General features: G+C 72.6%; 392 protein-coding genes, 1 tRNA gene, 9 pseudogenes and 3 riboswitches (2 of these 405 running past the window's edge). Of the genes and pseudogenes, 224 read left to right on the top strand and 178 right to left on the bottom strand.

Features of this window, described 5'->3' with window-relative positions; genetic code table 11:
* A protein-coding gene (locus ACN27A_RS10330) for a recombinase family protein (protein ID WP_421451906.1) crosses the window boundary here: on the top strand, window positions 1–997 show its 3' portion. It extends 422 nt beyond the left edge of the window; only the last 997 of its 1419 coding nucleotides appear in the window; the start codon falls outside the window, past its left edge; the stop codon is at window positions 995–997.
* A 211-nt stretch (window positions 998–1208) separates the two neighbouring features.
* Here ACN27A_RS10330 and ACN27A_RS10325 read toward each other — a convergent pair whose 3' ends face one another.
* From ACN27A_RS10325 to ACN27A_RS10315, 3 genes are all read right to left on the bottom strand, one after another.
* Window positions 1209–2624 (bottom strand): replication initiator, encoded by a 1416-nt coding sequence (locus ACN27A_RS10325; protein ID WP_421451904.1) that lies wholly within the window; start codon window positions 2622–2624, stop codon window positions 1209–1211.
* 147 nt (window positions 2625–2771) lie between these two features.
* Entirely contained in the window at window positions 2772–4220 is a 1449-nt protein-coding gene (locus ACN27A_RS10320) for an FtsK/SpoIIIE domain-containing protein (RefSeq protein WP_421451901.1), read from the bottom strand.
* 62 nt (window positions 4221–4282) lie between these two features.
* Window positions 4283–4678, bottom strand: a complete 396-nt coding sequence (locus tag ACN27A_RS10315) for a hypothetical protein (protein WP_421451899.1) — start codon at window positions 4676–4678, stop codon at window positions 4283–4285.
* Window positions 4679–5913: 1235 nt separating this feature from the next.
* Between ACN27A_RS10315 and ACN27A_RS10310 the strand changes: the two genes are divergently transcribed.
* The gene (locus tag ACN27A_RS10310) at window positions 5914–6933 is read left to right on the top strand and encodes a hypothetical protein (RefSeq protein ID WP_421451896.1); all 1020 of its coding nucleotides are present in this window, start codon (window positions 5914–5916) and stop codon (window positions 6931–6933) included.
* Between the two features lie 56 nt (window positions 6934–6989).
* Here ACN27A_RS10310 and ACN27A_RS10305 read toward each other — a convergent pair whose 3' ends face one another.
* The 6 genes from ACN27A_RS10305 to ACN27A_RS10280 all read right to left on the bottom strand — a co-directional run bounded on the left by ACN27A_RS10305 (window position 6990) and on the right by ACN27A_RS10280 (window position 10858).
* On the bottom strand, window positions 6990–7721 hold the full coding sequence (locus ACN27A_RS10305) for a hypothetical protein (protein WP_421451895.1): 732 nt from the start codon (window positions 7719–7721) through the stop codon (window positions 6990–6992).
* A 111-nt stretch (window positions 7722–7832) separates the two neighbouring features.
* Window positions 7833–8492, bottom strand: coding sequence for a pentapeptide repeat-containing protein (locus ACN27A_RS10300; protein ID WP_421451892.1), 660 nt, complete (start codon window positions 8490–8492; stop codon window positions 7833–7835).
* Between the two features lie 77 nt (window positions 8493–8569).
* Window positions 8570–8671 carry a multiple cyclophane-containing RiPP AmcA gene (gene amcA, locus ACN27A_RS10295; protein ID WP_421458426.1) on the bottom strand — a complete coding sequence of 34 codons (102 nt, stop codon included), beginning with the start codon at window positions 8669–8671 and terminating at the stop codon, window positions 8570–8572.
* A gap of 73 nt (window positions 8672–8744) precedes the next feature.
* Window positions 8745–9884 carry a cyclophane-forming radical SAM peptide maturase AmcB gene (gene amcB, locus ACN27A_RS10290; protein WP_421451890.1) on the bottom strand — a complete coding sequence of 380 codons (1140 nt, stop codon included), beginning with the start codon at window positions 9882–9884 and terminating at the stop codon, window positions 8745–8747.
* A 15-nt stretch (window positions 9885–9899) separates the two neighbouring features.
* Window positions 9900–10121: a hypothetical protein gene (locus ACN27A_RS10285; RefSeq protein ID WP_421451888.1), complete on the bottom strand. Its 222-nt coding sequence runs from the start codon at window positions 10119–10121 to the stop codon at window positions 9900–9902.
* 92 nt (window positions 10122–10213) lie between these two features.
* The gene (locus ACN27A_RS10280; protein WP_421458425.1) at window positions 10214–10858 is read right to left on the bottom strand and encodes a helix-turn-helix domain-containing protein; all 645 of its coding nucleotides are present in this window, start codon (window positions 10856–10858) and stop codon (window positions 10214–10216) included.
* 1114 nt (window positions 10859–11972) lie between these two features.
* On the opposite strand from ACN27A_RS10280, the gene ACN27A_RS10275 reads away from it, so the two are divergent.
* The 3 genes from ACN27A_RS10275 to ACN27A_RS10265 all read left to right on the top strand — a co-directional run bounded on the left by ACN27A_RS10275 (window position 11973) and on the right by ACN27A_RS10265 (window position 14769).
* Window positions 11973–13178 (top strand): Tat pathway signal protein, encoded by a 1206-nt coding sequence (locus ACN27A_RS10275; RefSeq protein WP_421451885.1) that lies wholly within the window; start codon window positions 11973–11975, stop codon window positions 13176–13178.
* A gap of 28 nt (window positions 13179–13206) precedes the next feature.
* Window positions 13207–13716, top strand: coding sequence for an SAM-dependent methyltransferase (locus ACN27A_RS10270; RefSeq protein ID WP_421451882.1), 510 nt, complete (start codon window positions 13207–13209; stop codon window positions 13714–13716).
* A 228-nt stretch (window positions 13717–13944) separates the two neighbouring features.
* Window positions 13945–14769: a class I SAM-dependent methyltransferase gene (locus ACN27A_RS10265; RefSeq protein WP_421451880.1), complete on the top strand. Its 825-nt coding sequence runs from the start codon at window positions 13945–13947 to the stop codon at window positions 14767–14769.
* Between the two features lie 70 nt (window positions 14770–14839).
* Here the strand turns inward: ACN27A_RS10265 and ACN27A_RS10260 are convergent.
* A pseudogene (locus ACN27A_RS10260) lies at window positions 14840–15358 on the bottom strand (class I SAM-dependent methyltransferase); the annotation flags it as partial.
* A 297-nt stretch (window positions 15359–15655) separates the two neighbouring features.
* Here ACN27A_RS10260 and rpsA point away from each other — a divergent pair.
* Window positions 15656–17251, top strand: coding sequence for a 30S ribosomal protein S1 (gene rpsA / locus ACN27A_RS10255; RefSeq protein ID WP_421451877.1), 1596 nt, complete (start codon window positions 15656–15658; stop codon window positions 17249–17251).
* A 104-nt stretch (window positions 17252–17355) separates the two neighbouring features.
* Here rpsA and ACN27A_RS10250 read toward each other — a convergent pair whose 3' ends face one another.
* Window positions 17356–17985, bottom strand: coding sequence for a GyrI-like domain-containing protein (locus ACN27A_RS10250; RefSeq protein ID WP_421451874.1), 630 nt, complete (start codon window positions 17983–17985; stop codon window positions 17356–17358).
* Complete coding sequence (locus tag ACN27A_RS10245) at window positions 17978–18502, bottom strand: PadR family transcriptional regulator (protein ID WP_421451871.1); 525 nt, start codon at window positions 18500–18502, stop codon at window positions 17978–17980. Before ACN27A_RS10245 ends, ACN27A_RS10250 begins: the two co-directional genes overlap by 8 nt.
* A 94-nt stretch (window positions 18503–18596) precedes the next feature.
* On the opposite strand from ACN27A_RS10245, the gene coaE reads away from it, so the two are divergent.
* From coaE to ACN27A_RS10230, 3 genes are all read left to right on the top strand, one after another.
* Window positions 18597–19778, top strand: coding sequence for a dephospho-CoA kinase (gene coaE, locus ACN27A_RS10240; RefSeq protein WP_421451868.1), 1182 nt, complete (start codon window positions 18597–18599; stop codon window positions 19776–19778).
* Window positions 19779–21533: 1755 nt separating this feature from the next.
* A complete protein-coding gene (uvrB, locus tag ACN27A_RS10235; RefSeq protein ID WP_421451865.1) occupies window positions 21534–23642 on the top strand; it encodes an excinuclease ABC subunit UvrB in 2109 nt (702 codons plus the stop codon).
* Window positions 23643–23782: 140 nt separating this feature from the next.
* Window positions 23783–24694, top strand: a complete 912-nt coding sequence (locus tag ACN27A_RS10230; protein WP_421451864.1) for a helix-turn-helix domain-containing protein — start codon at window positions 23783–23785, stop codon at window positions 24692–24694.
* Between the two features lie 7 nt (window positions 24695–24701).
* Here the strand turns inward: ACN27A_RS10230 and ACN27A_RS10225 are convergent, their stop codons facing one another.
* Together ACN27A_RS10225 and ACN27A_RS10220 are read right to left on the bottom strand one after the other, a co-directional pair.
* The gene (locus tag ACN27A_RS10225; protein WP_421451861.1) at window positions 24702–25460 is read right to left on the bottom strand and encodes an SDR family oxidoreductase; all 759 of its coding nucleotides are present in this window, start codon (window positions 25458–25460) and stop codon (window positions 24702–24704) included.
* A 136-nt stretch (window positions 25461–25596) separates the two neighbouring features.
* A complete protein-coding gene (locus ACN27A_RS10220) occupies window positions 25597–25890 on the bottom strand; it encodes an antibiotic biosynthesis monooxygenase family protein (RefSeq protein ID WP_132240368.1) in 294 nt (97 codons plus the stop codon).
* A gap of 100 nt (window positions 25891–25990) precedes the next feature.
* Here ACN27A_RS10220 and pnuC point away from each other — a divergent pair, with 100 nt between their 5' ends.
* The 3 genes from pnuC (at window position 25991) to ACN27A_RS10205 (ending at window position 29113) form a co-directional block, all read left to right on the top strand.
* On the top strand, window positions 25991–26644 hold the full coding sequence (pnuC, locus tag ACN27A_RS10215; RefSeq protein WP_421451858.1) for a nicotinamide riboside transporter PnuC: 654 nt from the start codon (window positions 25991–25993) through the stop codon (window positions 26642–26644).
* Entirely contained in the window at window positions 26641–27768 is a 1128-nt protein-coding gene (locus tag ACN27A_RS10210) for an AAA family ATPase (protein ID WP_421451855.1), read from the top strand. Before pnuC ends, ACN27A_RS10210 begins: the two co-directional genes overlap by 4 nt.
* Window positions 27769–28111: 343 nt before the next feature.
* Window positions 28112–29113 (top strand): TerC family protein, encoded by a 1002-nt coding sequence (locus ACN27A_RS10205; protein WP_132240366.1) that lies wholly within the window; start codon window positions 28112–28114, stop codon window positions 29111–29113.
* Between the two features lie 69 nt (window positions 29114–29182).
* Here ACN27A_RS10205 and ACN27A_RS10200 read toward each other — a convergent pair whose 3' ends face one another.
* Complete coding sequence (locus tag ACN27A_RS10200; RefSeq protein WP_421451852.1) at window positions 29183–30100, bottom strand: NlpC/P60 family protein; 918 nt, start codon at window positions 30098–30100, stop codon at window positions 29183–29185.
* A 58-nt stretch (window positions 30101–30158) separates the two neighbouring features.
* Entirely contained in the window at window positions 30159–31256 is a 1098-nt protein-coding gene (locus ACN27A_RS10195) for a mandelate racemase/muconate lactonizing enzyme family protein (RefSeq protein ID WP_421451850.1), read from the bottom strand.
* A 205-nt stretch (window positions 31257–31461) separates the two neighbouring features.
* On the opposite strand from ACN27A_RS10195, the gene ACN27A_RS10190 reads away from it, so the two are divergent.
* Window positions 31462–32259, top strand: a complete 798-nt coding sequence (locus ACN27A_RS10190; RefSeq protein WP_421451847.1) for a tyrosine-protein phosphatase — start codon at window positions 31462–31464, stop codon at window positions 32257–32259.
* Between the two features lie 4 nt (window positions 32260–32263).
* Here ACN27A_RS10190 and ACN27A_RS10185 read toward each other — a convergent pair whose 3' ends face one another.
* Window positions 32264–33124, bottom strand: a complete 861-nt coding sequence (locus ACN27A_RS10185) for a serine hydrolase (protein WP_421451844.1) — start codon at window positions 33122–33124, stop codon at window positions 32264–32266.
* 65 nt (window positions 33125–33189) lie between these two features.
* Between ACN27A_RS10185 and ACN27A_RS10180 the strand changes: the two genes are divergently transcribed.
* Entirely contained in the window at window positions 33190–33855 is a 666-nt protein-coding gene (locus tag ACN27A_RS10180) for a class I SAM-dependent methyltransferase (protein ID WP_421451842.1), read from the top strand.
* Window positions 33856–34096: 241 nt separating this feature from the next.
* Here the strand turns inward: ACN27A_RS10180 and typA are convergent, their stop codons facing one another.
* Complete coding sequence (gene typA / locus ACN27A_RS10175; protein WP_421451839.1) at window positions 34097–35965, bottom strand: translational GTPase TypA; 1869 nt, start codon at window positions 35963–35965, stop codon at window positions 34097–34099.
* Between the two features lie 137 nt (window positions 35966–36102).
* Between typA and ACN27A_RS10170 the strand changes: the two genes are divergently transcribed.
* Complete coding sequence (locus tag ACN27A_RS10170) at window positions 36103–37500, top strand: DedA family protein (RefSeq protein WP_421451837.1); 1398 nt, start codon at window positions 36103–36105, stop codon at window positions 37498–37500.
* 129 nt (window positions 37501–37629) lie between these two features.
* On the opposite strand, the gene ACN27A_RS10165 is transcribed toward ACN27A_RS10170, so the two are convergent.
* A complete protein-coding gene (locus ACN27A_RS10165) occupies window positions 37630–39762 on the bottom strand; it encodes an MMPL family transporter (protein ID WP_421451834.1) in 2133 nt (710 codons plus the stop codon).
* Between the two features lie 169 nt (window positions 39763–39931).
* Here ACN27A_RS10165 and ACN27A_RS10160 point away from each other — a divergent pair, with 169 nt between their 5' ends.
* The 5 genes from ACN27A_RS10160 (at window position 39932) to ACN27A_RS10140 (ending at window position 45285) form a co-directional block, all read left to right on the top strand.
* Complete coding sequence (locus ACN27A_RS10160) at window positions 39932–40447, top strand: MarR family winged helix-turn-helix transcriptional regulator (protein ID WP_421451831.1); 516 nt, start codon at window positions 39932–39934, stop codon at window positions 40445–40447.
* 4 nt (window positions 40448–40451) lie between these two features.
* Entirely contained in the window at window positions 40452–42119 is a 1668-nt protein-coding gene (locus ACN27A_RS10155; RefSeq protein WP_421451829.1) for a CocE/NonD family hydrolase, read from the top strand.
* 163 nt (window positions 42120–42282) lie between these two features.
* Entirely contained in the window at window positions 42283–43191 is a 909-nt protein-coding gene (locus ACN27A_RS10150) for a hypothetical protein (RefSeq protein ID WP_421451828.1), read from the top strand.
* A 148-nt stretch (window positions 43192–43339) separates the two neighbouring features.
* Window positions 43340–43912 (top strand): ArsR/SmtB family transcription factor, encoded by a 573-nt coding sequence (locus tag ACN27A_RS10145; RefSeq protein ID WP_421451825.1) that lies wholly within the window; start codon window positions 43340–43342, stop codon window positions 43910–43912.
* A complete protein-coding gene (locus ACN27A_RS10140; protein WP_421451822.1) occupies window positions 43909–45285 on the top strand; it encodes an MFS transporter in 1377 nt (458 codons plus the stop codon). The genes ACN27A_RS10145 and ACN27A_RS10140 overlap by 4 nt, the downstream gene beginning before the upstream one ends.
* Before the next feature lie 51 nt (window positions 45286–45336).
* Here the strand turns inward: ACN27A_RS10140 and ACN27A_RS10135 are convergent, their stop codons facing one another.
* Entirely contained in the window at window positions 45337–45540 is a 204-nt protein-coding gene (locus ACN27A_RS10135; RefSeq protein WP_088961229.1) for a cold-shock protein, read from the bottom strand.
* Between the two features lie 163 nt (window positions 45541–45703).
* On the opposite strand from ACN27A_RS10135, the gene ACN27A_RS10130 reads away from it, so the two are divergent.
* Together ACN27A_RS10130 and ACN27A_RS10125 are read left to right on the top strand one after the other, a co-directional pair.
* The gene (locus ACN27A_RS10130; RefSeq protein WP_357579226.1) at window positions 45704–46387 is read left to right on the top strand and encodes a class I SAM-dependent methyltransferase; all 684 of its coding nucleotides are present in this window, start codon (window positions 45704–45706) and stop codon (window positions 46385–46387) included.
* 97 nt (window positions 46388–46484) lie between these two features.
* Window positions 46485–47096: a DedA family protein gene (locus ACN27A_RS10125; RefSeq protein ID WP_421451819.1), complete on the top strand. Its 612-nt coding sequence runs from the start codon at window positions 46485–46487 to the stop codon at window positions 47094–47096.
* A 125-nt stretch (window positions 47097–47221) separates the two neighbouring features.
* On the opposite strand, the gene ACN27A_RS10120 is transcribed toward ACN27A_RS10125, so the two are convergent.
* Window positions 47222–47875, bottom strand: coding sequence for an MBL fold metallo-hydrolase (locus ACN27A_RS10120; RefSeq protein WP_421451816.1), 654 nt, complete (start codon window positions 47873–47875; stop codon window positions 47222–47224).
* 8 nt (window positions 47876–47883) lie between these two features.
* Entirely contained in the window at window positions 47884–48600 is a 717-nt protein-coding gene (locus ACN27A_RS10115; RefSeq protein ID WP_421451813.1) for a maleylpyruvate isomerase family mycothiol-dependent enzyme, read from the bottom strand.
* A gap of 170 nt (window positions 48601–48770) precedes the next feature.
* Between ACN27A_RS10115 and rsgA the strand changes: the two genes are divergently transcribed.
* From rsgA to ACN27A_RS10100, 3 genes are all read left to right on the top strand, one after another.
* Window positions 48771–49823 carry a ribosome small subunit-dependent GTPase A gene (rsgA, locus tag ACN27A_RS10110; protein ID WP_421451811.1) on the top strand — a complete coding sequence of 351 codons (1053 nt, stop codon included), beginning with the start codon at window positions 48771–48773 and terminating at the stop codon, window positions 49821–49823.
* A 312-nt stretch (window positions 49824–50135) separates the two neighbouring features.
* A complete protein-coding gene (gene uvrA, locus ACN27A_RS10105; protein WP_421451809.1) occupies window positions 50136–53078 on the top strand; it encodes an excinuclease ABC subunit UvrA in 2943 nt (980 codons plus the stop codon).
* A 214-nt stretch (window positions 53079–53292) separates the two neighbouring features.
* A complete protein-coding gene (locus ACN27A_RS10100; protein WP_151456977.1) occupies window positions 53293–53775 on the top strand; it encodes a Rieske (2Fe-2S) protein in 483 nt (160 codons plus the stop codon).
* Between the two features lie 44 nt (window positions 53776–53819).
* Here ACN27A_RS10100 and ACN27A_RS10095 read toward each other — a convergent pair whose 3' ends face one another.
* Window positions 53820–55172: an MFS transporter gene (locus tag ACN27A_RS10095; protein ID WP_421451806.1), complete on the bottom strand. Its 1353-nt coding sequence runs from the start codon at window positions 55170–55172 to the stop codon at window positions 53820–53822.
* A gap of 150 nt (window positions 55173–55322) precedes the next feature.
* Here ACN27A_RS10095 and uvrC point away from each other — a divergent pair, with 150 nt between their 5' ends.
* On the top strand, window positions 55323–57401 hold the full coding sequence (uvrC, locus tag ACN27A_RS10090; protein WP_421451803.1) for an excinuclease ABC subunit UvrC: 2079 nt from the start codon (window positions 55323–55325) through the stop codon (window positions 57399–57401).
* Between the two features lie 127 nt (window positions 57402–57528).
* Here the strand turns inward: uvrC and recQ are convergent, their stop codons facing one another.
* Together recQ and ACN27A_RS10080 are read right to left on the bottom strand one after the other, a co-directional pair.
* Window positions 57529–59367, bottom strand: coding sequence for a DNA helicase RecQ (gene recQ / locus ACN27A_RS10085; protein WP_421451800.1), 1839 nt, complete (start codon window positions 59365–59367; stop codon window positions 57529–57531).
* Window positions 59368–59476: 109 nt separating this feature from the next.
* Window positions 59477–59821 carry a hypothetical protein gene (locus ACN27A_RS10080; protein ID WP_151453341.1) on the bottom strand — a complete coding sequence of 115 codons (345 nt, stop codon included), beginning with the start codon at window positions 59819–59821 and terminating at the stop codon, window positions 59477–59479.
* 291 nt (window positions 59822–60112) lie between these two features.
* On the opposite strand from ACN27A_RS10080, the gene rapZ reads away from it, so the two are divergent.
* The 8 genes from rapZ (at window position 60113) to ACN27A_RS10040 (ending at window position 67292) form a co-directional block, all read left to right on the top strand.
* Window positions 60113–61000 (top strand): RNase adapter RapZ, encoded by an 888-nt coding sequence (gene rapZ, locus ACN27A_RS10075; RefSeq protein WP_132240378.1) that lies wholly within the window; start codon window positions 60113–60115, stop codon window positions 60998–61000.
* A complete protein-coding gene (locus ACN27A_RS10070) occupies window positions 60997–62133 on the top strand; it encodes a gluconeogenesis factor YvcK family protein (RefSeq protein WP_421451797.1) in 1137 nt (378 codons plus the stop codon). Before rapZ ends, ACN27A_RS10070 begins: the two co-directional genes overlap by 4 nt.
* A 54-nt stretch (window positions 62134–62187) precedes the next feature.
* Window positions 62188–63168, top strand: a complete 981-nt coding sequence (whiA, locus tag ACN27A_RS10065; protein WP_088999356.1) for a DNA-binding protein WhiA — start codon at window positions 62188–62190, stop codon at window positions 63166–63168.
* A 264-nt stretch (window positions 63169–63432) separates the two neighbouring features.
* Window positions 63433–64437 carry a type I glyceraldehyde-3-phosphate dehydrogenase gene (gene gap, locus ACN27A_RS10060; RefSeq protein WP_132240340.1) on the top strand — a complete coding sequence of 335 codons (1005 nt, stop codon included), beginning with the start codon at window positions 63433–63435 and terminating at the stop codon, window positions 64435–64437.
* A 35-nt stretch (window positions 64438–64472) separates the two neighbouring features.
* A complete protein-coding gene (locus ACN27A_RS10055; protein ID WP_421451793.1) occupies window positions 64473–65672 on the top strand; it encodes a phosphoglycerate kinase in 1200 nt (399 codons plus the stop codon).
* On the top strand, window positions 65672–66463 hold the full coding sequence (tpiA, locus tag ACN27A_RS10050) for a triose-phosphate isomerase (RefSeq protein ID WP_421451790.1): 792 nt from the start codon (window positions 65672–65674) through the stop codon (window positions 66461–66463). Before ACN27A_RS10055 ends, tpiA begins: the two co-directional genes overlap by 1 nt.
* Before the next feature lie 95 nt (window positions 66464–66558).
* A complete protein-coding gene (gene secG, locus ACN27A_RS10045; RefSeq protein WP_088999360.1) occupies window positions 66559–66822 on the top strand; it encodes a preprotein translocase subunit SecG in 264 nt (87 codons plus the stop codon).
* A gap of 131 nt (window positions 66823–66953) precedes the next feature.
* The gene (locus ACN27A_RS10040) at window positions 66954–67292 is read left to right on the top strand and encodes an RNA polymerase-binding protein RbpA (RefSeq protein ID WP_421451786.1); all 339 of its coding nucleotides are present in this window, start codon (window positions 66954–66956) and stop codon (window positions 67290–67292) included.
* 53 nt (window positions 67293–67345) lie between these two features.
* Here ACN27A_RS10040 and pgl read toward each other — a convergent pair whose 3' ends face one another.
* The 6 genes from pgl to tkt form a co-directional block, all read right to left on the bottom strand.
* Window positions 67346–68116, bottom strand: a complete 771-nt coding sequence (gene pgl, locus ACN27A_RS10035) for a 6-phosphogluconolactonase (protein ID WP_421451783.1) — start codon at window positions 68114–68116, stop codon at window positions 67346–67348.
* A gap of 67 nt (window positions 68117–68183) precedes the next feature.
* A complete protein-coding gene (locus tag ACN27A_RS10030; protein WP_421451781.1) occupies window positions 68184–69200 on the bottom strand; it encodes a glucose-6-phosphate dehydrogenase assembly protein OpcA in 1017 nt (338 codons plus the stop codon).
* A gap of 85 nt (window positions 69201–69285) precedes the next feature.
* Complete coding sequence (zwf, locus tag ACN27A_RS10025) at window positions 69286–70836, bottom strand: glucose-6-phosphate dehydrogenase (RefSeq protein ID WP_421451779.1); 1551 nt, start codon at window positions 70834–70836, stop codon at window positions 69286–69288.
* Window positions 70837–70838: 2 nt separating this feature from the next.
* A complete protein-coding gene (locus tag ACN27A_RS10020) occupies window positions 70839–72488 on the bottom strand; it encodes a glucose-6-phosphate isomerase (RefSeq protein WP_421451776.1) in 1650 nt (549 codons plus the stop codon).
* Between the two features lie 67 nt (window positions 72489–72555).
* The gene (gene tal, locus ACN27A_RS10015; protein ID WP_421451774.1) at window positions 72556–73734 is read right to left on the bottom strand and encodes a transaldolase; all 1179 of its coding nucleotides are present in this window, start codon (window positions 73732–73734) and stop codon (window positions 72556–72558) included.
* Window positions 73735–73750: 16 nt separating this feature from the next.
* Entirely contained in the window at window positions 73751–75889 is a 2139-nt protein-coding gene (gene tkt / locus ACN27A_RS10010) for a transketolase (RefSeq protein WP_421451772.1), read from the bottom strand.
* A 265-nt stretch (window positions 75890–76154) separates the two neighbouring features.
* Between tkt and ACN27A_RS10005 the strand changes: the two genes are divergently transcribed.
* The 3 genes from ACN27A_RS10005 to ACN27A_RS09995 all read left to right on the top strand — a co-directional run bounded on the left by ACN27A_RS10005 (window position 76155) and on the right by ACN27A_RS09995 (window position 78734).
* Window positions 76155–77114 carry a heme o synthase gene (locus tag ACN27A_RS10005; RefSeq protein WP_421451769.1) on the top strand — a complete coding sequence of 320 codons (960 nt, stop codon included), beginning with the start codon at window positions 76155–76157 and terminating at the stop codon, window positions 77112–77114.
* Between the two features lie 360 nt (window positions 77115–77474).
* Window positions 77475–77804 carry a hypothetical protein gene (locus ACN27A_RS10000; RefSeq protein ID WP_421451766.1) on the top strand — a complete coding sequence of 110 codons (330 nt, stop codon included), beginning with the start codon at window positions 77475–77477 and terminating at the stop codon, window positions 77802–77804.
* Window positions 77805–77810: 6 nt separating this feature from the next.
* On the top strand, window positions 77811–78734 hold the full coding sequence (locus ACN27A_RS09995; protein WP_421451765.1) for an ATP-grasp domain-containing protein: 924 nt from the start codon (window positions 77811–77813) through the stop codon (window positions 78732–78734).
* A gap of 57 nt (window positions 78735–78791) precedes the next feature.
* Here ACN27A_RS09995 and ACN27A_RS09990 read toward each other — a convergent pair whose 3' ends face one another.
* Complete coding sequence (locus tag ACN27A_RS09990; RefSeq protein ID WP_421451762.1) at window positions 78792–79754, bottom strand: COX15/CtaA family protein; 963 nt, start codon at window positions 79752–79754, stop codon at window positions 78792–78794.
* A gap of 98 nt (window positions 79755–79852) precedes the next feature.
* Here ACN27A_RS09990 and ACN27A_RS09985 point away from each other — a divergent pair, with 98 nt between their 5' ends.
* The 13 genes from ACN27A_RS09985 to ACN27A_RS09925 all read left to right on the top strand — a co-directional run bounded on the left by ACN27A_RS09985 (window position 79853) and on the right by ACN27A_RS09925 (window position 92369).
* Complete coding sequence (locus ACN27A_RS09985; RefSeq protein ID WP_421451760.1) at window positions 79853–80611, top strand: helix-turn-helix transcriptional regulator; 759 nt, start codon at window positions 79853–79855, stop codon at window positions 80609–80611.
* Complete coding sequence (gene sufB / locus ACN27A_RS09980) at window positions 80608–82038, top strand: Fe-S cluster assembly protein SufB (protein ID WP_421451759.1); 1431 nt, start codon at window positions 80608–80610, stop codon at window positions 82036–82038. The genes ACN27A_RS09985 and sufB overlap by 4 nt, the downstream gene beginning before the upstream one ends.
* Before the next feature lie 126 nt (window positions 82039–82164).
* On the top strand, window positions 82165–83307 hold the full coding sequence (gene sufD / locus ACN27A_RS09975) for a Fe-S cluster assembly protein SufD (protein ID WP_393171864.1): 1143 nt from the start codon (window positions 82165–82167) through the stop codon (window positions 83305–83307).
* A complete protein-coding gene (locus ACN27A_RS09970; RefSeq protein ID WP_151453359.1) occupies window positions 83307–83633 on the top strand; it encodes a non-heme iron oxygenase ferredoxin subunit in 327 nt (108 codons plus the stop codon). Before sufD ends, ACN27A_RS09970 begins: the two co-directional genes overlap by 1 nt.
* Complete coding sequence (gene sufC / locus ACN27A_RS09965; RefSeq protein WP_393002497.1) at window positions 83633–84406, top strand: Fe-S cluster assembly ATPase SufC; 774 nt, start codon at window positions 83633–83635, stop codon at window positions 84404–84406. Before ACN27A_RS09970 ends, sufC begins: the two co-directional genes overlap by 1 nt.
* 32 nt (window positions 84407–84438) lie before the next feature.
* Complete coding sequence (locus ACN27A_RS09960; RefSeq protein WP_421451755.1) at window positions 84439–85743, top strand: cysteine desulfurase; 1305 nt, start codon at window positions 84439–84441, stop codon at window positions 85741–85743.
* A gap of 42 nt (window positions 85744–85785) precedes the next feature.
* Window positions 85786–86262 carry a Fe-S cluster assembly sulfur transfer protein SufU gene (gene sufU, locus ACN27A_RS09955; RefSeq protein WP_421451752.1) on the top strand — a complete coding sequence of 159 codons (477 nt, stop codon included), beginning with the start codon at window positions 85786–85788 and terminating at the stop codon, window positions 86260–86262.
* On the top strand, window positions 86259–86684 hold the full coding sequence (locus ACN27A_RS09950) for a metal-sulfur cluster assembly factor (protein ID WP_421451749.1): 426 nt from the start codon (window positions 86259–86261) through the stop codon (window positions 86682–86684). The genes sufU and ACN27A_RS09950 overlap by 4 nt, the downstream gene beginning before the upstream one ends.
* 437 nt (window positions 86685–87121) lie before the next feature.
* On the top strand, window positions 87122–88084 hold the full coding sequence (locus tag ACN27A_RS09945) for a phosphotransferase family protein (RefSeq protein ID WP_421451746.1): 963 nt from the start codon (window positions 87122–87124) through the stop codon (window positions 88082–88084).
* A 196-nt stretch (window positions 88085–88280) separates the two neighbouring features.
* Window positions 88281–88907: a LysE family transporter gene (locus tag ACN27A_RS09940; protein ID WP_421458424.1), complete on the top strand. Its 627-nt coding sequence runs from the start codon at window positions 88281–88283 to the stop codon at window positions 88905–88907.
* 56 nt (window positions 88908–88963) lie between these two features.
* The gene (locus ACN27A_RS09935) at window positions 88964–89617 is read left to right on the top strand and encodes an acVLRF1 family peptidyl-tRNA hydrolase (RefSeq protein ID WP_421451743.1); all 654 of its coding nucleotides are present in this window, start codon (window positions 88964–88966) and stop codon (window positions 89615–89617) included.
* Window positions 89618–89661: 44 nt separating this feature from the next.
* The gene (locus tag ACN27A_RS09930) at window positions 89662–91041 is read left to right on the top strand and encodes a helix-turn-helix domain-containing protein (RefSeq protein ID WP_421451740.1); all 1380 of its coding nucleotides are present in this window, start codon (window positions 89662–89664) and stop codon (window positions 91039–91041) included.
* Complete coding sequence (locus tag ACN27A_RS09925; RefSeq protein WP_421451737.1) at window positions 91038–92369, top strand: helix-turn-helix domain-containing protein; 1332 nt, start codon at window positions 91038–91040, stop codon at window positions 92367–92369. Before ACN27A_RS09930 ends, ACN27A_RS09925 begins: the two co-directional genes overlap by 4 nt.
* A gap of 116 nt (window positions 92370–92485) precedes the next feature.
* Here the strand turns inward: ACN27A_RS09925 and ACN27A_RS09920 are convergent, their stop codons facing one another.
* Together ACN27A_RS09920 and ACN27A_RS09915 are read right to left on the bottom strand one after the other, a co-directional pair.
* The gene (locus ACN27A_RS09920; RefSeq protein WP_421451734.1) at window positions 92486–93271 is read right to left on the bottom strand and encodes a carbohydrate-binding protein; all 786 of its coding nucleotides are present in this window, start codon (window positions 93269–93271) and stop codon (window positions 92486–92488) included.
* A 172-nt stretch (window positions 93272–93443) separates the two neighbouring features.
* Window positions 93444–94421 carry a helix-turn-helix domain-containing protein gene (locus tag ACN27A_RS09915; RefSeq protein WP_421451732.1) on the bottom strand — a complete coding sequence of 326 codons (978 nt, stop codon included), beginning with the start codon at window positions 94419–94421 and terminating at the stop codon, window positions 93444–93446.
* 216 nt (window positions 94422–94637) lie between these two features.
* On the opposite strand from ACN27A_RS09915, the gene ACN27A_RS09910 reads away from it, so the two are divergent.
* On the top strand, window positions 94638–95978 hold the full coding sequence (locus ACN27A_RS09910; RefSeq protein ID WP_421451730.1) for a carbohydrate-binding protein: 1341 nt from the start codon (window positions 94638–94640) through the stop codon (window positions 95976–95978).
* Window positions 95979–96063: 85 nt separating this feature from the next.
* Here the strand turns inward: ACN27A_RS09910 and ACN27A_RS09905 are convergent, their stop codons facing one another.
* The gene (locus tag ACN27A_RS09905; RefSeq protein ID WP_421458423.1) at window positions 96064–96981 is read right to left on the bottom strand and encodes a neutral zinc metallopeptidase; all 918 of its coding nucleotides are present in this window, start codon (window positions 96979–96981) and stop codon (window positions 96064–96066) included.
* A 245-nt stretch (window positions 96982–97226) separates the two neighbouring features.
* On the opposite strand from ACN27A_RS09905, the gene ACN27A_RS09900 reads away from it, so the two are divergent.
* From ACN27A_RS09900 to ACN27A_RS09885, 4 genes are all read left to right on the top strand, one after another.
* Window positions 97227–98831, top strand: a complete 1605-nt coding sequence (locus tag ACN27A_RS09900; protein ID WP_421451727.1) for an ABC-F family ATP-binding cassette domain-containing protein — start codon at window positions 97227–97229, stop codon at window positions 98829–98831.
* Window positions 98832–99255: 424 nt separating this feature from the next.
* Window positions 99256–99483, top strand: coding sequence for a helix-turn-helix domain-containing protein (locus ACN27A_RS09895; RefSeq protein WP_007462679.1), 228 nt, complete (start codon window positions 99256–99258; stop codon window positions 99481–99483).
* A 46-nt stretch (window positions 99484–99529) separates the two neighbouring features.
* Entirely contained in the window at window positions 99530–100297 is a 768-nt protein-coding gene (locus tag ACN27A_RS09890; RefSeq protein ID WP_393168201.1) for an enoyl-CoA hydratase/isomerase family protein, read from the top strand.
* A gap of 116 nt (window positions 100298–100413) precedes the next feature.
* A complete protein-coding gene (locus tag ACN27A_RS09885) occupies window positions 100414–102393 on the top strand; it encodes an ABC transporter ATP-binding protein (protein WP_421458422.1) in 1980 nt (659 codons plus the stop codon).
* 125 nt (window positions 102394–102518) lie between these two features.
* Here the strand turns inward: ACN27A_RS09885 and mug are convergent, their stop codons facing one another.
* The 6 genes from mug to ACN27A_RS09855 form a co-directional block, all read right to left on the bottom strand.
* Window positions 102519–103214: a G/U mismatch-specific DNA glycosylase gene (gene mug / locus ACN27A_RS09880; RefSeq protein ID WP_421451724.1), complete on the bottom strand. Its 696-nt coding sequence runs from the start codon at window positions 103212–103214 to the stop codon at window positions 102519–102521.
* On the bottom strand, window positions 103214–103981 hold the full coding sequence (locus tag ACN27A_RS09875; protein ID WP_421451721.1) for an SDR family oxidoreductase: 768 nt from the start codon (window positions 103979–103981) through the stop codon (window positions 103214–103216). The genes mug and ACN27A_RS09875 overlap by 1 nt, the downstream gene beginning before the upstream one ends.
* Window positions 103982–104101: 120 nt before the next feature.
* Window positions 104102–104548, bottom strand: a complete 447-nt coding sequence (locus ACN27A_RS09870) for a hypothetical protein (protein WP_421451718.1) — start codon at window positions 104546–104548, stop codon at window positions 104102–104104.
* Window positions 104545–105363, bottom strand: coding sequence for a DUF692 domain-containing protein (locus ACN27A_RS09865; protein WP_421451716.1), 819 nt, complete (start codon window positions 105361–105363; stop codon window positions 104545–104547). Before ACN27A_RS09865 ends, ACN27A_RS09870 begins: the two co-directional genes overlap by 4 nt.
* Window positions 105360–106271 carry a TIGR04222 domain-containing membrane protein gene (locus ACN27A_RS09860; protein ID WP_421451714.1) on the bottom strand — a complete coding sequence of 304 codons (912 nt, stop codon included), beginning with the start codon at window positions 106269–106271 and terminating at the stop codon, window positions 105360–105362. Before ACN27A_RS09860 ends, ACN27A_RS09865 begins: the two co-directional genes overlap by 4 nt.
* Before the next feature lie 118 nt (window positions 106272–106389).
* On the bottom strand, window positions 106390–106962 hold the full coding sequence (locus ACN27A_RS09855) for a TetR/AcrR family transcriptional regulator (protein ID WP_132240304.1): 573 nt from the start codon (window positions 106960–106962) through the stop codon (window positions 106390–106392).
* Between the two features lie 109 nt (window positions 106963–107071).
* On the opposite strand from ACN27A_RS09855, the gene ACN27A_RS09850 reads away from it, so the two are divergent.
* The 3 genes from ACN27A_RS09850 to ACN27A_RS09840 all read left to right on the top strand — a co-directional run bounded on the left by ACN27A_RS09850 (window position 107072) and on the right by ACN27A_RS09840 (window position 109842).
* Entirely contained in the window at window positions 107072–107938 is an 867-nt protein-coding gene (locus ACN27A_RS09850; RefSeq protein WP_421458421.1) for a carbon-nitrogen hydrolase family protein, read from the top strand.
* 58 nt (window positions 107939–107996) lie between these two features.
* Window positions 107997–108641 carry an HAD family hydrolase gene (locus ACN27A_RS09845; protein ID WP_421451710.1) on the top strand — a complete coding sequence of 215 codons (645 nt, stop codon included), beginning with the start codon at window positions 107997–107999 and terminating at the stop codon, window positions 108639–108641.
* A gap of 265 nt (window positions 108642–108906) precedes the next feature.
* On the top strand, window positions 108907–109842 hold the full coding sequence (locus tag ACN27A_RS09840; protein WP_421451708.1) for an RIO1 family regulatory kinase/ATPase: 936 nt from the start codon (window positions 108907–108909) through the stop codon (window positions 109840–109842).
* Between the two features lie 45 nt (window positions 109843–109887).
* Here the strand turns inward: ACN27A_RS09840 and ACN27A_RS09835 are convergent, their stop codons facing one another.
* Window positions 109888–110136 carry a DUF2630 family protein gene (locus tag ACN27A_RS09835; protein ID WP_132240301.1) on the bottom strand — a complete coding sequence of 83 codons (249 nt, stop codon included), beginning with the start codon at window positions 110134–110136 and terminating at the stop codon, window positions 109888–109890.
* An 82-nt stretch (window positions 110137–110218) separates the two neighbouring features.
* Here ACN27A_RS09835 and ACN27A_RS09830 point away from each other — a divergent pair, with 82 nt between their 5' ends.
* The 9 genes from ACN27A_RS09830 to ACN27A_RS09790 all read left to right on the top strand — a co-directional run bounded on the left by ACN27A_RS09830 (window position 110219) and on the right by ACN27A_RS09790 (window position 119840).
* On the top strand, window positions 110219–111133 hold the full coding sequence (locus ACN27A_RS09830) for a GNAT family N-acetyltransferase (RefSeq protein ID WP_421451705.1): 915 nt from the start codon (window positions 110219–110221) through the stop codon (window positions 111131–111133).
* 243 nt (window positions 111134–111376) lie between these two features.
* Window positions 111377–112702, top strand: coding sequence for a cytochrome P450 (locus ACN27A_RS09825; RefSeq protein WP_421458420.1), 1326 nt, complete (start codon window positions 111377–111379; stop codon window positions 112700–112702).
* A 53-nt stretch (window positions 112703–112755) separates the two neighbouring features.
* Window positions 112756–113631, top strand: coding sequence for a terpene synthase family protein (locus ACN27A_RS09820; RefSeq protein ID WP_421458419.1), 876 nt, complete (start codon window positions 112756–112758; stop codon window positions 113629–113631).
* Window positions 113628–115205 (top strand): prenyltransferase, encoded by a 1578-nt coding sequence (locus ACN27A_RS09815; RefSeq protein WP_421451702.1) that lies wholly within the window; start codon window positions 113628–113630, stop codon window positions 115203–115205. Before ACN27A_RS09820 ends, ACN27A_RS09815 begins: the two co-directional genes overlap by 4 nt.
* Before the next feature lie 153 nt (window positions 115206–115358).
* Entirely contained in the window at window positions 115359–117944 is a 2586-nt protein-coding gene (locus ACN27A_RS09810; RefSeq protein ID WP_421451699.1) for a nitrate- and nitrite sensing domain-containing protein, read from the top strand.
* Window positions 117945–118035: 91 nt separating this feature from the next.
* Entirely contained in the window at window positions 118036–118458 is a 423-nt protein-coding gene (locus ACN27A_RS09805) for a roadblock/LC7 domain-containing protein (RefSeq protein WP_091629996.1), read from the top strand.
* 5 nt (window positions 118459–118463) lie between these two features.
* Window positions 118464–118850, top strand: coding sequence for a DUF742 domain-containing protein (locus ACN27A_RS09800; RefSeq protein WP_132240297.1), 387 nt, complete (start codon window positions 118464–118466; stop codon window positions 118848–118850).
* The gene (locus tag ACN27A_RS09795; RefSeq protein WP_132240296.1) at window positions 118831–119442 is read left to right on the top strand and encodes a GTP-binding protein; all 612 of its coding nucleotides are present in this window, start codon (window positions 118831–118833) and stop codon (window positions 119440–119442) included. Before ACN27A_RS09800 ends, ACN27A_RS09795 begins: the two co-directional genes overlap by 20 nt.
* A 263-nt stretch (window positions 119443–119705) precedes the next feature.
* Window positions 119706–119840, top strand: a complete 135-nt coding sequence (locus ACN27A_RS09790; RefSeq protein ID WP_421451697.1) for a hypothetical protein — start codon at window positions 119706–119708, stop codon at window positions 119838–119840.
* 78 nt (window positions 119841–119918) lie between these two features.
* Here ACN27A_RS09790 and ACN27A_RS09785 read toward each other — a convergent pair whose 3' ends face one another.
* Complete coding sequence (locus tag ACN27A_RS09785) at window positions 119919–122774, bottom strand: aconitate hydratase (protein ID WP_421451695.1); 2856 nt, start codon at window positions 122772–122774, stop codon at window positions 119919–119921.
* Window positions 122775–122933: 159 nt separating this feature from the next.
* On the opposite strand from ACN27A_RS09785, the gene ACN27A_RS09780 reads away from it, so the two are divergent.
* On the top strand, window positions 122934–123290 hold the full coding sequence (locus tag ACN27A_RS09780; protein ID WP_393168227.1) for a VOC family protein: 357 nt from the start codon (window positions 122934–122936) through the stop codon (window positions 123288–123290).
* Window positions 123291–123448: 158 nt separating this feature from the next.
* Here the strand turns inward: ACN27A_RS09780 and ACN27A_RS09775 are convergent, their stop codons facing one another.
* Complete coding sequence (locus ACN27A_RS09775) at window positions 123449–124099, bottom strand: C39 family peptidase (protein ID WP_421451692.1); 651 nt, start codon at window positions 124097–124099, stop codon at window positions 123449–123451.
* Window positions 124100–124708: 609 nt separating this feature from the next.
* Here ACN27A_RS09775 and ACN27A_RS09770 point away from each other — a divergent pair.
* Both ACN27A_RS09770 and ACN27A_RS09765 read left to right on the top strand, forming a co-directional pair.
* On the top strand, window positions 124709–125254 hold the full coding sequence (locus tag ACN27A_RS09770) for an ArsC/Spx/MgsR family protein (protein ID WP_421451689.1): 546 nt from the start codon (window positions 124709–124711) through the stop codon (window positions 125252–125254).
* Between the two features lie 74 nt (window positions 125255–125328).
* Window positions 125329–126999: a right-handed parallel beta-helix repeat-containing protein gene (locus ACN27A_RS09765; protein ID WP_421451687.1), complete on the top strand. Its 1671-nt coding sequence runs from the start codon at window positions 125329–125331 to the stop codon at window positions 126997–126999.
* Between the two features lie 10 nt (window positions 127000–127009).
* Here ACN27A_RS09765 and ACN27A_RS09760 read toward each other — a convergent pair whose 3' ends face one another.
* The gene (locus ACN27A_RS09760) at window positions 127010–127192 is read right to left on the bottom strand and encodes a hypothetical protein (RefSeq protein ID WP_091630004.1); all 183 of its coding nucleotides are present in this window, start codon (window positions 127190–127192) and stop codon (window positions 127010–127012) included.
* A gap of 19 nt (window positions 127193–127211) precedes the next feature.
* Here ACN27A_RS09760 and ACN27A_RS09755 point away from each other — a divergent pair, with 19 nt between their 5' ends.
* The 4 genes from ACN27A_RS09755 to pulA all read left to right on the top strand — a co-directional run bounded on the left by ACN27A_RS09755 (window position 127212) and on the right by pulA (window position 134899).
* Entirely contained in the window at window positions 127212–127928 is a 717-nt protein-coding gene (locus tag ACN27A_RS09755) for a hypothetical protein (RefSeq protein WP_421451684.1), read from the top strand.
* Between the two features lie 37 nt (window positions 127929–127965).
* Entirely contained in the window at window positions 127966–128355 is a 390-nt protein-coding gene (locus tag ACN27A_RS09750) for a hypothetical protein (RefSeq protein ID WP_327029026.1), read from the top strand.
* A 133-nt stretch (window positions 128356–128488) separates the two neighbouring features.
* Entirely contained in the window at window positions 128489–129181 is a 693-nt protein-coding gene (locus ACN27A_RS09745) for a cellulose binding domain-containing protein (RefSeq protein ID WP_421451681.1), read from the top strand.
* A 225-nt stretch (window positions 129182–129406) separates the two neighbouring features.
* Entirely contained in the window at window positions 129407–134899 is a 5493-nt protein-coding gene (gene pulA, locus ACN27A_RS09740; RefSeq protein ID WP_421451678.1) for a pullulanase-type alpha-1,6-glucosidase, read from the top strand.
* A gap of 97 nt (window positions 134900–134996) precedes the next feature.
* Here pulA and ACN27A_RS09735 read toward each other — a convergent pair whose 3' ends face one another.
* From ACN27A_RS09735 to ACN27A_RS09725, 3 genes are all read right to left on the bottom strand, one after another.
* Complete coding sequence (locus ACN27A_RS09735; RefSeq protein WP_421451676.1) at window positions 134997–136658, bottom strand: right-handed parallel beta-helix repeat-containing protein; 1662 nt, start codon at window positions 136656–136658, stop codon at window positions 134997–134999.
* Between the two features lie 389 nt (window positions 136659–137047).
* Window positions 137048–138655 (bottom strand): right-handed parallel beta-helix repeat-containing protein, encoded by a 1608-nt coding sequence (locus ACN27A_RS09730; RefSeq protein ID WP_421451674.1) that lies wholly within the window; start codon window positions 138653–138655, stop codon window positions 137048–137050.
* Window positions 138656–139014: 359 nt separating this feature from the next.
* The gene (locus ACN27A_RS09725; protein WP_421451671.1) at window positions 139015–140496 is read right to left on the bottom strand and encodes an aminopeptidase P family protein; all 1482 of its coding nucleotides are present in this window, start codon (window positions 140494–140496) and stop codon (window positions 139015–139017) included.
* Between the two features lie 274 nt (window positions 140497–140770).
* On the opposite strand from ACN27A_RS09725, the gene asnB reads away from it, so the two are divergent.
* The gene (gene asnB / locus ACN27A_RS09720; protein WP_421451669.1) at window positions 140771–142732 is read left to right on the top strand and encodes an asparagine synthase (glutamine-hydrolyzing); all 1962 of its coding nucleotides are present in this window, start codon (window positions 140771–140773) and stop codon (window positions 142730–142732) included.
* 159 nt (window positions 142733–142891) lie between these two features.
* Here the strand turns inward: asnB and ACN27A_RS09715 are convergent, their stop codons facing one another.
* The gene (locus ACN27A_RS09715; protein ID WP_421451666.1) at window positions 142892–144010 is read right to left on the bottom strand and encodes a lytic polysaccharide monooxygenase; all 1119 of its coding nucleotides are present in this window, start codon (window positions 144008–144010) and stop codon (window positions 142892–142894) included.
* Between the two features lie 276 nt (window positions 144011–144286).
* Window positions 144287–144661, bottom strand: a complete 375-nt coding sequence (locus ACN27A_RS09710) for a nuclear transport factor 2 family protein (protein ID WP_421451664.1) — start codon at window positions 144659–144661, stop codon at window positions 144287–144289.
* A 65-nt stretch (window positions 144662–144726) separates the two neighbouring features.
* Between ACN27A_RS09710 and ACN27A_RS09705 the strand changes: the two genes are divergently transcribed.
* Window positions 144727–145662: a PfkB family carbohydrate kinase gene (locus ACN27A_RS09705; RefSeq protein ID WP_421451662.1), complete on the top strand. Its 936-nt coding sequence runs from the start codon at window positions 144727–144729 to the stop codon at window positions 145660–145662.
* Window positions 145663–145779: 117 nt separating this feature from the next.
* Here the strand turns inward: ACN27A_RS09705 and ACN27A_RS09700 are convergent, their stop codons facing one another.
* Window positions 145780–146607: an MBL fold metallo-hydrolase gene (locus tag ACN27A_RS09700; RefSeq protein ID WP_421451659.1), complete on the bottom strand. Its 828-nt coding sequence runs from the start codon at window positions 146605–146607 to the stop codon at window positions 145780–145782.
* On the bottom strand, window positions 146604–147008 hold the full coding sequence (locus tag ACN27A_RS09695) for a thioesterase family protein (RefSeq protein ID WP_151457646.1): 405 nt from the start codon (window positions 147006–147008) through the stop codon (window positions 146604–146606). The genes ACN27A_RS09700 and ACN27A_RS09695 overlap by 4 nt, the downstream gene beginning before the upstream one ends.
* Window positions 147009–147195: 187 nt before the next feature.
* On the opposite strand from ACN27A_RS09695, the gene ACN27A_RS09690 reads away from it, so the two are divergent.
* Complete coding sequence (locus ACN27A_RS09690; protein ID WP_421451656.1) at window positions 147196–148230, top strand: phosphatase PAP2 family protein; 1035 nt, start codon at window positions 147196–147198, stop codon at window positions 148228–148230.
* 15 nt (window positions 148231–148245) lie between these two features.
* Here the strand turns inward: ACN27A_RS09690 and ACN27A_RS09685 are convergent, their stop codons facing one another.
* From ACN27A_RS09685 to ACN27A_RS09675, 3 genes are read right to left on the bottom strand one after another with little or no spacing between them, the layout of a single operon-like run.
* Entirely contained in the window at window positions 148246–149721 is a 1476-nt protein-coding gene (locus tag ACN27A_RS09685) for a PH domain-containing protein (RefSeq protein ID WP_421451655.1), read from the bottom strand.
* Window positions 149718–150266: a PH domain-containing protein gene (locus tag ACN27A_RS09680; protein ID WP_421451653.1), complete on the bottom strand. Its 549-nt coding sequence runs from the start codon at window positions 150264–150266 to the stop codon at window positions 149718–149720. Before ACN27A_RS09680 ends, ACN27A_RS09685 begins: the two co-directional genes overlap by 4 nt.
* Before the next feature lie 13 nt (window positions 150267–150279).
* A complete protein-coding gene (locus ACN27A_RS09675) occupies window positions 150280–150510 on the bottom strand; it encodes a hypothetical protein (protein ID WP_421451650.1) in 231 nt (76 codons plus the stop codon).
* A 278-nt stretch (window positions 150511–150788) separates the two neighbouring features.
* On the opposite strand from ACN27A_RS09675, the gene ACN27A_RS09670 reads away from it, so the two are divergent.
* From ACN27A_RS09670 to ACN27A_RS09640, 7 genes are all read left to right on the top strand, one after another.
* Entirely contained in the window at window positions 150789–151901 is a 1113-nt protein-coding gene (locus tag ACN27A_RS09670) for an AAA family ATPase (protein WP_421451648.1), read from the top strand.
* The gene (locus ACN27A_RS09665; RefSeq protein ID WP_357579734.1) at window positions 151880–152884 is read left to right on the top strand and encodes a DUF58 domain-containing protein; all 1005 of its coding nucleotides are present in this window, start codon (window positions 151880–151882) and stop codon (window positions 152882–152884) included. The genes ACN27A_RS09670 and ACN27A_RS09665 overlap by 22 nt, the downstream gene beginning before the upstream one ends.
* Complete coding sequence (locus tag ACN27A_RS09660) at window positions 152881–153831, top strand: VWA domain-containing protein (protein ID WP_421451644.1); 951 nt, start codon at window positions 152881–152883, stop codon at window positions 153829–153831. Before ACN27A_RS09665 ends, ACN27A_RS09660 begins: the two co-directional genes overlap by 4 nt.
* 691 nt (window positions 153832–154522) lie before the next feature.
* A complete protein-coding gene (gene fabG, locus ACN27A_RS09655; RefSeq protein ID WP_421451641.1) occupies window positions 154523–155227 on the top strand; it encodes a 3-oxoacyl-ACP reductase FabG in 705 nt (234 codons plus the stop codon).
* A gap of 35 nt (window positions 155228–155262) precedes the next feature.
* Window positions 155263–156030: an enoyl-ACP reductase FabI gene (gene fabI / locus ACN27A_RS09650; protein WP_121400750.1), complete on the top strand. Its 768-nt coding sequence runs from the start codon at window positions 155263–155265 to the stop codon at window positions 156028–156030.
* Window positions 156031–156129: 99 nt separating this feature from the next.
* Complete coding sequence (locus ACN27A_RS09645) at window positions 156130–157179, top strand: ferrochelatase (protein WP_421451638.1); 1050 nt, start codon at window positions 156130–156132, stop codon at window positions 157177–157179.
* A gap of 24 nt (window positions 157180–157203) precedes the next feature.
* Window positions 157204–158817: a serine/threonine-protein kinase gene (locus tag ACN27A_RS09640; RefSeq protein ID WP_421451636.1), complete on the top strand. Its 1614-nt coding sequence runs from the start codon at window positions 157204–157206 to the stop codon at window positions 158815–158817.
* A 12-nt stretch (window positions 158818–158829) separates the two neighbouring features.
* Here ACN27A_RS09640 and ACN27A_RS09635 read toward each other — a convergent pair whose 3' ends face one another.
* Window positions 158830–159624 (bottom strand): hypothetical protein, encoded by a 795-nt coding sequence (locus ACN27A_RS09635; protein WP_132238744.1) that lies wholly within the window; start codon window positions 159622–159624, stop codon window positions 158830–158832.
* 237 nt (window positions 159625–159861) lie between these two features.
* On the opposite strand from ACN27A_RS09635, the gene ACN27A_RS09630 reads away from it, so the two are divergent.
* Complete coding sequence (locus tag ACN27A_RS09630) at window positions 159862–160671, top strand: DUF3097 domain-containing protein (RefSeq protein ID WP_132238746.1); 810 nt, start codon at window positions 159862–159864, stop codon at window positions 160669–160671.
* A 54-nt stretch (window positions 160672–160725) separates the two neighbouring features.
* Here the strand turns inward: ACN27A_RS09630 and ACN27A_RS09625 are convergent, their stop codons facing one another.
* Window positions 160726–162042: a serine hydrolase domain-containing protein gene (locus ACN27A_RS09625; protein WP_421451633.1), complete on the bottom strand. Its 1317-nt coding sequence runs from the start codon at window positions 162040–162042 to the stop codon at window positions 160726–160728.
* 110 nt (window positions 162043–162152) lie between these two features.
* On the opposite strand from ACN27A_RS09625, the gene ACN27A_RS09620 reads away from it, so the two are divergent.
* The 4 genes from ACN27A_RS09620 (at window position 162153) to ACN27A_RS09605 (ending at window position 167106) form a co-directional block, all read left to right on the top strand.
* Complete coding sequence (locus ACN27A_RS09620; RefSeq protein ID WP_132238750.1) at window positions 162153–162626, top strand: NfeD family protein; 474 nt, start codon at window positions 162153–162155, stop codon at window positions 162624–162626.
* Window positions 162627–162630: 4 nt separating this feature from the next.
* Window positions 162631–163737, top strand: coding sequence for an SPFH domain-containing protein (locus ACN27A_RS09615; RefSeq protein ID WP_421451631.1), 1107 nt, complete (start codon window positions 162631–162633; stop codon window positions 163735–163737).
* Window positions 163738–163885: 148 nt separating this feature from the next.
* On the top strand, window positions 163886–164686 hold the full coding sequence (locus tag ACN27A_RS09610; RefSeq protein WP_421451629.1) for a hypothetical protein: 801 nt from the start codon (window positions 163886–163888) through the stop codon (window positions 164684–164686).
* Between the two features lie 203 nt (window positions 164687–164889).
* A complete protein-coding gene (locus ACN27A_RS09605) occupies window positions 164890–167106 on the top strand; it encodes a transglycosylase domain-containing protein (RefSeq protein ID WP_421451627.1) in 2217 nt (738 codons plus the stop codon).
* A gap of 417 nt (window positions 167107–167523) precedes the next feature.
* Here ACN27A_RS09605 and ACN27A_RS09600 read toward each other — a convergent pair whose 3' ends face one another.
* Window positions 167524–168132: a thymidylate kinase gene (locus ACN27A_RS09600; RefSeq protein ID WP_421451624.1), complete on the bottom strand. Its 609-nt coding sequence runs from the start codon at window positions 168130–168132 to the stop codon at window positions 167524–167526.
* A gap of 142 nt (window positions 168133–168274) precedes the next feature.
* Here ACN27A_RS09600 and ACN27A_RS09595 point away from each other — a divergent pair, with 142 nt between their 5' ends.
* A complete protein-coding gene (locus tag ACN27A_RS09595) occupies window positions 168275–168838 on the top strand; it encodes a dihydrofolate reductase family protein (protein ID WP_421451621.1) in 564 nt (187 codons plus the stop codon).
* Between the two features lie 75 nt (window positions 168839–168913).
* On the opposite strand, the gene ACN27A_RS09590 is transcribed toward ACN27A_RS09595, so the two are convergent.
* Window positions 168914–170785 (bottom strand): thiamine pyrophosphate-requiring protein, encoded by a 1872-nt coding sequence (locus ACN27A_RS09590; RefSeq protein ID WP_421458418.1) that lies wholly within the window; start codon window positions 170783–170785, stop codon window positions 168914–168916.
* A 115-nt stretch (window positions 170786–170900) separates the two neighbouring features.
* Here ACN27A_RS09590 and ACN27A_RS09585 point away from each other — a divergent pair, with 115 nt between their 5' ends.
* The 3 genes from ACN27A_RS09585 (at window position 170901) to argG (ending at window position 173934) form a co-directional block, all read left to right on the top strand.
* Window positions 170901–171737 carry a TrmH family RNA methyltransferase gene (locus tag ACN27A_RS09585; protein ID WP_421458417.1) on the top strand — a complete coding sequence of 279 codons (837 nt, stop codon included), beginning with the start codon at window positions 170901–170903 and terminating at the stop codon, window positions 171735–171737.
* 213 nt (window positions 171738–171950) lie between these two features.
* Window positions 171951–172376 carry a nucleoside deaminase gene (locus ACN27A_RS09580; protein ID WP_151455753.1) on the top strand — a complete coding sequence of 142 codons (426 nt, stop codon included), beginning with the start codon at window positions 171951–171953 and terminating at the stop codon, window positions 172374–172376.
* Between the two features lie 106 nt (window positions 172377–172482).
* A complete protein-coding gene (gene argG, locus ACN27A_RS09575; protein WP_421451618.1) occupies window positions 172483–173934 on the top strand; it encodes an argininosuccinate synthase in 1452 nt (483 codons plus the stop codon).
* Between the two features lie 100 nt (window positions 173935–174034).
* On the opposite strand, the gene ACN27A_RS09570 is transcribed toward argG, so the two are convergent.
* On the bottom strand, window positions 174035–175033 hold the full coding sequence (locus ACN27A_RS09570; protein ID WP_421451615.1) for a quinone oxidoreductase family protein: 999 nt from the start codon (window positions 175031–175033) through the stop codon (window positions 174035–174037).
* 87 nt (window positions 175034–175120) lie between these two features.
* Between ACN27A_RS09570 and ACN27A_RS09565 the strand changes: the two genes are divergently transcribed.
* Complete coding sequence (locus ACN27A_RS09565; protein WP_421451612.1) at window positions 175121–175543, top strand: MarR family winged helix-turn-helix transcriptional regulator; 423 nt, start codon at window positions 175121–175123, stop codon at window positions 175541–175543.
* Between the two features lie 173 nt (window positions 175544–175716).
* Here ACN27A_RS09565 and ACN27A_RS09560 read toward each other — a convergent pair whose 3' ends face one another.
* Window positions 175717–176289 (bottom strand): DUF6892 domain-containing protein, encoded by a 573-nt coding sequence (locus ACN27A_RS09560; RefSeq protein WP_421451610.1) that lies wholly within the window; start codon window positions 176287–176289, stop codon window positions 175717–175719.
* A 107-nt stretch (window positions 176290–176396) separates the two neighbouring features.
* Here ACN27A_RS09560 and ACN27A_RS09555 point away from each other — a divergent pair, with 107 nt between their 5' ends.
* Window positions 176397–178337: a PucR family transcriptional regulator gene (locus tag ACN27A_RS09555; RefSeq protein ID WP_421458416.1), complete on the top strand. Its 1941-nt coding sequence runs from the start codon at window positions 176397–176399 to the stop codon at window positions 178335–178337.
* 188 nt (window positions 178338–178525) lie between these two features.
* Here the strand turns inward: ACN27A_RS09555 and ACN27A_RS09550 are convergent, their stop codons facing one another.
* The gene (locus tag ACN27A_RS09550) at window positions 178526–179875 is read right to left on the bottom strand and encodes a hypothetical protein (RefSeq protein ID WP_421451607.1); all 1350 of its coding nucleotides are present in this window, start codon (window positions 179873–179875) and stop codon (window positions 178526–178528) included.
* Window positions 179876–179966: 91 nt separating this feature from the next.
* On the opposite strand from ACN27A_RS09550, the gene murD reads away from it, so the two are divergent.
* Window positions 179967–181313, top strand: a complete 1347-nt coding sequence (murD, locus tag ACN27A_RS09545) for a UDP-N-acetylmuramoyl-L-alanine--D-glutamate ligase (RefSeq protein ID WP_421451605.1) — start codon at window positions 179967–179969, stop codon at window positions 181311–181313.
* Between the two features lies 1 nt (window position 181314).
* On the opposite strand, the gene ACN27A_RS09540 is transcribed toward murD, so the two are convergent.
* From ACN27A_RS09540 to ACN27A_RS09530, 3 genes are all read right to left on the bottom strand, one after another.
* Window positions 181315–181866, bottom strand: coding sequence for a DUF6114 domain-containing protein (locus ACN27A_RS09540; RefSeq protein ID WP_421451603.1), 552 nt, complete (start codon window positions 181864–181866; stop codon window positions 181315–181317).
* Window position 181867: 1 nt separating this feature from the next.
* Complete coding sequence (locus ACN27A_RS09535) at window positions 181868–182497, bottom strand: DUF6230 family protein (protein WP_421451601.1); 630 nt, start codon at window positions 182495–182497, stop codon at window positions 181868–181870.
* A gap of 210 nt (window positions 182498–182707) precedes the next feature.
* A complete protein-coding gene (locus tag ACN27A_RS09530; RefSeq protein ID WP_421451599.1) occupies window positions 182708–183475 on the bottom strand; it encodes a TetR/AcrR family transcriptional regulator in 768 nt (255 codons plus the stop codon).
* A 376-nt stretch (window positions 183476–183851) separates the two neighbouring features.
* Between ACN27A_RS09530 and ACN27A_RS09525 the strand changes: the two genes are divergently transcribed.
* Window positions 183852–184547, top strand: a complete 696-nt coding sequence (locus ACN27A_RS09525; RefSeq protein ID WP_421451598.1) for a Tat pathway signal sequence domain protein — start codon at window positions 183852–183854, stop codon at window positions 184545–184547.
* 62 nt (window positions 184548–184609) lie between these two features.
* On the opposite strand, the gene ACN27A_RS09520 is transcribed toward ACN27A_RS09525, so the two are convergent.
* Window positions 184610–185605: a hypothetical protein gene (locus ACN27A_RS09520; protein ID WP_421451595.1), complete on the bottom strand. Its 996-nt coding sequence runs from the start codon at window positions 185603–185605 to the stop codon at window positions 184610–184612.
* Window positions 185606–185790: 185 nt separating this feature from the next.
* Here ACN27A_RS09520 and ACN27A_RS09515 point away from each other — a divergent pair, with 185 nt between their 5' ends.
* Together ACN27A_RS09515 and ACN27A_RS09510 are read left to right on the top strand one after the other, a co-directional pair.
* Window positions 185791–187098, top strand: coding sequence for an aspartate aminotransferase family protein (locus ACN27A_RS09515; protein WP_421451592.1), 1308 nt, complete (start codon window positions 185791–185793; stop codon window positions 187096–187098).
* 17 nt (window positions 187099–187115) lie between these two features.
* Window positions 187116–188606, top strand: coding sequence for a CoA-acylating methylmalonate-semialdehyde dehydrogenase (locus ACN27A_RS09510; protein ID WP_421458415.1), 1491 nt, complete (start codon window positions 187116–187118; stop codon window positions 188604–188606).
* Here the strand turns inward: ACN27A_RS09510 and ACN27A_RS09505 are convergent.
* Window positions 188578–190038: an acyltransferase family protein gene (locus ACN27A_RS09505; protein WP_421451589.1), complete on the bottom strand. Its 1461-nt coding sequence runs from the start codon at window positions 190036–190038 to the stop codon at window positions 188578–188580. The two genes, ACN27A_RS09510 and ACN27A_RS09505, sit on opposite strands and share 29 nt — an antisense overlap.
* Window positions 190039–190233: 195 nt before the next feature.
* Here ACN27A_RS09505 and ngcE (ACN27A_RS09500) point away from each other — a divergent pair, with 195 nt between their 5' ends.
* From ngcE (ACN27A_RS09500) to ACN27A_RS09490, 3 genes are all read left to right on the top strand, one after another.
* A complete protein-coding gene (gene ngcE, locus ACN27A_RS09500; protein WP_421451586.1) occupies window positions 190234–191652 on the top strand; it encodes an N-acetylglucosamine/diacetylchitobiose ABC transporter substrate-binding protein in 1419 nt (472 codons plus the stop codon).
* Between the two features lie 68 nt (window positions 191653–191720).
* On the top strand, window positions 191721–192629 hold the full coding sequence (locus ACN27A_RS09495; RefSeq protein ID WP_421451583.1) for a carbohydrate ABC transporter permease: 909 nt from the start codon (window positions 191721–191723) through the stop codon (window positions 192627–192629).
* Window positions 192626–193534 (top strand): carbohydrate ABC transporter permease, encoded by a 909-nt coding sequence (locus ACN27A_RS09490; protein WP_421451581.1) that lies wholly within the window; start codon window positions 192626–192628, stop codon window positions 193532–193534. The genes ACN27A_RS09495 and ACN27A_RS09490 overlap by 4 nt, the downstream gene beginning before the upstream one ends.
* Before the next feature lie 521 nt (window positions 193535–194055).
* Here the strand turns inward: ACN27A_RS09490 and ACN27A_RS09485 are convergent.
* Window positions 194056–195045, bottom strand: coding sequence for an N-acetylglucosamine kinase (locus ACN27A_RS09485; RefSeq protein WP_421451578.1), 990 nt, complete (start codon window positions 195043–195045; stop codon window positions 194056–194058).
* Between the two features lie 190 nt (window positions 195046–195235).
* Here ACN27A_RS09485 and ACN27A_RS09480 point away from each other — a divergent pair, with 190 nt between their 5' ends.
* The 5 genes from ACN27A_RS09480 to ACN27A_RS09460 are packed head-to-tail and all read left to right on the top strand — an operon-like array spanning window position 195236 to window position 200260.
* Window positions 195236–196198, top strand: a complete 963-nt coding sequence (locus ACN27A_RS09480) for a MurR/RpiR family transcriptional regulator (protein ID WP_421451577.1) — start codon at window positions 195236–195238, stop codon at window positions 196196–196198.
* On the top strand, window positions 196195–196944 hold the full coding sequence (locus tag ACN27A_RS09475) for an SIS domain-containing protein (RefSeq protein WP_421451574.1): 750 nt from the start codon (window positions 196195–196197) through the stop codon (window positions 196942–196944). The genes ACN27A_RS09480 and ACN27A_RS09475 overlap by 4 nt, the downstream gene beginning before the upstream one ends.
* Before the next feature lie 25 nt (window positions 196945–196969).
* The gene (gene ngcE, locus ACN27A_RS09470) at window positions 196970–198406 is read left to right on the top strand and encodes an N-acetylglucosamine/diacetylchitobiose ABC transporter substrate-binding protein (RefSeq protein ID WP_132238812.1); all 1437 of its coding nucleotides are present in this window, start codon (window positions 196970–196972) and stop codon (window positions 198404–198406) included.
* Window positions 198407–198422: 16 nt separating this feature from the next.
* Complete coding sequence (locus ACN27A_RS09465) at window positions 198423–199331, top strand: carbohydrate ABC transporter permease (protein ID WP_334563809.1); 909 nt, start codon at window positions 198423–198425, stop codon at window positions 199329–199331.
* Window positions 199331–200260 carry a carbohydrate ABC transporter permease gene (locus ACN27A_RS09460; RefSeq protein WP_421451571.1) on the top strand — a complete coding sequence of 310 codons (930 nt, stop codon included), beginning with the start codon at window positions 199331–199333 and terminating at the stop codon, window positions 200258–200260. Before ACN27A_RS09465 ends, ACN27A_RS09460 begins: the two co-directional genes overlap by 1 nt.
* Window positions 200261–200271: 11 nt before the next feature.
* Here ACN27A_RS09460 and ACN27A_RS09455 read toward each other — a convergent pair whose 3' ends face one another.
* Entirely contained in the window at window positions 200272–202002 is a 1731-nt protein-coding gene (locus ACN27A_RS09455; RefSeq protein WP_421451568.1) for an ABC transporter ATP-binding protein, read from the bottom strand.
* On the bottom strand, window positions 201999–203819 hold the full coding sequence (locus ACN27A_RS09450; RefSeq protein WP_421458413.1) for an ABC transporter transmembrane domain-containing protein: 1821 nt from the start codon (window positions 203817–203819) through the stop codon (window positions 201999–202001). Before ACN27A_RS09450 ends, ACN27A_RS09455 begins: the two co-directional genes overlap by 4 nt.
* A 218-nt stretch (window positions 203820–204037) precedes the next feature.
* On the opposite strand from ACN27A_RS09450, the gene ACN27A_RS09445 reads away from it, so the two are divergent.
* A complete protein-coding gene (locus tag ACN27A_RS09445) occupies window positions 204038–205741 on the top strand; it encodes a bifunctional 3'-5' exonuclease/DNA polymerase (protein ID WP_421451566.1) in 1704 nt (567 codons plus the stop codon).
* Between the two features lie 15 nt (window positions 205742–205756).
* Here the strand turns inward: ACN27A_RS09445 and ACN27A_RS09440 are convergent, their stop codons facing one another.
* The gene (locus ACN27A_RS09440; RefSeq protein WP_421451563.1) at window positions 205757–206170 is read right to left on the bottom strand and encodes a winged helix-turn-helix transcriptional regulator; all 414 of its coding nucleotides are present in this window, start codon (window positions 206168–206170) and stop codon (window positions 205757–205759) included.
* Between the two features lie 81 nt (window positions 206171–206251).
* Between ACN27A_RS09440 and ACN27A_RS09435 the strand changes: the two genes are divergently transcribed.
* Together ACN27A_RS09435 and ACN27A_RS09430 are read left to right on the top strand one after the other, a co-directional pair.
* The gene (locus ACN27A_RS09435) at window positions 206252–207064 is read left to right on the top strand and encodes an NAD(P)H-binding protein (protein WP_421451560.1); all 813 of its coding nucleotides are present in this window, start codon (window positions 206252–206254) and stop codon (window positions 207062–207064) included.
* A gap of 230 nt (window positions 207065–207294) precedes the next feature.
* Window positions 207295–207888 (top strand): nucleotidyltransferase family protein, encoded by a 594-nt coding sequence (locus ACN27A_RS09430; protein WP_357578672.1) that lies wholly within the window; start codon window positions 207295–207297, stop codon window positions 207886–207888.
* Between the two features lie 8 nt (window positions 207889–207896).
* On the opposite strand, the gene ACN27A_RS09425 is transcribed toward ACN27A_RS09430, so the two are convergent.
* Window positions 207897–208469 (bottom strand): GNAT family N-acetyltransferase, encoded by a 573-nt coding sequence (locus ACN27A_RS09425; RefSeq protein ID WP_421451556.1) that lies wholly within the window; start codon window positions 208467–208469, stop codon window positions 207897–207899.
* Window positions 208470–208936: 467 nt separating this feature from the next.
* Here ACN27A_RS09425 and ACN27A_RS09420 point away from each other — a divergent pair, with 467 nt between their 5' ends.
* Window positions 208937–210001, top strand: a complete 1065-nt coding sequence (locus ACN27A_RS09420) for a phosphotransferase (protein WP_421451553.1) — start codon at window positions 208937–208939, stop codon at window positions 209999–210001.
* An 18-nt stretch (window positions 210002–210019) separates the two neighbouring features.
* Here the strand turns inward: ACN27A_RS09420 and ACN27A_RS09415 are convergent, their stop codons facing one another.
* From ACN27A_RS09415 to ACN27A_RS09405, 3 genes are all read right to left on the bottom strand, one after another.
* Window positions 210020–210829 (bottom strand): metal-dependent hydrolase, encoded by an 810-nt coding sequence (locus ACN27A_RS09415; RefSeq protein WP_358082182.1) that lies wholly within the window; start codon window positions 210827–210829, stop codon window positions 210020–210022.
* A gap of 213 nt (window positions 210830–211042) precedes the next feature.
* Window positions 211043–212374 (bottom strand): glycosyltransferase family 4 protein, encoded by a 1332-nt coding sequence (locus ACN27A_RS09410; protein ID WP_421451549.1) that lies wholly within the window; start codon window positions 212372–212374, stop codon window positions 211043–211045.
* Window positions 212375–212514: 140 nt separating this feature from the next.
* Complete coding sequence (locus tag ACN27A_RS09405) at window positions 212515–214458, bottom strand: amylo-alpha-1,6-glucosidase (RefSeq protein ID WP_421451547.1); 1944 nt, start codon at window positions 214456–214458, stop codon at window positions 212515–212517.
* Window positions 214459–214500: 42 nt separating this feature from the next.
* Here ACN27A_RS09405 and ACN27A_RS09400 point away from each other — a divergent pair, with 42 nt between their 5' ends.
* From ACN27A_RS09400 to ACN27A_RS09390, 3 genes are all read left to right on the top strand, one after another.
* Window positions 214501–217209 carry an MGH1-like glycoside hydrolase domain-containing protein gene (locus tag ACN27A_RS09400; protein ID WP_421451544.1) on the top strand — a complete coding sequence of 903 codons (2709 nt, stop codon included), beginning with the start codon at window positions 214501–214503 and terminating at the stop codon, window positions 217207–217209.
* Between the two features lie 218 nt (window positions 217210–217427).
* Window positions 217428–218006 carry a TetR/AcrR family transcriptional regulator gene (locus tag ACN27A_RS09395; protein WP_421451541.1) on the top strand — a complete coding sequence of 193 codons (579 nt, stop codon included), beginning with the start codon at window positions 217428–217430 and terminating at the stop codon, window positions 218004–218006.
* 166 nt (window positions 218007–218172) lie between these two features.
* The gene (locus ACN27A_RS09390; RefSeq protein ID WP_421451538.1) at window positions 218173–218880 is read left to right on the top strand and encodes an HAD family hydrolase; all 708 of its coding nucleotides are present in this window, start codon (window positions 218173–218175) and stop codon (window positions 218878–218880) included.
* Between the two features lie 790 nt (window positions 218881–219670).
* On the opposite strand, the gene ACN27A_RS09385 is transcribed toward ACN27A_RS09390, so the two are convergent.
* From ACN27A_RS09385 to ACN27A_RS09375, 3 genes are all read right to left on the bottom strand, one after another.
* A complete protein-coding gene (locus tag ACN27A_RS09385; protein ID WP_421451535.1) occupies window positions 219671–220051 on the bottom strand; it encodes a YccF domain-containing protein in 381 nt (126 codons plus the stop codon).
* A 120-nt stretch (window positions 220052–220171) separates the two neighbouring features.
* On the bottom strand, window positions 220172–220447 hold the full coding sequence (locus tag ACN27A_RS09380) for a hypothetical protein (protein WP_421451532.1): 276 nt from the start codon (window positions 220445–220447) through the stop codon (window positions 220172–220174).
* Between the two features lie 47 nt (window positions 220448–220494).
* A complete protein-coding gene (locus tag ACN27A_RS09375) occupies window positions 220495–220926 on the bottom strand; it encodes a hypothetical protein (RefSeq protein ID WP_421451531.1) in 432 nt (143 codons plus the stop codon).
* A gap of 214 nt (window positions 220927–221140) precedes the next feature.
* On the opposite strand from ACN27A_RS09375, the gene ACN27A_RS09370 reads away from it, so the two are divergent.
* Entirely contained in the window at window positions 221141–221581 is a 441-nt protein-coding gene (locus ACN27A_RS09370) for a hypothetical protein (RefSeq protein ID WP_421451529.1), read from the top strand.
* A gap of 230 nt (window positions 221582–221811) precedes the next feature.
* Here the strand turns inward: ACN27A_RS09370 and ACN27A_RS09365 are convergent, their stop codons facing one another.
* The gene (locus ACN27A_RS09365) at window positions 221812–222390 is read right to left on the bottom strand and encodes a DsbA family protein (RefSeq protein ID WP_421451527.1); all 579 of its coding nucleotides are present in this window, start codon (window positions 222388–222390) and stop codon (window positions 221812–221814) included.
* A gap of 231 nt (window positions 222391–222621) precedes the next feature.
* On the opposite strand from ACN27A_RS09365, the gene ACN27A_RS09360 reads away from it, so the two are divergent.
* Genes ACN27A_RS09360 through ACN27A_RS09345 form a run of 4 tightly spaced genes read left to right on the top strand, consistent with a single transcriptional unit; the run spans window position 222622 to window position 227006 of the window.
* Complete coding sequence (locus tag ACN27A_RS09360; protein WP_421451524.1) at window positions 222622–223911, top strand: ABC transporter substrate-binding protein; 1290 nt, start codon at window positions 222622–222624, stop codon at window positions 223909–223911.
* A 46-nt stretch (window positions 223912–223957) separates the two neighbouring features.
* Window positions 223958–224956 carry a carbohydrate ABC transporter permease gene (locus ACN27A_RS09355; protein WP_421451523.1) on the top strand — a complete coding sequence of 333 codons (999 nt, stop codon included), beginning with the start codon at window positions 223958–223960 and terminating at the stop codon, window positions 224954–224956.
* Between the two features lies 1 nt (window position 224957).
* On the top strand, window positions 224958–225791 hold the full coding sequence (locus tag ACN27A_RS09350) for a carbohydrate ABC transporter permease (protein ID WP_121400801.1): 834 nt from the start codon (window positions 224958–224960) through the stop codon (window positions 225789–225791).
* Between the two features lie 9 nt (window positions 225792–225800).
* The gene (locus ACN27A_RS09345) at window positions 225801–227006 is read left to right on the top strand and encodes an ABC transporter ATP-binding protein (protein WP_421451519.1); all 1206 of its coding nucleotides are present in this window, start codon (window positions 225801–225803) and stop codon (window positions 227004–227006) included.
* 60 nt (window positions 227007–227066) lie between these two features.
* Here ACN27A_RS09345 and ACN27A_RS09340 read toward each other — a convergent pair whose 3' ends face one another.
* On the bottom strand, window positions 227067–227801 hold the full coding sequence (locus tag ACN27A_RS09340) for a YsnF/AvaK domain-containing protein (protein ID WP_421451516.1): 735 nt from the start codon (window positions 227799–227801) through the stop codon (window positions 227067–227069).
* 188 nt (window positions 227802–227989) lie between these two features.
* The gene (locus ACN27A_RS09335) at window positions 227990–229099 is read right to left on the bottom strand and encodes a winged helix DNA-binding domain-containing protein (RefSeq protein ID WP_421451513.1); all 1110 of its coding nucleotides are present in this window, start codon (window positions 229097–229099) and stop codon (window positions 227990–227992) included.
* Window positions 229100–229226: 127 nt separating this feature from the next.
* Between ACN27A_RS09335 and ACN27A_RS09330 the strand changes: the two genes are divergently transcribed.
* Together ACN27A_RS09330 and wrbA are read left to right on the top strand one after the other, a co-directional pair.
* The gene (locus tag ACN27A_RS09330; protein ID WP_421451511.1) at window positions 229227–229616 is read left to right on the top strand and encodes a DUF4190 domain-containing protein; all 390 of its coding nucleotides are present in this window, start codon (window positions 229227–229229) and stop codon (window positions 229614–229616) included.
* Between the two features lie 324 nt (window positions 229617–229940).
* Window positions 229941–230558 (top strand): NAD(P)H:quinone oxidoreductase, encoded by a 618-nt coding sequence (wrbA, locus tag ACN27A_RS09325; protein ID WP_421451509.1) that lies wholly within the window; start codon window positions 229941–229943, stop codon window positions 230556–230558.
* Between the two features lie 135 nt (window positions 230559–230693).
* Here the strand turns inward: wrbA and ACN27A_RS09320 are convergent, their stop codons facing one another.
* Window positions 230694–232634, bottom strand: a complete 1941-nt coding sequence (locus ACN27A_RS09320; RefSeq protein WP_421451506.1) for a chorismate-binding protein — start codon at window positions 232632–232634, stop codon at window positions 230694–230696.
* A gap of 254 nt (window positions 232635–232888) precedes the next feature.
* Between ACN27A_RS09320 and ACN27A_RS09315 the strand changes: the two genes are divergently transcribed.
* From ACN27A_RS09315 to ACN27A_RS09305, 3 genes are all read left to right on the top strand, one after another.
* Window positions 232889–234268 carry an FGGY family carbohydrate kinase gene (locus tag ACN27A_RS09315; RefSeq protein WP_421451505.1) on the top strand — a complete coding sequence of 460 codons (1380 nt, stop codon included), beginning with the start codon at window positions 232889–232891 and terminating at the stop codon, window positions 234266–234268.
* A 99-nt stretch (window positions 234269–234367) separates the two neighbouring features.
* Window positions 234368–236917: a nitrate- and nitrite sensing domain-containing protein gene (locus ACN27A_RS09310; protein ID WP_421451502.1), complete on the top strand. Its 2550-nt coding sequence runs from the start codon at window positions 234368–234370 to the stop codon at window positions 236915–236917.
* 5 nt (window positions 236918–236922) lie between these two features.
* Window positions 236923–237336: a roadblock/LC7 domain-containing protein gene (locus tag ACN27A_RS09305; protein ID WP_197697869.1), complete on the top strand. Its 414-nt coding sequence runs from the start codon at window positions 236923–236925 to the stop codon at window positions 237334–237336.
* Window positions 237337–237435: 99 nt separating this feature from the next.
* Here ACN27A_RS09305 and ACN27A_RS09300 read toward each other — a convergent pair whose 3' ends face one another.
* Window positions 237436–238854, bottom strand: coding sequence for a GH1 family beta-glucosidase (locus ACN27A_RS09300; RefSeq protein WP_421451500.1), 1419 nt, complete (start codon window positions 238852–238854; stop codon window positions 237436–237438).
* A 959-nt stretch (window positions 238855–239813) separates the two neighbouring features.
* Between ACN27A_RS09300 and ACN27A_RS09295 the strand changes: the two genes are divergently transcribed.
* Window positions 239814–242705, top strand: a complete 2892-nt coding sequence (locus ACN27A_RS09295; protein WP_421458412.1) for a glycoside hydrolase family 48 protein — start codon at window positions 239814–239816, stop codon at window positions 242703–242705.
* A 286-nt stretch (window positions 242706–242991) separates the two neighbouring features.
* Here ACN27A_RS09295 and ACN27A_RS09290 read toward each other — a convergent pair whose 3' ends face one another.
* Window positions 242992–243684 (bottom strand): DUF3159 domain-containing protein, encoded by a 693-nt coding sequence (locus ACN27A_RS09290; protein WP_357579418.1) that lies wholly within the window; start codon window positions 243682–243684, stop codon window positions 242992–242994.
* An 84-nt stretch (window positions 243685–243768) separates the two neighbouring features.
* Between ACN27A_RS09290 and ACN27A_RS09285 the strand changes: the two genes are divergently transcribed.
* On the top strand, window positions 243769–244656 hold the full coding sequence (locus ACN27A_RS09285; RefSeq protein WP_421451497.1) for a phosphatase PAP2 family protein: 888 nt from the start codon (window positions 243769–243771) through the stop codon (window positions 244654–244656).
* Between the two features lie 4 nt (window positions 244657–244660).
* Here ACN27A_RS09285 and ACN27A_RS09280 read toward each other — a convergent pair whose 3' ends face one another.
* Window positions 244661–245068, bottom strand: a complete 408-nt coding sequence (locus ACN27A_RS09280; protein WP_421458411.1) for a YbhB/YbcL family Raf kinase inhibitor-like protein — start codon at window positions 245066–245068, stop codon at window positions 244661–244663.
* 114 nt (window positions 245069–245182) lie between these two features.
* Between ACN27A_RS09280 and ACN27A_RS09275 the strand changes: the two are divergent.
* Window positions 245183–245872 (top strand): annotated as a pseudogene (locus ACN27A_RS09275) (maleylpyruvate isomerase N-terminal domain-containing protein); the annotation flags it as partial.
* A gap of 57 nt (window positions 245873–245929) precedes the next feature.
* On the opposite strand, the gene ACN27A_RS09270 reads toward ACN27A_RS09275, so the two are convergent.
* Window positions 245930–246814 carry a DUF1028 domain-containing protein gene (locus tag ACN27A_RS09270; protein ID WP_421451494.1) on the bottom strand — a complete coding sequence of 295 codons (885 nt, stop codon included), beginning with the start codon at window positions 246812–246814 and terminating at the stop codon, window positions 245930–245932.
* 50 nt (window positions 246815–246864) lie between these two features.
* Window positions 246865–248079, bottom strand: coding sequence for a low temperature requirement protein A (locus ACN27A_RS09265; RefSeq protein ID WP_421451491.1), 1215 nt, complete (start codon window positions 248077–248079; stop codon window positions 246865–246867).
* A 146-nt stretch (window positions 248080–248225) separates the two neighbouring features.
* Here ACN27A_RS09265 and ACN27A_RS09260 point away from each other — a divergent pair, with 146 nt between their 5' ends.
* From ACN27A_RS09260 to ACN27A_RS09235, 6 genes are all read left to right on the top strand, one after another.
* Window positions 248226–249200 carry an LLM class F420-dependent oxidoreductase gene (locus ACN27A_RS09260; RefSeq protein WP_421458410.1) on the top strand — a complete coding sequence of 325 codons (975 nt, stop codon included), beginning with the start codon at window positions 248226–248228 and terminating at the stop codon, window positions 249198–249200.
* Window positions 249197–250003: an SDR family oxidoreductase gene (locus tag ACN27A_RS09255; protein ID WP_421451488.1), complete on the top strand. Its 807-nt coding sequence runs from the start codon at window positions 249197–249199 to the stop codon at window positions 250001–250003. The genes ACN27A_RS09260 and ACN27A_RS09255 overlap by 4 nt, the downstream gene beginning before the upstream one ends.
* Before the next feature lie 161 nt (window positions 250004–250164).
* Window positions 250165–250977: a DedA family protein gene (locus tag ACN27A_RS09250; RefSeq protein ID WP_421451485.1), complete on the top strand. Its 813-nt coding sequence runs from the start codon at window positions 250165–250167 to the stop codon at window positions 250975–250977.
* Window positions 250974–253235 (top strand): MMPL family transporter, encoded by a 2262-nt coding sequence (locus ACN27A_RS09245; RefSeq protein WP_421451482.1) that lies wholly within the window; start codon window positions 250974–250976, stop codon window positions 253233–253235. Before ACN27A_RS09250 ends, ACN27A_RS09245 begins: the two co-directional genes overlap by 4 nt.
* 86 nt (window positions 253236–253321) lie before the next feature.
* Window positions 253322–254497 carry a sensor histidine kinase gene (locus ACN27A_RS09240; protein WP_421451479.1) on the top strand — a complete coding sequence of 392 codons (1176 nt, stop codon included), beginning with the start codon at window positions 253322–253324 and terminating at the stop codon, window positions 254495–254497.
* Window positions 254488–255132, top strand: coding sequence for a response regulator (locus tag ACN27A_RS09235; protein ID WP_421451476.1), 645 nt, complete (start codon window positions 254488–254490; stop codon window positions 255130–255132). The genes ACN27A_RS09240 and ACN27A_RS09235 overlap by 10 nt, the downstream gene beginning before the upstream one ends.
* Window positions 255133–255181: 49 nt before the next feature.
* On the opposite strand, the gene ACN27A_RS09230 is transcribed toward ACN27A_RS09235, so the two are convergent.
* The 6 genes from ACN27A_RS09230 to ACN27A_RS09205 form a co-directional block, all read right to left on the bottom strand.
* The gene (locus ACN27A_RS09230) at window positions 255182–256249 is read right to left on the bottom strand and encodes a DUF2855 family protein (RefSeq protein ID WP_421451473.1); all 1068 of its coding nucleotides are present in this window, start codon (window positions 256247–256249) and stop codon (window positions 255182–255184) included.
* A gap of 197 nt (window positions 256250–256446) precedes the next feature.
* Window positions 256447–258849, bottom strand: coding sequence for a DUF3488 and transglutaminase-like domain-containing protein (locus ACN27A_RS09225; RefSeq protein WP_421451471.1), 2403 nt, complete (start codon window positions 258847–258849; stop codon window positions 256447–256449).
* Entirely contained in the window at window positions 258825–259979 is a 1155-nt protein-coding gene (locus ACN27A_RS09220; protein ID WP_421451468.1) for a DUF58 domain-containing protein, read from the bottom strand. Before ACN27A_RS09220 ends, ACN27A_RS09225 begins: the two co-directional genes overlap by 25 nt.
* Before the next feature lie 12 nt (window positions 259980–259991).
* On the bottom strand, window positions 259992–260987 hold the full coding sequence (locus ACN27A_RS09215; RefSeq protein WP_357579430.1) for an AAA family ATPase: 996 nt from the start codon (window positions 260985–260987) through the stop codon (window positions 259992–259994).
* Between the two features lie 28 nt (window positions 260988–261015).
* A complete protein-coding gene (locus tag ACN27A_RS09210) occupies window positions 261016–263649 on the bottom strand; it encodes a fibronectin type III domain-containing protein (protein ID WP_421451465.1) in 2634 nt (877 codons plus the stop codon).
* A 155-nt stretch (window positions 263650–263804) separates the two neighbouring features.
* Window positions 263805–267239, bottom strand: a complete 3435-nt coding sequence (locus ACN27A_RS09205) for a tetratricopeptide repeat protein (RefSeq protein ID WP_421451463.1) — start codon at window positions 267237–267239, stop codon at window positions 263805–263807.
* Between the two features lie 222 nt (window positions 267240–267461).
* On the opposite strand from ACN27A_RS09205, the gene ACN27A_RS09200 reads away from it, so the two are divergent.
* Window positions 267462–267548, top strand: a tRNA-Leu gene (locus ACN27A_RS09200).
* A 501-nt stretch (window positions 267549–268049) separates the two neighbouring features.
* Here ACN27A_RS09200 and ACN27A_RS09195 read toward each other — a convergent pair.
* From ACN27A_RS09195 to ACN27A_RS09155, 9 genes are read right to left on the bottom strand one after another with little or no spacing between them, the layout of a single operon-like run.
* Window positions 268050–268844, bottom strand: coding sequence for a PIG-L deacetylase family protein (locus ACN27A_RS09195; RefSeq protein ID WP_421451462.1), 795 nt, complete (start codon window positions 268842–268844; stop codon window positions 268050–268052).
* 16 nt (window positions 268845–268860) lie between these two features.
* Window positions 268861–270102, bottom strand: a complete 1242-nt coding sequence (locus tag ACN27A_RS09190) for a glycosyltransferase family 4 protein (RefSeq protein ID WP_421451460.1) — start codon at window positions 270100–270102, stop codon at window positions 268861–268863.
* The gene (locus ACN27A_RS09185; protein WP_421451458.1) at window positions 270099–270968 is read right to left on the bottom strand and encodes a sugar phosphate isomerase/epimerase family protein; all 870 of its coding nucleotides are present in this window, start codon (window positions 270966–270968) and stop codon (window positions 270099–270101) included. Before ACN27A_RS09185 ends, ACN27A_RS09190 begins: the two co-directional genes overlap by 4 nt.
* Window positions 270965–272449 (bottom strand): YcaO-like family protein, encoded by a 1485-nt coding sequence (locus ACN27A_RS09180; RefSeq protein WP_421451455.1) that lies wholly within the window; start codon window positions 272447–272449, stop codon window positions 270965–270967. The genes ACN27A_RS09185 and ACN27A_RS09180 overlap by 4 nt, the downstream gene beginning before the upstream one ends.
* Complete coding sequence (locus ACN27A_RS09175) at window positions 272446–273273, bottom strand: hypothetical protein (protein ID WP_421451453.1); 828 nt, start codon at window positions 273271–273273, stop codon at window positions 272446–272448. Before ACN27A_RS09175 ends, ACN27A_RS09180 begins: the two co-directional genes overlap by 4 nt.
* 2 nt (window positions 273274–273275) lie before the next feature.
* A complete protein-coding gene (locus ACN27A_RS09170) occupies window positions 273276–274262 on the bottom strand; it encodes a Gfo/Idh/MocA family protein (RefSeq protein WP_421451451.1) in 987 nt (328 codons plus the stop codon).
* A 3-nt stretch (window positions 274263–274265) separates the two neighbouring features.
* Complete coding sequence (locus ACN27A_RS09165) at window positions 274266–275396, bottom strand: class I SAM-dependent methyltransferase (RefSeq protein ID WP_421451448.1); 1131 nt, start codon at window positions 275394–275396, stop codon at window positions 274266–274268.
* A 14-nt stretch (window positions 275397–275410) separates the two neighbouring features.
* Window positions 275411–276337 (bottom strand): HD domain-containing protein, encoded by a 927-nt coding sequence (locus ACN27A_RS09160; RefSeq protein WP_421451446.1) that lies wholly within the window; start codon window positions 276335–276337, stop codon window positions 275411–275413.
* On the bottom strand, window positions 276334–277512 hold the full coding sequence (locus ACN27A_RS09155; RefSeq protein WP_421451443.1) for an inositol-3-phosphate synthase: 1179 nt from the start codon (window positions 277510–277512) through the stop codon (window positions 276334–276336). Before ACN27A_RS09155 ends, ACN27A_RS09160 begins: the two co-directional genes overlap by 4 nt.
* A gap of 204 nt (window positions 277513–277716) precedes the next feature.
* On the opposite strand from ACN27A_RS09155, the gene galE reads away from it, so the two are divergent.
* The 5 genes from galE to ACN27A_RS09130 all read left to right on the top strand — a co-directional run bounded on the left by galE (window position 277717) and on the right by ACN27A_RS09130 (window position 284700).
* Entirely contained in the window at window positions 277717–278745 is a 1029-nt protein-coding gene (gene galE, locus ACN27A_RS09150; protein ID WP_421451440.1) for a UDP-glucose 4-epimerase GalE, read from the top strand.
* Between the two features lie 270 nt (window positions 278746–279015).
* Complete coding sequence (locus ACN27A_RS09145) at window positions 279016–279732, top strand: hypothetical protein (RefSeq protein WP_421451437.1); 717 nt, start codon at window positions 279016–279018, stop codon at window positions 279730–279732.
* Window positions 279733–280260: 528 nt separating this feature from the next.
* On the top strand, window positions 280261–280854 hold the full coding sequence (locus ACN27A_RS09140; protein WP_421451435.1) for a hypothetical protein: 594 nt from the start codon (window positions 280261–280263) through the stop codon (window positions 280852–280854).
* Window positions 280855–281660: 806 nt separating this feature from the next.
* On the top strand, window positions 281661–283127 hold the full coding sequence (locus ACN27A_RS09135; RefSeq protein ID WP_421451432.1) for an endo-1,4-beta-xylanase: 1467 nt from the start codon (window positions 281661–281663) through the stop codon (window positions 283125–283127).
* Between the two features lie 190 nt (window positions 283128–283317).
* Complete coding sequence (locus tag ACN27A_RS09130) at window positions 283318–284700, top strand: RICIN domain-containing protein (RefSeq protein ID WP_421451429.1); 1383 nt, start codon at window positions 283318–283320, stop codon at window positions 284698–284700.
* Window positions 284701–285046: 346 nt separating this feature from the next.
* On the opposite strand, the gene ACN27A_RS09125 is transcribed toward ACN27A_RS09130, so the two are convergent.
* The 3 genes from ACN27A_RS09125 to ACN27A_RS09115 all read right to left on the bottom strand — a co-directional run bounded on the left by ACN27A_RS09125 (window position 285047) and on the right by ACN27A_RS09115 (window position 288882).
* On the bottom strand, window positions 285047–286558 hold the full coding sequence (locus tag ACN27A_RS09125) for a SulP family inorganic anion transporter (RefSeq protein ID WP_421451426.1): 1512 nt from the start codon (window positions 286556–286558) through the stop codon (window positions 285047–285049).
* Between the two features lie 227 nt (window positions 286559–286785).
* A complete protein-coding gene (locus ACN27A_RS09120) occupies window positions 286786–287274 on the bottom strand; it encodes a hypothetical protein (RefSeq protein WP_421451423.1) in 489 nt (162 codons plus the stop codon).
* A 282-nt stretch (window positions 287275–287556) separates the two neighbouring features.
* A complete protein-coding gene (locus ACN27A_RS09115; protein ID WP_421451421.1) occupies window positions 287557–288882 on the bottom strand; it encodes a glycoside hydrolase family 18 protein in 1326 nt (441 codons plus the stop codon).
* A 556-nt stretch (window positions 288883–289438) separates the two neighbouring features.
* On the opposite strand from ACN27A_RS09115, the gene ACN27A_RS09110 reads away from it, so the two are divergent.
* Window positions 289439–289852, top strand: a complete 414-nt coding sequence (locus tag ACN27A_RS09110) for a hypothetical protein (RefSeq protein WP_421451418.1) — start codon at window positions 289439–289441, stop codon at window positions 289850–289852.
* A 246-nt stretch (window positions 289853–290098) separates the two neighbouring features.
* Here the strand turns inward: ACN27A_RS09110 and ACN27A_RS09105 are convergent, their stop codons facing one another.
* From ACN27A_RS09105 to ACN27A_RS09070, 8 genes and pseudogenes are all read right to left on the bottom strand, one after another.
* Entirely contained in the window at window positions 290099–290767 is a 669-nt protein-coding gene (locus tag ACN27A_RS09105; protein ID WP_421451415.1) for a potassium channel family protein, read from the bottom strand.
* Window positions 290760–292331, bottom strand: a complete 1572-nt coding sequence (locus ACN27A_RS09100; RefSeq protein ID WP_421451412.1) for a TrkH family potassium uptake protein — start codon at window positions 292329–292331, stop codon at window positions 290760–290762. The genes ACN27A_RS09105 and ACN27A_RS09100 overlap by 8 nt, the downstream gene beginning before the upstream one ends.
* A 632-nt stretch (window positions 292332–292963) precedes the next feature.
* Window positions 292964–293311 carry a hypothetical protein gene (locus tag ACN27A_RS09095; protein WP_421451410.1) on the bottom strand — a complete coding sequence of 116 codons (348 nt, stop codon included), beginning with the start codon at window positions 293309–293311 and terminating at the stop codon, window positions 292964–292966.
* 362 nt (window positions 293312–293673) lie between these two features.
* A pseudogene (locus tag ACN27A_RS09090) lies at window positions 293674–293730 on the bottom strand (hypothetical protein); the annotation flags it as partial.
* A 426-nt stretch (window positions 293731–294156) separates the two neighbouring features.
* Window positions 294157–294291, bottom strand: a complete 135-nt coding sequence (locus ACN27A_RS09085) for a hypothetical protein (RefSeq protein WP_421451408.1) — start codon at window positions 294289–294291, stop codon at window positions 294157–294159.
* 14 nt (window positions 294292–294305) lie between these two features.
* The gene (locus ACN27A_RS09080; RefSeq protein ID WP_421451405.1) at window positions 294306–295250 is read right to left on the bottom strand and encodes a TerC family protein; all 945 of its coding nucleotides are present in this window, start codon (window positions 295248–295250) and stop codon (window positions 294306–294308) included.
* 635 nt (window positions 295251–295885) lie between these two features.
* On the bottom strand, window positions 295886–297121 hold the full coding sequence (locus ACN27A_RS09075; protein WP_421451402.1) for a DUF3370 family protein: 1236 nt from the start codon (window positions 297119–297121) through the stop codon (window positions 295886–295888).
* A gap of 73 nt (window positions 297122–297194) precedes the next feature.
* Window positions 297195–299594, bottom strand: a complete 2400-nt coding sequence (locus tag ACN27A_RS09070; protein ID WP_421451400.1) for a glycoside hydrolase family 10 protein — start codon at window positions 299592–299594, stop codon at window positions 297195–297197.
* Window positions 299595–299757: 163 nt separating this feature from the next.
* Here ACN27A_RS09070 and ACN27A_RS09065 point away from each other — a divergent pair, with 163 nt between their 5' ends.
* The 9 genes from ACN27A_RS09065 to ACN27A_RS09025 all read left to right on the top strand — a co-directional run bounded on the left by ACN27A_RS09065 (window position 299758) and on the right by ACN27A_RS09025 (window position 310991).
* The gene (locus ACN27A_RS09065) at window positions 299758–301071 is read left to right on the top strand and encodes an ABC transporter substrate-binding protein (RefSeq protein ID WP_421451398.1); all 1314 of its coding nucleotides are present in this window, start codon (window positions 299758–299760) and stop codon (window positions 301069–301071) included.
* 81 nt (window positions 301072–301152) lie between these two features.
* On the top strand, window positions 301153–302037 hold the full coding sequence (locus ACN27A_RS09060) for a carbohydrate ABC transporter permease (RefSeq protein ID WP_421451396.1): 885 nt from the start codon (window positions 301153–301155) through the stop codon (window positions 302035–302037).
* A complete protein-coding gene (locus tag ACN27A_RS09055; RefSeq protein ID WP_421451393.1) occupies window positions 302034–302858 on the top strand; it encodes a carbohydrate ABC transporter permease in 825 nt (274 codons plus the stop codon). The genes ACN27A_RS09060 and ACN27A_RS09055 overlap by 4 nt, the downstream gene beginning before the upstream one ends.
* Before the next feature lie 2 nt (window positions 302859–302860).
* Window positions 302861–303580: a GntR family transcriptional regulator gene (locus tag ACN27A_RS09050; protein WP_421451390.1), complete on the top strand. Its 720-nt coding sequence runs from the start codon at window positions 302861–302863 to the stop codon at window positions 303578–303580.
* On the top strand, window positions 303577–304677 hold the full coding sequence (locus tag ACN27A_RS09045) for an ROK family protein (RefSeq protein WP_421451387.1): 1101 nt from the start codon (window positions 303577–303579) through the stop codon (window positions 304675–304677). The genes ACN27A_RS09050 and ACN27A_RS09045 overlap by 4 nt, the downstream gene beginning before the upstream one ends.
* The gene (locus ACN27A_RS09040) at window positions 304674–306143 is read left to right on the top strand and encodes a DUF4127 family protein (RefSeq protein WP_421451386.1); all 1470 of its coding nucleotides are present in this window, start codon (window positions 304674–304676) and stop codon (window positions 306141–306143) included. The genes ACN27A_RS09045 and ACN27A_RS09040 overlap by 4 nt, the downstream gene beginning before the upstream one ends.
* Window positions 306140–307810 carry an FAD-dependent oxidoreductase gene (locus ACN27A_RS09035; protein WP_421451383.1) on the top strand — a complete coding sequence of 557 codons (1671 nt, stop codon included), beginning with the start codon at window positions 306140–306142 and terminating at the stop codon, window positions 307808–307810. The genes ACN27A_RS09040 and ACN27A_RS09035 overlap by 4 nt, the downstream gene beginning before the upstream one ends.
* Window positions 307807–308493: an N-acetylmannosamine-6-phosphate 2-epimerase gene (locus ACN27A_RS09030; protein WP_421451381.1), complete on the top strand. Its 687-nt coding sequence runs from the start codon at window positions 307807–307809 to the stop codon at window positions 308491–308493. The genes ACN27A_RS09035 and ACN27A_RS09030 overlap by 4 nt, the downstream gene beginning before the upstream one ends.
* Entirely contained in the window at window positions 308490–310991 is a 2502-nt protein-coding gene (locus tag ACN27A_RS09025) for a hypothetical protein (RefSeq protein WP_421451379.1), read from the top strand. Before ACN27A_RS09030 ends, ACN27A_RS09025 begins: the two co-directional genes overlap by 4 nt.
* A gap of 793 nt (window positions 310992–311784) precedes the next feature.
* Here the strand turns inward: ACN27A_RS09025 and ACN27A_RS09020 are convergent.
* Window positions 311785–312370, bottom strand: a pseudogene (locus tag ACN27A_RS09020) (zf-HC2 domain-containing protein); the annotation flags it as partial.
* A gap of 323 nt (window positions 312371–312693) precedes the next feature.
* On the opposite strand from ACN27A_RS09020, the gene ACN27A_RS09015 reads away from it, so the two are divergent.
* A complete protein-coding gene (locus tag ACN27A_RS09015; protein ID WP_421451376.1) occupies window positions 312694–313239 on the top strand; it encodes a M23 family metallopeptidase in 546 nt (181 codons plus the stop codon).
* A 490-nt stretch (window positions 313240–313729) separates the two neighbouring features.
* Here ACN27A_RS09015 and ACN27A_RS09010 read toward each other — a convergent pair whose 3' ends face one another.
* The 10 genes from ACN27A_RS09010 to ACN27A_RS08965 all read right to left on the bottom strand — a co-directional run bounded on the left by ACN27A_RS09010 (window position 313730) and on the right by ACN27A_RS08965 (window position 325587).
* Window positions 313730–314434 carry a hypothetical protein gene (locus ACN27A_RS09010; RefSeq protein ID WP_421451374.1) on the bottom strand — a complete coding sequence of 235 codons (705 nt, stop codon included), beginning with the start codon at window positions 314432–314434 and terminating at the stop codon, window positions 313730–313732.
* A 31-nt stretch (window positions 314435–314465) separates the two neighbouring features.
* Entirely contained in the window at window positions 314466–316079 is a 1614-nt protein-coding gene (locus ACN27A_RS09005; protein WP_421451372.1) for an FAD-dependent oxidoreductase, read from the bottom strand.
* Window positions 316076–317146, bottom strand: coding sequence for a LacI family DNA-binding transcriptional regulator (locus ACN27A_RS09000; RefSeq protein ID WP_421451369.1), 1071 nt, complete (start codon window positions 317144–317146; stop codon window positions 316076–316078). The genes ACN27A_RS09005 and ACN27A_RS09000 overlap by 4 nt, the downstream gene beginning before the upstream one ends.
* Window positions 317139–318656: a DUF4127 family protein gene (locus ACN27A_RS08995; RefSeq protein ID WP_421451366.1), complete on the bottom strand. Its 1518-nt coding sequence runs from the start codon at window positions 318654–318656 to the stop codon at window positions 317139–317141. The genes ACN27A_RS09000 and ACN27A_RS08995 overlap by 8 nt, the downstream gene beginning before the upstream one ends.
* A complete protein-coding gene (locus ACN27A_RS08990; RefSeq protein ID WP_421451363.1) occupies window positions 318653–319519 on the bottom strand; it encodes a carbohydrate ABC transporter permease in 867 nt (288 codons plus the stop codon). Before ACN27A_RS08990 ends, ACN27A_RS08995 begins: the two co-directional genes overlap by 4 nt.
* Window positions 319516–320517, bottom strand: a complete 1002-nt coding sequence (locus ACN27A_RS08985) for a carbohydrate ABC transporter permease (protein WP_421451360.1) — start codon at window positions 320515–320517, stop codon at window positions 319516–319518. Before ACN27A_RS08985 ends, ACN27A_RS08990 begins: the two co-directional genes overlap by 4 nt.
* A 4-nt stretch (window positions 320518–320521) precedes the next feature.
* On the bottom strand, window positions 320522–321820 hold the full coding sequence (locus tag ACN27A_RS08980) for an extracellular solute-binding protein (protein WP_421451357.1): 1299 nt from the start codon (window positions 321818–321820) through the stop codon (window positions 320522–320524).
* 60 nt (window positions 321821–321880) lie between these two features.
* Window positions 321881–323236 (bottom strand): hypothetical protein, encoded by a 1356-nt coding sequence (locus ACN27A_RS08975; RefSeq protein WP_421451354.1) that lies wholly within the window; start codon window positions 323234–323236, stop codon window positions 321881–321883.
* 475 nt (window positions 323237–323711) lie between these two features.
* On the bottom strand, window positions 323712–324185 hold the full coding sequence (locus ACN27A_RS08970) for a hypothetical protein (protein ID WP_421451352.1): 474 nt from the start codon (window positions 324183–324185) through the stop codon (window positions 323712–323714).
* On the bottom strand, window positions 324178–325587 hold the full coding sequence (locus tag ACN27A_RS08965; protein WP_421451350.1) for a molybdopterin-dependent oxidoreductase: 1410 nt from the start codon (window positions 325585–325587) through the stop codon (window positions 324178–324180). The genes ACN27A_RS08970 and ACN27A_RS08965 overlap by 8 nt, the downstream gene beginning before the upstream one ends.
* A gap of 185 nt (window positions 325588–325772) precedes the next feature.
* Here ACN27A_RS08965 and ACN27A_RS08960 point away from each other — a divergent pair, with 185 nt between their 5' ends.
* Window positions 325773–326834 (top strand): NAD-dependent epimerase/dehydratase family protein, encoded by a 1062-nt coding sequence (locus ACN27A_RS08960; RefSeq protein ID WP_421451348.1) that lies wholly within the window; start codon window positions 325773–325775, stop codon window positions 326832–326834.
* Between the two features lie 38 nt (window positions 326835–326872).
* Here the strand turns inward: ACN27A_RS08960 and ACN27A_RS08955 are convergent, their stop codons facing one another.
* Window positions 326873–328351 (bottom strand): hypothetical protein, encoded by a 1479-nt coding sequence (locus ACN27A_RS08955; RefSeq protein ID WP_421451346.1) that lies wholly within the window; start codon window positions 328349–328351, stop codon window positions 326873–326875.
* Window positions 328352–328497: 146 nt separating this feature from the next.
* On the opposite strand from ACN27A_RS08955, the gene ACN27A_RS08950 reads away from it, so the two are divergent.
* From ACN27A_RS08950 to ACN27A_RS08930, 5 genes are all read left to right on the top strand, one after another.
* The gene (locus ACN27A_RS08950) at window positions 328498–329172 is read left to right on the top strand and encodes a glycosyltransferase family 2 protein (protein ID WP_421451344.1); all 675 of its coding nucleotides are present in this window, start codon (window positions 328498–328500) and stop codon (window positions 329170–329172) included.
* On the top strand, window positions 329169–329843 hold the full coding sequence (locus ACN27A_RS08945) for a TIGR04282 family arsenosugar biosynthesis glycosyltransferase (protein ID WP_421451342.1): 675 nt from the start codon (window positions 329169–329171) through the stop codon (window positions 329841–329843). The genes ACN27A_RS08950 and ACN27A_RS08945 overlap by 4 nt, the downstream gene beginning before the upstream one ends.
* An 89-nt stretch (window positions 329844–329932) precedes the next feature.
* Complete coding sequence (locus ACN27A_RS08940) at window positions 329933–330487, top strand: class I SAM-dependent methyltransferase (RefSeq protein WP_421451340.1); 555 nt, start codon at window positions 329933–329935, stop codon at window positions 330485–330487.
* 86 nt (window positions 330488–330573) lie between these two features.
* On the top strand, window positions 330574–331308 hold the full coding sequence (locus tag ACN27A_RS08935) for a response regulator transcription factor (protein WP_421451337.1): 735 nt from the start codon (window positions 330574–330576) through the stop codon (window positions 331306–331308).
* A complete protein-coding gene (locus ACN27A_RS08930; protein WP_421451335.1) occupies window positions 331301–332320 on the top strand; it encodes a sensor histidine kinase in 1020 nt (339 codons plus the stop codon). The genes ACN27A_RS08935 and ACN27A_RS08930 overlap by 8 nt, the downstream gene beginning before the upstream one ends.
* Window positions 332321–332504: 184 nt before the next feature.
* On the opposite strand, the gene ACN27A_RS08925 is transcribed toward ACN27A_RS08930, so the two are convergent.
* Together ACN27A_RS08925 and ACN27A_RS08920 are read right to left on the bottom strand one after the other, a co-directional pair.
* On the bottom strand, window positions 332505–333392 hold the full coding sequence (locus tag ACN27A_RS08925) for a cytochrome c biogenesis CcdA family protein (RefSeq protein ID WP_421451333.1): 888 nt from the start codon (window positions 333390–333392) through the stop codon (window positions 332505–332507).
* A gap of 2 nt (window positions 333393–333394) precedes the next feature.
* Entirely contained in the window at window positions 333395–333991 is a 597-nt protein-coding gene (locus tag ACN27A_RS08920; protein ID WP_421451330.1) for a redoxin domain-containing protein, read from the bottom strand.
* Between the two features lie 424 nt (window positions 333992–334415).
* Here ACN27A_RS08920 and ACN27A_RS08915 point away from each other — a divergent pair, with 424 nt between their 5' ends.
* Complete coding sequence (locus ACN27A_RS08915) at window positions 334416–335438, top strand: DUF4394 domain-containing protein (RefSeq protein WP_421451327.1); 1023 nt, start codon at window positions 334416–334418, stop codon at window positions 335436–335438.
* 180 nt (window positions 335439–335618) lie between these two features.
* Here the strand turns inward: ACN27A_RS08915 and ACN27A_RS08910 are convergent.
* Together ACN27A_RS08910 and ACN27A_RS08905 are read right to left on the bottom strand one after the other, a co-directional pair.
* Window positions 335619–336539: pseudogene (locus ACN27A_RS08910) on the bottom strand (GH12 family glycosyl hydrolase domain-containing protein); the annotation flags it as partial.
* Between the two features lie 362 nt (window positions 336540–336901).
* On the bottom strand, window positions 336902–337270 hold the full coding sequence (locus ACN27A_RS08905; RefSeq protein WP_421458408.1) for a hypothetical protein: 369 nt from the start codon (window positions 337268–337270) through the stop codon (window positions 336902–336904).
* Between the two features lie 209 nt (window positions 337271–337479).
* Here ACN27A_RS08905 and ACN27A_RS08900 point away from each other — a divergent pair, with 209 nt between their 5' ends.
* From ACN27A_RS08900 to ACN27A_RS08870, 7 genes are all read left to right on the top strand, one after another.
* Window positions 337480–338832 carry an HlyD family efflux transporter periplasmic adaptor subunit gene (locus ACN27A_RS08900; RefSeq protein WP_421451325.1) on the top strand — a complete coding sequence of 451 codons (1353 nt, stop codon included), beginning with the start codon at window positions 337480–337482 and terminating at the stop codon, window positions 338830–338832.
* Window positions 338833–338899: 67 nt separating this feature from the next.
* A complete protein-coding gene (locus tag ACN27A_RS08895) occupies window positions 338900–339610 on the top strand; it encodes a response regulator transcription factor (RefSeq protein WP_421451322.1) in 711 nt (236 codons plus the stop codon).
* Between the two features lie 2 nt (window positions 339611–339612).
* On the top strand, window positions 339613–341184 hold the full coding sequence (locus ACN27A_RS08890; protein WP_421458407.1) for a sensor histidine kinase: 1572 nt from the start codon (window positions 339613–339615) through the stop codon (window positions 341182–341184).
* A gap of 96 nt (window positions 341185–341280) precedes the next feature.
* Complete coding sequence (locus ACN27A_RS08885; protein WP_421451319.1) at window positions 341281–342447, top strand: efflux RND transporter periplasmic adaptor subunit; 1167 nt, start codon at window positions 341281–341283, stop codon at window positions 342445–342447.
* A complete protein-coding gene (locus tag ACN27A_RS08880; RefSeq protein WP_421451317.1) occupies window positions 342444–343187 on the top strand; it encodes an ABC transporter ATP-binding protein in 744 nt (247 codons plus the stop codon). The genes ACN27A_RS08885 and ACN27A_RS08880 overlap by 4 nt, the downstream gene beginning before the upstream one ends.
* Complete coding sequence (locus ACN27A_RS08875) at window positions 343184–344422, top strand: ABC transporter permease (protein ID WP_421451314.1); 1239 nt, start codon at window positions 343184–343186, stop codon at window positions 344420–344422. Before ACN27A_RS08880 ends, ACN27A_RS08875 begins: the two co-directional genes overlap by 4 nt.
* 10 nt (window positions 344423–344432) lie before the next feature.
* Window positions 344433–344897: a DUF5666 domain-containing protein gene (locus ACN27A_RS08870; RefSeq protein WP_421451311.1), complete on the top strand. Its 465-nt coding sequence runs from the start codon at window positions 344433–344435 to the stop codon at window positions 344895–344897.
* Between the two features lie 292 nt (window positions 344898–345189).
* Here ACN27A_RS08870 and ACN27A_RS08865 read toward each other — a convergent pair whose 3' ends face one another.
* Both ACN27A_RS08865 and ACN27A_RS08860 read right to left on the bottom strand, forming a co-directional pair.
* Window positions 345190–345711, bottom strand: coding sequence for a C40 family peptidase (locus tag ACN27A_RS08865; protein ID WP_421451308.1), 522 nt, complete (start codon window positions 345709–345711; stop codon window positions 345190–345192).
* Window positions 345712–346141: 430 nt separating this feature from the next.
* Window positions 346142–346786 (bottom strand): TetR/AcrR family transcriptional regulator, encoded by a 645-nt coding sequence (locus ACN27A_RS08860; RefSeq protein ID WP_421451305.1) that lies wholly within the window; start codon window positions 346784–346786, stop codon window positions 346142–346144.
* A gap of 325 nt (window positions 346787–347111) precedes the next feature.
* Between ACN27A_RS08860 and ACN27A_RS08855 the strand changes: the two genes are divergently transcribed.
* Both ACN27A_RS08855 and ACN27A_RS08850 read left to right on the top strand, forming a co-directional pair.
* Window positions 347112–347819: a FecCD family ABC transporter permease gene (locus ACN27A_RS08855; protein ID WP_421451303.1), complete on the top strand. Its 708-nt coding sequence runs from the start codon at window positions 347112–347114 to the stop codon at window positions 347817–347819.
* Window positions 347820–347865: 46 nt separating this feature from the next.
* Window positions 347866–348330, top strand: a complete 465-nt coding sequence (locus ACN27A_RS08850) for an ABC transporter ATP-binding protein (protein ID WP_421451300.1) — start codon at window positions 347866–347868, stop codon at window positions 348328–348330.
* 203 nt (window positions 348331–348533) lie between these two features.
* Here ACN27A_RS08850 and ACN27A_RS08845 read toward each other — a convergent pair whose 3' ends face one another.
* Window positions 348534–349076, bottom strand: a complete 543-nt coding sequence (locus tag ACN27A_RS08845; protein WP_421451296.1) for a MarR family winged helix-turn-helix transcriptional regulator — start codon at window positions 349074–349076, stop codon at window positions 348534–348536.
* A 48-nt stretch (window positions 349077–349124) separates the two neighbouring features.
* On the opposite strand from ACN27A_RS08845, the gene ACN27A_RS08840 reads away from it, so the two are divergent.
* Together ACN27A_RS08840 and ACN27A_RS08835 are read left to right on the top strand one after the other, a co-directional pair.
* On the top strand, window positions 349125–349916 hold the full coding sequence (locus ACN27A_RS08840) for a potassium channel family protein (RefSeq protein WP_421451293.1): 792 nt from the start codon (window positions 349125–349127) through the stop codon (window positions 349914–349916).
* Window positions 349917–350028: 112 nt separating this feature from the next.
* A complete protein-coding gene (locus ACN27A_RS08835) occupies window positions 350029–350544 on the top strand; it encodes a DUF421 domain-containing protein (protein ID WP_421451291.1) in 516 nt (171 codons plus the stop codon).
* A gap of 550 nt (window positions 350545–351094) precedes the next feature.
* Here the strand turns inward: ACN27A_RS08835 and ACN27A_RS08830 are convergent.
* Complete coding sequence (locus ACN27A_RS08830) at window positions 351095–351946, bottom strand: mechanosensitive ion channel domain-containing protein (protein WP_421451288.1); 852 nt, start codon at window positions 351944–351946, stop codon at window positions 351095–351097.
* A gap of 200 nt (window positions 351947–352146) precedes the next feature.
* Here ACN27A_RS08830 and ACN27A_RS08825 point away from each other — a divergent pair, with 200 nt between their 5' ends.
* A complete protein-coding gene (locus tag ACN27A_RS08825; RefSeq protein ID WP_421451285.1) occupies window positions 352147–352317 on the top strand; it encodes a hypothetical protein in 171 nt (56 codons plus the stop codon).
* An 18-nt stretch (window positions 352318–352335) separates the two neighbouring features.
* On the opposite strand, the gene ACN27A_RS08820 is transcribed toward ACN27A_RS08825, so the two are convergent.
* Window positions 352336–352647 carry a hypothetical protein gene (locus tag ACN27A_RS08820; protein ID WP_421451283.1) on the bottom strand — a complete coding sequence of 104 codons (312 nt, stop codon included), beginning with the start codon at window positions 352645–352647 and terminating at the stop codon, window positions 352336–352338.
* 555 nt (window positions 352648–353202) lie between these two features.
* On the opposite strand from ACN27A_RS08820, the gene ACN27A_RS08815 reads away from it, so the two are divergent.
* The 4 genes from ACN27A_RS08815 to ACN27A_RS08800 all read left to right on the top strand — a co-directional run bounded on the left by ACN27A_RS08815 (window position 353203) and on the right by ACN27A_RS08800 (window position 355321).
* A complete protein-coding gene (locus tag ACN27A_RS08815) occupies window positions 353203–353373 on the top strand; it encodes a hypothetical protein (protein WP_421451281.1) in 171 nt (56 codons plus the stop codon).
* A gap of 49 nt (window positions 353374–353422) precedes the next feature.
* Complete coding sequence (locus ACN27A_RS08810; protein WP_421451278.1) at window positions 353423–354271, top strand: alpha/beta fold hydrolase; 849 nt, start codon at window positions 353423–353425, stop codon at window positions 354269–354271.
* Window positions 354272–354817: 546 nt separating this feature from the next.
* The gene (locus ACN27A_RS08805; protein WP_421451275.1) at window positions 354818–354994 is read left to right on the top strand and encodes a sulfatase-like hydrolase/transferase; all 177 of its coding nucleotides are present in this window, start codon (window positions 354818–354820) and stop codon (window positions 354992–354994) included.
* 195 nt (window positions 354995–355189) lie between these two features.
* Complete coding sequence (locus tag ACN27A_RS08800; protein ID WP_421451273.1) at window positions 355190–355321, top strand: hypothetical protein; 132 nt, start codon at window positions 355190–355192, stop codon at window positions 355319–355321.
* A 344-nt stretch (window positions 355322–355665) separates the two neighbouring features.
* On the opposite strand, the gene ACN27A_RS08795 is transcribed toward ACN27A_RS08800, so the two are convergent.
* Window positions 355666–356049: an HAD family hydrolase gene (locus tag ACN27A_RS08795; RefSeq protein WP_421451270.1), complete on the bottom strand. Its 384-nt coding sequence runs from the start codon at window positions 356047–356049 to the stop codon at window positions 355666–355668.
* The gene (locus ACN27A_RS08790; RefSeq protein WP_421451268.1) at window positions 356036–356473 is read right to left on the bottom strand and encodes a hypothetical protein; all 438 of its coding nucleotides are present in this window, start codon (window positions 356471–356473) and stop codon (window positions 356036–356038) included. Before ACN27A_RS08790 ends, ACN27A_RS08795 begins: the two co-directional genes overlap by 14 nt.
* A gap of 353 nt (window positions 356474–356826) precedes the next feature.
* Here ACN27A_RS08790 and ACN27A_RS08785 point away from each other — a divergent pair, with 353 nt between their 5' ends.
* From ACN27A_RS08785 to ACN27A_RS08775, 3 genes are all read left to right on the top strand, one after another.
* On the top strand, window positions 356827–358341 hold the full coding sequence (locus ACN27A_RS08785; RefSeq protein WP_421451265.1) for a metallophosphoesterase family protein: 1515 nt from the start codon (window positions 356827–356829) through the stop codon (window positions 358339–358341).
* 247 nt (window positions 358342–358588) lie between these two features.
* Window positions 358589–359887 (top strand): DUF1800 domain-containing protein, encoded by a 1299-nt coding sequence (locus tag ACN27A_RS08780; RefSeq protein ID WP_421451263.1) that lies wholly within the window; start codon window positions 358589–358591, stop codon window positions 359885–359887.
* A gap of 18 nt (window positions 359888–359905) precedes the next feature.
* Entirely contained in the window at window positions 359906–361147 is a 1242-nt protein-coding gene (locus ACN27A_RS08775; protein WP_421451260.1) for a DUF1501 domain-containing protein, read from the top strand.
* Window positions 361148–361251: 104 nt separating this feature from the next.
* Here the strand turns inward: ACN27A_RS08775 and ACN27A_RS08770 are convergent, their stop codons facing one another.
* The 4 genes from ACN27A_RS08770 to ACN27A_RS08755 all read right to left on the bottom strand — a co-directional run bounded on the left by ACN27A_RS08770 (window position 361252) and on the right by ACN27A_RS08755 (window position 366188).
* Window positions 361252–361812 carry an STAS domain-containing protein gene (locus ACN27A_RS08770; protein ID WP_421451257.1) on the bottom strand — a complete coding sequence of 187 codons (561 nt, stop codon included), beginning with the start codon at window positions 361810–361812 and terminating at the stop codon, window positions 361252–361254.
* A gap of 49 nt (window positions 361813–361861) precedes the next feature.
* Complete coding sequence (locus ACN27A_RS08765; protein WP_421451254.1) at window positions 361862–363148, bottom strand: cation:proton antiporter; 1287 nt, start codon at window positions 363146–363148, stop codon at window positions 361862–361864.
* Window positions 363149–363357: 209 nt separating this feature from the next.
* The gene (locus tag ACN27A_RS08760) at window positions 363358–365706 is read right to left on the bottom strand and encodes a M48 family metalloprotease (protein WP_421458406.1); all 2349 of its coding nucleotides are present in this window, start codon (window positions 365704–365706) and stop codon (window positions 363358–363360) included.
* Window positions 365707–365711: 5 nt separating this feature from the next.
* Window positions 365712–366188, bottom strand: a complete 477-nt coding sequence (locus tag ACN27A_RS08755) for a hypothetical protein (RefSeq protein ID WP_421451251.1) — start codon at window positions 366186–366188, stop codon at window positions 365712–365714.
* Between the two features lie 188 nt (window positions 366189–366376).
* Between ACN27A_RS08755 and ACN27A_RS08750 the strand changes: the two genes are divergently transcribed.
* A complete protein-coding gene (locus ACN27A_RS08750; protein ID WP_421451248.1) occupies window positions 366377–366760 on the top strand; it encodes a hypothetical protein in 384 nt (127 codons plus the stop codon).
* A gap of 187 nt (window positions 366761–366947) precedes the next feature.
* On the opposite strand, the gene ACN27A_RS08745 is transcribed toward ACN27A_RS08750, so the two are convergent.
* From ACN27A_RS08745 to ACN27A_RS08730, 4 genes are all read right to left on the bottom strand, one after another.
* Entirely contained in the window at window positions 366948–368585 is a 1638-nt protein-coding gene (locus tag ACN27A_RS08745) for a hypothetical protein (protein WP_421451245.1), read from the bottom strand.
* Window positions 368582–369472 (bottom strand): ATP-binding cassette domain-containing protein, encoded by an 891-nt coding sequence (locus tag ACN27A_RS08740; RefSeq protein ID WP_421451242.1) that lies wholly within the window; start codon window positions 369470–369472, stop codon window positions 368582–368584. Before ACN27A_RS08740 ends, ACN27A_RS08745 begins: the two co-directional genes overlap by 4 nt.
* Before the next feature lie 462 nt (window positions 369473–369934).
* Entirely contained in the window at window positions 369935–370723 is a 789-nt protein-coding gene (locus ACN27A_RS08735) for an ABC transporter permease subunit (RefSeq protein WP_421451238.1), read from the bottom strand.
* On the bottom strand, window positions 370716–371630 hold the full coding sequence (locus tag ACN27A_RS08730; protein ID WP_421451235.1) for an ABC transporter ATP-binding protein: 915 nt from the start codon (window positions 371628–371630) through the stop codon (window positions 370716–370718). Before ACN27A_RS08730 ends, ACN27A_RS08735 begins: the two co-directional genes overlap by 8 nt.
* Window positions 371631–371715: 85 nt before the next feature.
* Here ACN27A_RS08730 and ACN27A_RS08725 point away from each other — a divergent pair, with 85 nt between their 5' ends.
* The 9 genes from ACN27A_RS08725 to ACN27A_RS08685 all read left to right on the top strand — a co-directional run bounded on the left by ACN27A_RS08725 (window position 371716) and on the right by ACN27A_RS08685 (window position 382265).
* Window positions 371716–372162, top strand: coding sequence for a GbsR/MarR family transcriptional regulator (locus ACN27A_RS08725; RefSeq protein ID WP_421451233.1), 447 nt, complete (start codon window positions 371716–371718; stop codon window positions 372160–372162).
* A 502-nt stretch (window positions 372163–372664) separates the two neighbouring features.
* Window positions 372665–373138 (top strand): hypothetical protein, encoded by a 474-nt coding sequence (locus ACN27A_RS08720; protein ID WP_421451231.1) that lies wholly within the window; start codon window positions 372665–372667, stop codon window positions 373136–373138.
* Between the two features lie 91 nt (window positions 373139–373229).
* The gene (locus tag ACN27A_RS08715) at window positions 373230–373793 is read left to right on the top strand and encodes a hypothetical protein (RefSeq protein ID WP_421451229.1); all 564 of its coding nucleotides are present in this window, start codon (window positions 373230–373232) and stop codon (window positions 373791–373793) included.
* Window positions 373794–374041: 248 nt separating this feature from the next.
* A complete protein-coding gene (gene kdpF / locus ACN27A_RS08710; protein WP_074475088.1) occupies window positions 374042–374131 on the top strand; it encodes a K(+)-transporting ATPase subunit F in 90 nt (29 codons plus the stop codon).
* Entirely contained in the window at window positions 374131–375786 is a 1656-nt protein-coding gene (gene kdpA / locus ACN27A_RS08705; protein ID WP_421451226.1) for a potassium-transporting ATPase subunit KdpA, read from the top strand. The genes kdpF and kdpA overlap by 1 nt, the downstream gene beginning before the upstream one ends.
* A gap of 20 nt (window positions 375787–375806) precedes the next feature.
* The gene (kdpB, locus tag ACN27A_RS08700; RefSeq protein WP_421451224.1) at window positions 375807–377999 is read left to right on the top strand and encodes a potassium-transporting ATPase subunit KdpB; all 2193 of its coding nucleotides are present in this window, start codon (window positions 375807–375809) and stop codon (window positions 377997–377999) included.
* On the top strand, window positions 377999–378880 hold the full coding sequence (locus tag ACN27A_RS08695) for a potassium-transporting ATPase subunit C (RefSeq protein WP_421451223.1): 882 nt from the start codon (window positions 377999–378001) through the stop codon (window positions 378878–378880). The genes kdpB and ACN27A_RS08695 overlap by 1 nt, the downstream gene beginning before the upstream one ends.
* 134 nt (window positions 378881–379014) lie before the next feature.
* Entirely contained in the window at window positions 379015–381570 is a 2556-nt protein-coding gene (locus ACN27A_RS08690) for a DUF4118 domain-containing protein (protein WP_421451221.1), read from the top strand.
* Window positions 381567–382265: a response regulator gene (locus tag ACN27A_RS08685; RefSeq protein WP_421451220.1), complete on the top strand. Its 699-nt coding sequence runs from the start codon at window positions 381567–381569 to the stop codon at window positions 382263–382265. Before ACN27A_RS08690 ends, ACN27A_RS08685 begins: the two co-directional genes overlap by 4 nt.
* 144 nt (window positions 382266–382409) lie before the next feature.
* Here the strand turns inward: ACN27A_RS08685 and ACN27A_RS08680 are convergent, their stop codons facing one another.
* The 3 genes from ACN27A_RS08680 to ACN27A_RS08670 form a co-directional block, all read right to left on the bottom strand.
* Window positions 382410–382538, bottom strand: a complete 129-nt coding sequence (locus ACN27A_RS08680; RefSeq protein WP_421451217.1) for a hypothetical protein — start codon at window positions 382536–382538, stop codon at window positions 382410–382412.
* Window positions 382539–382717: 179 nt separating this feature from the next.
* A complete protein-coding gene (locus tag ACN27A_RS08675; RefSeq protein WP_421451215.1) occupies window positions 382718–383299 on the bottom strand; it encodes an AAA family ATPase in 582 nt (193 codons plus the stop codon).
* An 83-nt stretch (window positions 383300–383382) separates the two neighbouring features.
* Window positions 383383–383925, bottom strand: a complete 543-nt coding sequence (locus ACN27A_RS08670; RefSeq protein ID WP_421451213.1) for an EXLDI protein — start codon at window positions 383923–383925, stop codon at window positions 383383–383385.
* A 229-nt stretch (window positions 383926–384154) separates the two neighbouring features.
* Here ACN27A_RS08670 and ACN27A_RS08665 point away from each other — a divergent pair, with 229 nt between their 5' ends.
* Genes ACN27A_RS08665 through ACN27A_RS08650 form a run of 4 tightly spaced genes read left to right on the top strand, consistent with a single transcriptional unit; the run spans window position 384155 to window position 386439 of the window.
* Entirely contained in the window at window positions 384155–384484 is a 330-nt protein-coding gene (locus ACN27A_RS08665) for a PadR family transcriptional regulator (RefSeq protein WP_421451210.1), read from the top strand.
* 2 nt (window positions 384485–384486) lie between these two features.
* The gene (locus ACN27A_RS08660; protein WP_421451209.1) at window positions 384487–384858 is read left to right on the top strand and encodes a DUF1048 domain-containing protein; all 372 of its coding nucleotides are present in this window, start codon (window positions 384487–384489) and stop codon (window positions 384856–384858) included.
* Window positions 384855–385667: an ABC transporter ATP-binding protein gene (locus tag ACN27A_RS08655; protein ID WP_421451207.1), complete on the top strand. Its 813-nt coding sequence runs from the start codon at window positions 384855–384857 to the stop codon at window positions 385665–385667. The genes ACN27A_RS08660 and ACN27A_RS08655 overlap by 4 nt, the downstream gene beginning before the upstream one ends.
* Before the next feature lie 10 nt (window positions 385668–385677).
* Entirely contained in the window at window positions 385678–386439 is a 762-nt protein-coding gene (locus ACN27A_RS08650) for an ABC transporter permease (RefSeq protein WP_421451205.1), read from the top strand.
* A gap of 529 nt (window positions 386440–386968) precedes the next feature.
* Here ACN27A_RS08650 and ACN27A_RS08645 read toward each other — a convergent pair.
* From ACN27A_RS08645 to ACN27A_RS08625, 5 genes are all read right to left on the bottom strand, one after another.
* Window positions 386969–387541, bottom strand: coding sequence for a winged helix-turn-helix domain-containing protein (locus ACN27A_RS08645; protein ID WP_421451203.1), 573 nt, complete (start codon window positions 387539–387541; stop codon window positions 386969–386971).
* A gap of 1 nt (window position 387542) precedes the next feature.
* The gene (locus ACN27A_RS08640; protein ID WP_421458405.1) at window positions 387543–387872 is read right to left on the bottom strand and encodes an SAV_915 family protein; all 330 of its coding nucleotides are present in this window, start codon (window positions 387870–387872) and stop codon (window positions 387543–387545) included.
* Window positions 387873–387906: 34 nt separating this feature from the next.
* On the bottom strand, window positions 387907–388383 hold the full coding sequence (locus ACN27A_RS08635) for a universal stress protein (RefSeq protein ID WP_421451200.1): 477 nt from the start codon (window positions 388381–388383) through the stop codon (window positions 387907–387909).
* A complete protein-coding gene (locus ACN27A_RS08630) occupies window positions 388380–388895 on the bottom strand; it encodes a hypothetical protein (protein ID WP_421451197.1) in 516 nt (171 codons plus the stop codon). The genes ACN27A_RS08635 and ACN27A_RS08630 overlap by 4 nt, the downstream gene beginning before the upstream one ends.
* A 222-nt stretch (window positions 388896–389117) precedes the next feature.
* Window positions 389118–389624, bottom strand: a complete 507-nt coding sequence (locus ACN27A_RS08625; RefSeq protein ID WP_421451195.1) for a hypothetical protein — start codon at window positions 389622–389624, stop codon at window positions 389118–389120.
* A gap of 130 nt (window positions 389625–389754) precedes the next feature.
* On the opposite strand from ACN27A_RS08625, the gene ACN27A_RS08620 reads away from it, so the two are divergent.
* The gene (locus ACN27A_RS08620) at window positions 389755–390273 is read left to right on the top strand and encodes a hypothetical protein (RefSeq protein WP_421451192.1); all 519 of its coding nucleotides are present in this window, start codon (window positions 389755–389757) and stop codon (window positions 390271–390273) included.
* Between the two features lie 690 nt (window positions 390274–390963).
* Here the strand turns inward: ACN27A_RS08620 and ACN27A_RS08615 are convergent.
* The 7 genes and pseudogenes from ACN27A_RS08615 to ACN27A_RS08585 form a co-directional block, all read right to left on the bottom strand.
* Entirely contained in the window at window positions 390964–391587 is a 624-nt protein-coding gene (locus tag ACN27A_RS08615) for a copper resistance CopC family protein (RefSeq protein ID WP_421451189.1), read from the bottom strand.
* A 15-nt stretch (window positions 391588–391602) separates the two neighbouring features.
* Window positions 391603–392832, bottom strand: a complete 1230-nt coding sequence (locus ACN27A_RS08610) for a Dyp-type peroxidase (protein WP_421451186.1) — start codon at window positions 392830–392832, stop codon at window positions 391603–391605.
* Window positions 392829–393434 (bottom strand): copper chaperone PCu(A)C, encoded by a 606-nt coding sequence (locus ACN27A_RS08605; protein ID WP_421451183.1) that lies wholly within the window; start codon window positions 393432–393434, stop codon window positions 392829–392831. Before ACN27A_RS08605 ends, ACN27A_RS08610 begins: the two co-directional genes overlap by 4 nt.
* A gap of 649 nt (window positions 393435–394083) precedes the next feature.
* A complete protein-coding gene (locus ACN27A_RS08600) occupies window positions 394084–394935 on the bottom strand; it encodes a tRNA (adenosine(37)-N6)-threonylcarbamoyltransferase complex transferase subunit TsaD (RefSeq protein WP_421451181.1) in 852 nt (283 codons plus the stop codon).
* 2 nt (window positions 394936–394937) lie between these two features.
* On the bottom strand, window positions 394938–395483 hold the full coding sequence (gene def / locus ACN27A_RS08595) for a peptide deformylase (protein ID WP_421451178.1): 546 nt from the start codon (window positions 395481–395483) through the stop codon (window positions 394938–394940).
* A gap of 79 nt (window positions 395484–395562) precedes the next feature.
* Window positions 395563–395757 (bottom strand): annotated as a pseudogene (locus tag ACN27A_RS08590) (CGNR zinc finger domain-containing protein); the annotation flags it as partial.
* A 9-nt stretch (window positions 395758–395766) separates the two neighbouring features.
* Complete coding sequence (locus ACN27A_RS08585) at window positions 395767–396225, bottom strand: Fur family transcriptional regulator (protein ID WP_421451175.1); 459 nt, start codon at window positions 396223–396225, stop codon at window positions 395767–395769.
* 83 nt (window positions 396226–396308) lie between these two features.
* Here ACN27A_RS08585 and ACN27A_RS08580 point away from each other — a divergent pair, with 83 nt between their 5' ends.
* The 4 genes from ACN27A_RS08580 to ACN27A_RS08565 all read left to right on the top strand — a co-directional run bounded on the left by ACN27A_RS08580 (window position 396309) and on the right by ACN27A_RS08565 (window position 400775).
* Window positions 396309–396923, top strand: coding sequence for a superoxide dismutase (locus tag ACN27A_RS08580; RefSeq protein ID WP_421451172.1), 615 nt, complete (start codon window positions 396309–396311; stop codon window positions 396921–396923).
* Window positions 396924–396928: 5 nt separating this feature from the next.
* Complete coding sequence (locus ACN27A_RS08575; RefSeq protein WP_421451169.1) at window positions 396929–397183, top strand: superoxide dismutase; 255 nt, start codon at window positions 396929–396931, stop codon at window positions 397181–397183.
* A gap of 177 nt (window positions 397184–397360) precedes the next feature.
* Window positions 397361–400006: an alanine--tRNA ligase gene (gene alaS / locus ACN27A_RS08570; protein WP_421458404.1), complete on the top strand. Its 2646-nt coding sequence runs from the start codon at window positions 397361–397363 to the stop codon at window positions 400004–400006.
* Window positions 400007–400091: 85 nt separating this feature from the next.
* Window positions 400092–400775 (top strand): hypothetical protein, encoded by a 684-nt coding sequence (locus ACN27A_RS08565; protein ID WP_421451166.1) that lies wholly within the window; start codon window positions 400092–400094, stop codon window positions 400773–400775.
* A 175-nt stretch (window positions 400776–400950) separates the two neighbouring features.
* Here the strand turns inward: ACN27A_RS08565 and metE are convergent, their stop codons facing one another.
* Window positions 400951–403188, bottom strand: coding sequence for a 5-methyltetrahydropteroyltriglutamate--homocysteine S-methyltransferase (gene metE, locus ACN27A_RS08560; protein ID WP_421451163.1), 2238 nt, complete (start codon window positions 403186–403188; stop codon window positions 400951–400953).
* A gap of 114 nt (window positions 403189–403302) precedes the next feature.
* Window positions 403303–403513, bottom strand: a riboswitch (cobalamin riboswitch).
* Window positions 403514–403681: 168 nt separating this feature from the next.
* On the opposite strand from metE, the gene ACN27A_RS08555 reads away from it, so the two are divergent.
* The 3 genes from ACN27A_RS08555 to meaB are packed head-to-tail and all read left to right on the top strand — an operon-like array spanning window position 403682 to window position 408830.
* Window positions 403682–405535: a methylmalonyl-CoA mutase family protein gene (locus ACN27A_RS08555; protein ID WP_421451161.1), complete on the top strand. Its 1854-nt coding sequence runs from the start codon at window positions 403682–403684 to the stop codon at window positions 405533–405535.
* A complete protein-coding gene (gene scpA, locus ACN27A_RS08550) occupies window positions 405535–407760 on the top strand; it encodes a methylmalonyl-CoA mutase (protein WP_421451158.1) in 2226 nt (741 codons plus the stop codon). Before ACN27A_RS08555 ends, scpA begins: the two co-directional genes overlap by 1 nt.
* 11 nt (window positions 407761–407771) lie before the next feature.
* Window positions 407772–408830 carry a methylmalonyl Co-A mutase-associated GTPase MeaB gene (gene meaB / locus ACN27A_RS08545; RefSeq protein ID WP_421451155.1) on the top strand — a complete coding sequence of 353 codons (1059 nt, stop codon included), beginning with the start codon at window positions 407772–407774 and terminating at the stop codon, window positions 408828–408830.
* On the opposite strand, the gene ACN27A_RS08540 is transcribed toward meaB, so the two are convergent.
* Window positions 408757–409500 carry a class I SAM-dependent methyltransferase gene (locus ACN27A_RS08540; RefSeq protein WP_421451152.1) on the bottom strand — a complete coding sequence of 248 codons (744 nt, stop codon included), beginning with the start codon at window positions 409498–409500 and terminating at the stop codon, window positions 408757–408759. The genes meaB and ACN27A_RS08540 overlap by 74 nt on opposite strands.
* A gap of 130 nt (window positions 409501–409630) precedes the next feature.
* Window positions 409631–409849, bottom strand: a riboswitch (cobalamin riboswitch).
* 164 nt (window positions 409850–410013) lie between these two features.
* Between ACN27A_RS08540 and ACN27A_RS08535 the strand changes: the two are divergent.
* The 6 genes and pseudogenes from ACN27A_RS08535 to ACN27A_RS08510 form a co-directional block, all read left to right on the top strand.
* A pseudogene (locus tag ACN27A_RS08535) lies at window positions 410014–410112 on the top strand (MerR family DNA-binding transcriptional regulator); the annotation flags it as partial.
* A gap of 122 nt (window positions 410113–410234) precedes the next feature.
* A pseudogene (locus ACN27A_RS08530) lies at window positions 410235–410462 on the top strand (cobalt ABC transporter ATP-binding protein); the annotation flags it as partial.
* 71 nt (window positions 410463–410533) lie between these two features.
* A complete protein-coding gene (locus ACN27A_RS08525) occupies window positions 410534–410932 on the top strand; it encodes a hypothetical protein (RefSeq protein ID WP_421451149.1) in 399 nt (132 codons plus the stop codon).
* A 31-nt stretch (window positions 410933–410963) separates the two neighbouring features.
* Window positions 410964–411407: a hypothetical protein gene (locus ACN27A_RS08520; protein ID WP_421451147.1), complete on the top strand. Its 444-nt coding sequence runs from the start codon at window positions 410964–410966 to the stop codon at window positions 411405–411407.
* Between the two features lies 1 nt (window position 411408).
* Window positions 411409–411618: riboswitch (cobalamin riboswitch) on the top strand.
* A 129-nt stretch (window positions 411619–411747) separates the two neighbouring features.
* Entirely contained in the window at window positions 411748–412260 is a 513-nt protein-coding gene (locus tag ACN27A_RS08515; RefSeq protein ID WP_421451144.1) for an acyl-CoA thioesterase, read from the top strand.
* A 3-nt stretch (window positions 412261–412263) separates the two neighbouring features.
* The gene (locus ACN27A_RS08510; protein WP_421451141.1) at window positions 412264–412887 is read left to right on the top strand and encodes a LysE family translocator; all 624 of its coding nucleotides are present in this window, start codon (window positions 412264–412266) and stop codon (window positions 412885–412887) included.
* 286 nt (window positions 412888–413173) lie between these two features.
* On the opposite strand, the gene ACN27A_RS08505 is transcribed toward ACN27A_RS08510, so the two are convergent.
* Window positions 413174–413716: a TetR family transcriptional regulator gene (locus ACN27A_RS08505; RefSeq protein WP_421451138.1), complete on the bottom strand. Its 543-nt coding sequence runs from the start codon at window positions 413714–413716 to the stop codon at window positions 413174–413176.
* Between the two features lie 136 nt (window positions 413717–413852).
* Here ACN27A_RS08505 and ACN27A_RS08500 point away from each other — a divergent pair, with 136 nt between their 5' ends.
* Window positions 413853–414488 carry a maleylpyruvate isomerase family mycothiol-dependent enzyme gene (locus ACN27A_RS08500; RefSeq protein WP_421458403.1) on the top strand — a complete coding sequence of 212 codons (636 nt, stop codon included), beginning with the start codon at window positions 413853–413855 and terminating at the stop codon, window positions 414486–414488.
* Window positions 414489–414546: 58 nt separating this feature from the next.
* On the opposite strand, the gene ACN27A_RS08495 is transcribed toward ACN27A_RS08500, so the two are convergent.
* The gene (locus ACN27A_RS08495) at window positions 414547–415461 is read right to left on the bottom strand and encodes a DUF305 domain-containing protein (protein WP_421451135.1); all 915 of its coding nucleotides are present in this window, start codon (window positions 415459–415461) and stop codon (window positions 414547–414549) included.
* A gap of 48 nt (window positions 415462–415509) precedes the next feature.
* On the opposite strand from ACN27A_RS08495, the gene ACN27A_RS08490 reads away from it, so the two are divergent.
* A complete protein-coding gene (locus ACN27A_RS08490; RefSeq protein WP_421451133.1) occupies window positions 415510–415890 on the top strand; it encodes a hypothetical protein in 381 nt (126 codons plus the stop codon).
* A gap of 30 nt (window positions 415891–415920) precedes the next feature.
* Here the strand turns inward: ACN27A_RS08490 and ACN27A_RS08485 are convergent, their stop codons facing one another.
* The 4 genes from ACN27A_RS08485 to ACN27A_RS08470 form a co-directional block, all read right to left on the bottom strand.
* Window positions 415921–417234 (bottom strand): reverse transcriptase family protein, encoded by a 1314-nt coding sequence (locus tag ACN27A_RS08485; protein ID WP_421451130.1) that lies wholly within the window; start codon window positions 417232–417234, stop codon window positions 415921–415923.
* 407 nt (window positions 417235–417641) lie between these two features.
* Window positions 417642–417752, bottom strand: coding sequence for a hypothetical protein (locus ACN27A_RS08480; RefSeq protein WP_421451127.1), 111 nt, complete (start codon window positions 417750–417752; stop codon window positions 417642–417644).
* 577 nt (window positions 417753–418329) lie between these two features.
* Complete coding sequence (locus ACN27A_RS08475; RefSeq protein WP_421451125.1) at window positions 418330–419424, bottom strand: LacI family DNA-binding transcriptional regulator; 1095 nt, start codon at window positions 419422–419424, stop codon at window positions 418330–418332.
* Entirely contained in the window at window positions 419421–421001 is a 1581-nt protein-coding gene (locus ACN27A_RS08470; protein WP_421451123.1) for a glycoside hydrolase family 43 protein, read from the bottom strand. The genes ACN27A_RS08475 and ACN27A_RS08470 overlap by 4 nt, the downstream gene beginning before the upstream one ends.
* Before the next feature lie 366 nt (window positions 421002–421367).
* Here ACN27A_RS08470 and ACN27A_RS08465 point away from each other — a divergent pair.
* The 3 genes and pseudogenes from ACN27A_RS08465 to ACN27A_RS08455 form a co-directional block, all read left to right on the top strand.
* Window positions 421368–422075: pseudogene (locus ACN27A_RS08465) on the top strand (cellulose binding domain-containing protein); the annotation flags it as partial.
* 95 nt (window positions 422076–422170) lie between these two features.
* Window positions 422171–423424, top strand: coding sequence for a cellulase family glycosylhydrolase (locus tag ACN27A_RS08460; RefSeq protein ID WP_421451120.1), 1254 nt, complete (start codon window positions 422171–422173; stop codon window positions 423422–423424).
* 472 nt (window positions 423425–423896) lie between these two features.
* On the top strand, window positions 423897–425294 hold the full coding sequence (locus ACN27A_RS08455) for a hypothetical protein (RefSeq protein ID WP_421451117.1): 1398 nt from the start codon (window positions 423897–423899) through the stop codon (window positions 425292–425294).
* A 140-nt stretch (window positions 425295–425434) separates the two neighbouring features.
* Here the strand turns inward: ACN27A_RS08455 and ACN27A_RS08450 are convergent, their stop codons facing one another.
* From ACN27A_RS08450 to ACN27A_RS08420, 7 genes are all read right to left on the bottom strand, one after another.
* Window positions 425435–425698 (bottom strand): phosphopantetheine-binding protein, encoded by a 264-nt coding sequence (locus tag ACN27A_RS08450; RefSeq protein WP_421451115.1) that lies wholly within the window; start codon window positions 425696–425698, stop codon window positions 425435–425437.
* An 89-nt stretch (window positions 425699–425787) separates the two neighbouring features.
* Complete coding sequence (locus ACN27A_RS08445; protein WP_421451113.1) at window positions 425788–427311, bottom strand: AMP-binding protein; 1524 nt, start codon at window positions 427309–427311, stop codon at window positions 425788–425790.
* A complete protein-coding gene (locus ACN27A_RS08440; protein ID WP_421451110.1) occupies window positions 427301–428713 on the bottom strand; it encodes a methylaspartate mutase in 1413 nt (470 codons plus the stop codon). Before ACN27A_RS08440 ends, ACN27A_RS08445 begins: the two co-directional genes overlap by 11 nt.
* Complete coding sequence (locus ACN27A_RS08435) at window positions 428700–429185, bottom strand: methylaspartate mutase (RefSeq protein WP_421451107.1); 486 nt, start codon at window positions 429183–429185, stop codon at window positions 428700–428702. Before ACN27A_RS08435 ends, ACN27A_RS08440 begins: the two co-directional genes overlap by 14 nt.
* A 109-nt stretch (window positions 429186–429294) precedes the next feature.
* The gene (locus ACN27A_RS08430) at window positions 429295–433209 is read right to left on the bottom strand and encodes an amino acid adenylation domain-containing protein (RefSeq protein ID WP_421451104.1); all 3915 of its coding nucleotides are present in this window, start codon (window positions 433207–433209) and stop codon (window positions 429295–429297) included.
* Window positions 433210–434016: 807 nt separating this feature from the next.
* Window positions 434017–434316: a hypothetical protein gene (locus ACN27A_RS08425; RefSeq protein WP_421451101.1), complete on the bottom strand. Its 300-nt coding sequence runs from the start codon at window positions 434314–434316 to the stop codon at window positions 434017–434019.
* Window positions 434317–434542: 226 nt separating this feature from the next.
* Complete coding sequence (locus ACN27A_RS08420; protein ID WP_421451100.1) at window positions 434543–435625, bottom strand: glycoside hydrolase family 19 protein; 1083 nt, start codon at window positions 435623–435625, stop codon at window positions 434543–434545.
* Between the two features lie 386 nt (window positions 435626–436011).
* Between ACN27A_RS08420 and ACN27A_RS08415 the strand changes: the two genes are divergently transcribed.
* The 11 genes from ACN27A_RS08415 (at window position 436012) to ACN27A_RS08365 (ending at window position 450516) form a co-directional block, all read left to right on the top strand.
* Window positions 436012–440160 (top strand): S8 family serine peptidase, encoded by a 4149-nt coding sequence (locus ACN27A_RS08415; protein ID WP_421451098.1) that lies wholly within the window; start codon window positions 436012–436014, stop codon window positions 440158–440160.
* A gap of 115 nt (window positions 440161–440275) precedes the next feature.
* Window positions 440276–441352, top strand: coding sequence for a DUF2293 domain-containing protein (locus ACN27A_RS08410; RefSeq protein WP_421451095.1), 1077 nt, complete (start codon window positions 440276–440278; stop codon window positions 441350–441352).
* 440 nt (window positions 441353–441792) lie between these two features.
* Window positions 441793–443121 carry an ABC transporter substrate-binding protein gene (locus ACN27A_RS08405; RefSeq protein WP_421451092.1) on the top strand — a complete coding sequence of 443 codons (1329 nt, stop codon included), beginning with the start codon at window positions 441793–441795 and terminating at the stop codon, window positions 443119–443121.
* Window positions 443122–443181: 60 nt separating this feature from the next.
* Window positions 443182–444057 (top strand): branched-chain amino acid ABC transporter permease, encoded by an 876-nt coding sequence (locus ACN27A_RS08400; protein ID WP_421451089.1) that lies wholly within the window; start codon window positions 443182–443184, stop codon window positions 444055–444057.
* Window positions 444054–445073, top strand: a complete 1020-nt coding sequence (locus ACN27A_RS08395) for a branched-chain amino acid ABC transporter permease (protein ID WP_421451087.1) — start codon at window positions 444054–444056, stop codon at window positions 445071–445073. Before ACN27A_RS08400 ends, ACN27A_RS08395 begins: the two co-directional genes overlap by 4 nt.
* Window positions 445066–445944 (top strand): ABC transporter ATP-binding protein, encoded by an 879-nt coding sequence (locus ACN27A_RS08390; protein WP_327028940.1) that lies wholly within the window; start codon window positions 445066–445068, stop codon window positions 445942–445944. Before ACN27A_RS08395 ends, ACN27A_RS08390 begins: the two co-directional genes overlap by 8 nt.
* Complete coding sequence (locus tag ACN27A_RS08385; protein WP_421451084.1) at window positions 445931–446662, top strand: ABC transporter ATP-binding protein; 732 nt, start codon at window positions 445931–445933, stop codon at window positions 446660–446662. The genes ACN27A_RS08390 and ACN27A_RS08385 overlap by 14 nt, the downstream gene beginning before the upstream one ends.
* 129 nt (window positions 446663–446791) lie before the next feature.
* A complete protein-coding gene (locus ACN27A_RS08380) occupies window positions 446792–447658 on the top strand; it encodes an LLM class F420-dependent oxidoreductase (RefSeq protein WP_421451081.1) in 867 nt (288 codons plus the stop codon).
* 86 nt (window positions 447659–447744) lie between these two features.
* Window positions 447745–448467, top strand: coding sequence for an SDR family NAD(P)-dependent oxidoreductase (locus ACN27A_RS08375; RefSeq protein WP_421451078.1), 723 nt, complete (start codon window positions 447745–447747; stop codon window positions 448465–448467).
* 10 nt (window positions 448468–448477) lie between these two features.
* The gene (locus ACN27A_RS08370) at window positions 448478–449695 is read left to right on the top strand and encodes an acetyl-CoA C-acetyltransferase (RefSeq protein ID WP_421451076.1); all 1218 of its coding nucleotides are present in this window, start codon (window positions 448478–448480) and stop codon (window positions 449693–449695) included.
* Entirely contained in the window at window positions 449695–450516 is an 822-nt protein-coding gene (locus tag ACN27A_RS08365) for an SDR family NAD(P)-dependent oxidoreductase (protein WP_421451073.1), read from the top strand. Before ACN27A_RS08370 ends, ACN27A_RS08365 begins: the two co-directional genes overlap by 1 nt.
* 17 nt (window positions 450517–450533) lie before the next feature.
* Here ACN27A_RS08365 and ACN27A_RS08360 read toward each other — a convergent pair whose 3' ends face one another.
* Window positions 450534–451130 (bottom strand): TetR/AcrR family transcriptional regulator, encoded by a 597-nt coding sequence (locus ACN27A_RS08360; RefSeq protein ID WP_421451070.1) that lies wholly within the window; start codon window positions 451128–451130, stop codon window positions 450534–450536.
* 322 nt (window positions 451131–451452) lie between these two features.
* On the opposite strand from ACN27A_RS08360, the gene ACN27A_RS08355 reads away from it, so the two are divergent.
* On the top strand, window positions 451453–452268 hold the full coding sequence (locus ACN27A_RS08355; RefSeq protein ID WP_421451067.1) for an SDR family NAD(P)-dependent oxidoreductase: 816 nt from the start codon (window positions 451453–451455) through the stop codon (window positions 452266–452268).
* Window positions 452261–453853: a class I adenylate-forming enzyme family protein gene (locus ACN27A_RS08350; RefSeq protein ID WP_421451064.1), complete on the top strand. Its 1593-nt coding sequence runs from the start codon at window positions 452261–452263 to the stop codon at window positions 453851–453853. The genes ACN27A_RS08355 and ACN27A_RS08350 overlap by 8 nt, the downstream gene beginning before the upstream one ends.
* A gap of 57 nt (window positions 453854–453910) precedes the next feature.
* On the opposite strand, the gene ACN27A_RS08345 is transcribed toward ACN27A_RS08350, so the two are convergent.
* Complete coding sequence (locus ACN27A_RS08345) at window positions 453911–454312, bottom strand: thioesterase family protein (RefSeq protein ID WP_421451062.1); 402 nt, start codon at window positions 454310–454312, stop codon at window positions 453911–453913.
* Window positions 454313–454385: 73 nt separating this feature from the next.
* Here ACN27A_RS08345 and ACN27A_RS08340 point away from each other — a divergent pair, with 73 nt between their 5' ends.
* The gene (locus ACN27A_RS08340) at window positions 454386–456020 is read left to right on the top strand and encodes a class I adenylate-forming enzyme family protein (protein ID WP_421451060.1); all 1635 of its coding nucleotides are present in this window, start codon (window positions 454386–454388) and stop codon (window positions 456018–456020) included.
* Between the two features lie 12 nt (window positions 456021–456032).
* Here the strand turns inward: ACN27A_RS08340 and ACN27A_RS08335 are convergent, their stop codons facing one another.
* Complete coding sequence (locus ACN27A_RS08335; protein WP_421451057.1) at window positions 456033–457526, bottom strand: class I adenylate-forming enzyme family protein; 1494 nt, start codon at window positions 457524–457526, stop codon at window positions 456033–456035.
* Window positions 457523–458662 carry a zinc-dependent alcohol dehydrogenase gene (locus tag ACN27A_RS08330; RefSeq protein WP_421451054.1) on the bottom strand — a complete coding sequence of 380 codons (1140 nt, stop codon included), beginning with the start codon at window positions 458660–458662 and terminating at the stop codon, window positions 457523–457525. The genes ACN27A_RS08335 and ACN27A_RS08330 overlap by 4 nt, the downstream gene beginning before the upstream one ends.
* Before the next feature lie 103 nt (window positions 458663–458765).
* Between ACN27A_RS08330 and ACN27A_RS08325 the strand changes: the two genes are divergently transcribed.
* Window positions 458766–458772, top strand: partial view of a 2-oxoacid:acceptor oxidoreductase family protein gene (locus ACN27A_RS08325; protein WP_421451051.1) — the beginning only. The gene runs 554 nt beyond the window's last position; only the first 7 of its 561 coding nucleotides appear in the window; the start codon lies at window positions 458766–458768; its stop codon lies beyond the right edge, outside the window.

The raw sequence follows: 458772 nt of genomic DNA, 5'->3' as shown, positions 1-458772 counted from the left end.
ATACGAGACCGAGTTGAAGTCGGAGCGCCAGAAGCGGGCGAACCGGCAGCACGCCGAGAAGGGACGCCCGGCCCCCGGCCCCCGACCGTTCGGCTACGAGCCCGACCGCGTGACGCTGCGCGACAAGGAGGCCAAGGCTGCGAAGGCCGTCTACCGTGCGATCCTCGCCAAGAGCAACCTCGCGTCGCAGGTCCGAGCGTTGAATGACGCGGGTCTGCGTACCGGTCAGGGGAACCTGTGGCGGACCGAGACGCTACGCAAGTGGCTTACCAGCCCGCGCAACGCCGGTCTTCGCTCACATCGTGGCGAGGTGGTCACCAAGGCGGCGTGGCCGAGCCTGGTGGATGAGGCGACGTGGCGGGCGGTCAAGGCGATCTTGGAGAATCCAGCGCGTAAGAGGACCGGCAAGTCCGCCAGAGGGATGATCACCGGGCTTGCCCGCTGTGGCGTCTGTGGCGAGACGGTCAACATGAGCGGCCAGTCGAAGACCGGGGCCAAGAACTACACCTGTCGCACGGGCAAGCATGTCAGCCGAGCTGTGGAGCCGGTGGACGAGCTTGTCAGTGATGTCGTGATCGCCATCATCGAGCGGGACGGGGCGGACCTGCTCGTTGACCACGACCGCCCGGACGTGGACGCGCTCCGTGAGGAGTTGGAGGCGACACGCGTCTTGCTCAAGCAGCTCGGCATTGACTACGCCAAGAAGCGCATCCCGAGGTCAACGATGCTCGCCGGCACCGAGGCCGCCGAGGCCGACATTGCCGAGATTGAGGCAAAGATGGCCGACGCGGGCCGGGTGGACGTGCTCGGCCCGGCTGTTGCCGCCCCGGACGTGCGGGAATGGTGGTGCTCCGACGAGGTGACCAACGACCAGCGCCGCCAGATCATCGACACGCTCATGGAGGTAACCGTTCTTCCCGCCGTCCGGGGCCGCAAGGGGTTTGACCCCGAGACGGTGCGGATCACGCCGAAGGACTCCGGGCGTCAAGCCGGTTGAGCCGCACCGGCAGCATGAGCAGGCCAATGACCATCATGCTGCCGGGCGGTCCGACCTTCGAATGAGCAGGGCCAGCGCCGAACGTTGTTCCTCTGTCAATGGCGGCCATCCGTCGAGCAGTCTGCGCACGTGCTCGGCACGGCGGCGGTGTCCGGCCGTCTGGTCGCCAAGGAGAGCGCGAGAGCGGCGACTCGTGCGGACGGACGCCTTGTTACGGCCCATGGTGCTCACCGCCCGTGCGCGCATTTTGGGCGGCTTCGCGGGCGGCTTGGAGGTCGTCTGCGATGGCGTCGGCGAACATGGCTTGTCCGGCGCTGTGGCCGGTTCCGGCGTATGTCCAGTGCTTGTCGGTGATGGCGTCGGTGTGGTCGTCGGTGTGGGTGTCCTCCTGGTCGTTGTGGTCGCGGCGGTGTTGCTCGCGGGCGGCGCGCAGAGCGGTATACGTGGTGGAGTAGGCACGGCTTTTGCTAGCGATGTGGCCCCGGTAGCCGAGTTGGTGAGCCGACCGCCGCAGGTTCAGCGCCTTGTACTCCGGTCGGCGGCTCAGGTTCCAGCAGGTGCGGATGAGGGTGCGGGCGTGGTCGGTGACGGGGAGCACGGAGATGGTGATGGCGTCGCGGATGGGCCGGTCCACGGTGATGCCGGCGACATCGGGTTTGGTGACGTACTTGGCGATGTAGGAGGCCACGGCCCGTTCGGTGAGGTCGTCGCTACCGTGGCCGGGCAGGATGGGCCGGATGTCGAGCTGTGCCCCGAAGCGCAGGATGGTGTCTAGGCCCGGTACGGCCAGGTGTACGCGGCGGGCGGCGGTGCGGATGGTTTGGGTCAGGAGTGTCAGGGTGGCCCAGGCCGGGGGCGGGGTATCGAGGGTGGGGCCGTCGAAGCGCATGACGGCGTGGAAGTGCACCGATCCGCGCCGCTGGTACTCCGCAACCTTGGCGTATGCGACACGGACTGATTGGCGGGCGGCGGCGCGGGAGATGCCGCGTGTGGTGGCGAGGGCTTCATACAGGTTGCGGTGCAGCCGTTGCCACAGGTCGCGGGTGTGGGCGTTCCACAGCACGGCGGCCGGGTAGTCGTAACAGTCGCCGCAGATCGGGGAGCCAGTGAGCGGGTCGCCGGGCGCGTGTCGGTCGAGGCACCACAGGGGCCGTCCGTGGCCGCAGACGAGCCCACGTCGGCCGCGTGAGGGCCGGCAGGGTTCGTCTGCGGTGTGGCGGTGGACGGGGCCGAAGCTGGGTGCCGTGAAGGTGACGAACACACGCGGATGCGCCCGCACGCTATCGGGAACGCCCTTGCCGCCGGCGAGTCCGGACACGACGACCTGATACGTGTCGCCCTGGTGCAGGCGGGCGCAGGGTTCGCAGCGGGATCGGCGGCGGTTGCCGCAGGCGATGGTGAGTCGCCCGTGGGGCTGCTCCGCCGAGGTGAAGGCTTGTACGAGTCGGCCGGTGGCGGCGTCCACGGTCAGCGTGTGGCCGATCAGGTGGATCGGGTGTTGGCAGCCGCCGATGTGACGGACACGGGCCAGCCACGCCCGGAAGTCGGGGTGCGTGGCTGTGGACAGGATTTCGCGGTCGGTGAACGACAGGCCCTCGTCAGGCCCGCCGGGGGCGGGGGTAGGCATGGTGGTCCTCTGCTTCTCGCATAGGGATGACCGGCGCTGGGTTGCCGGTCGGGTGGTGGGCCGCCGGCACCGGTCGCTGCGACGGCAGGGCGGGTTGGTGGTGGTCGCATCGGATGCCTCCGTTCGTGTCGGGGACGGGCGCCGGGGTTAGGCGGCGGGTGGGGTGAGGTCGGGCAGGACCGGCGCCAGGTGCGCGGTAGCGGCGATGACGGCCGCCAGTTGTTCCGGCGACAGGTAGACCGAGCGGGCACGGATCCAGCCGGCATCGTCGGCGGTGGTGACCGCGATGCCCTTCACCGCCGGGTCGATCTGCTGGGCGGCTTCCACCGCGTCGGGGTAGAGGTCACCAAGGGTCATCTTCACGGTTTCCTCGTCGTTGACCCGCAGGCAGATCCGCCCGGCGAGCTGGGCGCGTAGCGCGGTCACGCCGGGGCCGAAGTCGGAGCCGACCCGTTGACCGGCCACGACCACATGTATGCCGAGGGCCGCGCCGAGCTGCGCCAACCGCAACAGGTGTGTCGTGGCCCGCAGGGCTTCGTCCTTCTCAGCGCGGGACGCGACTAGGTACAGCTCGGCCAGCTCGTCGACGATCACGATCACCGGGACCGGCCGTACCTCGGGCGGGAGTTGCCAGATGTTGCGTGCCCCGTGCTGGCGGCACAGCCGCATCCGCCGTTGAGTTTCCGTGACGAGTGCGGCCAGGATGTTCGCCGCTTCCGCCCGGTCGGTGGCCAGGGCGGACAGCCGGGGCGCGTGCGGAGCCAGCTCCATGCCGCCTTTGCAGTCGATCCCGACGAGCGCGACCGGACGCGTCGCCCACTGGGCTACGGCGGCGTTGATGAGCGTGGACTTGCCTGACTGCGTGGCTCCGGTGACCAACCAGTGCGGGAAGGTGACAAGATCGATCACCCACTGTTGCCCGTCCTCCCGATGGCCTGTCTCGGCCACCAGGTCCGCCGGCACCGCCACCGCCGGGACAACCGGTGCGGTGGTCGCCGGAAGGTAGGTGGTCACCGCGGCCTGCCTCGCTGGCGGTTCGCTCGGCTCAGCCGCCTTGGTCGTCGGTTCGGACGGCTGGGAGGTGAGAGGGTCGGCGGTGAGGATGGTCAGTCGAACCCGGCCCCGTAGCCGCGCGTCGACCCGCACCGCGTGCACACCCCAGGCGTGCGCCATCGCCTCAGCGGCGTTGACGAACGGTTCGGGAATCTGCCCGGGGTGCAGCAGGATCACCGCCGTAGCCCCGAACGAGCGGGGGCGGATACGCCGCAGCAGCGGCAGGACCGGCATGATCGGCTGACCCTTGACCAGCAGCGGCCCGAGCTGCCCCGTCGTCGGCCGGTCGGTGCCGGTCAACCCAGCGTTGAGGCACAGGTGCCGCCAGGAGTGCCCCATCCGTAGCCGCAGCAGTGGGAACCCGAACAGGTACCAGTGCGCCCGAGGTGCCAGCCGCCGCAGCAGCCGCGACACCACGGCCAACGCGACGATAACGGCACAAACGGCCACGACAACGGTAATGATGGTGGGTAGCCATGACTGGAGCCGCTCCAGGGTGACCCCCGGGAAACTCGGCGCGAAGCCGGGAATCCCGGGGGTCATCGACGGAGACGGCGCAGGCGTCGGCGGTGGTGCCAATGCCGGCGGCATCACTCCTGCGGCGGTCACGACTGGTTGGCCTTACCGCCGCGCTCCCGCTGAGGCGGTGCCGGTGCCGATGCCTGAGCGGAGGACGAGCCAGCGTTGCCGGGTCGCTTCGGGAAGATCGACGCCGCCTTGTAGGACAGGCCGTGCCGGCCCTCCATCTCCCACGCCGACACGTCCAGCTCGGTCACGCCGACCGGGCTGCCCTCCGTGATGCCTTCCGGCTTGACGGAGGTCTGCACGTCGATCACCGACGCCTTGCGGGTACCGGCTCGGCGTACCGCGATCCCGGTTAGCCACAGGTGGTTACCGTCGCGGTCCTTGCGCTGCTCGCCATCGAGATCGGTCTTGGGTTCCGGCGCGGCCACACACAGCAGGCCGACCAGACGAGAAAGATCAACAGGGATGCTGTTCACAACAAACTCCAAAGCTTGGATTGGGTAGTGCTCTGAGGTGGTGCTTGAGGTGGTGCGGTAGTCGGGACAGGGACAGGGGCAGGGAGGCAGCGGCCAGGGGTGGGCCGCGACTCCGCACACTCGGCACGAGGCACGGCCACAGCGGCGGGCCGAGGTAGGTGTGACAGGGCATGACGAACCTCCGAGGCAACGGGCGGCAGCGATGTCGAGCCCGGCGCGATCCGGACGAGCGGACGCCGGGGAGCCCGTAGCCGGCAGGGCCACGAGCGGACGACAACGCGGGAGATGGGCGCAGATCCCGCGCACCGAGATCCGGCGATCAGGGCCAGGACGACAGGTGCGCCAGGGCAGCAGGGTCGACACCCCGGGAAGGCGAGGTGCGTACGAGTTTCCCTACTTGGTCAAGAAGCGAGATCGGCAGAGCCGATCCCGCGAACAGAAGGGAAGGGAGGAAAGGGGGGGGTGGGCGGGGTCGGGGGCTGCGGCCTTCGGCCGGTCCCCCGCCCCGCCCCGAAGGAAACAGACGGCACACGACACCGGAGACGACCAACAGCCAGCGGACAGGCGTCAGGCCGAAACGACCGATCCGACCACGGGGCACACGCCACCCCGCAGACCGGCCGCAGTGGACGACGGCCCGAGCCACCAGCGACCGCAACCGCCGCCAGGACGCCACGCGACACGCCCGACCCGCCGCAGATTTCTGCCGATACGACCAACCTCGGTCGCATTTCCGCAGGCCACAGTGCCCGCAGCGCCGTCGACGCCGTCAGGTGGGCCGGTGGTCCGGCTCTGAGGTGCTGCCGCGCCGGCAAGCCGGCTTGCCCTCGAATACCGTGGCTGAGCACCGCGAACACCACACCGACACACCACGCCAGGACCATCGGTCGCGGCATCGCCTGACATTACGGATCGTCACCCCCTTCCCGGTGATCCCGTGTCGCGTGCACGGGTGCCCTCACCTACTAAAGGGGACCGTGAAGGGGCCGAATATTCCAAGATCAACGGATTGGCGGGACTAATTTGAAGATTCTTCCTGCTCCGCGCGTACCCTCAAAGGATCAATGGTCAGGCCGGCGGCGGGGGTCGGCTCGGCTGTCGGTTGTGGAAGCAAGCGACGGCGAACGCTCGCAGCGAAGCCGCACCAGGGGTCACCGTCGACTTGGTTCCACCCAGCCGGCAGCCGGCCCGGTGCCCCCACCCAGCCCGAGGCGACGTGGGGAGGACACGAACCCGTGCCCGAACACCGAGTGCCCACACGGCACCCCCAGGGCATCGCGGTGCCCGGCCGCCTCAGATTCCGCGAGCCCTCCGCCGACGACACCGCCGAGCCCGACGACGCCGTTTCTAAGTTCGTCGAGGAGAAGGACCTACCCACCGGCCAGGTTCTCTCCGCAGCCATGACGCTCCGCCACGTCGGCGTGCCGCAAGGAGCGATCACCGGCACCGACGATCAGCGCCCCATGCGCGCTGATGCCCTGTTGCGGCGGATGCTGGGCGATGACACCACGAGGGAGGCCAAAGACCGGGTGTGGCGGCACATCATCACCCAGGTACGCGACGACCCCGCCAACCGCGAAGACTGGAACCTCTACGCCCTGGGCATCGCCACCGCCGGACTACGCGGACGCGCCGCCCGCCTCACCTTCCCCGACGACCCCCTGTCGCACCGGGTCGAAGCGCAGTACGACCTGATCCGCGCTTTCCTCCACCGCATGCAAGACACCGTGACCACCGCCGCCGGCTCCACCCGCTGGCGGCTGGACATCGACCCGCCCAACGTCTACTCGCGGCTACTCGGCGGCGCATACGACCACGCCAGCGGACGCACCGAACACCGCCGCAAACAGCTCTCCCGCCGCCCCGACGAGACCGCAGCCGAGCACGAAGCCCGCATAGCCCGCCTCAAGGCAGAAGAACCCCGAGAAATACCCGTCGGCGGTCACGAAGAAGTCGACGCCCACCGCCCCAAGCACACGGCCCTGCCAGACCCCCGAGGAGAAGACGCCGTCATCGCCCGCCTACAACAGTTCATCGCACAGTCCGCGCGGATGCCCCCCGAGTACCGGATCGACCCCACCAGCGCCGAACTACTCACGCGCACCTACCTCGACGGCGAACCCCTCGGCCACGTCGCCGCCGACCTGAACCTGTCACAGAGCAACGCGTCCAAACGCCGCGCCACCGCCGTCCGGCAACTCCGACGCGTCATCGCCGCCAACAAGCAGATTCCCCAGCAGCGGTCAGACAGCTAGAAACAAGAGCCCGGCCGCCCGCGAACGCGAACCGCCCCCGCGAACGGCCGGACGACTCAGGCTACCGGCGACACCGGCGGGGCGTATTTGTCCCCGCCCCAGCCGTAGCGGGCCGCTTCCTCCACCACCCGCGTTACCGCGTCTTGGATCAGCTCCCGCGAATCCGTGTCGTCCTCGACCCGCCAGCCGTAGCGCGACGACGCATCCAGGAAGACCGCGATCACATCGACCACCGGAGTAACCCGGAACACCAGCGACCACGACGGCCCGTGCACCCGCAACACCACACCACCGGACCCGGACGCCACCCGAAGCGCACCCGGCCCGCCCCGCTCCACCACACCGGGAGCATCCGAGAAGGGCCGCAGCATCTCCGGGTCATCGCCCACCCGCGCCGGCATGACATGCAACGCGATTACGTCCGCCTCGCCGTGCCACATCGCAGCCGGCAACGGATTCACCAACGCGTCACACACCCGCTCCGCCAACGCCCGACGCCGACGTGCCGACTCCGACAGCCCCACCGGCTCAGGAGCCACCTCAGTGAACGGCATAGCCGGATCACCCACCGGCAGCACCATCATCGCCGTGTCCTCACCGGCCGCCTGAGCCCGCCACACCTCATCGTGAATCGCGTCAGCCCGCCGGTTGTACAGGTCATCAGCCCACGACGCCCACGCCGCCCGCGTACGCGGCTTCAGCAACCCCCACCGCGCCGAACGCAACCGCCGACGCACCGCCCAGCGAGCCTCCACGCTGCGGCGACGGACAGACGAATAGTGGTACATAAACAACAGCTTGGCACAGTGCCAGTTGGCACCGCGACAGTCAGCCTCATGCCAATCGCTGCCAAGAGCCGGCCTTCACGGACACTGTCGGCAGCCCCGGGCCTCACGGCACTACCGGTCGACGGTGATGCCCAGCTCGGTCACGGCCAGGTCCGCCAGCTCCGACAGTTGATCAGAGTCGAGAGTGACGCCAGCAAGGTTGAGCAGGCTGGCTTTGAGCCCCGACAACTCGTTGCCGCGCAAGTCCGCGCCGCGCAGGTGGCAACCGTCCAGTTCCGCGCCTGTCAGCTTGCACGAACGCAGGGCAACGGCGGGTAGGCGGCACGCCGCCAAGGTGGCGCTTGTCAAGGTGCAGTCCACGAACGCGACCGCGCCAGCCGCCGTCACGCGTCGCAGTGAGGCGTAGTCGAAACGGCACCCTTCAAACAGCACGTCTTTCAGGGTCACGTCGGACAACCGCGCCCCGGTGAACTTGCAGCCCGACAGCGCGCAGCGCTCGATGGTGACCCCGGACAACTCAGCACCGGACAGGTCGGCACGATCCAGTTCGCAGCCAAAGACTCTCCCGCCCTCCCACACCGACTCACCCAAATCGACGCCGACGAGCCGGCTACCGTGCCATCGCAGCTCATCCAGTCGTGCACGCGCCCAACTCGCGTTGGCGATGTCGGCCTCATGAAGGTCATCGCTCTGCTCGGTCACCGCGTCCAAGTCGCGCGGGTCGAGGTCCGGAAGGAGGACCGACACGCGGCCGATCGTTTTCGTCTGCATGTTCCCTCAACTCAGTTAAGCGGGGAGCGGTCACCCGCTCCCCCAATCACCACGAACCGCCGCCAGGGCTGGGGCGGCTAGCTCTTCTTACTCCAGTTGTCCCAGCTCGGCCGACTGTCGAACTTACCCTTGTTGTCCCATCCGGGTCGATTGTCGAACTTTGCAGCGTCTATCGGCATCACGCACCTACCGAGATCGACGCCGAAACGCGCCAACCGCTCCGGCGCGATGCCGGCGAGGGGAGCCAGCGCACTAGCCATTTTCTACCTCCAACAACGTTAGTTGGTCCACCGTGGCGCGGACCAACGCCTGACGAGTCGTCCGGCAGTAAGCTGTTTCCCGGACGGCAAGGGTGCCGTGTTCGAAATAACGGTTGCCCGCCTGAGCGCCCCTACAGAATCCGAAGAAAGGGCAGCCCGTGGCGCAATCGTTCAAAGCCGAAACAAACTCCTGCACATACCGCAGGCTCGACGCCCGCCGCAGCATCTCAGGAATGGAGCTACGCAAGACGTTACCGGCAACGAAATTCCCGTATCGCTCACTCGGTACGCCCAGTAATTCCGGCGACAGCAACGCCACGTCTCCATCATGAGAGACGGTAGGAATCGGTTCGTACGGCACCTGCCTCACCGGACCAGCCCTGTTGGCGGCGATATAGTCGGCCAGGCGGTCTAGGTCGCGTACCCGCAACGGGCTGCCGTCGAGTCGGCGTTGCACCAGTCGCCGCCAAAACCGGTAAGCCGCATCGTCGGATACAGGCACGCGGGCCGCGCCTTCCTGCTCCTCAATGTTGAAACCCACTGATCCGCAGCCGGGCAGGTCAGTGAAGAAGTCCACCAACTCATCCGCATGCGCAATCGTCTCCGGCGTCACCACGCAGATTACCGAATACGACATGCCCGAAGCGGCCAACATGTCGATGCCCCGCAGCGTGCGTGAAACGGTGTCGTTGCCCGCCCGGTCGAGGCGATTCCGATTCAGCGCTCCTGGCCCGTCAATGCTTACACCAACCGTAAATTCGTTGGCGGCGAACAGATCACACCACCGCCGATTGATCAATGTCGCGTTAGTCTGGATCTCATGTCGCACCCGGCCTTCTCGACGCAACGCTTCGAATGGCACGAGCAACCCCCGGAATGCCTCCAGCGGCATCGCGGTCGGTTCACCCCCATGCCACACCACGCTTACCGCTTCTGGGCTGCCCTGCCCGGTGATCGACGCCGCGCAGGCCGCTGCGACAGCCGGCGACATCTGGCGCCGCGCACCCCTTTCCAACAAATAGCAGTATGAACAGTCGAGGTTGCAGAAAGTTGTAGGCTGGAGGACTAGTGTATGAAAGACGCCTGCAATCGCCGGTTCGCCCGTTGCGGCAACGATACCGATGTTCGCCATGTCTCGATCACTCCCTCATTTATGCTCAGGCACCAGACCAGCAGCGAATTCGACTTTGCTAACCTCGGGGCGGCAATGATTCGGCCAACTCATGAAACGGTCGAACAGGCTGTCGACATCGAATAGGTCGGGACGAAGCTTGCTGAGGTCATCCACGGCACTACTTAGGGAACTTGCCAGGTACACGAACAGGCTTACCCGGTCGTGTTCATAATCGGCCAAAAGTGCAATCTTCACCCCTCCGCACGGCCACGGATATCCGCAGGAGCGACACAGCCAAATTGGCCTGATCGGAGTGTGTGGACGCAGCGGCAAACAATTCACCTCCTTTAGTCCAGCTCAGTCGGCGCAGGATAGACACTCTCTGGCTGAATCCTGCCACCAGAATTAGCTATAATCAGACTAAATCGAGCCCTGGTGTCGGCGTCAGCCAACCTGAGCGCTTGGTCCAGAATGCGCATAGCAAGCCGCGGCGGCCCTATAGTGCTTTGATCCTCCCATCCAGCAGCGGTTGCCTTGGGCACGCCCAGATGTTCAGCAAATGCGCGAACGCCAAACCGTAAAGCCTCACGAAGTGCGCGAACCTCGCGCCAGGTCCACCGCCCGACCGCAATCCCGCAGCCGCAGCCACCGGACCCCTGTGGCGAGGACGTTAGTGACGGCCCGGCGCGTTCCTGGCGCTCCCGTTGCCCCTCTCTCCCTGCCTGTCCTTGGAAATCCCGCACGAGCGCGGACACTTGATCGAAGGCCGCTACAAGAGCGCCACCAGCACCAATCTCAACATCGGACCTTTGCCAAAACTGACGGGTAGCGCTTCCTCGTCCAACCTCCACGGTGGCCACCGTGCTCCGCGAATAATGGATGCGGCGCGACAGTTCCGCCTGCGTCAAGCCCGCCGCATCGCGCCGCGTGGCCAACTGCCAGCCGATGCGCTTACGTGCCTCTGCGACCTGAGCCGGAGTGATTACGCCCATCCCTGGGCGGCGCTGCTGCCGGTTCTGGGAACGTGACACTTTCACTGCGCCCGCCGCTCAGCCAGCGAGTACACCCGTCCCCCACCAGTTACAGCCGGAGGAGTGCTGGCCTCACCAACACCCGACACGTCAATTAGCACCCGCAGCGAACCGGCCACCACCGCTATGCAGCCGGGCGGCCCCTCGTGACATACCTGGACGACCCCGCCATTCCTCACGCTGACCCGGAGCCCCAGGCCACCGGCCAGCCCCACCGCGAGCACGCCCCCTACCTCCGAAGGCGACGCAGCAGCGGCACCCATAGCTGGGGCTGTGGGCAGCCCCAAGCCAGGATGGACGAACGCGTCGGAGCGCTCAGCAGCCGAAGCTAGCCCGACCGGCCCGCGCTCAGGATCTTTGGCATGACCCTGGATCCTAAAGAGACCAAGATCAGCATCGCTGGGCTTGCCCAACACGGCGCGCAGCGCCATGCGGTAGTGCACAGACGGCCACCGAGTCTCACCGCGCTCAAGAACCCCGATGTAGCGGAACGTCAAGGCGTTGCGACGCCCCATGTGCTCGTACAGCCACCCGTTGACCGCCTCAGCCAACTCCTGTCGCGACATAGGCCGCCCCGAACCCGACGGGGACCGCAGCGCCAGCCGCGCCTCACGCAGCAAGGCGTTTGGACCCGGTACATACGCCACAATGAAAGTCCATTCCTCAATCGGTGCTTGACCGAGTGCTCAGGTGAACACGCGAAGCTCTCGCCTCACCTCTGCTCGTACGGGGACCGATGGGCGTGCCGGCCACTGGTCGGCCGATCAACCGACGAGCGGCCTCCCGCACACCGGTAGCGAACCGCAAAACACGCGCGGTAGGTACGCTGTGACGCACGCCGGAGCGGTGAACGTGGTGAAAGATCAACATTCAGCGGGGGTGTGACGTGCCGCAAGCACGACCCGGCAACGCCAAGCTCGCAGCCATCATTGCGGAGGCAGGCGTCTCGCATGCCGAGCTGGCGCGGGCGTTCGTCCGCGTTGCGAGGGAATCCAACGCCAACGAGTTTGCCGGAGTCGGCCGCTCCCACGTCTCACACTGGGTGGCAGGCTCCAGGCCCTCCGGCCGAGCCCCCATGCTGCTCTGCGAGGCGCTGTCACGGAAGCTCGGCCGGATGGTCACCCTCGATGAGATCGGGTTGCCGGCCCCGCCGATGTCACCCGAAGACATGCTTGGATGGCAAGTCGATACGCTCGCTGCGCTAACCAAACTCGGGAGAGTCGACGTGGACGCTGAACGCAGACGCGTTCTCAGCACTGCTGCCTACTCGCTCGCCGCGCTGGCGCTGCCGCCCAAACGCTGGTGGTCACAGATGGTCGAACGCGGCCAGGTACGCGGCGCAGCAGAGGGCCGGACCGTGGGGCGAGGCGACGTAGACACGGTGCACGAAATGATGTCTCTGTTCTCGCACGTTGATCAGCGCCGGGGCGGCGGCCATGCCCGCTTGGCAGTGGTTCAATACCTGACTTCCGACGTGGCGAGCCATCTTTCCGGGCGATACACCGATGACGTTCTCAGGCGCGACATGTTCACCGCTGCCAGTGAGCTTTCCTACCTCGCCGGATGGATGGCTTTCGATAACGGCGAACACAACGTTGCTCAGCATTACTTCAACGTGGCGGTGAAACTGGCTGCCGAAGCCGACAATCCAGCGTTGGCAGGCCACGTACTACGCGCGATGGCGCATCAAGCCATTGACCTCGGCCATCAGAAACGTGCCCTCAAGCTTGCCTCGGCCTCAGTGGACGGCGAACGATACACGGCGGCATCGCCGCGAGAACGGGCACTGCTCGGAGTGGTCTACGCACGCGCACTAGCAGCTAACGGCGAGAAGCAGGGCGCGGCTCGTGCCCTGCTCCGAGCCGAAAATGACCTTGCCGCAGCCAACAGTGGAGACGACGAGCCGGGCCGCGTCTTCTTCTTTGGGGAAGCAAGCCTCGCGCACGAGACAGCGTGCGCACTGCGCGATACGGGAGACCTGGCCGGCGCAACGAACCAATTTCGCCGCAGCGTCAAGAAGCGCAAGGCGTCAACCTTCGCTCGGACCCACGCCGTTACTCTCGGCTACATGGGGGCCATTCAGGCCAGACAGGGCGAGATCGAAGAAGCCTGCGCGACGTGGTCACGCTCTCTCGACGCCATGGACGGCGTCCGATCAGGACGCACCCGGCAAGTCGCCGCCGAGATGCGTGCCGCACTTTCCCCCTACAAGCGGCGCAGCGGTCGATATGTCCAGGACGTGGATGCGCGCGCGAAGCTTTACCTCTCGACCTTCGCCTAATGCCGAGTAAACGGAAGCGTGAGACTGAATGACAGCCGAGAAGTTCACCGTCGAATCCATTGCAAGGGTTGTGGGCGGAAGATCCGAGCCTACGGACGACTACTGGGGCGGAAGCCGAACCATTATCCGTCTCGATGAAGATCGATTCACCCCGGCAGCCGCGAAAGGGCTGGAAGAATTCAGCCACTTGGAGATCGTTTTTCGATTCCACCTCACCGATCCGGCCGATCTCAACTTGGGTGCCCGCCGCCCCAGGGACAACCCGGAGTGGCCCGAGGTGGGCATCTTCGGCCACCGCAACATGCGGCGGATCAATTGGCTGGGCGTGTCTCGGTGTCGTCTGGTCAAGGTTGACGGCCTTGACCTCCACGTGGAGGAGCTAGACGCCGTAGACGGCACGCCCGTCCTGGACATCAAGCCTTGGTTTGCAGAGTTCGGCCCACGCGGCGAGGTCAAGCAGCCTGCTTGGCCAACGCAGATGCTCGGACAGTACTTCGCAGATCCCGCCCCTCTCCAGCCGGAGCAGAATCCGGCGTGAGCCCAGGGCGAGCCGGACGCCCTTGGACCCGCCGGCATGGCCGCCATTCTCCGCCCTTCGTGGCCGCCCGGACGCCCGACACCTCTATATGGCCGCAGTCGCGAGCCGAGTTTTGGACCTACGTAGTAGCGCATATCGCGCAGGCGGGTGGTCGACACGCCGGCAGATAGACGCTAAGCCTTGACGCCGGCCGCCGCGCCGGTCGCAGCGATCCGTACCGTAGCGAGCATGACCGAGTTCCTGCCAACACCCGACCTAATCGCCACTCGTCGCGCTGTCTCGGATGCAGAGAGCAGCGCGGCGAGCCGACGATGGTGGGACGAGGACGCCGACAGTTACCAGAAGGAGCACGGGGCCTTCCTGGGAGACGTTGACCTCGTCTGGTGCCCCGAAGGGCTTCGGGAAGCGGATGTGCGACTGCTCGGCGACGTCAAGAAAGCGCGCGTGCTGGAGTTGGGCTGTGGCGCTGCGGCGGGCTCGCGTTGGCTGGTTGGCCAGGGAGCCGATGTGACGGCCCTGGACTTGTCTGCCGGCATGTTGCGGCATGCCAAGCTAGCCGCCGAGCGCTCGGGGGTCCATGTGCCGCTCGTGCAGGCAGACGCCCTCGCGCTGCCGTTCCGAGCGGGCGCGTTCGACACAGTGCACACCGCCTTCGGTGCGGTTCCCTTCGTCGCGGACTCCGCAGCACTCATGCGCGAGGTGTTCCGAGTGCTTCGCCCAGGCGGAGCGTGGGTGTTTGCTGTTACACACCCCATGCGCTGGATTTTTCTCGACGATCCCGGCGAGGCAGGCCTGACAGCCGTCCACTCGTACTTTGACCGCCGTCCGTACATCGAGCAAGACTCGGCAGGCGTACCTACCTACATCGAGGCGCACCGCACCTTTGGTGACCGGGTGCGCGAACTGGCAGCCGCCGGCTTCATCCTCAGCGACGTGGTCGAGCCAGAGTGGCCACCCGGGCACGAAGAGATTTGGGGCCAGTGGAGCCCGCTACGCGGTCGCCTGTTCCCCGGGACGGCCATCTTCGTCGCTCATCGCCCCGCCGTCTCGTAAGTAAGGCAGCGACGTCCCACCAGGACACAATCGCCCGTAAGCAGCAGTTATTGACCTAGCAAGATCATGCCCACTTGATCGGGTGGGTCACCGAGAACACCCACCGGCCGCCGGGGCACAGCACCCGGAACACCTCGCGCATGACCGCCGCCGAGTCGGCCACGAACGGGACCGCCCCGAACGCCGTGCAGGCCGTGTCGAACGCGGCGTCGGCGAAGGGCAGCGCCAGCGCGTCGGCCTGCACCAGCGGCACGCGTACGCCGGTGCGTCCGGCCGCCAGCGCGGCGTGCCGCAGCATGCCGGCGGAGAGGTCCAGGGCGACCGGCCGGGCCCCCCGGGTGGCGAGCCACCGCGCGGCGGCGGCGGCCCCGCAGCCGAGTTCCAGCACCCGCCGTCCGGTCAGGTCGCCCAGCAGCCGTACGTCGGCCTCGCGCACGCCCTCCGGACACCAGACGAAGTCCAGGTCGCCGAGGAAGCGGCCGTGCTCGGCCTGGTAGTCGTCGGCGTCGGCGTCCCACCAGCGGCGGTTCGCCCGGCGGGCCTCGGCGTTGCCGACCCGGCGCCGGGTCACCCGGCTGTCGTCATCCACCCGCCCACGCTAGCCCCGCGCGCGCCGCGCCCCGGGCGACCCCCGGAGTGCGGAGTGCGGCGCCCGGCGCTACCGTTCACCGGTGATGCCCCTGTGACGGACGCGACACCTGCGACGCCTTCCTGCCGATATCTCCGCTTTCGCAGCTGACGAGGCGGCGAGAGGACGGGAGGGCTTGCACGCTGTGGTAATGCAGCGGGTAGGCTAGATGATGCGCTCGCGGATCGTGTGCCTCGGCAGGGAGCAGGTGCGCGGTCTCCGGGACCACTGGCGGAGCCACATCCATGATCTCACGCGATGATCTTTCGGTGTGCCCGGCGACGGATCCGCTGGCGCGAACAGGTCACCGCGACACACCAGCCTGCTGTGACACACCATCCGACCGGAGCAACCGCCCACATGACGAGCAGCATCGAGGCCCCCTCGAGCGCCACCCGGGTCACCCACGACGATCTCGGTTCCGAGGAGGCTTTCCTCGCCGCGATCGACGAGACCATCAAGTACTTCAACGACGGCGACATTGTCGAAGGCACCGTCGTCAAGGTCGATCGGGACGAGGTCCTGCTCGACATCGGCTACAAGACCGAGGGTGTCATCCCCTCTCGGGAGTTGTCGATCAAGCACGACGTGGACCCGGCCGAGGTCGTTTCGGTTGGTGACCACATCGAGGCCCTGGTCCTCCAGAAGGAGGACAAGGAGGGTCGTCTGATCCTCTCCAAGAAGCGGGCGCAGTACGAGCGGGCCTGGGGCACCATCGAGAAGATCAAGGACGAGGACGGGGTCGTCCGCGGCTCGGTCATCGAGGTGGTCAAGGGTGGTCTCATCCTCGACATCGGGCTGCGGGGCTTCCTGCCCGCCTCCCTGGTCGAGATGCGTCGGGTGCGCGACCTGCAGCCGTACGTCGGGCGCGAGCTCGAAGCCAAGATCATCGAGCTGGACAAGAACCGCAACAACGTGGTCCTGTCCCGCCGGGCCTGGCTGGAGCAGACGCAGTCCGAGGTGCGCACCGAGTTCCTCAACAAGCTGCAGAAGGGCCAGGTCCGCAAGGGCGTCGTGTCCTCGATCGTCAACTTCGGCGCGTTCGTCGACCTGGGCGGCGTGGACGGCCTCGTGCACGTCTCCGAGCTGTCCTGGAAGCACATCGACCACCCGTCCGAGGTCGTCGAGGTGGGCCAGGAGGTCGAGGTCGAGGTCCTGGACGTCGACCTGGACCGCGAGCGGGTCTCGCTGTCGCTGAAGGCGACGCAGGAGGACCCGTGGCGTCAGTTCGCCCGCACCCACGCGATCCAGCAGATCGTGCCGGGTAAGGTCACCAAGCTGGTGCCGTTCGGCGCCTTCGTCCGGGTGGACGACGGCATCGAGGGCCTGGTCCACATCTCCGAGCTGGCCGAGCGCCACGTGGAGATCCCGGAGCAGGTCGTCCAGGTCGGCTCCGAGGTCATGGTCAAGGTCATCGACATCGACCTGGAGCGCCGCCGGATCTCGCTGTCGCTCAAGCAGGCCAACGAGGGCTTCGTCGAGGGCGAGGAGCACTTCGACCCGACCCTCTACGGCATGGCCGCGACGTACGACGCCGAGGGCAACTACATCTACCCGGAGGGCTTCGACCCGGAGACGGGCGAGTGGCTCGAGGGGTACGACAAGCAGCGCGAGACCTGGGAGAACCAGTACGCCGAGGCGCGTCAGCGCTGGGAGGCCCACACCAAGCAGGTGCAGACCTCCCGGGCCGCCGACGCCGAGGCCGCTGCCAATCCGGCTCCGCCCGTCACCGGTGGTGGCACCACCACCTCGACCAGCGCGGCCCCGAGCCGTCAGGCCGAGGAGCCGGCCGGCACCCTGGCCACCGACGAGGCGCTCGCCGCTCTGCGGGAGAAGCTCGCCGGCGGCAAGTGACCCGCTGAACGACGACGGGCCCCGTCCCCGCGATCGCGAGATCGCCGGGGGCGGGGCTCCCGTCTTTCCGCAGCCGCTGCGCCACCGCTGCGCCCTCGGCGCGCCTACGCACCCGATGCGGGGGCGACCGGTTGCCTCAGGATGGTGCGTTGCCGCTCGGGCGCGACCCGGCGGAAGTCGCTGAGGTAGATCTCGTGGTGCCTGCCCACCATCCGCAGCCCGTTGCCCGGGACGAACTCACCGTGCAGCCGCGCCAGCACCTCGGCCTCGTCGTCGAAGGAACCGACGTGCAGCGTCTGTACGCACCGTCCCTCGGACAGCGTCCCCAGGCGGACGTCGTCGAGACGCGACGGACGGTTCCTTGCCCCGGCCTGCTCGACGGCGGCGGTGAACAGGTCCTGGCCGATCCAGTCCGGGACCATGATCATCAGCGTCCAGTCCCACCGTTCCTTGTCGCGCCGGGCGGTGAACGAGTCCATGTCCTCGGCCCACCACAGGCCCTCCAGGGGCGGGACGACGTAGTCCCGGCCGAGGTCTCGCCTGCTGGCGAACTTCAGCTTGTAGGCCACCGGGTAGAGGGCTTCGATGGCGCCGGTGAACGCCGGTGCCCCGTTCGGGTCGCCGTGGCCGTCGACCATGAGATACCGCGTGTCGGGCACGTCCACGATCCGGAACTGCCCGCGCGCGGCCTGATAGGCGTCGAGCGTCTTCTTGAAGTCGGTCTTGTCAGTCATCAGGCACCTGGGCTCGGGCGGCGAGCCACTGCCTTTCCGCCTCCAGGAGGCTCAGCGAGTACGAGAAGACCTCCCGCGCCGGGTGCGGGAGGGGGGCCTGCGCCTGCTGCGCCGACCGGAGCGACCCGATGCGGGCCTCGACCCCCGCCAGCCGGGTGCGCAGGGCCTGCGCGTACTCGCGGTCGGAGAGCAGGGGCAGGTTGGCGATGCCGACGAGGAGCGGGTGCCGGACCGGCTGCGGTTGCGCGATGAGCGCCAGCGCGGTGCGCGCCGCGGCCGCCCGGCCCTCGGCGGTGGCGTGGAACACCTGGCGGGACTTCGGTGCGACGGGAGCCTCGGGTACGTGGACCAGGCCGCGCCTGTCCAGCTTGGCGAGCAGGTAGTAGATCGAGGAGAACCCGACGTCGGACCACTGCCGGATGCCGCGTCGCGCGATCACCTGCTCCAGGTCGTAGCCGTGCCGGGGTCGTTCGATGAGCAGGCCCAGCACGGTCAGTTCGGCGGTGGTCAGCTCCACGGGCCCTATCCTAGTACTAGAATAGGGCTCCGGGAGGACCGGCCGGGGTGCCCCCGGTGCCGGCGGCGCGGTGATCATCCGGTTGACTGGTGCCGTGCTGAAGGTGGGACTGACCGGAGGAATCGGGTCCGGCAAGAGCGCCGTGGCGAGGCGACTGACCGAGCGCGGCGCGGTGGTGATCGACTCCGACCGCATCGCCCGGGAGGTCGTGGCGCCGGGCACGGAAGGGCTGGCCGAGATCGTCGCGGCCTTCTCCGAGCGGGTCCTCGACGCCGACGGCGCCCTCGACCGGGCGGCGCTGGGCGCGCTGGTGTTCGCCGACGAGACGGCGCGCCGCCGGCTGGAGGCGATCACCCATCCCCGCGTACGGGCCCGCGCCGCCGAGCTGGCCGCCGCGGCGGCACCCGACGCGATCGTGGTCAACGACGTGCCGCTGCTGGTGGAGGTGGGGCTCGCGCCCACGTACCACCTGGTGGTCGTGGTGCAGACGGAGGTGGCCACCCGGTTGGCGCGGCTGGCCCGCGACCGGGGGATGGACCGGGCGGAGGCCGAGCGGCGGATCGCCGCGCAGGCCGACGACGCCCGGCGGCGGGGCGCGGCGGACGTGCTGCTGACCAACGACGGCAGCCTCGACGACCTGCACGCGGCCGTCGACGCGCTGTGGCGCGAGCGGCTGCGGCCCTTTGAGGCGAACCTGCGCGAGCGGCGGGCGGCCGGATCGGAGCACGTCGTCCTGACCGAGGCCGACCCGACCTGGCCGCAGCAGTACGCGCGGCTGGCCGCCCGGATCCGGCACGCGCTCGCCCCCGCCGACCTGCGTATCGACCACATCGGCTCGACCGCGGTCCCGGGGCTCGCCGCCAGGGACGTGATCGACATCCAGCTCACCGTTCCGACCCTCGCCGACGCGGACGGACCGCTGGCCGAGCGGCTCGCGGAGGCGGGCTTCCCGCGCCTGCCCGGCGAGTGGTGGGACGACCCCCGCCCACCCGGCAGCGGCCGGTGGGAGAAGCGGCTGCACGGCAGCGCCGACCCGGGCCGTCCCGTGCACCTGCACGTCCGCCCGGCCGACGCGCCCGGCTGGCGGTACGCGCTGCTGATGCGCGACCACCTGCGCGCCGACCCGGACCAGCGGTCGGCCTATCTGGCGCTGAAGCGGGAGCTGGTGGCCTCCGCCCCGGACAGCGCGACCTGGACCACCGCGAAGGACCCGTGGTTCGACGAGGAGCACCTGCGCGCCGAGCAGTGGGCGGCGCAGACCGGCTGGCGTCCCTGACCGGCCCCCGGCCCCCGGCCGGGGGCCGGGGCGGTGGGACGAGCCGGGGCACCGTGGTGGGCGTCAGGTCGAGCTGGGCCCAGGCGCCGGTATGGGTGCGCAGTTCCAGGCGGCGCAGCGCGCCGGACCGGTCGATCCAGTAGCGCAGCAGCCCCCGGGACGTGTGCAGCTCGACCACGTCGACGGTCTTCCCGGCGACGGTGTCGCCGCGCACCCGCAGGGGGGCGCCCCGCCCGCCGGGCGACCGGGCGGCCCGCAGCGCCGCGTCGAGCAGCAGGCCCAGGTCGCCCGCGCGCCGCGGGTCGGCCCCCCAGCCCCGGGCGGGCGGCGGCAGCGGCGGCCGGCCGGGCGATTCCACGGTGCCCGGGACCGTCGCGGCCGGCACCTCCGCCCGGCGCACGCCGGCGCCGTCGACGCGCAGCAGCGTCCGGCGCTCCGGCACGCCGAGGTCGGCGACGGTCAGGTAAGCCGCCCGCCCGCTCCAGCTCACCCAGCCGGCTCCGCGCAGGTTCGTGGCGGCGGCGACGGGCGCGGTCAGGGTCACGGCGGCGCCGCCACGGGCGCGCAGCCGGGCGGGCAACCGGTCCAGCCGGCCCCGCTCGACGGCGGTCAGGGCGCGGGGCTGGCCGGGACGGCCGCCGAGGGCGTCGACCGGACGCAGCGTGGGCCGGTCGGCCCGGTTCAGCTGCACGGTCACCGGGCCGACGCCGGCCAGCCCGGTCTCCAGCCGGTGCAGCCGCGCGTCCTGGTCGAGCCAGTAGCGGGGGAGCCCGTCCGGGGCCGGGACGCCGGGGCCGGTCGGCGGTGCCTGGAGGATGTCGACAGGCGTCGCCCCGACCGTGGCCCCACCGATCCGGCGCGTGGCGTCGGCCGGCGGCTCCGGGCGGTCGGAGGCGAGGCGGAAGAGCAGGTCGAGCACGGCGGCCAGCCCCCGCCCGGCGGGCGGGTCGTGCAGCCGCCAGCGGTCCGCCGGCGGCACGAGCGGGGGCGGCGCGGGGGTCGGCACCGCCGTCGGGTCGGGGCGCAGCAGGACCACCGTCGGGGTGGCCTGGAGCAGCCCGCGCTCGGCGCCCGCGCCGGGCCCGCCGACGTCGAGGTAGACCAGCGGCCGGGACCAGTCGACCCAGCCGACCAGTTCCGTACGCGCCGCGCCGGTGCCCGCGGTCACGCGTACCCCGGCCCGCAGGTCCCGGTAGTTGGTGACCCGCATCGCGGCCAGTCGCTCGCGCTCGTCGCCCGTCAGCGCCCTCGGCTGCTCCGGCCGCTCGGGCGCCCAGCTCGCCAGCCCCACGACCAGCGCGGCGGCGGAGAGCACGGCCACGGCCGCGAGCACCAGCAGGACGGTGCGCCGGCGGCCGGTCACCACCCGTGGGATGCCGCCCGTGTGCGCGTCGTCGTGCGTTGGCGGGCCCTGGGGCGGGTGAGGCGGGCCGGAGCGGGCGGCGGAGGTCTCCACGGGAGGTTGAACGGGATTCACCCCCGTGGGGTGACGAGCAGGGGCGCTCGCGGCGGCCGGTCAGCGCCTCACGCGCGACCACGTCGGGTGCGCACGCCGGGAGTGCCGGGTGCTGCGACCCCTGTGCCGGGGGCGGGCCGGCCGTGACGGCCTGGCCACCTGCCCGGTCGGCCGCCGCGAGCGGCCTACACGGAGAGCGTAGTCCGGTGAGATGCACCACACAATGCGAATATTGAAGCCGATCACGGACCGGGCGTAGTCGCGACGCGGTGTCGGACCCCCGGCGTACCGTTGGGGTCATGGCGCTCGACATTCCCCGGCTCGACGGCCGTTTCCAGGTCGTCAGCGAGTTCCAGCCGGCCGGCGACCAGCCGGCGGCCATCGACGACCTGGAGCGTCGGGTCCGACGCGGCGACCGCAACACCGTGCTGCTCGGCGCGACCGGCACCGGCAAGAGCGCCACCACCGCGTGGCTGATCGAGCGGGTGCAACGGCCCACGCTGGTGCTGGCGCCCAACAAGACGCTCTGCGCGCAGCTGGCCAAGGAGTTCAGCGAGCTGCTGCCGCACAACGCGGTCGAATACTTCGTCTCCTACTACGACTACTACCAGCCCGAGGCCTACATCCCGCAGACCGACACCTACATCGAGAAGGACTCCTCGATCAACGAGGAGGTCGAGCGGCTGCGGCACTCGGCGACCATGTCGCTGCTCACCCGCCGCGACGTGATCGTGGTGGCCACCGTCTCGGCGATCTACGGCCTGGGCACCCCGGAGGAATACCTCGACCGCGCGGTGCGGGTCGCGGTCGGGCAGGAGCTGGACCGCGACCAGCTGCTGCGTCGGCTGGTCGACATCCAGTACACGCGCAACGACATGGCCTTCAACCGGGGCACCTTCCGGGTCCGCGGCGACACGCTGGAGATCATCCCGGCCTACGAGGAGCTGGCCGTGCGGATCGAACTCTTCGGCGACGAGGTGGAGAAGCTCTACTACCTCAACCCCCTGACCGGCGACGTGGTCAAGGAGGTCGACGGGCTGGTGATCTTCCCGGCCACCCACTACGCGGCCGGGCCGGAGCGGATGGAGCGGGCGATCCGCGACATCGAGGCCGAGCTGGCCGAGCGGCTGGCCGAGCTGGAGCGGCAGGGCAAGCTGCTGGAGGCGCAGCGGCTGCGGATGCGCACCACCTACGACATCGAGATGATGCGCCAGGTCGGGTTCTGCTCCGGCATCGAGAACTACTCGATGCACATGGACGGCCGGCTGCCGGGCAGCCCGCCGCACTGCCTGCTCGACTACTTCCCCGACGACTTCCTGACGGTCGTCGACGAGTCGCACGTGACCATCCCGCAGATCGGCGGCATGTACGAGGGCGACGCGTCCCGCAAGCGGATGCTGATCGACCACGGCTTCCGGCTGCCCAGCGCCGCCGACAACCGGCCGCTGCGCTTCGACGAGTTCCTGGAGCGGGTGGGCCAGATGGTCTTCCTCTCCGCGACGCCCGGCCCGTGGGAGCTGGAGCAGGCCCAGGGCGAGTTCGTCGAGCAGGTGATCCGGCCCACCGGCCTGATCGACCCGGAGGTCGTCGTCAAGCCCACCAAGGGCCAGATCGACGACCTCATGCACGAGATCAAGCTGCGCACCGAGCGCGACGAGCGGGTGCTGGTCACCACGCTGACCAAGAAGATGGCCGAGGACCTGTCCGACTACCTCCTGGAGAACGGCATCCGGGTGCGCTACCTGCACTCCGAGGTCGACACGCTGCGCCGCGTGGAGCTGCTGCGCGAGCTGCGCAAGGGCGACTACGACGTGCTGGTCGGCATCAACCTGCTCCGGGAGGGTCTCGACCTGCCGGAGGTGTCGCTGGTCGCCATCCTCGACGCCGACAAGGAGGGCTTCCTGCGCAGCGGCCGGTCGCTGATCCAGACCATCGGCCGGGCGGCGCGCAACGTCTCCGGTCAGGTGCACATGTACGCCGACAAGATCACTCCGTCGATGGCCGAGGCGATCGGGGAGACCAACCGGCGGCGGGACAAGCAGATCGCGCACAACGAGGCGCACGGCATCAGCCCCGAGCCGCTGCGCAAGAAGATCCACGACATTCTCGACGACATCTACCGCGAGGCGGAGGACACCGAGAACAGCCGCGTCGGCGGAGCCGTACGGCAGCTCTCCCGGGGCAAGGCGCCGGTCAAGGAGACCCGCAGCCGCGCACGGACCGGCGGCGCCGGGCCCGCGCGGGAGGGGATGGCCCGGGCCGAGCTGGCCCAGCTCATCCAGGAGCTCAACGACCAGATGCTGGCCGCGGCCCGGGAGCTTCAGTTCGAGCTGGCCGCCCGGATCCGCGACGAGGTCGCCGACCTCAAGAAGGAGTTGCGCGGCATGGACGCCGCCGGAGTGAAGTGAGCGGCCCGGGCCCCGCCTGACCTGGTCGGCGGGGCTCGGGCCGCTCCACGCGGCCACCTGGCCTCTGATTGCGGTACGCGAGCAAGCTATTGCGCTGAGTGATCGTCCTGCCCTACTCTCCCTCGGTGGGGAGGCTGGGGATGCCGTTGCCAACGAGTCCGGTCATTCGTCGCGCCCGGCTGGGCGCCGAGTTGCGTCAGCTGCGCCGGCGGGAGGCGCTGACCCTGGAACAGGTCTGCGACCGGCTGGGTTGGGCCTCCACCTCGAAGCTGTCCCGCATCGAGCTGGGGCAGAGCCGGCCGGACCTGGCCGACGTGCTCGACCTGCTCGACGTCTACGAAGTGCCGCCGCCGCAGCGCGACGCGCTCATCGTCATCGCCCGCGACGCCGCGACCAGCCGGGGCTGGTGGAAGGCGCTGGGGGAGATGGGCGAGCGGCAGCGCACCTACGCCGAACTGGAGGCGGGCGCGGCGAGCATCGTGGAGTACCAGCCGGCGGTCGTGCCCGGCCTGCTCCAGTCGCCCGGGTACGCCCGCGAGCGCATCGAGGCCGGCAGGCTGCTCTACCCCGAGGTCAACGTCGAGGCCGACATCCGGGCCCGGCTGATGCGTCAGGACGTGCTGCGCCGCGCCGATCCGCCCCGCTACACGGCGCTGCTCGACGAGCGGGTCTGTGACCAGGCAGACGTGTCGCCCGAGGTCTGGCGGGAGCAGGTGGCGCACCTGGTCGCCTTGGCCGACCTGCCGCACGTGACGGTCCGGGTGGTGCCCTGTGCCGCCGCGCCGCGCGCCGGGCTGCATCCGCTGACCGGCTACTCCAGCTACGTGTTCCCCGACCCGGCTGATCCGCGTACGGTCATGCTGGAGACGCTGACCGCCGACCTGCGGTTGGTCTCCGAGGCCGACGTCACCCGCTACGAGCGGATGAGCGACTGGCTGGCGTCGGTGGCCCTCGGCGGTGACGAGACGCTGGCGCTGCTGCGGGACAGTGCGGCCGGGTCGGCCAACGGCCGCCTCGAGCCAGAGCGGGCTGTCTCCCCGCAGGGTGGCTGAGTCAGGCTCACAGGTGGCGGCGGAAGCCGCCCTCCGAGTCGATCACCTGGCCGGTGATCCAGTCGGCGTCGGACGAGCAGAGGAACCGCACGAGCCGGGCGGCGTCCTGCGGCGTGCCCCAGCGTCCGCTCGGAAAGAGCTTGGCGACCTCGGCGTACGCCTCTGGCGAGGCGTATCCGGTGTCGGTCGGGCCCGGGTGGACGCAGTTGACGGTGATGCCCCGTGGCATCAGCAGCGGGGAGAGCTGGAAGGTCGCGTTCTCCACCGCCGCCTTGCTGACCGCGTAGGCGAGGGTCTGCGGCATCGGGCCGAGGCGCTGGCCGGTGGAGAAGAGCACCAGCCGGCCACCCGATCCGGCGGTGAACGCCCCGGCGAACGCTTCGGCGAGCAGCAGCGTGGCCCGTACGTTGACCAGCAGGTGCCTGTCGATCTCGGCCGGATCCAGCGCGCCGAACGGCGTGTCGGTGCAGTAGGCGTGCACGGCGATGACCGCGTCGAGCCGGCCGTGCCGGCGTAGCGCCTCGGCGACCAGGCCGGCGGGCGCGGCCGGGTCGAGCAGGTCGGCTCGAACGTGTCCGGCGTCGCCCAGCTCGTCCAGCAGGGCCGGCACGCCCTCGGGATCGCCGCCGTAGGGCTGGGCGTCGTCGAACTCCGGCAGGCCGGTGAGCAGCAGCCGCCAGCCGTCCGCGGCGAGTGTGCGGGCGACCGCCGCGCCGATGCCGATCCGACGACTCACGCCCGTCACGAGGGCCACCCGCTGCGTCATGGTGGGCAGTCAACCGGCATCGGCGACCGGGCGCCAGCGGATATCCCCGCGCGGCAACCGGGCCCGGCGCCCCCGAGCCCGTCGGGACCGGCGGCCGACGCGTGCACGGCGCACCCTAGGGCAGGGGTACGACAGCTCAGGCCGGCACGTCCACGAAGTGCTCGACCAGCGGCGGGTTGGCGAAGTACGGGCCGATCAGCGCCCGCCACTGCGCGAAGCGCTCGGTGGCGCGGAAGTTGTCGTTGTGCGCCTCGACGGAGTCCCACTCGACCAGCAGCACGAACCGGCTCGGGGACTCGACGCCCCGGGTCATCCGCACCGACCGGCAGCCGGGCGTGCCGGCGAGCACCGGATGCCCCTTGGCGTACGCGGCGGCGAACTCGTCCTCGTGTCCCGGCAGTACGTCGATGAGCGCGACCTCAAGCACCATGCCCGGGAGCCTTTCACGCCGTCGTGCGGGCCGGACGCCGCGGGGGCCTGTTCCCGCAGGCCGGGCGGATCTAGGGTGGGCGCGCGGAAAGGGGAGGCGAATGATCGACTGGCTGACCGGCACGGCGTTCACCGTGGCCGGCACCGGCACCACCTGGGCGGAGCTGCTGGGCTTCGCCACCGGGGTGCTCAACGTCTGGCTGGTGGCCCGGCAGCGGATCGCCAACTGGCCGGTCGGCATCGCCAACGTGCTGCTGCTGATGCTGCTGTTCTGGACGGCGGGCCTCTACGCCGACGCCGGCCTCCAGGTCGTGTACGTCGGCCTCGGCCTGTACGGCTGGTGGGCGTGGCTGTACGGCGGCGAGCGGCGCACCCGGCTGACGGTGGGCCGGACGGGCCGCGGGGAGTGGTGGGCGCTGGCGGCGGCGGGGGTGGTGCTGACCGGTGGCCTCTGGGCGCTGCTGGACGGGGCCACCGACTCCACCGTGCCGCTGCCGGACGCGCTGACCACCGCGCTGTCGCTGCTGGCGACGTACGGGCAGACCCGCAAGCGGGTGGAGAGCTGGTGGCTGTGGATCGCCGCCGACCTGATCTACATCCCGCTCTACGCCTACAAGGGCCTGTACCTCACCGCGGCCCTCTACGTGATCTTCCTCGGGCTCTGCGTGCTCGGGCTGCGCGAGTGGCGGGCGGACCTGCGGCGCGGCGCCGCCCCGACCCCGGTGCCCCCGGGTCCGGCCCCGGCGGCGGCGTGACCGGGGCGGCCACCGGCCGAACGCCGGCGGACGGCGTCGGCACCGGGCCGGTGGCGCCGGAGTTCCGGCACGCCATGGTGGTGGGCAAGTTCTATCCACCGCACGCGGGCCACCACGCGCTGATCGAGGCCGCCGCCGCCCGCTGCGCGGCCGTCACCGTGGTGGTGGCGCCGTCCCGCCGGGAGTCGATCCCGCTCGCGCTGCGGCTGGACTGGCTGCGCGAGGTGCACGCGGCCACCCCGTGGGTCCGCTTCGTGGGCCGGTACGACGACCACCCGGTGGACTACGCCGACCCGGCGGTCTGGGACCTGCACTGCGCGGTGTTCCGCGAGGCGCTGGGCGGGACGCCGGTGGACGCCGTCTTCTCCTCGGAGGCGTACGGCGAGGAACTGGCCCGGCGGTTCGACGCGGTGTCGGTCTGCGTGGATCCGGGGCGGCGTGGCGTGCCCGTGTCGGGGACGGCGGTGCGCGCGGACCCGGTGGGGCACTGGGACCGGCTCAGCGCGCCGGTGCGGGCGTGGTTCGTCCGGCGGGTGGTGGTCGTCGGCGCGGAGTCGACGGGCACCACCACGATGGCCGCCGCCCTCGCCGCGCACTACGGCACCCGCTGGGTCCCGGAGTACGGCCGGGAGCTGACCGCGCGGAAGCTGGCCCGGCTGCGCGGGCGGGACCCGGCGGCCACGGTCTTCGACGTGTCCTGGGACCGCGACGACTTCGCCGAGGTGGTCCGGGAGCAGCAGGCGGCGGAGGACGCCGCGGCGCGCTCGTGCGGCCCGCTGCTGTTCTGCGACACGGACGCGCGGGCCACCGCGGTGTGGGAGGAGCGGTACCTCGGGTCGACGTCGGCGCGGGTGCGTGCGGCGGCCCGGCGTCCCGCGCTGTACCTGCTGACCGACCACGTCGGGGTGCCCTTCGACGACGACGGGCTGCGCGACGGCGAGCACCTGCGGGCGTGGATGACGGGGCGGTTCCGGGCGGAACTGGCCGGCTGCGGGGTGCCGGTGGTCGAGCTGGCCGGCCCGCACCGGCGGCGGCTGGCCCGGGCGGTGGACGCCTGCGACGCGGTGCTGGCGGCGGGCTGGTCGCTCGCCGATCCGCTGGTCGCGCCCGACCCGGAGCACTAGCCTCCTAGGATGCTCTACGCATTGTGCGGCCGGTCTCGATGCCCGCCGCCGACCGGCATCGATGCGTCGGGGTGGGAAAGGACACTCACGACCCGGGATGCGGCCACTGGCGGCGGTGGGCCAGAATGACGGGCGAGGAGGGGAGTATTCCCCCGCGACGGAGTCGTCAGCACGGTCGAGCGCCGATCCCTGGACGCACGACCCGGCCCGTCGGTCGCCGCCCCCTCGGGGACGGCGGCGGAAGAGACCTCCGACAGTCACCAGAGTCAGCGTCGCCGGCACACCGCGTCCACGAAGGGCGTACGGTGTGCCCGTCGTTGCGTGTCTGCCGGAGGAATGAACCTTGGACGTGTCCGGACTGGTCTGGGTGGGGACGCTCGTCGCCCTGACCGGGATCCTGCTCGTGGATCTGCTGATCGTCGGTCGGCGGCCGCACGAGCCCAGCGTGCGTGAGTCGAGCCTCTGGGTCGGCTTCTACGTCGCCCTGGCACTGATCTTCGGCGGTGGCGTCTGGCTGGCCTCCGGGGCCAGCGCGGCCGGGCAGTTCTACACCGGCTGGCTGACCGAGTACAGCCTCTCGGTCGACAACCTGTTCGTCTTCGTGATCATCATGGCGCGGTTCGGGGTGCCCCGGCAGTACCAGCAGAAGGTGCTGCTCATCGGCATCGTGCTGGCGCTGGTCATGCGGGGCGGCTTCATCGCGGCCGGCGCGGCGCTGATCTCCCAGTTCTCCTGGGTGTTCTACATCTTCGGCGCGTTCCTGATCTACACCGCGATCAACCTCGCCCGGCAGGGCGAGCCCGACGAGGACGAGTTCTCCGAGAACCTGCTGATCCGGTGGAGCCGCAAGGCGCTGCCGATCTCCCGGGACTACGACGGCGCCCGGTTGACCACCCACACGGCGAAGGGCAAGCGGATCTTCACCCCGATGCTGATCGTCATGATCGCCATCGGCACCACCGACCTGATCTTCGCGCTCGACTCGATCCCGGCGATCTTCGGCATCACCCAGGAGCCGTACCTGGTCTTCACCGCCAACGTCTTCGCGCTGATGGGCCTGCGGCAGCTCTACTTCCTGCTCGGTGGCCTGCTCAACCGCCTGATCTACCTCAGCTACGGCCTGGCCGTGGTGCTCGGCTTCATCGGCGTGAAGCTGGTGCTGGAGGCCCTCGCGGACAACAGGCTGCCGTTCATCAACGGCGGCGAGCACGTCTCCTGGGCCCCGCACATCCCGATCTGGCTCTCACTGACGATCATCCTCGGCACCCTCGCGGTGGCCACCGTGGCCAGCCTGGTCAAGTCCTCCCGCGACCGGCGGCGGGTGCTGGCCGACGCCCGCCACTGAGGCGTACGCGACGCGACGGGACGGGAGGGGGCGCCCCGGTGGGGCGCCCCCTCCCGTCGCGTACGAGGGTCAGACGCGGTGCACGCCGACCAGGGTGGCGGTGCGCTCGTCGGGCAGCCGCTCCTCCAGCACCCGGCGTTGCAGGTAGCAGGCGTGCAGCATCCGCCGGTCGTCGCCGGGGTGCGGGTCGGCGGTGACGATCCCGATGTGGTGGATCCTGCGCCCGGGGCGGGCGAAGAAGTAGAGGTCGCCGGGGCGTTCCGCGCCCAGCGGCACCGGCGTGGTCACCGTCGCCTGGTCGCTGGCGTCGCGCGGCAGCAGCACGCCGAGCCGCCGCCAGGCCAGGTGGACCAGGCCGGAGCAGTCGATGCCGTACGCCGACACCCCGCCCCAGACGTAGACGACGTCGACCAGGCGCTGCGCGACGGCCAGCACCTCCTCGGCCGACGGGGGCGCGGTGGGCACCGGCACCGCGTCGCCGGCCGGCAGCCAGAGCGGCGCGGAGTGGCCCGGCGCGTGCACCGGCTGCCAGCCGTCGACCGCCGGCCCGGCCGGGATCAGCCGGGTGCCCAGGATCACCCCGGAGAGCAGCTCGGCGCCGCCCGGCGCGTCACGCAGCGCGGTGACGGTGGCGTCGACCACGAGCGGGTCCGCCTCGGGGTCGACGGCCACGGGGGCGAGCTGCTCGGTGGGCAGCCAGCCGGGGTAACCACACGGGTGCAGCCGGGGGGCCGGCTGCTCGACCGCCACCACGTGGGCCCAGCCGTCCGGGCGCAGTTCGGTGACCAGCACCCGCTCGCCGAGCATCAGTTGGCTCAGTACGCAGTCGCCGACCTGCTGGTCGGTGTCCATGCCGGAGATCCAGGCGGCGATGTCCGTACGCGCGGACAGGGCGGGGCCGTCGACGGGGCGTACCGCCTCGGGGCAGCTCCAGAGGGTCGCGACCGCGACCCGGACCACGGCCTCCCGGCCCGGCTGCAGCTCCACGTCCACCCCCAGCTCGCGCCGAATGTCCCCGCGACCATATGAAAGTTTTCGACGAGCATCAACCAGCAGTCTGCATCTTTACTTCAGTCACGGAGCTGATGCCCAGGCCCGGCGCGTCCGGCAGCACGACGGTCGCGCCGTCGTACCGCAGGCCGCCGCGCACCGGCGACCAGGCCAGCCACCAGGCGGCGTCCAGGTCGGCCACCGCGGTGGTGCCGTAGGCGCCCACCAGGCTCGCGGCGGCGCCGATGCCCACCTGGCTCTCCATCATCGACCCGACGACGGTGCCGAGGCCGTGCGCGGCGGCGAGGTCGAGCAGCGTCCGGGCCGGGTGCAGGCCGCCGCACTTGGCGAGCTTGACGTTGACCATGTCGGCGGCCCGGCGGCGGATCACCTCGACCAGGTCGCGGACGCCGAAGACCGACTCGTCGGCGAGGACCGGCACGTCCACCCGGTCGCTGACCCAGGCCAGCCCGTCCAGGTCCCAGCGGGCGACCGGCTGCTCGACCAGCTCCACGTCCAGCCCGGCGTCCTCGACGCCCCGGATCACCCGGACCGCCTCGCGCGGGGTCCAGCCCTGGTTGGCGTCCAGCCGGATGCGGACCCCGTCGCCGACGGCGGAGCGCACCGCGCGGACCCGCTCCAGGTCGCCGGCCGCGTCGGTGCCCACCTTCAGCTTCAGCACGCCGAAGCCCTCCGCCCGCCGCTGCCGGGCCGCCGCCGCCAGGTCCACCGCGTCGCCCGCGGCGAGCGTGACGTCCGTGGGCACCCGCAGGGCGGTGCCCCCGAGCAGCCGCACCAGCGGTACGCCGAGCCGCCGCGCGGCCAGGTCGTGCAGCGCGACGTCGACGGCCGCCTTCGCCGACTCGTTGCCGACGACCGCCCGTTGCACCTCGGTGCAGCGGGCCACCAGGTCGTCGGCGTCGCGGCCGGTGAGCGCCGGGCCGATCAGCTCGCGCACGCACGCCTCGGAACCGGCGACCGACGCCCCGGTGACCTGCCACACCTGCGGCGCCTCGCCGAAGCCGGACCGGCCGTCGGCATCGACCACCTCCACCAGCAGGGTCTCCACCGTGGTGGTGCGGCGCAGCGCGGTCACGAACGGCGTGTGCAGGGGCGCAGAGAGCCGGTGGGTGCGTACCGCGGCGATCGTCATGTGCGGCACCCTATACGGGCACGGGCAGGCGAAGGGGAGGCCGGCATGAGCGAGCGGAGTGAGCGAATCATCGGGTGCAGGGCGGTGGTGCCTCGTGGCGGCACGGAGCGCAGCGGAGTGCGGCCATGAGCGAGCGGATTGAGCGAATCATCGGGTGCAGGGCGGTGGTGCCTCGTGGCGGCACGGAGCGCAGCGGAGTGCCGGCATGAGCGGGCGGGACTGGGAACTGGTGGGCGCGCCGAACGCGCGGGACCTCGGCGGTCTGGTCGGCGCCGACGGTCGGAGGGTGCGCCCGGGGGCACTGATCCGCACACCGGCGCTGGGTCGGCTGACCGACGAGGACCTGCCGGTGCTGGCCAAGCTCGGCCCCGCCTGTGTGGTCGACCTGCGGGACCACTCGGAGACGGCGGTCGCTCCGCCGGACCGGCTGACCGGCCAGCCGAGGGTGGTGCACCTGCCGGTGCACGACGCCGAGCACCCCGTCTTCACGTACGTCTCGGCGGTGCTGCTCGGGCACGACCTGGGTGCGTACGCGGGCCTGGCGGAGCAGGGCACGCCGGCGGCGATGGCGGCGATCTACCGCTGGTTCGTCAGCGGTGAGTCGGCGCGGGCGAACTTCGGCACGGCGGTGCGGCTGGCGGCCCGGGCGGAGAACCTGCCGCTGGTCTACCACTGCTCGGCGGGCAAGGACCGCACCGGCTGGTTGACGGTGCTGCTGCTCAGCGCGCTCGGCGTGGACGAAGCGGCGATCCGGGCGGACTACCTGGCGAACAACCGGCTGACCGAGAGCCTGCGGGAGGTCCTGCTGGAGGCGATGCGGCGGCGGTCGCCGGAGCTGGACGTCGAGGCGGTGCGCCCGGTGCTGGAGGTGCGCGAGGAGTACCTGGACGCCGCGTACGCGGAGGTGCGCCGGGTGCACGGGTCGTTCCGGGCGTACCTGCGCGACGGCCTCGGCGTGACCGACGACGTGGTGACGGCGCTGCGGGCACACCTGCTGGAGTGAGGCCTCAGGCCAGGTCGTGCCGGGCGGCCCAGGCGGCGGCGGACACCCGCGCGATCAGCCGGCAGGCGTCGTCGTCCTCCTCGCCGCTGGGGCCGCCGTCGGCGATGTCGGTGGTGGTGCAGACGACGACGGCGTACGCCGGCGCGTCGTCGGGAAAGACCACCCCGGCGCCGTGCCGCACGCCGCGCACCCAGCCGTTCTTGTGCGCGATGCGGGTGCCCTCGGGCAGCCCGGCGGCCAGATCCTCCCGGTGCTCCTGGGCGAACAGCACGTCGAGCATGGCGGCGCAGCCGGCCGGCGAGGCCAGCGGACCCGGGCTGTCCGCGCCGGCGGCCAGCGCACCGAGCAATGCGGCGAGGTCGGCGGCGGTCACGAGGTTGGTGACGCCCGCCTCGCGGGCCGCGAAGTCCTCGATGCCCCGGCCGGTGACGCTGTGCCGGGCCCCGGCGAGGTCCCACACCCGCGCCACCGCCGGCAGTCCGACGTGGCCGATGACCAGGTTGGTGGCGAGGTTGCTGGAGCGGACGATCATGCGGTGGGCGAGCCAGCGCAGTGTCGCCTCGGCACCGACGCGCTCCCAGACCGCCTCGTCGTTGTCGTAGTGCCGGGCGCAGGAGAACCGGGGCGCGCCGGGCAGCGCCGAGTCGAACTCGTTGCGCACCGGCACCGGGGCGTCCAGGTCGAGGGCGCCGGCCTCGGCGGCGCGGTGCAGCGCGACGAGCACCGCCGCCTTCATGGTGCTGGCCGCGTAGTGGGTCGCGTCGGCGTGCCGGGTCCAGGTGGGGGTGGCGCCGACCCGCCCCACGTACGCCGACACCGTGCCGGGCACCCCGTCCAGGTGGGCGTCGAGCTCGTCCCAGGTCATGCGGCTGACCGTAACGGATCGCCGACGGGGCAGCGGGTCGGGGCGTCCGGCCGTACCGTGCGGGGATGACGGTTGCCGCCTACGACGCGCACGCCGACTGGTACGAGGCGTTCGCCACCGACACGTCCAGCGACTACATGACGCGGGTTCGCGGCCAGCTCCGCGACCTGCTCGGCCCCGGCCCCGGCCGCTGCCTCGACCTGTGCTGCGGCACGGGGCTCCAGGCGGCGGAGCTGCGCCGGCTGGGCTGGCAGCCGGTGGGGGTCGACCTCTCCGGCGGGCAGCTGCGGCACGCCCGCCCGCGCCTGCCGGTGGCCCGCGCCGACGCGGCGGCGCTGCCGGTGGCCGATGCCTCGCTGCCGGCGGTGGCGTGCGTGCTGGCCCACACCGACGTGCCCGACTACGCGGCGGTGATCGCCGAGGCGGCGCGGGTGCTCGCGCCCGGTGGGCGGTTCGTGCACGTGGGGGTGCACCCGTGTTTCGTGGGGGCGTTCGCCGACCGCTCCGATCCGGCGCAGATCGTGATCGACGGCGGCTACGCCGACCGGGAGCGCAGTTTCCGCGCCTGGTCGCCGCACGGGGTGCGGGTGCGCGTCGGCGCCTGGCACGTCCCGATGGCCGGCCTGCTCAACGCGGTCACCGACGCCGGCCTGACACTGGTGCGCACCACCGAGGCGGGGTCCGGCCGGGTGCCCGACCTGTTCGCGTTCCTCGCCACCCGCCCGGCCTGACGGCCCGCCCCGCCCGGCCTGACGGCCCGCGCCGCCCCGCCCGGCCTGACGGCCGCGCCGCCCGCCTGACGTGGTCCGGGGCGGCGAGGTGACGGTGCGGCAGCCACGCCGCGCGTGCGGAGACCTGGGAGGACGTCGACGCGCAGGGCCGGCCGCCACCGGACGGCGTGGCGGGGCCGTGACGGGCGGAGCCCGGACCGCGTGGCGCGGTCCGGGCTCCGAAGGAGGCTGCCGTCGTACGTCAGCCGGCGTGCTTGCGGCGGGCGGCGGCCCGGCCGCGCGCCGTCTGGTCGAGCACCACCTTGCGGATGCGCACCGCGGCGGGGGTCACCTCGACGCACTCGTCCTCGCGGCAGAACTCGAGGGCCTGCTCCAGCGACAGCTTGCGCGGCGGGATCAGCTTCTCGGTCTCGTCGGAGGTCGACGCGCGCATGTTGGTTAGCTTCTTCTCCTTGGTGATGTTGACGTCCATGTCGTCGGAGCGGGAGTTCTCCCCGACGATCATGCCTTCGTACACCTCGGTGGTCGGCTCGACGAAGAGCTGGCCGCGCTCCTGGAGATTGATCATGGCGAACGACGTGACGGCGCCGGCCCGGTCGGCGACCAGCGAGCCGTTGTTGCGGGTGCGCAGCTCGCCGAACCACGGCTCGTACGACTCGAAGACGTGGTGCAGGATGCCGGTGCCCCGGGTGTCGGTGAGGAACTCGGTGCGGAACCCGATCAGGCCCCGGGCCGGGACCAGCCACTCCATCCGGATCCAGCCGGTGCCGTGGTTGACCAGCTGCTCCATCCGGCCCTTGCGGGTCGCCAGCAGCTGGGTGATCGCGCCCAGGTACTCCTCCGGGGCGTCGATGGTGAGCCGCTCGACCGGCTCGCAGGTCTTGCCGTCGATCTCCCGGGTGACGACCTGCGGCTTGCCGACGGTCAGCTCGAACGACTCGCGGCGCATCTGCTCCACCAGGATGGCCAGCGCCAGCTCGCCGCGGCCCTGCACCTCCCACGCGTCGGGGCGCTCGGTCGGCAGCACCCGCAGCGACACGTTGCCGATCAGCTCCTTGTCGAGCCGGTCCTTGACCATCCGCGCGGTGACCTTGGCGCCCTTGACCCGGCCGACCAGCGGCGAGGTGTTGGTGCCGATGGTCATCGAGATGGCCGGCTCGTCGACGGTGATCAGCGGCAGCGGGCGCGGGTCCTCCGCGTCGGCCAGGGTCTCACCGATCATGATCTCGGGGATGCCGGCGACGGCGATGATGTCGCCGGGGCCCGCCGAGTCGGCGGGCTTGCGCTCCAGACCCTCGGTCATCAGCAGCTCGGAGATGCGGACCCGCTGGGTGCTGCCGTCGGTGCGGCACCAGGCCACCGTCTGGCCCTTGCTGATGGTGCCCTGCCGCACCCGGCACAGCGCCAGCCGGCCGAGGAACGGGGAGGCGTCGAGGTTGGTGACGTGCGCCTGCAGCGGCGCCTCCTCCTCGTACGAGGGCGGCGGGATGGTGTCCAGCAGGGTGCGGAACAGGGGCTCCAGGCTGGTGCTGTCGTCGGGGACCGCGCCGTCGGCGGGCTGGGTCAGCGAGGCGATGCCGTCGCGGGCGCAGGCGTAGACGATCGGGAAGTCGATCTGCTCCTCGTCGGCGTCCAGGTCGAGGAAGAGCTCGTAGGTGTCGTCCACGACCTCCTTGATCCGGGCGTCGGGGCGGTCCACCTTGTTGATCACCAGGATGATCGGCATGCGCGCCTTGAGCGCCTTGCGGAGGACGAACCGGGTCTGCGGCAGGGGCCCCTCACTGGCGTCCACCAGCAGCACCACGCCGTCGACCATGGTCAGGCCGCGTTCGACCTCGCCGCCGAAGTCGGCGTGGCCGGGGGTGTCGATGATGTTGATGGTCACCGGGTCGGAGCCGTCGGCCGGCATGTACCGCACGCCGGTGTTCTTGGCCAGGATGGTGATGCCCTTTTCCCGTTCGAGGTCCATCGAGTCCATGACCCGTTCGGTTACCTCGCCGCGGGCGCCGTAGGCGCCGGCCTGCCGCAACATGGCGTCGACCAGGGTCGTCTTGCCGTGGTCGACGTGGGCGATGATGGCGACGTTGCGGAGGTCGGTGCGAAGCTGCATACCCTCCATACTCCTGTCTGCGGTTGCCGGGCACGCGTCGGGGGGTGTTACCCCCAGATGACCCGGATCTCTGCCGAAACTGATGTTCCGACCGTTTCAGCGCCTGGCATGCTGACCCCCGTGGGAATGGGGGCCCGATGCACGACCTGCTGACCTCGCTGCAGGGCCTGCCGCCCCTGCTGATCTATGTGATCGCCGCGATTGTCGTCGCGGGGGAGACCGCCGTGATCTTCGGTCTGCTGGTGCCGGGCGAGGCGACCCTGTTGCTGGTCGGCTTCCTAGCGTACGCGGGGACGCTGCGGCTCGTACCGGCGCTGTTGGTGATGATCCTTGCAGCAGTGATCGGCGACACACTGGCGTACCGGGCGGGCCGGCGGCACGGGCCCCGGCTGCGCGCCGGCAGGCTGGGCGCGCGGGTGGGTCACGAGCGGTGGAGCCGGGCGGACGCGATGCTCGGCCGGCTGGGCGGGCGCGGGGTGCTCACCGCCCGCTGGGTGGCCTTCGCCCGCACCCTGGTGCCCCGGCTGGCCGGGGCGGCCGGGATGCCGTACCGGCGGTTCGCGCCGTGGAACCTGGCCGGGGTGGTGACCTGGGTGGGCGGCTCGGTGCTCGTCGGCAACCTGGCCGGCGAGTCGTACGAGACGGTCTCCCGGCTGCTCGGGCGGGCCACCGGCGCGGTGCTGGTGCTGGTGGCCGCGCTGGTCGCGGTGGTGCTGGCGGGGCGGTGGCTGGGCCGCAACCCGGATCCGGCCCGGGCGCTGGCGTCCCGGGCGGCGGGTCTGCGGCCGGTGCGCTGGCTCAGCGGCCGGTACGGGGTGCTGTTCTTCCTGCTCGCCATGCACGTCGGGCCGGCCTGGACGCTGCTGATCAACCTGGTCGTGGGCCTGCTGCTGCTCTTCCTGGCCGGGCTCGCCATCGCCTGGGTGCTCGGGGCGGTGGTCCGGCACAGCGGCCTGGCGGTGCTCGACAGCGCGATCGCCGACTGGTTCGCCGACCGGCGTACGCCCGGGGCGGTCGACGTCACGCTCGCGGTGGTCTCGGCGCTGCGCGGATCGGCGCTGATCGTGCTGGTGGCCGTCGTCGCGGCGGTGCTGGCCTGGCGGCACCGGCCCTGGCGGGCGGACCTGCTCAGCGTGGTCGGCACGGTCGGGGCGTTCGTGCCGCTGGTGGTGCTGGCCGTGGTGGTCGACCTGGCGGGGCCGACGGCGGGCGGGCCGGACGGCCGGGACGCCGCCCTGTTCCCGACGCAGAACGCCGTGGTGGCGGCTAGCCTCTGCACCCTGGCCTGGCTGCTGTCCCGGGGGGCGCGCTGGCCGGTGGCGGTGGCCGCCTGGACGGCTGCGGCGGCCGGCGTGGTCGGCATCGTCGGCGCCCGCCTCTACCTGGGGCTGAGCACCGCCAGCGGCAGCGCCACGGCGGTGCTGCTCGGGGTGGCCTGGACGGCGTTGTTCGTGGTCGCCTGGGCCACCCGCGACAGGGCGGCGGGTGGCGACGTGGCCGAGCCCGAACCGGTGGCGGCCCGCGCCGACGCGTGAGCCGCCTCCACCCTCGCCGAGCCGCGCACGAGGCCCGACCCCACCAGCGTCCACAGCACGGCGGTCGGCGTGCCCGGGCTGCGCGAAGGGGCCGTGGCGATGCCGCCACGGCCCCTTCCGGCGGGCCGGTCAGTCCCGGGTGGTCACCTGCTCGCGTCCCGTCGGCGCGTCGTCGTCGCCGGCGGGCTGGCGCGCGATGCGTCCCGGCCACCAGAAGCGGTCGCCGAGCGTGAACGCCAGCGCCGGCACCAGGACCGTCCGCACGAGCAGGGTGTCCAGCAGGACGCCGATGCAGACGATGATCCCGATCTGGGTCAACAGGATCAGCGGCAGGACGCCGAGGACCGCGAAGACCGCGGCGAGCAGGACACCGGCGCTGGTGATGACGCCGCCGGTGACCCGCAGGGCCGAGAGCATCCCGGCGCGCGTGCCGCTGCGCCGGGCGTCCTCGCGGGCCCGGGTGACGAGGAAGATGTTGTAGTCCACGCCGAGCGCCACGAGGAACACGAAGGCCAGTAGCAGGACGCCGCTGTCGAGCGCCGGCATGTCGAGCACGTGGTCGAAGAGCAGCCACGACGCGCCGATGCTGGCGAAGAACGACGCGATCACGGTGAGCACCAGCAGCAGCGGGGCGAGCAGGCCGCGCAGGAGCAGCACCAGCACCGCGCCGACGAGCAGCAGGATGATCGGCAGGATCAGCCGCAGGTCCTTGCCGTTGGCCTCGTTCTCGTCGTAGGTGGCCGCGACGTTGCCGCCGACCACCGCGCCGTCGAACGCGGGTGCGCCCTCGACTGCGGGCGGGGCGGAGCCGGGGACCGCCGCGACCGCGTCCCGCAGGGCCTCGACGGCCCGGCTCGCCGCCTCGGTGCCCGGCTCGGCCTCCAGCACGACGTCGACCTGGGCGACCTGGGCCCCGGCCTCACCGGGACGGGCGGAGGCGACGCCGGGGACCCCGGCGGCGGTGTCCGCGACGGCCCGCACCGCCGAGGGGGTGGTGAGCACGGCGACCGGCTGGGTCGTGCCGGCGGGGAAGGACCGCGCGAGGGTCTCGGCGCCGGCGACCGCCTCCGGCTTGACCCGGAACTGCTCGGTCTCCGACAGGCCGGTGCGGATGCCCAGCCCGCCGAGGGCGAGCCCGGCGAGCAGCAGCGTCGCGAGCAGCGCGACCGGCACGGGACGGCGCTCGACGGCGGCGCCGAGCCGGCCCCACAGCCGGCCCTCGCGGATCTCCCCGCCGACCCGGGGCACGAACGGCCAGAACAGGCCGCGCCCGAAGATCACCAGGACCGCCGGGAGGACGAACAGCGCCGAGAGCATGGCGAGGACGACGCCCGTGGCGCAGGCCACGGCGAGGGCGCGGTTGAGCTCCTGCTCCGACAGCAGCAGGGTGAGCACGCCGAGGACGACGGTGGAGCCGCTGGCGAGGATGGGCTCGGCTACCCGCCGCTGCGCGGCGCGCATCGCCACGAAACGGTCCTCCTCGCGGCGTAGCTCCTCGCGGTAGCGGGCGATGAGCAGCAGCGCGTAGTTGGTGGCGGCGCCGAAGACGAGGACGCTGGCGATGCCGGTGACGGCGCCGCCGGGCAGGTTGATGCCGACGGCCGGGACGACCGTGTCGAGGGCGCGCAGCGTGAGCTGTTCCGTCGCCGCGACGACGACGAGTGGCACGATCCACAGGAACGGGCTGCGGTAGGTGATGAGCAGCAGCAGCGCCACGACGCCGGCGGTGACGGCCAGCAGCGTGGTGTCGGCGCCGGCGAAGACCTTCGTCAGGTCGGTGGCGAACGCGGGTCCGCCGGTGACCTCCACGTTCAATCCGGCCGGCGCGTCGTCCAGGGACGCGCGGAGCTGGTCGATCCGCTCCGCGACCGCCTCCTGCCCGCCGGCGGTGGACAGCGGCACGGCGACGAGCGCGACGGTGCCGTCGGGGGAGACCTGCGGCGGGCTGACGCGCCCGCCGACGGCGAACTGGTTGAGGTCCCCCGACTGGCCGGTCAGGGCCGCGCGGTCGTCCTCGGTGAGGGCGGCCCGGTCGGCGCGACTGACCACGACGATCGCCGGCTGGACGTCGCGGGAGGGCAGTTGGTCCTGGAGGCGCTCCACCTGGGTCGACTGCCACTCCACCGACAGGCCGGTGGCGGAGACGGCCGCCGGGTTGTCGGGCTTGGGCAGCACGAAGACGGCCGCCCCGAACACGATCGCGGCGGCCACGGTGAGCCACGCGGCGAGCCGTCCGCGCGCCACGCGGGTGAACACTGACATCGGATGCCCTCACGGTCTCTCGACGGATTTCCTTCGACGGTCAAGACCTCGCGAACGACGCAAAGGGTCGACCGTCGAGTATCTTGATAAACGAGATTATCGACTGCTGAGTTATGCTGCAACCGGAACGGACGGGCAGGAGGCGGCGACCGACGTGGCAGGTCACGGCATGTACCGGCGGCGCGACACGCGCCGCGAGCGACTGGTCGCCGAGATCGGCACCGGGCTGCGGCGCTACTCGGTGGACGCGCAGCACATCGGGCACGCCTTCGCCGCCCTGCACGGGCTCAACGCCACCGACCTGCAGGCGCTGATCGCGGTGATGGACGCCGAGCTGGTCGGCCGGCCGATCACCCCCGGCCGCCTGGGCGAGGCGCTCAACCTGTCCTCCGGCTCGGTCACCGCCCTGATCGACCGGCTGGAGCGCGCCGGGCACATCCGCCGCGACCGCGACACCACCGACCGGCGCAAGGTCTTCCTGCACTACGCCGAGCAGGGCGCCGCGCTGGCCATGGAGTTCTTCCGGCCCCTGGGCCGGCGCACCGACGACGTGATGGCCGACTTCAGCGACGACGAGCTGGAGGTGGTGCACCGGTTCATGACCGCGATGACCACCTCGATGGGGGAGCACCGGGACGCGGTGCGCGCCGCCCGCGACGAGCCGGCCCGGCGCGCGAACGGCTGACGTCGTGCTCGACCGGCTGGCAGCCCGCCTCGCCACCGCCGCGCTGCGGTTGCCGCCCGCGCGCACCCGTCGGGTCACCCTCACCCGGGGCATCTCGGTGCGGGTCCGCGACGGCGTGCCGCTGCGCACCGACCACTACGCCCCGGCCCTGCCCGGCGCGCCGACCGTGCTGATCCGCACCCCGTACGGGCGGGGCGGGCCCATGCGGCTGCTCGGCCGGCTCGCCGCCGAACGCGGCTTCCACGTGGTGATCCAGTCCTGCCGCGGCACGTTCGGCTCCGGCGGCACCTTCGCCCCGCTGGTGCACGAGCGCGAGGACGGCCTCGACACCCTCGACTGGCTGCGCCGCCAACCCTGGTGGTCCGGCGCGTTCGGCATGTTCGGCGCCAGCTACCAGGGCTTCGTGCAGTGGGCCCTGGCCGCCGACGCCGGGCGGGAGCTGCGCGCGATGGTCGCGGTGGTGACCGCCTCGGGCACCCGCGACTCGACGTACGCCGGGGAGTCCTTCGCCCTCGACACCGTGCTCACCTGGGCCGAGCTGCTCCAGGCGCAGACCGTGCCGTGGCTGGCCCGGCAGTGGGAACTCAAGCGCGGCCAGCCCCGACTGGTCGCGGCGCTGGCCCACCTGCCGCTGGCCGAGGCGGACCGGGTGGCCACCGGCGTCACCGTGCCGTTCTTCCAGGAGTGGCTGCGCCACCACACCCCGGACGCCGGCTACTGGCGTACGCGCGTCTTCGGCGACCGGATCGCCGAGGTCCACGCGCCGGTGGCGATGGTGAGCGGCTGGCACGACATCTTCCTTCCGGCCCAGCTGCGCGACTTCGCGGCGCTGCGCGCGGCCGGCGCCCGGCCCCGGCTGACCGTCGGACCGTGGACCCACGGCAGCCCCGGGCTCTTCCTCGCCGCGCTGCGCGACGGGCTGGACCACCTCGACGCCCACCTCGCCGGGCGGCCGACCGGTGCCGGCGTGGCGGCCCCCGTGCGGGTGCACGTCGGCGGTGCCGGTGGTGGCTGGCGGGACCTGCCCGACTGGCCGCCCCCGGCGGTGCCGACCCCGTGGCACCTGCACCCGGATGGCGGGCTGAGCACCGCCGCGCCGGTCCCGTCGCCCCCGGACCGCTTCCACTACGACCCGGCCGACCCGACGCCCTCGCTCGGCGGGCCGCTGCTGGTCGCCCAGCGCGCAGGCCCGGTCGACAACCGCCCGGTCGAGGCCCGGCCCGACGTGCTCACCTTCACCAGCGCCCCGCTCGACGCGCCCGTCGAGGTGATCGGCCCGGTACGCGCCGAGATCCACCTGCGCAGCGAGCTGTCCCACCTGGACGTCTTCGTGCGACTGTGCGACGTGGACCGGCGCGGCCGGTCCTGGAACGTCTGTGACGGCCTGGTTCGGGTCGCGCCCGACCGATTCCCCGCCGACGCGGCCGGCGTGGTGCGGGTGCCGGTGGAGCTCTGGCCCACGGCGCACCGGTTCGCGCCGGGTCACCGGCTGCGGGTGCAGGTCTCCGGCGGCGCCCATCCCCGCTACGCGCGCAACCCCGGCACCGGCGAGCCTCTCGGCACGGCCATCACCCTGCGTGCCGGATGGCGGGAGATCCTACACGATCCACAGTGGCCGTCCGCTGTGGTCCTGCCGATCATGCCGCCGGCTTCACAGATTTCTCCCAGCTGAAAAAACCTGCTCTGAGCTGGGTATTCATCAATCGATGGAGCTATGGTTGGGCCACTGCCCGACGCTGTGCACCACTCGGTCGGGCCCGCGCGTGAGGCTCCCGCACCGCCTACGCGGTGTCACCGTCGTGCCCGGCCCCCGAACAATCCGCAAGGGGGAACCCATGACGCGGGCACCGCAAAACCTGTTGGCCGTCCGCCGCCTGCTGCTCGACCACCTCAACGTCGACCCCGACACCGTCCGCGAACAGGACCTCGAACCCGCCGAGGTCGGCATCGTCGGAGACCCCGCCCACCGGGGCGGCTACCACTGCGGCTCCGACCGGGTGGTGCCCAGGGACTACTCCGTCGTCGAATCGCCCCGGGACTCCTCCGGCCTGACCCTCGACGCGGCGGCACTCGACGTCGGCCTCTTCCGGGTCGTCGTCGCAGGACGGGCGCACGACCTGCGCGGCTTCTCCACCTGGTGCGTCGCGCAGTGCACCGCGGGCACCCCGGACAGCCGGGACCTCCGCGAGATCATCTACTCCCCGGACGGCAAGGTCGTCCGGCGGTGGGACCGCCTGCGCAAGCGGACGAGCGGGGACAACTCCCACCTGTGGCACACCCACTTCAGCTTCTTCCGCGACTCGATCAAGGCGAACCGGGACCAGACCCCGCTGTTCCGCCGCTACCTGACGACCATCGGATTGATCGCACCGCCAGCAGAGGAGTCCGACATGGAACAGACCGACAAGCTCGCCTACAACACCGGTTCGCCCACTCGTACGGTCGGCCAGGTCCTCGCCGACCTGGAGAACCTGCGCAACTGGCTGATCTCGCCCGTCGGGACGCCGGGTCTGCTGACGCCGCCGCTGGCGGGTTCGCCGTTGATGCTCCTGCTCGCGATGGCGCAGGCATACCCGGCCCTGGTCGCCCAGGTCAAGGCCCTGTCCGAGAGCGACTTCAGCGACGAGCAGGCGATCGTCGCCGGTGTGCTCGCCGGCCTCTCGCCGGAGCAGATCGCGGAGGCGATCCCGCCCACCATCGCCCAGCAGGTCACCGACGAACTGGCCCGCCGCCTGGCGGCCTGACCCCGTCGCCGCGTGCGGCGGTGCGTCCAGGCCCGGCGGGCCGACGGACGCGCCACGGCCGGGGCGGCCGAACGTGACCAGGCAATCGGCAACGGCAGTTGCGCAATAGCTGTTGCGCAACTGCCGTTGCCGATGTCAGGCTGGCGGCATGACGAACCCCGACGTACGCCACGTGACCGACTCGCGGGTGCTCGCCGCGCTGTCCCATCCGCTGCGCCGCCGGTTGATGGACGTGCTCAAGGTGCACGGCCCGTCCACCGTCGGCCTGCTCGCCGAGCGGACCGCACAGGCGCCGGCGAACGTCAGCCACCACCTCAAGGTGCTGGCCGCCGCCGAGCTGGTCGAGGAGGCGCCCGAGCTGGCTCGCGACCGGCGCGAACGCTGGTGGCGCCTGGTCACCCGGGGCGTGCGCTGGTCCCAGTCGGACTTCGACGACCCCGCCGCCCGGGCCGTCGCCGACGCCGCCACCTCGCTCAACCTGGACCGGCACGTCGCCCTCGCCCGCGCGTGGCACGCCACCGACGAGGCCAGCCGGGCCGCCTGGTCGCAGGGACCGTTCTCCACGGACCGCTGGCTGCACCTGACCGACGCCGAACTCGCCCAGCTGGCCGGCGAGCTGAACGAGGTGCTCGCCCGGTGGGGCGACCGGGACGTGCCCGACGACGGGCGGAAACGCGAGCCGGTCTTCCTGTTCGCCTACGGGATCCCGGCCACCCCGTGACGCCGCCCGCCGGCACCACCCCGCCGACCCGTACCGCCGCCGCCCCGCCGTCCGGCGCGCGCCGTCCGGGCGCCGATCCCGCGACCAACCCGGCGGTACGGCCCGCCGGCCGGCCGGTGGCAGCGGCGGCGCCCCGGGGAGGGCTGCTGCGTCACCGTGACTTCCGGCTGCTCTGGGCCGCGCAGACGGCCAGCGCCGTCGGCAGCAACGTCACCGCCGTGGCGCTGCCCCTGGTCGCGGTGACCGTGCTCGACGCCAGCACCTTCGGCGTCGCGGTGCTCACCGCCGCCGCCTGGCTGCCGTGGCTGCTCGTCGGCCTGCCGGCCGGCGCCTGGGTGGACCGGTTGCCGCGCCGGCCGGTGATGGTCGCCTGCGACCTGGTCTCCGCACTGCTGTTCCTCAGCGTCCCCGCCGCCGCCGTGCTCGGCGTGCTGACCGTGACGCAGTTGCTGGTGGTGGCGTTGGGCGCCGGCCTGGCCCGGGTCTTCTTCGAGACGGCCGACCAGGTCTACCTGCCCGTGCTGCTGCGCCCCGAGCAGGTGCCGGAGGGCAACGCCAAGCTCCAGGCCACCCAGACCGCGAGCTACGTGCTCGGCCCCGGCCTCGCCGGCGTGGTCGCACAGGTCGCCGGCGCCGTCACCGCGTTGCTGCTCGACGCGCTGAGCTTCCTGTTCTCCGCCGCCTGCCTGCTGCGCATCCGCACCGTCGAGCGGCGTCCCGAGCGCGTCGGGCCCGCGCGGTCGCTGCGGCGGGAGATCGGCGAGGGGATCCGGTTCGTCGCCCGGGACCCGTACCTGCGGGTGCTCACCGCCTTCGGGGCCGCCAGCAACGTCGGCCTGGTCGGCTACCAGGCGGTCCTGGTGGTCTTCCTGGTCCGGGAGGCGCGACTCGCGCCGGCCCCGGTGGGCGCGCTGGTCGCGGCGATGAGTCTCGGCGGCATCGTCGGCGCGCTGTCGGCCACCCTGCTCGGCCGTCGGCTCGGCACTGCCCGGGCCATGCTCCTGGCGGCGGTGTTCACCGGGCCGCCGGCGTTGCTGATCCCGCTCGCCGGACCCGGCGGTCGACTCGCCCTGCCGGCGATCGGCGGAATGCTGGTCAGCCTCGGGGTGGCGGTGGGCAACGTGCTCAAGGGCAGCTTCCGCCAGACCTACACGCCGCACCAACTGCTGGGCCGCGTCACGGTCAGCATGCACATGCTCAACTACGGCACGATCCCGCTGGCCGCCGTGCTGGCCGGGGCGATCGGCGCGGCCCTAGGGGCCGGCACCGCGATCGCGGTGATGACGGCCTGGCTCGCGCTCACCCCGGCGATCCTGCTGATCGGGCCGCTACGGCGGCGACGGGACCTGCCCGTCGCGCCGAAGCGGCCCTGAAAACGCGCTGCGGCGGCGGCCGTCAGTCGGCCGCCGCCACCGGCACGGGATCTACAGCGGACGGACGTTGTCCGCCTGCGGACCCTTCTGACCCTGGGTCACCTCGAACTCGACCTTCTGGCCCTCGTTCAGCTCCCGGTAACCGCTCGACGCGATGGCCGAGTAGTGGACGAACACGTCCGGCCCTCCGCCATCCTGCTCGATGAAGCCGAAGCCCTTTTCCGAGTTGAACCACTTAACCGTGCCGGTTGCCATGCATCTCTCCCTGTTCCAAAGCGGGTGAACCTCGGTCGTCGACCGATGATCGCCCGGTGCCACCCCGAGAGTAACCGGCCGAACCCCGATCCGCTGGCCGAACTCCCGGCGCGGCGACGCGAAAGCCGGGCGAGGCGAGGTCGGCTGGGGCATGCTTGCCCCGATGAGGGGTGCCACAGCCGACGCGCTGACCGAGATCGAGCGGGAGATCGACGCTCCCGGGGGCGGGCTGGACCGGCTCCGGCTGGTGCGGATCCCGTTCGTCCCCGAGGTCCGGCTGCACCTGGCCGAGGACGCCATCGTCTGGTGGGCCCGGATGGAGGCGCAGGCCGGGCACGCCCTGCCCGCGCCGTACTGGGCCTCGGTCTGGGCCGGTGGCCAGGCCCTCGCGCGCCACCTGCTCGACCACCCCGACCTCGCCGCCGGCCGCCGGGTGCTCGACCTCGCCGCCGGGTCCGGCCTGGTGGCGATCGCGGCCGCGCTCGCCGGCGCCGAGCGGGTGGTCGCCAACGACATCGACCCGTACGCGGTCGCGGCGGTCACCGTCAACGCCCGGGCCAACGACGTGACGGTCGCGACCACCGGCGGCGATCTGCTCGACAGCGATCTCGACGGGGTGGACCTGCTGCTGGCCGGGGACGTCCTCTACGACGCGACGATGGCGGCGCGGGTGCTGCCCTTCCTGCGCCGGGCCGCCGCCGGCGGCGCCGAGGTGCTGGTGGGCGATCCCGGGCGGGGCCACCTGCCGCCAGGCGTGCTGGCGACGGTGGCGAGCTACCCCGTGCCGACCACCGAGCCCGCCGTGGACTCGACCGTGCGCCGGGTGCAGGTGCTGCGCCCCCGGTGACCTCGGGCTCTCAGGGTCGACCCCGAGCCCGATACCAGGGGGCGGTGGGGGATCGGACCCGATGTCCCGGGTGGCCGGGCGGCCATAGCGTACGGGCATGGCGGATTGGCTGACCCAGATCGGAGAGCTCCCCACCACCCTGCTCATGGGGGTGCTCGGGGTGGTGATGCTCTTCGACGCCGTACCGCTGCTCGGGGTGCTGGTTCCCGGCGACGTGGCGATCCTGGCCGCGATGGGCGTCGGCGGCCCGACCACGGGTGCCGCCACCTTCGCCGTGGTCGTGGCCGGCTGCCTCGCCGGCTGGTCGCTGAGCTTCCTCGCCGGCCGGCGGTACGGCGACCGCCTGCGGCACAGCCGCCTCGGCGACTGGATCGGCGAGGCACGCTGGGCGGCGGCGGAGGGGATGCTCCAGCGCGGGGGCGGCCGGATGGTGCTGGTCGCGCCCTTCCTGCCGGTGTTCAACGCGCTGCTGCCGCTGGCGGCGGGCGGGCTGCGGATGTCGTACCCGCGCTTCCTGGGCTGCGCGACGCTCGGCGCGGCGGCCTGGGCCGGTCTCTACCTGGTGCTGGGCACCGCCTCGCGGTCGCTCGCCGGGCTGCTGCCGGGAGAGTCCAGCCCGATGCTGGTGACCATGGCGGTCGGCCTGCTGCTGGCGGGCGCGGTGCTGATGGGCACGCGGCGCCGGGTGCGCGCGGTCACCGGGGCCTGACCCGGCGTCCGACGGGGGGCGCGGAGAGCCGGGGGACCGACGGGGGTGCCCGGGGACCGAGGGGAGCCGGGGGACCGACGGGGGGAGCGGGGCCGGGCGCGGATCGCGCCCGGCCCCGCTGAGGTTCACCAGCCCCGGGCGCGCCACTGGGGCAGCGCGGGGCGTTCCGCGCCGAGCGTGCTGTCCTTGCCGTGACCCGGGTAGAACCAGGTCTCGTCGGGCAGCCGGCCGAAGAGCTTGTGCTCGACGTCGTCGATGAGCGCGGAGAACCGCTCCGGATCCTTGTCGGTGTTGCCGACCCCGCCGGGGAAGAGGCTGTCGCCGGTGAACAGGTGCGGCGACCCCGCCGGGTCGCGGTAGAGCAGCGCGATCGAGCCGGGGGTGTGGCCCTTGACGTGGATGACCTCCAGGGCGCAGTCGCCCACCGGCACGCTGTCGCCGTCGGCGAGCGTCCCGGCCTCGATCGGCAGCCCGGCCGCGTCGTCGGCGTGCACCAGGGGCCGGGCGCCGGTCTTGGCGACCACCTCCTCCAGCGCCACCCAGTGGTCCATGTGCTGGTGAGTGGTGACCACGGTGGCCAGCCCCGCGTCGCCGACCAGTTCGAGCAGCCGGGGCGCCTCGTTCGCGGCGTCGATCAGCACCTGCTCGCCGGTGGCCCGGCAGCGCAGGAGGTAGGCGTTGTTGTCCATCGGGCCCACCGACACCTTCGTGATGGTGAGCTGGTCGAGCTCGCGTACGGCCGGCGCGCCGCCGGGCGTGACGTCTCCGCTGTAGGTCATGAGGTCGTCTATATCCATTCCGGTGGTTGCGGCAGGGGGCCGTCGGGGGTGACGGTCAGCACGGTGCCCGGGCTGCGGCCGATCAGCCAGGCGGCGAGTTCGGGGGCGGCGCCGGTGACCGTGGGCGCGACGGTCCGGTCGCCGACGACCAGTTCGTGCCGGCTGCCGTCGAAGCGCAGCACCATCGGCGGCACGTCGGCGCGGTCGGCGAGGTCGCCGACCACCTCGTGCAGCAGGCGGTGGCCGAACGCCTCGGGCCAGTCGGCCGGCCGGTAGCCGGCGTCGAGGTCCACGTGGTGCACCTCGATCTCGCGCAGCCGGCCCCAGACCAGCATGGCCGCCGGCCAGGGGCCGCGCCGCGTCTGGACGGTGGCCGCCCACGCCTCGACCGGCATCGCGGCGACCGCCTCGGCGAACCGGACGGCCGAGCGGCGCAGGTCGTCCAGGTGGGCGGCGGGCGGGCGGGCCGCCCCGGCCTCGATGTCGGCGTCCCGGGCCGCCGCGGAGGCGTACATCGGAATCGGCTCGCCGGTGCGGGCCGCGACGAGCAGGTTGACGAAGCCGTCGGCGTTGCGGGCCAGGTGGGCCAGGACGTGCCCCCGGCTCCACGCCGGCAGCAGCGAGGCGGCGGCGAGGTCGGTGTCGTCGAGGGCGGCCGCGGTCCGCAGCAGACGGTCCGTGGCCGCGTCCACCTCGCCCGTCAGCAGAAGCGGATCCGTGGTCACCCACCGACCCTATCCGCCGGGGGGACTCCGCGTCGCCGGGGAAATCGCTTTCGGCGCGTCGCGGCGCGTCCTACCGTCGGCGTGTAGCGCGGCACCGGACGGCGGGGAGGTGGTGACCATGCCGGCAGCAGCACGCGTGCGTCAACCGCTCCGACACCGATGAGGATGCCATGACCATCGACCTGACCGCCCTCGGCTGGGATGCCGAGCGGGCGGCACACGTACCGCGACGCGGCGGGCACCGACCGGGCCGGGTGGCCCGGGTGGACCGCGGCGTCTGCACCGTGCTCTGCGCGGACGGCCCGGTCCGCGCCACCCTGGGCGGGGCGGTCCTGGCCGCCGCCGCCCGCGACCTGACCCGCCTGCCCTGCGCGGGGGACTGGGTGCTGCTGGGCACCTGGCCCGACCGCAACGTCACCGTGGAGGCGGTGTTGCCGAGGCGCACCGCCCTCGTCCGGCGGACCGCCGGCAAGGACGCCAGCGGCCAGGTGCTGGCCGCCAACCTCGACGCCGCCGCCGTGGTGGAGCCCGTGCACCCCGAGCCGGACGTCGGCCGGATCGAACGGCTGCTCTCCCTGGCGCACGAGTCCGGCGCCCGGCCGCTGGTCGTGCTCACCAAGGCCGACCTGGCGGCCGACCCGGAGGCCGTCGCGCGCCAGCTCGCCGGGATCGCCCCCGGGGTGCCGGTGCTGGCCGTCAGCGCCGAGCGCGGCACCGGGCTCGACCCGCTGCGCGCCGAGGTGGCGCCCGGCCGCACGCTCGGCCTGCTCGGCCCGTCCGGCGCGGGCAAGTCGAGCCTGGTCAACGCGCTGGCCGGGGCGGCGCTGATGCCGACGCAGGCGATCCGGCGCGTCGACGGCAAGGGTCGGCACACCACCACCTGGCGGGCGCTGCTCCCGGTGCCCGGCGGCGGCGCCGTGCTGGACACCCCGGGGGTACGGGCGGTCGGCCTGCTCGACGGCTCGGCGGGGCTGGACCGGGCGTTCGCGGACATCGCCGAGCTGGCCACCGGCTGCCGGTACGCCGACTGCGGGCACGACGGGGAGCCCGCCTGCGCGGTGCGCGAGGCGCTGGAGACCGGCGAGCTGCCGGCGCGGCGCTGGGAGAGCTGGCGCAAGCTCCAGCGGGAGCTGGCCTTCGAGAGCCGGCGGCGGGAGGTCCGGCTGGCCGCGCAGCGGCGTGGCGGCTGGCGCGCGGGCCGGCGGCGGGCGGCCCGCCCCTGACGGAGGTACGCACGGGCGGGACCGGTCGTCGACCGGTCCCGTCCGTTTCTTCAGGGCCGGCTTCTTCGCCCGCCGCGGATCGGCTTTTTCGGGCGCTGCGACCCGCTTCCTCGGGCGCGGCGGGCCGGCTTCATCGGGCGCGGCGGACCGGGCTGAGCTGGGGGAATGTGCCGGCGAGGGAAGTTGTCGTACCTCGGGGCTAGAGTTGCCGAGGCGCCTTTCTGCGCGCCCACAACCACTCAGACAACCGCTCAGACCAGCCTTGGAGCGGACATTTCCTCCTCATCTTCTTCACCCGGGAGTACACGGACAGTGGCCGACCGACTGATAATCCGTGGCGCGCGCGAGCACAACCTGCGTGACGTCAGTCTCGACCTGCCCCGGGACGCCCTGATCGTGTTCACGGGGCTCTCCGGGTCGGGCAAGTCGAGCCTGGCCTTCGACACGATCTTCGCCGAGGGGCAGCGCCGCTACGTCGAGTCGCTGTCGTCGTACGCGCGGCAGTTCCTCGGCCAGATGGACAAGCCGGACGTCGACTTCATCGAGGGCCTGAGCCCGGCGGTCTCCATCGACCAGAAGTCCACCTCGCGCAACCCGCGCTCGACGGTGGGCACCATCACCGAGGTCTACGACTACCTCCGGCTGCTCTTCGCCCGCATCGGCGAGCCGCACTGCCCGGTCTGCGGCGAGCGCATCTCCCGGCAGACCCCGCAGCAGATCGTCGACCGGGTCCTCGCGATGACCGAGGGCACCAAGTTCATGGTGCTCTCGCCGGTGGTGCGCGGCCGCAAGGGCGAGTACGTCGACCTCTTCGCCGAGCTCCAGGCCAAGGGCTACGCGCGGGCCCGGGTCGACGGCGTGGTGCACCCGCTGACCGAGCCGCCGAAGCTGAAGAAGCAGGAGAAGCACACCATCGAGGTGGTGATCGACCGCCTCACCGTCAAGCCGAGCGCGAAGCAGCGGCTGACCGACTCGGTCGAGGCCGCCCTGGGCCTGTCCAACGGCCTCGTCCTGCTCGACTTCGTCGACCTGCCCGAGGACGATCCGGACCGGGAGCGGCGCTACTCCGAGCACCTGGCCTGCCCCAACGACCACCCGCTGGCGATCGAGGACCTGGAGCCCCGGGTCTTCTCCTTCAACGCGCCCTACGGCGCGTGCCCCGAGTGCACCGGTCTGGGCACCAAGAAGGAGGTCGACCCCGAGCTGGTCGTCCCCGACCCGGAGCGCACCCTGCGCGAGGGCGCGGTCCAGCCCTGGTCGACCGGGCACAACCTGGAATACTTCCTGCGCCTGCTGGAGGCCCTCGGCGCGGCCGAGCACTTCGACGTCGACACGCCCTGGCGGGCCCTGCCGTCGCGGGCGCAGAAGACGATCCTGCACGGCTCCGACGACCAGGTGCACGTGCGCTACCGCAACAAGTTCGGCCGCGAGCGCTCCTACTACACCGGCTTCGAGGGCGTGGTGCAGTGGATCGAGCGCCGGCACACCGACACCGAGTCGGAGTGGTCGCGGGAGAAGTACGAGGGCTACATGCGCGACGTGCCCTGCGCGGCCTGCGGTGGCGCCCGGCTCAAGCCCGAGGTGCTCGCGGTCACCCTGGCCGGCAGGAGCATCGCCGAGGTCTGCAACCTCTCCGTCGGCGAGGCCGCCGACCTGCTCGCCGGCATCGAGCTGACCGACCGGCAGAAGATGATCGCCGAGCGGGTGCTCAAGGAGATCAACGCCCGGCTGAAGTTCCTGCTCGACGTCGGCCTCGACTACCTCTCCCTGGACCGCCCGGCCGGCACCCTCTCCGGCGGCGAGGCGCAGCGCATCCGGCTGGCCACCCAGATCGGCTCCGGCCTGGTCGGGGTGCTCTACGTCCTCGACGAGCCGTCGATCGGGCTGCACCAGCGCGACAACCACCGGCTGATCGAGACCCTGGTCCGGCTGCGCGGCCTGGGCAACACGCTGATCGTCGTCGAGCACGACGAGGACACGATCCGCACCGCCGACTGGATCGTCGACATCGGCCCGGGCGCGGGCGAGCACGGCGGCAAGATCGTGCACAGCGGCTCCGTGCCGGCGCTGCTGGAGAACCCGGAGTCGGTGACCGGGGCCTACCTGTCGGGCCGCCGGTCGATCCCGACGCCGCAGGGGCGCCGCGCGCAGACCCCGGACCGGGAGCTGGTGGTGCACGGCGCGCGCGAGCACAACCTGCGCAACCTGACCGTGTCGTTCCCACTGGGCCAGCTCATCGCCGTCACCGGGGTCAGCGGCTCCGGCAAGTCGACGCTGGTCAACGACATCCTCTACGCGGTGCTGGCCAACCAGATCAACGGCGCCCGGCTGGTGCCCGGCCGGCACACCCGGGTCTCCGGGCTGGAGCACGTCGACAAGGTGGTCGGCGTCGACCAGTCGCCGATCGGCCGCACCCCGCGGTCCAACCCGGCGACCTACACGGGGGTCTGGGACCACGTCCGCAAGCTCTTCGCCGAGACCACCGAGGCCAAGGTCCGGGGCTACGGCCCCGGCCGGTTCTCGTTCAACGTCAAGGGCGGCCGCTGCGAGGCGTGCTCCGGCGACGGCACCATCAAGATCGAGATGAACTTCCTGCCCGACGTGTACGTCCCGTGCGAGGTCTGCAAGGGCGCCCGCTACAACCGGGAGACCCTGGAGGTGCACTACAAGGGCAAGACCGTCTCCGACGTGCTGGAGATGCCGATCGAGGAGGCGGCCGAGTTCTTCTCCGCCATCCCGGCCATCCACCGGCACCTCAAGACGCTCGTCGACGTCGGCCTCGGCTACGTCCGGCTCGGCCAGCCCGCGCCCACGCTCTCCGGCGGCGAGGCGCAGCGGGTCAAGCTCGCCTCCGAGTTGCAGAAGCGCTCGACCGGGCGGACGGTCTACGTCCTCGACGAGCCGACCACCGGCCTGCACTTCGAGGACATCCGCAAGCTGCTGATGGTGCTCGAAGGGCTGGTCGACAAGGGCAACACGGTGATCACCATCGAGCACAACCTCGACGTCATCAAGACGGCCGACTGGCTGATCGACATGGGCCCCGAGGGCGGTCACCGGGGCGGCACGGTGCTCGCCACCGGCACCCCCGAGGAGGTCGCCGAGGTGCGCGGCAGCCACACCGGCCACTTCCTGCGCCAGGTGCTCAAGCTCGACGGCGACGCGAAGGGCGCGGCGGCGGCCACCTCCCGGGCGGCCAAGGCCAACGGCACCAAGTCCACCCGCCCCCGCAAGGCGCCGGCCGGGGCGCGCTGACCGCACGCTCCCAAGGTCGCGTGGCCCGGGCAGTCGCCCCGGCCACGCTGGCACGGGGAGGGTCGCCGACGGGGCCACCCGGGGCGGGCCCACGGCCCACCCCCGGGTGGCCCCTCGGTCGCCGATCAGGTGAACCGTCGGGCAGAGTGATCCGTGTACCCGAGTGTGGCCGCGGATCATGACCAGGCGGCGGCAGCCGAGAGAAGGGCGAGGCATGAGTGACGATCAGGGGCTGACCGGGCCGGCGACGCGGACGCGACGAGCCCTCCTCACGGGCGCGGGCGCGGTCGGCGCGGCGGTGGTCCTGGCCGCCTGCGGCAGCGACGACTCCGGCGACGGGGCGGCCCCGACCAGCGGTGGTCCGGCGGTGCCCAGCACCGGTGACGCCGGCGGCGGCGACCGCCAGGGCGCGCAGTCGCTGGCCCGTACGGCCGACATCCCGGTCGGCGGCGGCACCGTCTATCCCGCCCAGGGCGTGGTGATCACCCAGCCGCGCGAGGGCGAGTTCAAGGGGTTCGACTCGATCTGCACCCACCAGGGCTGCCCGGTGACGAACGTCGACGGCGGCACCATCAACTGCACCTGTCACTTCAGCAAGTTCTCGATCGAGGACGGCTCGGTGAAGGGCGGCCCGGCCACCAAGCCGCTGCCGCCGAAGAACGTCAAGGTCACCGGCGACCAGATCTCGCTGGCCTGACCGTCGGGTGCGGTCGGCGACCCGAACCGGGCCGCCGGCCCCGCTCAGTCCGCAGCGGCGCCCGCGTCGACAGCCGACGGCCGCTCGACCGCTCCCGGCCGCTTGCTCACCGACGGCCGACTGCCCTTCGGTGGCCGCTCGACCGGCGGCGGCCCCTCGCCCGCTGCCGGCCGCTCGCGCAGGGCGGCCGGCGGCAGGCTCCGCTCCAGCAGCAGGATGCCGGCGACGCCGACGGCGTTGAGCAGCGCCAGCACCAGCCAGGGCGCGGCGGTGTCGACCTCGTACAGGGTGCCGAAGAAGGCCGGCGCGACCATCGAGGCGAGGGCGAAGGAGTACTGGAAGGCCGCCAGGTAGCGGCCCCGGGCGGCGATCGGGGCGGCGGCCGCGGCGAGCGCGGCGGACGCCGGCGCGTGCACCAGTTCCGCGACGGTGAACAGCAGCGTCGCCGCCACCAGCAGCGCGGCCACCACGCCGAGGCGCCCCGGGCCGAGGGTCGCCATGGCGAGGCTCCAGAGCGTCCAGAGGGCGGCGGCCAGCGCGACCGCACGGGTGCGGCGGTGCTGCGGCAGGCGGGCGCCGACGGGCGCCGACAGCAGGGCCACGAGGAACGCGTTGCCGGCCAGGACGGCGGAGGTCAGCCACGCGGGGCCCCGCAGGTCCGTGAGCATCATCGTGGGCAGGGCCAGGCCGAGCATCATGGTGCTCAGCGCGAAGACGGTGTTCAGGCCGATGAGGGCGAGGAACGGGCGGTCCCGCAGCAGCGTGGCGTACCCGCCCCGCCCGGATCCCGCCGGGCGGTCGGTGGCCGGCGGGATCCGCACCCGGGCGGCGATGAGCACCGCGGCGAGGGCGAAGCAGGCCGCCGCCGCGTAGGCCACCGCGCGGTAGGTGCCGGCCCGCCCGTCGGCCACCACCACGCCCGTCGTCAGGCCCCCCACCGCCAGGCCGGCGGTACGGGCGCCGTTGCTGATGGCGTACCAGGTGTCCCGGGCCCAGCCGCCCGGGCTGCCGTCGGCGTAGTCGGCGACCGCCGTGAAGACGGCGGACCAGAAGAACCGCACGCCGACGGCGACCAGCGCCGCCGCCACGAAGACGCCGACCGGCCCCCGCACCCAGGCGTACGCCAGGTAGCCGGCGGCCTGGAGCAGCTGGGAGGCGACGACCACCGGCAGCGCCCCGACCCGGTCCGCCAGCGATCCCGCCCACAGCGGCACCGGCAGGGTGAGCACGGTCGCCGCGCTGAGCAGCACCCCGAGCAGCGCCAGTGGCACGTCGGTGAGCCGCAGGAAGTACACCAGCGACAGGGGCAGGAAGAGCCCGTTGCCGACCGAGTCGACGGTGAGCGCCGCCACGAGGACGGCGCCGCCTCGGCTGCGTACCGCGGGGTTCGCGCCCATGTCCCCGTGCTCCCCCCGCGTCGGCCGGCCAGGTGGCGGATGTTAGCGGGGAGCGACTCCGGCGGCACCGGAGTTTCGGGTTGCCGGGGGCCGGCGGGCGGGGACGCGGCGTCCGGGGAGCTGTCGGGGGTGCGGACTAGGCTTGCTGCCGTGGCTGACCCCTCGACCTACCGTCCCGCGCCCGGCACCATCCCGGAGTCACCGGGGGTCTACCGGTTCCGCGACGGCACCGGCCGGGTGATCTACGTCGGCAAGGCGAAGAACCTGCGCAGCCGGCTCAACTCCTACTTCGCCGACCTGTGGGGCCTGCACCAGCGCACCCAGCAGATGGTCACCACCGCCGAGTCGGTGGACTGGGTCACCGTCGGCACCGAGGTCGAAGCGCTCCAGCTCGAATACACCTGGATCAAGCAGTACGACCCGCGTTTCAACGTCCGCTACCGCGACGACAAGTCCTACCCCTACCTCGCGGTCACCCTCGACGAGGAGTTCCCCCGGTTGCAGGTGATGCGGGGCGCCAAGCGCAAGGGGGTGCGCTACTTCGGGCCCTATTCGCACGCCTGGGCGATCCGCGAGACGCTCGACCTGCTGCTGCGGGTCTTCCCGGCGCGCACCTGCTCGGCGGGGGTGTTCAAGCGTGCCAGCCAGGTGGGCCGCCCCTGCCTGCTGGGTTACATCGGCAAGTGTTCGGCCCCCTGCGTCGGCAGCGTCACCCCGGAGCGGCACCGGGAGATCGTCGACGGTTTCTGCGACTTCATGGGCGGCCGCACCGACACGATGGTGCGCCGGCTCGAACGCGAGATGACCGAGGCCAGCGAGCAGCTGGAGTTCGAGCGGGCGGCCCGGTTGCGCGACGACGTGGCCGCGCTGCGCCGGGCGATGGAGAAGCAGACAGTCGTGCTCGGCGACGGCACCGACGCCGACGTGGTCGCGTTCGCCGACGATCCCCTCGAAGCGGCCGTCCAGGTCTTCCACGTGCGCGACGGCCGCGTCCGTGGCCAGCGCGGCTGGGTGGTGGAGAAGACCGAGGAGCTGAGCACGGGCGACCTGGTGCACCACTTCTGCACCCAGGTCTACGGCGGCGAGCAGGGCGAGGCCGACGTGCCGCGCGAGCTGCTCGTGCCGGCGCTGCCCACCGACGCCGACGCGCTGGCCGACTGGCTCTCCGGCCACCGGGGCAGCCGGGTGAGCCTGCGGGTGCCGCAGCGCGGCGACAAGCGGTCGCTGCTGGAGACGGTCGAGCGCAACGCCAAGGACGCCCTGGCCCGGCACAAGCTGCGCCGGGCCGGCGACCTGACCACCCGCAGCAAGGCGCTCGACGAGATCACCGAGGCGCTCGACATGCGCACCTCGCCGCTGCGCATCGAGTGCTTCGACATCTCCCAGATGCAGGGCACCGACGTGGTGGCGAGCATGGTCGTCTTCGAGGACGGGCTGCCCCGCAAGAGCGAATACCGGCGCTTCATCATCCGGGGCGCCACCGACGACCTCTCCGCCATGTCCGAGGTGCTGCGCCGCCGCTTCGCCCGCTACCTCGACGCCCGCGCCGAGACCGGCGAGGCGGGCGTCGAGCCGGCCGACGACCCGGTCGCCCCGGCCGGGCAGCCCGCGCCCGGTGGGCCCCACGAACCCGGCGCGCCCCACGGATCCGGCGAGCCGCGCGAGCCCGGCGATCCCCACGAGCCCGGCGGGTCCGACGAGTCCGGCGGGTCCGACGAGCGCGCCGTCGGTGTCCTGATCGACCCGACGACGGGCCGGCCGCGCCGGTTCGCGTACCCGCCGCAGCTGGTGGTGGTCGACGGCGGCGCGCCGCAGGTCGCGGCGGCGGCCCAGGCACTCGCCGAGCTGGGCGTCGACGACGTGGCGCTGTGCGGCCTGGCCAAGCGGCTGGAGGAGGTGTGGCTGCCCGACGACGAGTTCCCGGTCATCCTGCCGCGCACCTCGGAGGGGCTCTACCTGCTGCAACGGGTGCGCGACGAGGCGCACCGCTTCGCCATCACCTTCCACCGTCAGCGGCGCTCCAAGCGGATGACCGAGTCGGCGCTCGACAGGGTGCCCGGCCTGGGGGAGGTGCGGCGCAAGGCGCTGCTGCGGCACTTCGGCTCGCTCAAGCGGCTCTCCGCCGCCACCGTCGAGGAGATCACCGAGGTGCCCGGCGTGGGCCGGCGCACCGCCGAGGCGATCCTCGCCGCGCTGGGCGGCGAGGCGAAGGCCCCGGCGGCGGACTGACCCGCCGCCGTCGGCCCGCGCGCCGACGCCTGGCCTGGCCCGCGCGCCGACGCCTGGCCTGGCCCGCGCAGCACCCGGTGCGACCCGAAGGCCGGGTGCACGTCGCGGACGGTGGCGCGGCCGACCGTCACTCGGCCAGGGCGGCCAGGATCTGCTCGCCGTACTTCGCGAGCTTGTTCTCGCCGACGCCGCTGACCGCGGACAGCTCGGCCAGCGACGTGGGCGCGTCGGTGGCGATCTGCCGCAGCGTGGCGTCGTGGAAGATCACGTACGCCGGGACACCCTGCTCCTTGGCGGTGGCCCCCCGCCAGGCGCGCAGCCGCTCGAAGACCCCGGCGGCGGTCGGGGACAGCTCGGCGACGACGGTGGCGGCCCCGCGCGGCTTCGCCGACCGGGACGAGGCGACCTTCTCCGGCTCGCGGCGCATCATCACCGTGCGGCGGCGGCCCAGCACCTCCGCACTGGCCTCGGTGAGGGCCAGCGTGCCGTAGTCGCCCTCGACGGCCAGCAGCCCCTCGGCCAGCAGTTGCCGCACCACGCCGCGCCACTCGGCCTCGCGCAGCTCGCCGCCGATGCCGAAGACGGTCAGGGAGTCGTGGCCGTACTGGGTGACCTTGTCGGTCGTGCGGCCGAGCAGGATGTCGACGCAGTGCCCCGCACCGAAGCGCTGGTTGCGTTCCCGGTCGAGCCGGAACACGGTGGAGAGCAGCTTCTGCGCCGCGACGGTGCCGTCCCAGGACTCCGGCGGGCTGAGGCAGGTGTCGCAGTTGCCGCAGGCGGCTTCCGCCTTCTCGCCGAAGTAGTCGAGCAGCTGGCCCCGCCGGCAGCGGACCGTCTCGCAGAGGGCGAGCATCGCGTCGAGGTGGGCGGCGAGGTTGCGCCGGTGGGCGAGGTCCCCGTCGGAGGTCTCGATCATCTTGCGCTGCTGCACCACGTCCTGGAGCCCGTACGCCAGCCAGGCGGTCGACGGCAGCCCGTCGCGCCCGGCGCGACCGGTCTCCTGGTAGTAGCCCTCGACCGACTTGGGCAGGTCGAGGTGGGCGACGAAGCGGACGTCGGGCTTGTCGATGCCCATGCCGAACGCGATGGTCGCGACCATCACCAGGCCGTCCTCGCGCAGGAAGCGCTGCTGGTTGCGCGCGCGCGTCGCCGCGTCCAGGCCGGCGTGGTAGGGCAGCGCGGCGACACCGTTGGCGGTGAGGAACTCCGCCGTCTTCTCCACCGAGGCGCGCGACAGGCAGTAGACGATGCCCGCGTCGCCGGGGTGCTCGTCGCGCAGCAGGCTCAGCAGCTGCTTGCGCGGCTCGCGCTTGGGCACGATCCGGTACTGGATGTTGGGCCGGTCGAAGCTCGCCACGAAGTGCCGGGCGTCGGTGAGCTTGAGCCGGGTCGCGATCTCGTCGCGGGTCGCGCTGGTGGCGGTGGCGGTGAGCGCGATGCGGGGCACGTCGGGCCAGCGCTCGTGCAGCATCGACAGGGCGAGGTAGTCGGGGCGGAAGTCGTGCCCCCACTGCGACACGCAGTGCGCCTCGTCGATGGCGAACAGGGCGATCCTGCCCCGGTCGAGCAGCTGCTGCACCCCGCGGGTGCCCAACGCCTCCGGGGCGAGGTAGAGCAGGTCCAGCTCGCCGCCGACGAACGCCCGCTCCACCACCCGGCGGGCGTCGAGATCCTGGGTCGAGTTGAGGAAACCGGCCCGCACACCGACCGCCGTCAGCGCGTCGACCTGGTCCTGCATGAGCGCGATCAGCGGGGAGACCACCACCGCCACACCGTCGCGGACCAGCGCGGGGATCTGGTAGCACAGCGACTTGCCGCCGCCGGTGGGCATCAGCACCAGCGCGTCGCCGCCGGCCACCACGTGGTCGATCACCTCCTGCTGGAAGCCGCGGAAGGCGTCGTAGCCGAAGACCCGGCGCAGCACCTCCAGGGCGTCGGCGGAGCGCAGGTCGGTGGGGGAAGCCATCCGGGGATTCTACGAACCTCCCCCGACAGCCGGCGGACCCGAGCGGGCGGGTCGCGGATCAGGAGGACCGCCGGACCGGAGCGTCGCGGTCCGGCGGTCTCCGGGTCGCTCAGTCGGGCTGGGCGGAACGCTTGGCCAGCCCGCGCGGCGGTGCCTTCATCCCGACCACGATGTCGACGATCTCGATGTAGCGGGCCTTGTTGCCCATCCGGAACGCCGTGGCCGCCGCGTTGATCTCCTCCAGGGTGTCCGCCTCGACCATGGTCACCTGGTCGTAGCGACCGTTGACCCCGGTGCAGACCACGTGGGTCAGCTGCTTGGCGAAGCGGCCCAGGTCGCGGGCGTGCTCGGCGGAGACCTCGTGGATGCCCTCCCGGCCCAGGGCGAAGTACTCCGGGTTGATCCTCATGAACAGGAAGCCGACGTATTTGTTCTTCTCCGCCAGATCGTGCATCCCGCCTCCCAGAAACCAGTCGCCACCTGCGGCGATCACGTGCAGCGTATGGACGTTGACTGATCGTCATCAAGGGGCCCGCCTGTCGGGAGCACGACGCTCGCGCCCAGGTCAGACCCTCCGTCGGGCGGACGCCACCACGGCGGCGGCCGGGGACGTGCCGGCATCGCCCGGATGGTGCGGGATAGAGTCGCTGATTGACCACGCGCGGCCGGGGGTGCCGGCCGCGGCGCCACGGCTTGGGGGTAGTGGGTGAGCGAGGCGCGTACGGCCGAGGAACGGGGCGCGACGGTGACCGGGCAGCAGACACCGGCGGAGTCGGACACCACCCTGGTGGTGGTCACGGGGCTCTCCGGCGGCGGCCGCAGCACGGTGGCGAGGGCGTTGGAGAACGTCGGGTTCTACGTGGTGGACAACCTGCCGCAGGCGCTCATGCTCGACATGGCCGAGCTGGCGTTCAAGGCGGGCGGGGCGGCCCGGCGTACGGCGATGGTGCTGGACGTGCGCTCGCGCGCCTTCTCCACCGACCTGGCGGGGGCGATCCGGGAGCTGAAGGAGCGCGGCTTCTCGCCCCGGGTGGTCTTCGTCGACGCCGACGACGAGGTGCTGATCCGGCGGTTCGAGAGCGTCCGGCGTTCGCACCCGTTGCAGGGCGACGGGCGGCTCGCCGACGGCATCGCGGTCGAGCGGGGCCTGCTGGAGGAGGCCCGCGACCAGGCCGACGTGATCATCGACACCAGTCACCTGAACGTCAACCAGCTGCGTCGCCGTGTCGAGGAGCTCTTCGGCGGCGAGGACGCCCGCCGGCTGCGGGTCACCGTGCTCTCCTTCGGCTTCAAGTACGGCCTGCCGCCGGACGCCGACTTCGTGCTCGACGCCCGTTTCCTGCCCAACCCGTACTGGGTGCCGGAACTGCGCGAGCACACCGGCCGGGAGGAGGCGGTCAGCTCGTACGTGCTGGGGCAGGAGGGCGCGGACGCCTTCGTCGGGTCGTACGCCGACCTGGTCAACGCGACCACCGCCGGCTTCGAGCGGGAGGGCAAGCGCTACCTGACGGTGGCGGTCGGCTGCACCGGCGGCAAGCACCGCAGCGTGGCCATCGCCGAGGAGTTGGCCGCCCGGCTGCGCCACTCCGGTCTGGCCGCCAACGCGCAGCACCGCGACCTGGGGCGCGAGTGACGGCGACGCGTGTGGTCGCCTTCGGCGGCGGGCACGGCCTGTCCGCCTCGCTGCGTGCCCTGCGCCGCTGCGCCCCCGAGCTGGACCTCGACATCACGGCGGTGGTCACCGTCGGCGACGACGGCGGCTCCAGCGGCCGGCTGCGGGCCGAGCGGGGCGGCCTGCCCCCGGGCGACCTGCGGCAGGCGCTGGTCGCGCTGGCCGGCGACCATCCGGCCACCCGGCGCAGTGCCAAGCTCTTCCAGCACCGCTACGCCGAGGTGCCGCCCCCCGCTGGCGGCCCGGCTCCCGCCGGGGGCGGAGGGGCGGGTCGCCCTCCGGTCTCCGGTACCGGACGAACCCCTTCCGGCCCGGTGCCGGCCGGGGGCGCCGGAGAAACCGTCGGCGGGATCGCCGGAGAACGGGCGGGTGCCGGTGCGGCCGGGCGGGCGGGCGCCGAGGCCGGCGGGCTGGCCGGGCACGCGGTGGGCAACCTGGTGCTCTGCGGGCTGATGGAGCTGCTCGGCGACCCGGTGGCCGCCCTGGAGCACGCCGGCGCGATGCTCGGCGCGGTCGGCCGGGTGCTGCCGATGTCGTGCGAGCCGGTGGGGATCGAGGCGCGGGTACGCGGCGCCGACCCGGGCCGGCCGGACGAGGTGCGCACGATCACGGGCCAGCACCAGGTCGCGGTGACCACCGGCCGGGTGGAGTCGTTGCGGCTCACCCCGGTCGCGCCGGAGGCCTGCCCGCAGGCGGTCGCCGCGATCGGCGCCGCCGACTGGCTGATCTTCGGGCCGGGCAGCTGGTACACGAGCGTCCTGCCGCACCTGCTGGTGCCGCAGCTCGCCGCCGCGATCGTCGCCAGCCCGGCGCGGCGGCTCGTCACGCTGAACCTCGCCGCCGAGAAGGAGACCTCCGGGCTCTCCCAGGCCGACCATCTGGCCGCGCTGCGCTCGTACCTGCCGGAGCTGAGGGTCGACCGGGTGGTCGCCGATTCCAAGGCGGCGGGTGACCCCGAACCGGTCGAACGTGCGGCAGAATCGCTGGGTGCCCGCCTGGTCCTCGCTCCCGTCGCGGTCACCGACGGCACTCCCCGTCATGATCCGGCCGCCCTGGGCGCCGCACTGGTGCCTGTCCTGGGCGCCGATCGTTAGACACGTACGTAATCTCCGGCGACACGCCGGAACAGGTCCGTGAGGGGACGCACAATGGCGATGACGGCTGCGGTCAAGGACGAGCTGAGTCGGGTCGACGTGCCCAAGCCCTGCTGCCGGCGGGCGGAGATGGCGGCGCTGCTGCGCTTCGCCGGCGGGCTGCACATCGTCTCCGGTCGGGTCGTGGTGGAGGCCGAACTCGACACGGGGGCGGTGGCCCGGCGGCTGCGACGGGAGATCGCGGAGGTCTACGGCTATCCGAGTGAGATCCACGTGCTCGCGTCCGGTGGTCTGCGCAAGGGCAGCCACTTCATCGTGCGGGTGGTCAAGGACGGTGAGGCCCTCGCGCGGCAGACCGGGCTGCTCGACGTGCGCGGGCGTCCGGTGCGGGGGCTGCCGCCGCACGTCGTCGCCGCGAACGTCTGCTGCGCGGTGTCGGCCTGGCGCGGCGCGTTCATGGCGCACGGCTCGCTGACCGAGCCGGGCCGCTCCAGCGCGCTGGAGATCACCTGCCCGGGCCCGGAGTCCGCGCTGGCCCTGGTGGGCGCGGCCCGGCGGATCGGCATCACCGCCAAGAACCGCGAGGTGCGCGGCGTGGACCGGGTGGTGGTCAAGGACGGCGACGCGATCGCCGCGCTGCTCACCCGCATCGGCGCCCACTCCAGCGTGCTGGCCTGGGAGGAGCGCCGGGTGCGCCGCGAGGTGCGGGCGACGGCCAACCGGCTGGCCAACTTCGACGACGCCAACCTGCGCCGCTCGGCGCGGGCCGCGGTCGCCGCCGCCGCCCGGGTGACCCGGGCGCTGGAGATCCTCGCCGAGGACGCGCCCAACCACCTCACCTCCGCCGGCCGGCTGCGCCTGGAGCACCGGCAGGCCTCGTTGGAGGAGCTGGGCGCGCTGGCCGACCCGCCGCTGACCAAGGACGCGATCGCCGGCCGGATCCGCCGGCTGTTGGCGCTGGCCGACAAGCGGGCCCGGGACCTGGGCATCCCGGATACGGAAGCGGCAGTCACGCCCGACATGCTCGTGGTCTGATAGGACGGTGCGGGTCGGCGGCGCCGGTGGGGTCACCACCCGGCGCTGCGCTGCGCCGCACGCTCGGATAAGGTCGCTGCGTACGGCAAGGGGGCCGGCACAGGCACTCCTCGCCGTGCACACCGCCTCGGGCGGTCAGGTCCTTCGAGACCGCGGCGGGGTGGCCGAGATGAACCGTCAACGGCCGGCTCCAACGGTCGGCGCACACACCTCCGCCGGCCCGGGTCTTACGCCGGCGGACCAGAACGCAAGGAGATGGGACCTGTGACCATCCGGGTTGGCATCAACGGCTTCGGCCGGATCGGCCGCAACTTCTTCCGGGCAGTGCTGGCGTCCGGCGCTGACATCGAGGTCGTGGCGGTCAACGACCTGACCGACAACGCGACGCTCGCCCACCTGCTCAAGTACGACAGCATCCTGGGTCGCCTGCCGCACGAGGTGAAGGCCACCGCCGACGAGATCACCGTGGGCGGCAAGACCATCAAGGCGTACGCCGAGAAGGACCCGTCGAAGCTGCCGTGGGGCGACGCCGGCGTGGACGTGGTCATCGAGTCCACCGGCTTCTTCACCGACGCCACCAAGGCGAAGGCGCACGTCGACGGCGGGGCCAAGAAGGTCATCATCTCCGCCCCGGCGAAGAACGAGGACGTCACGGTCGTCATGGGCGTCAACCACGACCAGTACGACCCGGCCAAGCACACCATCATCTCGAACGCCTCCTGCACCACCAACTGCCTGGCGCCGATGGCGAAGGTCCTGCACGACACGTTCGGCATCCAGCACGGCCTGATGACGACGATCCACGCGTACACCCAGGACCAGAACCTCCAGGACGCGCCGCACTCCGACCTGCGTCGGGCCCGCGCCGCCGCCCTGAACATCGTGCCGACCTCGACCGGCGCGGCGAAGGCGATCGGCCTGGTGCTGCCGGAGCTGAAGGGCAAGCTGGACGGCTACGCGCTGCGCGTGCCGATCCCGACCGGCTCGGCCACCGACCTCACCGTCGACGTCGCCCGGGAGACCACGGTGGACGAGGTCAACGCCGCGCTGAAGGCCGCCGCCGAGGGCCCGCTCAAGGGCATCCTGGTCTACAACGAGGACCCGATCGTCTCCGCCGACATCGTCACCGACCCGGCGTCGTGCATCTTCGACGCGCCGCTGACCAAGGTCGTCGGCAACCAGGTCAAGGTCGTCGGCTGGTACGACAACGAGTGGGGCTACTCGAACCGCCTGGTCGACCTGGTCAAGCTGGTCGGCCAGTCCCTGTGACGAAGCCGACGGTCACGAACGGAGGCCTGGCCTAAGTGAGCATCCGTACCCTCGACGACCTGCTCGCCGAGGGGGTGTCGGGTCGGCGCGTGCTGGTGCGCGCCGACCTGAACGTCCCGCTCGACAAGCAGACCGGCGACATCACCGACGACGGCCGCATCCGCGCCGTGCTGCCGACGCTCGGCGCGCTGGTGGAGGCCGGCGCGAAGGTGGTCGTCTGCTCCCACCTGGGCCGCCCGAAGGGCGCGCCGGACCCGCAGTTCAGCCTGAGCCCGGTCGCCGGCCGCCTCGGGGAGCTGCTCGGCGCGCGGGTGCACTTCGCCACCGACACCGTCGGCGAGTCCGCCCGCTCCACCGTGGACGCGCTCGCCGACGGCGAGGTCGCGCTGCTGGAGAACCTGCGTTTCAACAAGGGCGAGACCAGCAAGGACGACACCGAGCGGGGCGCCTTCGCCGACCAGCTCGCCGCCTTCGGCGACGCGTACGTCGACGACGCGTTCGGCGCGGTGCACCGCAAGCACGCCAGCGTCCACGACGTGCCGGCCCGGCTGCCGCACGTCGCGGGCCGGCTGGTGCTGCGCGAGGTGGAGGTCCTGTCCCGGCTGACCGGCGAGCCGGAGCGTCCGTACGTCGTGGTGCTCGGCGGTTCGAAGGTCTCCGACAAGCTGGCGGTGATCGAGGCGCTGCTGCCGACGGTCGACCGGCTGCTCATCGGCGGCGGGATGTGCTTCACCTTCCTCAAGGCACAGGGCCACGAGGTGGGCTCCTCGCTGCTGGAGGAGGAGATGGTCGAGACCTGCCGCAGCCTGCTGGAGCGCTCCGAGGGCAAGATCATGCTTCCGGTCGACGTGGTGGCCGCGGACGCGTTCGCCCCGGACGCCGCCCACGACACCGTGCCGGCCGACGGCATCCCCAGCAAGCGGGTCGGGCTCGACATCGGGCCGGAGACGGTCGCCGGCTTCGCCGCCGCCCTCAAGGGCGCGCGGACGATCTTCTGGAACGGCCCCATGGGCGTGTTCGAGATGCCGGCGTTCGCCCACGGCACCCGCGGGATCGCCGAGACCATCGCCAAGAGCGAGGCGTTCACCGTCGTCGGTGGCGGTGACTCCGCCGCCGCGGTGCGGGCGCTCGGGCTGGACGAGTCGTCCTTCGGGCACATCTCCACCGGCGGTGGCGCCTCCCTGGAATACCTGGAGGGCAAGACCCTCCCCGGCATCGCGGCCCTGGAGAACTGATGGCGAGCGTCACCCGCCGGCCCCTGATGGCCGGCAACTGGAAGATGAACTGCAACCACCTCGAGGCCAACCTGCTGGTGCAGAAGCTGGCGGCCAGCCTCACCGAGAAGCAGCTCACCGACGTCGAGACGGTGGTCCTGCCGCCGTTCACCGACCTGCGTACGGTGCAGACCGCCGTCGACGGCGACAAGCTGCTCATCGGCTATGGCGCGCAGGACCTCTCGCCGTACGCGTCGGGGGCCTACACCGGGGAGATCTCCGGCCCGATGCTGGCGAAGCTCGGCTGCACCTACGTGGTGATCGGGCACTCGGAGCGGCGGGCCTACCACCACGAGGACGACGCGCTCGTCAACGCCAAGGTGCAGGCGGCGCTGACCCACGGGCTCACCCCGATCCTCTGCGTGGGGGAGGGGCTCGACGTCCGGGAGCAGGGCACCCACGTGGCGCACTGCAGCGAGCAGCTCGACGGCGGTCTGAAGGGGCTCACCGCCGAGCAGGTGGAGAAGGTCGTGGTGGCGTACGAGCCGGTCTGGGCGATCGGCACGGGCAAGACGGCCACCCCGGAGGATGCCCAGGAGGTGTGCGGCGCGGTCCGTCAGCGCCTGGCCGAGTCCTTCGGCCAGGACACCGCCGACAAGGTCCGGGTCCTCTACGGCGGGTCGGTCAAGTCGTCGAACGTCGCGGCGATCATGGCTCAGCCGGACGTCGACGGGGCGCTCGTGGGCGGCGCGAGCCTGGACGCCGAGGAGTTCGCGAAGATCTGCCGGTTCCCGGAGCACATCTCCCGCTGATCGCTCGCTATCCTTGACTCCGCCCGTCCGTCGGTCGGTGCCACCGTGCCCGATCTGCCCGGGCGAGGATCGTAACGAGAGGACTGACCCCAGCCATGCCGATCTGGTTCGCATACACGTTGATCGTGTTGCTGGTCATCACGAGCGTTCTGTTGACCATGCTGATCCTGCTGCACCGCGGTAAGGGCGGCGGGTTGTCGAGCATGTTCGGCGGTGGCGTCAGCTCCAGCCTCGCCGGTTCCTCGGTGGCGGAGAAGAACCTCGACCGCTACACCGTCCTGGTGGGCATCGTCTGGTTCGCCTGCATCGTCGGGCTGGGGCTCTGGCTCCGCCTCCAGATGGCCAGCGGCACGGTCTGAGCCCGCCAAGTCGTACAATCTGCGCGCGGTCCGTCGTCGACGGGCCGCGCGCAGTCCGTTTTACCCGCTGCACCGCGTCGCCCGCCGCCCTCTCCGCGGCGGTTCCCCTCCGACGACAGGAGCGAGCAGCCGTGCCCATCGGCAACGTCATCCCGGGCACCCGGGTCGGATCCGCGCCCGAACGCCACCAGCCGGCCCCGTGCCGGACGGTGACCTACTGGTGCCGCAACGACCACCAGACCGCGATCCGGCTCGCCGCCGAGGTCGAGGTGCCGCAGGTGTGGGACTGCCCGCGTTGCGGCCTCCCCGCCGGCCAGGACGCGCAGAACCCGCCGGGCCGGGTCCGGCCCGAGCCCTACAAGACCCACCTGGCGTACGTGAAGGAGCGGCGCACCGCCGAGGAGGGCGAGGCCATCCTGGCCGAGGCCCTCGCCGCCCTGCGCCGTCGCCGGGGCCGCCCCACCGGCTAGGCAGGGTGTGAGGAAGTGCCCCTTCTCAACGTTATGCGTTGAGAAGGGGCACCTCAGCGCAGGCTGCGGAAGCGGGCCGGGACGTCGGCCGCCGCCGCCCGGTCCAGCAGCCAGAGGGTCCGGCCCGTGCCCTGTACGCCGGCCGCCGGCAGTTGCACCGGCCCCGCCCCGGCCAGCGCCATGCCGACCGCCCGTGCCTTGTCGGCCCCGCCGGCCACCAGCCAGACCTCCTCGGCCGTGTTGATCGCCGGCAGGGTCAGCGTGGTCCGCACCGGCGGGGGCTTCGGGCTGCCCCGCACCGCGCTGACCGGCCGGCTGTCGTGGTGCACCGGATGCTCGGGGAAGACCGAGGCGACGTGCCCGTCCTCGCCGACGCCCAGCATCAGCACGTCGAAGTGGGGGAGCGCGGCGTGTCCCGGCCGCGCCGCGCGGGCCAGTTCCTCGGCGTAGCGGGCCGCCGCCTCCTCCGGGTCGGGCCCGGCCGGACCGTCGGAGGCCGGCATCGGGTGGACCCGGGCCGGGTCCAGCGGCACCGCGTCCAGCAGCGCCGCTCGGGCCTGGGTCTCGTTGCGCTCGGGGTCGCCGGCGGGCAGGAACCGCTCGTCGCCCCACCAGACGTCCACCCGGGACCAGTCCACGGCGTCGCGGGCCGGCAGCGCCGCCACCGCCCGGTGCACCGCCGCGGCTATCCGCCCGCCGGTCAGCACCACCGCCGCCTGGCCCCGCTCGGCCTGCGCGTCGAGCAGCTTGACCACCAACCGGGCGGCCACCGCCTGGGCCAGCAGGTCTGCGTCGGCGTGGACGGCGACACTCGCCTCACTCATCTGTGTGCCTTCGTTTCTCCGGCCGCCGCGCGGCCGGTCCTCCGTGGTGCCCCGGGTAGTCGGGCGCTCAGTGCTCGGCGCTCGTTCCGACGTGCGCGGTGACCCCCGCCTCGGCCCGCTGGGCCGTGGCCGGGTCCTTCCAGACGTGCACCCGCTGCGGCGGACGCTGGTCGAGGCCGGCCAGCCCGGCCGCCGTGCCCAGCGCCTCCGCGTAGACCTGGTCGGCGTCGAGCCGGCGCAGCTCCTCGGCCAGTTCGTCGCCGAGGGGCCGCCGGACGAGCGGCAGCTGCCGGTCCTCCTGGCCGGTACGCCGGAACGTCGCCACGCTGTCGTCCCGGCTCAGCGTCAACGTGTCGCCGTTGGCGCAGCGCAGCTGCACCTCCCGCATCCGCGGCGACGCGTCGGTGTGCTCCCACACCGGCTCGATGCCGAGGCGCGCGGCCAGCCAGCCCTGCATCAGCGCGGCGGTCGGGTCGGTGGGCGGGCCCACCACGGTCGCCTCGGTCACCTTGGCCTGCGTGGTGTCGAACGCGCCCGCCACGAGGGTGCGCCACGGGGTGATCCGGGTCCACGCCAGGTCGGTGTCGCCGGGCGCGTAGTCCCGGGCCCGCTGGCGCATCGCCTCGATCGGGTCGGCGGCCTGCGCGCAGTCGGTGATCCGCCGGTCGGCCACCACGCCGAGGAAGTCCGTCGCGATCTCGGCCGGCGGCTCGCCGTGCCACCACGTCACCACCGGGACGTCCGGCACCAGCAGCGGCATCACCACCGACTCCGCGTGCAGGGCGAGCCGTCCGTACATCCGGGTGACCACCGCCTCGCACGGGCCGAGCCGGCCGCCGACGACGATCTCCGCGTCCAGCCGGTTGCGCTCGCGCTCCACGTCGGTGCGGACCACCACCAGCAGCCGGCAGGGGTGGGCGGCGGCCGCTATCGTCGCCGCCGCCTCCGCCTCGCGGACCCGCTTCTCGTCCACCACCACGATCAGGGTGAGCGCCATGCCGCTGGCCACCCCGCCCGCGCTGCGCCGCTCGGCGGCCAGCGCCTTGACCACCTCGTTCCCGGTGGTGTCCCACAGGCCGATCAATGGAGCCTCCTGGTCTGCTCGCTGCGCCCGGTCACGGCACCTGCCTTCGTTCGCGGCTGCGGGGCGCGCAGGACCGGCTCACTCCTCACGCCCGCCGCCACGCCCGGCCCTCGCGGGCCAGCATCTCGTCGGCGGCGCGGGGACCCCACTCGCCGGCCCGGTACGGCTCCGGCTTGGTGCCCGCCCACGCGCGCTCCAGCGGGTCCACCACCTGCCAGCTCTGCTCGACCTCGGCGGCGTCCGGGAAGAGGGTACGGTCGCCGATCAGCACGTCCAGCACGAGCCGCTCGTACGCCTCGGGGCTGGCCTCGGTGAACGCCTCGCCGTACTGGAAGTCCATCGCGATGTCGCGGACCTCCATCGTGGTGCCGGGCACCTTGGAGCCGAACTTGAGCACGACGCCCTCGTCCGGCTGCACCCGGATGACGAGCTGGTTGTTGCCGAGCGACTCCATGTCGGCTTCGTTGAACGGCAGGTGAGGCGCTCTCTTGAACATGATGGCGACCTCGGTGACCCGGCGCGGCAGCCGCTTGCCGGCCCGGATGTAGAACGGCACCTCCGCCCAGCGGCGGTTCTGGATGCCGAGCCGGACGGCCACGTAGGTCTCCGTGGTCGAGTCCTCCGGGACACCCTCCTCCTCCAGGTACCCGACGGCACGCTCGCCCCCCACCCAGCCGGGCAGGTACTGGCCGCGCACGGTGCCCTCGGCGACGTCCTTCGGCAGGGTGATCGCCCGGAGCACCTTGAGCTTCTCCGTGCGGATCTCGTCGGCGTCGAAGCTCGTCGGCTCCTCCATCGCCACCAGCGCCAGCAGTTGGAGCAGGTGGTTCTGGAACACGTCGCGGGCCGCGCCGGCCGAGTCGTAGAAGCCGGCGCGGGTGCCGATGCCGACGTCCTCGGCCATGGTGATCTGCACCGAGTCGACGTACTTGGAGTTCCACAGCGGCTCGAACAGGTTGTTGGCGAACCGCAGGGCGAGGATGTTCTGGACGGTCTCCTTGCCCAGGTAGTGGTCGATGCGGAAGACGTCCTCGCGGGTGAAGACGTCGTCGACCAGGTCGTTGAGCGCCTTCGCCGAGGGCAGGTCGTGCCCGAACGGCTTCTCCACCACCACCCGGCGCCAGCCGCCGGACTTGGCGTTGTCGGCCATCCCGGTGCGGGCCAGCTGCTTGAGGACCACGGGGAACGCCGCCGGGGGGATGGAGAAGTAGAAGGCGGCGTTGCCCGGGATCCCGTGCGTCTGGCGCAGCTCGTCCAGCATCTCGGAGAGGTGGTCGAACGCGGCGTCGTCGTCGAACGATCCGCCGACGAACTTGATGTTGCCCACCAGCCGCGCCCACACCTCCTCCCGCCAGGGGGTGCGGGCGTGCTTCTTGGCGGCCTCGTGGGCGAGCGACTCGAAGTCCCCGTCGCCCCAGTCCCGCCGGGCGAAGCCGAGCACGGCGAAGCCCGGGGGCAGCAGCCCCCGGTTCGCCAGGTCGTACACGGCCGGCAGGAGCTTCTTGCGGGCCAGGTCACCGGTGACGCCGAAGATCACCAGAGCGCACGGCTCCGGGATCCTCGGCAGCCGGCGGTCCTGCGGGTCGCGCAGCGGGTTCACGCCGCCTCCTCGCTCCGCGTCATCCACGGTCCTCATCGTCACGCCCGCAACGCCCCGACGGCATCGAGCAGCTGGGCCACGCCCGCCGACCGGTCGGTCAGGTGCAGCCGGACCACCGGGCGCTCCCGCTCGGCCAGGGCCTGCCGGTCGCCGGCGGCCTGCGCCGCCTGCAACTGCCCGAAGGTGTAGGGCCTGCCCGGCACCGGCAGGTCGTCGACGACCGCGCCGGTGAGCTGGAGGTAGCTGCCGACCTGCGGACCGCCCTTGTGGTACTGGCCGGTGGAGTGCAGGAAGCGCGGGCCCCACCCGAAGGTGACCGGTCGGCCGGCGGCACCGGCCAGCAGCGGCCGCAGCCGGGCCGCGTCGGCGTCGGCGAACCGGTCGAGGTACGCCATCACCGCGAGGTAGCCGTCGTCGCCCGTCGCGTCGACGAGCTGGCGCAGCACGCCGGCCAGGTCGCCGGGGGCGCCCCGCGGCGCGTACACCTCGATCGCGCCCTCGGTGAACGACGGCGTCTCCGCCGGCGGACCCGAGGCGAGGATGCGGTTGGTGTTCTCCTTGGACTCGGTGACGTTGGGCTGGTCGAACGGGTCGATGCCGAGCACCACACCGGCGATCGCGGTGGCGTACTCCCAGGCCAGGAAGTGCGCGCCGAGCGGGCCGTTGACGGCCACGTCGGCGTCGACGCCGCCGCCGGGAACGGCGCCGGCGGGCAGCGCGCCGCCGTAGGTCACGGTGAGCACGTCGTCGCCGGCGGCGCCGGGACTCTGCGGCGACTCCACGACGACCGGCAGGATGCCGACCCCGGCCTTGCCGGTGGACTCGGCGATCAGCTGCTCGGCCCAGTCGCCGAGGCCCTCGATGCCGGTGCCGTCGGAGATCAGGGCGACCTTGTCCCGGCCCATGGTGGCCGCCGCCCCGAGGGCCGCGCCGAGCGCCAGGGCCGGGTTGTCGCGGTCCCCGCCCAGGGAGGCCGCCAGCGCCTCCGCCTCGTCGAGCAGCTCGGCCACCTCGACCCCGGCCAGCGCCGACGGGACCAGCCCGAACGCGGTCAACGCCGCATAACGGCCGCCGACGTTCGGGTCGGCGAGTACGGTGAAGGCACCCATCTCGGTGGCGGTGGCCTCCAGCGGCGAGCCCGGGTCGGTGACGACGACGAAGTGCCGGCCGGCCTCCGCCTCGGTCATCCCCGCGTCGAGGAAGGCCTGCCAGTAGGCCCGGCGGTGGCTGTCGGTCTCGACCGTCGAACCGGACTTGCTGGCCACCACGACCACGGTGCGCTCCAGCCGGTCGGCCAGCGCCGCCCGGACCTGCCCCGGGTCGGTGGTGTCGAGCACGGTCAGCTGCTTGCCGAGGGTGCGGGCGATGACCTCGGGGGCCAGCGACGAGCCACCCATCCCGGCGAGCACCACGTGGTCCAGGTCGGCCAGCTCCGCCTTCAGCTCGGCGAGCTGGGGGAGCAGCTCGCGGCTGCGCAGGTAGGTGTCCACCCAGCCGAGGCGGATCTTCGCCTCGGCCTCGGCGTCCGGACCCCACAGGGTCGGGTCCTTCGCGGCCAGCTTGCCCGGCGTGCCGGCGTTCACCAGCGCGTCCCGGGTGGAGGCGGGGGCCGACCTGTCGACGGCGTCGGCCCCGTGCACGGAGAGCCCGGCGGCGGCCTCGACCGCCCCGTTGAGCAGATCACTCACGCCGCCACCTCGCTCCGCTCGGCGGCGGCGCGAGGCGCCGCACTGCTGAGCCTGATGGTTCGCTCGCTCACGCGTTTCCTCCCGCCTGCTGCGCGGCCTGCGCGTTGTCCTTCGCGGCGTCGCTCGGGTTGCCCGCGCCGCGGCCCGCGGCCGCGAGCGACTTGCGGACGCCGTCGAGCAGTTCCTGCCAGCTCGCCTCGAACTTCTCCACGCCCTCGCGCTCCAGGGTCTCGATGACGTCGGCCATGTCGATCCCGACCGACTCCAGGTCCGCGAAGACCTTGCGGGCCTCGTCGTACGAACCGGTGATGGTGTCGCCGCGGGTCTCGCCATGGTCGGCGTACGCGTGCACGACCGGCTCCGGCATGGTGTTGACAGTGCCGGGGGCGATCAGTTCCTCGACGTAGATGACGTCCCGGTAGTCCGGGTTCTTGGTCGAGGTGGAGGCCCACAGGGGCCGCTGCGGGTGGGCGCCGGCGTCGGCGAGCGCCTGCCACCGGTCGGAGGAGAACACCTCGCCGTAGCGCTCGTACGCGAGCTTGGCGTTGGCGACGGCGGCCTTGCCGCGCAGCGCCTTGGCCTCGTCGGAACCGAGCTTCTCCAGCCGCTTGTCGACCTCGCTGTCGACGCGGGAGACGAAGAACGACGCGACCGACCCGATCTTCGACAGGTCGTGCCCGTTCGCCTTCGCCTGCTCCAGGCCGGCCAGGAACGCCTCCATCACCTGCGAGTAGCGGTCCAGCCCGAAGATCAGCGTGACGTTGACGCTGATCCCCTCCGCCAGGGTGGCGGTGATCGCCGGCAGGCCGGCCTCGGTGGCCGGGATCTTGATGAAGAGGTTCGGCCGGTCGACCAGCCACCACAGCGCCTTGGCCTCGGCGACGGTCCTGTCGGTCTCGTGGGCCAGCCGCGGGTCCACCTCGATGGAGACCCGGCCGTCGACCCCGCCGCTGCCCTCGTACGACGGGCGCATCACGTCGCACGCCCACCGCACGTCGTACGTGGTGAGCATGCGTACGGCCTCCTCGACCTCCACCCCACGGGAGGCGAGGTCGCGCAGCTGCCAGTCGTACTCGTCGGCGTCGCTCAGCGCCTTGGCGAAGATCGTCGGGTTGGTGGTCACCCCGGCCACGTGCTTCTCCCGGCGGAGCTGGTCCAGCCCGCCGGAGGACAGCCGTACCCGGGAAAGGTCGTCGAGCCAGACCGCCACGCCTGCGGCGGTGAGTTCACTCAGCCTGTCCGTCATGCCGTCCACGCTCCCCTCAGTTGCCGGTGGTGAAACCGGTGATGTCGCCCATCCGGGTCAGTGCCGCGTGCGCGGCGGCCACGATCCGGTCGGGGGTGAATCCGAACTGCTCGAAGAGCACGGAGTGCGGGGCACTCGCGCCGTAGTGCTCCAGGCTCACGCTCTCGCCGCAGTCGCCGACGATGCCGCGCCAGGACATGGCGATGCCCGCCTCCACGCTCACCCGTGCCTTTACCCCGCGCGGCAGCACCGACTCCCGGTACGCCTCGTCCTGCTCGAAGAACCACTCCTGGCAGGGCATCGAGACGACCCGGGTCGGGGTGCCGTCGGCCTCCAGCCGCTCGCGGGCCGTCAGGCAGAGCTGCACCTCGGAGCCGGTGCCGACGAGGATGACCTGCGGCTTGCCGTTGGACGCCTCGGCCAGCACGTAACCGCCCTTGGCCACGCCCTCGGCGCCGGCCAGGGTGGACCGGTCCAACGTCGGCAGCGGCTGCCGGCTCAGCGCCAGCGCGGTCGGCCGGTCGGTGTGCTCCAGGGCCTGCCGCCAGGCCCAGGCGGTCTCGTTGGCGTCGGCGGGCCGGACCACGTCCAGGCCGGGGATGGCGCGCAGCGCGGTCAGGTGCTCCACCGGCTGGTGCGTCGGGCCGTCCTCGCCGAGGCCGATCGAGTCGTGCGTCCAGACGTAGACCACCGGCAGCTTCATCAGCGCGGCGAGTCGTACCGCCGGGCGCATGTAGTCGCTGAAGACCAGGAAGGTGCCGCCGTACGGGCGGGTGCCGCCGTGCAGCGCGATGCCGTTGAGGATGGCGCCCATGGCGTGCTCGCGGATGCCGAAGTGCAGCGTGCGGCCGTACTCGTGGCCGGGGAAGTCCTTGGTGGCGTGGACGGCGGGGACGAAGGACGGCTCGCCCTTCATGGTGGTGTTGTTGCTCTCCGCCAGGTCGGCCGAGCCGCCCCACAGCTCAGGCAGCACTCCGGCCAGCGCCTCCAGTACCTTGCCGGAGGCCGCCCGGGTGGCGACGCCCTTGGCGTCGGCCGGGAACTCCGGCAGCGCCTCGGTCCAGCCGGTCGGCAGGACCCGCCCGGCCATCCGGTCGTAGAGCGCGCGGCGCTCCTCGTTGGCCTTCGCCCAGCCGTCGAACGCCGTGGTCCACTCCTGCTGGGCCCGCGCGCCGCGCTCCATCACCGTGCGGGCGTGCCCGAGCACCTCCTCGTCGACCTCGAAGGAGCGGGCCGGGTCGAAGCCGAGCAGCTGCTTGGTGGCCGCCACCTCGTCGGCGCCCAGCGCCGAACCGTGGATCTTGCCGGTGTTCTTCTTGTTCGGCGCGGGCCAGCCGATGATGGTGCGCAGCGCGATGAACGAGGGGCGGCCGGTCTCGGCCTTCGCCGCCAGCAGCGCCCGGTACAGGGCCTCCACGTCCTCGTGGTAGTCGCCCTGGTCGGCGTCGCCGGCGCGCCAGTCGACGGTCTGCACGTGCCAGCCGTACGCCTCGTAGCGGGCTGCGACGTCCTCGCTCTTGGCGATGCGGGTGTCGTCCTCGATCGAGATCTCGTTGTCGTCGTAGATCAGCGTGAGGTTGCCGAGCTGCTGGTGCCCGGCGAGCGCGCTGGCCTCGTGGCTGATGCCCTCCTCGATGTCGCCGTCCGAGGCGATGCACCAGATGTCGTGGTCGAAGACCGAGCGGCCCGGCTCCGCCTCCGGATCGAACAGGCCGCGCTCGCGGCGGGCCGCCATCGCCATGCCGACCGCGTTGCCGAGGCCCTGCCCGAGCGGCCCGGTGGTGGTCTCCACGCCGGGGGTGTGCCCGTGCTCCGGGTGGCCCGGGGTCAGCGAGCCCCACTGCCGCAGCGACTTGAGGTCCTCCAGGGCCAGCGGGTAGCCGGAGAGGAAGAGCTGGATGTAGAGGGTGAGGCTGGAGTGGCCCGCGGAGAGCACGAAGCGGTCCCGGCCGGGCCAGTTCGGGTCGGCCGGGTTGTGCCGCATGACCCGGTTGAAGAGCAGGTAGGCCGCGGGCGCGAGGCTCATCGCGGTGCCCGGGTGGCCGTTGCCGGATTTCTCCACGGCGTCCATGGCCAGCACGCGGACGGTGTCGACGGCCCGGCGGTCGAGGTCGGACCAGTTGAGTGCGGGGTGCTCGGGTCGGTTGGCAGCCACGATGGTTGTGCTCCTCGGCAGATGGGCGGAACCCTCAGTGATGACCCTATCGAGCGGTCCTAAACGTCCGCCCAGGGATCTCTGCATGCCGGTCTGTACTGGTCCGCGCCGGTGCGCGGCGCTGCCCCGACGGTGTGACGGCCCGCACCGTTGTCGGGTCGCCCGGGCAGCCAAAACGACGACGCGTAGTCTGTGGTCCGGCGTGTGGCCCCAGTCGGGTCCGGCCGATCCGACCTCCCCTGCCGACGCCGGAAGGTGGCAATCCGTGAGCATGATCACCGAGCGCCCCGTCAGCAACTCTGCCGGGCAGCCGCCGGTGCGGACTGCGGCGGAGACGTCGGCGGTGGCCCGCCGGGACGTCCGCGCGGTGGTCGCGGCCTACGTGACGCTGACCAAGCCGCGGATCGTGGAGCTGCTCCTCGTCACCACGGTGCCGGCGATGATGCTCGCGGACGGCGGGATGCCGTCGCTCTGGCTGGTGGCCGTGGTGCTGGTCGGCGGCTCGCTCGCCGCGGGCGCGGCCAGCGTCATCAACTGCTACATCGACCGCGACATCGACCAGCTGATGCGGCGCACCAAGCGCCGCCCGCTGCCGACGCACACCGTGACACCGCGCAACGCGTTGATCTTCGGGCTGGTGCTGGCGGCGGTGTCGGTCGCGATGATGGCGGCGTTCACCAACCTGCTGGCCGCCGGGCTCACGCTGGCCGCGATCGTCTACTACGACGTCGTCTACACCCTCTGGCTCAAGCGCACCACGACAGCGAACACGTTCTGGGGCGGGGCCTGCGGGGCGGCGCCGGTGCTGATCGGCTGGGCGGCGGTCACCGGGACGCTCTCCCCGGCCGCGTGGGCGCTCTTCGCGGTGGTCTTCTTCTGGCAGATGCCGCACTTCTACCCGCTGGCGATGAAGTACAAGGACGACTACGCCCGGGCCGGCATCCCGATGCTGCCGGTGGTGGCCTCCACGCGGCGGGTCAACGCCGAGATCATCGGCTTCGCCTGGCTGACCGTGGCGTCCTCGCTGGCCGTGTGGCCGCTGGGGATGAGCCTCATCTACGGCGTGCCCGCCGTGGTGGTCGGCGCCATCTTCGTGGTGGAGGCGCACAAGCTCGCCCGCCGGGTGGCGCGGGGGCAGGCCGTCAAGCCGATGCGGCTGTTCCACTGGTCGACGACCTACCTGACCATCCTCTTCGCCGCCGTCGCGCTCGACGCGCTGATCTGACCCGGCTGCGCCCGCCGCTGCGGCGGGCCGCCGCGTAGGGCCGGGTTCCGGCCTGGTCCGTGCCGCCCGGTCCCCGGAGGCCGTGCCGCCCGGTCCCCGGCGGCCGGAGGCCGTACCGGCAAATCATCATCGTGCATGGCTTGTCCGGGTTTCTTGTCACATCGGTGACGCCGTCGATAAGATTCCAGAACCGCTCGGATGGCCCGGGCCGGCCCGGTTCGGGCCGCCCTTTTGGCGGGATAAGTCCGGACAAGACCGGGCATTTCGCCTGTGGTTCTCCTTAAACCTGCGGGTAATTGGCATCACAAAAGGTTCATGGTTCTCGCCCGCCCGGGTGCAAGTCTGCTTACGCTTCCCGACATGGCAGAAGGTTCCGATACGACGCTGACGGCCGAGCAGACCGCCGAGACCCCGCAGGGCCTGGTGGCGAGCCTCAAGTCGTTCGCCGCCGGTCACGGCGGGGCGAAGGCGGTCATCGAGTACGTCGGCAAGCGTGGCGCGCGCATCGTCCTCGTGGGCGAGGACGGGGTGTGGGGCGACCAGTTCGCCGACGACACCGTCGTGGCGCGGCAGGCCTGCGCGAAGGCGGGAGTCACCGTCGAGAACGCCTGGGAGCGTGAACTGATGGACCAGATGCGTCCGAGCAACGACCTCTGGCGGTCGATGGCCCGGCGCACGATGGCCCGTTGACATAACTTGACCGATCACCACCAGCCGACCCGGGGGAAACCCCGGGTCGCTCTCGTCACCTGTGCCGACCTGCCCGACCTCGACCCCGACGACCGGCTGCTGCTCGACCCGCTGGCGCGCCGCGGCGTGACCGCCGAGGCGGTGGACTGGGCCGACCCGGCCGCCGACTGGGCCGCGTACGACCTGGCGGTGCTCCGCTCGCCGTGGGACTACGCGCTGCGCCGCGACGAGTTCGTCGCCTGGGCGTCGCGGGTCCCCACCCTGGCCAACCCGGCCGACGTGGTGCGCTGGAACACCGACAAGCGGTACCTGGCCGAGCTGTCCGCGGCCGGGGTGCGCACCGTGCCGACGTCCTGGGTCGCGCCGGGGGAGGACTGGCGACCGCCCGCGGCCCGCGGCGAGTACGTCGTCAAGCCGGCCGTCAGCGCGGGCAGCCAGGACACCGGCCGCTACGACCTGGCCGATCCGCACCACCGGGAACTGGCCGTGGCGCACGTGCGGCGGCTCTCGGACGCCGGGCGGCTGACCATGGTGCAGCCGTACCTGGACGCGGTCGACACGGCCGGCGAGACGGCGCTGCTCTTCCTGGCCGGACCGGACGGCCCGACGTTCAGCCACGCCATCCGCAAGGGCCCGATGCTGACCGGCCCGGACCTCGGCGCCGACGCGCTGTACCGGCCCGAGGAGATCACCGCCCGCACCGCCACCCCGGAGCAGTCGGCGGTGGCGGAGCGGGCCCTCGCGGCGGTGCCCGGTGGACCGGGACGGCTGCTCTACGCCCGGGTGGACCTGATCCCGGGCCCGGACGGCGCGCCGGTCCTGGTGGAGCTGGAACTCACCGAGCCGTCGCTGTTCCTCGGCCACGCCGACGGCGCCGCCGACCGTCTGGCCGACGCGATCCTGACCCACCTGGCCCGCGCCGCCGGCTGACCGTCGGGGCGGGTGGGGAAGCGCTCAGGTGCGCAGCCGGACGGGCCGGGGGCGCGGTCAGGCGGCGACGGGGACGGCCCGGTCGGCGGCGTCCGGGGCGGGGGCCGGCCCGACCGGGCGGCGCTCGCGGGTGGACCACTGCACCGAGAGGGTGGCCAGCAGCACCAGGCAGGAACCCAGCATGTGCGCGCCCACCAGCAGCGCCGGCAGGTTGGTGAAGTACTGCACGAAGCCGATGAGGCCCTGGCTCAGCTCGACGCCGACGAGCACCAGGGCGGCCCGCGCGGCCCGCTGCGCGCCGACCGCCCGGAAGGCGAAGACCAGCGCCACGGACAGGCCGATCAGCAGGAAGACGCTGTCGGCGTGCACCTGGGAGATCGTCTCCGGGTCGAGCCCGTTGCGGGCGGCGCCGTGGTCGCCCGCGTGCGGGCCGCTGCCGGTCACCCAGGTGCCGATCACCAGCACCGCCGCGCTGACCACGGTGGTGATCGCGGTGAGGGTCCGCAGCGGGGCGGGCACGACGGCCTCCGCCGGGCCCGCCGGGTCCTTGATCCGCCGCCACAGCGCGTACGCGGCCGCGATCACCAGCATCGAGGCGAGGAAGTGCAGGCCGACCACCCACGGGTTGAGGTCGGTGAGCACGGTGATCCCGCCGATGATCGCCTGTGCCGGGATGCCGAGGAGCACGGCGACCGCGAGCGGGACCAGGTCCCGGCGCCGGGGGAGGTGCAGCAGCACGGCCAGCAGCACCGCCAGCGCGATGAGGCCGACGGCGAAGGTGAGCAGGCGGTTGCCGAACTCGATCACGCCGTAGATGCCCATCTCCGGTGTCGTCACGTACGACTCCTCGGTGCACCTGGGCCAGGTGGGGCAGCCGAGGCCGGACCCGGTGAGCCGGACGGCCCCGCCGGTGACGACGATGCCCACGTTCGCGATGATCGAGGCGAGCGCGAGACGGCGCAGCAGGGCGGTGGAGACCGGGAACCGGACGGATCGCTTCACGGCGCAAATCCTACGCACCGTAGTGGAGCACGATCGGGTGACTCCGTCCGTGCGGTGGTTCGGATCACCGGGACCCGGGTTTGCGGGCCCCGGACGAATTACGTAACGTTGGCGTTGTGAAAAACGCGGCGGCGCTCTCCGGGCACCAGCCGGCGGCCGCCCCGGCCGCCGGTCAGTCCGCGTCCATCGCGGATCTCTCCACCCGTGACCGGGTCACCCAGCTGCTGCTGGAGCGGGGCGCGACCACCGCCGCGCAGCTCGGCTCGGCGCTCGGGCTCAGCCCGGCCGCGATCCGCCGCCACCTCGACGCGATGCTCGCCGACGGCGACGTGCTCGCTCGCGAGCAGACCGTCCGCGGCCACCGCGGCCGGGGCCGGCCGGCGAAGGTGTTCGTGCTGACCGACGCCGCCCGGGTCCGCTGCGGCACCCACCACTACGACAACATGGCCACCGCCGCGCTGCGCTGGATCGCCCGCAACGGCGGCGCCGCGGCGGTCGAGGCGTTCGCCGCGGACCAGGTCGCCGCACTGGAGACCCGCTGCCGGGCCGCCATGGAGGACGCCGGCGACGACCCGCTCGCGCGGGCCGAGGCACTCGCCGGAGCGCTGACCGCCGAGGGTTACGCTGCGAACGCGTCCACGATCGCCACCGGCGGCCAGCTCTGTCAGCACCACTGCCCGGTGGCGCACGTGGCCGCCGAGTTTCCCCAGCTGTGCGAGGCCGAGACCGCGGTGATCTCCCGCCTGGTCGGCACCCACGTGCAGCGCCTGGCCACCATCGCGCACGGCGACGGAGTGTGCACCACGCACATTCCCACCCAGCCGGGGCGTGCCCGTTCCGGTAACACCGTCACCACTGTGAGGACAGATAGATGACCGAGCAGATCGTCCAGCCCCTGACGCAGGAAGAGCAGCTCGCCGCCCTGGGTCGCTACGAATACGGCTGGGCCGACCCCGACGTCGCCGGGGCGGTCGCCCAGCGCGGCCTCAACGAGGCGGTGGTGCGGGACATCTCGGCCAAGAAGAACGAGCCGGCCTGGATGCTCGACCTGCGGCTGAAGGGCCTGCGGCTGTTCGACCGCAAGCCGATGCCGGCCTGGGGCGCCGACCTCACGGGGATCGACTTCGACAACATCAAGTACTTCGTCCGGTCCACCGAGAAGCAGGCCACCAGCTGGGAGGACCTGCCCGAGGACATCAAGAACACCTACGACCGGCTGGGCATCCCCGAGGCGGAGAAGCAGCGGCTGGTCGCCGGCGTCGCGGCGCAGTACGAGTCCGAGGTCGTCTACCACAAGATCCGTGAGGACCTCGAGGAGCAGGGTGTCGTCTTCCTGGACACCGACACCGCCCTGCGCGAGCACGAGGACGTCTTCAAGGAGTACTTCGGCACGGTGATCCCGGTCGGCGACAACAAGTTCGCCGCGCTGAACACCTCCGTGTGGTCCGGCGGCTCGTTCATCTACGTGCCGAAGGGCGTGCACGTGGAGATCCCGCTCCAGGCCTACTTCCGGATCAACACGGAGAACATGGGCCAGTTCGAGCGGACGCTGATCATCGTCGACGAGGGCGCGTACGTGCACTACGTCGAGGGCTGCACCGCGCCGCTCTACTCCTCCGACTCGCTGCACAGCGCGGTCGTGGAGATCATCGTCAAGAAGAACGCCCGGTGCCGCTACACGACCATCCAGAACTGGTCGAACAACGTCTACAACCTGGTCACCAAGCGCGCCGTCTGCCACGAGGGCGCGACCATGGAGTGGGTCGACGGCAACATCGGCTCCAAGGTCACCATGAAGTACCCGGCGGTCTACATGACCGGCGAGCACGCCAAGGGCGAGGTGCTCTCGGTGGCCATGGCCGGCGAGGGGCAGCACCAGGACGCGGGCGCCAAGATGGTGCACGCCGCGCCGCACACCTCCTCGACCATCGTCTCCAAGTCGATCGCCCGCGGCGGCGGCCGCACGTCGTACCGGGGCCTGGTCCAGGTGCTGGAGGGCTCGCACAGCAGCCGCAGCACGGTCAAGTGCGACGCCCTGCTGGTCGACACCATCTCCCGCTCGGACACCTACCCGTACGTCGACATCCGCGAGGACGACGTGTCGATGGGACACGAGGCGACCGTCTCCAAGATCAGCGACGACCAGCTCTTCTACCTGATGAGCCGGGGCCTGAGCGAGGACGAGGCGATGGCGATGATCGTTCGCGGCTTCATCGAGCCGATCGCCAAGGAGCTCCCGATGGAGTACGCCCTGGAACTCAACCGCCTGATCGAGCTCCAGATGGAGGGCGCGGTCGGCTGACCCCGCCGCGGCCCCGTCCCGCCTGTGGCGATTCGCGAGAACGCCGACCCGTCGGGCCAGGCCGCGCGAACATCGACCGACCCTCCAGTTAATGACACCGTCGTCGCAGAACAGACCAAGGAAGAGATGACTACCCAGGCTTCCGCGCCGCCCAGCACCAAGTCGCAGGCGCTCCGCTCGTACGACGTCGCCGACTTCCCGGCCCTGACCGGCCTGGAGGAGGAGTGGCGCTTCACCCCGCTCAAGCGGCTGCGCGGGCTGGTCGGCGCGTCGCCGGCCGCCACCGGCGCGGTCCGCCACGAGCACGGCGACCTGCCCGAGGGTGTCACCGTCGGACGGATCGGCTCCGACGACCCGCGGGTGGGCAGCGTGCTCACCCCGGTCGACCGGGTCAGCGCGCTGGCCTACGGCGGGGCCGACCAGGCGCTGCTGGTCCAGGTCGCCCGCGACGCCGTGGTGGCCGAGCCGGTGAGCCTGCGGGTGGTCGGCGAGGGCGTCGAGGGCCTGGCCTTCGGGCACACCTTCGTGGAGGTGGGCCGGTTCGCCGAGGTGACCCTGGTGGTGGAGCACGTCGGCTCGGCCACGCTGGCAGACAACGTCGAGGTGTCCGTCGCCGACGGGGCGAAGCTGACCCTGGTCACCGTCGCGGACTGGGCCGACGACGCCGTCCAGGCCCAGCACCTGAAGGTCAAACTGGGCCGCGACGCGAAGGTGGTGCACGTCCAGGTTTCCCTCGGCGGCGACCTGGTCCGGCAGTACACCTCGGTGGAGTACACCGACCGGGGCGGCGAGGCCGAGCTGTACGGCCTCTACTTCGCCGACTCGGGTCAGCACCTGGAGCACCGCCAGCTGGTCGACCACACCGTGCCCGACTGCCGCAGCTACGTCGGCTACCGGGGCGCCCTGCAGGGCGAGAGCGCGCGCACCGTCTGGGTGGGCGACGTGCTGATCCGCGCCGAGGCGACCGGCACCGACACGTACGAGATCAACCGGAACCTGCTGCTGACCGACGGCGCGCGGGCGGACTCCGTACCCAATCTGGAGATCGAGACCGGCGAGATCGCCGGCGCCGGGCACGCGAGCGCGACCGGCCGCTTCGACGACGAGCAGCTGTTCTACCTGATGGCCCGGGGCATCCCGGAGGCCGAGGCGCGGCGCCTGGTGGTCCGCGGCTTCTTCGCCGAGCTGATCAACAAGATCCCGGTCGAGGAGCTGCGCGAGCGGCTGGGCGACGCCATCGAGGCCCGGCTCGCGAAGGCCGGCGCCTGATGATCCGCCTCTGCGCCACCGAGGACGTGCCGAAGGGCACCGTGGTCAGCGCCGACGTCGACGGCACCCCGATCGCGCTGGTGCACGGCGAGGACGGCGTCTTCTACGCCGCCTACGACGAGTGCTCGCACGCCGCGGTCGCCCTCTCCGAGGGGGAGGTCGAGGGCTGCACGCTGGAATGCTGGCTGCACGGATCCCGTTTCGACCTGAGGACCGGCGAGCCGACCGGGCTGCCCGCCACCGAACCCGTTCCCGTCTATCCCGTCGAAGTCCGAGACGGCGACATCTACGTCAGTCTCACGCCGAGCAATGGAGTGACCCGATAATGAGCACCCTGGAGATCCGCGACCTGAAGGTGTCGGTCAAGCTGCCCGAGGGTGAGCTCAAGCCGATCCTGGCCGGTGTCGACCTGACCGTCCGCTCGGGTGAGACCCACGCGATCATGGGCCCGAACGGCTCCGGCAAGTCCACCCTGGCCTACTCGATCGCCGGCCACCCGAAGTACGAGATCACCGGCGGCTCGGTGACCCTCGACGGCGAGGACGTGCTGGCCCTGTCCGTGGACGAGCGCGCCCGCGCCGGCCTCTTCCTGGCCATGCAGTACCCGGTCGAGGTCCCCGGCGTCTCGGTGGCGAACTTCCTGCGTACCGCCAAGACCGCCATCGACGGCCAGGCGCCCAAGCTGCGCACCTGGGGTGGCGAGCTGCGCGGGGCCATGGAGCGCCTCCAGATGGACCCGGCGTTCGCCCAGCGCAACGTCAACGAGGGCTTCTCCGGCGGTGAGAAGAAGCGGCACGAGATCGTGCAGCTGGAGCTGCTCAAGCCGAAGATCGCGATCCTCGACGAGACCGACTCCGGCCTCGACGTGGACGCGCTGCGCGTGGTCAGTGAGGGCGTCAACCGGGTCCGCGACACCGGCGACACCGGGATGCTGCTGATCACCCACTACACCCGGATCCTGCGCTACATCAAGCCGGACTTCGTGCACGTCTTCGTCGCCGGCCGGATCGTCGAGCAGGGCGGCCCGGAGCTGGCCGACAAGCTCGAGGAAGAGGGCTACGAGCGCTACGTCGCCGGGGCCGGCGCGGCGCGGGCCTGAGTCCTCTCGGAAGAATGGGTGGGCCGGTCGACATGACTTCCATCGCTATCCCGTCGGGGATGCCGCAGTACGACGACGTGCCGCGTTACGACGTGGCGAAGGTGCGCGCCGACTTCCCGATCCTCGACCGGGAGGTCAACGGGCACCGGCTGGTCTACCTCGACAGCGCCAACACCTCGCACAAGCCGCGGCAGGTGCTCGACGTGCTCGGCGAGCACTACGCGATGCACAACGCCAACGTGTCCCGCTCGGTGCACACCCTGGGCACCGAGGCCACCGAGGCGTACGAGGGCGCGCGGGCGAAGATCGCCGCGTTCATCAACGCGCCGAGCGTGGACGAGGTGGTGTTCACCAAGAACTCCACCGAGGCGATCAACATCGTCGCGTACGCGTTCTCCAACGCGTCGCTGCGGCCCGACGCCGACCCCCGCTTCCGGCTCGGCCCCGGCGACGAGGTGGTGATCTCCGAGATGGAGCACCACTCGAACATCGTGCCGTGGCAGCTGCTCTGCGAGCGTACCGGCGCGACCCTGCGCTGGTTCCCGGTCACCGATCAGGGGCGGCTGGACGAGTCGGGGCTGGAGGACCTGGTCACCGAGCGGACGAAGATCGTCTCGCTGGTGCACACGTCCAACATCCTCGGCACGGTCAACGCCACCTCGCGGATCACCGCGCGGGTCCGCGAGGTGGGCGCGCTGCTGCTGCTCGACTGCTCCCAGTCGGTGCCGCACATGCCGATGGACGTGGTCGACTACGACGCCGACTTCATCGTCTTCACCGGGCACAAGATGTGCGGCCCGACCGGCATCGGCGTGCTCTGGGGCCGGGCCGAGCTGCTGGCGGCGATGCCGCCGGTGCTGGGCGGCGGTTCGATGATCGAGACGGTCACCATGGCCCGCTCGACGTTCGCCGCGCCGCCGGCCAGATTCGAGGCGGGCACCCCGCCGATCGCCGAGGCGGTCGCGCTCGGCGCGGCCGTCGACTACCTCGCCGGCATCGGGATGGAGGCCATCCAGTGGCACGAGAAGGAGCTGACGGCGTACGCGCTGGACGCCCTCGCCACGGTGCCCGGCCTGCGGATCTTCGGGCCGGCCGTGCCGGTGGGCCGGGGCGGCACCATCTCGTTCGCCCTGGGTGACATCCACCCGCACGACGTCGGGCAGGTGCTCGACTCGCTCGGCGTGCAGGTGCGCGTCGGCCACCACTGCGCCAAGCCGGTGTGCAGCCGGTTCGGCGTGCCGGCCATGACGCGGGCCTCGTTCTACCTCTACACCACCACCGAGGAGATCGACGCCATGGTGGCGGGCCTGGAGCAGGTGCGGAAGGTGTTCGAGTGAGCGGCGACTCGGGAACCCGCGGATCGACGGGAGTTCAGCCTGATGCAGCTTGAATCTCTTTACCAGGAGATCATCCTGGACCACTACAAGCACCCGCACGGTCGCGGCCTGCGCGACCCGGACGCCACGGGCGCCCGGATCGCCGAGGCGCACCACGTCAACCCGACCTGCGGTGACGAGGTCACCGTGCGGGTGGCGACCGACGGCGACGTGCTGCACGACGTCTCGTACGACGGCATGGGCTGCTCCATCAGCCAGGCGTCGGCGAGCGTGCTGCACGAGCTGCTGGTGGGCCGGGACGCGGGCGACGCGTTCCGGGTGCACGAGGCGTTCGTCGAGTTGATGTCCGGCCGTGGCCAGGTCACGCCGGACGAGGACGTGCTCGGTGACGGGGTAGCGTTCGCGGGCGTCGCCCGCTACCCCGCCCGGGTCAAGTGCGCGCTGTTGCCGTGGATGGCGTTCAAGGACGCCGCGGCACGCGCCGGTGTGGGCGTGAGCCCGACGGAGGTTGAGGCATGAGCAGCGAGGACACCGCCACCGCGGCGACCCCGGAGACCGAGGGCGCGGCCGTGCCGGCCGCTCCGGCCGCGGAGGCCGCCACGTCGGCGGCCAAGGGGAAGGCCGCCGTCGCCGACGTCGAGGAGGCGATGAAGGACGTCGTCGACCCCGAGCTGGGCATCAACGTGGTCGACCTCGGCCTGGTGTACGGCGTGCACGTCGGCGACGACAACGTCGCCACCCTGGACATGACGCTCACCTCGGCGGCGTGCCCGCTGACCGACGTGATCGAGGACCAGGCCCGGCAGGCGCTGACCACCGGACCGGGCGGCGGCCTGGTCGACGACATCCGGATCAACTGGGTGTGGCTCCCGCCGTGGGGGCCGGACAAGATCACCGACGAGGGGCGCGACCAGCTCCGCTCCCTCGGCTTCAACGTCTGACCGGCCGGGCCGGTCGGCCCCGCGCCGCCCGCGTTGATCATGAAGTTACTGTCCACGGGAAGCGCATTCCAAGGCAATGACCTCATGATCAACTCTTGGGAAGGGTGCGGGAGGCGTCCCACGCCGGTCCTGTCGAGCGCGCCGCCCCGACAAGGGGCGGCGCGCTCGTCCGTCCAACCCCGTCGTACCCCGTCCACCAGTGCCGCCGCCCCACCCCGCCCTGGACTTCCTGTCCCGGACACAGAGGGCGATCTTGTCGCGTCCGGATGTCCGACAGCACCCCGAGGGCTGGAGGCCGGGGTTCGCGGTGATCGGGACGGTCAGTTCCTGCCGGGAGGCTCGATGCTGCGCTGGTGGATGATTCTGCTGCGCAGCGACTGCGAGGCTCCCGCGTAAAGCCTTCGCGCGTGCCGTCCTCCGGATGATGAGGTGGCACGGTGACCATCCATGATGGGGCCGCCGCGGTCCGACCGTTGACACTGGCTTGGGTACGCCGGCATCTGGAGGTCGGCGAACGGATCGTCAGGATCGAGGCGCTGCACGGCGGCATCACTGCCGAAATGCGGAGGCTGACCATCGGCGCGCGGGACGGAAGCACCCGTGACCTGGTACTGCGAAGCTTCGTCAACCCGTCCTACGTCAGGCACGCCGAGGACTGGCTGAACCGGGAGGCCGACGCCCTGTTCGTGCTCGCGGGGACCTGCGTGCCGGCTCCTGGACTGCTCGCGGTCGATCCGACCGCCGCGCATTGCGAGTATCCGTCGCTGCTGATGACACATCTGGCAGGCCGGACGGTCCTCGACGATGGGGGATTGGAGACGCGCGTTCCTCTGCTTGCCCGTCAACTCGTAGCGATCCACGCGTTGCGACCCGCCGAGCGGCCCCGGGAATATGTGGCGCTGACGACCGCCGACACCGTCGTGACTCCGAAGGGCGCCGACGCGGCGGCATGGGCGGCAGCGATCGACGTGATCCGCAAGCCCGCGCCGCCCTGTGCAGGGCGATTCCTGCACCGGGACTTCCAACCCGGCAACGTGTTGTTCGACGTGCCGCCATCGAGGGCGGAGGGCGTCCGGATCACCGGCGTCGTCGACTGGGCAGCGACCTCCTGGGGCCCGGCGGATCTCGATGTGGCGCACTGCTGCACCAATCTCGCGCTGCTGCACGGCCCGGCGTGGGGTCTGCGGTTCGCTCAGGCGTATGAGGAGGCCGGCGGGACGCTGGCCGCGGCCGCGAGCGAGCGGCTGTACTGGCAGGTGCGGGACGCGCTGGCGTGCTCAGAAGAAGTGCGGTTGGTGGCGCAGCCATGGCGGAAGGCCGGCAGGACAGAGCTGACGACGCGAGCCGTGGAGGAGCGGCTGGATGCCTATGTCACCGCCCTGATGCACGCGCTGGCCTGAGCCACGGCACCCCGGGCGCGGCGGGCGAGGGAGGCGTGCGGGGGCAAGGGAAATCGGTGGTCGGGGTGGCAGGTGCGGGGAAGGATCGGGGGGTGATTGAGGCGTACCTGACGAAGCTCGTTCCTGTTGCCGCGGGCATTGTCGCGTGGCGACAGTGGGCGTCGTCCGGTCGCGTCCCGATCCGCCGCCGACCGTCGTGACCGGCGCGTTCCTGGCCGGCCTGGTCGCCGGCTACGGCGTCGCCATCCCGGTCGGCGCGATCGCGGTCCTCATCCTCGGGCTCAGCGCCCGCACGTCGTTCCGGGTCGGCGCCGCCGCCGCGTTCGGGGTGGCCACCGCCGACGGGCTCTACGCCGCCGTGGCGGCCCTCGGCGGGGCCGCCGTCGCCGGGCTGATCGCCCCGGTCGCCGTGCCGCTGCGGCTGGCCGCCGCGCTGGTGCTGCTCGTCCTCGCCGGCCACGGCGCCTGGCGCGCGCTGCGTCCCCGCGCCGCGACCGGGACCGCCGGCGTCCGCCGGGGCCTGGACACCCCGGTCCGCGCCTTCACCGGCGTGCTCGCGCTGACGCTGCTGAACCCCGCGACCGTGGTCTACTTCGCCGCGCTCGTGCTGGGCCGTACGGACCACGCCGAGCCGGATCCGCTCGCGGCCGGCCTCTTCGTGTTCGGCGCGTTCGTCGCCTCGGCGAGCTGGCAGCTGTTGATCGCCGGCGGAGGCACCCTGGTCGGCCGGGTGCTCACCGGCCCGCGCGGTCGACTCGTGACCGCGCTGCTCTCCAGTGCCATCATCGCCGCCCTGGCCGTGGCGATGCTGCTGTCCGGCTAGCCGGGCCACCCACCCACGGCGGTCAGCCGGCGTTGCCGTGCCGTAGGTTCGGGCGTATGAGCAGCCGACCCGCAGTCGGAGGCGGCCGGTGGGTGGAGGTGGACCCCGCCCGGGTCGCCCGCTGGGTCGAGGGCTTCGCCGACCGGCACGGCCCGCCCACCACCACCGTCGAGGCGTACGGGCTGCTGCTCGCCGCCGCGGACGGCGCGACCGCCGAGTTGCACGCCCCGCCCGGCGCGCCTGCCGCCCCCGACCTGCCCGGCTTCGTGGCCGCCGCCGCCGCGCCCCGCCGCATCGGCCTGCTGCTCGCCCGCAAGGGCGCGGTGGCCCTCGGCGTGGCGGCGGGGGAGAAGCTGGTCGTCTCCAAGGTGGACACCCGCTACGTGCAGGGACGCACCGCCGCCGGGGGCTGGTCCCAGCAGCGCTTCGCCCGGCGGCGCGACAACCAGGCGAAGGCGGCGCTGGGCGACGCCGCCGACCTGGCCGTACGGCTGCTGCTGCCGGAGGCGGCGTCGTTGCGCGCGGTGGTCTGCGGCGGCGACCGGCGGGCGGTGGACACCGTGCTGGCCGACCGGCGCCTCGCCCCGCTGGTGGCGCTGCGCGCGGAGCGGCTGCTGGACGTGCCCGAGCCCCGGCACGCGGTGCTCGTCGGCGCGATCGCGGCGGCCCGGGCGGTCCGCATCCTGGTGCGCGACCCCGCCCCGTCCTGACCCGGCGCACTAGGCTGGGCGCGACGGTCGGGGAGGGAGCCAGGATGGCGGAGACGGCGGCGGCCGACGTCGCCGTGGTCAGGGTCGTCGATGCCCACGACGACGCGGTAGGGGTCGTCGATGCCCACGACGACGCGGTCGGGGAGAGCCTGGGTGACCGGATCCGACGGCTGCGCCTGGCCCGCGGCCTGACCCAGCAGCAGGTCGTCGGCTCCCGTTACACCCGCGCCTACCTGGGTGCCGTGGAGTCGGGCGCCCGGATGCCCGGTCCCGAGGCGCTGGCCCACTTCGCCGACCGCCTCGGGCTGGCGGTGGACGACCTGCGCCACGGCCGGCCGGCGAATGCCGCCGCCCAGCTCGCCGCCGAGCTGGCGGCGGCCCGCCGGGACCTCTCCGCCGGGCGGTTGGACGCCGCCGAACGGGCGTTGACCGGGATACGTCGCCGCGCGGAGCGCTACCGACTGCCCGAGCTGGCCGGTTGGGCCGGATATCAGCTGGCGGAGGCCCGACTGCACCGGGGGCGCACCGAGGACGCGACCGCCCGGTACGACGAGCTGGCCGGGGACCTGCCCGACGACTGCCCGGCGCTGCGCGCGGCCGTGCTGGCCCGGCAGGCGTACTGCCTGCTCGTCGCCGGGGACGCGCCGCGGGCGGTGGCGATCCTGGAGGGCGGCCTGCGGGCCCTGCGGACGACGCCGCCGGTGGACGCCGACGCCGAGCTGCGGTTGACCAACGCGTTGATGTACACGTTCCTGGAGCTGAGCTGGCGGGAGCGGGCCCGGCGGTTGGAGCGGGAGGTGACGCCCCTGCTCACCCGGGCGACCAACCGGGAGTGGGTGGCGCAGTTCCACGCCGTCGCCGGGCAGTTGCGGCGCGACGGCGAGCTGGACGAGGCGGACCGGCACCTCCGGGAGGCCGTCCGCCGCTACGCCGAGCTGGGGCTCACCCGGGAGATCGGCCTGTGCCACTGGGCCCGTGGCTACGTGCTGCTGCGGGCCGGGCGACCGGGGGAGGCGGCTACGCAGCTGCGGCGCGCCCGGGAGACGCTGGGCGACGTCGGGGCGGTGCTCGACCACGCCGGGGCGACGCTGGAACTGGCCGAGGCACGCCGGCGCGAGGGCGCGCTGGACGAGGCGGCCGAGCTGGCCGAGGAGGCGGCCGGGGCGGCGGCCGCCAGCGACCACCGCGAGATCATGGCCGAGGCCGACCGGGTACGCGGGCTGGTGCAGGCCGCCCAGGGCGACGGCGAGCAGGCGCGGCGGCTGCTGCTGCGGGCGGTCGACAGGTACGAGCGGGCCGGCCTGATGGGCGACGTGGTGATCACCTGCCGCCACCTGGCGGAGCTGCTGCTGGCCCGGGGGGAGCGGGACGAGGCGGCGGCGGTGCTGCGCCGCGGCCTGCGTGCGGCGGAGCGGCTGTCGTGAGCCGGCCGGAGCCGGACGGGACGGGCGCGGCGGCGAGCGGGCTGGGCGCGCGGGTGCAGCGGCTGCGCGCGCAACGGGGGCTCACGCAGCGCGCCCTGGCCGAGCCCCGCTACACGGCGGCCTTCGTCTCCGCCGTGGAGAGCGGTCGCCGGGTGCCCTCGGCCGACGCCGTCGCCCACTTCGCCGAGCGGCTCGGCGTCACGCCCTCGGACCTGACCACGGGCCGCTCTCCAGCCGAGGTGGTGCGCCTGGGGCTGCGCCTGGCCGAGGCCGACCTGGCCGGCTCCGTCGACGAGACGGCCGCCGACTGCCGCGAGGTGGCCGACGCCGCCGCCGACCTGGCGGAGCCGGTGCTGGAGGCCCGGGCCCGGCTCGGCCTGGCGGGCGTGGCGCTGCGCCGCGACGAACCCCGTACCGCCTCGGTCCAGCTCGACCGGGCGGAAGCCCTCCTGGCGGGGGCGGCGCCGCACGTGCGGGCCGAGGTGGCGGTCGGCCGCGCCGGGCTGGCGCACCACGACGGTGACCCGCGCTACGCCCGCTACCTGCTGACCGAGGCCCGCGACGCGCTGGTGCGCGACGGGTACCCGGACCCGTCGGTCCTGCTGGTCCTGCACGCCGAGCTGGTGCGCTGCCACGTCGCCCTCGGCGACGAGGGGGCGGCGGCGGAGGCCGCCACGCAGGCCCTGGCCCTGGCGGTGCTTCCCGCCCCGGCCCGGGTCGCCGGCCTGCACCTGGGCGTCGCGGCCTCGCTGCTCGCGTCGGGACGGACGGCGGAGGCCGCCGTCGCCGCCGAGCAGGCCCGCCAGGCGGCCCGGCAGGTCGCCCTACAGTGGCTGCTGGCGTGCTGTCACCGGGCCCGGGGACAGGGGCGCCGGGGAGCCGGCGACCTGGCCGGCGCGCTGGCCGACCTGGCGGAGGCGCACGCGATGCTGACGGACGCCGGGCAGCCGGCGCTGGCCAGCGAGGTGGGGGTGGAGCTGGCGGAGGTCTACCACGCGCTGGGCCAGCCGGGGCGGGCCGAGGCGCTGTTGCGCGGCGCCGTCGACCTGGGCGGCGACCCGGTGGTGGCGGCCCGCGCGGAGCGGGTGCGTGGTCTGCTGCGCGACGACGCCGGCGACCGGGCCGGTGCCGAGCGGCACCTGCGGGCGGCGCTCGCCGGCTACCGGGCGGCCGGGCGGCGGCGGGAGTTGGCGGCGGCGGTTCTGCTGCTGGCCGACCTGGTGCAGGGGTGGGGCCGCCCCGACGACGCGCTCGCTCTGCTCCGCGAGGGGCTGCACCAGGTGGAACAGCTCGGTGAGCGGGTCGCCGTGCCGCGCGCCACGGCCTGAGCCCCCGGCGACGGGTACGCCGCCGGGGGCCCCCGGCCGGGCCGTCGGGTCGGCCCGCCCGTGCACCGGTCACCCGTCTGCCGTGCCCCGGCGGGCGACCGGTGCGTGCCCGTGCGTCAGTCCCGGGCCCAGAGCGCCGGCGCGTTCGGCGGCTCCCAGCCGGGCTGGGCGGTGTGCGCCTGCTGACAGCGGTAACCTGCACCGCCGTAGGTGACCCGGGCCCCGACCGGGTACGCCGTGCCGGCCGCCCAGGTGCCGCCGGGGGCGCTGCCGGTCGGGGTGGGGATGGGACCCGAGGTCACGTTGAGGACGAAGTCGAAACTCGCCTCCCGGACGCCGTTGACCGTGCGTACCGTCATCAGCAGCGCGGGGTCGAAGAGCGTGTCCGTGCTGTTGCGGGGCTCGCCCGGGAAGTACAGCTGGGTGGTGAGCGCCGGCCGGTTCGGCGCCTGCGCCTTGACGTGGAGGTGCCGCGTCCGCCCGGGATAGAGGCCCGGCACGATCGTGCTGAGCCGGTACGCGCCCGACGCGTCGGTGAACTGGTGGCCGCGTAGCCGGTAGCCGACGTTGTCGTAGCCGCCGTTGGCGTCGGCCTGCCAGAAGTCCAGCAGCACGTCGGGCAGGGGCCGGCAGTCCAGCCCGAAGACGTACCCGGTGACGGTGAGTCGGGTGCCGACCGTGCCGGCCTCGACGAGCGACGAGCGGCGAGGCGAGTTCGGCTTGAAGTAGGGACCCTCCATCTGCGGCGGCGTCGGGTCGTCGCCGTCGTCGCAGTACGGGGTGAGGGGCGGCGCCGACGCCGGGTCGGCGGTTCTCGCGCCCACCGCCCGCGCGGCGCCGGCGACGAGGAACGGGGCGGGCAGGGCGAGCGCCGCCGCCCGCAGCACGCTCTTGCGTGTCACGCCGCTGTGGGGATGGGCACCGTCTGGCTCCCGTGCGCCGCTGGCTGCACCGTTCATGAGCGTTCCTCCTACTGGAAGGGCGGGCGTCGGAGCCCGGGCAACCCGGTAGGTCCCTGGGTCGGCCGGGCCGGCGACCCGACGCTATTGACGGACGTCGGGGTGCGTCGATGTGTCAGCCGGCGGGATCGTGGTGTTTTCCGCCGTGCCGGCGGAACGCCCCGGGGGAGTCGCCGGCCTCCCGGCGGAAGAACCGGCAGAAGTAGGCGGGGTCGGCGAAGCCGAGCCGGTCGGCGATCGCGGCCACGGTGAGGTCGGTGCGGGTCAGCAGGCGCTTCGCCTCCAGGACCCGGGCCCGGCGGATCAGCCGGGCGGGGGTGGCGCCGGTGGCCAGCGGGACCGCGTCGTTGAGGTGGCGCACCGACACGCCGATGCGGCGGGCGTACGCGCGGGGAGGCTCGCCGACGAGGTCCGGTTCGCCGAGCAGCTCCTCGAAGCGGCGGGCGATCGCGGCGGCGCGCCGGTTACGGGTGTCCGGCTCGGACGGCGGGCCGGGCGGCGGGCCCGTGGGCCGGGACCGGCGCACCTCGGTGAGCAGGAGGTGCAGGTAGGCGCGCAGGGTGCTCGTCCGGCCCGGCCCACCCCGGCGGTACTCGGCCGTCGCCCACCGCATCAGGGCGGCGATCCGCCTCGCCTGCGCGTCGTCACGCGGGCGCCAGGAGCGGTGCGCCGAGCGGCGCAGCGCGTCGCGGTCGGCCGGGAAGGTCAGCAGGAACTCGGCGGCGCAGAGCAGCACGTGCCCGCGCAGGTCGCGCTGGTCCTGCCAGTGGTGCACCTGGCCGGGCGTGACGACGAACAGGTGCGGCGGTCGGACGGGGTGGGCGTCGAGGTCGATGACGTGGGTGGCCCGCCCGTGGGTCACGTACACCAGCTCGTAGAAGGCGTGCCGGTGCGGGAAGTCGGCGCGGGAGAGCGGGCCGATCTCCTCGAAGGAGCCGACGGCGAAGGGCAGCTCGTCCGGGGCGGGCACCGCCAGGTCGTGCCGGGGCAGCGCCGGGCCGGGCGCGGCGGCCGGTGCCGGGGAGGGGGCGACGGCGGGTCGTGCGGCGACGGTCCGGGTCTGGCGGTCGTACGGGCGCGGCGGTGGGGACACGGGCGGCTCCGTTCGCAGTGGAGGGACGGCCGGCGATCGATCGCCGACTGTATTGACGGCATCGGATGTCTAACCTACGGTGAGGGCAACACAGTTAACAACATTTGTTGTTTGGCCTGTAGCGCATCGGCGCCATCCCGCCGTCCGGCACTCGCGTGCCTGATCAGGCGGGCCTCATTCGACCCTCCACATCGTCTTGACCGCGAGGAGACCCCCATGCTCCGACGACCAGCCACCGTGGCGGCAACTACCCTGAGTGCTGCCGCTCTGGTGCTGACCATGGCCCTGGCCACCCAGGCCGGCGCCGACACCACCCCCACCTCCGCCGCCCCGGGCGCCGGCCCCGAGGGCGTCGCGCCCGAGATGTTCGCCGCCCTGCAACGGGACCTTCGGCTGACCCCGGCCCAGGCCCACGCCCGCCTCGAGGTGGACGAGCACGCGAGCCGGGTGCAGCAGGTGCTGGCCGCCACCCTGGGCGAGGGCTACGGCGGCACTTGGGTCGCCGACGGTGGAGCCGCCGTGGCGGTCGGCGTCACCCGCGCCGACGACGCCGCACGGGTTCGCGCCCTCGGCGCGGTCCCCGTCCCTGTCACGTACGGCGAGGACGCCCTGGACGGGGCGGTCGACCGGCTGAACCGTCGGGCCGCCGCCGCGCCGCCCACCGTCGTCGGCTGGTACGCCGACCTTCCCGGCAACTCCGTCGTGCTGCTGGCCCGCGACGGCGGCATCCCGGCGGCCCGCGCCTTCGCCGCCGCCGCGGGGGTGCCGGCCGGCGCGGTGCGGGTCCAGGCCAGCACCGAGAAGCCGAGGCCGTACGCCGACGTGATCGGCGGCAACGCCTACTACACCGGCAGCAGCCGCTGCTCGGTCGGGTTCTCCGTCGACGGGGGCTTCGTCACCGCCGGGCACTGCGGCCGGACCGGCGCCCGCACCTCCCAGCCGGGCGGCACCGTACGGGGCTCCACCTTCCCCGGCCGCGACTACGCCTGGGTGCAGGTGGACGCCGGGAACACCCCGCGCGGGCTGGTGAACGACTATCGCGGCGGAACGGTCCCGGTGGCGGGCAGCGTCGAGGCCGCCGTGGGGGCGGCGGTCTGCCGGTCCGGCTCCACCACCGGCTGGCGCTGCGGCACCATCCAGCAGAAGAACGCCTCGGTGACCTACCCGGAGGGCACCGTCACCGGGCTGACCCGCAGCAACGCCTGCGCCGAGCCCGGCGACTCCGGCGGCTCGTGGATCTCCGGCAACCAGGCGCAGGGAGTCACCTCGGGCGGCTCCGGCAACTGCACCAGCGGCGGGACGATGTACTTCCAGCCGGTCAACGCGATCCTGGCCGCGTACGGGCTGACCCTGGTCACCGCCGGCGGTCCCGGGCCGACCCCCACGCCCACCTCGACGGGCAACCCGCCCGGCGGCACGACCTGGCAGGTCGGCACCGGGTACGCCGCCGGCGCGACGGTGACCTACGCGGGCGTGTCCTACCGCTGCCTCCAGGGGCACACCGCCCAGCCGGGCTGGGAGCCGCCGAACGTGCCGGCGCTCTGGCAGCGGGTCTGATCACCGCCGCCCCCTACGCGTACGCCACGGGCCCGGTCACCGACCGGGCCCGTGGCGTCGTCCGTCAGGGCGGTGTCCTGCCTGTTCAGAGGCTGCCGCCGAAGGTGTCGCAGGACTTCGGGTCGCCGGTCTCGTAGCCCCGGGTGAACCACTTCTTGCGATCGGCGGACGAGCCGTGGGTGAACTCGTCCGGGTTCACCGGCCGGTTGGCCCGCTTCGAGATGGCGTCGTCGCCGATCTTCTCGGCGGCGTCGACGGCCTGCTGGATGTCCTGCTCGCTGATGCTCTTGAAGATCTTCTGGCCGCCCGAGTCGGCGGTGCCGGTGGCGTTCTTCGCCCACGCGCCGGCGTAGCAGTCGGCCTGCAGCTCCAGCTTCACCGAGAGCTGGTTGGCGTTGTCCGGGTCGCGCTGCTGCTGGCGGCGCATCTGGGCCTCGGTGCCGAGCAGGTCCTGCACGTGGTGGCCGTACTCGTGGGCGAGCACGTACGGCTGGGCGAACTCGCCGGAGGCGCCGAGCTGCTGGGCGAGCACCTGGTAGAAGGTGAGGTCGATGTAGACCTGGTCGTCGGCGGGGCAGTAGAACGGGCCGACGCCGGAGTCGGCCTGCCCGCAGGCGGTGTTGACGCCCTGGCTGAAGAACACCGTCTTCGACGGGCGGTACTGCTCGCCGAACGCCTCGGGCAGGGCCTTCTGCCAGTACGCCTGGATGGAGTTGACGTAGAGCGTGTTGCGGCAGTCGAGCTGCTGGAGCGCGTCCTCGGCCGCGCACTTCTGCTCCAGTGACGAGTTGTCGCCCTGCGGCTCGTCGCCGCCGCTGGTGGCCGCGTTCAGGCCGAAGCCGCCGCCGACGAGCGCGACGAGCACGGCGATGACGATGCCGACGATGCCGCCCCGGCCGCCGCCGATCGGGATGGGTATGCCGCCCAGCCCGCCGCCTCCGCCGGATCCTCGCCGGTCGTCCACCTGGCTGGTGTCGACCCGCGCGTTCTCGTTCAGCTCCATGTCTACCCCGATCACCGATTTGATCCGTTTTGGTGGTTGCGGTACCGGACCGGGTCCGGACGGCGATTCGGTACCCGATGATCTTGATCGGTAATCCGGCGGGGCGCTCCGGCGGCGCCCGGTACACTTGGGCCCGTGCTGCTCTGCGAAGGCTGAACCGCCCCGCGCCGACGGGCCTCGTGCTCGCCGGCGCTTTCGCGTGCCCTGAGTCAGCCCTTCCAGACCCCGAGAGCGAGTCCTCCGACATGATCACTGCCACCGGCCTGGAGCTGCGCGCCGGCGCCCGCATCCTGCTGTCCGACACCACGCTGCGGGTGCAGCCGGGTGACCGGATCGGCCTGGTCGGCCGCAACGGCGCCGGCAAGACCACCACGCTGAAGGTGCTCGCCGGCGAGGGCCAGCCGTACGCCGGTCAGATCGACCGCCGCAGCGCCATCGGTTACCTCCCGCAGGACCCCCGCACCGGCGACCTGGAGGTCACCGGCCGCGACCGGGTGCTCTCCGCCCGGGGCTTGGACGTGCTGATGGCCCAGATGAAGGAGATCGAGGCCAAGCTCGCCGACGGCGCCGACGACCGGCTGGTCCGCCGCTACGGCGCGCTGGAGGACCAGTTCGCCTCCCTCGGCGGGTACGCGGCCGAGGCCGAGGCCGCCCGGATCTGCGCCAACCTCGGCCTGCCGGACCGGGCGCTCGCCCAGACCATCGGCACGCTCTCCGGCGGTCAGCGCCGCCGCATCGAGCTGGCCCGGATCCTGTTCCGCGACGCGGGCGAGAACGGCGGCGGCATCCTGCTGCTCGACGAGCCGACCAACCACCTCGACGCCGACTCGATCACCTGGCTGCGCAGCTTCCTCGCCAACCACAAGGGCGGCCTGATCGTGATCTCCCACGACGGCTCGCTGCTGGAGTCGGTGGTCAACAAGGTGTGGTTCCTCGACGCCACCCGTTCCGTGGTCGACGTCTACAACCTGGGCTGGAAGGCGTACCTGGAGGCCCGCGAGACCGACGAGCGGCGCCGCCGCCGGGAGCGGGCCAACGCCGAGAAGAAGGCCGGCGCGCTGATGGCGCAGGCCGACAAGATGCGGGCCAAGGCGACCAAGACCGTCGCCGCGCAGAACATGGCCCGCCGGGCCGAGAAGCTCATCTCCGGCCTGGAGGAGGTACGCGTCGCCGACCGGGTGGCGAAGGTGCGCTTCCCGAATCCGGCCTCCTGCGGCAAGACCCCGCTCACCGCGACCGGCCTGTCGAAGTCGTACGGCTCGCTGGAGATCTTCACCGACGTGAACGTGGCGGTCGACCGGGGATCCCGGGTGGCCATCCTGGGGCTCAACGGCGCCGGCAAGACCACCCTGCTGCGGATGCTCGGCGGCCTGCTGGAGCCGGACACCGGCGAGGTGCACGCCGGCCACGGCCTGCGGCTCGGCTACTACGCGCAGGAGCACGAGACGCTCGACGTCGACCGGACCGTGCTGGAGCACATGCGCAGCGCCGCCATCGAGCAGACCGACACCGACCTGCGCAAGATCCTCGGCGCGTTCCTGTTCTCCGGCGACGACGTGGACAAGCCGGCCGGGGTGCTCTCCGGCGGCGAGAAGACCCGGCTCGCGCTGGCCACCCTGGTCTGCTCCGGGGCGAACGTGCTGCTGCTCGACGAGCCGACGAACAACCTCGACCCGGTCAGCCGGGAGCAGGTGCTCGACGCCATCGCCCGCTACCCAGGGGCGATCGTCCTGGTCACCCACGACCCCGGCGCGGTCATGGCGCTGAAGCCCGATCGCGCCATCCTGCTCCCCGACGGCGACGAGGACGCCTGGAGCGACGACCTCCTCGAACTGGTCGAACTGGCCTGACCGCCCCCGCCCTGCCCCGCCCGGCCGCGACCACCGTGCTGGCCAGCGCGAGCGCGCCGATGCCCAGGTACTGCCCGGCGACGATCTGCCAGGTGCGGGGCCGGCCGGTGGTGCGGGCGGCGACGAAGAACAGGGTCAGGACGACGATGTCGTCGACGTTGGTGGCGGCGAACACCACGGCCGCGCCGGCCGCCGTGCCCAACAGGTCGATCACGCCAGCAGGTTACGGCGCGGTCACCCGTCACGCCCGGCGCGGAGGGGCGGGCGGGCCCCGGGTGGCGTCGGGAGCATCACGCTATCGGGAAGCTGACATTGCATAGCGTGTCGGTTGGCGAAGAGTTGATATCTGGCGCATGATCGTTCGAGGCGGTCTAATAGGTGGGACCGTATCCGAACCGCACAGTCTGGGACGTGAGGACACAGCATGGCAGCCACTGGCACAGCCACCAGCACTGAGAAGGGTCGCCGGATCGTCGGAGCCGAGCGTCAGACGCTCGCCAAGGACCTGGTAAAGCGGTACACCTCGGGTGAGAGCATCCGCGCGCTCGCGGCCTCGACCGGCCGTTCCTACGGGTTCATCCACCGGGTGCTCACCGAGTCCGGGGTTCAGCTGCGGCAGCGTGGCGGCGCCCGACGCCGCAAGAAGGCGTGACCCGCCCACCAGCGTCGTCCATCAGCGCCGCTCCCCGGATCGCTCGGTGACCGCCGAGACGACCGGGGTCCGGCTGGAATGCGACGGGCCGGTCGCGACGGTCACGTTGTGCCGGCCCGACGTGCTCAACGCGCAGACCCCGGCGATGTGGCGCGCGATGAGCGACTTCTCGCGGGACCTCCCCGGCGACGTCCGCGTCGTGGTCGTACGCGGCGAGGGGCGGGCGTTCTCCGCCGGCCTCGACCTGTCGGTGGCCGGTGCGTCCGGTCCCGGGTCGTTCGCCGAGCTGGCCACCCTGCCCGAGCAGGAGTGCGCCGACCGGATCGCGGAATACCAGGGCGGGTTCACCTGGCTGCACCGTCCCGACGTCGTCACCGTCGCCGCCGTGCAGGGGCACGCGATCGGCGCCGGCTTCCAGCTGGCGCTCGCCTGCGACCTGCGCGTGCTCGCCGAGGACGCGAAGCTCTCCATGGCCGAGGTGACGCTCGGCCTGGTCCCGGACCTCGCCGGCACCGGCCGCCTGGTCGACCTGGTCGGCTACAGCCGTGCCCTGGAGATCTGCGCGACCGGCCGGCGGATGGACGCCGCCGAGGCGGACCGGATCGGCCTGGCCACCCTCGTGGTGCCGAACGCCGAGCTGGACGCCGCGGTGCGTGACCTGACCGCCGGGCTGCTGGCCAACGACCGCAACGCGGTGGTGGAGATCAAGGCCCTGCTGGCCGGCGCGACCGGTCGGTCCGCCGCCGACCAGCAGCGGGCCGAGCGGGAGGCGCAGACCCGCCGGCTGCGTGATCTCGCCGGGCGGGGAGAGTAAGTCGTAAGGACCGTCCGGGAAGATCAGGGTTACGGCCGAGGTTGTCAGAGTCGTCGGGAGAATTGACCTGACGGTGCGGCCAGCCCGACGACCCGGAGGTGAACGTGTCCCACTCGATGTCGGGCGGCGGCATGACCGGTTGGAGCATGCTCCGGTCGATGCGCAACCGCGACGAGATCTCCACCCACCGACTCAAGCGCGGGGTTGCCCGCAGGATCGTGGCCTTCGCCGGGCCCTACCGCCGGGACATCGTCGTCTTCCTGGTCACGGTGGTGCTGGCCGCCGTCATCGGCGTCGCCACCCCGGTGCTCGCCGGCGACGTCATCGACACGATCACCCGCGGCGGCGCCGACGCCGGCAGCGCGGTGGTGCGGCTGGCCCTCGTCATCGCCGGGCTCGCGGTGTTCGACGCGCTGCTCTCCCTCGCCCAGCGGTGGTATTCGGCCCGCATCGGCGAGGGCATCATCCTCGACCTGCGCACCCGGGTCTACGACCACGTCCAGCGGATGCCGCTGCAGTTCTTCACCCGCACCCAGACCGGTGCGCTGGTCAGCCGGCTCAACAACGACGTGCTCGGCGCGCAGCGGGCGTTCACCTCGACGCTGTCCGGGGTGGTCAGCAACGTCATCCAGCTCGTGCTCACCGCCGCGGTGATGTTCACCCTCTCCTGGCAGATCACCGCGCTCTCGCTGGTGCTGCTGCCGGTCTTCATCATCCCGGCCCGCCGGGTCGGCAAACGGCTCGCCGAGATCACCCGCGAGTCCTACAACCTCGACGCGAAGATGAACGCGACGATGACCGAGCGCTTCGGCGTCTCGGGCGCGTTGCTGGTCAAGCTCTTCGGCCAGCCCGAGGTGGAGGCGCACCGGTTCGCCGCGCGGGCCGAACGGGTCCGCGACATCGGCATCCAGTCCGCGATGTACTCGCGGACCTTCTTCGTGGCGATGCTGCTGGTCGCCTCGCTGGCCCAGGCGCTCACCTACGGGCTCGGCGGCTGGCTGGCGGTCACCGGCAACGTCAGCGCCGGCACCGTGGTGACCCTCGCCCTGCTGCTCACCCGCCTCTACGGCCCGCTGACCGCGCTGTCCAACGTCCGGGTCGACGTGATGAGCGCGCTGGTCTCCTTCGACCGGGTCTTCGAGGTGCTCGACCTGAAGCCGACGATCGAGGAGCGGCCCGACGCGGTGCCGGTGCCCCGGGCCAGCGGCCGGGTCGAGTTCCGCGACGTCCGGTTCCGCTACCCCAGCGCCGCCGAGATCTCGCTCGCCAGCCTGGAGGAGGTCGCCGCCCTCGACCGTACGATCAACGAGCCCGTGCTCAAGGGCGTCTCGTTCGCGGTCGAGCCGGGGCAGATGGTGGCGCTGGTCGGCCCCTCCGGCGCCGGCAAGTCGACGCTGTCCATGCTGATCTCCCGCATCTACGACGTCACCGACGGGCAGGTGCTGGTCGGCGGGGTCGACGTCCGCGACGCCACCCTCGCCTCGCTGCGCGACGAGATCGGCGTGGTCACCCAGGATTCGCACCTGTTCCACGAGACCATCGCCGAGAACCTGCGCTACGCCAAGCCGGACGCCACCGACGACGAGATCTGGGTGGCCCTGGCCGGGGCGCAGGTCGCCGACCTGGTCCGGTCGCTGCCGGAAGGGCTGGAGACCCTCGTCGGCGAGCGCGGCTACCGCTTCTCCGGCGGCGAGAAGCAGCGCATCGCCATCGCCCGGCTGCTGCTCAAGGCCCCGTCGATCGTGATCCTCGACGAGGCGACGGCGCACCTCGACTCGGAGAGCGAGGCCGCCGTGCAGCGGGCGCTGTCGGTGGCGCTGACCGGGCGTACCGCGCTGGTGATCGCGCACCGGCTCTCGACCGTCCGCGACGCCGACCAGATCCTGGTGCTCGACGACGGGCGGATCGTCGAGCGGGGGCGGCACGAGGAGCTGGTGGCCGTGGGCGGGCTCTACGCCGAGCTCTACCGCACCCAGTTCGCGGTCGCCGACTCGCCCACCCCGTACGTCGACGCGACCGGGCCCGAGCCGCTGGCCGTGCCGCCGCTGCGGCCCTACCTCGCCGACGAGGCGCTGCCGCCGGCGGCGGCCAACTGACGTTGCCGCCGGCCGCGGCCAACTGACGCTTGTCGCCAGCGGCGGCCGGCTGCGCCAACCTGCCGGCTGCGCTAGCCCGCCGGTTGCGGCCCAACCGACGGTGCCGGCTGCGGCCAACTGCCGTCTCAGCCGGTCGCGACCGCCGCCCGCAACTCCCCGAACGCGGCGCCGAGCGTCTCGGGGGTGAAATGCGCGTTCAGGCCGCTGGGGTTGGGCAGCACCCAGAGCCGGGCGCCGGCCAGCCGCTGCGGCTGCGGCCCGAAGGAGGCCTTCGGCCGGGCGAACCCGATCCGGTACGCGGTCACCCCGACCACGGCCACCCACCGGGGGCGGTACCGCTCGACCTTGCCGGCGAGGATCTCCGCGCCCTCGACCAGCTCGGCCGGGGTCAGCTCGTCGGCCCGGGCGCTGGCCCGCGCGACCATGTTGCTGATGCCCAGCCCGTACCCCGGCAGCTCGTCCTGCTCGCTGGGATGCAGCAGCCGGGGCGTGAACCCACCCCGGTGCAGCGCGGGCCAGAACCGGTTGCCCGGCCGGGCGAAGTGCCACCCGGTCGCGGCCGACCACAGGCCCGGATTGATGCCCACGAAGAGCACGTCCAGGCCGGGGGCGATGACGTCGGGGATGGTGCGCTCCGCCGCCGCGGCGAGTTCCTCCCGCGTCGGCCGCGGATACCGCCCGGCCGCCCGCGCCACCCGCGTCCCTCGCCGGAGCGGCGAGCCGTCGGCGGAGGGACCGGCAGGCGAGCCGTCGGCGGGCGATCCGGCGGACGGGCCGTCGGCGGAGGGAGCGGCGGACGATCCGTCGGCGGGCGCGGCCATCACAGGCTCCGCAGCACGCCGCCGTCGACCGGCACGGTGACCCCGGTCAGGTAGCTCGCCGCGGGGGAGAGCACGAACGCGGCCACCCGGCCGAACTCGTCCGGCGCGCCGATGCGGCGCAGCGGAATGGCCGCCTCGGCCTCCGCGCGGGCCCGGTCGGGATCGCCGGTGGCGGCGAAGAGCTCCACGTTGCGGTCGGTCATGATCCGTCCGGGCAGCAGGCCAACCACCCGCACGCCCCGGGGGCCGTACTCGTCGGCGACGTCCTTGGCCATGCCCACCAGGCCGGGGCGCAGGCCGTTGGAGATGCCCAGGCCGGGCACCGGCCCGCGCGCCGAGGTCGACAGGACCAGCCCGACCGCCCCGCCCCCGCCTCCGGCCAGGTTTTCGGCGACGGTGCGGACCATCCGGACGGTGCCGAGGAAGACCGTCTCGAAGGAGCGGCGCCACTGCTCGTCGGTGACCGAGGCGGCGCTGCCCGGCGGCGGCCCGCCGACCGAGACCAGCGCCCCGTCGAGCCGTCCGAAGTGCTCCCGGGCCGCTGCCACGAGGCGCTCCGGCGTCTGCGCGTCGGCCAGGTCGGCGGTCAGCCCGACCGCATGCTCCGGCCCCCCGAGGCGGTGCGCGGCGGCGGCCACCGCGTCGGCGTCGCGGGCGGAGAGCACCACCCGTGCGCCGTCGGCGACGAGACACTGCGCGGTGGCGAAGCCCAGCCCTCGGGAGGCGCCGGTGAGTACGTACACCCGATCGGTCAGTCCGAGATCCATGCCGTCGATCCTGCCGCACCCGGCCGGATCCGCCAGTGGGGCCCTCGGTCCGGCGCGCGCCGGACCGGCGGGCGCTCAGCGGCGGGCGGTCCGGCGGGGAACGTTTCAGCGGCGGGCGGTTCAGCGGCGGGCGGGACGCAGCAGGCGTACCCGACCGGCGAGCTGGACCGCGACGGCCCCGCCGGCGCGCCCCCAGGCCGGCAGCCGACGCGGGCGCGGCGGGGTGTGCCCGTCGTAGCGGTGGGCGGCCTCGCGCACGGCCAGCTCCTCCGCGCCGAGCGGCGGCAGCGCGCCCCGGTCGCGCAGGTCGCGGGCCAGGTCCCAGCCGTCGCGCAGCGAGCCCCCGGTCGGCCGCCCCGTCGCCCAGCGGGCGAAGGTCTCCGGCCACCGGGGGCCGAGACCGGCGGCGAGCAGCGGCCAGTGCCGGGCCACCTCCCCGGCGCGCTTGCGCAGCAGCGCGGTCCCGGCGGCGGCGAGCGCCACCGGGTCGAAGCCCGCCGGCACCGGGCCGCCGGCGACCAGCGCCGCCACCAGCGCCGCCTGCCGCTCGGCCAGGTCGCCGCTCACGTCACCACCGGGAAGCCGGACGCGGCGGCGAGGGCGTCCAACTCGGCGCGGAGCACCGGGGCGGGCGGGTAGTGCCCGTCGCGTTCCAGCAGGAACGCCGGGGGCCGGCGGCGGGCGCACAGCTCGCGGATCAGGTCGAGCACCGCCGGGGGGACCGGATCGGTGTGCGTGTCGTGGTAGTAGCCGCCGTGCTCGGCGCCACCCGCCACGTGCACGTAGGAGACCCGCTCCAGCGGCAGCCGGTCGAGCAGCGCGAGCGGGTCGGCGCCCCGGTTGCGGGCGTTGGCGTACACGTTGGCGACGTCCAGCAGCAGGAACGCGCCGGTGCGGTCCAGGATCTCGGTGAGGAAGTCGGCCTCGTCCAGCTCGTCGTCGGGCCAGTCGAACAGGGCCGCGATCGGTTCCAGCGCGAGCGGCACCGGCAGCGCGGCCTGCGCGCGGGCGACGTTGGCGCAGACCGCGTCGACCGCCTCCCGGCTGCGGGGCAGCGGCAGCAGGTGACCGGCCTCGACGCCGCCGGCCCGGACGAAGGCGATGTGCTCGCTGACCAGCGGCGCCCCGACCAGCTCCGCCACCGCGCCCAGGTGGGCGACGCGCGCCGGGTCGACCGGTTCCGCGCCGCCGAGGGAGAGGCGCACGCCGTGCGGTACGACCGTCACGCCGCGCTCGCGCAGCGCGGCCAGCCCGGCGGGCGGTGGCCCGGTCGCGGCGACGCTCTCCGCGACCACCTCGACGAAGCGCAGCCCGGGCAGGTCGGCGACGAACCCGGCGATCTCCGGCCGCCAGCCGATGCCGACGCCGGCGGGGCCGGTCATCCGCCGCACCCGCCGCCGCCGCAACCCCCGCCGCCGCCGCACGAGCTGCCCCCGCTGCACGAGCTGCCGCCGCCGCAACCGCCGCCGGTCGAGGAGGCTCCGGAGCCGCTGACCGCCTGGCGCTGGATCTCGGCCTGGCTGGCGAAGCCGGGGTCCATGGCGTAGAGCGACGCGGTGCCGAACAGGGCGACCCCCATCGCGGCGCCCGCCGCGCCGTAGGTGGCGTAGGCGGGGGCCGAGGCGGGCGCGAGGTAGGTGTGCTGACGCCGCAGGCCGCGCAGGGCCTGGGTGGCGGCGCGGGTGCGCCACGGCACCCGGTACAGGAGGACGGCCACGACGATCAGCGGGAGCTGGCTCAGCACGAGCCAACCCACGGGACGGTCGTTGCCCAGGCCGGCGAAGATGCGCAGCACGCCGACCAGCAGCAGGGCGGTGAGCAGGAACGCGCCCCGGCGCAGCGCGGCCCGGCGGGCCGGCGCGAGCGCGAGCCCGCGCTGCTCCAGACTCGTCCGGAGCTGGTCGAGCGCCCGGACCACCCACTCGTCGCGGGCCAGTTCCCGGGTGGTGGCGTTCCGGCCGGCCGCGAAGTGGATGGCCTGGTCCAGCGGCGTGATCCCGGCGGGCAGCGCACCGCCGGTGGTGAGCCGCCGGTCCGGGCGTACGCCGATGGCCCCGCTGCTGCGCAGCCCGCCGAGCGAGGCCCAGATCGCCAGCTGCTGCCCGCCGTTGAGGTAGGCGACCTGCTGCGGGCCGAGCTGACCCACGTCTCCCACCTGCGGCCCGGCAAGGACCGAGAGCCGGTGGACGACCGTGCCGACGATGATCACGACGGCTGCGAGGAGATAGACCCCGAGGAAGGCGGGACCGGAGATGCCCCAGGTGTCACCAGGTGCGGCGAGGACGGTCATGTGCTGCTCCTGTCGGGCGAGGGGGATCGCGACCCAATTGTGGAGCAGGCCCGCCAGGGCGGATCCACCGCGTGGACCGAGTTACCGGACCGATACGCGGTGGCGCGGGGGCGGCCGGTCAGCGGCGGCGGACGGCCTCCTCGACCAGGTCGAGCACCGGGCCGAGGTCGCCGGCGGGCCGGCCCATCGCCAGGTGCAGCACCAGGCCGTCGTAGGCGAGTTCGAGGAACTGGGCCAGCACGTCGATCGGCACGTCCTCACGGAGCACGCCCGCCTCCCGCTGCCGGGCCAGCCGGTCGCGGGTCGCCTCGGCGATCGCCGCCGACCGTTCCGCCCACCGCCTGGCGAACGCCGGGTCGGTCCGGAGCCGCCGGGACACCTCCAGTTGGCTGCCCAGCCAGCCGGTGGTGTCGGGGGAGACCGCGCCGGCCAGGAGGTCCCGCATGACCTGGACCAGGCCGTTGCGGGCCACCGTCTCCACCATGGCCGCGGCGTCGTCCTCGGCCACCGCCAGGAAGAGCGAGTCCTTGTCGCGGAAGTGGTGAAAGATCGCGCCCCGAGACAGCCGGGTGGCCTCCTCCAGCCTGCGGACGGTGGCGCCCTCGTAGCCGTGCCGGGCGAAACAGGCCCGCGCGGCGGCGAGGATCTCCTGCCGGCGCGCGTCGAGCTGGTCCTGACTTACTCTGGGCACGGGTCGATCGTGACAGCTCGCCCCTCACCATGCAAACCGTACGTACGGCTTGGTTTGTTCGCGCGCATGATCATCCGAGGTCGGCGCGCCGGTCTAGGATCGGCCCGTGATGCCACTTCCCACCGCCGTCGCGGTCCCCGCCGCACCGCTGACCGTCGCGGCCGTGCAGGCCGAGCCCGTCCCCGGCGACGTGGCCGGCAACGCGGCGAGCGCCGCCCGGCTGGTCCGCCAGGCCACGGAGCGAGGCGCCCGGGTGACCGTGCTGCCCGAGCTCTTCCTGCCCGCGTACCATCTGCCGACGCTCGCCGCCGACCCGGCCGGCACCGACGTCGCGGCCGACGCGGGGGCGGCGGTCGACGACCCACGGCTGGACCCGCTGCGCGAGGCGGCCCGCGACGGCGGCGGCGCGGTGGTCGTCGGCGCGGCCGTCCGGCACCCCGACGGCCGGCGGACGATCTCCGCCCTGCTGGTCGACCGCTCCGGCGAGGTCCGCGTCGGGTACGACAAGCAGCAGCTGTGGAGTGGCGAGCGGGAGCTGTTCGTCGCCGGTGACCGGGGTGCCACCCTGCTCGTCGACGACTGGCGGCTCGGGCTCGGCATCTGCTACGACGGCTGCTTCCCCGAGCACGGCCGGGCCGCGGCGGCCGACGGTGCGCACGGCTACCTCTGCCCGAGCGGCTACCTGGCCGGCTCCGAGCACCGCCGCGACCTCTACTACGCCGCCCGCGCGCTGGACAACACGATGTACGTGGTGTTCGCCAACCTCGTCGGCGGCGCCGACCCGTGGCGGTTCAACGGCGGCGCGGCGGTCTACGACCCGGAGGGCCGGCCGCTGGCCCGGGGCGCGGACACCGGCGAGGCCGTGCTGGTAGTCGCGCTCGCCCCGGAGGCCCTCGCGGCGACCCGGGCGGCCCACTGCATGCTGCTCGACCGCCTGCCCCACCAGGGCGGCAGCCGAACGGCGCTGCCGGCCTGACGGGCGCGAGGGGAGCCGGCACTGTCGCCGGGCGGGCGTGCTCCCGTAAGGTGCCCGAGTGCCGCTGCTCCTGCTGAGCCTGGACAACACGCTGCTCGACCGGGCCGGTCCGTTCCGCGCCTGGGGGGAGCGTTTCCTGGCCGGTGTCGGCGCGCCGCCGGCCGACATCGACTGGCTGCTGTCCATCGACGCCGACGGGCTGACCGACCGGTGGGACGTGGCCGACGCCGTGCGTGACCGCTACGGGCTGCGGATCCCGTCCATCGACCTGGTCGAGGAGCTGCACGACGGCGTGGTGGCCAACATCCGGCTCGATCCGCTGGTCGCCTGCGCGCTGCGGATCGCCGACGAGGCCGGCTGGACGCCCGTGGTGGTCAGCAACGGCGGGGTACGCCAGCAGGAGGCCATGATCCGGCGTACCGGGCTGGACCGCTTCGTCGCCGACTGGGTCATCTCCGAGGAGGTCGGCGTCAGCAAGCCCAACCCGAGGATCTTCGCGCTGGCCGCCCGGCGGGTACGGCTGCCCCTGCGCGGCGCCTGGGTGATCGGCGACGGCCCGGAGGCGGACATCGGGGGCGCCGCCGCCGTGGGCCTGCCCAGCGTCTGGCTGCACCGGGGGCGGAGCTGGGTCGACGACCGGTTCGCCCCCACCCGCACGGCGGACGGCGTGATCGCCGCCGTCGCGACGGTGCTCGCCGCCTGACGGGGGCGCCACCCGCCGCCCGGTGAGCCAGCGCGGCGGCTGGCCACGCCATCCGCCGGGCCTGAGCGGGGCGCCGGGGTTGAGCGGGGCGCCGGGGCGGGGCTGGCGTAATTCGGTTGACCGGGGCGGCGTCGGACCGCGAGCATGGTCGGCGCATCGTGCAACCGGGTCTGCGCCCGGTCGAGGAGAGGGGGTCGGTCATGGCCGTCTTCGCAGGTCACTACCACCTGCCCCCATCAGCCTCGAGTAAGGGATCACCACCGCAGTGCGCGATCACGACCTTCCGGCGCGCGAGCGCCGTACCCGCGGCAAGCGCCGCTTCGACGACGACGAACAGCTCTTCCTGAAGCGCGGCCGGGCTGCCGAGCCCGCCCTCGCCGACCCCGACGCCGAGCCCGACCCCGACACGGGGGAGCGCTGGTCGTCCTGGGACGACGCCGTGCACGGCCCGCAGCCCCACCCCGAGTGGCTGGTCACCGAACTGGCCGCCAAGGACACCGAACTCGGGATGCTCAAGACCGGCAAGGAGGCGGACGTCCACCTGGTCCGCCGGGCGGTGCCCGGCACCGACCGGTCCTGCCTGCTGGCGGCCAAGCGCTACCGGGACCCCCAGCACCGCCTCTTCCACCGCGACGCCGGTTACCTGGAGGGCCGCCGGGTCCGCCGGTCCAGGGAGAACCGGGCGATGGCCGGCCGTACCGCCTTCGGCCGGCAGATGATCGCCGGGCAGTGGGCGGCGGCCGAGTTCGCCGCGCTGGCCCGGCTCTGGGAGGTCGGCGCCCGTTACGGCACGATCACCGTGCCCTACCCGGTGCAGCTGCGCGGCACGGAGCTGATGCTGGAGTTCCTCGGCGACCAGGAGGAGGGGCTGGCCGCGCCCCGGCTGGCCCAGCTGCGGCCGGAGGCGGGGGAGCTGCGCGAGCTGTGGGGGCAGCTCGTCGACGCCCTCGTGGTGCTCGCCCGCGCCGGCCTCGCGCACGGCGACCTGTCGCCGTACAACCTGCTGGTGCACGCGGGGCGGCTGGTGCTCATCGACCTGCCGCAGGTGGTCGACGTGGTGGCCAACCCGCAGGGGCCGGAGTTCCTGGCCCGCGACGTGCGGGTGGTCGCCACCTGGTTCGCGGCCCGGGGCCTGCCCGCGGCGGACGCCGACCCGGCCGCGCTGAGCGCGCTGCTGCTGCGGGAGGCGGGGATCCGCTGACCGCGACGTCCCGGGTGGCCAGGCACCGGCCACCCGGGACCCGGGTCACTGGAGGTAGCGCTCGACCGCCGGCTTGGGGCGCGTCCCCTGGGCGTCCGGGTCGCCGTGGGTCTCCCGGGCGGCCCGTCGCCGACGCAGCAGGTCCCAGCACTGGTCGAGGGACTCCTCCAGCTCGCGCAGTCGGGTGCGGGCGTCGTCGTCCGTGCCCGACTCGCCGGCCTGCGCGTCGGCGCGCAACCGGTGCTCCTCGTCGACCAGTTCCGAGATCCGGTTCAGGATCGTCTTGTCGTCCATGCCCTGAGCCTGGCACAGGCCGCGCGGGCGCGCCCGGGTTCCACCGCCGCCCGCCCCCGCCGCTGCGGTAGGTTGCCCAGCCATGGTTCCCACCGTCCGGGCCGCCGGCCCCGCCGACCTGACGCCGGTCGCCGACCTGCTCCGCGCCGCCCGGCCCCACCTGGTGGTCACGCCGGAACTGCTCGCCTGGCAGGCGACCGGCAAGCCGGCCGAGCGCTTCGGGATGCTCGTCGCCGAGGCGGGCGACGGGATCGCCGGCGTCGCCCGGACGGGGCTGCTGTACGAGAGCGCCGAGCCGGGGCTCGGCTTCGTCAACCTGGTCGTGCGCACGGAGGGGCGGGGGCGGGGCGTCGGGTCGGCGCTGCTCGCCGCCGCCGAGGAGCGGCTCGCCGGGCTGGGGGTGCGCCGGGCGTACGCGCGGGTCGCCGACGAGCCGGCGCCGCTCGCCTTCGCCGAGCGGCGCGGCTACCGGGCCGGCCGGCGCAGCGTGATCCTGGGCCTGGACCTGGCGGCGGCGCTGCCGGCGGCGCCCGACCCGCCGGCCGGGGTGCGGCTGGGTACGGCCGCGGACCTGGTCGACCCACGTCCGCTGTACGAGGCGGACCTGGCCGCCGCAGCGGACGAGCCGGGCGATGTCGGGAGGGACGGGACCGGCTTCTCCGACTGGCGGGCCGCGTACTGGGACCGGCCGGACCTGGACCGGGCGCTGAGCACGGTGGCGACGGCCGACGGAGTGGTGGTGGCGTTCAGCCTCGCGCTGACCGACGGCCGGGACCGCTACCTGTCGGGCATGACGGGCACCCGCAGCGGGTGGCGGGGCCGGGGCCTCGCCCGGTCGGTCAAACACGCGTCGCTGCGGGCGGCCCGGTCGGCGGGCTTCCGGTGGGCGTCCACGATCAACGACGCCGGCAACGACGCGATGCGGGCGGTCAACGCGTGGTTCGGGTACCGGCCGGTGGCCGCCGAGTGGCGCCACCTGCGCACCCTTCCGAAGTGACGCCCGACACGAAATCCTTCATGGACGAGCATTCCCATGAGCAAAATTCTCATTCGACGGCTAGCGGAGTCTCGACGGGTGATGGCATGCTTCCCGAATCGTGACGCAAGGCAGCCGTTCGCATGACGGTCCGTCACAACGGAGCGTGACCGACGGGAGGAGCCACGGGTGCGGGATGCCATTGCCGAACGGGGTGCCGACGACCCGCGAGGTCGCCCGGCGCGGTCCGCGCCACTGTGGAGGATGCTGCCGGGCCTGCTGCGTGACCCGCTGGGTCAGCTCGTCGCGATGGCGGACGCCGCTCCGGGCGAGGTCCTGCGGCTCAACCTCGGGACGATCCGCCCCTACCTGGTCACCGAACCCGCCCACGTGCAGCACGTGCTGCGGGACAACGCGGCCAACTACACCCGTGGCGGCCGGAGCATGCTGTGGCGGCCGGTACGACGGCTCACCGGCGACGGCATCATGTCCGACGGACCGGAGTGGCAGGCCAGCCGCGGGCGGATGCAGCCGCACTTCACCGCCAAGCGCATCGACTCCCTGGTGGACTCCATGAGCCAGGCCGTCAGCGAGGCCGTCGACGAGTTCGACGAGCCGGCCCGCACCGGCCGGTGGCTGGACGCCGGCGCCGAGCTGGGCCGGGTCATCTGCCGGGCGATCAGCAGCGTCTTCTTCGCCGACCGGGTGAGCCTCGCCGACCAGCTGCGGATCGTGGCCGCCCAGGACACCATCGTGACGGCGCTGCGGGCCCGCCTGCTCCTGCCCTTCGTGCCCGACGCCGTACCGGTGCCGGGCGACCGCGCCCTGCGCCGCGCCATCGGCGTCGTCGACGACATCATGCTGCCCCTGGTACGGGCCGAGCGGGCCCACCCGCGTGACGGCGACGACCTGCTCGCCGCCCTGGCGAACGCCCGCGACGACGACGGCCGCCCGCTCGGGGAGCGACGCGTCCGCGACGACGTGGTGTCCATGTTCGCCACCGCGACGGAGACGACGTACGCCGTACTGACCTGGCTGTGGCCGATCCTGGACGCCAACCCCGAGGTGGCCGGCCGGCTCTACGCCGAGCTGGACGAGGTGGTGGGCGCGGACCGGGTGATCAGCCGGGAGCAACTGCTCGCCCTCACCTACACCCGGTCGGTGGTCGACGAGCTGCTGCGCATGTACCCCGCCGGGTGGCTGGTGCCCCGCACGGCGGTGGCGGACGACGTCATCGGCGGCACCAGGATCAGAGCCGGCAGCATCGTCGCCGTCAGCTCCTACGTCACCCAACGGCTGGCCCGGTACTGGGACCGCCCGGACACCTTCGATCCCGACCGGTTCCGGGGCGACCAGCCGCGGCGGGAGCACCGGTACGCGTACTTCCCGTTCGGCGGCGGGCCGCACCAGTGCCTCGGCATGTACCTGTTCAACCTGGAGGCTCCGCTGGTGGTCGCCACGATCCTCAGCCGGTACCGCTTCCGGCTGCGCGACGCCGGGATGCCGCCCAAGCAGCTGGCCGCGACCCTGCGTCCGGGCCGGCCGGTGGTCATGGCGCTGACCCCGGTCCACGAGCGGAGGCCGGCGTGACCGCGGTGAGGCCCGACCGGTCGCGCGATGCGACGCCGGGCGGGCGCGACGAGATGCGGGACGCGCGGGAACAGGGCCGGATCTGTGGCCTGGCGGTACGCGGCCAACGCGACCTCCAGGCGTCGGCCGCGGCGCACCCCGAGCTGTTTCCCGCCGACCCGTTCGACACCATGCTGTTCGCCAACATCTCGCTGGCCATCGCCTTCGGCGCCCCGTGGTGCACGGCGCAGCAACTGCGCGCCACGAACCGGACCGTGCTGTGGGGCTTCGCCCTCGACTGGCTGATCGACCACCGGGCGCGCTCCCGCGACGAGGTCGACGGCCTCGTCACGCGCTGCCTCGCGGTGGCCGCCGGCGAGCCGCCCGCCGCCGACGACCACCTCGGCGGCTACCTGGCCGCGCTCCAGGACGAGCTGGCGACGTCCGACGCCTTCGCGGCGCACCGTCCGCTGTGGCGGGACCGGGTGGCCGCGACGGTACGGGCGATGGCCCGCGAGTGGGAGTGGAAGGCAGCGCGGCGGCCCGGGGACCGGGCGTCCCTGCCGAGCCTCGACGCGTACCTGGACAACGCCGACAACCACGCCTGCACGATCGTCAACGTCGCGCACTGGCTCTACACCGGCGACGAGACCACCCTCGCCCGGCTGGACGAGCTGGTCGCGGTCAGCGACCAGGTGCAACGTGCCCTGCGCCTCGTCAACGACCTCGGCACCTACGAGCGGGACCTGCGCTGGGGCGACCTGAACGCGCTGCTGCTGGTGGAGGACCGCGCCGAGGTGGAGCAGCGGCTCGCCGCGCTGGTGGACACCTGCCACCGGATGCTCGAGCCACTGCGGGAGACCTGCCCGCGCGAGGCGGACTACCTGGCCCGGCAGGTCGGCTTCAGCAGCGGCTTCTACCAGCTTGCCGACTTCTGGGGCATGTCGTGACGGCGGCCCCGGTCGCCGTCCGGGACGTGGGGGGCGCCGCGCTCGCCGTCGCCGGTCGGGACCTGGTGGCGGCGATGCTGGCCGCCCCCGACGGCACGGTCTCGCCCTCGGTCTACGAGACCGGTCGGCTGGTCAGCGACGCCCCCTGGCTGCCGGGGCACGCCGAGCGGCTGCGTCACCTGCTGGCCAGCCAGCGCGCCGACGGCGGGTGGGGGGCGCCGGGCGCGTACGGCCTCGTGCCGACCCTGAGCGCGGTGGAGGCGGTGCTGAGCGCACTGCGCACCCCGGGGCGCGCCCGACCAGGGCAGGCGCACCGGCTCTCGACGGCCGTGGACCGGGGCGTCGCGGTGCTGCGGGACCGGCTGCTGGTCGCCGCCGAGCCCGTGCCGGACATGCCGGGCGTCGACCTCATCGTGCCCGCCCTGATCGACCGCATCGACGCGCTCCTCGACGGCGCGGGGAAGCCCGGGCGGCCGGTGCCCGCGCTGCCGATGCCGCACGGCATGACCCGGCACCGGGCCGAGGCGGTCGGGCGGCTCCTCGCCGCGGGCGGGCCCGTGCCGGAGAAGCTGTGGCACGCCTTCGAGGTGCTCGACGAGCGGGCGCGGGTGGGCCTGCCGGCCCGGCCCGTGTCCGGCGCCGTCGGGGCCTCGCCCGCCGCCACCGCGGCCTGGCTGGGTGATCACGCCCGTCCCGGCGCGGACCGGAGCGCGCTGGAGTACCTGACCGGGGCCGTGGCACGGGGCGGCGGGCCCGTGCCGTGCACGACACCCATCGCCGTGTTCGAGCGGGCCTGGGTGCTCAGCGGGCTGGCCCGGGTCGGCGCGGCGGCGGACGTCCCCGCCGAGCTGACCGGCAGCCTGGCCGCCGCCCTCGGACCGACCGGCGCGGCCACCTCGCCCGGCCTCCCGACGGACGCCGACACCACCGCCGTCACCCTCTTCGCGCTGGCCCGGCTCGGCCGCCCGGTCGCGCCCGACAGCCTCCTGGCGTACGACACGGGCACGCACTTCTGCACCTGGCAGGGCGAGGACGGCGCGTCGGTCACCACGAACGCCCACGTCCTGGAGGCGCTCGGCTGGCATGCCCGGCACCGTCCGGGCCGCCCCTACGCCGACGTGGCGCGGCGGGTGGCCGGCTGGCTGCTGGACGGTCAGCTCGCAGACGGCAGCTGGACGGACCGCTGGCACGCCTCGCCGTACTACGCGACGGCCAGCGTCGTGGCGAGCCTCGCCGAGTACGCGCCCGACACCACCGGCGGCCGGCTCGACCGGGCGGCCGACTGGGTGCGCGACACCCAGCGCGACGACGGCTCCTGGGGGCTGTGGACGGGCACGCCGGAGGAGACCGCGTACGCCCTCCAGGTGCTGCTCGGCACGGGACGACCGCCCCGGCCGGGCCTCGCCACCGCCGTGCGCCGCGCGCTCGCCTACCTCGACGACCACCGCGACGAGGACGGTGACGGCGTTCCACTGTGGCATGACAAGGATCTCTACCACCCGGTGCTCATCGTGCGGGCCGCCGTGCTCGCGGCGCGGCACCTGGCGCGACTGAGCGGCCACGCAGGACGGTGAGCCCCGCGACCCGGTGCCCGCGATGACGCACCGGTCATGATCAGCACTGCTTGAGTGATCGTCGGGACACTGCTACCGTGCGCCGGGTCGGTCGAAGCGCCATGCGGAAACCGCCGATCGGATGAATCAGACTCCCCGCCAGGGATGGTTTCAATGGGTTCCCGCAGCTCCAATCTGCGCCGGAAAGTCGTGGCTCTGCTGGCCTCACTCGTTGCGCTGTGGGCGTTCGCCGCGTGGGTGACCCTCCGGGAGGGCGTCAGTCTCCTCTGGGTGCAGGTGCTCGACGCCCAGGTCGCCCAGCCGGGCGAGCCGCTGGTGCTGGAGTTGCAGGCGGAACGCCGGGCGTCCGCGGCGTACCTGGGCGGTTCGGGCGCGGCCGAGCGGGAGCAGCTCGACGCGCAGTGGCGGCGGACCGAGGGCGTCGCCGACGACTTCCGCAAGTCCGTCAGCAGCTGGCGGGTGGACCTGGCGGCCGACGAGAGCCAGCGGCAGATCGACACGGTCGTCAGCGGGCTGGACCGGCTCGCCGCCGTACGCGAGTCCATCCGCGACCGCCAGGTGGACCGCGCCGCCGCCACCCGCGAGTACACCGATCTCATCGACTCGGTGCTGCGGATGTACGGGTCGCTGGGCAATCTGGACGACGAGCAGTTCACGCGGGAGACCGCGGCGCTGATCCAGCTCGTCCGGATCCGCGAACTCATGTCGCAGGAGGACGCCCTCGTCACCGGCGCCCTGGCCGCCGGCCGGATGACGCCCGAGGAGACCGCCGCCTTCGCCCGCGCCACCGGCGCCCAGCGCTACCTGGACAGCCAGGTCCGTACCGACCTGTCGAGCGGCGACCGGGCCCGTTACGAGGCACTTGTCGGCGGCGAGGCGTACACCGCGTTCCGGTCCCTGGAGGACCGCGTCGTGCAGGGACGGCCGGGCGGCGCGCCACCCGTGTCGGCCGCGGAGTGGCGCGCGGCGGCCGACGTGGTGGTCGGCGAGCAGCAGCGCTTCATCATCGAGGCCGGTGACGCGCTCGTCGAGCGGGCCGCGCCGATCGCCGTCGGCGTCGTCCTGCGGCTGGTGCTGGCCGCCGGTCTGGGCCTGCTCGCCGTCGTCGCCTCGATCGTCGTGTCGATCACCACCGCGCGGGCCCTGGTGCAGCAGTTGGAGCGGCTGCGCGAGGCCGCCATCCGGCTGGCCAACGAGCGGCTGCCCAGCGTCGTCGAGCGGCTCGGCCACGGCGAGGAGGTCGACATCGCCAAGGAGGCGCCTCCGCTCGAGTTCGGCGACGACGAGATCGGCCAGGTGGGCAAGGCGTTCAACGCCGTGCAGGAGACCGCCATCCGCACCGCCGTCGAGCAGGCCGACCTGCGCCGCAACGTGCGCGAGGTCTTTCTCAGCCTGGCCCGGCGCACCCAGGCACTGGTGCACCGCCAGCTCACCCTGCTCGACGCGATGGAGCGCCGCGAGCACGACGCCGAGGAGTTGGAGGACCTGTTCCGGGTCGACCACCTCGCCACCCGGATGCGGCGCAACGCGGAGAACCTCATCGTGCTCTCCGGCTCCACCCCGGGCCGCGCCTGGCGGCGCAACGTGCCGATGGTCGACGTCGTCCGGGGCGCGGTCGCCGAGGTCGAGGACTACACCCGGGTCAACGTGCTGCCCCTCGGCGCGGTCTCGCTCACCGGCCGCGCGGTCGGCGACGTCATCCACCTGCTCGCCGAGCTGATCGAGAACGGGCTGTCGTTCTCCCCGCCGCACACCTCGGTCGAGGTGCGCGGGCAGCAGGTGGCCAACGGCTTCGCCATCGAGATCGAGGACCGCGGCCTGGGCATGAGCGAGGAGGACCTGGCCGCCGCGAACCACCGGATCGTCGACCAGTCCGAGCTGAACCTGGCCAACGCCTCCCGCCTCGGGCTCTACGTGGTCAGCCGGCTGACCGAGCGGCACGGCGTGCGGGTGCAGCTCAAGGAGTCCGCGTACGGCGGCACCACCGCCGTCGTGCTGATCCCGGCCGAGCTGGTCACCGCCGACGACGAGGACCCGAGCACCTCCGGCGGCTTCCCGGCCGGACTGCCCGTCGGCGTCCCGGTGGCCGGCGTGTCCGGCCAGGCGCCGCCCGCCGCCGAACCGCCGCTCGCCACCACGCCGGTGGCGCTGGCCGAGCCGATCGCGCCCCGCCCCCGTCCGGCGCCGGACGTCGAGGCCCCCGCCACGGGCGACGCCGACGATGGCGCCCTGCCGACCCGGTCGCGCGGCCGGAGCCTGCCGACGACGGGCCCGGCCCTCGACGCGCGGCTTCCCGTGCGCCCCCGTGGCGGCTCCGAGCAGGACGCCCTGGACGGCCCGACCTTCCCGACCGGCCTGCCGGTGGCCGCCGGGCCCGCGCAGGCGCCCGACACGACGGGGACCCCCGCAGCGGAGGCGGACCCCGGCTCCACGACGACGGGCGGTCCGGCGCCGACGGCCCGGCAGGTGACGGCGCGTACCGACTCGGGCCTGCCGGTCCGGGTCCGGCAGGCCAGCATCGTGCCGGAACTCCGCGACGATCCGGCCGCCGGCGGGGACGACGACGGGGACGAGGACATGGCGCGCCCGCCGGAGCAGGTACGCCGGATGATGAGCTCCTACCAGACCGGCACCCGGCGGGGCCGTACCGACGCCGCCCGGCTGCTCGGTGGAGCGGGCGACAGCCGAACCGAGGCCGGCGAGGAACCCGACGCCGGCGACGACCTGCAAGCGACCTGACCGGCGCCGTCGCGGTGCGGGGGATCCCCGCGCCGCAGCGGTCAGCCGAGACGAGCACGGCGACAACAGCCGGGGGAGAAGAGGACGACGAGTGGCGCAGAAGACGGCTTCGAGTGCCGACCTGACGTGGTTGCTGGATGATCTGGTCGGCCGGGTGAAGCAGGCCGACCACGCGGTCGCGCTCTCGACGGACGGCCTGTTGATGGCCGCCTCGCGAGGGCTGGGCCGGGACGACGCCGAGCACCTGGCGGCCATGGCGGCCGGCATCCAGAGCCTGGCCCGGGGCGCGGGCAAGCGCTTCGGCGGCGGGCAGGTGCAGCAGACCATCATCGAGATGCAGTCGTCGTTCCTGTTCGTCACGGCGGCCGGGCGCAACGCCTGCCTGGCCGTACTCGCCAGCGAGGACGCCGACGTCGGCCTGATCGCCTACGAGATGGCGATGCTGGTCACCCGCGTCGGCAAGTACGTGGCGTCGCCCTCGCGGACCGGCGAGCAGCAGACCGGCGAGAAGTAGCCGCGATGACGGTGCAGGGGGAGTCCTCGGAGCACCAGTGGGTCGACGACCATGCCGGCCCGGTCGTGCGCCCGTACGCGATGACGCGCGGCCGGGCCCGGCCGGTCACCGGCACGTTCGACCTGATCTCCCTGGTGACGGCGACCCGTGCGGACGTGATCCCGGAGGTCGGGCTGGGCCCGGAGCACCTGGCGATAGTGGGGCTCTGCCAGCGGATCCAGTCCGTCGCCGAGATCGCCGCCCACCTGGACCTGCCGGTGGGCACCATCCGGGTCCTGCTCGGTGACCTCGCGGCCCGCAGCCTGGTACAGGTACGCGAACCGCACACCACAGCCGGCCTTCCCGACAACAGCGTTTTCGAGGCGGTAATCAATGGACTACGGGCACTCTGAGCGGCCGGCGGGAGCGACGCCACTGCCCACCGCGATCAAGATCCTCGTCGCGGGTGGCTTCGGCGTGGGCAAGACCACCATGGTCGGTGCGGTCAGCGAGACACGCCCGCTGCGTACCGAGGAGGTGTTGACCGAGTCCGGCGTCGGCATCGACGACCTCTCCGGGGTGGAGAGCAAGACGACCACCACCGTGGCGATGGACTTCGGCCGCATCACCATCAGCGACGACCTGGTGCTCTACCTCTTCGGCACCCCCGGCCAGGACCGGTTCTGGTTCGTCTGGGACGAGCTGGCGCTCGGCGCGCTCGGCGCGGTGGTGCTGGCCGACACCCGGCGGCTGGCCGACTGCTTTCCCTCCATCGACTACTTCGAGGGCAGGGGCACGCCGTTCGTGGTGGCGGTCAACTGCTTCGAGGGAAGCCGGCAGTACCGGCTCGACGAGGTGCAGGCGGCGCTCAACCTCGACCCGGGCGTGCCGGTGCTGCTCTGCGACGCGCGGCAGCGGGAGTCCAGCAAGGAGGTGCTCATCACGCTGATGGAGCACGCCATGAAGACCCGCGAGGCCCGCCGCCGCGCAGCCGCCACCGACTGACCGGGTCGCCACCACCGCCGTGTGGCAGCCGCTACGGGTGCCGCAGTCACGTCGCGCGGGTAGCCGCCGTTGCGGCCGCCCGGCGTCGCTGCCTGCTGCTCGCGTCGTTGCGGCTGCCCGACGTCGCTGCCTGCTGCGCCCCCCGTGTCTGCTGCGTCGCGTCCCTCGATGCGCAGGCCGGATCTTGGCGAGAAACGGCCCCTCCGGGGGCACGTCCGTACCAAGATCTCCGGGCCTGCACGGGGCAGCGCACCCGTCACAACGTGTACGTCGGCTCGGGCGCGACGGAGACGAACGGCACCGTGGTCGAGCCGCGCACGTACTACCCGTACACCCTGGACCCTGCCGCGGACGTGCCGGCGCTCGTGACGGCCGGCGCCGGCCCCACCCACAGCTGACTCGCCGGCACGCGTGAAAGGAAGGGCCCCTTGTCAACGCATAGCGTTGACAAGGGGCCCTTCCTTTCACCTCAGACGTCAGTTGGCGATCATGCGACGCAGCACGTACTGCAGGATGCCGCCGTGCCGGTAGTAGTCCGCCTCACCCGGGGTGTCGATCCGGACCACCGCGTCGAACTCGACGCCGGTGTCGGTGCTGACCTTGACCGTACGCGGGGTCTCGCCGTCGTTCAGCGCGGTGACCCCGGCGATGGAGAAGGTCTCCGTGCCGGTGAGGCCGAGCGACTCGGCGGTCTCGCCGGCCGGGAACTGCAGCGGCAGCACGCCCATGCCGATCAGGTTCGAGCGGTGGATCCGCTCGTACGACTCGGCGATGACCGCCCTGACGCCGAGCAGCATGGTGCCCTTGGCCGCCCAGTCGCGCGACGAGCCGGAACCGTACTCCTTGCCGGCCAGCACGACCAGCGGGATGCCCGCCTCCTGGTAGGCCACCGAGGCGTCGTAGATCGAGGTCTGCTCGCCGGTCAGGTGGTTGACCGTGAAGCCGCCCTCGACGCCGGGGACCAGTTGATTGCGCAGCCGGATGTTGGCGAAGGTGCCCCGGATCATCACCTCGTGGTTGCCCCGGCGCGATCCGTACGAGTTGAACTCGTGCCGCGGCACGCCGTGCTCGGCGAGGTACGTCCCGGCGGGCGAGTCGGCCTTGATGGAACCGGCCGGCGAGATGTGGTCGGTGGTCACCGAGTCGCCCAGCTTGGCCAGCACCCGGGCGTCGGTGATGTCGACGACCGCCTTCGGCTCCCGCTCCATGCCCTCGAAGTACGGGGGCTTGCGGACGTAGGTGGACTCGTCCGCCCAGGCGAACGTGTCGCCGGTCGGGGTGGGCAGCGACTGCCAGCGCTCGTCACCGGCGAAGACGTCCTCGTACGCGGCGCTGAAGCCGGTGGCGCCGATCGCCGAGGCGATGACGTCCTGGATCTCGGCGCTGTTGGGCCAGATGTCCCGAAGGAACACCGGGTTGCCCTCGCCGTCCTCGCCGATCGGCTCGTTGGCCAGGTCGATGTCCATCGTGCCGGCCAGCGCGTACGCGACCACCAGCGGCGGGGACGCCAGGTAGTTCATCTTGACGTCCGGGTTGATCCGGCCCTCGAAGTTCCGGTTGCCGGAGAGCACGGAGACGACGGCCAGGTCGGCCTCGTTGACCGCGGCCGAGACCTCCTCCGGCAGCGGGCCGGAGTTGCCGATGCAGGTGGTGCAGCCGTAGCCGACCAGGTGGAAGCCGAGCTTCTCCAGGTAGGGCGTGAGGCCGGCCCGCTCGTAGTAGTCCATGACGACCTTGGAACCCGGGGCCAGGGTGGTCTTCACCCACGGCTTGCGGGTCAGGCCCTTGTCGACCGCGTTGCGGGCCAGCAGGGCCGCGCCGATCATGACCTGCGGGTTGGAGGTGTTGGTGCAGGAGGTGATGGCCGCGATCACCACGGCGCCGTGGTCCAACTCGTACTCGACACCGTCGGCGCCGGTGACCCGGATCGGGTTGCTGGCCCGCCCGCCGGAGCCGACCGCCGCCGTCTCCAGGTCGCGCGGCGCGTCGGCCGGGTCGCTGACCCCGTTGGCCGGGGAGTCGCTGGCCGGGAAGGACTCGGCGCTCGCCTCGTCGGCGTGGCCCTGCACGCCGAACGGCTTCTCCTGCTGCGGCACGCCCGACTTGCGGCCGCGGTCGCCGCCAGTCTCGTCGGCGGCCACGTAGTCGGTCAGCGCCGAGCGGAACAACGTCTTGGCGTTGCCCAGCGGGACCCGGTCCTGCGGGCGCTTCGGGCCGGCCAGGGACGGCTCGATCGTGCCGAGGTCCAGCTCCAGGCGCTCCGAGTACTCCGGCTCGGCGTCCGGGTCGTGCCAGAGGCCCTGCTCCTTGGCGTACGCCTCGACGAGCGCGACCTGCGCGGCGTCGCGGCCGGTCAGCTCCAGGTAGCGGACGGTCTCGGCGTCGATCGGGAAGATCGCGACGGTGGAGCCGTACTCCGGGGACATGTTGCCGATGGTGGCCCGGTTGGCCAGCGGCACGGCGCTCACGCCCGGCCCGTAGAACTCGACGAACTTGCCCACCACGCCGTGCTTGCGCAGCATTTCGGTGATGGTGAGCACCAGGTCGGTGGCGGTGGTGCCGGCCGGCATCTCGCCGGAGAGCTTGAAGCCCACCACGCGCGGGATCAGCATGCTGACGGGCTGGCCGAGCATCGCGGCCTCGGCCTCGATGCCGCCGACGCCCCAGCCGAGCACGCCCAGGCCGTTGACCATCGTCGTGTGCGAGTCGGTGCCGACCACCGTGTCCGGGTACGCCTGGCCGTTGCGCTCCATGATCGTACGGGCCAGGTACTCGATGTTGACCTGGTGCACGATGCCCGTGCCCGGGGGGACGACCTTGAACTCGTTGAACGCGGTCTGGCCCCAGCGCAGGAACTGGTAGCGCTCCTTGTTGCGCTCGTACTCCAGCTCGACGTTGCGCTGGAAGGCGTCCTCGCGACCGAACAGGTCGGCGATGACGGAGTGGTCGATGACCAGCTCGGCCGGGGCGAGCGGGTTCACCTTGGTGGCGTCGCCGCCCAGGTCCCGTACCGCCTCGCGCATGGTGGCCAGGTCGACCACGCAGGGCACGCCGGTGAAGTCCTGCATGAGCACCCGCGCCGGGGTGAACTGGATCTCGACGCTCGGGTCGGCGTCGGATTCCCAGGCGCCGAGCTGCCGGATGTGGTCGGCGGTGATGTTCGCGCCGTCCTCGGTCCGGAGCAGGTTCTCCAGGAGGATCTTGAGGCTGTAGGGGAGCCGTTCGTGGCCCTCCACCTTGCTGATCTTGAAAATCTCGTAGCTCGCGTCTCCGACGCGTAGCTGGGTCTTCGCACCGAAGGTGTCGAGGCTCGCCACGTCGTACTCCTTCACACCAGCGACCGTGAGTAGTCCTGAGCAGTCTGTCGCACCGGTCGGGGTGCCGCCGTGGTTAGGGGACACTTACCGCCGATCTCGTCGTCAACAAAACCGTACGTCCGTCTTGCTAACTTCGCAACCTCGTGCCATCGTTCGGGACGAGGAGGTGCCACCATGATCCATCACGTCCAGCTCGCCTGCCCACGCGGCTCCGAGGAGGCGTCGCGGGCCTTCTACGTCGGGGTGCTCGGGATGGCCGAGAAGCCCAAACCGCCCGCGCTCGCGGCCCGTGGCGGCTGCTGGTTCACCGGGCACGGCGCGGAACTGCACCTGGGCGTGGAGGACGACTTCCGCCCCGCCCGCAAGGCCCACCCCGGCCTGCTGTGGCCGGACCTGGACGCGCTCGCCGCCCGGTTGGTCGCCGCCGGGTACCCGGTGAGCTGGGGCGACGACGAGCTGCCCGGGCTGCGCCGCTTCCACTCCCAGGACGCGCACGGCAACCGGCTGGAGTTCCTCGCCCCGATCGACTGACTCGGCCCCGGCCTGCCCGGTTACGGACGTTGGGTGAGGGTGAGGACGAACGAAAGGGCCGGCCCCTTGTGGGGCCGGCCCTTGTCGTTGGCTTTCGCCGGGTGGTGCGTATTGCCGGGTGGTGCGTGTCGCTGGGTGGTGCGTGTCGCTGGTGAGGGTCAGGCGGTGTAGCCGCGGGTGGCGATCCAGTCGGCGAGGTTGTCGACGCTCATCCGGTAGGAGGCCTGGTTCGGGTTGGCGGAATCAGCAATCGTCACGGTGTTGCCGTTGTCGCGGTAGCCGACGACGCTGATGTAGTGCCCGCCTTCGAAGGAGTGGGTGGTGCCGTCGGTGTCGGTGGCGGTGCCGGCGATGTTGGCGACGATGGCGTGGCCTTCGTCGATGGCGGTGACGATGTCGGCGCGTAGCTTTTCGGTCTGCTTGTCGTCGGCCTTCGGCTCACGGATCTCGACGGACTGGTAGGCGTCCTTGCCGGTCTCCTTGTTCAGGACGGGGGTGATGTCGTTGATGGAGTTGGTGCCGGCTTCGGTGGTGCCCATGCGCTGGGCCATGCCGTCGACGTCGATGTTCTTGCCCTGCACGCTCAGGGCGTTGCGGGCGGCGGCGGGGCCGCAGTAGTAGAAGTTGGGCTGTGCTTCGTAGCGCACGCCGAGTTCGCGCTCGCTGCCCTTAAGGTCCTGGGCGGCGGTGGTGGGCTTGGCCTCGGCGGGGGCGGCGAGGGCGGTGGTGACGGGGCCGGCGATGGCGCCGCCGGTGAAGGCGAGCCCGGCAGCGGTCAGGGCGGTCTTACGCAGGATGTCGGTACGCATGGTGGCAGCACCTTTCGATCGGGGGTACGCGACACACACCACGGGGGGACCGGTGGTATCGCGGGCTGAGGGAAAGGTCGAACCAGGTACGCCCTCGACGAGAGGGTGGGGCGCGTCCGGGGGATGTAACGACACGGGCCCGGCCGGCATTCCGACCGGCGACCCCGGCCATGTCGTAGGGCTCAGGGGTCTGAGGGCCCGGGGTTACGCGCTCACGGTGGTTACAACGACCCGGCCCCCCGACCCATGCCCACCGGGCGCGTGACCGGTGCCACCACAAACCCCCATCAACCGGACAGCGGCTCGGGGTGGATTGGGGCCTTGGGTGGTCCACGCCCCCGGGACTCCGCGTCGATCATGCAGATGCGGCGCCCCGCACAAGGCGCGATTCCGGGCATAAACCCCACCACATCTGCATGATCGACCGCGCGAGGGGGCGGGCGGGAGGTCGGGACAGCGGGCGGGGAGGGCGGGGCGGCGTCGAAGCGCTGCACTGGATGTCCGTCCTGATCACGTCGGCTGAGCGCGTGGGCGGCAGTGCGTGGACGGTCGCGGGAGCGGGGCGGGCTCGTACGTGACGTCGGAGGGGACGCTTGCGACGATGACGGCATGGAGATGTGGAACAACCCGTCCTGCTCGAAGTGCGCCGCCGCCCGTACCGCGCTCGACGAGGCCGGGGTCGGCTACGAGTTGCGCCCGTACCTGGACCGGCCGCCGGGCGCAGCGGAGCTGGCCGAGGTGCTGCGCCGGCTCGACGCGCGCCCCTGGGACGTCTGCCGCACCCAGGAGCCCACCGCGGTGGCGCTCGGCGTGGCCGACTGGCCCAGGGACGAGGCGGCCGAGCCGCGCTGGATCGAGGCGATGGTGGCCGCCCCCGAGCTGATCCAGCGGCCCCTGCTGCTGCTCGACGACGGGAGCGCGCTCGTGGGCCGTACCGCCGAGGCGCTGGCGGAGGCGCTGCGCCGCACCGCCGCGATGCCCGGCACCGCCGCGATGCCCGGCACCGCCGCGATGCCCGGCACCGCCGCGATGCCCGGCACCGCCGCGATGCCCGGCAGCGGCGCGGCGCCCGGCAGCGGCGTGACGCCGGGCAGCGGCGCGGCGCCCGGCCCGGCGGCTACCGTGTCGGCGGAACCGCCGGACCCGGCCCGGTAGCGCGTTTCCGGACGGGTGCGGCGGGAATGCGCCGCTCGCGGGCGAACGACCGGACGCCGCAGAGGAGGGGTCGGATGCCGCACCAGGGCCTGTCCACCGCCGCGAAGCGGCTCACCCCCGTCGCCGGCGCGCCCCTGTGGTGCGACGCGCGGGAGTTCGGGCTGCGCGGCGACGGCGTGACGAACGACCAGCCGGCGCTGTCGGCGCTGGTCGACCGCCTCGGCGAGGGGTACGCCGCCGACGGGCGGGCCCGGGTCATCCACTGCCCGCCGGGGATCTACTCGATCCGGGACGCCGGGACGGTCTGGCGCAGCGGGGTGTCGCTGATCGGCGCGGGCCCGGGGGCGACGCGGTTCCTGCTCAGCAACGAGGGGAACCGGGCGGACCCCACGCCGTTGGCCTTCTGGACCACCGTGCAGCACGGCGCGAGCCGGGACCGGCACATCGCCGACTGCACCTTCGCGGACTTCGAGATCGACGGCTCCGGCGTGGCGATGGTCGAGTACAGCTACCTTGCCAAGGGGCTCGGCCTCCAGTACGTGGTGCGCGGCGTCTTCCGCAACCTCTACATCCACCACACGGGCGCCACCGGGCTCGGCTGCGACTTCCTCCAGGACAGCCTGATCGACGGGGTGGTCGTGGTCGGTTGCGGCCGGCTGGACAACGGCGAGGAGATGGGCGGCGCGGGCATCGGCGTCGGCATCGGCGGCTGGGGCGACGTGGAGCGCCTCACGATCGCCAACTGCACCGCGGTCGGCAACGGCACCAACGGGATCTTCCTCGAACTCCAGAAGGACTACTGGACGCCGCCGCGCGGCTACCGCATCATCGGCTGCCACAGTCAGGCGAACCGCTTCGGCATCTCCGACTGGGGCGCCGACGGCCTGATCGTCTCCGCCTGCACGCTGACCGGCAACCTGGAGGCGGGCTTCGACGTCTCCGGCAACGGCACCGCCGGTGTGTCCGGCCGGGGCGGCATCATCAGCGACTGCGTCATCGACCGCAACGTCCGCGACGGGATCAGCATGGGCAACACGCCCGGCCCGTACACCGTGCGCGGGAACCGGATCAGCGCCAACGGCGAGTACGGCTACCACGAGCACGACCTGGGGCACGGCTACCGGGGCGCGGCGGCGGGCGTGGTCGTCGACGGCAACGACTTCTCGGACAACGGCCTGGACGCGATCCGGATCGACCGGCCGATGACCGACGCGGTGGTGGTGAACAACCGGATCCGCAACAACGGCCGCCGGTGCGCCCCGGCCGCCACCGGCGCGGGCGAGTCCGTGCGCTACCACCACCGCTCCGTCACCGACCTGGCGGCGCACTGGCCGCACGACGGGCACCGGGGCAAGGTGGTGCGGGTCGGGTCCCGCATGGCGGTGGTGGTGTCCAACACCGACACCGACCTCGCCCTCGCCGAGGTGCGGGCGGATTCCCCGACCGGCTGGAACGAGGACACGCCGCCGTCCGGGGCGGCGTACGAACTGCCGGCGGCCCCGCCGATCCGGGCCGGCATCACCGTCAACGCGCCGTTCGACTCCGCCACGGTGCGCGGCAACCGGATCTGGGACCACCGCGACGAGCAGACCCAGAGCTACGGGCTCTGGATCACCCCGGCCGGCAGCTGCGTGTCCTGCCGGATCGAGGACAACGACCTCGCCGGCAACGCCGTCGGGGCGGTGCGGCTCGACACCCCGCCGGTCGGCGGGCGCTGGGACCGCAACCACCACGAGGTGGACTGACGCCGGAGGCTCAGCGCGCGTCGTCGGCGGGGGCCGTCGCCTCCGCGTGCCGGTCGCGCAGCCGGGCCCGGATCTCCTCCGGGGTGTACGCCCGCCGCCGCCGTTCCGCCCGGGCGATGACCACGCCCGACGCCGCGACGCCGGCCAGTCCGGCCAGCCCGAGGACCTTCCACCACCGCATCCGTTGCCGCATCGGCCTAGGGTAGACCCCCATGAGCATCAGCCTGGACGAGGCCGTGGACCTGACCCGTACCGGCGACGTGTGGGTGTTCCGGGGGCGCAGCATGCCGGACCGGGCCATCCAGCTGACCACCAACAGCCCGGTCAACCACGTCGGCATGGCGGTCGTGCTGGACGACATGCCGCCCCTGATGTGGCACGCCGAGCTGGGCAAATCGCTGCCCGACATGTGGACGGGCACCCACCAGCGCGGCGTGCAGCTGCACGACCTGCGGGACGCGGTCTGCGTCTGGGCCAACCGGTACGGTCAGCGGGGCTGGCTGCGCCAGCTCGACCCGCCGGCCGACGCGGAGATGGAGAAGGCGGTGCTGCGCACCGTCGCGCGCCTGGACGGCACCCCGTTCCCGTCCACCGCCCAGCTCGCCTGGCGCTGGCTGCGGGGCCGGGTCCCGGCGGTGCGGCTGCCGGCGCTGCCGGGCCGGGCGGGAGACCGCGAGGTCGCGCCGACGTCCGACCGCACCGGGGCGACCGCGCCCGACCGCGCCGGGATCGCCGTGCGCGACCGTGCACTGGAGACGGCCTACTGCGCGGAGGTGGTCGCGGTGACCTACGAGGCGATGGGACTGCTGCCCGCCGGGCGGCGTCCCAACTGGTACGACCCGGGCCGGTTCTGGAGCGGCGACGACCTCGGTCTCGCGGGCGGCGCCCGGCTCGGGGCGGAGATCGAGGTGCGCATCCCGCCGCGCTGAGGTTTGGCCCGCCGCCCGGCCGGCAATTGCTCTCCCTGTGAGAGCCCCCACCGATCTGGACACGCTGACCGACTTCTTCGACCGGTACGGCGTGGCGCTGACCACCGGCGACGTGCCCGCCATCGCCGGCTGTTACGCCCTGCCCGGGATGGTGGTGGCCGACACGTACAGCTTCTCGTTCACCTCGCCGGCGGCGGTGGCACTGTCCTTCGTGGGCGCGGCCCCCGACTACCAGGAGCGCGAGCTGGTCGCGGCGCACGCGACCATCGAGGACGTGCTCCCGGTGTCGGCGCTGCTGACCATGGTCGCCGTGGAGTGGGAGTTCCTGGACAGCCAGGGCCGGGCAGTCCCCGGCGAGCGCTACCGCTACCTGCTGCGCTCCACCGACGACGGCCCGCTCATCTGCACGGTGCTGCGGACCGCCTGAGCGCCGGCCGGACCGCGGCACCCTCCGACGGCGGCGGCCCCGCCCATGCGGCGCCTTACGCGCCGCGCGCACACGGTCGCACCATGTCGCCACGGACCGCTACGCTGCCCCGGAGGACCGCGGGAGGAGAAGCATGTCCGGCACACGCCGAACATCGGGCAAGTCCTACGGCACGACCGCCATCGCGTCCTCGCCGTGGATCGTGGTGTCCGTCGGCGTCGCGGTGATGGTGGTCCTGCTGGCCATCGCGCTCGGCGCCTACCGGGGGCGCGGCCCCGCGTTCGACGCGCAGCCCGCCCCGCCGCTGCCGACCGTCGGCCTGGCCGACCCGGAGCCGTCGGCGGCCAGCCCGACGGTCACGCGCTCGCCGCGGGCGACGGCCACGCAGTCCAACCGCTCCACCAGCCGGCCCACCCCGACCCGGTCCACGCCCGCCCGCAGCAGCGCCCCGCCGTCGCCGACCCCCAGCGGGAGCGAGGAGACGGCGCTGGTCGCGCCGCCATCGCCGTCGGGGTCCCCGCTGACGGGCCGGTACCGGGTGGTCGAGTCGTACGCGGACGGGTTCGTCGGTGAGGTGCTGGTCGGCAACACCTCGTCGGCCGGCCGGGCGTGGACGACGCGGCTGACCTTCCCGGGAGCGCGGCTGGGCAGCGCGTGGATCGAGGGCGCGCCACAGGGGACGGCGCAGCGGATCGACGACGGCTTCACCTACCGCAGCGGCGGCGACCTCCCCGGGGGCGCGTCGGTCACGCTGCGCTTCTACGTCCAGGGCACGCAGAGCCGCCCGACGAGCTGCACGGTCGACGGCGTCTCCTGCCGCCTCTGATCGACACCGAGCAGACGCGGGCGTACGTGCGGGCCGCCGTGGCGGCGCCGCCGGACCGGCTGGTGTTCAGGGTGCTCGCCGACGACTGATCCCCGGGCACAGGGTCGCCGCGGAGGGCCATCCTTGCAAGAGGGCTGTCGTGTTACGACTTCGTTTGCAAGGTATTGCAGAATGTTTCGGCAAGAGCTAGCGTGCGGGCCAGCCAGCGACCAGAGGAAGGCGTCGATGAAACCCCCGCCGATACCGCGCAAGGCCCTGCTCGCCCTCGTCTCCCTGCTCACCCTCACCCTCGTCGGCACCCCGCTGGCCGTGCGCCAGCTGGGATCCGACGCCCCCGACGACACCGGCCCGCTGGTCACCACCGGCGCCGCGCAGTGGCGCACCGAACCCTCGGCGGAGGCGCTGCTCGCCGCCGGAAGCGGCCAGGCCCGCGCCGAGCAGTTCTACTTCGTCCTGCCGGACCGGTTCGCCAACGGCGACCGGCGCAACGACGCCGGCGGCCTCACCGGCGGCCGGCTCGCCACCGGCCTCGACCCGAAGGACAAGGGCTTCTACCACGGCGGCGACCTCAAGGGCGTCATGGACCGGCTCGACTACATCGAGGGCCTCGGCACCACGGCCATCTGGCTCGCGCCCGTCTTCAAGAACCGCCCGGTGCAGGGCACCGGGGCCGACGCCTCCGCCGGCTACCACGGCTACTGGATCACCGACTTCACCCAGGTCGATCCGCACTTCGGCACCAACGAGGACCTGAAGCGGCTGGTCGCGCTCGCCCACAAGCGGGGGATCAAGGTCTACCTCGACGTCATCGTCAACCACACCGCCGACGTCATCAAGTACGCCGAGGACAAGTACACCTACGTGGACAAGGCGACGTCGCCGTACACCGACGCGCAGGGGCGCCCCTTCGAGGATCGCAACTACGCCGACGGCAGCCGGGGCTTCCCGAAGGTGGACAGCACCTCGTTCCCGTACACCCCGACGTTCGAGACCCCGGCCGACGCGAAGGTCAAGGTCCCGGCGTGGCTGAACGACCCGACCATGTACCACAACCGGGGCGACTCCACCTTCGCCGGGGAGAACAGCGAGTACGGCGACTTCTTCGGCCTCGACGACCTGTGGACCGAGCGCCCCGAGGTGGTGCGCGGCCTGACCAAGGTCTACTCCGACTGGGTGGCGTCCACCGGCGTCGACGGCTTCCGGCTGGACACGGTGAAGCACGCCAACCTCGACTTCTGGCCGCAGTTCAGCCAGGGCGTCGAGCGCGCCGCCGCGCGCGCCGGCAAGAAGGAATTCTTCATGTTCGGCGAGGTCTACAGCGCCGACCCGGAGATCACCTCGACGTACGTGCGGCGCGGCGGCCTGCCGGCCACCCTCGACTTCGCCTTCCAGGAGGCGGCGCGCGGCTACACCGCCGGCGACGGCTCCGCGAAGGCGCTCGCCGACGTGTACGCCCGCGACGACCTCTACCGCGCGCGGGACACCGACGCGCGCCGGCAGACCACCTTCCTCGGCAACCACGACATGGGCCGGATCGGCTCGTTCATCGCCGGCGGCGGCACCGACCCGGCCACCCACCTGCGCCGCGACCGGCTCGCCCACGAGCTGATGTTCCTCACCCGTGGCCAGCCGGTCGTCTACTCCGGCGACGAGCAGGGCTTCACGGGGCCGGGCGGCGACAAGGACGCCCGGCAGGACATGTTCGCCTCGAAGACCCCCGACTACCTCGACGACGACCTGATCGGCACCGACCGCACCCACGCCAGCGACCAGTTCGACCGCGCCCACCCGCTCTACCGGGCCATCGCGGAGCTGGGGGCGCTGCGCCAGGCGCACCCGGCGCTGCGCGACGGCGTGCAGGTCGGCCGGTACGCCGCCGACGGCCCCGGCGTCTTCGCGTTCTCCCGGATCGACCCGAAGCAGCGCACCGAGTACGTCGTGGCGGTGAACAACGCCGCGACCGCGCAGACTGTCACCGTGGACACCTGGTCGGCCGGCGCCACCTTCACCGGCGTGTACGGCGCGTCGGCCGCCCCGGTCGCCGGCGCGGACGGCAAGCTCACGCTGACCGTGCCGCCGCTGTCGGCCGTGGTGCACCGCGCCGGCACGCCGATCGCGTCGCCCGACGCCGCGCCGAAGATCACGATCACCGCCCCGGCGCCCGGCGCGCCCGTCGCCACGAAGGCCGCCGTCACCGCGCAGGTCACCGGCGACCCGCTGGCCACCGTCACCGTCGCCGCCCGGGTCGCCGGCGGCAGGTGGACGCTGCTGGGCAGCGCCGAGACGGCCCCGTACACGGTGCACCACGACCTGACCGGGCTGGCCGGCGGCACGAAGATCGAGTACAAGGCGGTCGTCCGCGACGGGAAGGGCCGCACCGCGACCGCCCGGTCCACCGCGACCGTGGGCACCCCGGCGCAGTCCGCCTCGCGCGACTGGGCCGTCGTGCACTACCAGCGCCCGGCCGGCGGCTACGACGACTGGGGCCTGTACGCCTGGGGCGACATCGACCCCGCGTACGCGACCGAGTGGCCCGAGGGGCAGCCGTTCGCCGGCGAGGACTCCTACGGCCGGTTCGCCTGGGTGAAGCTCAAGCCGGGCGCGAAGTCGGTCGGCTTCGTCGTGGTCGACAAGTCCGGGAAGAAGGACGTGGAACAGGATCGGACGATCGACGTGACGAAGGCCGGCGAGGTCTGGGTCAAGCAGGGCGACCCGGCAACCTACCCGAGCCGGCAGGCCGCCACCGGCGAACCCGACCCGCCGGTCGAGGACGGCACCGCCCTCATCCACTACCGCCGCGCCGACGGCAACTACGACGGCTGGGGCCTGCACCTGTGGGACGGCGCCGCCAACCCGACGGACTGGGCCACCCCGCTCGCCCCGGCCCGGATCGACGCCTTCGGCGCGGTCTTCCGGGTGCCGCTGGCCGCCGGGGCGACCGGGCTGAGCTACATCGTCCACCGCGGCGACGAGAAGGACCTGCCGACCGACCAGCGGCTCGACTTCGCCGACGCCGGACGCGAGGTGTGGCTGCTCGCCGGCACGCCCGGCCGGCTGCTGCCGTCCACCGCGTCCGCCGCCAGCCCGGACGTCGACATCACGAAGCAGAAGGCGCACTGGATCGACCGCTCGACCGTCGCCTGGCAGGCCGGACCCACCGACGGCAGGACGTACGCCCTGGTCGCCGCCCCGGCCGGCGGGGTCACCGTCGCTGACGGCGAGCTGGTCGGGACGTACCGCACGCTGCCGTTGACCGCCCAGCGCAACGGGCTCACCGAGGCCCAGCGCGCGGACTTCCCGCACCTGTGGGCGCACGGCGCCTTCGCGCTCGACCGGCGGGACCTGGCGAAGGTCCCGGCGGCCCTGCGCGGGCAGCTCCTGGTGACCGAGCGGGACGCGGCGGGCGCCCTGCTCGCCGCGACCGGCGTGCAGATCCCCGGCGTGCTCGACGACGTCTACGCCCGGGCCACCGACGCGCGGCTCGGGCCGACGTTCGCCGGCGGGGTGCCGACGCTGGCCCTCTGGGCGCCCACCGCCCGCACGGTCTCGCTCCAGCTCTTCGACTCGCCGACCGCGACGCCGCGGACCGTCGCGATGCGCCGCGACGACCGCACCGGCGTCTGGTCCGTGCGTGGCGCCCGCGACTGGACCGGCAGGTACTACCGGTACCAGGTCCAGGCGTGGCAGCCGGCGACGCAGAAGGTGGTCGACGCCGCCGTGACCGACCCGTACTCGCTGGCGCTGGCGCCGGACTCCACGCACAGCCAGATCGTGGACCTCGCCGACCCGGCGCTCGCGCCGGCCGGGTGGGCGTCGCTGCGCAAGCCGGCGGCGGTGCCGTCGACCAAGGTGCAGATCTCCGAGCTGTCGGTGCGGGACTTCTCCATCGCCGACGGCACCGTGCCGGCCGAGCGGCGGGGCACGTACCTCGCCTTCACCGACCCGGGCACCGCCGGCATGACGTACCTGAAGGCGCTCGGCGACGCCGGGGTGACCCACCTGCACCTGCTGCCCGCGTTCGACTTCGCCACGATCCCCGAGCGCCGCGCCGACCAGCGGCAGCCGGCCTGCGACCTGGCCGCGCTGCCGCCGGACTCCGAGCAGCAGCAGAAGTGCGTCGCGGCCGTGGCGGACACCGACGGCTACAACTGGGGGTACGACCCGCTGCACTACACCGTGCCGGAGGGCGGCTACGCCGTCGACCCGGCCGGGGCGAAGCGCACCACCGAGTTCCGGCGGATGGTGGCCGGCGTCAACGGCGCCGGGCTGCGCGTGGTGATGGACGTCGTCTACAACCACACCTCGGCGGCGGGCGCCGACCCCAAGTCGGTGCTCGACCAGATCGTGCCCGGCTACTACCACCGGTTGCTGGACGACGGCGCCGTCGCCAACTCGACCTGCTGCGCCAACACCGCCCCCGAGCACGCCATGATGGGCAAGCTCGTCGTGGACTCGCTGGTCACCTGGGCCCGGGCGTACAAGGTGGACGGCTTCCGGTTCGACCTGATGGGCCACCACCCGAAGGCGAACATCCTGGCCGTGCGCAAGGCGCTCGACGAGCTGACCGTCGGCCGCGACGGCGTGGACGGGAAGAAGATCCTGCTCTACGGCGAGGGCTGGAACTTCGGCGAGGTCGCCGACGACGCCCGGTTCACGCAGGCCACCCAGGCCAACATGGCCGGCACCGGGATCGGCACGTTCAACGACCGGCTGCGCGACGCCGTACGCGGCGGCGGGCCGTTCGACGCCAACCCGCGGGTGCAGGGCTTCGCCTCCGGCCTGTTCACCGATCCCAACGGCGACGACGTCAACGGGTCCACGGCCGAGCAGCGGGCCCGGCTGCTGCGCCAGCACGACCTGATCAAGGTGGGGCTCACCGGCAACCTGCGCGGATACCGCTTCACCGACTCGTCGGGCCGGCAGGTGACCGGCGCGCAGGTCGACTACAACGGCTCGCCCGCCGGCTACACCGCCGCGCCGGGGGAGGCGGTCACCTACGTCGACGCGCACGACAACGAGATCCTGTACGACGCGCTGGCGTACAAGCTGCCGCAGGGCACCTCGGCGGCGGACCGGGCCCGGATGCAGGTGCTGGCGCTGGGCACGGTGGTGATGGGGCAGGGGCCCGGATTCGTCACCACGGGCACCGAGCGGCTGCGCTCGAAGTCGCTGGACCGCAACTCGTACAACTCGGGGGACTGGTTCAACCAGATCCGCTGGGACTGCGCCCAGGGCAACGGGTTCGGCGCCGGCCTGCCGCCCGAACAGGACAACCGGGACAAGTGGCCGTACGCCAAGCCGCTGCTGGCCGAGCCGGCGCTGGTGCCGGACTGCGCGGCGATCGACCTGGCCGACGCCCGCTACGCCGAGCTGCTGAGGATCCGGGCCTCCTCGCCGGTCTTCGGGCTGACCACGGCGGAGCAGGTGCAGAAGCGGGTCGCCTTCCCGCTCTCCGGCGCGGGGGAGGCCCCCGGCGTGCTCACGATGACGCTCGACGGCCGGGGCCTCGACGGGCGGTGGAAGTCGGTCACGGTGGTCTTCAACGCCACGCCGGAGACGGCGACGCAGCGGCTGACCGGACTGCGCGGGGCGGACGTCACGCTGCACCCGGTGCTGCGGGCCTCGGCGGACGAGTCGCTGCGGACGGCCTCCTTCGACCGGGCCAGCGGCACGTTCACCGTGCCGGCCCGCAGCGTGGCGGTCTTCGTGCAGCAGTAGCCCGCGACGTGGACCGGCCCCCTTCCGCGTCGCGGAAGGGGGCCGGTCCTGTTCGGTGTCCCGAGCGGCCGGAGGGCCGCCCGTCAGCCGAGGGCGATCAGCCGAAGCAGTTCTCCACGGGGGAGGGGCTGCCCAGGCAGTTCGTCGGCTTGTTGCCCTTGATCGCGGACTTGTCGTCCACGTTCACCTCGCCGCCGAAGTTGAACACCCCGCCCGGCCGGAACCTGGAGACGTTGTCCGCCACCTTCGTGTCGTGCAGGTTGACCCGGCCGAAGACGTTGAAGATGCCGCCGCCGATGCCGATCGGCCCGACGGCCTGGTTCCCGACGATCTCGCTGTCGCGGAACGTGACCTCGCTGGCGAGGTTGAACACGCCGCCGCCGAAGAAGGCGGCGAAGTTCTCCTTGACCTCGGTCTTCTCCGCCGTGACGTGGGCGCCGAAGGCCAGGGCCAGGCCGCCGCCGACACCGGCGGTGGTGTTCTTGGCGATCGTCACCTTGTGCAGGTGGAGTTGGCTGTCGTCCGCCGCGGCGATGCCGCCGCCCGCGATCAGCGCGGTGTTGTCGAGGATCCTGGAGTACTTGATGGTGGTGTTGCCCTCGATGTCGAGCAGGCCACCGCCGAAGCCGATCGTGTGGTTGTTGCTGATGTCGGTCTTGTCGATCCAGACGGTCCCGCCGTCGACGTCGTCGCGGAAGATGCCCGGGGCGCCGTTGGCGATGCCGCCGCCGCCGATCCCGGCCTTGTTGTACTTGACGTGCGACTCCTCGACCTTGAGCACCCCGGCGTTCAGGATGCCGCCGCCGAAGAAGAAGGCGGTGTTGTCGGCGACCGTGGTGTGGCGCAGGCTGGCCTTGCCGAAGTTGGCGATGCCACCGCCGCTGCCGCCGGCCTGGTTCTCGACGATGTGGCTCTTCTCGATGTCGACGGAGCCGCCCGGCTGCACCAGGATGCCGCCGCCGTCGTTGGCCTCCGGCTCCTCCAGCACGCCGGCGCCGGCCTTGGCCGCCGCGGCCTTCGCCGCAGCAGCCTTCGCCGCAGCGGCACCCTTCGGCTCGGCCTGGAGCAGCGGCAGGTACGGCTTGCCGGCCTTGGCCGCCTCGGTGGCCTCGACCGAGTTCGAGTACCGCGACCACACCGCCTCCGCCGAGACCGGCTCCGCCAGCCTCCGCTCGAGGGTCTGGCCGTTCTTGATGGTCAGGCCCTTGAGGGTGAGGTGGCCACCGCTGCCGACGTTGAAGATGCGGAACTGCTCGGCGGTGGCGTCCCGCACGATCTTGGTGTCGTGGCCCTTGAGCGTGATGGGCTGCTCGATCACCGGCAGGCCGTTGCCGTAGTAGTCGTGCCGGGTCAAGGTGTACGTGCAGTCCTTGGCCAGCTCGAACACGCCGCCGTGGTTGGCGTTGGCGTACACGATCGCCTGGATCAGCTTGTCGGAGTTGCAGGGCACCTCCTTCCCGCGCTCCTTGTGGTCCCGGTCCTTGTGGTCCCGGTCCCGGCCTTCGCCGCCTTCGCGGCCCTCCTCGCCCTCGCGGCCTTCCTTCCCGCGGTCCGCGTCCTGGTCGCCGTCCATGCTGACCTGGGCGGTGGCCCACTTCAGGCCGTCCGCACCTACCGCGCCGGCGCCGGTGGCCACGCCCACGGCGGCGAGGCTGACCACGCCGGTCAACCCGGCCACACCACTGGCGAGCCAGAGCTTGCGGCGGCGCTTGGGCGCCGCCGACTGCTCGGAGTCGTTGTTCGTTAGGTAGTTGGACATCGGAGCTCTCTGCCCTCTCCTCGTACCAGACAGGGTCGCAGCGCCACAGGCGAACGTCCCCTGCTACAAATCGGTTGTAGCTCCCGAACCAGACAATATGAGAATCTTCCTCGCCTCGCGGGCATATACGAAAGAACCCCGCATTAGGTCCGGGTTGCCCCTGCCCGGTGCGGACGGCCCGTGCCGGCCCATCCACCGCAGCGACGCCGGTAGGGGAGTCCGCAGGAGAACGGGTGTTCTCGGCGCGGAACAGCCCGTTCGGCGGAAGAGCGGCCACGAGGGGGCCGGGAAGAGCGGCCGCGAGAGGGCCGGAAGGTGAGAGGGCTCCTCCGGCCGCCGGGGCGGCTCGTGGAGGAGCCCTCTCTCTATGTGGTGTCGCTCTCGGATGTTCAGGCGAAGCAGCGGTCCGGGATGACCGTGCTGCCCTTGCAGTTCGTCGGCCGGTTGTCCTTCACTGCGGACTTCCGGTCGATCAGGACGCCGTCGTTGTTGGTGAAGATGCCACCCGGCGGCGCGGTGGCGACGTTGTGGACCACCTTCGTGCTGATCAGCTTCGTCCGGCCGAAGTCGTTCAGGATGCCGCCGCCCACCCCGTACTCGCCGACCGCCTGGTTGCCCAGCACCTCGCTGTCGCGCAGGGTGACGTTGCCCTCGTCGTTGTACAGACCTCCGCCGCCCCCGCCTGCGGCGACGTTCTCCTTGATCACGCTGTGCTCGATCACGGCGTTGCTGCCTCCGCCGACACCGACGCCGCCGGCCTCTCCGTCCGCGTGGTTCCTGGCGACCACGACCTTCTCCAGGGACAGCCTGCCGTCGCTGAAGGTGACCAGTCCGCCCGCGTCCGTGCCGGCGGTGTTGTCCGTGATCTCGCTCTGCGTGAGCACGATGTCGCCCCTGTTGTCGAAGACGCCACCGCCGATGGACGAGGTCCGGTTGTGGCTGATGGTGCTCTTCCACACCCAGACGGTGCCGCCGCCCACCGTCGTACCGTTCGGGGTCGTGCCGTTGGCGATGCCGCCACCGCCCAGCCGGGCGCTGTTCTTCGACACCTTGGACTCCTCGACCCGCAGCACCCCGACGTTGAAGATGCCGCCGCCGAAGCCGCTGGCGCTGTTCTCCTCGACCGTGGTGTGGCGCAGGTTGGTGGTGCCGAAGTTGGCGATGCCGCCGCCGTTCCAGCCGGCGTGGTTCCGCACGATCCTGCTGTACTCCAGGTCGGCACGACCGCCCCGCTGGACCAGGATGCCCGCCCCGTCGGCGTCGGCGGGCGCGGCCGTCGTGACCGCCGTGGCCTTCGCAACCTCCGCGCGCCCGAACGAGCTGACCGGTGCCGGGACGGTCTTCGCGGCGACGGTCTGCCCGCCCTTGACGGTCACGTCCTTCAGCGCCAGGTGACCGCCGCTGCCGACGTTCAGGATCCGGAAGCGCTCGGCCTCGGCCGCCCTGACGATCGCGGTGCCCTCGCCCTTGAGGACGATCGACTCCTTGATCACGGGCAGGCCGTTGCCGTACTCGCTGCGCGTCAGCTCGTACGTGCAGTGCCTGGCTAGCTTCAGCGTCGCGCCGTCGGTCCGGTTGGCGTGGACGATCGCCTGGATCAGTTTGTCGGTGTCGCAGGGCACCTCCGTTACCCGACCGTCGTGCCCGCGGTCCTTGTCGCCGCTCCAGTCGCCACCCGACCAGGCGTTCCCGCCCTCGGCGGCGGGATTGCCGCCGGCCTGGTCGTCGGCCTTGCCGGCCTCGTCGTCGGCCCTGCGAGCATCGTCGTCGGCCCTGCCGGCGTCGCTGACGTTCTGCTTCGGGGCCGACGCCTGGGCGTCGGAGAGTCGCTCGGAGTCGCCGGACTTGTCGTCGCGGGCGGCCAGGCCGCCCAGCGCCGCCAGGCCGACGACGCCGGTCAGTCCGGCCACCCCGGCAGCCAGCCAGAGTTTGCGCCGCCCTCGCATCGGTGTGCCCACGGGCGGGCCACCGTCAGGTCTCGTTACGTCATCGGACATCAGAGCCTTCCGCCCTTTCCTGCTCTCACGGGGACCGCACCACGCAAGAGGCGCGATCAGCCACAAATGGGTTTGCACCCTCTGTGGAACACCGTATGAGAACGATTCTCGCGATGGTGCGTTATCCGAGTAATCCGCACATTCGCCTCAGGCTGGCTGTCGCTCCGCAGCGGGCCGCTACCGGGCAGGGAAGCCACCTGGGCAGCCCAAACACCCGCAGGGATCTGCGCTTTCCGGGCGGTACGCGGGCGGATCCCGCCGGCAGTTCCGCGGCGACAACGGCTCCGCCGGGTGGCGGACGGCGGACAGCCGGTCGCGACGGGGGTCGCGCCGGGCTGCGGCGAGGATGCGGGGCGCGGTCAGCCCGGCAGGCGCGGACCCGCCTCGCGCTGCTCGGCGAGCCAGGTCTCCACCTCGTCGGCGGCGCGCGGCAGCCCGGCGGAGAGGTTCACCGCGCCGGTCGCCGTGACCAGGATGTCGTCCTCGATCCGGATGCCGATCCCGCGCAGTTCCTCGGGAACCAGCTCGTCCTCCGGCTGGAAGTAGAGCCCGGGCTCGACGGTGAGCACGTAGCCCTCGCCCAGCGTGCCGTCCCGGTACTTCTCCTTGCGGGCGTTCGCGCAGTCGTGCACGTCGATGCCGAGCATGTGGCTGGTGCCGTGCAGCGTCCAGCGCCGGTAGACCGTCGACCGTCCGTCCATGGCCTCGTCGACGCCCACCGGCAGCAGACCCAGGTCGGACAGCGCCTGGGCGAGCACCCGCATCGACGCCAGGTGGACCTCCCGGAACGCCACCCCGGGGCGGATGGCGTCGATGCCGGCCTGCTGCGCGGCGTACACGGCGTCGTAGACCTGGCGCTGGAGCGGGCTGAACCGGCCGTCGACCGGCAGCACCCGCGTGACGTCGGCGGTGTAGAGGTTGCGGTTCTCCACGCCCATGTCCATCAGCAGCAGCTCGCCCGGCCGGGTGGCGCCGTGGTTGTGCACCCAGTGCAGGATCGTGGCGTGCTCGCCCGCGCCGACGATCGAGCCGTAGCCGACGTCGTTGCCGTCGTGCCGGGCGCGCAGCGCGAAGATCCCCTCCAGCAGCCGCTCCGACACGCCCCGGTCCGCCGGCAGCGCCCGGGCCACGTCCTCGAATCCCCGGACGGTGGCGTCGACCGCGTCCTGGAGCTGGGCGATCTCCCACTCGTCCTTGACCAGCTTCAGCTCCGCGACGGCGATCGCCAGCTCCCGGTCGCGGGCCGGCTGGCCCTCGGCGCGGTGGCCGTCGTACGGGCGCACGGCCGTGTCCACCCGTGCGTCGAAGCCGCGCAGCACCCGGGTACGTCCCGGCGCCAGGTCGGCCAGCGTCGCGTCCAGCTCGGTCAGGTCCGCCGTGGGCAGGCCCAGCTCGGCCGACTTCTCGGCCAGGGTGTGCCGCCGCCCCACCCACAGCTCGCCGTGCCGGCTGCGGAAGAACTCGTCGGTCAGCCGCGACGACCGGGGCCGCATGTAGAGGGTGGCGTCGTGGCCCGACCCGTTCGGCCGCAGCACGAGCACCCCGTCCGGGTCGTGGTCGCCGGTCAGGTAGGCGAAGTCGCTGCCCGGCCGGAAGGGATGGTCGGTGTCGTTGGCACGTACCTTCTCGCCGCCGGTGGGGATCACCAGGGTCTCGCCCGGGAAGGCCGCCGAGAGCGCGGCCCGTCGCCTGGCGTGGTGGGGCGCCTCGGGCCGCGGGCCGACCGCCAGGGTGGTGTCCCGCCAGCCCTGCCGCATGAACGCCAGGAACGCCTCCGGGAAGTCCGGGTCGTGCGACTCGGTGCCGTCCGCCGGCCGGTTGTCGACGCGTTCCTCGGTCATGTCCCGCTCCTTCCGCATTCTTGCAGGTCAGACCGTACCGCGCGGTGCTGTTGTCCGGTCGCGGGTGGTGGGCGAGTACGTCGCACGGCGCTGTCGAGCTGAGTCGTTTGCGACATCGGGCGGTTGCCCGAATCGTTCACGACATCAGCTCGACAGCGTCCCGCATGCGCGATCCGGCTCCTGGCGACCCGGAACGCGCGGGCCGGGCGGCCTCGGGGCGTGGAGCCCAGCGGTGCCGCGACGCCCGCTCGGGCCGCGTGGAAAGATGGCGACCATGTGCGGACTCCTGGCCTTCTTCAGCGCGCGCGGCGACGCCGCCGCCCACCGCGACAACATCGCCGGGGCGTTGGAATGCCTGCACCACCGCGGACCGGACGAGACCGGTGTCGAGGTGGTCGGCGACGCCTCCGGCCGGTACGCGGACGGCGTGTTCGCGCACAAGCGGCTGGCGATCATCGACGTGGCCTCCAGCCAAGAGCCCCTGTCCTACGCGAACGGGCGCTACCTGCTCACCTTCAACGGCGAGATCTACAACTACATCGAGCTGCGCGAGGAGCTGATCCGGAGCTTCGGCGCGCAGTTCGCCACCGCCGGTGACGGAGAGGTGATCGTCGCCGGCTACCACTACTGGGGCGAGCAGGTGCTCACCCGCCTGCGCGGCATGTTCGCCTTCGTCATCTGGGACCGGCAGGAGCGCCGCGCGTTCGGCGGCCGGGACTACTTCGGCATCAAGCCGCTGCACTACCTGGAGACCGCCGACGGCCTCTACCTGGCCTCGGAGAAGAAGGCGCTGCTGCCCTTCGCGCACTCCAACTACCAGGGCGACGCCGGCATCGACACGGCCAACCTCAGCCACTACCTGACCCTGCAGTACGTGCCCGAGCCCGGCACCCTGCACAAGGGCATCAGCCGGATCGGCTCGGGTGAGTACCTGACCTGGACCCCGGGCGGGCGGATCGACGTGCGCCGGTGGTACCGGCCGGTGTTCCGGCCCACCCCGGTCGACGACGAGCAGCGGCTCTACCACGAGATCCGGGAGACGCTGCGGGAGAGCGTCCGGATGCACATGCGCTCCGACGTGCCGGTCGGCTCGTTCCTCTCCAGCGGCATCGACTCGACCGCGGTGGTCGCCCTGGCCCGCGAGTTCAACCCGAACATCCTGACCTTCACCGTCGGCTACGACGTCCCGGGCTACTCGGAGATCGACGTCGCCCAGGACTCGGCCCGCCACCTCGACGTGACGACCATCCCGACCAAGATCGGGCCGTACGACATGATCGAGGCGCTGCCGAAGATCGTCTGGCACCTGGACGACCCGGTGGCCGACCCGGCCCTGGTGCCCCTCTACTTCGTGGCGAAGAAGGCCGCCGAGCACGTCACCGTGGTGCTCTCCGGCGAGGGCGCCGACGAGTTCTTCGGCGGCTACACCATCTACCGCGAGCCGCTGTCGTTGAGCTCGGTCAACGGGCTGCCCGACGGGGTGCAGAAGGGACTGCGGGCGGTCTCCAAGGCCATCCCGCAGGGCGTGAAGGGCAAGAGCTTCCTGGAGCGCGGCACCACCCCGATCGAGCAGCGCTACTACGGCAACGCCCGGATGTTCACCGAGGAGGAGAAGCAGCACCTGCTGCGCCGCTACGACCCCTCGGTCCGCTACACCGACGTCACCGCGCCGATCTACGCCGAGTGCACCGAGCTCGACGACGTCACCAAGATGCAGTACGTCGACCTCTACACCTGGCTGCGCGGCGACATCCTGGTCAAGGCCGACCGGATCTCGATGGCGCACTCGCTGGAGGTGCGGGTGCCCTTCCTGGACCGGGCGGTCTTCGACGTGGCGTCGCGCATCCCGGTGGACCTCAAGCTCCCGCCCCGCTCCGAGGCCACCAAGTACGCGATGCGCCAGGCGTTGCAGGGCGTGGTGCCGCCGGCCATCGTCAACCGCAAGAAGCTCGGCTTCCCGACCCCCACCCGGGTCTGGCTGCGCGGCGAGATGTACGAGTGGGCCCGGCACGTGCTGTCCACCTCGGGCGCCGGTGACCTGCTCGACCTGTCGTACGCGATGCGGCTGCTGGAGGAGCACAAGCGGGAGGAGGCCGACCACTCCCGCAAGGTGTGGACGGTGCTCATCTTCTGCATCTGGCACGCCATCTTCGTCGCCAAGACCCTCGACCCGGGCATCCAGCGCAACCAGTCCGCCCTGCTCACCAAGCCCGTGGTCGGCTCCATGGTCCGCTGACCCGGCCACCGCAACCCGGGCCCCGCGCCTGGCCGGCGGCCACACGCGCCTGGCCGGCGGCCACGCCGTCGATCAAGAGGTTTGCGTCCCCGGACTGGTTCCCGGGGACGCAAACCTCTTGATCACTTCAGGGTCGAACCTGGGCGCGGGGTCGGGGTCTCAGCGGCCGGAGCAGGTGACCGTGGGCAGGGTGTTGGTGCCGTTGGTGGTGGCGACGAACCCGAAGGTCGTGGTGCCCTCCGGGGCTATCGTGCCGTTGTAGGGCGCGTTGGTCACGGTGACCGACGAGCCGGATGTGCTCAGCGTGCCGCTCCACAGGCTGTTGATGGTCTGCCCGCTGGGCCATGTCCAGTTGGCCGTCCAGCCCGACCAGGTCGACGAGCTGTGGTTCATGATCGTGACCTCGCCCTGGAAGCCGCCGTTCCAGGTGCCGACCACCTTGAAGACCGGCATGCAGTCCCCGCCGTGCGGCGGCGGCGCGGTCGGGTTCGGCGGCGGCGTGGTCGGGTTGGGCGGCGGGGTCGTCGGGTTGGGCGGGGGAGTGGTCGGGTTGGGCGGCGGCGTGCCGCCCGGGCCGACGCCGGTGACCTCGCCGTTGCCGCCGTCGAAGGTGACGTCCGAGCAGCCGAAGAAGTTCTCCTGGCTGTCGGAGCGCACCCAGCGCGAGTAGATGAGGTGCCGGCCGCTCTTGTTGGTGGGCAGGTTGCCGCTGAAGTAGTAGTGCCCGTCGTTGGTGCCGCTCGAGCCGCGTTGCGGCGGGTTGGTCACCGTCAGGAACGGCTCCTCCAGGTCGCTCCAGGCCAGCGGCCGGTTCGGGCTCCAGCTGTCCTTCGTGACGTAGAAGTAGAACGTGCCCGGGTGGTGGGCCCAGTTGCTGTAGCGGAACTCCATCCGGGCCCCGGCCGTCAGGTGGGTCAGCGGCCAGTCGGTGCGGGCCAGGTCGTAGCCGGCGAAGCCCGGGTTGCCGCCGCTGCACAGCTTGCCGTCCGGGATGAAGCCGACGGTCCGGCCGGCGGCGTCGGAGCGCAGCACGCTGAACCAGTTGTAGAGCGAGTTGGCCCCGCTCTGCGCCACGGCGGCGGAGCACGCCGGGTTGTTCGGCTTGATCTCGCCGGTGGACGAGAGGCCGTCCTTCCAGCAGAGGAAGGTGCGGCTGCCGGGGGCCATCGGGGTGCCGTGCGCGGCGGCGGGATCGGGCCCCGCCGTCAGGACGACGGCGCCCGCGAGAAGGGTCGCGGCCGCGGTGAGCAACGCGGCCATACGCGATCGGTGGGACACGGGGGTTCTCCTCACTCGTGGGACGGGGGAGTCCCACGGGCAACGCGCGGGGTGGCAGCACCGGCCGCCCCGCTGCGACGCGGGCAAGACGGTCGCGGCGGACGTGCCCCGGCGCGGATGGCCGGCGTACGTGCGCCGTCGGCGGCCCGACTCGCGGGCCGGTGCCCTCGCGTGGATGTGAACCCGGCGCCGGCGGCGCGGCAGCCCCCGCACCGCCCGGCAAGCGCCATCCCACCACGGCACGGCGACGAGACGCAATAGCCGTTGCTCGATGTGTCAGTAACGGTCGGTGAGGTGCTCGCGGCCGGGCGGCGGCTCGTAGGCCGCCGGCCAGAACTCGGTGACCTCGCGGACGAGACCGGCGTCGTCGAGGTCGAAGAAGCTCGTGGCCGCAAGCTCCTCGCCCCGGTGGGCGCAGCTGATCCAGGTGGCGGCGCGCCGGCCCGAGGCGACCACCCGGACCACCGTGAGGTGCCAGCCGTCGGGGTACTCCTGGTTGAAGCGCAGGAACGACTCCCGGCCCACGATCCGCTCGCGGGTCTGCGGCAGGTGGTAGACCACGTCGTCGGCGAGCAGCCCGGCGACGGCGTGCCAGTCCCGAGCCTCCAGGGCCGTCCAGTAGGCCGATACGGTGGCTTCGGCGCTCGTCATGGCGCGTACTGTGCCAGCCTGGTGCGACAAGATCGGTCGGCGCGCGGCGTGGACGGAGGACACCAATGGGTTACGCGGTGGTGCTCGGCGAGGCACTGGTCGACCTGCTCGACACCGAGCGCGACGGCGAGCCGGTCTACCGGCAGGCCGTCGGCGGTGGGCCGCTGAACGTGGCGGTCGCCGTCGCCCGGCTCGGCGGCGCGGTGCAGTTCGTCGGGTCGCTCGGCGACGACGTCCTGGCAGGGCGGATCCGCGACTTCCTGACCGGCGCGGGCGTCGGCCTGGCCGGGACGGTCACCGTCGCCGCCCCGACCGCGCTGGCGGTGGCCACCTTCGCCGGCCCGGAGCCCGACTTCCGGTTCTACGGCGAGCCACCCTCCTACGGACTGCTCGGCCCCGACGACCTCGACGCCGACCTGGTGGCGGGCGCCGACGTCCTCTACTGCGGGTCGATCGTGCTGCTCCAGCCGCCGGCGCTGGCCGCCGCGCGCCGGGCCTGGGCGCTGGCGTCCGGACTGCGGGTCTTCGACCCCAACGTCCGGCCCCGGCTGCTCGACGGGCCGGCCGCGCTGGCCGGGCTGCGCGAGGTCGTGGCCGAGTTCGCCGCCGGCGCCCACCTGGTCAAGCTGAGCGCCGCCGACGCGAAGCTGCTCTACCCGGGCGAACCCGAGGAGGGCGTGGCGGCGTACCTGCGGGAACTCGGCGCGGGCACCGTGGTGGTCACCCTCGGCGCCGCCGGCGCGGTGGTCGCCGCCGCCGGCGCCGATCCGGTACGCGTACCCGCGCCGAAGGTCGCCGCGGTGGACGCCACCGGCGCGGGCGACTCGGTGATGGGCGCGCTCGTCGCGGAGTTGCTGGCCGGCGGCGAGCCCGCCGACCCGGCGGGCTGGCACGAGCGGGTGGCGTTCGCGCTGCGGGTCGCCGGCCTGGTCTGCGAGTCACCCGGCGGCGCGACCGCCATGCCCACCCGCGCGCAGGTCGACGCCCGCTTCACCCGCTAGGCCGGCGTGCGGGCCGCAGGGCCCGGACGGACCGGTCGAGGGCCGGCGCCAGGCTCTGGGGCGCCGGCCAGCCGTCGACCACGGAGAGCAGCCGCAGGTGACGCAAGGCGGTCGCCGTCAGGCGGTGCCGTCGAGTTCGGCGTAGCCGCGGCGGGCGGCGTGCAGGGCGGGACGGGCGCCGAAGGGCGCCTCGGCGGCGACGCGCTCCGGCGGTGCGCCGCCGGTGTGCCCGGCGCGGATGAGCCAGGCCAGCTCGACGAGCTGGGCGTGCTGCGCGCGCACGAACGCCGCGTCGACCGGCTCGCCGTGCCCCGGCACGACCACCGTGGCCGGGGTCGTCGTCCGCAGCAGCTCCGCCACCGTGTCGGGCCACTGCAGGGGGTACGACTCCTCGAAGGCCGGCGGGCCGCTCTGCTCCACCAGGTCCCCGGCGACCAGCACGTCGACGTCGGGCACGTGCACCACCAGGTCACCGGCGGTGTGCCCGCGACCGGGGTGGCGCAGCACCACCCGCCGGCCGCCCACGTCGAGCACGGTTTCGCCGTGCACGGTGTGCGTCGGCGCCAGCAGCTCCGTGCCGGCCACCTCGGCGGCCAGCGCGGGGTGCGCGTCGCGCAGTTCCGCGTACGCCTCCCGGCGCAGCCGGTCCGGCTCGCGCATCGCCTCGGCGGCCAGCTCGTGGGCGTACACCGGGCGGGGTGGGTCGGTGGCGAGGGTCGCGTTGCCGAAGCAGTGGTCGAAGTGGTGGTGGGTGTTCACCAGCGTCCACGGATGGGGGGTGACCGCCCGGGCGGCGGCGGCCAGCTCGGCGGCCTGCCCGGCGGTGGAGAGCGTGTCGACCAGCAGGGCGGCCCCGTCGCCGACGACGAGCGTGACGTTGACGTGCAGCAGCGGCTCGCGCAGCACGTGCACCCCGTCGGCGATGCGCGCGAAGCGGGCGGTCACGACGACCGCGCGGCGCGTTCCACGAAGCGCTGCCGGTCGACAAGCACCCGCTCCACCCGACCCTCGGCGACCGTCTCGTCGCCGTCGCTGACGCTGACCTCGAAGTACAACCGCCGCCCCTCGACCGCGGTCAGCCGGGCCTGCGCCACCACCGTGCGCCCCACCGGGGTGGCTGCCCGGTGGTCGAGCTCGACCCGGGTGCCGACGGTGGTCGACCCGCCGGGCATCCGGGCGGCGGTGGCCGCCACCGTGGCGGCCTCGGCGAGGGCGAGCACCCGGGGCGTGCCCAGGACGGGCACGTCCCCGGAGCCGACCGCCTGGGCGGTGTCGGTGTCGGCGACGGTCAACTCCACCCGGGCGGTGAGGCCCGGGGTCAGCGCGGGCTCCGGCTGCTCCTGCATGGCCAAAGCCTAGACGAGGCGGCGGCGGGCGGCGGCGCGTGCGCGTCGGTCGACCCCGCCGGCGCACACCGCCCCTGGGCGACGCGGAACCGGCGCACCGGCCGCCGGTTCCGCCGCGCCCGAGAGGACGGCGCGGCCGGGTGGTCGGCGTGGGTCGATGCCGCCCGCGCCGCTAACCTTGACCGCGATGTCTGTCGCGACCGACCCCCAGCCCCCCGCCCGGACCGAGCCACCCGCCGCACCCGACGGCGGGCGTCGTCGCGTGGTCGCGATGACACTCTGGGGGGTCGCCTTCGTCGCCGGCTGGCTCGGCATCGGCCTGCCGACCGACCCGGCGTACGCGTTCCTGTGGATCTGGGCGGGGACGATCGCCTGGAACAGCAGCCGACCGTGGCGCAGCCACCTGCGCTTCGCGCGGGACTGGGTACCGGTGGTGCTGCTGCTCGCCGTCTACAACCTGTCCCGGGGCTTCGCCGACAACGGCGCCACCCCGCACGCGTACGAGCTGATCGTCGCCGACCGGGTGATGTTCGGCTGGGCGACGGGCGGGCAGGTGCCGACGACCTGGCTCCAGGAGCACCTCTACCGGCCCGAGGTGCACTGGTGGGACGTCGCCGTCAGCTGGGTCTACTTCTCCCACTTCGTGGTGGCGCTGGCCGCCGCGGCGGTGCTCTGGCTGCGGGACCGGGGGCGGTGGGCGGCCTTCATGCGCCGCTGGGGCTTCCTCTGCGCCACCGGCCTGGTCACCTACTTCCTCTACCCGGCCGCCCCGCCCTGGTGGGCGGCGCAGAACGGGCTGCTGGAGGAGGTCGCCCGGATCTCCACGCGCGGCTGGAAGGCGTTCGGCATGCACGGCGCCGGCAACCTGCTCAACGCCGGGCAGATCGCCTCCAACCCGGTGGCCGCGATGCCGTCGCTGCACACCGCGTTCGCGCTCTTCGTGGTGCTGTTCTTCCTGCGGCAGACCCGCCGCCGCTGGTGGCCGCTGCTGCTGGCGTACCCGCTGGCGATGACGTTCACCCTGGTCTACTCGGGCGAGCACTACGTCATCGACGTGCTGGTCGGCTGGGCGTACGTCGGGATGACCTTCCTCGCGGTCGGCCTGGCCGAGCGCTGGTGGGCGGCCCGCAAGGCCCGCCGGGCCCCGGCGGAGGGGTCCGACGCCGCGCCGACCGATCCGCCGGCCGCCGCCGAGCCGCCGCCGGTGACGGCGGCCCACTGACCGCCCCGGGCGGGGTCAGCCCACCCGGCGGGCCGCGCGCGAGCGGGCCGTCAGCTCCGCCGCCAGGGCCCACGCCTCGGCGAGGTCCCGGTCCCGGGCGGCCGCGCCGGCGCCGCCGGCGGTGTCGGCGTGCACCGTCGCCAGCCGCAGCCGCCGCTGCGCCGGCCCCTGCACGACCCGCACGCTCTGGATCCGGGCGTACGGCACGAGCGCCAGCTGCCGGGTGAGCAGGCCGGAGCGGACGGCGAAGACCCGGTCGTCGAGCCCGGCGCCGAGCACGCCCCGGCTCAGCGGGTTGAGCCAGCGGGCCCGCGTCGGCGGCGGGCTCAGCGGCAGCGTGGCCAGCCGCACCCCGGGCAGCACCTCGGTCACGATCGCCTCGCCGGTCGCCAGGTCACCGACGGGGAGCAGCCGGTCCGGCCGGTTACGCTCGTCGGCCTCGCCGGCGGAGTAGCCGGCCACCTCCAGGCGCAGCCGCAGCCAGCCCTTGACCCGCCACAGCAACGGCCACGTCACCCCGACGGCCTGCACCCGGTCCAGCGGCACGGTCTGCGCGCGGGTCTCCAGCAGGCCGTTGCGGATCCGCAGCGTGCCCTCGTCCCGGGCGAGCCGGAAGTTCCAGTCGTCGAGCACCCGCCGCACCGGTTGCAGCAGCACGCCGGCCATGGCGGTGAGGGTGCTCGCCACCGCGACGAACGACCAGGAGTCCTCGGAGAGGAACTGCGCCACCACGAACGCGACGCCGAACGGGATCATGAACGCCTGCGGGGTCAGCAGCTGGCTGACCAGCAGGTCGTTGTTGGCCACGGCGTGCAGCGGCCGGCCGGGCGGTGGCGCCGGGGTCCCCGCCGGTCCCGCGGCCGGTCCCGCCGGCGGCGCGCCCGGCTCGGCTGCGATCCGTCCGGCGAGGGCGAGCAGCCGCTGGCGCAGCGCGGTCGCCTCGGCGACGCTCAGGTAGGCCAGCGGCGCCTCCGTCTTGCCCCCGCCCACCACCTCCAACCGCAACTCGGCCAGGCCGGTGAGCTGGGCGAGCAGCGGACGGACCACCTCGACGGCCTGGAGCCGCTCCAGCGGGATCGCCCGGGTGCGTCGCCAGAGGAGACCCTCGTGCACCCGCAGCTCGCGGCCCACCACGTGGTAGCCGGTGTAGTACCAGCTCACCACGGCCAGCACCGTGGCGCCCAGGGCCAGCACCACCGCCATCAGCGCGAACCAGCCGAAGCCGACCCGCGACAGCGTCGACCACGACAGGCCGGCGATCACCACGACCAGGGACTTGGCGCCGTGCAGGGCGGGACTGAGCGGGTGCAGCCGCTGCCGCGGCTCGCCGCCCTCGGGCGCCCCGGCGGACCAGACCGGCCCGGGCGGGACGGGCCCGGTCGGCTCCGGCGGGACACCCGGCTCCGGCGGGACGCCCGGCTCCGGCGGGACGCCCGGCTCCGCCGGGGACGGTCCGGCGTGGTCCGTGTCCCGGGCGGCCGGGTCGCTCACAGGCCCTCCGCCCGGTCCTCGCCCAGCGCGGTGAGCCGGTCGCGCAGCCGGGACGCCTCCGCCGGGCGCAGCCCGGGCACCCGGGCGTCGCTCGCCGCGGCGGCCGTGTGCAACTGCACGGTGGCGAGCTCGAACGCGCGCTCCAGCGGCCCCGCGCTGACGTCGACGAACTGCATCCGCGAGTACGGCACGATGGAGAGCCGCCGCACCAGCAGCCCGTGCCGGACCAGCAGGTCGTCCTCCCGCTCCGCGTAGCCCCAGGCCCGCACGGCGCGGACGATCGTCACGCCCCGCAGGACGCCGAACAGCAGCACCACGCCGAGTGCCGCGCCGAGGAAGCCGCTGCCGCTGAACGCCCAGCCGACGCCCAGCCCGAGGGCGAGGACGACCAGCACCAGCGCCAGGCGGATCAGCTCCACCCAGATCAGGTCGGACGAGATCGGCTGCCAGCGGACGGTTTCCGGCCACGGCTCCAGGGGGCCCGCCGGCGGAAGGGGTGGCGCCGGCGGCGGGCCGGCGGACCCGTCACTGCTCACCGGGGACATCCGTTGTGCGCGCTCACCCTTCGAGCGTAGGCGATCCGGGCACCGGTACGACCTCCCGGAGGAAGCCACGGGCGTCGAGGAAGTCGCCGAGGGTGGCGCGGTGCGCGGTGCACGCGAGCCAGGTCTTACGCCGGTCGGTGTCGTGCAGCCGGGGATTGTTCCACCTCAGCGCCCAGTGGGCGGGGGCACGACAGCCGCGGGACGAGCAGACCAGCGGCTCGTCGGCGGGAAGGGGGCTGCTCATCCCGGCCAGTCTAGGGGCGGTGGCGGCACCGGAAGTTTGAGCGCCGGGCGGCCACGGGGGGAGCCGCCCGGCGACGGGTGAATGGTACACGCGCCGGACCCGTCCCTGTCCACCCGTGAGCGGCGATTTCGTACCGTGCGACGGCGTGGCGGGCCCGCGACCCGGCATCGGGGACGCGGCGGCGAGAATCGGCTTCTCCCCACCTCGGCACTCAGCCGGGCATGCGAGTCTTGATACGCACCACGCCGCGCGACAACCGATCATGCTGTGGAGGACCGGTGGCCCAGCCGACCACGCCCGACGCCCCGACGCCGAACGGGACGGGCCCGGAGACACCCGAGCCGGTGACCACGCCGGCCGAGGACGCGAGTCTGCTCGAGCGGGCGCTGTTCGAGATCAAGCGGGTGATCGTCGGGCAGGACCGGATGGTGGAGCGGATGTTCGTCGCGCTGCTCGCGCGCGGCCACTGCCTGCTGGAGGGCGTGCCGGGGGTCGCGAAGACCCTCGCGGTCGAGACCCTCGCGAGGGTGGTCGGCGGCTCCTTCGCCCGGGTGCAGTTCACCCCCGACCTGGTGCCCGCCGACATCATGGGCACCCGCATCTACCGCCAGTCGAGCGAGAAGTTCGACGTCGAGCTGGGCCCGGTGTTCGTCAACTTCCTGCTCGCCGACGAGATCAACCGGGCGCCGGCCAAGGTGCAGTCGGCGCTGCTGGAGGTGATGAGCGAGCGGCAGGTCTCCATCGGCGGCGAGAGCCACCGGGTGCCCGACCCGTTCCTGGTGATGGCGACGCAGAACCCGATCGAGCAGGAGGGGGTCTACCCGCTGCCCGAGGCCCAGCGGGACCGCTTCCTCATGAAGATCGTCGTCGGCTACCCGACCGACGCCGAGGAGCGGGAGATCGTCTACCGGATGGGGGTCGCCCCGCCGCAGCCGGCGCCGGTATTCACCACCCCCGACCTGATCGCCCTGCAACGCAAGGCGGACCAGGTCTTCGTGCACAACGCCCTGGTCGACTACGCGGTCCGGCTGGTGCTGGCCACCCGCGCCCCGGCGGAGCACGGGATGCCGGACGTCGCCCAGCTCATCCAGTACGGCGCGAGCCCGCGCGCCTCGCTCGGCCTGGTCCGGGCCACCCGCGCGCTGGCGCTGCTGCGCGGCCGCGACTACGCCCTGCCGCAGGACGTGCAGGACATCGCACCGGACATCCTGCGCCACCGGCTCGTGCTCAGCTACGACGCGCTCGCCGACGACGTGCCCGCCGACCACGTGGTGCACCGGGTGATGTCCACCATCCCGCTGCCCTCGGTCGCGCCCCGGCAGCAGGCCACACCCGCACCCCTGCCGACCTCCGCGCCGCCCGGCGCCGGTTGGCCCGGGCAGCGCCCGTGACCTCACCCGCCCGTCGGCCTGCCGACGTCCCCTCAGACCGTACCGAGGCCGTCCTGTCGCGGCTGCAACTGATGGTCACCCGCAAGCTCGACGGCCTGCTCCAGGGCGACTACGCCGGCCTGCTGCCCGGGCCGGGCAGCGAGGCGGGGGAGTCCCGGGAGTACCGCCCCGGCGACGACGTACGCCGGATGGACTGGCCGGTCACCGCCCGCACGACGATGCCGCACGTCCGGCGTACGGTGGCCGACCGGGAGCTGGAGACGTGGCTGGCGGTGGACCTCTCGGCGAGCCTGGACTTCGGCACCGGCCGGTGGCTCAAGCGCGACGTCGTGGTGGCCGCCGCGGCGGCGCTGGCCCACCTGACCGTCCGGGGCGGCAACCGGATCGGCGCGGTGATCGGCAGCGGCGGCGGCACGAGTGCGCCGGCCCGCCGGTGGCGCGCCGCGCCGCCGGTCGCGGGCCCGGACGTCTACACCCGGCTGCCCGCGCGCTCCGGCCGCAAGGAGGCCCACGCGCTGCTGCGGGCGATCGCCGGCACCGAGATCCGCCCCGGGCGCAGCGACCTGGGCACGCTTGTCGACATGCTCAACCGGCCGCCCCGGCGGCGGGGCGTGGCGGTGGTCATCTCCGACTTTCTCGCCCCACCGCAGCGGTGGTCCCGCCCGCTGCGTAAGCTGCGCGTCCGGCACGACGTGGTGGCGATCGAGGTGGTCGATCCCCGGGAGCTGGAGCTGCCCGACGTCGGGGTGCTGCCGGTGGTCGACCCGGAGACCGGCGAGCTGCACGAGGTGCAGACCGCCGACCCGCGGCTGCGCCACCGCTACGCCGAGGCGGCAGCCGCCCAGCGGGCGGAGATCTCCGCGGCGCTGCGCGGCGCCGGCGCGGCCCACCTGCGACTGCGTACGGACCGAGACTGGCTGCTCGACATGGTGCGTTTCGTTGCCGCGCAGCGGCACGCGCGCACCAGGGGGACGACACGATGATCCGCTTTCTGCAACCGTGGTGGCTGCTGGCCGTGCTGCCGGTGCTCGCCCTCGCCGCGCTCTACGTCTGGCGGCAGCTGCACCGCCGGGCGTACGCGATGCGGTTCACCAACGTGGACCTGCTGCGCACCCTGGCGCCGAAGGGGCTGGGCTGGCGGCGGCACGTGCCGGCCACGGCGTTCCTGCTCTGCCTGCTGGTGCTGGCGACCGCGCTGGCCCGGCCGTCGGTCGACACCCGGGAGCCGCTGGAGCGGGCCACCGTGATGCTCGCCATCGACGTGTCGCTGTCCATGCAGGCCGACGACGTGGCGCCGAACCGGCTGGAGGCGGCCCAGGAGGCGGCCAAGCAGTTCGTCGGCGAGCTGCCGGAGAGCTACAACCTGGGGCTCGTCTCGTTCGCCAAGTCGGCGAACGTGCTGGTGCCGCCGGGCAAGGACCGGGACGCGGTGACCGCCGCGATCGACGGGCTGGTGCTGGCCGAGGCGACGGCGACGGGCGAGGCGGTCTTCACCTGCCTGGAGGCGATCCGGTCGGTGCCGGCCGACGGCGCGGCGGGGATCCCGCCGGCCCGCATCGTGCTGCTCTCCGACGGGTACCGCACCTCGGGCCGGGCCGTGGAGGAGGCGGCCGCCGCCGCGCAGGCGGCGAACGTGCCGGTCTCCACCATCGCCTTCGGCACCGACTCCGGGCAGGTGGACATCGGCGGCCAGCTGCAACGGGTGCCCGTGGACCGGCTGGCCCTGGCCGACCTGGCCGAGGCCACCGAGGGCTACTTCTACGAGGCGGCCTCGGTGAGCGAGCTGAAGCAGGTCTACCAGGACATGGGCAGCTCGATCGGGTTCCGCACGGAACCCCGCGAGGTCACCCAGTGGTACGCGGGGGTGGCCCTGCTGCTGGCACTCTGCGCGGGGGCCCTCAACCTGCTGTGGTCCTCGCGGATGCTCTGACGCGCGGGACGCGGGATGGCCGGCGGCCGGTGCGTGCCGTCGGCGGTGGCCGGGGCGCGTCCCGGCGGTCGGTGCGCGCCGCCGCCGGTGGTCAGTGCGCGGCGCCGCCGGCGAGGACGAAGACGACGGCCACCCAGACGGCGGCGAGGGTGAAGCCCAGCGGGGCGACGTAGCGGCTCATGGACGGCTCCGGGCGGCGACTGGACGGTCCGCGCGTGCGGGGGCGGACCGCAGAGGGGTGGGTCGGGACGCGCACACGAAGTCGTGACCGGGCGGCTCCCGGCGCGGCGCGGCCGACCGGCGCGGGGCCGGTGACCGGGCGGGGCGGGGAGCGGAGCTGGGTCAGCTCACCTGCTGAGTCGTGGCTCAGCGGGGCTGACGTTCGGCCCGGCCACGACTGGGAGGATCGCTATCTCGCACAGCGATCACCTCCTGCGGTCGGCGGGGCCCGGAAGCGGACCGCACGGCCCGCAAACGCGGATCATCGTACACCCGCGGGTCGCGGTCGCCGCACTCGGCCGAGCGGCCGGACGGACCTCGGCCGAGGGGCCCGCGCGTCGCCGGCGGGGCGGGGCAGGGGCCGGTGCCGGACGACGCCGTGCCGGCCCGGACGTGCACGGCGTTAGCGCTTACCTGCCGGTAACGCCTAGGCTCCGACCGACCGGGAGATCACTGAACTACAGGGGGAACCGTGGCCCGTACCGTCCTGGTGACCGGCGGCAACCGGGGGATCGGCCTGGCCATCGCGCAGGCCTTCGCGAAGCAGGGCGACCGGGTGGCGGTGACCCACCGCAGCGGCGAGCCGCCCGAGGGGCTGTTCGGGGTCCGCTGCGACGTGACCGACTCCGCGTCGGTCGACGCGGCGTTCACCGCCATTGAGGCCGAGCTGGGGCCGGTGGAGGTGCTCGTCGCCAACGCCGGGATCACCGACGACACGCTGCTGCTGCGCATGTCGGAGGAGCAGTTCACCCGCGTGCTGGACACCAACCTGACGGGCGCGTTCCGGTGCGCCAAGCGCGCCTCGGGCAAGATGCTGCGCGCGAAGTGGGGCCGGATGGTCTTCATCTCCTCGGTGGTCGGCCTCTACGGCGGCCCCGGCCAGGTCAACTACGCGGCGAGCAAGGCCGGCCTGGTGGGCGTGGCCCGCTCGATCACCCGCGAGCTGGGCAGCCGCAACATCACGGCGAACGTGGTCGCGCCCGGCTACGTGGAGACCGACATGACCGCCGGCCTGCCCGAGGACCGCAGGACCGAGTACCGCAAGGCCATCCCCGCCAACCGGTTCGCCCAGCCGGACGAGATCGCGGGCGTGGTCACCTGGCTGGCCGGCGACGCCGCCGGCTACGTCTCCGGCGCCGTCATCCCGGTCGACGGCGGCCTCGGCATGGGCCACTGACAAGCGGTCACTGAGAACTACGGAGGAATCCCTGCATGTCCGGACTGCTCGCCGGTAAGCGGCTGCTGGTCACCGGCGTCATCACCGACGCCTCGATCGCCTTCTCGGTGGCGAAGCTCGCCCAGGAGAACGGGGCGCAGGTCGTGCTCACCGGCTACGGCCGGCTCTCCCTGGTGGAGCGGATCGCCAGGCGACTGCCCGAGCCCGCCCCGGTGATCGAGCTGGACGTCACCGACGCCGACCACCTCGCCGGGCTCGGCGACCGCGTGCGTGAGCACGTCGACGGCCTGGACGGGGTGGTGCACTCGATCGGCTTCGCCCCGCAGAGCTGCCTCGGCGGCGGCTTCCTCGACGCCCCCTGGGAGGACGTGGCGACCGCGCTGCACGTCTCCACGTACTCCTACAAGTCCCTCGCGATGGCGGCGCTGCCGCTGATGTCCGCCGGCGGCGCGGTGGTCGGCCTGACCTTCGACGCCACGAAGGCGTGGCCCGTCTACGACTGGATGGGCGTGGCCAAGGCCGGGCTGGAGTCCGCCTCCCGCTACCTGGCGCTGCACCTGGGCAAGCAGGGCATCCGCAGCAACCTGGTCGCCGCCGGGCCGCTGCGCACCATCGCCGCCAAGTCGATCCCCGGCTTCGACCAGTTCGAACAGGCCTGGGCCGATCGCGCGCCGCTGGGTTGGAGCCTCACCGACCAGGAGCCGGCGGCGCGGGCCTGCCTGGCGCTGCTGTCCGACTGGTTCCCGGCCACCACCGGCGAGATCGTGCACGTCGACGGCGGCTACCACGCCATCGGCGCCTGAGGTGTAGGGCCCCTCCGACCGCCCGCCGTGCACCATCGCGGGACGGGCGGCATCAGGGGGGCCCGCCCGGCGGGCCCGGCCACCGGGGAGAATGGGGTCATGGCGTACGACGCGGTGGTCCTGGTGTCCTTCGGCGGACCGGAACGGCCCGAGGACGTGATGCCGTTCCTGCAGAACGTGACCCGGGGGCGGGGCGTGCCGCCGGAGCGGCTGGCGGAGGTCGCCGAGCACTACCAGCACTTCGGTGGCGTCTCGCCGATCAACGAGCAGTGCCGGGAGCTGCTCGCGGCAATCCGGGAGGACTTCGCCGCCAACGGCGTCGACCTGCCGGTCTACTGGGGCAACCGGAACTGGGACCCGATGCTCGCCGACACCGTGGCGCAGATGCGCGACGACGGCGTCACCCACGCCCTGGCGTTCGTGACCAGCGCCTTCGGCGGCTACTCCTCCTGCCGGCAGTACCAGGAGGACATCGCCGCCGCCCGCGCGGCGGTCGGGCCCGACGCCCCGCTGATCGACAAGCTCCGTCAGTTCTGGGACCACCCCGGCTTCGTCGAGCCGCACGCCGACGCGGTACGGGCGGCGCTGGGCCGCCTCGACCCGGCGAAGCGGGACGGCACCCGGCTGGTGTTCACCGCGCACTCGGTCCCGAACTCGATGGCCGCGAACGCGGGCCCGCACGGCGGCCGGTACGAGGCGCAGCTCGCCGAGGTCGCCCGGCTGGTCCACGCCGCGGCCGCCCCGGACCTGCCCTGGGACCTGGTCTGGCAGAGCCGCTCCGGCCCGCCGCAGGTGCCGTGGCTGGAGCCGGACGTCAACGACCACCTGCGTACGCTGGCCGAGGCCGGCACCACCGGCGTCGTGGTCAGCCCGATCGGGTTCGTCTCCGATCACCTGGAGGTGGTGTGGGACCTCGACACCGAGGCGCGGGAGACGGCCAGGCAGATCGGGCTGGACTTCGTCCGGGCCGCCACCCCCGGCACCGACCCCCGGTTCGTGGCGATGGTCCGCGAGCTGGTCCGCGAGCGTACCGACCCGGACGGGACAGGCCCGCGCCGCCGACTCGGCGAGCTGCCCATGTGGGACACCTGCCCCACGGTCTGCTGCGTTCCGGCCCGCCGCCCGACCACCGTCCCCGGGCGCGGGTGACCCGACGGCGGCAGTGAGCGCCGGTTGTCGCCGCTGCCGTCGACGCCCATCGATGGGCGTGCTGCCGCTATCGTTCCGGACGTGGCGGAGGAGCGGCGTACCCTGGCGGCCGGTCGATACGTCCTGCGGGCCGAGCCGGTCGGCAGCGGCGGCATGGGGGTGGTGTGGCGGGCTGCGGACACCCTGCTGGACCGCGAGGTGGCCGTGAAGGAGTTGTGGCTGCCCGAGGGCCTGAACGAGTCCGAGTGCCTGGCGCTTCGGGAGCGGGCGATCATCGAGGCGCGGGCGGCCGGGCGGCTGAACCACCCCGGCATCGTGACCATCCACGACGTCCTGATCGAGGATGGTCGTCCCTGGATCGTGATGGGCCTGGTCGATGGCCCCTCTCTGCACGCCGTGGTGCGCGAGGACGGGCCACTGAGTCCACGGCGGACCGCGGAGATCGGCGCGGGTCTGCTCGCGGCCCTGGGGGTCGCCCATGACGCCGGCATCCTGCATCGTGACATCAAGCCGCAGAACGTCCTGTTGGACCGGAACGGTCGCGCCGTGATCACGGACTTCGGGATCGCCGCGGTCGTCGGCGCCACCCGGGGGCTCACCGGCACCGGCTCGGTGATGGGCACATTGGGCTACGTGCCGCCGGAGCGGCTGACCGGTCGGGGCGCCGAGCCGGCGTCGGATCTGTGGTCACTCGGCGCGACGCTGTACTTCGCTGTCGAGGGCCGGCCCGCGTACGACACGGACGATCCGGCGGAACTGATCGCGGCCGTGCTGAGCCGTGACCCCGCGCCGGCTGAACGCGCGGGTCCGCTGGACCCGACGCTGCGCGGCCTGATGGCGCGCCGCCCGGACGAACGTCCGTCTGCCGAGCTGGCCGCGGAGCGCCTGCGGGAGGTCGCTGCCAGCGCCACGGCCGACAACCGGCCGACGATTCGCGTGACCCCGCGGACCGCGAGGCTGAGCGGGTCGTTGCCGCCCGGTGAGAGCGGTGCGCGTGCCCGGAGGCTTTCGCGCGCGCGGATTGCCGGCATGAGCGGCATCGCCGTCCTCCTGTCAGCCGCCCTGTTGTCGGCGGGCTACGCGCTCGCGCTGGCTCGGGTGGGCAACGGGGAGGCCGCCGTGGGCGGGGCGACCGGCGGCCCGTCGGTCACGGTGACCCCGTCGTCCGGATCGCCGTCGGCCAGAGAATTCACGGCGTCGCCGAACGCGTGCCTGTACCTGACCGATCACCCCCGGGCCATCGCGCCGTTGGTCCCCGAGGCGAAGTTGTGGGCGATGCACAAGTCCACGAACAGTTGTTCGTGGGAGCCCAGCCAGCAACCCGACGGGGAGATCACCCGGCTCAGCGTGGAGGACCCCCTGCTCCCCGCGAACCTGGGGGACTGCCCCACACAGGGCGAGCGGCTTCCCGGCATCGGCGACGAGGGCTACATCTCGGAGGAGACAGACCTCGACGCGTACGGCTGGCACGAGCGCGACGTGCGGGTCTACTTCCGCGTCAGCAACCTCGGGGTGTGCGTCAAGTACCGGACGGCCTCCCGGGCGTCGATGCCGCCCTCCGCCAAGGCCGAGGTGACCGAGTTCGCGCGCGAGCTGGACCGGTGGGCGGCACAGGCCCTCGACGCTCGCGGCAACTGAGTGCCGGCGGCGTCAGGGGCGCAGCGGGGCGTTGCAGGCGGCCACCAGGGCCTGCCGGCAGGCGGTGGTGAGCGGGCGTAGTGCGGCGTCGCGCTGCTGGGCCTCGTAGTTGTTGATCGCGCCGCCCGGCGCCGCGTGCCCGGCCAGCGCGAGCACCCGGTCGAGCACGGCGGCCCGGGCGAAGAGCCGCCGGGCCCGCGGGTCGAACCCGGGCGGCAGGTCGGTGGCGCCGTCCGGCCGGCGCAGCGCCTCCAGCGCCCCGGCCAGCTCGGGTCGCCACTGCGCGACGTCCAGCCGGGTCAGCGCGGCGGTCGTGTCGGCCAGGGCCACCGCCAGCTCCGCCTCGGCCTCGGCCGCGCCGGGCAACGCGAGGGAGGCGGCCGGGGCGTCGGCCGGCAGCGGGTAGACCCGCCAGAGGACCGTCTCGAAGGTGTCGCCGGAGCCGGACGTGTGCGTGCGCACGTGCGGGATGAGCCCGAGGCCCCCGGCGACGACCGCCTCGCCGGCGACCAGCGCCGCGCCGGCGAAGTCGCCCGGCCCGGGCAGCCCGCGCGGGTCGCCGGGCGCGGGCAGCACGAGCCGGATCTCATCGGGCGAGAGCTTCGCGAGGGTGGGCAGCGCCTGGGGCAGGGGAACGTCGGTCCAGGTGCCGGGCGCGTCGGCGACCAGGTGCTCCTCGTCGCCGGCGATCGCGTCGGCGACCTCGTCGAAGGGCACCAGCCCGGCGCGCCACGCGCGCACCCAGGCCACGAACCGGCTGGACCGGCGCGGTGTGAGAGTGGCCGCGCCCGCTGCGGGGGTGGACATGCCGAAAGGGTACGTGGTCACCGCCGCCCCTGTCTCGACTGCCGCTCCGACTGTCCCCATGCCCGCTGATCATGCACCCCCCGTCCCGTCGATCATGGAGTTGTGGTGGGTGGATCGTCGACCTCTGCCCCTTTCGCGGGGCACCACAACTGCATGATCGCCGCGGCGGGGGCGGCGGGGGCGGCGGGGGCGGCGTGTCGGGTGCGGGGGGCGGGGTGGGGGGTTAGCTTGATCGGCATGGGGCGGTACGCGGACGATGTGCTGGCGGGGGACTGGCGGCGGCGGAAGGTCACGCCCGAGGTGGACGCCGAGCCGGACCTCGTGGTCGAGGACGCCGACTCCGGCTTCTGCGGGGCGGTGGTCGGCTTCGAGGCCGGCGCGGTGGTGCTGGAGGACCGGCACGGACGCCGGCGCAACTTCCCGCTGCTGCCGGCGGCTTTCCTGCTCGACGGGCGGCCGGTGACGCTGCGCCGGCCGACCCGCGCCCCGGTGCCGGCCGCCCGCCGCCGCACCGCCTCCGGCTCGATCGCCGTCGACGGCGTACGCGCCCAGGTCGCCAGGGCCAGCCGGATCTGGGTGGAGGGCATCCACGACGCCGCCCTGGTCGAACGGATCTGGGGCGACGACCTGCGCATCGAGGGCGTGGTGGTGGAGCCGCTGGACGGCATCGACGCGCTCGACGCCGAGGTGCGCGACTTCGCCCCGGGCCCCGGCCGGCGCCTCGGCGTGCTCGTCGACCACCTGGTCGCCGGCTCCAAGGAGAGCCGGATCGTCGCGAAGGTGACCTCCCCGCACGTGCTGGTCACCGGGCACCCGTACGTCGACGTGTGGCAGGCGGTCAAGCCGGCGGCGCTGGGCATCCGGGCGTGGCCGGTGGTGCCGCCGGGACGCCCGTGGAAGGAGGGCGTCTGCGCCGCGCTCGGGGTGGCCGAGCCGGCGGACATGTGGCGCCACATCCTGTCCCGGGTCGACAGCTTCGCCGACGTGGAGACCCCGCTGATCAACGCGATGGAACGCCTGATCGACTTCGTCACCGAGCCGGCCTGAGGCGGGCCTGAGGCCGGTCGCCGACGGGCCGGGTCCGTCGGCGACCGTCGACCGTCAGGGCTCCTGGTCGGGGGTGCGGGTGAAGACGAAGGTGGCGATGTCGAGCGCCACCGCCCGCCCCGACCCGTCGCGCAGCACCGACAGGATCTCGCCGTTCTCCGGGCCGGAGCGACCCCGCCAGCGGTCCGGACCCTCCGGGACGAACGCGCTCACCCGCTCGCCGCGCACGTAGACGACCAGCTCACCCGTGTTCGCGTCCCAGGTCACGTCGAGCGACGCCCCCATCCACCACCAACGGCCGCCCAGCTCGTCGACCTCGGCGGGCGGGGGAGCGGCGGCCGGCAGCCAGGGCTTCGGAAAGGCCGGCTCGGCGTCCAGCACGGTGGTGAGGACCTGTAGCGCGAGCCCGCCGATCCCGCCGGTGCGGAAGCCGTACGAGTTGGCGAAGCCGACCACGCCGGTGCGCGATGGGCGGTGCACCGCCAGGGCGGCCACGTAGCCGGGCATCGAGCCGCCGTGCCCGACGTACACCCGCTCGCCCTGCCGGTAGAGCTCCAGCCCGAGGCCGTGCCCGCCGGTCCACGAGTCGACGTCGCTGATCGACACGGGGACGCACATCTCGGTCAGCGTCTCCGCCGCCAGCACCTGCGGCGCGGGGTCGGCCAGGAACGCCGCCCACCGGGCCAGGTCCTCGGCCGTGGACCAGAGCTGCCCGGCCGGGGCCATCGCCCCGGTGTCGGTGCGCGGCTCCTCCCGCAGCGTGCCGTGCCAGGGGTGCACCACGTAGCCGCGGGCGAACGGCTCGGTGGCCGCGTACGTGGTGCGGCCCATGCCGAGCGGCTCCAGCACGCGCTGGCGCAGCAGCTCCGCCCAGCCGGTGCCGGTGATCCGCTCCAGCACGCCGCCGAGCAGCCCGTACGCCAGGTTGGAGTAGTGGTAGACCCGGTGCGGGGGATAGGCGATCTTCTCGGCGCTCACCCCGGCCAGCAGGGTCGACAGGTCCCCGACCTCGGCGCGCTCCCACCACTGACCGTCCGGCTCGCGGCGCAGGCCGCTGGCGTGGCCGAGCAGCTGTCGCAGGGTGAGCGTGCCCACACCGGTGCCGGGCAGGTGCTTCTCCAGCGGGTCGTCCAGGGCCAGGTGGCCGGCGTCGCGCTCCTGCATGACCAGGGTCGCGGTCATGGTCTTGCTGATCGACCCGAGGCGGTACTGGAGGTCGGCCTCGGGGCGCGGGTGCTCGCCGGCGGTGGCGAGGTGGGTCAGCGCGCCGTCCCGCACCACGCCGACCACCAGTGACGGCGTACGGCCGGCGGACTGCGCCCCGGCGACGAGGGCATCGACCTGGCGGGTGGTCTCGGGCAACAGGGACACGGGCTCTCCTCGGGGATTCCGGTGCCGTCGGGGTGGGCCGCCAGCGTGCCGCCGAGCTTACTGATCTTCGCGGGTGGGCTCCACGTGCTTCGACGTGTCACGATCGGGGGGTGGACGCCGTGTTCTGGATCGTGCTGGGTGTCGTTCTGGCGGTCGCTGAGATCTTCACGACGACACTGTTTCTGATCATGTTCGCGGTCGGGGCCCTGGCCGCCGCGGGAGCGGCGGCGCTCGGCGCCCCGGTCGAGGTGCAGGCGATCGTCTTCGCCGCCGTGTCGGCGCTGACGGTGCTGGGTGTGCGGCCGACGCTGCGCAGGCACCGCCGCTCGGCGCTGGAGAGCGGCGAGCAGCCGTTCGGCGTGGAGGCGATCGAGGGCAGCACGGCGCTCGTGCTGGAGCAGGTCGACGCCGGGCAGGGCATGGTGAAGATCGACGGCGAGCTGTGGCAGGCCCGCTCCTACGACGCGAGCCAGCACTTCGCCCCGGGCGACCGGGTGCAGGTGATCCAGGTGCGGGGTGCGACCGCCCTGGTGTGGCGGGACGACGTTTCTCCTTCCGGGGAGCTACCCGAAGCGAAAAGGTGAGTACATGGAACTTGTGATCCCGGTCCTACTGATGGCCATCGCTCTAATCGGGGTGATCACCCTGGCCAAGGCGGTACGGATCGTGCCGCAGCAGCGCCAGGACGTCGTGGAGCGGCTCGGCAAGTACAAGCGCACCCTCAACCCGGGGCTGAACATCCTGGTCCCGTTCGTCGACGCGGTGCGTACCAAGGTCGACCTGCGGGAGCAGGTGGTCAGCTTCCCGCCCCAGCCGGTGATCACCTCCGACAACCTGGTCGTCTCGATCGACACGGTGCTCTACTTCAAGGTCGTCGACTCGGTCCGGGCCACGTACGAGATCTCGAACTTCCTCCAGGCCATCGAGCAGCTCACCGTCACCACGCTGCGCAACGTGATCGGGTCGCTGGACCTGGAGCGGGCGCTGACCAGCCGCGATCAGATCAACCGGCACCTGTCCGGCGTGCTGGACGAGACCACCGGGCGGTGGGGCATCAAGGTCACCCGGGTGGAGCTCAAGGCGATCGAGCCGCCGGCGAGCATCCGCGACTCCATGGAGAAGCAGATGCGCGCCGAGCGCGACCGCCGGGCGGCGATCCTGAACGCCGAGGGCCACAAGCAGTCGCAGATCCTCACGGCCGAGGGTGAGAAGCAGTCCGCGGTGCTGCGCGCCGACGGTGACCGGCAGGCCCGGATCCTCCAGGCCGAGGGCCAGGCGAAGGCGATCAAGACGGTGTTCGACGCGATCCACCAGGCGAACCCGAGCCAGAAGGTGCTCGCCTACCAGTACCTCCAGGCCCTGCCGCAGATCGCCAACGGCTCCGCGAACAAGGTCTGGATCGTGCCGGCCGAGCTGACCAAGGCGCTGGAGGGCATGGGCGGCGCGCTCGGCGGGCTGAGCCGGATGGTCGGCGACGAGCCGGCGCCGGAGGCGGCCGGCAGCGCGGGCGAGGTGGAGCGCGAGGCGGCCGAGGCCGCGCAGGCCGCGGCCGCCGCCGCGCAGCAGATCCACGACGAGGTACGCGTCGCCGAGGCGCAGGCCACGGGCGGCCAGCCGCAGGGGCTGCCGGCACCGGAGCCGGTCTCCCCGGCGAGCCTGCTCAACGATCCGGCCGACCAGCGCGAACGGGCCTGACCGGGTCCGGGCGCGATCGCCCGGAAATGCGAGAACCACTCATGGGGCGCTCCGTCGCCTGCCACCATCGGTCCTAGGACGGGCGGTGAGCAGGCATCGGGGCGCCCCGGCGCGTCCCGCACCGCTCGTCGGACGAGCGAGGTGACGCATGAAGGATCCGGCGAAGCGGGTACGCTCCTCGGCCCCGGTGCCCGGTGCGCACGATCCCACCGGGCCGCTCGGCAGCCGGCGTACCGGCGGGGGGTTCGGGGTGCTGCCCTTCGTCGAGCCGACGCCGGTCGGGCCGGCCACGAACGCCACCTGGGCCTGGTCGCTGCGCCGGCTCGCCCGGGGCGCGGTGTGGCTGCTCCCCGCGTACGCCATCCTCTACGCCGTCGTGGCGATGGCCAGCGACGGCGGGGTGGGCAACGACCCGTACCCGGCCGACGGTCGGCCGCTCTACCTGGTGGGTTGGGTGGCGGCGGTGTGGCTCGGGCTGCTCGCCCTGCTGGCGCTGACCGGGCTGCTGGCGGCGACCCGCAGCCGCCGGGCGGCCGTCACCGGCCTGCTCGTCTCCATCGCCGGCACGGTGCTCATGCTCCCCTTCGCGGGGCTGGCGGAGCAGACCCCCGTCTTCGGTACCACCGCGCGCATGCTCGTGCTCGTCGGCGCCACCTGCTACAGCCTCGGCTGGCTGCTGACCGGCTGGTCGGTGGCCCGGTCCGGCTCGTTCAGCATCGGCGACGGCGTGATGCTGATGATCGCCGCCCCGCTGCTGGGCGTCGGCGGCGCGCTGATCGGCTCGTTGCAGACCTTCGGCGCGATCTTCGTGCTGGTCGCCGGCATCGGCATCGGCTACCGCTCCGGCCGCCTGGTGCCGCGGGACATCGCCCGCGACGCCGCCAGCGCGAGCCTCGCCACCGCCGCCGCCCCGGCCACCCCCGGCCCGAACGGCCCCCTGCCCACCTGACCCGTCGCACCGGCCCGGCGGCCACCGGACGCGGCGGCGCCGCTGGAGCCGGGCGGGCGTCGGCGGGGCGGGTGGTGGCCACGGGGTTCGCGGTGGCCGAGGGGGCGGTGGGATGGGAAGTCGCTGGTCACGGGCGGTGAAATTGCTGACAACCGGGCCGCGGGGGTGGTCGGTTGGCCCGTTAGGTGGCAATCCTGGGGACCATGGCCCCACCCCGCCCGCCGCTGTCGCGGCTGTTCACCGTGCTGCTCGCCGGCGTGCTCGCCGGCCTCGTCCTGGCGGTCGCCGCGCTGCCGGGAAACCTGCTGCTCGGGTTCGCCGCCAAGGCCGCGGTCGGGTCGTACGCGGGACTGCCCGAGGCCCTGCGCACCCCGGCCACGCCGCAGCGGTCCTACCTCTACGCCAACGACGGCAGGACGCTGATCACCACGTTCTACGACGTCAACCGCACCGACGTGCCGCTCGACGAGATCGCCCCGGTGATGCGACAGGCGATCGTGGCGGCCGAGGACCGGCGCTTCTACGACCACGGCGGCGCCGACCTGCGCGGGCTGCTGCGGGCCGTGGTGTCGAACGTCTCCGGCGGCGGCCAGCAGGGCGGCTCCACGCTGACCATGCAGTACGTCCGCAACGTGCTCAAGACCGACCCCGGGCGCACCGCCGAGGAGCGCGCCGCGGCCACCGAGCAGACCGTCGGGCGCAAGCTCCAGGAGATCCGGTACGCCTCGGCGCTGGAGCAGCGCCTGAGCAAGGACGAGATCCTCAACCGCTACCTGAACATCGCGTACTTCGGTTCCGGGGCGTACGGCATCGCGGCGGCCAGCCAGCGCTACTTCGCCAAGTCCCCGGCGGAGCTGACCCTCGGCGAGGCGGCCCTGCTCGCCGGCCTGGTGCAGTCGCCGGAGGCGTACAGCCCGATCGACGGCGACGCGGACGCCGCGCTGGAGCGGCGCGGCTACGTGCTGGACTCGATGGTCGCCACCGGCGCGATCAGCGCCGACGAGGCCGCGCGGGCCAGGACCGAGAAGCTGACGCTGCGCCCCACGGCCCAGCCCAACGGCTGCACCGCCGTGGCCGAGGGCCACGACGACTGGGGCTTCTTCTGCGACTACCTGCGGCAGTGGTGGCTCACGCAGCCGGAGTTCGGCGCGACCGTCGAGGAGCGCGAGCAGGCCCTGCGCCGCGGCGGCTACACGGTGGTGACCTCGCTGGACCCGAAGATCCAGGCCACCGCGCAGAAGCAGGCCACCAGCGTCTACTCCTACGACAACAAGCGCGCCCTGCCGATCGCCGCCGTCGAACCGGGCACCGGCCGGGTGCTGGCGATGGCGGTCAACCGGCACTACAGCCTCGACGCGAACCCGGACGGGCAGGCCAACCGCCCCAACACCGTCAACCCGCTGATCTCCGGCGGCGACAGCGTGGCCGGCTACCAGGCCGGCTCGACGTTCAAGCTCTTCACCATGCTCGCCGCGCTCGAGGCCGGCAAGCCGCTGTCCACCGGCTTCGACGCGCCCAGCCGACTGCCCACCCGGTACGCCGCCGAGGGCGAGGGCAGCTGCGACGGCCGGTGGTGCCCGGCCAACGCCAACCCGGAGTGGATGGACGGCTACCGGATGATGTGGGACGGCTTCGGCCGCTCGGTGAACACGTATTTCGTGTGGCTGGCCGAGCAGGTCGGGCAGGAGAAGGTGGTCGAGATGGCGAAGCGCCTCGGCATCACCTTCCGGGCCGACGCCGACGCCACGTTCGCCGAGAACGACGCCGCCGACTGGGGCTCGTTCACCCTGGGCGTCACCGCCACCACCCCGCTCGACCTGGCGAACGCGTACGCCACGGTGGCCGCCGAGGGCACGTACTGCGCGCCGCTGCCGGTGGTCTCGGTGACCGCCGCCGACGGCGAGCGGGTGCCGGTCGGCGACCCGTCCTGCCGCCGGGTGCTCGACGCCGACGTGGCCCGGGCCGCCACCGACGCCGCCCGCTGCCCGGTCGGCCAGCAGTCCACGCTCGCGCAGTGCAACGGGGGCACGGCCACCTCGGTGAACCGGATCCTCGACGGCCGGCCGGTGGCCGGCAAGACCGGCAGCTCGGAGAAGAACGCCACCGAGACCTTCGTCGGCTTCACCCCGCAGGTGGCGGTCGCGGGCATCGCCGCCAACCCGGACGACCCGACCGACTCGGTGGGCGCGGCCGTGCAGGCGCGGGTGATCGACGCGGTCGCCCGGGTCATCGGCACCGCCGTCGACGGTGAGCCGGAGAAGAAGTTCGCCGCCCCCAGCCGCGAGCTGGTCGGCGACCCGCGCCGCCCGGTGGAGCGTCCGCCGGTCGAACAGCGCCGCCCGTCCGAGGAGCGGCGGCCGGCGCCCCAGGACGATCAGCGCCTGTCCGACCTGCGCCGCTGGCTGGAGCGCCGCGGCTGACCGGCTGCCCCGTCCCTGGTCTGTGCTGACCGGTTGGCTCGTGCCGACCGCCGATCCGCACTCCGGTGCGCTCGTCGGCTGCCGTCCTTCCCCGACAGGGAACCTGGCGCGCCCTGTCGAGCTGCCCCACCCATAGGACCGCCCGGCGGACAGATCCGGGCTGGACGGGCCCGGTGGTCTGGACGGGTTTGGGTGGGCTGGACGAGCCCGGGGGCTGGCCGGGGCGGGTGGGCCGGGTCGCTGCGGGCTGCCCCATCTGTGCGGGCAGCTCGACAGGGCACGACCGGGGATACGCGCCCCCCGGGCTGCCCGCCTACGCCCTACTGCGCCAGTAGGGACGCCGACGCCGATCACCGACACCGACACCGACCCGGCCCCGATGTCGATGTCGGTCGGTCGGCCGTCGGGGACCGGAGGTCAGCGGGAGCGGGCGAGAGCGGCCCGGACCACCTGGTCGAGGGCGGCGCCGACGTCGACCGGGTCGCTGTCCGCGTCGATGACGGTGAACGAGCCGAACTCCGGCAGCCCCCGGTAGCCGGTGTCCAGGGACCGTAGGTGAGTCAACTCCTCGGTGTCGATGCCCCGGGCCAGCACCCGTTGTTGCGCCCGTTCGGGCGAGACCGCCAGGAAGCAGACCAGCTCCGGTCGCGGGAAGATCGCGTACGCCAGCCGGGCCAACCGCCCGCCCCGGTCGCCGCGGGCCCGCATCACCACGTACTGGCACCAGGACCAGCGGTCCATGACCGCCGTCCTGCCGGTCAGCCGGGCGGCCAGCACCGCCCGGGCGATGGCGAGCCAGCGCACGGTCGCCTCGATGGTCACGTAGCCGGTGCGGCCGAACAGGTGCGGCCCGTCGCGGCGGCCCAGCGCCTGCGCGAGCCGGTTCCAGAGGGGCCGGCCGCCAGCGTTCTCGAAGTAGCTGGCCGGCACCCCGGCCGCCCGCAGCCGGGCGGCCAGCGCCTTTGCCTGGGTGGTCTTTCCGGCCCCGTCGACGCCGATCAGAGCAATGATCATCGGACGGCGCATGAGCGGCACGGTAGCCGCCCCGGACAAGCCCCAGGAAAAATCTCGAGAAGGTGGTGCCGGGCTGTCGGATCCGGCGGGGCCGTTCCGACCACCTGGCGAAAGCGCCCACGAGCGGGCGTCAGGGGTCAGGAGGAGCAGCGCCATGCGGAAGATCGTCTACGGGGTGCACCAGTCGCTCGACGGGTTCATCGAGGGGCCGAACGGCGAGTTCGACTGGCCGGAGATGGGCCCGGAGCTGTCCGCGTTCTCGCTGGAGCAGTGCGACCGGGCCGGCGCGCTCGTCTACGGCCGGCGGGTCTGGGAGTTCATGGCCGCCTACTGGCCGCAGGCGGAGTCGATCTCCGACCACCCGCACGACCTCGCGTTCGTGCCGATCTGGCGGCGGACGCCGAAGGTGGTCCTCTCGCGCACGCTCACCGAGGCCGATCACGGCGCCCAGGTGGTCGGCGGCGGGGACCTCGCCAGGGAGGTGACCGCGCTCAAGGAGCAGCCGGGCGGTGACCTGCTGCTCAACGGTGGCGCCGAGGCCGCCGCCGCGCTGACCGACCTCGGCCTGATCGACGAGTACCAGATCTTCGTGCACCCGGTGGTGCTGGGTGGCGGCAAGCCGGTCTTCGCCGCGACCGAGCGGATGAAGTTCCGCCTGGCGGAGTCGCGGACCTTCGACGGCAGGTCGGTGCTGCTGCGGTACCACCGGACCGGCTGACGCCCGGCCGCGCTGGCCCCGTCCGGGTCGCACCGGGCCTCCCCGGTCAGCCTCGGCGGCGCCCGGGCCTGCCGGTCAGCCCCGGCCCCGTCCCGGCCGAAGGGTGGCGACCGCCGTGGGCAGGCCCCGCCGGATGATGCCCGCCCAGTCGGTGTCGCCGCGCAGCACGGCCGCGGCGGTGTTGCGGGCCTGCTCGGCGGTGAAGTGCGGCGGCAGCATCAGCTCGGCCGGGTCGACCAGCGCGTTGACGACCACGGGCCGGTCCGCGCCCAGCGCCCGCTCCCAGACGCCCCGCACCTGCTCCGGCGCGTCGACCAGCTCGCCGTGCAGGCCCAGTACCTCCGCCCAGCGGTGGTAGCCGATGTCGGGCAGCTGCTGGCTGTCCGGGAACATCGGCGTGCCCTCGCTGGAGCGCTGCTCCCAGCTGACGAAGGCGAGGTCCCGGTTGTTGAGCACGAGCACCACGAAGCGGGGGTCCGACCAGCTCCGCCAGTACTTGGCCACCGTGATCAGCTCGTTGACGCCGTTCATCTGCATCGCGCCGTCGCCGATCAGGGCCACCAGCGGGCGGTCCGGGTGGGCGAACTTGGCGGCCAGCGCGTACGGCATCGCGCCGCCCATCGAGAGCAGGGTGCCGGAGAGGCTGGCCAGCATGCCGGGGCGGACCTGGAGGTGCCGGGCGTACCAGGCGGTCGTGGTGCCGCAGTCGACCGAGATCATCACGTCGTCGGGGAGCCGGTCGCTGAGGGTGGCGAAGAGCAGCTGCGGGTTGACCGGGTCGGCGGCCTGCCCGGCCAGTTCCCGCTGCGTACGGCGCCAGGCGGTGGTGGCCTTGCCGATCGTCGCCCGCCAGCGGGTCGGGCCCGGGCCCGGGCCGAGCTCGCGCAGCAGGGCCCGCAGGGTGGGGGCGGCGTCCCCGGTCAGGTTCACCTCGGTCGGGTAGCGCAGCCCCAGCTGGGTGCCGTCCCGGTCGATCTGCACCGCCCGGGCCTGCCCCTGCGGCGGGTAGAACTCCGAGTACGGCATGTTGCTGCCCACGATCAGCAGCCGGTCGCACTCGTTCATCAGCTGCCAACTGGGCCGGGTGCCGAGCAGGCCGATCGCGCCGGTCACCCACGGCTCCCGGTGGTCGACCGCGGCGAACCCGAGCAGCGCCGCCGCCACCCCCGCGCCGAGCCGGTCGGCGACCGCGCGGACCTCGTCCACCGCGCCGAGCGCGCCCTGCCCGACCAGCATGGCGACCCGCTCGCCGCCGCCCAGCACCTCGGCGGCCCGGCGCAGCTCCGCCTCCGGCGGCACCGTCGGGCCGCTGCTGGGCACGTCGCTCGTGCGGTAGTAGCCGTGGGCGTGCGGTGGCTCCGGCACGGCCGGCGCGTCCTGGATGTCGGACGGCAGCACCAGCGCGGTGACGGTACGCCGGGCCAGCGCCGTGCGGCAGGCCCGGTCGACCAGGTGGCGGACCTGGCTGGGGTGGTCGAGCTGGGCCAGGAAGGCGGCGGCGACGTCCTTGTAGAGGGCGAGCAGGTCCACCTCCTGGTAGTAGCCGCCGCCCTCGGCGGTGAGCGCGGTGTGGCCGACCAGGGCGACCACCGGCTGGTGGTCCAACTTGGCGTCGTACAGGCCGTTGAGCAGGTGGATCGCGCCGGGGCCGCTGGTCACCAGCGCGCAGCCGAGCGGCCCGCCGCCGTACTTGACGTGCGCCGACGCCGCGAACCCGGCGGTCTCCTCGTGGCGGACCTGGACGAACTGCGCCCGGTCCCGGGTGCGTTGCAGCGCCGAGGTCAGGCCGTTGATGCCGTCGCCGGGATAGCCGAAGTAGCGGCGGACTCCCCAGCCGGCCAACCGGTGCACGATGTGGTCCGCGACGGTGGCGTCGCGGGGCAGCGGACCCAGGTCGACGCGCCACCCGTCCGGCTGGTCGGTGCGGGCCGGCCCCGGCGTGCCCATGGGACGTGCGTCCACCTGACTGTCCTTCCGTCGCTCCGCCGCTCCGGCCCGCCATTCCCGTCTTTCCCGGGACAAAACGCCACGGGGTGCCCCGGCGTCGGGCGGCCCGGGGCGGCTGCGGCGCGTCCGGCAGAATCGGCGGGTGCCCATCCACCCGATCACCGACCCCGACGACGACCGGATCGCCGACTACCGCGCGCTGACCGACGTCGAGCTGCGTACCCGCTGGGAACCGCCGCACGGCCTGTTCATCGCCGAGGGCGAGCTGGTGCTGCGCCGGGCGCTGCGCGCCGGCTACCCGGCCCGTTCGTACCTGGTGGACGCCAAGCGGGTCGACCAGCTCGCCGACCTGGACACCGGCGACGCCCCGGTCTACGCCGCCACGCAGGACGTGCTGCAACGGGCCACGGGGTTCCACGTGCACCGGGGCGTGCTGGCGTCGTTCCGGCGCAAGCCGCTGCCGCCCGCCGCCGAGGTGCTGGCCGCCGCGCGGCGGGTGGTGATCCTCGAGGACGTGAACAACCACACGAACCTGGGGGCCATCTTCAGGGCGGTGGCCGCGCTGGGCGTGGACGCCGTGCTGCTCTCGCCGACCTGCGCCGACCCGCTCTACCGGCGCAGCGTCCGGGTCAGCATGGGCGAGGTCTTCGCCATCCCGTACGCGAAGCTGGAGCCCTGGCCGGACGCGCTCGGCGACGTCCGCGCGGCCGGCTTCACGGTGCTGGCGATGACCCCGGCGCCGGACGCGGTGCCGATCCAGCGGCTCGACGCGGCGCAGCGGGCCCGCGCGGCGCTGCTCATGGGGGCCGAGGGGGCCGGCCTGACCCGGGCGGCGATGGACGGCAGCGACGTCCGGGTGGTGATCCCGATGCGCCGCGGCGTCGACTCGCTCAACGTCGCCGCCGCCACCGCGGTGGCCTGCTGGGAACTGAGCCGCGACGACCCGGCCTAGTGCTCCGCTTCGGCCGCGGGGGCGTTCGTGCCCCGGTCACGAGCGGGGCGGCGACAGGCGCGGGCCGCGATAGGGCAGGGTGGCGCTGTAGACCACGTTGGTGGTGGTGCTGCCGAACCCCTTCAACGGCGACCTGACCGAGATCCGCCGGCCCGAACGCGCCTGGCAGACCCTTGCGGCCGTGGCCGCGTACCACAGATCCCAGGAGGACCGATGACCCCTGACGACGAGAGATTTCTCCGCCGTGCGGTGGAACTTGCCAGCGAGGCCGGGGCATCCGGCGAACGGCCGTTCGGCTCGTTGCTGGTCGGTGCGGACGGCACCGTCCTGATCGAGGACCACAACACCGTGGTCTCCGACTCGGACATCACCGCCCACCCGGAACTGAAGCTGGCCCGCTGGGCCGCTCGGGAACTCGCTCCCGACGTGGCCGCCGGCACCACCATGTTCACCAGTTGCCAGCCCTGCCCGATGTGCGCGACCGCGATCGACCGGTCCGGCCTCGGCCGGGTGGTGTACGCCCTGTCCGCCGAACAGTTCGAGGAGGTCAAGCCGGTCACCCCGCCGCTGCCCCCGGTGCGGTACGAGGGGCCGGCGCTGTTCGACGAGGCGCGCCAGCCGATCGACAACTATTACTAGAGCGGGACCCTTGCGGCGTTCGGGGCGTGCGGTGTGTCCCGCTGTCGCTGGTCATGTCCCTACCCTGCGTTTGCATGGCCATGCGGCCTAGTGCATAATCTTCCTTGTGTCCAAGGTTCTCACCTCCCTGCCCATCGGCGAACGTGTCGGTATCGCCTTCTCCGGCGGCCTCGACACCTCGGTCGCGGTCGCGTGGATGCGCGACAAGGGCGCCGTTCCCTGCGCCTACACCGCCGACATCGGCCAGTACGACGAGCCGGACATCGCCTCGGTGCCCGGTCGCGCGCTCAGCTACGGCGCCGAGGTCGCCCGACTGGTCGACTGCCGCGCCGCCCTGGTCGAGGAGGGCCTGGCGGCGCTGACCTGCGGGGCCTTCCACATCCGCTCGGGCGGGCGGGCGTACTTCAACACCACCCCGCTGGGCCGGGCCGTGACCGGGACCCTGCTGGTCCGGGCGATGATCTCCGACGACGTCCAGATCTGGGGCGACGGCTCGACCTTCAAGGGCAACGACATCGAGCGGTTCTACCGCTACGGCCTGCTGGCCAACCCGCAGCTGCGCATCTACAAGCCGTGGCTCGACACCGACTTCGTCACCGAACTCGGTGGGCGCAAGGAGATGTCGGAGTGGCTGCTCGAACGCGGCCTGCCGTACCGGGACAGCACCGAGAAGGCGTACTCGACCGACGCCAACATCTGGGGCGCCACGCACGAGGCGAAGACCCTCGAACACCTCGACACCGGCATCGAGACGGTCAACCCGATCATGGGAGTCCGGTTCTGGGACCCGTCCGTGGAGATCCCGACCGAGGACGTCACGATCGGCTTCGACCAGGGCCGCCCGGTGGCGATCAACGGCAAGGAGTTCGGCAGCCCCGTCGACCTGGTGCTGGAGGCCAACGCCATCGGCGGCCGGCACGGCATGGGCATGTCGGACCAGATCGAGAACCGGATCATCGAGGCCAAGAGCCGGGGCATCTACGAGGCGCCCGGCATGGCGCTGCTGCACGCCGCGTACGAGCGGCTGGTCAACGCCATCCACAACGAGGACACCCTGGCGAACTACCACAACGAGGGCCGCCGCCTCGGCCGGCTGATGTACGAGGGGCGCTGGCTGGACCCGCAGGCGCTGATGCTGCGCGAGTCGTTGCAGCGCTGGGTGGGCACGGCGGTCACCGGCGAGGTGACGTTGCGGCTGCGCCGGGGCGAGGACTACTCGATCCTCGACACCACCGGCCCGGCGTTCAGCTACCACCCCGACAAGCTGTCGATGGAGCGTACGGAGGACTCGGCGTTCGGCCCGTCGGACCGGATCGGCCAGCTCACCATGCGCAACCTGGACATCGCCGACTCGCGGGCGAAGCTGGAGCAGTACGCGACCCTCGGCATGGTCGGCGGCGCGGCCCCGCAGCGGATGGTCGGCGCCGCGCAGGCGGCCTCGACCGGGCTGATCGGCGCGATGCCACAGGGCGGCGCGGAGGCCATCGCCTCCCGGGGCGTCCCCTCCGCCGCGGACGAGGCCCTCGACCGCGCCGCGATGGAGTTCGGCGTCGACTGAGCGGCGCCCGGCACGTGAGCGTCACGCGGCCCGGAAGTCCCTCACGCCGAGGGGCTTCCGGGCCGCGTCGCTCAGGGAGCCTCGGGCCGTCTGTCGCGTCCTATCCGACCTTGAGGGCCAGCTTCCCGACATAGTGATCATCCAGGGCGCGGTGCGCATCCCCGGCCCGGGCCAGCGGGAAGGTCCGGGCGACGTGGACCTCGAAGGAGCTCGCCTCGATGATCGCGTTCAGTCGATCGGTGGCGGTGCGGCTCCGGTCCCCGTCGTAATGCGACACCGTCGCGGCCGGCGACGTCACCGGCGTGGGCAGGACACCGTTCGGCCAGGCGATCCGTCCCGACTTCCTGACCGCGCGCAGGGATCGTTCGGCAATGTCGCCCCCCACGGTGACCAGAGCCGCGTCGAGCCCGCCCGGTGCGAACTCGAACGCCGCCGCCGACACGTCGTCCCGACGACCGTCGACGGCGTCGTCGGCGCCCAGCCGCCGGGCCAGGGCGACACCGTCGTCACCGGAGGCCACGGCCAACACCCGGATGCCGCTGTGTCGCGCCAGCTGCACGGCCATGTGGCCGATGCCCCCGCTGGCCCCGAAGACCATGAGCGTCTCGCCCGGCCGCAGGCCGAGCAGGTCGAGGCCACTCAGTGCGGTCAGGGCGTCCCACGCCATCGCGCCGGCCTGTCCGGTCGGCAGCCGGTCGGGCACGTGAGCCACGAACTCCGCCTCGACGACGGCGTACTCGGCGTAGGAGCCGCCACGCGGCACCGGCATCGTCGCGGCGTAGACCCGCTCGCCCACGTCGAACCGGGTGACGTTGCGCCCGACCGCGGCCACCGTGCCGGCCGCGTCCCAGCCGAGGACGTAGGGGAAGGTCGAGGCGACGCCGAAGACGCCGTCGTATTCCCCCTCCCGCTCGCCCGCGTCCCAGGACCCGACGCCCGCGTACTCCACCCGGACGAGGACGTCGTCGTCGCCGACCTGCGGGAGCGGTATCCGACGCGACGAGAGTTCGTCGACTCCGCCGAACCGGTCAAGGACGACCGCGGTCATCTGCGGTGCCACGATCGCGTCGCCCGCCGTGCGCTCGGCTCTGCTCTCCATCGGTCCCCCTCGTTTCCTTGAGTGCATCAAGGATCAGTGGACCACAGTTACTTGAGCGAATCAACTAAATCCTCTAGGCTGGGGGACATGGCGCTGCCGAACGGACCCGTGACTCCCTCGTCCGAGGCCGAGGCAGCCCTGTTCGACCTGGTCGACGTGTACGACCGCGCCTACGAGGCGGCGGCAGCCGAGCTGTCGCTCAGCCCGGCGCAGGCATGTGTGCTCGGGCGCCTCGACGAGCGACGGGGCATGGGCGCCCTGGCCGAGGAACTCGGCTGCGATGCCTCCAACATCACCCAGATCGTCGTGCGTCTCGAAGCGCTCGGCCTCGTGACCCGCGAACCGAATCCCCGGGACCGCCGCGCACGGCTCGTCGCGAGAACCCCCCATGGAGACGAGATCAACCAGCGGTTCGCCACGGCCTTCACCTTCGCCCGTACGGCGGTGGGACGACTCTCGCCCGACGAGCAGGACCAGTTGACGGCGCTGCTGCGCAAGGCACTGGGCTGACACGCGCCTGCCCGCACCCGTCGAGCTGGATCCCACGGCTTCACCCGGGCGGGCCAAATCAAGCAAGCCGGGGCGTGCTCGGGCTTGGCGTGGTTGGACCGGCGGCACGGCGTCACGCCACCTCGGCGCACGGGGCGGCGATCAGCGTCGCAACGGCCTCTGCTGTCGCGTGGTCAACGCTGGATCGTCGTTCCCCGGGCCTCCAGGCGGGTCAGGACGTCGGGGTCGTCGAGGTGCGCCAGCGAGACGTCCAGGGTGCGTAGCGCAGGCAGCGACTCCAGCGCCGCCGCTCCCGTGCACTTCCCGGTCAGTACCAGTTCCGACAGTGCCGGGTGGCCGGTCAGCGGGGTCAGGTCCAACGGCCCAGGGCGGTAGCCGTGGCCGTCCAGGTCCAGAGACTGCAGGCCGGACAGTGCGCGAATGCCCTCCAGCGACGTCACGTTGTAGTCGTCGGACTCGCCGCCGGTGTCGATGTCCAGGGTCTGTTCGATCAGCATGTAGATGTCGCTGCCGCCGTCGAACTGCAGTTCGGTGATCGCTGCGGCCTCGGCCGGCGGCACCGTGACGGCATGTAACAGCTTCAGTGACGCCTGCAGGCGCGGGCCCGGACCTGGGTAGCCGTCCTCCGGGCCGTCGGGGCCGGTCGACTCGATGAGCGCCTTGAGGTCGTCGGCAGCGATCGCGTCGTCCAGCAGGGCGTCCAGGACGCCCAGGTGCAGGCCGAGGTCGGCGAAGATGAGGGTCATGATCCCGACCGTATCTCGTTACCGATCTGCCTCAGTACGCGGAGCGGGTCGTCGTTGGAGTTGGACAGGGCCGGCGGGGCCCGCGACCGGGTGGCCGCCCGTGCGGAATCGACGTCACTGACGGTAGCGTGTCGCCCGTGTTCCCTACCGTCCGTGAGGTCCTCGCGCTGGACCCGGTCCGTCACGGCGCTCCGCGCCTGGTCGCCGGGGACGCCGGTCTCGACCGCCCGGTGCGCTGGGTGCACGTGACCGAGGTGCCCGACATCGCCCCGCTGCTCGGCGGCGGCGAGCTGGTGCTCACCACCGGGATCGGGTTGCCCGCCGACGACGCCGGGCTGCGCGCCTTCATCGGCGACCTGGCCGACGTGGGCGTCTCCGGCCTGGTCGTCGAGCTGGGCCGCCGGTACGTCAGCGGGGTGCCCCGGGTGATGGCCGCCGCCGCCGAGCGGCGCGGCCTGCCCCTGGTCGAGCTGCGGCGGGCCACCCCGTTCGTCCGGATCACCGAGGCCGTGCACGCGCTGATCGTCGACGCCCAGCTGACCGAGCTGCGGGCGACGGAGGAGATCCACCAGCGCTTCACCGAGCTGTCGGTCGAGGGTGCCGGCCCCGGCGAGGTGGTGCGGCAGGCCGCCGACCTCTCCGGCTGCCCGGTGGTGCTGGAGAACCTCTCCCGGCAGGTGCTCGCGTACGACCCGGCGGGGGAGAGCGCCGAGCTGCTGCTGGACTGCTGGGAGCAGCACTCGCGGCGGATCCGGCCGGCGGGGCGCACCGCGTACGACGGCGACAACGGGTGGCTGGTGACCACGGTGGGCGCCCGGGGGCAGGACTGGGGGCGGCTGCTGCTGCGCTGGCCCGGCGGGGGCGACCTGGCGGCGGGCCGGCGCGTGTTCGACCCCGCCGAGGAGGGCGGTGCGCCCGTCGGCGTTGCCGCGCCGCCCGCGGTCCCGCCCACGCGGCTGACCATCCTCGTCGAGCGGGCCGCCTCGACGCTGGCCCTGGGCCGGTTGATCCGGCGCGACGCCGAGGGCCTGGAGCGGCAGGTCCACCGTACGCTGCTCACCGCCCTGCTCGACCACTCGCTGCCGGTGGACGAGGTCGCCCTGCGGGCCCGGGCGCTCGGCGTGCTGCTGGAGCGCCGGCACCTGGTCGGGGTGGTGGTCCGGCACCGGGCCGACGACCCGGCGGGGGAGGGCGGCCCGGCCCCGGACCAGGGGCAGCCGGGCGGTCCGGAGGCGGGCCCCGCCCGGCTGCGTGATCTCGCCGAGGCGGTCGGGCAGGCGTTGCGCGAGGCGAAGCTGACCGGGCTGTCCAGCGCCGTCGACGACCACGCCGTCGGCGTGCTGCTCGCCCTGCCGGAGCCGGCGGCCGAGGAGCGGTCGCTGGCCGCTTTCGCCGCCGCGCTGCACCGCACCCGCCCGGACGCCCCCGCCCGTCCGGACGGCCATGCCCGCCCGGACGGGCTCGTGCGCCCGGACGGTCATCCTCGCCCGGGCGGTTCCGCTCGCCCCGACGGCCAGGCCCGCCCGGGCGGCCCCGTCCGCGGTGACGGACCGGCCCGGTCCCACGGGCGTACGAACGGCGGGGCCCGGCCGGCAGGCGGCGGGCTGCTCATCGCGGCCGGTTCCGGCGTGCCCAGCCTGCGGGAGGCGCGCCGCTCGCTGGTCGAGGCCCGGCAGATCGCCGACGCCGCCCGGCGGGACCGGCGGGACCTGCCGGTCTTCCGGCTGCCGCACGTCGGGCTGGCGGGGCTGCTGCACCTGCTGCGCGACGAGCCCCGGTTGCAGACCTTCGTCGAGCGGGAACTCGGCGCACTGCTGACCCACGACGCGCAGCACCCACGGGAGCAGTTGCTGGGCACCCTGCGGGCGTACCTGGAGCAGGGCCGCAACAAGTCGGCGGCCGCCGGGGCGGCACACCTGTCCCGACCGGCCTTCTACGAGCGGCTGACCCGGATCCGCCGCGTCCTGGACGTGGACCTCGACTCGGTCGAGGCCTGCCTCTCCCTGCACGTCGCCCTGCTGGCCCTGGACGCCATCCGCACCCCCTGACTCCGCCGTCTCCCGCCGCCAGCCCTCCCCGCCAGCCCTCCCGCCAGCCCTCCCCGCCAGCCCACTCCGCTGTCGATCATGAGGTTGGCGGGGACGAATCGCTCGAATCGCACCGCCAACCTCATGATCGACCCTGGGATGGGGAGGGGAGGGGAGGGGAGGGGGTGGGGGTGGGGGAGGGGGTGGGGTCAGGTCAGCGCAGTTAGGGCCTTCGCGTAGGGCGGGGGGATGTGGTTCGGGCCGCCCGGGGTGAAGACGTCCGAGGTGGCCGCCGTCGACCAGGCCGTGGCCGGGACCGCGTCGACCAGGGCGCGGACCACCGGGGCGTCGCGCCACTGGTCCTGCTCGGCCAGCAGGCTCAGGGCCACCACGGACTCCTCCACCTCGCCGACGCACTCGAACGGCTTGTGCCCGTCCACGCCCAGCAGCTCCCGGTAGCCGGGGATCTGCGAGGAGTCGGCGAGCAGGTCGCCGCCGAAGATGTGGGTGATCCGCTCGCGCGACATGAACGGCGCCATGGCCAGGAAGACGAACCGGCACTTCGGGCAGTCGCGGCACCAGCGCTCGCTGGCGTCGCGCAGCTTGAACGCGGCGTTGCAGCTCGTCACCACGTCGTCGTAGCGGTCGATCTCGGCGAACGACCGGGCGATGTGCAGCTCCGACAGCGAGCGCAGCAGCGAGAAGTACGGCTCGGTCAGCCCGGCGTGCGCGGCCAGCGCGGCCCGCAGCAGCCCCTCCGCCTCCACGCCCTTGGACCACTGGTGGTTGATCTCGTGGCCGTTCCAGACCAGGTTCGGGTCCGACGCCGAGCGCTCGTTGGACATCACCACCGGGCCCAGGCCGTGCAGCACCGCCGTGGCGACGGCGATCAGCGAGTTGATCGCGGTGACCGGGATGTGGCCGTTGCGGGCCCCGGCGGCGTTCAGCTCGAACAGCACCGGGTCGATGCGCCGTCGGGCGGCGAGCGGGGCCAGCCCGGACGCCTCGTTCACCGCGACGATCACGTGGTTCGGGTTGACCGAGAAGGGCACCGGGTCGAAGCCCGCCCGGCGCAGGGCCTCCAGGCTGACGATGGAGTCCTTGCCGCCGCCGACCGCCGAGAGCGGACGCCGGTCGGAGTCGTCGTACTCCCGGGGCGGGGACACCTCGCCCGCCGGCACCTCCGGACGCAGCTCCAGCACGTGCGGCAGCTGATTGCGGTACGCGTACTCCGCGAGGCCCTTGGTGTAGACGGCGGTGATCAGCTCGGCGGCGGCCGTGCCCAGCGGCGCCGGCAGCACCAGGCGCGGCGGCGCGGCGGCCTTGTAGTAGCTGACGCCGGCGACCACGTGCAGCAGCTCCAGCACCCGGCCCAGGGTCGCCACGGTCTCGTCCGAGGGCGGCGCGTCCGGCAGGGGAAGGGTGACCACCTCGGTGAACCGCTGCTCGCCGTCGGGGCCGGTGAGGGCGTAGTCGAACAACACCTCCCCGGTGGAGAGGTCGATCGAGTAGGACGGGAAGGTGAAGGCGTCCATCCGCCGGAGCTGCTCGTTGGGCACACGCCATACTAGGCCCTGGTTCGTCCGGCCGTGTCCGGCTGCGCCGGACCTCGCCCCTGCCACGCCCGACAACACCCCCTGAGGAGAGCCCGTGCGCCTGTCTGACCTGCGCGGACGTACCGTCGCCGTCTGGGGGGCCGGCCGGGAGGGCCGGGCCGCGGTGACCGCGATCGCCGCGCACGGCCCGGCCGACCTGGTCGCCGTCGACGACAGCGCCAACTTCCTCAGCCTGCCCTGGGAGGGGCCGCTGGCCGAGGCGGCGCCGCTGGTCACCGGCGAGGAGGGCTTCGCCCGGCTGGCCGCCGCCGACGTGGTGGTCCGCTCGCCCGGCGTGCCGCAGACCCACCCGTGGCTGGTGGAGCTGCGCCGGCGCGGGGCGACCGTCACGCAGGGCACGGCGCTGTGGATGGCCGACCACGCCGCCCGCACCGTCGGCGTCACCGGCAGCAAGGGCAAGAGCACCACGTCCAGCCTGATCAGCCACCTGCTCGCCGCCGTGGACCGGCCGAACGTGTTCGGCGGCAACATCGGCGTGCCGACGCTGGACCTGCCGGAGGCGGAGCTGTACGTGCTGGAACTCTCCAGCTACCAGTGCAGCGACCTGACCGACTCGCCCCGGGTGGCGGTCGTCACCTCCCTCTTCCCCGAGCACCTCGACGCGCACGGCGGCGAGCGCGAGTACTACCGGGACAAGCTCAACCTGCTGGCGCACGGGCCGCGGACCGTGGTGGTCAACGGCGCCGACCCGAGGCTCGCCCTCGAACTGGGCGACCGCGCGGCGGTGCGCGCCGGCCTGCCGGACACCACCCACGTGGCCGGCGGCGCGGACGGCACGCCCTGGTTCCACCTCGGCGACCGGCCGCTCTTCCCGCGCGCGGTGCTGCCGCTGGTCGGCCGGCACAACGAGGGCAACCTCTGCGTCGCGCTCGCCGTGCTCGACGCGCTCGGCGTCGACGTGGTGGATCGCCGGGACACGCTGGCCGTGGCGGTCGCCGAGTTCCAGGGGCTGGCCCACCGCCTCACCGAGATCGCCGACCCGTCCGGCCTGACCTTCGTCGACGACACCCTCGCCACCAGCCCGTACGCGGCCATGCACGCCATCGACGCGTACGAGGGGCGGCCGTTGACGGTGATCGTCGGCGGCACCGACCGGGGCCTGGACTACGCGCCGCTGCGCGAGCACCTCGCGGAACGCGAGCTGACCGTGCTCGGCATCCCGGACAGCGGCCCCCGGATCGTCGAGGCGCTCGCCGGCCTGCCGAAGGTGCGTACCGAGGTGGTCGACGACCTGGTCGACGCCGTCCGGCTGGCCCGCGAGGTGACCCCGGCCGACGGGGTGGTGCTGCTCTCCCCGGCGGCGCCGAGCTACGGGCGGTTCCGCAACTTCGAGCACCGCTCCGAGGTCTTCGCCCAGGCGGTACGCGACACCGCCGGCTGACTCAGCCCCGGTCGGCGGGCGTCGGGTGCGTCGTGCCCAGGCCCGGCAGCAGCTCGTCGTCGTCCGCGTCGTCGTCCGGGTCCCCGGCCTGCGTGGCCGGTGCTCCGGCCTGCGTGGCCGGGTCCCCGGTCTGCGGGGCCGGCGCTCCGGGCGCCCCGGCCGGTGGGCGCCGCTTGTCGGGCGTCCAGGCGAAGGCTAGTGCCCCGCCGACGAGGGCCAGCAGCATCCCGACCAGGAAGCCGCCCAGGTTCGAGGTCAGCCAGGAGACCAGCCCGAGCAGCAGCGAGAGCACGGCGTAGAAGACCCGCTGCTGCGGAGTGGCGACCAGCAGCACTCCGCAGAGCACCAGGACGGCCGGCACCAGGTAGGCGGCCAGCCCCTGCGGCCCGACGTGCAGCAGCACCCCGAGCGGCGCGCGCAGGGTCACGAGCATCTCCGTGCCGCCGAGCGCGATCAGCACCCCGGCGGTGAACGGGCGGCCCCGCCGCCAGCGGCGCCAACGCCCGCCGGGTCGGCGGGCGGCTGGCACCGGAGGGTGTCCCGCGGCGGTCACGTCAGCATCCGTCGGGGGTGAACGCCATGCGCAGGTCGGGCAGGTTGAAGACGGCCGCCGTGGTGGCGTAGTTGTTCTGCCGCAGGTTGGTGATGACCACCGTGTCCGACTGCTGGGCGAAGACGCCGGGGTTGCCCTTCACCCCGGGCACCTGGTCGAGGGTGCTGGCGTCCTGCCCGACGTTGATGTTCTTGAACGAGGCGTTGCCGGCGACCTCGTCGCCGTCGACGACCAGGGTGCGGGCGGTGACCGGTGTGCCCTTGCCGCCGGCGGTGATCTTCAGGTGGACGCCGCCCAGGTTGATGCTCTGGCAGAGGTTCGTCAGCTCGGCCTTGTCGATGGCCGACACCATCACCAGGACCTGCCCGCCGGTGTCGCCCTGGTTGGGGCTGTCCGGAATCATCTGGTCGATGGTGGCGAACTGCTCGAACCCGGTGCCGGTGAGCTTGTCGGCGGTGACGGTGAACGGCATGCCGGAGATGGCGAACTGCGCGCCCAGCACACCCTGGGCGGTCAGCACGACCATGCCGGCGGCGCCCGCCACGACGGTGCCCAGCGTGACGGCGAACCGGCGCCAGCGCACGCCGCTGCGCGGCGGATCGGGTTCGATCGGTGCGAGCTGCTCCGACATGGCGGCTCCCTTTCGAAGATCGATTGATCGGCGACAATGGGAAATCGGCTCAAGGGTCTGCGCAGGCTGAAGTTACCGCCGAGTAAATGCCGGGTCAACGGCCGGTGAGGGCTGGTTGAGGCGGTATCTGCCAAATGCGGCCAAAGTGAAAAACCGCTGCGGTTTCCGACCGCGCGGGCTCGGCTGCCCGGCCGGGAGGCCGGGTCGCCGTCAGGACAGGGTGGCCGCCTCGCCGGCCGGCGCGCACGGCGCGGTCGTGCCCGGGCCGTCGGCCGGGCGTGCCAGCCGCGTCGCCCGGGCCGCGTCGTCGGTGCCGAGGAAGGGCGCGGTGGCCGCGTAGGTGAGCACCGGCAGCAGTTGGGGCAGCTCCGTCGCCCGGCCCTGGGCCACCCGGCTGCGTACGGTGGCGTGGATCCCGCCGACCACGGTGGACACCAGGGCGTCCCGGTCCACGTCCACCGTCGGGCCGGGGCCGGCGTCGGCGAAGAACCGGCGGAAGCTGCCGAGCAGGGCGTCGCGCTCCCGGCGGGCGTCCGGGCCGGCCGCGTCCACCTCGACGAGCGCCATCCGGGCGAAGGCCGGCACGCTCGCCAGCACCTCCAGCAGGGTGCGCAGGGCGGCGCGGGCGGCGTCCGACCACGCCGGCCCGGCCTCCCGGTAGGCGCTCTCCATGAGCTGCGAAAGCACGGTGACGCCGTGCCGGTACGCGGCGAGGAAGGCGTCCTCCTTGCCGCTGAAGAGGGCGTAGAAGGCCGGTCGGGTCACCCCGGCGGCGTGGCAGATGTCGGTGACCCGGGCGTTGTCGTAGCCCTTCGTCGCCACCTCCCGCACGAGCCCGTCGAAGAGGCGGTCGCGCTGGGTGGCGGCCACCGCCTCGGCGGAGAGCCGGCGCGGGCCACGTTTGATCGCGCGGTCGGGGTCGCGACCCGGGCGGGCGCCCGGCAGGGGCGCCGGATGCGGGCGGCGCTGCGTGGTCAACGTGCCTGCCTCTCCATTCATTGACTTTACGACCCTCCGGGGTTTATAACTTGCTGCACGCTCAGTTGGGATCCCGTCACCACGGGTGATCTTCCGGATGGTCACCCGTCGGCTCATCGAAGGAGGGCTCGATGGGTGCCATTATCGCGGAACAGGAGCGCCCTCCCAAGGCCGGAAAGACACAGGTGACGCCGCTGCGCCGCGGCGCGCCACGCCGGCCTGCCCGCTGACGTCGCCGCACCACCGCCACCGCCGCCCGGCCCCGACGGCCGCCCGGCAACCCCACCGCCGTCCATGACGCGACGGCCCCGGTCGCCACGTGGGCACCCCCCCGCCCACGCGAGTCGACCTCCCCCGTCCCCCGAAAGGAAGAACCATGCTCAGGTACGGACGAATCGGCGTGGGTCTCACCACCCTCGCGCTGCTGACCGGCCTCGCCGCCGCCCCGGGCTCCGCCGCCGCTCCGGGCTCCGCCACCCCGGCACCGTTCGCCAACAACGTGCTGACCTACCCGACGCCGGGCGGCACCGCCGTCGCCGTCAACGACGTGATCCGGGCCAGCCTCAGGACCGGCACCAACGCCACCTTCTACTCCTCCGCCTCGGGCACCACCGGCGTGAAGTGCGCCGCGTCCAGCTTCAGCGCCAAGGTGCTGAGCAACCCGGCCGCCCCGGGCACCGCCACCGAGAGCCTGACCGCCCAGTCCTTCACCAACTGCACCACCAACGTCATCGGCACCACCGGGGTGCAGAGCGTGACCGTGCAGAACCTGCCGTACGCCACCTCGGTGACCAGCGCCGGCGTGGTCAAGATCAGCGGCACGGCGACGGCGCCGATCCAGAGCACCGTCGTGCTGAACTCGCTGCTCGGCGCGATCACCTGCGTCTACCGGACCGGCACCAACAGCCTGACCGGCACGGCGACCAACGCCAACAACTCGATCACCTTCACCAACCAGACGCTGACGAAGTTCTCCGGCCCCAGCCTCTGCTTCGGCACGGCGTACTTCTCCGCGACGTACTCGCCCGTGCAGGACGCCAGCAAGGGCAACGCCCCCGTCTACGTCAACTGATCGCGGTCCGCGGGGCCGGCGCGCGGCGATCCGTCGTGCGTCGGCCCCCGGCCGTGCGCCGGTCAGCGGTCGCCCAGCGCCGTGTGCAGGGCCCGCACGGACCGGATGGCCGAGCGGATCTCCTGGAGGTAGCGCCCCGGGGTGAGCGCCGGTTCGGGCAGCCCGGCCAGGTCGGGCAGGGCCGGGTCGACGCCGACGGTCTCGATCGCGCAGCCGTACGGCACGGCGAGGGTACGCAGCGCGTCGCAGTGCTGGAACGGCACGTAGATCGGCGCGGTCACCATCAGCACCGTGTCGCCCGCGCGCAGGCGGACGTGCTCGGCCCAGAACCGCTGGGTGTCGGCGGTGTGCGCGCGCCGCCGCGCGGGATCGCCGGACGGGGCGGCCAACACACGCACCGGCGGGCCACCCGCGGGCCGGTACGTGCGCGACGACCAGGAGCGGTGCGGGTGGTCGGCGTCGTTGCCGTCCTCCTCGGCCGGGACGGCCACCGCGAACTCCCGCCGCACCGCCGCGTCCAGAGCCGCCACCTCGGTGTCGCAGGGCGGGACGCCGGCCACCTCCAGGGCCCGGCGCTCCGCGTCCGACAGCGGGCGGAAGCTGCCCAGCACCGCCACCTCGCCGCCGACCCGGGTGCCGCCGCGCAGCAGGTGCGCCGCGTACGCGACCCGCCGCTGGCAGGCGTGCGCCAACCCGCCGAGCACGACCAGGTGGGCGTACCGCGAGCGGGCCGGCGCCGCCGGACGCACCATGCCGAGCGCGGCGGCGGTGGCGAGCACCAGCCGCGCGGTGGCCGCGTCGACGGCCGGTTCCCGGGCGTCCGGCCGCTCCCGGCCACCCCGGAAGTCCCAGTGCCGGGCGGAGAAGTCGTCGAGGCCGGCCAGCACGCCCGCCACGTCCCCGTCCGGCCACGTGCCGCCGAAGTGCCCGACGAGGTCGCGCAGCGGCCCCGAGCCCACCCAGGCCCGTACGCCGGCGGCGATCGCCTCGACGCTCGTGCCCGCCGCGCCGGCCGGCAGCGCCGACGCCCCACGCGGCGCTTCCTCACCGGTCCGCACCGCCGGATCGTACCGGCGGCAGGGTGCCCGGGCGGCGCGCGACCGGGCCGGCGACGAACGATCGGGCCCGGGCCGGGCGACGGTGTGGGGCGGCCCCGGTGCGCGCTCCACCCACCGACCCTTGTCCCCGCCGCCGGCTGGTGGCAGCGTGCGGTTACCGCGAACGCCGCTGAGAGGGTGCGACGATGACCACCGACGATCTGCTGGCCCGGCACCGGGCCGTGCTCCCGTCCTGGATGCCGCTCTACTACGACGAGCCGATCGAGCTGGTCTCCGGCTCCGGCCGCCGGGTCACCGACGCCCGGGGCCGCAGCTACCTCGACTTCTTCGGTGGCGTGCTGACCAACATGATCGGCTACGACGTCCCGGAGATCCGGGAGGCCGTCGAGCGGCAGCTGCGCACCGGCATCGTGCACAGCTCCACCCTCTACCTGATCCGGCAGCAGGTCGAGCTGGCCGAGAAGGTCGCCCGGCTCTCCGGCATCCCCGACGCGCGGGTCTTCTTCACCAACTCCGGCACCGAGGCGAACGAGGCGGCGCTGCTGGTCGCCACCAACCACCGCCGCTCGCACCAGATCCTCGCCGTGCGCAACAGCTACCACGGCCGGTCGTACGCGGCGATGGGCGTGACCGGCAACCGGGGCTGGTCGGCCAGCGCCCTCAACCCGCTCCAGGTGGCCTGGCTGCACTCCGGCGAGCGGCTGCGCGGCCTGCTGGCCCGCCTCGGCGAGGCCGAGCGGGTCGAGGCGGCCGTGGAGGACCTGCACGAGGTGCTCGCCACCCAGACCGCCGGCGACGTGGCCTGCCTGATCGCCGAGCCGATCCAGGGCGTGGGCGGCTTCGTGCACCCGCCGGACGGGCTCTTCGCGGCCTTGAAGAAGGTCCTCGACTCCCACGGCATCCTGTTCGTCTGCGACGAGGTGCAGACCGGCTGGGGGCGCACCGGGGAGCACTTCTGGGGCTACCAGGCGCACGGCGTGACCCCGGACCTGCTCACCTTCGCCAAGGGCATCGGCAACGGCTTCGCCCTGGCCGGCGTGGTCGGCCGCGCGGACGTGCTGGAGTCGGTGCCGGGCATCAGCTTCTCCACCTTCGGCGGCAACCCGGTCTCGACGGCGGCCGGCAACGCCGTGCTCGACTATCTGCTCGACCACGACCTCCAGGCCAACGCGGCCCGCACCGGCGCGATCCTCGCCGACGGGCTGCGCGCCGCCGTGGGCGGTCTCGACGGCGTCGCGGAGGTACGCGGCAAGGGGCTGATGCTCGGCGTCGAGTTCGTCCGGCCGGGCACCGCCGAGCCGGACCCGGCGCTGACCGGTCGGGTCTTCGAGGCGTGCCGGGCCGGTGGGCTGCTCACCGGCAAGGGCGGCCTGTACGGCAACGTGCTGCGGATGGGCCCGCCCCTGACGCTGACCGAGGACGAGGCCCGCGAGGGCCTGGCCATCCTGGTTGACGCGATCCGCTCCTGCGTGGCGGCGGAGGTGGCGGCGTGAGCGCGGCGGAGCAGGGCGTGGACGTGATCGGCCACTTCGTCGACGGCAAGCCGTTCAGCGGCTCGTCCGGGCGGCACGGGGACGTCTTCGACCCGGCGACCGGTCGGCGTACGGCCCGGGTGGAGCTGGCCTCGGCGGCGGACGTCGCGGTCGTGGTGGAGGCCGCCGGGCGCGCGGTCCGGTCCTGGCGGGACGCGTCCCTGGCGAGGCGGACGGCCGTGCTGTTCGCCTTCCGGGAGCTGGTGCACGCGCGGCGGGACCGGCTTGCCGGGGTGATCACCGCCGAGCACGGCAAGGTGCTCGCCGACGCCGCCGGCGAGGTGCAGCGCGGCCTGGAGATCATCGAGTACGCCTGCGGCATCCCCTCCGCGCTGCGCGGCGGGTTCAGCGAGAACGTCTCCACCGAGGTCGACTCGTACAGCCTGCGGCAGCCGCTCGGCGTCGTCGCGGTGATCTCCCCGTTCAACTTCCCGGCGATGGTGCCGCTGTGGTTCCTGCCGATCGCGGTGGCCTGCGGCAACGCGGTGGTGCTCAAGCCGAGCGAGAAGGACCCGAGCGCGGCGCTGCTGCTGGCCGAGTGGTTCGCCGAGGCGGGCCTGCCCGACGGGGTGCTCAACGTCGTCAACGGCGACGCCGAGGCCGTGGACGCGCTGCTGGACCACCCGGGCGTGAAGGCGGTGTCGTTCGTCGGCTCGACCCCGGTCGCCCGGCAGGTCCACCAGCGCGGCACCGCCGCCGGCAAGCGGGTGCAGGCGTTGGGCGGGGCGAAGAACCACATGGTGGTGCTCCCCGACGCCGACCTGGACCTGGCGGCCGACGCGGCGGTCAACGCGGGGTTCGGCTCGGCGGGGGAGCGGTGCATGGCGATCTCGGCCCTGGTCGCCGTGGAGCCGGTCGCCGACGCCCTGGTCGCCCGGATCGCCGAGCGGATGGGCCGGCTGCGCACCGGCGACGGCCGACGCGGCTGCGACATGGGCCCGCTGGTCACCGCCGCGCACGCCGCCCGGGTGCGCGCGTACGTCGAGGCGGGGGTGGCCGCCGGCGCGGTGCCGGTGGTGGACGGCCGGAACGTCGAGCCGGACGGGGACGCGAACGGGTTCTGGCTGGGCCCGACGCTGTTCGACCGCGTCACCCCGGACATGTCGATCTACACCGACGAGATCTTCGGCCCGGTGCTCGGCGTGCTGCGGGTCGGCTCGTACGACGAGGCGGTGGAGCTGGTCAACGCCAACCCGTACGGCAACGGCACGGCGATCTTCACCAACGACGGAGGCGCGGCCCGGCGCTACCAGCACGAGGTGGAGGTGGGCATGATCGGCGTCAACGTGCCGATCCCGGTGCCGATGGCGTACTACTCCTTCGGCGGCTGGAAGGCCTCGCTCTTCGGCGACCTGCACGCGCACGGCGAGGACGGGGTGCGCTTCTTCACCCGGGGCAAGGTGGTCACCAGCCGCTGGTTGGACCCCCGGCACGGCGGGGTCAACCTCGGCTTCCCCACCCAGACCTGAGCAGGCGCAGGGTGCCGGCCCCGGCCAGGTACGCCACCAGCGCCGCCGCCGGCAGCCCCAGCGGCTCGGGCGCCGCCCTCGGCGTCTGGGCGTTGACCACCAGGGCGTACACCACGGCGGCGAAACCGGCGGCGGTGAGCGCGCTGCGCACGGTGGCCCGCCACCCGCCGCCGGCGGGCGCGCGGCCCGACGCGGCCCCGCCGCCGGCCGGCCGACCCTGCCCGGTGTGGCCGGCGCGGCCGGTGCGGGCCTCGACGGGGCCGAAGACGGCGACCAGGGCGGCCAGCACCACGGTCAGCATCAGCACCCACGGCACCCGCCAGGCCAGCCAGGCTGCCGACCCCGCGGGCGGGGTCGGCAGCCTCCCGGCCGCGTCCAGCGCGCCGACCAGCAGGATCGCGGCGGTGAGGTGCCAGAGGAAGACGGTGAGCACGACGGCGTTCACCGCGATCACCGCCTGCCACGGGCGGGGCCGGCGCAGCCAGCGCTCCGCCGGGTCGCGCAGCAGCAGGATCAGCCCGAACTGGGCGGTGGTCAGCGTCAGCAGGGCCAGGCTGGGCGGGGCGGCGTTGTCCAGCCGCTCGCCCGGGACGTTGAGCATGCTCACCGGGTACGGTCCGACGGTGGTCAGTAGCACCGTCGCGGCCAGGCCGCCCAGCAGCGCCGCCGCGCCCGCGCGCCGCGACAGCGGGAGCCGACGTTCGCGTGGCCGGTCGCGCGCGGACGCGGGGCGCGGCGGATGCCCGCCCGCCGCGTCCGGGTGGGTGTCGTGACGCCCGGCGTCGGCGTCGCGCCAGGCGATGCCGAGCTGGTGCACGGCCAGCCAGCCGAGGACGTAGTTCGGCAGCGCCAGCTCCGCCGGGCCCAGCGCCCGCCCCACGTCGCCGGCGACGACCAGCGCGGCCAGCGCCGCCGGCACGAACAGGCCGAGGCGCCGGTGCAGGGCGAGCATCGCCGGGGTCAGCGGCACCACGATCAGGTAGGCGGCGAGAAACCAGAGCGGGATCGTGGCGAACCAGGCGACCGTACGCACCAGCGTCGCCCCGACGCCGACGAGGGACGCGAGCGCGGCGCCGCCGGCGATCACCAGCAGCAGCGCGGTCGTCGGGCGCAGCAGCCGGGCGCCCCGGTCCAGCAGCCACGCGGTGGCGTCGACGCCGGCGGCCCGGCGGGCGGCCAGCGAGGCGGCGTTGGCGTACCCGCCGACCAGGAAGAAGACCGGCATGACCTGGGCGACCCAGGTGAGCGGGTACGCCCACGGCAGGTCGGGCAGCGCCGAGCGTCCCGTCGGCCGGCCGGCGGCGTCCTCGCCGATCGCGGCGACCGCCCAGTGGCCGAGAACGACCATGCCGATCGCGAGCGCCCGGAGCAGGTCGACGTATCGTTGCCGACCAGCGGGGGTGCGCGCGGCGAGTTGCCGCAGGCGGCGCATGGCCCCGAGGGTACGTCAGGCGTGGACTGGCCGCTGCTGATAACGGTTCGGTCCCCGGGGGTTGAAGTCCGCGCCCTCCTGCCGTAGAAATTCTTCAGCAACATTCTGCGAACTGAAGACAAATTCCCCCTGCGCCTCGTGCGGCGGTCGTCATCCCCCATCCGGCGACCGCCCGGACCGATCCGAGGAGAGACCATGAACAGGCGTGACATCCTGCGGCGCACCGCCGCCGCCGGCCTCCTGGCCACCCCCGCCGCCGGCCTGCTGACCGGCTGCGCCACGGGTGGTGGAGGCGACGACAAGGGCGACGCCGGCACCTACAAGGGCACCAAGAGCGAGCAGAACCCGCTCGGTGTCAAGGAGGACGCGCCCCTCGAGGTGGTGATCTTCAACGGCGGCTTCGGCGAGGAGTACGCGAAGGCCCACGAGGCCATGTACACCGAGAAGTACCCGAAGGCGAAGATCAACCACTCGGCGACGCAGGAGATCGCGAAGACCCTCCAGCCGCGCTTCGTCGACGGCACCCCGCCGGACGTGGTCAACAACTCCGGCAAGGACCAGATCGACTTCAACAGTCTGGTCTCCCAGAACGCCATCGCCGACCTGGGTGAGCTGCTCGCCGCCCCGAGCCTCGACGTCCCCGGCAAGACGGTCAAGGACACGCTGCTGCCGGGCGCCGTCGAGGTCGGCTCGTACGACGGCAAGTTCATGGTGCTGAACTACACCTACACCGCCTACGGCATCTGGCACTCCACGAAGCTCTTCGCCGACCGGGGCTGGCAGTACGCCAAGACCTGGGACGAGCACATCGCGCTGTGCAAGAAGATCAAGGCGGCCGGCATCGCCCCGTGGACGTACGCGGGCAAGCACCCCCGCTACATGAGCTGGCCGGTGATCGCCACGGCCATCAAGTTCGGCGGGCCGTCCGTCGCCACGGCGATCGACAACCTGGAGCCCAACGCCTGGAAGTCCGACGCGATGAAGGCTGCGGCGGACGCGTGGCACCAGATCGTCAAGGACGGCTACATCCTTGCCGGTTCGCCGGGCCTCGACCACGTGCAGTCGCAGACCGCGTGGTGCCAGGGCAAGGCCGCCTTCATCTCCTGCGGCTCCTGGCTGGAGAGCGAGCAGAAGAAGGTCACGCCCGAGGGCTTCAACATGACGATCCAGCCGACGCCCAGCCTGGGCAGCGGCGACAAGCTGCCGTTCGAGGCGATCCGCGGCACCGCCGGAGAGCCGTTCATGCTCCCGGCCAAGGCGAAGAACCTCGCCGGCGGCCTGGAGTACTTCCGGATCATGCTCTCGAAGAAGGGCGCCCAGGACTTCACCAAGAAGGTCTCCAGCCTGACCGTGGTGGCCGGGTCCACCGAGGGCGTCGAGCTGCCGTTCGGCCTCAGCACCGTGAGCAAGGCGCTGGAGGCATCCGGCAGCAACGGCTTCAACTGGGTCTACAACAACTTCTACCGGAAGCTGGAGCGCGAGCTCGTCGACGCCGCGTGCGGCGAGTTCTTCAGCGGTCGGATCGGCCCGGCCGAGTTCCTCGACATGTGCCAGAAGGGCGCCGACTCGATCGCCCAGGACAGCTCGATCAAGAAGTACAAGCGGGCCGCATGACATCCGGCCGGTGGGGACGGGTCAGGACCGCCCCCACCGGCCCACCGCTGTGGGAGTAGGTCCTTTTCGTGAAACATGGCAAGTACCCGCTGATCGTCACGTTCCTGGTGCCGCCGCTGCTGCTCTACGGCATCTTCGTGCTCTCGCCGTACCTGCAGGCCTTCCAGATCTCGACCACCGACTGGCTCGGCTACTCGCCGGAGGCCAACTCCGTCGGCCTGGCCAACTTCGAGCGGCTGCTGGACGACGGTCGGGTGTGGAGTGCCCTGAAGAACAACGCGTGGTTGCTCCTGGTGGTGCCGGTGGTGACCATCGTGCTCGGCCTCTTCTTCGCCACGATGCTCAGCATGGGTGGTCGCAAGGGCCGGGCGGGGGTGACCGGCGTACGCGGCACGTCGGTGTACCGGATGGTCTACTTCTTCCCGCAGGTGCTCTCCGTGGTGATCATCGCCCTGCTGTGGAAGGAGGTCTACCACCCCAACAGCGGCCTGCTCAATGGTGCCCTCGGCGCCGTCGGGCTGCCCACGCCGGCCTGGCTCGGTGATCCCCGGTTCGCCTTCTGGTGCGCGATGGCGGTGATGATCTGGAGCAACGTCGGCTTCTACGTGGTGCTCTTCGGCGCGGCGATGTCGGCGATTCCGCGCGACATCTACGAGGCGGTGATGCTCGACGGCGCATCGCGGTGGACCACCCTGCGCAAGATCACCATTCCGCTGCTCTGGGACACCGTGCAGGTTGCCTGGATCTACCTCGCGATCGCGGCCCTGGACGGGTTCATCCTGATCCAGCAGATGACCAACGGCGGCCCCAACTTCTCCTCCGACGTCATCGGTCTGCGGATGTACGAAACCGCGTTCGGTAGCGAGAGCAAGTTCGGTTATGCCTCGGCGATCGGCGTGGTGCTCCTGTTCCTGACCCTCTCGGTGGCAGTGCTGGCGCTGCGGGCCGCCCGGCGTGATCGGATCGAGTACTCGTGACAACTCTCGACAGGACCGCGTCCGACGGCACGGCCGTGGCGGACCGACCGGCGCCGCAGGACCGCAAGCTCCGCCGCGATCTCGGCGTCGCCAACATCTTCTCGCACTGGTTCCTGCTGCTCTGGGGCGCGGTGACCGCGCTGCCGCTGCTCTGGATGTTCCTCAGCTCGTTCAAGAGCGACGGGGAGATCCTCTCCGACCCGTGGGGGCTGCCCGGCGCGCTGCGGTTCGAGAACTGGGCGCGGGCCTGGACCGAGGCGCACATCGGCCAGTACTTCCTGAACAGCGCGATCGTGGTGACCGGATCGCTCACCCTGACCATGCTGATGGGCGCCACCGCGGCGTACGTCTTCGCCCGTTACGAGTTCCGGGGCCGGCAGTTCCTCTACTACCTGTTCGTCGGCGGGATGATGTTCCCCGTCTTCCTGGCTCTCGTGCCGCTGTTCTTCGTGGTGCGCAACGCCGGTCTCTTCGGCACCTGGACCGGGCTGGTGCTGGTGTACGCCGCCTACTCGTTGCCGTTCACCGTCTTCTTCCTCACCGCCTTCTTCCGGACCCTGCCGACCGCGGTCGCGGAGGCGGCGCTCATGGACGGGTGCGGTCACTTCCGGCTCTTCTTCCGGGTGATGTTGCCGATGGCCCGACCGGGACTGATCAGCATCGCGATCTTCAACTTCCTCAGCCACTGGAACCAGTTCATCCTGCCCCAGGTGCTGATGCAGGGCGACGATTCCAAGTGGGTGCTCGCGCAGGGGCTCGCCGCACTGGCGGTCAGCCAGGGCTACGAGGGTGACTACAGCGGTCTCTTCGCCGGCCTGACCATCGCCACGCTGCCGGTGCTGATCGTGTACGTCATCTTCCAGCGGCAGATCCAGTCGGGCCTGACCGCCGGCCAGCTCAAGTGATTCCCGCCTGATCGTGTGGTCCGCCGGTCTCGGCCAGCCCGTCGAGACCGATCCTGATCACCGCCTCCCGCCGGGCTGACGGACCGCCGGCCCGGTGGAGCGGTGCTGCCGGTGGTGTTCGGCGGACGCTGTCGAGCTGCCCCATCTGTCGGACCGGCACCCACCGGCCCGGCGTCCGTCCGGCACCCTGGCCGAGCTTCGTCCGCGTGTTCCATCCGGCGTCCCACGCCCAAGCGTCGGCTCCCGAGCAGCACGTCAGCGACGCCGGTCCGGGCGTGCGGCCCGGGGGTATACGACCGGAGGCACGCGGCATGGAGCTTCTGCGCGAATGCCCATGCTCCGACGCCGGTCCCATAGACGGGGCAGCTCGACAGCGCCTGAAAGCCCGAAGCCGGGGAGGCGGAAGCGATCCGAGTCGACTGTCCGGTTTGCGCTCGGCTGGCGCGCTGGACTCGCTCGGCATGTCCCGCAGTCGCCGCAGGACGCGCCCGCGCGCACGGGCCCGGAGCCGGTCGCTCGGTTCAGCGGGGCGGGGGTACCAGCAGCGCGTGCAGGGCGACCGGGTCGGTCACCTCGGGCAGGTCGAGCGCCGCGAGCCACGCCGCGGCGGCCGCGCCGTCGCCGGCCGATTGCAGCGGCGCGTCCGGCCACCGCCGCCCGACCTGGGCCCGCACCGCCGAGGCGAGCGGGGTGTCGCCGGTCAGCAGGCCGCCGCCGAGCACGATCGGGGAGGCGTCGCCGGCCGGGCGGATCCGCGCCGCGCTCTCCGCCAGGTGCGCGGCGGCCTCGTCGATGAGGCCACGGGCGACCGGCTCGCCGTCGACGGCGGCGGCGACCACGAGGGGCGCGAGCCGGGCCAGCTCCACGGGGGGCCGCCGGGTCACCGTCTGGACCAGGGCGTCGACGGTGTCCCGGGGACGGGCCGCCACCTCGGCGGAGCCGAGCAGTTCGGTGAGCACCCCGGTCGCCAGCCGGCCCGGTGCCTGCCCCCGGTCGAGGTCGGCCAGCAGCCGGCGGACCGCCTCCCGGCCCAGCCAGAAGCCCGAGCCCGCGTCGCCGAGCAGCCAGCCGTGACCGTCGGCCACCCGGTCCAGCCGCAGCTCCCGGACCCCGGCGGCGATCGCCCCGGTGCCGGCGATCAGCACCGTGCCGTCCGGGCTCGCGGTGCCCGAGGCGTACGCGACCAGCGCGTCGCCGTGCACGGCGTACGGGCAGCGTAGGCCGGCGTCGTGCCAGGCCCGGTCGAAGGCTTCGCGGCCCGCCGGATCGGCGAGCAGCCGGCCCGCCCCGGCCAGCCCGATCGTGCCGCCCCGCACCCGGGCGGGATCGACGCCGGCTAGCGCCTCCCGCAGGGCGGCCAGGAGTTCGCCCGCCGCCCGCTCGGCACCGTGGCTGGTGGGGTTCCCGCCGCCCGCCCGGCCGCTGCCCAGCCGCCGCCCGTCGAGGGTCAGGGCGGTCGCTCGCGTGGACGTACCCCCGACGTCGAGACCGACCACGACGCTGCCGGACATCCGCACCCACCTCTCGATCGACGCCGCGTTCATGCTGGTCGGCCCGGCGGCGGGGGGCAAGGGGCGGGCAGGATCCGGGGCTGTGCGGCAGGTAACAGTTTGAAAACTTCGCCCATGGCCTTGACACGGAGGGGCTTTCAGTAAGAACTTTTACCACTAACAGTTAACACTCTTTTCCGAAAGGTGCCCCATGGTTGATCACGAGGTGGACACCTCCGCGGGGACCGCGGTGGTCGACGCCGGCGCGGTCGACCGGCGGGGGACGCTCGGGGTCGGCGGGGGCGGCGTGCTGGCCCGGGTGCGGGCCGGCGCGGGCGAGCTGACGGGGGCACTGCGCCGCGTCGCCGAGCACGTGCTCAGCGACCCGGAGGCCGCCGCGCGGGCGACCATCGTGGAACTCGCCGAGCGCAGCGGCACCTCCCCGGCGACGATCACCCGCTTCTGCCGGGCGATGGGCTTCGACGGCTACGCCGACCTGCGACTGGGCATCGCCGCCGAGACCGGCCGGGCCCGCTCGGCCGGCTGGACCGTCGACATCGGCCGCGAGATCCAGCCGGGCGACCCCCTCTCCCGGGTCCTCGACCAGATCATGGCCGCCGACACCCGCGCCATGCACGACACCGCCGCGCTGCTCGACCTCGCCGAGGTGGAACGGGCCGCCGTCGCCATCGCCGGGGCGTCCAGGGTGAACATCTTCGGGGCCAGCGGCAGCGCCCTGGTCGGCGAGGAGATGCAGTTCAGCCTGCACCGCATCGGGGTGGCGGCCTGGGCCTGGAACGACGTGCACGAGGGCCTCGCCAGCGCGGCCCTGCTGCGCCAGGGCGACGTGGCGCTCGGCATCTCGCACACCGGCCAGACCCGGGAGACCATCGAGATGCTCGCCGAGGCGGGCAGCCGGGGCGCGACCACCGTGGCGCTGACCGGGTTCCCGCGCTCGCCGTTGGCCGAGCTGGCCGACATCGTGCTGCTCACCGCCAGCCAGGCCACCACCTTCCGCCCCGACGCGCTCTCCGCCCGGCACCCGCAGCTGGTCGTGCTCGACCTGCTCTACATCGCCGTCGCCCAGCGCACCCACGACCGCGCCCACGCGGCCTTCCGGCGTACCGCCCAGGCCGTCGACGGGCACAAGGCCGCGAAGGGGGCCACCGCATGATCAGCGCCCAGGGGTACGCGGACGCCGTCCGCCCGGTGCTCGACCGCCTCGTCGACGCCAGCGCCGACGCGGTCGGCGCCGCCGCCGACCTGATCGCCACCAGCCTGCGCGCCGGCGGGGTGCTCCAGGCGTTCGGCGCCGGCCACTCCGAGGCGTTCGCCGCGGAACTGGTCGCCCGGGCCGGCGGGCTGGTGCCCACCAACCGGCTCTCCCTGCACGACCTGGTGCTGCACGGCGACGCCCCGCGCGACGTGCTCGCCGACCCGAAGCTGGAGCGCGACCCCGCGGTCGCCCACCAGCTCTACGAGCTGGCTGCCCCGCAGCCGCAGGACGTGTTCGTGGTGGCGTCGCAGTCCGGCATCAACGGCTCGGTGGTCGAGCTGGCGACGCTGGTCACCGGACGCGGCCACCCGCTGATCGCGGTCACCTCGGTCGCGCACACCGCACGGGTCGCCCCGCGGCACCCGTCCGGCCGGCGCCTCGCCGACCTCGCCGACGTCGTGCTGGACAACGGCGCGCCGTACGGCGACGCACTGCTGCCGCTCGAGGGCGGCGGCGCGGTCTGTGCGGTCTCCTCGGTCACCGCGGCGCTGCTGGCGCAGCTGCTGACCGCGGAGGTCGTACGACGGTTCCACCAGGCCGGGGAGGTACCCCCTATCTACCTCTCCGCCAACGTCCCCGGCGGGGACGAGCACAACCACGCCCTCGAGTCGCGGTATGCCGGGCGCCTCCGGCGGACCGCCTGACCCGAACACACAAGGAGAGACGACGATGTCGATTACCCCCGACAACCCGGCCGACCTGAGCCGCCGGACCGTGCTGCGCCGGGCCGCTGCGGTGGGCCTGCTCGCCACCCCGGCCGCCGGCCTGCTGAGCGCCTGCGCGACCAGCGGCGGCGACGAGAAGAACGAGCAGGCCGCCGGCGGCACCAAGAGCGCCACCAACCCGCTCGGTGTCCCCGAGGACGTCCCGATCGAGGTGGTCATCTTCAACGGTGGCTACGGCGAGAAGTACGCCACCGACGTGCACCAGCCGCTGTACAAGAAGGCGTTCCCGAAGGCCGAGGTCAAGCACCAGTCGACCCAGGCCGTCTCCACCGTCCTCCAGCCGCGGTTCGCCTCGGGCAACCCGCCGGAGTTCGTCAACAACTCCGGCGAGAAGCTGATGGACTTCGGCGCCCTGGTTGCCGACGGTCAGCTCCAGGACCTCACCGAGCTCTGGGACGCCCCGTCGGTCGACGACCCGAACAAGAAGGTCCGCGACACCGTGGTGCCGGGCACCGTCGACGTCGGCTCCTTCAACGGCAAGCCGTACGTCCTGTATTACGTCTCCACCGTCTTCGGCATCTGGTACTCGGGCAAGCTGTTCAAGGACAACGGCTGGGCGCCGGCGAAGGACTGGTCCGAGTTCACCGCCCTGCTCGACAAGATCAAGGCCAAGGGCATCACCCCGTACGGCTACGCCGGGGCGAACGCCGCGTACTACCAGTGGAACGTGATCCTCACCCACGCGGCGAAGATCGGCGGCACGGACGTGCTGAAGAACATCGACAACCTGGAGGACGGCGCCTGGCAGCAGGACGCGGTCAAGCAGGCCGCCGCGGCGTGGGCCGAGATCGGCGCCAAGTACGTCGACAAGAGCTTCGAGGGGCTCAAGCACACCGACGTGCAGCTGCGGCAGAACCAGTACAAGCTGGCGTTCTACCCCAGCGGCGACTGGCTGGAGGGCGAGCAGAAGAAGGACACCCCGTCCGGCTTCGAGTACCAGCTGATGCCGGTGCCGAGCCTGTCCGCCTCGGACAAGCTGCCGGCGACGGCGCTGCGGGCGACCGCCGGTGAGGGCTACTTCGTCTCGGCCAAGAGCAAGAACCCCAAGGGCGGCCTGGAGTACATGCGCCAGATGCTCTCGGTGGCCGGCGCGAAGGGCTTCACCGAGGTGGTCAAGGCCCCGACCGTGGTCACCGCCGGCTCGGAGGGCTTCGCCTTCCCGCCCGGCGTGGCCAGCTCGCAGGCCGCGCTCAAGGCCGCCGGCCAGGACGTGTTCAACATCTACTTCGACGGCTGGTACAAGGAGCTCGACACGGAGGTCCGCACGGCCACCAACGAGCTGATGTTCGGCCGGATCAAGGCGGACGCCTTCGTGGAGCGCATCCAGAAGCGTGCCGACGCGATCAAGAAGGACAGTTCCATCACCAAGTTCAAGCGCTGATCGGGGCGTGGGGGTCATGCGGCACGGCAAGTATCCGTTCGTGATCGGGTTCCTCTTCGTTCCCGTCACGCTGTACGTCGTCTTCGTCATCGCGCCGTACGCGCAGGCGTTCCAGATCTCGATGACCAACTGGCGGGGGCTCTCCGCCCCGCAGTGGGTGGGCTTCGACAACTACCGGAGGTTGTTCGACGACGTCAACTTCTGGAAGGCCGTCCAGCACCACGGCGTACTGCTGCTTGCCCTGCCGCTGATCACCATCGCCATCGCGCTGTTCTTCTCCTTCCTGCTCAACGTGGGCGGAAAGAGCAGCGGCGGGCAACGCCAGGGGGTCTGGGGGTCGAAGTTCTACCGGGTGGTGTTCTTCTTCCCCCAGGTCCTGGCGGTGGCCATCATCGCGGTGCTGTTCCAGACGGTCTACCGGCCCAACGAGTCCGGCCTGATCAACGGCGTGCTGATGAAGCTCGGCTTCGACCCGGTGCTCTTCCTGGTCCGGCCGAACCTGGCGCTCTGGTCGATCATCGCCGTGCTGGTCTGGCAGGCGGTCGGCTTCTACGTGGTGCTCTTCTCGGCGGGCATGGCCTCCATTCCCGGCGAGATCTACGAGGCCGCCGAGATGGACGGGGCGAGCCGGGTGACGCTCTTCTTCCGGGTCACCCTGCCGCTGCTCTGGGACACCCTCCAGGTGGCCTGGGTCTACCTGGGCATCGCCGCCTTCGACGCGTTCGCCATCGTCTCGGTGCTCTCGGTGGACGGCGGCGGCCCGGACGGCGCCACCACCGTCCTGGCCATGGAGATCTACCGCAACGCCTTCGTCTACTCGAAGTACGGCTATGCCTCCGCCATGGGCGTGGCGCTGTTCTTCCTCACCCTCACGTTCGCGGCGCTGACGCTGCGGCTGACCAAGCGGGAAAGCGTGGAGTACTGATGAACCCGCAGACGACGCTGCCGCCGACACCGGCGGCACTACCGCCGAAGAACGTCAAGCCGGGCGCCGCGGGCGGGCGCCGAGGCAGAGGCAGGCGCTCGGAGGTACGGCTCTTCGCCAACCTCGGGCACGTGGCGCTCGCCGTGTGGGCGGTCATCGTGATCGTGCCGATCCTCTGGACCTTCCTCGCCTCCTTCAAGAACACCACGGAGATCTTCAGCAGCCCGTGGACCCTGCCGGCCGAGCTGCGCTTCGAGAACTACGCCCGGGCCTGGAACAAGGCGAACGTCGGGCGCTACTTCATCAACAGCGTGATCGTGGTGGCGTGCAGCACCTTCGGCACGATGCTCTTCGGCTCGATGGCCGCGTACGTGCTGGCGCGCTACAAGTTCTGGGGCAACCGGGCGATCTACTACCTGTTCGTCTCGGGGCTCGCGTTCCCGGTGTTCCTCGCCCTCGTGCCGCTCTTCTTCGTCGTGCGCAACCTGGGGCTGCTGGACACCCACACCGGGGTGGTGCTGGTCTACATCGCCTACTCGCTGCCGTTCACGGTGTTCTTCCTGGCCGCGTTCTTCAAGACGCTGCCATCCTCGGTGGCCGAGGCCGGGATGATCGACGGCTGCTCGCACACCCGGCTGTTCTTCCAGGTGATGCTCCCGATGGCGAAGCCCGGCCTGATCAGCGTCGGGATCTTCAACATCATCGGCCAGTGGGGGCAGTACCAGCTACCGCTGGTGCTGCTCTCCAACGCCAAGGACAAGTGGGTGCTCACCCAGGGCATCGCCGACATCTCGGTCAACGCCGGCTACGAGGCCGACTGGTCCGGCCTCTTCGCCGCCCTCACCATCGCCATCCTCCCGATGATCGTCGTGTACGCGATCTTCCAGCGGCAGATCCAGTCGGGTCTCACCTCCGGCGCGGTGAAGTAGACCCGGGCGGATCAGGGGTGCCAGGAGCGCCACAGGGCGGCGTACGGGCCGTCGGCCCGGACCAGCTCGTCGTGACTGCCGAGCTCGGTGATCCGGCCCCCCTCCAGCACGGCCACCCGGTCGGCGTCGTGAGCGGTGTTGAGGCGGTGCGCGATCGCGATGACGGTCCGCCCGGTGAGCAGGGCGGCCAGGGCCCGCTCGGTGCGCCGGGCGGTCGTCGGGTCGAGAGCGGCGGTCGCCTCGTCGAGGATCAGCGTGTGCGGGTCGGCCAGCACCAGCCGGGCCAGCGCGAGCTGCTGGGCCTCGGCGGCGCCGAGCTGGTGCGCCCCGTCGCCGAGCAGGGTGTCGAGCCCCTCGGGCAGGCGGGCGTGCCAGTCGGCGCCGACCGTGGCCAGCGCCGCGCGCATCCGGTCGTCGGAGGCGTCCGGGGCGGCGAACGCGAGGTTGTCGCGTAGCGAGCCGATGAACACGTGGTGTTCCTGGGTGACCAGGGCGATGCGCCGCCGACGCTCGGCCGGGTCCAGGTCGGTGACCGGGCAGCCGCCGACGCTGACGACCCCCTCCCGGGGCGCGTCGATCCCGGCGAGCAGCCGCGCCAGGGTGGACTTGCCGGCCCCCGACGGCCCGACGAGCGCCAACCGCTCGCCGGGCCGCACCTCGAGGTCGATGCCGTGCAGCACGTCGGGTCCGCCGCCGTACGCGAACCGGGCTCCCCGGACGACCAGCCGCTCGTCCACCGGCGCGGCGGCCCGGCCGGGCGGCTCCGGCGGCACCTGGCCGACGCCGAGCACCCGGGCGAACGAGGCGAAGCCGCGCTGCGCCTGCTCCGTCCACTGGAGGATCCGGTCCAGCGGCTCGATCGCCTGCTGAAGGTAGAGCGTGGCGGCGACCACCGCGCCGAGGGAGACCTCGCCCCGCGTGAGCAGGAGCCCACCGACCAGCAGCAGCACGGCCACGGGCAGCGGGTAGCTGGCCTCCACCACGGTGAAGAACACCGTACGCAGCGCCAGGGTCGCCCGCCGGGCGGCCCAGACCCGGGCTATCCGCGCGGTGCCGTGTCCGATCCGTTCGTCGGCGAGGCGGAGCGCCTCGACCGTACGGGCACCCTCGGCGGTGCTCGTCAGCGTCTCGGTCAGCTCGGCGGCGGCCGCCCCCTCGGCCAGGTACGCCGGGCTGGCGCGCCGCAGGTACCACCGGGTCACCAGCGCGATCGTCGGCAGCCCGGCGAGCGCGGCCAGCCCGAGCAGCGGGTGCAGCAGGAAGACCGCCCCGAACAGCAGCGCCAGCTGCACCGAGGCGATGACGATGGTGGGCACCACGTCCCGGACGGTGGTGCCGACCGTCGCCACGTCGACCGAGCTGCGGGTCGCCAGGTCCCCGGCGCCGGCGCGCTCGACGACGCCGACGGGCAGGTTCAGCGTCCGCTCGACGAACTCCTCGCGCAGCCGGGCCACGGCCCGCTCGCCGAAGCGGTGGCCCGCGTACCGCGCGTAGCGCGACAGCAGCGCCTGGGCCAGCACGGCCCCGCCGATCGCCAGGGCGAACCGGTCGACGGTGGCGACGCCGGCCCCCGCGGACACCCGGTCGACGATGGCGCCGAGCAGCCACGGCGGAGCGAGCCCGGCGACCGTGGCGGTCGAGTGCAGCGCCAGCACGACCGCGACGGCGCGCCGGTCCCGGGCGATCAGGCCCCGGGTCGCCCGGCGCACGGTGACCCGGTCGGCGACCGGCAGCCCGCTCACCGCAGCGCCTGCTCGGCGTCGGCGTCGCCACGGGCCACGAGCCGCCGGTAGCCCGGGTCCCGGTCGAGCAGGTCGGCGTGTGTGCCGGTGGCGGCGACCCGCCCCGCGACCAGGTGCGCGACCTCGTCGGCCCGTCCGAGCAACAGCGGCGAGGTGGTGAGCACGACGGTGGTCCGTCCGGCCCGCGCGCGGCGCAGCCGCTCGGCGATCCGCGCCTCGGTGTGCGCGTCGACCGCCGAGGTCGGCTCGACGAGGATCAGCACCTCCGGTTCGGCGAGCAACGCCCGGGCCAACCGGACCCGTTGCCGCTGGCCGCCGGAGAGGGACCGGGCCCGGGTGTCCAGCGGGGTGTCGAGCCCGTCCGGCAGGGCCTCGACGACGTCCTCGGCCGACGCGGCGTGCAGGGCGGAGGTGATCCGCTCCCGGTCACCGTCGGGCCGGGCCCCGCGCAGCACCTCCCGCAGCGTCCCGGCGAACAGGTGGGCGTCGTGGTCGGCGACCAGGATGCGGGCCCGCACCTGGTCGAGTTCGACGGCGGTCAGCGGCACGCCGCCCCAGGTGGCGTCGCTGACGGCGTACCGGCCGAGCCGGTCGGCCAGCGCGAGGGCGTCCGTCGGGTCGGCGGCGGCCACCGCGGTGAGGCGGCCGGCCCGGACGGTCAGCCCGCTCGACCGGTCGTGCAGGTCGGCGGGACCGCCGGGAGCCGCGACCGGGCTGGCGGAGCCACCGGGGGCCAGGACAGGACCGGCGGGACCGCCGGAAGTCGGGACAGGACCGGCGGGCCTGCCGGAGGGCGCGACCGGGGTGTCGGGACCGGCAGGGGCCGCGACGGGGGTGGCGGGGCGGGCCGGCCGGCGGCTGCCGGGGACCGCCGCCGCACGGGCACGGGCCGGCGTGTCGCGCGGCCCGCCGACGCCGTCCGGCTCGACGGCGAGCAGGGCGACGATCCGGCGGGCCGCGACCCGGCCCCGGATCAGCTGGTGGCCGCCCTCCAGCAGGAACCAGACCGGCACGACGAGGGTCGCGACGTAGCCGTAGACGGCGACCAGCTCCCCGACGCTGATGTCGCCGGTGACCGCCATCCGGGCCGACAGCCACACCACCGCCGCGAGGAACAGCCCGGGGACGGCCACCGTCGCCGCATCGATCCAGCTGTTCACCGCGCCCACCCGGTATCCCTCGACGAGCAGGTCGCGGGAGCGGGCCGCGTACCGGCGGGCGAACAGGCCCCGGCCACCCACCCCGGCGAGCACCCGCAGCCCGGCCACGATGTCGCCCGACCGGGCGGTCAGCTCGCCCTGCTGCTGCCGGTAGACCGACTCCGCCCGCTCCAGCCGGCGCAGCAGGGGAGCGACGACCAGGACGACCGACGGCACGCCCACCAGCACGCAGAGCGCGAGCAGGGGCGAGATCGACCAGAGCACGACGGCGACGACCAGGTATGCGACCACCGCCCCGACACCGGGCCCGGTCACCGTCATCACCTGCGCCGCCCGGTCGATGTCGGTGCCGCCGACCGTGGCCACCTCGCCCGCCGCGGCCCGGCGTGGCAGCACGGCGCCGACCCGGGACAACTGGCGGAGCACCACGGCGGCGGAGCGCGCCTTCGCGTCCTCCCGGATGAAGGTCATCGTGCGGTGCCGCATGATGCCCAGCCAGGACAGCGCGACGCCGGAGACGACGATCGCCGCCACCCACAGGGCCAGGGCCCGGTTGTCGCCGGCCCGCAGCCCGTCGTCCACGGCGCGGGAGATCAGGTAGGGCCGGACCGCCAGGCCGGTCATCCAGGCCGCGCCGAACAGGCTGCCGCGCAGCACCCGCCACGGCTGGCAGCGGACCAGCCACCACAGGTACCACAACGGGCCCCGGAGGTCCGGGGTGCCGGGCTCGGGATGGGGGATCCGTGGTGGCACCGGCCAACGCTAGCGAGTCGGGCACCGCCGCACCGCCCCGTTCCGGCCGTACCGCCCGCCGACGTTCCGTCGCCGGCGTCCTGCCCGCCGACGTGCCGTCGCCGGGATGGTTGGTGGGTGGAGTGTCGCAGGGGCGAGGCAGAATCACATCCGTGCTGGTGGCGGTGGTCTCGGACGAGCGGGGCGGGGGAGCGCTGCAACCCCTCGACGCCGCGGGGCGGCCCGTCGGCCCGGTGCAGCCGGTCACCGACCTGGCCGCCGCCGTCGCGGCGCGCGAGGCGGCGGAGCGGCCGCGCTGGGTGTGGGCCTCCGGCGCGACCGTCTACCCGGCGCTGCTGCGCGCCGGGGTGCGGGTCGAGCGCTGCCACGACGTCGAGCTGACCGAGACCCTGCTGCTCGGCCACGCCGGCCGCTGGGGCGAGCCCCGATCGTTCGCTGCGGCCTGGGCCCGGCTGACCGGCGCGCCGGTGCCGGCCGACCCGCCGCCCCGGCCGGCCGCGCCGCCCGGCCACGGGCAGGGCGCGCTCTTCGACGCCCTGCCCGGCCCGCCGGGCCCCGGCGTCGAGGCACTGACCCGGGTGTACGCCGACCAGCTCGCCCGGATCGCCGCCACCGAGCATCCCGGCCGGTTCCGGCTGCTGGTCGCCGCCGAGTCGGCCGGGGCGCTGATCGCCGTGGAGATGGGTGCCGCCGGGCTGCCCTGGCGGGCCGACGTGCACGACCGACTCCTCGCCGAGCTGCTCGGCGAGCCGTCGCCGGTGGGCGGCCCGCCCCGCCGGCTGGCCGAGCTGGCCGCGCGGATCGCCGACGCGTTCGGCGTACGCCAGCTGCACGCCGACTCCCCGGCGGAGCTGTTGCGGGCGTTCGCCCGGGCCGGGGTGGAGCTGCCCAACACCCGGGCCTGGGTGCTGCGCGGGGTGGACCACCCGGCGGTGCCGCTGGTCCTGGAATACAAGGAGCTCTACCGGATCTGGACGGCACACGGCTGGGCCTGGCGCGACGCCTGGGTGCGCGACGGCCGGTTCCAGCCGGAGTACGTCCCGGGCGGGGTCGTCTCCGGCCGCTGGGCCACCCGGGGCGGCGGCGCTTTGCAGATCCCCAAGGTGATCCGGCGGGCGGTGGTGGCCGATCCGGGCTGGCGGTTCGTGGTGGCCGACGCCGGCCAGCTGGAGCCGAGGGTGCTCGCCGCGGTCTCCGGCGACGCCCGGCTCGCCGCCGCCGGTGGTGCCGGCGACCTCTACGCGGCCCTCGCCCAGGACGCCTTCGGCGGCGACCGGCCCCGGGCCAAGGTGGCGCTGCTCGGCGCGATGTACGGGCAGACGGGCGGGGCGGCGGTGCCGGCGCTGGCGGTGCTGCGGCGCAGCTACCCGACGGCCTTCGGCTACGTGGAGGCGGCGGCCCGCACGGGGGAGGCCGGCGGGCTGGTGCGCTCCTGGCTGGGCCGCACCTGCCCGCCGGGCACGGCCGGGTTCGGCGACCCCGACGCCGACGTGCCCGACGGCGGCGACGATCCGCAGTCGCCGCGGGCGCGGGCAGCCCGGTCCCGGGGGCGGTTCACCCGCAACTTCGTCATCCAGGCCACCGCCGCCGAGTGGGCCTCGACCCTGCTGGCGACGCTGCGTGGCCGGCTCGCCGCCACCGGCGGCGAGCTGGTCTTCTTCCAGCACGACGAGGTGATCGTGCACTGCCCGGCGGAGCGGGCCGACGCGGTCGCCGACGCGGTCGCCCGGTGCGGGGAGCAGGCCACGGCGCTGCTCTTCGGCGACACCCCGGTCCGCTTCCCGCTGGACGTGTCCGTCGTCGACTGCTACGCCGACGCGACCTGACGGCTCCGTCCCGGGTCAGGAGACGCCGGAGTCGGGGTTCGCGGCGTCCCACGTGTGCCGTGACTCGGCGATGGCGTCCTTGTGCGCGAGCGACCAGTCGGCCAACTGCCTGACCAGGTGCGTGAGGCTCCTGCCGCGCTCGGTCAGCTCGTAGGTGACGGTCACCGGGACGGTCGGGTACGCGGTGCGCAGCACCAGCCCGTCGCGTTCCAGCCGGCGCAGGGTCAGGGTCAGCATCCGCTGCGAGATGCCGTGGATGGCCCGTTGCAGCTCCCGGAACCGGCGGACGCCCGAGGAGAGCTCGACGATCGCGAGCACCGACCACTTGTCGCCGATGCGGTCGAGCACGTCGCGGATGCCGCAGTCGGGGTGCTCGGGCAGGCCGCAGGGCGCCAGCGCGTCGGTTACCGCCGTGTGCCCTGCCGACATCGAAGTGCCTCCTTGTGGCCGCGTCCGTGGTTCCCGACGATGAGGCTAGTTCCGATCCGGTACCACCGAAAGGCTCGCCACATGCTGCTGGTCACCGGCGCCTCCGGGCACCTGGGCTCCCTCATCCACGCCGGGCTGGTCGAGCGAGGGCTCGCCCCGCTCGCGGGCACCCGTACGCCCGGCCGCTTCGGCGACGCCGGGCGCAGCGTGGACTTCGACGACCCGGCGGGGCCGGACCTGACGGGCGTACGCGTGCTGGTGCTGGTCTCCGCCGGCTACGGCGAGGACGACGTCGTGATCGCCCGCCACGACCGGGCGATCGCCGCCGCCGAGCGGCACGGGGTGGCGCACGTGGTCTACACGAGCCTGGTCGGCGACGGCGACCACCTGGCCTTCGCGCTCGCGCACCGGTGGACGGAGCGTCGACTGCGGGAGAGCCGGCTCGACTGGACGATCCTGCGCAACGGCCTCTACGCCGAGCTGTTCGGTCAGCTGGCCGCCCCGGTCGACGGCGCGGTCACGGCCCCCTTCGGCACGGGAGCGCTGGCGGCGGTGGCCCGACAGGACCTGGCCGACGCCGCCGTGCGGGTGGCCGCCGACCCGGCCGCCCATCGCGGCCGCACGTACGAGCTGACCGGGCCCGTCGCGCTCACCGCGGCCGGCGTCGCCGCCGGGTTGGGCATGCCCTACCGCCCGGAGTCGCTGGGCGGGCGGCGTGCCGCCCTGACGGGCGCGGGCCTGCTGCCGTTCCAGCCGGCCATGCTCATGTCGATCTACTCCGCCACGGCGGCCGGGTTCCTCGCGCGGACCCACGGCGACCTGGCGCGCCTGCTGTCGCGTCCGCCCCGCGACCCGATGCCGGTCGCGGTCGCCGCCGCCGGGGCGCCGTCCTGACCGTACGCACAGCCTCGGCAGGGCTGCCCACCTAGGAGTTGGCCGCGCCGGAGACGGGCGACGCGATGCGGCTCCGGGCCGGTAACGGTTGCACTATTTTCCCTTTTCGCCCCGCTACCCGGTCTGCCTTCTCCTCGTTGCTCCCGATGTCCGTACGACGGAGCGGGCCGTGCCCTCGCGCCACGGCCCGCTCCACGGTGGAGGGGGCCCAGCTGAACCGGATCGCAGGAATGATCATCGCCGCGGGCGGGGGGCGTCGCATCGGCGGCCCCGAGGCGCTGCTGCACCAGGGGGAGAAGCCCCTGGTGAACCGGATGATCGACACGATGACCGAGGCGGGCTGCGAGCGGATCGTGGTCGTGCTCGGCGCCGCGGCCGACCAGGTCCGCGAGACGGCGGACCTGAGCCGGGCCACGGTGGTGATCAACCGGGCGTGGGGGACCGGCGTCGGCTCGTCCATCCGGGCCGGCCTGGCCGCGCTCGACGACGAGGGCATCGAGGCGGTCGTGGTGGTGCCGGTCGACATGCCCGGCCTGACCGCCACCGCCGTGCGTCGGGTCGTCGCGCTGCCGTACCCCGACGTGCTGGTCTGCGCCACCTACGACGGGCTGCGCGGCTACCCGATGCTGTTCGGACGCCGGCACTGGTCCGGTATCGCCACCCTGGCCAGCGCGGACGTGGGCGCCCGGCCCTACCTGCTCGCGCACAAGGACCAGATCGTCGACATCTCCTGCGACTCGGTGGCCGACGGCAGCCGGGTCGACACCCCGGAACTGATGGCGCTCTACGGGCTGACCGTTCCACCCCAGCGCATCGGCGCCTAGCCGTACGGTCACAGCGGTGACGGGTCGTCGCGCAGCCGGCTGTAGAGCCACCCGTCGCGCCAGGCACCGGCCCGGAACTCGCAGGCCCGCACGACCCCCTCCAGTTGGAAGCCGGCCTTCTCCAGCGACCGCTGCTCGGCGGTGTTCTCGGCGTGGGTGCTGGCCTGGATGCGCTGCGCCGGGGTGTGGCTGAACAGGTAGTCGCAGAGCAGCGCCTGGGCCCGCCAGCCGATGCCCCGGCCGCGCCACTCGGGCAGCAGCACGATGCCGATCTCCCAGTACGGCGCCCGCCCGCCGTACTGGCCCTGGAGGTAGCTGAGGTAACCCGCCCGGGCGTCCGCCGCCGGCTCGACCTGCACGATCAGGCCGCCGGTCCGCTCGCCGAGATAGCCGTCCTCGGCGAAGCGGCGGGCCGGCGCGGCGGCGTCCCGGAAGCCGGCCCAGTCGAGCCCGATCAGCCCGGGTTCGACCGCGAACCGGCGCAACATCGCCAGATCGTCCTCGGCCACCGGGCGCAGCCGTACGGTCGAGCCGGGCGCCTGGTGCACGATGCCGGCCACCAGCGGATGGGAACTGTCCATCCTCCGCACCGTAGCGACGGGCCGGGCCGCCCGCTGCCCCGTGCCGGCTCAGGGCGCGGCGCGCCGTACGACGAGGCCCGGTGAGGACGTGGGCCCGGACGGACGGGCGATCTGCCGGGCGGCGGCCAGGATGTCCGGCTTCTGCGCGATGATCGGCGGGCCGGGGCACTTGTCGTGCCCCAGGCCAAGCCTCCCACGCTGTGGTGGCCGATCGCCCAGATCGGCCGGCCGCTCGGCCTGCACCCCCTCGGCGGCTGTCCGGTCCGGCCACCGCCCCCATGCCAGGCCGTTGTTCCGCTAGCGTCGACGGGCGCGACACCGCCGCCGTGGCACACCGCGGCGGGCCGCTGACGACGGGGGAGCCCGCCGATGATCGGAACGTCGACCCGGCACGTCGTCGGGGCGGTCGCCGCCTGGCTGGTGTGCGTCGCCGAAGGACTGGCCGGTGACCTGGCGCTGGAGGCCCCGTGACCACGTCCCGCCCGCCGATCGACCTCGTCCCCGCCGACGTGCCGGCCGGGCAGCTCACCCACAACATGCTCAACGGGGTGACCGACGGCATCTGGCGCACCCGCCGGGACGGCCGGCCGGCCGTGCTGAAACTCCTCACCCCGCCCGGCCGCCCCGGCCCGGCGCACTGGGCCGGCAGCGACGAGCCGGGGCACTGGAACTACTGGCGCCGCGAGGTCGAGGCGTACCGCAGCGGGCTGGCCGCCGCCGCGTACGCCGACGCCGGGCTGGCCGCGCCGACGCCGCTGGCGGTCGACGACCGGCCGGACGGCTCGGTCGCGCTGTGGCTGCCCGAGGTCGCCGGCCGGCCGGGCGTCGCCTGCACGCCCGTCGACCTCGGCGAGGTGGCCGTCCGGCTCGGCGCCGGACACGCCCGCTGGCTCGGCGACCCCGAGGCGCGGGAACTCGCGGCCGGCGGTCGCCCGCCGGGCTGGCTGGCGCGCGACTGGCTGCGCGACTACACGCTGAGCCGCCCGGTGGCCGCGCCGGTGCCGTGGGAGCACCCGGTCGCCGTCACCGCCTGGCCGCGCCCCCTGCGCGACGCGCTGCGGGTGCTGTGGGAACGGCGGCACGACGTGCTGGCCGCCACCGACCGGCTGCCGCGTACGCTCTGCCACCACGACTGCTGGCCGCCGAACCTGGTGTTCGCCGCCGACGGCCCGGTGCTGCTGGACTGGTCCGGCGTCGGCCCCGGGCCGGTCGGCGAGGACGCGGCCAACCTGGTGCTGGACACCTTCCTCGACGGGCTGGTCGACGTCGCGCTGCTCGACGAGGTGGCCGCCACCGTGCCCGACCGGTACGCCGAGGGGCTGCGCGGCGCCGTCGCGCCGGGGGAGGTGGCCCGTGCCGTCCGCCTGACCGGGGCGGCCAAGTACTTCTGGCTGGCGCCGATGATGCTCGGCCGGCTGGGCCGCTGCGCCATCAGCGGCACCTACGACGCCCGCGACGAGGCGGAGATGATGGCGGGCCGCCGGCCCGTGCTGGAGCTGCTGGCCCGCTGGGCCGCCGAGGCGTGGGACTGACCGGGCGCGGGCAGGCCGTCAGACGTCGATGTTGAAGCGTTGCAGCACCGACGGGGCGACCAGCCCGGCCGCCGCGAGCACCGAGATCGCGGTCAGTACGGCCCGGACGACCACCACCTCGGTCTTGCTGCCGGCCCGCAGGGCGATCTTGTTCGGCAGGCCGATCGGCGTCCACATCCGACGCTTGATCGGGATGGGCCAGAGGATGGGCACCCCGGCCCGGGTGATCATGTCGCCGAGGATGTGCACGAAGCAGCCGACCCCGACGGCGGTGCCGATCAGCGGGTAGCCCCGGCCGCCGGGCAGGTTGGCGAAGGTGTACCAGGCGGCGGCGGCCGACGCGAGGGTGACGATGACCCAGCCGGCGCGCTCCGCCCACCTGTCGAACAGGCCGCGCAACGCCAGCCCGAACATGAAGAACAGGATGCCGATGACGGCCCACTTGCCGTACGCGGCGCAGAGCGTGGTGGTGCCCCAGCCGACCAGCAGGGTGAACGGGATGGTGTGGGTCAGGGTGCGGTGGCCGTTGTTGCGGCGCGGATCCTTGCTGAGCTTCGTCGCGTAGTAGACCCCGAGGGAGACCTTCTCCATCACCTCGGCGATGAAGAGCGAGAACACGCCGAAGGTGCGGGCGACCGTCGCCCCACCCTGGTTGCGGGTCACCTTGCCGGAGAGGTCGAGGTCGGGGAAGAGCGCGCCACCGGCGCAGACGGCGGTGCCGACGGCGAGCTCCAGCGGCGACTGGTGGTAGTCGGCGAACTGTTGCAGCGCCCAGGATCCGGCCAGCCACACCGCCGCGCCGGACAGCGCGTGGGACGGTCCCATCATGTCGGCTCACCCTCCCCAGGGATCTTGAGCGCCAAAACTACGCCACTGTAGTTCGCCGACGCTCCGCAGGGGCATCGCCCGGACGGTCCACCGGGGACGGTGGCGGAGAGGGATGGGTGGATCTGCCGCACCGGCAGGAAGTATGCCCTTGCCGGGCGGCGGACGGGGCCGGTCTGTCGGCCACCGGACGGCGGGGAGGCGGCGACGGCCCGCTCAGCGGACGGCGCCGCCGACCGCGAGCAGGTTCCCCTCCGGGATGGTGATCTTCTGGCGGGCCCCGCCGAGCCGGGCGGCGGCGCGCCGGGCCTGCGTCGGGCCGTGCTCCCGGCCGACCGTCGCGTACGTGCCGGCGGTCCGGGCGGCGATGGTCGTCCAGCCGTAGTGGCGGCCGACCATGGCGCGCGCCCGCCGGGCCACCCGCCGGGCGAAGACCTCGTCGCCGAGGAGCTGGTCGACTGCCTCGCCGAGGGCGCCCGGGTCGCTGTGCGGGAAGGTCACCCCGGTCACGCCCGGCTCGACGATCTCGGCGAGGCCGCCGGTGCGGGCCACGGCCAGCGGCGCACCGGCCGCCGCGGCCTCCAGGGCCACCATCCCGAACGGCTCGTAGAGGCTGGGCACCACTGTCGCGTCGGTGGCGCCGAGCAGCGCCGGGAGCCGGGTCGAGTCCAGGAATCCCGCGAAGCGTACGGTCTGCCCGAGCCCGAGGCGGCGGGTCTCCTCCTCCAACTCGCCGCGGTAGGGGCCGTCGCCCGCGATCACCACCCGCAGCCCGGGGTGCCGGTCGCGCAGGTACGGCACGGCGTGCACCAGGTGCTGCACGCCCTTCTCGTAGACCAGCCGGCCGGCGTACCCGACGAGCGGGCCGTCGCCGGCGAACCGGGCCCGGGCGGTGGTGACCGCCCCCGGCCGGGCGCGCCAGGCCCGGTCGTCGACCCCGTTGGGCACCACGTCGACCTGCCCGGCCGGCACGTCGAAGAGCGTGGCGACCTGCTCGCGCATGTAGCCGGAGCAGACGATCACCCGGGCGGAGGCGTTGCTCAGCCAGTGTTCGACGCCGTGGATGGTGCGGTTCATCTCCTCGGGCAGCCAGCCCTGGTGTCGGCCGGCCTCGGTGGCGTGGATGGTGCTGACGAGGGGGATGTCGAGGTGTTCGCGCAGGGTCATGGCGGTGTGGGCGACGAGCCAGTCGTGGGCGTGGACGACGTCGTAGGAGCCGGCCTCGGTGGCGCGTAGGGCGGCGCGGGTGAGGGTGTGGTTGAAGGCCATGGTCCAGGCGAGCAGGGAGGAGGTGGCCAGGGGGAAGGTGACGGGGTCTTCGGCGGCGCGGACGATGCGGACGCCGTCGGCGTACTCCTCGAGGGGTGCGCCTTCGCTGTGTCGGGTGACGACGGTGACCTCGTGGCCGGCGGCGGCCAGGGCGACGGAGAGGGCGTGCACGTGCCGGCCGAGCCCGCCGACGAGGACCGGCGGGTACTCCCAGGAGAGCATCAGCACCCGCTGTCGCCGGGCGGGATGGATGTCGATCACGTCGGCGTCAGGTGACAATGCGGCCCCCTTGAGTTGTCCCCGAGTGCACGCCAGGCGGCACCGGAGCGGTGCCCGCGACAGTCGGGACTGGAACGGGACCCATCCTGCTGGCGGCTGGCTAACCGCCGGAGACGCCGCCGTTGCGGTCGTGTAAAGCGCTACCGGCCGTTCCTGCGGGCGCGCAGCAGTTCGGCGACCGACCACGCCTGGAACGGGCACCCGGTGGCGGCGTGCGGCGCGAGGCCGTCGGCCGTCTCACTCACCGATCCTAGGCCATATTCGGTCAGATGTGTCTCGATGCCGACGAAAAGGTCATCGACCGGCATCTTGGCCCGCCGGGCGGCGTCGGCGTACGGGCCGAGCAGCCACGGCCAGACGGTGCCCTGGTGGTAGGCGCCGTCCCGCTCGGCCGGACCGCCCCGGTGCCGCCCGACGAACTCGGACGCGTCGGGGGCGAGGCTGCGCGGGCCCAGCGGGGTGAGCAGCCCGGCGGCGACCCGGCGCACGGTGGGCTCGTCGGGCTCCAGCGGGGCGTACGGCAGCGACCAGGCCAGCAGCTGGTTGGGGCGCAGCAGGTCGTCGTCGTGCTGCGCGGCCCCACCCAGCGGGTACGCCGGCGCGGGCGCGTCCACCACGTCGTGCAGCCAGCCCGTCGGGGCCGGGAACCGGTGCCGGAACGCGGCGCCGGCCCGCTCGTGCAGCCGCCACAGCTCGCCCGCGTCCCGCCCCGCCAGCTCGGTCAGCTCGGCCAGGCCGGCCAGCCCGTTGACCCAGAGCGCGTTGACCTCCACCGGCTTGCCCGTACGCGGGGTGACCGGCACCCCGTACACCCGGGCGTCCATCCAGGTCAGCGCCGTGCCCGGGGTGCCGCCCTGGGTGAGCAGCCCGTCGGCCGGGTCGACGGCGATGCCGAAGCGGGTGCCGGCCAGGTGCGCGTCGACCACCCCGTGCAGCGCGGGCAGCAGCTCGTCGCCGAGGTCGGTGTCGCCGGTGACGGTGACGTGCCGGCTGACCGCGTGCAGGAACCACAGGGTCGCGTCGACGGTGTTGTACTCGACCCGCCCGGTGTCGGCGGTGTTGGCGAGCATCCCCTCCGACAGCGTCGCCGCGTACGCCCGCAGCAGCTCCCGGCCCTCGTCGGCCCGGTTGGTGCAGAGGAACAGCCCCTCGTAGGAGATCATCGTGTCCCGCGACCAGGCGCCGAACCACGGGTAGCCGGCCACCACGTCCGGTCCGGTGGAGGTGCGGACCACGAACGCGTCGGCGGCCAGCGCGAGCGTCGCCTCGACCGGGTCGGCCGGCTTCGCCGCGGCCACCATCCGCCGGTTGCGGGCCCGGGCCGCCGCGACCACCTCGGTCGCCGGCGGCGGCTCCTCGGCCAGCTCGCCGGCCCAGGCGAGCACCGACACCGTGTCGCCCGGGCGCTCCAGCTCGCCCGAGAACCGGCCCGCGTACCAGAGGTCCTCGTCGGGGTTGAGGCCCCGCGCCGCCTCCTCCCGGTGGTGCGCGCCGAGCCACCACTGTCCCTGCGGGGTCCAGTCCGGCCCGGCGAGCCGGAACGCGCCCTCGACCACCGCCCCGCCCGGCACCGGCTCCACCCGCAGGGCCGGCCCGTCGGCGCGGCGCTCGCCGTGCGCGTCCCGCCAGGTGCAGGCCGCCGCGAGTTCGAGCCGCACCGGCCCGCCGGAGACGAGCCGGTGCACGACGGCCACGCAGGAGCGGCCGTGCGTCATCGCCAGCTCCCGCTCGATCACCACGTCGCCGACGCGCCAGCGCCACCGGGGCAGGCCGTCGATCAGGTCGAAGCGCTCCAGCAGCTCGAAGCCGCGCGGGTCGACGTCACCGGAGGCCCACTCGTGCGCGCCCAGGCGCACCTGGGCGCCGGAGGGGAACAGCACGGCCGGGTCCAGGCCGACCAGTCCCACGCGGCGGGACGCCGGCGTCTCGCCGGCCACCACGAGCAGCCCGTGGTACCGGCGGGTGCGCAGCCCGCTGACCGTGCCGGTGGCGTAGCCGCCCAGACCGTCGGTGACCAGCCACTCCCGGGCGGCCCCGGCGGACAGGTCGCCGCAGAGCTGCGGACCGAAACGAATGTCGATCAACTTTCCTCCACCGGCGGCGGCGTGGAACACACCACGACGAGAATGGCTCCTGTGGTGAAGTCCCCCGGCGGCGTCGAAGATGTCCGAGTGATCACCGACGTGCCGCCCCCCGACGACTCCGCGCCCGACCCCGAACGGCTCCGGCTGGCTCAGGCCGACGCCGGGGAACAGGACTGGCGCGCATGGGGTCCCTATCTGTCCGAGCGGGCGTGGGGGACGGTGCGGGAGGACTACAGCGAGCACGGTACGGCCTGGGACTACTTCCCGCACGACCACGCGCGGTCCAGAGCCTACCGCTGGAGCGAGGACGGCATGGCGGGCGTCTGCGACGACCGGCAGACGTTCTGCTTCGCCCTCGCCCTGTGGAACGGCAGGGACCCGATCCTCAAGGAGCGGATGTTCGGCCTCGGCGGCGACGGCGGCAACCACGGCGAGGACGCCAAGGAGTACTGGTGGTACGAGGACTCCACCCCCACCCACTCGTGGATGCGCTGGCGCTACCACTACCCGCAGGCCGCCTTCCCGTACGACGAACTGGTCGCGGTGAACGCGCTGCGCGGCCGGGACGACACCGAGTACGAGCTGGTCGACACCGGCATCTTCGACGACGACCGGTACTGGGCGGTGACCGTCGACTACGCCAAGGCCACCCCGACGGACCTGTGCGTCGTCGTCACCGTCGCCAACCGGGGCGACCGGGCGGCCACCCTGCACGTGCTGCCCACCCTCTGGTTCCGCAACACCTGGGCCTGGGGGCTGCCCGGCGGCGACCGGGTGCCCCGGCTGGTCGGCGAGGGATCGCGGCTCGTCGGCGAGCACCGGGTGCTCGGCCAGCTGCTGCTGGAGGGCGACGGGGAGCCCACGCCGCTGCTCTGCGACAACGACACCAACGCCGAGCGGCTCTGGGGGCTGCCCGGCCGCTCCGCCTACCCGAAGGACGGCATCAACGACCACGTGGTCGACGGCGCCCCGACGGTCAACCCGGACCGGGAGGGCACCAAGGGCGCACTGCACTACGTGCTGGACGTGCCAGCCGGGGCGCAGCGGCGGATCCGGCTGCGGCTGACCCGTACCGCCCCACCGCCCGGCGGCGCCCCGCCCCCGCCGGCGGACCTGGGTGACGGCTTCGACGCGGTGGTGTGGGCCCGGCGGGCGGAGGCGAACCGGTTCTTCGCCGGCGTCATCCCGGCCGCCGCGACACCGGACGAGACCCTCATCGCCCGGCAGGCGATCGCCGGGCTCATGTGGGGCAAGCAGTTCTACCACTTCGACGTCAAGCGCTGGCTGGAGGGCGATCCCGGCTCCGCGCCCCCGCCCCCGGGCCGCCGGCACGGGCGCAACAGCGCCTGGTGGCACATGACGAGCTTCGACGTGATCTCCATGCCCGACCCGTGGGAATATCCCTGGTACGCGGCCTGGGACCTGGCCTTCCACTGCGTCAGCATCGCCCGGGTCGACCCCGGCTTCGCCAAGGAACAACTGCTGCTCCTGCTCCGCGAGTGGTACCTGCACCCCAACGGCCAGATTCCGGCGTACGAGTGGGCGTTCGGCGACGTGAACCCGCCGGTGCACGCGTGGGCGGCGCTGAAGGTCTTCGAGATCGACGGCAGCCGGGACCACGACTTCCTGGCCCGGGTGATGCACAAGTTGCTGCTCAACTTCACCTGGTGGGTCAACCGCAAGGACACCGGCGGCAACAACGTCTTCGAGGGCGGCTTCCTCGGGCTGGACAACGTCGGCCCGTTCGACCGGTCGGCGGCGCTGCCCGTGGCCGGGGTGCTGGAGCAGTCCGACGGCACCGGCTGGATGGGCATGTACGCGCTGAACCTGCTGGACATCGCCGTCGTGCTGGCCGAGCACGACCGCACCTGGGTCGACACCGCCACCAAGTTCTTCGAGCACTTCGCCTACATCGCCGCCGCCGCGTACGAGCAGGGCCTGTGGGACGCCGAGGACGCGTTCTTCTACGACGTGCTGCGCCTCGCCGACGGCTCGAAGGTGCCCCTGAAGGTCCGCTCGGTCGTCGGCCTGCTGCCCCTGGCCGCGACGACCCGGCTCACCGCCCACACTCTGCACCGGCTGCCCGAGCTGCACGCCCGGCTGCGCTGGTTCCTCGCCAACCGCCCCGAGTACGCCGACGTCATCGGCGCCCGCCGGCTCGGCCCCGACGGCCGCCAACACCGGCTGCTGTCCATGGTCGGCCCGGAGCAGATCGCCCGGCTGCTCGCCCGGATGCTCGACACCGACGAGTTCCTCTCCGAGTACGGCCTGCGCACCCTGTCCCGGGCACACCTCGACAAGCCGTTCTCGGTGACCCTCGGCGGCCAGGAGTTCAGCGTCGGCTACGAGCCGGCCGAGTCGACGAGCGGCCTGTTCGGGGGCAACTCGAACTGGCGCGGCCCGATCTGGATGCCGACCAACTTCCTGCTGATCAGCGCGCTGCGCGACTACGCCGCCTTCTTCGGCGACGACCTCCAGGTGGAGTATCCGACGCGGTCGGGGGTGAAGCGGACCCTCGACGAGATCGCCGACGACCTCTCCGCGCGGCTGATCTCGCTGTTCACCCGCGACGGCTGGGGCCGGCGGCCGATCTACGGCGCCGCCCAGCTCTTCCAGACCCACCCGGACTGGCGGGACCTGATCTGCTTCCCCGAGTACTTCCACGGCGACAACGGCGCCGGGCTGGGCGCCTGGCACCAGACCGGCTGGACGGCCCTGGTCGCCGACCTGATCCTCACCCTGCGCCGCTGACCCGGGCGGGGCCGTGCCCGCCGTGCCGGCCCGTTCCCCGAACGGTCACGGCACGGCGAGGCGAACGGGGCAGATCTTGGCAGGAACCGGTCCCTCTGGGGGGCGCTCCGGTACCAAGATCTCTGGCGATGGCGATGGCGATGGCGATGCGCCGGGGGCAGAGTCGTCAATCCGTCGCGGATGCCTCACGGGCGGTGACGGTCGTTAGCATCGGCGGCGTGTCGCCAGTAGAGGAAGCAGACGCCGCGCCGGCCGAGCGGGAGCGTCTCGTCCTGGCCACCCGACAGCTGGCCGAGGCCGAGGGATGGGCGGCGGTGACCCACCGCCGGTTGGCCGAGCGGACCGGGATCGACATCGAGGCCCTCTACCGTCGCTTCCCGGACCCGGCCGCGCTGATGTCCGCCGTGGCGGTGCTCGGCTTCGCCGACCTGGCCGCCGCGCTCGCCGCCGCCCGGGACACCGCCACCGGAGGCGAACGCGGGCAGTGGCCGGCCGTGGTGACGGCCTACCTGGACTTCGCGTACGCCAGTCCCGAGGTCTACGACGCGATGCTCGCGCACACCTCGGACCTCACGCTGGGCCGCGACCCGGGGCCCGGGGCGCCCCGGGCGGCCTCCGCCGAGCTGCGCGCGGCCCTGACGCCACTGGCTGCCGGCCGCGACCCCGACACCCTTGCCGAGGTCGGGTGGGCGCTGCTGCACGGTACGGTCATGCTGACGCGGGGTGGGCGGCTGCGCCCGGACGTTCAGGAACAGCGCGAGGAAATGATCATGTCCGCTGTGTTCACCGCCCCCTGACCCCGCAGCCCAACCCCGACCCGGCCGCCCGCCGACCGCTCGCAACTCGCTTGCCGCTCGGAATCTTGGACAGTTACGGTGCGCACCGCACGGTAACTGTCCAAGATCAGCTGGGTGCGCCTCCCGCACGGCCCGGAGTCGCATCGCGGGGAGGGGACGGGGAGGCATGGGGAACGCGATTCGCCGCCGCGACGGGCAGGTGCTCGTCTTCGACGCCGACGACACGCTCTGGGAGAACAACGTCCTGTTCGAGCGGGTGATCGACGACTTCCTGGAGTGGCTGGACCATCCGACCCTCGACCGGGCCGAGACCCGGGCCATCCTGGACGACATCGAGCGGGCCAACGCGGTTGCGCACGGCTACGGCAGCAAGGTGTTCCTGCGCAGCCTGGGGGAGTGCCTGGAGCGGCTGCGGCAGCGGCCCGCGACCGAGGCGGAGCGGCGCGAGATCGAGGAGCTGGCGGCGGCCCTGGTCGCGCACCAGGTGGAGTTGATGCCCGGGGTGGCCGAGGCGCTGGACGTCCTGGCCGCCCGGCACCACCTGCTGCTGCTGACCAAGGGCGAACGCGAGGAGCAGCAGCGCAAGCTCGACGCCTGCGGTCTGCTGCACCACTTCCGGGCCGCGCACATCGTGCCGGAGAAGGACGTCGACACCTACCGTTGGCTGGTCCGGGAACACGGCGTCGACCCCGCCGTCACGTGGATGATCGGCAACTCCCCGAAGTCCGACATCCTGCCCGCCCGCGCCGCCGGGCTGAACGCCGTGTTCATCCCCAACGACAACACCTGGGTGCTGGAGCACGACGAGCTGGACCCGGCCGACCCAGGCGTGCTGAGGCTGTCCGCGTTTCCCGAACTGCTGCGCCACTTCTGAGCCGCGGCTGCGCCGCCGGGAAGCTGCGGCCGGGCCGTCGGGGAGCCGCGGCCGGGCCGTCGGAAAGCCGCGGCCGGCGCAGCCGCGGCTGCGCCGCTAAAGAGCCCCGGCCGGGCCGCCGGAAAGCGGCGGCGGCGTACCGGACACAATGGTCGCCTCGACGGGAAACAGCGTTGGCCCCGAGGGGCGTGTTACGTCGACATGCCGCTTTTCCACCTTGACATCAATCACGCCGCCCGGCCCCGGCTCGTCCTTGTCCGGGCCCCGGCGGCACGCCTAGCCTGATTCGGCGCTCACGGCCCTTCGGGGTGGGCCGGGAGCGTGCCGACGTCCGGTTGCCGGGCACACGGAGCTGAGTGCAGGCGGCAGGCTCGCCGCGTCGAGCCCGGCGTGGGCGGCGTGCCACGCCCACGCGCTCACGCGGTGCGTCCGTTACGACGCCGGACGGCTGGGGACAGGACCGGGGAGTTGCGGCCCCGGTCCTGACACCCTCGGCGAATCGCCTCTCCGCCGCGCCGCCTGACGGCGGAAGGCCCGCCGTCGCAGAGCGCCGCTAAACGACGGAAAATCCCCCCGTCGCGGAGCGCCACCGTGGGCATCGCCATTCGATTCGGTGACCGGCGCGTCAGCGCGCCGGCGGGTGGGCCCACTGGTCGCCTGACTGCGCCGGCTGATCACCGTCGCGGGCCGCTGCGGCCGAGCCCTGCGGAGGGCGGCAGGGCGCGGGCAGCTCCCGCCGGCTCGGCCCGGGACGTGGCGGCCCGGCCGGTAACGAACGTTGCCGGGCACGTCACGGGGCGTCGACGACCTCGCGTCCGAGGGGCCAGATCGCGGCGGGAACGAGCTTGAAGTTGGCGATCCCGAACGGAATGCCGATGACCGTGAGGCACAGCGCGACACCGGCCAGGACGTGGGACAGGGCCAGCCACCAGCCCGCGAGCACCACCCAGAGGACGTTGGCCAGCCCGGAGGCGATCCCGGCGCCGGGCTTGGGCACGACGGTGCGCCCGAACGGCCACAGCGAGTAGACCGCGAGCCGGAGCGACGCGACGCCGAACGGGATCGTGACCACCAGGACGAAGCAGATCAGCGCGGCGATGCCGTAGCCGGCGGCGAGGACGATGCCGCCGCCGAAGATGAGCCACAGCACGTTGAGCACAGACCGGATCATGTCTTCGAGCATGACCGACCGGTGCCACCCGGTGCCGGCCGTCCAGCCCGTCGGGCGCCCTGCAGCGTGGGACCGCCCGCCACCGGACCCGGGGCGGGCGGCAGCGGCGGGGCGTACGCCTCAGGAGGTCTCCCGGCGCACGATCGCCACCGCCACCCGGCAGAACTCGTCCATGTCGGGGTTGAAGCCGGCGGCGATGTCCGGGTGCAGCCCCGAGCGCGTCTCGTCGAGCAGCCGCTGGCAGACCTGCTCCACCGGCTCACCGGCGTAGCTGGCGCTGACCCGTTCGGTGGCGGCCTGCAACGCCGAGGTCAACTGGTCCTCCAGCGGGCCCTGCAGCTTCTGCTGCACGGGATCGAGCCCGCGAGGGTCCAGCGTGACATGTGGCTCCGACATCGGCGCTCCCTTCGTCGGCGTCCGCGGTACCCCACCGCGGCCGTCGGTCAAACCCCGTGCGGTACGGCGGCCACCCGTACCCGGTACGAGAACTGCTCCGCCGGCTCCTGCGCGTACGACAGCCGGCGGATCTGCCGGTCGTCGTCGTAGAGGGCGACGTCCACCAGGACGCCGAGGTGGGCCAGGCCGATGCTGGCCACCCGCTTCTTGTCCTGGAGCACCGCGCACACCCCGCCCAGCAGGGTGCTGGCGTCGGAGGTGCGGTGCCCGGGCGGGCAGCGCAGCACGAGGTCCACCTCGATCGGCCCCGACAGCGGCGTCCAGCCGGCGCGCTGGGCCGCTTCGCAGGCCGCCTCGAGCAGGGCGCGGACCCTCGTCGCCTGCCGGTGCCCGGCGGCGAAGACGGACAGCGCCTCGGTCCTGACCGGTGGCAGGCCACTCACCTCGAACGTCAGGGCGAGAGCGCGGGTGTCCTGCACGACGGCACCTCCTCGTTGGCAACGATCCTGCCCAACGCAACCGGCGGCGGCGGGGGTTCCCGCGAGAACCCACCGATCGGGGCGGACCGACCGGCCCGGGGCACGCCCGACGCCGATCATGAGATCGGCCGAGACGAAACGGATGAATCGCCACGCCAGCCTCATGATCAACGAGGCGGGGCCGGGGGTGGGGCGATCTTGTTACGGTGTGGTCGTGGCGGATGGAGCGGCTGGTTGGGGGAGGAAAATCCTGCTCTGGGCCGGGCTTCCGTTCCTCGCCCTCCTCGGGCTGGCCCTCGGCGTACCCGACGTCGCCCCGGCCTGGCAGGCGAAGTCCGGTAGCGGCACGGCGGGCACGTTCACCGCCCTGCACGAGAGGTGCAGCCGCGACTGCGTCTGGTACGGCGACTTCGTCCCGGACGGGGGCGGAGCGCCGCGGCACGACGTCATCGTCTACGACGGGCCGGACCGGCTGACCCAGGGGACCACCGTGGCGGCCCGCGACACAGGTGCCCGCCGGGGCGTCTTCGCCGCCCGAGGCGGCGACACCTGGCTGCTCTTCTCCGGGCTGGCAGGGGCCGGCGCGCTCGCCGCGATCGGCTGGGTGGTGCTGCTGGTGCGCGCGACGATCAACCGGCGCCGGGTCGGGCCCTGACCGGGCCGGCCGCGCCGAGCAGGCGAGGCGCCTCGCCCGGGAAGACCCGAACAGGCGACTGCCGCAGACCCGGGGCAGCCGACTACCGCCGGCCCGGGAAGGCGACGCCGTAGGCCCGGGGCAGCCGACTACCGCCGGCCCGGGAAGGCGACGCCGTAGGCGCGGGGCAGTCGACCGCCGCAGGCCCGGGGCAGGCGACGGCCGCCGGCCCGGCAAGGCGACGCCGCAGGTCAGTGGCGGGCGCGCTTGACCTCGTGGAAGGCCGGCATCCGGATCAGGGGTAGCAGCGAGTCCCAGATCGTCAGGGCGTCGTCGGTGCCGGGGACCTCGGTCAGGATCGGGCCGTGGATGCCCCGCTCGGCGCCCGGGACCATGAGCACCGGCGCGCCGATGTCCGGGCCGGCCGAGGCGTACGCCAGGGCGTGCGACTCGCGTACCGCCTCGTCCCAGCGGTCGTCGTCGAGCGCCGGCGCGGCGGCTCCCAGGCCCGCCGCCTCGACGGCCGCGTCCACGATCTTCGCCGACAGCGGGTTGCCCGCGTCGTGGCTGCGCGCGCCGACCTCGGCGTAGAACCGGGCGACGTCGTCGTGGCGGCCCTCGGCGCGCAGCGCCTCCACCAGCCGCAGCGCCCGGCTGGAGGCGGTCATCGCGTCGGCGTACTCCGGCGGCACCCCGCCCGAGTTGAGAATGGCCAGGCTGAACGCCCGCCACTCGATGTGCAGGCCCCGGGCGTCGGCGACCGCGACGAGCCAGCGGGAGGTGCGCCAGGTCCACGGGCAGGCCGGGTCGAGGAAGAAGGTGGCGTCCATCGGTCGAGCCTACGGGCGACCGGGCCGGCCCGCACGGCGGTGATCCGCGCCACAGCCGGTGCCGCCGTTGCCGTCCCAGCAGCGTCAGGTTTCGCAACTTCGCAGGTCGGGCAGTGTTGGGGCCACGAAACGTCCGGGCGACGCAACCGCTGGTCAGACGGCCCGAACGGCTCGCCGTGCGCCGGGGCGCGGAGCTTCTCCCCGGTCTTGGCCGACACGAGGGGAGGGGTGATGAGCGACCCTGACAAGGCCGGACGCCGACGGCGGCCACGCGTGCGCGCGGTGGCTGCCGCCGCGGCGTTGACGCTGGTGGCACCGATGGCGGCCGCTTGCGGTTCCGGCGGGGACGGCGGCACACCCACGATCAACCTGTACTACCCGCCGGAGCAGAACCTGCAGAAGGTCGTCGACGACTGCAACGCGCAGGCCCAGGGGCGCTACAAGATCGCCTACCGGGTGCTGCCCCGGCAGGCCGACGACCAGCGGGTGCAGATGGTCCGCCGGCTGGCCGCCCAGGACAGCGGCATGGACGTCCTCGGCCTCGACGTGACCTGGACCCAGGAGTTCGCCAGCGCCGACTGGATCAGGGAGTGGACCGGTCAGGACCGGGCGGAGGTCGAGCAGGGCACCCTCGCCGGCCCGCTGGAGACGGCGCGCTACGAGGACAAGCTCTACGGCGCGCCGAAGAACACCAACGTCCAGCTGCTCTGGTACCGCAAGGACCTCGTGCCGCAGCCGCCGAAGACGTGGGACCAGATGATCTCCACCGCCCAGGAGCTGAAGCAGCAGGGCAAGCCGCACCAGGTGCTCACCATGGGCGCCCAGTACGAGGGCCTCGTCGTCCTCTACAACACCCTCGCCGAGAGTGCCGGCGGCAAGATCCTCAGCGACGACGGTAAGCAGGCCGTCATGGACGAGGGCACCGTGCGGGCGCTGGAGCAGCTCCAGCGCTTCGCCACGTCGGGCGTGACGTCGCCGTCGTTCAGCAACGCCACCGAGGACCCGGTCCGGCTGGAGTTCCAGTCCGGCGACGGCGCGTTCCAGGTCAACTGGCCGTTCGTCTACCCGGCGCTGCAGGAGGCCGACCCGGAGCTGGCGAAGAAGGTCGGCTGGGCCCGTGTCCCGGGCATCGACGAGAACACGCCTAGCAAGGTCACCATCGGCGGGATCAACATGGCGGTCAGCGCCTACTCGAAGCACCCCGAGGAGTCCTTCGAGGCGGCCCGCTGCATCCGCAACGAGAAGAACCAGAAGTTCTCCGCGGTCAACGACGGCGTGCCGCCGACCATCGAGAAGGTCTACGCCGACCCGGAGATGGCCGAGGCGTACCCGATGCGGGACACCATCCTCGAAGAGCTCAAGGAGCCGGCGGTCCGGCCGCTGACCCCGGCGTACCAGAGCATCTCCACCGTCATGTCGGCGATCCTTTCGCCGCCGTCGGCGATCCGGCCCGAGCAGACCGCCGACGAGCTGCGCGACGCCATCGCCGACGCCCTCGAATCGAAGGGGGTCCTGCCGTGAGCCAGCGCACCCGGCGACTCGACGCCGACCGCCCGGAGGTGGCGGCATGAGCGTCAACGCCACGCCGGCCGGCGCCGACGTGGCCGCCGACGAGACGGCTGCCCGGCCCCGCCGGGACGCCAAGGTGCCGGCCCAGCGCGCCGGTCGGGGCCGCAAGGCCCCACCGAGCGAGAACAAGAAGGCCGAGCGCCGGCTGGGCTGGCTGCTCTGCGCACCCGCCGCGCTGGTCATGGTGCTGGTGACCGCGTACCCGATCATCTACTCGGTCTGGCTGTCGTTGCAGCGCTACGACCTGCGCTTCCCCGCCGAGCGCCAGTTCGTCGGGCTGGAGAACTACGCCACCGTGCTGACCAACGAGTTCTGGTGGACGGCCTTCGGGGTCACCGCGCTGATCACGGTGGTCACCGTCGCCGTCGAGCTGGTGCTCGGCATGGGGCTGGCGCTGATCATGCACCGTACGCTTGTCGGCCGGGGCATCGTGCGGACCGCCGCGCTGATCCCGTACGGCATCGTCACGGTCGTCGCGGCCTTCTCCTGGCGGTACGCGTGGACGCCGGGCACGGGCTACCTGGCCAACCTGTTCAGCGACGGCGCGCCCCTGACCGAGCGGGCCAGCTCGCTGGCGATCATCATGCTGGCCGAGATCTGGAAGACCACGCCGTTCATGGCGCTGCTGCTGATGGCCGGCCTCGCCCTGGTGCCGGAGGACCTGCTCAAGGCCGCCTCCACCGACGGCGCCACCTCCTGGCAGCGCTTCACCAAGGTGATGCTGCCGGTGATGAAGCCGGCGATCCTGGTCGCGCTGCTGTTCCGCACCCTCGACGCGTTCCGGGTGTTCGACAACATCTTCGTGCTGACCGCGGGCGGCAACGAGACCTCGTCGGTGTCGATGCTCGCCTACAACAACCTGATCCGGGGCCTGAACCTCGGCATCGGGTCGACGATGTCGGTGCTGATCTTCCTCACCGTGGCGATCATCGCCTTCGTCTTCGTGAAGCTGTTCGGTACCGCTGCCCCCGGCAGCGACGACGGGGAGAGGCGTTGAGATGGCTGACACCACCACCCGGGCCAAGCTGCGCTGGGGCCTGCTGGACGCCATCGTGGTCGTCTTCGCGCTGGTGCCGGTGCTCTGGATCATGTCGTTGTCGTTCAAGACGCCGGCGACCCTGACCGACGGGAAGTTCATCCCGCAGGAGTGGACGCTCGACAACTACCGGACGATCTTCCAGACCGACCAGTTCGTCCGGGCCCTGGTCAACTCGATCGGCATCGCGCTGATCGCCACCGTGATCGCCGTGGTGCTCGGCGCCATGGCCGCGTACGCGATCTCCCGGCTGGACTTCCCCGGCAAGCGGCTGCTGGTCGGGGTCTCCCTGCTGATCGCGATGTTCCCGCAGGTGTCGCTGGTGTCGCCGCTGTTCGAGATCGAGCGGCAGCTCGGCCTCTTCGACACCTGGCCGGGCCTGATCCTGCCGTACATCACCTTCGCGCTGCCGCTGGCGATCTACACGCTGTCGGCGTTCTTCAAGCAGATCCCGTGGGACCTGGAGAAGGCGGCGAAGATGGACGGCGCCACCCAGGCCCAGGCGTTCCGGCGGGTCATCGCCCCGCTCGCCGCGCCCGGACTGTTCACCACGGCGATCCTGGTCTTCATCTTCTGCTGGAACGACTTCCTCTTCGCCATCACGCTGACCTCCACCGAGCGGGCGCGCACGGTGCCGGTGGCGCTGTCGTTCTTCACCGGCGAGTCGCAGTTCGAGGACCCCACCGGGGCGATCTGCGCCGCCGCCGTGGTGATCACCGTTCCGATCATCCTGTTCGTCCTCTTCTTCCAGCGCCGCATCGTCTCCGGCCTGACCTCCGGCGCAGTCAAGGGATAGGTGGTACTCATGGCTGACATCGTGCTCGACAAGGTGAGCAAGAAGTTCCCGGACGGAACCGTCGCGGTGGCCGACGTCGACCTGGAGATCGCCGACGGCGAGTTCGTCATCCTGGTCGGCCCGTCCGGCTGCGGGAAGTCCACCACCCTCAACATGATCGCCGGCCTGGAGGACATCAGCTCCGGCGAGCTGCGCATCGGCGGCCAGCGGGTCAACGACAAGGCGCCCCGGGACCGGGACATCGCGATGGTGTTCCAGTCCTACGCCCTCTACCCGAACATGACCGTCCGGGAGAACATGGCGTTCCCGCTGCGGCTGGCGAAGCTGGACAAGGAGACGATCAACCGGAAGGTCGAGGAGGCGGCAAAGGTACTGGAGCTGTCCGCGCTGCTGGACCGCAAGCCGGCCAACCTCTCCGGCGGCCAGCGCCAGCGGGTCGCGATGGGCCGCGCGATCGTCCGGCAGCCCAAGGCGTTCCTGATGGACGAGCCGCTGTCCAACCTGGACGCCAAACTGCGGGTGCAGATGCGCACCGTCGTGTCGCGCCTGCAGAAGAAGCTGGGCACCACCACCGTCTACGTGACCCACGACCAGACCGAGGCGATGACCCTCGGGGACCGCGTGGTGATCATGCGGGGCGGCGCGGTGCAGCAGGTCGGCCCGCCGCAGGAGCTGTACGACCACCCGCGCAACCTCTTCGTCGCCGGCTTCATCGGCTCGCCGTCGATGAACTTCCTGCACGCCGCCGTCGAGGACGGCACGCTGCGTACGGCGCTGGGCGACGTGCCGATCGGCGAGCGGATCCGGCGTGAGCTGGAGGGGGCGGACGCCCCGCGCGAGCTGATCCTCGGCATCCGGCCGGAGCACTTCGAGGACGCCGCGCTGATCGACGACGACACCCGCCGCCGGGGCGCGGAGTTCGAGGCGCCGGTCGACATCGTCGAGTCCATGGGCTCCGACAAGTACGTCTACTTCAGCGTCGAGGGGGAGCGGGCCAGCGCCGCCGAACTGGAGGAGCTGGCGGCCGACGCGGGCGCCGACTTCAGCGGCGGCGGCGCCAGCCTGGTGACCCGGCTCTCCGCCGAGTCCCCGGTCGAGGAGGGACAGACCCGGCGCGTCTGGTTCAACCTGGAGAAGATCCACCTGTTCGACCCGTCCGACGGGCGCAACCTGACCCTGCACGAGGGACGGGCGGCGGGCGCGCTCGCCGACTGACGTACGCCGAGACGGGCGGGTGGGTCGAACCGACCCACCCGCCCGTCGCCGTGTCAGCGGTCAGCGACGTCGCCGGCTGCGTTCCGGGATGTCCGCGTCCACCCGCTCGCGGCGGATCCGATCGTCGATGGGCTGCTCCTCGACGACCTCGTCCTTGGCCAGGTGGACCCGCTCGACGGGCACCGTCTCCTTGCCGACCACCGGCCGCTCGGCCCGCAGGGTCATCTCCTGCTCGGCCTCGCCGATGTCGGCGCGCATGCCGCGTGCGTCGCGGGCGGCGATGGGCTCCCGCTCCACGTGCACCTCGTCGTGCTCGACCGGCACGGTGGTGTGCACGTCCTCGGTGACCACGTACTTGCGCAGTCGTGCCGTGCCGGCGGGCTGGCTCTCCGTGCCGACCCGCATCCGCTCCTCCGAGCGGATCATGTCCTCGCCGGCCGCGGGCTTCCGTCCCCGGCCGGGGGCCGGCGGCGCCTGCGGCGTCAGGCGGTAGTGGCCGTAGAGCTGCTGGATCTGCGTCGTGTCCAGCGGCTGGTCGGTGCCGGCGTCCACGGCCGGGGCGTCCTTCACGGTCGACTTGTCGTAGTCGACGGTGAGCCCGCTGTCGGTGATCCGGGCCTTGTCGAGCGGGGCCATCGACTCCTTGCGGCCCATCAGGCCCGTCTGCACGCTGACCCAGGTGGGCTCGCCGGCGGCGTCGGCCCAGATCTGGCCCACGCTTCCGATCTTCGAACCCGAGCGGTCCTTGACGTCCTGCCCGTACAGCGAGTTGGCCTGCTGTTCGGTGAGCTTCATAGGTCGTCTACCTCCCTCTCGTGTCACGGGCCGGATACCCGGCCGGCCGGCGCGGATTCGTCGATGGCCGGCCGGATAGGAGCAGCGCCGGCCGCCGGCCGCCGGGCGGGTGCGGCGGGGCGAACCGGGGCCAGCGGGACCAGCGGGGCCGGTGGGACCCGTGGGACGCGCCGCCGTCGGCCCGGCTGTCAGTCGGGCCAGACGACCCGCAGCGGCAGGCCCAGGAAGTCGGCGTAACGGCCCAGCGCGCCCGCCACCCGGGCCCGGGTCCGCTCGTCGAAGGGCACCAGCGGGAACACCGTGACCGTCACCCGGTTTCTGCCGACCGTGCGCTTCCACGTGCCCACGACCCGCCCGTCCTGGACGACCGTGGCCTGGAACACGCCGTTGCGCCCCGGCACGATCGCCTCAGCGTGGGCGGGATCCAGCATCAGCGAGCGGTCCCTGAAGCCCAGCAGGTACTCGTCGAAGCCGGGCAGCACCAGCAGGTCGTCGACCGGCCCGCGGGGCGCGTCGAGCAGGGCCGCGTCGACGAGCGCCTCCTGCCCGTCGACCCGCACCACGGTCAGGGCGTCGCCGGCCGCCGCGAGGCCCCGGCGCGCGTCGGTGAGCGTCAGCCCCGTCCAGCCGGCGAACTCCCGGGCGGTGACGGGCCCGTGCCCCCGCACGTAGCGGTGGGCGAGCATCGCCAGGGCCTCGTCCCGCTCCGGCCGGCGCGGCTCGGGCGCCCACTCGTCGAGCAGCGCGAAGGTCTGCTCGGTGCCGACGTTGGGCGCGAGGCAGGTGACGCCGCGGACGCTGGCATACCAGAGCAGGTGGTAGCCGCGCTGGCCGCCGGTGTCGATGCCGGCCGCCTCCAGCGTGGCCAGGCACCGCGCCCGGGTGAGCCGGCCGCCGCCGGCCAGCGCGGCGCCGAGGACGTCGAGCGCCCGGTCCGCGTCGGTCTCGGTGAGCCCGAGCTGCGCGCGGCGGGTGGCGGCGCCGGCCAGCGAGCGTACGCCGGTCAGCTCCAGCATCCAGCGGGCGTCGCGGGGCGGCACGAGGTGCACGGTGCCCCGCATCGGCCAGGTGCGCAGCGCCTCCCGGCGTTCCAGCGCGGCGTGCACGTCGGCGTGGCCGAGCGCGGGCAGCCGCACCCCGAGCGACCACATGCCGCTGGCCAGGTCCTGCGCCTGCATGGCCCCGAACCACCCCACGATGTCCTCGACCCCGCCCACCGCCGCCGTGGGATGCGGGCGGAGCAGCAGGCCGGTCATCCGCAGCGCGAGCGCGTCGCGCCCGGTCAGCTCCGCTGGCATGGAGGGCTCCTCCGCTCGGGTGGGGCACCAGCCTAGGGCCGACCTCCGACATCCGACGCATGACCGCCGTCGCGGCGGGAAAGCGGCCGGCCAGCAGGGTGCCGTCCGCGCGCCCGGAGGGAGCGACATGACCGCGTCCAGCGAGCCGGCCCGGGGGGCCGGCGTACCGACCCGCGCCGGCCGCGGCGGCCCGGCCGCCAAGACCAGCGCCGCCGCCGCCTTCGCACTGGTCTTCGGGGTGGCCGCGCTGATCAGCGTGCTGACCGTGATCCTGTCCTGGATCGGCCTGCTGCTCGGCATCGTCGGCGTGATCCTGGGCATCGTCGGGCTGAAGATGGCCGGTCGGCCCGGGGTGACCGGCCGGGGCGTGGCGATCGGCGGGCTGGTGCTCAGCGCCCTGGCGGTGCTGATCGGGCTGGCCTTCGCCGCCGGGATCACCACCTTCCTCAACGACGAGGGCGGCGTGAACCGGATCCAGCAGGAGGTCGACGACCTGCGCGACCGCCTCGACAACTGACGACCGGGTGCTTACCTGATCGCGCTTCGCCGGCGACGTTGCCGGCGCAGCGCGATCCCCGTTCAGGGTGGCCGGTGCCGGGCGGTTGCCGGCCCGCCGGCGCCGTGGCACCAGCATTGCCGGCCGGCGGTCGGACCGGCATCGGAACGGATCGAAACTTGCGGACATCTTGAGCTACCGACGGCATTGGGACCGTCACAGCCGGCAGTGCACGACGAGCAGGTCCACGAAGCCCCGGTCGGGCGTGTGATCCCGGGTGACCGTTTGACGGCGCAACCATCGGGTAGTCGCGGGAGCTGACCCGACATGAGGAGGGAACACCCGATGGCTGCCCAGACCAAGGTCGCGGTGATCTACTACAGCGCCACCGGCATCACGTACCAGATGGCGCAGGCGGCGTGCGAAGGCGCCGGTGAGGCGGGCGCCGAGGTGCGGCTGCGCAAGGTGCGCGAGCTGGCGCCGGACGAGGCGATCCGTTCCAACTCGGGCTGGCACGCGCACCAGATGGAGACCCAGGACGTCCCCGAGGCGCAGCTGGACGACCTGTCGTGGGCCGACGTGGTGATCTTCGGGACCCCGACCCGGTACGGCGTGATGGCCGCCCAGCTCAAGCAGTTCATGGACACCACCGGGCCGCTGTGGTCGCAGGGCGCCCTGGCGGACAAGGTCTATTCCGCGTTCTGTTCGACGGCCACCTCGCACGGCGGGCAGGAGGCCACGCTGCTGTCGATGTTCCACGTCTTCTACCACTGGGGCGGGGTCGTGGTGACCCCCGGCTACACCGACCCGAGCCAGTTCGTCGCCGGCAACCCCTACGGCGCCTCGCACACCAGCAACAACGGCGAGACGGCGCCGGACGACATCGCGCTCGGCGCCACCGCGTTGACCGCCAAGCGCGCGGTGCGGATCGGTGCGGCGCTGAAGGCGGGCCTGGCCGGCTGACCCGGCGCCGCCGGTTCACCGGCTGGACCGGCGCTGCCAGCGGGTCGGCGGTACCGGCGCGACCGGCGGCCCGGGCGGGGGCTCTCGACCCGTCCAGGCCGCCGGTCGCAGCACCCCTACCCCCGATCGGGGCGGCTATGCACGCTCGGCCGCTCCCGACACCCTGCCGTGCGCCGTCGACGGGCGTCCCGCCGGCGCCGGCAGCAGCGCGCCCAGCAGGTCCGCGAGGACGGCCACGCCGTCGGGGCTGAGCACCGACTCCGGGTGGAACTGCACCCCCGCGAACCCGCGCCCGCGCAGCGCGTGCACCGCGCCGTCCGCCGCGTCCCGGGCCAGATCGACCGGGCCGTACGCGGTGTCCAGCCGGTCGGCGTCGGCGCGCGCCGTGAAGGTGGCGTAGAAGCCGACCCGGCGGCGCGTGCCGAAGACGTCCACCTCCCGCTGGAGCCCCTGGTAGGGGGCGTCCCGGCGGTGCGGCGCCAGCCCGAGCAGGCCGGCGAGCAGTTGGTGGCCCAGGCAGACGGCCAGGGTCGGCCGGCCCTCGGCGAGCAGCCCGGCGAGCAGCCCGCGCATCGTGCGCATCTTCGGCTCGGTGGTGCTGCCCGGGTCGCCCGGGCCGGGGCCGACCACCACCAGGTCGTGACCGTCCACCGGACCGGCGGCGTGCCAGGGCCGCAGCGTCACGGCCAGGCCGAGCGCGCGCAGCTGGTGGGCCAGCATGCCGGTGAAGGTGTCCTCGCCGTCGACGATCAGCGCCCGCCGGCCGGCCAGCCCGGGCAGGCCACCGGCGCCCGGCGACCGCTGGTCGAGCCAGAACCGGGCCAGCGGCGCGTTGCGCGCGGCCAGCGCGGCCCGCACCTGCGGGTCGTCGGCGAGGCGTACGGCGGGCTCCGGGCCACCGGCGGGCGCCTGCGGGCCGAGGCCGAGCGCGGCCAGCACACCGGCCGCCTTGGCGTGCGTCTCGGCCACCTCGCCCTCGGCGGTCGAGTGCCGCACCAGGGTGGCCCCGACCGGCACCCGCAGCTCGCCGGCGGGGGAGATCTCGGCGGTACGGATCAGGATCGGAGCGTCCAGGCTCTGCCGGCCGGCGTCGTCGTGGCCGAGCAGCGCCAGCACCCCGGCGTAGTAGCGCCGCCCGGTTGCCTCGTGCCGGGCGATGACCCGGCAGGCGTTCTCCATCGGGCTGCCGGTGACCGTGGGCGCGAACATCGTCTCCCGCAGCACCTCCCGCACGTCCTTCGTGCCCCGGCCGGCGAGCAGGTACTCCGTGTGGGCCAGGTGGGACATCTCCTTGAGGTGGGGCCCGACCACCTGGCCGCCGTGCTCGGCGACCGTGGCCATCATCTTGAGCTCCTCGTCGAGCACCATGTACAGCTCCTCGACCTCCTTGGGATCGGCGAGGAAGCGCAGCAGCGCGGCCCGGTCGGCGCCCGCGCCGGTGTACCGGAAGGTGCCGCTTATCGGGTTCATCATGACCAGGCCGTCGTCGACGCTGACGTGCCGCTCCGGGCTGGCCCCGACCAGGATCCGGGTGCCGGTGTGCACCAGGAAGGTCCAGTACGCGCCGCGCTCGCCCCGCAGCAGCCGGCGCAACGCGGCGAGCGCGGCGACCAGCGGCGGACCCTGCACGGTGGCGTGCAGGCAGCGGTGGATGACGAAGTTGGCGCCCTCGCCGCGCCCGATCTCCTCGGCGAGCACCCGGCCGACGGTGGCGGCGTACTCGTCGTCGGTGACGTCGAAGGCGGCGTCGGCGGTGCGCACGGGCACGTCCGGCAGCGCGGCGAGCGCCTCGGCCAGGGCGACCCGCTCGTGCCGGTCGATCTCGAGGAACTCCAGCGGGACGCCGTCGTCGACGCAGGCGAAGCCCCGCTCGGTGATCTGCCGGTAGGGCACCAGCGCCAGCGTCCGGGGGCCGGGCGCCCCGCCGGGCAGGGGGAGGTCGGCGAGCCGGCCCGCCGTGCGTACCGTGCCGGTGAACAGCTCCAGGTGCGCGGCGCCCTCGCGGCGGACGAGCGCGAACGGGCCGGGGTCGCCGCCGCCGGCGACGGCGGCGAGCAACTCGGTCAGGTGGGTCATCGGGTCTCCTCGGGCCGGGCGGCGCCCGGCGGGGCGACCGGGAGGGCCGGGGAGAGACCGGCGGCCGCCTCGTCGGGCGGCCGCGTGGGAAGCTACGCGCGGGGGATGGCCGCCGGATCGGCGGGCCACCAGCAGGACAGGTGCGCGGGCATGCGATCACCCTACGGCCCCGCGCGGGCACCGGAAAGCCGATCGGGCGTACGGCCCACGCGCTGGGACGCCGGGGCGCGCCGCACCGGGTAACTTGACCCGCGATGAACATTCTCGCGCTCGATCTGGGCACCTCCTCGGTACGCGGACTCGTGCTGGACACGGACGCCCGCCCGCTGCCCGGCGCGCTGGCCCGGCGCAAGGTGAGCCTCGCCGCGCACGACGACGGCACCGGCACGCTGGACGGCCCCGGCTACCTGGCCTGCCTGGCGGCGTGCCTGGACGAGCTGGCCGCCGCCGGCCACCTGCGCGACGTGTCGCTGGTGGCGACGTCCGGGCAGTGGCACTCGGTGGTCCCGCTCGGCGCCGACGGCGCGCCCCTCGGGCCGGTGCTGACCTGGCTGGACACCCGTCCCGAGGCGCCCGCCGGGACGGCCGGCCCGGCCGACCCGGTCGACTTCCACCAGCGCACCGGCACGTGGTGGCACCGCTGCTACTGGTCGGTCCGGCTGCCCTGGCTGCGGGAACACACCGGCGGTCGGATCGCCCGGTTCGCCGGCCTGGCCGAGTACGTGCTGGGCGAGCTGCTCGGCTCGGCGCCCATGTCGATCTCCCAGGCCTCCGGCACGGGCCTGCTGGACCTGCGGACGCTGGACTGGGACGCCGAGGCGTGCGCGCTGGCCGGCAGCCACGCCGACGAGCTGCCCGAGCTGGCCCCGATCGGGTGGCGCGGCCGGCTGCGGCCGGCGTACGCGCAACGCTGGCCGCAGCTCGCCGACGCGCCCTGGGCCGGTCCGGTGGGCGACGGCGCGGCGTCCAACGTCGGCTCGGGCTGCGTCGAGCCGGGCCGGGTCGCGGTGACGGTCGGCACGTCGGCGGCGGTGCGGCTGGTGCAGCGCGTCCCGGCGGGGCAGGCCATGCCGCCGCTGCCCGAGGAGCTGTGGCGCTACCGGGTCGACCACGACCACGTGGTGACCGGCGCCGCGTACTCCTCCGGCGGCAACCTCTTCGCCTGGGCTGACCGGGAGCTGCGGCTGCCCGGGGGCAGCGAGCTGGAGGCCGCCCTGGCCCGGGTGCCGCACGACAGGACCCTGCCGGTGAACGTCCGCTTCGGCGGGGACCGGCCGCCCGGGATGTCCCCGGCCGGCTCGGGCGCGCTGGGGGGCCTGAGCTTCGGCACCACCGCGGTGGAGATCCTGGCGGGGCTGATGCGGGGCCTGTGCGACCTGGTCGCCGGCGACCTCGTCGTGCTGGAGTCCACCGTGGACCAGCCGGTCGAGGTGGTGCTCGGCGGGGGAGCGGTGGCGGCCTCCCGCTGGTGGCGTTCGTCGTTCGCGGCGGCGCTCGCGCCCCGGCCGGTGTGGTACGGGCGCAACCCGGAGGTCGGGGCGAGCGGCGCGGCGCTGGTGGCCCTGAGCCGCATCGGTGACGCCTCCCGGCTCGCCGCCATCGTCCGGACGGACGAGACCGCCTCACCCTCCTGAGTAGCACCTCAGCCCGCCCCGTTGACACGGCTAGCGGGCCTGGTTGGATGGACTCCGCTCCCCGGCTCGCGGCGGACGCGGGACAGGGAGGGGGTAGGTGTGGGGGCAGGTCCGGAACCGTCCGACGACGGGGTGTCGCAGCACCGCCGGCGCCGGTTCGACGTCCGGGTCGTGCCGCACCGCCGCCGCTCCCCGTTCCGCCTACGGGACTGGCGGATGCGCACCAAGCTCGTCACCGTGCTGGTCATCCCGTCGGTCGCGTTCCTGGTGCTGGCCGGCGTGCAGACCCACACCCTCGTCGGGCGGACGACCGCGTTGGGCGACTTCGCCCAGCAGGTCGGCATCGGCCGGGAGATCGTCACGTTGGTGCACCAGCTCCAGCAGGAACGCGACCGGGCCGCCGGTGAGCTGGGCGAGTTGCGCCGGGGCGGCGCGGGCGCCGACCGGGACGCGGCGATCGTGGTGCTGAGGCCGTTGCAGACCGCCACCGACCAGGCGCTGCGCGACCTGCGCCGGGCCGCCGGGCCGCTGGCCGACGCGGACGCCTCCTGGCGGGTCGCCTACTCGGAGGTGCTCGAGGCCTACGACCAGGTCGTCTACATCCGGGCCGCGATCCCCCCGGCGGTGCTGGGCAGCGACACCATCCTGAGCAACTACCACCGGGCCGTCGACGCGCTGCTGCGCCTGCTCGCGGAGCCCTCGCCGGGCGAGGACCGGCCCGCACTCAGCGACGCGGTGCTGCGCTACGTGCAGCTCGCCCGGGTCAAGGAGCTCTCCTCACGGGTCCGGGCCCAGCTCTACGAGGCCGCCCGCGCCGGCCGGTACGGCGTGGAGGACCAGGTGGTCCTGACCGACCTGCGCGCCCAGCAGCTGACCGCCCTGGGCGCGTTCCGGGTCGCCGCCACCGCCGAGCAGGTCCGCCGCTTCGACGAGACCGCGACGGACCCGGGGTTCCTGACGGCCACCCGGCTGGAGGAGCAGAGCCTGGTGACCGGGGCCGCCGCGCCGAGCGTGCTGCCGGCGCCTCAGTGGTGGGCTGCCGGCGAGCAGCGCCAGGAGCTGCTCCGCCGCATCGAGGCGTCGGTGCTCGACGACGCCGTACGGCACGCCGACGAGGTGAGCGCGACGCAGCTGCGGACCACGTTGCTGGTCGTCGGCAGCATCCTCGCGGTGCTGCTGGTCGCCCTGCTCATCTCCGTCCTCGTCGGCCGGTCCATGGCCCGGTCGATGCGGCTGCTGCGCGGCCAGGCGCTGCGGATCGCCCAGCTGGAGCTGCCGGACGCCCTGGACCGGCTGCGTACCGTGACCGGGGGTGTCCCGGAAATCGAGGTCCCGCCGGCGGTGGTCCGTTCGCTCGACGAGATCGGCGAGCTGGCGGAGGCGTTCGTCGCGGTGCACCGCAGCGCGGTCAACGTCGCGGTCGAGCAGGCGACCACCCGGCGCAACGTCAACGCGATGTTCGTCAACCTCGCCCGGCGCAGCCAGGTGCTCGTGGAGCGCCAGTTGGAGCTGCTCGACGAGCTGGAGCGCGAGGAGAGCGATCCGGACCAGCTGGAGAACCTCTTCAAGCTCGACCACCTGGCCGCCCGCATGCGGCGCAACGACGACAGCCTGCTGGTGCTCGCCGGGACCGAGGCGACCCGCCGGTGGAACCGGCCGGCGGCGCTCGGCGCGATGCTGCTCGCCGCCAGCGCCGAGATCGAGCAGTACCAGCGGGTCCGGCACGGGGCGGTCGCCGACCTGCACGTCGTCGGCCACGCCGTCGGCGAGCTGGTCCACATCCTCGCCGAGCTGCTGGAGAACGCCACCTCGTTCTCCCGTCCCGACACGGTCGTGGCGGTCACCGCCCGGGCCGAGGGCGCCAGCGCGGTCATCGAGATCACCGACCGGGGGCTCGGCATGAGCCCGGCCGCGTTGGCCGAGGCGAACGCCGTCCTGGCCACCCCGCCGGCCGCCGACGTGGCGACGGTCGAGCGGATGGGCCTGTTCGTGGTCAGCCACCTGGCCGCCCGGCTCCGCGTCGAGGTGCGCCTGGCCGGCGGCGAGGAGGGTCTCGTCGCCCGGGTACGGCTGCCCGGTGGCCTGCTGGCACCGGCGCCCGAGCGGGAGGCGCCCGTCACGGCCCGGATGCTGGCCGCCACGGCGTGGGACGGGGCGCCGCCGCCCGGCGGGCTGCCGGTGGCCGGGCGGCCGCCGGCGTGGGGCGGGGTGCGACCGGCGGGCGAGCTGCCGGCGGCCGGGCGGCGGGCCGAGGCCCCGCCCCGGCAGGCCCGGTCGGTCCCGGTGCGGGCCGAGGACGTGCTCGCCCCGGCGGCCCGGTCGTCCGCGTCGACCGGCGGGGGCTGGTGGTCCCGGCAGGGGCCGTCGCCCGGTCCGGTGCCGGGGGCCTCGCCCACGCCGCCGGCCGTGCCGGTCACCGGCGGGACCAACGACCGTGGCCTGCCCGTCCGGGTACCGATGGCGCAGCTCTCCGCCGTCGCCCGGCCGGCCCGGCCGGAGCAGCCGGCGGTACGCCACGACCCGGACCCCGAGGCGGTCGGGGGAATGCTGTCCCGGTTCTACAGCGGGGTACGGCGGGCCGAGGCCGAGGACACCACGGAGATTTCCATGCCGCCGGGCGGCGTACGCACCGAAGGGGGACAGCGATGACGACGTTGAGCCGGGAGGCCCGCGACCTGAGCTGGCTGGTCAGCGGGTTCGCGGAGCGGGTGCCGGGGGTGGTGCACGCCATCGTGGTCTCCTCCGACGGCCTGCTGGTCGCGATCTCCGACCACCTGCCCCGGGACCACGCCGACAAGCTCGCGGCCGTGACCTCGGGACTGATGAGCATCACCGCGGGCGCGGCGCAGATGTTCGACGGGGACATCGTCAAGCAGACGGTCGTCGAGATGGGGCGCGGCTACTTCCTGGTCATGCAGGTGCGCGACGGTTCCATCCTGGCCACGCTGGCCGGGGCGGAGGCCGACATCGGTGTGGTCGGCTACGAGATGGCGCGGCTGGCCAAGCAGGCGGGGGAGATGCTCACCCCGGCGCTGCGGGCGGAACTCCAGCAGGCCCTGCCCCGCTGACCGGGTCGACGCGCCCGCCCGGTGTCCACCCCGGCGGGCGCGCCGACGGCGTCCACCCCGGCGCCGCCGAGCGGCGCCGGGGTGGCGGATGCCGGGCGGTCAGAGTCCGTTGGCGGCGATGACCTGGCGGTACCAGTGCGCGCTGCGCTTGAGCACGCGCCGCTGGGTCTGGTAGTCCACGTGGACCAGGCCCCAGCGCTCGTCGTAGCCCGCGTCCCACTCGAAGTTGTCGAGCAGGGACCACACGTGGTAGCTCTCCAGCGGCACGCCGGCGGCCATGGCCCGGTGCACTGCGGCGAGGTGGTCGCGCAGGAAGGTGACCCGGCCGGCGTCGTCGACGGTGCCGTCGGCGTCGAGGGTGTCCGGGGTGGGCAGGCCGTTCTCGGTGACGGTCAGCGGGATCGGGCCGTAGTCGCGGGTCACCCGGGTCAGGATGTCGTACATCCCGTCGGGGTGGATCTGCTGCCAGGAGGCCTGTGAGGTGGGCCAGCGCCCGACCGTCGCGCCGTCGCCGGTGACGTAGTAGGGCGTGTAGTACTGCACGGCGAGCAGGTCTACCGGCGCGGCGATGGTCGCCAGGTCGCCGTCGCGGATGCCGCGGACCAGTCGGCTGTCGGGGCCGAGGTCGTCCAGCACGTCCTGCGGGTAGCGGCCGGTGAGGATCGGGTCGAGGTAGAGGCGGTTCTCGTAGCCGTCGTAGAGCCGGGCGGCCCGGACGGCCTCGGGCGAGTCGTCGGCCGGGTAGCAGGGGTGCAGGTTGAGCGCCGGGCCGATCCGGCCGGAGCCGGTGGCGCGGAACGCCGCCACGGCGAGCCCGTGGGCCAGGTGGAGGTGGTGGGCGACCAGGTACGCGGCGTCCGGGTCCTGCCGGCCCGGGGCGTGGTGACCTTCGAGGTAGCCGTTCTGCACCACGGTCTTCGGCTCGTTGACGGTCAGCCAGACCGGCACCCGGTCGCCGAGCGCGCGGAAGACGATCTCGGCGTAGTCGGCGAACCGGTGGGCGACGTCGCGCGACTCCCAGCCACCGGCGTCCTGGAGGGACTGCGGCAGGTCCCAGTGGAACAGCGTCGCCATCGGCGCGATGCCCCGCTCGTGCAGCCCGTCGACGAGACGGCGGTAGAAGTCGAGCCCGCGTTGGTTGGGCGCGCCGGTGCCGTCGGCCTGTACGCGTGGCCAGGAGATGGAGAACCGGTAGCTGTCCAGCCCGATGTCGCGCATCAGGTCCAGGTCCTCGGCGTACCGGTGGTAGTGGTCGGCGGCGACGTCGCCGGTGTCGCCGTTGCGGGTGCGGCCCGGCGTGTGGCTGAAGGTGTCCCAGATCGACTCGCCCCGGCCGTCCTCCTTGGCCGCGCCCTCGATCTGGTAGGCGGAGGTGGCCGCCCCCCAGCCGAAGCCCGGCGGGAAGCGCAGGCCGGCCGACGGGGTCTCGTCGGCGCGCGGCTCGGGGCCGGTCGTGGCGGCGGGGGCGGTGGCGGAGAGCGCGGCGCCCTGGGGCGGGCGCGGGGTGGGCATCGACATCGGTTCTCCTCATGGTCTGCGTGGCCACCGCCGGGCCGGGAGCGCTCCCAGCATAGGGCAGGAGCCGCCGGCCGGTCGCGTCCGCCCGGCCGGGCGAAAGGCGATCGGGGGCGGCGGAGGGGTGCGTGCGTGCTGCGCCCGTGGCGGCGGTGCGGGAGCGGGGGCGCGGTGGCGCCGGCGCTCGGGTGGCCGGCCGCGGGACGCGGGGCGCCGGGGCGCGGGGCGTCGACCGGGCGGTACGGGCGGACAGCGGACGAGGCCGGTCGGAACGGCGACACGGCCAGTCCCGTCGGCCTCTTTTCCCGCCGTGGCGGGAGGTTTAGTGTGTGGGGACGGGGGAGGGCAACCCCCGTCCCCACCATTGCTGCACACGCACGGGCGGAATTGGCGTCCTGTCGTGCGTGTCGCGCGGGAGCCGGGCCACGCGAGTGGCTAGAGGATCCACCTCCCTCCATGTCGGTGGGAACGGCTGACGGCGGTGTCCGGGCTGGCCCGCCGTCAGCCCTCGGGCTGAGTCCCCGGGGTCCGTCGTGGACGGACTCCGGGTGATCTGCTAATTGGATCTCCGTCGATGGAAGCGCTCCCATCGACCGATGCTGCGACTGTAACGCCCGTCACGGCTTTGTGAAAGCCCCAAAACGAGATCGAAACATGTTGCTGCTTCGGTGCGCCCCCGGCCATTGTGGGAGCGCTTCCATGCATGGCACACTGTCGCCACCGCGACGCGGAGCCAGATCGCGCAAGCGTGGGTCGCCGAGGGCAGCCGGTGTCTCCGGTACGGCATCCGACGCAGTCGGCGGAGCAGCCGCCCCGCAGGGGGTGCCGCCCCGCCGTACCCCGGCCTCGGGCCGGGGCGACCACCATCCCGGGTGCCCCCGAATCCCCGTTCGCGGGAGGGCGCCCCGCCGGGGCCCTTCGTCCCCGGCCAGGTCCGAGGAGACACCGCGCACATGAGAAATCTGGCAAGACGTCGCCGCCTGGCGATGGTCGCCGCCGCCGCGCTCGCCGTCGCCGGGGTGACCCTGCCGGCCGGCGCCGCACAGGCCGCCCCCGCCTGCGACGTGGTCTACGCGACCACCGACTGGAACAACGGCTTCACCGCCAACGTCACCATCAAGAACCTCGGCGATCCGATCAACGGCTGGACGCTGAAGTTCGCCTTCCCCGGCGACCAGCGGGTGACCCAGGGCTGGTCGGCCAAGTGGAGCCAGACCGGCAACCAGGTCACGGCCACCAACGAGTCCTACAACGGCAACCTCGGCACCGGCGCCTCGACCAGCATCGGCTTCAACGGCTCGCACAGCGGCACCAACCCGAAGCCGACGTCCTTCTCGGTCAACGGCGTCACCTGCGGCGGCACCCAGCAGCAGCCGCCGACGGTCGCGCTGAACGTGCCGGCCGGCCCCTTCGAGGCCCCCGCCGACGTGCCGCTGAGCGCCACCGCCAGCGACCCGGACGGGACGATCAGCAAGGTCGAGTTCTACCGCAACGGCCTGCTGGTCAACACCGACACCACCGCCCCGTACGGCTACACGCTGGAGGACCTGCCGGCCGGCGCGTACACGGTGCAGGCCAAGGCGTACGACAACGCCAACCTGACGGCCACCGCGGAGAAGGCCTTCACCGTCACGCGGGCGTCCGGGCCGGTGCTGGTGGCGACCCCGTCGGCGGTGAGCGTGACCGAGGGCGGCAGCTCGACCGTCAACCTCAAGCTCAGCGCCGCGCCGACGGCCAACGTGCCGGTGACCATCGCCCGCACCGGCGACACCGACATCACCGTCTCGCCGGCCTCGGTGACGCTGACCCCGTCCAACTGGAACACCGGGGTGAACGTGACCGTCGCGGCGGCCGAGGACGCCGACACGGTCGGCGGCACCGCCACCCTCACCGCCTCGGCCACCGGCCTCGCGCCGTTGGCGATCACCGCCACCGAGATCGACAACGACACCGGCAGCGGGGACAACACCTACGTCAAGCGGTTCCTCGACCAGTACGGCAAGATCAAGAACTCGGGCTACTTCAGCCCCGAGGGCGTGCCGTACCACTCGATCGAGACGCTGATCGTCGAGGCGCCCGACCACGGGCACGAGACGACCTCCGAGGCGTTCAGCTTCTGGCTCTGGCTGGAGGCCCAGTACGGGCGGGTGACCCAGAACTGGGCCCCGTTCAACAACTCCTGGAACGTCATGGAGAAGTACATCATCCCGTCGCACGCCGACCAGCCCACCGCGGGCGCGGCCGGCACCGCGCAGTACGCCGCCGAGCACGACCTGCCCAGCCAGTACCCGTCGCAGCTGGAGCCGAACGTGCCGGTCGGCCAGGACCCGCTGCGCGCGGAGCTGCAGAACACCTACGGCACCGGTGACATCTACGGCATGCACTGGCTGCTGGACGTGGACAACACCTACGGCTACGGCCGCTGCGGCGACGGCACCACCCGGCCGGCGTACATCAACACCTTCCAGCGGGGCACCCAGGAGTCGGTGTGGGAGACCGTGCCGCAGCCGTCCTGCGACACCTTCGCCCACGGCGGCCGCAACGGCTACCTCGACCTGTTCGTCAAGGAGGCGAACGCGCCGGCGAAGCAGTGGAAGTACACCAACGCCCCCGACGCCGACGCCCGCGCCGTGCAGGCCGCGTACTGGGCCCTGACCTGGGCCAAGGAGCAGGGCAAGGAGGCCGACGTGGCGGCCACCGTGGCCAAGGCCGCCAAGATGGGTGACTACCTGCGCTACGCCATGTTCGACAAGTACTTCAAGAAGATCGGCAACTGCGTCGGGGCCGCCACCTGCCCGGCCGGCACCGGCAAGGACTCGGCGCACTACCTGATGTCCTGGTACTACGCCTGGGGCGGCGCGTACGAGCCGAACCAGAACTGGTCGTGGCGGATCGGCTCCAGCCACAACCACTTCGGCTACCAGAACCCGTTCGCGGCCTGGGCGCTGACCAACATCAACGAGCTCAAGCCCAAGTCGCCGACCGCGGTCGCCGACTGGACCAAGAGCCTGGAGCGGCAGCTGGAGTTCTACACCTGGCTCCAGTCCGCCGAGGGCGGCATCGCCGGCGGCGCGACCAACAGCTGGGGCGGCCACTACGGCCAGCCGCCGGCCGGCACGTCGACCTTCTACGGCATGTACTACGACGTCGACCCGGTCTACAACGACCCGCCGTCGAACCAGTGGTTCGGCATGCAGGCCTGGTCCATGCAGCGCATCGCCGAGCTGTACCTGGAGACCGGCAACGCCAAGGCCAAGGCCCTGCTGGACAAGTGGGTGCCGTGGGCGATCGCCAACACCACGGTCGGCACCAACTGGTCGATCCCGTCGGACATGAAGTGGACCGGCCAGCCGACCACCTGGAACCCGACCAACCCGCAGCCCAACACCAACCTGCACGTCGAGGTCACGGTCAAGGGCCAGGACGTCGGCATCGCCGCCGCCTACGCCCGCACCCTCATCGCGTACGCGGCGAAGTCGGGCAACGCGGCGGCGAAGAACACCGCCAAGGGGCTGCTGGACGCGCTGCACGCGGCCAGCGACGCCCAGGGCGTCTCCACCGTGGAGAAGCGCGGCGACTACCGCCGCTTCGACGACGTCTACGACGCCAGCACCGGGCAGGGCCTCTACGTGCCGCCGGGCTGGACGGGGACCATGGCCAACGGTGACCCCATCGCCGCGGGCAAGAGCTTCCTCGACATCCGCTCCTTCTACAAGAACGACCCGGCCTGGCCGAAGGTCCAGGCGTACCTGGACGGCGGCCCCGAGCCGGAGTTCAAGTACCACCGGTTCTGGGCCCAGGCGGACGTCGCCATGGCGTACGCCGACTACGGAAAGCTGTTCCCCAACGGCTGACCGACTCCTCCGGGTGGGTGGCGCGGCCCGCCCGCCCGGAGGCCGGCCGGGCGGGCCTGGGGGAACGGAGACGCCCGGTCGGTGGACGGCCTGACTCCCACGGTCAGGCCGGGGTGGGCCGGTCAACCGGCCGACGCAGCGGGGCAGCCGGCCCACCCCACCACACCCGGATATGCACCGGGCGCGAAAACGCCCGAAAAACCGGCCACCACGGGATCACGCATGGGGCCGGGACGGAGTAACGTACGTCACCGGAGAGGCCGCTCCCCCCGTGGCGGCCTCTCCCTTAATTTCCCGCCGGCTCCACCGGTGCACGGGCCGGCACGACGGGGTGGCGCAGCCCCGGGTGACCGGCCGGCAACGACCGGCGCACCACCACCCAGCTCACCGCGAGCACCGCCGCCACCAGCGGCCAGGACAACACGACGCGGGCCACCGTCAGCGCGACCACCTGACCGCCGAGCCACAGCGGCAGGAACACCGCCACCCGCAGCACGTAGGACGCCGCCCACGCCCAGCTGCCCCGCCCGTACGCGCGCAGCAGCGCGGGATCCCGCCGCCACCTGGTCCGCTGGCCGAGCGCGACGCCCACCACCGTCCCGAGCAGCGGCCAGCGCACCACGATGCTGACCACCCAGGCCAGCGCGCTCGCCGCGTTCGACAGCAGTTGGACGAGGAAGAAGTCCTCGGCGCGACCGGTGCGCAACGCGACGAGCGCGGCCACGCAGACGGCCAGCAGCCCGACCAGCACCGAACGCGGCCGGTCGCCCCGGTGCAGCCGCCAGCCGGCCAGCGCGGCGCCGGTGACCACGGCCGCGCCCACCCCGCCCCACAGCGAGTGCCCGCCGAGCAGCCAGCCGAGGGCGAACGCCACCGGCGGCAGGCTGGCGTCGACCGCGCCCCGGCGCCCGCCGAGCAGGTCCGCGAGCGTCTCCGGCCGGTCCGTCGGGGCCGGCGCACCCTCCGGTGTACGCGTCACCGCACCCTCCTCACGTCCGCCACCAACCTAGCCGTAGCCGAGCGACAGGCCACCCGCCGACCGGGCCGTGCCTGCCGCTACGGTGTGCGGGTGCGAACGACGCCGAGGGGTTGGACCGCGGTCTGGTTGGTCGTCCTGGCGCTCGTCCAGGCGGCGGCCTTCATCGCCGTGTGGCGGGTCGCCGTGCACGTCGAGATCGGCCAGTGGGTGGACACCGTCGCTCTGACCGGCAACCGGATCGGGCAGGACCACATCGAGGAGCCGGTGAACCGGATCCTCAACGCCATGTCGGTCGTCTCGCTGCTGGCGGCGACCGCGGTGATCGGCTTCATCGCCCTGATCCGGGGCCGGATCGCCCTGGCCGTCACGGCCACCCTCCTGATCGCCGGCGCCAACGCCACCACCCAGCTGCTCAAGTACGGCCTGGCCCGGCCCGACTTCGGCATCGATCCCGAGCGGATCTACGCCGGCAACAGTCTGCCCAGTGGGCACGCCACGGTCGCCGCCTCGGTCGCGGTCGCGCTGATGCTCGTGCTGCCGCGCAAGGTGCGGGTGTTCGGCGCCTTCCTCGGTGCCGGCTACGCCGCGATCGCCGGGGTGGCCACCCTCTCCGCCGGCTGGCACCGGCCCAGCGACGCGGTGGCCGCGTTCCTGGTGGTCGGGGTCTGGGCGGCGCTGGCCGGGCTGGTGCTGCTGATCACCCAGCGGGAACAGGCGCAGGTGGAGTCGGCCGACGCCCACCGGGTCGCCGCGACGGTGCTCGGCGTCGGCGGCGTACTGGCGGTGGTGGCCTGTGGGATCGCCCTCTCCTGGCTGGTCGACCTGCGGGCCACCCCGCCCAGCGAGCTGGCCCGCAGGCCCCTCCTCGTCGGCTACGCCGGCAGCGCCGCCGGGATCGTCGGCACGATGGGCGTGGTCATGGCGCTGGTGCTCGCCGCCGTGCACCGGCTGGTGCCCCGGGTCAAGGGCTGACCGTTCAGCGGGAGTAGGTGCCGACCATCGTCCCGCTCGCGGTGTCCCGCTCGACGAGCAGGCGGTGCACCTCGTCGGCCCGTGGCGTCCCGGGCAGTTCCAGCGGCCGGTCCAGCGCGTAGAGCCGGAAGAAGTACCGGTGGGGATCGTCGCCCTGGGGCGGGTGCGGGCCGCCCCACCCGGTGGTGCCGAAGTCGTTGGGCCACTCGCGGCCGCCCAGGGGCACGCCGCCCTCCGGTGCCCCGGCGGCGCTCGGCGCGATCCCGGTGACCAGCCAGTGCAGGAACGGCGTCCTACCCGCGTCCGGGTCCTCGACGAGCAGGACCAGCTCGGCGGCGGACTCCGGCACCCGCTCCCACTCCAGCGGCGGCGAGACGTTGCCGCCCTCCTTCGAGAAGCGGCTCGGCAGCATGTCGTGGTCGTTGAACGCGGTGCTGCGCAGCATGATCCCGGCCATCCCTGGCGCTCCTTCCGTCGGCCCGGCCGCGCGTACCCGCCGGGCGGGCCCCGAAACGGCCGCGCCGGTGTGAGAGGGTCGGGCGGGACGGGGGAGGGGAGCGTGGAGAGCGTACGGGCGGCGTTCCGGGACGAGTGCGAGCGCCTCGGCGAGGTGCTGCGCGGCGTCGACGAGGCGGATCTCGACCGCCCGACCGACTGCCGGCCGTGGACCGTACGCGAACTGCTGGCCCACGTACGCACCGGCGCGGGCCGGCTGGTCGACATGCTCGCCGCGCCCGCCCCGCCCCGCGCCGAGGACGACGCCGCCGCCTACTACGGCGCCGCCAAGTTCACCCCGTCCGTGGACGCCGCCCGCGTCGACAGCGGCCGGCGGGAGGCCCGGGAACTCGACGGTCCGGTCCTGGTGGCCGACTTCGACCGGGCCTGGCGGGTCGCCCTCGACGCCGTCGACGCCGCACCGCCGGGTCGGGTGGTACGCACCCGGCACGGCGACGCGATGGCGCTCGGCGAGTTCCTGCGTACCCGTGTGGTGGAGGTCGGCGTGCACGGCCTGGACCTGGCGGCGGCGTTGGAGCGGCGGCCGTGGCTGACGCCGACGGCGGCGGAGGTCGTCGCCGACCTGCTCACCGGCGGGCGGGCGGTCCCGCCCGGGCTGGGCTGGGACCGGCTCACGCTGATCCGCAAGGCGACCGGCCGGGCCGGCCTCACGGACCGCGAGCGGGCCCTCGTCGACGCCGCCGGCTTCCGCTGGCTCTCCTCGGCGGCTGAGCCGGGCGGGACCCGAGCCGGCGCCGGGCCCGGCCCGGCGGGTGGGTCAGGCGTCGGCGCCGAGCGGGTCCGGCTCCGGGCGCGGGGCGGGCACGTGCGGGGCGGCCCTGCGCAGGTGGTCCAGCACGACCGGGTCGATCCGGCCCGGCACCAGGCGCTCCTCCAGGTTCTCCAGGCCGGCCCAGGAGAAGAGCGCCTCCTCCGGCCGCGCCGGGTCGACCGGGTGGCCGAGCGCGCCCAGCAGCGCACCGACCTCGGCGGCGACCGCGCCCGTCAGGTCGAGCAGGGTGGCCGGGTCGGGCCGGCCGAAGAGCAGGGTGTGCACCGCGAGCAGCCGCCCCAGCTCGGTCACCGGATCGGGGTGGTCGTCGACCCGCAGGTCGACAAGCACGTCGCCGGTGCCGTCGTACCCGCCGCCGCGCTCGACCACCAGCAGCCCGGCGCTCTGCCGGCCGCGCCGGTCGCCGCCGGCCTGGTCCCCGGCGCGCAACGCGGCCAGCAGCCGGTCGGGGAACGGCAGCGCGGTCCCGCCCAGCCAGGCGTCCCGGACCGCGTCGATCACCTGCGGGCCGACCAGGATGTTGCCCTGCGCCGCCCAGCCGTCGCCGGCCTGTCCGCCGGCCCAGGGGTGGCAGCTCGGCCCGGTCCAGGTCGCGCCCACGCCGGTGGCGGCGACCACGCCGAGCTGGCGGTGATCCCGGTCCGGGTCGGCGGCGACCAGCCCCGCCACCACGTCGGCCGCGGCCACGCCGGTGCGCAGCAGCGTCAGCCCCTGCGGGCGGTAGGCGAGGTTGACGTGCGCCTGGGTGGCGAGCGCGCCGACCTCGGCCTCGGCGGCCGGCACGAGCGCGCCGGCGGCCAGGAACCGGCTGGCCACGACGACGCCGTGCTGGCGGCCGTCGGCGGAGCGGGCGACGAGCGAGAAGGTCACGCATGGAGACTATCCCGCGCCACCGGGTATCGATCGCCAGTTGTCGATGGCTAGAGCGGTGGGGCCGCCGGCTCCGGCGGGCGACCCCTGGCCCGACGGGCGTCGGCGAGCGCGACCCCGGTCAACACGACGACGACCAGGGCCGCCGACACCAGCAGCGGTTGGTGCGTCAGGACGGGCATGGCGGCCAGCAGCACGAGTGCCGCGATCCACCGGGACCGGGACACGCGGCCGAACACCTCGTACTCGAAGCGGGCCCGGCCGAGCAGGAACAGCGCCGGCCCGCCGATGATCATCGCGATCCAGGACGCCTCGGGATGGCCGAGCGGATGTTCGACCGCCAGTTCGTAGCCGATCGCGACGGCGGTCAGGCCGACCACCATGACCAGGTGGGTGTCGGCCGCCGACCGACCGAGGTCGGCCGGGTGCCGGGCCTTGCTGACCGCCTCGCCGAGGATCTGCCCGGCCCGTTGGACGTAGATCCGCCAGAGGACGATGGAGGTGGCCAACGCCAGCGCGAAGGCGGTGGTCCGGGCGAGATCGTGGGTGCCCGCGTCGAAGGCGAGCCCGGCCACCAGGATCGTCTCGCCCAGCGCGATGAGGAAGAACTGCTGGTACCGCTCGGCCAGGTGCTCGCCGGCGATCTCCCACTTCGACGTCCTGGAACGGCCCAGCCCGGGCACCGGGAAACCGAGCCGCGCCGCCACGTACTCGACCGCGACGGCCGCCGTCCAGCACACGACCCGCGGGGTGCTCGGCAGGAACGCGCCGACGATCCACAGCACGCCGGTGGCGCTGAAGACGATCGTCATCCGCAGTTTCAGCCGCCGTGACCCGTGGTGGCGTAGCGCCATGAACAGGATCGCCGGCCGGGAGACCTGCGCCACCACGTACGCCACCGCGAAGGCCAGGCCGGTGGCGCGGAACGCCTGGGAGATCGCCACCCCCATGACCATGCTGCACACCAGAGCGATGATCACCACCAGTTGCAGCCACAGGTGGTACGGGTCGTACCGGCTGGTGGTCCACGCCGTGCCCTGCCAGACCGTCCAGAGCGCGAAGAACAGCAGCAGGGTCTTGCCGCCGCCGGTGAGCGGTGCCCAACCGGTGCTGCCCCCCGGCTCCAGGGCGAGATCCTCGAACGCACGGGCGGAGATGCGGGTGAGCGCGAAGACGAACACCAGGTCGAAGAAGAGCTCCAGGAAGGTCGCCCTGCCCGTGTCCTTCGTGTGGAGCGTGAGGTGTCGCCTGCCGCTGGCGGCCATCGGTCAGCGGCCTCCACTCGCTGCGGGGCCCATCTGGCAGTCGTACCACCCGGGGGTGCCGGGCTCGCGGTATCCGGGAAAGTCACAGGATCTTGCTCCGCGGCCCGGCGAGCGGGCACCATCGACCGATGACGACGCGATGGGGCATGACCGTGCCGCTGGACGGCATCCCGCTCGCCGAGCACGCCGCGATCTACGCGGCCCTCGACGCGGCCGGCTTCACCGACGTGTGGTCCTCGGAGGTCAACGGGGCGGACGCCTTCACCCCGCTGGCACTCGCCGCCGCCTGGCAGCCCCGGCTGCGCCTGGGCACCGCGATCACGCCGGTCTTCACCCGGGGCCCCGGGCTGCTGGCGATGAGCGCGGCGGCGCTGGCCGACGCCGCCCCGGGCCGGTTCGCGCTCGGCATCGGCGCGTCCTCGCCGGTCGTCGTGGGCAACTGGAACGCCGTGCCGTTCGAGGAGCCGTTCCGGCGCACCCGCGACGTGCTGCGGTTCCTGCGCGCGGCGCTGGCCGGGGAGACCGTCGACGAGGAGTACGACACCTTCGCCGTGCGCCGCTTCACCCTGGACCGCAAGCCGGCCGTGCCGCCGCCGGTGCTGCTCGCCGCGCTGCGCCCGGGGATGCTGCGGCTGGCCGGCGCCGAGGCCGACGGCGTCATCCTCAACTGGCTCGCCGCCACCGACGTGCCCCGGGCCCTCGCCGAGGTCGGCCAGCGCCGCCCCGGCTTCGAGGTGGTCGCGCGGATCTTCGTCTGCCCCACCGAGGACGCCGCGCACGCCCGCGCGCTGGGCCGCCGGCTCATCACCAGCTACCTCACGGTCCCCGCGTACGCCGAGTTCCACCGCTGGCTCGGCCGCCAGGAGGTGCTCGGGCCGATGTGGCGGGCCTGGGCCGCCGGGGACCGGCGCGGCGCGGGCGCGGCGGTGCCCGACGACGTGGTCGACGCGTTGGTGCTGCACGGCTCGCCGGAGCACTGCCGCGAGCAGGTCCGCCGCTACGCCGACGCCGGCGTGGACGTGCCGGTGCTGGCCCTGCTGCCCACCCCCGAGCTCGCCGCCGGTGGCGCGGCGGCGCTGGGGGACCTGATCGCGCGCCTGGGTGGGGGTGGGTCGCGGTGAACCTCACCGACCGGGTGGTGATCATCACCGGTGGGGCCGGCGGCATCGGCGCCGCCCTGGCCCGCCGCTTCGCCGCCGAGGGGGCCGCCGCCGTCGTGGTGGCCGACCTCGACGCCGACGCGGCCCGCGCGGTGGCCGACGGTCTCGGCCCCGTCGCCCACGCCGTCGGGCTGGACGTGACCGACGAGGAGCAGGTCCGCGCGCTGGTCGCCGACACCGAGCAGCGGTACGGGCGCATCGACCTGTTCTGCGCCAACGCGGGCGTCACCTCCGGCGGCGGGATGGAGGTCGACGACGCCGGCTGGGACCGCGCCTGGCGGGTGAACGTGCTCTCCCACGTCTACGCGGCGCGCGCGGTGCTGCCGGCGATGCTCGCCCGGGGCGGCGGCTACCTGCTGCACACCTGCTCGGCGGCGGGCGTGCTGACCTCGGTCGGCGACGCCCCGTACGCCACCACCAAGCACGCCGCCGTCGGCTTCGCCGAGTGGCTCTCCGTCACCTACCGCGACCAGGGCGTCCGGATCAGCGCGCTGTGCCCGCAGGGCGTGGACACGCCCATGCTCGCCGACGGGCTGGCCGCCGGTCACCTGGGCGCGCGGGTCGTGGCCGCCTCCGGCGCGGTGCTCACCGCCGACCAGGTCGCCGACGCGGCCGTCGCCGGGATCGCCGAGGAGCGCTTCCTGATCCTCCCGCACCCCGAGGTCGCCGACTACGCCCGCCGCAAGGCGGAGGACCCGGACGGCTGGCAGTCCGGCCTGCGCAAGCTCGTCCGCCGGCTCCGCTCCCAGGAGCCCCGTCCCTGATCACGCACCCCGGCAGCATCTCGACGTCGAGTGCGGCGACGGGCCTACTCCGGTCGGCGGTGAGGGTGCGGTTTTCCGCACCCCGGCGGTTGCGGTCGGTCCGCTGAGGCCGGCGGTCGACCTCATGGTCCGGGCCGTGGCGAGTTCATAGCGTCATCGGCATGATCCGTTTGTCGCAGGTGTCGATGCACGTTGGCCGGTTGGCCGAGGAGTCCGATCCGTCGCAGGGCGGTCTGACGGGGGTGGTGACCGATCTGACGGAGGGGCTCGGCGCCCCCGGTGTCGGCCTGGCGGTCGCGTTGGAGAACCTGTTCCCGCCGATCCCGAGCGAGGTGATCCTGCCGATGGCGGGGTTCACCGCCGCGCAGGGCGGGATGAACCTGTTCGCCGCGATCCTCTGGAGCACGATCGGTTCGGTGGTGGGCGCGGTGGTGTTGTACCACGTCGGCGCCGCGCTCGGGCGCGACCGGGTCCGCGCGATCGCGGCGCGGCTGCCGCTGGTCAAGGTGAGCGACATCGACCGGACGGAGGCGTGGTTCGCCCGGCACGGGGTGAAGACCGTCTTCCTCGGACGCATGATCCCGATCTTCCGCAGCCTCATCTCCATCCCGGCCGGCGTGGAGCGGATGCCGCTCGCCACGTTCCTGCTCTACACCACGCTGGGCAGCCTCATCTGGAACACCCTGTTCGTGATGGCCGGCTACCTGCTCGGGGAGAACTGGCACTCCGTCGAGGCGTACGCCGGGACGTTCCAGAAGGCCGTCATCGTGGCCTGTGCGCTCGCCGCCGGGTACTTCGTCGTCTCCCGCCTGGTCAGGGCGCGCCGTCCGCGACCGGCGACAGGGAACGAGATGGAACCGGCCAGGTTCGGGCCGGGCGCACCCGTCGAGCCGTACGTCCACTCCGGTCACCCGGCCCGAGCCGTACGCGGCACGGTGTACGGGACCCCGCGCCGGTCGGCGGACGGCCGATGACGGGCGTCGGAGACCGCGCACCGGCGGGTCGCCGCCGGCGGCACGCCGTCCGGGTTCCCCTCACCACGCGGGTCGGCCGGTGGAGCGCCAACCATCCCTGGCTCGCGATCACCGCCTGGCTGTGCTTCGTGGTGGCCAGCGTGCTCGGTGGCAGCCTGGTCGGCACGGTGAAGGCCACCACGCAGGACAGCCTGCACGGGGAACTGGCCCGCGCGGACCGCATCGAGCGGGCCGGCGCGTTCCCCGACGCCCCGGCGGTGGAGAGCGTCCTGATCACGGCGCGGACCGGCAACCTCGACTTCCCACGTGCCCAGTCCGTGGCGGCCGACCTGTCGACGCGGCTGCGCGCGGTGCCCGAGGTGGCGCGGGTCGGCGACCCGCTCACCTCCCCGAGCCGCGACGCGGTGCTGGTCGAGGTCGAGCTGACCGGTGTGGCGAAGGACGCCGACGCGCGGGTCGGACCGCTGCTGGAGGCCACCGGGCAGGCGCAGCAGCGGCATCCCGACCTGTGGGTGGAACAGGTGGGGTCGGCGTCCCTGTCGAAGGCGCTGACCGAGACGCTGGCAGCGGACTTCGTCAAGGCGGAGCTGATCAGCGTGCCGGTGGCGCTGGTGATCCTGCTGTTCAGCTTCGGCGCGTTGATCGCCGCCGGAGTGCCCGTCGTGCTGGCGTTGTCGGCCGTGGCCGGCGCCATGGGACTGGCCCAGTTCGCCTCGCACATCTTCCCGGCCGGGGAACTGGTCAGCAGCATCATCCTGCTGATCGGCCTGGCGGTCGGCGTCGACTACTCCCTGTTCTACCTGCGCCGCGAGCGGGAGGAACGAGCGCACGGGCGCGACCATCGCAGCGCGGTCGAGATCGCAGCCGCCACCTCGGGGCACGCGGTACTCGTCTCCGGCGTCGCCGTCATGGTCGCCATGGCCAGCCTGTTCCTCGTCGGCGACAACGCGTTCAGCTCGATGGCGACCGGCTCGATCCTGGTCGTCGGGGTGGCGGTGATCGGATCCCTCACCGTCCTGCCGGCCATCCTCGTGATCCTCGGGCGCTGGGTGGACCGGCCACGGGTGCCCTTCCTCGGGCGGCGGATCCAGCGGGCGGAACGCAGCCGCTTCTGGTCGGTGGTCCTGCGCCCGGCGCTGCGCGCGCCGCTGGCGACGTTCGTGCTCTCCGTCGGAGTGCTGGTCGTCGTCGCCATCCCCGCACTGGAGATGAACCTCAAGCGGCCGACCTCCACCGACCTGCCCCGCTCGATCCCGATCCTGCGCACCTACGACCGCCTGGCGCAGGCGTTCCCGGGCAACGACCTGGGCAGCAGCCACGTCGTCGCGATCCGCACCGACGCCGAGGGCGGGCCGGCCGTCGAGCGGGAGATCGCCGAGCTCGCCTCGCGGATCGAGGGGGACGGCCGGTTCGCCCAGGGCCGCCCCCCGACGGTGCGCAGGTCCGCCGACGGCACCGTCTTCCTGGCCACCGTCCGGGTGGCGGGCGCCAGCGACAGCAGCGAGGCGACGCTGTCGCTGCGACGGCTGCGCGACGAGCTGCTGCCGCAGACCGTCGGCACCGTCCCGGACACCGAGTGGGCGGTGGCCGGCCGTACGGCCAGCGACGCCGACTTCCGCGACCGCATGGCCGCGGCGCTGCCGCCCGTCGTCGCGTTCGTGTTCGGCATGACGTTCCTCGTCATGCTCGTCACGTTCCGGTCGGTGGTGGTGGCGTTGACCTCGATCCTGCTCAACACGATCTCCGTGGCCGCCTCGTACGGGCTGCTGGTGCTGGTCTTCCAGCACACCTGGGCGGAGGGCCTGCTCGGGTTCACCTCCAACGGCGCGGTCGTGTCCTGGCTGCCGCTGATGCTGTTCGTCATCCTCTTCGGGCTCTCGATGGACTACCACGTGTTCGTCGTGAGCCGCATCCGCGAGGCGGTCCAGCGCGGCGTACCGACGCGGCAGGCGATCGAGCAGGGCATCGTCTCGTCGGCGTCCACGGTGAGCAGTGCCGCGATCATCATGGTCGCCGTCTTCTGCATCTTCGCGACCCTGTCGATCGTCGAGTTCAAGCAACTCGGCGTGGGGCTCGCCGCCGCGATCCTGATCGACGCCACCATCATCCGCGCGGTCGTCCTGCCGTCACTCATGCGGCTGCTCGGCGAGGCGAACTGGTGGGCCCCGAGATTCCTCACCGGCCGCCGCAGGACCGATGCCGCACCGCGCGACAGCGACGCCGACACGCAGGTCATCATGGTCGCCGGTGACCGGTGACCGGTAGCCGGGTCGGCGGCGGACGGCCGGACACGCGTCCGCCCGCCGCCGACCCGGGACGACACGAGAGACGAAGGGAGGAGCCGGTGCCAGAGCGCGCGACGTACGGTCGGCGGTCGTGGAGCGGCGCCGTGGCCCGCAGGGGCCGGCCGGTGGCGGGCGTGGCGGTCGGTGTCCTGACCGCCGGGGCCGAGTCGCTGTTCCTGCTCCTCGCCGGGCTCGCCGTGGTCGCGGTCTCGCCGGTGCCGGCGGCGCGCCGCCGCGTCGGCGCCACCACCGTCCGGTACGCCCGACGCGTCGCCGAGTGGGAGCGGCGCCGCCTGGCCGACATCGCCCTGGAACCGACCCCGCCACCGGTCCGGGCGAGCGGACCGCGGGTGCTCGGCTATCTCGCCGCCCGACTCCTGCCGGCGGCACTCGGCGCGCTCACCGTCGGCCTGCTCGTGGTCGGTGCCGTGCTCGCCGCCATCGTGGTGCGGTCCTTCGTGGCGGGCACCATGAGCCTGGCCGGTCTCCTGTCGCAGGGGCTCATCGGGGCCGCCCTGCTGGTGGTGAACCTCCAGGCGATGGCCAGCGTGGCCACACTGGACCGCTGGCTCGCCCGCGGCCTGCTCGAATCCCACACGCGCCAGGCGTTGCAGCGCCGGATCAGCGAGCTGGCGGTCAGCCGGGCCGGCGTCGTCGCCGCCGTCGACGCCGAGCGCCAGCGCATCGAACGCGACCTGCACGACGGGCTGCAACAACACCTCGTCGCACTCGGCATGCTGCTCGGGCGGGCACGCCGCAGCCGCGACCCCGACAAGGCGCGCGCACTTCTCGCGCAGGCGCACGAGGACGCCCAACGCGCCATCGACGAGCTGCGGGACGTGGCCTGGCGGGTCTACCCCGCCGCACTCGACCACACCACCCTGGACGAGGTGCTGAGCATGGTGGCGCAACGATCGGCGACCCCCGTCCGGATCAGCTACGACGTGCCCGTCCGGCCCGCCCGGGCGATCGAGACCGTGCTGTACTTCGTCGCCTGCGAAGCCATCACCAACGCCACCAAACACGCCCGGGCTACCCTGGTCGCCATCGACATCGAGGCGCGGGGGACGACGATCGAGATGCGCCTGCACGACGACGGCGTCGGCGGCGCCGACCCGCACGGCAGCGGCCTGCAGGGCCTCGCCCGCAGGGTGACCGCGCTCGACGGCCGGTTCGACGTGCACAGCCCACCCGGTGGCCCCACGACGATCCGAGCGGAGCTGCCGTGCGCATAGTCCTCGCCGAAGACTCCACCCTGCTCCGCGAGGGACTGGTCCGCCTCCTCGCCGACGAGGGACACCGGGTGCTGGCCGCTGCCGCGGACGCCGACCAGCTCGTCACCGCCGTCGAAGAGCACCGTCCCGACGTCGTCGTCACTGACGTCCGCATGCCGCCCACCAACACCGACGACGGACTGCGGGCCGCGCTGGAGATCCGCCGCCGGTGGCCCCACGTCGCCGTGCTCGTCCTGTCCCAGTACGTCGAGAAGCGCTACGCCGCGAAGCTCCTCGCCGACCGGTCCGAAGGCGTCGGCTACGTCCTGAAGGACCGCGTCGCCCAGGTCGAGGACTTCCTCGACGCACTCGACCGCGTCGCCGCCGGCGCCACGGCACTCGACCCCGAGGTCGTCCGGCAGCTCGTGTCCGCCACGAGCCACAGCGACCCGCTCAACCGCCTCACCCCGCGAGAACGCGACGTGCTGCACCACATGGCTCAGGGGCACACCAACGCCGCCATCGCCGAGCGCCTGCACGTGTCGCAGAGCGCGGTCGAGAAACACATCAACACCATCTTCGACAAGCTCGACCTCTCCCACGTGACCGGCTACAGCCGCCGGGTCCTCGCGATCCTGCACTACCTCGGCTCCTAGCCGCCCAGGGTCGCCGGCCCGTGCCGACCAGGCTGCGCGCGGAGCTCGCTCACAGGCGGACGATCCGACCCACGCGGGGCGGCGTCCGGCCGGCGAGCACCTCCAGCCAGGCGCGCTCCAGGGCGTCGGGGCCGGCGTCGACCCGGACGTCGAGCCACCCGCTGACGACTCCCGTGAACCGTCGCCAGGCGTCGGCGAACCGCTGGTCGAGCCCGTCGCGCCCCCAGTCCCGGCGGCGTTTGCGCATCTGCACCGGGGCGAAGAACACCTCGTCGGCGGCGTCGGCGTTCGGGATCTGGGTGGTGAGCCCGACCGCGACGTCCCGTACGAGCCGGTCGCCGAGGTGCCGCCGCAGGGCCGCGCGGATGGCGGGCGCCCCCGACAGGTCGAGATAGACGGTCGGTACGGCGTCGAGGGCGGCGATGTCGTCGTAGGTGAGGACGTCGTCGTAGCAGCCGAGGGACCGGGTGAACGCGAGGTTGCCGGGGGAGGTGAGCCCGACCAGGCGCGGGCCCCGGCCGTGCAGCTCGAACGCGGCGGCGTACGCGGTCTTGCTGGACGCCGACGACAGCACCAGGGTCGCCGCCCCGTGGAAGTCGTTGTCGGCGACCTGGTCGGCCAGCATGAAGGAGGTGAAGAACAGCGGCCGGAAGAGGACCAGCAGGTCCTCCTGGTCCTCCCGGTACGCCGGGTCGCCGGTGGTCGACCGGTACACGTTGTACGGCGAGGGCAGGTCGGCCCGGTGTCCGCTCGCGTCGCGGAATCCGGACGCGTCCACCCGGTCCGGCCGCAGCAGGAGGTGACCCGCCGGCGGGAGGTAGCCGTAGACCCGCTGCCCGGCGGTGACCCCGTCGACCGTCGACGCGACCACGTCGGCGAAGCCCCACAGTGGCGGGAGTCCCCACTGCGGGCCGAGCCCGCGGGGGCCGGGCGGGAAGAACTCCCAGTACCGCATCGAGTCGCCGAGCACCGCGTAGGTCACGTTGTTGGCGGTCAGGCCGACGCGGTCCACCCGCAGCAGTGCCTCGCCGTCGGCCAGGGTGGGCGTCACGCCTTCGACGAGGGTGGTCCGGCTCAGGTCGTCACGGGCCACGGCGAAGGTCCAGGAAGCAGGCATGATGCGACGCTAGGCAGCCCCGGAGACCGAGACAAGTGCACTGCGAGTGCAAAATCCCACTCGCGATTCGGTTGACGGGGCGAACACTTCGACCGGCGACCGGCGACCGGCGACCGGCGACCGGCGACCGGCGACCGGCGACCGGGACCGGCGGCAGCGACGGCGATGGGTCGCGGCGCGCCGCGGCGCGGAGGGGATCAGCGGGGCCAGCGCAGGGGACCGGGGCGCACCGACCAGAGGAGACGCCGCCACCAGGGCCGGGCGGCGCGCAGCGCGGCGACGTAGTCGGCGGCCGTCGTGGCGGCCCGCGCGGCCTGCTCCGCCGTGGCGGTGCCCGGGGCGAACGCCGTCCGGTTGAGCAGCCCCGCCAACTCCTCGACGTCCGCCCCGACGGGGAGCACGGCGCGGGCGTGGGCGGCGACCTCGGAGGCGGAGAGTTCACCGCCCACCGGGTGCCCGGCCAGCCGCAGCGCGTCGGTGACCTCCCGCCAGGCGCCGGCGATGCGCTGGCCGGGGTCGCCCCGCTCCAGCCGCGCCCGGGTCAGCGCCCGGCGCATCGTCAGCAGCGCGAGCAGCGCGGCCCCGGCCAGCAGCAGCATGCCGCCCGTCCCGCCGCCGACCAGCAGCGCCGTCGACGGCCCGCCGCGGCCGGCCCGGTCACCCGGCGCGGCCACCGGCTCGGGCGACTCCGTCGGCTCGACAGTGGGCTCCGGCACCTCCGACGGGGGCGGCTCCTCCGGAGTGGGGCGGAAGTCCTCCTCCACCGGGCGCGGTTCCTCGTCGGGCCTGGGCAGCGGATCGAACGGCACCCAGCCCAGCCCGTCGAAGAGCACCTCCGGCCAGGCGTACGCGTCGCCGGCCCGGACCGGACCGTCGCCGGCGGCACGGAAGCCCACCACCACCCGGGTCGGCAGTCCCGTCAGCCGGCCCAGCACGGCGAACGCCGCCGCGAACTGCTCGGAGGTGCCCCGCTGCCCGCCGGCGTTGCGGGGTCCGAAGAGGAAGAAGTTCAGGTTCGGGTACGCGTGCCCGCTGGGCGCGTCCGCGACGAGGCGGTAGTGCTCGGCGAGGAACTGCTCCACGGCGGCGGCCCGCGCGTACGGGGCGCCGTTGGACTCGGCGAGCTGGGCGGCGAGCCGGCGCAACGGTTCCGGCACCCCGTCGGCGACCCGCAGCACCCGGGCCACCTCCTCGCCGGCCGGCACGCCCGCCGTGGCGAGCAGGTTGAAGTCGGGCGTCTCCAGCGCCGAGGTCACGTCGTAGCGCAGCCCCGGGGTCAGGCCCTCCGGGCGGATCAGCGTCCCGGTCGTCGGGTCGTACGCCACCCGGGCTCCGGTGACCTGGCGCGGGGTGGCGACGGCGGGCAGCAGCCGGCCGCTCAGCCCGGCGACGGTGATCTCCTGCCGTACCGTCTCCACGGTGCTGTCGGCCGCCGGCGCCGTCACGGGCAGGATCCGCCCCGCGTTGCGGTACGTGGCGCCGACGCGCCAGGTCACCCCGTCGTAGTCGCTGAGCACCGCCAGCCGGATCGGCACCGGGCGTGCGTCGGCGCCCGGCCCGGGGGTGGGCCCCGGCTCCTCGGCCGGCACGGAATCCGGCGGGCCCGACCGTTGCGTACGCACGTCGAGCAGCTGCTGCCCCGGGTTCAGCGCCCAGCCCGAGATCCGGATGAGCGGGTTCTCGTCGAGGGTCTCCACCTGCGGCGGCTCGACGTACCGCCGGGGGTCCACCGGCCGGCCGTCGACCTGGCCGGCGAGCAGCGGACCGAGCAGCGCGACGAGGCCGACCACCACCGCGAGGCCGGCGGCGGAGGCGGCGGCGAGCCGGGCCCGGACGGCCGCGCGGACCGCGGGGGCCAGCCCGGCGGCCGCGTCGGCGCCGGCCGCCCCGCGCGGCGGCACCGCCAGCCCGAGCGCCGCCACGGCCACGAGGGCCAGCGTCGGCCCGATCGCGGGGTCGGCGTTCGGGCCGACCACGTAGAGCGCGGCGGCGTAGAGCAGCACCGGCGGCAGGTAGCCGAGCAGCACCCGCCCCGCCCGCATCGCCACCTCCGCCCCGGCGAGACCGGCCAGCCACGCGGCGACCAGCGGCACCAGCACCGTGTCGGGGGTCGGCTCCACCGGGATCATCGCCGTCAGCAGCCGGGGGATGCCGTTCGCGGCGGCGTCGGCGGTCACCTCGGCCAGGCCCCCGGGCAGCTCGGCGCGGGTCGCGGTGAGCCGCAGCGACCAGGCCGTCCAGCCCGCCATCGCGAGCACCGACACGGGTGCGACCAGCCACGAGGGCAGCCGGCGGGCGGCCACGCTGACCAGCACCGAGCCCACCGCCGCCCCGAGCACCAGCCAGGTCAGCAGCGGGCCGGCGTAGACCCGGCCGAGCACCGCGCCGGCCAGGCCGATCATCGCGACCAGCGCCAGCGGCACCGGGACCGCCCGCAGCGCCCGCGCCACCCGGGCGACCCCACCGCCACCGGCCGGCCCGGTGGCGTCGCCAGCCCCGCCGCCGATCCCGGCCGGCCCGGCGGCGTCCGTCGCGACGCCGCCGGTGCTCCGCCCCGCCTGACCGTCGGCCACCGTCACCACCTGCGCACCCCGTCCCACTCGGCGGCGAACGCCGCCCCGTCGGCGGCGTCGATCACCACGAGGCCGGCCGCGCCCGACGGTGCCGGCTCCGCCGCCCCGAAGACCCCCACCACCACCGACGGGTACGCGGCCCGCAGCGCGCCCACCGTTCCCAGTTCGTCCCGGCCGCCCGGCCCGGTGAGGAAGACAAGCGTGTCGCCGAGCCGTTCCCGCCGCAGCCGACCGGTGGCGGGCTGGAGGTCGCCCCCGCCGGCGAGTTCCGCCGCCGCGAGCCGGTCCAGCGGCCCCTGCGCCGCCGCGTCCCCGCCCGCCGGCTCGGGCGCGACCAGCAGCAGCACCACCGGCAGATCCTCGCGGTACGCGGCCACCAGCACCGAGGCGGCGGCCTCGCACGCCGACTCGAACGACTCGGCCACCCCGTCCAGGCGCTCCGGGTGGGCGGCCGCCCGGTTGTCGAGCAGCACCACGATCCGGGGCAGGCTGGTGTCCACGTTCTCCCGCACCATCAGCTCGCCCACCCGGGCGCTGGTGCGCCAGTGCACCCGGCGCAACTCGTCACCGACCACGTACTCGCGCAGCGAGTCGAAGGTGATCGACCCGTGCGGCACCTTGTCCACCCGGCCGTCCAGGCTGCGCCCCGCCCCCGTGGGCACCGCGTTCAGCGGGTGCACGCGCGGGTGCACCCAGACCGGCACCGTGCCGCCGTACGGGCGGGCCAGCGCCACCAGGCCGAGGGGGTCGCGCCGGGTCACCCGCAGCGGCCCCACCGGCACCACGCCCCGGCGGGCGGTCGGCACCTCGTAGCGGACCGTGGTGTCCCGGCCCGGTCGCAGCCGCAGCAGCGGCACCGGGACCGACCGGTCCCCGCACCGGTCCTCGGCCACCAGGCTCGCCGCCCGCAGCCGCCCCGCGTTGCGCACCGTCAGGGTCATCGCGGCCGGCTCACCGCGCGCCACCCGGTCCGGGTCGGCGCTGCGGGTCACCTCCAGGCGGGGCCGCCACGCCGCGCTCAGCACGGCGTATCCGACGGCGATGCCGGCCGCCGCCCCGAGCAGCGTCAGCTCCGGGTACGCGAAGCGGAAGCCGACGCCGAGCAGCACGACGGCGGCGACGAGCAGCCCGACACACCGGGCGGTGAGCGCGGACACCGGCGTCGCCGGTCAGCCCTGGACCGGGGCCGGCTGGCCCGAGGGGAGCGGCACCGGAACCGAGGCGACCGCCTGGCGCAGCACCTCGGCGGCGGTCACCCCGCGCACCTGCGCGTCGGGGGTGAGCAGCAGCCGGTGCGCGAAGACCGGCTCGGCCAGGGTCTTCAGGTCCTCCGGCATGATCCAGCCCCGCCCGTCGATCAGCGCGTACGCGCACGCCGCCCGGGTCAGCGCGATCACGCCCCGGGGACTGACGCCGACCCGCACCTGCGGATGGGTGCGGGTGGCCGCGGCCAGCCGCACCGCGTACGCGTAGAGCGGCTCGGCGATGTGCACCCGGCGGGCCATGCGGACCATCTCCCCGACGGTGGCCGTGTCGGTGACCGCCGTCAGCGCCTCGGGGGAGCGGACCGTCGCCCCGCGCAGCACCTCCACCTCGACCGCCTCGTCGGGGTAGCCGACGGAGAGCTTCACCAGGAAGCGGTCGAGCTGGGCCTCGGGCAGCCGGTACGTGCCGTCCATCTCCACCGGGTTCTGGGTGGCCACCACCAGGAACGGCTGCGGCACCGGGTGCCGGACCCCGTCGACGGTGACGGTGCGCTCCTCCATCACCTCCAGCAGCGCCGACTGGGTCTTCGGCGACGCCCGGTTGATCTCGTCGGCGATGACGATGTTGGCGAACACCGGGCCCGGATGGAACTCGAAGCCCCTGGTGGCCTGGTTGAAGATCGTCACCCCGGACACGTCTGAGGGGAGCAGGTCGGGGGTGAACTGGATGCGCCGCCACTGTCCCTTCACGGTCGCCGCGACGGCCCGGGCCAGGGTGGTCTTACCGACCCCCGGCACGTCCTCCAGCAGCACGTGCCCCTGGGCGAAGAGCGCGGTCAGCGCCAGCCGGACCACCTGGGGCTTGCCCAGCACCACCGCGTTGACGTTCTCGGCCAGCCGGGCGGCGAGGGCGGCGAAGCCCTGCACCTCCGGCTGGGTGAGCGGTTCTGGGGTGTTCACGGGCGGTGGTGCTCCTTGCCTGGGTGGGTCAGCAGGTGGGCAGGTCCTTGATGTCGTCGCCGCCCTCCAGGTTGAGCCAGGCCCAGGGGATGTAGTTCTTCCCCTTGTAGTCGACCTGCACCCACCAGGTGCTCTGCTTCTGGTTGTTGTAGATCCAGGAATCGACGTTCTCACCCGACTTCTTGCAGTACGCCTTCAGCCGGGTGCCGGGCCTCGCCCAACCGGCCTGCTGGTCGTTGTCCTGCCGGGTGACCTTGAAGATCTCGTTGCCGTTGCGGCCGTCGACATCCCTGTCACAGTACGTGCGCTGCTCGCCGTCCGGCCCGTTCTTGCAGGTCGCGATGCCGTAGAGGGCGTCGGTCGCCTGGGCGCGGGTGCCGGTGCCCTTGCCGGCGGCGTTGCTCGCGGTCACGGTGAACGTGTACGCCGTGCCTGGCTTCAGGCCCGTCATCGTGATGCTGGAGCAGTTGCCGGGCCTCGCCGGCTCACCGCCCGTGCTCAGCGAGCAGGTCGCCTTGCCGCCGCCGGCGTCCACGGTGAACGTCACCGTCGCGGACGTGGCGGTCGCCGAGGAGCCCGTCACGGTGACGCGGGGCTCGGCCACCGTACGGGCCGTGGCGGTGGCCTCCGGGCCGGGTCCGGCCTCGTTGACCGCCCGCACCTTCACGGTGACGTTCTGGCCGTTGCCCAACCCGTCCACCGTGGCCCGGGTGTCGGTCACCTCGCTGCTGCGCCCGCCCACGTCCACGACGTACTTCGTCACCGGCCGGCCGTTGGCCACCGCCGGGGACCACTGCACCGCGACGGCGCCCGGCCGGTCGGCCACAGTGGTCGGTCGCAGGTCGGTCGGCCGCTCCGGTGGCGCGTACGGCACGACCGTGTTGCTCACCGGCGAGGCCGCCGAGCCGGCGCCCCGGTCGTTGACCGCCACCACGGTGAACGCGTACTGCGTGCCGTACTCCAACTCGCCCGCCGGCACCACCAGCTCGGCGCGGCGGGACTCGCCGGCCGGGGCGTTGGTGCCCGCCGACGTGGCCGTGACCACGTACTTCGCGATCGTGTTGCCCTGCCCGTTGGCGGCCGGCCACTTCACCAGCACCGTGCCGTCCGGGCGCTCCTGCGCGGTGACGGCGGCCGGCGGGTCCGGCACGGCCGCCGTCGGCGTCACCGGGTTGCTGGTGCGCGCGGGGCCGTCGCCCTTCGCGTTGACCGCGTGCACCGAGAACCGGTACGTCTCGCCGTTGGTCAGGCCCTTGATCTCCACGGCCCGCTGGTTGGCGCCCACCTGCACGCGCTGGCCGGCGCCCTGCACCACGTACCGGACGATCTCCGCCCCGTTGGCCGGAGCCGGCCGCCAGCTCACCCGGGCCTGCGCGTTGCCGGCGGCGGCGGTGACGCCGCGCGGGGCGCCCGGCTTGCCCACCTCGGGCTTCTTCGGCGGGGGCGGCGGCGGGGGAGCCGGCGGCGGGTCGCCGCCGAGCACGTCGTTGGCGTACTTGTCGACCTCGCGGACCTGGTGCTTGTCGTCCACCACCTGCGCGGTCGCCGAGTCGGGGGCGTTGATGAAGAGGTGGTTCTCCCGCACCTCCAGCTCCAGCGGCCCGGTGCCCCGGCCCCGGATGGTGTCGACGAGCTGGCCGCCGGAGTCGAACGCGTAGACCGTGCCGGACGCCTCGTCGGCGCAGTAGTAGCGGCCGGCCCACGCCACGGCCGGGCTGAGCTGGTCGCCCGCGCCCGGCACCGTGAACGCCCGCACCGCGCCACCACTGTCGACCACGTGCACCCGCCGCTCGCCGGGCACCGTCACTGGCACGTCCGGCCCGCTCGTCCGCTCCGGCAGCGCGCCCGGCGCGGCCATCGCCAGCGGCGTCTTGTGGACCTTGCCGCCCTGCACCCGCACCAGTGTCCCGGCGGTGCGGTCGAGCACGGCGACGCCGTCGTCCAGGGTGGAGACGACCAGCTCGTGGCTGGCGTCCGCGACGTCGTACGTCTCGATCTTCTTCGGGCTGAGGCCGGCCCCGGCGGGGGCCGCCGACGCGGGCGCGGAGGGCAGCGGCGCGGCGGTGACGGCCGAGACGGTGCCCTCGCTGGGCACCGCGATCCACAGGCGGCCCTCGCCGTCGAAGGATCCGCCGGTGATGCCCGGCGGGTAGCGCACCGGCTCGCCGATCGGGGTCAGCGACCGCGGGTCGAGCTGCCGGACGACGCCCTGCACGGCGTCGACGACGAACGCCGCGTCCTCGTGCAGGGCGACGTTGACGCCGAGCCCCGGGGTCGTCCGGGTGGTCGCGGTGATCTGGAGGGTGGCCAGGTCCAGCGAGCTGACCTGCCCGGTGTTCAGGTCCCGCAGGACCAGCAGCCGGTCGGTCTGGGTGACCTGCACCGGGTGCCGGCGGGCGCCCGGGACCCCGACGCGGGTGTCGACCCGCGCGGTGATCCCGTTGACGCGGGCCAGCTCGCTGCGCGCGGCGCTCCACAGCCAGGAACTCGCGTCGTGGCTCGCCACCGCGTTGTCCGCCGCGCCGAGGCCGTGGACGGTGAGCCCCATGGCGGCCAGCAGCGCGGCCACCGTCGCGATGGTGACGACCCCGCCGCGCATCCGGCGGGGCCGGGGACGCGGGGGGCCGGTGCCGGCGTGCCCGGCGTCGTCGATGGTGGCCACTACCGGCTGCCTCCCGTGTCGTCCCTGGCAGGTGGCACGCCATGACGGCGACCCTCCCCTGAGCCGGGTGCCATCATATGGCCGGGTCGGGGGCATGGGAACCCGCACCGTCCCCCTGTGGACACCGAGCGTGTGCGCCGCGCCGTGGTATCCGGTCAGCTCGACGGCGTGTCGCCCTCCCGTTCCGTGCAGACCTGCCCGGACGTGGCGAAGGAGTCCGTCGAGTAGACCGCCAGCACCGTGAAGCAGTAGTCCACCCGCGAGTTCAGCCCGTTGACCGTGTAGCTGGTCCGGCCCGGGTCCACCGTGGCCATCACACCCAGCGCCTGGCCGGTCCGGCCGCCGGCCACCATGAACGGCACCCCCCCACCCGCCGGGTCCGTCCAGTTCAGGGTGATCGTCGCCGAGTCGTCCTTCAGCGTCAGCCCGCCCGGCGGCGGTCCGGCCGCCGAGGCGGACGGCGCGGCAGCCGACGGCGCGGCGGGTCCCGTCGGCGCCGCCGCGTCCCGGTTGAGCACCAGCACGCCCACGCCGACGAGCGCCACCACGGCCAGGACCGCGACGACGACCGCGACGACGACCGCCGTGCGGTTCCGGCCGCCCTCCTCGGGCTCCGGCATCATCGGGTACGCCGGCGGCGGCGGGAAGGCCGGCGCCTGCTGCTGCGCGGGTTGCTCGGCCGTCACCCGGGTCCGCACGGGCTGCGCCTTCATCGGGAACGTCTCGTCGATGTCGAGGTACGCCGGCGGCAGGTCGTCGACCCGCTCCCGCTCCGGCTCCGGCTGTTCCACCTCCTCCCGCTGCCGTTGCGACTCGGCCCGCTCCAGCTCCTCCTCGACGTCCGGCTGCTCGGCGTCGGTGTCGGCGTCGGTCGGCGCGCCCGTGAGCGCCTGCGGGGGAGCCGTGCTGCTCCACGGCGGCGCGGACATGCTCCACGGCGGCGCGCTCACCGGCGGCTGGCCCCCGGGCGGCGCGCTCACCGGCGGTTGCACCCCGGGAGGCGCGCTGAACTTCTGCGGAACAGCGGGCGGTGCGCTGACCGGCGGTGGCATCACCGACGGCGGGGGCGGGATCGGCGGCAAGGGGGGAACCGGCGGCGTACTGACGCCCCGCGGCGGCGCGCTGGACGGTGGGCTGCTCGTCGGATGCTCGGGCGGCGCGCTGAACGGCGGGCTGTTCGTCGGATGCGCCGGCGGTGCGCTGACGGGGGGCGCGCTGACGGGCGGGCTGCTCATCGGGTGCGCGGACGGTGCGCTGACCGGAGGCGTCGGTGGCGCGCTGACGGAGGACGACGGCGGTGCGCTGATCGGTGGCGCGCTGACCGGCGCGGGGTGTGCCGCTGCCGGTGGCGTGTCGAGCGGTGGCGTCTCGGAGGACCGGGCGGGGCTGACCGGAGCATCCGGTCCGGCGGGAGTGCCGGCGGCGCGAGCGATCTCCTCGGCGAGCAGCGGTTCGATCTGCTTGACCTGGATGGTCGGCTTGGCCCATCCGGGCGCCGGCCCCGCCGGGCGCTCCGGCGCCTCCGGCGGCGCCGCCGCGTCCGACGCCGGGGCGGTCGCCTCCGGGGCGGCTGCGCGCGGGGCCTCCTCGACGGAGCCGGTCAGCCGCGAGGGCCGGACGTCCGGTGCGGCAGGCTCGGGAGCCCGCGCGCCCGGTCCGGGTGCCGCGGCGCTGCTCGCACCGGTGGTGGGGGACGGCTCGGCGGCGGGCCCCGCTGTCGTTGCGGGCGGCGTGGTGCTCGACGGGGACTCGGCTCCGGGCGCCGCCGTCCCGGCCGACGGGCCGACGGTCGGGGACGCCTCGTCGGCGGCCCGGTGTCGCGGCGCAACGGCGGGTCCCGTCGGGGGCACCGCAGCCCTCGCCTGCGCGGCCGACTCGGCTCCGCCCGGGGAAGCGTCGGACGGCTGCGGCGTGGCCGGCATGGCCGGCACGGATGGGGCGGGTGGCTGTGGCGCGGCCGGCACAGGCGCGGCGGGTGGCTGCGGCGTGGCCGGCACGGATGGGGCGGGTGGCTGTGGCGCGGCCGGCACAGGCGCGGCGGGTGGCTGCGGCGTGGCCGGCACGGATGGGGCGGGTGGCTGTGGCGCGGCCGGCACAGGCGCGGCGGGTGGCTGCGGCGTGGCCGGCACGGATGGGGCGGGCGGCTCCGGCGCGGCGACGACGGGAGCGGCGGCCGCGTGCCGCGGGAGCGGCGGAGCGGGTGGCGGCACGGCAGGCGGAGCCGACACCGGGGCCGCCGTCGCCGGCGGTGCCGGCGGCTGCGCCGTCCTCGGGGCCGGAACGACCGAGGCCACCCCGGCCGCCGCAGGCGGGGCGGGACGTGGCGGGCGCTGCGGCGCGGGCGTGGCGGGATCCGGCATCGCCGACGGTGGGGTCGGCCCGGAATGCGGCGCCCAGGGAGACTGCGGTGACGCCGGTGCGGGGCGTTGCGCCGGGACGACCGGGGGCGGCGGCACGGGAGCCGACGGCGCCTGAGGGTGCGCCGGGGCGGCGGTGGACGCCGACGGTACGACAGGCGGCGGCGGGATGGGCACCGCCGGGGCGTACGGCGGCTGCGTCGAGGGCGGCACGGCCGGAGGCGGGGGTACGGCGGCACGGGCCGGCCCCGGTGGCGCGGGCACGACCGGCGGCGGCGGGATCGTCGGTGGTGGCGGGATCCGCTGCGGCGGGGCGGCGTACGGGGTGGCCTGCCCTCGCCCGGGGGCATGCGGTGCCTGCGGCGGGGCCGGCACGTGGGGTGGCGGCGGTGCCCACTCCTGCCGGGGCGGGGCGGGCACCACCGGCGGGGGCGGAATCTGGGCGCCCTGCGGCGGGGCCGGATACGGCTGCGGCGGCGCGGGCGGCATCTGCGCCGCGTGGCCGGCCTGGTAGGGCGGCTGCGGGGACACCGCAGGGTGCGGCGCCGGGGCGACCGGGGTGGCGCGTCCCACGCCGCGTACGCCCGGAACGGGTGGCGGCGGCGGGATCGGCGGGGTGTACGGGGCGGCCGGCGGACCGCTAGCGACGTGCGGCGTCGGCTGCGCGGCGGGCGGCTGCGGGGGGCCGGCCGCGGCGGGCTCGTGCGGCCGCCAGGTGGTGGAGAGCACCGCCAGCGACATCGTCGGCTCGGAGAGCGCGGACATGGCGGGCTGCGCGGCCGGCGGGGCGGGCTGAGGGGCGGGAGCGGCGTCGCCGAGATACTGCCGTGCCGTGCGTACCGCAGGATGGTCGACACCGAGCACGGCGGGCCCGAGGGTGGCGACGCGGGTGTAGTTGCGGCGTGCCTCGTGCCGGTTGCCCAGCTCGTCCGCCACGGCGGCCAGCTCGAAGGAGAGCGCCAGCATCAGCGGGTCGGACGGCGGCCAGAGGCGCTCGCCGGCGGCGAACGCCTCCTCCAGCACGCGCCGGGCGGCACCCGGGTCGTCCGCCTCCCGGTGCAGGCGGGCCAGCAGGTGCGCGGTGCTCAGCACATCCGGGTGGTCCTTGCCGTACGGCGGCCGGGCGGAGCCGACGGCGTCGTTGAGCAGCCGACGGGCGGAGTGGAGATCGCCCGCGGCGCGCAGGGCGAGCGCCCGGTGCTGCACGGCGGCCAGGGGAGAGGGATGAGACACGTGGCCATGCTGCCGCGTGAGGCCTGTCGGACGCTACCCAGGTCCACCGGTTGGCTGCGGCTCACACGGGTCCGGTCACCCGTCCGACCTGCGGCGACCCATCGGCCGGAAGCTGATGTGCATGATCCACCCGGGCCGTGTACAGTAACTCCCCGTGCGGCCCACCAGGGCGGCCGACGGGTGGAAGATCCCCTCGGTCGACACGGTAGGCTGGACGAGCAGGTCCGGGTGGCGGAATGGCAGACGCGCTAGCTTGAGGTGCTAGTGCCCGTATAGGGCGTGGGGGTTCAAGTCCCCCCTCGGACACCAAATTGCAGCATCCATGCTGTGTTTCGCGTACTGGTGGTCAAGCACGCTTGATCACGCAAATCTGATCTTCGCGGCCAACCTCGCCGACCCTGTGTCGGTCGACGACGGTGGTCGCTGTGGCTGAGCCCTTTCTAGCTTCAGTCGTTCCCCCGGTTCTTCTGCCGAACCGTGGGCGACGCAACTGGCGGGACGCCTACGCACCGCTGCGGCGGGCTCCGTTGCCGATGCCAGCGCTTGCGCAGCAGCGGTCCGCACGGGTGCTCGACACTGACCCGGGCGACGTGCTCGGCGGCTGGCGTGGCCGACTCAGCGGCGTGCTTTGAGGACTTGGGCCCACGTGTGTGGCCCCGACTCCTAATTCTCCGCACCGGCGGAGACGTACCCGCATGCTCGACGCCGAGGCACTGGTGAGTTTCCTGGTCAACGGCTCGATGCTGTGGGAATGATGGGCCAAGAGGGCACACATGCCGGTCAGGCATAGCCACACTGTTGCAGGTGCCGTCAGCGGGCGGAGGACGCGCGGAACGGTGGTGACACCGCACCGATCATCGCGAGACGCTCCGCACGGCCACGCAACGCTTCGACCGCGCCCGGCAGGCGCAGCCGGGCAGCCTCCACCGCGGCGAGATCGCGCAGCAGCGCAGCCACCCCGGTCGGACCGAACTGGAAGTCGAGTTGGCTGTGGTAGCTACCGGCGGCGACCATCTTCACCGCCAGATGATCGTTGATGTCGACGCCCGCCTCGACACCCGCCGGTACGCAGCGCCACGGTGCCGCCGCCGGCTGTCGGCTCACGTACGGCACGTCCCTCCAGAAGAGGGCGTCCGGGGCGAGTCGCGCGACCGTCTCGGTGACGATGCGGTGGTCGGCGTGGTCGCCGAGGGCCTGCGGCGCGAGGACCACATCGGCGTGTGCCAGATGCGGGCCCAGCGCCGGAATGAGCGCGGCGGCCGCCCAGTCGTCTCCGCGCACACCGGCAAAGAGCCCGGCCGGGTCCGGATACCCGCGATGCGGCGCCTCTGGCAGCGGCAGGTGCGTCGGCTCCACGCCGAGCACCGCGCACGCGGCCTCGTCCTCGGCCCGGCGCAGCGCCATGTAGTCGATGTCGGCCGTGAACCCCTTGTCGAGCTGGCAGGCCAGCGCGAAGGGCGACGGGTCCGACATGCTCGCGGTGAAGCAGGTGACCACCCGTACCGTCCAGCCCGCCGCGACCAGTGCCGCGAGGGTGCCGCCGACGGAGAAGACCGCGTCGTCCAGATGTGGGCTGACCGCTACCGCAACCCCGGGGTTGGCCACCGACGCCTCCTCGCGCTCACAGGAGATGAGGTGTCGTGCGGAACCGACAGGTCGTGTCGACCGGCGGGTCGGAGATCTCCGGGATGGTCGTGGCCAGCCCGTCGTAGACGGCGGTGATCCGACCCGCTACCACCGGCCAGCTCCACTGCCGCTCGACGTCGTCACGGGCCTGTCGGGCGAGCCGAGCGCGCAGCGCCGGATCGCCGAGCAGGCGGCGGATGGCAGCCGCGAGAGCCGCCGGGTCACCGGCCGGCACCAGCAGCCCGTTCTCGTCCGGGCGCACGCAGTCGCGAACACCGACCACGTCGGTGGAGACGACCGGCAGGCCAGCGGCCATGGCCTCCAGGATGGTGTTGGAGAAGCCCTCGGCGTAGGTGGGGCTGACAAAGATCTCGCCCCGGGCGTACACCTCGTGAGCCCTCTCGTAGGGCACCGCACCGAGCAACTCGACCACGTCGCCGAGAGCCAGTTCGGTGATCCGGGTGGCGACGGTGTCCAGGTCGGGGCCGATGCCCGAGAGCAGCAGACGCACCGGCACCGTGTCCGCGCGGAGCTTGGCGACCGCGTCGAGCAGGTCGAGCACGCCCTTCCGCGCGTCGACGCGGCCGTGGTAGAGCAGCACCGCCGGGTCGGACACCCGGCCGGGCGACGCGACCGGCACGAATCGCTCGGCGTCGGTGGCACCGGGCACGACGGTGAAACGGCCTGGATCGAGGTCGTGTCGGTGGCAGACCTCGGCGGCGAAGGACGGCGAGCCGATCAGCAGTGCCGGCGCGTGCGCGAAGACGGCCCGCACCAGGTGTCGGTGGGTGGCACAGCACGTGCCGACCCAGTGCCCATCCCCACCTTGCACGGAGACCACGGCGGGCAGTCCCGCCGTCCGAGCGGCACGGAGCACCGCCAGCCCGTTGGGATAGGCGTACTGTGCGTGCAGCACGTCGAAGGGCCGGCGGGCGTGCAGCCGCAGAACGGTGTCGGTCATCTCGGCGACGTCCGCCTCGAAGTCCGCGGGCTCGCCCCGGCACACGGCCTGTTCCCCGTGCGCCTCCAGGGCGTGCACCTGGACCCCGGCGGGCACCCGGTCCGGCGGAGGCGGTCCCCCGCCGTACACGGCGCGGCCCGCGCGATCGCCCCGGTACTGCGATACCAGGGTGGGCTCGTGGCCGGCGCGGACCAGGTGCCGAAGCAGATTCTCGGCGTACGCGCTCATGCCGGACACCGCCGGCCAGTAGCGACGGGAGACGAAGCAGATCCTCATCGCATGCCGGCCTTCAGCTTGGCGGACGCGCCGGGCCGCGGCTCCGCCCGGCGCAGCGCGGCCAGTGCGGCGGGCACCAGCGTGTCGGCCCGGTGCGCGTCGCGGGAGAGTTCGAGGCTGACCAGGCCGGAGTATTCAATCTCGGTCAGCGCGGCGAGCACCGCGGTGAAGTCCATGTCGCCCTCGCCGGGGGCGCGGTGCTCGTGCCGGCCCCGGGGCATGTCCTCGACAGCGACCGCGCCGAGCCGGGCCGCGAAGGCGCGCACCGCGGCGGCCGGTTCATACCGGCCGGATACCAGGCAGTGCCCGGTGTCCAGAGCCAGGGTGAGGCCGGTCACCTCGGCCGCGAGACGCGCCCAGTCATCGCAGTCGTCCACCACCATCCCCGGCTCCGGCTCCAGGGCGCAGGTCACCCCGTGCCGGTCGGCGTACCCGACGACGTCGCGGACCCCGTCGACGAGCCAGTGCCAGCAGCGGTCGCGGTCGACGCCGGGCTCGGGTACGCCGGCCCAGAACGACACCGCCTCGCTACCGAGCCCGACCGCCACGTCCACGCAGAGACGCAGGAAGCCGCGCCGCCGCAGCCGGTCCTCCGCGTCCGGCGAGACCAGGGTCGGATGGTGCTTGCGTCGCGGGTCGAGCAGGAATCGCGCACCGGTCTCGACCACGCTCGCGAGTCCGAGCGTGTCGAGCCGGCCGGCCAGCCGACGGGTGCGTCCGGCCAGATCGGGCGCGTACGGGTCGTGGTGGGCCACGTCGAGAGTGAGTGAGACGCCGTCGTAGCCACAGTCGGCGAGCAGGGCGACCGCGTCGTCGAGCCGGTGCGAGGTCAACCCGTTGGTGTTGTAGGCGTAGCGCAGGCTCATCGCCCGCTCCGGGCGACGACGTGCCGGCTCGGTTCCCGGTAGAGCGGATAGAGCGGGCCGACCGTGTGCGCGACGCCGGCCAGGTCGAGCCAGGCGTCGCCGCCCAGCCGCTCCCGGCCCGCCGGGTCGAGGACCACCGGTGCGGCACCTGCGTGTGGCGGCGTCCCGAGCCCGACCAGCGGCGAATCACGCTCCATGAGGCGCTCGACCCCACGCGCCGCGATCCGCCCGTACGACATGGTTTCCGCCTCCAGCCCGGGCACGATCACCTTGACCGCCACCGCCCCCTTGCCGGGTGCGACGACGACCAGCACGTCGAAGTCGGCGAGCCGGTGCAGCAGCTCGGCCAGCAGCGCGCTCGGGTCGTCCAGGCTTCCCGGCGCGACGGTGGGCAGCGTGCTGAAGGCCACGGTGCCGCGCTGGGCCAGCACCACGGGTGCCAGCAAGGCCCGCAGCTCGCCGCCGTCGAGGTGGGTCCACTCCCGCATCGCGGTGACCGCCCGGTTCTCCTGGGGTTCGAACGGCCGGGCGAACTCCCGCCGCCAGTACGCCTCCGGCGTGAACCGCCGCAGCACCTCCAACGGCCCGTGCGAGAAGACTTTGCGGGAACGGGACGACACGTACTCCAGCAGCGCCTTGCGCAGCGCGGCCTCCCGGTCCGGGTGGGCGGCCTCCCCGCACGCGGTGACCGCCAGCGGCGGGGTCTCCGGTTCCCGGTCGACGCCGACGACGTGCACGTCGACCAGGCCGAACGCGGTCGAGGCGAGCTTCGGGACCACCTCGATGCCGGCGGAGCGGAGCAGATCCAAGGTCGCCCGCGTCACCGGGTCCCGGACCTCGTCAAGGTCGATCACGACGCCGGCGTCCATGGCGCGGAAGGCGGTGGCGTTGCCGTCGCGTTGCAGCAGCTCCAGCAGGCCGTGTGCGACGGCCCGTTCGACCGTGTCACCGGCGCCCGATCCGTTGGTGATCACCGGGACGAGTCGCTCGGCCGGGTCCTGCCACGGCAGGTCCGCACCAGCCGAGGCGCAGAACTCCGCCGGCACCAGCACCGTCTCGCCGGTGCGCCAGCGCACGGTCGGCAGCCAGGCGCGGGGTTCGTCGTCGTCGACGACCGTCCCGGCGGGTAGCACGAGTGACCGGGGATCCACCACACCCGCGGTGCCCAGTTCGGTGCGCAGTTCTGCGTACGAGGCCCGGCGGGGAACCATCGCCCGTAGCTGCCCGTGCAGCAACAGTGCCTCCGCCAACTCCCCGTACGCGCCGGTGCGCGCCTGCTCGACGGTGGCGCCGTAGCCCATCGCGGAGGCCCTGGGCCAGCCGACGCCGAGGTGGTCGGCGGAGACCACCGGCAGACCGATCCGGTCCAGGCCGGACACGTCGAAGTCACCGACCTCGCCGGCGGGCAGGGCGTCGGCGAGCCGATCGGCGACGGACGACGCCGAGATGGTGCGGGTACGCGGTCCGACGGTTCGGGTCACGTCAGCTCCTCGATCGGTATGGGCCCGGCCGTCGGCTGCCCCCGCAGCTGTCGGTCGAACAGGGCGAGCACCTGCTTGCGGGAGACCGGCGCGGCGTACTCGAAGGGTGTGGCCACCGCGTCGAAGTCGAGCGCCTCGACCAGGTCGCGTCCCTGGCGCACCTCGGCGTGCGAGAGCGGGATCTGGGCGTGGAAGGCTTTGTGGCAGGAGAGCGCGACCGGCGTCCCGCCCGCCAACTCCACCTTGATCAGGTCACCGACGAACAAGATTCCACGCTGCTCGTCGTGCAGCACGCTGTGGCCGGGAAAGTGGCCGCCGCTGCGATACATCACCAGGCCGGGCGCGAGTGGATGCCGCTCGTCGGTCGGCCACGTCACCTGGAACGCCTTGGTCCAGACGAGGTCGTCGACGCCGACGGCGAGCACCGGCGGAGCGAGTTCGTCCTGTAGCTGCCAGAGGGCGCCGTAGCCGTGCACGTGGCTCGCCCCGAGCGCGACCAGACCGCCGCGGGAGCGCAGGTCGGCGAGTGCTTCGGCGGGGTACCAGCCGGCTGCTTCCCAGCCGACCAGACCGGCGTCGGTCTCGATCACCCAGCCGGTGCTGCCGAGCCCGAGCTGCGGCTCGACCCAGTAGCCGGTCACCCCCGGGGCGACCATCTCCCAGCGTGCCGTGCGTCCGTTCGCCACCTCGTCGACGGAGTCGAACTGCCAACCCTCCTCGGGCAGCGCGTTGCGCACGTCCGTGCAGACCGGGCAGGACGGCGGCGGCGCGAACCAGCGCTGCCAGTGCCCGCAGTTCGCGCAGGCGTACGGACGCAGAGCCACGGTCAGTTCCTTTCGGCGGCGGTGTGCAGCAACTCGTGCAGGCGCAGGTCCCGCGCCAGCGGCCAGGGCCAGGCGGATCCCCGTACGGCGGCGGAGAAGGCGCGCACCTGACCGGTGAACGGGCTCTCCTCGACGTCGATGGGCATCGTGGTGGTCGCTCCGGTGGCGGCGTCGAGGTGGGTCAGTGTGCCGCCGGCGTCCTGGCCGAGGGTGTCGACGGCGACGAGTTGCGCACCGGTGCCGACCACCTCCAACCGGCGTCGTGGGAGCGGATCGGCGGTGTTGAACGACACGTGCGCCTGCACCAGCACCCCGGCGCCGGTGACGCCGGCCAGTAGCGCCCCGTCGTCCACCGGGTAGGGGTGCACCCGGCGCTGGGTCCGTACGGTCAGATCCGTCAGGTCGTCACCGAGCAGCACGCCGACGAGATCGACGCCGTGTGGGGCCAGGTCCACCAGGGCTCCGCCGCCGGAGCGGGCCGGGTCGACCCGCCAGTTGTCATGCGGTCGGCCGTCCGGACTCCACCGCTCGGGCAGCCAACAGCCGTAGACGATCCGGATCGCGGTCACGGTGCCGATGTCACCGGCGGCGACGAGGCCGGCGATGCGCTGATGGGCGGGGTGGAACCGCTGGTCGAAGGCGGCCCCGGCGAGTACGCCACCGGCCGCGTCGACCAGTCGCCGGGCGTCGGCGACGGTGGCGGCCAGGGGCTTCTCGCACAGCACCGGCACGCCGGCCTTGGCCACCGTCGCCACCACGTCGGCATGGGTGTGGTTGGGGGTCGCGACGTGGACCGCCTCGACCTCCGGATGGTCGAGCAGCTCGTGCAGGTCGGCGGTGGCCAGCAACTCAGGGACAAGGGCGCGGGCGGCGGCGGGATCCCGGTCGCAGGCGGCAACGAGCCGATGCCCGGCGGCGCGGATCGCCGGGGCGACGTGGTCCCGGGCGACCCAGCCGCAGCCAATCACACCCCAGCCGACCGGTTTCATCCCTCACCACCGCTCGGGCAGGTCGAGCAGGAGCCGACGCCGCACCGCGTCCGGACCCGGATCCGCCGGCCAGCGTTCCGGCAGGTACGCGGCGGCCCGTTGCCCGTACTCGGCCGCCCAGCGCTTGTCGGGCCAGCGGCGGCTCCCGTCGGTGTAGAGCGGGTTGGGCCGCAGTGGGCTCGCCTTCGCGGGCCGCAGCAGGTCCGCATCGGCCGGAGCGGCGGCGGTGTCGCGGGCCAGGCCGACAGCTTCGGTATGGGCCAACGCGGCGGCGTCAGCCGGGGTGGGCAGACGCCCGGCGGCCGTCGCCGCCGTCAGCTCCTCCTCGGCGTACGCGGACGCGGCCGGCAGTAGGGCCGCCCAGCTCTCGGACGGCAGCGGCAGACCGGCTGCGCCCGACGGGTGCCGCGCGTTGTGCAGGTGGCCGAGGAGCACCGCTCCGCCGGGCCCGGCGCAGGCGAGCGCGGCGGCCACCACGGCAGCCTTGTCCGGCAGGAAGTACAGGGCGTCGTGGCAGGCCACGTGCCGGGGTGCCGCGGGCGGCGGCAGCGGCCAGGCGGCGTTCAGGTCGGCACACACCAGCTGCACCGGTGCGCCGGGCGGCACCACGAACCGGCGGGCCAACCAGAGCTTGGCGAAGACCACGTCCACACCGGTCGCGTCGGCGTGGCCGTGCGTGACCAGGTGCCTCAGCAGATGGCCGGCACCGCAGGCCAGGTCGACCACTGGTCGGCCGTGCGGCGGGTGCGCGGCGGTGAGCGCCAGCGCCGCCAACCAGCTGGGGTCGGACCAGCGATGCAGGAAGTAGACCCCGACACGGCCGAGCCGGAGCAGTTCCACCGCCTCGCGCAGGCTGGTGGCGCTCAGCGCCTGCCGGAGCTGGTCGGCCGGTGGTGGCTCGCCGTCCCACCAGTCGTCGGCGTCGGCGAGCAGTGCCACCGCGGCCTGGTCGGGTGCACCCGCGTCAAGCGCCGCGACCGCCCGTTCCCGCAGGTCGTCCCGGTTCGGGCGCAGCCAGGGGATGGTCTCGACCACCGGCCAGCGACGCACACCGTCGGTGAGAGTGTGCGGGGTGTCCGCGCGCAGGGGTGTGCCGTCGGGTCCGCGAAATTCGGTCGCGGCCGCAGCGGGCATCGCGCGGACAGCGGTCACAGCCCGGCCGCCCGGATCACCGCGCGGTGATAGGTCACCACCGGGCCATCGTGTACCAACGAACGGTCCACCAGCGCCTGCTCGACGGTGAACGCGGCGGCCCGGGCGTGGTGGTGAACCTGGAGTACCCGGTCCAGCACGTCCGCGGCGTGGAAGGTGCGCCCGAGTGGCGTCTCGGCGTCCACCCGGAAGGCCAGCACCGCCTCGATGCGGGTGGCCAGCTGCGGCGGCAGCCCGGCCAGCTCCCGCTCGGTGAGCCGGCTGGTCACCGGATCGAGGTGCGCGCCGAGCAGCAGCTCACCGGCATAGCCGGCGTCGGGTAGCCGGGCGTTGTGCAGGTGATGGGCCAGGCCGAGCAGGAACGCCTCCGCCGGGTCGGCGTCGGTGTCGTCGGCGAGCAGCGCGCCGTACACGGCGACCGCCCAGCAGTGCTCCGCGTGATTCTCGGCTGGTTCGACCACCAGCCGGGGTTGTCCAGCCGCGGTGGCACCGGCGCGTGGCTGTCGGCGCAGGGCCGTCACGAATGGCGGCACCGGCAGGTCCGGCCCGCCGTCGGCGACCAGGCCGGGCAGCGCGGCGCGCACCCGGCGTACGGTGCCCGGGTGCAGCGAAGCGGCCATTTCGTCGATGGCGCGGGCCAGGACGGTCTCCACCTCGGTGGGGGCCAGCCCGCAGGCGAGCAGGGTCGCCGCATCGACGCCGCCGAGACGGGCCCCGGCCAGCGCGGCGGCGCACTCGCGGTCGGCGACGACCATCGGGTCGGCGCCGTCCGTGAGCGCCGCCCACGATCGCGCGAACGACCGTTCGGCCGCCGAACCCTCGGCGTGCGCGACCCGCACTCGTTTCAGGTCGCCGATCTGCCGCAGCGTGGGTGTCACGGTGGCCAGCCGATCCACCGGCGGTGCGGCCAACGCGGTGGTCATACCGGCGCGTCCAGCCACTCCAGCAAGATCCGTTCCTGCACGTGCAGCGCGTGTTCGGGAGTTGCACCATCCCGGGTCACCGGAGCCTTGAAGAAGTAGCCGAGCTGCTCCTGCGCGCCGCTCTCACCCCGGCGGGCGGCCTCGTTCATCAGGCGCGCCAGGTCCAGCACCAACGGCGCGGCGAGGATCGAGTCCCGGCACAGGAAGTCCACCTTGAGCTGCATCCGCTGCCCGAGGAAGCCGATCAGGTCGATGTTGTCCCAGGCTTCCTTGGCGTCACCGCGTGGCCGGTAGTAGTCGATCCGGACCACGTGGTCCTGCACGTCGTACCCGAGGATCTGGTTGAGCACCGACCCCTTGGTGTCCAGCTTGCTGGCCAGAGACGACGGATCGTCGAGGATCTGCCCGTCCCGATTGCCCAAGATGTTGGTCGAGTACCAGCCCTCCACCGTCAGCGCCCGGGACCGGAACGCCGGGGCCAGCACCGTCTTGACGAGTGTCTGGCCCGTCTTGCCGTCCTTGCCGGCAACCGGGACGCCCTCCCGCTCGGCCAGTTCCAGCAGTGCCGGCACGTCGGCGCCCAGACTCGGCGTGAAGTTGACGTAGGGGCAGCCTTCCCGGATCGCCGCGTACGCGTAGAGCAGACCGGGGGTGATGGCCGCATCGTCGGCGTCCAGGCCAGCCTCGAAGCTGTCGAGGCTGCGTAGTGCCGGCGACGTCGGGTCCGGTCGGGCCTCGGTGGAGGCCAGGTTGACCACCACGACCCGCTGCACCGCCTGAGCGGATCGGAACCGGCTCAGGTCTTCGCGCAGGTGCGTCACCCGATCCCGCAGTGGGCCGACCGGCACCACGTTGGCCCCGGTGGCGTTGCGGCAGTACGCCGGATCCGCCACCGCGGGCCAGGGCTGTATCTGCCCCAGCGGCCCGGCCACGGTATCCAGGTGCGCCGGCTCCACCACGCCGTGCAGGTGCGCGGCCTTGGCCAGGTCGTCCGGCGCCAGATCCCAGCCGCCGAAGACCATGGACTCGTACGGCACCAGATCGGTGCGGTGGGCCAGGGGTAATCCGGACATGTCCTGCATGCCCAGTCGCAACAGCTCCACTCCCGCTATCGCCGTGGTCGCGACCGCGCCGCCCAGCCCAACCACCGCGACCCCGATGCGTTGTCCTGTCATGCCGCCTCCCGATTCGACCGGACCGTCCGAGCCGAGCCGCCGCGTACCCGTCCCCACGCCGATCAGTCATGTGTTCTCGTCGACGTCGTGGCCGTGCACCGATCCGTCGATTTCCCAGGTGACAGGCTTGTGCGGTGGTGAAGATGCAGAGGGACACGGCGTCGCCGGTAGCGCTGACAGGTCACCCGGGGTGGAGGTCCGCTCGTGAAGGTGCTGATCGCGGGTGGGGCGGGCTTCATCGGTAGTACGATCGCCTCCGCCCTGATCGACGCGGGCCACACGCCGGTGGTGCTGGACAGCATGGTGACCGGGCGGCTCGAATTCTGCCGGGGCCGCCTCTTCCAGTTCGGCGACATCGCCGACGCGGACGGGGTGGACCGACTGTTGACCCGGCATCCGGACATCGAGGCGGTGATCCACTGCGCCGCCTTGATCGCGGTGCCGGACTCGGTGGCCCGACCGGTGGACTACTACCGGGCGAACGTCTCCGCGACGCTGGAGTTCGTCGACCGCCTACTCGCGCATGGCATACACCGCGTGATCTTCAGTTCGTCCGCGGCCATCTACCAGCCGGACGCGGACCTCGGGGTCGACGAGACGTCGCCCCTCTACGCCACCAGCCCGTACGCGCAGACGAAGCTGGTCGTCGAACGGATGCTGGCCGACATCGCGGCCAGCAGCCCGCTGCGGGTGCTGTCCCTGCGCTACTTCAACCCGATCGGCGCGGATCCGGCCCTACGCACCGGGCTTCAGGTCGCCGTGCCGTCGCACGCGCTGGGCCGGTTGACGCAGGCGTACCAGACCGGCGTCCCGTTTGCGGTCAACGGTCTGGACTGGCCCACCCGCGATGGCTCGGGACTGCGGGACTACGTCCACGTCTGGGACCTGGCCGACGCCCACCTGCGGGCGCTGGAACGCTTCGACGACATCTTCGCCGCCGGGGGCGCGCCGCACACCGCCATCAATTTGGGCAGCGGCACCGGTACGACGGTGCTGGAACTGATCGCGGCGTTCAACGCGGTGGTGGACCGTCCGGTCCTGGTCCGCGAGGCCCCCCGGCGACCGGGTGACACCGCTGGCGGGTTCACCCGCAGCCGGCGCGCCTGGGAGTTGCTGGGCTGGAGGGCACGGCGCGACCTGTTCACCGGGATCACCGACGCACTGGCCTGGCATGCCCGCCGCGGGCAGGTGCTGGCGGACCTGGCGGACCGCCGCCGGCAGTTGGCCGGTTGAGCCGTCCGGACGCGGTAAGGGCCACGGCTCCGGCGACCCCGTCGCCCAGCCACGTCAGTACCACGCCGACACGACCGTCCCGGCAGTCGAATCTGAGCACGGATCAGTCAAAGCGGGAGCAGTCAAGAGCGCTACTGAGCCCATTGCCGACAATGTCGGAAACCAAGCGGAGCAGGCGTTCGAGCCTGATACCGCGATCGAATGTCCCTTTCGGCGGAGGAGATCCACAGGCACGGACTCGGCCGAACGATCACAGCCCGAGGGGGACAGATGCACGACTTCCTGAAGACAGCGGCCAAGACCGGCCGTGGCACCAGGTGGCCTTGGCTGGCGAACACGCTGACAGCGGTGGGGGTGATGCTGGCCGGACTGCTGACCGTTGCCGCACCGGCGCAGGCAGCGGACCTGCCCTGGGGGCCGTACACCTGCGCGAGCGGCTACGTCTGGCGCGAGGCGGTGCCGGGTGACCTCGTCTGCGTGAGTCCGCAGACGCGGTCCGACACCCAGACCGAGAACGCTCTCGGGCCGTCCCGCCGAGAGCCCAACGGTTTCTGCAAGCCGGGCTTCGTGTGGCGCGAGACGCGATCCTCGGACCTCGTCTGCGTGGTGCCGACCAGCCGCGACCGTGCGTACAGCGACAACGCCAACGCGCCCTGGCGACTGGTCGATCCAGGTGCGACGCCGCGCGGAGGAGTTTCCGTCACCACCACGAACCACCAGCTCGGCGGCTACCTGTACGCCACCGGCAGCGGGCTCTCCCCCAACCGACCGGTGCGCTTCTATGCGGTGCGGATCAACACGGTCGGCCCGTACTCGCTCGGGTCGCTGACCGCGAACAGCAGCGGCGCCATCTCCGGTTGGCAGTACGTCGCGGACATCCGCTGCCGCTTCAAACAGACCCAGCCGGCCGTCATCGTCGTCCTCGATCAGGGCTCCGGCGTGGTCACCACCGCCGGCACCACGGAGGCCTTCCGCCGCTGCGGTTGACCCGTCCAGGGTCGCAGGGCGGGCACGACCCGGTCGCGGGCCATCGTGATGCCGTGCGGTGCATGACCAGATGACCGTGGGTGTCGAGAGGGCCGGCCCTCTCGACACCCACGGTCCGCACCACCCCGGCACGGGAACGCCCCAAGTGGTCTACGTCGGCGTCCGTGTCGGGGATGTCGAACACGGTGCCGTCCACCGCGACCAGGCGCCACCGGCAGTGGACCGGCACTGGCGAACTTCTCGCACATCGGCGCCCTCCAGGCCGCCAACCTGCGGCAGCCGCACGGCACGGTGGTGCTGTTGTTCGACGTCGATGAGCACATCGGAGGGCTCGATGGCGCGAAGGCGTACTTCCGCCACGCCAGCCCGTCGACGCGCGATGACCGGCTACCCGGTGCTGAGCATGTCTTTGTCGGAAGCCGGGGCGTCCTGGTCTCACTCTGCCCCGCGCGGTCCGACGGGTCGGTCCGTTGTGACGGAGTACAGTCCGAGCGACGACCGATCTGCGAGTGTGCGCGGTGAGCGGCGGTGGCGGTGAGGCTCGCGTTCTGTCCGGACACGGGAGCGGCGGACTGGCTGGTCCGGTCCCGGACACCGGACTTCCAGTTGATGACCTTCGGCCCGGCAGGCTTCGACGCGTACGCCCGTCTCCGGTTCATCCCTGATCCCGTGCGGGCCGGGCAGGACGAGGGCGACGTCGACGTCTCCGCCAACCACCCGTCGGACCTCGCGCAGGCCCGGCACGCGCTGAACCTGCTCGGGCGGTTCACCTCCACCCCGGAGGACTGCTACTTCTGCGTGTGGGAAGGCTACTCGGACATCCCGCTGCCGCCGCAGGTGCAACGCGGCCCGCTCGTCGAGATCCCGCATCGGCGGTTCGCGCTGCTGCGCGGTCCACTGGCCGCGCTCGACGACTGGGAAGCCGACCTCGGGGGCGGGCACCCCGTCGCGCCACCGGCATTCGCCTGGCCGGCCGATCGCCGCTGGTGCTTCGCCAGCGATGTCGATCCGCACTGGGCCGGGATCGGCGCCGGACGCGACGCCGTCGGCGCGCTCGTCGGCGATCCGGAGCTAGACGTCGTCCCAGCCGATCCAGCGGAGGAACAACCCTGGTACCGCTGACGGTTGCGGCCCGCGCCGGGTCGATCCGGGCAGCGCTGGTAACGGCGACTTCGCCGGCGGTCCGGGCGCGGAGCGGTCGTCGAGGTCAGGCCGCAGCACCGAGGCCGCAGTGGTACGTGCGGACAAGTCACCGTCGGGGTGGGCCGTTGGGCTCCGGCCTGCCAACCCAACCGCTCGATCTTCCCGCGCGGGATCACCCCCGCGTGCGCACCTGACGCACGCCCGCAGCACGTCAGGGCGCAGCGCGGAACTCGCCGTTCGACTGGGGTCATGATATCGCTAACATGGAGTGACATCGATTTCTCTGACCGAGGTCGCCGGCCCGGGCACCCGGTCGGGATGTCGCGGCCCGGCGGGGCCGATGCCGGCTTCTCGCTCGTAGAACCCGATCTCGCGGACGTGCGCCCCCGGCGATGCGCGCCGCGCCCGGCGCGCTCCGACTGTGCCCCGGAGGGGTGGGCATTGCGGCGCCGGCACGTATTGACGAACGTGATGTTATCGCTCACTCTCGATGTCGAGGATGACGGCACCTGTGGCTCACCGGGCGAGCACGCTGGCCGAACCTCGCGTCCAGGGCATCCCCAGGGGTGCGCTGACGTCGCTTCAGGACCATCAGCGGCTGTGTGCGACAGCCGGTCGGACTGCCCGTGCCAGCGCGGACCGGCCGACGACGACCGGCGGAGCGCACCTGGGCGGCGTCGCCACCCACCCGTCCGACCGTCCGCGAGCCGCGTCCGCCGTCCCGGACCGGCTTGCCCGAGCGAACTGGCACATCACCACCACCGGATTCACTGGGAAGGAATGCCATGAGATCCAAGAGAACCCTGCTGTCGACGATGGCCCTCGCCGTCGCGTTGACCGCGGGTACGACGGTGGCGCTGGCACCGAAGGCCAGTGCCGGGACGACCCTGAAAGCGTCCGCCGCCGAGAAGGGTCGCTACTATGGCGCGGCCGTCGCGACGGGCAAGCTCTCCGACAGCCAGTACGTCGGCATTCTCAACCGCGAGTTCAACAGCGTTGTCGCCGAGAACGAGATGAAGTGGGACGCCACCGAGCCGCAACAGGGTCGGTTCAGCTACACGGGCGGTGATCGTCTCGTCAGTCACGCTCGGGCCAACGGCATGAGCGTGCGGGGTCACGCCCTGCTCTGGCACGCGCAGCAGCCGGGTTGGGCGCAGAGCCTCTCCGGTAGCGCGTTGCGCAACGCCGCGATCAACCACGTCACCCAGGTCGCCACCCATTTCCGCGGCCAGATCCACTCCTGGGACGTGGTGAACGAGGCGTTCGCCGACGGTGGCAGCGGCGGTCGGCGTGACTCCAACCTGCAGCGCACGGGCAACGACTGGATCGAGGCGGCGTTCCGCGCCGCCAGGGCGGCCGATCCCGGCGCGAAGTTGTGCTACAACGACTACAACACCGACGGCGTCAATGCGAAGTCGACCGGTATCTACAACATGGTTCGGGAGTTCAAGTCCCGGGGCGTGCCGATCGACTGTGTCGGTTTCCAGTCCCACCTGGGCACCTCGCTGCCGGGGGACTACCAGGCCAATCTGCAGCGCTTCGCCGACCTCGGGGTCGACGTGCAGATTACCGAGCTCGACGTCATGAAAGGCTCCAACCAGGCCAACATCTACGCCGCGGTCACGCGCGCCTGTCTGGCTGTCTCGCGCTGCAACGGCATCACCGTGTGGGGTGTGCGGGACAGCGACTCCTGGCGCGGCACCGATGACGCCCTGCTCTTCGATCGGTCGGGCAACAAGAAGCCGGCGTACACCTCCGTCCTCAACGCCCTGAACGAGGGTGGCAGCCCACCCACCACGCCGCCGCCGGGCTCCGCGGTGGACACCAGTGCCTGGTATGTGCTGGTGAATCGGAACAGTGGCAAGGCGTTGGACGTGTACAACCTCGCCACCAATGACGGTGCGCGGATCACGCAGTGGGCGCGGAACAACGGCAACCAGCAGCAGTGGCAGTTCGTGGACTCGGGTGGCGGCTACTACCGGTTGAAGTCCCGGCATTCCGGCAAGGTGCTGGACGTCTACAACTTCTCCACCTCCGACGCCGCGGCGATCGTGCAGTGGAGCGACGGCAACGGCACGAACCAGCAGTTCCGGCTCGCCGAATCGGCCGGGGGTTACGTGCGTGTGATCAACCGCAACAGCGGCAAGGCCGTGGAGGTGCAGAATGCGTCCACCGCCGACGGGGCGAACATCGTCCAGTACACCGACTGGGGCGGCAACAACCAGCAGTGGCAACTGATCCGCATCGGGTAGCTGGTCCTCCGTCCGGTGCGCGGACGGCATCCGTTCGCGCCACCGCAGGCGGGCAGCCGGCCAGGGACGTGCGCCGGTGGCCGCATCGCGCCCGTACGACGAACACCGTGCTGACGCCGGACGTCGGCACGCACGCCAGGCCACCCGCATGCGGTCCGCTCGCGGGTGACCCCGACCAGAGGAGTGGACCATGAATGCCATCGGTGCGGCTCGTCCCGCCCTTCCGGGGAGACATCGCTGGCGGTCAGGGCTGGCCGCAGCGGCTGCGGCGGTCATCGCGGCCGGCACGCTGGTCGTCGTGGACGTGGCCCCTGCGGCCGCGGCGACCGTGGACACCAGCGCCTGGTACGTCCTGGTGAACAGGAACAGCGGCAAGGCGCTGGACCTCTACGCCTCGGCCACCAACGACGGCGCGCGGATCAGCCAGTGGACGCGGAACGACGGGGCGAACCAGCAGTGGCAGTTCCTGGACTCAGGTGGCGGCTACTACCGGCTGAAGTCCCGGCACTCCGGCAAGGTCCTCGACGTGCACAACTGGTCGACCGCCGACGGCGGAGCGATCGTGCAGTGGTCCGACACCAACGCGACGAACCAGCAGTTCCGGCTCGCGGACTCGGACGGCGGTCACGTCCGGCTGATCAGCCGGCACAGCGGCAAGGCCGTGGAGGTGCAGGGTGCCTCCACCGCCGACGGTGGCAACATCGTGCAGTACTCCGACTGGAACGGCGCCAATCAGCAGTGGCAGCTTGTCCGCGTGGACAGCGGCAACCCGCCGTCGGGAGGCACCGGGTGCGGTAGGGCACCGACGCTGTCCAGCGGCACGCACACGATTCAGAGCAACGGCAAGAGCCGCTCCTTCATCCTGCGGGTGCCCACCAACTACAACAGCAACAACCCCTACCGGCTGATCTTCGCGTTCCACTGGCGCGGCGGCACCATGCAGGAGATATCCTCGGGCGGCACCAGCGGGACGGCCTGGTCCTACTACGGGCAGCAGGAGCAGTCGAACAACAGTGCGATCCTGGTCGCGCCCCAGGGAATTGGCAACGGCTGGGGCAACGCCGGCGGCGAGGACGTCACCTTCGTCGACGACATGATCAGACGGATCGAGAATGACCTCTGCGTCAACCCGAGACAGCGGTTCGCCCTCGGCTTCAGTTGGGGCGGCGGCATGAGCTATGCGCTCGCCTGCGCACGGGCCACCGTCTTACGGGCGGTCGCGGTCATCTCCGGCGCACAGATCAGCGGGTGCAGCGGCGGTACGCAGCCCATCGCGTACTTCGGGCTGCACGGCATCTCGGACAACGTCCTGAACATCTCGCAGGGGCGGTCGTTGCGCGACACGTTCGTCCGGAACAACGGATGCACCGCCCAGAACCCGCCCGAGCCGGGGCCGGGCAGCCGTACGCACATCACGACCACCTACTCCGGCTGCAGGGCCGGCTACCCGGTCCAGTGGGCCGCGTTCGACAACGGTCACATGCCCGGACCGGTGGACGGGACGTACGCCGAGAGTGGCGTCACCACCTGGACCAAGGGTGAGATCTGGAGGTTCTTCGCGCAGTTCTCGTGACGCAGGCGGGTCAGGCGGCGCCGACCCCTGCGACGCGGGGGCCGGCGCCGCCTGACGTCGGGCCGGGATGGCGAGGATCCTGAGCGCCGGCCTCCTGGTCCGGGTCAGCGTTGCAGGTGGGCCGGCTTGCCCGAACCGCTGCGACGGACCAGCCAGGCCTCGGGGGGAGAAATTTACTGTCCATTGTGCCTATTTAGGTCATGCTGTGATTCCTGGATCTTCTGCCGGCTGTGACCAGCCGAAATGGGTCCAATTCGGTTGGCAGTAATCGGCGTTCTGTTCGTGGCGCGCTGGTCTTCGCAGATTGCCCGGCCTGAGCGGGCGCGCCGGCCGCCTCCGCGCCAGCTCACTCGGCGGCGTCCGCCATCCGGTCCCGGTCGTCCTCCGCCGGACGCGGCGCCACGACGTGCACGGAGACGCCCGTGTTGCCGTTGTGCGTGTCGATCCAGGAGTCCAGTGCCGACCGGCAGGCGAGGTCCACGTGCCGCAGGCCGCGCAGGTCCAGCCGCACGGTCCGGTCGGCCGGCAGCCCGTTCAGCGTGGTGAGGATGGTGGGCAGCCGCAGGAAGGTGGCGTTGCCGGCGATCGACACCTCGATCGGCCCCGTGCCGCGGTCGCGGACGGTGACCCGCACGTGGGACGTTTCCCAGGCGGTCTTGACGACGGCGAGGCCGAGGCCGACGAGCACACCGGTGAACATGTCGGTGGTGACGATCGCTCCGGCGGTCACCGCCAGCACCACCACCTCGCCCTGGTGCTGCCCCCGCCACAGCTCCGGCACCGCCCGCAGCGGCATCAGCTTCACCCCGGCGTGGACGAGCACGGCGGCGAGCGCGGCCAGCGGGATCAGCCCGAGCAGGCCGGGCACGGCGGCGGTGAACAGCAGCAGCCAGACCCCGTGCAGCACCCGGGACGCCTTGGTCCGCGCGCCGGCCCGCACGTTGGCGGAGCTGCGCACGATGACGGCGGTCATGGGCAGCGCGCCGAGTAGGCCGCAGAGGGTGTTCCCGGTGCCCTGGGCGACGAGTTCCCGGTCGAAGTCGGTGCGCGGGCCGTGGTGCAGCCGGTCCACCGCCGCCGCGCTGAACAGGCTCTCCGCCGAGGCGACAAGCGTGAACGTGGCGACGGTGGCGAGCACACCGACGTCCGCGAGGGTGCCCCAGTGCCCGAGCGAGGGTCGTACCGCCGCGAGCAGGCCCTCGACGTCGAGGGTGTCCACGGGGAGCCCGAACGCGGCGGTCGCCCCGGCCGCCGCGACCACGGCGACCAGCGCGCCGGGGACCGTGCGCAGCGGGCCGGGCAGGGCGTCCCACAGCAGCATGACCGCGAGGGTGGCCACGCCGACGGCGAGCGAGACGCGGGCCGGGTGTGACCTGACGACCTCGCCCACTAGGCCGGGCAGGCCTGTGAACTTGCCGGGCCCGGAGTGCGGCGTCGTGCCGCCGGCCAGGACGTAGAGCTGCCCGACGATGAGCAGCAGGCCGATGCCGGCGAGCATGCCCTGCACCACCGCCACGGAGATGGCCCGGAACCAGCGGCCCAGCCGCAGCAGCCCCAGCGCCACCTGGAGCAGGCCGGCGACCAGCACGATGGTGCCGAGTCCGGCCAGGCCGTAGCGGTCCACGGCCTCGGCGACCAGCACCGTCAGGCCGGCCGCCGGGCCGCTGACCTGGAGGCTGCTGCCGGGCATGAACCCGACGACGAGGCCGCCGACGATGCCGGTGACCAGGCCGAGTTCGGCGGGTACGCCGGAGGCGACGGCGATGCCGACGCAGAGCGGCAGCGCGACGAGGAAGACGACGAGGGAGGCGGGCAGGTCGGTGCGCAGGGTGCGCCAGGGCAGGGCGACAGAGGTCATGGTCCACTCCGGGGAGGCGGCGGGGCGAGCAACGGGGGCGCCGCGCGTACCCGCCGGCTTGCGATCGGCGGGTACGCCAGCGGGAAGGCGTGCGTGGTCGGCGGGCGACCGCGTGGCGGGGCGTGGGTGCGGGGGATTTGCTTCCGACCGCTCCGGGCCGGCGTGCCGCTGCTCGGCCGGCGCTCACTCGGAGTCGACGGGCGGCCGGGGCCTGCGGCGCGCGCCGCTCAGCAGCGCAGGACGCTCGGTCGCACCGCCTCGGGCGGGGCGACCGCCACGATCGGACGCCCGTCGACGGTGTTGTCCCGGCGTAACGGCGCGTCGGGCGGCGCGCAGGCCATCTGGGTCACCGGGTCGCGGCGGTCGCTGGCCGGGCTGTTGCGCCCGGGGCGGGCGGCCGATCCGCACGTCTTGCCGGCGAAGCTCGCCACCATGATCCGCTCTTGCGGCTGCCCGGTCCGCGCGGTGAGCGTGGCCACGGCGAGGTGCGCCTCGATGCGTACCGGATCGACCTGCGCGGCGGGGAGACCGCCGGTGGCGCGGGACTCGGCATCCGACGGCGTCGCGGGCGGCGGGCCGGGGTGGGTTGGCGCGGTCGCCGGTGGGCGAGTCTGGTGCGCGTCCGTGGCCGCGAGCGGCGGGCGGCAGGCGACGCTGAGATGCAGCAGGAGCGCGCCGACGAGCACCGGGGCGAGGGCGACGAGTCTGCGCTGCACCGCTCACCCCCCAGGCCGTGACGCGTGCCCCGGGCGTCCGCCCACGCCACCCGGATCAACCAGCCGCAGGCGGCATCGGTTACGCCCCCGTCTGGGCGAAGATGTCGGGGCAGGTGCCGGAGTCGGAGACCCCGGGTCGACAAGATCCCCGGATCAGAGGCACCTGCGGCCGGCCGCGGAGCCGCCCATGGATCGACTCGTACCCGAAGGAGGCGGAACGACCACGGCCGCGCCGCCGCGTCCCCAGCTCGGGGAGCGCGGCGGCGCGTCGGTGCGGGTGGGTCAGGGGGTCCAGAGGCCGGCGGCGATCGTCCGGGTCAGGGTGGCCTGATCGTCGTCACCGTCGAGCGACCAGACCATCGCCCCGCCGAGGCGCTCCTTGCGGATGTAGAGCGTCTTCTGCAGCACGGTGGCCGGGTCGTCGTAGGTCCAGAAGGTGGTGCCGTCGAAGAGCCAGGCGTGCCCGGTACGCAGGTCGCGGTGCACCCGGTAGCCCTGCGCGGGCAGGTTCTTCAGCACCTTGTAGTCCTCGTTGCCGGGTGCCCAGGTGCCCGGCGCCGGGCCGGTGGCCGGCTTGAACAGGCCGTTGCCGCCGCCGGTCACGCCGGTCCAGCCCTGGCCGTAGTACGGGATGCCGAGCACCAGTTTGCCGCGCGGCGCGCCCCGGTCGAGCCAGCCGTTGATGGCTCGTTCGACGGTGAAGTCCGGGTTGTCCGGGGCGGCGGCCGACCGGCGTAGCGCGGACTGCTGGTTGGTCACCGACTCCCAGGTGCCGTGGAAGTCGTAGCCCTGGATGGTGGCGAAGTCGAAGTCCTTGAAGATCTTCTTGGTCTCGAAGCCAGCGTCCATCGCGGCCGGGTTGGCCGGCAGGAACGCGGTCAGCTCGTAGTGCTTGCGGGTGACCCGGCCGTAGCCGTCGAGTTGGCGGCGGAACTCGGCGACCAGCGCGGTGAAGTTCTGCTTGTCCTGCGGGCGGATGATGTTGCCGGGCTCGCCCGCCGAGCCGGGCCACTCCCAGTCCAGGTCGATGCCGTCGAAGACACCGGCGGCCGAGCCGGCCCCGCCGACCTCGCCGACCACCGGCAGGTCGCCCTTGATGAACTGGTCCACGCAGGAGGTGACGAAGGCCCGCCGGGACTCCGGCGTCAGGGCCGCGTCGGAGAAGTACGTCGACCAGCTCCAGCCGCCGAGCGAGAGGAGCACCCGCAGACCGGGGTGCTTCGCCTTGAGCTTGCGCAACTGGTCGAAGTTGCCGTTCAGCGACTCGCCGGCCGCGTCGGCGACCCCGTCGACGCTCTCCTCGGCCGACACCGGACGCTGGTAGTCCGCCCAGACGTCGCCCGAGGCGCAGAGCCCTTCGGCGGTGACGTCGCCGAACGCGTAGTTGATGTGGGTCAGCCTCGCGGCGGCCCCGGAGGTGTCGAGCTTCTTGACGGGGAAGGCCCGGCCGTAGATGCCCCACTGCGTGAAGTAGCCGACCTGGTAGAAGCCGTCCCGCTGGGACACCCTGGACGGCGAGGCCTGGGCGGCGGCGACCGGGGTGCCGGCGGCGAGGACGGTCAGAGCGGTGACGAAGGTGGCGAGCCGGCGGGGGAACGTTCCGCGCATGTGCCCTCCCGGGCGGTTGGCGATGCGAAACAGTGAACAAACTTTCCTGATCCAGGAAGGTAAGGTGCCGCTCTCGCCGGGGTCAAGGCCCTGCCGCGAAGGCATGTGGGTGTCTGGCCACGATCGACCTTCCCGGGGGGTCGCTGGGCAGCGCTGAGGGAGCGGCCGTCCCGGTGGTGGGCGTCGCTGGTACGCCGACGCGTACACCGCCTCCGGGTGGGTGGGCACCAGCATCCGTGCCAGCTGATGCCGGACGAACGTCCGAACCGTTCCAGGGGCTGTCACGTCGAATCCCCGACCTGTTCGTTAAGACTGAGAGCGTCTTGTTGGGCGGGATCTGTCGTCGAGGAGGTCCAGCATGCGCGTATGCAATTTCTCGCTCGCGTTCCTCGCATCGTCGGCCCTCGCCGTGCTCACCGCTTGCGCCCAACCCACCGCGGTCGCAGGGCCCCCGCTTGCGGGTCCCCCTCCGGGCTCCTGCGTCGTGCATGCCCCGGCATCACAGCAACCAGTTCCGTCACCCGGCCGCTCCTTCTGGCCGCACCAAGACGACTTGATGGACGCCGGCGCCGCCGTCGAAGACGCGGCCCGGCAGCGGTGGCCCCAGGCGTACGCCGGCGTCGAACTGCACGTCGAGGCCAACGTCCTGGCGGTGCACCGCATACCCTCCGGTCGTGCCCTCGACCAGGCCATCCGCGGCCTCGTTCCGGCCACGAACGTGTTGCTCGTCGACGCCGTGCACTCCGAACGGCAGCTCACCAGCTGGCAATCCGAGGTCTTCCACGACCGGGCCTACTGGCACAGCCAGGGCATCGACATCAACGGCACCAGCACCGACATGGGTAGCTGCGTCGTCGTCGCTGTCGACAGCCCAGACCGCCATCGGGCCGTCATCACCGCCTTCTACCCGCACATGCCGCTGCGGATCGAGTACGGCGGCGAAGCGGTGCCGCTGACCACCGCCCGCTGACCCACCGACACCTACCGGCGACACGCTGGTCATCGCGTTGCCCATCCATGCTGTGCCGCTACCGCAGCGATCGCCGGGATGGTCGGCGGCCGCGAAGTGGACGTGTGCGTTGAAGCCGGCCCCGCTTGTCCTACCCATCTTGCCGACGATCGCGCGAGCCCGGTTGTTCGTCGACGTGACCTGCACTTCCTGAAGGATCAGGACATCAAGGCATCGTCCGTGCCCGGGGTTTGGCATTCGATCGTGTCAGCTCAAGTTGGCGAACGCTTCGACGTTGCGTGTGTTGCCGGCGACGATGAGGATGTCGCCGGCATAGATGACTGTGCCGGCGGCGGCGTAGGTGAAGTCCTCACCGGGCCGCTTGATCGACACCACCGTGACGCCGTGCCTGGAGCGCAGCGCTGAGTCGGCAAGGGTCTTGTCGAAGGTCTCCTCGGGAGCGTGAGTCTTGACGATGGCGTAGTCGTCCTCAAACTCGATAAAGTTGAGGATCTTGCCGGTGACCAGGTGGGCCACGCGTTCGCCCATCTCGTGCTCGGGAAGCACGACGTGGTGGGCGCCGACGCGCTCGAGGATGCGGGCTTGCTGCCGGTTGACGGCCTTGGCCCAGATGTTCGGTACGCCGAGGTCGGCCAGCAGCGCGGTGGTGAGAATGCCCGCTTCGAGGGCGGTGCCGATGCCGACGACGGCGTGGGCCATCTCGTGTACGCCGAGCTGCCGCAGGGCGACCTCGTCGGTGGTGTTGGCGACGGCGGTGTGAGTGAGCTGGTCGGCGTAGGTCTGCACCACGGCAGGGTCGGCGTCGATGCCGACGACCTCCCAGGACTGGCGCATGAGCTCGAGCGCCATGGAACCGCCGAAGCGGCCCAGACCGAGCACGGCGATGCGGTTGCGGGTCGCGGATTTCTTAGCCAACGATCGGTCGCTCCTCAGGCAATTCGTAGCGGCGGCTGTGTTCGCGCAGCGCCAGCGCGGTTGCGGCGGTGATCGGACCCAACCGGCCGACGAACATCAGCAGGATCAGGATGACATGCCCCGCAGTGCCAACCTGCGCGGTGATGCCGGTGGACATCCCGACGGTGGCGAACGCCGAGGTGACCTCGAATAGCACCTGATCGAGTCGAAACGGGGTCAGCGCCAGCAGGGCGATGGTGGACGCGGCGACGGCGGCGACGCTGAGCAGCGCGATGGTCAGCGCTTGGCGCTGTACGCCAGTGGGTAGCCGACGGCCGAGGGCATGCACGCTCGGCTCGCCGCGGATCTCGGCGAGGATGACGAAGCCGAGCAGCGCGAACGTGGTGACCTTGATGCCGCCGGCGGTGCCGGCGCTGCCGCCGCCGATGAACATCAGCACGTCGTGGATGAGCAGCGTGACGTCGTTGAACTCGGCCACGTTGAGGCTGTTGAACCCGGCGGTGCGCGGCATCACCGCGGTGGCGAATCCGGCGAGCAGCTTGCCGCCGATCCCGAGGCCGCCCAGCGTCCCGGGGTTCGACCACTCCGTGATGCTGATCGCCAACCAGCCACCGGCGAGCAGCATGACCGTCATCCCCAGCGTGATCTTGGTATGGAGCGACCAACGGCGCGGCGCGCGGAACTCGCGGCGCAGCTCGAACAGCACCGGGAAGCCGAGCCCGCCGATGATCACGGCAGCAGCGATGGGCAGACAGATCAGCGGGTCTTCGACGAACCGCATGAGGCTGTCGGCGTACAGGCCGAAGCCGGCGTTGTTGAACGCCGAGATCGCGTGGAACACTCCCAGATACACCGCCCGACCTGTGCTGTGGCCGTAACCGTCAGCGAACCGCCAGGCCAGCACGGCCGCTACGAGCGCCTCGACGATGAGACTGATCCGCATGACACCCAGCACGACCCGGCGGACCTCACCGATCCCGATCGCCTTCGTCTCCGCCTGGGTACCCAACTGCAAGCGCATCCGCAGCCGGCGCGCCACCAGCAGGCCGAGCAGCGACGCCAGCGTCATGATCCCGAAGCCGCCAATCTGGATCAGGCCCAGGATCACCCCCTCGCCGAACCCGGACCAGAATGTACCGGTGTCCTCGATGACCAGCCCGGTCACGCACACCGCCGACGTCGCGGTGAACACCGCCGTCACCAGCGGTGCGCTACGGCCGCTCTCCGTGGCGAACGGCAGCGACAACAAGGCGGAACCGGCCAGTACCGCCACCGCAAAGCCCAGCACCACCAGCCGAGCCGGATGCCGCGCCGTGTCGGTCAGCCACGTGGTCACCGGCGACGGCACGCGGAACCGACGTACCCCGATCCCGACCAGGGTTGCCAGCCGTCGCGCACCTTCACGCAGGCCACGTGCCACCGACCGCCATCGGTTATGCGCTCGCGCCGGATCGCGGCCGGTCATCGGTGCCCAGGCCAACAGCGCCGCGCCCAGCGCCGCCGCGACGAAGATCCCAACGACCGCGAGCAGCCCCACCAGTAGCTGCGTCCAGGTCGATTCCATCACGTCATGATTCACCCTCTGGGCGTGCCGCCGCTGCGGGCCTCCCACATCGCGCTGGCGCCGCTGTTGCGCGCTGAGCGTCGGGAGGTGAGCACCCGACGTCTGTCGGGCGCGGGCGTTGACGTGCTTCTACCCAGGCGCTTCTGGTGCTGGTGTGGTTCCGCAAGGGCGAAGACAAGACCACCCTCGGAGCCGGCTTCGGGGTGCCCAGGGCCACCGCGTACCAATACGTCGCCGAGGTCGTGCGGGTACTGGCGGTGCAGACACCGACCCTGCACGACGCCCTCACCCGGGTCGCCGACGGCTGGTCGCACGTGATCCTCGACGGGAGACTCTTCGACACCGATCGGCTCGCCGAGACCGCCACAAGCGTCAAGGGCAACATCATTGTCAGGTCGATGAGCAGCTGCGGGGCTGGTCCACCACGGACTTGGCAGACCCCGACGGCGAAGAGTGCCCGGTATCGACGAACGCCATCGGAGGGGAACGCCCCAGCCGCCCGTGCGCTCGTCGCTCCGGCGTCGGCGCGGTTGCTTCCGGGCTCTGGCTCGCCCCATATCGCCGTCGCTGCGCCTGACCCGGACCGAGCGACCGCGCGGGCGAGTCAACGGGCCATCGCTGAGGGGTCGGTCCTACGGGGTGGTGGCGCGGTCGTCGGTGAGGGTGTGGTCGACGAGGCGGTGACGGGTCCAGGCATGTCGTCGCCAGCGGTGGGTGAAGAGGATGGCCTTGACGGCTTCGGCGGTGAGCAGGGCGATCCAGGCCCCGGCGACGCCGAGGTTGAGGGTGGGCAGCGGGAGGGTGCCCGGCGCGGGAACGAGCAGGACGGACAGCGTCACCATGATGAGCGCGGTGGTGCCGATGGAGATCGCTACCGGGATGTTGACGTCGCCGGCGGAGCGCAGAGAGCCGAACAGGATGGCGGCGACGGCCTGGCAGGGTTGACTAGGTTCGCCGAAGGCGCGGCCGACGAGCGACATCAGGCTGGCACTTCGACCGCCTGTCCACCGACAGGCCAATGCGCTGACGTCCCACCAGGCAATAAGCCAGGCGGGCCAACCGACCCCGTGGAGGATCGGACGGCCTACTCGGAGTAGGAACTACCTTGACCCGACAGGCCTGCAGGCCAGCATCGATACCGGTACCCGGCCTGGTCATCGTCTCCGCGCAGGTCAACCTGCTCGGCCCGTGATCGAAATGTGGTAGTGACGTGTCCGAGACCGAGTTGGACGGGCACGGCTACGGCGTGCTGGAGGTGGCCCGGGAGCGTTGCCGGGTGGACTGGTACGACTTGGCCGACCGCACCCGCGCCGAGGTCGGCCAGCAGCATGGTGGCGTACGGTCCGGCGAGGACCCGGCTGAAGTCGGCGATCAGGATGCCGTCCAGCGCACCGCTCATGCCGTCGCCCCTCTTTCGTTCACGCCGCCCACTCCCGGACCGCGGTGACGACCCGCTGCCACCGTCAATGGGCCGCGTTCCGATCGTCGCCGCCGGTGGCCGGTGTGAACTCCCGGTCGAGGTGCCAGCGGTCGGTGATCTGCCCGAGGTCCGCTCGGACCGCTGCGCTTCCATGTGGGGAAGCACCTGGCGGTTCCGGGACACCACTGCCGGTCGCACAGCGAGCCCGCCGGCGGCGCCGCCCGGGCCGCGCCGGCGGCGGTGGTGACCGGCATGACCAGCCACCATGCCTGCGGTGTGAAGACCGTCAGCAGGGCTCCGATGAGTACGCCGAGCCAGGCGGCACACCCCGCGCCGGCTGCTGCGACGCGGGGTGTGGTCATCCGGCCGAGGACGTCTCGACCAGCCGCAGGTTCGATCCGACGGTCATGCTGTGCTGGACCGGGAACCCGTGGTCGGAGAGTGGTCCACGGTGTGCTGCGCGTCCGCGTAGGTGGGGTGGGTGCCGACGGCGACCCGGGCAGCGGTGTCGGGATCGGCGGGAAGGGGTAGCTGCGTCATGACTTCTGCTCCGGTCAGCGGTGGGCGTCGTCGCCGGGTGCGCTCTGGCTGCGGGTGGCGGCGAGGCTCCAGCCAATGGAGATCGTGAGGGTGGCGACGATGACGCCGAGGGTGACCGGGATGGGCAGTTTTCCAACGGGGGTCTCGGAGAGGATGAGCTTGACGCCGGCGAAGGCGAGCAGGAACGCCAGGCCGTAGTGCAGGTGCACGAAGCGGCGCAGCAGTCCGGCGAGGCAGAAGTAGAGGCTGCGCAGGCCGAGGATGGCGAAGGCGTTGGCGGTCCAGACGATGAACGTGCTGGTGGTGATCGCCAGGATCGCGGCGACGGAGTCGATGGCGAAGATCAGGTCGGTGGCCTCGACGGCGATGAGCACGACGAACAGCAGGGTCGCGACCCGTCTGCCGTCGATGCGGGTGAAGAACTTGTCGCCGTGGTAGCGGGCGTCGGTCGGGACGATCCGGCGTACGATGCGGACGACGATGTTGCGGTCGGGGTGCATCTCGGCGTCGTGCTGAAAGGCCATCTTCCAGCCGGTGTAGATGAGGAAGACGCCGAAGACGTACGCGGTCCAGAAGAACGTTTCGAGGAGTTCCGCGCCGACGAAGATGAACACCAGCCGGAAGGCCAGGGCGCCGATGACGCCCCAGAACAGCACCTTGTGCTGCACCGACGCGGGAACCGCGAAGTAGGTGAAGATGAGGGCGAACACGAAGACGTTGTCGACCGACAGCGCCTTCTCGATCAGGTAGCCGGCGTAGTAGGTGCCGGCCACGTCGCCGCCCTGCCACACCCACAGCAGCACCCCGAATGCCAGACCGGCAGCGATCCAGATTCCCGACCAGACCGCCGCCTCGCGAAAGCCGATCACGTGGTTGTCGCGATGCAGAAACAGGTCGACCGCCAACATGACGGCGATCGCCAGCATCAGGGCCACCCAGGCCCACCAGGGTGCGGACATGTCGGCATCTCCCCTCGACCGGGCCGACGCGTGGCGCCGGCTTGCTGGTCGAAGGTCTCCCCTAACCGCCTACGGTGCGGCGGCTCACGCGACCGGAACCCTGGTGGTCCGTACTGACGGCCGACGTGTCCGGTAGGTGGGTACTCCCCCTCGAACTACGCACCATTATTCACGAAGTGTGGTTCGGGTGTCAAAGGGTGGGAGCAGCGCTCCGTGAGCGCATACGGAACACCGTGCGGTTGCCGAGGTGATGACCTCCGATTGCAGGTACTCGCAGCGGGTTGGGTGCCCCGCCGGTGGGCCGGGCTCTGTCGGAGGGCGGGACCGATGCCTGATCAGGGTGCCAGTGCGCAGGAGGCCGCGCAGCCGGTGGTGGTGGAGTTGGGGGCGCACGAGCGCCGGCGGTGCTGAACCGTCATCAGGCGGACGAGGTGGCGGCAGACCGCAGTGGCGGCTTCTACCGTCCCCATGCCGGCTATCCGGACACCGCAGGCGAGGCGGGCACGGTGTTGCAGATGCACCGGTGGGGTGACCTGCCCTCCGGTGATGCGGTTTCTGGGCTGGCCACCCCGGCGGGACCCACTTCGGTGAACGGACGCGTCCGGCAACGAAACGAGACGCTCGGTGCTGGCCGGTCAGATCGTCTGGAGCAGCAACTGCTGCCCGGCGGTGATGAGACCGGGCACGTAGAGGTCGACGACCAACGAGCGGCTGGCCGCCGGGCCGATCGTGTACGTGCCGATCGGGTCCAGCGCGGCGGTGGGGCGGGTGTAGAGGGTCTGGACGGTGGTGGTGCCGTCCACGGTGACGGCGGCCGGGCCGTTCCAGGTGTTGCCCGGTACGTCGGTGGCGCCGGTGACGTTCGAGGCGAAGGTGAGCCGAACCGTCCGCGCGGCCGTGCTGGGATTCTGCAACAGCAGCCGGATGGTGTATCGGTGACCGTAGTTGCCCCAGCTGCGGCTGGAGGAGTCGCTGTGGGTGGCCAGGCCGGCGGTCGTCTGGTCGAGGTCGGCGCGCTGTCGGACGGTGGTGTTCACCGCCAGTCCGAGATGCCTCCCCGCAGCCGGGACGGGCAGGGTGACCTGTCCGGTGTCCCAGGCCGAGGTGGCGTACACGCCGGCTTCGCGGCCGTAGGTGGTGGCCGTCTCGGTGGCGATCTTCCCGGGCGCGTACGAGGCGTTCTGCTGGGACAGGTTGGTGGCGGTGGTGGTGTTGCCGTCGCTGGTGACGACGGTGTAGACGTACACGCCAGCGCTGGCGGTGATCTCGAAGCGGCCGTCGGCGATGTTGGACGCGTTCATCGTGATGCGGGTGAGCTGGGTGGCCTTACCGGGGTTCACGCTGACGCCGTTGAGGTAGGTCGTCGTGGTTCCCCGCAGCCAGGCGTCGGCCACGGCGTAGCAGGGCCCGGTGCCGGCACGCTGGGCCGGGTCGGACACCAGCGGCTTCTGGGCGTTGGTGTAGGCGGCGCCGCGCACGGTCACGGTGACCGGGGCGCCGTTCGGGTTGGAGATGAGCACGTGCAGGTAGCGGGTGCTGGCCGTGCCGTTCTGGTGGTAGAGGTACAGCGGGAAGGTGCCCGACAGCGGCCGTGCGGAGCCGCCCCGCGCGGGCGTGCTGCGGGAGTGGAGCATCAGCCAGCCGTTGCCGGTGAAGGTCTCGGGGTTGTTGCTGACGACGATCGGGTTGCCGGTGACGCCGCCCGGCAGTTGCTCGAGGTCGGCCAGGGCCACGGTGCCGCCGGGGCCGGCGGGTGCGCCGGTCATCCAGGCGGTGTCGGGGACGGTGGTGTCGGCGGCGGCCGGCACGGCGCCGGCCAGGAGGACGGCCAGGGCGGCCACGAGGGTTCCGAGGAGGGTGCGGTGGCGCATCGTCGAGCCTCTCTTTCGGGGGGTGCCGGGGGAGCAGCAGGGGGCGTCGCGCTCGCGCCACCCCCTGCTGCGATCACTGGGCCAGGTCCGCCCAACGGGCGTACATGCGCAGGTCGCGGACCGTGCGCCGGGCGAAGTCCGACTGCACCGCGTTGCCCCAGCCGGACGCGGCGGTCGCCGCCCTGTCGAGCTGTCTGGCGGCCGCCGCGACACTGGCCGGGGGAAGGCCCGGACGCAGCAGCGCGGCGGCGACGGTGAGCCGGGCGCGTACCTCGGCGGTGACGGCGGCGGGTGCGCAGGCGGTCGCCCTGGTGAGGCCGTCGCGCAGGGCGGTCACGCCGCGCAGCGCCGCCGCCCGGTGGTCGGCGTGCGGCACCACCGACGGGGTGCGGAACGATCCCTCCCGCAGTGCCTCCTGCTGGCGGGCGTTGAGCTGGTTGTACGCGAACAGCGCCGCGCCGTCGGAGTCCGCGTCGTTGACCGCCTGCACCTGGTCGAGGACCAGGTCGGGGGAGGAGCCGCGCAGCGGCCCGTAGGTGGCGGTGTAGAGCGGCACGTCACCGACCCGCTCGCGCATCACCGCGGTGTCCTGGCCGACGGAGCCGGCCGAGGTGCCGAAGGACATGCCGGTGAGGAAGTCCAGGGTGTTGTCGTCGACCCACGCCCCCCAGTTCTGGAACTTCTTGCTCAGCCCGTCGGTCGGGTCGGCGAACACGGCCGCGGATAGCTTGCGGTCGCCGGCGATGCGGCGTTGCAGCGCGCGGACTTCGTCGACGAAGGTGGTGATCCGCTCCTCTCGCCAGGCGTTCCAGGTCGTCCAGAGCGGCGACTGCGGGTCGAGCGTGTACGGGTCGACGCCGTGCGCAGCGGCGAACGTCTGCCTGCTGTACGCCGAGTACGAGAAGTCCGCGCCGTACGGTAGCGACACCGGGTAGCGGATGTAGTCCAGGTGCAGCCCGTCGACGTCGTAGCCGCGCAGGATCTCGTCGTAGGTGGCGAGCACGTGGGCACGGACGGCGGGGATGGCGGGGTCGACCCAGAAGTAGCCGGGCTCCATCCGGGACGGCTGCGGGCCGGTCCTGCCGACGTCCTCGCGCTCGACCGCGGCCCATTCCGGGTGGGCCTTGAGCACCGGACCGCCGCCGGCCTCGATGCCCACGAAGAACGTGTGCGTCCAGGCGTGCAGCTCCACGCCCCGGGCGTGTGCCTCGTCGATCCACACCTTCAGCGGGTCGAAGCCGCGCATCTCCGGCCGTTGGGCGGGGATGCCGGCCCGCTCGGCGACGCCGCTGGGGTAGATGGTGTACCCGCCCCAGACGGTCTCCAGAAAGACCATGTTGAAGCCGGCGGCGGCGATCCGGTCGAGGGAAGCGCGGATCTGCTCGGGCGTGGTCTCGATGGGGCGTACCCAGAGGCCCCGACCCTCGACGGAGCGCGACTCCCGGGTGCGGTAGCCGGCGACGTCGGCGCGGCGGGTGGCGTCGCGGGCCAGTTCGGCGGCGCGTTGCGGGTCGGTGGCGGCGGCCGTGCGGGCCTGGTCGAGCAGGCCGGTGGACTCGGCGAGGGCGGTGTCGATCGACGCGCGGTCGACAGCGAGGCAGGAGGCGACGGCGGCGGTGGCGGCGGTGCGGGCGGAGGCGGCGGCCCGCTCCGCGCCGAGCAGGTGGCTCTGGGCGTCGACCTCGACGGTCACGGTGTTGCCGTCGAGGGTGACCTTCGCGCCCAGTGGGGCGTTGCCCTCCAGCCAGGAGCCGCGGGATCCGTGCCCGGAGAGCACGAATCCGTTGGCCGGGATGGCGCTGTTGCCGCCGCCGCGGGCGGTGACCCGGTCGCCGGTCACGGTGATCTCGTAGCCGAAGTCGTTGGTGCCGGTGGTGGGGCGGGCGGCGGCGGAGGTGTAGGCGATCAGTTGCTCGGCGCCGCGGCACCCCGGGAAGCACTGGCCGGTGGCGGGGTCGACGCCGCCCGGGTGGCTGGCCGCGGTCGGGTCCGTGGCGGTCAGAGTGGTGGTGGCCGTGCGGATGAGCAGGTTACGCAGATCTACCCGGTCGCCGGCGCGCAGGCGGTCGCGGATGAAGCGCCGGTCGTCGGTGCCGCCGGCCTCGGGTGGGGAGGCGGACAGGACCGCCCCGTCGGTCGGGATGGTGTTGTTGCCGGGCTTCGGGCAGGCGTCGAAGACGGTGCAGACGCTGAGCACCTCGTACGTGCCCCCGCCGAGCGCGCGCAGCACAGCCTCGCCGCCGAAGGCGTTCGTCCTGGTCTCGGCGCCGGCGTCCGGGGTGTAGAGGGCGAGCATGCCGGCGGCTCGCGAGGAGGGGTTGATCGCGTCGATGGTGGCGGTGGAGCCGTCGGCGGCGACGACGGTCGGCAGGCCGGGGTCGGCGGCGGACGCCGGGACGGCGGTCAGGCCGAGCAGGAGGGCTCCGGCGATGCCGGCGACGGTGATCCGGCGCAGGGGGGTGGGGGTGGGCATGCGGCTCATCGTGGTCCCGGTGGTACGGACAAGTCAAGGCTTCGCTGTGCCGCCTAAACGGGATGTCCGTCATCTAATCGCAGGCAGGACTTGACCAGGGGTCGTTCATGGGTCAGAGTCACCGGCACTGGTCCGTACCACTACCCCCTCTGGAGGACCCCTCATGAGGCGTACCCGCGCCTTCGCGGCCGCCGCCCTGGCGGCCGTGTTTCTCGTCAGTGGCTGCGGCCTGTCCAGCGGCGACGACGCCACCTCCGGCGGTGCCGGCGGCGACACGATCAGCGGCGAGGTCAAGGGTGAGATCACCTTCTCGACGCTGGCGCTCAAGCCGACGTTCGACGAGTACATCAACAAGCTCGTCGCCGACTTCGAGGCGAAGCACCCCGGCACCAAGGTCAACTGGATCGACTTGCCGTTCCAGGGCGCCCAGGAGAAGATCACCAACGACGCCCAGGCCGGCACGCTGCCGGACGTGGTCAACCTGAACCCCAACTTCGCCCAGAAGCTCGAGAAGCAGGGCGTCTTCGTTGACCTGGAGAAAAACGCGGCCGACGTCAAGGGCAGCTACGTTCCCGGCGCGTGGGACGCCTTCAAGGTCCCCGGCCAGGACGGCGCGTACGGCCTGCCGTGGTACCTCACCAGCGAGGTCACCATGTACAACAAGGACCTCTACGCCAAGGCGGGCCTCGACCCGAACTCCCCGCCCAAGACGATCGACGAGCTGCTCGCCCAGACCAAGCAGCTCTCCACCGCGGGCAAGGGTGCCTTCTACGGGTGGCACCCGGCGCTGGAGAACACCTTCGTGCCGAACCTCGCCAAGCTGGGCGTGCCGCTGCTCAACGCCGACGCCTCGGCGTGGACCTTCAACACCCCGGAGGCCGTGCGGTACGTGACCACGCTGCGCGACCTCTACGCCAGCAAGGCGATCGCCCCCGACTGGCTGACCGAGAACCACTCGAAGGCCACCGAGGCGTACTCGGCCGGGCGTAGCGCGCTCTTCCCCTCCGGCCCGAACTTCCTCAAGGTGGTCGGCGAGAACGCCCCGGCGGTGGCGAAGGCCACCGGCGTAGCCGGCCAGATCGCCAGCGCCGAGGGCACCACGAACATGTCGGTGATGGGTCTGCTGATCCCCCGTAAGAGCAAGAACCAGGCCACCGCGCTGGCGTTCGCCAAGTTCGTCACCAACGCGGAGAACCAGCTCGCCTTCGCCAAGATCGTGACGATCCTGCCGTCCACCGCGGACTCGCTCAAGGACCCGTACTTCACCCAGGTCACCGACACCGACCCCACGTCGGTGGCCCGCAAGATCTCCGCCGAGCAGATCGCCAAGGCCAAGAACCTCACCCCGGTGCAGTGGGACGACCGCACCAAGGCGACCGTCATCGGCAAGGTCCAGCTCGCCGTCAAGGGCGACCTCGACCCGAAGACCGCCCTGGACGAGGCCGTCGCCGAGGCGAACAAGCTGCTCGCCCGGTAGGTCCGCACCACCGCCGGCGCCGCCCGCTGCCCCCCGGCGGGCGGCGCCACCACCCCGCGCAACCGACAGGAGCTTCCCGACGTGATCGGCCGTCGCTGGTACGTGCCCTGGCTCTTCCTCGCCCCGGCCCTGGTCGTCACCGCCGTGATGACGTGGGGGCCGTTGGCCAACACCGGCGTGCTCGCCTTCACCGACGCGCAGGCGCTCGGCGGCGGCGAGTTCACCGGCCTGGCCAACTTCCGCCGGCTCGCCGCCGACGACGAGTTCTTCCGCGCCCTGGGCAACACCGGCCTCTACCTGGTCGTGGTGGTGCCGGCGCTGGTGCTGCTGCCGCTGCTGCTGGCCCAGCTGGTGCACGCCAAGCTGCCCGGCATCGGTGCCTTCCGGGCGGTCTTCTACTCCCCGGTCATCGCCTCGATGGTGGTGGTCGGACTGATCTGGAGCTGGCTGCTGTCCTCCGAGGGCCTGGTCAACGCGGTCCTGCTCAAGCTGCGGATCGTCGCCGAGCCGCTGCCGTTCCTCACCGACGCGACGCTGCTGCTCTTCGCCTGCATGCTGGTGACCGTCTGGAAGGGCCTCGGCTACTACATGGTCATCTACCTGGCGGCCCTGTCCAACGTGCCGAATGAGCTGTACGAGGCGGCCAAGGTCGACGGCGCCGGGGCGATCCGCCGGTTCCGGTCGGTGACCGTGCCGACCGTACGCCCGACGATGCTGCTGGTCGGCGCGTTGTCGGCGATCTCCGCGACCAAGGTCTTCGCCGAGATCTACGTGATGTCCTCCGGCACCGCGGGCCCGGGCGGGCAGGCCAAGTCGATCGTCTACTACATCCGGGAGGTCGGCCTCGGCGTCGATGGCGAGATCGGGTACGCCTCGGCGATGAGCCTTGTCCTCTTCGCCGGCACCCTCGGTCTGTCCGTCCTGGCGCTGGTGCTGCGTCGCCGCAACGAGAGGAGCGAGGCATGAGGCGCCACGGCCCCGTGGCTCTGCGCTACGTCCTGCTGTTAGTCATGGCCGTGCTGCTGGTCGGACCATTCGCGTGGCAGCTGCTCACCTCGCTCAAGGGCACCGCCGAGCCGATCTACGGCCCCGACGTGACGTGGCTGCCGCAGGACCCGACACTCGGCAACTTCGCCAAGGTCGCCGAGGTCATCCCGGTCTGGCGCTACATCGCCAACTCGGCGATGGTGGCCACCGCCAGCGTGCTCACCAACTGCCTGCTCGGCGCGATGGCGGGCTACGCGCTGGCGCGGATGCGCTTCCGTGGCCGAGGCGCGGTGTTCGCCGCCGTGCTCGCGTCGCTGGTGGTGCCGTTCGAGGTCATCATGGTCAACGTCTTTTTGACCGTGCGCAGCCTCGGCCTGGTCGACACCCTGCTCGGCGTGCTGCTGCCCGGCGCGGTGTCCGGCCTGTCCATCCTGGTCATGCGGACCGCCTTCCTCGCACTGCCCCGCGAGGTGGAGGAGGCCGCCTCGATCGACGGCGCGGGGGAGTGGGCCCGGTTCTGGAAGGTGGCGCTGCCCAGCGTGCGCGGCTCGCTCGCCGTCGTCGGCGTGTTCAGCTTCCTCTTCGCCTGGGACGACTTCCTCTGGCCGCTGATCGTGCTGAAGAACCCGGACAACTTCACGCTGACCGTGGGTCTGCAGTACCTGTCCGGCACCTTCACCAACGACCAGCGGGTCGTCGCCGCTGGCACGATGATCGCGGTGCTGCCGCTGATGGCAGTCTTCTTCGCCCTGCAGCGGCTGTTCTTCCGCGGGGTCGGCGAAGGTGGCGTGAAGGGGTGAGTGTGCTCAACAAGGTTGGCTACAAGCACGAGGCGCTCTACACGGCGCTGCGCGCCGAGATCGGCGCTGACCTGCGACCGCATGACCCGCTGCCCAGCGAACGTGAGCTGGTCGCCCGCTTCGGCGTGAGCCGGGCGACCGTCCGGCAGGCCATCGGCCGACTGGAGGAGGAGGGACTGGTCTACCGCGCCCAGGGCGCCGGTACCTTCGTGGCCGACCCTGCCACCATCTCCAAGTCCCTCGTGCTCACCTCGTTCAGCGAGGACATGCGCAACCGCCGGCTCACTCCGGACTCCCGGCTGCTCGACCTCACCGTCGCGTCGGCGTCGGTACAGGTCGCCCGGGACCTGGCCGTCTCGCCCGGCGCGGACGTGGTGCACGTCCGCCGCCTGCGGCTCGCCGACGGGCTGCCGATGTGCGTGGAGGAGGCATGGCTGCCCGCCGGGCGGATCGGCGAGCTGGACACCGCTGTCGTCGCCGGTTCGCTGTACGAGGTGCTCGCCGAGCGGGGGCTGGGCCCGCACCACGCCGACCAGGTCATCTCCGCGACCGTCGTCGACGCCGACCAGGCCCGGCTGTTGCAGGTGGCGCCGTACTCGCCGGCACTGCGGGTGGACCGGATCACCTACACCGAGACCGGCACGGCCGTCGAGCGGGCCGAGAGCCTCTACCGCGCCGACCGCTACGACTTCCGCATCACCGTGGCCAGGAGGACCCCATGACCCGCCCCGTCCTCGCCGCCGTGGACATCGGTGGCACGAAGACCGCCGCAGCGCTGGTCCGCGGCGGGACCGTGCTGGTCCGTACCCAGGCGCCCACCCCGGCCACCGCCGGCGCCGCCGCCGTCCTGGACACCGCGGCCGAGCTGGTGCGCTCGCTCGGCGGTGCGCCGGTCGCGGTCGGCGTCGGTGCGCCGGGTCTGGTCGACCCGGCCACCGGGCGGGTGACCGCCGCCACCTCGTCGATCCGCGAATGGTCCGAGGTGGACGTGGTGGCCGGCCTCGGGGTCCGGCTCGGGCTGCCCGGGGCCGTCCTCAACGACGGGCAGGCATTCACCCTCGGCGAGGCTGTGCACGGCGCGGGTCGCGAGCTGCCGACCGTGCTCGGCGTGGCCGTCGGGACCGGCGTCGGCGGCGGTGTCCTGGCCGCTGGCCGGCTGCTCACCGGCCGGCACGGCGCCGCCGGGCACCTGGGTCACGTGCCGGTTCCGCAGGCCGCCGGCCGGCCCTGCCCGTGCGGTGCCACAGGCCACGTCGAGGCCGTCGCGTCGGGACCCGCGATGACCGCCGCGTACGCGGCCCGCGCCGGTCGCCCCCAGGCGGCCGCATCCGGGCTGGTGACGGCCTCCGGACACGCCGCCGGCGACCTTCCCGAGGTGGTACGCCGTGCCCGCGCCGGCGATCCGGACGCCCGCGCCGTGCTGGCCCTGGCCGGGGAGGCACTCGGCACCGCACTGGCCGGTCTCGCCAACACCCTTGACCCGGATGCGGTCGTGATCGGCGGCGGTGCGGCCGTTGCGGAGCTGCTCGACGCGCTGCGTCCCGCGTTCGCCGCCGCCTGCCTGCCCGTGCTCGGCACGGTGCCGTTGGTGCCGGCCGCGCTCGGCACCGACGCCCAGCTCGTCGGGGCCGCCGAGGCGGCCCTCCGCGCGCTGCCGTCACGGATCGACCCCGCCGGACCGACCCGCGCCGCCCCCACCGGTGTCGCCGCGAGCCAGGTCGACGCCGGCTTGGCGGGTGGTAGGCAGCAGCGGTCGGCCGGGCGGCGCCACCGGGACGGCAGCGCCGCGGCGGCGCCGCAGCGGACGGTGGTCCGGTGAACCGGCTCGCGCTGATCCCGCTCGACGACCGGCCCGTGTGCCGGGTGCTGCCGGCGATGGTGGCAGCTGTCGCCGGGGCCACTGTCGACACGCCCCCGGCGGCTCTGCTGCCGGCCGGCCGCCGTCCCGGCGACCCCGACCGGCTCGCCGACTGGCTGCGCGCCACGCCCACCGAGGCTGCCGTCGTCGCCCTGGAGACCCTCGGCCACGGCGGGCTGATCGCCTCCCGGCTGCACTCCGAACCCGTGTCGGCCGTGCTCACCCGCTGGGCGGCGCTGCGCGACGTCGCCGGACCGGTACACGCCGCCACCGTCGTGCAGCGCACCCCGGACGCCGACGACGCCAGCGAGGAACCCGACTACTGGGCGACGTACGGGCGGGCGCTGCACGCGTACTCCGCCGACCTGCACCGTGCCCTCGACGGCGCCGGCACTGCGCCCCGGACCTACGTGCCCGCGGACATGCGTCAGGACTTCCTGCGTCGCCGGCAGCGCAACCACACCCTCAACCAGGTCGCGCTCTCCCTCGCCGCCGAGGAAGCGCTGGACACCCTGGTGATCGGCGCGGACGACACCGCGCTCGCGGCGGTCGGCACCGCCGAGTGGCGGTGGTTGCGCACCTGGACCAGTTGGCTGGAGCTGGACACCCGGGTGCTCGCCCACCCGGGTGCCGACGAGATCGGGTCGGTGCTGGTGGCCCGAGCCCTCGCGACGGCGGCCGGGCAGCGACCGAACGTCGCGGTGGCGTGTGCCGAGCCGGACGGGTTGGACCAGGTGGCCCGCTACGAACCGGTCCCGATCGGCACCGGCGTCGCCAGCCAGGCCGCCGCGGCCGGTGCCGCCCTGGTGAACCTCGCCGACGCCGAGGCCGTGCTGGTCGTACACACGCCGCAGCCCGGTGACGCCGACTGGGCCACCGCCCCACCCGGAAACACCGCCCCCGCGCCGGCCGCCCGCACCGCCGCACTGGTGCGCCGCCTGCTCGCCGAGGGCCGCACCGTCGCCCTCGCCGACTGCGCACTGGGCAACGGGGCGGACCCGTGCCTCGTCGCCGACCTCGCCGCCGACGGTTCCCTCGCCCGGCTGGCCGGGTTCGCCGGTTGGAACACCGCCGGCAACACCCTCGGCAGCGCCCTCGCGACGCTGGTCGCCTACCAGGTGGGCCGTGCCCGCGGGACCCTCGACGAGGCAGCCGCCCGCCGGCTGCTCGCCCACCGCCTCGTCGACGACCACACCTACATGTCGTACGCCCGGCCGCGGCTGCGCCGCGAACGCGGCACCGACCCGACCCGGCACGACCACATCCCGGACGCCGAGGCGCCGGCCGTGACCGCCCGGATCGCCGACCTGATCGACGCACGCTGGCGGGAGCTGCGGGCGGTGCCCGGCCTGCGGGTCGCTGCCGGCTCGGTGACTCTGCCGTGGCAGCGCACCTACGAGATCGACTTCGTCCTGGAGGAGTGTTGAGCAGTCCCGCCCCGACGGTCACCGCCGACGTCGCCGTCATCGGCGGCGGCCTCGGTGGAGTGGCCGCGGCCCTCGCCGCCGCCCGCGCCGGTCGCCGCGTCGTGCTGACCGACGAGTACTCGCGGGTCGGCGGCCAGGTCACCACCCAGGCCCTGCCGGCGCTCGACGAGCACCCGCACATCGAGACCTTCGGCGCGTCGGCCTCGTACCGGGCGTTCCGCGACGCCGTCCGCGCCCACTACGGCGGGATCGTGAACCCGGGCGGCGGCTGGGTGAGCCGGCTCTGCTTCGAGCCGGCTGTCGCCGAGCGGATCATCGACGGCCTGCTCGCCGACGCCGGCGTGCGGGTGCTGACCGGCCGGTCGCCGGTCGCCGCCCGGGCCTCGGCCGGCCGGGTCCACGACGTCACGCTCGACGACGGCACCGTTCTGGCCGCGGCCGTCTTCTGCGACGCAACCGAGCGCGGGGACCTCGCGCCCTTGGCGGGCTTCGCCACCGTGCACGGCTCCGAGGGCCGCGACGCGTACGGGGAACCGGACGCCGTGCCCGGCGGTCCCGATCCGGCGGCGCAGCAGTCCTTCACGTGGTGCGCACTGGTCGAGCACCACCCCGGCGCCGACTTCACCGGCCCGGCCCCCGCCGGATACGCCGAGCTGCGTGACCGCCTTTCCTTCGACATCGCCGGCTGGGACGGCGGCTTGCACCGCTACCGGATGTTCACATGCGGTCCGGACGGCAAGCCTCCCTTCTGGACCTACCGGCGGCTGCGGGCCGCCGCCCCGGAGCTGGTGGTGCTCAACTGGGCGTCCAACGACTGCGCCGGGCAGGACCCGCTCGGCGACCCGGCCGGCGCGGAACGGGCCGGCCGCGAGCTGACCGCCGCGTTCGTGCACTGGCTGCGTACCGAGGCGCCGCGCGAGGACGGCGGGCACGGCTTCGCCGGCCTGCGACTGTCCCCCGATGCGGCCGGCACACCGGACGGCTTCGCGGAGGCGCCGTACCTGCGCGAGTCGCGGCGGATCGTCGTCGACACGCCGGTCACCGGACACGACCTGGCTCCGGTCGAGGGCCGGGCCCGCGCCCGGCACCTGTTCGGCTCGCTCGGAGTGACCTGGTACCACATCGACCTGCACGAGCGCACCGGGCACCCGGCACCGGTGTACCGACCCACCGCGCCGTTCACGATCCCGGCGTCCGCGCTGGTGCCGCGCGGCGCGGTGAACCTGCTCGCTGCCGCGAAGAACGTCGGCGCCACCCAGATCGCCGCCGCCGCGTACCGGGTGCACCACGGCGAGTGGGCCGTCGGCGAGGCCGCCGGGACGCTCGCCGCGCGGTGCGCGGCACAGCAGCGGTCGGTCGGTGACGTGCTCACCGACCCGGCGCTGCTGATCGCCGTGCAGCGTGACCTGGTCGCCGCCGGGGTGCCGCTGGCCTGGATCGCCGACGTGTCCACCGACGATCCCCGTTTCGCCGCCGTCCACCTCGCCGCCGCGCACGGCGCGCTCGAGGGTGAGCGAGCCGCCTCGCTCACCGTCGACCCGGACCGGCCCGCCGGTGCCGCTGACGCGGCTGCGCTACGCCGCGCCGCGCTCTCGCTCGGCCGGACCCCATCGTTCGTGGACCGTACCCGCCCCTTCGGGGCCATACTGGAGGACCTCACCCGATGACGGTGCTCGACGAGATCCGCGGCCGGCTCGTGGTCTCCTGCCAGGCCGATCCCGGCGAGCCGCTGGACGAGCCGGCGCACATGGTGGCGCTGGCCCGCTCGGCCCTGGTCGGCGGTGCCGCCGGCATCCGGGCCCAGGGACTGGCGGACCTGCGGGCGCTGCGCGCCGCCCTGCCGGACACCCCGCTGATCGGGCTGGTGAAGGACGGCACGAGCGGCGTCTACATCACCCCGAGCCTCGCGCACGCCCGTGCGGTCGCCGAGACCGGGGCGGACGTCGTCGCGCTGGACGGCACCCGGCGCCCCCGTCCGGACGGCCGTAGCCTCGCCGACACCGTGGTGGCGCTGCGCGAGAGGTACCGCGTGCTGGTGATGGCCGACGTCGCCAGCGTCGCCGACGCCGATGCCGCGGTCCTCGCCGGGGTCGACCTGGTCAGCACCACCCTCTCCGGCTACACCGGCGGGGCGGTGCCGCACGACCCCGACCTCGACCTGGTCGGCGCGCTGGCCGATCGGCTGTCCGTCCCCGTCGTCGCCGAGGGGCGGATCAACACACCGGAGGAAGCCGCCGAGGCGCTGCGCCGGGGTGCCCACACCGTCGTCGTCGGCACCGCCATCACCCGGCCCGCCGTGGTCACCTCGCGTTTCGCCGCCGCCCTCGTCACCTCCCGGGAGCTGTCATGACCATCCACGTCGTTCACCACACCCACTGGGACCGCGAGTGGTACCGGCCGATGGAGTCCTTCCGCGCCCGCCTCACCGAGCTTGTCGAGCGGGTCTGCGACCAGCTCGACCGCGGTGAGCTGACCACGTTCCACCTGGACGGGCAGACCATCACGGCGGCCGATGCGCTCGCCGTCCGGCCCGACCTCGCCGAACGGGTACGCGCCCACGCCGCCGCCGGCCGTCTACAGGTGGGCCCCTGGCACGTGCTCGCCGACAACCAGCTCGTCTCCGGCGAGAACCTGATCCGCAACCTGCTCACCGCCCGCCGCGTCGCCACCGACCTCGGCCTGGAACTGGCCACCATCGGCTACTGCCCGGACGCCTTCGGTCACCCTGCCGATCTGCCCCGGGTGCTGCGCGGCTTCGGCCTGGACACCGCGCTGGTCTGGCGGGGCGCCCCGCCCCGGCACGCCCGGTTCACCTGGCGCTCCCCGGACGGCTCGTCGGTCATCGCGGTCAACCAGGGCTACTACGAGCCGGAGGTGCTGTGGGAGGCCGCCTCCGCGCCGGAGCGGCTCGACGCGTTCCGCGCCAAGCAGTCCGGGCGGGACGCCGACGGGCCGTATCTACTGCTCAACGGCGGTGACCACCTCGCCCCCCGGCCGCTGCCCGCCGGGCTCGCCGCCACCGAGGGCACGCTCGCCGGCTACTTCGAGCGGATCCGGGACCGCATGCCTGCCGACGCGGTGGTGTCGGGCGAGCTGCGGTACCCGGGCGACTGGCTGACCTTCGTGCTCGCCGGCACCCTCTCCACCCGCCTCTATCTCAAGCAGGCCAACGCGGCGGCCGAGACGCTGCTGGAGTCGTGGGCGGAACCGCTCAACGTCCGAGCGGGACGCGCCTCGGCGGTCGGGCTGCTCCGGCACGCCTGGGACCTGGTGCTGCAAAACGCCCCGCACGACTCCATCTGCGGCTGCTCCGTCGACGAGGTGCACCGGGAGAACGAGGTGCGCTACGCCAAAGCCACCCAGGTCGGCGAGCACCTCATCGAGCGGGCACTGCTCGACCTCGGCCTCGACACCCGCCTGGCCGGCGACCCGGTCACCGACGCCGCCGCCGTGGTGGTCCTCAACCCGCACGCCGCGGCGACCACCGGCCCGGTCGTCGTCGACGTGTACACCGCCCCCGGACACACCGTCGCGGGGCTCGCCGACGCCGACGGCGCGGTCGTGCCGTACGAGCTGCGCGAGGTCGAGCCCACCCCGCTGTTCTGCGCGGACCTGGACATCCTCCCGGACACCCGGGAGACCGTGCGGCACCGGATCGCGTTTCTCGGCGACGCCCCGGCCGGCGGCTGGACGGGTTACACGGCGACGGTGGTCGAGGGCGAGCCGGCCACCCCCGACGACGGGGCGCCGGGCCGCAGTCTCACCCGGGACGGGTGGACCCTCACCGTGGCCGACGACGCCTCCTTCACGCTCGTCGACGCCGCCTCCGGGCGGACGCTGCCCGGCCTCGGCCGGCTGGTGGACGTCGGTGACGCGGGCGACACCTACACCTACGACCCGCCGGTCTCGGACGAGACGGTCGTGCCGGTGCTGCGTGACGCGCGCATCCACGTCAGCGACGTCTCGTCCCGGATCGTGGTGCGAGCCGACCTGGACGTGCCGATCGGGCTGACCGCCGACCGCGGCGCCCGTTCGGCCGAGCGGGTCACGCTGCCGCTGACGGTCACGGCCACGCTCTGGGCGGGCGTGCCGGAACTCGACTGGAGCGTCGAGTTCGACAACGTCGCCGAGGACCACCGGATCCAGGCGCACTTCCCGACGGACGCGCCGGCCACGACGTGGCGGGCCGACACCCACTTCAGCGCCCTGGACCGGCCGCTCAAGGCGCCGCTCGGGCCGCTGCCCACGGAACGCGGCTACGAGGCCGACGCCGGGGTGGCCCCCGTGCGGTCCTGGTCCGCGCTACCCGGCCTGGCCGTCCTCGCCCCCGGGCTTCCCGAGGTGCAGGGCATCGCCGGTGACCCGCCGGCACTGGCCGTGACGATCCTGCGTGCGGTGGGCTGGCTTTCCCGCCCTGACCTGCGTGCCCGCACCGCGGGAGCCGGTCCGCAGATGCGTACACCCGAGGCGCAGTGCCGGCGGAAAGTCCGGGCATCGATCGGCGTCCGGCTGGACACCGACGAGGCGCCGCTGGCCGCGGCAGCCGCGCGGCGACGCGCGCCGATGCGCGCGTACCAGTTGCGACCCGGCCTGTCGGCTCCCGCACCGGTCGAGGGCATGCGGGTGGACGGCGCGCAGGTGTCCGCGCTCAAGCCCGCCGAGGACGGCGATGGCGCGGTGCTCCGGCTGTGGAACCCTGCCTCGGCGCACGTGATCGCGCGGGTCTACGGCGTCGATGGCTCGATGACGGAGTGTGATCTGGCGGAGAATGGCGCGGCTCAGGTGCTCGATGCCAACGAAGGGATCGCGTTCGGCCCGTACGCCACCCGGACGTTCCGTATCCGGTAGCGCCCGTTCGTCATGCGGTGGGGGTGCGCCGAGTCGCGACGGGCCGTACGCAGCGGATGCCGGAACTGTCGCGCCGTTCGCCGTAGCGCACCCTGCCCACCGGCGGTCGGCAGGGTGTCGGGCCCGTGCCGCTCCCGCTGCCGGGGTCACCTCCTCGTCATCGGGGCCGGCATGCGGGTCGACCTCGACCGGTGCACGGTTCACGGCGCACCGTGTCACCTCGAACGTGGTTATCGGTGCCGATGGGCGGTGTCGCGTTCGATGGATTCTCGACAGCAGGGACGGTGGGAGGCCGGCGCTGACCACCGCCGGCCTCCCGCAGGCGCGCGAGGCTGCCGATGGCCCGGCACGCGGCTGCCCTACCTGTGTCGGGGCTTCCCGCCTTGGTTTCGAACAAACTTCTTCAGGAACTCCGCAAGGACGGAGCCCCAGCAGACGCCCGGGGGTTGGCGACCGGTGGGCCGCGCCCAGCACCCCGAGGAGACCCAGCGCGGCCAGCTTGCCGAGCACGAGCCACCCGTACCGGGACCGCCAGAGTTCTTCGACGTGCCGTGGCGCACCGTGGCGCTCGCGGCACCGCTGAGCGCGACCGCGACGATACAGCCAGGGCCGGTCGGCTGTACCGGTCGGCGGCGTCGGCGAGGTGTCGGCTGCGACGGGCCACCAGCAGAGCTGGCAGGCAGCCCACCCGCACCGCGGCGGCGAGGACGTGCAGGACGAGGCTGGAGACCGCGATCTGGTGGTTGCCGGCCCCCGCGGCGTGCCCGGTGAACGCCGGTGGCAGTACCGCCATCAGCGCGATCAGCGCCCCGGTGGTGGCCAGCCCTCGGGACACGCCTGTGTGGCTGACCAACCGAGTGGTGTCCACCGCACCGGTGGACAGATCGTTGACCGACAGCAGGACCAGGGTGCCCACGAACGCGAAAGCATCGGCACCAGCCCCGTCGGTGGGTGCGCCGGACCGCCACGAACAGAAACCCGGCGCCGACGCTGACGTTCCACGCCGCAACCTCGTGCCACAGGTGCCCGGACAGCAGCGTCTCCCCGAGGAAGTGTCGGTGCGCGACGGAGGGACCACGGCCGACCTGGAACAGACCGAGCACCAGTTGGAACGCCCCGACCAGTCCCTGCGCGGCCCGCAGGCATGTGGCGAGCCGTACGGGAGGGGAGGGAAGAGCGGCCAGTACGGCTTCGGTGACATTCACCCCGCTGCCGGCCAGTGTCAGTCGAGTCCGGCGGGTCACCGCGACCGCCGCTTCGTACCACGTGCGGCATCCGCCGCAATCAGCCAGGTGTTCCTCGGCGGCCAACCGCTCGGTCGGGCTCTCCTCGCCGACGGGTTGAGCCGACCACACCTCACGCCACTGCGCGCACCCCATAGCCGATGCTCAATGAGTCTGGTTCGCGTGTTTGCTGACGTCTTGGCGGCATCTGAGGACCCGGCGTGGGGCCGGTTCCTCCGTGTCAGCTTGTAGTGGTGTGGGGCTGCGGGATCAGCCAGCGGGCCGGGGTAGCGCGCCGAGAGCGGTCCCGGGGGAGGGGCATGCTGGTAGATCAAGTGCAAATCGAACGCCCCTCAAGGCCGCGGCATTGACTGATGTGCAAGTGTCCTCATATTCTTCGCCGGATCGTACGACGAACTCGACCGACCGAGCCTGGATCGCACTGCGAATCCGGATCTCTGAGCGATGGAGGACATTAGATGCCATCACGCTGGCGTGTTGCTTTTGCGGCCGCTCTGGCCGCCGCTCTGATTTTGTTGGTTGCCCCGCCGGCTGTCGCCGCGCCGCTGCCGGCCGGCACCTGGTGGGGTGTGGAAGGCGGCCGTACCACCTCCAGCTACAACGAGTACTTCCCGGGCTACCAGTTCGGATGTCAAGGCGACCAGCGTCACAAGGGTGTCGACGTCGGCGCTCCCACCGGTAACCGCATCTACGCCTGGGGAGCCGGTCGTGTCGTCGGCCGCGGTTACGACCCTGGCGGCTACAACCGGTGGATCCAGGTCTACTTTCCCTCCGTTAACATGAGCCTGACCCTAGGTCACCTTCTTGACGGCTCGGAACTGCGTGTCGGCAACACCTTCACCAGGGGCACCAGGTGGGCCAAGATCGGCACCAAGGCGGACGGTCTCAACCACCGTCACGTTCACTTCCGTGCCGCCCGGGGCAACCACGGCGCCTCTCCCATCGGTCCCTGTGAGGACATGAACCCCTTCATCCTCTGGAACGCGCTGGGCCTACCCTCCTGACAACGCCACAGTTGCGAGGGCGCGCATAGCCTGTGCGCCCTCGCAACTGTTCGCACGCCAGCGGCCCTGGGGCCATCGGCGTCCGGCAACTTGCCAGTCGATCGGCTGGGCTCGGCAGAATGTCGCTGTCATCGGCGCACTCATCGCCAGCCCCGGCCGACGACGACGTCGGAGACACCGAGATGGCGTCGATGTCGTCTCGGCGGTCGCGTCGGCCCAGCCTGCTTGGCGTGAGCACCGTGCCGCCAAACACCCCGGTGCGGGTGACACCACTCCGCTGACTCGGCCGGCCTCTGCCGTTGACGCTCACCCGCCGGGCGGGTCTTCGCAAGATGCACGAGCAGTCGAGCTGGCACCACCGGCCATCGTCGGACGCGTTTGATGGCCTCGGCCGGCGGCGTCACGACTGACCAGACCTTGGTGGCCCCGTTACAGGCGGCGGCCACCACGGTCGACTTCATTGCGATCGGCCGAGCGCTCCGACACGCCGTCACCTCACGGTCGAATGCCTCCGCCCATGCGGACTCGCGCTGTGAGCGGCCGTTCTGAACTGCGCGACGGCGGCCGTGATCGCCGGGGCGGTCGTGCCGGTGACGACTGCGCCGAGCAGCACGGCGTCGGCTCCGGCCGCGGCGAGGGCGGCGAGGTCCGCCGGAACGAGCCTGTGCTGCGTGGGGACGATGAGCGGGACGTCGACCGCGGCGCGCAGGGCGGTCAGCCTGGCGAGGGTGCCCAGTGAGAGTGGTGTCCCGTAGTCGGCCGGGTCGACGGTGGAGACCTCGATGGCCCCGATGCCCTGGGCGACGAGCGCTGCCGCAGTCGCGACGTCGTCGTTCGGGCCGATCGCGGCCATCGCCGTGGCCGGTCCGCAGTCTGTGACGTAGGTCGTGTTGGCGTATGCGGCGTACACGTCGAAGTAGTCGAAGCCCAGCTGCGCGGCCCGCCGGGTCTGGGCCGGGTCGACGGTACGGGCGGCGCCGACGACGAGCCCGGTGGCGAGCCCGAGCGAGACGATCTCGCGTAGCCGTTCGCCCTCTTCGTCGAGGTCGCCGAAGCGGGTGCCGGACGCCCGGTGGTGGATGTTCATGTGGACCTTCAGCCCGTCGGCTGCGGCGTCTCGGGCGGCGGCGGCGAGGGTCACGTCGTTGTGGGGCAGACTCACGAGGACGCCGAGGCGCCCTTCGGGGAGGATCATGTGTGGTTCCCGTCCGGTGGCGGCTGATGGGTCAGTAGGGGCGGATCTGCGGCCAGGTGATCTCGATACCGTCGCTTTCCAGGTTGCGCTGGAAGTCGACGACGCTGCCGGGCGACCCGGTGACCTGCTGCGGTTCGAGTCGGTTGGTCAGGCAGAAGGCCGCGAGAGCGCCGGCGGCCTCTCCCGCCGCCCACTCGACCGGGTGCAGCCGGTAGCAGCCGTTGGTGATGTGGGTGGTGCCGATGTTCTTCGCCGCGGCGAGCAGGTTGCGGACCCGTTGCGGGACCAGCGAGCGCAGCGGGATCTGGAACGGCCAGGCGGGGACGTCGATGTAGTTGTCGCCGCCGGTGGAGGGGTGCAGGTCGATGCGGTACGAGCCGACACCGACCGAGTCGGGATAGACGACCGCGCCGGCCTCGCCCCGGACCGACATTGCCAGATCCTGTTCGACCACCCGGTACTGGGCGAGGATCCGGCGGGACTCGCGGTGGTACGGGGCCATCGCCAGGCCATCGGCGGTGCCCATGACGTCGGGGCGCAGCCGCAGTCCGGGCCAGCCGGTGCCGCCGTCGGGGCGGGGGGCTTCGGTCTGCATCCAGAACAGCAGGCTCAGGCTCTGCTGGCGGGCCGCGGCCAGGTGCCCGTTCGCCTCGTCGGCCGGCACCTCGAACAGCGGCCCGCCGACGTAGTCGATCAGCGGCCAGTTGACCATGGAGATGTCGCTGGCGTACGCGCCGGGCCGGAAGTGGTTGCGGGCGAGGATGCGGCGGAACGTCCACAGCTCGTCGGCGCCGGGGTCGCGGCTCTGGTCGGCGATGATCGTGCCGGGGCGGTCGTCGGGGTTGGGCGCGAACTCGTAGGTCCGCGGTGCGCGGGTGTGCGGGTGCGGGGCGGTCCAGCCGAGCTGCGGGCCGGGCCAGTAGTCGGGCCGGAAGTCACGCCAGTACGCGTAGTCGGCGGGTTTGTCGATGGTGTGGTTCTGGCCGGCGAGGTGCTCGACGGCGAAGCAGACCGACACTGCCTGGATGTTCATCGGCTGGGCCTGCCGCGGGGCGCTGGGCTCGCCGGTGTCCGCCTGCGACTCGAACCCGGTGACGTACTCGGTTCCGGTCAGCGGCAGCACCTCGCCGGTCTCGGTGGCGTCCAGCACGTACCGGCTGGTGATGGTGCGTTCGTCGCCGGTCCGCAGGTCGCGCAGCACGACTGCGGTGACCCGGTCGCCGTCGGTCTGCGCCGCGACCGGTCGGTGGTGGCGCAGCACGGTGAGCCGGCCGGCGCTGATCCAGGGCGTCAGCATGGCGTCGAGGACCGCGGCGCCGACGGCCGGCTCGGCGCACAGCCGGCTGACGCGGCCACCGCCGGGATTGAGGTGAGGGTCGCGGGCCGACTCGGCGGTCAGCGGGTACCAGCGCCGGTAGTGCTCGCGAATGCCGTCGCGCAGCGCGCGGTAGCTGGCGCTGGAGCCGAAGGACTCGATCCACGGGTGCTCGTCGGGTGGCACCGCCTGCGTGGTGAGCTGCCCGCCGAGCCAGCCGTACTCTTCGCTGAGCAGGACGGACGCGCCTCGGCGCAGTGCGGCCAGGGCGCCGGCGACGCCGCCGAGACCTCCGCCCACCACCAATACGTCCACGTGGGAGTCGGTCATGTCATTCCTTTCAGGCTCACCGCGGGCGCGGGGCCGCTGGTGCGGCCGGGCACGAACGTGCAGCGGAGGACAGCGGTGTGTGGTTTCGCGTTGCGGGGGTCGTTGATTTGCTTGAGCAGTAGGCGGACCGCCCTGGACCCCATGCCGCGGCGGGGGATCTGGAAGCAGGTCAGGTCGGCGGCCTCCGGGATGTCGCCCGGCGGGTCGTTCAGCGCGGCGAGCGAGCAGTCGGCCGGCACCCGCAGGCCCAGCTCGCCCAGGATGGCCCGGACCCGTAGTGCCGCAGCCGGTTCGTGGACGACGAAGGCGGTGGCACCGGCGGCCAGCAGCCGGCGCACGTCGTCGGTGCCCGGCCCGGCGTCGTCGATCGGGCAGTCCAGCACGGTGCCGTCGAGGCCGTGGCGCGCGGACGCCTCCCGCAGGCCGCTGTCCCGGTCCGCGGAGTACTCGCCCGGCGTGCGCGGGCCCAGGTGGGCGAGCCGCCGGTGCCCGAGTTTCACCAAATGGTCCACGACCCGGCCGGTGGCTGCGGCATAGTCGGCCGCGACGTAGCTGATCCTGCCGCCGGGGATCTCGCGCCGCCCGACGTAGGTGAACGGATAGCGGTCGTCGCGCAGCTGGACCAGTTCGTCGCGGTCGGCGTTCTTGCCCAGCAGCACGCAGCCGTCGGCCAGGCCGAGCCGGCTGGTGTGCCCCCGGAAGATGGACCTGCGACCGTCGGCGGTGGTGGCGCTGGTGAACAGCACGAGGTCGTAGCCCTGCGCCTCGGCTTCGGCTTCGATCCCGACGAGGAACGGGTAGTAGAAGTCGTGGTGGTCCATCGGGAACATCGACTCGAACGTGTAGACGCCGATCAGGCGGTTGGCGCCACCGGCGAGGCTGCGGGCCGACGGGTTGGCGACGTAGCCCAGCTCACGCGCGGCTGCCAGGACCCGGTCCCGGGTCTGGTCCGGGATCACCGGGCCGTCGGTGCGGCCGTTGACCACATACGACACCGTCGCCTGTGACACGCCGGCGAGCCGGGCGATGTCGGCCTGGCGGGGTCTGCGCCATGAGTTGTCAGCCATCGTGTTCCTCCGCCGCGTCCAGTTCGAAGTCCACTTCGAACGATCGCCCCCACGGTAGGTGGACGCTGCCGGGACGCAGCCGGCAGGCACCGGCCAGGCCGGGTAGCTCGGCCAGCCGCTCGGCGAGCAGCGCCTCGACGGCGAGCATGGTGGCGTCGGGCTCGGCCGACAGCGCCGACGGGTGCGTGGTCCCGGTGGGGCGCAGCAGCGCCCGACCCTGCGTCTGGTACGCCCAGTCGTCGAGGAACCGGCGGGTCAGCACCCGCCTTCGGGCGATGCCGGGTACGTCCGCACCGGTCATCGTCGCGCAGCCCTGGGCCAGCGTGCTGCCGATGCTGTTGCCGGCGGTGTTCCAGCCCGCGTACCCGGCCAGCCGGTCGAGCGGCAGCCTGGCACGCAGTGCCTCGACCAGGGCCGGGTCTGACCCGTTCGCGTCGGCGACGTCGGCGACGACCACCCGGTGGCCGCGTCCGACCAGCTCGGCGACCTGGTCGGCGAGCACCTGGGCGGCGGCCCCGCGGTCCTGCGCCGAGGCCTGCCCGGCGCTCGGGTGGAACCAGTCGCGCTCCGGCAGGCCGGGCGGATGCACCGCGACGACGAGGTCAGCGCCGTCCACCGAGCAGGCCCGGCGCAGGCCCGCCGCTTCCAACTGGGCCGCGATGGTCTGCCCCACCGGCACGTCCTCGTACGCGGCGATCCGGTCCAGGCCGCCGTCGACCGCGCACAGCACCAGCGCGGTGGGCGCCGGCCGGCCCGAGGCGCCCAGTACGGCCCGGCCCAGCAGCACCGAACCGACCTCGTCGGCGCCTGGATAGCACAGCGCCCGGTCGGCGATGCCATAGCGGCCGATCCACGCCTGCAGCCATTCCCGCTCGCTCGTCGACATCGACTCGGCGGTGGTGTCCTCGGGGGTGATGGCCAGCAGGTCGATGATGCCGTCGGCGGTCATCGACAGCGCGTGCAGTTGCAGCTGGTGCAGTTGCACGCGGCGGCGGACCAGGTCGGTGATCAGCTTGGCGGGGATCGCCGCGCGGGCGTCGGCGACCTGGTCAGGCCGGCCGTGCTCGGCCCGGTAGAGCTCGCGGGACAGGTCGCCGAAGTAGCGGCCGTGGTCGGCCCAGTAGGCGGGCTCCGCGCCGGCGTCATTGCGGGCCTTGGTTCGCATCAGCACCGTGTGGGCGTAGATCCGCAGGTCCGGACGGGTGTCGCGCAGCCGGTGCAGGACCTGCAGGCGGGGCAGCCAGTCGGCCATCGTCTCGGTGGTCCGGCGCGAGGGCACGTATCCCCCGTGGACGAGCTGGTTGAGGCTGACCACGAGGGCATCGCCGTGGCCGGCGGCCTGCTCGATCCAACCGGCCAGGGCGGGCAGGTCCCCGGCCGCGCCCCGGCGGCCGAGCATGTGCCGGGGAGGCAGGAGCACGGTGGCGCCTGACAGCTCTCCCAGCTCGGCGACCTGCCGGTAGGTGACCGGCCGGTCGTCCAGCGGCAGCACGGCCACGACGCCGCTCACCCCTTCACCCCGCCTGCGGCCAGGCCCTGCACGAAGTGCCGCTGCCCGGCGACGAACACCACGAGGACCGGCACGGTGGCCAGGATCGTGGCGGCCATCAGCGGGCCGTACTGCACGACACCGCTGGCCGAGTAGGTGCTCAGCGCCAGCGGGACGGTCTGCATGTCGGGGCTGGCGACGACGACCAGCGGCCACAGGAAATCCTCCCAGGCCCCGGTGAAGGACAGGACCGCGATGGTGGCCAGGATGGGCCGGGCCATCGGCAGGTAGATGCTGGCGAAGATGCGCAGCTCGGAGGCGCCATCCAGCCGGCCGGCCTCCGCCATCTCCTCGGGCAGGCCCAGGAAGTACTGCCTGGCCAGGAAAATATTGAGCGGCTGGACCAGCAGTGGCAGGGCCAGCCCGGCATAGGTGTTGAGCAGGCCGGAGCCGCCTTCGCCGAACAGGTCGTTGCCGCCGGCCATGGGCCAGCGCTGGACCAGCAGGAACAGTGGGATCATCTGCACCACGGCGGGGACCATCGCGGCCCCGAGTACGGCCCCGAACATCGCCCGGGAGCCGCGGAAGTCCAGCCGGGCGAACGCGTATCCGGCGGCCACTGCCACGATCACATTGCTGAGCACGGTGATCACGCCGACGGTCAGGCTGTTGGTCAGCGCCACCGGGATGTTCGTGGTCTCCCAGACGTAGCGGAAGTTGTCGAGGGTCGGCCGCTGCGGCAGCAGCCGGGGCGGGTAGCTGAAGATCTCGGTGGGGTCCCGGAAGGCCAGCGAGATCAGCCAGAAGAACGGCAGGCCGACGAGGGCGGCCACCAGGCCGACGGCAGCGGTCCGCCGCCAACGCCAGGCGCGACGACCGGTCATGATTTCCCCGTCCGGGTGAGCAGGCGGACGTTGACATAGGCCAACGCGAAGATCAGGCAGAACAGCACGAACGCCATCGAGCTGGCGTGGCCGAGCTGGAAGTTCTGGAACGCCTCGCGGTAGACGAGCATGTTCACCACGGTGGTCGAGCCCAGCGGGCCGCCGGAGGTGAGCACGTAGATCTCCGAGAACGACTGGGCCAGGTAGATCAGGTCCATCACCACGACGTACAGGGTGATCGGCGCGAGCAGCGGCAGAGTCACGTGCCGGAACGAGTGCCAGCGGCCGGCGCCGTCCACGGCGGCGCTCTCGAGCAGTTCCTTGGGGATGGTCTGCAGACCCGCCAAGAAAATGATCATGCTGCCGCCGAGGGCCTTCCAGGCCCGCATCACGATCAGCGAGCCGAGCGCGGTCCCCTCGGTGTTGAGGAAGTCGACCGGCGGCAGCCCGACCAGATCGAGGGCGTAGTTGAAGAACCCGTCCCGGGAGTAGAGCCACAGCCAGATCATGCTGACGGCGATCAGCGGCACCACCCGCGGCAGGTACATCACCCCGCGGAACAGGGTCACTCCGGGGAACCGGCCGTTGACGAGCATGGCCAGACCCAGCGACGCCGGGATGGTGAGCACCAGGACACCGACGGCGTAGACGATCGTGGTCAGCAGCGCGCGCCAGAACTCGGCCGAGCCGAGAACGGCACGGTATCCGTCGAGGCCGTGGAACTGCGGGCCGGTCGTCTCGACCGGGTTGTAGGAGGTGAGGCTGAGATAGAAGCCGTACCCGATGGGCACCGCGGCGACGATGAGCAGGACCAGCACCGCCGGAGTGACAAGCATCCAGCCGGCGCGGCGCTGACCGCGGCGGACCGGGCTCACCCGCCGTGCCGAGGGCCGGCCGGCGGCCCGGCGCTCATCGCGCCGGGCCGGCTCGGCGGCCCGCTTCTGGTCGTCCCGGTCGTTCCTGCCTGCGGCACGGATTCCGGTCGATGCGGGAGTCATCAGGTCAGCCCTTGAGCACCTTCTCGGCCGCGACGGCCGCCTCGTCCAGTGCCGCCTGCGGCGCCAGGGGGGTACGGAACGCCTTCTCGACGCTCGCGCCGAGCGAATCGCGAAGCTGCGTCCACTTCGGGTGCACCGGGTTGCCCCGGAAAGCCGCCGCCGAGGTCATGTACGGGGCGAGGTAGGGCAGTGCCGCCAGCTCGGGGTCCTTGGCCAGCGAGCCGCGGGCCGGAATGCCGCCGACGGCCATCGTGTACTTCTTGAGGTTCTCCGCCTCCAGCAGGAAGGCGATGAACTCCCAGGCCCGGTCCTGCTGCTTGGAGCCGGCGCTGACGAACATGCCGTTGCCCGCGCCGCCGAACGACGCGGCGGCCTTGGGGCCGGTCGTCGCGGGGGCGACCGCGATGTTCTTGGCCATCTCCGGCGCCTGCTCGTAGATGGTCTTGAGGGTGGCATCGTCGACCAGAGCCATGGCGGCCCGGCCGGTGACCAGCGGATGCTGGGCTCCGGCATTGGCGGTCTTCTCTCCCACGCCGGTCGCGACAGCGTCGCCGCCCTGGTACAGGCCCGTGGCGAAGGACAGTGCCGACACGGCCTCCGGCGAGTTCCAGGTGACCGAGGCGCCGTCAGGGCCCAGGAAGGCGCCGCCGGCCTGGTAGAGGAAGCTCGCGAAGGACTGGGTCATGCTGGTCGGGTTGTCGGTGGCCAGCAGCAGCCCCGAGCGGGTGATCTTGCCGCCGTCGCGGACGGTCAGCTTCTGCGCGGCGGAGCGCAGATCGTCCCAGGTCGCCGGCGGCTTCGCCGGGTCGAGGCCCGCCGCCGTCATCAGATCCGTGCGGTAGGCGACCAGGTAGCCGAAGCCGCGCAGCGGCATCACGTACTGCTTGCCGTCGACCTTGCCGTCGGCGAGGAAGGTCAGGTCCGCAGCCCCGCCGGGCAGGCCCGCGACCCGCTCGTCGAGCGGCGCGACCCGTCCCGCCTTGGCGAAGCCGGCGGCTGCGGCGTTGCCGTGGCCGAACACGTCCGGTGCGGTGTTGCCGGCGAAGGCGGTGGACAGCCGGGTCGACAGGTTCCCCCAGTCCACGAACTCGACCTGGACGTCGACGCCGGGGTGCTTGGCCTCGAACGCCGGCACCAGCTCGTCGTTGACCAGCGCGATCTCGCTGCTCAGATTGCCGGGGAACCACACCCGTAGCGTCGAGGCGTCACGCCCGGCGGAGGGGGCGGCGCCGTTGCCGCAGGCGCTCAGTGCCAGCGACAGCACGACACCGGCGCACAGGGCGCTCCACTGCCTTCTTCTCATGGTTTCTCTCTGTTCTCTCAGGGGGTGGGGGAACACTGCGGCCCAGGACCGGGAGCCGGATCAGGGACCGGTCGGGTACTGCAGGTAGATGCGGATGTTGGTCCAGTTGTTCACCGGCGAGGCTGGCGGCTCGGTGGTCCCGGTCAGCGGCGGGCTCTGCTGCCAGGTGGCGCCGTAGTCGTAGGACACGACGAACCGGGTCGAGCCGGCCAGCCAGTCCTTGTTGTACGAGGTCCGGACGTACATCCCGAACAGCGGCGCGACCGCCTCCCAGCCGGGGTTCACCGAGAGCTGGCCGTCAACCAGGTACCGCTCGTCGGCCAGCTGCGCCGATGTGGCCCCGACCGGACCGACGACCATCCACTGGGCGCGTCCGACGAACGGCTCCTGGCCGAGCACGTAGCCGAGGTACTTCGCGTGGTTGGGTGGCACGATCTGCAGCCCGCCGCGCTTGTCGAAATCAGTGGTGTAGCCGACCCGTGGCGAGGTGGACAGCGTCAGCGCGCCCGGATGGTTGGTGTCGATCTGCCCGATCGCGGCGAACTCGGTGCCCCCGAAACGTCCGGAGCCGCGGACCCGCTGCAGCACGTCGGCCACGTGCCGCACCACGCCGCCCGGATAGGCGACCAGCACCCGGCCGTTGGCCGGATTGGTCCGCCCGCCGACCGTGTCGCCGGCCGACCAGTTCTCCAGTTCCAGGTAGCCGGGCGTACCGTACGCCGAGACCGGTTTGTACACCGTGTACCGGATCTTGGCCGGCACGGCGGCGTTCGGGTTCGCGGCGAAGTGTGCGGCCAACGGCCGCCACTGCGACCTGGATGCGTCCCACCAGGTCACCGGCGATCCCACCGGCGGCGCCGTGGCCCCGCCGAAGATCTTGATCCCGCCGGGGATGTCGGTGTAGATGGTGTCCGCCTGCCAGTTGCCCTGATCGGCCTCGAGGAACTGGTCCGGCCGCAGGTTGACCAACCGGGCGGTGAAGGCCCGCTGGTTGAGCGGGTCGTACGCCTGGTCCGGCCCAACCCGCAGGCGCAGGACGTAGACCGAGGTCGCCAGGACGTGACTGAGGGAGCCGTCGACCGCCCGGGAGTACTTCGACGCCCAGAACCCGTCGTTGGCCGCCACGGTGCTGGTGGCCGCACGCTCGACCCCGCCCATCCGGGTGCGGGCGCCGTTCTCGGCCACATGCGTGATCGCGCCGCCGGCGACGTTCTCGATCTCGATGCTGAACTGGCGCTCGATCGACACGTCGTTCTCGGCCGCGGCCTGCGGCGGGATCGCCGTGCCGAGGACGTTGTTGATCCCGCGATCGCCCGGCGGGTCGATCACGGTGCTGGCTGAGGCAGCACTGCTCAGCAGGGCCGATCCCAGCACTCCAGCGACTGCCGCTGCCCGGAAAGTCTTGATCTTGAACAAGCCGCCATCCTAAGTTATGCGGATAACTACAGGGGAAATGCTTCGCGGTTCCTAGTGATGCGCATAAGCATGCTCGCGAGGCTGGGGCCCACTGTCAAGATCTCGACCCAAGAATGACCGAGACTTGTCGTCGGTTCACCATGTGCGGTGGACAGCGCGTGGCATCGAAGTCGCTCACCGCCACGCCAGAGCCCGTCCGGCTACCCTCCGAAGCGGCGAGATCTCCGTGATCCGCGCCCGCACCGCCATGCCACGCCGGTATCGCCGCACCCGGGCAGCGACAATCCCGGTCAAGCGGGCCGCCAACCGGCGGAGTCGGTGCCTACGCCGTCTGGATCTCGTTAGGCCGCCGCAACTCGGCGGCCTACCCGCGCAGCTGGCGGTTCTCCTTCGAGATCCTCACTGGTCGGCAGGCACCACCGCGAGTCGGCCGGGACGGCAACCCGCACGCGAGCCCTGTCGCACGACCGTTCGGTCAGTCTGCTGGCCCACCGATATCGACTCCAGCCCTGAGCCGACGACGCCGCAGCGCGTACAGCACCGCGCTGCCGGCGAAGATCGCTGCGCTGACCACCAGCCAGCGGGCCAGCAGCGGCTGTGGGGTCAGGCCGGTCGCCGCCGTGTACGTGTCGCCGCCGAGTCCGAGGATGCCGGGAAGGTAGACGAGCAGGAGCAGCCCGGAGGCAAGCGCGGGCACCCGCACGTGATTCAGCGCCGATCGACCCCCGGCGCCACCCAGCTTCGCGCGCAGCGCCCGATCGACCAGGGCGTAGAGCGGGAACAGGAACAGGTCGTGGGCGATGACCGCGCCGATGAACCAGAGCAGCATCCGCCACGCGGTCGGCTCTCCGGCCAGCCGCAAGGCTATCCAGCCGGTCACCGCGAAGCAGCCGAGCAGAAGCGATAGATGCCAGAGCGGGGCGCCGTACTTGCGCCGGAACTCAGTCATGGGGCTGTTCCTCGAAGGCGATTCTGCGGACCCATTTCGTGCAGTGCACACCAGGCAGCGCAGGCACGATGATCCGCGCCGGATAGCCGTGGTCGGCCGACAGGTCGACGCCGTTGACCCGCAGGGCGAGCAGCGAGTCGGGGTCGCGGACCTGGTTGGCCTGCAACCGGGCCTGCCGGAACAGGCCGGCCTGTTCCAACGACTCGACCCGTGCCACGGCGCTGTCGGGTGCGCCGACCAGCGCGGCGAGGTCCCGTAGCCGTACCCCGGTCCAGGTCTGCGTCGTCGACCAGCCCTCGACGCAGGCGATCGGCAGATCCGCGCTGTGCTGCGTCATCGCGAGCAGGCCATCGCGGTCCACCTCGACCGTGCGGCCGTTGCCACGCACCGTCAGTCGCCACCGGGCCCCGGTGTCGGCGGGTCGGATACCGGCCGCGGCGGCGGTCCGGTTGACCGGGAAACCGTTGGGTCCGTCATCGTGCTGCCGGCCCCGCGGTAGCAGCAGCGCGGTCCGGCGCAGCGCCCCGTCCAGGCTCTGCCCGATGGTCAGCGCCGCCAACAGCAACGCGCCGCCCCCGGTCAGGGCGAGAACGCCACGTCGGCTCATCGTCGCCGGGCCGGGCCGGCGGGCTACCAGCCCGTCCGGATCCGCCGGCTCCGGCGTGGTCTCCTCCGCCGTCGTACGCGTGAAGCGCGGGCCACGCAGCGCGGAGATCGTCCGAGGAAGCTTGATCAGCACGTGCGTGACGAGGGCGGCGGTGAAGATCCAGGCGCCGTACCAGTGCGCGGTGTAGAAGTCGAACCCGAAGAGGTACGCGTACTGGATGTTGAGCAGGCCGGTCGCCATCTCGAAGAGGATTCCGCCCACCAACAGCAGCAGCGACAGCCGTTCGAGCACCTGGGCCACCGAACGGGCCGGCGGCCAGTCGAACAGCTTGGGCACCACCGACCAGAGCTTCGCCACCACCACCGGAACCAACACGATGCCGAGCGTCACGTGCAGCCCTTGGGTGAGCCGGAACAGCCAGGCGGGGCGGGTCGGCCAGTCGAAGACGAGAGGGTGCAACCAGCCCACGTCGCTGGGAAACGCCTGGCCGAGCCGAGGGCCGTACGCGATCCAGTCCAGGAGGCCGGTGATGATCACAAGCGGTAGCGTGGCGAGCAGGACGACACCGAACACGGACGTCAACCACGGGCCACGCACCGGACTGCGCCACGCGTTGGTGGCGGCGTCCGCTCCAGGAGGGCGATGCCGATCCAACGCACGCCACAGCCGCGCCGGGTAGGCGTCCACTCGCTTACCGGACGCCTCGGCGGAGGGCCCAGGCCCGTCGGACGTGCGCCTCGGCTCACCACGGTCGGCTCCCGCGGGTGGATCGTCAGACGGCGGGTCGGCTGGCACGGTTCCTCCAGTCGGCGAGGCGTCGGAGCGGACGCGTCAGGCTTCGTGCAGGACGCTAACCGGCAACGGCGCCCTCGGGCGGGCATTGCGGCATTACCGAAGGGTTACCGGCCGTCCCCTTACGAAGTGCTGACGTCGGAGCCGAACCGGCCCCGACTGCCGCCCCGCTGACCTAGCGTGACCCAATGCGGGTACTCGTCACCGGCGCCGCCGGGTTCATCGGATCGCAGGTCGCGGACCTGCTCGTCGCACAGGGGCACCAGGTGGTGTGCCTGGACGCGCTGTTGCCCCAGGCCCACGGGAGCGTGCTGCCCGCGTGGTTCCGCCAGCATGATCCGGTCGTGGGGGACATCCGCGATCCGCACCTGCTCGACGATCTGCTGGCCGGGGTCGATGCCGTGTGTCACCAGGCGGCGATGGTCGGGCACGGGCTGGACCCGTCGGATGCCCCCGACTACGTCATCCACAACGACTACGGCACGGCGGTGCTGCTGGCAGCGATGCACCGGACTGGCGTGTCTCGTCTGGTGCTGGCCAGTTCCATGGTCGTCTACGGTGAAGGGCGGTACACCTGCGCCCGGCACGGCGTCGTTCGGCCGGCCCCACGTCGCGAGGCCGATGTCGCCGCCGGCCGGTACGACCCCACCTGTCCCACGTGCGCCGGCCCACTCACCTGCGCACTCGTGCCGGAGGACGCCCCGCTCGAACCGCGCAGCACCTACGCGGCCAGCAAACTGGCCCAGGAGCATCTGGCCGCCGCGTGGAGCCGGCAGACCGGCGCAGGGGTCTGGGCACTGCGCTACCACAACGTGTACGGCCCCCGGATGCCCCGCGACACGCCGTATGCCGGAGTAGCGTCGATCTTCCGGTCGGCGCTGGCTGATGGTCGGCCGCCACGGGTCTACGAGGACGGCTTGCAGCGGCGTGACTTCGTGCACGTCTCCGACGTGGCGCGCGCCAACGTGCTGGCGCTGACCGCGCCGGCCCCGGACGGTCTGGTACCGGTGAACGTCTGCTCCGGCGAGCCGCACACCGTAGGCGATCTCGCCACCGCCCTGGCGGCGGCGATGGACGGGCCAGCACCGGTGGTCGTCGGCGGTGCCCGGGCCGCCGACGTGCGGCACGTCGTCGCGGACCCCGGCCGCGCACGCGACCTGCTCGGATACACCGCCCGGGTCAGCTTCGTCGACGGAGTGACCGCCTTCGCCACCGATCCGCTACGGGAACCCGCCGTCGTGTCGGTCTGAGCAGACTCGCCCCCGCCCATCGGCGGTAGGGGCCCGGCTCACGAGACGGTGAACAGCAGGTGATTGACGGCCAGAGCGGTGAGCGCCTGCCCGGCCAGCCACCAGCGGTGCGTCGCGGCGGGCAGCTGCGCGGTGGCGACGAGCAGCCAGACCGTGAACGGTAGCCAGATCCGCTCTACCTCCGCCTTGCTCATGCCCGACAGGTCGGCGGCGAGCACCGCCAGCACCGCGGCGGCCGGTAGCAGGACGGTGGGCCCGAGTGTCTCGACCCGTCGCGCGAGCGCGCCGAGCCGCCGGTTTCGCACCGCGACGCGGGTCAGCGGGTCACCGCCCGGGCCCGAGCTGCTGGTCCCCGGCGTCGACGCGGTCAGTTCCGGGGGGCTGGCCGCCCGCCAGGCCCCGCGGGCCGAGTGCAGAGTGCGGCGCAGCGCCGGCCCGACCACCGGCCCGGCAGAGAGCAGCAGCGCCGCCAGATTGGCCCAGACCCAGTATGCGTAAGGACGGTCGGCCGCCCAACCCTGGTAGTAGCGCTCGACCACCCGGTCGTACCCCTGCCACCAGTAGAACCCCGAAACGGTGAACGCCACCGCCACCGTGGCCACACCGGTCGCGCCAGCGAGCAGCGCGGCACCCCGGCCTCGCGGACGCAGCGCGAGCACGACGAGAGCCAGGGGCGCGACAAGCACGAAGCCGTAGGACAGGTACAGCGCGAAGCCGAGCAGTACGCCGCCGGCCAACGCGGTCGCGGTTCCTCGTACCGCCAGCAGCGCGAGGCCGGCGGCTACCACCCCGGTGAAGAGACCGTCAGCGGAGGCACCCACCCAGACCGCTCCGGGCAGCAGCACCAGGAACGGCAGCGATGCCCGGGCGGCCCCGCCGGCGCCCAGGGCCCGTAGGGCGATCGGCACGGACACCACGACGCTTGCCCCGACCAGGACGCAGGCCAGCGCCGCCGCCGTGCCACCACCCAGGCCCACCCGGTCGAGTACGACGAACACCAGCAGGGCACCCGGTGGATGGCCGGCGGTGTGGGTGGACCACGAGTCCGGCTGGAAGTCCAGGATGCGGTCCGCGAAACCGGCCAGCATCCGCCCGATGTCTGTTACCCGGGGTACCTCGTGCAGATACTCCGCCTGCGGGGTGAGCCGTCGGGTCAGCCCTTCCGACCAGCCGTCCACGAGGGCCAGGGCGAGCGTCCAGCCGACCGCGGCCAGGTAGCCGACGGACAGCAGAGTGCCCCACCGGGCGGTGCGGGCCCACTGCGTTCCGGGCCCGACCACCGCGACGGCGATCGCCAACGCGGCCGGCGTGCCCCAGCCCAGGTGTGGTCTCCAGGTGGCGTAGAGCGGCGCGGCATCGGCGTGCAGGCCCACGCCTGCGCGGTTGAGCATCGCGCCCACCACCACGGCGGTGACCAACAGCGTCGCCTCGACGCCCAGCACCAGCAGGTCGCCCCGGTGGCGGTTCGGGACGCGGTGGTGGACGGACGAGCGGGAAACGGTGGCACCGGGTCTCATGTCGACCGGACGGTACGGGTCGGTCCACGCCCCCGTCAGCCACTTCGTCGGTATGTCACCGGACGGTAAGAAGTGTCGGCGCGGTAAGTGTTCCGTAAGGTCGAATCGGGCGCGGGCAGCCCTGTGCCGGCCCTAGCGTCGGCGGTATGCCGACACAGATCGACGTGGTGCTGCCGTGCCTGGACGAGGCCGCTGCCCTGCCCGCCGTGCTGACCGCGTTGCCGCCCGGATACCGGGCGATCGTCGTGGACAACGGGTCGCGCGACGGCTCACCCGAGGTGGCCGCCCGGCACGGTGCGCGGGTGGTGCACGAACCACGGCGGGGGTACGGCGCGGCCGTGCACACCGGGATCGAGGTCGCCGACACCGAACTGGTCTGCGTGCTGGACGCCGACGGATCCTTCGCCCCCCGAGAGCTACCCGCCCTGGTCGCCCTTGTCGCCGACGGGGTCGCCGATCTGGCCGTCGGCCGTCGTCGACCGGTCGGTGTCGGGGTGTGGCCCTGGCACGCCCGGGCGGGCACGGCGCTGGTCACCGCGCTGCTGCGGCACCGGGGAGTGCCGCTGCGCGACCTCAGCCCGATCCGGGTGGCCCGCCGGGAGGCGCTGCTCGCCCTCGGAGTCACCGACCGGGCCTTCGGCTATCCGCTGGAGCTGTTGATCCGGGCCGCCGCGGCGGGTTGGCGCATCCACGAGGTGGATGTCACCTACGCCCCGCGCGCTGCCGGCACCCGTTCCAAGGTCTCCGGCTCCGTGCGGGGCACCCTGCGGGCCACCCGAGACTTCGCCGCCGTGTTGCGTACCGTCCGGGAGCCCCGGTGACCGTCGTGTTGGTGATGGCCAAGGCGCCCGTGCCCGGCTTCGTGAAGACCCGGCTGTGCCCGCCGGCCACTCCTGTCCAGGCCGCGCAGTTGGCCGCCGCCGCGCTGCGGGACACCCTGGATGCCGTCCGGGACACACCAGGGGTGACGCCCGTTCTGGCATTGGCCGGACACCTCGCGGACGGCGTGGACGGCGTGGAATTGACCGCCGCCCTCGCCGGCTGGTCGGTCCTGCCGCAGCGAGGCACGGAACTCGCCGACCGAATCGCGCACGCCCACCTCGACGTCGCCGAGACGTTCCCCGACCGTCGGGTGCTGCAGATCGGGATGGACACCCCGCAACTGACCCCGGCGCGGCTGGCCGCCGCCATCCGCCGGCTGGACGATGCCGACGCCGCGCTCGGGTACGCCCACGACGGCGGCTGGTGGGCGCTGGGGCTGCGCGACCCCCGGCAGGCGGTGGTGCTGCGCGCGGTGCCGATGTCGACGCCGGTCACGGGCCGATCGACCTGGTCCGCACTGACCGGGCGCGGGCTGCGTGCCGTGCCGTTGCCCGTGCTGCGAGACGTCGACAACTGGTCCGACGCGCGCGCCGTGGCGGCGGCGGTCCCGGCTGGCCGGTTCGCCCGCCAGGTCGAGGCCGTGCGTCGCGCCATGGTGGTACGCGCGTGAACGGGGACGGATTTGCCTCCGCGTTACGCGACCAGGCTGGAGACGTGCACTGGCTGATGCCTGCGGACGGGCCCCGCCGCCGTCTGCCGGTGAGGCGGTGGCATCGACCGGCCACCCCGGCGGACGCGGCGGTGGTCGCCCGCTGCGCCGGCCCCACCCTCGACCTGGGATGCGGTCCGGGCCGGATGTCGCTGGCGCTTACGGAAGCCGGGCTGAGCGCCGTGGGGGTGGACGTGTCGTCGCAGGCGGTGGCGTTGACCCGGGTGCGCGGCGCGGTCGCCGTGCACGCCGACCTGTTCGGCCCGCTGCCAGCCGAGGGGCGGTGGGCACACACGGTGCTGCTCGACGGGAACATCGGCATCGGTGGCGACCCGGTCGCGCTGCTGCGACGGTGCGGGGCGCTGCTGCGTCCGTCCGGCACGGTGCTGGTCGAGCTCGAACCGCCCGGCGCCGGCGCCTGGCAGGGGCAGGCCCACGTGGCGACCGGACGACACCGGGGCCCTACCTTCCGCTGGGCGTGGCTGGACACCGTTGCGGTGTCGGGTGTCGCTGCTGCGGCGGGACTGGCGGTCGGCGAGGTGTTCCGGTCTGGCTGTCGCTGGTTCGCCGAGTTGACCCGCGTGGACCGTCCCGCCGCGCCATGACCGCCACCCCTGGCAGGCCGCAGCCGTAAGAACCTGGCAAGCTTCCGGCCGGCCGTCGGCGCCCAGTTCGTCGCTACGCTGGCCGGATGGATGCGGCCGGGACAGGGCGGGAACGAGGGCCTCAGGCCAAGAAGCAGGTGCTGGTGGTCGACGACGACCACAACGTCAGCGACGTGATCTGCCGTTATCTGGAGCACGACGGTTTCCGGGCCAGCCACGCGGGCGACGGGGCAGCGGCGTTGGCGGCCGTCGCCAGGCAGACGCCGGACCTGGTGGTGCTCGACCTGATGCTGCCCGAGGTCAGCGGCCTGCAGGTGTGTCGTGAACTGCGGGCCGGGCCCCACGGCGTACCGATCATCATGCTCACCGCGCTCGGCGACGAGGCCGACCGGATCCTCGGCCTGCAACTTGGTGCGGACGATTACCTGACCAAACCCTTCTCGCCGCGGGAGTTGGTGCTGCGGGTCCGTTCGGTGCTTCGCCGTGCCGGCGGTGAGCAGAGCCTCGGGCGGCCAGAGACTCTCACCGACGGCAACCTGACGGTGCGGACCGGCCCACGCACCGTGCATCTCGCCGGCAGGGAGCTCGCGCTGACCCTGCGCGAGTTCGACCTTCTCGTCCATTTGATGCGGCACCCGGCCCGGGCATTCACCCGAGCCGAACTCCTTGAGCGGGTCTGGGGCTGGAGCTTCGGCGACCACTCGACCGTGACCGTGCACGTCCGGCGCCTGCGCGAGAAAATTGAGGCCGACCCGGCCAACCCCCGACGGCTCGTGACCGTCTGGGGCATCGGCTACCGGTACGGGTCCGCCGGTGCGTGATCTGGCACTGATCTTCGCGATCGCTCTCGGCGCGGCGCTCGCCGCCGGTGTCGCCGGAGCGCTGCTGCTGCGACTGCTCCGAGGTAGCTCGATCATCGTGCACCTCTGCGTGCTGCTCGCCACGGCGGTGGTCGCGGTCGTCCTCGGAGTCGTGGCGGTCGCGGAGGCGATGTTCCTGTCCCCGCACGACCTGGAGGTGGTGTTGATCACCGTCGGCGCGGCGGCGGTGGTGAGCCTCGGCGTCGGCGGGCTCTTCGGCCGCCGGTTGGCCACCGCCGCGGTGTGGGCCGACCAGGCCCGCGAACGGGAGCGGCAGGTGGAGGCCGGGCGTCGGGACCTCGTCGCCTGGGTCTCGCATGACCTGCGTACCCCACTCGCCGGGTTGCGGGCGATGGCGGAGGCGCTGGAGGACGGCGTCGTCCGTGATCCCGCGACGGTCGACGAGTACCACCGGCGTATCCGGCTGGAAACGGACCGGATGACCAGGCTCGTCGACGATCTGTTCGAACTGTCCCGGATCAACGCGGGGGCCCTGCGGCTGTCCATGGCGGCGGTACCGCTCGGCGAGGTGGTCTCGGACGCACTGGCCAGCACCGCCCCTTTGGCGGCAGCCCGGCGAATCAAGCTGGTCGCCGCGGAGTCCGGCTGGCCGACGGTCGCCGCCAGTGAACCAGAGCTGACCCGGGTGGTGGCGAACCTGCTGCTCAACGCGGTGCGCTACACACCACCGGACGGCAGCGTACTTGTCGAGGCCGGCCGCGACCAGGACCTGGCCTGGCTTTCCGTGGCCGACACCTGCGGCGGCATCCCCCCTACCGATCTGCCTCGGCTGTTCGACGTCGCATTCCGGGGCGAGCCCGCCCGCACCCCCCGCACCGCGGGTGGTGACAGCGCGTCCGGAGGTCTCGGGCTAGCGATCGTGCGCGGACTGGTCGAAGCGCACGGCGGCCGAGTCGAGGTGTGCAACACCGCGGACGGATGTCGGTTCGTCGTCCGGCTCGCGGCCGTCTGAGCCTCGACGAAGGCCGGGTGCACCCTGCGGCGCGGCACGCCGCCGGCCGCCGTGAGTGGTAGCCGCGTGGCGATGCTGATCGTCGCGGGGATGTGCTCCGCCCGCGCAGCCGTGATGCTGGCCCGAAGCGTACGAGGACCACCGGGCTTCGGCAGGTCAAGTGATGAGAGTGATGTCCCGATCCTCAGCGGGAAGACCGATGGCCCTGCTGAGCCAGTGCTCGCCGCCGGCGCCTCAGTGTCACGCCGGCGGCCAGGGCGAGCAGCGCGAGCGTCGTCGCGGCGACGGTCCATGGTCCCCGATCCGCCAGCCAGCCGCTGAGCGCTGTCTGAACGGCGCCGGCCGCGTCGATGATCGGGTCGTCCGTGTCACCTCGACCGGTGAGGACCCGCACCTCGTACCAGCCGTACCAGGCCACATATCCGCCGGTGACCATCAGCAGCAGGCCGGCGACACGCCCCAGCAGCGGTGCGGTCCGACGGGTACGTCGTACCAGCGAATCGCGGGCCAACGCGACGGCCAGTGCGGCGGCCCCCACCGCGAGCCCCATACCCATCGCGTACGCCACGAAAAGGCCGACGCCGGAGAGCGCCGACCCGGCGCGGAACCCGGCGACCACGACGGCCAGGAAAGGGCCGATGGTGCAGCCGAGCGAGGCGATCGCGTAGGCCATGCCGAACAGCACCATCGAGCCGAATCGTCGGCGGACCGCCGGTCCGGTCGCCACCTTCGGAGTGAAGGCCGGCAGTTGGCGTCCGGCCAGCAACCAGCAGCCGGCCGCCACCAGGGCGAGACCGATCAGGATCGACACCCAGGGCAGGTGACGGGCGACCGCGTCCGCCGCAGGGGCGGCGAGCAGCCCGAACGCGCCGAACACCGCGACGAACCCCAGCGTCATCGCGCCGGTCAGCGCGACCGCCCGGCCGATCGGTGCGAGCAGGCCCCGCCCGGCCGGCGGCTTGTCGCCCAGCACCAGCATCGACAGGTACGCGGGCAACAATGCGAAGCCGCACGGGTTGACCGCGGCCAGCAGCCCGGCGCCGACGGCGAGGCCGTATGGCGTGTCCGGCATGGTCAGTTCAGCCCGGCGACCCGCTTGCGCAGGTCCGCCGGGGACAGGGGTCCGGAGTGCACCACCGTGCCGGCTGAGTCGAGGAGCACGTACTGTTCCTGGCTGGTCACCTCGAAGCGGCGCCAGACCTGACCGTCGTCGTCGGCCAGGTGGGGGAAGCCCTCGATCCCGGTCTCCCTCGCAAACCGTCGCATCGCCTCGTCGCCGCTGCCGAGCCCGGCCACGCCGACCACGTTGACCCGGCCGGCGTTCTCGCGCTGCACGGCGGCGACCTCGTCGGCCACCGCACGGCAGCGGGTACACCAGGCCGCCCAGAACCACAGCACTGCGGGCTTGCCGGCGAGGCTGCTACCCGAGAAGGCCCCGCCGTCGATCGTCCGGCCGGTGAACGAGATCGTCTCCGGGGCTGCGGCGTTCGTCGCACCGCTGGCCGCCGGGCCGACAGTGCCCGCAGTGGTCGGCCGGACCGCTGCGCTTGGCCCGGCGGTCGCGCCGTCCGGGGCGGCGGGCGGCTCGGTGCCGCCGCAGGCGGTGAGGGTGAGAACGACCGCCGTCAAGGCGGCCACACCGGGCAGGATTGTGGTACGGGGACCGGACATGAGCGGATACTAGCCGGGCAGCCTGGTCGAGCAGCATTACCGCTTTCTTACGTGCAGTTCAGAGGCTGTGTCCGGTCGAGGCAGCCGGTCTGGTCGGCAACGCCAACCCCTGCGGCAGGCGCGCCGGGACCGTCCTTCTGCACACTGGAGGATCGCGGCGCGGTGGCGAACGGATGCCGTTCGAACAGGGGCGGCTGCCCGGCGTCCTGTGATCATGAGGGGAATGCTGTCGCTGCGACACGTGTGCTCCTCGTGCTGACGGTGGCGCGTGCGCCGCCCGGTGTGTTTCAGCTGGTCAAGGCTGCTTTCAGTCGAACGGATTCACTATCGCCCAATGCCGCCTCAAGGGCTGCTGCGAGCTGTTCTCATGTTGCTGGGGCCGATCGGAGGCCTTCGGTCCATCCGTGACAGAAGGGTGCTGGACATGAGGTATCTGCTCAACAGGGGTGTGCTGGTCGCTGGTCTGTCAGTCGCTGTCGGCGTCGGGGCGTTCGCCGGCCCGGCCGCCGCCGATGGCGGGTCGTGGAACGACGGGAAGTACGACCGCGACAAGTCGTGTCACTCCGACTACGACCACGACCACGACCGCTATGACAAGGACAAATACCACAAGTCGCGATACGACGACGACAATAGCGGCTACTGGTCGAAGTACGACGACAAGGGCGAGGAGCGGTCGACGTACGGCAGGAAGGAGGGCCGGGATGGGCTCAAGGCCATCGGGCTGACCGACGACCAGAAGCTGATCAAGTTCGACGTCGACAAGCCGTGGGACGCCTGCATGATCGGCCGAGTGTGGCTGGAGGGCGGCGAGAAGCTCGTCGGCATGGACTACCGGGTCCAGAACGGCCGCCTGTACGGCGTGGGGGACGAGGGCGGGATCTACCTCATCTCCACCCGTGACGCGAAGGCCACCGAGGTCAGCCAGCTCAGTGTCCCGCTCAAGGGCCGCTACTTCGGTGTCGACTTCAACCCGGCCGCGGACCGGCTGCGGGTCATCAGCGACCAGGGCCAGAACCTGCGGCACAACGTCAACGACGACACCACTGTCGTCGACGGCACACTGGTCTACCCGCCGTCGACGGACGCTGCCAAGGGCCTGACGGGGGCCGCGTACACCAACAACGACCTCGATCCGGACACCGCCACCACCCTGTTCGACATCGACACCGAGCGTGACCAGGTCGCGGTACAGTCCCCGGCCAACGCCGGCCAGTTGGCCGCCACCGGCAAGCTCGGCGTCGACGCCGGCATCTGGGCCGGCTTCGACATCTACAGCAGCATCCACGACGACAAGGCCGTCTACAACAAGGGCTACGCGGTCCTGCGCGTCGACCACGACAGCAAGCTCTACAAGATCGACATGCTCACCGGCGAGGCCGACAAGCAGGGCACCTTCGGCCGCTACACGGTCGTCGACCTCGCGCTGCCACTCGACCAGCACTGAGCCTCGGCGACACGCACATGGCGGGCGAAGGGAAGGCCGAGACGTACCGGCCTTCCCTTCGTTCTGCCGTACGGCGGCTATGGCGGACCAGCTTGATCGCGCCTCGCGGCCGCCGTGGCGATAACGCGCCGCACGGCCGCGACGTCGCTGTCCTCCATGACGTTCGCTGGCATGGCAGTGTCAGGCTCGACTGCAGGTGACCCCATCGAGGGAGAAGCTGGTCGGCGACGAGTACGGTCCGCTCAGCTTCGCCTCGTACCCGAAGTTCGCGGTACCCCCGGGCGCGATCGACCCGTTGAAGCTCACGTTCCGCGCGCTGACCGCGGACCCGTTCTGCGTGACGGTGGCGTTCCACGCGTTGGTGACCTGCTGGCCGGTCGGCAGGTTGTAGGTCAGGTTCCAGCCGTTGATGGTCCTGGAGCCTCGGTTGGTGATCGTGACGTCGGCGGTGAAGCCGTTGTTCCAGACGCTGGCCCGCGTGTACTTCACCGTGCAGGCGGCGTTCGACGACGGTGGCGGGGTTGTCGAGCCGCCGCCGTTGACGCTGGCCGAGAAGGACGTGACGCCGAGACCGGTGCCGCGCTGCCGCGGCTCGAAGCCGGCCTGGATGCTGGTCAGGTACCAGCTGTCGGTGATCGCGCCCCGGTTGCGGGTGTCGTTGATGAATGCCAGCAGGTTGAGGTTCGCGCTGCTGATCGCCGACGGGGCCAGGTACGAGATGACGTTGTTGGAGCCGTTGCTGCCCCGCCAGACCTCCCAGCGGCGGCCGTCGATGGTGGCGGTGCCGACGGGCGAGCCGATGGGCTGGATCGGGCCCTGGCGGTTGAGCCAGATCATGATCTCCATCTGGTTCACCCCGTCCCGCTTGGGCGTAGGGTCGAGCCAGATGTCGTACGAGGCGTTGTAGGTGGCCCCGCCGACGTACTTGTATTTGATGCTGCTGGTGGCGCTGCTGATCCGGCTGACCTGGATCGGCAGGTTCGTGCCGGGGGAGCAGTTGGTGTAGTGGCAGCCGAAGTAGACCGACGGGTACGACACCGGCGCACCGTTTGTCGGTGAGGAGCCCTGCTGGGTGGTGATCTCGAAGCCGGTGCTGGTGACCAGCCTGATCGTCACGACGAATGTCCGTGACGCGAGTCCGTCAGCCGTCGCCGAGGCGACCGCCCCGGGGACGGTCCATCGAATCGTCACAATTGGGTTATGGGCAGGCGGCGGAACGTCCTCGAACAGCCGTTTCGCAGGCGTTCCGCCGCCTCGTAGCGTGCCGAAGGCCACGAGGCCCTCATAGGATCCGCAACGCCTCGTGATCCGCCACGTGGCCCGCCAGTTCGGGGCGCATCACGAGGCGTTGCGGAACTGAATCCGTCAGGACGAAACCGACCGGAGCCCGCTTGACGACCGGCCCGCGACCCGGAGGTTTCGCCGCTACCACCGTTCATCTGACCGGCATCCGCCTCTGGTCATCAGCTGTCGCCGCGCCGGCCGCCCTGCGGACGCGAGCCCTCGCACGCCTGCTGGGCGCGTTCCCAGGTGGCGTTGTCGACGTCGGCCGGCCGTAGCGCGTCCTGCCCGCCCTGGCGGTTCCCGGCACCAGGCTGGCCGGAGGGCCTGGCGGTGGGCCGGGTGGTCGGTCGGGCGGTCCGGTCCGCCTGCCCGCTGCGGCCGGGTCGGGCCGAGGGCAGGTCCTCGGGTACGTCGATACCCTGCTCGCGCAGGCACGCCGCGTACGCGGTCCGCCCGCCGGACGCCGGCGGGGTCGGCTGCGACTGCTCGGGCGCCGGTTCGCCGCCGCAGCCGGCCGCGAGTGCGAGCAGGGCGGCGCCGACCGTCACGGTCAGGGCCGGTCGTCGATGGATGCGGGGCACGTGGCTCTCCTCGGGTCTCGGGTACGGGCTTACGCCCGCGCGACGGGGTCAGCAGAGACGATGAACCTCCGGCATCGCTCCGACTGGCCTGGGAGTCGCCTCGGAATGTCGGGCTGTGAGGTAACTCCGAGGTGCGGCCGAGTCCCCTGTCAGGAAGTGGGTCGACGATCGCTGCCATGGGCATCCTCACGCACGGGTGGCGGGCGGTCCGGCGCCGGCCAGTACCCGCCGTCGCCGCCACCGCCACGCTGGTCGCGGTCACTGTCGCGGCGGGGACGGCCGCGTTCTCCGGCGACGCCGACCGGACCGCGGCGCCTGCGGCGACCGTACGGGTGGACCGGGGTGAGGTGACCTCGGCGGTCGCCGCGACCGGCTCGGTGCAGCCCGCGGCGAACCGTGGACTGGCGTTCACCGCGGCCGGCACCGTGACGGAGGTCCGGGTCCGCCCGGGGGCCGACGTCACCGTCGGGCAGGTGCTCGCGGTACTCGACGACGGCGAGGCCCACGCCGAGGTGACGCGCGCGGTGCAGTCGCTGGCCAGCGCGCGCGCCGCGCTCGACGACCTCGACGCCGAGGAGGAGCCGGACACCCCCGCGTGCGTCACGTCGCCCGTTTCGGCCACGCGGAAAGACGGCGCGGGAGGTGCGGCTGCCGCCGCCACGGCGGGTGACACCGCCCGGACGACGCCATCGGGCGACACGGGATCACCCGCACCGAGCCCCGAACCCGACCAGCCCTCGCCGTCGGCCACCCGGTCGGCCACACCGACTCCCACAGGATCGTCGGCCGCCCCCGTCAAGCCCTCGCCGAGCGGAACCGGGAAGGGGCCGGCGGCTACCGCGACGGCCCCGGCGTCGGCGGGCCCGCGAGGTTGCCCGACGGAGCCGGGTGGTTCGGGGCCGGGCGGGAACGTCACCGGCGCCGACCCGCTGCTGCGGGCGCACCAGCAGGTGACCGCCGCGCAGCTGGCTCTGGCCGAGGCGCAGGACCGGCTGGCCGGTACGACCATCACCGCCCCGGTCGCCGGCCGGGTGCTGTCGGTGGCCGGGCCGGTGGGAACCCGGGTGTCCGGCGGTGCGCGCTTCGTCGAACTGGCTGTCGTCGACGGGATGCGGGTCACGGCGACCTTCCCGGAAGCCGACGCCGGGCAGATCGCGGTGGGGCAGACCGCCACGGTGACCCCCGCCGGACGGTCCGGCACCGAACTGGACGCCGAGGTGGTCCAGGTGGACCCGGTGGGCACCAGCGACGGTCAGGTGGTCCGGTTCGGGGTCCGGCTCGCGCTGGACGACGCTCCGGACGATCTGCTGATCGGGCAGAGCGCCGCCGTGCGGGTCCGGATCGCCACCGTCGCGGACGTGCTGCGGGTCCCGGCCGGCGCGGTCGAGGTGCGGCCCGACGGTTCGGGCACCGTACTGCCCGCCGGCGCGGCCGAACCACGCGCCGTCGTGATCGGTGTCCGCGGGGACCAGTTCGTGGAGATCAGGTCCGGCCTCTCCGAGGGTGACCTGCTGCTCGCGACCGGATGATCTCGCTCAGCTGCGGGACAGGTCGCTCCCAGCTCGCTTCGAGGTTGCCGGGATAGACCTGACAACCGTGTCTGATCGCCGTACCCGTGTGCTCGTCGTCGACGACGAGGAGAACATCCGTGCCCTGCTGTCGGCGACGCTGCGGCTGGTCGAGTTCGACGTCCGGGTGGCCGGGGGAGGCCATGAGGCGTTGGCCCTGGCCGAGGAGTTCGATCCGGACCTGGTGGTGCTCGACGTGATGCTGCCCGACCTCGACGGCTTCCAGGTCGCCCGGCGGCTGCGCGGCGCGGGGGCCGGGGTGCCGGTGCTGTTCCTCACCGCGCGGGGCACGGTGGAGGACCGCATCTCCGGACTGACCGTCGGGGCGGACGACTACGTGACCAAGCCGTTCAGCCTGGAGGAGGTGGTGCTGCGGATCCGGGCGATCCTGCGCCGCAGCCGCGCCGACGACGCGCCGGCGCCGGACGGCGTGCTGCGCTACGCCGACCTCGAACTGGACGAGGACGCCCACGAGGTCCGCCGGGCCGGCCGGGTCGTCGAGCTGTCGCCGACCGAGTTCAACCTGCTGCGGTACCTGATGGTCAACGCCGGCCGGGTGGTCAGCAAGGCGCAGATCCTCGACCGGGTGTGGAACTACGACTTCGGCGGCGACGGAAGGATCGTCGAGTCGTACATCTACTACCTGCGCAAGAAGATCGACGCGCAGACCCCACCGCTGGTCCACACCGTGCGGGGCGTCGGCTACACGCTGCGGGTGCCCCGCACCGGGGGCGGGTGACGGTGGGTAGGCGCCGCGCCGCCCGAGGGCGGCGGCTGCGCCGTTGGGGACGCTGGACCCTGCGGGCCCGGCTGGTCGTGGTCGTGGCGGCGCTTACCGCGCTCGCGCTGGTCGTGGCGAACACCGCCGGGTTGGTGCTGCTGCGCCGGACCCTCACCGACCGCATCGACGACCAACTCGCCGCCGTCAGCCGGCCGTTCACCCGGGACACCGCTCCGTCCTACGACCCGCGCGAGCGCACCCGCGTGCTGCCGCGCGCCCGGCTCGGCCCGGAGCAGGTGGTGCTGCTGTACGGCCCGGACGGCAGCCTGGAGGACGTCCGGCGCTCCGACGAGTCGATTAGGGTCCCGGTGGTCGAGCCGTACGACCGGCTGGCCGCGCGGGCCACCGACTCCCGCCCGTACACCGTCGAGGCCGCCGAGGGCGCATCCGCCTGGCGGGTCCTGGTGGTCGAGCGCGGCGACGACCGGGGCATCGCGGTGCTGGCGGTGTCGCTACGTGAGGTGGAGGAGACCACCGACCTGCTGCTGCTGATCGACGCGGTGGTGATCGTGGTCGTCCTGATGCTGCTGGCGTCGCTCGCCGCCGTAGTGGTCCGGCTCGGCCTTCGGCCGCTGACCCGGATCGAGCAGACCACGGCGCAGATCACCGGGGGCAACCTGTCCCGCCGGGTGCCCGACGCCGATCCGCACACCGAGCCGGGCCGGCTCGGTGGGGCGCTCAACCTGATGCTGGACCGGATCTCCACCGAGGTCGCCGCCCGCCGTGACTCGGAGCGGCGGCTACGGCAGTTCATCGCCGACGCCTCGCACGAGCTGCGCACGCCGCTGACCTCCATCCGCGGTTTCGCCGAGCTCTACCGTCGCGGCGGAACGCCACCGGGCCCGGCGCTGGACGAGACGATGGCTCGGATCGAGGCCGAAGCCGCCCGGATGGGTCTGCTCGTCGAGGACCTCCTGCTGCTCGCCCAACTCGACCACGAACGCCCCCTGCGACGCCGACCGGTCGACCTGCTGGCCGTCGCCGCCGACAGCGTCCGCGACGCGCACGCCCGCGCACCCCAGCGGCGGATCCGCCTGGCGGCCCTCGACGACAACGACGGGTTCGAACCGGTGATGGTCACCGGCGACGAGCACCGGCTGCGCCAGGTGGCCGCCAATCTGCTCAACAACGCCCTGCAGCACACACCGCCGCAGGCCCGCGTGACGGTCCGCACCGGGCGACTGCGGGCTACACCGGCCGGACCGCCGCCCGTCACGGCGGTGGGAGACCCGCTGCCCGCCGCCACGCCGGCTGCGGTGCTGGAGGTGACCGACGACGGGCCGGGCCTGGCCGCCGACCAGGCTGTACGGGTCTTCGAGCGGCTCTACCGCGCTGATCCGAGCCGGACCCGCGGCAGCGGCGGGTCCGGCCTCGGCCTGTCCATCGTGGCGGCCCTCGTACGGGGACACCAGGGCCGGGTCGAACTGCTCACCGCCCCCGGCCGGGGTGCCACCTTCCGGGTCCTGCTGCCCTCGGTGTCCGCCCCCGACCGCGACGAACTGGTCGACCTGCTGCGCACCATGCGTAGCTGACCACCGGCGGCTGTCCGCAGACCTCCACCGGGACTCCCAGCCGGCTCCGAGGTTGCGCCGGGTCCGCTCCGAGCCGCCACATCCAGGCTGTCGGACATGCGTGTGCGACGACTCCTCCCTGCCCGCGGCCCGTCCCTGCTCGTCAACGCCGGCCTCGCCGCGGCGGTGCTGCTCGCCGGCGGCTGGGCGTACACCGCGTTCACCGCACCGGAGACGGCGAGCGCCGGCGAGGCCCGGACGGTGCCGGTGAGCCGGGCGACGGTGACGTCGGCGGTGTCCGTACCTGGATCGGTGCGCAGCGCGGCGACCGCGAGCGCGACCTTCGCCACCGCCGGGCCGATCACGGAGATCACCGTCGCCGTCGGCGACCAGGTGAAGAAGGGCCAGGTGTTGGCCCGGGTCGACGCCTCGGCCGTGAAGCGGGAACTCGCGGCGGCCGAGGCCGACCTGGACGCGGCGCAGGACGCGGCGGACCGGGCGGCGGAGACCGACGGTGCCACCAGCCAGGCGGATGCGGCGGTGACACAGGCGGAGCTGAAGGTCGCCGCCGCGCGGGAGAAGGTCGACGGCGCCACCCTGACCGCGCCGATCGCGGGCACCGTGGTGGCCGTCAACGGCAGCGTCGGGGACTCCGGAACCTCGGCGGGCGGCGTGGCCACCGGCGGCGCGACCGGGGGCGGCGCCTCCGGGGCCGGCAGCACCGCATCCGGTTCGGGAGGCGGGGGACTCGTGCAGATCGCGGACCTGACCCGGCTGGAGGTCACCGCCGCGGTACCCGAAGCCGACGCGACCCGGCTCAAGGCGGGTATGCGCGCCACGGTCAGCTGGAACGCGCTGCCCGGCACCAGGGCCGAGGCGACGCTCGCCGCGATCGACCCGAACGCCACCACCGCCAACGACGTGGTGACCTATGGCGTCACCCTGAGCCTGAAGGACCGCCCCGACGCCGCCCGGCCCGGCCAGAGCGTGCAGGTCACCGTCACCCTCGACACGGCCGAGGACGTCGTCGCGGTGTCTGCCCTCGCGGTCACCAGCGCCGGCAACCGCAACACCGTGACCGTCCTGGACAACGGCACCCCGGTCGTCCGCCCGGTCGAGGTGGGCCTGCGGGGCGACCAACTCGTCGAGATCACCTCCGGCCTGACCGAGGGCGACCGGGTCGTGCTGCCCAGCACCGGCGCTGCCGACACGAGCACCGGTGGCGGGCGCGGTGGGCCGGCGGGTGGCGGCCTGACCGGCGGCGGCGGGCGGGGCAACCGGTGACCCTCTACCTGGTCGGCGACCCCCACCGCACCGCTGAGGCCCGGACCCGTCGGGTGCTGGACGTCCGTGACCTGACCAAGGTGTACGGGCAGGGCGAGGCGACCGTGCACGCGCTGCGCGGGGTGTCGCTGACCGTCGCGGCCGGCGACTACGTGGCCATCATGGGCTCCTCGGGATCGGGCAAGTCGACGCTGATGAACATTCTCGGCTGCCTCGACGTACCCAGCGCCGGCACCTACCGGCTGGACGGGGTCGACGTCAGCCGGCTCGACGACGCCCGGCTGGCCCTGGTCCGAAACCGGCGCATCGGGTTCGTCTTCCAGTCGTTCAACCTCATTCCCCGCACCTCGGCGGTGGCCAACGTCGAGCTGCCCCTGGCGTACGCCGGTGTCAAGCCAGCCGAGCGGCGCCGGCGGGCCATCGCGGCCCTGGACATGGTGGGTCTCGCCGGCCGGGCCGACCACGAGCCGAACCAGCTCTCCGGCGGGCAGCAGCAACGCGTCGCCGTCGCCCGCGCCCTGGTCACCGAGCCCGCGCTGATCCTCGCCGACGAACCCACCGGCAACCTCGACAGCCGTTCCACCGAGGAGGTGCTGGCCATCCTCGACCAGCTGCACACCGCCGGTCGCACCATCGTGATGATCACCCACGAGACGGAGGTGGCCGCCCGCGCCCGCCGGCTGGTCACCCTCTTCGACGGGCGGATCACCACCGACGTACGACAGGACGGTGCCCGGTGAGCCTGCTGGAGATCCTCCGCTTCGCCGGCCGGGGCGTCGCCGCCAACAAGTTGCGCTCGGCGCTGACCATGCTCGGCATCCTCATCGGCGTCGCCGCGGTCATCCTGCTCGTCGCCGTCGGCAATGGCTCCGCCCAGGCCGTCAACCGCAGCATCGAGGCGCTGGGCACCAACACCATCACCGTGTCCAGCACCGCCCGCGGCGGCACGACGCCGTCGGCACTCACGGTCGACATCGCGCGGTCCCTGCACGACCCGGCACTCGCCCCCGACGTCCGGGCGGTCTCACCGGTGGTCAGCACCGCGCCGACGATGACCCACGCCGGGACCGAGCACCCGGTGACGCAGTTCCTCGGCACCCACCCGACCTACTTCGGCTCGTCGAACAGCCCACTCGCCGTCGGCGCCGCGTTCACGGACCAGGATGTCGTCCAGGGTCGGCGGGTGGTCGTGCTGGGGCGTACCGTCGCCACCGAACTGTTCGCCGACATCGACCCCGTCGGGCAGCAGGTCACCGTCGGGGGTGCCCTGTTCAGGGTCGTCGGCGTCCTCGCCGAGAAGAGTTCGGCGTCCGGCTTCTCCGACCCCAACGACCTCGCCGTCGCCCCGCTCACCGCCGTGCAGCAAACCCTCACCGGGTACGGTCCGGTGAACTCCATCCTCGTCGAGGCCACCGGGCCGGACCGCGTGAACGCCGCCCAGCAACAGGTCACCCAGATCCTCAACCAGCGCCTCAAGTTGCCGGCCGGCACCGCCGCCACCGGCCGTGGTGGAGGCGGGGGTGGTGCGGGTGTCGCGCCGTACCGGATCCAGAACGCCGCCCAACTCCTCGCGACCCGCACCGAAACCGCGCAGACCTTCACCGTCCTGCTCGGTACCGTCGCCGGCATCAGCCTGCTCGTCGGCGGCATCGGCATCACCAACATCATGCTGGTGACGGTCACCGAGCGGACCCGGGAGATCGGCATCCGCAAGGCACTCGGCGCACCCCGGCGCACGATCCTCACCCAGTTCCTCGCCGAAGCGACCATGCTCAGTGTCCTCGGCGGCGGCCTCGGCGTGGCCGCCGCGCTCGTCGGCAGCCGGTTCACCGTTGTCGGCGTGCAACCGGTGATCGTGCCCAGCTCCGTCGCGCTGGCTTTGGGCGTCTCCGTCGCGATCGGGCTTTTCTTCGGCAGTGTCCCCGCCAGCCGCGCCGCCGGCCTGCGCCCCATCGACGCACTCCGCTACGAATGACAGGTGAAGCATGACGACCGATCTGGACACCGCTCTCGCCGCCGGACCCCGCCCCTGGCGGAATCGGGCCACCCCGTGGCTCATGGCAGCCCTGCTGGTCGTCGGCGGCTTCGCCGGCGGCGCCCAGGCGCAGCAGACATACGGACCGGACTCCGGGCCCGCACCGGCGGGACGCGGGGCGGCGGTCGACGGACCCGCCGGTGGGGCGCGCGGCGGCGGTGCCCGTGGCGGTGGCCCCGCTTCCCCGGCCGCCACCGGCACCCCGGCCACCACCGGCACCGTCACCGACATCGACGGAGACACGATGAAGATCCGGCGTGAGTCCGGCGAGGTGGTCACCGTCCAGACGGACGATCGTACGCAGGTCCGGCTACCCGGCGCGCTCAAGAACCTCCGCACCGGTGACACCGTCGTGGTGACCGGGAACATGCGCAGCAACGGAATCGAAGCCGCCACGATCACCCAACAGAAGTAGCGTCGAAGTGCATACTCGGCAGGCGTTAGGTTTTCCTGCTGATCTTCAGCACAGTGGCGTTCCTACGTGACTCCGCCTGCCCCTGGAGGCAGGGCGAAGCCGGTCGCCCAGGTGAGTGAGCGCGCGTACGAGTTCCGCGATCTGATGCGGGATCGTACCGAACTGCCGAGCTCGCGCCCCAGCCTCGTTCCGTGTCACCGACAACGCCTGCTGTCAAGTGCCGCGTGCTTGGCGCCGATGCCCCTTAATGATCATCGGCGCCGACCCGTAACGCGGAGCAGGGCGTGTGCCGTCAGTAGCCGTTGGGGGTGAGCACGTCGATGAACAGCGGGTTTGGTTCGGTGCCGTTGAGGGTGACGCTGTCGTTCTTGACGTAGCCGTAGTAGGCGTTGGCGTCGATGACCCGGTTGTTGCCGATGTAGACGCCGGTGTGGTCGAGGTCGCCGCCGTAGCGGATACCGTCGTTCGGGTCGGTGTCCCAGAAGACGAGGTCTCCCGGGCGCGGGGAGCTGACCCGGCGGCCCTGGTTGATCTGGCCCTGCAACCAGTAGTTCAGCTGCAGTCCGCGGCCTGTGGCGGCCTTGGTCCCATCCCAGATGGCGTGTCTGTTGAGGCACTCGCAGTCCACCGCCCGCGTGCCGCATGTCCAGCCGTAGGCAAGGCGGTACGGCGTGCCCAGGTAGGCCTTCGCGGCGTTCACGACCGCCGCCCGTACACCCGTGGCACCGTGTGCGGGCGTGGCGACCATTCCGACGCTCGCTGCTGTGGTGACCGCGATCGCCATGGCGCTCAACTTCCGGTGTACTGACCTCATGGGGCCTCCTCTGGCTCATGCCGGCTATGGCGACGATGTCATTCGTCGTACGCCGCAGTAAAGAACGGAGATCGAGATTAGTCAAGGTCTGCCGGGCGCGCTGAGTGGCTCGTCCACGCCCCGCCTGCACCAGGAGATGAGGCATGGTCTGGTCGAGGTGACGCCCCGGCTGGGGAGAACGCCGGATTGCTGCTCGACGGGCGGGACCAACACTCGCGGCAGATCCGTCCTCGTGGGCACACGGCGTACGCCGCGACTGCTGGGCACGCTGCGCGCATACCACGAGCGCGGGCGGAGCAGAGTCGAGGACGGTCGCCGCGGAGCACCTGTCCCAGGCCGGCTCTCTGCGAGCGACTGGCGGTAGGGCGAGCCCCCCGTTCTGTGGGTTCGACAGGGTGGCCGCTGCCGCGTGCCCGCAACGGCACGTGGGTCAGGACGACGAAACTTCGTGTCCGCGCGAGTGTGCTACGGATGCGGGGGCAAGGTCGCAGCCGGTGGCTGTCGCCGCGTAGCCGACGATGTGCGCTTCGGCCCGTTGCCGGGTGATGGACGTCCGGGCGATCACGTGGAAACCGTAGGCATCCTCGAGCGCGACGAGATTGCTCGCGATCTCGGTCGAGGCCGCGGTGAGGTGGAACCGTCCGAGACCGGCGCCGGTGTCAAGGATCGATCGGTACAAGCTCACCTGGCGGTCGTAGAGCGTGCGGCGCAGTGAGGCGTCAACACGTCGTCGGCGAGCGTGCGGAGAGAATTCGTAGAGCAAGCAGCACAGCTCGTCGTCCGGGCCTGTGGGCAGGCCCGAGCCGATCGTCACCAACAGCCGCTCTCGCGGGTCCGTGACACCTTCGACGGCGGCGATACGGCGGGCATCGAACCGGTCGACCGCTTCGGCGTATACCTCCTGGAACAGCTGCTCGATCTCTCGGAAGTAGTAGGTGACGGAACCGGTGGCCATTCCGGCGGCGTCGGCGACGTCACGAACCCGGACTGCGGCCAGGCCGTGGGTGACGATGGCGCGTCGAGCCGCCTGCAGCAGGTGCTGGCGCCGCTCCTGCTGGTTTTTGGGCCGCGCCATGTTCTGCACTCCCTTCGGTTGGCCAGTCTCCGTCGTCAGGGGAGCGCCTGTCCGCGTGGCAACGGGCTCAACAGTACCGGGCCGGACCTTGACATATGGCACCCACTGGTTCTTTGCTCATGCGTACGAAGAATTGCGTCCATCATTCGGGAGTTCCGTGGACCCCCATGCACGCCGCCACGTCACATCAGCGTTGGCCGCACTGACGGTACCGCCACCGGCCGTGACGGCCAGGCGGAGACGGCCCGGTCAGGATGACCCGGCCGCCGCGCGTGAGGTCGATTCGGTGCGTTGGTTGCTCGGATCGGCTACCTGTTCGTCTCGCATGACATGGCTGTCGTCCGGTACGTCACCGAGCACGCTGCAGAGCCTCACCCGCAACGCCCTGGCCGACCCGTACCTGCTGGGCGTGTCGTCGGGCGCCTCCACCGGAGCCGTCGGCGTGGTACTGCTCGGCTTCGCCGGCTCGCAGCTCGGCGTCGCCAGCGGCGCGTTCTGCGGGGCGCTGGTCTCCTTCGGCCTGCTGCTGCTGCGCCGCACCGGCCTGCACTCGACGCGGATCGTGCTGACCGGCGTGGTGGTGGGTCAGCTGTTCACCGCGCTGACCTCGCTGATCCTGATGTCCAACGGCGACGCCGACAGCACCCGCGCGCTGACCCACTGGCTGCTCGGCTCGCTGGCGCCGGCGCGCGGTACGGACACCGCCGCCTCGCTCGGCATCGACGTGCGCACCACCCGGGCGGTGCTGCTGGTGACGACCTCGTTGCTCACCGCCGTCGCCGTCGCCGTCGCTGCGGTCGGCGCCATCGGCTTCGTCGGGCTGATCGTGCCGCACGGGGTGCGTTTCCTGGTCGGGCCGACGCACCGGCTGCTGCTGCCGGTCTGTGCCGTCGTCGGCGCGGCGTTCCTGGTCTGGACCGACGCGCTGGCCCGTGTCGCGTTCGCGCCCCTGGAGGTCCCCGTCGGCGTCTTCATCGTGCTGTTGGGCGTACCCCTGTTCCTGCTGGTGCTGCGCAGACGGGGAGAGCTGTGAGGATCCACGCCGAGCGACTGAGCTGGGGCGTTGCCGGAAAGGCATCGTGCGCGACGTGGACCTGCTCGTCGAGCCCGGCCAGACCGTCGGGCTGATCGGGCCCAACGGCTCCGGCAAGTCGTCGCTGCTGCGCTGCCTGGCCGGCCTGCGTACCCCGACAGCGGGCGTGGTGCGCTACGACGGCACCGACATCGTGACCTGGTCGGCTCCCCCGCGAGCCCGCCGGACCGCATTCGTCGAACAGAGCGCCGACACCGACACCGACAGCGACCTGCGCGTCGCCGACGTCGCGATGCTCGGCCGCACCGCCTACCGCTCCCGCTGGCGCGGCCCGGACGCCACCGACCGGGCCATCGTGACCGCCGCCCTCGACCGGCTCGATCTCGTCCCGCTGGCCGAGCGACCCTGGAAGCAGTTGTCCGGCGGCGAGCGCCAGTCGCGCCCACCTCGCCCGTGCCCTGGCCCAACGCAGCTGGGCGCTGCTGTTGGACGAGCCCACCAACCACCTTGACGTACGCCACCAGCTCGACCTGATCGCCCGGACCCGCAGACGGTCGTGGTGGCGCTGCACGACCTCGCCCTCGCCGCCCGCTACTGCGACCGGCTCGTGCTCCTGCAGCACGGCAGCGTCGCCGCCGACGTGCTCACCCCCGCCCTGCTGCGCGCCGTGTTCGACGTCGACGCCGAAGTCCGCCGCGACAGCCAGCGGTTACATCATCCGCCGTTTACATTCTTCGACGGCGCTACCTGGGGCAACACGACACACCGCTCCCAACGGTGCCACCACTCTTCCTCCGTGGGCTCGTCGGCCGCGATCACCAGTGAATTGATCAGCTCGGCGGTCGTCTGCGGACTGGTGGCGACGGCCTGTACGAGGTGTCGGATCTCCTCGGTCCGGTGCCGCATGACATCGCCGACCAGCGTCTTGCCGGCGCTGGTGAGCGAGAGCAGGGCGACCCGCCGGTCCGCGGGCCGGTGGTGCCGGGCGACTAGACCTCGGCGGATCAAACGATCGCAGGTTCTTGTCGCCGTGGACGGGTGCACGTGCAGCGCAGCCGCCAGGTCCACGGTGCGCAGCGGGCCTCGCGCGGCGAGGATGACCAGGGTCCGGTACTGCGACAGGGTGACCTCGACATCCAGGGTCGCCAGGGTCCGAGCGGTGATTCCCACCATGGTGCGGCTGAGGGCCGAGAGTCCGTCGACCAGATCCTCCCCGCCGAGAGTCGACGAGGTATCGCTTCCCACGTAGAGTGCCACCGGCCGATGATTGCATGCATACACGAAAACGTCGGAGTGGAACCGGTCATGCAGGCGATGAACCGCGCGCGGCCCGCTGATAAGGCGGCGAGATGGGAACGCCGGACAGCGCTCCCGTTGACAGCCCTGTCGGTCGTCTTCCTCGTCGTCTACGCGGCGCCGATCCTCCGGCCTGACATGGGTGGGCAGTGGCAGCGGACATGCGAGCTCGCCACCGTGATCATTTGGCTGGCGTTCTGGGCCGACCTCCTGGTACGTCTGGCGCTGGCCGGGCGGCGGCGGCGGTTCCTGCGCGACCACCTGTTCGATCTGGCCGTGCTGGTGCTGCCCGTCCTGCGGCCCTTGCGGGCACTGCGGCTGGTCACCGTGGTGCTAACCCTCAGCCGGAAAACAGAGACGTGGGCCCGGGGTCGGCTCGCCATCTATGTCGGCGTGACCACCATGTTGCTCGTCCTGGTATCCGCGTTGGCCGTGCTGGACGCCGAGCAGTCCGCCGCGGACGCCAACATCGTCTCGTTCGACGACGCTCTCTGGTGGGCGGCGGTGACCATCACCACCGTCGGCTACGGGGACCACTACCCGGTCACCGCCGCCGGGCGCTTCGTCGCCCTGGGGCTCATGGTTGGGGGTATCGGCCTGATCGGTTTCGTCACCGGCTCGCTGGCCACCTGGATCGTCGAGCGGGTCTCCGACAAGGGGCAGCCGGCCGTCGCGACGAGCGAGGACATCGCCGTCCTCCGCGCCGAGATCGCGGCCCTGCGCCACCAGCTCACCCCGCCGCCGGCACGGACCGGCCACGAACGGCAGCGGCGGGGCGACACAACCGAACCCTTCCGCTGACCGCAGTCACGCCGCAGTAAGGTCGAAGGCGGCCACCGCTGTGGGCACCGACGCAAGCGCTCGTTGGGCCACCCTCCGTGTGCCAGGCGGACATCGCGGGTACGGCACTGCGATGGTGCTGAAGAACCCCGCCGACCTGCTCCGGCTGCTCGTCGTCGCCATGGTCGTCTACCCGGTGCTGGTTTTGATCCTTCGGCTGTCCGGTAAACGAACCCTGTCCAAGCTCAACGCGTTCGATCTGGTGGTCACTGTCGCGTTGGGGTCCACCCTGGCCACGATCCTGCTGTCGCGCGACGTCTCCCTGGTGGAGGGAATCCTCGCGCTGACGCTGCTGGTGGCGTTGCAGTACGCGGTCGCGCTGCTCGGCGTGCGCTGGCCGCCGGCGCAGCGGATGCTCAAGGCACAACCGACGATCCTGCTACGCGACGGGCAACTGCGGCACGCCACCATGCGGCGCTGTAGAGTCACGGAGGGTGAGGTCCGGCAGGCCGCTCGTAGCCAGGGGATGGGCGACCTCCACGACCTCGCCGCGGTGGTGTTGGAGACCGACGGAAGTTTCAGCGTCCTGACCAGGTCACGGCTGGGCGACGGCAGCAGCCTCGCCGACGCCGTCGACCACGGTCGGTAGCGAAGCGCGGACCAGGGGTGCTGGCGGCGTCGGCGCGGCAGAAGCAGGGCTTGCCCGTGGTCTCGGCTGGTGAACTCGCTCCGATCGCCCGACATGGCTCTCCACCGTCGGCCTGCTCGGCGGAGTTGCATCGCAGGGGGCTGTCGACGGCCGGCGGCGGTAGCCGACGCTCGATCGCGGACCGATGAACGGGAAGCGCGACGTTCGCGTGGTCGCGCAGGACGGCATCCAACATCGCGTGACGCGCGGCTGCTGGCTGGCGACGAGTCGAATGTCGTCGATGACAATGGTCAAGAGGGTGCCGTACGGAAGGCCGTCGACGCGCACGCGTACCGTCCGTCGTCGTTCGCGGACCACGTGGGCCGGACGGGGCAGGCCACCAGCCGGTGCGGGGGAGTCGCCGAGCCCTCGCCAGCTCCGTCGCAGCGGTGGTGGGCTGGTGCGGTTCGTCGTCGCCGCGGGAGCGGCGCAGCCGGGGCAGCATCGCGCCGGAACGGCTGCCGATCATCGTGATCCGGCAGGGTAGCCGGTACGCCCGGCGGTAAACGCCTCACCGGCGCCCATCCGAGGCGGCGCCGGTGGCCGTCGCCTGGGGCGGGCGGACGGTGATGTCCTGCGTCACCGACGCCACCCGTATGCCGTTCTCGGCGAAGCGGTCCAGCACCCGCCGGGTTACCTGGTCCTTCACCTGTCGGGCGGCGCGTACCGGCACGACGAACCGTGCGGACAGCTCGACCCAGTTGGGCGTGGCGCGGACGAACACGCGCGGATCGACCTCCGCCTCGGCGACCGGGTAACGATGGCGCATCTGGTCGATGGCCCGCCGCGCCTCAACCGTTGACGAGGCGCTTTCGGCCTCCTCGCACAGGATGCGTTCCGCCAGGTGCCAGTCCGCCTCGTAGGGGACGGGCAGGGTCAGCTCCTCCCACAGGTGGTCCAGCACGGTGCTGCTGTTGTAGACCGGCGTGCTGAACACGAAGCGGTTGGACAGGGAGACCACCCGCCCGGTGTACTGGCGGCCGCGGATCCAGGACTCCGGGTCGGAGGAGGAGCCGCTTTCCAGGATGCGGGTGCGTAGCGGGGTGATATCCAGGACGTCGCCGCGTACCCCGCACATCTGTATCCGGTCGCCGACGCGGAACTGCCGCCCGGTCAGGATGCTGACCCACCCCGCGAACGCGCCGATGACCTCCTGCATGGCCAGCGCGAGACCGGCGGCGAGCAGGCCGAAGACCACACCGACCCGACCGGCGAACGGCCGCCACAGCAGCGCCAGCGCGAACAGCAACGCCACGACGGTGAGGTAGTGCACCGCCTTTCGCAGGTAATAGCGATTGGTGGTGTCAGCTATGCGCAGGGTGGCGACGCGGCCGAACACGGCGGCGAGCACGATGGCCAGCACGATCAGGACGACGCTGGTCACGAGGCGACCGCTCACGCTGCTCGTGTCCCAGACTGCCTCCAGGAACCGATCCATGCTGCTCGCCCATCGTCCCCGGCGGTGACCGGCCGGTGTCCGTCGCGTCGCTCCCACCATAGGTTGCCGCAGGCGGCGGAATCCCGGAAACGTCTGGTGCGGGGGAGAGGCTAGCGGGAAGGCTGATGGAGGTCGGCGCCGATCGCGGCGCGGATGACGGTGAAGCCGGCGCAACCCGTCTGGCCGACGAGCCCGAGCAGGCCGACGCCGCGGGCGCCGACACCGACCAGCAGCTGCTTCTTCGACGAGTGGGCGGCCGGAAGACCGCTCGGGTCGGCACGCCGCGCAGGGCCTGACCGCCGCGTCGGGGTGGCTCAATCCCGGACCGTCAACTCCTGCGCGACGAGCGCCCGCCCACCCTCGAAGGCCCGGTACGGTCCCGGAGACCCGAGGCGGTAGCGGTCGCTCAGGTCTCGGTGGGAAAACCGGACCACGGTGCCCCGCACGGTCACGAGCTGTGGCGGAGCCGGCACCGACGCGCCCGTCGTCAACACGAGCAGGGTCCCGTCGGTCAGGTCGGCGTCGCGTACGACGAACGCGGTGTCGGTGATGACCCGGTCGACGGCGGCGGTCACGGTGAGCCTGTCGCCCACCTCCGCCCGGGCGACCGTGCCGGATCGGGTCATGGGCAAGGGCTCGGGGCTTGGCCGCGGACCCGCGGGTGGGCTCGTACATCCCGTGACGAGCAGGACCGCCACCGGGAGGACCGTCAGCGTCGGACGCATCCGGTCGTGCCATCCACCCATCGTCGAACCTCCTCTCCGTCGTGTCGCCTGTCGAAGAACTTCCCCGGCATGTGACGGCACCACCGCGAACCCATGACGGTTGTGTGACGATCCCCGCTGCTGGCGAGAGTGCGACTGAGCAGGAGTTTGGATCACCGGCGCCGGGTAACGCCCTGCGTCGACGGAAACATCGGCGCGACCGGAACGAAAGCTAGCCACGACCGCGCCGACGCCGGGCGACGATCACCATGCGACTCCTGCACCAGCGCTACCGGCTCGACGAACCGGTCGGGCAGGGTGGCATGGCGGTGTTCTGGCGCGCTTTCGAGCTGCGGTTAAGCGTACGGTCGCCGTGAAGATGCTCTCCGGGGAGTTACTGGACGACCCGGCGGCGCGGGGGCGGCTGCGCGGTGAGGCGCTCGCCGCGGCGGGGCTCGACAACCCCATGTCGCCGGCGTGTACGACTACGGCGAGCAGCGGCGCCTGGGTAGGCGACCAGCGCCCTTCCTGGTCATGGAGTTCGTCGACGGCGAGACTCTGGCCACCCGCCTGCGCCGGTCCGGACGGCTGCCCTGGTCCGAGGTCGCCGGATCGGCGCCGGTGCGCCCGACGCTCGAGCCGGGGTGAGCGGCGGGATAAGGACGCGGACGCCCACGGCTGAGGGAAGGATGGTGGCATGACCGAGTTCGACCAGTTGGAGACTCCCCGAGGTGCGTTCGGGGTACGTCGGTTCGGCCACGACGGCCCACAGGTCGTCTGCCTGCACGGCTTCCCCGACGACGCGTCGACCTACGACGCCCTGGCGGGCAGCCTCGCCTCCGCCGGTTACCGCGTCACGGCGGTCAACCTTCGCGGCTACGCACCCTCCACACTTGAGGGTCCGCTGGATCTCGACGTCCTCGCCGCGGACCTACTCGCCGTCATCGACAAGCTGTCGCCCGACCGCCCGGTCCACTTCGTCGGCCACGACTTCGGGGCACAACTCGCCTACCCGGCCTTGGCCCGCGCACCCCGGCGGATCGCCTCCGCGGTGCTGTTCGCCGGCGCGCACCCGGCGTACGCCCGACGCAACGCCCGACGCTCCCCGCGACAGCTGTGGGCCAGCCGCTACATCGTCTTCTTCCAGTTCGCCACCTACGCCGACCGGCGCGTGGCCCGCGATGACTTCGCCTACATCGACCGACTCTGGCGACGCTGGGCCCGCGGCTTCACCCCGTCTGCGGCACACCTCGCCCACGTCAAGCGCACCCTCGCCGCGAGCATGCCCGCGCCCGTGGCGATGTACCGGGCCGGCGGATTCGCCGTACCCGAGGACCCGATCGCCGTGCCCACCTTCTATGTGACCGGGGCGGACGACGGATGCGCGCTACCGCACCTCGCCGACGGCCAGGGCGCCCTGTTCACCGACGACTACAAGGCCGAGGTATGGGAACGAACCGGCCACTTTCCGCACCTCGAGCAACCCGAACGCGCCGCCACCGCCGTACTCGGATGGATCAGACGCCACGGCGACACCGCGACCTGAGCCGGTTGGCGATCGGGTGCTCGATCGGCGCCGGACGCCGCGACGAAGCCGGCCGGACCGGGCCCGCGACGTCCGGAACCGCGGATCCGAGGCCCGCTATTCCTACCAAGTGAGTGGGATACTGCCATGGGCGACTTTCGATGCTCTACTCAGTGGCATGCGAAGCGGATCCGTCCTCACGAGGCGGCTACACGTGGATCTGATGCGGGTCGGTGTTGCCCGCTGTCGCATCGGCTGAGCACCCGACACCGGCTGCTCCGACGCCGTAATCCCCCTCCCGGCACGGTCGCCCGGCCCGTCGACGCGGGCCCGCGAACGACGTCGCCCTGCGCCCAGAAGGAGTTCCCTGTCCACAGGTGCCCGCCGCCACCGCCGTATCGCCGCCCTGCTCGCCCTGGTCGGCATCGCCACGACGGCGGTGACCAGCACCGCCCGGGCGTCGACCAGCGCCGCGAGCACGTCGGTCGGCGTCGCCACGGCCAAGCCCAACGTCGTCGTCATCATGGTCGACGGCATGAACGTGTCCGCCCTGCCGTACCGCCCAAGGTGCGGTCGCTGCTCGCCACTGCGGGCACCACCTTCGACAACAGTGTGGTGTCCTATCCCCTGTGCTGCCCGTCCCGCAGCACGTTCCTGACCGGGCAGTACGCCCACAACCACGGCGTGCTGGGCAACCAGCCGCCGGACGGCGGTACTACAAGCTGCCCACCGAACCCGCGATGACAGCGGTACCGGACCACCGGCGTACCGGGGTGGATCCGGCGGTCGCCGAGCACGCGGGGGAGGAGGATCTGCGGGCGCTGTTCGGGCAGCCCATCGCTGTCTTCGCGTCGCTGGCGGGGCCGGCGCACCTGGTGGAGACGGCGAACCCGGCGTTCTTCGCCACCATCGGGCAGGAGCGGGGTCGACGGCAAGGCCGTGGACGAGGTGCAGAGCCCGCCGTTCCGCGAACAACCTGCGCGCCGCGTGCAGGTCACCGCGGTCCGCTACCAGGGGATCATTCACGATTTCGTGATGCTTAACGCCCTGACCGGGACCGGCGCCGCTTAGGCCGCCATCAACCAGGCCGTCGCGTTCCTGCGCGCCGCCCTGCGACAGGAGCACTGCAGTGGCACACCGCCGCCAGTCATCACGGCAGGTGAACGGCACGGTTCATTCCGCCCCTTTCACCGACGGCGGCGGATCAGCGATCGCGCTTACGGAACATCCCGAGGGCCAACGGCACGCCGACGACTCCCGCCAACAAGGCGACACACACACCGATCCAGAGCGCTGGGGTCATGACCCGTGAATTGCCCATCTACCGGAACCGGCAAACGGCGGCCACGGCGCGTCAACGACCATCAGGATGGGGATCCCCGTCCAACGTCACCGGAGTCCCCCGCGGCAGCCCATCAGCGACGATATGCGCGGTGTCGCGGCACCAGTGCAGGCTCTCCACCGGTGTCTGCCACCGGAAGCGGCCGAGGGTTCGCATGGCGGCCAGCCCGATGACAGTGCAAGCCAGCAGCACGGTGACGTGCCGCCGTCGGCTGATCCCAGCCGATCCTGCGATCGCCACGCCTCACGCACTCGCGGGGCGCGGGTGAACGCGGCGCAGGAGCGTCGTTGACGCCGTCACCGACCATCGCCACCCGCAGTCCGCGCTTCTGCAGTTCGGCTACGGCGTCGTCCTTGTCCGCCGGCAGCACCTCGGCGAACACCCCGTCCTCATCCGGGCGGAAGCCGAGATCGGCTGCGACCGCCTCGGCGACCGAGCGGGCGTCACCCGTGATCATCGCGATCTTGCGGATGCCCTGCCTCCGCAATCGGCGACGGCCTGTCGGGCCTCGGGACGGACCTGGTCTTCGAGGGCCAGGGCGCCGACCACGCTGGCCTGGTCGATCTCGGCGCGCACCCCACGGCCGGGCAGTGACCGGAACCCCGTCGCGGTGCGCCGTACGCTCTGGTCAGCGGCGGCGGTGACGATGGCCCGGGCGAGGGGTGCTCGCTGTCGGCCTCCACCGCCGCCGCAACGGCCAACACGTCGGCCTCGCTGCTGCCGGCGGTCGCGGCGACGCCGGAGACGACGTGTTCGCCGCGGGGCAGGGTGCCGGTCTTGTCGAACAGCACGGTGTCGGCGATGCGCATCCGTTCCAGGGCGAGGCGGTCCTTGACCAGGATGCCGCCCTTGGCCGTGACAGCGGTCGACAGCGCGATCACCGGCGGGATCGCCAGGCCCAGGGCGTGTGGGCAGGGGGTGTTAGGTCGTGATGGACCGTCGTGGTGCGTCGTTCGTCCGCCCGCGCCGGAGACAGGGTGATCGCAGCTCCGCGCCTGCCGGACTGTCGGAGCTCGGAGTGGACCTGGCCGGTCCGCGGTCGTCCAGGTAGCGTGGCAGCCGCAGGGATTGTTGCATACATGCAGGTTCTGGGTAAGTCCGCGGAGACGCAAGGCGTGTGTCCGGTCAGCACCGCAGTCGGTGCTGCGCTTCCGGCCGCCCCTCCCGAGCTACAGATCGGATCCCGACCGTGACCCGACACTCCGGTGCTCGTCGATCGCGCCACCGCGACGTGATGTCGATCCTGAAAGGCATCGGGCCCGGTATGTCTCGACTCGTGCTCTCGCGATGGGTCAGGCGGCTCATGGCCGGGGCCGCGCTCGTGGCCGTCACCGCCATAGGCGTCACGGTCGGTGTCCTGCTGGGCGGCCGGGGCGAGAGCGACGTGGGCCCGTTCCGGGTCGCGTTCCACATGACCGTCGCCACCGACGGAGGCACCGAGGTGGCAGTGCCACCCCTGGGATCACTCTTCCTCGACAGCCACGAGGGCCCGGCTCAGCTGACCGTACGCCTCGACTCACTGGACCAACGACGGACCGAGGCGCTGATCAACGATCCCGCGGCTCTCGCCCGTGCCGGGGAGAGCGCACCGCAGGACCTCCGGGACGCGCTGGTGCGCCTCGGGCTGCGTACGCTCGGGGTGGCTGTCCTGGCCTCGATGCTACTCGCGGCCGTGACCTTCCGGTCGCTCCGTCGGGTCGCCTGGTCCGGCGGGCTGGCGCTGCTGATCACCGGCGGTACCCTCGGCACCGCCGCCGCGACGCTGCGACCGCAGGCGTTGGCGGAGCCGCGCTACGAGGGGCTGCTGGCCAACGCACCCGCGTTGATCGGCGACGCGCAGCGGATTGCCGACGACTACGGCCGGTACGCCGAGCAGCTGCAACGGCTGGTGGGTAACGTCGGCAAGCTGTACGCCAGCGTGTCCAGCCTGCCCATCTACCAGGCGTCCCCGGACACCACTCGACTGCTGCACGTCTCGGACCTGCATCTCAACCCGGCCGCCTGGCCGGTGATCAGGACCGTCGTCGAGCAGTACGACATCGACGCGGTGATCGACACCGGCGACATCACCGACTGGGGCAGCGAACCCGAGGCGAACTACGTCTCCATGATCGGTCAGCTCGATGTGCCCTACGTATACATCCGCGGCAACCACGATTCGCCCCGCACCGCTGCCGCCGTAGCCAGCCAGCCCAACGCGGTCGTGCTCGACAACTCCGTCACCCTCGTCGCGGGGCTCAGAATCGCGGGTATCGCCGATCCCCGCTTCACTCCCGACAAACGGGACGAGGCCGCCGGTCCCTGGGACGAGCCGCCGACGACGGTCGAGGGCACCGGGGAACGCCTCGCCGCCACGATCCGGGCCCAGGACGCGCCCGTGGACATCGCGCTGGTGCACGACCCGGCTTCCGCCGCTGCGCTCAACGGTGTCACGCCGATCGTGCTGGCGGGGCACACGCACCGCCGCGAGGTGACGGCGCTGCCACCCACCGGTGAGGTGACCACGCGACTGGCCGTGCAGGGGTCCACTGGTGGGGCGGGGCTGCGAGGGCTCGAGGGCGAAGAGCCGACGCCACTGGCCATGTCGGTGCTCTACTTCGGCGCGGACCGGCAGCTCAAGGCGTACGACGACATCCGGATCGGCGGGACCGGCACCGCACAGGTCAGCCTTGACCGGAAGGTGATCGACGCCGCGGTCAGTGCGCCGGCTGCCACGCCCGGCCTCACGAGCCGCCCCGGTGACCGCTAGGCACACCACCGCTGAACCCGCCGGCACCTGCGGCCCGGCGTATCCGGCAGGTCACGAGCGCGCTGTCGCTGCGGCCGAACGGATCCGAACCCAGCGACTCAGGCGAGACCGGGATAGAGCCCGTTCGGGGTGTTGTCACGGAAGGGCTGGTCGAACAGGACCGTCTCGTGCGGGGAGGCCCGGCTCATACCGCACCCGTACCGGGCATTTACCGGTCTCGAACATGGTTCGGCTAGTGTCGGCTGACATGACTGAGCGGGAAGCGGTGGCGCACCTGTTGCGTCGGGCGACGTTCGGGCCGACTGCTGACGAGGTGGACGACGCGGTGCGGGCCGGGGTGGCGGGCACTCTTGACCGATTGCTGGCGCCGCCCGGCGACGTCCAGGGCGGGACGGCCATCCCGTTGCCGAACCTTGGTTCTGACCCGGCCGCGCGGCTGACGCGGGATTCCACTCGGGAGCAGCGTCAGCAGGCCAACCAGCAGCGCCGGGAGCAGACGCTGCGGCTGATCCGCTGGTGGCTGGACCGGATGGTCACCGCCGGGAACCAACTTGACGAGAAGCTGCTCTTCTTCTGGCACGGGCACTGGGCCACGAGCGAGCGGAAGGTCAGGTCCGCCTCCCTGATGCTCCGCCACCTGGAGACGCTGCGGCGCCACGGGCGGGGACCGTTGCCGCCGCTGGTGGACGCGATGGTCCGGGATCCGGCGTTGATCCTCTGGCTCGACGGACAGCGGAACACCCGTAGGGCGCCCAACGAGAACCTGGCCCGTGAGCTGATGGAACTGTTCACCCTCGGCCATGGCAACGGCTACACCGAAGCGGACGTGAAGCAGGGCGCGCGGGCGCTCACCGGCTGGGTGGTGGACCGTGGTGCCGGGGCGGCCCGGTTCGAACCCCGTCGACACGATTCCGGCGCGAAGACGATCCTCGGCCAGCGTGCCGACTTCGACGCCGCGTCGTACGCGATGCTGCTGGCGCGGCGGCCGGAGACGGCGCGGTTCGTGGCCGGCCGGCTCTGGTTCCGTTTCGCCGGAGCGCAGGAGCCGCCGGCCGACCTGGCCGGCCCGGACACGGCGACCACGCTGCGCCGGATCTTCACCGCCCCGGCCTTCGCACAGACCCGGGACACCCTGGTCAAGCAGCCGGTCGAGTGGCTGGTCGGCGCGCTGCGACAGCTCGGCGTACGGCCCGCGGACCTGCCCGAGGATGTCCAGCAGCGACTGCTCGCCGGCCTGAGCGCGATGGACCAGGTGCCGCTGCGGCCACCGAGCGTCGGCGGCTGGCCAGCGGGAACCGCCTGGCTCACCACTTCCTCGGTGCAGGCCAAGCTGCGCCTGGCCGACACGGTCGCAGGCGCGGCAGCGCGAGCGGTGCTGGCCCGGTTGACGGCCGCGCCACCTGCCGGTCGCCCGGACGCGCTGGCCCGGCTGTTGGTGGTCGACGGCTGGAGCGGCCGTACCCGGGCCGCCCTGACCCCGCTGGCCGACCAACCGCGCAAGCTGATCGTGGCCGGTCTGGTCAGCCCCGAGTACGCGGTCTGCTGACCGAGAGGAGACGAGAGCATGGACACCCTGACCCGACGGCGTTTCCTGGTGGCCAGTGGGGTGGTCGGCGCGAGCGGCCTGGCGGCCGGGGCTACCGGGTACCGCCTCAGCGATCTGCTCGCCACTTCGGGCGACCGGGACCCGCAGGCACGTACCCTGGTGCTGGTCACCCTCTACGGCGGCAACGACGGCCTGAACACGGTCGTCCCGTACGCCGACCCCGCCTACCGCGACGCCCGGCCCGAGCTGGCGTACACCGCAGAGCAGGTCAAGCGGCTGACCGACGAGGTCGGGCTCAATCCGGCGCTCACCGGCCTGCACCGGCTGCACGGCGAGGGCCGGCTGGCGGTGATCCGGGGCGTCGGCTACCCGAAGCCGGACCGCAGTCACTTCCGCTCGATGGACATCTGGCAGACCGCCGAACCCGAGCGGCCCGGCAACACCGGATGGCTCGGGCGTTGGCTCGACCGGGCCGGAGGCGACCCCCGGCTCGCGGTCTCCTTCGAACCGGCGATGCCGCCGCTGCTGGCCGGGGAGCGCGGTGCGGGAGCGTCGGTGCCGGTGACCGAACGCAAGGCGTCCCGGGTGCTGCCGGAGGCCACGATCGCCGACCTCGCCGCCGCCGCGCCGGAGGACACTCCGGCCCGGGCCCGTGCGGCGGCGTGCTTCGCCGACCTGCGCAGCGTCGATCAGATGATCCGCGAGGTACGCGACGCCGAGGCGGCGGCCGACCAGGAACCGGACGGCGAAGCCGCCCCGGCCACCGCGACCGGTGGCTCCCGTACCCCGCTCGACGCCCAACTGGACCTGGTGGCCCAGTGTGTCGAGGCCGAGGTCTCGACCCGGGTCTTCTCGGTGTCCCTGGGCGGTTTCGACACCCATGCCGACGAGAAGCAACTACAGGAGGTCCTGCTCGGGCAGGTGGACCGGGCGGTCAGCGGCTTCGTGGACCGGATGGCGCGGACCGAGGCAGGGCGAAAGGTGGTGGTGGTCGTCTACTCCGAGTTCGGCCGCCGCGTACGGGCGAACGCCTCGGACGGCACCGACCACGGCACCGCCTCGAACATGCTGCTGCTCGGCTCCGGGGTACGCGGCGGGATCTACGGCGAAGCGCCGAGCCTCACCGACCTCGACGACGGCGACCTCAAATTCACCACCGACTTCCGGGACACCTACGCCACGCTGCTGGAACGGGTGCTCGACACCGACCCAGGCGACGTGCTTAGCGGCTGGCGTGGCCGTATCGGCGGCGTTCTCTGAGCCTCGGGCGATCCCGCCGGCCCCAGCGGTAGGACACCGCGGCGGTCGTCGGTCATCACCGCCGACTGCCCACTCTTCGAGCGCGGCAGTCGGCGGTGGAACCTTCAGAGCCTGGCCGGACCCGCGTGCTTGACACGGGCTCTGCCCAGGGCGACCAGCGCCGGCGCCGCTGTCCGCGGCTCGTTCTCTGGCGCCGGGTCGCGCGTAGCCGGCGGGCTTTCGCCGACGATCGGGAGGACCTGCGTCAGGCGGGTATGGTGCAGGATACGCTGGATGCGGTGGTTCGGGTTACGCACGACGAGGACCCCGTTGGTGGAGGTCAGGCGTCGGTGCACGTCGAGCAGCAGGCCGATGGCGGCGGCATCGATGTATCGGCACCCTGCCAGGTCGACCACGACCTGCTCGGGGCGCAGGGCCAACAGCCGGTCGAACACGGCTCCGGTTTCCGGCAGGCAGGCCAGGTCGAGCTGAGTGAGGCGTACCTCCACCAGCGGCAGCGCGTACGACGCAGGTGTCAGTGGTCCCGTCACGATCGCATCCTTCCCCTCGTGGCCCGGTGACCTGTCACCGTGCCAGAGGGGCTTGGCGACCATCGCGCGGCCCCGTGACAGTCGCATGACGAATCGCAGCCCGGCGGACGCGACCGGCTGGGTGGCAGCGGCCACGGAGAGAATGCTGGTACGACGGCCGGAGGATGGTCGAGGAGAACCGGGATCAGCCGTTCGGCGGGGCGCCCTGGTCCCGTTCGTCACCGGGTTGGTCGGAGAGAGGTAGAGCTGCTTCGGAGGTGCTGTCGCGACCGCGCCGCCGTGCGCGTCGTAGTGCGCCGTGCCAGTTCGGGGTTTCTCGGCCTTCGTCGAAGGCTCGGGCGACGAGGACGTCGGTCGATGAGTGCGCCATGATCGAGATGACGATCGTCAGTGCCACGAGGTGGAACACCTCGTCTGCGGCGGCGATGCCGGATTCCAGGACGAGCAGCCCGTAGACCACTGATGCGAAGCCCTTGGGGCCGAACCACATCGCGGCAGCCTGCTCGCGTAGGCCGAGCCCCGAGCGGAGGAACGATATCCCCAGGGCGACCGGCCGGGCCACCACGATCGCGAGTACCGCGAACACCCATCCGGTCCAGGAGATCTCGCCGAGGAACTTCACCGAGATCAGCGCCCCGAACACCAGGAGCGCGGCGAGCTTCAGCAGTTCGGCGACGTTCTCCCCGAAATGTTCGAAGGTGGCCCGCTGTCGAGGTCCGAAGGTGGCCACGGTGATCCCGGCGGCGAACGCGGCCAGGAAGAGGTTGCCGTGGGTGGCCTTGCCCAACGCCAGCACCAGCAGCCCGATCGCGACCCCGTTGAGGGGGGCGTAGGCGGCCGAGGCGGCGAACCAACGGGTTCGTTCCAGCGCGATCGCCGCCAGCGGCACCAGCACACCGATCAGCAGTCCGAGCGCCAGTTCCGTGGTGAGCTCACCGAGATGCAGGTCGTCGGAACCGGCGGCCACGGCGAGCAGCAGCACCACGAACGGCAGCGCCAGGCCGTCGTTGACCCCGGACTCGACGTTGAGCAGGTGCCGTAACCGGGCGGGGACCTTGTCGTTGCCGACCAGCGCGGCGGCGAACACCGGGTCGGTCGGAGCGAGGATCGCGCCGATCAGGAGGGCTTCGGGCCAGTCCAGCCCGGCGACGTAGTGCGCCAGCGCCGCGGTGATCAGCAGGGTCAGCGGCAGGCCCCAGCCGAGTGCCCGTCCCGGTAGCCGCCAGGCCGAGCGCAGGTCGGCCCAGCCGACCCGCATGCCGTCGGTGAACAGCACGGCGAACAACGCGAGTTCCGCGAGTTGGGCCACGATCGGTGAGTCGGCCCGCAGGTGCAGCACGCCGGTGGTGTCCTCACCCAGGACGAACCCGGCCACCAGGAACAGAGCCGCCGTGGAGAGGATCGTCCGGTGGGCCAGCGCCGACACCAGCACGGCAGCCAGCAGGACGACGGCGAAGCAGAGCAGCAGCACGGAGGCCTCCGGTGGGAACGGTTCGTCACGGTGCCGACCAGACTTCCCGGCGCTCCACAGATCGCAGCGATCATAGCGGGCCTTCTACGACGCCGCACCGACACGGTGACGGCGACCACGGCCGGGACCGGGCCGCGCGGGTTGAACGCCGGTGGGAGAATTCGACACTCGCTGACCAGCGACCCTGTCCGGGGGGTGACGGTTCGTGATCAGCGCAGACCACCGCGAAGCCAGGTCCCGTAGGCCGGCTCCCACATTCCCCACACCAGCGCCGCGGTCACCGCGATCAGTAACGCGAGGCCGGTGACGGCCGAGGCTGTCGCCACCGGGCTCAGCGCGACGGCAACGCCGTGACGGCTCGGGCGTCGGGCACCGCGAGCGGTGACGGCCAGCACCAGCGGAACCGCGACGAACAATCCCTGTACCAGGGTCCAGTGCGCGGTCAGCGCCATGCCGTTGAGGTCCAGCCCCGGGCGGCACAGCCCCACCCCGGTCAGGCAGCGCACCGGGCCCGCCACCCACCAGATGGCGGCGGTGGCGACCAGGGCTGTCACGTTCGCGGCCAGTAGTGCCCGGGCCGGCCGCTGCGATCCCGGGCCGGCCACCACCACGGCCATCACGACCGCCACGAGCAGCGAGCCCACGGCGATGGTGGTGTTGTCGAGGACGGTGCTGAACGAGATCTCGGAGCTTGCGGGGACGGCCCGGCGCACGTCGGCCGAGATCATTACCCGAGCCGCCACGGGAAGCAGGGCACCCACCAGCCCGGCCAGGACTCCGCCGCCGAGCCCGACGAGGGCGGCCCGGAGCCACCCCGTCGTCGGGGCGACGCGGTGGAGAAGGACCGCAGGGACCAGCCAGAGCGCGGTCAGGGTCGGCAGGGTGAGCACGTTGGCGACGAAATGGTGCGCAGGCCCGAGGTCGGCTGTGCTCAGCCTCGCGGTCACCGCGTACCAGCCGCCACCGTCGGCCGGGGCCGGCCCCGGGGCGAGCGCGAATCCGAACGGGATGAGGCTGTACGGTAGCCAGACCGCCACCCCGACAGCGCCGGTCAGAGCGGCGGCGCCCAGGACCGCTGGGGGTGTCTGTCGGGCGGCTGCGCGGGAGCCGTCGCCCGCCGCGACGGCCCGGGCGATCGAGTCGGTCCAGGCGGCGAGCACCACCGCCGCCAGGGCGAGCACCAACGCGGCGACCGTCGTGGAGGCCGGGCCGGACGTGCCGACCGAGCCGGGTTGACCGGTCACGCCGCGCAGCGACACCTGCATCCCGGCCAGGTATGCCCCGACGAGGACCAGCGGAGCGGTGAGCCAGAACGGGATCCGGTACGCCGCCACGGGCGCCACCATCGCTGTCCGTGCCGCCCGCCAGACGCCGAGCGCGAGAAGCACGCCCAGCCACGGGCCGACGGCCGCACCGAGTAGGGCGGTGCCGAGCAGCGGGTCCAGCCCGAGGCCGACACCCGCCGCCAGTGTCGTGTTCGCCGTCAGAATGCCCGCGGGTAGACCGGCGGCGACCATGTTCCAGTGGGTTGGCATGCCGACGCCGACGACATCGCGCAGCGCGCGGACGCGCTTCTCCGGTGACGGATGGGTGCCCCACCGGGCGAGCGGTCCGCGCGGCGCCGGCAGCCGCGAGAGCGTCTTGAGCAGCGCGCCGCCGGGCCCGTCGACGTGTGCGGCCAGGGCGTCGGCGTCGATCTCCCGGGCGCGCAGCACGGCGTTGCGCAGCAGGTAGACGAGACAGGTGAGGACGAGCAGCGAGCCGAGCAGGCGGACGTTGCCGGTCACCCCGGCCAAGGTGGCCCGCCAGGACCACGCCGTCGGGGCGACGAGAAGGCTCGGATGCAGCACCAGCACCATCGGCGGCAGCACGGCCACGAGCAGGAACGCCCGCCACACCGCGATCGTCAGGTAGGTGACGTCGACATCCCGGTTGCGCAGGTGCGCCAGCTCGTGCGCCACCACGGCCCGGAAGACCGACGGTTCGGTGGCGCGCAGCACCAGCAGACCCGCGTCCAGCTGAATGCGTCGTCGACCTGGCAGGCCGAACGCTTGACCGCTCGGAGTGCCCCGCCGCGGCGCGAACCACCACTGCGGCGCCCGGGCCAGTCCCGTCGCCCGTTCGAGCCTCGCCAGTTCCCGACCCAGGCCGGGAACCCAACCCGGGTCGAGCACCCTCGACCGGTTCCGCCGGATGATCCACCACGGGTGGGCGACATACATGACGACGGCCACCAGGGCCAGCGCCCCGACCCCGACACCCGTTACGACGATGGTCCTGAGCAGGGCTGGCCGGAGACAGGACCGGTAGCTGGCCTGTGCCGCGTCGCGCCGGGCGACATCGTCAGCGCCGCCCTCGGCGGCCAGCCGGGCGACCTCCGCGTCGAAGGCGGTGGCGCAGTTGGTCAGCCCCGAGTGCAGAGACGCCTCCCGGCCGGGCATCTGCAGGTCGATGGCGAAGAAGACGAGCAGGGCGGTGGCGAAGACCGCGCCCACCAGCAGCGCGAAATAGGCAGCCGGCGCCCCCGGCGCCACCCGGCGGGCGGTCATGGACGCCACGCGGGTCAACGGGGCTCGTCGGCGAGTCGCCCCTGTCCCACCACGGCATCGGCGATCAGGGCAGCACGCGCCGGCTCGACGCCCCCGCGCACGGCGACCCGCTCGACGATCCGCCGTACCTCGGCCCACTCAGCCGAGGTCAGCTCGATCGGCGGCGCGTCCACCGCCGGCGGTTCGTCCCGGAAGACGCGGCGCAGCGCGACCGCCGTCACCTGCTGCCCCCTGCGCATCCCCCGCTCCACCACGTAACGCACGACCTCGGTCATCGCCGCCAGCGCCACCGGGGTCAGCAGGACCAGCACCTCGGGCAACCCGAACCCGAGCGGATCCGAACGCCGGGATCCCGAACGGCCGTATGCGCGGGGGTCGGCAAAGTGTGCCTCGCTCAGCAGCGGGAACAGCTCCGTCTCGGCGGGTGAGAACTGTTCGACCAGGGGCCTGGCGAGATCGACAAGCAAAGATCGGTCCGACTCGGGACGCACATGCCCTCCCCGTCACCGCCAGTGTTCGTTCGGACACGACCACTGTAGGCCCTGACCGCACCGTTCAGCCGACCGCAGGCCGGCGGCAGGTAACCGCGAAAGGCCCGCCGCACTCGCCCGTTTGGTCGATCGTGGCTGCGGGTACAGCGCGGCGGCACAGGTCCGACCATGGGAGGCTGCTAGTGATCATGGCGTTACTGCTCGACCTCGCCAACATCGTCGGCGGCTTCCTGCTCGCTGTGGGGCTGTTGCGGCTGATACCGCGAATCGGCGGCGACCTGAGCCGCCTCGCCGACCGGGGACACCCGATCGCCTGGGTGGTCGGCATCGTCGCGCTCGTGACCGGCGGCTACTACCTCATCGTCCACCTGATATCCGGTCCCCGGGTGTTCCACTTCGAGGTGGTGGGAATCGGCATCGGACTCGCCCTGCTGTGGAACCGGCTGACCGGGCGGTCGGCACCGCGCGGCGAACGGTCGGAGGCGCCGACCGGCGCCCACCTGCTGCTCGCGGTGTTCGGCCTCATCGCGATGGTCGTGGGAATCCAGGGACTCTTCACCGCAGACGGCTGACCGGCGAACACCGGCGAGCAGCGCTGCCCGTTCCAGTCCGCCACCATGGCCCCGGACAACAGGTCGACGCCTGGATCGACCGTGCCCGGCACACCGGTATTTCGAATACCGGGGCTCCAGCGCCGGCCTGATCAGCCACCACGCCGCCGTCGTCGTCACAGGGCGGGGTCGGTCGTGAGGTGGCAGTTCAGGTGCGCAGGTCGCGGTGCTGGTATCCGGTGGCGCCAAGGACGGCGAGTGCGGTGGCAGCGGTGAGCATGCCGATGACTCCGGGCCAGTTGGGTGCGGTGTCGAGCACTGGGGCGAGGTGTGTGAAGGGGGACAGCGCGCCGATCCAGTGGGGGGCGTCGGTGCTGTCGGCGACGACCTGGAGGAGGAAACCGCCTGCAGCGGGTAGGGCGCCGACGAGCGCGACGGCGCGGGGCAGCCAGCCGAGCGCGAAGATCGCGGCCCCGAGACTGAGCGCCGCTATCGGTAGGACGTTCGCCGCGCCCGCGAGTGCCGCTGCGAGGTGCAGGGGTGCGCCTACTGCTGTCGCTCCGATCCACGTGGCCAGCCCGGCCGTGGTGGCGAGTGCCGCGGCACCGGTGGCGGCGGTGACGGCTTCGGCGGTGAGGAGTCGGAGCCGGGTGACGGGTCCGGTGTAGATGAGGGTGAGCCGGCGGTCGGCTTCGGCGGTGGCGATGGTGGCGACGTGGACGGCGGTGAAGATCCCGGCCGGGATGGCGAGCAGCGCGTACATGGCCGCCACGTAGCCCTCGACCGAGCCGAGTCCGGCGAACCCGGCCTGCGCGGCGAGGTCGGCGAACCGCGGGTTGTCGGCGAGGAAGTCGGTCATGGATACCGCGAGCAGCCCGATGAGCAGGAAGTAGGCGCCGACACCGGCGGTCCAGCCGGCGAGCGGGCGTAGCAGGCGCCGCAGAGCGAACGCGGGGATCGAGCCGAGCAGCCGCAGCCGTGGCGCGCGGCTGGTGCGTGGTGCGAGCCAGCCGCCCCGCACGTCGCGGCTCGCGGCCGCCGCGGGAATGATGGCGAGTACGGCGGAAGCGGCCAGGGCCAGCACGACCAGCGGGAGGATCCGGTTGTCGTGGTACGGCCGGGAGAGCGCGGTGAGGCCGAACGGGGACAGCCAGCGCAGCCACCCGAGTGCGTCGACACCGTCACCGATCATGCGCAGGAGCAGCCCGACGCCGAGCAGCGCGACGGTGGCGCCGCTCGCGGCGGCGCGGTTCGGGAAGGCCTGTGCCGCGAGGGTTCCGGCCGCGGCGAAGAACACGCCGATCAGCGCGAGACCGGCGCCGTGCAGGACGGCGCCAGCAGGTGGGGTGCCGGCGGCGGTGAGGGCGGTCGCGGTGGCGAACCCGACGAGCAGCGCGGCGGTGACGATCACGGTGGCGTGGCGCATCACGATGCTGGACAGGGGGACCTTGCCGGCCAGCAGCAGGTCCCAGTGGCCGGCGTCTTCGGCGCCGCGGGTGATCCGGGTGGCGGTGAGCAGCGCCCAGACCCCGACCAGGACGGCGAGGATGGTGCCGGTGCGCCACACGGTGAAGCCGCCGGCGGAGTCGAGGGCGACCGGCTGACCGAACAGGGTACGGATCGCCGGGTTCTCGGCCAGTGCGGCGAGGGCGTCGGCGTCCATGGCGTCGCCGACGGTGCTGGCGTAGGTGGTGGCGACCATCGCCGACATGCCGCTGACGAGGACGATGACGATGAGCGCTCCGCGCCGCATCTGGCGGACAGCCAGCCAGGTCACCGCGTTCCTCGCGTTGGCGTCCCCGGCTGCCCGGGCGGCCTGCGGGGCCCGGGCGTCGACGGCGGTCACCGGGACACCTCGTTGTAGTAGTCGAGGAAGATCTCCTCGAGTGTCGGCTCGTGGATCGTCAGCGAGGTCACGTCCGCTGTGGCCAGTGCCCGCAGGGCCGGCGCGGGCGGGCCGGTGAGGGCGAACCGTAGCCGCGCGGGCCCGACCCGTTCCACCGCCTCGACACCCGGCACCTCGTCCAGCCCGGGTGCGGTGCCGGCGAAGGTGACCTCGACCTGGCCGCGGTGCAGCCGTCGGAGGTCCGCGACGTCGGCGATCTCCACGAGCTTGCCGGCGCGGAGGATCGCGACCCGGTCGCACACGGCTTCGACCTCGGCGAGTTGGTGGGAGCTGAGGAACACCGTCTGCCCCCGCTCGCGGGCCTGCGCCACCGCCTGTTGGAACTCCCGTTCCATCAACGGGTCCAGGCCGCTGGTCGGCTCGTCGAAGACCAGCAGGGGGGCGCGGGTGGCGAAGGCCGCCACCAGCGCCACCTTCTGCCGGTTCCCGGTCGAGTACGTCCGGCCGGGTTTCGACACGTCCAGCGCGAACCGCTCGACCAACTCGTCACGGTAGCCCCGGTCCACACCGGGACCGGTGCGACCCAGCAGCTCCAAGGTCTCGGCACCGGTCAGCTGCGGCCACAACGCCACGTCGGCGGGCACGTACGCCAACGACCGGTGTGCGGTGCGTACGTCCTGGGCGTCGGTGTCGAAGATCCGGGCGTGCCCCGCGGTCGGTCGGGCCATGCCGAGCAGCAGGCGGATGGTGGTCGACTTGCCGGCACCGTTCGGGCCGAGGAACCCGAACACCGACCCGGCGGGCACGGCGAGGTCGAGCGCGTCGAGCGCGAGGAGCCGCCCGTACCGTTTGGTGAGACCTTCGGTGTGAACAGCGAACGCATCCATGGGAGCCCTCTTCGGTCGACGTGACATGACGACTGCCGACCAGACTTCCCGGCGCTCCTCAGCGGAGCGTACGCCCGGAGGCCACCGGTTAGGAAGCGTGTGTCAGGTAGACGCGGGCGATTGACGCCGCTGGTCGTCGCCTCGTCAGCGTCAGATCGCCGTAGGCGTCGCTGTCGCGGTCCTCGACGGGCAGGTGCGCTGACAGTCGTAGCTGCGCAGCCGAACAGATGGTTATTGGCGCGACCGGGCGTTGCCATACGGCTCCTGCAAAGGAGGCGACAAAGACGGCGCCGACCTGGAACGACGAACCTGCGGCGGCCAGCAGCTGGAACCTGGCGGCTTGCTGACGGCGGTGCCGACCCGACCGGATGAAGGTGGGCGGGTCGGCAACTGGGCCCACGTGCTGGACTTCGACCGCTCTCGTCCCGCTCAGGGAATCGGTCGGCGGGGACGGGCTGGCGTTCAGCTGGTCAGGTCGCGACGGTTGAAGGCGGCGGTGGCGAGGACGACGAGTACGCCGATGGTTGCGGCGAGGATGCCGAGGTCGGCCCACTGGAAGCCGTTACGTAGCGGCTCGTTGCCGATGTAGTAGTGGAACGGGGAGAGGTGGCGGAGGCCGTCGGCGCCGATCTGGCTGGCGAAGGTGTTGGCGGCGTAGGCGAGGACGCCGATCGCGGCGCTGCCGGCGAGTGCTGCGGCGCGGCTGCCGGTGGCGGCGCCGATGGTGATTGCGATGGCGCCGAAGAGGGTGCACAGCAGTGCCAGCGCCACGGACTGGGCGGCGAACTGGCCGATGCTGACTGTTTCGAGGTGGGCGCTGGGACGGACGGCGAGCATGGCGAGCAGGACGAGGCCGGCGAGGGTGCAGGAGCCGATCGCGAGCGCGGCGCAGCGGCACAGCAGCAGCCGTGTCCGGCTGACCGGGTGGGCGAGGAGCAGGTCGAGGTAGCCGGCCTCCTCGTCGCCGGCGATGGCCCGGGTGCCGGTGGCGATGCCGTAGATGACGGCGATCAGGGGCACGATGATGCCGAAGACACTTGAACCCAGGTAGCCGGCGGCGCTGGCGATGTCGTCCATGTTGAGGGCTTCGCGCAGGGCGGGGGAGAAGCCCTCGACGGCCTGGCCCATCGCCCCGTCGGCGACCTGGGGATAGAAGCCGGCGTACATGGTGCCGACCAGTGCCGTGCCGACGGCGAAGCCGGTGAGGCTGCGGCGGGAGTCCCAGAGGGTCTTGGTCAGGACGTCAGGCACGGCTGGTCTCCTTGGCGACCTCGGTGGTCTGGTAGTAGGTGAAGAAGAGTTCTTCGAGGTCGGGTTCGCTGGCCCGCAGGCTGGCGACCCGGTGTCGGGCGAGGACCGCGATCAGCTCGTTCGGGTCGGTGGCCAGGGTGAGACGGGCGGTCGGGCCGTCGACGGTCAGGTCCGAGATGCCGGGGAGCGTGGCGAGGGCGGCCTGGTCGATCGGGCCGGTGAAGGTGATTTGGAACCGGTGTCGGGCGTGGTCGCGGAGTTGGGCGACGGTGTCGAGGGCGACGAGCCGGCCCTCGCGGATGATCCCGACCCGGTCGGCGACGGCTTCGACCTCGGTCATGATGTGCGACGACATGAAGACGGTCTGTCCGGCGGCCCTGGCCTCGCGGACCAGGTCGAGGAAGGTCTGTTGGACGAGCGGGTCGAGCCCGGAGGTCGGCTCGTCGAGGATCAGCAGGTCGGGTCGGTGCATGAACGCCTGGACCAGGCCGACCTTCTGCCGGTTGCCCTTGGACAGCGCCCTGATCCGGACGGACAGGTCGAGATCGAGACGGGCGGCCAGTTCCTCGATCCGCGTCCGGGGTACCCCGCCCCGCAGGTCGGCCAGGAAGGACAGGCACTCGCCGACCCGCTGGCGGGGGTCGACCACGAACTCACCGGCGAGGTAGCCGATCCGGCGGTGCAGTGCGACGGCGTGCTCGCGCGGGTCACGGCCGAACAGCCGGGCCCGGCCGCTCGTGGGGCGGATGAGATCCAGTAGCAGCCGGATGGTGGTGGACTTCCCGGCGCCGTTCGGGCCGAGGTAGCCGAACACCTCACCTTCGGTCACCGCCAGGTCCAGCTCGACCAGCCCTCGGCGGGCCCCGTACGTCTTGGTCAGCTTCTCCAGCCGAATCACGTCTTCCATGGCGGAGACATTATCGAGTTTTCAGAGATTTCTGAAGGCTCGGAGCTGTTAGGATTTCGTCAAGATCTGTGACAGGAGGACCCGGGTGTCAGCGTTGAGCGATCCGGCGGAGCACCTTGCCCTGGCCCTGACCCAGGGGGGGATGCAACGGATGACCGCGCGGGTGTTGGCGGCGCTGCTCTTCACCGAGCAGGACACCCTGACCGCGGGCGAGATCGCCGAGTTGCTCATCATCAGCTCGGGCAGCGTCTCGACGGCGCTGAAGTCGCTCACCTCGGTCGGACTGATCGAGAAGGTGCCCGCCCCTGGCAGCCGCCGGGAGCACTTCCGCTTCCGCGAAGGCGCCTGGGCGACCCTGATGTCGGAGCAGAACCAGCTGGTGAAGGTGATGCGAGAGGCTGCTGAGCAGGGCATCGCGGCCACTGGCGAAGACAGCGTCGCTGGCGGCCGTCTCGGTGAGATGCGGGACTTCTACGACTACCTGTGGCGGGAACTGCCGGCCCTCATCGACCGGTGGAAGGCCCAGAGGTAACCCAGCGCTGTAGCACGCCCTGGAAGCTTGATCGATGGGACGGCCGATCCGGTGATCGTGCGGCGCCGACACCGTGGTAGGCGGCGGGTAGAGATCCACGACCTCCCGCTCATCTCGGCGCAACGCCGGAGCTTGCCGCATCCACGAGCGGATGTGTTCCACCACCCCAGCGCTCATTCGCTGCGTCAGAGGAGGCCCGGGCAGGGGCGAGTCATGCTGGTTTGCCCCGGGAGACGATCCCCGAGGGGAACACCCACAGGCATCGGAGGCGACCGCGTTCAGCCCCTACCTGCTGTGGTCCACTGGCGAATGCCCCTGCCTTCACGCCGCGACAACCACCTGCCGTCTGGACGAGGGAGGGCCGTCGCCGTTAGGGCCGCGTCAAAAATTTGGCCGTTGTCGTAGCGGGTGTGTGAAAACCGTCGACGGTGGTCATCCGGCGGGGTTGCCATAGGCGACGAGGGCTTGAGACGCGGGCCTTCGTCGTGGTGGGAGACGTGTGGTGACTGTTGATACGAATTTGTGGGCCCCAACGGGCCGTCAGCCGACACCGGCCGGCATCAGTGTCGCGGTCGGTGGGGCGGTGATGATCGCTGCGGCGCTGTTGGCGACGGTGTTCCCGCCGGCAGAGCTGCCGGGACGGGTGCTCGTCATAGCCCTCGCGGCGGGTGTCTTCGCGGCGGTGGTGGCGGACCTGCGTGCGGTGGCGGCAGTCACCGGGCTGGGGATGGCCATATTCGTCGGGTTTCTGGCCAACCGGTTTGGTGAGCTGACCGGCGACGCTGACGCCTGGTCGTACACCGTGTTGATCGGCTTCGCCAGCGCGCTCGGGACCGGCTACCGGGTCATACGGTCCACACCGCAGTCCACCGGCGAGGAGCCGGACCCAAGGCTGGGCTTGCGGCCGGTCAACGACGGCTCCGACCTGGTGGTATCGCCGCCGGACACCTCATTCGGTGGTTCTCGTGGGGTATGACCGGCGGGTCACCGCACTCGACGCAACGGACCGCGGTACGGACTGCTCTTCGCCGCCGACGGTAGGGGCGGCCGAATCCTTGTCGATCTGCGTGGAACTGGTGACCGGGCGTGGCCGGGACTGGTGGCCGCGCCCCGGCCGCGTCTTCACGGCGCATCGCGGGCACACCTTCGCCGAACTGGCGGAGGCGATCGATGTCGCCTTCGGTCGCTGGGACCTCGCCCATCTGCGCATGTTCGTGCTGCCCGACGACGTGGACGTGAGCTGGTCGACGTGGCGCGACGGGCCGGCGTTTCCCGGCACCCGCGACGGCCGGTCCAGCCGGCTCGACGTCCTGGCGGTCGGCACGGCCTTCGCGTACGTGTTCGACCTGGGCGAGGACTGGACACACCTGTGCACCGTCCACCGCCCGGACGCCTCCGTGGAAGTGCCGGGGTCGTCGCAGCTGCCACGGCCCGATCGCGGCTGGGGTGATCTGCCCGACCAGTACGGGCGGCACCACGCCGACGACGGGATCAGCGCTGGTTCGCCGCGCGGCTCGTCGGCGCTGCTGTCGGACCTGCCGCCGATCCTGCCCTCCTGGGGCGGCGGGAGCGATGCTGCGCGGCGACCCACCGCCGGCGGTGCCGGCCTCCTCGCCCGGCGCCACCGGTGACCCGTTTCACCTGATCAGCGCTGCGGCGTCAAAAAGGCGTCAAGAATACGGCGGGCGGCGTCATGGTTGCGTTAACGCCCCTGTCCGGCGGCAGCTTGAGGCGCTTTGATTGCCCGGCGCGGCCGGCTGGCGGTCGTGGCGAACTCATTTCGGTAAGGGGAGTCAGCAGTGTCTGACGTGGTGTTCGTGGTGTTGACGGTGGCGCTGTTCGTGGCGCTCGCCCTGGTGGTGCGGGCGGTGGAAAAGCTGTGAGCGCCGTCAACGCCGTGGGCCTGGTGCTGGCGATCGGCCTGGCCGTGTTCCTGGTGGTCGCCCTGCTGTTCCCGGAGCGGTTCTGATGACCATGACAACAGCGGGCGTCATCTTCGTCCTGTCCCTGGTGGCGGCCCTGATCGCCGTCTACAAGCCATTCGGCGACTACATGTTCCGGGTGGTCTCGGGGCAGCGGCAGTCCCGCGTCGAGCGCGGGATCTACCGGCTGGTCGGGGTGAACCCGGCAGCCGAGCAGTCCTGGGGGGTGTACGCCCGCTCCGTGCTGGCCTTCTCCGCCGTGTCGATCCTGTTCCTGTACGCGTTCCAGCGTCTCCAGAACCACCTCTGGCTGTCCCTGGGTTTCGACCCGGTGGTGCCGCACGGGGCGTGGAACACGGCGGTGTCGTTCGTGACCAACACGAACTGGCAGTGGTACTCGGGCGAGTCGACCATGGGCCACCTGGTGCAGATGGCCGGGCTGGCGGTGCAGAACTTCGTCTCGGCGGCCGTCGGAATCGCGGTCGCGGTGGCGCTGGTCCGGGGCTTCGCCCGCAGCCGCACCGGCGAGTTGGGCAACTTCTGGGTGGACCTGACGCGGATCGTGCTGCGGATCCTGCTGCCTGTCGCGGTGCTCGGCGCGCTCGCCCTGATGGCCGGCGGCGTGGTGCAGAACCTCTCCGGCGGCACCGAGGTGACCACCCTGACCGGCGGCACGCAGACGATCACCGGCGGGCCGGTGGCCAGCCAGGAAGTGATCAAGGAACTGGGCACGAACGGTGGCGGCTTCTACAACGCCAACAGTTCCCACCCGTTCGAGAACCCGACGGCGTGGACGAACTGGATCGAGATCTTCCTGATCCTGCTGATCCCGTTCAGCCTGCCCCGGGTCTTCGGCCGGGTGGTCGGCCAGAACCGGCAGGGCTACGCCATCGCCGCGGTCATGGCGACCCTCGCGCTGGCCAGCATCACCCTGACCAATGTCTTCGAGTTGACCGGCAACGGCACCGTCCCGCAGGCCGTCGGCGCGGCCCTCGAAGGCAAGGAGGTCCGGTTCGACGTGTCGAACTCGGCGACCTTCGCCGCCGCCACCACGCTCACCTCGACCGGTGCGGTGAACTCCTTCCACGACTCGTACACCGCGCTCGGCGGAATGATGCCGCTGGTCAACATGATGCTCGGCGAGGTTGCCCCGGGCGGCGTCGGCGCCGGGCTCTACGGGCTGCTGATCCTCGCCGTGATCACCGTCTTCGTGGCCGGCCTGATGGTCGGCCGCACCCCGGAGTACCTGGGCAAGAAGATCGGCTCCCGCGAGATCAAGTTCGCTTCGCTGTACTTCCTGATCACGCCGATGCTGGTACTGGTCGGCACCGCTGCCGCGTTCGCTACGGGAAACAACTCGACCGCGCTCAACGTCGGCCCGCACGGCCTGTCCGAGGTGCTCTACGCGTTCACGTCGGCGAGCAACAACAACGGCTCGGCCTTCGCCGGCATCACCGTCAACACCACCTGGTGGAACACCGCACTCGGGTTGTGCATGTTGCTCGGCCGGTTCCTGCCGATCATCTTCGTGCTCGCGCTGGCCGGTTCGTTGGCCCGACAGACACCCACCCCCGCCTCCGAAGGCACCCTGCCGACCCACCGGCCGCTGTTCATCGGCATGGTCGTCGGCGTCACGGTGATCCTCGTGGCGCTGACCTTCCTGCCCGCCCTCGCGCTCGGCCCGCTGGCCGAAGGGCTGTGACCACCATGAGGAAGAACGACATGACCGTCACGTCCGTGACACCCGGCGGCGACGCATCGCCGACCGCCGGCACCCCGGCCACCCAGGGCGACCGGGTCGGCGGGGGCCTGCTCGACCCGAAGCAGCTGTTCCGCTCCCTGCCCGACGCGCTGCGCAAGCTCGACCCGCGCACGCTGTGGCGTAACCCGGTGATGCTGATCGTCGAGATCGGGGCGCTCTTCACCACCGTGCTCGCGGTGACCGACCCGTCGGTGTTCGCCTGGGCGATCACCGTGTGGCTGTGGCTCACCGTGCTTTTCGCCAACCTCGCCGAGGCGGTGGCCGAGGGCCGGGGGAAGGCCCAGGCCGCGACCCTGCGGCAGGCGAAGAAGGACACCATCGCCACCCGACTGGTGGGCTGGACGCCCGGCGCCGCCGCCAACCGGTACCGGGACGAGGCCGTCCCGGCCCCCGAGCTGAGGCAGGGCGACATCGTCCTGGTCGAGGCCGGCGACATCATTCCCGGCGACGGTGACGTCGTCGAGGGCATCGCCAGCGTCGACGAGTCGGCGATCACCGGTGAGTCCGCCCCCGTGATCCGGGAGTCCGGCGGCGACCGCAGCGCGGTCACCGGCGGCACGAAGGTCCTCTCCGACCGGATCATCGTCAAGATCACGCAGAAGCCGGGGGAGAGCTTCATCGACCGGATGATCGCCCTTGTCGAGGGGGCCAACCGGCAGAAGACGCCGAACGAGATCGCGCTGAACATCCTGCTCGCCGCGCTGACCATCATCTTCCTGCTCGCCGTGGTCACTCTCCAACCCCTGGCGATCTTCGCAAAGGGGTACCAGGCGGCGGCACCGGACACCGGCGCGATCACCGACGCCGGGGTCTCCGGGGTGGTGCTGGTCTCGCTGCTGGTCTGCCTGATCCCCACCACCATCGGGGCGCTGCTGTCGGCGATCGGCATCGCCGGCATGGACCGTCTGGTGCAGCGCAACGTCCTCGCCATGAGCGGACGGGCCGTGGAGGCGGCCGGTGACGTGAACACGCTGCTGCTGGACAAGACCGGCACCATCACCCTCGGCAACCGGCAGGCCGCCGAGTTCCTCCCGGTCGAGGGCGTGGACGCGGCCACCCTCGCCGACGCCGCGCAACTGTCCAGCCTCGCCGACGAGACCCCCGAGGGACGCTCGGTGGTCGTGCTCGCCAAGAACGACTTCGGGCTGCGCGAGCGCGAGCCCGGCCTGATGCCGCACGCCACCTTCGTGCCGTTCACCGCGCAGACCCGCATGAGCGGCGTCGACCTCGCAGCCGAGGGCATCGACGGCGGCGTCCGCCGGATCCGCAAGGGCGCCGCCGCCGCGGTGATGAAGTGGGTACGCGACAACGGCGGTCACCCGACGGCCCAGGTCGGCGACATCGTCGACGCCATCAGTGGCTCCGGCGGCACCCCCCTCGTCGTCGCCGAGCACGTCGACGGCGAGTCGGCCCGCGCACTCGGTGTCATCCACCTCAAAGACGTGGTCAAGTCCGGGATGCGGGAGCGGTTCGACGAGATGCGACGGATGGGCATCCGTACGGTGATGATCACCGGCGACAACCCGCGGACGGCGAAGGCGATCGCCGACGAGGCCGGGGTGGACGACTTCCTGGCCGAGGCCACCCCGGAGGACAAGCTCGCCCTGATCAAGCGGGAGCAGGAGGGCGGCCGGCTGGTCGCGATGACCGGCGACGGCACCAACGACGCGCCGGCCCTTGCCCAGGCCGACGTCGGCGTGGCGATGAACACCGGCACGTCGGCCGCGAAGGAGGCCGGCAACATGGTCGACCTCGACTCCGACCCCACCAAGCTGATCGAGATCGTGGAGATCGGCAAGCAGTTGCTGATCACCCGGGGCGCGCTGACGACGTTCTCCATCGCCAACGACATCGCCAAGTACTTCGCGATCATCCCGGCCATGTTCGCCGGCATCTACCCGAGCCTGGACGCGCTGAACGTCATGCGGCTGGCCAGCCCCGAATCGGCGATCCTCGCCGCGGTCGTCTTCAACGCCCTCGTGATCATCGCCCTCATCCCACTCGCCCTGCGCGGCGTGCGTTACCGACCCGCAGCCGCGTCGAAACTGCTCAGCCGCAACCTGCTCCTATATGGCCTCGGCGGCATCATCGTGCCGTTCCTCGGCATCAAGCTCATCGACATGCTCATCCAGCTCATCCCAGGGATCTCGTGATGCGCCTACCCAATTGGCTGACCCAGCACCTCGCCGCCCTGCGCGCCCTGCTCGTCTTCACCGTCCTGCTCGGGCTCGCCTACCCGCTCGCCCTCGTCGCCGCCGGACAGCTTCCCGGCCTGTCCGGCAAATCCGACGGCTCCCTGCTCACCGCTGGCGGCAAGACAGTCGGCAGTGCGTTGATCGGCCAGAGCTTCACCGACGCCGACGGCAACCCCGTCCCGCGCTACTTCCAGTCCCGCCCCTCGGCCGCCGGCGACGGCTACGACCCCACCGCCACCGCCGCCAGCAACCTCGGCCCGGAAAGCGTCGTCGACACCCTCTCCACCGACCCGGAAACCGCCTCCGAGAGCCTGCTCACGACGGTCTGCGCGCGCAGCAAGGCCGTCGGCGAACTCGACGGCGTGGACGGCCGCCGGCCTTACTGCACCAACGATGGGGTGGGCGCGGTGCTCGCCGTTTTCCGCACCAACGGGCTCACCGGAGCGGTCACCCGGGTCGTCAGCGTCAATCAGACCACCCCGGCCACCCCGTTCGTCACCTCCTGGCAGGGAGTGCCGGTCGAGCTGGCCACGCCGGACCAGGACTACGTCGCCGAGGGCGCTCTGATCGTCCCGGTTCGCGGCGACGCACCGGCGAAACCGGCCGTGCCGGCCGACGCGGTCACCGCCAGCGGCAGCGGCCTCGACCCGCACATCAGCCCCGCGTACGCCCAGCTCCAGGTCGACCGCGTCGCGCGGGAGCGGGGCACCGACCCGGCGGCGGTCCAACGCCTGGTCGAACAGCACACCACGGGCCGGGCGCTGGGCTTCATGGGCGAACCGGGCGTCAACGTCCTGGCCCTCAACCTCGCCCTCGACGAGCAGTTCCCCGCCCGCTGACACACGACCTCGGGCAGGGCCGGCTGATGCCTGCCCTGCCCGGAGCGTCTTCGACCCCGCCGGTTGATTCTGTCGGACCGGGCGTTGCCCCAGACAGCCTCATGAGCGGCCCCGACCAGAGAGGACCTTCCGGCGTGTCACGAGGAGAACTGCGCATCTACCTGGGGGCCGCCCCCGGCGTCGGCAAGACCTACGCCATGCTGGAGGAGGCCCGACGCCGCGCCGAACGCGGCACCGACGTGGTGATCGGCTTCGTCGAGACCCACGGCCGCCCGCACACCGCGGCCATGATCGGCGAGCTGGAGCAGGTGCCCCGCCGGACGATCACCTACCGCGGTGTGGAGTTCACCGAGCTGGACCTCGACGCCGTGCTCGCCCGCCGGCCCGAGGTGGCGGTGGTCGACGAGCTGGCTCACACCAACGTGCCGGGCTCCCGCAACGACAAGCGCTGGCGCGACGTGCAGGAGATCCTCGACGCCGGCATCAGCGTGCTGTCCACGGTCAACGTGCAGCACCTGGAGTCGGTCAACGACGTCGTCGCCCAGATCACCGGCACGACCCAACGGGAGACGGTGCCCGACGAGGTCGTCCGGGCCGCCGAGCAGGTCGAGCTGGTCGACATGACCCCGGAGGCGCTGCGCCGGCGGATGGCGCACGGCAACATCTACCGCCCCGACAAGATCGACGCCGCGCTCGGCAACTACTTCCGCGTCGGTAACCTCACCGCACTGCGCGAACTCGCGCTGCTCTGGCTGGCCGACAAGGTCGACGAGCAGCTCGACGCCTACCGCGCCCAGCAGGGCATCTCCGACACCTGGGAGGCACGCGAGCGGGTCGTCGTCGCGCTCACCGGCGGCCCCGAGGGCGACACGCTGATCCGCCGCGCGGCCCGGATCGCCGCCCGGAGCAAGGGCGCCGACCTGCTCGCCGTGCACGTCGCCCGCAGCGACGGCCTGGCCGGCGTGGACCCCGCCCAACTGGCCCGGCAGCGGGTGCTGGTGGAGAGCCTCGGCGGCACCTACCACCAGGTGCTCGGCACCGACATCCCGGCCGCCCTGCTGGACTTCGCCCGGGGCGTCAACGCCACCCAACTCGTCCTCGGCGCCAGCCGGCGGGGTCGCTTCGCCCAGGTGCTCTCCCGAGGCGTCGGGGTCACCACCACCGCGCTGTCCGGGCCGATCGACGTACACCTGGTCACTCATCCCCAAGCAGGTCAAGGTCGGCGGACGACCGGGGTCCCGGCCGCGCTGTCGCGCCGCCGCCGGCTGCTGGGATTCGCGCTCGCGGGTCTCGGCATGCCACTGCTGACCCTGCTGCTGACGGCGCTGCCGGACCTCACACTGACCAACGACATCCTGCTGTTCCTCGCCGGTGTCGTCGGCGTCGCGCTGGTCGGCGGCCTCTGGCCGGCACTCGTCGCCGCGCTCGGCGGCTCCCTGCTGCTCAACTGGTTCTTCACCCCGCCCTACCACACGCTGACCATCGCCGAGGCCGACAACCTGCTCGCCCTCGGCGTCTTCGTCGGCGTCGCCCTCTCGGTGAGCTGGGTCGTCGACGTCGCCGCCCGCCGCACCCGGGAGGCCGCCCGCGCGTCCGCCGACGCCCAGACCCTGGCCACGGTGGCCGGCGGAGTGCTGCGCGGGCAACGTCCGCTGCCGGCGCTGCTGGACCGGCTGCGCGAGACCTTCGGCCTGCGCGCGGTCAGCGTGCTGGAGTTGGCTCCCGACGCCGGGGGACGACCCGGCCGCGCCCGGGAGGAGGGCGCCTGGCGGGTGGTGGCCAGCGTGGGGGAGTTGCCGGCGGGCAGTCCCAGCGCGGGGGAGACGGCGGTGCCGGTGGACGACCGGCTGACCGTGGTGCTCTCCGGCCGGCGGTTGGAGGCGGCCGACCGGCGCGTCGTTGAGGCGTTCGCCGCCCAGGCGGCCGTCGCGCTGCGCCAGGAGCGCCTCGCCGAGGAGGCCGCGACCGCTCGGCCCCTCGCAGAGGCCGACCGGATGCGCACCGCGCTGCTCGCCGCGGTCAGCCACGACCTGCGTACGCCGCTGGCCTCGGCCAAGGCCGCCGTGAGCAGCCTGCGCAGCCCCGACATCGAGTTCGAGGCCGAGGACCGTGACGAGTTGCTGGCCACCGCCGATGAGTCCCTCGACCGGCTCGGCCGGCTGGTGGCGAACCTGCTGGACATGAGCCGGCTGCAGGCCGGCGTGCTGGGCGTCAGCGTCACCGCTATCGGGCTGGAGGACGCCGTGCCCCTGGCCCTGGACGAGCTGGGGCCGGTCGCGGCCGATGTCACCACCGATATCCCGGCCGACCTTCCGGCCGCCAGCGCCGACCCGGGGCTGCTGGAGCGGGTGCTGGTCAACATCGTCGCCAACGCCCTGCGGCACAGCCCGCCCGGGCAACCGCCGACGATCACCGCCAGCGCCCACGCCGGGCAGGTGGAGCTGCGGGTCATCGACACGGGCCCCGGCATTCCCGAGGACCAGTGGGAGCACGTCTTTCTGCCGTTCCAGCGGCTCGGCGACCGGGACAACCAGACGGGGGTGGGCCTCGGCCTGGCGCTGTCCCGGGGCCTGGCGGAGGCGATGGGTGGCAGCATCACCCCCGAGACCACCCCCGGTGGCGGACTGACGATGGTCCTGCGGCTGCCCGCCACCACCCAGACGCCGCCGTCGGAAGGGCCACCAGAATGACCCGCATCCTCGTCGTCGATGACGAACCGCAGATCCTCCGCGCCCTGCGGATCAACCTGCGGGCCCGGGGTTACGACGTCGAGATGGCCGCCACCGGGGCCGCCGCGCTCAGGGCCGCCGCCAGCCACCCGCCCGACCTGGTGGTGCTCGACCTCGGGCTGCCCGACATCGACGGCACTGAGGTGATCCGGGGGCTGCGCGGCTGGACCACGGTGCCGATCATCGTGCTCTCCGGCCGGGCGGGCAGCGAGGACAAGGTCGCCGCCCTCGACGCCGGCGCCGACGACTACGTCACCAAACCCTTCGGGGTGGACGAACTCCTCGCCCGCATCCGCGCGGTCACCCGCCGCCTCGCGCCGACTTCCGCCGACGCCGCCCCACTCTCCACGACGGCCGTCTCCCGGGTCGGCCGGCACAGCGTCAACCTGGCCGACCGCACCGTCATCCACGACGACGGAACCGAGGTCCGACTCACCCCCACCCAGTGGGCCATGCTCGACAAGCTGCTGCGCCACCCCGGCAAACTCGTCAGCCAACGGCAACTGCTGCACGACGTGTGGGGCCCGGAATACCAGCACGAAACCAACTACCTGCGTCAGTACATGGCCCAACTGCGACGCAAACTTGAAGACGATCCTGCCCGCCCTCGCCACCTCATCACCGAACCCGGTATGGGCTACCGCTACCGACCCTGAAAGCCTCGGCCATGGCCCGCGTGGCGGCGGGCCGACTTCGCGGCGTCCGCAGCGTCAGCCCGACTGAGAAACAGCCATCCGCCACGGCACTCGGCCGCCTGGTCATGTCCGTGCCGTGCCACGGGCCGTCGCGTCGGATCCCGATCAAGCACCGGCAGGCAGACCGAGAACCTGGAGCATGACGTGCGCGGCACCATCAACGCCCACCACGACGCCGAAGGTCAGCCACCGTCCGGTGTCGGCGTACGGGTTCCAGTGCAGAGGCGGGTACACCGGACGCGTGCAGAGGTCCGGAACACGAAGTCCCACATGCCGCGACGGCGGCGAGCCTGGCGACCTACCTCCGCCAGTCACGGTTGGTGATCGTAGACGTAAGTTGATTCCCGGCCTGCGGCTACGTCCGTATGCCTGATCACGGCAGCCTGGCCTATATGGGTCGGTGCAGCGCGGTGTCATCGGTCAAGGCGGAACATCGCTGCGGCTCGAGACGAGGTGAAGCCCTCGGCCTCGCCGGGCACATCGACGACCACCTCGACACCCTCGTCGGCTAGTTGGGCAGGATCCGTGTGTCGTGCGGCGACCGCGGCATACCTTCGCACCTCGTGCGCCGGCACGCGCGCCGGTGCGGAGCGCTCCGCGTTACGGCGGATCAAAACCTCTTCGGCGACCCGGAACCGCAATGCCACGACCGGCCGGCCGTGCCGTTGAGCCCAGGCGATCATCCTGCTCCGCGCACGCGGCATCACGTGCGTGGCGTCGACCACGACCGGCAACGCCCCCCGCAGCCGCACCTCGACGCGACGGTCCAGTTCGTCGAACAACACCGGGTCGTCAGCAACGTCGAACCTGTCGCCGAACAGCTCACAGCGGACCGAGTCGCACGAGACGACACCGTCGGCGTCGATCCGGCCGCTGTCGACCCAGGCACGCGCGAACGCCGACTTTCCGGCTGCGGGCGGACCGACCAACAACACGAGGCCGACCGGCAGAACCGCGCCCGCCCGCTGGTCGCCCCACCCGCTTTCGTCAACCACGAGCAAGTACTACCCCGCACGTCATCCGGTGACGAGCAGTATCCGCTCATCGACATGATCGCCGCGTAACGGCCGGGCGAGAATCAGATGTCGAGGTCCTCCACGACCGGTTCGTCGTTGATGGTTCGCAGCGCGACCGCGTAGAGCTCCGAGGGCAGCAACGCCTGGAGTTCCTCGACGGTCTCGACGACCGAGAACGTGGCCTGGGCCGGTGTCCGCATCCATGCCTGGTCCGGCGACCAGTCACCGATCCAACCGCGCCACCCGGTGGCCCACCTCTTGCCGCGCTCCGCGTGGGATCCGACCGGGGTGTGCAGCTCTGACCGGGCGTGGTGAACGGCGAAGCGGCCCTTGCTGGTCCGGAACAGTGAGTATCTCTCTTCGCCCTCCCCGCTCGACGAGGTCCACTCGCCCAGCGCGGTCCCGAGGAAGCGCTTGACTACGGTGCGCCCGACGCCCACCTTCACGGTGATTTCATCGAATCCGGCCTGCTTGGCCTCCTCGACCTGGACCAGTCGACGTAGTGCCGTGACGATCGCGGCCGACAGGTTGCTGCCCGTCAGTTCCTGGGCGCGCACCAGCAGCGGCAGGTCGTCGTCGGCGATGTAGATCGTCTTGTTCGGCATCACTCTTCACCTCTGGACAGCAGTCTACTCATACGTGTAAGACTACGTACATGCATACGTACACGAGGGCGGCGGTGTGCGCGGTCGGGGCTGGCGGCCTCGCCGTGACGTCGGCTCGATGGTCGACCCAGCCCGCCAGCTCCGCTATTCGCTGTTGCTAAGTACCGGTACTCAGTGGTACTTTCTACCGGTAGCTAGCAACGTTGAGTACCTCGCAGGAAGGCTGTCAATGGGCAGGCAGATGACGGAGATGCTCAAGGGCACGCTGGAGGGCATCGTGCTCGCGGTTCTGGCCATGCGGCCGGCGTACGGCTACGAGATCACGGCGTGGCTGCGGGGGCAGGGCTTCTCCGACATCGCCGAGGGCACCGTCTACGCCCTGCTGGTCAGGGTCGAGCAGAAGCGCCTCGTCGATGTGGAGAAGGTCCCGTCCGAAAAGGGGCCGCCACGCAAGGTGTACTCCCTCAACGCGCAGGGCCGGGAATACCTCGAAGAGTTCTGGAGGACCTGGAGCTTCCTGACGCAACGACTGGAACAGCTCCACGAAGGAGGAAAGTAGTCATGTCGGATGCGGAAAAGGGCGGCCTTCTCGCGAAGGTGATCGGCCCCAAGCGCCGATGGCGGCAGTACAAGGCGCGAGTGAAGGAACTTCCCCCGAACTACCGGACCGCGGTCGAGGCCATCGAGCGATACCTGATGCACTTCGGGCCGGTGACCGCCGACAGCGCCGCCGCGCTGTTCGAGGATGTCGCCGACCTTTTCGAGCGGGCCGCGGCGGACGGAACACCGATCCGCGAGATCGTCGGGGAGGACCCGGTGGAGTTCGTGGAGGAGTTGGTCCGCAACTACCGAAGGGGCGGATATGTCGACCGGGAGCGGGCGCGGCTGACACAGGCGATCGAGAGCATCGAGCGGGCGGAGGAGCCAAGGTGACGAACCCGCAGGTGCCGGGACCCGCGATCCAGGTGCGGGGTCTGGAGAAGTCGTACAAGCAGCTGCACGTGCTGCGTGGGGTGGACTTCGACGTCGCGCGGGGCAGCATCTTCGCGCTGCTCGGCTCGAACGGCGCCGGCAAGACCACCGTGGTGAAAATCCTGTCCACTCTGCTCAGCGCCGACGCGGGGACCGCCGGGGTGAACGGTTTCGATGTCGCCACCCAGGCGGCGCGGGTGCGGGAGTCCATCAGTCTCACCGGGCAGTTCGCGGCCGTCGACGAGATCCTTTCCGGGCGGGAAAACCTCGTCCTGGTTGCCCGGCTGCGGCATCTCAAGAATCCGGGCGTCGTCGCGGACGACCTGCTCGAGCGCTTCTCGCTGACGGATGCTGGCGGCCGGAAGGTGTCGACGTACTCGGGGGGCATGCGCCGCCGGCTCGACATCGCGATGAGCCTCATCGGCAACCCGCCGGTGATCTTCCTCGACGAGCCGACGACCGGGCTCGACCCGCAGGCTCGCATCGAGGTGTGGCAGGCCGTCAAGGAACTCGCCGCGCAGGGCACGACGGTGCTGCTCACCACGCAGTACCTGGACGAGGCCGAACAGCTCGCCGACCGGATCGCGATCCTGCACGAGGGCCGGATCATCGTGAACGGCACCCTCGCCGAGCTCAAGCGACTGCTACCAGCCGCCAAGGTCGAGTACGTCGAGAAGCAGCCGACCCTCGAGGACGTCTTCTTCGCCATCACCGGTGCCGACAACAAGGGCGGCACCGCCCAGGATCGCATCGTCGGCGCGGACAAGTAGAGGAACCACGATGACCAGGCACTTCCTCGGCGACACCGCCGTCCTGCTGGGCCGATCCCTGACCCACGTCACGCGCAGCGTCGACACCATCATCACCACCGCGGTCACCCCGATCGCCATGATGCTGCTGTTCGTCTACGTGCTCGGCGGCGCGATCAACACAGGAACCGACTCGTACGTGAACTACCTGCTCCCCGGCATTCTGCTGATCACGATCGCGTCGGGTATCGCCTACACCGCGTTCCGGCTCTTCCTCGACATGAAAAGCGGCATCTTCGAACGCTTCCAGTCCATGCCGATCGCCCGGTCGTCCGTGCTGTGGGCGCACGTGCTGACGTCGCTGGTCGCCAACCTCATCTCGCTGGTGGTCGTCGTCGGCGTCGCACTGTTGATGGGCTTCCGCTCGGGCGCGGGACTGCTGGCCTGGCTCGCGGTCGCCGGCATCCTGACCCTGTTCACCCTCGCACTGACGTGGCTCGCCGTCATCCCCGGCCTCACCGCGAAATCCGCGGACGGCGCCAGCGGATTCTCCTACCCGCTCATCTTCCTGCCCTTCATCAGCTCGGCGTTCGTACCCACCGACACCATGCCCGGCCCGGTACGCGCCTTCGCCGAACACCAGCCTGTGACGGCCATCGTCAACGCCATCCGCGACCTGCTCACGCAGCAACCGGTCGACAACGACATCTGGACCGCCCTCGCCTGGTGCCTCGGCATCCTCATCGTCACCTACGTCTCCGCCATGGCCATCTACCGCCGCAAGGTCAGCTGACAGCCGACCTACCCGACAGGTACCCCGATCCCGCCGGACACGCCCCTCTGACCGGCTCCTGCCCCCGCCGGTCGCAGAACGGCCCAGCCTGTCGCTGAGCATCGGCCACCGCCGTGCCCTGGTCGGTTCCCACAACCGTCCAGGCCAGCGGTGGCCGCTCGACTGCCACGACAGCCGCACCGGTCGACCCGTGAGAGGATCAACCAGGTGGAGCACCCGCTCGTGAACCTGCTATTGGGATTGCTGGCCGTCGCGGCGATCTTCCTCGCCGTCGGACTGGGCGCGGCTCTATTGACCTGCACTCCACTCACGTCGCCGAAACCTCGCCGCACTGCCGACGAGCGTGATCTGGCACGTGACGTCGGCCGACGTGACCGATAGCCGCCTGAGCCACTCGCGTTCTGGTCCTCCGTGCCCGCGACGCGTCGCGCGGACAGGCCTCCGTTGCGGCCGCCAGATCCAGCTACTACCCGAATGCAACGAACACGCTGCCAGGGGCGGAACTTCCGTTACTGATCGTGGCCTGGATTCAATCCTCGACGACGAACAGCCGGTCCACGTCGCCGAGTCGGTATCCAACGCCGCGGACGGTGCCGATGGCCGGGCCGTGGCCGGCGAGCTTCTGTCGGAGCCGGCTTATGTGCACGTCGATGGTGCGGGCACCGAGATAGGCCTCGTGGCCCCACACATCACGCAGCAGCTGACTTCGGCTCAGCACCTGGTGCGGATGGCGAGCCAAGAAGACCAGCAGGTCATATTCGCGACGGGTCAGCGTCACCGGAGCCCCGTCGAGCAGCGCCGTGCGATGCAGCGGACGGAGCACGAGACCTGGCCTAGCTGAGCTCGGCACGACCCGCATCCGGTAGGACGTACGCCCGATCCGGCCGCCACTTGGCTCGGGGGCATCGACGACGATTCGAGGACGGATCACCCCGTCCGAGGCAACGGCGGCGACGGCCGCGGTGATCCGCCCAGCGAGCCTGCGTACGGCCTCGGTGGCGGCACCGTCGGCCTGCACAACAATGGTCATCTCAAGGGTCAGCCTGGGCATTGCGTTAGACAGATCAACCGGCGACAACACGGTGAGCGGGATGGCTGTCATCTCACGCCTGCAGGGTGCCGGCGAGCGCGGCGATGGAGGGGACCGACCGGCTTGCGTCGGACCGGACCCCGCCTAGGCGGGCAGGCTCAACCACCCTGAAGCGGCGCGTGTCGAGTGTGATCGGCCGGGTCACCAGCAGCGGATCCACCTGGATTCGAGTGATGCCTAGTGGCCGTAGCATCGTCCGCAGTGCCGACTCGCAGAGCAAAGTCCACTCCTGCTCAGGGCCCATCGCCCCAGCGAGCTGCTGTGAGCTGCTGAAAGCGAGACCGACCCGCTGCCCGTCTGGAAGCCGGGCCGTCCGTACGGTCAGCGCCTGCCGTCCCGCCATGCTGCGTACCGGGACGGCCCAGGTATCCGGAACCTCATCCATCGTGTTGCCCTCTCCTTACCATGCTGATTGACCCGGACAAGGCTGCCCGGTTAGTGAAGGAAGCTTTCGAGATCGTGGCCGCGACGACGAATCGCGGTAGGACACGCCAGCCCCGGCGCGGGCTGCCCACCACGAGCAGATCGGTCTGCCGCCCGGCGTGTTCGACCAGCACATGACCGGGATAGCCCTGCTCGGCTACCACCCGCACGTCCACACCCCGAGGCATCCCACCGAGCGCCGCCTCGAAGGCCTCCCGCACATAGCTGCGGGCCGTCCCGGTGAGGTCGGACTGCCAGATCCAGGGCATGATCCCGGGGCGCCAGAGCGGCACGAACGTCCACGCCCGAACCGCGTCGAGCGGCACCTCATCGCGTTGGGCGAGGCGCACAGCCGCGCGCAGCGCCGCCAAACCGGACGGGGAACGGTCCACACCCACCACGACCCGGCCGGCGGAGGTCAGGCGGCTCATGCCGGCGACGGCACCCGCGCCGTACCGCCCCTCGCCGGTGCCTCGGGAACGCCTGGAAGGTCGAGCGTGCGGAGGATGCTGTGCGTGATGACAACCTCTGCGCCACCCCGACGCCGCAAGTCAGCCACAGCACGATGAAGCACGGGAAGGCTGGTGGCAGAGAGCCGCACCACCGCGTCGATGTCGGCGGCGATCCACCAGGCGGCCACCGCGCAAGGATCCATCCGCAAAAAGTCCAAGAGGTGACTGCCGGGTGTGGCGGCGGTCAGACGTACGCCGACGAACATCTCATGTCGCCGATGCGGCTCGTCGTCCTTCTCCGCACACATCACCGGGCGACCAACAGTCCACTCGGGGCCGTACGCACCGGCTCGCGATTTCGTCGCCGCAAGCGTGAAGACGTCATGTGACCATGGTGGCCAGCCGAACAGGCCAAACCAACTGCCGATACGGCGACTTAACGTCGGACCAGGCAATTTTGACGCGCCGTTGACACCGACGGGGAGTATCAATCTCCTGAATCGTGGAGAGCGTCGTGATGCGGGCCTGGGGCCTCCAGGGCGGCTCACTGTGGCCGTACGCCACCCGGCCATAGCGGAGCGTGCTGGTGGGCGCGTGCGATGGCGGACGGGAACTCGACTGCATCATCTGGGACACCGGGACCGACTCACACACCGGCGACCAGTTCCACAGCTGCCTGCTACGCGTGCCGGCGAACAAGACATTCGGTCCGTTCACGAAACCCGTTGACCTCGTCGTCGGTCAGCTGATCGACGCCTGGAAGCTGGTTCGCCCGGCACAACCGGACCTTCCCGACCGGAAGACCCGCCAACCCCGCCGAGCATCGGCGGCTGCTCCAGGGCGGGGTGCCAATGGTCCGGCACGGGGTCGCGTACGAGCCCAACCCGCTGCTCGGCCGGGACGACGATGTCGCCGCGGTGGAGGCGCTGCTGCGTACCTCCCAGGTGACCTCGATCGTCGGGCCGGGCGGCCTCGGCAAGACCCGGCTCGCCAACGTCATCGACCGCCGCGCCGAGGTGCCGACGGTCACCGTCGTGCCGCTCGCCGGCATCGTCGCCACCGACGACGTGGCCCGCGAGGTCGCGATGGCCCTCGGTGTGGGCGAGCATGGGACGCCGGGCGCGGTCCGGCACACTGCGGGTACTGGTGACGTCGCCGTCGCCATTGCGGCCGTGCTCGCCACCGGCCCGTCCCTGCTGGTGCTGGACAACTGCGAGCACGTCGTCGCCGGCGCCGCCAATCTGGTCCGCACGTGCGTGTCGATGACCGCCGAGTTGCGGATCCTCACCACCAGCCCGGACGCCGCTGGGACTGTCGTCGGAGTCGGTCTACCAGCTGCCGGAGCTGAGCATGTCGATGAGCGTCGAGCTGTTCGGGCAGCGGGCACGGCCGGATGTCGACCTGTCCACGGCGGCCGTGGCGGAGCTGTGCCGCCACCTCGACGGGCTGCCGCTCGCGGTCGAGCTCGCCGCCGCGCGGGTGCGGATCATGTCGGTGGCGGAACTCGCCCGGCGGCTCGACGACCGGTTCGGCCTGTTGCGCGGCAGTGCCCGGCACGCGCCGCAACGCCACCACACGCTGCACGCGGTCGTCGACTGGAGCTGGAACCTGCTGGATCCGGCCGGCCAGGCGGCGATGCGCACGCTGTCGGTGTTCACCGACGGGTTCACCACCGACGCCGTGCGCCTGCTGCTCGAAGCGCTGCCCGCGACCACGCGCAGGGTCGACGTGCTGATGGTGCTCGACCACTTGGTCGACGACTCGCTGATCAAGGTGTTCGACACCCCGTCGGGCAGCCGGCTGCGGATGCTCGAGACGGTCCGGGAGTTCAGCGCCGCGCGCCTGGCGGCGGGCGGAACGACGACGTGACGACTGCGTTCCTGGGGTGGGCACGGGCGTTCGGCATGGCCAACCACGCGAACCTGCTCGGCTCCGACCTCTACAACACGGTCATCGCGGTCCAGGCGGAGCAGGAGAACCTGCTCCAGGCGCTCCGGCTGGCCCTCGGCCGCGACAACCAGCCCACCGTCGCGGCGATCGCCGCGGTCCTCAGCGGCCTGTGGAGCCTCCAGTCCAACCACCCGCGGCTCACGACGCTGATCCGGCAGACCTCCTGGTCGCTGTCGCACCACCGGCCGGAGCCGGCCTTCGTCGAGATGACCCGGACTGCCCTGACCATCGCCATGGTGTCCACGTTCGGCTCCGAGGGGCCACTGCCGGTACGGGCGGTCGTCGCGCTGCGGCGGCTCGGCCTGGCGCAGCCGGACACGAGCGCGCCACCTGTCCGCAACCCCACCATGAGTACGGCCACCGCTACCACCAGCGCCGCCGCGGCAGCGGAACGGCTCCGCCTGTCTCGTCGGGCATGCGGCCCACCACCGCGCAACCCAGTGGGTTGGGTGCGGTGTGGCTCAGCGGAAAGGGGAACGGTGTCTGGCACGTTGACGACCTGTATCAGTAGTGGACAGCCTGGTCGGGCTGGCGATGGGCTGGCTCGCCCAGGTGCGGCGGACCGGGATGACGTGGTCTGGTGCTGGCAGACGATGTCGGTGTCGGCGGTCAGGACGACCGCGACGGACGACGGCGCGCCAGCACCACGATCCCGGCGACGACGATCGCCACCAGGAGGATTCCGCCGCCGACCAGGACCAGCGCCAGGACCAGAGTCGTGGGCCGGTCGCCGGAGTCGCGGGACGCGGCGGCAGGGGTGGGCGACGCGGTGGCCGACTCGGTCGCCGGGGCCGCGGTGGCCGAGGCCGGGCTGGCCGCCGCAGTGGCTGAGGCCGGGCTGGCGGTGGGGTCGGCGACGGTGAATTGGTACGAGCCCTGTACCGGGTGTCCGTCGGGTGAGATGACCTGGTAGGCGACGGTGTAGGTGCCGTTGACCAGCGGCTCGTCGATCGTGACGGTGCCCGTGGTGCCGTCGACGGTGGGCTCGCCGGTAGGGATCTTCCGCTGGGAGGCATCGGACAGGACGATCGTGGTGAACGTCGGCTCCAGCTTCTGCATGAACCGCAGTGTGATCTGCGTCGGTGCGGTGGTGAGCCGGGCGTCCTTGGCGGGCGTGGCGGCTTGCAGCGTGTTGTGTGCGGCGGCCGGCGAGGCCGGCGCCAACAGAAGCGCCAGCGTGGTCAGGGTGGCGGCGATGAAAGCGGCAACGGTCGGGCGGGTGCGGGTGCGCATGGTTCTCCTGTCGGTTCAGCCGAGCAGCTGCTGGCCGATCCAGCCGCCCTGCGGGCAGCCGGGCGGGATCGCGAAGACAGCGGAGCCGATCGGGGTGGTCCACTCGTTGAGCAGGTCCCGTTCGGCGAGGCGCCGCTGGATCGGCAGGAACTGGCGGGCGATGTCGGCCTGGTACGAGGCGAAGATCAGCCCGCTGTCCGCGGCACCGTCCGCGGTGGGGGCACCGTCGTAGTTGTAGGGGCGGCGCAGGATCTTCAGCCTGTCGTCGCCGACGTGGGCGCGGGTCAGGTGGGAGAAGTCGGGAATGACGGTGAGCCCGTCGGGGCCGGTGGCGGCGAAGTCGGGCGCGTCGTGCTCGGCGGTGCCCGACAGCGGGGCACCCGTGTCCAGACGGCGCCCCACGGCCAGCTCCCGATCGGTGCGGCCGAGCAGGTCCCAGGTCTCCAGGTTCATGCTGATGCGCCGCAGCACCAGCGTGGTGCTGTCGCGCAGCCACGCCGGGCCGTCGGGCACCCACACGGCGGTCTCCAGCGGGCCGCCCGTTCTCGGGTTGGCGGTGCCGTCGAGTTGACCGAACAGGTTGCGCTGGGTGCGCCCGGCCTCGGCGCCGGCAGCACGCCGAAAACCCTGCTGTGTCCACCGCACCGTGGCGAACGGCCTGCTGTCCTTGACCAGGACCCGCTGGGCGTGGGCGACCGTGACCGGGTCGTCGGCGCAGATCTGCACCAGCAGGTCCCCTCCCGACCAGCGGGGCTGGAGCCGGTCGACGCGGAACGCAGGCAGGTCCGTCACCGACGCGGGCCGCCGCTCGTCGAGCCCGGCAGCGCGGTAGAGGCCCGGCCCGAATCCGAACGTCACGGTCAGCCGGGCCGGCAGCAGGCCGAGTTCGGGCTCGGTGTCGGCCAGCGCGGGACGGCCCTGGGTGAGGCGGGCCGCGTCGTCGGACAGCAGCCGCATCATCCGCCCCAAAGCGGCCCGGTCGGTGCCGGAGCGGAGGGCGAACGCGACGAACGCCGCGTGCGCCTGCGGTTCGGTGGCGACGCCGGCCTGCCGAGGGCCGTGGAACGGTTCGACCGCGGTGCCGACCTGCGCCGCCGGCACCGCCTCGGCGGCGGGGCCGTCCGGGCTGCCGGAACGGGCGGCCGTGACGCCTGCGGCGCCGGCGATCGCGCCACCGGCGGCCAGGGCCCCGCCGGTGAGCAGGCCACGCCTGCTCACCGGACGGACGGGCGACGCGTCGGTCATGAGGTCGGGCTCATGCTCATTCCCGGGCTGGCGGACATGCCCGGCATCGGCTCGCCGTGGCCGGGGGCGTAGCTCTCCTGCGCACCGGTGAACGGCTTCGCCACGGCGGTGAAGACCTGGGTGCGGCCGTCGCCGAAAGTGAGCGTGAAGGTCAGTTCGTCGCCGGCCCGCACCGGCTTGGTCAGGTTCATCAGCATCAGGTGATCGCCGCCAGGCTCCAGCGCGTGGCTGCTCTTCGCCTTGATCACGATGCCGCCCTGCTTGGCCCGCATCACCATCTTCCCGTCCTTCATCGCCATCTCGTGCAACTCCATCGGTGACACCTCCGTGGTGGCGGCGGTGATCGTCACGTCAGCGTCGCCGTCGTTGACGAGAGTGCCGAACGCGGCGGTCATGCCCTTGTCGGCGGCCTTCACCCACGGGTCACGGATCCCCAGCACACCCGCCGCCGCGCTGGTCGACGCCGAAGCCGTCGGCGACGTGGTGGCAGTAGGGCCCGACGAGTCGTCTGCCGACCCGCAGGCGGCGACAGACACGGCCAGAACGGCGGCGCTGAGCACGGCCGCCGGCCGCAGCAGCCGGCCGGTGATGGAACTGGGCATGACGCATCCCCTTCGAGGTCGATATCGCACGGATGGTCGCTTCGGCGCGACAGATGGTTCCCGCCGCCGCGGTAACTCTTGTCACCTGCACGGGCAGATCAGGCCGCCGCGTCCTGACGGTGGCGGGGTCGATCCTGTGGATGGTGGTGGCAGCAGCCGCAGTCCGGGCACCGGCACCTCGTCCTCCGCAAGCCGACACCGACGCTCGCCGGGGCGGACCCGCTCGGCGGGACCGCCCGGCGCTTCGTGGCTCGCACGAACGCGCCAGCGGCTTCGCGATCACCTCGACCAGCCGCGAGCACCCACGCGGTGACCTGGCCATCGTCCGTCGCCATCAATCCACCTTCATCACGATCGCCGAGTCCGGCCTACGAAAGGGCCGACACGTGTCCCCTTGCGGTGGTCGTTCTAGAGGGCACACCGGTTCCCGGGGCCACGCAGATCCTGACTACGGCCGATTGAGGTAGCCGGATTCCGGGCCTCAGGCACGCTTCGTAGATCGATGCCAGAGAAGGCGGGCACAGACGTGACGCTGCCCCGGGCGGTCGGGTGCTTGTGATCGCCCGTGGTTCGTCTCAGACGATGCAAGGGCGAGGACTGGCAGGCGCGTCGCCGGTGACGGTGTCGTAGCCGCCGCCCCGTCGTGTCGTCAGCGTGGGCCGTGCAGCAGTGCGCCGTGCAGGACGGCGGACGGGTCGGCGCTGAGGTCGAGTGGGTCCGGGGTGATGGTGGCGGCGGCGAGGAGGTCGCCGAGGGTGGCGATCATGGCGCCGTTGTCGGTGCAGAGTCGTGGTGAGGGGACTCGAAGCCGTACGCCCGCCGTGCGGCAGCGTTGTTCGGCGAGTGCGCGTACGCGGCTGTTGGCGGCGACGCCGCCGACGAGCAGGAGGGTGTCGGCGTGGTGGTCGCGGCAGGCGGCGAGGGCCTTGCGGGTGAGGGTGTCGGCGACGGCTTCCTGGAAGGAGGCGGCGATGTCGGCTACGGGAACTGGTCGGTCGCGGTGTTGTTCGACCCAGCGGGCCACTGCGGTTTTCAGGCCGGAGAAGGAGAACCGGTAGGGCGGGTCGTGCGGACCGGTCATCGGTCGGGGGAAGGTGATCGCGGCGGGGTCGCCGTCGCGGGCGATCCAGTCGATCGCCGGGCCACCGGGGTAGGGCAGGCCGAGCAGGCGGGCGACCTTGTCGAACGCCTCTCCGGCGGCGTCGTCGACGGTGTCGCCGAGGTGGACGACGGGGTCGTGGGCGAGGTCGCCGAGGAGCAGCAGGCTGGTGTGGCCGCCGGAGACGATCAGTGCGACGCAGCGGGCGGGTAGGGGGCCGTGTTCGAGGATGTCGACGGCGGCGTGCAGGTGGGCGCGGGCGGCGATTTCGGGGACGACGCCGCCGAAGCGGGCGTGCTCCTCCATGCTGGTGGCGAGGGCGTCGCCGAGCAGGACGCCGTCGGCGACGATGCCGACGCCGGTTTCGTCGCAGGACGTCTCGATGCCGAGGACGATCGGCATCGTCAGTTGCCCTCGCGGACGCCGACGCCGGGGTGTTCGGCGCTGGCGGCCAGGATCTGCTTGCGTTGCTTGACGGGGAGCCGGTCGACGTAGGCGAGGCCGTCGAGGTGGTCGACCTCGTGCTGGAAGCAGCGGGCGAGGGTGCCGGTGCCGTCGAGGCGGATCGGCTGGCCGTGCAGGTCGACTCCGGTGACGGCGGCGGTGGCGGAGCGGGCCAGGTCGGCCTGTTGTCCCGGGACGGACAGGCATCCCTCGGTGTCGGTCACGAGTTCCCGGTGCTCGGGCAGGTGCAGCACGGGGTTGATCACGTGGGCGACGGTGTGGGTGCCGGTGGCGTCGGGGCAGTCGACGACGAAGATCCGGGCGTCGACGCCGATCTGGTTGGCGGCCAGTCCGACGCCGTGGGCGGCGTACATGCTGGCGAACATGTCGTCGACGAGGGTGGCGAGCGCGTCGTCGAAGACGGTCACCGGGGCGCACCGGTGGTGCAGCACCGGGGTGCCGTAGCGGGTGATCGGCCTCGCGGTGCCGCCGGCATGCCTCTCCATAGTCGCCCATTCTATGCAGTTGCAAAATTATGGCAGTAAGGCTGGGAAGGAGTGTGGCGTCGGTGGCACCTGGCCGAGTGCACCGTTCGGAGCAGAACCGGCGGCTTCGGTTGCTGCTGTCGTCGAGGAGCACGGTCCGACATCGCTGTCTTGCGCAGACGCCGAGCCTGTTGATGCCCCGCTCGCACAGCCACGCGGCGAGTCCCCACACGGCGGCGGCAAGGTACTCGGCCGAGGAGGGGGTGCCGGGGGCGGCGACGTGCATGTGCCAGTCGTCGGGTCGTCAGCGGGTCGTTGTCCGGCACCGCGTACACCGTCCGTAGACGACGACGCCCGTGGGGTGCCCGCTGGGGTCCGCCTCGATGCCGGCGGCTCGTGCGGCGGCGACGCTCGCCGCGACCGCCTCGGCCGGTAGTTGTCGGATGTCGCCGCAGCCTGCGCAGACCGCGTGGTGGTGTGCGTCGTCGGCGAGCCCGAAGGTGGTTGTCCTGCCGATGGGCACGGTGTGCGCGATGCCGAGCCCGACCAGTTGGGCCAGCGCCCGGCGCACCGTGGAGAGCTCCACCGTCAGGCCGCGGGCGAGGAGCGCGTGGTGCAGTCGGGTCGCGGTCAGGTGCCCCTGGTCGCCCACCGCGCGGGCGAGCTCGTCAAGTATCGCCCGGCGTGCTGCGGTGTTGCGCAGGCCCGCGCGACGCGAGCGTCTCAGCGCGGCGTCCACCCGGTCGGCTCCCGATGTGCTCAATCGCCACTCCTCCGCGCGTACGCACCCCTGGTGTTGCAAGATAGTGGCAACAACCCACTCTTGGCAGCAACAGAGGAGTTCTGATGGCGGTCTACCACCTGCCGGATCTGCCCTACGACTACGGCGCGCTGGAGCCGGCCATGTCGGGGCAGATCCTGGAGCTGCACCACGACAAGCACCACGCCGCGTACGTCAAGGGCGCGAACGACGGCCTGGACCAGCTCGCCGAAGCCCGCGACAAGGGCGACTTCTCGAAGCTCGTCGGCCTGGAGAAGACGTTCGCCTTCAACCTGTCGGGTCACGTGCTGCATACGATCTTCTGGGGCAACCTGTCTCCGGACGGCGGCGACCGCCCGGACGGGGAGCTGGCCGCCGCGATCGACGAGCACTTCGGCTCGTTCGACGCGTTCGCCGGGCAGCTCTCCGCCGCCACGAAGAGCGTGCAGGGCTCCGGATGGGGAGTGCTGGCCTGGGAGCCGCTGAGCCAGCGGCTGATCGTGGAACAGGTGTACGACCACCACGGCAACGTCGGGCAGGGCTCCACGCCGCTGCTGGTCTTCGACGCCTGGGAGCACGCCTACTACCTGCAGTACAAGAACGTGCGGCCCGACTACGTGGACCGGCTGTGGAACTTGGTCAACTGGTCGGACGTGATCGCCCGCTTCGAGGCTGCCCGCGCCACGACGCCGAAGATCTGAACGGCGTGACCACCCCGGCTGCGGCGGAGCTGCTCCAACGGGCCGCCGGGGTCATCGCGGCCAAGCACCGCGGTGACCTAGGCGGCGCCGAGGAACTGCTCGCCGCGTTCGGCACCGAGCAGGCCAGGACCCTCGGCTTCTACCTGCTGGCAGACCTCAGTCTCGGGCTGCTCCGGGCGCAGAGCGGCCAGTCCATGGACGACCTCGTACGAGAGCTGTCCCTGCTCGTCGCCGCCACCGCCATCCGACCCGAGGCCTGACCCCGGGAGTCCGCCCGCCGGTCGGTGTCGCCGGCACACCAGGCCGGCGACACCGACCGGATCACCGAATCCGTAGCCTGGCGTCCGCGCAGGTGACCGACTGCGGGGTACCCGAAGAACTCTCACCCTGTTGCCAATAAGCTGTAGCTGCACATCATGGGCAACAAGGGGGCGCTGGTGCGGACGGCGGAGATCAAGCGGCGCTTCCTGGCGCACTTCGAGGCCAACGGGCACGCGGTGGTGCCGTCGGCGCCGCTGCCGGCGATCACGGACCCGAACCTGCTGTTCATCAACGCCGGCATGGTGCAGTTCGTCCCCTACTTCCTCGGCCAACGCGCCGCGCCGTACCGGGCCGCGACGTCGGTGCAGAAGTGCATCCGGACGCCGGACATCGACGAGGTCGGCAAGACGTCGCGGCACGGGACGTTCTTCCAGATGAACGGCAACTTCTCGTTCGGCGACTACTTCAAGGCCGGCGCGATCCCGCTGGCCTGGGAGTTGTCCACCAAGCCGGTCGAGCAGGGCGGTTTCGGGCTGGACCCGCAGCGGATCTGGGCGACGGTCTACCTCGACGACGACGAGGCGTACGACCTGTGGCTCGCCACCGGCGTGCCGGCGGAGCGGATCGTGCGCCGCGGCAAGGCGGACAACTTCTGGTCGATGGGCATCCCCGGCCCGGCCGGCCCCTGCTCCGAGCTGTACTACGACCGCGGCCCCGCCTACGGGGCCGAGGGCGGCCCGGAGGTCGACGAGGACCGGTACCTGGAGTTCTGGAACCTCGTCTTCATGCAGTACGAGATCGCCGACGTGGCGTCGAAGACCGACTTCCGCATCGTCGGCGACCTGCCGAACAAGAACATCGACACCGGCATGGGCCTGGAGCGGATCGCCTCGATCCTGCAGGGCGTGGACAACCTCTACGAGATCGACGAGGTCCGCCCCATCCTGGCCCGGGCCGCGGAACTCACCGGCAGGCAGTACGGCGTGCACTCCGGGCGGGCCGCCACCCAGTCCCACCCCGACGACGTACGCCTGCGGGTCATCGCCGACCACGTCCGCACCTCGCTCATGCTGATCGGCGACGGGGTGACCCCGTCCAACGAGGGCCGCGGGTACGTGCTGCGGCGGATCATGCGCCGCGCCATCCGCGCCATGCGGCTGCTCGGCTGGCAGGACAAGGCCCTGCCCGAACTGCTGCCCGTCGCCCGCGACTGCATGGCCCCGTCGTACCCCGAACTCGCCACCGACTTCGACCGGATCTCCTCGGCCGCCTACGCCGAGGAGGACACCTTCCTCGGCACGCTGCGCGCCGGCACCACCATCCTCGACACGGCGATCACGGAAACCAAGAAGGCCGGACGCACGTCACTGCCCGCCGACAAGGCCTTCCAACTGCACGACACGTACGGCTTCCCCATCGACCTCACCTTGGAGATCGCCAACGAGCAGGGCCTGACCGTGGACGCCGACGGCTTCCGGGCGCTGATGGCCGAGCAGCGCGCCCGCGCGAAGGCCGACGCGAAGGCCCGCAAGACCGGCCACGCCGACCTGTCGGCGTACCGGTCGGTGCTCGACGCGAACGGGCCGACGCGGTGGCTGGCCTACGAGACGCTCGACACCGACTCCCGGGTCGTCGCGCTCTGGTCCGGTGGCGCGGCGGTCGGCGCCGCCCACGCCGGCGACATCGTCACCGTCGCGCTGGACCAGACCCCGTTCTACGCCGAGAGCGGCGGCCAGGACTCCGACGCCGGCACCCTCACCGGCCCGAACCTGCGTGCCGAGATCATCGACGTGCAGCGACCGGTCAAGGGCCTGATCGCGCACACCGTCCGGATCCTCGACGGCAGCCTCGCCGTCGGCGACGCGGTGCACGCCGCGGTCGACCCCGAGTGGCGCGTCGGCGCCCGGCAGGCGCACTCGGGCACCCACGTCGTGCATGCCGCGCTGCGCCAGGTGCTCGGGCCCAACGCGTTGCAGTCCGGCTCGTACAACCGGCCCGGCTACCTGCGCCTGGACTTCGCCTGGCGCGGCGGCCTCTCCGACGCCACCCGCAGCGAGATCGAGGAGGTCTCGAACCTGGCGATCCGCAACGACCTGCCCGTCGACGTGCGCTACCTGCCGCTGGAGCAGGCCCGCGCCGAGGGCGCCCTGGCCCTGTTCGGCGAAACCTACGACGAGACCGTCCGGGTGGTCGAGATCGGCGGCGCGTGGTCGCGTGAGCTGTGCGGCGGCACCCACGTCGCGCGCTCCGCGCAGATCGGCTCCCTCGCCGTCACCGGCGAATCGTCGGTCGGCGCCGGCCAACGCCGCGTCGAAGCCGTCACCGGGATCGAGGCGTTCCGCTACCTCGCCCGCGAACGCGACCTCGTCACCCAACTCGCCGCCCAGCTCAAGGCCCGACCCGAGGAACTGCCCGACCGCGTGACCGCCCTGCTGGCGCGACTCAAGCAGACCGAACGCGAAGCCGACGAGCTGCGCGGCCGGCTCATCGACCTGGACGCCGACACCCACGCCGCCGACGCCGTCGACCTCGACGGCGTCGCGTACGCCGGCATCACCACCACCGGCGACGCCCGACGCCTCGCCGAGAAGGTCCGCGACCGCCTCGGCCGCCGCCCCGGCGTCGTCGGCGTCGTCGCCGGCGCGAGCATCGTCGTCGCCGTCACCCCCGCCGGCGTGCAACGCGGCCTGTCCGCCAACGACCTGATCAAGAAACTCCTGGCCGGAAAGGGCGGCGGCAACGCCGGGTCCGCCCAGGGCAAGGCCAACGCGGAACCGACGGAACTGCTCGACCGGCTGCGGGACCTCACCCGTGCGGCGTGACACCCGCCGCCGCCGACCGACCACCACACCCACCACCCCCGGGGGTGCCGCCACCCAGGCCGAGCACCACCGCCGAAAGGAACCCATGAGCGCCGGCACCGTCGTTCGTTCCCCCGACGGCAGCGACATCGTGCTCGGCGAGGTCGGCCAGCGGGTCCTGCTCGCCAACTCCCGGGTACGGGTCTGGGAGGTGGCCCTCGCCCCAGGCGAGTGCCAGCCCTGGCACCTGCACCACAACCCGTACCTCGTGCTCTGCCTCGACACCTCGCCCTGCCGGATGGACTGGCTCGACGGCAGCCCGCCCCGGCACATCAACGAACAGGTGGGCGGCGCCATCTACCGGCCCGTCTCCCCGGTCCACATGCTCACCAACCAGGGCCACAGCCTGTACCGCAACCGCCTCATCGAACTACTCGATCTCGGCGAGGAAGCCTCAGGAGAAGCACTCGATGTCCCGCTGGACACGAGCGACGGCTGGTCCGAGGAACCGCCCGAGGGCGTACCCCTGACCACGGTCCTGGACACCGACGACGTACGCGTCCAGCGCCTCACGATCCCACCCGGGAACGAACACGCCTGCCGCGCGGGCTCGGTACCCCTGCTCGTCGTCGAACTGGCCAGCGACGCGGACGTCGACACACCGCCACGAACTGCGGTGCGCTACCTGCATCCCGGCGAGACCCACCTCATCCGGAACCCGACCCGCACACCGATCGACACCCAGATCGTGGAGCTGCGCTACCTGCACGCCACGCCAACCAAGCCGTAGCGGCAGCCGCGCCACGACCGGCTGTCAGCCCCAGGTATCCGTCGTGCCGACCGCCGCACCAGGCTCGTCTTTGATGTGACTCCTGCCCGGGTCGTCGGTGACCGTCCTGTGCACCCAGCCCATCGGTGCCGTCGCCGGGCGGTCTCGATTCCGAGACCGCCCGGGACGGTGGTGCTCAGGCTCGCCGGACCTCGGCCGCCGCGGCGACGAGATGGCGCAGGGATGCCTCGACCTCAGGGTAGGTGCGGGTCTTCAGGCCGCAGTCCGGGTTGACCCAGAGCCGGCGGGCGGGGACGGCCGCGACGGCGCGGCGCAGCGCTTCGACGACCTCGTCGTGCGGCGGCACCCGTGGCGAGTGGATGTCCCACACGCCGGGTCCGACGCCGCGCTGGTAACCGATCGCGGCGAGGTCGTCCAGGATCTCCATCTTCGAGCGTGACGCCTCGATGCTGGTGACGTCGGCGTCGAGGGCGTCGATGGCGGTGATGACCTCACCGAACTCGGAGTAGCACAGGTGGGTGTGGATCTGGGTGTCGTCGGCGACGCCGCTGGTGGCCAGCCGGAACGCGCCGACCGCCCAATCGAGGTAGGCCGGCTGGTGCGTCCGGCGCAGCGGCAGGGTTTCCCGTAGCGCCGGTTCGTCGACCTGGATGACGCGTATCCCGGCGGCTTCCAGGTCGCGGCACTCGTCGCGCAGCGCGAGGGCGACCTGGTCGGCGGTGTCGGCGAGCGGCTGGTCGTCGCGGACGAACGACCAGGCGAGGATGGTGACCGGCCCGGTGAGCATGCCCTTGACGGGTTTGTCGGTCAGCGACTGGGCGTAGGTGGACCAGGTGACGGTCATGGGGGTCTTGCGGGCGACGTCGCCGTAGATGACAGGTGGGCGTACGCAGCGGGAGCCGTAGGACTGCACCCAGCCGTGATCGGTGGCGGCGAAGCCGTCGAGCTGTTCGCCGAAGTACTGGACCATGTCGTTGCGTTCGGGCTCGCCGTGCACGAGCACGTCGAGCCCCAGTTCCTCCTGTAGTCGGATGACGTGCTCGACCTCGGCGCGCATCCGCGCCGTGTAGCCGGCGTCATCGAGGGTGCCGGCCCGGTGCGCCGCGCGGGCCGTACGCAACGCGGGGGTCTGCGGGAACGAGCCGATCGTGGTGGTGGGCAGCTCGGGCAGGCCGAGGCGCTGCTGCTGGCGATCGGCCCGGTCGGCGTAGTCGCCGCGCTGCCGGTCGCCGGGACGCAACGCGGCGAGGCGGCCCCGGATGTCGTCGCGGCGCCACGACGGCGGTGCGGATGGCAGTGGTGCGGTCAGGGTGGTGGTGCCGTCGCGCAGCGCACGACCGAGCAGGACGACCTCGTCGACCTTCTGCCGGGCGAACGCGAGCCGTTCGGACAACTGAGGATCGAGTCGCGTCTCGGCGGCCAGGTCGACGGGGACGTGCAGCAGCGAGCAGGACGTGGAGACGGACACGAGGTCGGCCAGACCGGTGACGGTGACTCCGGTGGTGACGGCTGCGCGCAGGTCGGTGCGCCAGATGTTGCGGCCGTCGACCAGGCCGGCGACGATGGTCTTTCCCCGCAGCGGGCCGGCGGCGGCGAGCCGGTTGAGGTTCTCCGGCCCGGCGACGAGGTCGACGCCGATGGCCTCGACCGGTGTGTCGAGCAGAGCCGGCAGGGCGTCGGCGAGGTCCCCGAAGTAGCTGGCGACGAAGATCCGCGGCCGGTTCGGCAGCTCACCGAGACGCCGGTAGGCGTGCCGCAGGCCGTCGACTTCGGCGGGGGTGCGGTCGGCGACGTAGGCGGGCTCGTCGAGCTGCACCCACGGCACGCCCGCCTCGGCCAGCGCGGTGAGGATCGCGGCGTACGTTTCGACGAGGTCGTCCAGGCGGGCGAACGGGTCGTCGCCCTTGGCCAGCAGCAGGAACGTGGCCGGCCCGACCAGCACCGGACGGGTGGTGATGCCGAGCTCACGTGCTTCGGCGTACTCCCTGAGCGCCTTGGCCGGATTGGCGGCGAAGGCGGTGTCGGCGTTGATCTCCGGCACCAGGTAGTGGTAGTTGGTGTCGAACCACTTGGTCAGCTCCAGCGCCGGCTCGGCGTCGACGCCGCGGGCCATGGCGAAGTAGGTGTCGAGCGCGCCGAGGCCGAGGCGGGCGAACCGCTGGGGGATCGCGCCGACCGCGACGGCGGTGTCGAGCACGTGGTCGTAGTAGGAGAACGTGTTGGACGGGATCGCGTCGAGGCGCGCGTCTCGCAGCGTCCGCCACACCTCGGCCCGCAGGCCGGCGGCAACGGCCTCCAGGCCGGCGGCGTCCAGGGCGCCGGCCCAGTACGCCTCGACCGCCTTCTTCAACTCGCGGTTGGCGCCGATGCGCGGGTAGCCGAGCACGGTGCTCTGCCCGAATGAGGTACTCACGGTGGTCCTTCCCTCGAGGTGCCTGGCGGCCACACGGGAGAGGAAGGCGGGGCACGACAGGGCGTACCGGCTTCCGCCCTGGCCCTCCCGAGAGGCCGCCGACGGCGCACACCGGCGGTGTGCGCGGCGCTGGCAGGTCTTCGGACTCGTGGGCGTGACGCATGGTCGCCTACTGGCCGTCGCTTCCCAGACCTCGCGGTCCAGTGCTTTTGACGGCGGTCGTTCCCACTCACCGCTGCGGGGCAGTCCCGGTTTCGCACCGGGTTCCCTCTTACGACGCCTCACCCCGGTAGGGGAGAGGCGAACCAGCACTGCCCGCGATGGTACGACGCCGACGCCGGGTACGTGCGGTGCCGTCCGAGGCGCGGGACGAGGCCACGATCAGCGCCGGCGGCACCCCGCGCTCCTGGTGCGGGTCATGACGCCATCACGTTCGCAGTTGATGTCGTCACATCACGATCTGGTCATGCCGGACTGCCCTTACTATCCCGGCATGACGGTGCCGTCAGAGACGCTTCCCCTCGCTGCCGACTTCCCGGCCGCCACGCGCGAGCAGTGGCAGCGGTTGACCCTGGGGGTTTTGCGCAAGTCCGGCCTCGCCGGCGACGACACCCCGGTCGACGCGGTCGAGGACCTGCTGGCTCACCGCGACGACGAGGTGACGCTGGCGCCGCTGTACACCGCGGACGATCCGACGCCGATGCCGGGGCCGCCGGGACTGTTCCCGTACACCCGCGGCGGTCGGGCGGCGGGAGCGGTGACGGCAGGGTGGGACATCCGGCAGCGGCACGCCGACCCGGACCCGAAGGTCACCGCCGAGGCGGTCGGCGCCGACCTGGAGAACGGCGCCACGTCCCTGTGGCTGGTGCTCGGCGAACACGGTCTGCCGCCGGCCGCGCTGCCGGCGGCGCTGGAAGGCGTCTACCTGGATCTGGCCGGGATCGTGCTGGACGCCGGGGCCGCCGCGGTCGAGGCCGTGCCGACGTGGTTCGCGCTGCTGACCGAGCGGCAGGTGCCACCGGCCGAGGTGCGCGGCAACCTCGGTGTGGACCCGCTCGGATGGCGGGCGCGCACCGGGCAGGGGTGGGAAGGCCCGGCGGGCGAGTGGGCCAGCCGCTGCGCCGACAGCTTCCCGGGGCTGCGGTCGATGACTGTCGACGCGACGGCCTATCACGACGCGGGCGCCTCGGACGCGCAGGAACTCGGCTGCGCGGTGGCCACCGGCGTGGCCTACCTGCGGGACCTCACCGCGGCCGGGCTGAGCGTGCCGGCCGCGTTCGCGCAGCTGGAGTTCCGGTACGCGGCCACCGCCGACCAGTTCGCCACGATCGCGAAGCTGCGGGCGGCGCGCCGGTTGTGGGCCCGGGTGGCGCAGGTGTGCGGGGTGCCCGAGGACGGCGCGCAACGCCAGCACGCGGTCACCTCCGCGGTGATGATGACCGCCCGCGATCCGTGGGTGAACATGCTGCGTACCACGCTGGCCTGTTTCGCTGCCGGCGTCGGCGGCGCGGACGCGGTGACCGTGCAGCCGTTCGACCACTGCCTGGGCCTGCCGGACGGCTTCGCCCGCCGGATCGCCCGCAACACCCAGTCGCTGCTGCTGGAAGAGGCGAACGTGGGCCGGGTGATCGACCCGGCTGGCGGCTCGTGGTACGTCGAGCGGTACACCGAGGAACTGGCCCAGTCGGCATGGGCGTGGTTCACCGAGATCGAGCAGGCCGGCGGGATGGCCGCGGCGCTGGACAGCGGCCTGGTCGCCGACCGGCTGGCCGCGACCTGGCAGCGGCGGGCCGACAACCTGGCGCACCGTCGGGACCCGCTGACGGGGGTCAGCGAGTTCCCGCAGCTGGACGAGCGGCTGCCGGCACGGCCGCCCGCGCCGCCGCCACCGGGCGGCGGACTGCCTCGACACCGGTACGCCCAGGCGTACGAGGCGCTGCGGGACCGCGCCGACGCCCACACGGCGGCCGCGGACACGCGGCCCACCGTCTTCCTCGCCACGCTGGGGTCGGCGGCGGTGCACAACGCGCGGGCCGGCTTCGCCGCGAACCTCTTCGCCGCCGGTGGGATCGTCACCGTACGGCCGCCGGTCGGGGACGACGATCCGGCCCGGCTGGCTGCCGAGTTCACCGCCAGCGGCGCCCGCGTCGCCTGCCTGTGCTCCTCCGACCGGGTGTACGGGCAGTCGGCGGAAGCGGTGGCGCGGGCGTTGACCGACGCGGGCGCACAGCGCGTCTGGCTGGCCGGCAAACCGGCCGGATACACCGGTGTGGACGACTACCTGTTCGCGGGCTGCGACGCGGTCGCGGTGCTGGAGACGACGCTGAACGATCTGGGGGTGGCGTGATGGGCGCGGGAATTCCCGACTTCCGCGGCGTCGAGCTCGGCGCGCCGCCGACCGCCGCCGACGCCGACCTGGGCCGGTGGCGCGACGCGGTGCGCGCCGAGACCGGCGGTGACCCGCAGGCGCTGACCTGGCAGACACCGGAGGGCATCGACGTCGCTCCGTTGCACACCGTGACGGACCGGGCCGGGCTGGATTTCCTGGGCACGTATCCGGGCGTCGCCCCGTACCTACGCGGCCCGTACCCGACCATGTACACCACGCAGCCGTGGACGATCCGCCAGTACGCGGGGTTCTCCACCGCCCAGGAGTCGAACGCGTTCTACCGGCGCAACCTGGCGGCCGGCCAGAAGGGACTGTCGGTCGCCTTCGACCTGCCGACCCACCGTGGCTACGACTCCGATCATCCCCGCGTCGCCGGTGACGTGGGCATGGCCGGGGTGGCGATCGACTCCATCTACGACATGCGGCAGCTGTTCGACGGCATCCCGCTGGACCGGATGAGCGTGTCGATGACCATGAACGGCGCCGTGCTGCCGGTGCTGGCGTTGTACATCGTCGCCGCCGAGGAGCAGGGGGTGGCGCCGGAGCAGCTCTCCGGCACCATCCAGAACGACATCCTCAAGGAGTTCATGGTCCGCAACACCTACATCTACCCGCCGCAACCGTCGATGCGGATCATCTCCGACATCTTCGCCTTCACCTCGGCGCGGATGCCCCGGTTCAACTCGATCTCCATCTCCGGTTACCACATCCAGGAAGCCGGCGCGACCGCCGACCTGGAACTCGCCTACACCCTCGCCGACGGCGTCGAGTACCTGCGTGCCGGCCGTGACGCCGGGCTGGACATCGACGCGTTCGCGCCCCGGCTGTCGTTCTTCTGGGCGATCGGGATGAACTTCTTCATGGAGGTGGCGAAGCTGCGGGCGGCGCGGCTGCTGTGGGCCCGCCTGGTCCGCGACTTCCACCCGAAGAACCCCAAGTCGCTGAGTTTGCGGGCGCACTGCCAGACCTCCGGCTGGTCGCTGACCGCGCAGGACGTGTTCAACAACGTGGTGCGTACCTGCGTCGAGGCGATGGCCGCCACGCAGGGACACACCCAGTCCCTGCACACCAACGCCCTCGACGAGGCGTTGGCGCTGCCGACCGACTTCTCCGCCCGGATCGCCCGCAACACCCAGCTGGTGCTGCAGCAGGAGTCGGGCACCACGAGGGTGATCGACCCCTGGGGCGGCAGCGCGTACGTGGAGCGGCTCACCCACGACCTGGCCGCCCGCGCCTGGCGGCACATCCGCGAGGTGGAAGCGGCCGGCGGGATGGCCCGCGCCATCGACGAGGGCATCCCGAAGCTGCGGATCGAGGAGGCCGCCGCCCGTACCCAGGCCCGCATCGACTCCGGCCGGCAGCCGGTGATCGGGGTCAACAAGTACCGCCCGGACGCCGACGAGCCGATCGACGTGCTCAAGGTCGACAACCGGTCGGTGCGCGCGCAGCAGATGGACAAGCTGCGCCGGCTGCGCGCGGAACGCGACGAGCAGACCTGCGCCGCGACCCTGGACGCGTTGACCCGGGCGGCCTGCGCCGCCCTCGACGGCACCCGAGGGCCCGGCCTCGACGGCAACCTGCTCGCCCTGGCCGTCGACGCCGCCCGGGCGAAGGCCACCGTGGGGGAGATCTCCGACGCGCTGGAGAAGGTGTACGGACGCCACGCCGCGCAGATCCGTACCATCTCCGGGGTGTACCGGCACGAGGCGGGCGCCGTCTCCGCGATCGAGCGCGTCCGCGCCGCCACCGCGGCGTTCGCCGTCGCCGAGGGCCGCCAGCCCCGCATCCTGGTGGCCAAGATGGGCCAGGACGGCCACGACCGCGGCCAGAAGGTGATCGCCACCGCCTTCGCCGACCTCGGCTTCGACGTCGACGTGGGCCCGCTGTTCCAGACGCCCGCCGAGGTGGCCCGGCAGGCGGTCGAGGCCGACGTGCACATCGTCGGCGTCTCCAGCCTCGCCGCCGGCCACCTCACGCTGGTGCCGGCGCTGCGCGAGGAACTGACCGCGCTGGACCGCGACGACATCATGATCATCGTGGGAGGTGTGATCCCGCCGCAGGACTTCGACGCGCTGCGCGAGGCCGGCGCCTCGGCGATCTTCCCGCCCGGCACCGTCATCGCCGAAGCCGCCCGGGAACTGCTCACCGAGCTGTCCCGGCGGCTCGGCCACCCGGACGCGTGAGCGGCGCCACGATGCGGACCCCGTCGGTCGAGGCGTACGCCGACGGGGTACGCGCGGGCTCACGCGCGTGGATCGCCCGGGCCATCACCCTGGTCGAGTCCACCCGACCCGACCACCGGGCCACGGCGCAGCAGCTGCTCGCGGCACTCACCCCACACGCCGGCGGCGCCCGCCGTGTCGGCATCACCGGGGTACCCGGCGTCGGCAAGTCCACGTTCATCGACGCCCTCGGCTGCCGGCTGACCGGCGACGGGCATCGGGTGGCGGTGCTCGCGGTCGACCCGTCGTCGACGCGCACCGGCGGGAGCATCCTCGGCGACAAGACCCGCATGGCCCGCCTCGCCGTCGACCCGGCCGCGTTCGTCCGGCCCTCGCCCACGGCCGGCACGCTCGGTGGTGTCGCCAAGGCCACCCGGGAAGCGATCGTGGTGCTCGAGGCCGCCGGCTACGACGTGGTGCTGGTCGAGACCGTCGGCGTCGGCCAGTCCGAGACCACGGTCGCCGACATGGTCGACTCGTTCCTGCTGCTCACCCTGGCCCGCACCGGCGACCAGCTGCAGGGCATCAAGAAGGGCGTGCTGGAACTTGCCGACGTCATCGCCGTCAACAAGGCCGACGGCCCGCACGCGACCGACGCCCGCCGGGCCGCCCGGGAACTCGCCGGCGCGCTGCGCCTGATGCACCCGCCCGACGCGGGCTGGCACACCCCGGTGGTCACGTGCAGCGCCCAGGAGGAGACCGGCCTCGACGAGGTGTGGCAGCAGATCCGTCACCACCAGGACACCCTGACCGCCTCCGGCGAACTGGCCGAGCGGCGCCGACGCCAGCAGATCGGCTGGGTGTGGGCGATGGTACGGGCCGAACTGCTGGACCGGCTCCACACGCATCCCACCGTGCGAGCCCTCGCGCCGCGCATCGAGCGGCAGGTCCTCGCCGGCACCCTCACCCCGGCGGTCGCCGCCGAGCGGCTGCTGGCCGGCTTCGCCGACCCGACCGTCACACCGGACACACCACCAGACCCATCTCCGCCGGGTAGCGGTACCGCCAGTTTCCGTCCGGCGTCCGGCTGAGCATCGGCGCGAGCAGGGCCAGCAGACGGCGGGCCAGCCGCCCGGGCAGCGACCGCCCGGCCAGGCGCCGGACCAGCTCGGCCTCGTCGGCCACGGTGACGGTCCGCACCGCGGTCACCATCTGCACGTCGGCGGTCAGACCCAGTTCGGCCAGCGCTCCGGCGATGAGCAGGTGCCGGGGCGCCTGCCGGGGTGCCGGCTCGCCGAGTATCGCCGCGAGGACCTGGTCGTGCGGCGCGGGCGTGCCGGCCTCGTCGACGCAGAGCAGCAGCCGGTCGGCGTGCAGCACCATGGCTCGCAGCGCCGCCGGTAGATCGTGGTGCCGGCGCAGTGCGCCGGTGCTGACCACCACGTCGTGGTGCGCGACCGCCGCGTGCGGCCACAGCGCGTGCACGGTGTCGACGGTGACGCCGTGCCGCTGGGCGTCGGCCGCCACCTGGGCGAGGCGCTGTAGGGAGCCGTCGACCACTGTGACGTGTGCACCGGCCCGGGCGGCCGTCGTCGCGAACTCGTCCGCGGCGATGTCGAGCACGGTCTCTCCCGGACCGATGTAGGACGTCAGCGTCCGAGACACCTCCGGGTCGAGCACAAAGGATTTGTCGTGGGCGCTGTCGATGGTGGCGTGCCAGGCGGCGGCGAACCCGTAGCCGGGCGCGGTCGAGGACGTCATCTGCCTGGGGATCCTTCCCTCGCGGTCCGGCGTGGCCCACCGTCGGATCGGGGAAGATGATGGCAGGGCTGGGCGATGAGCTGCCCAGCCGCGCCCGGGCCCTCCCGCGAGGCCGTCGGCGGCGTGCGTGGTCACGCACGCGGCGCGGGCAGGTCTTCGGACTCGTGGACGCGACCGGACGAGCCGATCTCCTACTGGCCGTCGCTTCCCGGACACCAGGGGCATCCAGTGCGTGTGACGGCGGTCGTTCCCACTCACCGCTGCGGGGCAGTCCCGGATTCACACCGGATTCCCTCTTACGACGCCCGGACCGTCATGGTTCAGGCGAACCAGCACCGGCGCCCATCCTAGGGCACCCGCCGGCGGAAGCGACCGGAGCAAAGAGCACGCGAGGTGCGCCGTACGCGCCGATGGCGACGAACACTGGCGGTCGGCGACCAACGCGGTCTCGGCCCGATGGGGACGTCCGGCCGGGCTTGCACCTGACACTGCGTCAGGTCCTACCGTGCCCGTATGCGGACATGGTCAGTGGGCCAAGTGGCTGAAGCGTCCGGATTGACGGTGCGCACACTGCATTACTACGACCGTCTCGGACTGCTGCGCAGCGAACGCACACCCCGGGGGCCACCGCCGGTACTCGGAGTAGCACATTGCCCGGCTGTACCGCATCCGCGCCCTGCGCGACCTGGGTTTCTCCTTGGCCGAGATCGGCGCCGCGCTGACCGGCGACGACAGCACCCGAAGGACGCGGCGTCGTCGTGGCCACCCACGACGTGGAGTTCATCGCCACCGTCGCCGACCGCGTCGTCGTGTCGGCCGAAGGAGAGGTGGTGTCGGACGGCACCACCGCCGAGGTGCTCGGCGCCTCGGCCGCCTTCGCCACCCAGGTCGCCAAGATCCTCGGCGCACACTGGCTGACCGTCGCCGACGTACGGGCCGCACTCGAACGGCAACCGTCATGACGCCATCGCTGCCCACCCGCACCTGGGGCCGAAACGACCAAGCCGTGCGAATCGGCCTACGATCAGCGACCGTGCTGACCCTCGCGTCGCTCGCCGGACTCATGATGTTCCGCTGGCCGCTGCTGGTACGCGTCGAGCCGCAGAGCATGCAGCACGCCCCGGACGCACCGTTCATCTTCATGGGCATCCTGCCGCTGCTCATCATCGTCATCGCCGAACTGTCCGAGGGCGGCATGGACGCCAAAGCCCTCGCGATGCTCGGCGTGCTCTCCGCGACCAACGCCGCGCTACGCCCCCTCGGCGCCGGCACCGCAGGCATCGAAACGGTGTTCTTCATGCTCGTGCTCGCCGGACGAGTGTTCGGCGCCGGCTTCGGCTTCACGCTCGGCTGCACATCGCTGTTCGCCTCGGCCCTGCTCACCGCCGGGGTAGGGCCGTGGCTGCCGTTCCAGATGCTGTGCTCCGCCTGATCGGCATGGGCGCCGGTCTTTGCCCCGCCGGGTGAGCGGCAGAGCCGAGATCGCCATGCTCGTCGGCTACGGCATCGTCGTGGCGTACCTGTTCGGCTTCCTGATGAACCTGTGGTTCTGGCCGTTCATCACCGGCGCGGAGGTCGACTACTACCACGGGCACATCTCCTACGTCCCGGGCGCACCAGTGCTGGACAACCTGCACCGATTCGCCATCTTCACCCTGCTGACCTCGACCGCCGGATGGGACACCGGCCGCGCCATCACCAACACCCTGGCGATCCTCATCGTCGGCCCCGCCATCCTGGCCACCCTCAGACGCGCCTCCCGCCGCGCCTCCTACGGTGTCGAAGGCACCTTCTCCAGCCCGGCCGCCGGCAACGAGCAGCCCACTGCCGAACGGCCCGACCAACGAAGCGTTGAGACCGGCACCACCGACCCTGACCTGCCACGCCAGCACAGTCTCGCCGACTGAGTACGATGACCGCAGCGTTGGTTCACCCGGACGGCGACGGCCGGGTGTCGTAAGAGGGAACCCGGTGGAAGTCCGGGACTGCCCCGCAGCGGTGAGTGGGAACGACCGCCGTCATCAGCACTGGGCACCACGCCTGGGAAGCGACGGCCAGTAGACGACCGATTCGGTCCGGCCCGCGAGTCCGAAGACCTGCCCGCGCCGCGTACACGACGTGTGTGCGCTGCCGTCGACCTCGCGGGTGGGTCGCTCGGGTGACACGCCGCACGCTAGCCGTCGGCGTGCCCTCGACGTGCGTACCCCCGGTCGGTCGGCGGTCCGCTTCCCGAGGACGGAACCGCCAATGCACGACACCACCACGCTCGCCGGCCGGCCACCGTCGGCCTCGCACCTGACCCTGTCGCAGATCATGGACCAGCACCACACCAACCTGATGGGCACGGTGCACGGCGGCCGGATCCTCAACCTCATCGACTCCGTTGCCGGCGTGGTCGCGGCCCGGCACTCCGACGGGCCGGCGGTCACCGCCGCCATCGACGAGACCGCCTTCCTCCGCGCGGTGCGGGTCGGCGACGTCGTCCACGTCGATGCCCGGATCACCTGGGCCGGACGCAGCTCCATGGAGGTCGCCGTGAAGGTGACCGCCGACCGGTGGGACCGGGCGGTGCCGCCCACCGACGTGGCCACCGCGCACCTGGTCATGGTGGCGATCGACGACGACGGACATCCCCGCGCCGTCCCGCCGCTGCTACCCGAGAGCGACGGGGACCGGAGGCGCTACCGCGAGGCACAGATCCGCCGCGAACACCGACTCGCGCTGCGCCGCGCTCTGCTCGACGGCGCCGAGGAGGGCTGAACCTTGCTCGGACTGTCCGTAACGACCCTCGTTGGCTACCTGGCCGCGATCGCCGTTCTCATGATCACACCTGGTCCCGACATGATGTTCGTCCTCGCCAACGCCACCCGCTACGGTGCCCGATCCGGCGTCGTCGCCGCGCTCGGCGTCGCCGCTGGCGAAACCGTCCACGTCGCGGCGGTGGTCTTCGGCTTGGCCACCGTGGTGACCGCTTCGCCGGTGCTGTTCACCGCGATCCGCTGGGCCGGCGCCGCGTATCTGGTCATCCTGGGGATCCGAGCCGTACGCCAGAGCGGCACCGCCACCCACAGTGACCCCGAGCGCGGCGCAACGCCTCGCCAGGCATTCCTGCGCGGGTTGGTGACCAACCTGCTAAACCCGAAGATGATCCTGTTCAGCGTGGCGTTCCTGCCCCAGTTCGTCGATCCCGCCGCCGGCGACCCCACCACCCAGCTCCTCCTGCTCGGTGCCCTGTTCGTCGCCGTGCAGCTCATAGTTGACGTCACCCTCGGCGCGGGCGTCGGACGCCTGGCACATCGATTGACCGACGGACGCTGGTCACGGCGGATCAACCGGCTCTGCGCGATCGCCTTCGTCGCACTCGGCGTTCGCCTCGCACTGGGCTGACCGAACACACCAGTACTCAAGATCGACACAGTATTCGCTAGCGGTCACCGGATGATCAGTCACACCGCGGCACGGTGGCAGGCGAGGTTCCTTCGCCCACCATCCGTGCCGTGAGAGTGCTCAGAGAAGACGTTTCTCAGCGAAGTTTCCGTGTACGACCCTGCGGCCGTCACCTCCGCGAAAAACTCGACCAACTTCGTCGTTTTCTCGATCGCAATCTGACTGAGTATCACGCTCGCATGCATCCCTGTAGGTTTGCGGCAACGTCGCAGACTGCGCGGGCAATTCAAGATCTGTAGCTGGCGGCCCGGCTCTCCAGTTCGCGTTCCATGCCGAGCAGCAACAAGGCGAGCCCGTCGTGGAACAGCCTGTCGCGGAGGAGAGGGTCAGCCACGGAGTCCTCCGAGGCGAGGGCAGACATGGTCCACCGTGCGGCGGCTTCGATCATTCGTTGCGCTGGTTCGCGCGGGACTCCGAGCCGGATGAGAGCTGCCAGCTCCGGTGGCTCGACGTTGCTGTTCCTGAGTCCTGTGTCCGCCATGTGGGCATGGTCGACCATGGCACGGGCCAGGCCCGGGTGGAGGCGGTAGAGGCCGCGCAGGAGCGCGATATCCCTCCGTAGAGCGGCTACCCACTCGGCCAGCGTCGTGACGTGGTCGTAAGCCCCCTCGGGCCGGTTGAGAGATCTGAAGGCCTCGGCGGAAATCAGGTCCAGAAGGGCGGCCTTGTCGCGCACGTGGTGGTAGAGGGTCGGCGCCTGAATGCCAAGTGCGCTGGCGAGGTTACGCATCGAAAGCTTGGCGACGCCGTCGGTGCGAACGATCTCCATTGCGGCAGCGACGACATCGCTTCGGGTGAGGCCCACCGGCCGCCGGGAAGAACCGTGGGGTGCGGAGGTGGGTGAGCGGTCACGGGAGGAAGTTCGCACAGAACCACTCTAACAATGTTAGAGTGGTTCTGTGGACATGACCCGGGAAGAAGTCCAGGACCTGACCATGGTCGAACGCGACCGGCTGGTCGCCGACCTGAGCTCCCTCGCCGACGAGGCGTGGCAGACCGCGAGCCTGTGTTCGGGCTGGACGGTGCGCGACCTGACCGCGCACCTGCTGATGCCCTACGAGATCTCAGCCCTCTCGCTGCTCGGTCAGTTGGCACGCGCGCGGTTCCGCTTCGACCGGGTCGCCGACGAGTGGGCGCGCCGTGACCCGCGGACACCCGACCAACTGCTCACCGCGCTGAACTCCATCGACGGCAAACGCTTCGGCACACCGGGTGTCTCCCAGGCCGCCGGCTTGAGCCATCTCGTCGCTCACAAGGCGGACCTCTACCGGCCTCTCGGCCTCGACCACGTCGTCGGGCCCACCGTCGGCGTGATCGTCCTCAACGAGTTGGTTGGCCGTGGCCGCGGTAGCCTCCCCGACGGCATCCTCGACGGGCGTCGGTTCACCGCTTCGGACCTCGACTGGAGTTACGGCACGGGCGAGCAGGTGGCCGGCCCTGCTTCCGCCCTCATCACCACCTTGCTGGGACGCGACGCGGCCCTCGGAGAGTTGTCCGGGCCCGGCGTCCCAGGCGTCGTCGGCCAGTTGAGGCGCGCTTAGTGCTTCAACGTACGGCGGTTGGCCGCAGTGGATTCGACGCGGAACGGCCGGTTCGTGGTCAGAGCCGGTCGAGAATGTCCTTGATCTGGGCGATTTCTTCCTGCTGCGATTTTACGATTTGGTCGCAGAGTCGCACGATCTCCGGATCGGTGACTTGGGCCTCCTGGCGCACCAGGGTGGCGTGGGAATGGTGCGGGATCATGGACTTGAGGAACGCACGTCTCGTAACTGTGAAGGCGTTGCCTGGGACCGAGCGGCGGTCAGTCGGCGAGGATGATGTTGTGGAGGTTGCCGATGCCGGAAGCGGCGTCGGCCAATGTGTGGCGGCGCGACGGTAGTCGCGCAGAATCTTGAAGCACTTCATCCTGGCCGGGGAGTGTGCGACCCCCGCTCGGACGGTGCGGTGTTCGACGTTGAGGGCTTCCTTCCAGGCGGGCAGGTCGCTGCCGTCGGCAGGCTTGCGGTAGGCATGATCACCTCGGCGTTGCCTCGGTAGCTGTCGTCGATGATCACAGGCTGCCGAAGCGTTGTTCGAGCACGTGGTCAACTCCCGCAGCAGGAGCTTCACGGCCCCGTCCCGGCTCCCGGCCAGCTTGCACGTCACATCGAGGCACCAGGCGCTGCCCGTGCCGATCCGGCGCAGATCCCAGACGAAGACGTCGCCGCGGGTGCGGTGCTCGGCGGTTCCCACGACGCGAGTGCGCGGATCGGTCACGTCGCCCGTGGCCGACATCTGCCAGGCCGTGCGCAGGGCCGTCAGGCCGTCCGGGGACAGCTCGTTGGCGAACAGGATGCGATAGACGCGTGTCTCGTGAAATTCCGGGCTGGCTTCGGGCGTGCTCAGCCGCAGTGCGGCTGGCATCCTGGCTGCCGGGCGGTCGGTGAAGTGGGTACGAAGGATGGCATCGGCCGGCAGATCGTCGCCGCAGAGCCTCCTGTAGGCGGCGGCTGCGGTGGCGCGGTCGACCGGCACCACCCGTCGTCGCAGGCCGGCATCCGCGCTACCCGGACATTGTCCCGCATGCCCCTTCCGGAGCGGACGTACTCCCTGACGACCACGACCGCGCGGTGGGGCTCATCGGTGGCGGAGCGGGTGAAGCGGATGTCCTCGGTGATCTGCGTCGGATCGAACTCGCCGTCGTATCGGGTCAGGAAACGCGGGCCGACCGACGTCGTGGACAGCGTCGGGTATTGCGGGTCCGGTTTCACCGCGCCCGCGAACGTCAGATCGGGGACCTCGCTCGGCTTCGAGATCGACCCCGCGAGTGCGACGTCCCGCAACGACTGGATCGTCACCAACCGCCTCGCCCCGGTGGCCGCCCTCAGCACCCCGGCCGGCGAGCCGCTGGACTGGCCCGTCACCCACGTGCGCCTGATCGCCCGCCGTCCGGTCAACACCTGACGCCCCGCCCACGCGGGTCACGCGTCCCCGCTACGGGCGGGCGAGCGCTTCGGCCAGTAACGTGGCGAGTTTGGCCGCGCGGGCGGGATGGTGCTGGCCGATCCAGGCGACGCGTCCGGCGAGATGCTCGGCGAAGGCGGGGTGGCCGGTGCGGTTCTGTGCGTCGAGGCCGGTGCGGGCGGCGTTGTGCAGGATGGCGCGGAGCCGGTCGTACTCCTCGCGGGGGGCGGCGGGGCGTTGGTTGACGACGAGCCCGGCGAGGAGTTGCCGATCGGCTTGGCCGCGGACGCGGGTCTTGTCGGGATGGGACCGGTAGTCCTCGTCGCGGGCGACGTCGGTGACGGCGGTGATGAGGTCGCGGGTCCGGCGGGCGGTGAGGTCGCCGGAGAAGGCGAGGTCGTCGGCGTACCGGGTGTAGGTGACCCCGTAGGCGTCGGCGAGGCCGGTGAGGCGGCGGTCGAGCCGGTAGGAGCACAGGTTGGCGAGTGCGGGTGAGGTGGGCGCGCCCTGGGGTAGGTGGCCGGTGCGCAGCGCCGCGAGCCGCGCCGCCCGGTGCGGCAGGTCGTGGGGCGCCCGCCGGAGGACGGGGTGCGGCGTACGAGTGGTGCACAGGCCGGTGAGGGTGTGGGCGACGGGCTCGGGATAGCCGGCGGCGCGGAACAGCCCGTGTACGCGGGCGGCGGGGACGTGGGTGAAGAAGGCGAGCAGGTCGACCCGGACGACGACCGGCTGTGCGGCGTGGGCGGTGGCGAAGGTGTGCGCGGAGCGTCCGGGTACGAAGCCGTGTGCGGCGGGATGGACCGGGATGCGGCTGAGGACCTCGGCGAGAAGCCGGCGTTGCAGGGCGCGGAGCCGGGTCTTCGGCGCCTCGATCAGCCGGCCGCGGCCGGCCCACCGGTACCGGTAGTGGTGCAGCTGCTGGTCGGTGGCGCGGCGGTTCATGGCGCGACGGTCGGCGTACCAGTCGAGGTGCGCGACGCTCAGGTCGAGCATCGCGGCCAGGGCCCCGACGTCGTCGACGACCGGGGTGTGCCAGGGGCGGCGGACGGTGCGGGTCGGCGTCACGGGCCGGCTCCGGATGACGATCGGCCGGTCGTGCTGGCGGGCGGCGGCGACTGCCGCGCGCAGCGGGTCGAGGGTGGCGATGAACGCGGCCAGCTCGCGTGGCCGGTCGCGTGGTGGGTGGGGATAGGCGACCAGGGTCGCGTCGGTGACCGGCCACAGCCAGCGCCGCCGGATCCCCAGGACGAGCCCGCCTCGGTCCACGAGGTCGGCGCGGCGCCAGCCGTCGCCGGCGAGGAACGCGTCGGCGAGCGCGGTGGCGAGGGCGTGGACGGTGGTCACGGGCGGGCCGCCGGTCGTGGCAGCGTGTCCCGACGATGCCCGGTCGTGCGGGTGCAGAGGCTCGCGGAGCGTGCCGACGCACCTGCGGTGTGGTGCCCAGGTGAGGGTTGCGTCCCCGGGGTTGCCCCGGAGAGACCGTGACCGGACCCCGCGTGGGGGACCGGCCTGGTCAGCTCGGGACACGCTGCCACGGGGGCAGCTTAGTGAACCGGAGCCGCCACCGGCGCGGACCCTCGGGACGCGTCGGCGGGCGGGCGGGGGCGCCCGTGCGGCCCGACGGCTGACCGGCCAGCGTCCCGGCCGTCGCGGTGCGCCAGGCGAAGTCGACGCCCGCGTACTCCTGATAGGCCGCCATCGAACGGACCGGGCCGGTGCCGAAGCGCCCACCATGGCGTACCGCAGCAGGGTCAGCACCCGGCGGCGGCCGGCGCGGTCCAGGTCGTGCCAGTAACCGGCGCCCGGTGATCCAACCAGTGTCGGACCTGGTTCTGGCGGATGTAGTAGTGCCAGGCCAGCACCTCGACCGGATGGAACAGGTCGTAACCCCTTCCTTCGGTCTCGCCCGGTGGCGCCTGCCCCGATCACCCGCAGGTGACCGGGGCAGGCGCCGGGATTCAGCTGACGGGCACCGGGGCCGTCCGCGACTCCGGCAGGAGACGGGCCGTCACCGGGTCGTCGTAGCGGGGTCTGAGTCGGGTCGCAGGTTCGTCGCCGGACACGCTGACCGTGCCGGCGTGCCGCAGCCGAGCCTCGACGATGCCGTGGCGGCGGTCAACGAACTGGTCGAGAATACGGAGCTGCTGAGGTTGATCTTGAAGGCCGGCGGGTACCCGGCCACGAACACGAGGTGCTCGTGTTGCCCGGGAAGGCCACGACCACCAGGGCCTGGCCTCGCTGTCGCGCCTCTCGCCGCGTACGGTCGGGAAGCACGTCGCCGGCCTGCTGCTCAACACCGGGCACGCGAAGCGCAGGGCGCTGCGCGACAGCGTCGACGACCTGCTGCGGCCCGGACAGCCGGGCCGGAAGCCTGCGGTGACCGACGGCCGGGACGCGTGGTCCCGGCGGGTGCCGGAACCCGCGGCTGTCGCGCACGTCCTACCGGCCCCCGGGCGGGGCGGTGCTGCCGCGGACGGTGAGTGTCGTGGCCAGCTCCATGCCGACCTGGGTCGTCCGCTCTCCCCGGCCCAGGGCGAGAGCGAGTTCGGTGGCCGCCACCGCCATCTCGACGATCGGCTGACGCACGGTGGTCAGCGGCGGGTCGATCAGGGCGGCGATGGGCAGGTCGTCGAAGCCGACGACGCTGAGGTCCGACGGGATGCGCAGGCCGAGGTCGCGGGCGCCGCGGTAGACGCCGACCGCCTGCAGGTCGTTGCCGGCGACGACGGCCGTCGGCCGTGGTTCGCGGCTCAGCAGCGCCAGGGCGGCCTCGTGGCCGGCCTCGGTGGTCAGCGGAGCGTTGCTGACCAGTCCCGGGTCGACCGTGAGGCCGGCGGCGTCCATGGCGGCGCGGTGGCCGTCGAGCCGGGCGCGGCTGCACAGGACGTGCTCCGGCCCGGCGATGACGGCGATGCGGCGGTGGCCGAGTCGGATGAGGTGGCGGGTGGCTGATCGGCCACCGGCCCAGTTGGTGGCGCCGACGAAGGGGACGTCGTCGGGCAGTTCGCTCGTGGGGTCGAGCACGACGAAGGGGATGCCCCTGGCACGTAGCTGGTCGCGCTGCTCGTCGGTCAACTGCGCCACCGTGATGACGCAGTCGGGGCGGCGGGCGAGGGTGTCGTCGATCCAGTAGTGGATGGCGCTGCGTTCCGGCCCGAACTCGGTAAGCACGACGCCGACGCGCTGTTCACGCGCGACCCGCTCGACCCCTCGAATGATCTCGATGCCCCACATGTGCTGCAACTCGTCGAAGACGAGCTCCATCATGTTGCTGCGGGTGGCCGGCGACGACCGGCGGTATCCGTACCGGCTGATCAGGGCCTCGACCCGCGCCCGGGTGTCGGCGGACACGCCGGACCGGCCGTTGATGACCTTGGACACCGTCGGGACGGACACGCCGGCGCTCCGGGCGATGTAGGAGATCGTCACGGGCCGGGACGGATCGTCCGGCCGGTGGTCCTGGCTGGCGACGACCTTCCCTGACTCGGCGTGCGACACCCCGACCCCCTCTCCTCGCCGGCCGGTCCGGGTCACGGCGCCAGGATAGTGCCGGCCACGTCGAGCGGTTCGTAGTCGAACCAGTCGACGTGGACGGTGCCGGAGGCGACGTACACGCCGATCACCCGGCCGGTGAACCCGCCGGCCACCTCCGTGGACAGGTATCGGCCGTCGAGTTCGGCGAGCGGGTCGAAGTCGCCGTCGGGGTGCTGGATGCCGAGCCGCAGCACGTCGGGCTCCTCGCACGGGCTCCAACTGCCGGGCGGGGAGGCGAGCACGTCGACGCGGAGCTGGACCGGGCCCGGTGGCACCGGGCGGGTGGCGACGGTCGGGCGCACCGACCCCAGCCGGGCCACGACCCGCACCAGGCCGTCGCCGACCTCGATGTCGTAGTGGTGCCGCTCGTCCAGGCGTACGGCGAGCCCGCCCACGCCCTCGGCCGGGTCGACCAGCGCCCGGACCCGGCAGGACAGGTGCTGCTGGCGACGGCCGACGAAGGTCACGTCCGGCTCGTCGAGCGAGGCACCCCGGGCGTGCAGGGTGAGCCAGCCCGGGCGGGTCACCTTCGACCAGCAGTCGGCGGGCCGGGACCGGACCGACACCCAGCGGGGATGCAGCCCGGCGTCGTCGAAGTCGTCGCGGACCGACGGCGCGGGCACCGGCCGGGGCGGCCACGGTGGCGCGGGCATGACCGGGCTGACGTCGCCGACCACCGGCCACCGGTCGACCCAGGTGACCGGCGCGAGGTACGTCTCCCGGCCCAGGACGTGCCATCCCGGGGTGCCACCGCCCGGCCGTACCCCCAGCAGCACCATCCACCAGGAGCCGTCGGGCGCCTGGACGAGGTCGGCGTGGCCGGTGTTCTGGATCGGCCGGTGCGTGCCGCGGTGGGTGAGGATCGGGTTGGCCGGGCAGGGCTCGAACGGCCCGTCGGGGGCGGGACCACGGGCGATGGACACGGCGTGCCCCCGCTCGGTGCCGCCCTCGGCGATCAGCAGGTACCAGAGGTCGCCGATCCGGTACAGGTGCGGGGCCTCCGGGGCCTGCGCGCCGGGTGCGCCGGACCACGTCCGGCGCGGCGGGCCGTGCATCCTGCCGGTGTGCGGGTCGACGCGCACCTGGTGGATGCCGGCCGTCGTGCACCAGCAGTCGCCGTTCTCGTCCCAGGCCAGGTCCGGGTCGATGCCGGCGACGTCGGGCAGCCGCACCGGCTCCGACCACGGCCCGGCGGCGTCCGTGGCGGTGAACAGCATGGTGCCTGCGTCGGGCGCCACGTTGGTGACGATGAGCCAGAACCGGCCGTCGTGGTGGCGCAGCGTGGGCGCGTAGACGCCGCCGGATGAGGGCATCTGCGGTGGCAGGGAGAGCTGGCTCGGCCGGTCCAGCGCGTTGCCGATCTGCTCCCAGTGCACGAGGTCGAGGCTGCGGAAGATCGGCACGCCCGGGAAGTACTCGAAGCTGGAGCAGGCGAGGAAGTACTCCTCGCCGACGCGGCAGATGCTCGGGTCCGGGTGCATGCCGGGGATCACCGGGTTGCGGAACGTGCCGTCGGCCCAGCGCGGCGGACCGGCCGCACGCTCGCGGGTGGCCGTCTCCTGCTGCCCGACACTCATGCGGCTCCCCACGGGTGAGAGAAATTTTCTCCATCGACAGCGATAGTTGCCCGGAAAGGCTAGGAAAGCGGGCCGGTGAAGTCAACGTCGCGGGCGGTCGCGCGGACGGCATTGACGCGCGTCAAGGAAAAAGCGTACCGTCCAGCGCGAAACTTTCGCCGCCTCGGGCGGCGGAAGGCGGGAGCAGCGCAGCGCGCGGAGGAAGGGCACCTCCGCGCCAGATCCGTCCTGCGTGCGGCCGGTACGGCCGGCCGGCGCGCAGGCCATTCCTCCTTCCAGCGCTGGAGAACCCATGCCCTCAACCGCGTGCTGGTCGCCACGGCGACCGGCGGCCGTCCCCATCACCACGACCTCGCCGACCGGCTCATGAGACTGCGAACAACACGTCTGCGCGCCGGGGTCGTCGCCCTGGGCGTCGCCGCGCTGCTGACCACCGGCATGGCCGTGGCGGCCACCGCCCAGGCCGCGGCCGGCTGCACGGTCGCCTATGCCACGACGGCGCAGTGGCCCGGCGGCTTCACCGCCGACGTCCGGGTGACCAACCTCGGTGACCCGGTCAACGGCTGGCGCCTGGGCTGGACGTTCGCGTCCGGGCAGCGGGTGACCCAGGCCTGGAATGCGACCGTGACCGCCTCCGGCAGCCAGGTCACCGCGACCAACGCGAGCTACAACGCGGCGATCGGCACGAATGCCACGGTGTCGTTCGGCTTCAACGGCTCCTGGTCCGGCAGCAACCCGGCGCCGTCCGCGTTCACCCTCAACGGGGTCGCCTGCACCGGCACGACGAGCCCGTCGACGAGCCCGACCGTCTCACCGTCCACCTCGCCCCGGCCGGCCGACCCGATGGCCACGGTGGCCGCGATGGAGCCCGGCTGGAACCTGGGCAACACCCTCGACGCCATCCCCGACGAGACGTCCTGGGGAAACCCGCTCACCACCCAGGCGCTGCTGCGCCACGTACGCTCCCAGGGCTACAAGAGCATCCGGCTGCCGATCACGTGGAGCAACCACCACGGCCCGGCCCCGGACTACACCATCGACGCGGCCTGGCTGGCCCGGGTGCGGCAGATCGTCGACTGGTCGCTCGCCGAGGACCTCTACGTGATGGTCAACCTGCACCACGACTCGTGGCAGTGGATCACACGTACCCGTCCGACCGCACGACCGTCATGGCCCGGTACACCGCGCTGTGGAGCCAGCTCGCCGACGAGTTCCGCGACGACTCCCAGAAGCTCGTCTTCGAGAGCATCAACGAGCCGCAGTTCGCCGGCACCACCGGCGACGATCAGAACTACCAGGTGCTCGCGGAACTCAACGCCGCCTTCGTCGACCTGGTCCGCGACAGCGGCGGCGGCAACGCGACCCGGCTGCTGGTGCTGCCGACCCTGCACACCAACGCCGACCAGGGGCGGCTCGACGCGCTGACCGCCGAGTTCGACGCGCTCGACGACCCCAACCTGGCCGCCACCGTGCACTTCTACGGCTACTGGCCGTTCAGCGTCAACATCGCCGGCGGCACCCGCTACGACGCCACGGTGGAGCAGGACCTGATCGGCACCTTCGACCGCGTCCACGACACCTTCGTCGCCCGCGGCATCCCCGTCATCATCGGCGAGTGGGCCCTGCTGAACTGGGACCACAACCGGCCGGGCGTCATCGAGCGTGGCGAGTTCCTCAAGTTCCTGGAAGCTGTCGGCTACAACGCCCGCGTCCGGAAGCTGACCACGATGCTGTGGGACGCGGGACAGTTCCTCAACCGCACCACGCTGCAATGGCGTGACCAGGGCGTCTACGAGATGTTCAAGGCAAGCTGGACGACCCGCTCCGGCACCGCCTCCTCCGATCAGGTGTACGTGCCGCGCAGCGGCGCGATCCCGGCGAAGTCGCTGACGCTGAACCTCAACGGCCTGACCTTCCAGGGGCTGTGGCAGGGGAGCACGGCGCTGGCGAACGGTGCCGACTACACCGTCTCCGGCAACACGCTCACGCTCACCCCGGCCGCGCTCACCCGGCTCGCCGGCAACCGGGCGTACGGCGTCAACGCCAGCATCGAGGCACGCTTCTCGGCGGGCGCGCCGTGGCGGATCGACGTCGTCACCTCCGACCCGCCGACCCAGGCCGCCGCGACGGGGACGACGCAGTCGTTCGCCGTCCCGACCCAGTTCCGCGGTGACCAGCTGGCCACCATGGAGGCGAAGTACGCCGACGGCAGTCCCGCCGGGCCGGCCGACTGGACCCCGTACAAGGAGTTCTGGCAGCACTTCCAGCCCGACTACGCCGCGTCGACGATACTGCTCAAGCCCGAGTTCTTCGCCGAGGTCGACGATGGTGCCGTCACCCTCACGTTCCACTTCTGGAGCGGCGCGCGGACCACGTACCGCATCACCAGGACCGGCACCACGGTGACCGGCAGCACCCTCTGAGGACCGGCGGCGCCGCGGCCGGGCACGCCGCGGCGCCGCCGCCATCCTCATGACGCTCGTCGTGGCGATCGTCAGCGGCGGCCGCATCCCACCGTGCTCATGTCGGCTGCGGGCTGATGGGCGGCAACCCCGGTGCGGGAATCCCGGGACCGGCAAATCTCTCGTTGCCAAACAGGCAGTTATGGCTGATCATGGCCTTGATCACTCGTCGAACGCTGGCAGCGGCTCCTTCCAGCCCTCGGGTTCGAGCTCTTCACGATGTCGGAGCCAAGGAGGAACCGAGTCCTTCCACTCCGTCGACAGCCACCTTCGACCGGGTCGCTGTCAACTCCTGCACGCCGATCACCGCTTGCTGCGCCAGTTGGAGGCAGACCATGCCCTGCTCCTGTCAGCCTCAACGGCCGACGCCGACCCGCTCCTGCCACGGCGCGCCGCACCACCTGCGCGTCGCGACCAGGGCAGGGGGCGCCTGATGGGGTCCACCGGCCCGGTGTTCCTTCCCGACCCCGCCGCGGACTATCTGAGGGCGGTCGGAGCCGGGAAGCTGCCGGCCGACCTGCCAGCGGATCACGCGGTCGCGGTGCTGGGGCCGGAACTCGCCGCGCGGACCTTCCCGCGCCCGATGTTCGTCGCGGAGCGTGAGATCGCTTCGTTCTACGCCGACTTCGAGGTGTTGCTCGACGTCGTCGGCAGACTGCCCGATCTTCTCGCGGGCGGCAGCCTGGCCGCGTTCGGCGCGCTGACCGACGCGCCGCCGGCGATCCGCCCGATGCTCGTCGACACCGACCTGCCGAGCCTCGTCCGGTACGGGCGCGCGGACCTGATCCACGACGGCACCGGCTTCAAGGTGATCGAGCTGGGCCTGAGCACCGCGGTCGGTGGGGTGTCGCGGGCGCCTCTGGGCGCCGCGATACTGGCCGACCCGCGATTCAGCGCCTTCGCCGAGCGGCACGGGCTACGTCACCTCGATTCCGTCACCGGCGTGGTCGACGTGTTGGACGCGGCGGCACCGGAGCGTGCAGGCGGAACGCCTGGCGCGCTCAGGGAGGTGCTGATGGTCGAGGCGACCGGGGCACTCGCGGAGTGGGCCGCCGCATGGCAGCCGATGGCCGAGCGGATCGAGACGCGCCCCTTCCGGACCCGGCTGGCAGAGATCGCCGACCTCTCGAAACCCGACGGGAGCATCGCCGACGGTGTCGCCGGGGTCAGCGCGATCCTGCGGCTGTTCAACCTGGAGGAACTCGCCGCCGAGCCGGAACCGGCGATCGCCTGGCGGCGGCTGCACCCCGCAGCGGACGGCACCATGCCGCCGGTGGTCACCGTACCGGCGCATGACGTGTTCAACAGCAAGTCCTGCCTCGCCCTGGTGCAGCTGCCCGCGGTGCAGGACGCGCTGACCGAGGCCGAACGCGCCGCGTTGCGCCGCATCGTGCCCCGGGCGACCCGGATCGACGCCTCGTACGACCTGACCGGTCTGATCCGCGACCGGTCCGACAACATCCTCAAACCGACCACGCTGGCCCGGGGGGAGGGCACGGTGGCCGGCTGGACGGTCGACGACACGACCTGGCGCGCCGCGCTCACGACGGCGGCCAGGGACGGCCGGTACATCGTGCAGCGGCGGGTGGTGCCCCGGACCGAGCCGGGCTACGACGAGCAGGGCGGCACGGTGCGAGACTGGCACGCGGTGTGGGGGCTGCACTACGGACCGGCCGGGCTCACCGGTCTCACCTCCCGACTGGTCAGGGAATCGAGCACCGTCATCCGCGGCACCACCGAACGAGGCACCCTGCTCGCACCGGTGCTCCTCAACTCCGGCTCTCAATCGCCGAGCGGTGACCGCCGGGGGACAGCCACCGCTGGAAGCTGAGTCCCGCCAGTGTCGGGCCGCTGGCCGAGGCGCTGTCCGACGAGGACAGGGCCGGAGCGGCGGCGCTGCCCGGACCGGTGACCGGTTCGGCTACGACGTCACACGTGTAGCCGGCCGGGCCTATGTGGTGATGGGTGTCCTCATGAGCGCTCGCTCTCGACGACGCCCTCCTGTTCGGCGATGAGCTCACAGACCTCCGCGACAGTCGGATTGCGGAAGAAGTCACGGAGCCTCAGGTCGACCTCCAGTTCGTCGTTGATCCTCGTCACGACCTCAGCCGCGAGCAACGAGTGGCCACCGACGTCGAAGAAGTCGTCCGTCACCGAAACGGTCTCGATGTCGAGGCACTCGGCGAACAGGGCGCACATCGACTCCTCCAGCGACTTCCGCGCAAGTTGATCCATGGGCATCAGGTTCTCCAAAGAAGTAGAAGGGACACACTCGGACTCTGCCCGGCCGTTCGCCGCTGAGGCCACCACTCGGAGGACCGGACTCAGCGCGCGAACCTCTTCTGCAGCAGTCCCGCGCAGGCGGTTCGGTCGGTCTTGCCGCGATCGTTCACCGGAAGGCCGTCCAGGGTCGCGATGCGCGTAGGGATCATGTAGTCGGGCAGGTGGGAGCGAAGTCGTCTGCGTAGCTCAGGCGCTGACGGAACGTCACCGGTGCAGACGGCGGCGAGCTCGAGCTGCCCGTCGCGATGCGCGACCGCGTGGACGATCGCGTCATCGACCCCTGCCCACATCCGCATGGCGCTTTCTATTTCGGGTATCTCGATCCGGTATCCGCGGATCTTGACCTGGTGGTCCAGGCGGCCCAGGTGAACGAGGATGCCATTTTCGAGGGCGACTCGGTCGCCGGTGCGGTACCACGCCTCAGGCCCTGGTCCGGGGCGGTCGGACCCGGGTTGAGGAAGGGCGGGTTCGGCGAACCGCCCTTCGTTGTCCTTGGCGTCGTGATAGCCGTGGAACCGCTGGGAGCCCCGCACCTGCAACTCGCCGGATTCCGGGTCGATCTGAGCGTCCAGATGCGGGTACACCGCGCCGATCGGCACTGTTCCGTTGGATGTCGCCGGCCAGGCGCCGCGTTCCTTCGGTAGGCGGTATGACGTCATCGCCACCGTGAGCTCGGTCGGCCCGTAGAGGTTCTCCAACGTGCTGTTCGGCGCCGCCTCGGCCCATGCCTGCGCCTGGTTGAGCGTGAACTGCTCCCCGCAGAACAGGCTCCAGCGCAGCGACGGCATGCATCCCGGAGACAGCAGCCGCGCCCGGGTGGCCATGGAGACCAGAGAGGGTACGCAGAACCAGTGCGTCAACCGGTGCTTGTTGACGAACTCGACCGGGTCGTAGAGGTCGTCGGCCGACGGCACCACGAGAGCGGCGCCAGATCCCCAGGTGACGAACATGTCGAAGACCGACAGGTCGAACGTCAGGCTGAACATCTGCGAGTGTCGGCAGCCCGGTTCCATCCCGTAGCGGGCGACGTTGAGATCGATGAACGGGTCCACGTTGCCGTGCGTGATCGGCACGCCCTTGGGCTGGCCCGTCGAGCCTGAGGTGAACAGCAGATAGGCGAGGTCGTCAGGATCGCCCGCCCAGTCGGCAAGGCTGTCCCGCGACGCCGATCCGGCAGCGACGTCCGATGCCGAAGGCGACCCGATGCGTACGACACGGGCCGGAAGCGCGTCCAGAAGTGCGGCGTCCGCCGTGTCGTCGGCGACGATGAAATCCAGGCCGGCCGAGCGGGCGACCACGGCCAGGCGATCGGCAGGATGGGCGGGGTCGAGCGGCACGACGACACCGCCGATCCGCAGCCCCGCGAGGTAGGCCGCGTAGGTTTCGACGGTACGCGTGGACAGCAGGCCGACCCGTGGCCGGTCGACGCCCTCGGCGAGCAGGCGGTGGCCGATGGTGCGGGAGATCCCGTCGAGCTCGGCATAGCTGAACTGCCGTCCGTCGGCGACCAGCGCGGGCTCGTCCGGATACTTCTCGACGCTCCGGATGAACCAGTCATGCAGCATACGTTTCCTCCGGATCAGCTCCCTGGGTTGCCGAATCAACCACAGTCGGCGCAAAGTCGAAATCCTGCTGCCCTGGCGGCTCAAGGAAGTAGTTGATGTCTGCCATCAGTAGTCGCATCCGGTCGTGATCGGTGGCCGTGAGCCACCGGTCATCGAGCAGGCTGCGGTTCCGACGCATGACGTCCTCGGAGAAGGGAAGCCCGCCCGCGTCCAGATAGCGGACCGCGCCGGCACGATCCCGACACGGCATGACGTTCGACCTCGCGTGCCTGCTCGCGCTGAAGGGAACGTCCAGGGAGCCGCGTTCGAACGCCGAGGAGATTGCCAGTGGAAGATCGGCGGCGCCGAGCAGCGGTCCCACGATCTCAGCCACCTCGCGCTCGATCCAGTGCTGCTCCTCCGCCAGGGCGTCCTCGTCGAGCCGGATGGCCTGGACGAATGGGGCGTTCGCGATCCGTGCGAGGCGCATCCCCTGCACGTTCGCCGAGGCGTCGGGGATGCCGTAACCCTCCTGGATCGTCTTCGTCACCACCTTCGCCGCGCCGCCGAGCCTCGCGGTCAGGGCTCCCGCGAAGATGAGTTGCTCGGCGCGGGCGCGGCTCTTCGGAAAGACACCCATGAACTCGTGCAGCACCGGATGCACGTCGACTGACGAGGGTAGGTAGCGGCTCGCGAGAGACCGGATCGCGCGCAGCGCGGCGACATCCTGCACCAGGTTGCCGGCCTGCGGATACGCGATCGACACGCAGGTCACGCCGGCGCGGGTGGCCATGACCGCTTCCAACACGCTGATCGCGAGACTGACCGACGGCGGCACGAGCACGCCGGTGAGGCTGCCGAACAGTTCACGGTCGACGACCACGCCCGCCTGAGCCAGCTCGCCGCACCTCGCGTCGATCTCCGCGTACGCGTCCAACGAGGCCGCGAGCGGCACGTCCTTGCAGTACGGCAGGTTGTATGAAATCCCGCCGCCCTCGAAGGACGTTATTCCTGACGCGATCGTGGTGTCGAACAGTCGGTGCGGCAACGGAGAGCCATGGCGTACCTCCAGCGGGGCCGAGACCGCCTGGTTGAGGTCGCGTCCGCGCCGCCAACCGTGCGTCACCAACGGGTAGCCGTTCATTTCCTCAGGGGCGTTGGACAGCGACGACAGCGCCCTGTCGAACTGGTTGAGCCGCGTGTAGGAGTCGATCGTCAGACTCAGGATGTCGGGACGGGCGCCTTCTTCGAGGGCGAGCAGCAGGGCGCGCATCTGCTCATGACCGCCGACACCGCAGCGCGGCTGAACCGCCACCAGGCCCTGGGCCTGCGCCGCCCTCAGGACATCGGAGACAGTGGGCTTGTTCAGCCCCTTGATGAAACCGATCGAATCGGCAGCCGATGGAAGCTCATCGGTGTCCATCGGCTGTCTCCTCGATGCGTGGCGCACCCGAGAAGGCGGTCACCTCGCCGTCGGGTCGCCCCCGGAACTGATCGAGCACCGTGGGAATCGTGGACGGGTCGCGGAGGATGTGATCCACCCCCAGGGCGTAGAGGGCCGCCTCCTGGCTGATGTCGTCGGCCACGGCCACCGACAGGTTTCCCCCGACGATCACCGGGCAGGTGATCGCCCCGCGTTCCTTCGCCGCCGGCAGGTCGGCGAGATCCTGTCGTGCGTGTCCGTTGAGGCTGCCGACGAGCACCGCCTCCGCTTCAGGCCACCGGAGAAGCGCATCGCAGATGTCGGACACCGTCGTGCAGGCGCCGAGGTTCACCACGTGGAAGCCGCGCGATCTGAGCAAATAGGCTATGAGGTGGTTCGCGACGACGTGGGAATCGCTGGCCGCGACGCACAGGATGACGGTTCGCCTGCCGGGGCGGTAATCGCTTCTCATTCCTGACCGATTTCTATGTATCGAGGGGTCGACCGGTGCATCCGGCTCGCCATGCAACTTCCGCTGTCGGACATCGGCGCTGGACGGCAACACCAAGCTCGACGGCCGTCTACGAGGGGTGACGCTCCTCCACCAGCTGCACCCCCGAGAGCTGTGCCTTCGGGTCCCGCGCTGCGACGGTGAGTAGCTGGCGGAAGTGCAGAACCAATTCCTGTATCGCCTCGCGGTCGAATACCTCGGTAGCGTATTCGGCGCGCAACGACCATCGTGTCGGCGAAACGGGGATCACCTCGACCATCAGGTCGAGCTTGGCAGTTCCGTTGTGAAGGGACAGTTGTCGGACCTCCGTGCCGGCGAAAGTCACGGGGGCAGGCGTGACCGATTGAAGTGCGAAGGCGACCTGCGTGAAGGGCTGGCGGCTCCGGTCGCGGGGAGGGCTGAGCTCCTGCACGAGCTGGACGAAGGGCACGTCCGAGTTGCTGAATGCGCCGAGCGCCGATTGCCTCACCCGCTCCATCATCTCCACGAACGTCGGCGCGCCGCCGGTGTGGGCGCGCAGGACGACCGTGTTCATCAGGAGCCCCACGAGAGACTCCGTACCGGGATGATGGCGGCCCGCGACCGGCACGATCATCGCCACGTCATCCTGGTCGGCGTATCGTGCCAGCAGTTCCTGGAACGCCGCGGCGACCGCCATGAAGAGCGTGCAGCCGTGATCCTCTGCCGTCGCACGGAGTTGGCCCATGAGGGGACCGGGCAGGTCGACCTCGACCCGATCGCCGCTCACCGGTCGCTGTTTCGGGCGCGGCCTGTCGGTGGGCAGGTTGAAGGGGACGTAGCCGGCGAGGGCCGAACGCCAGTGGTCCAGCTGGCGCGCCAGCCGGTCGCCGCTGAGCCATCGCTGGTACCACGCCGCGAACTCGGAGTACGTGACGTCGAGCGTCGGCAGTCGTGCCGGCCGCGATTCCACGATGCTGTCGTAGAGTTCGCCCAGCTCCTTGGTGAGGACAGCGATCGACCAGTCGTCGCAGATGATGTGGTGCAGACAGAGCAGCAGAACGTGCCTGTCGGGGCGAAGCCGCACCAGGCTGCCGCGCAGCAGGGGTGCGCGTTCGAGGTCGAAGGGTGTCCGCGCCACGAGGCGCATCTGCGCCTCCAGCACCGCTGGGTCGTTCCCCGTCGCATCGACCTCGTCGAGACTGACGTCCGCCTGGGGATGCACCCGAAGGGTGGAGACGCCACGGCTCTCCGGGAAGGACGTGCGCAACACCTCGTGCCGGCTCACCAGGAGGTGCAACGCCTGGTGCAGCGCGGCCACGTCGATCTGCCCCGTGAGTTCGTAGGCCAGGGGGACGTTGTATATCGGTAGCTCGGGATACACCTGGTGCAGGAGCCACTGACCGCGTTGGGTCGGGGACAGGGCGCCGGCCGGCTGGCCTGCCACCTCTCCGGCGGCGACGGCCGGCTGGGCGGGACTTGCCACCCTCTCCGCCCTCGCCGCCAGTGCTGACAGGACCGGGTGGGCGAAGATGTCATCCAACCCGATCCGGACATGCTCCGCCGATTCCAGAAGGTGCACCACGCGCATCGCCGCGAGGGAATCGCCACCAAGCGCGAAGAAGTCGTCTGCGGACTCCACCACGTCCACCCCGAGCACCGTCTGCCACGCCCGCGCAATCGGCTGCTCGTCAGGGCTGAGGGGAGAGGGCTCGTCGCCGACGCGGCCGGCGTGATCGGAGATGGCCCGTACGTCGATCTTGCCGTTCGGCGTGAGCCGCAGCGTCTCCACGATGACGATGTCGGTCGGCACCATGTACGACGGCAGTACGGCGGCGCACATCTCCCGCAGGCGTCGGGCGGTGACCGGTTCCACCAGCGGGCGAGGCTGCACGTGGGCCACCAGGCGACGCCGTCCGTCCGGACGACCGACCACGCCTACGACGGCCCGATCCACTCCCGGGTGGGTGTGCAGTACGTTCTCCACGTCACCGAGTTCGATCCGATGCCCGTTCACCTTCACCTGACGGTCCCGGCGCCCGACGATCTCCAGCGTCCCGTCCGCGCGGTACCGTCCGAGGTCCCCCGTCCGGTACAGGCGGGCACCAGGGCGGCCGCCGAGGTGGTCGGGCACGAAACGCTCAGCGGTGAGACCCGGTGACCTCACGTAGCCGCGGCCGACCCCGCAACCACCGAACACCACTTCGCCGACGACCCCGTACGGGACCGGTTGGAGATCCTCGTCGAGCACGTAGACGTCGATGTTGGGGTTGGGGCGCCCCAGAGGCGTGGTGCCTCGACCGCCCGCGGCGGCAACGGCGGTCGCGTCCACGCAGCAACCGCCGACGGTGACCTCCGTGGCGCCGTACTGGCTCAGCACCGTCAGCCCCGCTGCCCGGGCCGCGAGGGACCTGACGACCTCCAGCCGCAGCGGTTCACCGCCGACGAACAGCGTCCTGGTGGCCAGTCCTCCGCCCCGCAGTCGAAGCTGCCCTTCGAGGACTTCGAGGTGCGACGGGGTGAGCCGGACGAAGTCGAAGTCGGCGTCGCCGGTGAGCGCGTCGACCACCTTGTCGATCCTCGCGCCGTCGGGCAGCAACACCACCTCCGCGCCCCGCATGAGGGGTACGAAGATGCACGGCACGGTGAAGTCGAAGCTCAGCCGGGTGTGCACCAGGGTGCCCTGCCGATGGCCCGTGGGCAGCACGGAATCAGCCCACAGCAGGTAGTTCACGGCACTTCGGTGCTCGATCATCGAGCCCTTCGGCGTGCCGGTGGAGCCGGAGGTGAAGATGACGTACGCCAGATTGCGTGGGGCGGCGAGGGACTCCGGTCGGTCGCCCGGTTGTGCCCGCAGCTCGGCGGCGTGCCGATCGACGTCCAGAACGGGTAGACCGGTCGGCACCAGGAGGTCAGCGGTGTCGGCATCCGTGATGGTCAGGCTGACACCGGCGGCCGCGAGAGTGGTCGCCGTGCGCTCCAGAGGCTGATCGCGGTCCTGCGGTACGTATGCTGCGCCAGCCTTGAGGATCGCCAGGATCGCGACGATCACCCTCGGCTCCCGCCCCAGGAGGACGCCTACCCGGCATTCCGGCCCGATCCCGCGCTGACGGAGCAGCCGAGCGAGTCTGTTGGCCTGGCGCTCCAGCTCCCCATAGGTGAGCGTGGAGTCACCACACGAGACCGCGACGGCGTCCGGCACCCGGTCCGCCTGCCTCTCGAACAGCTCGTGCAGGCACAGGTCGGGCGTGCTGGCTGTCCTGCCCCGGCCCCACTGCCGGGTGATCGTGGCGGTCTCGTCGGACGTCAGCAGGGTGAGAAGACGAGCAGGGGTGTGCGGATCAGCGTATGCGCTGCCCAGCAGAGTCATCAGGTGGGTGACCATGCGGCGGGTGGTGTCGCGGTCGAACAGTTCGGGGTCGTAGCTGAGCCGACCGTCGAGACCGGCGGAGGTCGCGGTCATCGTCAGTCTGATCTCCGCCCGGAAGGTGCTCCCATCGGCCACGGGAGACTCCAACGGCTCGCCGTGGACCGTCGTCCCCTCGCCGTACCAGGCAAACACCGCGCGTGCCGTCCGGGCCCGAGATCCGGCTCGGCGTCCGCCGTCGCCCGGTCGTTCTGCCGGGTGGCCAAGGAGGCACCTGAGCTCGGCGGCGTTCGCTCTGGCCAACGCGTCGAATCCCAGTGGCCCGGGATCGCCACACTCGACGAAGATGCCTGGCTCCGTGGTGTGCTCGTGCGCCCTGGCTGACCCGACGGGCGCACCCATGACACCCATGACGAATCGCCTCTGCCCGCTGTACCGGTGCAGCAGCAGGCGCCACGCGGTCTGGAGAACCACCCACCTGTCGGTCCCGACCCGACCAGCCAGTGCGTCGACCTGTTCGGCCATGACTCCGGTGATGGCGAACGGCTCGTCCGCAATACGGCCACCGGCAGCACGGGTACGCGGCCGGTCGGTTGGCAGTTCGAGGAGTGATTCGTCTCCTGGAACCCGGTCGGCTAACTCGGGCGATTGCGCAGTCACGGCCGCTCCTGTGGCAGAGGTGGGTTGCGTTCTCTCCTCTGGCGTGGAAGGAGAGGGATGGACCAGCAGGAGGAGGGACAACGGGGAGTGGGCAAGGGCGGGCACGTGAGCCGTGCGGGGAGTGCTGCCGGGCCGGCAGCCCGCTCTAGACGCCGGCCAGGTCCGTGGGCATCAGCTGAGACCACCTACGCTGACCGTCTGGTCGAGGCCGCCGTCAGGATGCTCCAGAGGGTCACACCCCACCCGGGACTCCACGGAAGACCGAAGTAAGACGTCGTGCATGCTTCGGCTCCTTGGTGGCAGCGCATAGACAGGGAACTAGTGATACTGTTGCGGAGCGGAATCGCGCGGCCACACTTCTGGCGGTGTGCCTTCCGGCCCTTTCCGCCTGAAGGCGGAAAGATGCTTGAATGGCTCCGGCCCTCGTGTGGAAGGATGCCCGGGGAAAGGTCGACTGACCCGACGGCTTTCGCCGCGGGCAGTCGAGCGTTCATGTGATCGCAGCAAAAAACCTCAAAGAAATAGTCAACTCACCATGAGGTGAGCGCCGCATCCGACCGCGTTTCCTGGCAGTCGGATGCCGCTTTACCATGTAAAGCCCTCCTGGTGGGGGATCGTACGCACAGCCAGTGGATCAAAGCAACATCTTCGATCCTCACTTAGGGGTCGGGGAGCGGTGGGCGCGCCGCAGGTCGACGACGGCCTCACCGGGGCCGGGCTGGACGCGTTCGTCGCCGGCGGCAGCATCCTGACGCGCGCGTAGCCGACCACGTCCACGCCGGTGTGGACGACCCATGCTGACGATATTCACGTAACCGGACGTGGAAGTGGTCGACGCAGCCGGTCGGCGACCGCCAGCACGAGCTGCTCCGTGGGGAGCCGTAGGTCGAGTACCAGGCCGTTCTCGTCCGGGCTCAGCGGCTCCAACCTCGCGGTCCGGGAGTCGAGCAGGCTGACCGGCATGTAGTGACCGACGCGTGCCGTCATCCGCTCCCGGATGATGCCGGTCGGGCCGTCCAGGTGCACGAACTGCACGCTCGGCGGCCCCTGCCGCAGGATGTCCCGGTAGGAGCGCCGGAGCGCCGAGCAGGCCAGCAGCGTCGACACCCCGGCGCGATGGCCTCGCTGACGAGTCTGGCCAGTGTCGTCTTGCCGGCGTCGGAGGGGTCGACCGTCCTGGCCCGGTGCCGGGCCAGGACGGTGGCCCTGACAGCGTCTTTCTGTGGCAGCGTCTCGGTTCATTCCTTGGCTGGGTGAACCGGTGCCGTGCGTCGGGTGTGGAGGTGCTCACTGCGAGACCGCGGTCGCCGCCAGGCCGCGCCCCCGCCGGATGTCAGCAGTACAGGTTGGCGCCCGGATCCACGCCCAGGATCTGCGCGAACCGCTGATACGTGCTCACCCGGTTCTGCACCGTGGCCGGGTTGCGGCCGTCGCACTCCAGAGCGCCGTTGATGCTGCGGATGGTGCCGCCGAAGCCCTGTGAGCCGAGGATCGCCGAGTGCGCGGTCTGGCTGTTCGGGCCGTTCTGGGTCATCCAGTACCAGACGCCGGTCTGCCACGCCACCGACGCCTCGTTCTTGACCCGGTCAGGGTTGTTCAGCAGATCGATCCCCAGCGCGTCACCGGCGGCCTTGTAGTTGAAGTTCCAGCTGAGCTGGATCGGGCCCCGACCGTGGTAGGCCGACTGGCCCGCCGGGCAGCCGTAGGGCCGGGAGCGGTCGCAGTACAGCGGCCAGTTGTTCTGGTTCTGTTCCTCGACGTAGCGCAGTTGGCCCGACTCGTGGTCGATGTTGGCCAGGAACGCCGCCGCCTCACGCTTGCGCGCGGTGGTGTCGCCGGTGCCGGTGAAAGCGGGATACTTGCGGGCCGCGTCGATCAGGCCGGCGTACGAGTAGAACGGGATTCGCAGCGGGAACATCTGGTTGTACTGTGCCTCGCTGACCGGGAACCCGCCGGTGCCGCCGGGGGGCGGAGTGGTGCCGCCCCCGCCGGAGCAGGTGTGCGGCTCCCAGTACCAGGTGCTGACGACCGGGTCGTACCCGGGATTCTCGTGCTTCGCCCGGTAGAGGTTGCCGTTGGTGTAGCGCACGATCGAGCCGGCCGGGTAGAAGGTGCCCGCAGCCCAGTTCGGGTAGTTGCAGGTGTCGCCGCCTCCGCCCCCACCGCAGGGACCGTTGTCCTGCCACACCCCGGAGCCACCGGTGCTGGGCGTCTCGTACTGCGTCCACCACTTCGCGGTCCAGTTCCGGCCCTGGTGCGAGGCGCGCATGGAAGCGGTGTAGACCGCACTGTTGTTGTACGGCGCCGCGCAGGCCTCGGCCGCGGCCGAGGGTGTCGTTGGCAGCAGCGCTGCGGCAGCACCCGCGACGGCCATGCTGACCGTCGCGATGATCGCCATCAGGCGTCTTCTGAGCATGGGTGGGGTCACCTCTCGGCAGGGTCGTGGAACGACGCAGGTAGAAGCATCGGGCCCCTTGGATATACCGCAGCCGGGACCCTACTGTAAACAAAGCTTCGTAATTACTTCCGCGTCGCCTGGTGGACCGCGGGACGGGCCGGCCAGGACATCGTCCTCCACGCGATGGCTCCCGACGCGACGTGCCCGGCCTGCTGATGCCGATCGACAGCCCTGACTGCATCGTTGACCTGCCCTACGGCCTGCCGTAGCGTTGCCGATCAATGTCGGCCATGGGACCACCGACATCATCCCTAGGAGCAACGTTGGCCATCCCTGGATTTTCCGTGCCCGGACGCAGGTTGGCGGCCACTGTCGCTGCCCTGGTGGCGGCAACAGTCAGCGTGGTGGCGGTAGCTGACCCCACCAGCGCCGCCCCACCGTCCACGTCGAAGACCGGCTCGTGGATCGTGCGGCTCGACGAACCGTCGCTGGCCGCGCACCAGGCGAAGTCCGGCAAGGCGAACGCCAGGTCGGCTGAGGCCCGCACCTACACCGACCGGCTCGCCGCCCGGCAGTCGGAGGTCGCCAAGCTCATCGGCAAGCGGCTGGGCCGCCAGGTGAAGGTGAGCAGCTCCTTCCGCAACGTACTCAACGCCATCGTCATCAAGGCGGACGCGGCGGAAGCCGCGAAACTGGCGAAGGTGGCGGGCGTGGCCGCGGTCGAGCCCGAGGAGGTGTACGAGCTCACCAGCGACGCCAGTCACGAAATCATCGGCTCGCCCTCGGTCTGGGCGGGCGAGACCGGCCCGAAGCTGGCCACCAGGGGTGAGGGTACGGTCGTCGGCATCCTCGACAGTGGTATCAACGCGGGCCACCCGGCCTTCGCCGCCACCGACGGGGAGGGCTACACGCACACCAACCCGTACGGCCGGTACCTGGGTGTCTGCGACCCGGCGCACCCGAACCACGACCCGATCTGCAACGACAAGCTCGTCGGCGCCTACAGCTTCGTGTCGGGCAACTCGGCCCGGGACACCAATGGCCACGGCAGCCACACCGCCTCCACCGCCGCCGGCAACCGGCACCAGGTGACCCTGAAGTACGGCCCGGACCAGCCGGTGCGGACCGTGCAGGGTGTCGCGCCGCGCGCCAACGTGGTGGCGTACCGGGTGTGCGTCGAGAGCTGCCCGGTCTCGTCCATCCTGGCCGGCATCAACCAGGCCGTCGCCGACGGTGTCGACGTGCTCAACTACTCCATCTCCGGGGCGGACCGGCCGTGGACCGACTCGGTGAGCCGGGCGTTCCTGGAGGCGTTCGGGGCCGGCATCTTCGTGTCGGCCTCGGCCGGCAACAGTGGCCCCGGTGCCGGTACGGTGGCGCACACCTCGCCCTGGACCGCCTCGGTCGCGGCGACCACCACCGACCGTACCTGGGCCAAGTCCCTGTCGGTGGTCGGCCCGACGCCGGTGCCGCCGGCGCTGGCGAACCTGAAGGGCTGGCCCGGCTTCGGTCCGGGCAACTCCAGCCCGATCGACGCCGAGCTGCGCTACTCCGGCGAGGTGGGTACGGCCACGGGCTGCTCCGCGTTCCCGGCGGGCTCGCTCGCCGGGGCGATCGCGCTGATCCCGCTGGGCACCTGCACGTCGGCCGTCAAGATCACCAATGCGGCCAACGCCGGTGCCGTCGCGGCCGTCCTGTTCGAGCGGCAGCCCGGCCCGCCGCTGTTCCTCTCCGGCGTGGAGAAGACGACGATCCCCGCGGTCAGCGTCACCCAGACCGACGGCGAGGCGCTGCAGAGCTTCGCCACCGCCACCGCCGCGCCGGTGACCGCCCGCCTGGGCGCCACCACGGAGTTGGCCCGCGACGCCGGCAGCGCCGACCTGGTGGCCTGGTTCAGCTCCCGGGGCCCGAGCGACTACGACCTGCTGGCCCCGACCCTCGCCGCCCCCGGGGTGAACATCCTCGCGGCCTACCGTGAGGTCGACGGGGACCCGAACCAGTACAACATCATCCGCGGCACGTCGATGGCCTCGCCGCACGTGGCGGGCGCCGGAGCGCTGCTGGCCGCGCTGCACCCGGACTGGTCCCCGGCGCAGATCCGCGCCGCGCTGGCCGGCACCGCCGACCCCGAGGGCGTACGCGAGGGATCCGGCACCCCGGCGGACCCGCTGGACGCCGGGGCGGGTCGCCTCGACCTCGCCGCCGCCGGCCGGGTCGGCCTGGTGATGGACGAGTCGTACGCCGACATGCTGGCGGCCGACCCGGCCACCGGCGGTGTGCCGCGCGAGCTGAACGTGCCGTACCTGGTGAACCGGCAGTGCAGCCTTGCCTGCTCGTGGACCCGTACGGTGACCAACGTCGCGGACACCACCGCCACCTACTCCGCGTCGGTGACGGCACCGGCGGGGCTGACGGCGACGGTGACCCCGGCGACGTTCACCCTCGCTCCCGGTGCGAGCCAGCAGTTGACCGTAGACCTGAACGTCTCGGGCAGTTCCGGCGGCAGCTGGACCTTCGCCGACCTGCGGGTGACCACCGACGGCCACCACGCCAACGGCGCGGCCATCGCCGGGGTGCACTACCCGGTGGCGGTGATCCCGGTGGCTCCGGGTATCTCGGTCGACCCGACGACGCTCGAGGTGACGCAGAAGCCGGGCCTGTCCACGACCCGCGGCGTCACGATCCGCAGCACCGGCAACGGCCCTCTGACGTGGCAGCTGGCCGGCGGCGACGGATGCGTCCTCCCCGACCAGGTCGACTGGCTGTCGACGGACACCACGTCCGGCACGCTCAACCCCAACAGCTCGACCCAACTCCGGTTCACCGTGGACTCGACCGGCAAGGTGCCAGGAAAGCTGCAAGCCACGCTCTGTGTGGCGAGCAACGACCCGGCCAAGCCGAGCGTCCCGGTCACGGTGACCCTCGTCGTCTCCGACCTGCCCACCATGGAGGTCACGCCGGAGCTGGCCGTGAGCCAGCCGGCGGGCACGGTCACCGGCACGAAACTGACCATCGGGAACACCGGCACCGCGCCGCTGGAGTGGACCATCGGCGAGGCCCCGGTCGTCGCGAACCGGGCCGCGCTGGCGACCACCGATCCGAAGCGACGCGAGCTGCTGCGCAACGGCGTCCTGCTGGTACCCAACACGGCGCTGCCCGGTGTGGCGGCCTTCGACCCGCAGGACGGCGACCTCCTCGAACCGGCGTTCATCACCTACCCGCCGGAGACCGAGGTGGACCTGGGGACCACCACGCACATCATCCTCAACCAGGCACAGGATGGCTTCCTGGTCTCGTCCCAGAGCACCGGCGCCGTCTACTCGTTCGACCTCGACGGGAAGTACCGGGGGGTGCACGCGCCGGTCGGTGGACCGAATCCGGGCATCATGGGCAACGTCCGGGGCATGACGCTCTCGCCCCGGGGCACCCTGCTGGTGGCCTCCGGCAACGGCAACAAGGTGGTGGAGTTCGACGCCAAGGGCAACTACCTGCGTGACTTCATCCCGTCCGGATCCGGTGGGATCTCCGGTCCGTGGTACCTCACCTTCCGGGAGAACGACCTGCTGGTCTCCGCCAGCGGCGGCAACATCTACCGGTACGACCACTCCGGTAAGCCGCTGTCGGTCTGGGAGAACACGATCAACTTCCCGCAGCAGATGCACCGGCAGGAGAACGGCAACCTCCTCGTGGCGGCCTTCTCCAGCCCGCAGGGCGTCTGGGAGATCGACCCGAACGGCGCACAGGTCAACCGGTACACCGGGGCGCTCAGCAACCGTGGGGTGCACCCGCTGGGCAACGGGAACATCCTGACCACCAACGGTGGCGGGGTGCACGAGATCGATCGCGGGTCGGCGCTCGTCGAGACCCCGCTCGCCACCAACGGCGCCCGCATGATCAGTGAGATCGCGCGGTCCCAGCCGTGTGACGAGGCGGCCGACGTGCCGTGGTTGCGGGTGACCACGTCGAAGGGCAGGACCCCGGCGGGTGGCAGTAGCAAGGTCACCGTCCTGGTCGACTCCACCGGGCTGACGCCCGGGACGCACGAGGCGCATCTCTGCGTCGCCGGCAACGACCCGGACAGCCCGCTGCTCGGCGTACCGGTCAAGGTCACGGTCACCGACCAGACCTGTGCCCGTACCGTCACCGGAGCGCACCTGGGCCCGCTGACCGCGTCGGCCGGGCTGACCTGTCTCGCCCACGGGTCTTCCGTCGTCGGCAGGGTGGCCGTGGCGCCGGCGGCCAGCCTGCACGCCGACGGTGCGAACATCGTCGGGCCGATCTTCGCCGGACGCGCGGCCGGCGTGCAGCTGTCCGACACGACCGTCGTCGGCGCGGTCACCCTCGACGGCGGGACCGGCCCGCTGTCGCTGACCGGTAACCACGTGACCGGCCTGGTGTCGCTGACCGGTAACACGACCTCCTCAGCACCGCTGGTCTCCGGTAACACCGTCGTCGGGCCGCTGAAGTGCAGCGGTAACGAGCCACCACCGGCCAACGGTGGCGTGCCCAACACGGTGTCCGGAGTCGTCACCGGGCAGTGCCGTGGCCTCTGACCGATAGCTCGACGCACGCACCAACCGCCGGATGGCCGGGCACCCCGCCCGCCATCCGGCGGCTTTCTGGCCGCGTACCGGCACCGGCCCCGCCGGTTGGCTATCCTCGCGAATCGTGGCTACCACCCCGACCTGGCCCGACGGGCGGCCGGCCGGCTCGAAGCTGGAGCGGCGGGTCGTCGCAGCCGCACAGGACGCTCTGGCCCGCCATCGGCATGTCTCGCCGCTGGCCCTGCTCGGCGCGCTCGGTTGGCTCCCCGGCGATGTGGTCGACCGGTGGCGTCAGGGCCGCCTCCCGGAGCTGGAGCGGGGTGCGGCGGTGCCCCCGGCGCGGCTGCTGGAGGCGCTGGAGATCTTCGGCCGCTGGGCCCGGGCCGAGGGGCTGCACCCGGGCGAGGTCGACCATGTCGGCGCGACCCGCGACCGGCGTCCGCTGCGCTTCACCGCCGCGGGCGATCCGGAGGTTGAGCGGGTCTACCGGACGCACTGGGCGTCGGCCGCGCTCTCCGAGTCCGCCCGGGAGCGGCTGGTGCAGCGGCAGAGCGCCCCGCCGGATCTGGTGGTGCACTCGGCGCTCAGCGACTGGACGTGTGCCGACTGCGGCGACACCGGCGACCTGCTCGTCCCGGAGGGCGGGCGGACCCTCTGCCTGACCTGCGCCGACCTGGACCATCTGGTCTTCCTGCCGGCCGGGGACGCGGCGCTGACCCGACGGGCCAGGAAGTCCAGCACGCTGTCCGCCGTGGTGTTGCGGTTCAACCGGCCGCGCAGGCGGTACGACCGGTTGGGGCTGCTGGTGGAACCGGCAGGGCTGGCCAGCGCCGAGCAGCAGTGCCTGGGCGACGAGGCCGCGCGGTCGCGTCGCCGGGAGCGGGACCGGCAGCGGCGGGCTGACCAGGACGTGGCGTTGATGGCGCGGATGGCCGAGGAGATCCGCCGGCTCTTTCCGCGTTGTCCGGCGCACCGGGCCGAGGCCATCGCCGGGCACACCGGCCTGCGGGGCAGCGGGCGGGTCGGGCGTTCCGCCGCGGGCCGCGCGGTGGACGAGGACGCGATGACCCGCGCGGTGATCGCCTCGATCCGGCACGAGGACACCGAGTACGACCGGCTGCTGATGGCCGGCGTGCCGCGCAGCGAGGCGCGGGAGCGTATCCGGACCGACATCGACCGCGTCCTCGCCGCCTGGCGCTGACCCGGGATTCTCGTCACCGTCGACGGATGACCCGCCCCGGGAGGTGACACCGCTCGCCTCTGCCGGATTCGCCCGAGGCCGGCGCCGGCGAGGACGGCTGCGCCCGTCGGTGCCGGTCACCGTGGTCGGTCGACGGACGTGCCGGCGCTCGGCCCGATCCGCCGTTGGTGACGGAGTGTAATCGATCTTGTGGGCGCCGGAGTGGCCGCGGCGCGCGGGCGCCCTGGTGGGCCCGCTCGGCGACCAGGGCTGAGCTGCGAAGCCGTCGCCGCGTCCCAGCAGTCGGACGACTTCGAAGATGAAGGTCCTTCTTGATTCATTCGTAACATGCAGCTCACATTGTGGTGCTTGACACAGCTCCCGGCTGACACCATCATGAGAAACAACCAAGCGCTTGCTAGGTGCCGGGAGGAGCTGCTTCCTCATTCCGGCCGGAACCCGTGAGCGCGAGGCAGCCACCGGTCGGCCGTCCGGGCCGGCCGACCGACTTCGTACGCGAGACGCACAACTACCTATCACTGACGACCGGCAAGGCAGGGATAGAAGTGGCCGTATCAAGAAGTGGCACCACCGGTCTGGCGACGGGCCTGGTTGCCCTGTTGCTGGCCGTCACCGGCTGTGGTGGGGGCGGCGGCAACGACAAGCCCACCGACGGGACCGCCTCCGGGGCTCCCATCATCATCGGGATGGACGAGGACAGCACCGGTCCGGGCGCGTCCTACAGCACGATCGCCGGCGAGACGATCCGGCTGGCCGTGCAGGACGTCAACGACAAGGGCGGGGTCCTCGGACGTCCGCTACGTCTGGTCGTCGAGAACGACGAGAGCGATCCGACCAAGGTTCCCGCGGTGCTGCAGAAGCTCGCCGGACAGGGTGCCAAGGCGCTGCTGCTGCAGAGCGGCAGCGCGGCGATCATGCAGGCCAAGTCGACGCTGACCCAGCTCGGGTTGCCGGCGATCGCACCGACCGGCGTCACCGCCACGCTTGTCGAGCCGCCCAACAACGAGCTGATCTACATGCTCGCCAACACCACCGCCGACTGGGCCGACGTCTACTGCGGCGCGTTCAAGGCGGCGAACATCAGCAAGCTGGGCGTGTTGACCGACGACACCACCACCATCGCCGCGCTCAACAAGTCACTGCTGGGCGGGCTCGGCTGCGTCACGGTGGTGGCCACCGAGAAGGGCGCCGCCAACGCCTCCGACCTCTCCGCCCAGGTGGCCCGGCTGAAGAACGCCAACCCGGACGCCGTGCTGGTGACGAGCGTCGGCGGCGCCTTCGAGGTGCTCGCCCAGAACACCCTGGCCCGGCAGTTCACCGGCAAGCCGCGGTTCTCGCTGGCGTCGATCGGCAACCAGCCCTCCTCCTGGAAACTGGCCAACGCCGGTGCGCTGGAGGGCCTGATCTTCATGGGTTCCATCAACCAGGAGAACCCCCGCACCAAGGCGCTCACCGAGCTGCTCAAGAAGAAGCACGGCAAGGACTACGAGGTCACCGCGTACGACGCGCAGGCCTGGGACTCGGTGCAGCTGCTGAAGCTGGCCATCGAGAAGGCCGGCAGCCCGGACGACCCGGCGAAGCTGAACACCGCGATCCAGAGCCTCACCGGCTACTCGGCCAGCTTCGGACAGCCGAACTTCACCCTGTCGTTCTCGGCGACCAAGCATCTCGGCGCGGACGGCCTGTGCGGGCTCTCCCTGATCGAGTTCGGTGCCGACAACAAGCCGAAGGGCCCCTGGTCCACCTTCCAGCCGCCCTGTTCCGGTTGATCCGGTGGAGGGGGCCGGCCGTCGAGGCCGGTCTCCTCCCGCCGTTCCGAGGGAGTGACGATGACAGATCCCCAGCTCTGGCTCTCCGCGGTGGAGATGGGCTGTTTCTTCGGCATGCTGGCCCTGGCCTACTACCTTGTCCAGGTCGGTGCCGGTTTCTTCAACTTCGCCATCGGCCCGTACGCGATGATGGGCGGCCTCTGCACGAGTTGGCTGGTCATCGAGTACGACCTCGGTGTCTGGTCGGCCGCCGGCATAGCGGTGGCGGTCACCCTGCTGCTCGCGGCCGTCACCGAGCTGGGCGTCGTCCGGCCGGTGCAGCGGCGCAGCGGCGGCGGTGAGCTTCCCGCCCTGGTCGCGGTGGCCGCCGTGCTCTTCGCCATCCAGCAGTTCGCCGGGTACCTCTTCGGCCACCCGACGTTGCCGGGGCAGAACCTGGCCACCTTCGAACCGGTCACGGTCGGCGAGATCGTGGTCCAGCCCAGCTCGTTCCTGCTGATCGGCGTGACGCTGTTCGCCTTCGGCCTGGTCGCGGTCTGGATCAGATCGACCCGGACCGGCCGGCTGTTGCGGGCGGTCGGGGACAGCAAACAGGCGGCGTCCCTGCTCGGCCTGCCGGTCAACCGGATCCGGCTGATCGCCTTCCTGCTGGCCGGCTTCCTCGCCGCGCTGGCCGGGCTGCTCTTCGCCCCCAAGGCCGGCGTGCACTCGCTCTCGGGACTGCACTGGTCGCTGTCCGGCTTCCTCGCCGTCGTGATCGGCGGCACGGGTTCGGTCTGGGCGCCTCTCTTCGGCGGGATGCTGCTCGGCCTGGCCGAGGTCTTCCTGCCCTACTACTTCGGGGGCCAGTCACACGTGTACGGAATGCTCCTGATCGCCCTGCTCTTCTTCGCCTTCCGTCCCCAGGGACTCTTCGTCCGGACGGTGCGCGCATGACCGCCACGGCGGCGCCTCGCATCGAGGGCCCGCCGAGGCGCCGGGACATCCGTCAGGTGCCCGGCATCGGCGGGCTCGCCCTCGGCGTCGCCGCAGCCGTGCTGATCCTGGCCTGGGTGGGTTCCGACGGCTACCGGCAGACGCTCGTCACCGCCAGCGTCACGTACGCGCTGATCGCCCTCGGCATGTACGTGCCGTACCTGATGGCGGGCTCGCTGTCGATGGCCTACAGCGCGTACGCCGGCATCGGCGGTTACGCCGTCGGCCTGATCTCGACCCGCACCGACCTTCCACTCCTGCTGGCCTGGATCGCGGGCCCGATCGTGGCGGCGCTCATCGCGGTCCTGCTGGGTCTCGCCACCCGGCGGCTGTCCGGGTTCTTCCTCGCGGCGGTGACCCTGCTCTTCGGGATGGCGTTCACCGCGTTCCTCATCGACGGCGAGGGGATCACCGGCGGCTCCGCCGGCCTGGGCAACCTGCGTCCGCTGCACCTGTTCGGCTGGACGCCGAGCCACTACCAGGTGGTGGTCGGCTCGGTGGTCGTGGTCTGCGTCGTCGCCTTCCTGCTGGACCGGTTGCGCCTGTCACCGTGGGGCGTGATCGTGCGGACGATGCGCGACGCTCCCCGGGCGGTGGAGGCGGCCGGTGTCCGCGTACCGATGATGAACCTGGTCGCGCTGGCGCTCGGCGCGGCGATCGCCGCGGTCGGCGGCGGCCTGTTCACCTACTCGGCCGGCAGCGTCACGCCCGACACCTTCACGCTGAACATCGTCTTCCTGGCGATCTTCATGCCGCTGATCGGCGGCTCCGGCACCCCCTGGGGCGCCGTCGCGGGCGCCGTACTCGCCGTCCAGTTGACGCTGAACTTCCCGGCCGTCCAGGCCAGCGGTACGTTGCTGCTCGCGCTGGGCGTGCTGGTCATCATGCTGGTCGCGCCGAAGGGCGTCATCGGCTACGCCGACGAGCTGAGACGGCGCGCGATCACGTTGCCACGGAAGGGGCGTACCGGTGGATGAGACGGAGCTGCTGGTCGGCCGCGGCCTGACCAAGCGGTACGGCGGGGTGACCGCGCTGGCGGAGGTGTCCTTCGAGCTGCGTCCGGGCGAGATCCTCGGCCTGGTCGGGCCGAACGGAGCCGGCAAGACGACCCTGGTGGACCTGATCTCCGGCGCGCAGGCGGCCACCGCCGGCGAGCTGCTGCTGCGCGGTCGCAAGCTCACCGGTCCGGCGTCCCGGCGGGCCCGGGTCGGCCTCGGGCGGACCTTCCAGTACCCGCAGCTGGCGCTGCACCTGAGCGTGCGGGACAACCTGCTGCTCGGCCGGCACGCGCGACGGCACGGCACGCCCTGGCAGATGCTGGTCGGCGCGTTCGCCGGCGCAATGCGTCCGGAGCGCCCCGCCGACCGGGAGGCCGTCAGGCAACTGGCGGGGGAACTGGGCATCGAGGGGCTCGATCGGATGGCGGGCGACCTCACCTTGGGCGAGCAACGGCTCGTCGAGGTCGGCCGGGCCCTGGGCCAGGATCCGGTGGTCCTGCTGCTCGACGAGCCCTTCGCCGGGTCGGACGCCCAGGGCGTCGCCGGCATCGCCGAGGTCATCCGGACCGTCCAGCGGCGGGGGCACGCGGTCATCCTGGTCGACCACAACGTGGACCTGGTCGCCCGGCTGGTCGACCGGGTGCTGCTGCTCGACCGGGGCCGGGTCGCCTTCGACGGTGCTCCGGCGGAGTGCCTGGCCAGCCCGGAGATGCAGCGGGTCTACTTCGGCGCGCACGACGCCGACGACGACGGTGCGGAGGACGGAGATGGCACCGGCGCGGACGGCGACGCGGCCGTCGCCGGCAACCAGGTGCGACGACAGGGGAGGGTGGAGGATGTCCGCTCATGAGTTGCGGGTGGAGGGGCTGAGCGTCCGGTACGGGCACGCCAGCGCCCTCTCCGCCGCGACGGTGACGGTGCCGGGCGGCGCCATCACCGCGCTGGTCGGGCCGAACGGCGCGGGCAAGAGCAGCCTGCTGCTCGCCGCCTACGGCTCGGTGCCCGCCACCGGCCAGGTCCTGCTGGACGGCACCGACGTCAGCCGGCTGCGGCCGGCGGCCCGGGCCCGGGCGGGGATCGCGATCGTCCCACAGGGGCGACAGCTCTTTCCGCACCTCGACGTCGTCGACAACCTCCAGGTGATGGCGGAACTGCTGCACCTGCCGCGCAGCGTCGTGCAGGGCGCGCTGGACCGCTTCCCGATCCTGCAGACCCGCCGCCGCAGCCTGGTCGGGGTGCTCTCCGGCGGCGAGCAGCAGATGTTGGTGGTGGCGCGGGCGCTGATGGGCTCGCCCCGGGTGCTGCTGCTGGACGAGATGACGACCGGGCTGGCTCCGCTGATCGTGCAGGAGCTCGGCCGGACGGTGACCGCGCTGGCCGCCGAGGGCGTGGCGGTGTTGCTCGCCGAGCCGGCCCTGGGGGTGCTGCGCCGGATCGTCGACCGCGGCTACGTACTCGTCCGGGGCGAGGTGGTGGCCTGTGAGGAGGGCGGCGGCCGTGCGCTGGACGACGCGTACCGCGCCGCCATGGGTGTGCAGCGCCCGCGCGAGCTGCGCCCGGCGAGCTGACCCTCGCCGGGCGGGCGCCGCCCACGGGTGGCCGCGCGTGGGCGGCGGGCAGTTGGCCGGTGACGAGCCGGGCCCCGGTCGCTGGCCGGGCCCGGTCACTGCCGAGCAAGGGATAGGTGAGCTGTCGGCATGGGGTTCAAGCTCGGCGTGCTGCCGGTGCTCGGTGGGCGCGGCACAGCCGATCCCGGCGTCACCGCGGTCTTCGTGCGGCGGATCGAGGAGCTGGGCTGCGAGTCGGTCTGGGCGGTGGAGCACCTGGTGGTGCCGGAGGCCTACCGGTCCGACTATCCCTACGACCCGAGCGGCCGGATGGGGCTGGGGCCCGCCGACGACATCCCCGATCCGCTGGAGTGGCTGACCTTCGCCGCCGCGCACACCACGCGGCTGGTGCTCGGCACGGCCATGCTGATCCTTCCCCTGCACCACCCCGTCGGCCTGGCCAAGAGGCTGGCCACGCTGGACGTGCTCAGCGGCGGCCGGTTGATAGCCGGGGTCGGCGTGGGCTGGCTCCGCGAGGAGTACGACGCGGTCGGGGTGCCATTCGCCGGGCGGGGCCGGCTCGCCGACGAGTACCTCGACGTGCTGCGCGCCCTCTGGACCGGCTCACCGGCCAGCCACCACGGCTCTGCCGTGCGCTTCGACGCGGTGCACAGCGCGCCCCGGCCCACCCGGCCGGGCGGGGTCCCCGTCATGGTCGGCGGGCACAGCGTTGCGGCGGTGCGCCGCGCCGCCCGCTTCGCCACCGACTTTTATCCCCTCGGCGTGGACGTGCCGGCGCTGGCCCGGCTGCTGGACCGGCTCCGCGCCGAGTGCGCGGCGCTCGGTCGGGATCCGGCCGAGGTCGCGGTGACCGTACGGGGCCCGGGGACCCGGTCGGAGGCGGACGCCCTGCGTGAGCTGGGCGTGGCGCGGGTGGTCATCCGGGCCGACCCACGGGACCCGGAACTGCTCGCCGCGACGGTCGACAGGTATCGGCACGAGGTCCTGGGAGAGTGACGGCGGTACGGGGGCGCCGGGACGGAGGCGGCGGCGGGGGCGGATGGACCGTTGCTATTCAACCAAGCGCTTGCTAGGTTCGCTTCATGGATTTCGCCTTTCCGGCGGGTGAGACGGTTGTCGTCACCGGCGCCGGCAGCGGGATCGGCCGGGCGACTGCGTTGCTGGCCGCCGCCGCCGGTCTGCGGGTGGCCGCGTGGGACGTCCAGGACCGGGCGGTCGCCGCAACGGTGGACGAGATCGTCGCCGGTGGTGGCGCCGCCGTCGCGCTGACCGTCGACGTGGCCGATCCCGCGGCGGTGCGGGCGGCGCTCGCCGCCAGCGGCCCCGCCCGTTACCTGGTCAACAACGCCGGCCCGGCGAGCAGCACCGACCTCGACTTCGACCGGGCGCTCGCGCTCACCGTGGGCAGCGTGCGGACGGTCACCGACGCGTGGCTCGCCGGCCGTACCGGCGCCGGAGCGGCGGTCGTCAACGTCGCCTCGGTCGCCGGGAACCTGGTCGGCACCGATTCCGCCTGGTACTGCGCGGGAAAGGCCGCCATCGCCGGCTACACCCGGCACCTGGCCACCCGGCTCGCCCCGGCGGTACGGGCCAACGCGGTCGCGCCGGGACTGATCGACACCCCCCGTACCGCCGGCTTCACCGCCACCGACCTCGGCCGTGACCTCGTCGCCCGCAACCCGATGGGGCGCCCCGGCCGGCCGGAGGAGGTCGCCCACGCGGTGCTCTTCCTGCTCGCGCCGCTCGCCGGCTATCTCAACGGCGTCCTGCTGCCGGTCGACGGCGGCTGGACGGTCACTCAGTAAGGGAGAACCGATGCCGGAAGCTGTCATCGTCGCCGCGGCCCGTTCACCGATCGGTCGCGCCGGCAAGGGCTCACTGGTCGGGATGCGCGCCGACGACCTCGTCACCGAGATCACCAGGGCGGCCCTGGCGCAGGTCCCCGCGCTGGATCCGCGGACCCTGGACGACGTCCTGCTGGGCTGCGCCCAACCGGCCGGCGAGCAGGGCTACAACCTGGCCCGGATACTCGCCCTGCGGTTGGGGCTGGACGAGGTGCCCGGCACCGTCGTGCAGCGCTACTGCGCGTCGTCGGTGCAGACCACCAGGATGGCCCTGCACGCGATCAGGGCGGGGGAGGGGCACGCCTTCGTCTCCGCCGGCGTGGAGATGGTCTCCCGCTACGACCGGGGGAAGGCCGACGGCATGCCCGGCACCCACCACCCCCGCTACGCCGCCGCCGAGCAGCGGACCGCCGCCCTGGCCGAGGACGGCGGGCAGTGGTCCGACCCGCGCTCCGCCGGGCTGGAGCCCGACGTCTACATCGCCATGGGGCACACCGCCGAGAACGTGGCCCAGCACTGCGGGGTCAGCCGCCAGGAGCAGGACGAGTTCGCCGTACGCAGCCAGAACCTGGCCGAGCGGGCGATCGCCGACGGCTTCTTCGCCGCCGACATCACGCCGGTCACCCTGCCCGACGGCACCGTGGTCGACCGCGACGACGGCCCGCGCGCCGGGGTCACCCTGGAGAAGGTCGCCGCCCTGAAGCCGGTCTTCCGTCCCGACGGCACCGTCACCGCCGCCAACTGCTGCCCGCTCAACGACGGCGCCGCCGCCCTGGTGGTGCTCAGCGACGTACGCGCCCGCGAGCTCGGCCTGACCCCGTTGGCGCGGGTGGTCTCCACCGGGGTCTCCGCGCTCAGCCCGGAGATCATGGGCCTCGGTCCCGTGCAGGCCAGCCGACGCGCGCTGGCCCACGCCGGGCTCGCCATCGGCGACATCGACCTGGTGGAGATGAACGAGGCGTTCGCGGCCCAGGTGATCCCGAGCTACCGGATGCTCGGGATCGACCCCGACCGGCTCAACGTCCACGGTGGAGCGATCGCGCTCGGCCACCCGTTCGGCATGACCGGGGCCCGGATGACCACCACCCTGGTCAACGCGCTACGGTTCCGGGACCGGCAGTTCGGCCTGGTGACCATGTGCACCGCGGGCGGTCAGGGCATGGCGCTGATCATCGAGCGGCTCTCCTGATGCCCGGCGTGCTGGCCGGCAAGGCGGTCGTCGTGACCGGTGCCGGTCGGGGGCTGGGCGAGGCGTACGCCAGGCTCGCCGCCGCCGAGGGTGCCTCGGTCGTGGTCAACGACGTCGACGCGGCTGCCGCCTCGGCGGTCGCCGGCTCGATCGGGGCGCTGGCGGACGACTCGGACATCGCCACCTGGGCCGGTGCCGGCCACCTGGTCGACGTGTGCCGCCGGGCGTACGGGCGGGTGGACGGGTTGGTCAACAACGCCGGGCTGTTCCGGCTGGCGGACCCGCGCGAGCAGGACCCCGACGAGTTCCGCCGGGTGGTGGAGGTGAACCTGCTCGGCACCGCCTACTGCGGACTGCACGCGATCCGGGCGATGCTGGCGCAGGGCTCGGGCTCGGGCTCGGTGGTGAACGTGACCTCCGGCGCGCAGGCCGGCACGGCCGCGCTCGCCGCGTACGGTGCGAGCAAGGGCGGGGTCGCCTCGCTGACCTGGTCCTGGGCGGCGGATCTGGCCGGCACCGGGGTGCGCGTCAACGCGGTCTCGCCCAACGCGCACACCCGGATGGCGGACGCCTTCGAGCGCCACCTGGGCGCGCGGGCCCGGGGGCAGAACGTGGGCAAGTCCCCGGCCAGCAACGCGCCAGCCGTCATCCACCTGCTCTCCGACGCGGCGGCCGGCGTCTCCGGTCAGGTCGTCCGGATCGACGGCGACGAGTTGTCGCTGGTGGCGCCACCCCGGCAAGCCGCCAGCGTGCGGATGTCGCGGTGGACGGTCCCCGCGGTGGCCGAGGCGTTCGTCGGCGACCTCGGCCTGCACCGTTAGGCGCCGTGCCCGGTCGGTCAGTTCCTGGCGCGGTTGGTCAGGCCGTCCAGGAAGAGCGAGGTGCATTCCTCGGCGAGGCGGGAGGTGGGGTGGTCGGCGCTGGGCTTGAACCAGCGTGCGGACAACCACACGGCGTCCCGCATCAGTCGATAGAGGATCTTCGGGTCGACGTCGGCGCGGAAGGTGCCCTCGGCGAGGCCGGCCTCGATGACGGTCAGCCAGGCGTTCTGCACCTCCCGGCCGGCGTTGCGGAGATAGTCGAACCGGTCGAACTGCAACAGGTAGTTGACGTCGTTCTGGTAGATCTCCGTGGCGTGCGGGTGTGCCTCGACGACCTCCAGCGAGGCCACGATCAGGTCGTGCAGGCGCTGGCGGGCGTCTGTCTCCTGTGCCAGGACCTGCGCGTAGCGGTGCTGGAGGTCCCGGAGGAAGGACGAGACGATCTCGTCGACCATCGACTCCTTGGAGTCGAAGTGGTGGTAGAGGCTGCCGGAGAGGATGCCGACGTCGTCGGCGATCTGCCGGACCGTGGTCGCCGCCACCCCCTTGCTCGCGAACAGGGCGGCGGCGCTGCCGAGGATCGCCTCGCGCCGGACTCCAGGCTCTCGCGCCATGTTTTCTCGCAGACAGACTCGACGGAACAGGGTCTTGGTCGTTGGACGTCGGAAGGGCTTCCCGCCGGACGGCCCCCGAGAGTGTACCGGCGGCATCGGCGGGTCGGGTCGCTCCGGATCCAGGGTAGCGTAACCAACCAAGCGCTTGGTAAGTTTTGCGCACGCGGCCCTGAACATCGAGTCGTGCTGATCCAGCCGGCGCGGGTGGGCCGACCGCGGATGGCCGGGCGACCGGCGGCGAGAAGGCGGCGATGGCTGACGAGCGGATGACCGAGGACGACATCGGCCACCTGGTGGCGTACGACCTCCGGGCGGTGACCGCATGACCGTGGACGCGACCCCACCGGCCCCGGCCGACGGGGAGGCGGTCCCCGGCGCCGGCCGACGGTGGTGCGGCGGACCGATGAGGGGCCGGTACGAGAGCAGGGTCGCGCTGGTCACGGGCGCCGCCGCCGGGCTGGGCCGGGCGACCGCGCGCCGGCTGGCGGCCGAGGGCGCCCGGGTGGCCTGCCTGGATCTGCGCGCCGACGACGCGGGTCTCGGCCCGGCCGGCCTGGCGCTCGCCGGGGACGTCCGCGACGAGGCGGCGGTGGGCGAGGCGGTGGAGCGGACGGTCGCGTGGGGCGGCGGCCTGGACCTGGTGGTGACCGCCGCGGGAGTGGCCTCCTTCGGCCACACCACCGACGTCCCGCTCGCCGAGTGGGAGCGGATGCTGACGGTCAACCTGACCGGCACCTTCCTCACCGCGCGGGCGGCGCTGCCGCACCTGGGCGCGGCCCGTGGCGCGCTGGTCACGGTCTCGTCGCTGGCGGGGGTGCGGGGATACCGCTACAGCGCCGCGTACTCGGCGGCCAAGGGCGGGGTGGTCGCGTTGACCCGGGCGCTCGCCGTCGAGTACGCCCCGGCGGGGATCAGGGTCACCTGCGTCTGCCCCGGCTCGATCGACACCGGGCTGACCCGGAACCTGACGCCGGTGCCGGCGGCCGACCCGAGGCTGCTGGCACACGGGCGGGCACTGGTCGACCCGCCGGTGTCCCAACCCGAGGAGATCGCGGGCGCGATCGCCTATCTCGGTTCGCCGGAGGCGCGGTTCGCCACCGGCGCGGTGCTACGAATGGACGGTGGGGCGGGTGTCTGAGTTCTCCGCGGCGACGATCGAGCGGTACCACGGTGACGGCTCCTGGGACGCCGACACGATCGCCGACCTGGTGGCCCGCCACGCCGCCGCCGCACCGGACGCCGTGGCCTTCCACGCTCCCGAGGGGGCGCTGACCTGGCGGGAGTACGACGCGGCGGCGACCCGGCTGGCCGGCGCGTACGTGCTCGCCGGCCTGCCGCCGGAGCGACCGCTGGCCGTCCTGCTCACCGGGGGCGCGCTCACGCACGTCGCCTACCTGGCCGCGCAGCGGGCGGGGCTGGTCACGCTGGGGCTCGGACCCCGGGCCGGCGACGCCGAGATCAGCCACCTGCTGCGGCACACCGAGGCCGCCGTGCTGGTCAGCCGGGCCGCGCACCGGGGCCGGCCCGGTCCGGAGATCGCCCGCGCCACCGGTGCGCCCGCGCACCTGGAACTGGATCTGGTCGGCGGGCAGCCGGTGCTACGCCGCGACGGCGGCGACCTGCCGATGCCGTCGGTGCCCGCCGCCGTCGACCTGCTGGACGGTCGTGGCCTCGGCCCGGACGACCTGTTCTTCCTCAACTCCACCTCGGGCACCACCGGGCGACCCAAGTGCGTGCGGGCGACCATGAACGTGCGCAAGTACTTCGCCGCACTGGCTGCCGACGCTGGTGCCTTCGGTCCGGACGAGGTGGTGCTCAGCGCGCTGCCCGCCCCGTACGGCTTCGGCCTCTGGAGCGCGCACGTCGTGCCGGCGCGGTACCGGTTCCCCACCGTCCTGGCCGCCGAGTTCGACCCGGCCGGGACGCTGGACCTGATCGAGCGCCACCGGGTGACCGTCCTGGCGGCCGTGACCAGCCAGTTCATCATGTTGCTGAACCACGGGTCGTTCGCCCGGCGGGACCTCTCCTCGCTGCGGGTCCTCTTCACCGGCGGCGAGCGGGTGCCGCCGCACCGGGCGATGGAGTTCGAGGAGCGCACGGGCTGCGCCGTGCTCCAGTTCTACGGGTCCAACGAGGCCGGGCCGATCTCGGTGACCCGGGTGGCAGACCCCCGCCCGGCGCGGTTGGGCACGGCGGGGCGGCCGGTGCCGGCCATGCGGCTACGCCTGCTCGGCCCGGACGGGGAGGACGTGCCGGAGGGCCCGGGGCAGGTGGCGGTGAACGGCCCCGGCTGCGCCCCCGGGTACTTCCGTGACGAGCAGGCCAACCGGCTGCTGTTCCGCCCCGACGGCTGGTTGCGTACCGGTGACCTGGGGCGGCTGGACGAGGACGGGTACCTCACGATCACCGGGCGCACGGCGGACTTCATCATCCGTGGCGGGCACAACGTCAGCGCCCCGGTGGTGGAGGAGGCCGTCGGCGGGCATCCCCGCGTGGCCCAGGTCGCGGCGCTCGGTATGCCGGACGAGGTGCTGGGGGAACGGGTCTGCGCCTTCGTGGTGACCCGCGACGGCGGCGAGCTGACCCTCGACGAGCTGCGGGTCCACCTCGACGCGACGGGCGTGTCCAAGGTCAACTGGCCGGAGCGGCTGGTCGGGTTGCCCGCGCTCCCGCTGGGTGTCGGTGGCAAGGTCGACAAGGCGGCCCTGCGGGCCCTGCTCTGACCGTCCCCGCCACCGAGGGGCGCGCCCCGGCCCCCGGCCAGCGGGAGCCGGGGCCACTCAGGCCGCCGTCGCCCGGATCAGGGTCTGGGTGACCTGGCCGTCCCCGATGACGCGGCCGGCGACGGAGGCGGTCACGTCGAAGGTGATCCACCGGCCGGCCACGGTGGCGACGGTCGCCGCCACGTCGACCCGGTCGCCGCTCAGCGCCGGGGCGCGGTGGTGCACCCCGATCCAGGTGCCCACGGAGGAGGCGCCGGGAGCGAGGCGGGGGCGCAGGATGTCGGCGGCGGTGTCCTCCAGGAGCCCGATCAGGGCGGGGGTGGAGAGCACCGCTGGCGAACCGGGCACGTGGTCGGTGAGCATGCCGGCGCCGACCTCGAACGACCGGTGGATCCGGTCGCCGGGCGCGACGGCGGCGGTCAGTAGGTCGACCGTCTCCGGGGTTCGCCAGATCTGCATCCCGCCTCCTTGACACGTCTCGTCGTACGGCCACAGAATGCCATAAACAAGCGCTTGTTTGGTAGGGGTGACGATGCAGGTGAACGATGTGGCGGCTCTCTTCCCACCCGGAACGGCCCCGGTCGCCGGCAGCGCGCACGAGCGCTACGTCGCGCAGCGGCTGGCCGAGGTGGGTCGGTGGGGCGACGACACCCTGGTCGACCGGGTACGCCGGCACGCCGGCCTGATCGGCGGGCGGGCCGCCTTCGTCGCGGGGGCCGACCGGGTCACCTGGCAGGGCCTCGACGACCTCTCCGACCGGCTCGCCGCGGTGCTGCTGCGGTACGGTCTCGCGCGCGGCGAGCGGGTCGGTGTGCTGCTCCCGGACGGCGTCGCGGTGCACGTGGCCTACCTGGCCGCGCTGAAGGCGGGAGTGGTGGTGGTCGCCGTCGGGCCGCGCGCCGGCCGGCTGGAGGTCCGGCACCTGCTCACCACCAGCGGCGCCACCGCGCTGATCAGCCATGCCGAGCACCGGGGCGCGCCGGTGGCCGGGCTGGTCGAGGGCCTGCCGCTGCGGGTCCGGCTGGAGCTGCCGGCGACGGTGACGGAGGCGGGCTGGCCCGGCCCGACCGACGCCGAGCGGGCGCTGATCGCCGAGCGGACCCTGGGCCTCGGCGACATCCACCTGCTCAACGGCACGTCCGGCACCACGGGCATGCCCAAGTGCGTGGTGCACAACCAGAACCGGTGGATGTACTACCACCAGCTCGCCGTCGAGGCCGGCGCGCTCACCGGTGACGATGTCTTCCTCACCCTGATCCCCGCCCCGTACGGCTTCGCCCAGTGGACGGCCAACTTCACGCCCACCCTGCTCGGCGCGCCGACGGTGGTGATGCCCCGGTTCGACGCCACCGGGGCGCTGGAGCTCATCGAGCGGGAACGGGTGACCGTGCTCTGCTGCGTGAGCACGCAGTTCATCATGATGCTGAACGCCGACCCGGGCCGCTACGACCTCAGCTCGCTGCGGTGCATGTTCACCGGCGGCGAGGCCGTGCCCTTCGAGCGGGCCGCCGAGTTCGAGCGGCGTACCGGTGCCCGTGTCCTCCAGTTCTTCGGCTCGAACGAGACCGGGGCGCTGTCGCGTACCACGATGGACGACGACCTCGACGCGCGGCTGCGGACGGCGGGCCGGGTGATCGACGAGATGAACGTCCGGCTGTTCGCCGAGGACGGCACCGACGTCACCGCCGCCGGCGGCCCCGGTCAGGCGGCCTGCGCCGGGCCGGCGACCTGCCTCGGCTACTTCGCCGACCCGGCCGCCAACGAACGCCTCTTCACCCCCGACGGGTGGATGCTGACCGGGGACATCTGCACCAGCGACGCCGACGGCTGCCTGCGGGTGGTCGACCGGAAGCAGGACTTCATCATCCGGGGCGGCAAGAACGTCAGCGCGGCGGCGGTGGAGGACCAGGTCGGCTCGCACCCGGCGGTCGCCATGGTGGCGGCGGTCGCGGTGCCCGACCCCACGTACGGCGAGCGGGTGTGCGCGGTGGTGGTCCCGCGTCCCGGCGCCACGCTCGACCTGGACGGGCTGCGCGCGCACCTCGCCGACCGGGGAGTCAGCCCGGAGAACTGGCCGGAGCGGTTGGAGATCGTCGACGACCTTCCGCGTGGCTCCGGCGGCAAGGTCGCCAAGGCCGAGCTCCGCGCCTGGCTCCGCGCCGGTTGACCTCTCCCGGCGTCACGAGGCGTTCCGCAGCGACTCCCGGATGCGCGACCGCTGCACCTGGCCGGTGGCGGGGGTGCGCGGGATGGCGGGCAGCACGACCACCCGGCGCGGCTGCTTGAAACCGGCCAGCCGACCGGCCACGTGGCCGCGTACCCTGCCGACGTCCGGCGGGGTCGCGCCGGGCGCCAGCACCAGGACCGCGCAGACGACCTCGCCCCAGCGGTCGTCGGGCAGGCCGACCACGGCCACGTCGACGATGCCGGCCAGGCCACGCAGGGCAGCCTCCACCTCGACCGGCGAGACCGACTCGCCCCCGGTCCGGATCACCTCCCGGACCCGGCCGGTGAGGTGCAGGTAACCCTCCTCGTCCAGGCGGCCCAGGTCGCCCGAGCGGTAGGCGCCGTCCGGCAGGGCGGCGGCCGTCTCGGCGGGCAGCCGGTGGTAGCCAGACATCAGCGCCGGGCCCGTGACCAGCACCTCGCCGACCTGTCCGGCGCCCTCCGCGTCAACCCAGAGGGCGCCCGGGAAGGCCGGCCGGCCGACGCTGCCCGGCTTGCGGGCCAGGTCCGCGTCGGGCAGCGCGCTCATCCGGCCGGCCTCGGTGGAGCCGTACAGGATGGTCGTGGTCGTGCCGGGCAGCCGGTCCTTGATCCGCTCGACCAGATCGGCCGGCAGGGCCGAGGTGCCGGTGTCGGCGTGCCGCAGCGAGGAGAGGTCGGCCCGCCGGTGCTCGCCGTCGAGCAGCCGTTCCCACACCGCCGGGATGCAGTAGAGCGCGGCCGGCCGTTCGGTGCGGACCACGTCGATCAGCCGGGCCGCGTCGGCGCGGGGGACCAGGTGCACGGCCGTCCGGTTCTGCCACGCCTCCAGCACGTAGTGCCAGCCGCCGTAGTGGTAGAGCGGGAAGCTGCACAACACCCCGCCCGGGCCACGGATCGCGGCGGTGAAGGTGCCGCCGCCCGGCGCGGCGCGCAGCCAGCTCGCCCGGTGGCTGACCAGCGCGCCCTTCGGCTGACCGGTGCTGCCGCTGGTGAGGTAGATGATGTGCGGGTCGGTGTCGGCCAGCCGGTCGGCGCCCGCCGGCGCGGTGGCCGCCGCCCGGGCGGTGAGCGCGTCGAGGTCGGCACCGGCGCCCGGCGTCCCGCCGAGGCCGACCAGCGGTGCTCCCGCCGGCGCGTCCGGGCGGTCGCTGACCAGGAGGCGGGGCTCCAGGTAGTCGAGCACGGTCGCGGTCTCGACGGGGGAGAGGCCCGGATTGAGCGGTACGAAGACCGCCCCGAGGCGGGCGCAGGCGACGAAGCCGTCGAGGGTACGCAGGGTCGGCGCCGCCGACCAGGCCACCCGGTCACCGGCGCGTACCCCCAGCCCGGCGAGGGCGTTCGCCGTGCGGTTCGCCTGCCGGTCCAGCTCGCCGAAGGTGATCCGCCGGCCGCACAGGGTGGCCGCCACGGCGGTCGGGGTCATCCGGGCGGTCAGCCGGACGATCTCGCCGATCAGCAGGCTCACGGCTGCCCCCAGTCGGCGCCGAGCCGGACCTGGGCGGGGTTGATCGCGCCGTACCTCGTCTTGTCCCGGGTCATCCGCACCGCCTCCGGGATCGACTCGATGCCGGTCAGTTGATGCGTCACCAGGGACTCCACGTCGACGTCGGAGCGGGCGACCAGGCGCAGGGCCTGGGTGAAGACGTTGCCGGAGGGGGAGTATCCGCCGGCGCCGGAACGGGGATGCAGCAGGGAGACCGCCCGCTCACGGAGCAGGCCGAGGGGCGCCGGCGCGCCGTCGGGCAGCACCGAGACGCCGACCACCCGGCCACCCCGGCGGGCGCAGCGGGCGGCCAGTTCCAGGGTGTCCACGCCGGACAGGCCGTGCCCAGGTGACCCGCCCGCGGTCTCGACGACCACGTCCGCGCCGACGCCGCCGGTCGCCGCCAGGATCGCCGTCAGCACCGGATGGTCTCCCTCGGTGCCGTCCGGGGTCGCGTCGATGACGAGGTCGGCGCCGAAGCGCCGGGCCAGGGCGAGCTTCGCCGGGCTCCGGCCGCTGACCGCGACGAGGCCGGCGTTGCCCCGGCGGGCGACCTGGACGGCGAGCAGGCCCATCACGCCGGCGCCGAGGACCAGGACGCTCTCGCCCGGCGCGACGGCGGCCAGGGCGTGGGCGTGCAGCGCCCCGGCGAGCGGCTGGATCGCCGCGCCCGCGCTGGCGCTCACCCCCGCCGGGACGGGCACCACGGCGCTCTCGGGCACGACCACCCGCTCGGCAAGCGCCCCCGGGCGGGTGAAGCCCAGGAACTCGGGCCGGACGCAGGCGTCGGCGCGGTCGTGCCGGCAGGCGGCGCAGCGCCCGCAGGTCAGCGTCTCGACGGCGGTGACCCGGTCGCCCGGCCGGTAGCGCCGGACCCCGGCGCCGACCGCGCCGACCACGCCGCAGAACTCGTGCCCACCGAAGCGGACCGGGCCGTCCGCGAGCGCCTCGGCCAGCCGCCGGTGCAGGGCGATCGGCTCACCGGCGATCAGCATGCACTCGGTGACGCTCGGCTGCACGCACGCGACGTCGATCAGCACCTCACCGGGGCCGGCCTCCGGATCGGGCACCTCGTCGACCCGGAGGTCGCCGAAGCCATGCAGGACGGCGGCGCGCATCGTGCTCCTTCCGACGGGCGGGGTCGGGACGGCCCTTGCCTAGCCGATTGAATTTTGTATCTAATATCCAAACAAGGTCAAGGACTCAGCTGGGGAGGACCGCATGGAGC

Origin of the sequence: Micromonospora sp. WMMD737, assembly GCF_049179055.1 — a bacterium.
Lineage (GTDB): Bacteria > Actinomycetota > Actinomycetes > Mycobacteriales > Micromonosporaceae > Micromonospora > Micromonospora reichwaldensis.
The sequence above is the reverse complement of the archived record's forward strand: the minus strand, read 5'-3'. Positions and strand labels throughout refer to the sequence as shown.

What these genes read in the sequence shown, in the direction of transcription:
- ACN27A_RS10325 (WP_421451904.1), bottom strand. Translation starts at nt 2,624, where the DNA reads ATGCCTACCCCCGCCCCCGGCGGGCCTGACGAGGGCCTGTCGTTCACC.
- ACN27A_RS10320 (WP_421451901.1), bottom strand. Translation starts at nt 4,220, where the DNA reads ATGACCCCCGGGATTCCCGGCTTCGCGCCGAGTTTCCCGGGGGTCACC.
- ACN27A_RS10305 (WP_421451895.1), bottom strand. Translation starts at nt 7,721, where the DNA reads ATGTACCACTATTCGTCTGTCCGTCGCCGCAGCGTGGAGGCTCGCTGG.
- ACN27A_RS10300 (WP_421451892.1), bottom strand. Translation starts at nt 8,492, where the DNA reads ATGCAGACGAAAACGATCGGCCGCGTGTCGGTCCTCCTTCCGGACCTC.
- amcA (WP_421458426.1), bottom strand. Translation starts at nt 8,671, where the DNA reads ATGCCGATAGACGCTGCAAAGTTCGACAATCGACCCGGATGGGACAAC.
- amcB (WP_421451890.1), bottom strand. Translation starts at nt 9,884, where the DNA reads ATGGCGAACATCGGTATCGTTGCCGCAACGGGCGAACCGGCGATTGCA.
- ACN27A_RS10280 (WP_421458425.1), bottom strand. Translation starts at nt 10,858, where the DNA reads ATGGGCGTAATCACTCCGGCTCAGGTCGCAGAGGCACGTAAGCGCATC.
- ACN27A_RS10275 (WP_421451885.1), top strand. Translation starts at nt 11,973, where the DNA reads ATGCTGCTCTGCGAGGCGCTGTCACGGAAGCTCGGCCGGATGGTCACC.
- ACN27A_RS10270 (WP_421451882.1), top strand. Translation starts at nt 13,207, where the DNA reads ATGACAGCCGAGAAGTTCACCGTCGAATCCATTGCAAGGGTTGTGGGC.
- ACN27A_RS10265 (WP_421451880.1), top strand. Translation starts at nt 13,945, where the DNA reads ATGACCGAGTTCCTGCCAACACCCGACCTAATCGCCACTCGTCGCGCT.
- rpsA (WP_421451877.1), top strand. Translation starts at nt 15,656, where the DNA reads ATGATCTTTCGGTGTGCCCGGCGACGGATCCGCTGGCGCGAACAGGTC.
- ACN27A_RS10250 (WP_421451874.1), bottom strand. Translation starts at nt 17,985, where the DNA reads ATGACTGACAAGACCGACTTCAAGAAGACGCTCGACGCCTATCAGGCC.
- uvrB (WP_421451865.1), top strand. Translation starts at nt 21,534, where the DNA reads ATGGCGCTCGACATTCCCCGGCTCGACGGCCGTTTCCAGGTCGTCAGC.
- ACN27A_RS10230 (WP_421451864.1), top strand. Translation starts at nt 23,783, where the DNA reads ATGCCGTTGCCAACGAGTCCGGTCATTCGTCGCGCCCGGCTGGGCGCC.
- ACN27A_RS10225 (WP_421451861.1), bottom strand. Translation starts at nt 25,460, where the DNA reads ATGACGCAGCGGGTGGCCCTCGTGACGGGCGTGAGTCGTCGGATCGGC.
- ACN27A_RS10220 (WP_132240368.1), bottom strand. Translation starts at nt 25,890, where the DNA reads ATGGTGCTTGAGGTCGCGCTCATCGACGTACTGCCGGGACACGAGGAC.
- pnuC (WP_421451858.1), top strand. Translation starts at nt 25,991, where the DNA reads ATGATCGACTGGCTGACCGGCACGGCGTTCACCGTGGCCGGCACCGGC.
- ACN27A_RS10195 (WP_421451850.1), bottom strand. Translation starts at nt 31,256, where the DNA reads ATGACGATCGCCGCGGTACGCACCCACCGGCTCTCTGCGCCCCTGCAC.
- ACN27A_RS10190 (WP_421451847.1), top strand. Translation starts at nt 31,462, where the DNA reads ATGAGCGGGCGGGACTGGGAACTGGTGGGCGCGCCGAACGCGCGGGAC.
- ACN27A_RS10185 (WP_421451844.1), bottom strand. Translation starts at nt 33,124, where the DNA reads ATGACCTGGGACGAGCTCGACGCCCACCTGGACGGGGTGCCCGGCACG.
- ACN27A_RS10180 (WP_421451842.1), top strand. Translation starts at nt 33,190, where the DNA reads ATGACGGTTGCCGCCTACGACGCGCACGCCGACTGGTACGAGGCGTTC.
- typA (WP_421451839.1), bottom strand. Translation starts at nt 35,965, where the DNA reads ATGCAGCTTCGCACCGACCTCCGCAACGTCGCCATCATCGCCCACGTC.
- ACN27A_RS10170 (WP_421451837.1), top strand. Translation starts at nt 36,103, where the DNA reads ATGCACGACCTGCTGACCTCGCTGCAGGGCCTGCCGCCCCTGCTGATC.
- ACN27A_RS10165 (WP_421451834.1), bottom strand. Translation starts at nt 39,762, where the DNA reads ATGTCAGTGTTCACCCGCGTGGCGCGCGGACGGCTCGCCGCGTGGCTC.
- ACN27A_RS10160 (WP_421451831.1), top strand. Translation starts at nt 39,932, where the DNA reads ATGTACCGGCGGCGCGACACGCGCCGCGAGCGACTGGTCGCCGAGATC.
- ACN27A_RS10150 (WP_421451828.1), top strand. Translation starts at nt 42,283, where the DNA reads ATGACGCGGGCACCGCAAAACCTGTTGGCCGTCCGCCGCCTGCTGCTC.
- ACN27A_RS10145 (WP_421451825.1), top strand. Translation starts at nt 43,340, where the DNA reads ATGACGAACCCCGACGTACGCCACGTGACCGACTCGCGGGTGCTCGCC.
- ACN27A_RS10135 (WP_088961229.1), bottom strand. Translation starts at nt 45,540, where the DNA reads ATGGCAACCGGCACGGTTAAGTGGTTCAACTCGGAAAAGGGCTTCGGC.
- ACN27A_RS10130 (WP_357579226.1), top strand. Translation starts at nt 45,704, where the DNA reads ATGAGGGGTGCCACAGCCGACGCGCTGACCGAGATCGAGCGGGAGATC.
- ACN27A_RS10125 (WP_421451819.1), top strand. Translation starts at nt 46,485, where the DNA reads ATGGCGGATTGGCTGACCCAGATCGGAGAGCTCCCCACCACCCTGCTC.
- ACN27A_RS10120 (WP_421451816.1), bottom strand. Translation starts at nt 47,875, where the DNA reads ATGACCTACAGCGGAGACGTCACGCCCGGCGGCGCGCCGGCCGTACGC.
- rsgA (WP_421451811.1), top strand. Translation starts at nt 48,771, where the DNA reads ATGACCATCGACCTGACCGCCCTCGGCTGGGATGCCGAGCGGGCGGCA.
- ACN27A_RS10100 (WP_151456977.1), top strand. Translation starts at nt 53,293, where the DNA reads ATGAGTGACGATCAGGGGCTGACCGGGCCGGCGACGCGGACGCGACGA.
- ACN27A_RS10095 (WP_421451806.1), bottom strand. Translation starts at nt 55,172, where the DNA reads ATGGGCGCGAACCCCGCGGTACGCAGCCGAGGCGGCGCCGTCCTCGTG.
- recQ (WP_421451800.1), bottom strand. Translation starts at nt 59,367, where the DNA reads ATGGCTTCCCCCACCGACCTGCGCTCCGCCGACGCCCTGGAGGTGCTG.
- ACN27A_RS10080 (WP_151453341.1), bottom strand. Translation starts at nt 59,821, where the DNA reads ATGCACGATCTGGCGGAGAAGAACAAATACGTCGGCTTCCTGTTCATG.
- whiA (WP_088999356.1), top strand. Translation starts at nt 62,188, where the DNA reads ATGGCGATGACGGCTGCGGTCAAGGACGAGCTGAGTCGGGTCGACGTG.
- tpiA (WP_421451790.1), top strand. Translation starts at nt 65,672, where the DNA reads ATGGCGAGCGTCACCCGCCGGCCCCTGATGGCCGGCAACTGGAAGATG.
- secG (WP_088999360.1), top strand. Translation starts at nt 66,559, where the DNA reads ATGCCGATCTGGTTCGCATACACGTTGATCGTGTTGCTGGTCATCACG.
- pgl (WP_421451783.1), bottom strand. Translation starts at nt 68,116, where the DNA reads ATGAGTGAGGCGAGTGTCGCCGTCCACGCCGACGCAGACCTGCTGGCC.
- zwf (WP_421451779.1), bottom strand. Translation starts at nt 70,836, where the DNA reads ATGAGGACCGTGGATGACGCGGAGCGAGGAGGCGGCGTGAACCCGCTG.
- tal (WP_421451774.1), bottom strand. Translation starts at nt 73,734, where the DNA reads ATGACGGACAGGCTGAGTGAACTCACCGCCGCAGGCGTGGCGGTCTGG.
- ACN27A_RS10000 (WP_421451766.1), top strand. Translation starts at nt 77,475, where the DNA reads ATGGCAGAAGGTTCCGATACGACGCTGACGGCCGAGCAGACCGCCGAG.
- sufB (WP_421451759.1), top strand. Translation starts at nt 80,608, where the DNA reads ATGACCGAGCAGATCGTCCAGCCCCTGACGCAGGAAGAGCAGCTCGCC.
- sufD (WP_393171864.1), top strand. Translation starts at nt 82,165, where the DNA reads ATGACTACCCAGGCTTCCGCGCCGCCCAGCACCAAGTCGCAGGCGCTC.
- ACN27A_RS09970 (WP_151453359.1), top strand. Translation starts at nt 83,307, where the DNA reads ATGATCCGCCTCTGCGCCACCGAGGACGTGCCGAAGGGCACCGTGGTC.
- sufC (WP_393002497.1), top strand. Translation starts at nt 83,633, where the DNA reads ATGAGCACCCTGGAGATCCGCGACCTGAAGGTGTCGGTCAAGCTGCCC.
- ACN27A_RS09960 (WP_421451755.1), top strand. Translation starts at nt 84,439, where the DNA reads ATGACTTCCATCGCTATCCCGTCGGGGATGCCGCAGTACGACGACGTG.
- sufU (WP_421451752.1), top strand. Translation starts at nt 85,786, where the DNA reads ATGCAGCTTGAATCTCTTTACCAGGAGATCATCCTGGACCACTACAAG.
- ACN27A_RS09950 (WP_421451749.1), top strand. Translation starts at nt 86,259, where the DNA reads ATGAGCAGCGAGGACACCGCCACCGCGGCGACCCCGGAGACCGAGGGC.
- ACN27A_RS09935 (WP_421451743.1), top strand. Translation starts at nt 88,964, where the DNA reads ATGAGCAGCCGACCCGCAGTCGGAGGCGGCCGGTGGGTGGAGGTGGAC.
- ACN27A_RS09930 (WP_421451740.1), top strand. Translation starts at nt 89,662, where the DNA reads ATGGCGGAGACGGCGGCGGCCGACGTCGCCGTGGTCAGGGTCGTCGAT.
- ACN27A_RS09910 (WP_421451730.1), top strand. Translation starts at nt 94,638, where the DNA reads ATGCTCCGACGACCAGCCACCGTGGCGGCAACTACCCTGAGTGCTGCC.
- ACN27A_RS09905 (WP_421458423.1), bottom strand. Translation starts at nt 96,981, where the DNA reads ATGGAGCTGAACGAGAACGCGCGGGTCGACACCAGCCAGGTGGACGAC.
- ACN27A_RS09900 (WP_421451727.1), top strand. Translation starts at nt 97,227, where the DNA reads ATGATCACTGCCACCGGCCTGGAGCTGCGCGCCGGCGCCCGCATCCTG.
- ACN27A_RS09895 (WP_007462679.1), top strand. Translation starts at nt 99,256, where the DNA reads ATGGCAGCCACTGGCACAGCCACCAGCACTGAGAAGGGTCGCCGGATC.
- ACN27A_RS09885 (WP_421458422.1), top strand. Translation starts at nt 100,414, where the DNA reads ATGTCGGGCGGCGGCATGACCGGTTGGAGCATGCTCCGGTCGATGCGC.
- mug (WP_421451724.1), bottom strand. Translation starts at nt 103,214, where the DNA reads ATGGCCGCGCCCGCCGACGGATCGTCCGCCGCTCCCTCCGCCGACGGC.
- ACN27A_RS09875 (WP_421451721.1), bottom strand. Translation starts at nt 103,981, where the DNA reads ATGGATCTCGGACTGACCGATCGGGTGTACGTACTCACCGGCGCCTCC.
- ACN27A_RS09865 (WP_421451716.1), bottom strand. Translation starts at nt 105,363, where the DNA reads ATGACCGGCCCCGCCGGCGTCGGCATCGGCTGGCGGCCGGAGATCGCC.
- ACN27A_RS09860 (WP_421451714.1), bottom strand. Translation starts at nt 106,271, where the DNA reads ATGACCGTCCTCGCCGCACCTGGTGACACCTGGGGCATCTCCGGTCCC.
- ACN27A_RS09850 (WP_421458421.1), top strand. Translation starts at nt 107,072, where the DNA reads ATGCCACTTCCCACCGCCGTCGCGGTCCCCGCCGCACCGCTGACCGTC.
- ACN27A_RS09835 (WP_132240301.1), bottom strand. Translation starts at nt 110,136, where the DNA reads ATGGACGACAAGACGATCCTGAACCGGATCTCGGAACTGGTCGACGAG.
- ACN27A_RS09830 (WP_421451705.1), top strand. Translation starts at nt 110,219, where the DNA reads ATGGTTCCCACCGTCCGGGCCGCCGGCCCCGCCGACCTGACGCCGGTC.
- ACN27A_RS09825 (WP_421458420.1), top strand. Translation starts at nt 111,377, where the DNA reads ATGCTGCCGGGCCTGCTGCGTGACCCGCTGGGTCAGCTCGTCGCGATG.
- ACN27A_RS09820 (WP_421458419.1), top strand. Translation starts at nt 112,756, where the DNA reads ATGCGGGACGCGCGGGAACAGGGCCGGATCTGTGGCCTGGCGGTACGC.
- ACN27A_RS09810 (WP_421451699.1), top strand. Translation starts at nt 115,359, where the DNA reads ATGGGTTCCCGCAGCTCCAATCTGCGCCGGAAAGTCGTGGCTCTGCTG.
- ACN27A_RS09800 (WP_132240297.1), top strand. Translation starts at nt 118,464, where the DNA reads ATGACGGTGCAGGGGGAGTCCTCGGAGCACCAGTGGGTCGACGACCAT.
- ACN27A_RS09795 (WP_132240296.1), top strand. Translation starts at nt 118,831, where the DNA reads ATGGACTACGGGCACTCTGAGCGGCCGGCGGGAGCGACGCCACTGCCC.
- ACN27A_RS09780 (WP_393168227.1), top strand. Translation starts at nt 122,934, where the DNA reads ATGATCCATCACGTCCAGCTCGCCTGCCCACGCGGCTCCGAGGAGGCG.
- ACN27A_RS09775 (WP_421451692.1), bottom strand. Translation starts at nt 124,099, where the DNA reads ATGCGTACCGACATCCTGCGTAAGACCGCCCTGACCGCTGCCGGGCTC.
- ACN27A_RS09770 (WP_421451689.1), top strand. Translation starts at nt 124,709, where the DNA reads ATGGAGATGTGGAACAACCCGTCCTGCTCGAAGTGCGCCGCCGCCCGT.
- ACN27A_RS09765 (WP_421451687.1), top strand. Translation starts at nt 125,329, where the DNA reads ATGCCGCACCAGGGCCTGTCCACCGCCGCGAAGCGGCTCACCCCCGTC.
- ACN27A_RS09760 (WP_091630004.1), bottom strand. Translation starts at nt 127,192, where the DNA reads ATGCGGCAACGGATGCGGTGGTGGAAGGTCCTCGGGCTGGCCGGACTG.
- ACN27A_RS09755 (WP_421451684.1), top strand. Translation starts at nt 127,212, where the DNA reads ATGAGCATCAGCCTGGACGAGGCCGTGGACCTGACCCGTACCGGCGAC.
- ACN27A_RS09745 (WP_421451681.1), top strand. Translation starts at nt 128,489, where the DNA reads ATGTCCGGCACACGCCGAACATCGGGCAAGTCCTACGGCACGACCGCC.
- pulA (WP_421451678.1), top strand. Translation starts at nt 129,407, where the DNA reads ATGAAACCCCCGCCGATACCGCGCAAGGCCCTGCTCGCCCTCGTCTCC.
- ACN27A_RS09735 (WP_421451676.1), bottom strand. Translation starts at nt 136,658, where the DNA reads ATGTCCAACTACCTAACGAACAACGACTCCGAGCAGTCGGCGGCGCCC.
- ACN27A_RS09730 (WP_421451674.1), bottom strand. Translation starts at nt 138,655, where the DNA reads ATGTCCGATGACGTAACGAGACCTGACGGTGGCCCGCCCGTGGGCACA.
- ACN27A_RS09725 (WP_421451671.1), bottom strand. Translation starts at nt 140,496, where the DNA reads ATGACCGAGGAACGCGTCGACAACCGGCCGGCGGACGGCACCGAGTCG.
- asnB (WP_421451669.1), top strand. Translation starts at nt 140,771, where the DNA reads ATGTGCGGACTCCTGGCCTTCTTCAGCGCGCGCGGCGACGCCGCCGCC.
- ACN27A_RS09710 (WP_421451664.1), bottom strand. Translation starts at nt 144,661, where the DNA reads ATGACGAGCGCCGAAGCCACCGTATCGGCCTACTGGACGGCCCTGGAG.
- ACN27A_RS09705 (WP_421451662.1), top strand. Translation starts at nt 144,727, where the DNA reads ATGGGTTACGCGGTGGTGCTCGGCGAGGCACTGGTCGACCTGCTCGAC.
- ACN27A_RS09695 (WP_151457646.1), bottom strand. Translation starts at nt 147,008, where the DNA reads ATGCAGGAGCAGCCGGAGCCCGCGCTGACCCCGGGCCTCACCGCCCGG.
- ACN27A_RS09690 (WP_421451656.1), top strand. Translation starts at nt 147,196, where the DNA reads ATGTCTGTCGCGACCGACCCCCAGCCCCCCGCCCGGACCGAGCCACCC.
- ACN27A_RS09680 (WP_421451653.1), bottom strand. Translation starts at nt 150,266, where the DNA reads ATGTCCCCGGTGAGCAGTGACGGGTCCGCCGGCCCGCCGCCGGCGCCA.
- ACN27A_RS09675 (WP_421451650.1), bottom strand. Translation starts at nt 150,510, where the DNA reads ATGAGCAGCCCCCTTCCCGCCGACGAGCCGCTGGTCTGCTCGTCCCGC.
- ACN27A_RS09660 (WP_421451644.1), top strand. Translation starts at nt 152,881, where the DNA reads ATGATCCGCTTTCTGCAACCGTGGTGGCTGCTGGCCGTGCTGCCGGTG.
- fabI (WP_121400750.1), top strand. Translation starts at nt 155,263, where the DNA reads ATGTCCGGACTGCTCGCCGGTAAGCGGCTGCTGGTCACCGGCGTCATC.
- ACN27A_RS09645 (WP_421451638.1), top strand. Translation starts at nt 156,130, where the DNA reads ATGGCGTACGACGCGGTGGTCCTGGTGTCCTTCGGCGGACCGGAACGG.
- ACN27A_RS09635 (WP_132238744.1), bottom strand. Translation starts at nt 159,624, where the DNA reads ATGTCCACCCCCGCAGCGGGCGCGGCCACTCTCACACCGCGCCGGTCC.
- ACN27A_RS09630 (WP_132238746.1), top strand. Translation starts at nt 159,862, where the DNA reads ATGGGGCGGTACGCGGACGATGTGCTGGCGGGGGACTGGCGGCGGCGG.
- ACN27A_RS09615 (WP_421451631.1), top strand. Translation starts at nt 162,631, where the DNA reads ATGGAACTTGTGATCCCGGTCCTACTGATGGCCATCGCTCTAATCGGG.
- ACN27A_RS09610 (WP_421451629.1), top strand. Translation starts at nt 163,886, where the DNA reads ATGAAGGATCCGGCGAAGCGGGTACGCTCCTCGGCCCCGGTGCCCGGT.
- ACN27A_RS09605 (WP_421451627.1), top strand. Translation starts at nt 164,890, where the DNA reads ATGGCCCCACCCCGCCCGCCGCTGTCGCGGCTGTTCACCGTGCTGCTC.
- ACN27A_RS09600 (WP_421451624.1), bottom strand. Translation starts at nt 168,132, where the DNA reads ATGCGCCGTCCGATGATCATTGCTCTGATCGGCGTCGACGGGGCCGGA.
- ACN27A_RS09595 (WP_421451621.1), top strand. Translation starts at nt 168,275, where the DNA reads ATGCGGAAGATCGTCTACGGGGTGCACCAGTCGCTCGACGGGTTCATC.
- ACN27A_RS09590 (WP_421458418.1), bottom strand. Translation starts at nt 170,785, where the DNA reads ATGGGCACGCCGGGGCCGGCCCGCACCGACCAGCCGGACGGGTGGCGC.
- ACN27A_RS09580 (WP_151455753.1), top strand. Translation starts at nt 171,951, where the DNA reads ATGACCCCTGACGACGAGAGATTTCTCCGCCGTGCGGTGGAACTTGCC.
- ACN27A_RS09570 (WP_421451615.1), bottom strand. Translation starts at nt 175,033, where the DNA reads ATGGAGAGCAGAGCCGAGCGCACGGCGGGCGACGCGATCGTGGCACCG.
- ACN27A_RS09565 (WP_421451612.1), top strand. Translation starts at nt 175,121, where the DNA reads ATGGCGCTGCCGAACGGACCCGTGACTCCCTCGTCCGAGGCCGAGGCA.
- ACN27A_RS09560 (WP_421451610.1), bottom strand. Translation starts at nt 176,289, where the DNA reads ATGACCCTCATCTTCGCCGACCTCGGCCTGCACCTGGGCGTCCTGGAC.
- ACN27A_RS09535 (WP_421451601.1), bottom strand. Translation starts at nt 182,497, where the DNA reads ATGTCGGAGCAGCTCGCACCGATCGAACCCGATCCGCCGCGCAGCGGC.
- ACN27A_RS09525 (WP_421451598.1), top strand. Translation starts at nt 183,852, where the DNA reads ATGCTCAGGTACGGACGAATCGGCGTGGGTCTCACCACCCTCGCGCTG.
- ACN27A_RS09515 (WP_421451592.1), top strand. Translation starts at nt 185,791, where the DNA reads ATGACCACCGACGATCTGCTGGCCCGGCACCGGGCCGTGCTCCCGTCC.
- ACN27A_RS09505 (WP_421451589.1), bottom strand. Translation starts at nt 190,038, where the DNA reads ATGCGCCGCCTGCGGCAACTCGCCGCGCGCACCCCCGCTGGTCGGCAA.
- ngcE (WP_421451586.1), top strand. Translation starts at nt 190,234, where the DNA reads ATGAACAGGCGTGACATCCTGCGGCGCACCGCCGCCGCCGGCCTCCTG.
- ACN27A_RS09485 (WP_421451578.1), bottom strand. Translation starts at nt 195,045, where the DNA reads ATGTCCGGCAGCGTCGTGGTCGGTCTCGACGTCGGGGGTACGTCCACG.
- ACN27A_RS09480 (WP_421451577.1), top strand. Translation starts at nt 195,236, where the DNA reads ATGGTTGATCACGAGGTGGACACCTCCGCGGGGACCGCGGTGGTCGAC.
- ACN27A_RS09475 (WP_421451574.1), top strand. Translation starts at nt 196,195, where the DNA reads ATGATCAGCGCCCAGGGGTACGCGGACGCCGTCCGCCCGGTGCTCGAC.
- ngcE (WP_132238812.1), top strand. Translation starts at nt 196,970, where the DNA reads ATGTCGATTACCCCCGACAACCCGGCCGACCTGAGCCGCCGGACCGTG.
- ACN27A_RS09465 (WP_334563809.1), top strand. Translation starts at nt 198,423, where the DNA reads ATGCGGCACGGCAAGTATCCGTTCGTGATCGGGTTCCTCTTCGTTCCC.
- ACN27A_RS09460 (WP_421451571.1), top strand. Translation starts at nt 199,331, where the DNA reads ATGAACCCGCAGACGACGCTGCCGCCGACACCGGCGGCACTACCGCCG.
- ACN27A_RS09440 (WP_421451563.1), bottom strand. Translation starts at nt 206,170, where the DNA reads ATGTCGGCAGGGCACACGGCGGTAACCGACGCGCTGGCGCCCTGCGGC.
- ACN27A_RS09435 (WP_421451560.1), top strand. Translation starts at nt 206,252, where the DNA reads ATGCTGCTGGTCACCGGCGCCTCCGGGCACCTGGGCTCCCTCATCCAC.
- ACN27A_RS09430 (WP_357578672.1), top strand. Translation starts at nt 207,295, where the DNA reads ATGATCATCGCCGCGGGCGGGGGGCGTCGCATCGGCGGCCCCGAGGCG.
- ACN27A_RS09425 (WP_421451556.1), bottom strand. Translation starts at nt 208,469, where the DNA reads ATGGACAGTTCCCATCCGCTGGTGGCCGGCATCGTGCACCAGGCGCCC.
- ACN27A_RS09415 (WP_358082182.1), bottom strand. Translation starts at nt 210,829, where the DNA reads ATGATGGGACCGTCCCACGCGCTGTCCGGCGCGGCGGTGTGGCTGGCC.
- ACN27A_RS09400 (WP_421451544.1), top strand. Translation starts at nt 214,501, where the DNA reads ATGGCTCCTGTGGTGAAGTCCCCCGGCGGCGTCGAAGATGTCCGAGTG.
- ACN27A_RS09390 (WP_421451538.1), top strand. Translation starts at nt 218,173, where the DNA reads ATGGGGAACGCGATTCGCCGCCGCGACGGGCAGGTGCTCGTCTTCGAC.
- ACN27A_RS09385 (WP_421451535.1), bottom strand. Translation starts at nt 220,051, where the DNA reads ATGATCCGGTCTGTGCTCAACGTGCTGTGGCTCATCTTCGGCGGCGGC.
- ACN27A_RS09380 (WP_421451532.1), bottom strand. Translation starts at nt 220,447, where the DNA reads ATGTCGGAGCCACATGTCACGCTGGACCCTCGCGGGCTCGATCCCGTG.
- ACN27A_RS09365 (WP_421451527.1), bottom strand. Translation starts at nt 222,390, where the DNA reads ATGGACGCCACCTTCTTCCTCGACCCGGCCTGCCCGTGGACCTGGCGC.
- ACN27A_RS09360 (WP_421451524.1), top strand. Translation starts at nt 222,622, where the DNA reads ATGAGCGACCCTGACAAGGCCGGACGCCGACGGCGGCCACGCGTGCGC.
- ACN27A_RS09355 (WP_421451523.1), top strand. Translation starts at nt 223,958, where the DNA reads ATGAGCGTCAACGCCACGCCGGCCGGCGCCGACGTGGCCGCCGACGAG.
- ACN27A_RS09350 (WP_121400801.1), top strand. Translation starts at nt 224,958, where the DNA reads ATGGCTGACACCACCACCCGGGCCAAGCTGCGCTGGGGCCTGCTGGAC.
- ACN27A_RS09345 (WP_421451519.1), top strand. Translation starts at nt 225,801, where the DNA reads ATGGCTGACATCGTGCTCGACAAGGTGAGCAAGAAGTTCCCGGACGGA.
- ACN27A_RS09340 (WP_421451516.1), bottom strand. Translation starts at nt 227,801, where the DNA reads ATGAAGCTCACCGAACAGCAGGCCAACTCGCTGTACGGGCAGGACGTC.
- ACN27A_RS09335 (WP_421451513.1), bottom strand. Translation starts at nt 229,099, where the DNA reads ATGCCAGCGGAGCTGACCGGGCGCGACGCGCTCGCGCTGCGGATGACC.
- ACN27A_RS09330 (WP_421451511.1), top strand. Translation starts at nt 229,227, where the DNA reads ATGACCGCGTCCAGCGAGCCGGCCCGGGGGGCCGGCGTACCGACCCGC.
- wrbA (WP_421451509.1), top strand. Translation starts at nt 229,941, where the DNA reads ATGGCTGCCCAGACCAAGGTCGCGGTGATCTACTACAGCGCCACCGGC.
- ACN27A_RS09320 (WP_421451506.1), bottom strand. Translation starts at nt 232,634, where the DNA reads ATGACCCACCTGACCGAGTTGCTCGCCGCCGTCGCCGGCGGCGGCGAC.
- ACN27A_RS09315 (WP_421451505.1), top strand. Translation starts at nt 232,889, where the DNA reads ATGAACATTCTCGCGCTCGATCTGGGCACCTCCTCGGTACGCGGACTC.
- ACN27A_RS09300 (WP_421451500.1), bottom strand. Translation starts at nt 238,854, where the DNA reads ATGTCGATGCCCACCCCGCGCCCGCCCCAGGGCGCCGCGCTCTCCGCC.
- ACN27A_RS09280 (WP_421458411.1), bottom strand. Translation starts at nt 245,068, where the DNA reads ATGCTGCCGAGCCGCTTCTCGAAGGAGGGCGGCAACGTCTCGCCGCCG.
- ACN27A_RS09265 (WP_421451491.1), bottom strand. Translation starts at nt 248,079, where the DNA reads ATGGCCGCCAGCGGCAGGCGACACCTCACGCTCCACACGAAGGACACG.
- ACN27A_RS09260 (WP_421458410.1), top strand. Translation starts at nt 248,226, where the DNA reads ATGACCGTGCCGCTGGACGGCATCCCGCTCGCCGAGCACGCCGCGATC.
- ACN27A_RS09250 (WP_421451485.1), top strand. Translation starts at nt 250,165, where the DNA reads ATGATCCGTTTGTCGCAGGTGTCGATGCACGTTGGCCGGTTGGCCGAG.
- ACN27A_RS09245 (WP_421451482.1), top strand. Translation starts at nt 250,974, where the DNA reads ATGACGGGCGTCGGAGACCGCGCACCGGCGGGTCGCCGCCGGCGGCAC.
- ACN27A_RS09230 (WP_421451473.1), bottom strand. Translation starts at nt 256,249, where the DNA reads ATGCCTGCTTCCTGGACCTTCGCCGTGGCCCGTGACGACCTGAGCCGG.
- ACN27A_RS09190 (WP_421451460.1), bottom strand. Translation starts at nt 270,102, where the DNA reads ATGAGGATCTGCTTCGTCTCCCGTCGCTACTGGCCGGCGGTGTCCGGC.
- ACN27A_RS09185 (WP_421451458.1), bottom strand. Translation starts at nt 270,968, where the DNA reads ATGAGCCTGCGCTACGCCTACAACACCAACGGGTTGACCTCGCACCGG.
- ACN27A_RS09170 (WP_421451451.1), bottom strand. Translation starts at nt 274,262, where the DNA reads ATGAAACCGGTCGGCTGGGGTGTGATTGGCTGCGGCTGGGTCGCCCGG.
- ACN27A_RS09165 (WP_421451448.1), bottom strand. Translation starts at nt 275,396, where the DNA reads ATGCCCGCTGCGGCCGCGACCGAATTTCGCGGACCCGACGGCACACCC.
- ACN27A_RS09160 (WP_421451446.1), bottom strand. Translation starts at nt 276,337, where the DNA reads ATGACCACCGCGTTGGCCGCACCGCCGGTGGATCGGCTGGCCACCGTG.
- ACN27A_RS09155 (WP_421451443.1), bottom strand. Translation starts at nt 277,512, where the DNA reads ATGACAGGACAACGCATCGGGGTCGCGGTGGTTGGGCTGGGCGGCGCG.
- ACN27A_RS09145 (WP_421451437.1), top strand. Translation starts at nt 279,016, where the DNA reads ATGCACGACTTCCTGAAGACAGCGGCCAAGACCGGCCGTGGCACCAGG.
- ACN27A_RS09135 (WP_421451432.1), top strand. Translation starts at nt 281,661, where the DNA reads ATGAGATCCAAGAGAACCCTGCTGTCGACGATGGCCCTCGCCGTCGCG.
- ACN27A_RS09130 (WP_421451429.1), top strand. Translation starts at nt 283,318, where the DNA reads ATGAATGCCATCGGTGCGGCTCGTCCCGCCCTTCCGGGGAGACATCGC.
- ACN27A_RS09125 (WP_421451426.1), bottom strand. Translation starts at nt 286,558, where the DNA reads ATGACCTCTGTCGCCCTGCCCTGGCGCACCCTGCGCACCGACCTGCCC.
- ACN27A_RS09115 (WP_421451421.1), bottom strand. Translation starts at nt 288,882, where the DNA reads ATGCGCGGAACGTTCCCCCGCCGGCTCGCCACCTTCGTCACCGCTCTG.
- ACN27A_RS09110 (WP_421451418.1), top strand. Translation starts at nt 289,439, where the DNA reads ATGGACGCCGGCGCCGCCGTCGAAGACGCGGCCCGGCAGCGGTGGCCC.
- ACN27A_RS09100 (WP_421451412.1), bottom strand. Translation starts at nt 292,331, where the DNA reads ATGGAATCGACCTGGACGCAGCTACTGGTGGGGCTGCTCGCGGTCGTT.
- ACN27A_RS09095 (WP_421451410.1), bottom strand. Translation starts at nt 293,311, where the DNA reads ATGTCGCTCGTCGGCCGCGCCTTCGGCGAACCTAGTCAACCCTGCCAG.
- ACN27A_RS09085 (WP_421451408.1), bottom strand. Translation starts at nt 294,291, where the DNA reads ATGACGCAGCTACCCCTTCCCGCCGATCCCGACACCGCTGCCCGGGTC.
- ACN27A_RS09080 (WP_421451405.1), bottom strand. Translation starts at nt 295,250, where the DNA reads ATGTCCGCACCCTGGTGGGCCTGGGTGGCCCTGATGCTGGCGATCGCC.
- ACN27A_RS09075 (WP_421451402.1), bottom strand. Translation starts at nt 297,121, where the DNA reads ATGCGCCACCGCACCCTCCTCGGAACCCTCGTGGCCGCCCTGGCCGTC.
- ACN27A_RS09070 (WP_421451400.1), bottom strand. Translation starts at nt 299,594, where the DNA reads ATGCCCACCCCCACCCCCCTGCGCCGGATCACCGTCGCCGGCATCGCC.
- ACN27A_RS09065 (WP_421451398.1), top strand. Translation starts at nt 299,758, where the DNA reads ATGAGGCGTACCCGCGCCTTCGCGGCCGCCGCCCTGGCGGCCGTGTTT.
- ACN27A_RS09055 (WP_421451393.1), top strand. Translation starts at nt 302,034, where the DNA reads ATGAGGCGCCACGGCCCCGTGGCTCTGCGCTACGTCCTGCTGTTAGTC.
- ACN27A_RS09045 (WP_421451387.1), top strand. Translation starts at nt 303,577, where the DNA reads ATGACCCGCCCCGTCCTCGCCGCCGTGGACATCGGTGGCACGAAGACC.
- ACN27A_RS09030 (WP_421451381.1), top strand. Translation starts at nt 307,807, where the DNA reads ATGACGGTGCTCGACGAGATCCGCGGCCGGCTCGTGGTCTCCTGCCAG.
- ACN27A_RS09025 (WP_421451379.1), top strand. Translation starts at nt 308,490, where the DNA reads ATGACCATCCACGTCGTTCACCACACCCACTGGGACCGCGAGTGGTAC.
- ACN27A_RS09015 (WP_421451376.1), top strand. Translation starts at nt 312,694, where the DNA reads ATGCCATCACGCTGGCGTGTTGCTTTTGCGGCCGCTCTGGCCGCCGCT.
- ACN27A_RS09010 (WP_421451374.1), bottom strand. Translation starts at nt 314,434, where the DNA reads ATGATCCTCCCCGAAGGGCGCCTCGGCGTCCTCGTGAGTCTGCCCCAC.
- ACN27A_RS09005 (WP_421451372.1), bottom strand. Translation starts at nt 316,079, where the DNA reads ATGACCGACTCCCACGTGGACGTATTGGTGGTGGGCGGAGGTCTCGGC.
- ACN27A_RS09000 (WP_421451369.1), bottom strand. Translation starts at nt 317,146, where the DNA reads ATGGCTGACAACTCATGGCGCAGACCCCGCCAGGCCGACATCGCCCGG.
- ACN27A_RS08990 (WP_421451363.1), bottom strand. Translation starts at nt 319,519, where the DNA reads ATGACCGGTCGTCGCGCCTGGCGTTGGCGGCGGACCGCTGCCGTCGGC.
- ACN27A_RS08985 (WP_421451360.1), bottom strand. Translation starts at nt 320,517, where the DNA reads ATGACTCCCGCATCGACCGGAATCCGTGCCGCAGGCAGGAACGACCGG.
- ACN27A_RS08980 (WP_421451357.1), bottom strand. Translation starts at nt 321,820, where the DNA reads ATGAGAAGAAGGCAGTGGAGCGCCCTGTGCGCCGGTGTCGTGCTGTCG.
- ACN27A_RS08970 (WP_421451352.1), bottom strand. Translation starts at nt 324,185, where the DNA reads ATGACTGAGTTCCGGCGCAAGTACGGCGCCCCGCTCTGGCATCTATCG.
- ACN27A_RS08960 (WP_421451348.1), top strand. Translation starts at nt 325,773, where the DNA reads ATGCGGGTACTCGTCACCGGCGCCGCCGGGTTCATCGGATCGCAGGTC.
- ACN27A_RS08955 (WP_421451346.1), bottom strand. Translation starts at nt 328,351, where the DNA reads ATGAGACCCGGTGCCACCGTTTCCCGCTCGTCCGTCCACCACCGCGTC.
- ACN27A_RS08950 (WP_421451344.1), top strand. Translation starts at nt 328,498, where the DNA reads ATGCCGACACAGATCGACGTGGTGCTGCCGTGCCTGGACGAGGCCGCT.
- ACN27A_RS08935 (WP_421451337.1), top strand. Translation starts at nt 330,574, where the DNA reads ATGGATGCGGCCGGGACAGGGCGGGAACGAGGGCCTCAGGCCAAGAAG.
- ACN27A_RS08925 (WP_421451333.1), bottom strand. Translation starts at nt 333,392, where the DNA reads ATGCCGGACACGCCATACGGCCTCGCCGTCGGCGCCGGGCTGCTGGCC.
- ACN27A_RS08920 (WP_421451330.1), bottom strand. Translation starts at nt 333,991, where the DNA reads ATGTCCGGTCCCCGTACCACAATCCTGCCCGGTGTGGCCGCCTTGACG.
- ACN27A_RS08915 (WP_421451327.1), top strand. Translation starts at nt 334,416, where the DNA reads ATGAGGTATCTGCTCAACAGGGGTGTGCTGGTCGCTGGTCTGTCAGTC.
- ACN27A_RS08900 (WP_421451325.1), top strand. Translation starts at nt 337,480, where the DNA reads ATGGGCATCCTCACGCACGGGTGGCGGGCGGTCCGGCGCCGGCCAGTA.
- ACN27A_RS08885 (WP_421451319.1), top strand. Translation starts at nt 341,281, where the DNA reads ATGCGTGTGCGACGACTCCTCCCTGCCCGCGGCCCGTCCCTGCTCGTC.
- ACN27A_RS08870 (WP_421451311.1), top strand. Translation starts at nt 344,433, where the DNA reads ATGACGACCGATCTGGACACCGCTCTCGCCGCCGGACCCCGCCCCTGG.
- ACN27A_RS08865 (WP_421451308.1), bottom strand. Translation starts at nt 345,711, where the DNA reads ATGAGGTCAGTACACCGGAAGTTGAGCGCCATGGCGATCGCGGTCACC.
- ACN27A_RS08860 (WP_421451305.1), bottom strand. Translation starts at nt 346,786, where the DNA reads ATGGCGCGGCCCAAAAACCAGCAGGAGCGGCGCCAGCACCTGCTGCAG.
- ACN27A_RS08855 (WP_421451303.1), top strand. Translation starts at nt 347,112, where the DNA reads ATGACATGGCTGTCGTCCGGTACGTCACCGAGCACGCTGCAGAGCCTC.
- ACN27A_RS08840 (WP_421451293.1), top strand. Translation starts at nt 349,125, where the DNA reads ATGCAGGCGATGAACCGCGCGCGGCCCGCTGATAAGGCGGCGAGATGG.
- ACN27A_RS08835 (WP_421451291.1), top strand. Translation starts at nt 350,029, where the DNA reads ATGGTGCTGAAGAACCCCGCCGACCTGCTCCGGCTGCTCGTCGTCGCC.
- ACN27A_RS08825 (WP_421451285.1), top strand. Translation starts at nt 352,147, where the DNA reads ATGGAGGTCGGCGCCGATCGCGGCGCGGATGACGGTGAAGCCGGCGCA.
- ACN27A_RS08820 (WP_421451283.1), bottom strand. Translation starts at nt 352,647, where the DNA reads ATGACCCGATCCGGCACGGTCGCCCGGGCGGAGGTGGGCGACAGGCTC.
- ACN27A_RS08810 (WP_421451278.1), top strand. Translation starts at nt 353,423, where the DNA reads ATGACCGAGTTCGACCAGTTGGAGACTCCCCGAGGTGCGTTCGGGGTA.
- ACN27A_RS08795 (WP_421451270.1), bottom strand. Translation starts at nt 356,049, where the DNA reads ATGATCACGGGTGACGCCCGCTCGGTCGCCGAGGCGGTCGCAGCCGAT.
- ACN27A_RS08785 (WP_421451265.1), top strand. Translation starts at nt 356,827, where the DNA reads ATGTCGATCCTGAAAGGCATCGGGCCCGGTATGTCTCGACTCGTGCTC.
- ACN27A_RS08780 (WP_421451263.1), top strand. Translation starts at nt 358,589, where the DNA reads ATGACTGAGCGGGAAGCGGTGGCGCACCTGTTGCGTCGGGCGACGTTC.
- ACN27A_RS08775 (WP_421451260.1), top strand. Translation starts at nt 359,906, where the DNA reads ATGGACACCCTGACCCGACGGCGTTTCCTGGTGGCCAGTGGGGTGGTC.
- ACN27A_RS08750 (WP_421451248.1), top strand. Translation starts at nt 366,377, where the DNA reads ATGGCGTTACTGCTCGACCTCGCCAACATCGTCGGCGGCTTCCTGCTC.
- ACN27A_RS08740 (WP_421451242.1), bottom strand. Translation starts at nt 369,472, where the DNA reads ATGGATGCGTTCGCTGTTCACACCGAAGGTCTCACCAAACGGTACGGG.
- ACN27A_RS08730 (WP_421451235.1), bottom strand. Translation starts at nt 371,630, where the DNA reads ATGGAAGACGTGATTCGGCTGGAGAAGCTGACCAAGACGTACGGGGCC.
- kdpA (WP_421451226.1), top strand. Translation starts at nt 374,131, where the DNA reads ATGACCATGACAACAGCGGGCGTCATCTTCGTCCTGTCCCTGGTGGCG.
- kdpB (WP_421451224.1), top strand. Translation starts at nt 375,807, where the DNA reads ATGACCGTCACGTCCGTGACACCCGGCGGCGACGCATCGCCGACCGCC.
- ACN27A_RS08695 (WP_421451223.1), top strand. Translation starts at nt 377,999, where the DNA reads ATGCGCCTACCCAATTGGCTGACCCAGCACCTCGCCGCCCTGCGCGCC.
- ACN27A_RS08685 (WP_421451220.1), top strand. Translation starts at nt 381,567, where the DNA reads ATGACCCGCATCCTCGTCGTCGATGACGAACCGCAGATCCTCCGCGCC.
- ACN27A_RS08670 (WP_421451213.1), bottom strand. Translation starts at nt 383,925, where the DNA reads ATGCCGAACAAGACGATCTACATCGCCGACGACGACCTGCCGCTGCTG.
- ACN27A_RS08665 (WP_421451210.1), top strand. Translation starts at nt 384,155, where the DNA reads ATGGGCAGGCAGATGACGGAGATGCTCAAGGGCACGCTGGAGGGCATC.
- ACN27A_RS08660 (WP_421451209.1), top strand. Translation starts at nt 384,487, where the DNA reads ATGTCGGATGCGGAAAAGGGCGGCCTTCTCGCGAAGGTGATCGGCCCC.
- ACN27A_RS08650 (WP_421451205.1), top strand. Translation starts at nt 385,678, where the DNA reads ATGACCAGGCACTTCCTCGGCGACACCGCCGTCCTGCTGGGCCGATCC.
- ACN27A_RS08645 (WP_421451203.1), bottom strand. Translation starts at nt 387,541, where the DNA reads ATGACAGCCATCCCGCTCACCGTGTTGTCGCCGGTTGATCTGTCTAAC.
- ACN27A_RS08640 (WP_421458405.1), bottom strand. Translation starts at nt 387,872, where the DNA reads ATGGCGGGACGGCAGGCGCTGACCGTACGGACGGCCCGGCTTCCAGAC.
- ACN27A_RS08635 (WP_421451200.1), bottom strand. Translation starts at nt 388,383, where the DNA reads ATGAGCCGCCTGACCTCCGCCGGCCGGGTCGTGGTGGGTGTGGACCGT.
- ACN27A_RS08620 (WP_421451192.1), top strand. Translation starts at nt 389,755, where the DNA reads ATGTCGATGAGCGTCGAGCTGTTCGGGCAGCGGGCACGGCCGGATGTC.
- ACN27A_RS08615 (WP_421451189.1), bottom strand. Translation starts at nt 391,587, where the DNA reads ATGCGCACCCGCACCCGCCCGACCGTTGCCGCTTTCATCGCCGCCACC.
- ACN27A_RS08610 (WP_421451186.1), bottom strand. Translation starts at nt 392,832, where the DNA reads ATGACCGACGCGTCGCCCGTCCGTCCGGTGAGCAGGCGTGGCCTGCTC.
- ACN27A_RS08605 (WP_421451183.1), bottom strand. Translation starts at nt 393,434, where the DNA reads ATGCCCAGTTCCATCACCGGCCGGCTGCTGCGGCCGGCGGCCGTGCTC.
- ACN27A_RS08600 (WP_421451181.1), bottom strand. Translation starts at nt 394,935, where the DNA reads ATGCCGATCGTCCTCGGCATCGAGACGTCCTGCGACGAAACCGGCGTC.
- def (WP_421451178.1), bottom strand. Translation starts at nt 395,483, where the DNA reads ATGGAGAGGCATGCCGGCGGCACCGCGAGGCCGATCACCCGCTACGGC.
- ACN27A_RS08580 (WP_421451172.1), top strand. Translation starts at nt 396,309, where the DNA reads ATGGCGGTCTACCACCTGCCGGATCTGCCCTACGACTACGGCGCGCTG.
- ACN27A_RS08565 (WP_421451166.1), top strand. Translation starts at nt 400,092, where the DNA reads ATGAGCGCCGGCACCGTCGTTCGTTCCCCCGACGGCAGCGACATCGTG.
- ACN27A_RS08555 (WP_421451161.1), top strand. Translation starts at nt 403,682, where the DNA reads ATGACGGTGCCGTCAGAGACGCTTCCCCTCGCTGCCGACTTCCCGGCC.
- scpA (WP_421451158.1), top strand. Translation starts at nt 405,535, where the DNA reads ATGGGCGCGGGAATTCCCGACTTCCGCGGCGTCGAGCTCGGCGCGCCG.
- meaB (WP_421451155.1), top strand. Translation starts at nt 407,772, where the DNA reads ATGCGGACCCCGTCGGTCGAGGCGTACGCCGACGGGGTACGCGCGGGC.
- ACN27A_RS08540 (WP_421451152.1), bottom strand. Translation starts at nt 409,500, where the DNA reads ATGACGTCCTCGACCGCGCCCGGCTACGGGTTCGCCGCCGCCTGGCAC.
- ACN27A_RS08515 (WP_421451144.1), top strand. Translation starts at nt 411,748, where the DNA reads ATGCACGACACCACCACGCTCGCCGGCCGGCCACCGTCGGCCTCGCAC.
- ACN27A_RS08505 (WP_421451138.1), bottom strand. Translation starts at nt 413,716, where the DNA reads ATGGAGATCGTTCGCACCGACGGCGTCGCCAAGCTTTCGATGCGTAAC.
- ACN27A_RS08500 (WP_421458403.1), top strand. Translation starts at nt 413,853, where the DNA reads ATGACCCGGGAAGAAGTCCAGGACCTGACCATGGTCGAACGCGACCGG.
- ACN27A_RS08490 (WP_421451133.1), top strand. Translation starts at nt 415,510, where the DNA reads ATGCCCCTTCCGGAGCGGACGTACTCCCTGACGACCACGACCGCGCGG.
- ACN27A_RS08470 (WP_421451123.1), bottom strand. Translation starts at nt 421,001, where the DNA reads ATGAGTGTCGGGCAGCAGGAGACGGCCACCCGCGAGCGTGCGGCCGGT.
- ACN27A_RS08460 (WP_421451120.1), top strand. Translation starts at nt 422,171, where the DNA reads ATGGCCCGGTACACCGCGCTGTGGAGCCAGCTCGCCGACGAGTTCCGC.
- ACN27A_RS08455 (WP_421451117.1), top strand. Translation starts at nt 423,897, where the DNA reads ATGGGGTCCACCGGCCCGGTGTTCCTTCCCGACCCCGCCGCGGACTAT.
- ACN27A_RS08450 (WP_421451115.1), bottom strand. Translation starts at nt 425,698, where the DNA reads ATGGATCAACTTGCGCGGAAGTCGCTGGAGGAGTCGATGTGCGCCCTG.
- ACN27A_RS08445 (WP_421451113.1), bottom strand. Translation starts at nt 427,311, where the DNA reads ATGCTGCATGACTGGTTCATCCGGAGCGTCGAGAAGTATCCGGACGAG.
- ACN27A_RS08440 (WP_421451110.1), bottom strand. Translation starts at nt 428,713, where the DNA reads ATGGACACCGATGAGCTTCCATCGGCTGCCGATTCGATCGGTTTCATC.
- ACN27A_RS08435 (WP_421451107.1), bottom strand. Translation starts at nt 429,185, where the DNA reads ATGAGAAGCGATTACCGCCCCGGCAGGCGAACCGTCATCCTGTGCGTC.
- ACN27A_RS08420 (WP_421451100.1), bottom strand. Translation starts at nt 435,625, where the DNA reads ATGCTCAGAAGACGCCTGATGGCGATCATCGCGACGGTCAGCATGGCC.
- ACN27A_RS08400 (WP_421451089.1), top strand. Translation starts at nt 443,182, where the DNA reads ATGACAGATCCCCAGCTCTGGCTCTCCGCGGTGGAGATGGGCTGTTTC.
- ACN27A_RS08395 (WP_421451087.1), top strand. Translation starts at nt 444,054, where the DNA reads ATGACCGCCACGGCGGCGCCTCGCATCGAGGGCCCGCCGAGGCGCCGG.
- ACN27A_RS08385 (WP_421451084.1), top strand. Translation starts at nt 445,931, where the DNA reads ATGTCCGCTCATGAGTTGCGGGTGGAGGGGCTGAGCGTCCGGTACGGG.
- ACN27A_RS08380 (WP_421451081.1), top strand. Translation starts at nt 446,792, where the DNA reads ATGGGGTTCAAGCTCGGCGTGCTGCCGGTGCTCGGTGGGCGCGGCACA.
- ACN27A_RS08375 (WP_421451078.1), top strand. Translation starts at nt 447,745, where the DNA reads ATGGATTTCGCCTTTCCGGCGGGTGAGACGGTTGTCGTCACCGGCGCC.
- ACN27A_RS08370 (WP_421451076.1), top strand. Translation starts at nt 448,478, where the DNA reads ATGCCGGAAGCTGTCATCGTCGCCGCGGCCCGTTCACCGATCGGTCGC.
- ACN27A_RS08365 (WP_421451073.1), top strand. Translation starts at nt 449,695, where the DNA reads ATGCCCGGCGTGCTGGCCGGCAAGGCGGTCGTCGTGACCGGTGCCGGT.
- ACN27A_RS08360 (WP_421451070.1), bottom strand. Translation starts at nt 451,130, where the DNA reads ATGGCGCGAGAGCCTGGAGTCCGGCGCGAGGCGATCCTCGGCAGCGCC.
- ACN27A_RS08355 (WP_421451067.1), top strand. Translation starts at nt 451,453, where the DNA reads ATGACCGTGGACGCGACCCCACCGGCCCCGGCCGACGGGGAGGCGGTC.
- ACN27A_RS08345 (WP_421451062.1), bottom strand. Translation starts at nt 454,312, where the DNA reads ATGCAGATCTGGCGAACCCCGGAGACGGTCGACCTACTGACCGCCGCC.
- ACN27A_RS08340 (WP_421451060.1), top strand. Translation starts at nt 454,386, where the DNA reads ATGCAGGTGAACGATGTGGCGGCTCTCTTCCCACCCGGAACGGCCCCG.
- ACN27A_RS08330 (WP_421451054.1), bottom strand. Translation starts at nt 458,662, where the DNA reads ATGCGCGCCGCCGTCCTGCATGGCTTCGGCGACCTCCGGGTCGACGAG.